The sequence below is a fragment of the Sphingobacteriaceae bacterium genome (assembly GCA_016715905.1).
Lineage (GTDB): Bacteria > Bacteroidota > Bacteroidia > B-17B0 > Aurantibacillaceae > Aurantibacillus.
In genome coordinates this window covers 115343-489040 of the sequence record JADJXI010000020.1, presented here as the reverse complement: position 1 = coordinate 489040, position 373698 = coordinate 115343, and the positions used below count along the sequence as shown (strand labels likewise).

Sequence of the window (373698 nt, the reverse complement as noted above, 5' to 3'; positions counted from 1 at the left end):
GATGTAAATCGTCAGCATAAAGTGGACTAAATTTAACTAAAACTAAGAGAGGTTTCCAGAAAACAATAAATTTTATAATACCAAGGAAACAAAGAAAAAACAAACAGCGGAGAACTTTATAAAAGAGATACGTCAAATCAAAAGAACATTTTAGTTCAGAACAAAAATAAATATTGTAATGGAAGCTTACATGAGCTGAGATGCCAGTAGCTGAATTATGCAGGAAGTATTCCATTAACCCATCTCAATTTCTATAAATGGAACAAAGAGTTTTTAAAGCGGGAAAGAAGAGATTATCAGGGGATACAACCAGGAAGCAACCAGTGATGAAGTAGCGGAGCTCAGAAAAGAAAAATCAAAAGCTAAAGGAAACCGTAGCTGATTTAGTATTGCGCCATGATATCGTAAAAAAGCTTGAAAATATTGGAGAACTGCAAAATTCAAAAGTATAGCGAGATTTACAGCTTCCGAAAAACAAGAGATAATCAAAATTGTTGTCCGTTCCGAAATCGGCGTTAATAAACGCTTGCGAAATCGGTTTAAACAAAAGCACGTTTTACACCAACTGGTACAAATCCTATTCCGACAATGGTATTGATGGTTTAGAGCCTTGTAAGCGCACTTCTAACTGGCAGTGGAACACAACACCCGGGGAACAAAAAAAAAAACTTAGCTTAGAGCTTGCTTGTGAGTGTCCTGAAATTATCGTCAAGAGAGTCGCGCAAATTAATCAGATGAACAAATAAATTTTATTTCTGAATCGAGGTTACCGGATTTTAAAAGCAAGAGGACTGATAACAACACCCGAGCATATTTTTTTAGCAGCTAAAGATGAGTTTACAACAAAACAGGATTCGTTCATCAAATGTGGTAAACTGATTTTACTTTACTTTAAAATAATTGGATGGGGTTGGTATTACTTGAGTACCGTTTTAGATGATTACAGCCGTTATGTCAGTACACTGGGAGCTTTGTGCAGGAATGAAAGTGCAGGACGTAAAAAGAACCGTTGACAGAGCAATTATAAAGCAAGAATTGTAACTAAACAACGGCCCAGATTATTATCCGACAATGGTCCTGCGTTTACATTGCAGGCGGAATCCCAAAAACATATTTGAAAGACAATCATGGAATGGATCAGGTACACGGCAGGTGACCCATGTATCCGCAAACGGCAAGATTGAACGTTATCACCGAACAATGAAAACGTTGTGAAGCTTGATAATTATTATTCACCGGAAGAATTAATTGCGGCCATTGAAAAGTTCAAGGAAATTACAACAATGGTCGTTATCATGAGTCTTAAAAAATCTAACGCCTGCTGATGTTTATTTTGGACGAGGAGAACTAATTTTAAAAGAAAGAGAAAAATCAAACAAAATTCATTAAAAAAGAAGGAGGAATATGAAAAAATGAGAAAAATTATGAACATCAAAAACTAACTTAACTTTTAAATTAAACTTAAAACACTTTGTGAAAAGTTCACTTACTTTGACTACATACAATACAATAAACTCGGCAGAATTTAACATGAAAAGGAAAACGTCCAATTCAATTTTTAGAATATGCTGATCATATTTTATATGTGAGAATAAAAGAAGGGGCCGAGCTCACCATTGAATCAATGAAAGAGCAATATGAAGCGCATCAGTGGAATTGGTGAAAACGATAAATATTTCTTGTACTCATTGATGGAAAAAATAATCTATTTATTGTTCCTATTGAAGCAAGAGCATTATGGCAGAACACAATCCACCAAACAGAAAAGCCACTGCCATTGTAAGCAATAAAAATTTGGCTACTTAATACTTGCGAATTTCTACATTAAAGTAAATAAACCTAAAGTTTCCACTAAATTGTTTCAAGATGAGCTAAAGGCCAAACATTGGCTTAAACAAAATTACAGAAAGCCTTAAAGTAAAATATATTACAAATAGCTTATCTTTAATGTTAAAATGGATATGAGCAAACGGAAAAACTGGGTACATGAAATTTTAATTAATGTGCCGTGCACAGAGCCGAAGCCTTTAATCAACTGCACGAAGTCATACTTAAAATTTACCCAAAGGATTTGAGGCCGGCATTAGTTATGGCGGTTTAGGAGTATGTTGTTCCGCACACTATTTATCCCGCGGGATATCATTGTAAACCCAGCGAACCCCTACCCTTTGCCGGAATAGCTTCGCAAAAAAATTCCATTAATTTTATCACATGGGCATTTACACCGATCCTAAATTACAAATGGTTTGTGAGTGAATTCCCAAACACAGTAAACAAAAAATTGGATATGGGTAAAAGCTGTATACGTTTTAAAAAGGGTTTGACGACATCCCTTTTTAAACTCGTTGGAGAACTCATGAAAAATGAGTACTAAAAAGACTGGATTGCCAAATAGAGGCGGCATTTAATCCCAAAACCAAGGTTTAAAAGTAGATGTTAGAAGTTAGGAAGTTAGAGGATTAGAAGTTAGAGTTAGAAGTTAGAAGTTGAAGTTAGAAGTTAGAAGTTAGAAGTTAATTTTATTTATTAAAAAAGCATTATTGTAATTGTTGAAAATAATTTATTTAATAATTTCATTTTTATTGATTTGTCAGAGCTGCTATTGTCAATCTGATTACCCCTTAAAAGAAATGAAGAGTTTAGAAAATCCGGGAAATTTAAGAATGTATATTTACAAAAGCGGAAAAAGACAGCACTAAAATTCCCTTAGTAGTAATGCTACAGGTTGCGGAGAAAATGCCAATGCCGTTGCAGAATTAAGCGGATGGAATAAACTGGCATATTTAAATAATTTTATAATGTTGTATCCGCAACAAAGAGGCGCTAATAACCCCAATTCTTGCTTCAATTGGTTTTTAAAAAGATATTGAAAAGGCAGCGGGGAAAACGAATCTATTTTTGAAATGATAAGTTTACTCCAAAAAAAATACAATGTAGATACTACTCAAATTTTTATCAGCGGACTATCCACCGGAGCAGCCATGAGTATTGTGATGAGCGCAACTCATCCACAGCTTTTAAAAGCGCAGCCGTATTTGCGGGCGGCGCATATGCAAAATCGGCAACCAATGCCTTTCAGGCGGTAAAAGTAATGCGGGAGGAAATGTGAATTATTCGATACTGCTTTAGTTAGATTTGTAAAAGAACAAAATCCTAATTACACAGGTGCTTACCCCAAATTAATTATTTATCATGGAATTAATGATGGCGTGGTTGATTATAGAAATAGTAAATATCTTGTTTCACAATGGGCGGGTTTACATCAAATAGATACTATTGCAGATAAAGAAACAAAAGCTTATGCCGGAATAAAAGATATTACTAAATGGGAATACAACAATGCATTGGGAGAAAACAAAATAAATTTATACTTGATTAATAATTTAGGACACCGTTTAATGGTGAAGCCGGGCAAAAAAGAAGATGAAGGCGGTAACACCAGCATCTTTGGAATTGATAAAGGATATCACTCCACTTATCATGTAGCCAAGGAATTCGGGATTTTAAAAAAGGATAGTTTAGAAAGACAATAAATTGAATGTTTAATTCCCACCAATGGAATTAAATATTGAGTTACCGGAAATAGCAATACCTCAAAATACTTTTGTATTAAATTCGATTCATGCCTTTTTAATTCCACAAGAGTATTCACCGGAACGTATAATAGACACATTTAATTTCGGTGTCAAAAACGTTGAGCAATTTTAGAAACAGGATTAACAAATCCATTACGGTTAACAAAAAAAATTAAACCGAAATGAAAATTGCGTACTTTATTTTGGATGTTTAGTAGATGGTGTAGCTGAGCGTATTTTAATTTAACTGAATCTATCTCCAAGGATAATCAATCCAATAATTCTAATTTAGTTATAAACTGCATGGAATTTGATCTTAATTTCCATTTTGAATACCAGTAATCCATCGGGTTCAAATACATTCAAATGTGGAGTTATAAAATTTATTGATTAACGATTCAACACCTTTTCACCTTACAATAGTATTAAATTGTATATTTACTATTACGCAATAATAAATACTTTATAAGATAATGGTTTTAGAAATAATAAATTTTGTAGTGTTCCTTGTTTACATTTTTTTATTGTACAAAATATTTGCACACTTTCAAAAATTTTCCATATCCATACTCGCCATATATTATGTAGTTTTTGTTTTGCTTGGCCTGTGCACATTATATATCACCTTTATTCTTGCATTTTCCGGCGCATTACCAAATCATTATGTTGATGATTTTAATTTTAAATTAATTTATGATTTGGCCCTGGTAATCGGTTTTGTTAATTTATTCCTTTCCATTGCCGGCATCATTATACTTATTGTAAAACAAGTGCAAGCCAAAAGAAAAAAGTATGAATCCTAATATTTTTTATTCTGCTATACTTGTTCTTCTGGTGTTTCATGTGCATGCACAAGGTGATATTGAACATATCAAAAATCAGGACTATCTGAAATACAAAAACCAGGTAGATTGCAATAACAAGGCTGGCGACAATTTATCGGAAAGAATTTGCGCCAATTTATCTTTTCAAAAATCCGATTCTATTTTAACTCAAGTATATGATAGTTTATTATGGATTTCCCGAAAACAAACACCATAGAAAGTTTAACCGATAAACTCATTCGATTACAAAAAACATGGCGAACATTTCGCGATCAGCATTGCAAAATAATTTACGATAGTTATGCTGGTTGCGGCGGTTGTCATATACGTGCCATCTCCTATTTATTTTGTTTGCGGGAATTAACCGATAACAGAATTGTAGAATTAAGAAATTTGAAATCACATTTATCCGAAAAATAAAAAAGCCCGAATCATTGCTGAACCGGGCTTTAAGTTTTTAAATGATTTTAATTATTCCTGAATGTTCACTTTTTTATTGAGGATTCCTTTTTCATTAATCATTCGTAAATTATAAATTCCAATTGGTAAATTCGAAATATCTAAACTTCCTATATTCTTTTCATCACGCACCACAACACCCTTCATGTCTATTAATTGTACATTCCCATCTGAATTTCCAAACCATTGCAAAGTGCCACTTGCCGGATTCGGGAAAACACGCACGTCCTTTAAAGTAGATTGATTTGCAGAAATTCCTGCAATCAATGCTTCTTGACTCATTTTCATTTCGAAACTTTTAGTAACCACTGTTCCGGTAGTTTCTGTAGTGTATGCATACTCAACTATACCTTCTTTAGACAAAGAACTGTAGTACATATATCTCTTCTCATCAATTTGAAAAGTGTTGGTACCGGAAGTAACAGTTAGTGAAACCGTTTGAATCACTTGAAGGCAATTACTATGTGTCTTTGGTCCTGGTAATATTACTGTTCCTACTCCAGTTGCACTATAACTAATAGTTCCGCTTGCGCCCATTACTAGTGTTCCGTTGCTTAGCGCACCGCTTGCCGCATCACTACCTGAACTGCCTAAGCTAACCGGCCAAGTAAATAATTGAGCCGTATTGGTAAAGCTTAAAATTTCCGGCCCAACAGGCTTGTAAAAGCCATTAAATTCCATCGTACCGCTTCCAACAGTCATGAATTCAACTTCAGTTGTTCCGCTTGATTTTGCTAAATCAGCACCCGGAAATAAACTGGCTGATGGGTGTGCAGAAACAGAAGTGTAAGATTCGGTATAAGCAGAAAGAGTAGTAGTTAAATTAGAGAAATCCCAGACCTGTCCGGTACCTGTGGCTTTTGGCACCACGCCGGTTGAGTCGTATTCTTTTAATGTAACCAAATCACCAATAGTTGGGCAATTAGCCGCCTTGGTTAAAGTAAGCTGAGCTTCTACATCGGTAAAAGCAAACAACCCCATAAATAATAAGTAGATCTTTTTCATATGATTAATTTTATGTTAACTAAGTTATAAGAAAACATCAAATAAATAAATGACCGCAATCATTTTAACAGGAATTATTCATCACTAATTCCATTTAAATTTATCAATGAGTTTATATCCTATAATTTTGAAGAATTTATAGGAAGACGCCGAAAATAAAACTAAACCTTTTTTCGTTGAGCCATACCAACCTGATTAATCATTCCTCCTGACTTAGGCTCATGCAAAGTTGATAATTGGTTCGGTTATGGAATTTCTATTGCACATTAGATTGTTGAGATAAGTTAATTGCGAATATCAAATAAAAAGTAAGAGGCAAAATATTAAGAATTTCGTAAATTGCAAAAAGGATTTAACAAAACTATTTCTTCCAATCATGTTTAAGCTTGCCGTTTCTTTAGTGTTACTTTTTACTTTCAACCTTGGCAATGCTGCAGCTGGAATCTGGCTTTTGGAAATAAAGTATACGCAAAACGGAAAAAGTCAAAAAGCCTTTGTGGTAAATGCACAAACTACCGAAGATTATTCAAATTACATTGGTAACGATTCACTTTTTGAAACTGCATTTCGCAAAAACTTCGGGCAAACAGATTCTCTTGCCATATATTCCCAAATAATAGATCATGAAAAATTAGCCAAAGCCGTATCTTTCCCTATGCACCCGTTTCATTTAAGTGAAAAGCATATTCGTTATATTCATCTCAGTCAAATTAAAAACATTAGTCTAAAAAAAATTTGGGTGAAAAATGATTACCACATTGAAGTACTAAGCCCACTGCAGTATACTGACACCCTTTGGTTAAAAAAGAAAGGAATGATAGAATACCCTATAGGCGACGAAGTGGGCTGCAGATTGGAAGTACATAAATTTAGTGCCAAGGAAACTTACAAAGCGGAATTGAAACAATTTTGTGATTTGTATCTACGCAAAGAAAAATTAATTGATTCAGAAAAAAAGCAATACAAGAGGTTACTGAAAAAATTGAAGACGAAAAAAATAATTGTAGTTGAATTGTGTGGTTGTTGATATGCCGTTAAATTAGATTATATTTGATTGCACGATTATTACAATTAAAACACATCTACAAGTAAGCATTAAATATAAATCTTAAACATTTTACGTCATGAAAAATTACATTTTAGTTATGGTTATCGTTCTTTTAGGCTCCTGTAACAATGATAAAAAAACATCTAACTGTCCGGAAACACCAACAGTGAAGGAAAACCCCTTTCCTGAAAAAATTAAATTTCCCTCATTAGATAGTTTAACGGTATTCGCCAATTTATATCACTATAATGATTCCGCTCCTGTTATTGTATTATGTCATCAGGCCCGCTACAATAAATTTGAATATTCGGGTATTGCCCCAAAGTTACACAAACTGGGTTATAATTGTTTAGCAATTGATCAACGATCGGGCGGCGGAATTGTAGAATCCATTAATGAAACAAATAAAGAAGCGTTGAAATTAAACAAAGCCGTAGATTTTTTAGATGCTGAGCAGGATATTATTGCAGCTGTAGAATTCGCAGCTAAAAAATACAAACAAAATGTTATTCTGTGGGGAAGTTCTTACTCTTCGGTACTTTCACTTTATACCGCCATTGATCATAAAAATGTTCGTGCAGTAATTGCGTTTAGTCCCGGCGACTATTTTCAAAAAGAAAAAGGATCATTAACCGAAAAAATTAAAACTTTTGAAAAGCCCATGCTGGTGACTTCCTCTAAGGAAGAAGCACCGGAATTAAGCGCTATGTTAAAAGATAAAAAACTTGGTGTAAATCAAATACAATTTATTCCGGATTCAATCGGTCATCACGGATCTAGAGCTTTGTGGGAAAGTTCCAATAACAATGAAGAATATTGGAAAGCTATTTTAAACTTTCTGGAATCTTTGAAAAACTAAACCTTTACGCCAATAATTAATACATCATCCACTTGCTCCAAGTCACCTTTCCATCTTTGAAACAATTGATGTAAATGTTCTTTCTTTTCGTTGCAATGTAAATCATCAATTAATAAAAGTTCTTCTTTCAATCTTTTGTAATTAAACTTTTTTTGTTTGGGACCACCAAATTGATCGCAATAACCATCTGTGAAGGCATAAATCTGATCGCCTTTTTGCAATGCAATTTCCTGTTCAGTAAACGGAATATGATCTTTCATGTGTTTACCTACAGGCATGCGGTCGGATTTATATTGAATAAGCTCAGGCTTGCCATTTACATTTCTCACTAGCCATACATTATTATTTGCCATGGCAATATTCATTTTCATGTTTTTGAAATCAAAAACAATAACGCTGGCATCCATACCATCTTTTCCACCTTCATCACTACCATCTTCGGCTAATGAAGAAATAATTCGGGTTCGGGCATGATTCAAAATTGCGGCCGGGCTGGCTAATTCTCGCTCATTGATTGCTTCATTTAAACAAGATATATTAAGCATACTCATCATGGCACCCGGAACGCCATGACCGGTACTATCAGCTGTAACAACAACAAACTTTCCGTCTTTAATCGGTGAGGCAAAATAAAAATCGCCACTTACAATATCCTTGGGCTGAAAATAAACAAAATAAGAGTATAAATTTTTGCTGAATACATGGTCACTGGCGAGCATGGCGCTTTGAATTCGTTTCGCATAATTAATTGAATCTAGAATTTCAATTTGCTTTTGTTCAATCAATTCCTTTTGTGTTACAATTTCTGCCGTACGCTCTTCAACTGTACGCTCTAATACTTGTTGTTGCAATTTTAATTGACGAGTACGAATATTATTGAATCCGATAACTACCACAAAAAAAGCAAGCACATAAGAAGCATAAGCTATAGGATGGCGATACCAAGGTGGTAAAACCTTAAAAGAATAGGAAAACTCTTCGCTCCATTTACCGGAAACACCAATAGCTTTCACTTTAAAAACATAATCGCCATTGGTAATCTTATTATAAAAGGCTTTGTTTTCGGAAGAAACAGGACTCCAATCTTCATCTTGGCCAACCAAAATATATTGATACATTATTTTTTCCGGACCACTCCAATCAATGGCACTAAATTCAAATTCAATTTGACTTAAGGCATAAGGAATGGTCATATCCTTTGGATAGTTGTAAAAATCAGAGATTTTCTCAAATTGGATTTTTCGTAAATTCTTTTTTTCCTTTTCACCCACATGCATATCCATATTTATTTTTTCAGGATCATTTAAAGCATGAAAATCAACAAAAGATTTTTCAAACTCAATATTGTTGAGTTGTATTACCGGTGTAATTTCAGGTTCTTTAAATTTATTTAAATTCAAATTCGTTAAAGCTTTTCCATTTCCCCACCAGATTATATTTTTTTGATCTATATGTACCGCTCCATAAAAATCATTTGCTTTTAATCCATCGGCCGTTGTGTAAACATGAACTTTATATGGTCCATTTGTTTTTTTAATGTAATTCAATCCGTGTTCGGTACTTATCCAATAATTACCTTTCATATCTTGGGTAATCGATCGCACAACATTATTACTTAATCCTTCATTTACTGTGAATTTAGAAATATCCGGATTTGCTTTGTCCAATGTATTTCCTTTTATAACATTCACTCCTCTTCCATCCGTACCAACCCATAAATCGCCGGAGGAATCCTGAAACAGGCAAGCTATATAATTACTATTTAATCCGTTTTCTTTGGTGTACCAGGTAAAATTTTCACCATCGTATTTACACAATCCGCTACCTTCAGTGGCTATCCAGATATTTCCGGTTTTATCTTCCAATATGGCCGGCACAATCGCATCACTTAATCCTTCCTCCTCCGGAAAGGAAATAAACTTTCCATCTTTCATACAACAAATTCCACTCTCATCGGTGCCAATCCAAAGACATCCTTTTTTATCCTGGCATAGGCTCAATACATAATCACTCACTAATCCCGAATTTTCAGTATACCATTCAAAGTTTTTACCATTATATTTTAAAAGACCATTGTTTTCGGGCACCAACCAGAGGTTATCCCCTTCGACTACTGATGCTTTTAATCGATTAGACGGCAAACCATCACTTTCACCATAATGATTAAAATTATTCCCGTCATAAGTTATTAAACCATCGCCGTAAGTTGAGAAAAATAACTTTCCATTTTTATCTTCACAAATTGCGCGAACTGTGTTTTGTCCGAAGCCCTCTTTATTGGTGAAATGAGAAAAGGAGGCGTTATTGAATTTACAAATACCGCCGCCTTTGGTAGCTAACCACAAATTTCCATTATTATCTTCTGCTATAGATAAAATATAATTATTAGTTAATCCATGTTCTGTATTATAAATTCTAATTTCATGACCATCATACATACACAAACCTGCATCATAGGTTCCTAGCCATAAATTCCCTGTCTTATCCTGATGAATAGAAATGATGCAATCACTACTTAATCCTCTTTTTTTTGTAATGTATTTAACGGTTTTTCCGTCATAAATATTTACCCCGCCATCATCAGTCGCAAAATAAATTAAACCCTCCTTATCTTCATAAATGTCATGAATGATAGTACTGTTTAACCCCTCGTCTTCACCTAAAATAAAAAAAGAAGTGCCATTAAAATAACAGGCTCCGCCTCCAGTAGTTCCTATCCAAATATTTCCTTTTTGATCGCAATGTAAAGCACGGATGCTGGATGAAGGTAATCCTTGTTCTTCTGTATATACGGTTAATGAGTTGTTTTCATACGCGTACATTCCGCCACCATTTGTTCCAATCCAGATTTTACCATCCTTACCTTCTAAAAGAGACAAAACAGTAGAATTTGATAATCCTTCTTCCTCGGAAATGGTGTTCATATTTATTCCATCAAAAAAACAAACACCTCCACCTTCGGTGCCAAACCAAAGATTTCCTTTACTATCTTCCAGCATACAAAGTATGTTATCGTTACTTAATCCATTTCGGTTATCGAAATTAAAAAAAGATCTTCCGTCGTATCTGCACACTCCCGAACCGTTAGTGCCAATCCATATATTTCCGGTTTTATCCGTCATCACACACTTAAGCGTAGAAGAAACCAATCCCTGATCTACATCCAGGTATTGTATATCAGAAATGGCCGCGTCTTTAAAACGCGGAGGAAGAGCATGTACCGGACGAGAATGCATGCATAATTTTGAATTTAGGCTTATCGAAAATGTTTTGGGTAATTTTAAAGTGTCGGCTCCAAGTTTACGCTCCGGTAAAACTTCAGCAGCAAAAGCCGTTAAATCCTCAACCTGAGTTGTATTTGCATTTGCCGGATAAGCTTGTCCCTTACCCACATTAATCATAACCGGTTTACCAACCTCTACGCTATTGGGTACAGCTTTGTGCGTTTCAACACTTTTAAAAGTTACTTCCTTAACGGATAAACTATCGGCTTTAGAATTATTTGAAGCAGATGGGGCTTGAGGTTGCTTGCAAGCAACAAAAACAATTAAAAAAATTAAAGATATGCGATACATTTTATGTTGGTATAGACACTTAAAGTTAAGAATCTAAATGAAGTACGCAAAATTTATCAGGAGATGGCTACGCCAATGAGCAGCACATCATCAATTTGCTCTACATCCCCTTTCCAATTGCTGAAATTTTTCATTAACACCTCTTTTTTAGTGTGAATGGAAGATTTATGCATATTCCTCAACTCTTCACGCAATCTTTTGGAGGTATATTTTTTTTGTCGGTTTCCCCCGAATTGGTCCGGAAAGCCATCGGTTAACGTATACACAACATCACCCGGCAAAATTTCAAATTCACTTTCACTAAATGATTTGTTACCAGTTTCATGTTTACCCACGGGCATTTTATCAGGCTTAATTTCAAATAATTCTATTCCTTCTTTTAACTCTCTTGTTATCCAAACCGGATTATTGGCTCCTGCAACTTTTATTTTTTTATCTTTTAAATTAAATACAACAATGCTACAATCCATGCCGTCTTTACCCCCATCAACGCTACCATCATCTGCCAAAGAAGTTATTATTTTATCGCGGGCATGATTTAATATGGCTGCCGGACTATATAACTTTCTTTCATTTACCGCTTCATTTAAACAGGCAATATTCAACATACTCATCATCGCTCCAGGAACTCCATGCCCGGTACTATCAGCTGTTGCTAAAATAAATAAATCCTGTTCCGTTCCGTTTTGTTTCGATTTAACCGCAGTTGCCCAGTAAAAATCACCGCTTACTATATCTTTAGGTTGAAATAAAATAAAATAGTCATTAAGATTTTTTTGAAATAAACTATCGCTGGCCAGCATAGCATTTTGAATTCGTTTAGCATAATTGATACTATCTAATATTTCTTTCTTTTGCTCCACTACTATTTTGTGTTCCTTTTCAATTATTTTTTTTGAATTCGCCAATTCCATTCTACTCCGTATTTCTTTATAGGTTAAACGATAACGCGTTCGTATCAAAAAAACACAAAATATGGCAACAGTTAAAGTAAGAAAACCACCGTGAGTTAAAAATTCATCAACGGTAAGCGGACTATAAGCTAAATAAAAAACTACGTTTGTAATTAATGAAACGATTACTATAATCAATGAATAAATAACCTCCCAAAGCACAAGCATACCTACACCAATAAACAAAGCGATATAGGCAAAAGCATGTTGTTGCAAATGCGAAACATCCATCACACTCCACATGTATGAATTTTGAACAGATATGCCTAATACAAGTGTAAAAGCACAAAAATAAATACTGATGTTAAACTTTTTTCTGAATATCAGAAGGATAAAACTAACGGAAGAAACAACCACACGAAACAACAGAAATTGAAACCAATGGTCGGGTAATACAAAATAATCACTCGCAAACCAGGCTAAATTTAAAATAATACCAACCCAGCAGGCAATTACATGCGCCTTATCGGTTGACCTATTGAATTCATGTACAACTTCAGACTCCTGTATTATTGTATCATTCATAGAAAAGCTAAGGTAAGCTAAAATTACTTAGTTTGTTAACCCAAACAGATTATAACCTTGATGATGGCCATTTACAATCAAAGCCACCGCGTGTTTACCGGGATAATACTTTCGGGTGCTTATCGTTTTGAAAGAATGACTTTTTGAAAACCTTTGTTTTTCATTGGCATTTAAAACACGTTCACTAATGTGAAATACCTTTTTTCCATCGCCGGATTGGCGTTTAAAAACCATTTCATATTCCACCCGAATTTTTACCGGTTTAGATGAATTATTTTCAATAGAAAAACTGAATTCAAGGGTTTTACCCATTTTAATTTTTGCAGAAGAAAGTTTTAACTTGGAAATTTTTAAAGATGTTACATCGTGAGTATCAAATAATTTTAAAATTTCTGAATTTCCTCCCTTTAAAAGCGTTCGGCAGGCATGTTTTAATAAATGATCGGTTAATTCACTTTTTCCCTTCCATTTTTTAGCAACTTGAATGGCCAAACCGGGATGATCTTTTGAAATATCATTTAAATGATTAGCCACAGAGCGGCGAACATAAAGTTCATCATCCGCTCTTAAGTTATTTAATATAGGTAAGGTGAGCTCGGGATTTTCAATAATTTTTTCGAGTTTGAACGACCAGGGTAAACGGGGTCGTGAACCTTCCGATGACAAGCGACGAACATGAAAGTTTTTATCTGATGACCATGCTAACATATGCTCAAAAGTAATATTGAAATCGCTTTTTAAAAATACACGAATGGCAAACTCTGAAGAACCAAATGTTGTAAAATATTTTAAGGCATCTAAAGAAGCCTTTAAATGATTTTTGCCGTAAATTGAAATATAGTCGGGAAAAATCAAATTAGTATAACCCGCTTTTAAATTCGGAATAGTTTTTTTAAATATGGAGATGGTTTTTTCCAAATCCTTCGGCACAAATTCTTGCAATACCACGCTGGTTTTTCTCATGCGTTGATTTAGCTCCAATTCATCTAAATCCTCACAAACGTTTTTAACGAAATCTTTGGTTTTAAACTCGGGGAAATTACTTTTGATAGCCAATCCAAGCTCTTCAAAATAATTTTTGTTAAACCAATTTTTCAGCTCACTCATTTTTTCTACAACTGTTTCAACTGCGCTTCCAATGAATTAATTTTATTTAAAGTGTCGCTTTCTTTTTTCTTTTCCAATTCAATAAGCTCGGGCTTAGCATTGGCCATAAATTTCTCATTCGCCAATTTAATTTGAACTGACTTTAAAAAACCTTTATTATAATCAAGCTCTTTAATTAATCTGCTTTTTTCCTCTTCTGCATTAATATTCATGCTTAATGGAATGTAAAACTCGGTAGAATGAATTAAGAATGAAAATGCCCCGTCTACTTTGTCTTTGCTATAGGAATAGTTTGATAAATTCCCTAAACGAATAACCACCTCATCAAAAAAAGAATGCCTAGCACCTGATTTTTCGATTACCTCTAGTTTTTCTTTAGGCGAAAGTTGTTTTTGCTGACGTAATCCTCTAACCTGGGTAACAATTTCTTTCACTACCTCAAATTGTTGTAGAAGTGAATTGTTAGTAACTTTTAACTTAGGCCATTGCGCAACAATTATACAATCCTTAACATCTCGCTCTTCCAACAAATGCCATATTTCTTCAGAAATGAATGGCATCCAGGGGTGAATGAGTTTTAATAATTCTTCTAAAAAGTAAATGGTGCTCTTATACGTAGAAACATCTATAGGCTTTGCTTTTCCATCTACAAATTCCGGTTTAATCACTTCTAAATACCAGGCACAAAAATCATCCCAAACCAATTTATAAGTAGCCATCAAGGCATCACTCATCCGGTATTTACTATAGTAATCGTTTATTACTTCAATTTGTTCGGCCAGTTTATTTTCAAACCATTTTACAGCCGCATCTGAAGCTGCAGGTTGTTTCACTTCGGCACATTCAAATCCTTTAATTAATCTAAAAGCATTCCAAACTTTATTGGCAAAATTTCTTCCCTGTTCACAATACGATTCATCGAACATTAAATCATTACCCGCAGGCGAACACAACAACATGCCCACACGAACACCATCGGCACCATATTTCGCAATTAAATCCAAAGGATCGGGAGAGTTACCCAATTGTTTACTCATTTTTCTTCCTTGTTTATCGCGTACAATGCCGGTTAAATAAACATTTGAAAAAGGTTTTTTGCCGGTGTATTCTTTTCCGGCTATAATCATGCGCGCCACCCAGAAAAATAATATTTCGGGAGCGGTAACCAAATCATTCGTTGGATAATAATATTTTAAATCGTTGTTTGCCTTATCCCAACCGTTTTGAATTATTTTAGCATCAAAAACAGTTAAAGGCCATAACCACGAAGAAAACCAAGTATCGAGCACATCTTCATCCTGTTTAATTTCATCAATTTTTAATTCGGGATTCTTAATTTTTAATTTTTCAATGGCTTCTTCTTTTGTTTTGCATACCACGGTATTTCCTTTTCCGTCGTACCAGGCCGGAATTCGTTGTCCCCACCACAATTGTCGGCTAATGCACCAATCATGCACATTTTCCATCCAATGCTTGTAGGTGTTGATGAATTTCTCGGGAATTAATTTTACTTCGTTGCTCAACACTGACTCCAATGCAGGTTTACTCACCTGATCCATTTTTAAAAACCACTGCATCGATAATTTGGGTTCTATCACGGCGTTGGTTCTTTCACTATGGCCCACTTTGTTTTTAATTTCCTCTATTTTTTCTACCAATCCCATTTCCTGCAAATCGGCAATAATTTTTTTACGTGCAGCAAAACGATCCATACCAACATAAGCTTCTGCGGCTTCGCTAATGGTTCCGTCGGCATTAAGCGCATCAATTACCGGTAATTTATGTTTTTGTCCGAGGTTAAAATCATTAATGTCATGAGCAGGCGTAACTTTAAGGGCTCCTGTACCAAATTCTTTATCAATGTACGTATCAAAAATTAAAGGAACCTCGCGATTCACAATAGGAACAATAATAGTTGCATTTTTATATTGTACATATCTTTCATCTTCCGGATGAACACATACTGCGGTATCGCCCATAATTGTTTCGGGACGCGTGGTGGCAATGGTGATGAATTGATCTGTATTTTTAATTTTATATTTTACATATACCAGTTTACTATTACTTTCCTTGTAAATTACCTCCTCATCACTTACTGCTGTTAAACCTTGTGGATCCCAATTCACCATGCGTACACCTCTGTAAATATTTCCTTTTTTATATAAGTCAATAAAAACGTCGATTACGGCTTCGCTCATATCAGCATCCATGGTGAACTTTGTTCTTTTCCAATCACAACTAGCTCCTAATTTTTTTAATTGTTCAAGAATTATTCCACCATATTTTTCTTTCCACTCCCAGGCATATTTCAAAAACTCATCTCGCGATAAATCACTTTTTTTAATTCCTTTTTCCTTTAACAGATTAACCACCTTCGCTTCAGTTGCAATGCTGGCATGATCTGTTCCCGGAACCCAACATGCATTAAAGCCTAACATACGCGCTCGACGAATAAGTACATCTTGAATGGTATTATTCAACATGTGTCCCATATGTAAAACACCGGTAACATTAGGAGGTGGAATCACAATGGTATATGGAGTACGTTTATCGGGGACAGAAGTGAAAAAATCATTTTCTATCCAATGTGTGTACCATTTATTTTCTGCTTCCTGCGGATTGTATATTTTTGCAATTTCCATGTGCAAGTTTAACTTATTTTAATTGTTAAATTTCGTAAAAATACTGAAACAAATCTAAGTATGTTATATCTTTATGGCACGATTTTAGCAATCATCAATTTAAAAAAAGAATTATGAAAAAACTTGTATTTACAATCAGCTTGGCTTTAGGTTTAACCTTTTTTGCAAATGCTCAGGAAGGGCACTCGGCAAATGATGGACATAATCATGGAGCTACCTCAACTGCAACGGCTCCTCCGGCCAGTTTAGCGGATATTAAAATGGACAAAACCACACATGATTATGGCACCATTAAACAAGGCGCGAATGGTGAATGCGAATTTAAATTCATTAATAACGGTAAAGAACCTTTAGTAATTACCAATTGTGTTGGTAGTTGCGGATGTACTGTGCCTCAGTGTCCTAACGAGCCTGTATTACCGGGTAAGGCAGGAGTTATTAAGGTGAAATATGATACACAACGTGTTGGAGGTATTTACAAAACAGTAACTGTAAATTCCAATGCAAAAAGCGGAACTGTTACTTTGACTATCAAAGGGAATATTGAAGCTAAACCAACTGATGTTGCTTTTCCTGAAAATACTCCGGCTACCGGCGCACCTACTGAGAAAAAAGGTTAATATTTAATCTTTTCTCATTAAAGGAATAATTTTTGATACACTAACCGAAAAAGAATACATGAAAAAAACAGCCTTATTAGCATTTGCTTTGTTGTTGAGCATTTTCACAACCTTACAAGCTCAAGATTCAGTGATACCTAATCCGGATCCAAATGCGCCGGATATGAAATTTGAATCGGAAGTTATTGATTTCGGTAGTGTTGAATATGATTCAAACGGATTACGCGAATTTAAATTCACCAATGTGGGTAAAACGCCTTTAACCATAACTGCAGTTACTGCAGAATGTGGTTGTACAGCTACCAGCATAGATGGTAAACAGGGCTGGCCAACAGAACCTATTTTACCCGGAAAAAGTGGTGTTATCAAAATTAAATACGATACTAAACGGGAAGGAAGATTTGAAAAAAATGTAACGATTTCTTCCAACGCAAAATACGCTACTAAAAAAGTTAAAATAAAAGGTGAAATAAAGGCTAAACCTTTAGCCGGCGAATAATCACCTTAAACCTCCATTTAAATCCTTCGAAAAATTTCGAAGGATTTTTTATTTAAACTCATGAAAACATTCTTCCTCCTTCTTTTGCTTATTTTCTTTAACAGTTTTGCATATGCACAACCCAAACTTAAAGTACTTGACGCAAAAAAAAATTTCGGAATGGTTAAAAAAGGAGAAGTAGTTAAAATAGATTTTGAAATAAGCAATATCGGTAACGAACCGCTTTTAATCACCTCTGTTGACATAACATGTAGTTGCACCACTGCGGAATTTGATAAAGCGCCGGTATTACCTGGGAAAAATACTATTATTCGCATTCTATTTAATACCCAAACCGTTTACGACCGACAAGACAGAACTGTATTAGTGCAGAGCAATGATAAAAATGGTCCGTATAAATTAAGGTACAAGGGCGTTGTATTAAACAAAAAGTAATTTAATTTCCGATTTGCCTATACATTTCCGAAACTAAAATTGAAGCGGCCATGGCTGCATTTAATGATTCTGTTCCACTCGATCCATGCGCTGGTATTTTTACTTTTGTATTAATGAGGGCAATATTTTCTTCAGAAATTCCATTGGATTCATTCCCTATAACCAGTAATCCCTTTTCGAATTTCACTTCATACATCGACTCACCATTAAGCACAGCTCCATAAACCTTATTGAATTTTTTTTCAGCTAACAATTGATTCAAATCCGTATAAATAATTTGCACACGCATAAAGGCACCCATACTGGCCTGTATCACTTTTGGATTATAAAAGTCACAGGTTCCTTTCGAGCAAAATAAAGTTTTAATCCCGAACCAATCGCATAAACGAATTAATGTGCCAAAATTTCCGGGATCCCTGATCTCATCCAGAAAAACGGAAACATTAGTTAATTGGCTGTCTTTTAATTCAACTTGCTCAAAATAATTACAAATTGCAAGCACCTTATTTGGAGTTTTTTGTAAACTCAACTGGCCTAGCTCATGCTCACTCACTTCGGTTAGCTCTAAAGCATTGCTCTTTAACAACGTTGCGTTTTGATTTAAAAAGTCGGGTAAAGCAAACAGCGCAACCACGCATTTGGCTTGTTGTTGCAATAATTCCAAAACTGTCTTCTCACCTTCTACAACAAAACAAGCCAACTCATCTCTTCCTTTCGCTGTGTGCAAATACTTAATTTGTTTTAAACGAGACTTACTTATCATAATAATTTAGGCTAAATTAGTACAATTTATCAAGTAGTTTTTGAAATTATTTCGAAAAATAAAATTTTCAAAAAACAGCATTGTTTTTTTAATTGTTTTGGCATTTATTATGTTGAGTCAATCCTGCAATATCAGTAAAAAATTAGAACCCGGCCACTACATCGTTGATAAAATTGAAATCGAGAATATTAAAGAGACCAATATTGAAAAAGATATTTTTTTGAGTTACATCCGGCAAAAACCTAACCGCAAATTATTCCGTACTTTCCATTTTTACGTTTGGTGGTATAATCTTTTTGACCAAGAAAAAATTAGTCGCAAAAAATTCGCCCGAAATGAAAAATATGATGTAATTAACGCCAAACGCATAAAGAAAAATGAAATTAAAAACGAAAAGCGGGAAAAAAAAGGTAAAGCGCCTAAAAGCCCTAAGTTAAAAGATAAAGAGAGTCTAATTTTCAAAGAAAGTTTAAGAGATATCGGTGAAGAACCTGTTATCCTAGATTCTTCCGCTACAGAACAAACCCGTCAACAATTAGCCAAATTTTTATTCAGCAGAGGTCATTTTAATGGGCAGGTTAAAGATTCCGTTCAGTTAGATAAAAGCGGGAAATTGGCTACCGTGCGATACATATTACTTCCAAAAAAACCTTACACCATTGGTAAAATAACCTATCAAATGGATGATGAAAAACTGGGGCAACTTATTAGAACAGACTCTATGAATTCTATTTTAGTAATTGGTCAAAAATACAATACAGAAAATTTGATTAAAGAAAGGCAACGCCTAACCAGTCTCGCTTTAAATAACGGTTATTATTATTTTGAAAACGCTTATTTAAATTTTGATGTTGATTCAGGTTTCGCCAATAATACGGTTTCTATCAATATACACTTAAAAAAATTCTCACGTCCGTTTAGTTCCAGCAATGATTCTATTGTATTAGATAATCATGTTAAATATAAAATCGGAAATATTTATTTTATTCCTGAACCGGTACCCGGCAACTTAAGAGAAGTTTATTTTAAGGATACGCTCAAAGTGAAAAATTCTGATGTTGTATTTTTGCTTAACAACCCTATGCCATTTCGCCCTTCTGTGCTACTTGCCAATATTGATATTAAATCAGGCAATTTATTTCGAAAAGATACAGCTGAAATTACGTACCGCGCTTTGTTGGGCTTAGGAATATTTAAAAACGTAAATATTCAATTTTTTAAAAGCAGAGATTACCGTAGCCGATTAGATTGTTATATTATTTGTAATCCGCTCATCAAACAATCTCTTACAGCTGAAACGGAAGGAATTAATACTTCAGGAAATTTGGGGGTTGATGGCAGCTTGGTTTATCAAAACAGAAATTTTTTTAAGGGAGGGGAATTAGTTGAAATAAAGTTACAAGGAGCTTTAATAGCACAACAACCCCTAACCGATGACGAACAGAGTACAGATATCACTGAAATTCGTAATACATTTAATACTTTGCAATTCGGACCTGAAGCTTCTTTTTCGGTACCTCGTGCATTCTTTCCCTTCTCGCTATTCCCATTCAGAAAAGAAATGGCACCTCATACTTTTGTGCGCAGTTCATTTAATTATCAAAATCGTTCGGAATTTGACAGAACCATTACGGATATAGATTATGGTTTAAGTTTTAAAACACACCAAAATCAAATACGTCATGAAATTATTCCTCTAGAAATCTATTTTGTGAATTCAACTTTTAAAGGAAATTTTGAGTCTGCCTTAAAATCACTGAATGATGCGTTTTTATTTAATTCGTTTGTAGATCACATTACCACTGCAACCCGATACGCACTCACGTATTCTTCCAAAGAAAATTCAAACACCAGCTCCAAACCCGTTAGTTACCTTCGGGTAGGTGTTCAGTCTTCTGGTAATATTCTCCGCCAGGCATTCTCCATGACCGGTAGAACAAAAGACAGTTTAGACCGGTTTTTAATTTATAATATACCCTTTGCGCAATTTCTGAGAGGGGATATCGACTATCGGATTTATATTCCCATTCGGAAAAAAAGTCGAGTTGTATATCGTTTGTCCGGTGGAATAGGAAAACCATTAAAAAACTTAAACGTATTACCCTACGAGCAAAGCTTTTTTAGCGGGGGGCCAAACAGTATTCGTGCCTGGCGAGCTCGTACCTTAGGCCCGGGCGCTTATGACCCTACAGGAAGTTCAACACGCTTTGATAAAATTGGAGATATGATTTTAGAAGGTAATATCGAATACCGATTCCATATTATTAAATCACTAAACGGGGCGCTATTTGCCGATGCCGGAAATATTTGGAGATTACAGCCCGACCCTACCAAACCCGGAGGAGAGTTTTTAGTTGACCGTTTTGTAGATCAGATAGCAATGGGTGGAGGTATTGGAATTCGTATGGATTTAAGTTTCTTTGTACTCCGGTTTGATTTTGCTGCACCCTTGCGAGACCCTAAATATGCGGTTGGAAACAGATGGACTTTTGATAAACAACCTTGGAAAGAAACTATTGTGAATTTTGGAATTGGTTATCCGTTTTAATGAAATGAAAATAGCAGGTTTTACCATAATAAGAAATGCATTACGCTACGATTACCCCGTGGAGGAAGCCATTCTTTCTATACTACCCATTTGTGATGTGTTTTATGTTGGTGTTGGAAACAGTGATGATGATACCCGAAAATTAATTGAGGAAATAAAATCAGATAAAATAAAAATCATTGATACAATTTGGAATGATAGTTTACGCGAGGGAGGCCTGGTACTTTCAGAAGAAACCAATAAAGTATTTGATGCCATTCCAACTGAATTTGATTGGTGTTTTTATATTCAAAGTGACGAATGTGTTCATGAAAATGATTTAAATACCATAAAAGTTGCTGCGCAAAAATACAAAGACGACCCTCGCATCCAAGGCTTGCTATTTGAATACAAACATTTTTACGGACAATACAATTACGTGGGCGCAGGCAAGCGCTGGTATCAGCATGAAATCAGAATTATTAAAAACAATAAAAACATCCGTTCCTTTAAAGATGCTCAGGGATTCAGATTAAAATCAGGAGAAAAACTGATAGTAAAATCCACAGGAGCGAATATTTATCATTACGGTTGGGTAAAACCTCCGGAAGCTCAGCAAAACAAGCAGGAAAATTTTCATAAAATGTGGCATACCGATGAGTGGATGGAAAAAAATATTAAAAAAACTGCACACTTTGATTATTCTGAGATTGACTTATTAGTAGAATTTAAAGGAACGCATCCCAAAGTCATGGAAAAAAGAATAGCTAATGCTAATTGGAAATTTCATTATGATCCCTCCAAAGCAAAATTTAATTTAAAATATCGTTTTCTTTTTTTAGTGGAAAGATTAACAGGTTGGCGAATTGGTGATAATAAAAACTATAAACTTATCAAATGACAGAAAAAAAACATTGGTTTGAAGATTGGTTTAACTCACCTTATTATCACCTACTTTATAATTATAGAAATGAAGAGGAAGCCGCTGATTTTCTTAATAATCTGAGTGCAAATTTAAATCTGAAACCAAATGCAAAAATTTGGGACCTGGCCTGTGGAAATGGAAGACATTGCTTCTATTTAGCTAAAAATAATTATTTAGTAACCGGAACTGATCTTTCTCCGGAAAACATTCAGTCAGCCCTTAAAAATAAAACTACCAATTGCGAATTTTACACGCACGACATGCGCAATTTGTTTCGCACAAACTATTTTGACTGTGTTTTAAATATATTTACCAGTTTGGGTTATTTTGAGAATGAAAAAGATAATGAAAAGGTGTTTAAAGTTGCCTATGATTCGCTCAAAAAAAATGGTTTATTTGTGGTTGATTTTTTTAACAAAACAAAGGTAATGCAGCAGCTTAAATGCGAGCATATTGAACACCGCGCACCCATTGATTTTTATATTTCTAAAAAAGTAGCGCACAATAGAATAAATAAAACCATTAAATTTGAAACAGAAGGCAAAACATTTGAGTTTACTGAACAAGTTTCTTTATTTGATAAGGCAGACTTCGAAAATTTTGCCGCTAAGCGCAACTTTAAATTAATCAATACTTATGGAGATTATCAACTGAATGTATTTTCTCCAGAACATTCAGAACGTTTAATCCTCGTCTTTCAAAAATAAAATGAATACAACCCTGGCCATCATACTTTTAATCAGTCCCATTTTAATTGCGGGCGGAATTGCTTTTAAAACAAAAATAAAACCCGATAATTTAAGATTACTATTGGCTTTAAGCGCTGCTTATCTGTTTTCAGTATCCATTATCCATTTGTTACCTGAAGCCTATGCCGCCACACCCGAAAACAGTTCCTCCTTAAACGTAAAATTAATTGGCCTGTTTATTGTTCTTGGATTTTGTTTACAATTAATCATTGATACGTTTAGTACCGGAATAGAACACGGCCATGTTCATTTACACAGTCACGATTGTCATAATCATTTACCGGCGGGAATTATTGTTGGGTTATTTTTACACTCTTTTCTGGAAGGATTGCCACTTTATAATTACAGTGAGGCATCCAACGAATATCAGGGCATTAATCACCAGCTTATTTATGGATTAATTATTCATAACATACCCATTTCTATAGCTTTTGTTTTATTACTGAAAGAACACGAGAAAAGCAGCGCCAAAACTATTTTATACCTTGTTTTGTTTTCGGTGATGACACCCCTGGGATTTCTATTCAGTTACGTGATGCAGTCTATTGGAATAAATGGATATGCAGAGTACAGCAAAGCAGCTTTTGCTTTAGTTATTGGTATATTTCTTCATTTATCAACCGCCATATTATTTGAAACCAGCGATCATCACAAATACAATGTAGCCAAAGTATTAATGATGGCAACGGGTATTATTTTAGCCTACTTGATTAGTTGATGGAGAAAATTACTTTATTTACGGATGTTATAGTGCCCATGAATATTCCGGCAAAATTCACGTATCGTGTACCGGAAGAAATGAATGAAATGGTTGTGCCCGGAAAAAGAGTATTAGTTCAGTTTGGTAAAACTAAAATTTATACCGGTATCATTTATAAAGTTCATCAAACTGCTCCGACCGAACGTACGGCAAAATATCTCGACGCCGTGTTGGATGACTTCCCGATTGTAACCGAAACTCAACTTAAATTCTGGGATTGGATTTCTTTTTATTATTGTGCGGCACCGGGTGATGTGATGAACGCCGCCTTACCTTCCGGATTAAAATTAAGCAGCACCTCTACACTGCAGTTAAATCCCGAATTTAATTTTGAAGAAACTGAACATTCATTTTTTACTGACAGGGAGCACGAACTTTTAGATTTATTGCACCTCAATGAAAGTTTAAGTTTTGAAGACGCGGCTGCCCATTTAAAAATAAAATCGGCGCACCCTATCATTCATAAATTAATTATTAAAAATGCCATTGTAGTTTATGAAGAAATAAAGGATAAGTATAAACCTAAACTGGTAAGCTATATACAACTTTCAGAAGAATACAAGCCTGAAACCAAACTTAAAGAGGTATTGGATCAACTCGAAAAAAAAGCATTCAAACAAGCCGAAGCTCTGCTCCTCTATTTTAAATTACAAAAGGAAGATGAACTGAATAAATGGATTAAAAAATCAGCACTCACAAAATCCATCGACAATAGTGCTTTAAATGCATTAATTAAAAAAGGTATTCTAACAGAGGAGCATTTTGAAACCGGTCGCTTACTTTTTGAAAAAGGAAATACAGAAGATAAAAAATTAAGTGAAGCACAACAAAACGCTTACGAAGAAATTCAAAAGCAATTTTTAAATAAAAAAACGGTTTTGTTGCACGGCGTTACAGGCAGCGGTAAAACCGAAATTTACATTCAACTGATTAAAGATGCGCTCCTTAAAAATCAGCAAATACTTTATCTGGTTCCTGAAATTGCTTTAACCACGCAGCTTATTACTCGTTTGCGCGCCGTTTTTGGCGAATCGGTGGGCGTGTATCATTCCCGTTTCAGCGAAAATGAAAGAGTGGAAATCTGGAATAATATTTTAATCCCCCCTAAAAATCAAGAGGAAAAACAGTATAAAATTATTATTGGTGCACGTTCAGCTTTGTTTTTACCCTATCAAAATTTGGGTTTAATTATTGTCGACGAAGAACATGATGCTTCCTTTAAACAACACGATCCTGCTCCCCGTTATCATGCACGCGATGCCGCTTTGTATTTGGCAACTATACACCAATCAAATGTTTTATTAGGCAGTGCAACACCCTCTATTGAATCTTGGGTAAATTGTAAACAAGAAAAATATATAAAAATAGAATTGCCCATTCAATTTGCCGCAAAAGGGGGCACACAAATAGAAATTTACGATACTAAGTTATACCATGCCGCCAATCAAAATAATTCTTCTTTTACACCACCTTTATTTGAAGCGATCAATTTATCTTTACAGAACAAAGAACAAATCATCCTTTTTCAAAATCGCAGAGGCTTTGCCCCTTATACCGAATGTAAACAATGTGCTTACGTGCCCCAATGTGTGCAGTGCGATGTTTCCCTCATCTACCACAAACAAAATGAAAAACTAACTTGTCATTATTGCGGTTATACCACTGCTCCGCCTTCTGTTTGTCCTTCTTGTAACAGTCCGCATTTGGTATTGAAAGGCATGGGGACAGAAAAAATAGAAGAAGAGGCGGCCATTCTTTTGCCAAAGCTAAAATTGCACGCATGGATTTAGACAGTACCCGCAGTAAATACGCCTACAAACAATTAATTGATGATTTTGAAAATGGGGAAACTGATATTTTAATCGGGACGCAAATGGTTACTAAAGGATTGGATTTTCACAATGTGGGATTGGTTGGTATTTTAAATGCCGATTCCCTATTAAATTTCCCCGATTTCCGTTCCTATGAAAGAGCCTTTCAAATGATTACGCAGGTAAGAGGAAGAGCAGGACGGGGAAATAAAATAGGAAGAGTAATTATTCAAACCTCCCGACCTCAGCATATCGTATTGGAAAATGTAATTGAAAATAATTTGCCTGAATTTTACGATAAAATTATTCAGGAAAGAATGCAGTATCATTATCCTCCTTTTTCGCGTTTGTTTGAACTGGATGTGATTGGTAAAGATGTGAATGAAGTAAATCATTTAGCGCAGGAACTTTTAAATTTATTGCTGCCGCACTTTGGAAAAAATATTTTAGGGCCCGAATTTCCGCTGGTATCTCGCGTTCGCAACTATTACCACAAATTACTTTTAATCAAAGCTGAAAAAAATATAGCTTCACTTGTTATTCGTAAACACATTACGGAATCCATCAATGAACTTCACCTTAAATACAAAAAATGGAATTTCAGAGTGCAGATTGATGTAGATCCGGTGTAGTTTTTATATTGTAGTAAAACTTAACCACAAAGGTCACATAAAAAATTGTCTATTACTTTATGCCTTCTTATTTCCTTGTGGTTAAACCGGCTCGAACGAGATAGTAATTATTTGGGCGCCGAACACGCCTTCACTACAAGCTTACTTGTAATTTACCAAGTTTGTCTGGCTGCGGGGTCTTTTACCTAAATGGTAAAAGCCTCCTCGCTCCGCAAACTTTTGGCAAATTACTGCGTAAGGCTTTACGTTCAGTCGTTGGCGCAAAACCCAGTTGCCGAATCAACCTATAATTTTTGAATTTCCTCTTTTGAATTTTAACTTACCGCTTTTACCTTTTCACTATCTAAATCAATCCTGTTTCACCATTTTCTTGGTATCAATTTCTTTGCCATCCACAATTAAGGTGTATATGTACAAACCGTTAGTTAAATCAGCGGCAAATACATTGAGTTGGCCCCTGCCCTTTTTCTCAATATCAACGGCTTTAATGATTTTACCATCAATGGTTTTAAAAATGATTTGTGCAAATCCATATTGTGCCGGAACATTGTATGTGATGATAGTATGTTCTGCATAAGGATTTGGAATGTTTTGATTGAGTACAATTACATCTTTATCACTTAAATCAACATTTAATTGATTGAGGATTTGTTCTTGAGCTTGCTGATTATTACCATTAACCCCGGTTTGTTTGGCTTGTTGATTTTCGCAGCACGCGTTTATATTTTGCGTGAGGACTTGGATTAAGGAGTCTTGCTTTTCAATTTGTTTTTGTTGCTGTTGCATAGCGCGTATAATAATTGGTATCAATTGCTGATATTCAAGTCCTTTAAAATTCACCTGTGGCGCAATCAAATTCCCATTTCCATCATATTTGGCAGGATGAATATTCTCTGTTACTACGGCAGGTAAAATTGTTTCGGTTTCCTGCGCTACAAGACCATATTGTAATCCTGCAGGCAAATTCATACTCGGATAACCTTGTTGATTAAAATTAAATGTTCTTGGTTTTAATTGATTAATTATTCCAAGTGCATTGCTTATAGAGTCAATATTTTGTTTCAATGCAACATCACTGGGACCATAAGATCCTGCGATATATACATCGCCATTAAAATATCCTGCATAGGTAACTCCCACCGGTGGCGGAGGTGGACCACCCGGAATAATTCCGGTTAATCTTGTTTCACCATAAATTGCATAACTATTTATTGGAGAAACGTTGCCATCTACCTCACCATATACGCCATAGTTAAACCCCGGAGAATTGGTTGCCCTTCCGTAAACCCCATAATTGTCTACCGGAAAAAAACCGTTTGTTGAATTCGAATCAGACATGAATGCACCACCAATGGCATATCCTCCGGCTCCTGTAAACTTACTGGGTTTTGAATTTTTAGCAATTCTTCCAATAACCCCAACATTAAAAGCGGCATTTACCGCCTCAAATACACCTCCGGCATTCAGCGGTTCTGTAATTGGATCAGGTGGAGTAATTCCTTTTGATTCTCCGTAAACTCCACCATTTAATGGCCCTCCACTTGTTGTTGCAGGATTTAAATTAATAAAATACCCTGCATAATTATCATAAGTTATATTTGGAGTTGTTTGCTGTTCAAGTACATTAAATTTTGAAACAGGTAAAATAGAATTACAAGGATAACCGATAGATACCATATCTTGTTGTAATCCGGTTGAAGGTTGAATAACAGATTGACCGGGATAAAACAAGCGGAAAGTACCTAATGGAATTTCATAATCGCCAGTTAAAGGATTTGAAGGACCGGGAACACAGTAATTTCCTATACCCGTTCCTCCGGTTGGTGTCGGCACCGTGGTTAAAATAACATCTCCGCTGGCATTCACGCTCAATACCTGATTGTTTGTTGGTAATGGTGCTGCACCTGCCAGATCCGTTAGTCTTAATCCGCTTGTTGGATTAGTACCCGTGTTTCTGTTTACTTCCAATCTATTCCCAGGTGTACAATTATTGGTGCCTATCCCCACTCTATTTCCGGCCGCGCCAAAGGGCGTATTGGGTGAAACCGGATTATTAAAACAAAAATTAAAATTATTCATAGGTATCTGCCTATCGTTGATTAATTGGAAATTTGTAATAATTACCGTATTCGTTTCCGGACAATTTATTCCTAATTGCACAATACCTAAGGATGTGGTTGAAATTCCATTGTTGGTTAGTACACTGGCTGTAGGCACAATTTTCACAACATCACCATTACCATCAACCGTTAGTACATGTGTTGGATTGATTGTAGCAGAAGTGTATGCCGCAGTTGGCACAGGAACACTTAAGCTAGTTAAATCTCTAAAGCGCAGTCCACTTGCTCCTGTTGAACCTGGCCATGAACCGGGAACTACTCCTGGATTTCCAACGCCTGCACCTAAACTAAGTGGTGGCGCACCAAGCGTTGTATTAATCTCTACGGTATTGTTTGGATCTTGTGGTGGGGTCATCGATTGAAAATCTCCTATACTAATTCGTGGATCTGCAATAGTGTTACCCGCAAGTGTGTTGGGGAAAAACCTCATAAACTCAAGACCATTTACGCCACCCATTGCTCCGGGTCCGGCAAAAGGAGCAACCTGTGGAGTGGTGAAAATAATTCGAAATCTGTCCGGCCCAATAATTCCGGGCGGAGGACTAGCTTGTATATTATCTCCCCATGAGAGCACTGCATCAAATCTATCTATCCCTCCAATAATATTAGTTTCTTGTTTAAGACCAATGTATACATTATCGGTAGATCGCGAAACGAACATCCCCACATCCATCCAAGGCCTCCATCCATCTGTAGCTACCGGATTTCCAATATTTCCCGTATTATAACCAAGATGTAAAAGACTCAAAGGCCTTGTAACAGGCGTAGCGGGATTATGTGAAATAGATACCCGTGTTAAATCACCAACAAGACCACCTGGATTAAGCGGACCTACGGGAACTGTTAGATTAGTGATGTTCATTACACGCATTCTTTCGGCATTATTAGTGCCAAAAATTATTGGTCTGTTTTCCGTATTTACCAAATATCCATTGTTTGGGGCATCAATTCCCAGTCTAAGTCCATCTAGTCCGCCTACGGCAGTTGGCCCAGGTGCATTTGTAAGAGGATTACCGGCTATAGGACTTGCCTGATTTGTGATTTGTAGGAAATTATTTGATGAATTTTCTCTATGCATATGAAGTGTACTTTGTGGTGCAAAGGCTCCGTTAAATCTTGGACCTACGCCAACATTACCGCCGGACGTATAACGAACAATTTCCCGGCCGTTAGGGCCTGAACCGGTTAAATCTCCAGGGCCAGGGCCACCTTCGGTTAAGAAAGTGAATACCATATTATCTTGAACATTATTATCTGCCCAGGCAAAAACGGCATCGGTAACATCATAAGCACCATTAGAACGTTGACCCATAAACATTAAATCTCTATTGTGTGTGCTCACAATACCATAGTGCATCCAATTTCGATAACCAGCCTGTTGTGGACCATTAATAGGGCTGTTATCACCATTTAAATGCAATACGCTAAAAGGGCCCGTTCCACTGAAAGAAGGGGGCATGAAAAATAAAGGATTACCAACGCCCAAAAAGCCATTACGAGGTATTGCAGGTTGGCCATTAATTATATTGGTAACATTTGGATTAAACATAGCTCTATCTATTCCTGCTGTAATAAATTTAATTTGGGAATTCCAAGTTATATCTGAACCAATAGTAGGAGGTGCGCCAGGTGGATTAAGATTATTGCCGTTTTTCTGCCAATTAGTCTGAGAGAATAATGGAGTTGCTGAGACGATGCTTAGGGTTAATAGCAAAATAGATTTTTTCATAGTTTAATTATTTTTTTTGTTTTAAGCAGTGATTTTCTTTTTAGATCTATTATTTGCACAATATAAGTTCCACTTATAAATGCTGAGAAATCAACGCGACATGATGCGTGAAAAGTTGTTGTATAAATTGTTCTACCCAATATGTCCTTTAACTCTAAACATAAATAGTCATTCAAATCGGTATCAACAAATATGGTATTGTTCGTTGAGTTAAAATATAAATTTAAACTGTTTAAATTAAACGGAGTCTTCTTAATGTTTGAATAAACAAAATCGGAATCTGTAGAAACTATCACATCGTCGATGTAGTAGTATGCTGCAGACGTTGCTGGAAAGTCATTTTTATAATCAATAAAAGAAGTATTTGGTGAAGAAAAGAAATTTCCAATAGTAATGTATTCATATGCCGAATCGGCAATAAAAGAACCCGCAATCATTGTCCAATTAAGTGTGTCAGAAATTATTGAATTTGTATAAACATGAGCAAAATTATTAATTGGAGCTTTATCAGTAATCGAATATGGTACCTTGGAAAAGAGAGCTCCAAGCTTATTGGAGGCGCAGCAAGCTTCAAAGTCATTAATTGTTAGAACTGCCTTGAAAGAAACAAAATATTTTGTACCGATGGATAAAGCCTGACTTAATTTAGTCATTGCTGGTTCACGATAATATGGTGGGTTAGGTTCATTCAGACCTAGCGTAATCATACCAATATAGGCTTCACCGGAAGATGCGTATTGAAAACCTCGTACATTATATGGGACAGACATATTACCTTGTGGAGAACATGCGTTGTAATAGTCTGTTGACCCGGCGGCAAAAAACCAATTACTAGTACAATCTAATTGGGCTGTACCAAATGGACAATAGGTATAACTCTCAAAACTCGGGTTCGGTACCAAATTCACTTGAGCATTTATTTTAAACGCGCTTATCAAAACAATTATTATTATTTTATTTCTCATATAGTTTATACTACACTACTTATGCGCAGTAGAGCTAATATAATCAAATAGTATCTATTTTACAATAAGAACCGAGTGCAAAAAGTAACAGTACAAAGAGGCCAAGTACCGGGGACAAATTAAACTCCAATGTAAGTTCAAATAGCGTTTTTTTTTTTTTTGATTTTGTGAACATTTTATAAACAGATGGCGATAGTTTTTACAAAAACAAAATAAATCTTACATCCCAAAAATTACACAATAAACAATTATGTAAAGTTTTATTAATTATAAATTCAACACAACTTTAACACACGAAAGGCAAAAAGTGATTTAAATGAATTACTCAACAGAGATTGTTTGTTGAGCTTTATAGGAAACAATGAACCACTTCTCGATACGCCGATAACCATTTCCATCTTCGGCTACTCGAAGTGACAATGGTGCTGTCAGTTCGAGTAGCGTAACGAAGTGAAGCGTATCGAGAACTGCATAAGGAGAATCACTTCTCGATATGCCGATGACCATTTCCATCTTCGGCTACTCGAAGTGACAATGGGAAAATCCAAACACAAAAAACTTGCAACAAACAACTCTCCAACCAAAAACCCTTTTATGATCTTTTATTTCTTTTATGGTTTAGAATGAAACTTTATTATTTCCGGTAGGAAAGTGCGCATTCTTAAAAATTATTTTAATACTTTCCTATGTAAATCTAATCTTACAATTCAACTCGAAAAAATAACTATGCAACTATGTGGTTAAAAATTTGGGTTGTTCTGGGGAATCAGAATTCTCCACAGCGGCAGTTTGCTCAACCATACCTAACGGTAGGCGGGCCTGCCTACCGGCAGGCAGGCGTCACATTCAGTAATTATAAAAACAAAAAACTCTCCAACCAAAAACCCCTTACTCCGAAAGAATAGATTTCATTTTTTTAATCTGCTCATTGGTTCCTAATACAAATACTTTCGAATTGGGAATAACTTGTGTATCTGCACTTGGATTTACAATAAATTCCCCGTCTGCAGTTTTAAACCCGATAATATTGGCCCCGCTTTTATTTCTGATTTCCAACTCCTTTAACGTTTTGGATTTAAAATTATCGGTTAAGCTTTCAAAAGTAATTTCTTCCAGATTAATATTTTCTCCGCCCTGCGCAGTAATTTTATCAATAAATTCCATCACATCGGGTTTCATAACCAAACTGGCCATGTGTGCGCCACCTACCTTATCGGGCATAATTACATTGTTGGCGCCGGCAATTTTTAATTTGGTATCACTGCCATCATCACTCGCTCTTGAAATAATATTTATTTTAGGATTTAAAAAACGCGCAGTTAAAACAATAAACAGATTATCTGCATCTGTAGGCAACGTGGTTATTAATGCACTACATTTTAATATCCCTGCCGCTTGTAACATTTCGTCGCTGGTTGCATTGCCGTTCAGAATTAAATCCGAAAACTTATGAGTAATGCTTCCAGTAACAGATTCGTTTTTTTCAATCACTACAAAACGTTTGTCGTGTTTTTTTAATACATGCGCTGCCTGGCGTCCATTTCGCCCGAATCCACAAATAATTACATGTCCTTCCAGTTGTCCTATCATCTTCTTTATTTTTCTTTGTTTAAAGAATTTATTTATTTCTCCATCGGTCACTAAGCGGGTGATTGAACTTACCGCATAGGCAAATGTACCAAAACTTGTCATGATAAGAAAGATGGTAAAAAATCTCCCCGCCTCGCTCAAAGTCTGTACTTCACCGTAACCCACAGTGGCTACAGTTATCACAGTCATGTAAAAGGCATTCATCCAGGTAAATCCTTCAATCCATACATAACCAATTGTACCCAATAACAATAAGCCATTCATCAGGTAAAAGGGCATTAACAATTGATTATATTCCCGTAAAAGTTTTAACATGCTGTTTGGATAATGTATCTTTGCGTGGCCAAAAAATGCAACATTACACCCTAACAAAGTACGAAATTATATGAAAACCAAAACAACTGCAAAAAATAAAATTAATGTGGTAACACTGGGATGCAGTAAAAACCTGGTAGATAGTGAAGTTTTAATGGGACAATTGAAGGCCAATAAGTTTGATGTGGAACATGAAGGCGAGGGCGAACATAATATCGTTATTATTAATACCTGCGGATTTGTTGAAAACGCCAAACAGGAAAGTATTGATACCATTTTAAAATATGTGGAAGCAAAAAAAGAAGGGCATATTGAAAAGGTGTACGTAACCGGTTGTTTGAGCGAGCGCTATAAAAAAGATTTGGAAAAAGAAATTCCATTGGTGGATGCTTATTTCGGAACCAGAGAACTTCCGCGCATGCTCAAAACTTTAAAAGCCGATTATAAACACGAACTGGTGGGCGAAAGATTATTAACTACGCCCAATCATTATGCTTATTTTAAAGTGAGTGAGGGTTGCGATCGTCCTTGCAGTTTTTGCGCCATTCCATTAATGCGAGGAAAACATATTTCAGTTGAAAAAGAGGAGCTGGTGAATCGCGCTAAAAAACTAGCCGCTAACGGCACCAAAGAATTGCTTTTGATTGCGCAGGATTTAACCTATTACGGTTTGGATATTTATAAAAAAAGAGAGTTGGCTGATTTAGTGAGCAGGTTAAGTGATGTTAATGGTATTGATTGGATACGCCTGCATTATGCTTTTCCCGGCGGTTTTCCTTTGGACGTTTTAGACGTGATGCGCGAACGAAACAATGTTTGCAATTATTTGGATATTCCCCTACAACACATCAGCAATAACATGCTGCAAAGTATGCGAAGGGGCACAACCAAAGAAAAAACCATTGAATTAATTAAAACCATTCGAGATAAGGTACCCGGCATTGCCATTAGAACTACTTTAATTGCGGGTTATCCCGGAGAAACAGAAAAAGACCATGCCGAAATGTTGAAATGGGTGGAAGAAACCAAATTCGATAGACTAGGAATTTTCACCTATTCGCATGAAGAAAATACACACGCATTTAATTTAAAAGATGATGTGAACGAAAAAACAAAGAAAAAAAGAGCGGATGCGGTTATGCAAATTCAGCAGGAAATTTCTTTCAACCTGAACAAAAATAAAATCGGAAAAGAATTCCGCGTTTTATTTGACCGTAAAGAAAATAATTACTTTATTGGAAGAACGGAGTTTGATAGTCCGGAAGTGGATAATGAAGTGCTGGTAAAAGCAGATGATCATACCTACGTACGAATTGGCGACTTTGCCCAAGTAAAAATAACCGATAGCAGCGACTTTGATTTATACGGCGAGTTGATTTAAAAAACCAGAAAATGAAGAATTACTTTCTCATTTTATTTTATCTGACCAATGTTTTAATTTCCCGGGCACAAGACAGTATTTCAATTGGCGACAAATACCTTAGTGTTGCCGATATGCATGATGATTTACAATTCCTCCGGAAAAAATTAACCAAATATCATCCCGATCCTTATAAATACATCAGCAAAGACTCCCTCAAATTATTTGAACAACAACTCAAATCACAAATCGATACCGGTTTAACACAAACGCAATTTCGTTTTTATGTGCGGCAATTTGTACAAAAAATCGGTTGCGGACATACCGCCGAAAGTTCCCCCAATAAAAAAAATATTAAAGTTTCCCGTCCCATTTTACCAATCGATATTATTATCAGTAGAAATAAACTATTTGTTTCTAAAACCCAACTAAACGATAGTATCATTCAAAAAGGAAACGAGGTTATCAGTATAAACGGAATACAATCTGACTCTATTCTTAAAACTATTCGCAGCATTAGTTTTTCCGACGGAAGAAATACCACTTTTAAAGAAAAAACCATACAACGCAAACAATTTAAATACTTTTTTTCCTTCGCCTTTGGATATAAATCCGAGTATAACTTAAAAATTAAAAACACGAATAATCAGGAACAAGAATTAAGCGTGAAAGGAATTGATAGTAAAACAGACACTTTTGTTTATGGACGAACCCGATATTACAATGCCATTCATGCTCAAGCCAAATGTGTGTTATATAAAGATTCTGTAAATCCCAATATTTATGTGATGGATATTAATAAATTTCAGGGTAAGAAATGGCGAAAATTTATGCGTCGTTCATTCCGAACTTTAAGAAAAGAGAAGGCTGAGCATCTGGTTATAGACCTGAGAGAAAACGGAGGTGGCTCTATCATGAAAGGAATTTATTTTTTAAGACATCTGGTAAAAAAACCATTTGCCATTGGCATAGATCGAAAGATAAATCTGCTTCCCATAAATCCCGAATTAAAAATGAGTTTTTGGCAACGTTTAACTCCCGTCATGTTTCTAGCCATGCCAACAACATTACCTCGACATTGGAAGTTACGCCATTATTTTATTGGCATTCCTAAACTACATAACCGATATAAAGGTAAGGTGTATGTGATCATTAACGGAGGTTCTTTTTCTATGAGTGCGGTTGCTTGCTCTTATTTAAAATATAAAGGCAATGCAGTTTTTATAGGAGAAGAAACCGGCGGCAACATGGTAGGAAGCAATGCCATGAATAATGCACGGCTTATACTTCCGAAATCTAAAATTCAAATTACTATTCCACTTTATCATTTGTATTATAATACCAAACAAAAAAACACAGGACACGGCATAATGCCCGACTATCCGGTTTTTTATGGCACCAACGATTTATTAAATAATACCGATTTAGAAATAAAAACAGTGCGAGAACTGGTCAAATAATTCATTTTCTTGGTCTTAATTTAAAGCCTGCCTTCAAAATTTTTCTTATTTTTGAAATTATGCAAATCAGCACGTTTTTATATAGAGCCAGTACCATGGCTATGTGGAGTTGAAAATTTATTTTTCTGAACTAGAAATTGATTCATAAAATTCGTTGATTTAAAATTACAATAAAAAAATATTAAAATGGCTAAAGAAGTAAAAAATGTAGAATACGGACTTGAAAAAATTTTTGAAGGCGCACAAGATTTCCTTCCCTTATTAGGAACTGATTATGTTGAATTTTATGTAGGCAATGCCAAACAAGCCGCGCATTATTATAAAACAGCATTTGGTTTTCAATCGCATGCGTATGCCGGATTAGAAACCGGATTAAAAGACAGAACATCCTATGTATTAAAACAAGATAAAATTCGATTAGTTTTAACTACCGCATTAAAAAGTGATTCTCCAATTGGAGAACACGTAAAAAAACACGGCGACGGAGTAAAAGTAATTGCGCTTTGGGTAGAAGATGCTAAAAAAGCATTTGAAGAAACAACCAAAAGAGGAGCTAAACCATTTATGCAACCTACGGTGGAGAAGGACGAAAACGGAGAAGTAATAAGAGCCGGCGTGTATACCTATGGAGAAACGGTGCATATGTTTGTAGAACGAAAAAATTACAAAGGCAGTTTTCTTCCCGGTTTTGTAGAATGGAAAAGTGATTATAATCCGAGTCCGATTGGTTTAAAATTTATTGACCACATGGTAGGTAATGTTGGATGGGGAGAAATGAATACCTGGGTGAAATGGTATGAAGACGTGATGGGCTTTGTAAACTTTTTATCATTTGATGATAAGCAGATTCACACTGAATATTCCGCACTCATGAGCAAGGTAATGAGTAATGGAAACGGCAGAATAAAATTCCCGATTAACGAACCGGCCAAAGGAAAAAAGAAATCGCAAATTGAAGAATACATTGAATTTTACGAAGGGCCCGGCGTACAACATTTGGCATTGGCAACCGATGATATTATCAAAACAGTTTCTGAGTTAAGAGCCAGAGGTGTAGAATTTTTACCTCCTCCCCCACAGGCTTATTACGATGAAATTCCAAAACGTTTAGGCGTACATCGCGAAATGATGAAAGAAGATATTAAGGAGCTTCAGAAACTTTCTATATTAGTTGATGCTGATGAAGAAGGCTATTTATTGCAAATATTCACCAAACCTCAGGAAGATCGTCCCACTCTTTTTTATGAAATAATTCAGCGCATGGGCGCTAAAGGTTTTGGCGCCGGAAATTTCAAAGCCTTATTTGAAAGCATTGAAAGAGAACAGGCCAAAAGAGGAACATTGTAATTTAAGCATTACTCAATACACAAAGCCACGCAAAAAATGTCGTGGCTTTTTTTTTCTTCCACGCCTTCAAGCAGAGCTTGAGGAATCTTTACCCACGAGGATTAGCTCCTTCGTCGCTGATCCTCGTGGGGGTACTAACAACAAAACCCTTTTTGCTACGCAAAAATGTTTTTTGTTTTTTCTTCCTCGCCTTCAAGCAGAGCTTGAGGCTCCTCAGAAAAAACAAAAAACCCCTTCATTTTTCAATGAAGGGGTTTTGTTGTTGCCCGAGCTGGATTCGAACCAACATAGTCGGTACCAAAAACCGAAGTCCTGCCATTAGACGATCGGGCATCGCTAATTGTGTTAAAAGAACACAAAAACAGTTCGCAAAGATACAATTTTTTCCATTTTACCCAATAATTTTTTGATAAAATTCGTTCTAAAAAAAACCACCTAAAAGCTTATATTCGCATTCGTTATTATGATGACAAAACCTTTTATTAAACTAAACAATATCATCGGATGGATTGTTTGGGCCATTGCTACTTTTACGTATTGCAGCACCATTGAACCTACAGCCAGTTTTTGGGATTGTGGCGAATACATTGCCTGCGCCTATAAATTAGAAGTGGGACATCCACCAGGAGCTCCATTTTTTTTATTAATTGGCCGTTTTTTTAGTCTTTTAGGGGGGAACGATCCTGCGCATGCCGGCATGATGATTAATATTATGAGTGCTCTTAGCAGCTCTTTTACCATTCTGTTTTTATTCTGGACCATCACACGAATCGGCATTCGGGCCATAGGCAATAAAGTAAGCGAATTGGCCCAACCGCAACAATGGGCCGTATTAGGGGCCGCCACAATTGGCGCATTAGCTTATACTTTTTCTGATTCTTTTTGGTTTTCAGCCGTGGAGGGTGAGGTTTACGCCATGTCTTCTTTTTTTACAGCCGTAGTTTTTTGGGCTATTTTAAAGTGGGATGAAGAAGATAGCGAAAATCCGGTTGGCGCATTACGCTGGCTGGTACTGATTAGTTTTTTAATCGGCATGTCCATTGGGGTTCACTTATTAAATTTATTGGTTATTCCGGCCATCGGATTTGTCATCTATTTCAAAAAATACAAGTTCAGCTGGAAAGGATTTTTTATTGCAGGAATTTCATCCGTTTTTATTTTAGGCCTGGTTCAAAACTTAATCATTCCTAAAATTGTAAAGTTTGTAAGTGATTACGAGGTGTTTTTTACCAATAAAATGAATATGGGGTATAACACCGGAACCATTTTGTTTTTCATTCTGCTATTTGTTAGCCTTACCTTATTCATAGTTTACACCGTAACTAAAAAAGAAAAACATTACAAAATTGCTTTTTACACCTTTATCGCTTTTGCTGCCCTGGCCGTATTTGCGGCACCAAGTAAAGGCGGCATGTTTACCCGTTTGATTACTTTGGGTGCATTTGCCTACTTTATTAATAAATACAAAGAGAAAACCGTTAGTTTAAATGCTATTTTCCTAAGTTTCGCTACGCTTTTAATTGGATACTCTACTTTTTTCATCTTAGTAATACGTTCTCAAGCCAATACACCCATGGATGAAAACGATCCGGAAAATGCAACCAACATGCTTTCCTATTTGTTACGTGAGCAGTATGGTGATTTCCCTTTAGTGTATGGTCAATATTACAACGCTCCTACCCTTCCGCGTAGCGAATTTGGAAGTGGAGATCCTCTTTATGCTAAAGATGAAAAAGCAGGTAAATACAAAATAATTGATGATAGAAAAAATTCTATTCCCAAATACGATCCTGCATTTTGCACTATTTTCCCGCGTATGTATAGCAGCCAATCACATCACGAGTCAGCTTACAAGTATTGGGGCAATGTGGCTGAACACCATAAAACAAAAGTAGTGGAAGATAGAAATGAAGGAACTACCACCGTGGAAATCCCAACCTTTGCAGCCAACTTAAATTATTTCTTTGCTTACCAATTCAATTTTATGTATTGGCGTTATTTCATGTGGAATTTTGCCGGTCGCCAAAATGATGTGCAAGGCTTAATGCGTAATACCATGGAAGGAAACTGGATTTCCGGAATTTCTTCATTCGATAATTCCAGATTAGATACCGATACTTCGCAAGTTATTTACCGCGATAAAAATAATTTCGCACATAATGAATTTTATTTCCTCCCATTCCTTTTAGGTTTATTAGGTATTTGGTTTCACTTTAAAAAGAATAAGCAACAAGCTTGGGTAGTTTTATGTTTTTTCCTTTTAACCGGATTGGCTATTGTGGTATATCTTAATCAAACGCCTTATCAACCTCGTGAACGTGATTATGCTTATGTCGGAAGTTTTTATGCATTCGCCATTTGGATAGGACTTGGCGTTATGTTTTTATTTGATTTGTTCAGTAAAAAAATGGCGGGCAAAGGCGCTGCTATTGGAGCTACTGTATTAAGTTTAGTAGTTCCCGGCATTATGGCGAAAGAAGGATGGAATGATCACGATCGTTCTTTAAGAACTTTATCCCGTGATGTGGCCATTAATTATTTACAAAGTTGTGCGCCCAATGCAATATTATTTACAAACGGAGATAATGATACATTCCCGCTTTGGTATGCGCAGGAAGTGGAAGGTATACGTACCGACGTGCGCGTTGTAAATTTAAGTTTATTGCAAACCGACTGGTATATTAATCAAATGCGCCGCGCTGCTTACGAAAGTGCACCGGTACCATTTACCATCCCCGCCGAAAAATATCAAGCCAGTTTACGCGAAGTGGTTTACTTCACCGGCCAAGACCCTAAAGCCATGGATCTGAAAGATGCTATTGCTTTTGTTGAAAGTGATGACCCGAATAATAAAGTGGATAATGGTGGCGGAGATTTATTTGATGTTTTACACACCAAAAAGTTTTATCTCCATGTAGATAGTTTGCAGGTGATGAAAAATAAAGTAATAAATGTAAGTGATACCAACCGAATGGTTAAACAAATTCGATTTGATTTGGGCGGAAGAGGTTACATCACTAAAAATGATTTAATGGTATTGGATTTGGTTGCGCATAACGATTGGACCCGTCCGATTTATTTCGCGGTAACCACCGGTGATGAAGCCTATGTGGGTTTAAAACGTTTCTTCCAATTGGAAGGATTAACTTATCGCTTTGTGCCTATTGAGCAAACGGAAGATGAAGAAGCGCAAGGCGGAAGAGTGAACACCGAAGTGATGTATGATAATATCATGAATAAATTCCTTTGGGGCGGCATGAATAAAGTGGGCGTGAATTTAGATGAAAACTGTATCCGAATGGTAGGGAATTTAAGAATGCAAATGGGTGTTTTGGCCGGAGCATTAATTAACGAGGGCAAAAATAAAAAAGCAAAAGATGTGTTGGATAAATGCTTGGAAGTTATGCCGGATGAAGCCGTTCCTTATGACGCTACTTTGTTTACCATTTGTGCGGCCTATTATCAAATCAATGAAACCAAAAAGGCCAATGAACTGGCCCGTAAATTATTTGATATTTGCGAAGGAGATTTAAAGATTTATAATTCGCAAAAAGCCAATCATCGTATTGCCTTCGGTAGAGAAATCAATCAAGCGAAGGAAGTATTGAGAAGATTAACGGGTATTACCCAGCAATTCAAGCAAGAAGATTTGAGTAAGGAATTTATGGACCGAATTACAAAAATAATTCCGGCTGAAGAATTAATGCCTCAAAGAGAAGAAGCAAATCCGTAATCGAAAAAAATAAAAGTTGAAAAACTTTTTACTCATACAGCCCAAAGCCTTTTTAAAAAAAATATATAAAGGGGCCATTTGGGATGTAAAAACCGAACAAAAAGAAATTTATCTCAGCTTTGATGATGGTCCGGTGCCCATTATTACCGATTGGGTATTGGATGAACTGAAAAAATATCAAGCCAAGGCCACTTTTTTCTGCGTAGGAAACAATATTCTAAAATACCCAAAAATCTATGAGCGTATTTTAGCCGAAGGGCATACCGTAGGCAATCATACCATGCACCATGTTAAGGGTTTTAAACTTTCTCAAGCCGATTATTTAAAAGAAATTGAAGCCTGTCATGCTTTAATAAAAAATCCCTTATTTCGCCCTCCCTATGGTCAATTAAAGCCGTCTCAATTTAAAATGCTCAAAAATAAAGGTTATAAAGTGGTGTTTTGGGATGTAATTTCATACGATTATGAGCAAATTAATGCGCAAAAATGCCTTCAAAACGCTATAAATAACACAGTTAAGGGCAGTATCGTACTTTTTCACGATAGTGTAAAAGCTGAGAAAAATTTAAGGTATGTATTGCCTCTATATCTAAAACATTTTGCAAATTTGCAGTTCAGCTTTAAAAGCCTGAATCATGTTTAACGCTATTAAAATATTTTTATTTTCTACCCTGCTTTTTGCAGCCTGCGGAACTCCTTCCAATGCTGTTTTAGAGCGCTCATTACACGTATATGGAAATAATGAAATGTGCAAAGCTACTATCGAAAAAGCTGCTTTAGTAGATGGTGTGGTAGAAGCGAATTGGGACATAAACTCCAAACTTTTAACCGTTAAGCTGGATACCAATGTTACTACGGTAAAGCGCATCCTTAAATCTGTGGCCTCCGCCGGTTATGATAATGAAGAATACATTGGCAATGATTACGCTTATCAAAAATTACCGGAAGCCTGCCATTACGAAAGAAAAGAAAATTAATATTCTTTCATTCCTTAATTTTATTTGTAAAGCAAATTCAAAGTTTATTTATAGTAACTTATTAAGTCTTATCAAATATTTGGGCGCCGTTTAGTGCTTTCATTTCAAGCCGGCTTAAATTTTGTTGTGTTTTTAGGGTTGCGGGGGCTTCCTTTGGTCGCCTCCTCACTCCTTAAACACTATACAAAATTTCTCGCCGGGCTTTCCATTCAATCACTGGCGCAGTTCACCAACAAAAAAGTTAATTAAGGTGAATATGAATGCACATTTGTAGGCAAAAAAAATTAATTCATTCTTTTTAAACTTTTTTAAAAACTGGTTACTCAATTATTTGAGCAAATCGTTTAATTAATTCTTATTTTTGAGTAAATGAAGTTTTGTATTGGTGTTATAATATTTTTATTTTCTCCCGGTATCGTGGCGCAGACTAAAAATATATTAACCGAATTTTATTTAATTGATTCCGATAAAAAAGTAATTGTTAATTGGGAAATTAGTTCCGAATCAGACTTTCAACAATACAAGCTCTACCGCTCTGTGGATGAAAAGAATTATTATTTGGTGGGAGAAATTCCGTCCAGAAATATTTCCAGCGCAAGTAAATACACCTATTTTGAACCAACCGCCGGCGGTGGAATTATTTATTATCGCCTGGATTTAATCCTAAAAGACGGGAAACAAATTGTATTGGGTAATACTAAAATAGACCGGGAAGATAAAGAAAAGGCCATTACACTCATTCCCCATTTAGAGAGTGGCACTTTTAAACTCATTTCCGCTGAACAAATTTTTTCCATGGAATTAGAGATGAATGATATTTTAGAAAGAGTATACGCCTTAAACTTTGTGCGCGACAATACGCATGAGTTAACCGTAATTACCGGACCTATTCAACAAGGCCCTTACTTTGTTACCTGTTTCATTAACGGTAACCGCACTACGCGTAAGAAAATAATATTTTATTAATTATTTTTTATTCGGACGGGTAGAATTTATGCCCACAATTTTACTGTCATCATCAAAACGAATTTGTATAATTTCAATAGGCTCCGTATCAACTTTATACTTGTAATCTATATATTCCATATTATTCGCGTTGTGATCTCTGCCAATCTTTTCTGAAATGGTTACCAGTTCATTATCTCTGCGAATACTTTTCGAAAGGGCTTCCATATTCTCCGGTGCCACCTGATCTAAAATGTGCTTAGATAAAAACTTGCGGGCGTTTTGCTTATTTTCTCCGTGTAATTCGTGTACAAAATCCCGGAACACCTTATCCAAAACATTTAATCGCACAATGTCCGGATCCTTTCCCGAATTTTCATTCAGGGGATCAAACATAAATGTTTTGTCTTTTGTTTGTGCGTTTCCGGAAAAAAGAAAAGCGATAAAAAATAGGGTGCAAATTAATTTGATTTGATTTTTCATAAGCAATTGCTTTCCGCTAATGTAAGAATTTAGCATTAAAAAACTGAATTCTCCAATCATCTAAGCCTAGTTTTCCCTCGCTCAAAATGAAAATAATTGAATTTTAACTAAAATTAATACTTGAAGTCTCATTCTACAAAACCTTTATTTAATATAAATCACAAAATCATTCATAGAGACTGCTGCAAAACGATAATTTTTACCGTTTAAATTTTGATAATTGAACTTTCTTAAAACTATTCGTAACATGCCGGGACTATTGGATGGAAGCGCAGAAAGTTCATTTGGTGTAAATAAAACTTCAGATGCTCCAAATGATACTGTTTTACCTACATAAACAAATAGATTTACTGTTGATGAGAATATGGCCGTTATTTCATTAAAATAAGTTAATCCGTTTAAGGGAACACTGTAATTTTGATTTTTATAAACAGTGTCGTTCAAATTTTGAGCTAATGAAGGAAGAAATCGTGGAAAAGTATCTTGATTGGTAAAATTAATATTACCAAGTGCATTGGAGTTATGCTGAAAACTAATTACGTTTGAATAGCTAAGTGTGCTGGTAGAATCCATATACATTTTTAATGTGCCATCGTATTTTAATTGCAAGCTGTTAGATTGTACAATCCCCAGATTTTCACCATAGGAATTTAACAATACTTCCGTTTTACCTGAAGCATTTAACCAGCACTTGCATTGATAGAAACTAACTATTGAATTCCCTCCCCACCAGTACAAATATTTTTCGGCCTCAAACATTCCGTGATAAGTTGATGCAGGCTGACCACCGGTTGTTGTTGCTGCAGGTGTCGGTTCTGGTTCTGAGTCTTTACTCTTTTTTTTGCAAGAAAGAATAATTGATAAAAAAATAATTATTTGCAAAATATTCCTCACCATGTTTTCAATTAAAAATTAATTCACCAATGGCATTGCCTTTACAAAATCAAACCTTTTCTCAAACTTAAAATTTCTACCATTAATGCGTTTGAATGAATTTTTAATAAGGCTTATTGTAACGATAGTGCCAGAGCCGGACATATTCCGAAGTTCGGATTTAGTAATAATAATTTGATTTAAACCATTATGTGGTTGAAACTTTCTATAGTAAGGTAAATTCCCAAGCAGGTTATTATAGGAAGTTATTTCAACAAAATCTACATTATTTAAACTATCAAGAATAACCTCTAAATTCTGTGACCTATCTATTATTGAAGGTAAACAATTATGATAGGAAAACGAAGGAAAAGTTGTGTCTATACTTACTGCAAAAGGTGTAAAAAAAGTTGAGTTTTTCAATTCCCAATTCACATACTGATTAGTCTTTCTTACGGCGCTATCGATATATAAATTAATCGTATTATTATAAGTTAATGGGATATTATTGTATAATACTTCACCCAAATTTTGACTTTTCCATAATTGATTTAATGATACCGAATCTGTATATAAATTGCAACTAGCATTGTACGTGAAATTACTCATACCAGAATTATTAAAGTTTAAAGATTTTTTTACTTTAAATTCACCATTAAAATAATTTAAATTAAGAGGAGTAGTAAAAGAAAAACAAACTACCACTAAAAGAAAGAATAAATACTTCATATGCAAAAAATTAATTTACGCTGACCCTTCTGGCATCAGTAAGTCCTGAAGAATACCGAATATTCACCAAATAAATTCCTTTTGAAAGTAATGTTAAATCAACAGGCAATTCAAGAACCCCCGTTAAATACTTTTCAGAATAAACAATATTGCCAATTACGTCGCTTATGGTTATGTCAAAATGTTCATCCGTGTTTTGGTGAATATCAATCCAAAATTTTCCTGAATTTGGATTAGGATAGATTTCAATATTCTTATAAGTATTAATTTTTTCCATAATATTATTATAAATAAAGTTGATGGAGTCTAACTGTGGATTAAATTTTTCTTTGAACGAGGTAAAGTTTCTATTAATCGTATCGCCTTTAACATATGAAGTTTGAACATTTTCATTTGAATTACTCGAAAAGTCATCGCTTGGCAAACTTCCTTTATTCATGTTTTCAGAATATCCGCTGCATGGATAAAACCTTATAATTGCATTAAAATCTGATCCATTTGAAGCTGAAAAACCTCCGCTGCCCGAAGGCAACAAGGCAATTTCTTTCCCTGATCTATATTCGGCAGCTCCATTTGAAGCAATTGTATTATAAGCATGGATTTTTTCAAATGAACCAAAAGTTTTTTTATTTGGTACAATAAATGAATTACCATTCGGATAATTTGTTACAGCTTTTCTATCGATGTAATCTTCTATTGGAAAATCAGTACCTTCCGTCAAATAATACAAATTATGAAGTAACATGTAATCCGTTCCTGAATATTCTCCTAAAAATTCAGGGCAAGTCGTTTTATTCCAAAGGCGATCGGGGCGATCTAAAAAATTTGATGCCCCCCAAAAAGCGGCAGATGGATAAGAAGAAGGGTATTTATTGTAATTTCCTTCACATGGTGCCGTATTTAATATGCCTTCAACTGTGCTTTTAATTGTGTTATGAGCCAAGGCCGGAGGATTATTTAGAAATTGAAAATTATTTGGCAAACTAAAGTTATAACCGTGAAGAATATCTCTTAAATAAGTGCCAAAATAAAGTTCAGAACCGTAATGAGTTATTGGAGTATTCACTTCTTCATTATTGATAATTATTGGTGGATATAAACATTTATTAAAGTATGTAACAGGATTATACAAACTGTTATATAATAAAGCCTGATCGGTATTATTAATTTTTATATTCACATTTAGATACGTAATTAAAGTATTAATTAAAGCTTGATTAGCTAAAACAAATACATTAAGAGCAGTGTTTATGGCATTAATAGCTAATTGAGTTAATGCTTGTAACCAATTCGGGACAATGTTAGGTAAATTACCAAGAATGTTTTGAATTTGTTGTTGTGCATTTTGTGTAGCGTTAATAATTAATTGGTTTATTTCAGCTATTTGTTGCTGAACATTTAAGTCAATTACAGTGATATCTTTATATACACTATTGCTTAATCCTGCCAATATCTGAAAGAACCCTTGAGCATCAACGGGAGGGCTACCGCCTTGTTCTGATAACACTTGCCAACTCGCAAACGCATATGGAGACGAAGAATAAAGATTTCTATAATCAGTACAGTTATTTAATGGATACGCCCCAGGTATTGAAACATATGGGATATACCAGTTGGGCATATCAGTTTGATAATTTATAAAGCAACCTAAATTATCCAAAGGGTAAGCGTACGCAATTGCATTTTCACCAATTGATACATCATTACCTGTATTAGGGTTTTTAATTTTCCATAATGGGTCCGATTTAATGTGTTTTATTATTCTATCAGCAATTTTTCCTGCTTCTACTGAAAGGCTTGTTTCCTGACTTCCATATCCAAACACATTATTTCCATCCGTTTCTGGCTGATCAACTAATTTAGCAGTTAAAGCAAGACCCATTAATAAATAGTAAGCCTGATCTTGGCTTTCTTCAGAAACTTCATCAGGATACGTGCCACCACTCTTTGTTATACCTATAGGAGAGGTTTGAGTAAATCCACTATCTAATTGAGGTGGTAAATTTATATCAACGGGCACGCCGTTATATAATAAATTAGGAGAATAAATTCCTTGAACATTAATGTGGGTTCCTTTATTTCTGTAGTTGAAATGCTCATAGTTATTAATAACAAAATCTTTTGGATGATCACCACGAATAAAAAAACCGTTAAGATTGGGTGTTGCATTGGGCCATAACTGCTCTTCCGCATAGTAGTCGATGCGATTTATTGCATTTAGCGCGCAAAAAATCTCATGCTTTACACGATTAATGGCATCTATTTGTTTATTATTTGCATTATTGTTTTTTAATAACCTGTATTCCGTACTTAAAACCGAAAGATATATTCCAAGTCTAGCTGCTTCGTCGCCAGACTTAAGATCTGGAACTAAACTATCCCAAGGTGCGATCGAAGATGGAATTCTTTCATTAAAAGGCATGCTCTCACCATGCCCTGCATTGTTATTTTGATTAGTTGGTGTATTTCCAACAAGAATAAAATCATTGTTTAAACGACTTTTATAATACCAATATTTTTTATGGTTTTCCAAGTCATTTTGACCAATGCCAATTAATGTTAGTAAACAAAAACTAAAGAACAAACCTAATTGAACTATAATACTCGGATGTCTTAATTTTAACTTAACCATTTATTGCTTCTTAAAAAATATTTTAAATTGCCCTGTATCAGTGTCTAAAACTATATTTAGGTCTTTGTCATATAATTTTGTTATTCGCCAATAAGAATCTACGTATCTAACATATCTAAATGGAGTAATAAACCATTTGCAGCATATTGAATCATTTGTTCCACTATATTGAATAAAAAAAGTATAATCGTCGCTAAAAATGTCATGGTATGAGTATAATGATTTATTATTTGAAGAAATACTTGTTGACCATCTGTTATTATAGCTTTCTGAAAATTGAAGTGTTGTTTCATTTATATTATATTTTGTACTTAATAAATTAAGGTGTGGAATAATTGAATTACAGTTAAAGGTATAGTCTTCTAATCCCCAAGTACCTTTCAATCTCAGTTTAGGTGAGGTTCTTGATTTTTTAGGGTCCTCCTCATATTTAGTTTGCTTTTTGCAAGAAGACCCTAAAAACAGGATAAGCACAATTAATATAATTAAGCGGCAACTCATAATGCAGGCTTTAAAACCATTTCGTATTTTCTTTTTAATGAACAATTAATTCTCAACTCTGTTTTATTTAAAAATTCCACAACCCAATTGCTTGATATTGCTTCCGGCATAAAAAACTAATTGAAGGCAGCCGTTGCCTATACGATTTACAATAGATGAATCCGTAAAATAATTCAAGTGTTGGTAATTCTTTTTGGCAAAGTTTGCAGGTACATCATCACGAACAAAAAAACCATTTAAATTTGGCGCAGGTGAACTATGTGGATTATCAGCATGCTGACAACTATCGATTATTTTTTCTGCATAATAATCTAATCGATTTATAGAATTTAAGGCGCAAAATATTTCATGTTTAATTTTACTTACATCCTGTCCTGAGTTTTTTAACAAACGATATTCGGTGGCTAATACGGCAATATAGCAACCTAATTGAGCCGTTGCATCACCGGCCTTTAATTTATTAGTATACCCATCAAATGATGTTTCATTAAAGCCTCTTTGTCCAAAGGGAATACTTTCCCCTGTATCCAAACCCACCTTTAAAAAATCATTATTTAACCTGGTTTTGTAATACCAGTATTTTTTATGAAGTTCTGTTTCACTTAATTGTGCGTAGAAACAGCTAGTTATATTTAAAATGGTAAGTAAGCAAAATAGATTACTTCTTTTTAAAATATATTTCATATTTGCTTGATTCAGGTTTAATATGCAATTCATCTTTATATAATTTCATTATGTCGTAAAACCCACTAAAGGAATTTTTCAATTGTTTTTCGACGGAAGGATTGGTTGTTTCTTGGAAATATGAAGATTCTCCAATTCCTATGAGATTTCTTTGGCTAATTTCAATTGCATACTCCAAATTTACAAGTATGCTTCCATTAGCTGAAACCGACAACATTCTCGGTTTTTTACCGTCATATACCTTTACCCACTTTTTAAACTCAAAATTTAATTCGCAAGTTTTATAAGGGTAAATAGAGTCATTGAAAGCTTCAGTTACGTCCACTCCGTTATATAGTAATTTTTGTATGGTCCAATTGCCCCTGATTCTTTTATATGATGAAAACAAGGATTGATGCTCGTCCTCTGGATACCTTTTCTTTTCGCAGGTAATAAATACTAAACCCATTAAACTTAAAAAAAGTATAAGCATTTTATTCCTTTTTAAAAACAAGGATTTAATTAAATGTGAAAAAAACATTTATAAATTATTTATTTACCTTAGAAATTTCTTTCTTTAACTCTTCAATTTCTTCTTTCAATTGTATAATATACAAGTAAAGTTCCTCTGTTTTTTCAAAATTTAACTTTTGCATTTCACCTAAAGACAAACCATTTTTCTCAATTTCAAGGGCAGACGGCACACCCGGCAAATGTTTTTCTTTAAGCAATTTGTTTTTTAATAATCTATATTCAGTAGCCAAAACTGCAATGTAACATCCTAATTGAGCACTGGCGTCTCCTGCTTTTAATCTATTAGTGTAGTTATCAAAAGTTGTTTCATTGAATCCTCTTTCTCCAAAAGGGATACTTTCTCCTGACTTCAACCCAACTTTTAAAAAATCATTGTTTAATCGGCTTTTATAATACCAATATTTTTTGTGTAAATCGATATCTTGCTGTGCTAAACAAAGATTACATAACACTATATAGAAAAATACCAGATTAAATCTTAGTAAAAGACACTTCATATTTTAAAGTTTTATTATTATAATCTGGTCTTGTTATATGTAATTTTTTTCCATATAACTTATTAATTTCCCAGCACCCCCACATTAACGAATGAATTTTTTGATGTATAATGGTATCCTTAATCTTATTATAAGTTCCTCCATAGCTCAAACATAATTCCTTACGCTTTTCAGTGAAACTAACATCCCATGTTGCAATATCACTAATACTATTCCCGTTTGACGGTTCTTTTAATCCTAAATAAACTAATCTATATGGGTCGTGTTCAGCTTTTTCAACACAAAAATCGAAGAGGAAAGTGATATCATCGCATTTGCGTGGTGCAATAGAATCATTGTATAGATAGGTTATGTCATTTCCATCATATAGAATTTTGGTAATGTACCATCTACCAGATTCCAACCTTGCTTTTGGAGTTCTTAATGAAATGAACTTATCTTCAGGGTATTTTTTACAGTCCCCTAAAATAAATAATAAAAAAGTAAGTGATATTATAATTCTAATTTTCATTTTGAGTTATTAGAATTTTTTTTAATTCCCAGTTTTAATTCATTTAGTTCAGTCCTTAATTCGTCAATTTCATGTTGCTGATTTATTATGTAGAGATAAAGATTTTCTATTTTCTCCATCTGAATACGTTGCATTTCACCAAGTGAAATTCCGATTTCTTCAATTTCTTTGGCAGAAGGAATGCCCGGCAAATGTTTTTCTTCTAGTATGTTGTTTTTCACTTCACTCAATGGCATTAAATGGTAATCCTTATTAAAAACATAATCCGGCCAAACACTGTTATGAATATTTACAAAAATTTCTTTGGCTAATATTTTACCATCAACTGCCAACATAGCATCTCCATGCGGTCCCGCAGGTAGTGGTTCCTTAATACCTATACGTGTTTTACCATTTCCGTAAACAACAAAATTCTGCTGATTAGTATTTTTATTCATAACCGAATAGGCTTTTCTATTGGCGTTTACCTTTACCCTTTCAGCGTCACCGTTCCAGCCGTCAACATTAAATTTTGCAGAAGAAGATTCAGTTACCGCACCAACACTAACTTTACCACTATCAGAAATAAAAAGCAGATAATTGTAACTATTAAAACTGCCTGATGGCTTCCAAAAATTTAAACCTGGAACTGAAGTGTTACTGATGGGCAAATACTCAATACCCCAATCACCGTTTGTACTGGGAGCTCCACCGTCAAAAATAATTTGAGGTCCGCCAAATGTATTCATTCCGCTTAATCGGGCAACTCCCTGATGAAACTGATATTCGGGGCCATTTGTACTTCCGGGGTTTTGAATTCCAAAACCAATTTTACCGTCGGGCTTAATCCATTGCCTGTTTATATTATTAGCTTTTAAAATGAAGTCAAATTGATCGCAAGTACCAATGTCTGACATGCCTTGATAAATTGTATTATTTAATGCATTAATATTGTTTCCACCCAAACTCCAAAATAAGCCTGCAGGAATACATGGCCATGTTGGGGGTAAAGCAGGGCCTTTAAAAAGGTTCCCACTGTTATCACTTAATATTTGTGAAATCCCCGAACCGGCAAGTGTGGCAATCTGCACGGCACCTGCAAAAATCGCCGGTCCGTTTGCATACAATGAACCTTCCACTTTTAAATCTTGCTGGGCCGAAACATCGTCCATTACCGTTAATGTTGAATTCACCGTCATGGATTGTGTTTCCATAGAACCCATAGCAGTAAGGGTGTTGTTTACCTGAATATTATTACAGGTAAAGGTGGGTGGAACTTGCGCGTTTATGGTATATGGAATTGACAAAAATAATATGCCTAAAACTGATTTATAGCTCCGCAGAGTTATTTTTATCTTGAGGGGGGGGTGTTTGACTTTTGCATACAAAATGTTTGTATAACGAAATTAAAACAATTTTTTGATAAAGCAAATTATTTAGGCGCTTAAACAGTACTATATGTAAGAAAAATGAGGCTTTTGCAAAATAACCAAGGCCTTATAAAAACCTATTTCAACTTATGAATCTTTTTCGTCCCCTCATACAATTCGTATTTTAAATAGCGACAATCTAATGAACCGTTATATAATTGTATTCTTCGGCTTGGTCGTAACCCTACACTTTTTACGCCTTCGGGTGCGGAGGTAATAATCCAGGCCGTAAAGTTTTTGAAATCTTTTTTCAGTTTGTCACCTATCTCCTTGTACAATTTTTCGGTTTCCTCCACCGGCATACGCTCGTTATAGGGCGGATTTAAAATTATTACTCCTCCTTTTCTTTCAGTTGTAATATCAAAAAAGGATTGATGGGTACAGGTCACCGAATCTTCTACTTGCGCATTTTTCACATTACCTTTGGCCTTTTTAAAAGTACTTTCCTCTATTTCGTTGGCGATAATCTCAACCGGATTGTTTTTTATTTTATTAATGCTGCTTTCGTAAACTACATCGTACAATTTTTCATCAAAATTCTGCCAGCGCATAAACACAAAATTATTGCGATAGTATCCCGGAGGAATATGATTTGCCCATAAAGCCGCTTCAATGGCAATGGTTCCTGCTCCGCACATACCGTCAATTAAAAGTTGATGCGGTTCCCACCCACTTAGCTTCACTAATCCCGCCGCCAAAACTTCTTTCATAGGTGCTTCATTAATATCAGCTCTGTACCCTCTTTTGTATAAGGGATCTCCACTACTATCCAGACTTAAGCTAACCTGATTTTTAAAAACATGAACATATAATTTAAAGGTGGGATGAACTAAATCCACATCCGGGCGACGACCAGCCGTTTCCCGGAATCGATCAGCTATGGCATCCTTTACCTTTTGAGAAACAAATAAACTGTGTGAGAAAATATCGGAATTTAAAACACTTTCAATCATGATGCGATCGGTAACCGAAATGAATTTTTCCCAGGGAATTAACTTGATGTTATCATATAATTCCTGTTCGCTATTGGCGCTAAATCCGGTTAAAGGCACCAATACTTTTAAACCGGAATGTAAATTTAAATTGAGTTTATATAAGAATCCTAAATCACCTACAACTGAAGCTCCTCTCTTAAAAATTTCTACTTCTTTTCCGCCTAACTTGCGCAATTCATCTGCAAGAATTTCTTCTAATCCAAAAAAGGTGGTGACTTTAATTTCAAAATCTCCTGTTTTCGTAAAATCGTATTTAAGCGTTTCCATATTAAAGAAGGATTTCTCCTACATTAGCTTTTATTTTTTGTGCAATTTCATCCGTTGGCAAATCATTGGGGTCGGTACCAAAAGGGTCTTCAATTTCTTCACTCAATAACTCTAAAGAAGCAAAAGCGTAAAATATTATCATTACCATAGGAACCGCCCAATAGCCAACCGAAAGTCCGAATGTAAAAGGCATGGTAATGATGTATACAAATATAATTTTCTTAATAAATATGGAATAGGAATAAGGAATAGGCGTGTTTTTTATACGTTCGCAAATGCCGCAAATATCAATCAGTTCGCTGATATTTCGTTCTAATATTAAAAAATCATTTTCCGTGTCCTTATTCTTTTGACAGAATTCTAAAACATAGCGGGATAAACGCGAGGAAACAAAAGCGGGTTTATGATCTGCGTTTGTTAATTCGTTTTCTTTCAAAACATTCCCGAAAACCAATTCTTCTTTTTTGTACTCATTACGCAAATGTTCTTTCAAAACAAACGCAAACGTAGAAATCATGGAATATAATTCCTTGCGCATTTCTTTTTCCTGAATAGGCACCATGGCGTGAAACTTAATGGCCAAGTTGCGGGAACTATTAATGAGAGAACCCCAGGCCTTACGTCCCTCCCACCAGCGGTCGTATGCTGTATTGATACGAAAAACAAGTACCATGGAAATAATAAAACCGGAAATAGAATGAAAAAAAGTAAGTGATGGTATATCCGATGGGAAATATTTATGCTCAGCGTAAACCACTCCTGCTGTAATTAAACCCAATAAAATTAAATTTAAAGCCAGAATACGTAGCGTATCTGATTTATGAAAATGAAAAATTAGCTTAAACCAATCTTTGGGGTTGTAGGTTACCATTTAAAATTTTTTGCTCGTTTACAACGCTCTCTTTCTTCGGGAGTCTGAATATCATAAATAAATTTGGCGGTGGATGCTAACCATTGAAGTTTTTGTTCAATGCTTAACTTTGAATAAGCTTCCATTTGTTCATCCGTTACTGTATAATGAAAACCAACATTTTCATTTTCTTTTTTAGGTTGAATTTTCATTTTAACAGCTTTGATAATAGAATGACATCATTTTTATCCTGAATCCGATTTGAATACTTCTTCATCTCAATTAAATCCTCTATTCCGGTTAAATTGACCGATGTTTCATTTAATTCCTTTTGCGCTCTGTTTTTCCATAATTGATCAAATGAAAATGGAGTATCTAAAAGCACATCTAAATTCATATGTCCAACATCCTTATTAAAGTAAGAATACGCGATTAAATTTTTTTCGCTCACTAATTTCATTCTTTCCTCCTTCAAAACCAATTGAGACAGATGAATGGGTATCATGTTTTGATAATTCAACACTTTCATCGCGTTTTCAAAATTCATAATATTATCATCTGTAAATTCCAACAATAAATCTATATCAGCAGTCATACGCGGTATACCATAAATATTAACTGCAAGTCCGCCGCACAATAAATAGTTGACTTTATTTTGCTGCAACACTTTAAATATCTGAATATACTCCAATTTAAAAACTCAATATTACCTGACGAATAATAGCAATACACTCATCCATTTGTTGCTTATTAATACAAAGCGGGGGCGTAAAGCGGATAATATCACCATGTGTGGGTTTTGCCAATAAACCATTTTCGGCTAATTTCACACAAACATCCCAGGCAGTTTTTCCGTTTCTTTCTTTAATGACAATCGCATTAAATAATCCTTTACCGCGAACTAATGAAATTAAATCGGTTTCTGATTTTAATTGCTCCATGGCTTTTCTGAAGTGAATACCCATAGTTTCAGCATTCTCAGCTAACTTATCGTCCTTTAAAACTTTTAATGCCTCAATGGTTACAGCGCAGGCTAAGGGATTTCCACCATAAGTACTTCCATGCTCACCGGGTTTTATGGTAAGCATAATTTCATTGCTGGCTAATACTGCACTTACAGGCAAAGTTCCGCCGCTTAATGCTTTTCCTAAAACCAAAATATCCGGTTTAATACCCGAGTGATCGCAAGCTAACATTTTGCCGGTTCGGCATAAGCCGGTTTGCACTTCGTCGGCAACCAGTAAAACGTTATATTTTGTGCACAAAGCTCTTGCTCCTTTCATATAATCATCACTAGGAACAATCACTCCTGCTTCACCTTGAATGGGTTCAACAACAAATGCGGCGGTATTTGGATCGGAAATAGCCTTTTCCAATGCGCTCAAATCATTGTATTCTACTAATTCATATCCGGGCATAAATGGACCAAAACCCTTGTATGAACTAGGATCATTGCTGGCAGAAATTGCGGCTAAAGTTCTACCCATAAAGTTACCTTTAGCAAATACAAGTTTAGCCTGATTTTCTTTTACACCTTTCACATCATAGGCCCAACGACGGGCTAATTTCATGGCGGTTTCATCTCCTTCTACCCCTGTATTCATGGGTAGCACTTTATCGTATCCGAAATATTCCGTAATAAATTTTTCGTATTCTCCCAACCAAGAATTATAAAAAGCTCTTGATGTAAGCGTTAATTTTTGAGCCTGTGTAGTTAATGCTTTAATGATACGTGGATGGCAATGTCCCTGATTAACGGCTCCATAAGCAGCTAAAAAATCAAAATATTTTTTTCCTTCCACATCCCACATGAAAATTCCTTCTGCTTTTTCTATTACAACAGGAATAGGATGATAATTGTGCGCCCCGTATTGATCTTCGAGCTGCATTAAAAGTTCACTTTTTGTCATGGTATCAATCATGGTCAATAATTATATACAAATATACTTAAAATAGACCGATTTACTGCATCGTTATCTTAATAGTTAGAGACGTAAAGAGATTAAATAACAGCTGAAAAAAGAAGGGATTTGAGAGAACAATTAATTTTTTTCAAATTAAACAAACTAAGGATAGTATTTATCAATCAAATAAATTAATGCGCCAATTCCGCCGGCTCCTAAATTCAATTCTCGTTTATTTATTTTATCAAATGTATCTGCCGCGGTATGATGAATATCAAAATAACGTTGTGTATCGGGTTCAAATCCTATACAAGGCACACCTAATTTGTCTAACGGACTAATATCTGCCCCACCTCCACCGGGTGAAAACTTATCTACGTAATAAGGGGTAAATAAATTTTTCCATTTGATGGCCAAATTATACAATCCTTTTGTTGTATCAATTCCAAATCCGCGGGGAGTAAATCCTCCGGCATCGGTTTCAAGTGCCGCCAAATGTTCCTCCTTATTTTGCACCGCAAATTTTGCGTAAGCTTCACCTCCGCGCAATCCATTTTCCTCATTCATAAACGCCACTGCGCGAATATTGTGCTTAGGCTTAAGTCCCATTTTTTTATACATGGCCAATATCTCCATACTTTGCACTACACCCGCTCCATCATCGTGCGCCCCCTGACCGTTATCCCAGGCATCTAAGTGACCGCCTGCAATAATGTATTCGTTATTTTTTAAACTTCCGTTTATTTGTCCCACCACATTAAACGAAGGTTCATCAGGTAAAGTTTGACAATGTGTTTCGAGATACAATTCTAAATTAGGATCCTTTTCCAATGAACTCACCAATTCATCGGCCGCTTTATAGCTCACTGCAAGCGTAACAATTTTTGTTTTACAAACCGAAGTATCGTAATTCATATTACCCGTATGCGGTTCATCATCGGCAACGGAAGTCATGCTTCTCACAATTGTACCTACAGCTCCATATTTAGCCGCCTGCGAAGCACCTTGCCCACGGAACTTTACACATTCTCCGTAAGCAGAACCGGTGCGAACATGGCATTGATTAAAAAACACATTGTAGAAAACAATTTTTCCTTTTATCTCTTTCTCTCCTAATTTTTCGAGGTCATCAAAACTTTTCACCTCAATCACTTTGGCCTTTACACCTTTTGAACCTGTACCCACACAATTTCCAAGGGCGCAACAGTTTAAGTTTTTATTCAATTTTAATTTTGATGAAGATAGAATACATTTCTCTTTTGCTCCGCGCACCCAATGCGGTACCATACAAGGTTGTAAAATTACTGTATCTGCCCCGGCTTCATACATGGCTTTTTTCGCCCACTCAACCGCTTTGGCAGCGCCGGGACTTCCGCTCAATCGACTGCCAATTTTGGTAGCCAGATATTCCAAATTTTCATAGGCTTTACTTTGCGTAAGGTAATAATCGTAAATTTTACGGAGTTGCAAAGAGTCTGCATTTTGTGCAATCATACCTGCGAAAGCACAAAGAAAAAATAAAATCAGTTTTTGTTTCATCATCGTATTACTATTTGATCGACTAAATTATATTTACAAAAGGCATTGATGTTTTTTAATAATTCTTCTTTTCTGAATCCTACTTCATGTTTAAGTGCAGCGGAATTTAAGGTTACAAAAATTATTTTTTTATTGAAAGCGATTTCTCCTGTGTTTTTAGCTATGAGTTCGCCGGCAATTTCTTTCCAACATTTTTTTACGGCAAACTGCGAAATTTTTTCGTCCAGATGCTCCTGCTTAAACAACTCGTTAATGGCATCTCCCAGTTTTACAAGATTTGATCTTTTAGCCATTTTTTAAAATTGATTATGCATAATAGAATGAGATTGTTCTGTAACGTATCCCCCTCGCGGAGGGGGATAGGGTTATTATTTCGGTTTTTTCATTTCATCACTGGCGTTGTTTACTTTTTCCTTTAAAGTAATTTTAAAGTCAGCAATCTTTTTCAATAAATTTTTATCGGAACAACCAATAATCTGTGCGGCTAATATTCCGGCATTTTGTGCTGCATTCACGGCAACCGTTGCTACCGGAACGCCATTGGGCATTTGTACTATACTTAATAAACTATCCCAACCATCAATACTGTTTGAACTTTTTACCGGAACTCCAATCACCGGCAAAGGGGTTAAGGAAGCTACCATGCCCGGTAAATGAGCCGCACCACCTGCGCCGGCAATAATTACCTGTAAACCGCGATCAACGGCAGACTTGGAATACTCAAACATTTTTTCGGGTGTGCGATGTGCTGATACAATATCAATTTCAAATTCAATATGGAATAATTTTAAAACATCGGCTGCTGCCTGCATAACAGGCAAGTCACTGTTGCTTCCCATTATTATTCCCACTTTTGGATTACTCATTTTCTTAAAAATTAAATATGTATGGCTCTTTTTCCGGTTGCATCCAAACAAGCTTCTTTCATAGCCTCTGTAAAGGTTGGATGTGCATGACTCATGCGTGATATATCTTCAGCGCTTGCTCTATATTCCATAGCAATTACAGCTTCTGCTATCATATCCGCAGCACGTGGACCAATCATGTGCACCCCTAAAATTTCGTCGGTACTTTCATCGGCCAACACTTTTACAAAACCATCGGTATCCATACTCGCCCTTGCTCTTCCGCTTGCTTTGAATGGAAAATTTCCTACTTTATATTTTTTACCTTGTTCTTTCAATTGTTCTTCGGTAAAACCCACCGCTGCAACTTCCGGCCAGGTATAAACTACACCGGGAATTAAATTGTAATTGATGTGTGGTTTTTGTCCGGCCATTACTTCCGCTACAAAAACTCCTTCTTCTTCTGCCTTGTGTGCTAACATAGCTCCTTTTACCACATCTCCAATAGCATAAATATTTTCTACATTCGTACGCAAATGATCATCTGTTTCAATTCTTCCTCTGTTATCCACCTTCACGCCTATTTTATCTAAGCCTAAATTTTCAGTGTACGGTTTTCTGCCCACTGCTACTAAACAATAATCTCCTTTTATTTCTACCTGTTCGTCTTTTGCATTTAGTGCCGAAACCGTAACTTCTTTTCCCTTGGCTTTTACTCCTGTTACCTTATGCTTGAACATGTATTCAAATCCCAATTCCTTTTTTAATACGCGTTGTAATTCTTTGGATAAAGCACCATCCATACCCGGAATTAATCTATCCATAAATTCCACCACCGTTACTTTTGCTCCTAATCGTGCATAAACAGAACCTAATTCCAAACCAATTACTCCGCCTCCAATAATGATGAGATGCTTGGGAACCTCCGTTAACTCAAGTGCTTCGGTGGAAGTAATAATTCTTTTTTTATCAATTTCTATTCCCGGTAACGAGCTTGGTTTTGAGCCCGTGGCAATAATGGTTTTAGCACTTTCAACCGTTTCCTTTTTTCCATCTGCGCTTAAAATATCTATGGTGTTTTTGGAAGCAAATGTACCATGCCCGGTATAAACCGTAATTTTATTTTTCTTCATTAAAAAGTTAATCCCATCGCAGGTCATTTTAATTACCCCGCGCTTTCGCTCTATCATTTGCTTGATATTTACTTTTGGTTCGTTAATATCAATTCCATGTGTTTTAAAATTATGCGCGGCATTAAAAAAATGTTCACTGGAATCTAATAAAGCTTTAGAAGGTATACAACCCACATTTAAACAAGTACCTCCTAAGGTTGAATATTTTTCAATTAAAGCTGTTTTCATTCCTAACTGTGCGCAGCGTACCGCCGCCACATAGCCACCCGGACCGGAACCAATTATTGTAACATCAAATTTTTCCATAAAATAATCGAGAAAATGTATTTAAATCTCCCCTAATTTACTATTTTTTTAATGGAGAAAAAGGAAAAAATCAGGTCCTTTTTATGAACTTTAAATAAAAAGAAAATAGCAAAGCCATGAAAGTTAAGACAATAGACGCATAAGAAATTAAATCGCCCATGGAACTAAAAAAAGTTAGCTTTTTATTGGGGTAAATTTCGGAGCTTATCACGGCTTCTTCCCAGTATTTTGTGGCCTGATGGATATTCCCAAATTCATCAATCACACAACTGATACCGGTATTCGCACTTCTGGCAATTTGCCTTCTGGTTTCAATGGCTCTTAAGCGGGCGTAATTTAAATGCTGAATATGTCCGGGTGAATCACTCCACCAACCATCATTGGTAATGATAAAAATAAAATCAGCGGTATTGCGGATATAATCCGAAACATAATCAGAAAACACACTTTCATAACAAACTACCGGAGCAATACCGATATTGGATAAATCGTATAAATTACTCCTTTGCTTTTGTGTACCTAAACTTCCGGTAGTTCCGCCTAAATCAATGGCAAATTCTTCGAGGGGTTTAAACAGGGCCGGAAAAGGCATACGCTCTACACCCGGAACCAGTTTTGATTTGTGATACAACTGTACTCCTTTAGCATTAATTAAAAATGCGGTGTTGAAACAATCAAAATAAGTGCCTGCTTTATCGCGCCGTGCCGTAACACTCGCTTCTTTCTCGTTTTCATAAACATAATAACTACTGGCACCCACAATAATATTCAAATTCGGATATTTGCTTAACAAACTATCCTTAAACCATAATATTTCTTCAGCATTATTTAAATTATTTTCATTTACACCGTACCAATCAATACCCGTAATAAATGTTTCAGGCAACACCAAATAATCGCTTTGTTGATTTATTTTTCCTTCAATTAAGCGTAACATTTTTAAAAACTGAGCCTGATAGTCCAAATCAAACTTTTCGTTATAGGGATCGATATTGGGCTGCACAATGACCGCAGTTTTTTTATTTTCTTGTAAAGGTCTGCGAATATTTAAAATGACAAACGAAAATAGTACAGGTAAAATTAAAATTCCTGCAAAAATGAGTTGGGACTTTTTTTGCTTGATTTGATTATGAATGAGCAATTGAAATAAATACACGTTAGTACACAAAATCCATAAACTTCCACCTGAAACGCCGGTAAATTCATACCACTGCACCCAGGAAGTGTTGTAACAAAAAACATTACCCAGGTTAAGCCAAATCCAGGCTAAGTCCCAAACGGAGTGTCCGTATTCAAAAGCCAACCAAAAAGGAACAAAGAGCCAAATAGCTTTTGTGTTTTTGATGCGGGATTTTACATTGGAGAAAATTAAAAAGGCAATCGACATGAGTAAGGCATTGGGGAAAAAAGCCATTAAAGAGCCCTCGGCACTGGCGTAATATACCCACCAGGTTACCCCAATATTCCACAATAAAAATGTGAAATAAGCAAAGCCGAATATTTTTAATTTTTTACGTGAAGCCGTGCTGCCCGAAAGTTCATGCTCTATCAACAATAAAGGAATAAAAGCAATAAAGGAAAATAAACTCAGATTTTTTTGCCAGGAAAGTGTAAGTAGCAACGCCGATAAAAAACTTAAGAAAAATTTATTACGGGTAAATGACATGCGCAACGAAGATAAACTTTTATAAACAAATGGAAATATGCTGTTAAAATCTTAAATAGATATTTATGATTTTTTTGCTGGATTTACTTCAATAAAACCGTATATTCGCCTTTGCTTTTTTTTATGGCTATTGAAGAACAAACCAGTACAGAACCGCGTAAACTCTATCCATTTCAGGAAAATGCGGTGAATACCATTTTTTCGAGATTGCTTGAACTGCCCCCCAATGCCAATTTACTTTTTCAATTACCAACAGGCGGGGGTAAAACCATCATTTTTTCTGAAATAGCCCGGCGTTTTATTGAAAAAACAGGAAGAAAAGTGCTCATTCTTACGCATCGTATTGAGTTGAGTAAACAAACTTCGGATGTATTGGCTGAATTGGGCATTAAAAACAAAGTTATCAATAGCGAAGTAAAACAATTGCCCCACCAAACCGAATATCAAAGTTTCACCGCATTGGTAGAAACACTCAATAACCGTTTGCAGGAAAATGATCAGTTTTTAGAAGATATAGGTCTGGTTATTGTGGATGAAGCTCACAATAATTCCTTCCGTAAAATATTTCATTACTTTAACGAGGTAACTATTTTAGGGGTTACTGCAACGCCTTTAAGCAGCAATAAAAAATTACCACTCTATCAAACTTACAGTGATTTGATTGTTGGAGAAAGTATTTCGGCTTTAATATCGCAGGGTTATTTATGTGAGGGCAATACGTACAGTTATGATGTAAATTTAAGTACACTGCGCGTGGGTAATAATGGGGAATTTACCGTAGGCTCGCATGAGATGTTGTATACCCAAGCCATTATGCAGGGAAAATTACTGGAGGCTTATGAGGAAGTGGCGCAGGGCACAAAAACCTTAATTTTTAATGCGGGAATTTTAACCAGCATTGCCGTTTACGAAACGTTTAAGAAAAAAGGATTACCGGTTCGGCATTTAGACAGTACTTTTTCGGATAAGGATAGAGCCGAAACCTTAGAATGGTTCAGAAATACCAAAAACGGAATTTTAACTTCGGTAAGTATATTAACCACCGGATTTGATGAACCGGAAGTGGAAACTATCATGCTTAACCGCGCCACCAAATCACTTACCCTTTATCATCAGATGATTGGTAGAGGTAGTCGCGTACTCCCAACTAAAAAACAATTTAAAATAATTGATTTAGGAAACAATTCCCGCCGTTTTAATTTATGGCAATATCCGATAGATTGGAAACATGTTTTTGTTGCTCCGCATTTGTATTTAGAACATCGTTATAAAGATGAGTGGGATTATGAATTGGAGAACGATTACGAAATGCCGGCGGAAATTAAAGAACGTTTTTTAAATTCCAGTGCCGAATCGTTTATTGTGCGGGATAAATACATGATGGCCTTGCGCAAAGGATTAAAACCTCAAATTGTTTTAGAACAAAGTTTGGAAGATCATTTTGCCCGAATAAAAGATAACGCTGCCGACTTTGACGAAGCCTTTGAACTCTTTAATTTACTGAATGAAGAAATGAAATACCGCATTAAACAATTCGGTAAATGCATTAATGCCACCAACAATCACAGCGATTGGCAGTATCAAACTTACTCCAGTAAATTACGGAGAAGACTAATGAATTTTTTTGTTGAATAATGAATATCAGAGTGCTGTATTACGCTTTGGGATATGCCTCTATACTAGTTGGAATTTTTGCCGCTATTTGTATTTTCAGAATCCAGAATTTGTACATGGGCATAGGTTTATCCATTTTGGGATTTATACTTTCAGGCATTAATATTTTTTTAAATCAGCGAAGATTTTACGAAGAAGAGAGTTATCCTAAAGGCTATTTAGGCATGGTGTTGAGTTCGCTTCCGGTATTGTTTATGCTTTTTGTGGTATTTAAATTTAAAAAGGGTTAATTAATCGCCACTCGTTCAATCCAACTTTACCAATTTCCCCTTGCCTAAAGATTCGCCGGCACTTAAATTTACCAAGGCCTGTGGATTACCGGAATAGTATATGCTTCCCGATTTCCAAAGATTATAATTAAAAGTTTTAGTGTTTGCTAAATTGATGTATGCATCGCCAATACTATAAGAATCTATTAAAACATAATCACTCACTATTAAGTCTTCAGCGTAGGTAAAGTTGGTTCCTTTCATATACACAAAAAGTTCTTTAGCCGAACCGCTTAATAAAATATTCCCATTTCCATGCGAGCTGGTGGCTAAGGTTTTATATTGACCGGAAATATAAGTATCGCCTGAATTTTCATTGCGCACAAACAGCAGGGAATCTTGTTTAAACGCAGCATTAATTCGTATGGTTCCTACACCATAATTACCAATCCAGGAAAGATAAGGCATGGTTACTTTAACTTGAATATTTTTTTTATAACCGCGCACAAAATTACAGCGATTGGTATTCTCAATTTTCAAAATAGTATCGCCTTGTATTTCAGTTAGGATATGTTTAATAATGTTTTTACCGGCAATCACTTCTACTTTGTATTCATTTCCCTGCAAAACTTCTACATCAATTTTATTCTCCGTTATAATTCGAGTAAATGTTCCCGGCACCCGTGTTTCACTCACAATGGGACCGTTGGATTTAAAGCAATCGCCATAGTGTCCTTTTTTGCAGGAGTTAAATCCTAAAATAAGAAGCCCAATAAAAAATGCATTTAAAAAAGTATGAATTCTCTTCATTTACTAAATGTAAGAAATTTTTAATATTTAAATACTATTCATTCACTTTTAATACGTGCTTAAGGCATTCTTACTGGCTTGGGTTTGCTTTGAAACTATACTAACCCTAAATACTTTTTTACGAAAACCTGTAAAATCTTACATACTTATTTGTTAATACTATAAGTTTCATTTGTTTCTTCAAAAAAATACTATAACTTCGTTATAAGAAACAAAAATCATGAAAATACAATTTACCCCCCCCCCTCAGCTTAAAAGCTCTTAGATTAAGTCATAAATCAGTTTTGGCTATTATATTATCGCTGATTAATTACACAATAATCGCACAAGTACCTCCCACATTTACCTGTAATAATATACAAGTAAATAATACTATTACAGCAATGGGTTCAATGGAAACTCAATCCATGACTGTAAATTCAACACTAACGGTTGTTGATGATGTTACAGCACAGCAAGACGTTAATATAGCAGGTTCATTATTTGCAAACGGCCCTGCTGTTTTTGGTAATGCGGTACAAATGGCCACTTTATCAGGTGGGGGTATTTCACAAATATTAAGCGATAATAATGGTAATTTATTTAAGGGACCTTCGCTTCCAGCTAATTGGCTTTGCTACGACAACGCTCCATCTTGGACATATGGTGGAAATAATATTTCAGCATTAATTAATTCTCCAATTCCTAATAATATAGGAACCTGTGATAATTATGACTTTATTTTGAAAGCTAACAATCAAAGCCGCTTATTTATTAAGCCAGATGGAAAAATTGGATTTGGCATTTCAAATCCTGGTAGCACCAATGGTAAAGAATATCATTTTAATGAAGGTGTTTTGCGTTTGAGCAATAATAATTCTTTTGGTGGCCCTCAAGTAGTTTTTGATGGCGGAAGCCCTAATGGTGATTGGGGTATTGAATACCTGAACGCTGGAAATTCCTCCATTCCTGGTTTAAATTTTTGGAAACCAAGTGGTAGCCCAAACAGCTTTAATTATCTTTTTTTCATAGGAGATGATGGAAGAATGACTGTTGGCGCTATCAATGAAGCTCAATCATCTCGGTTCAATGTTGACGGTTAGGATGGTGATGGTGTGAGGTCTAAAGTAAAGAAAAACAGAATTGCTTATTCAGTTTATAACAAAACGGACTCTATCTCAAGCTTTCAGGTTGATGGTGATGGCAGAACTAGAATAGGAGTTTCTAAACCAAAACAACCACACACTGATGCAATGTTAAGTGTTGATGGTAAGATTGTAGGAAGAAGTTTATATATACTTAAACCCGATACATGGTCTGATTTTGTCTTTACTGAAAATAGAAAAGAAAAATTACAAGATGTTAAACAATTTATCGATAAACAAAAACATTTGCCTGGCATGCCCAGTGAAGAAGAAGTAATTCAAAATGGTTATAATGTGAATGAAATGGATGCAAAGTTGTTGGAAAAAATAGAACTGCTTTACTTACATGTGATTGATTTGGAGAATGAAATTAAAATTCTAAAAGGAAAATGAGATTAACTTACTTGATAATAATTTGTATTATTTATTTTATTAATAATACAAATGCACAAGGACCTTTTGTTTTCCCTCGTGTATTGTCTAAACCAAAAACAGAATGTGAAAATCAAGTCAAGGTGAAAGATTTATATACGGAAAACTGTGGGTTAGAAGCAGGTTGCAATTATTTATATCCTGTTTTGGTGGAGAATTTTGATCATAATTTTGATTTGCCTAATAAATGGGGATTTACGCTTGGATATACACATGATGATGATTTTGGAGGTATGAATGATGTGAATAAGAAATCTACATGGTTTAAAGACGGATATTATCACAACATAAAAACTGACTCAATAACTAATCATAATATAAAACTAAATAATGGTATAGCCACATTTTCATTTATTATTGAAAATGTGCCAAGAATAAATAATAATGGCTCTTTTAACTATCCATTCACTTCCGGAATGATTAGTAGTCTTTCGCGATTTAGAACGGGAGTTTTTGAAGCAAGAATAAAAGTTCCAACTGTAAATAAAATGTGGCCTGCTTTTTGGTTATTAGGTAATAAATTAGATAATTATGCTGAAATTGATATTTTCGAATTTTTTGATGACGATGTAAGCCCTAATAGTATTTGCGAATCTTATGATTATCATCAAATGACTATTCATACGGGTCCGAACAATACAAAAGGATGTAAAACCGGTGATAAATATCCTTTTGCTATTAATGATTGGCATTTATATAAATTAGATTGGAACGACTATGAAGTTAAAATTTCAGTAGACGGAATTCCAGTGGGCTATGCCGCTAAGTACTTTCTTGGCTTCAACTTCGTTCAAAGTTGTGTATGGAATTTTTCTGCTAGTAATTTTGATCCTCGATTCACTTATAATTGTCAGGAAATTCAAGGATTGCCTGATAACCTTTTACCTACCATTCCATATATAAATTATGGGCCAAGACCATGGTGGCTTCCAAATATTGTTTCTTGGCCACCCCCCCAACCACCGCAACCTTATTTGGCAAGTCAAATAAGGCAAGATTCATACTTTCCAAAAAAGGGGAATGCAATGAGTTTAGTAATCAACAACAATGCTAATTCTACTTATAAGAATCATGATTTCTTAAATTATCAACAAGCAAATTTAGATATGTTAGTAGATTATGTTCGGGTTTATCAACCTTTTTGTTGCGGAGTTGATAAATCAGTTTGCACATTAAATGATTTAGATAATATTTCATATAACACAGGAATATTAACTGGTAGAAATTTGAGTGTAGGTTGTTCGAATATAAATAATAATTTTAGGCAATATAAACCAGGAAGTATTATTGTCCCTGGCGCAGGTCCTGATTGGCGAGACATCCCTGTTATTCTATTAGCCACTGATGAAATTGCAATTTTAGGGGACGCTTTTTTTGAGGGGGATACTTATGTCGAAATGAGAATAACTGATTGTGGAAATCAGGCTAGGCCAGACCAAAATGAAAATAAACTGTGGAATGACTTTTATCAAAGGCAGACTCCTTCCAAAGATTCGCTTTTAAAACAAACTGAATTTAAAATAGATTCTATTGTTGAATCAGAATTTAATAAAACAATGGAACAATATAAAGAAAAATATTATTTAAAAACTGAAGAATACTTTAATATTTCACCAATTCCAACGAAAGACAAAATAACAATTTCTTTACCGGAAAATTTATTCGACGAAATTAAACAACTAAATCTTGTTGATTTAAGTGGAAGAGAATTTGAATTATTAATTAGTAAAGAGGTAAATATAGAATCTTTTGCTAATGGTGTATATTTCCTTAAATTTATATTTAAAGACGACTCCAAAATTTCAAAAAAAATAATTAAGAATTAAATCATGTATAAGATAAATAAATACTTTTTTTTAATGAGTCTATTATCAGTCTTAATTCAATGTAGTAAAAAAGATAAAAAGAGTAGCGTAAATCAAAGCAACCAAACACAACAAATTATTAGTCAAAATTTTTCATGCATGCTTGGAAATAGTAATTTTAATACAAGCGATATGAATTGTGCTCCTTTAATAACGCAAGGCATAGATTCATTATTAATGCTTAATGCCTATTCTCAAACTGACAGTATCTCTTTTGGTTTCACCTTAAAAGTGAATGGTCTTGGTAATTTTTCGCATGATAGTTCAACTGTTAGTACAATTAACCGCTTTGTTTTAAATTATGGTTCTCCAGGCATTAATTTAGTGACGTATATCTCTAAATCCGGCACTATAAATGTTACTAAGTATGATAGACCCAACAATATTTATGCCGGTACATTTTCGGCTATAATGACCTTAAGTTCAAATCCTTCTAGTACACTTGCAATTTCAAATGGCACCTTTTATGCACAACCTTAAAAAATGAAAAGACTACTTTATTTGATTTTTTTAATTTCTATTTTAACCAATTGTACAAAAAAAACAATTTGTAAGGGATATGTGTATTCTGCATCCGGACAACCAGTCACGAATATCTCTGTTGATTTGTTAATTACAAAAGATCGTGATTATGCAGAAAGCTTTAGTTACGCTACTACAGGTTCAAGTGGTTATTATGAATTTTCGTTCGACGCCAAAAAAAATAATTCTTACTGTGTTACTTGTGATTTCGACTCTAAATTCTGTGAGTATACTTTGGTTAAAGGCGCAGTAAATATAAAAGACATTATTTTAATAAAGTAAAAAATGAAAAGCATATGTTATACTTTCATCTTTTTACTCATGTTGCTTTTTTCTTCTTGTCAAAAAACTACAAATTGTACTGGTACAGTTTACGATAAAAATGGTGCAACAATTGCCAATGCTACTATACAATTGTACATTTTAATTGGTTCTGGCGACTTTAAATATTTAAATACGACCCGTACTGATGAAAACGGTAATTACTTTTTTTCGTTTAAAAGGAAAAAGTTTAAAAAATATTACTTGGGCTGTTCATTTAAGTCGGCAGGTTATCCAGCTTATAAGTTTGTGAGTGCACAATACATAAAAGATAAATCTGAAAATCAAATTAATTTTCACTTAGTAAAATAAAATGAACAATGAATTAGAAAATTTTTAAGATTTAACTACACCCACTCTACACCCTTTTTCAAATAAGAAAGTGTTTTTTCTTCTTCGGAGGTTTTTTCGGGTGAAAAATTGTATTCCCAGCCTGCTGTTTTGGGTAAACTCATTAAAATAGATTCTACACGTCCGTTAGATTCCAAACCAAACTTTGTTCCCTTATCATAAACCAAATTAAACTCCACATATCTTCCTCTGCGCAATAACTGCCATTGTTTATTTTGTTCATTATAGCTTTTACTTTTATTCCGGGCTATTAATTCGCAGTACACCGGCGCAAACAAACTGCCTACGTCTTTCCAATAGCTCAGATTTTTTTCAAAACTCATGCCGCCTCCTTCATTTAAACGATCAAAAAATATTCCGCCTACTCCCCGGGTTTCCTTTCTATGGGTGATAAAGAAATAATCATCTGCCCATTTTTTATGTGCTTGGTAATATTCTGCCTGATGCTTATCACACACTTTTTTTAATTCCCCATGAAAATATTTAGCATCTTCTTCCACCACATAGTGCGGGGTTAAATCAATTCCACCACCTAACCATTTTTGTACAATTAAATTTTCTTTATTCCTCAATTCAAAATATCGCACATTCATGTGAATGATGGGCACTCGGGGACTTTCAGGATGAATGACTATACTTACTCCGGTAGCATAAAACTGATGCTCGTTGCTTTGTGCCTCTGCCGTGGAATGTTCTTTCTCTTTAAATAAAAATTCAGGGGCCTTACCAAATACTTCGCTAAACAACACCCCTCCTTTTTCAATGACTTTTCCGTTTTGAATAATTCGGGTTCTTCCTCCTCCTCCCTGCCTATCCGGCTGGCTACCATCTTCTCTCTTCCAATTATCTTCTATGAATTTTGCCTTGCCGTCGGCTTGTTCTAAGGCCGTACAAATTTGGTCCTGCAAATTTTTTAACCAGTCTGCAATATGCGTCCTTTCTATTTCCATCCTGTTAGGCGCAGGGAATAATCGGTATAGGTAAAAATATAACCACCGCGGTTATCAAATCCGGTATTGTTATCGGGATGCACAAATTTAAATCGCATATAACTGCTTTCGCTCGGAAATTGATCGAGGTAAATCACGTAACCCGGGCCATGTAGTTTTAATAAATTTAAATAATAGATAGCCATGTCAAAACCAATGAAAAAATATTCACTTGGAAACGCATTTTGATCGGCTTTATATTCATCCACCATATTTTTATAAGCGCCGGTATTGGTTAAATTGTATTGACAAGGAAAGGTATAATGCAATTGATTGAGGTATTCCTGATCAATATTTTCGAGTGATGAAACCGATTCCCATCCGCACAGCGTAATGTCTTTTTTCTGTGCAAAAATGGCTAATTGTGTAGTAAAATCAGAAATAAAAACTTCATTACTACTCAAAACAATTACTATATTTTTCACATCGCTTTTATATGCCCCTTTAACTCCGACTAACCCGCGCACCACCTGAATGGTATCCTTTAAAGTTTTTCCTTTTAGTAATTGTTTATCGTTATAATATTTTTTAAAAGCCTTTACAAAAGTTTGTTCGCGTTTATCATTCATAGAAGATACCGCAAGTATAATTTTTTCGCTCGTTTTAATTAAGGAATCTATGCAGTAATCGGCCAATTCTTCCATTAAAGTAAATTGCGATGGATTTGTTTTGGAAACAAAAATATTATCGAACAATATTTTATTTTGAGATGTTAAAGGGGAAACAATTGGAGTTTGGAAATCTTTAGCCATTTTAGCCATAGGCTTAAATCCATAAATATGCAGCGGCCCGAATATAAAATCGGTTTTTTCAAATTTAGGATCCACTACCGTTTGCGCCAGCTTGGCGGAATCTTTATCATCAATATCGTATAAATTAACGCTCAATGAAAAATCGGGTTTGCTCAAAGAATCAACTGCCCGTTTAAATCCTAAATAAAAATCAAGCGCCAGGGAAGGAATAGAAGGGAAATTGGATTTATTTTTAACCAAGGCCTGCACATCCACATTTTCTAATTCATCAAAACGGAAGGGCAATAGTAAAGCCAATTGATAGGCATTCTTTTTTTCTTTTCGAATTACAATTTTATTGGTATCGGCAACCGGCATTTTCTCATTTAAATTAACAGAAGCTACCGTGGCCATTTCTACAGAGCGAATGGAGGATGGTTTCTTTTCTCCCACAATAATAACTTGTCCTTCTTTTAAAGTTTGTGCATTTAAGCCCGGATTCCATCTTTTTAATTCTATTTCTGAAATTTTAAATTTTTTGGTGATGGCATAGATTGTTTCTTTGGAAGCGACTTTATATACTTTGTATTTGGTGGAGTCTATTTCATTAACAGAATTAATATTTTGCGTACTTGCCGTAGGAGTAATGACCGCAATTTTCGGAATACGTACCGGAATTTTCAGTTCTTGCCCGGGTTTTGTGCTCACCTTTGCTTCCGGATTCAAGGAATAAATTTCATCTAACGGAACATTATATAATTTAGAGAGAGAGTATAAACTCTGACCTTTTTCGATACTATGAATATAATACTCTACTCCATCAATATTTTTAATAACCGTAGATTTGGTTTGCGCCTGAATATTCAACTGAATTAAAAATCCAACTACGAGCAAAAAATATTTAAGGTTTAAATTCAAATTAAGAAAAATATTATTCCCACTCAATGGTTGCAGGAGGTTTAGAACTAATATCGTACACCACACGATTTACACCTTTCACTTTATTAATGATATCATTACTCACTTTGGCCAAAAATTCGTAAGGCAAATGGCACCAATCAGCCGTCATACCATCCGTACTGCTCACCGCACGTAAAGCAACCACATTTTCATAAGTACGTTCATCGCCCATAACACCAACGCTTTGAACAGGTAGTAAAATAGCACCGGCCTGCCAAACCTGATTATACAAATTTTGTGCCTTTAATGAATCAATAAAGATGGCATCTACTTCTTGTAATAATTTAACTTTTTGTTCGGTTATATCGCCAAGAATGCGAATGGCTAAACCCGGACCTGGAAAAGGATGACGTTGTAATAAATTTTTATCGAGTCCCATTTCATGTCCTACTCTTCTCACTTCATCTTTAAACAAGCTACGTAAAGGCTCAACTATTTTTAGTTTCATGTAATCGGGTAATCCGCCTACGTTATGATGAGATTTAATAGTTGCAGAAGGTCCTTTTACGCTCAAACTTTCTATCACATCCGGATAAATTGTTCCCTGGCCCAACCATTTAGCATCTTTATCCACTTTTGATTCCTCATCAAATACATCAATAAAAGTTTTACCTATAGCTTTGCGTTTTTGTTCAGGGTCGGAAAGACCATTTAAAGCGGTATAGAATTTATTTTTAGCATCAACACCTTTCACATTTAAACCCATGTGTTTGTATGAATCCAATACACTTTCAAATTCATTTTTTCGGAGTAAGCCATTATCTACAAAAATGCAATGCAAATTTTTGCCTATTGCTTTATGCAACAACATGGCAGCAACACTGCTATCCACGCCACCGCTTAATCCTAAAATAACTTTATCATTCCCGATTTGTTTTTTCAAATCTGCAACGGTTGTTTCAACAAAAGAAGCAGGTGTCCAGTCTCCTTTACATCCACAAATTCCGAATGCAAAATTTCTGAGAAGAGCTAAACCTTCGGTAGTATGATAAACTTCGGGATGAAACTGAATTGCGTAGGTATTTTCATCTTTTATACGATAAGCAGCCACTTTTACATCGTGTGTACTTGCGGTGATGCTGTAGTTATCCGGAATTTTAAGAATAGTATCAGCATGGCTCATCCAAACCTGAGATTCTTCAGACATACCTTCAAATAGAGGGCAGGTTTTATCTTTTACCTGCAAATGAGCTCTGCCATATTCTCTGGAATTGGATTTTCCCACTTCACCCCCATAAAAATGCGCTAAAAACTGAGCCCCGTAACAAACGCCCAAAAGAGGTAATTTTCCCTTTATAGCAGTTAAATCGGGCATTAAAGGTTTCTCTTCCCGAACGCTATGTGGGCTACCGGACAAAATAACCCCTTTAATATCAGGAGATATGCTTGGTATTTTATTATACGGATGGATTTCACAATACACATTAATTTCGCGAAGACGGCGGGCAATGAGTTGCGTGTATTGAGAGCCGAAATCGAGGATGAGGATTTGTTCCTGCATAATTGGATAAAGTTACGATATAAATAGAAAATGCTAGTTTTATTCGGGGTAGAATTATTAAAATATTGTGAAAACATCAAAAAAATGTATATTTGCAATCTCAATTTTGAGAAGTACAGGATTTGCATGTCCTGTTAATACCAATAAAAAACAAAATGCAAGCGGGGTGTAGCGTAGCCCGGTATCGCGCCACATTTGGGATGTGGAGGTCGTCAGTTCGAATCTGGCCACCCCGACAAATAACAAAAGCCTTTCACGATAGTGAAGGGCTTTTTTGTTTAAGAGAAGAGAAGAGCTTGCTCATTCGATTCGATTGAACAAAAAAGAACTTTTTGCGTCAGCAAAAAAAGGCTTTTGGTATTTGAACTTCCCCTATCCGGATCAGCGTAGCTAATCTGGCCACCCCGACAAATAACAAAAGCCTTTCACGATAGTGAAGGGCTTTTTTGTTTAAGAGAAGAGAAGAGCTTGCTCATTCGATTCGATTGAACAAAAAAGAACTTTTTGCGTCAGCAAAAAAAGGCTTTTGGTATTTGAACTTCCCCTATCCGGATCAGCGTAGCTAATCTGGCCACCCCGACAAATAACAAAAGCCTTTCACGACAGTGAAGGGCTTTTTTGTTTAAGAGAAGAGAAGGAGCTTGCTCATTCGATTCGATTGAACAAAAAAGAACTTTTTGCGTCAGCAAAAAAGGCTTTTGGTATTTGAACTTCCCCTATCCGGATCAGCGTAGCTAATCGGCCACCCCGACAAATAACTAATTTACATATGGTATGATATCGGTCAAATCAGTCCTTTTTATTTTGCTTAACTTTGTACCATCATATCATTACCATGCGATTAATTGTTACTTACCTATCCATTTTATTGCTTATCGTATCTTGCGGTGATAAAACAGAGCTGATTTCCCCTACCCTCGAAAAAATTACAGAATCTGTTTATGCATCCGGGAACATTAAAAGTAAAAATCAATATCAGGTTTTCTCAACAGTAAACGGAATAATTGAAGAAATATATGTCCGAGAGGGAGAATTAGTACAACCGAACGACTCCATCCTTAAAATAAAAAATTTCTCTTCCCGCATGAACGCAGCTAATGCCAAAATTGCTGCCAACTTGGCTAGTATTAACTCCAACGGAGAAAAAGTAGTTGAATTGAAAAACCTAAGCGAATTGGCTCTAGCAAAGTATAAATCAGATTCCATCAACTTTATCAGACAACAAAACTTATGGGCACAGCAAATTGGAAGTAAAAATGAATTGGAACAAAAAGAATTGTTATTTAAAAATTCGAAATCTAATTATATCAATTCACTTTTACGATACAACGACTTAAAAAAACAATTAGAATTTACCGAACAACAAGCCCTCAATAATCTGGAAATTAGCAATTCGAATGAGTCTGACTTTATCATTAAGAGTTCAGTAAAAGGGAAGCTTTACAGCCTCTTAAAAGAAAAAGGAGAATTGGTAACCACGCAAGGCCCGATAGCCGTAATAGGAGATGATCAAAATTTTGAAATTGAATTATTGGTAGATGAGTATGACATTACCAAAATAAAATTAGAGCAGAAAGTTTTTGTAACGATGGATAGTTATAAAAAAAGAATATTTGATGCGGTGGTAACTAAAATTGATCCGATCATGAATGAAAAAACCCGCACGTTTAAAATCTTAGCTGAATTTAAACAATTGCCTGAAACCATTTACCCCAATTTAACGGTTGAAGCCAATATACTAATACAGGAAAAAGATAAAGTATTAACTATACCCAGAATTTATCTGTTGGGTGATACCGCGGTAATGTTAGAAAGCAAGGAATTGAAAAAAGTAACAACCGGGTTAATGGACTACAAAAAAGTGGAGATAACAAGCGGATTACAAGCAGAAGATAAAATTCGCAAGCCGGATTAATGAAGTACAAATTAATTTATAAAATTGCAATTTCCTTACTTGGCGCCAGGCTTAAACAAACCATTGTAGCGGCGGTTGGAGTAACATTCAGTATCATGATGTTTATTACTTTGTTGAGTTTTATGGCTGGCCTTAACGACATGCTCGATGGATTAATATTAAACAGAACTGCACATGTACGCTTATTTAAAGATGTAAAACCTAGTCTTACACAACCCATAGATTTAAAAAGTTCCGCGCCAAATCAACATAATTTTGTGAGCTCTGTGCGCTCAGGCAATAACCGAAAAGAAATTTACAATAGCTTAGCTATAATAAAAGCCGTTTTAACCGATCCACGTGTTTTGGGTGTTGCTCCAAAAATAATGGCGCCTGTGTTTTATAATGATGGTGCCATAGAAATTAACGGAACCGTAAATGGAATTGATGTAGAAGAAGAAATTCGTCTCTTTCACTTTCAGGAATATATAATAAACGGTAACAGTTCTGATTTAAAAACAGTTTCAAATAGTATAATTCTAGGAACAGTGTTAGCCGAAAAACTCATGGTGAATGTTGGAGATGTTGTTTTTATTACATCAACATTAGGCGAACGAGTTCCACTAAAAGTAGTAGGTACATTTCAATCGGGTTTAGCTGAACTTGATAAAATTAATAGTTACGCTTCATTGGCAACCACTCAAAAATTACTGGGTAAAAGCAATAATTACATTACTGACATTCAGATAAAATTAAAAGACCTAAACCTTGCCCCTACCGTAGCGAAAGAATATGCACAACAATTTGCGATAGATGCGGAAGATATTCAAACCGCCAATGCCCAATTTGAAACCGGAAGTAGTGTACGTTCTATTATATCCTATGCCGTTGGGATTACCTTATTGGTAGTAGCGGGGTTTGGTATTTATAATATTTTAAATATGATGATTTTTGAAAAAATGGATTCCATTGCTATTTTAAAAGCAACCGGATTTTCAGGTAAAGATGTAAAATATATTTTTTTACTAATTGCCTTAATCATTGGTGTTACCGGAGGACTGAGTGGTTTAATCTTTGGTTTCTTTCTATCCTACGGCATTGACCATATTCCTTTTGAGGCCGCTTCTATTCCATCCATTAAAACATTTCCGGTAAATTACAGTATTGTGTTTTATTTTATTGCCGCTACCTTTTCAATTATCACTACCTATTTCGCCGGTTTCTTTCCAGCCAAAAAAGCTGGTAAGATTGATCCGGTGGCTATTATCAGAGGGAAATAAAAAATGGAAACTGTACTTGAAGCTAAAAATATTATCAAAGAATTTCATGATCCTGTAACCATTACAGTTTTAAAAGATTTGAGCTTTAAAATAAACAAAGGTGAGTTTGTTTCCATAATTGGAAAATCGGGTTGCGGAAAATCTACCTTACTTTATATACTATCCACCATGGATACGGATTTTGATGGTGAATTGTTGATAGATGGAGAATCAACACAAAACAAAACAGAAAAAGAACTTTCTCGAATAAGAAATGAAAAAATAGGTTTTGTTTTTCAGTTTCATTATTTATTAAATGAATTTTCGGTATTGGAAAATGTAATGCTTCCGGGCTTAAAATTGGGGAAATTCTCAAACCAGGAAGTGGAGTATCGTGCTATGGAAAAACTAAAAAAATTGGGAATTGAACACTTGGCCAAAAAAAATGCAAATTTAGTTTCGGGTGGAGAAAAACAAAGAGTGGCCATAGCCAGAGCGCTAATTAATGATCCCTTAATTATTATGGGTGATGAACCAACCGGAAACCTGGATAAAAAAAATAGCGAAAACGTTTTCTCCATATTTAAACAATTAACCGAAGAGTTCAATCAAACACTTTTAATTGTAACACACGACAATGAATTTGCCGCTCGTACACACCGTATTATTGAGATGGAAGACGGTAAAATTATCAGTTAAAATTTAAATTAATTTTTTAGCGACCTAAAAACAGCAACAAATAGCTCGGTTAAGCAAGTAAGCAAAAAAAATCCCGAAATATTTTCCGGGATTTATTTTTTTCTTATAGTTTCTGCGAAAAGCCTTCTCTAATTTTGTCAGCCTTATACTCGCCTCCATACAACTTATCTTTAATTTTGCTGAAACACTCAATGGTGTATTTCACATCTTCCAAGGTATGAACCGCGGTAGGAATTAAACGTAAAATGATCATGCCTTTAGGAATAACCGGATAAACAACCATCGAACAGAAAATCCCAAAATTTTCACGTAAATCAATCACCATATTGGTAGCTTCAGGTATACTGCCATTTAAGTAAACGGGAGTAACCGGACTGTTAGTATCACCAATATTAAATCCGGCTTCCTGTAAACCGCCCTGTAAAGCTCTGGTAATTTCCCATAACTTCTCTCTGTATTCAGGGTGATTACGCATCAATTCTAACCTTTTTAAAGCACCAATTACTAAAGGCATAGGCAAACTTTTTGCAAAAATCTGACTACGCATATTATAACGTAAAAAAGTAATAATTTCTTTAGTCGAACTGATGTATCCACCAATTAAGGCAAATGATTTAGCAAAAGTTCCAAAATAAATATCAATTCCATCCTGGCAATTTTGTTCTTCACCGGTACCTCCACCATTTTTACCCATAGTACCACACCCGTGTGCATCATCAACAAACAAACGGAAATTATATTTCTTTTTCAGCTCTACAATTTCCTTTAATTTTCCCTGATCGCCACGCATTCCAAATACACCTTCGGTAATCACTAAAATTCCACCGCCGGTTTGTTCAGCCAATTTTTTAGCTCTTTCTAATTGCTTAACGCAATCCTCAATATCATTATGTTTAAATACATAACGCTTACCCATATGCAAACGAACACCATCTAATATACATGCGTGGCTTTCTGCATCATAAACAATCACGTCATGGCGATCAACAATTGCATCAATGGCGGAAACCATGGCCTGATAACCAAAATTACAAAGAATAGTATCTTCCTTTTTTACAAATTCAGATAGTTCGGCTTCTAATTGCTCATGAAAAGTAGAATTCCCACTCATCATACGTGCACCCATCGGCAAAGCCAATCCGTATTTTTGTGCCGCATCAGCATCCGCTTTTCTAACCTCCGGATGATTGGCTAATCCCAAATAATTGTTTAAGCTCCAGTTCAATAAATTTTTTCCTCTGAATTCCATGTGAGGATTAATATCGCCTTCCAGTTTTGGAAAAGTAAAGTAACCATGTGATTCTTTTGCGTGTTCACCAATCGGGCCTAAGTTGGATTTTATTTTTTCAAAAATATCTTTCATTTTTTAAGAATTGATAGGGCAAAGATACTTGTTTTATTAGGATTTTGAAAAAGGCCGGAACAGACGTAATTCATAGATTATAAGTTAGTTACAAAGAGTTAATCCTTTAGTTTATGGAATTTGTAAAGCTTGTGCATCTAAATTTCAAAACCGGCAATCAATTAAAAACAAAATATATGGAAACCAGTAAAACAAAAAAAGCCTCCTCCCTTGTTGCACTTGCTTTTGCAGCAACAGCAACTTTGGCCTGGCTCACCCCTAACAGCATTTACAAATCAATGATAGAAAATGATTTGATAAAAACAATTAAAGAAAAATTAACGGAGTACAATACACATTTACCTGAAGAGCGGGTTTATTTGCAATTAGATAAACCCATGTATGAACCCGGAGATGATATTTGGATTAGCGCATACGTACGCGATGGTATTACTTTAAAATCTTCAAAGGTTAGTGATATCGTTCACCTTGAATTAATTAATCCAAAAGGAACTATTGAAAAAAAGATTAGTGTACTAACTAAAAACGGAAAGGCCTCCGGCGATTTTTCAATAGATAAAGAAGCGCTTGGCGGAATGTATAAAATTAAAGCCTATACAAACTGGATGAAAAATGAAGGGGAAGAAAATGCATTTATAAAAGAAATTCAAATTCAGGATGTGGTATTACCGGCATTAAAAATGAAATTGGATTTTGAAAGAAAAGCATTTGGTGCAGGCGATGAAGTTATTGCTAAATTAGAATTGAATACAAACGAAAATACACCACTGGCTAATCATAAAATAAAATTAGTAGCTAACTTAAACGGTGAAAAATTATTGGAGAAGGGTGATGAAACGGATGAAAACGGAATACAATACATTAAATTTAGTTTACCAAAAAAATTAAGCAGCAATGATGGTTTATTAAACATAATGATAGATTACAATGGTAGCACCGAAAGTATTTCAAGGGCTATTCCAATTGTACTCAATAATATTAAACTAACTTTATTTCCTGAAGGTGGTGATTTAATCAACGGATTAGAAAGTAAAGTTGCTTTTTCTGCATTAAATGAATTTGGCAAACCGGCCGATATCGAAGGCGTGGTTGTGACTGAAAAGGGAAGCACTATTAGTTCTTTCAAAAGTTTTCACCAAGGTATGGGCGCTTTTCAAATAAATCCACAACCCAATGAAAAATATTTTGTAAAAATTACAAAACCCGAAGGGATATCAACCACTTTTGCTTTACCTGAAGTTTTGGACAGAGGATATGCCATTGGTATTGATAATTCAAGAGAAGGTGAAATTGGTGTTACTGTTCAATCAACCGAAAAAGAAGGTTTGGCTTTAGTAGCACAAGTAAGAGGAAAAGTATACTATTCTACATTAATTGATGCATTACCGGGCACCAATAAATTTGTTTTCTCTACCCAAGATTTTCCGGTTGGCGTTGCTCAGCTTACTCTTTTTGATTCAGAAGGTATTGCAAGAGCAGAACGATTAGCCTTTGTGAATAAACATAAGCACATGAACATTTCGGTTGAAACCGAAAAAGAAAAATATTTACCCAGAGAAAAAGTAAAAATGACATTAACGGTTAAAGATGAGCGCGGTCTACCAATGCCTGCAAATCTTTCTATGGCTGTGGTGAATGATCAGTTTTTATCTTTTGCCGATGATAAATCGGGAAATATTTTATCTCAACTATTATTGCAACAAGATATTGGCGGAAAAATTGAAGAGCCCGCGTTTTATTTTAATGACAAAGAACTAAAAGCTGATCAGGCCTTGGATTATGTTATGATGACTTCAGGATGGAGACGTTTTACCTGGGAAAAATTAATGGAAGATGATTTACCTGCTGTAATTTATCCTATGCAAAAAGCTATAGTATCCGGATCTATTTTAGATGCCTATACCGGAAAACCGATTGATGATGTGCTTGTAAAATCCACATCCGGGAAAGAAACTAAAACGGATGAAAATGGGAATTATCTATTCAATCATTTGGATTTATCTAGTCCAACAATGTTAAACATTAAAGCAGATGGATATTATCCGCAATCACTACAAGTAATGGATTACAATCAAAATCAAATTGTGTACTTGTATAAAGTACAACACAACCATCACCATTGGACCCGATCAAAATCTGCCGGAAACGGTATTTGGAGTGAAGCTGAAATGGCAGTGCCTGCTTCAGCGCCCCGAGAAGAAATGGCCATGGAAGCTGCTCCAAAATTAGATGCTGTAATGGGTGGAGCTAAATTTAAAAAAGCAGCTGTGTTGCGTGACAATTTAAAAGGAAAAAATGAGGGCATAAAAAATTTAGAAGCAAATAAACAAGAAAGAAAATTAATAAGAGAAATTAATGCTTCAAAAGACATGGATAAAAAAGGAGAAGAAAAAATGATGCTTGCTGCCGGCAAAATAAGAGACGATCGTTTTGCAAGCGGCATGGCAGAATTAAAGGATGAAGAAGATTTCAGTCAACCCATTCAAAATGTGTATTACCGGGCCCGCCAATTCCAGGCTCCTAAATATGATAAACAAGAAAATGTAGAAACAAGAACAGATTTCAGAAATACTATTTACTGGAATCCAAACATTGAAGTGGGTTACTCCGGAAAAAAAGTAATTGAATTTTATGCTTCTGATGACATTACTTCATTCCGAACAACAGTTGAAGGAATAGCATCCAATGGAAATATTGGAAGAACAGAAAAAACCTTTTTCTCACAACTCCCTTTTGCCATGACCACCAAAATTCCGGTAGAAGTAGCTACAGAAGATTTTGTTTCTATTCCATTAACTTTAAAAAATAATACCGACGGACCTCTAGGAGGCGTTATAAGCATTACAGCGCCTGACGGATTAAAAGAAATGGTAAAGTTAAATCCGGTTCAAACCATTATGCCCGGCGCAGCCAAAACCATTTATTTAGACTATAAAGTGCTTGATAAAATTGGTTACGGCGAATTTACTGTTGGATTCAAAGCTTGTGGATTAGGTGACGCTTTTACTCAAAAAATAAAAATTGCTCCTAAAGGTTTCCCGGTTCAAACATCATTTGCCGGACAAGAAGTAGAAAAAGAATATGAATTTGAAGTGAATAAATTAGTAAATGGTTCTTTAAAAGCAAGCTTTAATGCATTCCCAAATGTAGTTTCAGACTTGATGAAAGGTGTAGAAGGAATTTTACAAGAACCTTATGGATGTTTTGAACAAACTTCATGTACAGCATATCCAAACGCCATGGTTTTAGATTATATGAAAAATACCGACAGCAAAGACAATAAAACCTTAGCCAGAGCCACTGATTTATTAGATAGAGGATATAAAAGATTAACCACTTTTGAAACGAAGGAAAAAGGTTATGAATGGTTTGGTGCTAATCCTGCACATGAAGGATTAACTGCCTATGGCATTATGGAATTTATGGATATGAAAAAGGCCGGTCAGTCTATTGATCAAAATATGCTGGACAGAACTGCCAAATGGTTATTAAGTAAAAAAGATGGCAACGGTGGATTTAAAAGAGAACAACATGCTTACCATGATTTTGGAAGAATAAGTGAAGATGTATTAAATGCTTATATCGTTTATGCATTAGCAGAAGCCGGTTATTCTGACATTGAGAAAGAATTTGATAAATCATTTAAAAAAGCCATGGAAACTAAAGATCCCTATTTATTAGCCATGTTATCAAATGCAGCTTACTCTTTAAATAAAAATTCAAAAGGAGATGAAGCTTTAAAAGCATTACTCAGCAAACAAGCAGCTGATGGTAGTTTTACCGGAAGTTCACACTCCATCACCTACTCTCAAGGAAATTCCCTTACGATTGAAACTACTGCTCTATCCATTATGGCTATGTTGAAATCAGCGAACAAAGGTGGGGTAGCATTAAACAATTCCATTCAGTATTTAACTTCCACCCGTAGCGGGTCCGGTGTATTTTCATCAACACAAGGAACTATTCTTGCCCTTAAAGCTTTAACTGAATTTGCTAAATTCAGCAAGAAGACAACAGAAGATGGCACTATTGTTATTTTTGTTGACAATAAAAAAGCCAAAGAAGTTAGCTATAAAGCTGGCGATAAAGGTGCAATTACTGTTGACGGATTAGAAAAATTTGTTTTAGGAGAAGGGAAACATAAAATAAAAATTAAATATGTTGGCGTAAAAACTCCGTTGCCTTACTCTATAGCTGTTAATTGGAGTACGGCTTTACCAAATAGTGACTCGGAATGTAACATTGATTTAAAAACAAAACTTTCATCCAAAGTTGCCAGTGTTGGAGAAACCGTGCGCTTAACAACAACCCTAATCAATAAAAAATCGACAGATGTTCCAAGCACTATGGCTATTATTGGAATTCCTGCCGGATTTACAGCACAGCCATGGCAATTGAAAGAATTGCAGGAAAAACACGTATTTGATTATTATGAAATTAAAGGAAATAATATTGCGATTTATTATCGTGGTTTAGGGCCTAAAGCAGTGAAGGAAATCAATCTTGACCTGAAAGCAGAAATGCCCGGTGAGTATGATTCTCCCGCTTCAAGCGCTTACTTGTATTATACAAATGAATTCAAAACTTGGAGTGCGACAGATAAAGTAACCATCAGAAAAACAAACTCATAAAACAACAAGGCTTCGATAAGCTCAGCCGCCCTTTGGTGGTTGAGCTTTTCGTAACTTGGTACTTGAGCCTGTAGAAACCTGGTGGTTGAGCCTGTCGAAACCACATTACAAAACAAAATAGTATTGTCAGGCGGAGGGGTTAAATGTCGAAGCCGTCTATACAAAGATATGCTAAAAATTGCCCGCTTAAAAGCGGTTTTTTGACGGATAAAACCGTCCTGACAACTAATTTACCCCTTATCAGCTCGCCTTTCAGTACATTTTGCACCCACTTGTATTGCTATTACTTTTAATAGCTTCTTTCGCCTCTCTTTTGGCTATTAAAACACGCTCTTACCGAAGAAAGGAATTGGCACAAATTTTTCACCTTAATTTTGTATAAAACTGATAGGTTGAAAAAAATTATACTTTCATTATACTGTATTTTCAATATCACTGCCCATGCGCAGAATTGGGTATGGGCTTATCCATTTACATCATACAGTGGGACTCAATTGATGAGTCTTAAGCTTAATTCCGCCGGCCTCCCTTATGTTATGGGATGGAGCCAAACCAAAACTACCTTTAATGCGAGTAACGGGCCATTTGCTTTTACTGGTCTGAATACTTTTGTGACAAAGCTTGATAATACAGGAAACGTGCAATGGATTGGTGGAGGATGGGGATCAAGCGTATGGGGTAGAAGCATGAGTATTGATAAATATTCAAACTGCTTTATAACTGGTCAGTTTGGTGGCAATGCTTATTTTGGAATTGGCTCAGACACATTACATAGGACAGCGAGCACTCTTGACTATTTTCTTACAAAACTTGATGCGAATGGCAAGACCGTTTTTTTTAAGCATGAAGGTGACACTTGTGATGATCTTGGAACTTCAGTAACCGCTTTTCAGTCGGATGAAATTATTGTTACATGGACTGATCAGCTTGCTTGCGATAATAATGATGCTTTTAAGTCGCATTTGAAAAAAATGAATTCGTCAGGAAATGATATCTGGTCTTTAAAACAACCTTTCGATGGCTTAGGATCAAACACTATTACTTACGCACCTAACAATGGGTTTTTGGTTTCTGGTTCTTGGTTTGGCTCAACTCTAAAGCTGGAAGGAATTTCCGATACCTTGGCGTTAGCTTCAACAATTCCTAATAGCATTTCAGACGTCTTTCTTGCAAAATACTCTATAAGTGGGAATCCAAAATGGGTTAAGGCTGTAAGAGGCAATAATTACCAGTTTGTAAAAGGGCTTACAGCAAACAACTCCAATATTTATATGGGCTTGGATAGTTGGGATTCCTGCTTTTATGATAATATACTCCTCATTCCAAAGGCAACAAGAACTCATCACATTATAAAAACGGATTCAGTAGGTAATTACATTAAACATATTGGTTTTCCTGAGTCACTCTATCCGACGGTTTTTTGGTTAAAAGATCTGAAGAGTGATGACGATGGGAATGTTTATTTATTAGCGCAAGTTGATACTTCGCTATGCATAGGCAATGATACGATACACTTTGATCGATTACCAAATGAACAAGCACTTGCAATAATAAAGCTCGATCAGAATCTGAATTACATTTGGTCACAGCATATAACCTTTGGGATGTGCAACTGTTGGGGTGGAGAACTTGCGATTACTGATTCATTAGTCTATGTTGGAATAAATTATGATGCAGCGGTTTCTTTACATGGTAGTGCTTATCAGTTTCCCGCACCGGATGTTTCTTCTTCAAGTAATTGTTTTGTTGCAGCTATTCAAAATGGCTCTATTCCTTCCTCAATAAAAGAAATTACTGAATTCCAAAAGATCAATATTTTTCCAAACCCTACTTCAGGAAAATTTGTAATTCGCTCGACTAAACTAAAAGAAATCACTGTTAGAAATATTTTGGGTAAAAAATTAATAGAAGAACGGTCTGTGTCAGGTATAAACGATATGTACATCGATCTAAGTCAACAACCAAAAGGCGTTTACTTGATCGAGATACTTTCTAATGAAAAAAAAGCAGTTAGAAAAATAATTATCGAATGAGGCTATGGAGTGTTTAAAATTTGATTTACATATTCAATCCACCCGTAATTTGGAATTTCTTTGTCAATATAATAATCGGGCTGTAATCCTTTACCGTCTATTGTAAAGTCTGGAATACGATAGCTCTTTGATAAACAATAACCTAATTCTAAATCATTGCAAGGAGACTTAACCGAAAACATATTTGAAATATCAAGGCTTCCAAAAGTTGTCGTTCCGAATAACTTTACTTTTTTACTTTGCTTAGCCGCTAAAATAAACTGTTCAGTAGTACTACCACATCCTCCATTTATTATTATACCAACTTTTTTTGGATAAGCATACATTGTATCTGAAGTTTCAATATCCACAATGGAACTATCTAGGTTTACAAACTTTCCTAAGTTCTTATTTAATTTATCCGCAGTTTCTCTTGCCCATTTTTTATCTTCTGGTGAAGCATCTGGATTATTTGCAAATTCTTCCATTCGTTTATTGTTCAACGGAGTGGATAATAGCTCCATCCCAACCACCCGTATAGGATTTGTATAAATAAGAGGAATTAGTTTTTCAAAGCTACCGTCACTTCCGCCGCCGTTATCCTGTAAGTCAATAATAAGATTTTCTGTTTTTGTAATGGTTTCCATATTAGCGACAATTATGCTATCAATTTGTTTTTTGGCGGAACCGTCGAATGAGGGAATCCTGAGTATAACAGTTGTGTTTGATAGTTTTTCAAATAAAGGGATCTCCGTGGATTCGAATTTAAAAGACAAGTCAAGAGATTTGTCCGCAGGAAATATTGGCGCAATCCGCTTGAATAGGGAAGAACCAAGACTAAAATAATTGTTGCCGAGAAATTTAGCGGTTTTGATTTCTGATGCAGAGTGATCCCTCATGTAATAGGTTCCGCTTATTTTGCTATTATCATCTTTGATTCTAAATTTAACTTGCGCCTTTGTCCAATAGACACCATCAGCTTCAAGAACAAACCCAATGTATTCATCATTGACTTTTCTTATGCCAATTTTATAGGGCGGTGATGACCAAATGCCTTCTAATGTTGGCTTTTTTAATTGGGAAATGTAGGAATTGAATTCCTTTTCATTATACGCATACTTTTCCCAGTCTTTAAATTGTTTTCGGATTTTGTCATTATCTACATTTTCCTTTTCAGACACCTCTGCTTTAGCTAAAGATTTCAACCATAAATGGCCTCTACGGAAATAGCGTAACCATTCTAAAAGTGCCTTAGCACAAAGTTCTTTGTCTGTAATGGTTTTTACTTTCTCAGAATAAATGTCTGTATGCTTTTTATAGTCTACTTCGCCTTTCTTGTCCAGTACATATTGAAACCCTGCGTCATTTTTTTCGAACGTTTCTTTGAGCCAAACAAAATTATCTGCACAGCTACAATTTTGACTGAATGATAATTTTGAAAGTAAAATTATCAAGATGATTAAATGTCCTTTTTTCATAATATGAATGTATTAAAAAATAATGAAAAGGCAATGTTATAGTAAGAAAGCCTGAGAGTTTTTTACTATACAAACAACTATCCCTCATAATATAAAGCGTCTAAAAAGGCTGCTCTGGCCTCGCTAATTTTTTCTTCTTGGTTATTCTTTGGAGAAGGATGTAGCCACCACTCCGAGTCAAATATACTAACGATCACATCCGTCCAATATCTTTCGTAATCCATATTTGCTTGTTGAATCCCAAAGTCTTTGCAGAGAAGCGATTTGTTTTTACTTACAAAACAAATAAACGTGTCCGGTCTTTTCATAGCTAAAAGTCTTGATGCTGTCCCAACCCCGGAAAATGCTTTTGTAAAATGCTTTATAAAATTATCATAGTGGGTTTTTGTGATTTGTCCCTGCAAAGGAATTTGGTCTAAGGCGTTTGAAATATTAATATCATTGATGATTATCTTGTTTTTAAATACTCCTGCGCCTTTCATACTTCCAAACAAACCCCAATCTAAACTTTCTGCTCCTTTCATTTTGTTTGGAATACCTGCAATGAATTTTCTTTCCTCTCCTTTAAGTTGACTGAAATGATCAACGCTTTCAAATAATTCTTTACATTTTGCAATAACTGCTAAACGACTTTCCGGACCATGATGGGGTTCGTAATTAACTTTATGAATAAAATCCTTCCATGTCATAATCGCCATAGGGACTTGATGAAGGGGTTTTCTTACTTTTTTTGCACCACCATATTGACCTGATAAACTATCTACTTTGGGTTTGTGGTTTTTCCATGCAATTCGGTAATGTTCAAGTTCGGTTTTTGATACTTTTTTTGCGTTATCCCAACTTTCTTCGATCAGTTTAAAAGCAGATTTTAAAACGTCTTCGGAATTATCACTCTTGCTACTTACCAATATTGTTGCCTCTGTATTTAATGAAAATGCGGCATTAGTGAAGTTCGCACTACCAATAAGTAATTCCCAGTCATTACTGTTGTTATAGAACAAATATAACTTAGGATGAAACGTACCAGTAGGTTGCATTATGAAACGAACTGAGCTTGTTTCTAGAAATTTCTCTATGAAATCCGGATGCGTTTGATAAAAATGAATACCTATGATCATCTTTTCAATTTTTCCTGCCCTTGATGTCAAATCGGAAAAAACCTTTGATGAAATGCCAGCCCATGCAGTTGCCCAATAGTATTTCTTGTATTGTTTCGCAAGCCGTAGAAATTCCTTTTCTAAGTCCGATGAGTTTATTAGTAATTTCATATAACAATATCCATTTACTATTCAATTAAAGCTTGCTGTTCAAGTCCTTTTTTTTCATCCGATATAATGTCAATTAAAGGTTGAACTTGGGGATCATTAAACTGGAGAATACTGGTTTTTAATCGAAGTTGAGTATTATAAAGTTCTCTATTCCCATTTTTCTGTATTAATAATTTAATTTCAGACGGAATAAAATAATTTGCCCGATCCAAAAGGTGTTTTTTGAATTCATACAGGTAAATGTGGATGCCTGCGAAATCAAAATCTCCAAAGTGTATGTACGAATTTTTTATGCCTTTCAACCATGTTATTAAATCACCGCTTTGAGGGTAACGACTTACAAAAATTGGATTAAATTTTGAAAAAAGGTTTTGCTGCCGTTCAATAAATCGGAAATTCTCAGGATTTTCTATTCCTATTATCGTAAATGTTTCAGGAATTGAAAAGGTCTCATAATCATGAATGAATAAAAAACTGCCCTGTCGGGGCTGAAATTCGTGAGGTTCGCCATTTAAATAATATGAAAATGGTAAAAGGCTATTAATAAGAAAACCTTTGAAATGGCGAGTCCTTTTGATCTTGGTATTATTACTAATTTCCACGGCCTCCTTCCCGGTTATATCATCGTTCTCTAATCCGACAATATATTTTTCAAGATCATTGATCCCGTATTTGTTTTTTAAATAGTTATCCAGTAAATCGGGATTTTGGAGATGTAGCTTGGCCTTTGTCCTGCCTATTACTTTTCTAATAAGGATACCGTCAGAAATAAGCGCAGACGAAAAAGATCGATTCAATTGACTCGATGAAACTTCCCGACTGGTTTTAAGCAGGAGTAACTTTTTAGCTATTGGAAGCGGAAGCCTCATTTTTGGACGAAATTAAGCGCTTTACGCGAGTGTTTTTATCTTGATCTTTCCTTAATTCATAGACATGTTTATATGCCAAAGCATCCCTCTCAATTGGGGAGCCGTTAATCAGAAGAATATTTCTATCGTTCGCAAATTTTAGAATCCCTCTCACATTTCCAGGGTGCAGTCGGCCAATCTCGTCCATCATGCAATGGAGCCGGAAATCCTTAAACTTACGGGAGGCGCTATCTTTAAAAACATTGAGCAGCATAATATTTATCATTGCTTTTACAAGAATATCCGTTCCTTCTGAACCAACATTTGATAATTTCTCTACCCACCCGCTATCATTTTGATTTTCCACAACTCGGAATTTCAATTCAAAGGAATCTGAAATACGGATGTGATTGTTTTTGGCATCTTTGATTTCCTTAACCAATAATGTCAACAATTCTATTGCCTGAGATATTTTCTTCTCATCACTTTCACTGCTAAATAAATTAGGCTCATTTCCACCTAAAGAACCATAATTATTATCAGCATTAAAGGATTTAATACGCTTTAAAATATCTACTACACGATTGGCACTTTCTTCAATTCTCATTTCAATGAGACTAATAACACCCACGAAATTTTTTTCCCTGAAATCACTGTTGATCTTGCCAATTACCTTTTGTATATCACCTTCCTTTGAAATCAAGTCGGATATATCTTTAGAAACTATATTTATTATATCAGCATATCTTTTATTTACCCGCTTTTCATATTCAACTATTTTGTTTTCGTCCATGAATTCCCTTAAAGTATTGGCAAATACCAAATAATCGTTTGATTCTGTGATTGATTTAAAGTTGAAAATATTATTATGATTAAACCGTCCAATAAAATCGTTGCTAACGGTTGTAAGGTTATTTAACTCATCTATGTAGCTGTAATGCGCCGATTTAATGGTAGAGATATAAGTGGTTATTGGGCTTAGTATAATCTCAGATAGTGAAATCGGAGATTCGCTTGCAATCTGCTCATATTCTTTTGATAATCTAAACTGGCTATATTCTTCTAACTGGTTCTTTATTTTTTTATGTTCATCATCTGCCTGATCTAATTCGCCTTTTAATTTGTTAAGAAGCGTGGTAATTTCATTCTTTTTACGATCATACTTCTTCAATTCATCCCTAATTTCCTCTTCTTTTAAAACCAGATTCGTATTAAAAATATCCAGCTTATCAATGTATTCTTTCTTGTCGTTTTTATACTGGATCGTTAACTCAAAGTGTTCGTCAATAAATTTCAACTCTTGAGTAACTAATTCAAGGGCATCTTCTATATTCTTTAGTCTTTCTGTATTCAGACCTTTACCTTCAAGTTCAGCAAGTTTACTCTTTTGTAGTTCGTTTTTATCGCTTTCAAATGCGATTCTTAATTGCTGTATTAACTCATCAATAATTTTAAGATTCTTGCCAAGCACAGACTTTAATTCGTCTATTTTAAGATTTCTCTCAGCTCGTTTAGTAGCAATTTGTTCTTCTTGGGAATTACTCAGCGACTCACGTTCCTTTTTTGAAGTTTCAAATTCCTGTCTTGCCTTCTGAAGGAAACCAATTATTTCGGCTAAAGCTTTATCCTTCTCAAGTTTAGCTTTGTTCTGCAATTCTTGTAAATCGATTGAAAGTTGCTGATTTTGATTATTTAACGACAATAATTTGAAGTCAAGTTGCTGTGAAGTGTCATTTTGTGATCGTACTTTAATCTGAATTCTCTTGGTCAGTTTATCCAAGTCTATTTCTTTTTTTGTAGCGAGTTCTGTTATATTTGCCTTAAGGGTCTCAATCTGTTTTTCGAGCTGAACTTTTTCATTGTTGTATCCCTCAATAGTCTTTGTCTTTACCTCAATGCCGTCAAGGTTTAGTTTAACTCCAAATAGCATTTGATTTACCTGCGCCAATTCAGGAGCAAGATCTTGGTTGAAGATAATATCTTCACGACATACTTTACCTATTGTATTTTCCCATCCCGGATACTGTTCATTTAGGTATCCAAAAAAAGCACTATTACTATTATTTATTCGTTCTATAAGAGTTTCAAACTCATTTCTTAGCTGTTTTAGTTTTGTGTCGTTTTTTTCGTAAGACTGACGGTATTCCAATTCAATCTTATTTTTTTCATGATCGAGTTCTTGACCCAAGCGCAACTTTTCAGCTTCAGCAAGCTTAATAGTTGACTGATAGTCTTTGACTAATTTTTCATTCTCCGAAATGGTTTTTATGGTTACATCAAGTTCTTTTTCATAAAATTTTTTGTTCCGCAATTCGATTTCCTTTTTCTCTAATTCGGTTAAATTTGCTTGAGCCTTTACAACTGATTCATTCGCCGCAGCCATTTTACCTTTGAATTGAGCCTTTATTTCACTCTCAATATCTTCAAAATCCGTATTGGCCTGCTCAATAAATGAATTAAGTTCGTTTCTTAACTCTACTTTTTTTGAATCTTGAAGGTTAGTATTTTCTTTAAAATCATTTGCCAACCGTTCTGATAGAACCTTATACTTTTCTTCAATACTCTTAAATTCAGTTAAAATGATCGATTTTTCTTTTTCAAGAGAGTTTTTGCGGTTTACTAATTCACTCTTTTTATTTACTCGTAAAACTATTTCGTCAATCTTTTTTTCCTTATAGAATATTTTCTTGGTTTCAGCTATTTTTTTCTTGCCCTCTATTTCTCCTTTTTCAGCATTAAGGGTAGCTACTTTTGAATTATAAGCAGATTCAAATTCTGACAGATTTGATTTTTCCTTTATTAAATTTGAGTTTAAAGTGCTAATTTTCTTTTCAAGTGCGGGCAATTTTTTCTCATCTAACGCTGCTGTATAATCAAGAAGCAACAAGTTCTCTCGCTTATCAGCCATTGCCTTTAGGATGTGATTGTGATATAAAATAATTTTCTCCGCCTTCTCCTTTACCTTTTTATTTTTGAATGTCTCAATGTCCTTAAACTCATTCTCAAAATCTATCAAATGATGCTTATATATTCCAAGATCAATTTCGAGATCATCTTCACTTATGGAATCAATAATTGTTTTCTTAATAAAATCAGCTTCTAGTTTAGAGTTAAGAAAAACATTTTGTATTGTTCTTGGAATGTTCTGATACAACTTACTTTCAAGGATTGCATACTTTTTGTATGCGCTTTTCCCTTCATTATTTCCGTACAGAATATTACGGTATTCTTCGTAGCGTTCTATCTTATTTGAATAATCAATGCCTGCTTTATCGAGGTTGGCTCTAATCTTGTCCCATGAATCATAAGCAAGTGATCCCTCAACAAAATAATCCATCTTAAACGGAATGTCAATAAAACGGAAGGCTATTCTGCCTGATTGTTTGTAAGCAAGCACACAAAACTGTCCTGTTTCGCCAGCCACCTCGAAGACAATGTAACTGCCGGAATAATTGAAATAATATTCTGCAAACGATTTTTTCTCTCTTGGAATTCCTAATTTGGTTGTATCGGCATTATAGAAAAAAAGAATAGCTCGCAAAAGTGTACTTTTTCCGACACCTTGTGTTCCGGTAAAATGGACATTACCGTCCACACCAATTTCCTGATAGCGGATCGTGGCGCTATTTATAAATACTATTTTAGTTAACTGCCTCATCTTCTTCCGAAACATTAATTATTTCTATCAATCTCTCTATGTATTTAATGGATGAGAGGACTTTCCAGCTATCTAAAAGTTCATTTTCTAATTCAACCATTTCATCTCTCTTCAATAACTCAAGAAGTTTTCTTACCCTTCCGGTCAAATTATCTTCTCCCGTAAGTTTTTTCATACTTTCAAGCTTTAACTTTAACTCGCTATTTACTTTACATTGCTCGGCGACTGCTGAAGGAGAAAGTTTTGTGCCAGGACCGAAGGAAGAATTTACAGTTTTAAAAAAGTCGAGTACATCAATCCATTTATATGCAGTTTCAAGTTTACGCTCAATATCAGCCTTGTTTTCAAATCTTGTAAAATGAAAATAATCATCTCCACGTTCCAATCTGAACCCAATAGTTTTGAAATAATCATAAAGCGGATCAAAATTCTCGTCAATTGACTGATAAAAATTGTGCATTTCTGAAGTACTGCTATTTGCACTTATGAAGCCCCCTTTACTAAGGGTTTCAAATATTTTTTCGGTATGTTTTGGAAGATCACTCATTGTTTTGGATAGGCTATTACATATTCAATATCACTCGTTTCAGCGTAATTATCTGACAATTCAATCTCTTTCGGGTATAGCGATATTAGTTGACAAAATATTGTCACTTTTTCGCCAAACTCAAGATTTTTCGGAAAATCATATTGCATAACAAAATCAAACAGATCACGACCCGCTGCAAGGAATCCATTTTTTACGGCCTCAAGATCAACTATAACTTCATTATCGACCTCCGCTTCCAAATGCTCAGGCAAAAAAGCTGGTGCAGAAGGTAACTTAAGACTTTTGCCATGTTTAATCTTGGCCTTTACTTTTTTTATTATGTCCAATGCTTCATCAGATTCCAACATTTCTAATGAAAGTTTTAATCCATAAATCGGGTTAGGCTCAAAAGAAACAGGATTCAATTCGCCAATTACAGATTGTACATTGGTTTTACTTATTAATTCAAACTGATCCTTTAAATACTTTATACGTTGTAGTTTTTTTATGAAGTCAGACTGCCTTCTAATCTGATTAAGGTAATCAATTACTTGTTTTTGAATTTCAACAAGATGGTTTCGTCCATCATTCAATTGAATTCTTAATTCGTTTCGGATTCGCTTTAACTCCTCATCCATCGCACTGGTAAAGAAAAGGGATTCCTGCTCAAAAACAAGATTGTGGGTTTTTTCGATCAGACTTGATATGTCGTTCCCTTTGGTTTCATATCGTTGCAGCTTCGATATTTTGATTTTATAAGTTGGCTCAGTTTTGTAAATATCCTCGATGTTACGCCCTAAGTCAATAATATTTCTGATTACGGTTCTTCCGGTTTTCCTTATGTCCGATTTTATCTTTCTAAGATAATTATAACGCCTGTTCTCATTGGACTCATCAATGTAAAAATTCATATTAGCTTTTATGTTTTCAATATTCTCAAAAACAAATGCCGTGTTTATTTCGGTATTGACATCTAAGATGTCTTCAAAAAAATCCAGATAGCGAGATTCTATTTCGAGAAATTCTCCATTCCTAATAAGTACCGTACGGTTTATCAGCAATTCAAGTCGATCTTCTTTTTCATCCGTCAGTAAAAGCGCATCATCATAACGGACTCTGAGATTTCGTTTATCAAATAATTCCGTAAGCAGGCGACCTTCCCTGTGGAAGGTATCAATAAACTCTTTTATGGACTGAAAGCTTAACATACATTTAAAAACTATCCTCGAAGTTCCTCATTAGTAAGTAAATATAGCAAATAAAGCTGTTTTGACAATGAATCAATGTAAAAACCAAGTGAGGGTGAAACGGCCATGCGGGTACGATTTCAGGAGATTTGATAAATACCGCATCCAAAAAAATTAGTAGAGGCTTGAAGACGAAAAAAGTACTAAGGTTAACTCTTGTTAATCAAATTAAGGATTGCAACAGTAACTGCTTTGCACGCGATAGAATCAGAATTCAAACCTCGTATTTTCATTTGGCTTATCGTGATTATTTACTAAAAATCCTTTCCTTTTTCAATTTAATTTCTTTGGTTTTTAATTGAATAATAATATCTGGTGCGTAGAGGTCTTCGTTATTAATAGAATTGATTGTTTTTTCGTCAAGATCTGCAACTGTTTTATCATTTAGTTTTAGAATTTCGTCACCACATTTAATCCCCTCTTTTTCTGCTAAACTGTTTCTAAATATCTCTGTAACTTTTACCCGTTTACCGGTCTTATCACATTTAAAACCATAGGAAAATTTTGAAAGCATATCGCTACCGTTCTCTATTGGTTTCAGATATATGTAATAATGTTTCCAATCTATTGTTACAATGAAATTTTTAAATAAACCAAGACCAACAAGATTTTTTCCTTGATACCGAGGCTTGTGAGTAAGCAATGAAGACTTTAATTCTAAATCCCCAATTTTAACCGAATTAGCTTTGACATAGTTAACTTCAATTATAGAATCCCGATTTACATTTTCACCCATTTGATTAATGTTATAATAGGATGTCTGGACACACTCCGAACATGAGAGACGAATTTTATTTATATCAAATTTATTATTGAGTTGAAGGATTTTGTCATTTCCTGTATCTAACAAAGCTGTTATTGTGTCACCATTATTAATGACGATCTTTATTACAGGTGTCTGTTGTTCACTTAAAGGTGTGAATCGGATTTTACTAGCACCTTCAATATTTTTAAAGTGAATTAAGGTGTCTGAGACTGTAATTGTTGTGTCCTTAAAATTGAATTCCCAAATAGAGTTTTGCATTGCGTTAACACCGATATAACCCGAATTAGTTTTTCTCCAGCAATATGCCATGTCAGAAACCGTATAAGCAAGATTGTTGTACCTAATACTTTCTATTTGAGCTTGTGAAGAACCATAATCCAATTTTAGCATTCCAAAACGAACAAGTTTTTTTGATTGCAAATTCAAGGCATCTTTTGTCCGAAAACAATAAGCACATGGTGAACCTGTATCAAGCATAAATTCACGTTCTGCTTCTGAATTATTTAATTTTGCTTTAATAAAAATCCAATTATCGTACGTGAATTTAAATTTTGTTGGAAAATTGCTAGACGTAATAGAAGAATTTTTCAAAGATTTTTTTAACTTCTTTTGACGGATAAAAACACAAGACGAAATTATTCCAAGAAAAAATGAAATTCCGATAAGTAATGTTATTAAACGAAGCTTTTCAATTGACCTTGCAAATTTAATTAGACTCCTCATGGTACAATAAAATTACTAATAAATAACTGTACTTTTCAAATTAATTCATTCGTTTATGCACTAATTAATTTGAATTGAGAGTTAGCGGCCAAATTACTTTTATTTTCTACAAATGATTGTAAGGCTGCCTTTAACCAATCATTTATCTGATCCGGTTGTTGAGGCTTTAAATATGGGATAATACTTAGATATTTAGGCCCCTCTTTAATAAGTAAATTCATTTGAACTAATCTCTCAAGGCGATTTTCAATCTCCTTTATTTCTAATGCATTATTAAAAAAATGTGAAATCGAATTTAGATGAGTATTTTCATCCGTTAGAACAAATAAAAGCGAATCCAATTCATTTAAAATTGTTTTTCCGACAATTTCCTCACGGACAATTTCAGTAATTTGAATGAAATTAAACCCCATTTCTGCATAAAATGTAGTTTCATTTTCCATCCATTTTCTTAAGACAATATTCAATGAACTAATATCAACTTCGTGAGTCCCTTTGTCACGCTCGAAAAAATATGCGACTTTATCCAAGTCGATAAAATTTTTTGGAAACCATAAATTGTAGAAATAATACGGTCTAACGTTAACATAATCAAATTCACTAGGATTACTGTGCATAGGTGAAAATCTTTGAACCTGAACTGTTGTAGCAAAACCACTGGGAGGTTGCAAGTGAGTTATTTTGTCAATCACCCCAATCATTTCATCATAATCGGATTGATTTTCCCCACTAAAATGACAAAGAATATTGAAACTAACATCTATGCCATATTCTTTTGCAAGCTTTAACAGTTGAACATTTTGAATTGAAGATACTCCTTTCTTCATTAAGCTTAAAACGCGTGAACTGAAACTTTCGATTCCAGGTTGGATACGTTTCACATTTGAAAGATACAATGAAAATGCAGCTTTACGTGATACATTTGATTTTATCTCATAGAAAAAGCTGTACTGATATGGTAGATCGGCTAATTTTAGTAATAATCCATCGTATGCTTTCGCCGGTAAAATATTATCTGCCGCTACAAAATTAACAACACTATATTTTCCGGATAAATGTTTTAATTCATTTATTATAGTTTCGTCGCTTTTGAAACGATAACCCATACCCATACTATTTAACCCGCAAAAGGTACAATGGCTTTTTTGTCCCCACCAACAACCCCGTGAAGATTCAAAAGGAAGACCGTTAAAAATTGTAGGTGCTTCCTTTCCGAAGTGGAGATTTAGCTCATTGAAATAATCATCGTAATCAGGGCATTCCACATCCTTCAGGTTTGTAATTGGTAAAGCGTCCTTACTACATACTCCATGCTTTGCAATTCCGTCAATTTCCTCAAAAGGGATTATTTTATTTAAATAATCAAAAAATTTTATTAAGGAATTATCTGATTCACCAGTAAATACGTAATCAATCACATCCTTAAATCGGAGAGAATACTCTATACCCATTTCGGCATGAAAACTTGAACCACCTAATACCAAAATTCGGTCTGGACTTCTTTCCTTGATCTTTTTTGCTAATAATAAACTCGCAAAAATTTGATTAAAAGTGCTAGTGAAGCCTATTACTTTAAAATTAGTATCAAGAATTTTTTCTAAACAATCTTCAATAAAGATTGGAATTATATTACTCTTAAGGTTTATTAAAGAAGCAAGATAAGTAGGGTTTTTACTTAAAAACTCCTCCCCAAAAAATGTTTTAAAAGCTGTCAAATCATATTCCTCTGAATAATTAAAGTAATGCGAAGCGAATAGATATTCACCAACAGCATTTGAATCGGAATATTCTGAAAAATATCCGTAATTCTTTTCACCAATCAAACTGGCAAAATGGACATTAAAGTTGAATGTCTTTGTTTCAAATCCCAAACTTTTGAGTTTCCCACTCAATACTCCAATCCCTAACATCGGATTTCTAGGGGATGCCCAAGGCATCGAAACAAACATCATGTTTTTATAAGTGGACATAGTTATTAATTTAGTTGATTGTTAGTTTCTCTAATGTTAGCCTTTTTTCTAGTAGTAATTTGCTCTTATAATGCCTTGATAAAAGCTCATATACCAAAAGTTCATTAGCTCTATTTTTTGACATAAAAAGCCTGTCAAGATTCATATGCATTATACTGGCCAAAAGATCTGCAACATCTACATTCAATTTTTTTGCCCTTTCTAAATCGCAAATTTGTTCAATTGATAAAAAGTTCAATTTGCTTCGTTGATCAAGTAAAGGTCTTATGAATTGAAATCCTTTCTGGTTTTGAAATTGATCTTTCAAAACATTTTCGATGCCAACCTTTAATTTACGGTATTTCGTGTCGATGTTTATTTTTAACCGCTTGTCACCCTTATGCTCTTTAAAAAACTTAACTCTTAATGATTCTATTAAATCATACTTTTGTTCCAGATCAAATCCAAAATCGTTTAATAAAGTATTAATTGATAATAGACCTATTTGCCATCTTTTTTGATCTGAATCCGGTAAGGTTAACCTTGCTAAAATTTCACATATAAATTCACTATCATAAAAAAATAGCTGTTCAACATGGTCAATTGAGGTGTCGCCATAGCGTTCTATTTCACGGAAATATGTATCAGTAATTAATCTTGAAACTAAATTTTGCTCGGTTAAGGAATTCATTTCATCATTCATTACCTTTAAAACCTCCCCAATTCTTAAAGTATTTTTAATATGCAATCGTAACCGCAAGTGAGGTTCAGGGTCACTATACCTGATAAAAAACCATTTATCAATTAAATCTTGCGAAAACAATTTTTCAACAATGGATTTAATACTTCTTGTCAGAACAAAGTCTGCTGTCTTTACGCCACAATATATCTTATAAAACAGCCATTCACTTCCCAAGTTGAATATCTTTTTCGGGGTGCTAAAATTCTCAGGGAGCCTTTCATTCAGATTATTCTTTAAGTGGCTTTGATTAAATACAGTTGAGATAAACTCGTTTGTAAAACATTTATTATCTGTGTCCTTAACACAAGAAGAGTTATTATCAAATAAGAACTCATTTAACGCAATGCTTGTTCTTCCTTTTATAAGTTCCAAAAAAGTTTTTAGAGAAACTTGATTTTTGCAATCAATTAATAATTCGTTGTCACCATCAACTATTAGAAATCGGTCTGGTAAACCAATCCGTGACTTTATGTCAAAAAACGCATTTACTTTATCTTGATAGGTATTAAGTTTATCTTTTAATTTATTAATATCTGCCTCTGCTATCTGCCATATCGCCGGTGAGAGAATCACGTTATCAAATTCAATGCGAGGTAAAAATTCAAAAAGATTAGAAAGTACTCCCCAAGGAAAAGTAATGTTTTCTCTATCAAAATACTGTGTTTGTAAATCGCATAAGAAGTGGTAGACTGGTAAACTATTGAACTTGTAATTATGGGCGTTACTTAATTTAGGGATTATTTCCTTGTTTAGTCGTTTATCAAAAAGCACAAGTCTATTGCCTGAAAGACGCAAAAACAAATCTTTCATATTGATTTTATATTCTTCGTCAACATGACTTTTTGCTAGAAAGGGAATTTCATATTTTCTTAACGATGGCCTGGCTAATATATTCCCTGTTCTATTTTCTGGAAGATGGACAATTTCAGCAAGTATTTTTCCCGAAAAAACCTCTTCCTCATACACAACGATATCTTTTAAAATTGTATTCAGAGTTTCGTTGGTCATAGAAAAACGACTAAGAAGATTAGCTGCACTATTTCCACCCGCACTCGACATTTCAATTTTATTAGTGATTGGATCAAGTATTTTGAAAAGAACTGAAAATGTAGATGGCAAAGTATCACCAGAGTAATCTACCTCTTTAAAATCATCATAATTTATTTTGACAATCTTCTTTTTTTCCGTTACCGCTTCTAATAATAACTCATGTAAAACGGTTTGCAATTTACCCCATTCTATCTTATTTGAAGTATTACCTTGCTTTGGAAAATTGATATCCTCAATAAGGCGATTAATACCAGTATTATCTCTCTCGGGATACCCTATACCTGTTTCGTTGTCTAAAGCGAGCAACAATGGGACTTCAGCGTCATAAAAACGATCATAAAAACGTTGTTTAAACCCTTGTAAAGTGGTATTTTCAGTTGGTGGGCATATTTTAACAAGGAATTGTAATGCCTTCTCAATTGATTCTTGAATGCTGGAATCCAGGGTAGCATGAATTGGACGCTTAAAAAGATCGGTCTGAAATAAATTTACCTCATTCAAGTTTGGTAAAACCATCTTTAATCTATCAAAAATATATCGGTAGAAAGTTATAGGATTTGATATGTTTTCATCCAGAGCTTTTAGTTTATTATTTATTTCGTCAAGTGCGCTAGTAAGCTCATTTAATGTAGTGTCATTTATTCTACTTTTAATTTTATGTAAATATGTTAATATAACATCAAAAAAATTGAGCCCTGTGGTAGAAGGTTCAATTTCACTTACGATAATTTGTGAGTCAATTAGTTCCTCAATAAATGCTAGTGCATCTCCTTCCGTTACATCATCACAAATTAGTAATTTACTAATGTCTGTAATTGTAAGGCCGTTTTCAGAAGCTTCAAGAATATATGTTAAATAAACAGTGCGATCCACTTTAGAAATGCTATGGAAACGCTTGTTATTTTTTATATTGCATTCCACATACCTATAACTACTACCTATGCTATAAAGGCTAGTATTAGGATAATATTTGAGGTACTGTCTTACGGAGGGCATTTTTGAAATTTCCAAAGCAAGGGTGCAAAGTACATCTGTATCTAATCTGGTATTCCTTATGAGACCTTTTTTTTGATCAGAATCAAACAAGATGTTTGTTGTATTCTTCCAGTCTCCAACGCATACTGCTGCGAATAGACCAAAAGGAGTACACCTGTTTTTTGCGCGAGTCTTATATTTGTATAATGAAGTTTCTATCTTATCAGATCTTTTGTTATTGTCAATAGGGTTCAGTAAATGTTTTTCATATTCGTAATAGAATGAAGATGACGCTAAATAAAGAGATTCTTTAAAGAGGCTTCCATCAATATCACTTTGAAATGAGTTTAATGGCGTACGAAGTATAAACTTTGAATGAAATTGTAATTGAACCTTTCCCATAATCAACTTAATAATAAGCAAGTGTCCCAATTTAGGTCTTCAGGGTTTTCTGACAGAAAACCAAGAAGTGCTAAACCTATACCTGTTACGCCTTCTAATAAACTATCATTGTTTTTCCACCCACTTTCTTCCCATGTTTTATAGCCAGCGATCCCGTCGTCATATTTAGACATCTTCAATGTTTCATTTAACCAGTACAATCTAGCGTCATCAAACTCTTTCAATTTAGTTTCTTTATAGAAACGATTGTATATGTGCGCCATTCCAGATGTGCCATGACAAAGGCAAGCATCTTTAATCGCATTTTGTTTCAAGTCTAATCTCTTAGTCGAATGAATTAATATTTCAAGAGCTTCATTTTTTAAATCCGATCTATCGAGCGCTTTTCCGGCATTCCAAAGAGCAATAGCAATTCCAAGATCACCATAACACCATCCAAGTCGCGAAAAACCTTCCATGATAGTGCCATCTTCATAACAATTCACTGGATAAAGCGAAACGTTATTATCTTTTTTAAGTCTTAACGATAATAAAAAATTGACTGAATTCTCCAATAAATATTTTGCTTTGGGATTAATGTCTTTTATTTTGATTAACTTAGATAAGAGACAAATTATACTTGGAATTCCATGTGATAAACTTAGATTGATGGTTTTAAATTCGTAGGCGTTAGGGTTCTTTGGATCTGAATTTAATACCCACGCTATCCCAGAGTCATAATCTTTTTTATTATCGTCTAATATTTCAATTAAGCTATCGAAGTAGTCTAACTTCACTTTGTCAAATACGTTTCGGTTGGAGATTGCCAATGCAAGCCCCAAAGAATAATGTAAGTAATCATATTCACCATTACGTAAATCATTAAGGCTGGAATTCAGGAGTTGATTCTCCATGCTATCAAGAGTACCAAGTTCGGCAAATCCGAGATTTACTAAATAAGAGTAATACCAAATAATTCCTGAGTAACCAAGGCATAAATTATAGCCACCCTGCATTTGCTTGTTATTCTGAAGAGATAAAAATGTTTCGTCAAAGTAGTTTTGGATTAGAAACAAAACTTCTTCCCTGCTATTTGAAATTAGTTTTTCATTGATCTTAAACAACGAATAGCCGGCCTTACCACAAAATAAGGAAAGATCGAGGCTAGTTTTCTCAGCATACACTAAGGATTCACTAATTAAGCTAATTTGACGTTTTATTTTTTCTTCCATTTTTCTTCCAACACAAATTTTTAAAAAAGTAACACTTTAAAATGGCTTATCAGGAAACTGAATATCAAAAGAAACGAAAACCTTATAAACTAAAGTAACCGAATAGAAGATTACCTTCTTGTTCGGTTACTTGATAAAAACTGAATTTTCGATACCGCTCTTTGGTAATAAGGTTAACTGAAACCCTCATAATAAAGAGCAGCTAAGTCAAAAATGTTAGTCCATATGACATCCTACCTTCCACGTACAGCAATTTGATTCTTTAGATGGACATAATGCTGGACCAACTGTCGGCCCACAAATACAAATACCAGTTCTTTGGGAAGACCCAATTGGCCTCATGGCCGCTCCTCCACCAATCTCGCCTTCTAGACCTCCTGTATCGAAATTAAGCTGTGAAATCATTTCTTTGTTTAAAGTTAACTTTGGAGAAGGAAGTTGATCTGGTTGAATTCGTGGAACCCATTTGAATATAACTTTTCCTGCACCAATTGTTAGCGCACCAATCAAAGCGGAAATAATATCAACGCTTACAATATCTGTTGTTGGTGCAATCAATCCTTTTTGCGTTGCATTAGCGCCAATGAGCGCACCTTCCATACATGCTTTTAACCAAAAAGGAATATTTGCATAATTTAAAGGTGCTGGTGTTTGAAAAAATGGTGCCCATGTTCCGGGGGTCGCCACTTTAGAAACCCAATAAGCGTAAATACTTTTTCCACATTGGATACCTAAAAGTAAAGGCGTTTGGAGCGATATATTCATTCCTGCTTTAGAAATATTGTCTTCAAGATCCAACAACCAAGGATTGATGGCGTTGATTGGAGTTCTGTCTTGAGTAGTAGCACCAAGCATCATTGATACAATGTTCATTTGGGCATCACTATACCTTAGTGTACTTCCAAGCAATTTATTATTATAAGCGTTAATCATATTGTAGCAAACTGACTTAATTTCAATTTCAATTTGCTTTGGTACCGCTCCGGTTGAACTAGGATAATAAATAGGTTGAATGTAATTGTAAACCGCATTAACTAATTCATCCACCGTGGATGCTGGGGTTAATGCTCCTGAAACAGCATCCATTCCTGCTGTTAGCTGTGACCCAATCTGAGGGTAAGGATTAAATGTGAAATCTGCCATACGTTATTTTTTTTAATTGTTATTTATTGAGGAAATATTTCTACTAAACTATGTTACATTAATCACAGTATCAATAGTGGAAAACCGTCAAATTTCAAATCAAATTTGTAGTGGAAACCCACTAATTGAAAAACTGTTTGATAGTGGGTTTCCACTATAAAGAAGCATGAACTTATAGGGGGTTTCCACTAATTTAACGTTAAATGAAGGGTTTATTTACTATTAAATGAAAGAAAATCAATAATTTAGATTTGGAATCCAAAAATGATCAAAACAATAAATATTATAATTGTTGATGACGAGAAAATAATTCGTGCAGGACTTGCATCTTTACTAAGAAATACGGAAATCAAAATTATTGGGGAAGCTGAAAACGGTGAGGAACTTTTTCCCCTTATTAAGTTAAGAAAGCCGGATGTAATTTTATTAGATTTGGAAATGCCTAAACTGAATGGTAGCAAAACTCTAAACCGATTACGAGCAGAATATCCATTATTAAAAGTTGTTATCTTGTCAAAATATCATGATGAGGAATTAATTAAAGATATTTTTAATAGGGGAGCAAGAGGATTTGTTTCAAAATCCAATTGCGATGTTGAGACTCTCGTTACTGCAATACGGCGTGTAAGTGAATATGGAACATACAAGGATAATATTCCTTGTTTGCTTAAATCTCCAGCGTATAAAGATGGGCATTATTACAGATTAATATTGAGCCCAAGAGAAATAGGGATCATGGGTTTATTATATCAATCGAAATCTTACGAAGAGATTGGTAAGGAATTATTTATTTCGTCGAACACTGTTGAGAATCACGCCAAATCAATTTACAAAAAAATAAAAGCGAAGAACCGGTCCGAATTTGGAATCGTTGCAACTCGGTTGGGATTAAACTACATTGGTGGAGAATATTGAATTAATAAAAGTAAATAATGGCTGACAGAAAATTCGCCGTAGTTTTTGATACAAACTCGTATAGGCAATTTGTTACTGGTAAATCAACACCAGAGGTTTTAGAGAATATAAAGCAACTTAGAGAAGCAGAGACGAAAAAGGATATTCAAGCATACGGCATTTTAGTTGTTGGAATGGAAATGCTTGCAAACCTTGTTGAGGGAGAAAGCGGATTTAATTACAAAGATTGTTTGAATGGTGTAATAGCTATGTCGAATCATTGTTTTTCTGATAGCCAAAAGTCACCAAGGGTAATACCGCAACCGTACCTTCATTTAACCCGATCTTTTTTTGGTACAGTGCCAGCCGAAATTGAAGATAGGGCTAAAAATATGGGTGGCGTAATTAATGATTTCAAAGATGATTTCAAAAAAGCGATTGAATACCATAAAAAAACTTCCACTTTTGAACACATAAAAAATTATATTGAAGCTGAGGAGGCAAAATTTTCGACTGATATTGTAGATTTAATTGAAGGCGCAAGACAGGAAATTTTAAGAAAGCATCCGAAAATTGATAAGAAACAACTAAGGATAAAATTATTGGATTACATTGAAAACGGACCCTTTGAACCGTTTGTTGCATTAGCTATTATTTACGCAGTGGCAGGGGCGTTGCAAATTCAATTACCAAAAGATGAAGGTATAAAAAGGGGACTTTCTCTACATTTAGAATTCCCTTTATCTGTTGGATTTTATAAATGGATTTGTTCCAAAATAGTATCAGATAATATTGATATGCAATCAAAGACATCAAAGGAAAAACGTTGGAATTGGCAATGGGATTATCAGGTTTCTTTTTTGCTATCAAACCATACATTAGATGACAGAGAAGTAATCCTTGTTACATCAGATGGTGATATAATCGAAATGCTACATGATATTGGTTATGAAAATAAGGTTTTAACTATTAGTCAATACCTTGATTATTTAAAGACAATAAAATAAATTAAATAATCTAAGCACATTCAATACATCTTATCAACTTTCCGGCTAACGAGGTAAACAAACAAGCCTAAAACTGTATACCCTAACGTAACTTCAATAATAACTGCAAGTTGTCCGCACCAATGTGTCGGATAAACATCACCATATCCGAGTGTCATAAATGTAACGGTGCTATAATAAAAGGATTTTATCATTGTCTGCCACCAAGTCGCACCTTCTGCGTTAAGAGCGCTGAATGATTCGGAGGTGAAAAAGTAACCCAATGAAAAAAGAAGATCGACTATAAACGCAACAAGACCAAGAATTGCAAACGAAGACCAATATTTGGTTGAGATAGCGGCCCAGAAAAACCCAAACCTTCTTTTTCCTACCAAATTTTTATAATTGTAAAGTTTGCCAATTAAAGATTGAAACCAATTTATGTATTCTTTCAATTCTTTCAAATGGGGTAAAGTCATTTGCTCTGCATTATTTGAAATGAAGGTTGTGTGTTCCTGACCCACTAAAATATCCTCTTTTGGATCATCTTTGCAAAACGCTTTTTTAAATAATTGTTTTAATAACCAACCATATTTAATTTCTGTATATATGAATGGAACGGCAACCGTTTCGTTATTTAGATACCCAATATTTTCAAACCAAGCGGCATCAAAATAAGTACTACGAATAGAGGTTTGTCCTTCAAAATCCACAGAAGAAAGGCGTGCTTTATAAAAAGAGGCTTTATCTAAACTACAATCTTTAAAACTAACTCCGTCAAATCTTGACTTATCAAAAAATGCAGATTCAAATGTACAGTTTTTAATCATGCAATTACTTACACTAATACCAGACAAATCAATACCGGAAAAATCTAACAATTCATTTGTGATTCCGTTTTTGGCTTTGATTTTTATTTTTCTGTATTCTTTGATGGTTATAGTTGTACCATCGAATGTATATTTCCAATCAGAAAAATCCACTTCAATAACTTTTTCATAAGACAATAAGCCTTCTTTATCTTTTGCTTTAAGATAATCCCAAACAGATTTTTGAATTACTTTGCCCACTTCTGATTGCCACTTTATTTGAATCCCGAAGGGACCCGAACCCCCAATACCATATGCAGTATTATTGATTGCATCTTCCTTACTTTGCCAATAACTAACAATGTTCTGCTTTCCATCATAGCCACTAATAGTAAGCAGCCGATGCACACGATTAAATTCCTGACGGGATTGGCCTACCGGTTCTTTTTTCATTATCTTTATCAAAGATACTAAATCGAATGATTAGAATAGCCTCGCCTCAAATTATTGAATTAAACGCAACCGCGATTAACAATCTTACTACTGATGTAGAGAGGAAAAACTATGTAATTGATAATACAAGCTTTTATATTGATGATACGAGACTGCGCAATATTGAATTGCGAGTTAGATTTGAAAACCCTGCACAGAGGCCCGATGGTCTTATGATATATTATTTTCAACAATTAACATCCAGCCAAATTCAGCCGTTTGATTTAATGCTTCGACATGAAAACCCAGTTGTTATTAGAGTGGAGGAATCTGATTTCTGGAAGCATAATCCTCTTTACGTTGATAAAATTGGTTTTTTAGTCAACCGAATTACTCATAATTGCCGAATTACTGTCGAGGCTTTCAAAATTCTTTAATGCCTACATTCCTGAGGCCGCGCATAAATGTGGCTTCACCGTACAACAACGAATTTAATAAACGTTATCAAAAGGTGACCGAACAGAAATATTTCTCGTCCCAGATGTTAGTTTTAATTTAGACTCACCCAAATCTGGCCGCCTTCTATTCTCTCTATCAGAGTTTTGGGTTTATTTTTTTGCAATATCCGTCAATACCGATCAATAATTGCCTTTCCGTGCAGTTTCACGCCTTTTAGTGCTATTGTATGCTATTATCGGCACTTAAGCGCTCTTTTCGGAAAGCGTGTCAGGACGTCTTCTCAACTTTGTACCGGAAAGAAAACAGATAAAAAAGAAAAAAAACGTAAACAAATTAAAAAAAATGAAAGAAAGTTTAGAATCCGGACAACGACAAATAACCATATCAGAACTTTGTCTGGACAAATAGAAGTCAAGACTAAAAACGAAAACTTAAAACAAAAAACATGGAAAAGAAAACATCAATTATCGGTATCCCTCAATGTGTAGCATCGCACACATTAAAATGCCTGAATGAACACAACATTAGCTGTCAATATGAGGGAATAGATCAGGCAGGACGGCTATTAATGAGATTAAATTATCTGTCAGATCAGGACGGGTATTTACAAGAATTAATTTCTGAAATGGAAGAAGACGAAAAATCCTGCACCGCACTTCTTCAAATAGGCACGTTAATGATTTTAAATGAAATCGCTAAGGCAAAGACTTCAATGGAATTAGCACAATTAAAAAAGAAACATGGAAACAAACAAAACTAACACGGCACCCGCCACAGGATTTGATCTTAATGGTTTATTAAGCAGTCCCGGTATAGGTGAAGTAATTAAGCATTTGCTCTCAGCGGGTGGAGCAGCTTTATTTAACTACCTGATATCTATTAAACCAATGCAGGAGAAGATCGAGACTTTGACAAAGGAAAATGGTGCGTTGAAGGAAAAAATCGAAAATACAGAAGAGAGATTGGATGAACTGATTACAGGTCTTAACAAAAAGTTCAAGGTAAAAGAGATCGAAGAAGAAATGCCCGGTAAGGAAGATGATTATTTTCAAGTAAGGCGAAAAGACAGATCACTAACTGAAAGAAAACGAAAGTATTTAAATTAAATATTATTGAATATGAAAAGCGAAGGAATCACAGATGAGATGATTAAAATACCGCAGGATATGATCCTTGATATTTTAGCAATTCTATTAAAAGAAGAATTAAACTATGAAATAACTGAAGTACTTGAGAATCGGGCTATGGCTGTTTTTGCAATAGGCATTGATCAGAGCAGGCCGAGACAATTAAAAGTGCTTCAAAATATTCAGGATTTACTTCATGCTTACCATGAATTTCGATTTTCAGAAAATGAAACTTTAAACTGGAGGGATATCTAATGGAATATCTGTGTTCATATTGTAATAAACCATTTGTTCCGAAAAGGACGGATTCATTATACTGCTCTCATTCATGCAGGCAATTTGCCTATGTATTAAGAAAAAGCACTAAAGAAACATTAAAAGATGTGTCTTTGGAAAAGGTGATCCTTTCGGATGAAAAAACGCCCGAAATACATCAAAAACTACCGGAACAAAATCTCGGTAAAATTCCACATCCGTCAAAGCCACAAGAAGTGACGAAAAAAGAACTACCTGTCAAAACAGAAATAGAATTATCAGTCAGGACAGATATGCAAGAAGCTTCTTCGCAAGCGCCAATAGAGAATAAATCTGAGGATATTAAGAGTAAATATATAGATTACCAGTCAAGATATATGATAGAACTAAATCGAAAACATGCCCAAAGAGATGCCTGGCCCGATTTAAGCAGATTTTTTGATTCAAATGATGATTCGGGTTTATGGGTAAGTGAAAGGTATCGCTGTTTAATTGATGTTTTACTCACGTTTACGGAAATTAAGCGTATTGAGTTGGATGATCTGAAAGAAGTTTGTAATGCCTTTACAGATGTTATAAAATCGGATTATTATCAATTCTTAGATCCAAGTTATCCATATATGGATGAAATAAAAAAATTACGAGATCAGCTCAGGAACACCTGCCTCAAAACTTCCAGAGAACAATTTAAATATCGTGTAAGCCGGGAACAAAAGCAAAACCTGATCGTAACTCGCTTTGAGTTATCCCAATTTGTTGGTAAAAGTAAATTCAGTGAGTTAAAGTTCAGAGAAAAATAATTTAATAAAGAAAGGAGGAGACAATGAAATACAAGTAATAATTCAGAAAACAGAAATAACTAAAACAATAACAATTAAAACAAAAAATTATGGCAAAGCAAAATAAAACAAGACAATTTGAAATCCCGAAACATCACATAGGCAAATTTTTCAGCCAAATAGATAATTCTGAGTTGGACTATTCATTAGTTGAAGTAGATCAGGAGAATGAAGAATTAATTATTGAGATTGAATATTCATCAAGTGAAAGGGATGAAGTAATGAACTTCATTGAGCTATTGGATGAATGGAAAAATGAGAATGAGGAAGAAGAATCAGAGGAGGACTAATTGCAAATTAAAGCAAAAATTATATTAACAGATATCTCAGAAAAACCAGTAAAATCAGGCATTTCGGGGGTTAATAAAAAGATTTTATCATGTGGGAAAGATGTGTTATATTAGACATACAAGTCGGGGAAACCAGACTTTTTTTAGAGTTCTTTGACAAGCTGGGAAACAAAAATGTACTTAGAAAGGTGAGCCATGATTAAGCGGGTGAATGAGTTGAGCCTTGAAAGAGCCAAAGCTCTTTTAGGCAAAGAAATCTCTGAAGAGAGATTGAAAAAAATGGTGGAACGGATCAAAGCATTTTGCAAAGTCGCTTATCAGTTGTATTCAAAAACGAATGAAACTGAAAAAATAAGTGACAATGTAAGAGAGCTGTATTCTGAACCACCAGATGAATTCACTAACGCTGCTTAAAACAAATTATCATGGAAACAAATCACTTATTTAAAATTTTCGGGAAAGGAAAAAAAACAACCCGAATAGAAACAAACGAATGTGTAGTGTACACTCGTGTATCAAGTGCAAAGCAAATGGATGGCCTTAGTTTGGAAGTTCAGATGAAAGGTGCAAATGAATATGCTGAAAGACACAAACTAATTGTACGAGAATATTTTGGTGGTACATATGAAAGTGCTGCAAAGGATGAGCGCAAGGAGTTTCAGAGAATGCTTGCATACCTGAAAAAGACCAAGTATAAAATCTCAAAAATTCTCGTTTACAGTCTGGAGCGTTTTTCACGGAATGACAACTCCATTTGGCTAAGTATTCAATTACGAAAATTGGGAATAGAGATCATCTCGACCACCCAACCAATTGATACTACTAATCCTGCTGGAGTAATGCAGCAAAAAATGCTTTTTATGTTCGGAGAAATGGACAATGCATTGAGAAGACAGAAATGCATGGCAGGAGTAAAAGAACATTTGATACAAGGAGAATGGGTAACAGCTTCGCCCGTTGGTTATGACACGGTAAAGCATAATAAGGAACGTAAAATTGTAGTAAACGATACAGGACTAATCATTAAAAAAATGTTCTATTGGAAAGCCAAAGAACGAATGCCTAATGTTGAAATACAAAAACGTCTTAAAGGCTACGGACTGAATTATTGCCTTCGGAGAATCGGAGAAATACTTACAAACCCTTTCTACTGTGGGAAGATGGTGCATAAAGCATTGGAAGGCGAAGTGGTGGATGGTAAGCATGAGAAAATAGTTTCAGAAGCTATTTTTTTAGAAGCCAACAACATCATGGCTGAAAAGAAGCTCGGCCTACAAACCAAAAAGGAACGCCCTGAGATCGCTTTAAAGCGGTTTATGAAGTGCGCAGCCTGTAACCAACCAATGCGAGGCTACATTGCAAACAGTTGGAACGTGCCTTATTATAAATGCAACACACCGGGATGTAAATGCAACCGCAATGCAAACGAAGTGAATAACAAGTTTGCAGGAATGTTAGAGGGATATAGAATTGATAAAACATTTCTCCCTTTAATAAAAGAGCAGTTGTATTTGACCTTTCAGGATCACAACGCAGGACTTAAGGAAAGCGAGGAAATGATTAGCCGTCAAATGACGGATATCCGTCAAAAACTCGAAAGACTGGAAGAGCGATTTATACTGGAAGAATTGACGGGTGAGCTTTACAATAAGTATAAAGCAAAGTTCGAGAAGGAAACCGAAGAATTAGAGGCACAAAGGGCAAATAATAAAATAGAGATGTCGAAGTTGGAAGACTTCATTTCTGTAAGCCTTGAGTTAGCCTGTAACCTTCGTGAAATGTGGGCTTCTGGGGATTATACCCAACGCCAAGAACTACAAAATGCACTATTTGAAGCCGGAATTGTGTATGATCGCCAAAAAGATGAATGTCGAAGTACAGGAGACAATGAATTTATTACTGAAATTGCCGAATTATCAGGCGATTTCAGTAACTTTCCCACTGCAAATAATAAAATTATTAAACTAACTTCGGTTGGCGCAGGTCGAGTGAAGTCGAGACCATGATATAAAAAAACAAACAAAAATGTTCAATCTCCATTCCATATTCATTAAAAAGTATTACGCTCTGTGCGTGATGCTTTTAATGAATGGAATAAATTTTTATTACGCTCAGCAAAGTAACTATGATATTAATGATCCCAGAAATCCAAATTGTCCTTGTCATAAATATCAAAAACTGGCTGATGAAGAATATAAAAAATTATTAGCCGGAGCACAATCCAATTCAGATTCAAAAAATAATGCTCAACGCACAAACATACAACTTCAAACTCAAGCTCAATCAAGTGTATCTTGGAGAAATCCAAATTCGAACCGATTCAAGCAAATACAAGATGAAAGAGGTATGTCTTTTACAAATATTAATCCGGAATATTTGCAATCCATAAACCCGATTTTTTTACCAACGCATACTCATGAAAAAGGTATAAGTTTTTCCGATTCAAAGTTTTTAACTAGTAAAATATATGTGAAGTCCGGTTCTAAATATCACAAGTCTAAGTTTAAATCCAGGCATAAACGAAAAAAGTTTTTGGATAAACATAAAAAGTTCCGTAAATTTTTGAATGTAAAAGGTTGGGATGTTTGGAAGGAATTTAAAAATGTAAGTAAATGTTACGATTGGTCGTAATTAATTCATGGGCACTTCCATCAATAAAAACTCCGTATCGGAATCTGTTTTTATTTTAACATGATCTATTTCCCAAATACCAAAACCGTCACGTTCGTTCAAATTAGCATCATTGATATTAATATTCCCTTTCAAAACGAAAACATATAATCCGTTTGCCTTATCTTTAAATAAATAATTTACTTCTTGTCCTTTATCAAATTTCCCAAGATGAAACCAGGCATTCTGATGAATCCAAACTCCTTCATCGTCAGCTAAAGGAGAAAGTATTTGCTGCAATTGATTTTGTTTTGTCTCTTCATTTATTTTGATCTGATCATAACGGGGTTGCACATTTTTTTTATTGGGAAAAATCCAGATTTGTAGAAATTTCACCGCTTCACTTTTACTGTGATTAAATTCGCTGTGCTGAATTCCCGTTCCGGCACTCATCACCTGAATTTCACCCTTTCGGATAACCGAAGTATTTCCCATACTGTCTTTATGTTCCAGCTCTCCTTCCAACGGAATACTGATAATTTCCATATTTTCATGCGGATGTTGTCCAAATCCCATTCCACCCTGAACAGTGTCATCGTTTAGCACACGTAACACTCCAAAATGCATTCGCTCCGGATTATAATATCCGGCAAAACTAAAGGTATGATAGCTCTGTAGCCAGCCATGGTCGGCCTTACCCCGGGTATTCGCTTTATGTATTATTGTTTTAGGCATAGTATTATTAAAGGAAAGAATAAAATTAAGATATTGATTTAAGACCAAAGAAGAAGAAAGTTAAAAAACAAAAAAAGCTCCTGAAAAGGAGCTTTGGGTAAGTAATGGGATTGCCTACGGCGGACCTTTGGAGGGTTCTTCAATCAAAACAGAAACAACCCTTTAGGGATTTTGTTTTTTTAGATTGATCATGAAAATAAATTTTCTTGCTCGCTCTAAAAAAACAAAACTCGCCATTATAAATGGCGAGTTGTTTCTATTTTGATTGGGTAAGTAATGGGACTCGAACCCACGACCCTCGGTACCACAAACCGATGCTCTAACCAACTGAGCTATACCTACCATAACCTAATCTAACTGATTAGGGATTGCAAATGTAGGAATTTTAAAGAATTAGGGATAATTTTTTTGGATTAATTGCCTTTAAAAATCAATTATTTAGGGAAAATTATTCGCAATTATCTGATCAATGTAACGTTTCCTTTTCTGAAAGTCTCTTCACCATTAAAACACTTCACTTTCAAATACCATCCAAAAACACCTACATCAGCAGGTCGTCCTTTGTAAATACCGTCCCAGCCTTTATTTTTTTCTTTTGTTTCAAATACCATTTCGCCCCAACGGTTATATACTGCAAAATAAACCTCATCTACTTTTAAACCCCGAACAAATAATACATCATTCTGACCATCTCCATTTGGTGTAAATGTATTAGGAACAAAAACGTCTTTTTCAATACATCCCTCCGTAAAGGCATCAACTGCTACGGTGGCCTGCTCAGTACATGCTCCATAACCCGCAACTGCTGTATAAGTTGTAGGTTTAACTGGGGCTACCGTTACCGTATAACCAACCGCCGGTGTTGTGCTTCCAACCGGTAACCAACCAACATTTGCACCGGGAGCTCCGGTATAAATTAATGTAGTTGTATTTCCAACAATCACAAAAGTAGGATTGGCACTTGCTGAAACCTGAACGCTAGAAGGAAATGAAACTCCAACATTGGTCATCAACATAAATGTGCAGCTATTAGATGTTGTAATTAGAACCGAATACTGCGTACTTACACTTGGTGATGCAATAGGGTTGGCAATATTAGCATTATTTAAAGTGGCTGAAGGAGTCCAAGTATATCCAATTCCACCTGACGCATTTAATTGGGCGGAACTTCCTAAACAAATTAATGAATTGGCGTTGATTGACAAAGGAGGCGGAACCGCAACTTGAATCACATCAGTCATCGTATCTTTACATCCATCACTATTGGTCACTACCAATATTACAGAGTGCGTGCCACCATTACTATAAAAATAATATGGATTTTGCACGGTACTTGTTGCATTAACTGTTAAGGTCCAATCCCAGCTCGAAATATTGGCAACAGAACCGTCGATAAAATTCACTCCCCCTCCACATGGATTCATTGTATAGGCAAATGAAGCATTGGGTTTAGGAAATACTTTTACTTCGGTTGTTAAAGTTTTACTGCAAACATAACCTTGTGAATTATTTTCAATTTGAATGGTATATATAGTAGTAACTGTAGGGTTAACTGTAGGCCCGGCCACATTTGGATTACTAACGTTCTCCGGAGGTGACCATGTATAAGAAGTTCCTCCACTTGCCAATAAATTTATAGAGGAGCCCAAACATAGGTTTGCACTATTAACACTAGGATTAAAATTAAATATATTCACGGTTTGAACAGCAGTAGCCGAACATCCGTTTGCACCCAAAGTAGTTAAGGTTATTGTGTATGTTCCGGTTGTGGTGTAAACATGAGGAGCCGGAGCGTTAATCGTTTGTGTTGGTGATCCGTCACCCAAATTCCAAATAAATGGATTAACAATTAATGTACCGGTAGAATTATTTACAAAAGTTACAGTATTTGTGCAAGGGGATAATGACGCATTAAAGGCCACATCCGGACCCGGAATTACAACTACTAAAGAAGTGGTACTATCCTTTTGTACACACTTGGTTACATCATAAACGACAAGAGAGACAGTGTAAGTTCCGGGTTGCGTATAGGTAAAAGTTGGATTTGGCGTTACCGAATTCGTTTGTCCGTTACCGAAATGCCAAATAAATCCGGTACCCGGGGTTACATTAGTGAATGTAACAACTAACGGTACGCAACCTGTTACCGTATTCTGATTAATGGTTGCCACCGTATTTTGCTCAAAATCTAATTTAAAAACACCGTTGTTACAATTTGGAGAAGGATTAGGATTGGGACAGTTTTGTTGATTAGGACAAGGCCAAGTAAATGGTGTATGCGGAAAATCTTGATTGCCACCGCAGCCGGCACAAACGGATTGATAGATAACTCCCCTTCGATCAAATCTTGACGTTCCACCATCCACATGTTCCTGACTACTTGCACCTCCATAATAAGATCCATAAACTAACGAATTTGCATTAGGACCTAAAGCCATCAAATAAAAATCAAAACCTGTTGTAGTGCCTTGCGTAGGATTTAACAAGGGCATTCCTCCAATTGGAACTTGCGTTAATATATTACCTCCCCAACCTGAAAGATATATGCTTCCGTCACATTCATCAACCGCAAAGGCCGAAGGAGATATATCAAAATTACTAGTGTTGCTTCCAAATACTGTAGAAAATATTTTTGAAGTTAAAGTTTGATTGTATTTAGTAATAAATTGATGTGTGAGTGCAACACTATAAATTGGAGCACCTACAATAGGCATATTTCCGAGTGATTGACCAAAAACATGAGGGTCGCCGGCTACATTACAAGAAACAAAAAATGAATTGTCGTAGGATGAAGTTCCAATATAAGTTGATTGTAGAATTGCGTTGCCGGCAGGATTTATTTTTGTTAAAAAACCATCGCACACTCCACCTTGAAAGGCAGCTGCTTCACCCCCTGCAGTACCGGGAAAATCTGCGCTGGTAGTTCCTCCGGTAACATATACTTCTTCATTCGGTCTTACAAACATACCATTTCCACATTCCATTAATGATCCTCCTAAATAAGTACTGTATATTAACGAGGTTAAGTTTGAATTAAATTTCGCCACTACTGCATCCTGCACACCCCCCAAACTCCCATCTATAGCATTCACCATGGGCAAATTTGATGAACGAGTTGAACTTACGATGTAAATATTATTGGAATTATCCACTTGAATTTCTCCGCGATAGGTATCACCATAATTTGACACCAAGGTGTTATAATCACTGGTATTGGTTGTTGCGGTGCCGGGAGCAGGTAATAGCGCGAATGAAGTTGTATAAGTAGTAGGCTGATAATTCACTCCGTCGTTTCCGGAGCCTCCATAATAGGTACAACCCAACAAACTGTTACCGTTGGCGTTAAGTTTGGCAATATAAATATCGGTACCATCGTAAAACACCGAACCGTTACTAATAAATCCTATATTTGTCCCCCCTGCAAATGCCGGATAAGCACAACCTGCAGTTACCGGAAAATTTGCCGAACCCGTTGCGCCATATAAACATAAATTATTGTTATTATCCACTATCAAACTGGAAACAACCTCTGTTCGGTTTCCTCCGAGGTATGTTGAGTAAATTAAACTATTACCAATAGAATTATATTTCGTAATAAAAATATCGGTATTCCCATAAGCCGGCGGGCCGTTAAAAATATTGGTAATTCCTAAAACAAATGGATAACCTACATCAAAAACGGTACCTCCACTATATAAGTTACCCAAATCATCAAAGGTAGCCGTCATTCCAAAATTATCTGCAGTTGCGCCAGCTTGAGCAGAAAACACCAATATTGGATCAATAATCAAATCTTCATTTTCGTTATACCCATCAGGAAAATCAAAACTAACTACACGTCCGTCTAAACGAAAATTACATTTAACCGGTTTTAATTCTCCATTAATATTTTGAAACGCGAATGGTTTATTCTCTATTACGTCTTTAAAATCTAATCCGATTACCAAAACGCCATTTCGAATATTAATTTTTTCAACTCCTTCATAACGCATCTGAATTTTATTTACATCAGCTCCGGCTTTCACATGGAAATTATATTTAATACCGGCTTCCTTCACATCCATTTCATAATCAATTCCCGGATAAATATTTTTTAACCAAACGGTATTATAACAACCTACATTACCCTTCCATTTACTTTGATCCTTACCAATAAAATAATTTTCATAATACGTTTCTTTTTTTTCCTTAATAAATTCAGGATTCAGATTACAATGATTGAAATGAATTTTATAGGCGTGGTAATTAAATCCGTATTTACCCGGATTATTTTTATCATAGGGCAATCCGTGCAGCGAACGAAATTTTTCTCTGTCAAAAAAATTAAATGTAAGGCAGTTTTTTTCTATAAATAGAGCGCCGCCACCGAGTCTCGCTTTAGCTAATATATTTGGTTCCCATTGGCCCAAGTTTTCAGTAAAGCGAATTCCCATCGATGCAATGGGTTTAACCACGCGATTTTCTTTTTTTGACTGCGCAAATAAATAGTTAGGCAAGCAGCAAAAAATAACAATACATATAATAAAACCGCGCATCAACCAAATATACAAAATCAATCACTTTTTTACAAAACCTATACGTATTAGAATTATACTTTAATCCGGTAAAATCCCTAAATTCTTAGTACTTTTGCATCCTTATGCCGAATTTAGTTGCTATAGTTGGACGTCCGAATGTTGGAAAATCAACACTTTTCAATCGATTAACTGAAACCAGGCAAGCCATAGTAGATGAAATTGCAGGGGTTACCCGCGACAGGCATTACGGCAAAGCAGAATGGGGCGGAAAAGAGTTTTCGCTAGTTGATACCGGTGGTTATATTAAAGGGAGCGATGATATTTTTGAAGAAGAAATTCGCAAACAAGTTCAAATTGCGATTGAAGAAAGTAATCTATTAATTTTTGTAGTTGATGTAAATGAGGGGATTACTGCTTACGACAAAGACGTAGCTAACATTTTAAGAAAAAGTAAAAAACCCGTTATTCTTGTTGCGAATAAATCTGATAATCACGAACGATCGTCTTATGCGGCTGATTTTTATCAATTAGGATTAGGGGAAGTTTACCCCATTTCGGCAGTAAATGGCAGTGGTACAGGAGATATGCTCGATGCGGTTATAAAATCTCTACCAGAACAAGAAGGTATTATTGAAACTACTACCATTCCGAAAATAGCCATTGTGGGCAGACCCAATGTTGGCAAATCTTCATTAGCCAATGCTTTATTAGGAGAAGAGAGAAACATTGTTACATCTATTGCAGGAACAACACGAGACTCTATACATACCCGATATACAAAATACGGACATGATTTTTGGCTGATTGATACGGCAGGTATGCGACGAAAAGCGAAAGTGCACGAAGATTTAGAATTTTACAGTGTACTGCGAACCATTAATGCGATTGAAAACAGTGATGTTTGTTTATTGATGATTGATGCTGAAAACGGAGTTGAATCTCAGGATTTAAGTATATTAAGTTTGATAGAAAAGAACCGAAAGGGCGTAGCCATTATTGTAAACAAATGGGATTTAATTGAAAAGGATACGAAAACGGCGAAAGCTTATGAAGACCGAATTAGAGAACGAATTGCTCCTTTTCGAGATATTCCTATTTTATTTGTCTCGGTAAATGATAAACTCAGAATCATGAAAGCTGTTGAACTGGCCATGCAGGTTTACCAAAATAAAACGCAGGAAATTAAAACCAGAGAAGTAAATGATGTGATGCTTCCAATCATTGAATCGCATCCGCCACCATCTATTAAAGGAAAAGAAGTAAAAATAAAATACGTTTCTAAATTAAAAGGAGAAGCCTTATTTATGTTTTACTGTAACTTACCGCAATACGTGCAAGAAAGCTATAAACGATTTTTAGAAAATAAAATTCGGGAAAATTACAACTTTAGTGGAGTACCTATTGTTGTGAGTATTCGTAAAAAAGATTAATTACTCTTTCCGTCCGTTACCTAACCAACAACTTACCTGCTCTAATTCTGAAGGAGATAATTGAGGTTGACCAGCAGGAGGCATTGTTTTCATTTTTACCGCTCTGTCGTCAATACGCTCTGCTTTACCTAATACCTCTTGGTATGTTGTTAAACTTACGCCAGCTTGAGGAAAACCACCCGAATGACAACCTGCCCCGCCATTGGCCAAACTTCCGCACTTCAAATCTACGATTGATTTAACATGATTGGTGTAAGTAATTGTATCACATGCACCCGGAGGAGGAGCTACCTCAACGGGTTTACCTTTATCTTTCACGCAGGAATGTGCTAAAAATAAAAGTAAAATAAGAATTGAAGCAATTCGAAAAATTTTATTCATTTATTATAAAAGTTCTGGTTTTTGAATATTGTTTAGTTTGGATTCGAACAAAATATTGTCCTTTAGACAGGTTTTCTGTTGGCAATTGCATAACGCCAAATCCAGCTTGAAGTTGAACTTTCCATTGTTTAACTAATTTTCCATCAACAGAAAAAACGGAAGCTTCGGTGTTTAATTTTTCAGGAGCGAAATAATTCATTTTTAATACGCCCACTCCCGGATTTGGAAACACTTCATACAATTGAAGGGTTTTAACTATACTGTTTAGTGAACTATTCTCATCCACCCCAACAGTTGGCGAATCATCTACAACAATATTTTCATCACCGGCCTGATATAACAGAAATGCAAAATAAGTTTGCATCATCTCCTCCGTTGTACTTTCTCCTTGTGAAATATTTTGCGGCGGCGTGTTTGGATTAAATGGATTAGAGGCTGTATTATCATATGATGTTTCTCCAATCACCTTGTAATTGGGTCCCATTTTTATTGGGTTTCTAAATGCATATACGCCTTGCCATCTGAAATCCCATTTCGGAATATAAATTAACGGAATAGTATCGTTAACAATTCCAATTGCATAAACTTTATACGACTTACCAATGAGGTGCATGTGTGGAGCAACCGATAAAAGTGTAAAAGGTAATGGGAAGGAATTTGTGTATTGCTGCGTAAATGTTTGAATAGTATTGGCAGCTATTGTAAATGGAGGATTAATTACATTTGTTTCTGTTAAAATTGGAGCAATAAATACTTCGCGCGGTGAACCCGGTGCATATTTTATATTAACCCGTGTACTATCTAAAGCATTAAATGTACCTCCGGGATAATGTACTTGCATTACTAATCGGGTATTAGCCTTAAGCCTCACACCCATATTCGAAGGGAATTTAATTGGTGCAGTACCAGGCACCCATTCGCCTACCAATCTAGAGCTTCCACTACCCGTTCCAAAAAAGGAAGTATAACCCGGACCCGGATCTAAATTATCTTTATTTACTATGATTTGTGATGTATCTTCAAATATCAAAACGTGATGTACAATTGCAGTATTTCCCGGTTTCACTTCTATTTCTGAAACAAACTTATCTGAAGCCAAATTAGTTGGAATAACAAAACAACGATACAAATCCTGTGAAGTATTTACCGTATAATCCGGCATTTTTCCAGTAAAATCAATTGTATTTAATTGAGAAATATTATTAGTATACGATGGGGCCGGTGGGGCATTGTTTGGATTTCCTTCCGGTGCTCCGGCTAAAACCCAATCACTTATTTTTTGTTTATCACTAGCTGACACTAAACGTTCAAATGCCAAATGTTTATATTCTGCATCCGGAGGCCAAGGCGGCATGTATTTATTGTTTACATATGTATTTATTAAATTTTTATAGTTGAAAGCTTGCGCATAAGTCATTAATGGATTTGGGGCTAAGCCACCAACATGATGACAACTTGTGCATTTAGAATACATAATTGCGGCAATATCATCCGCCCAAGTAACCTGAGCTTTAGAATATCCAATAAATAGCAAACCAATAATAATCTGTAATCGTATTTTATTTTTCATGTTTTTCGTTATAAATGAATGTGCCGTAGTCTTTCAAAAATATCAAAAAAAACCCAAATTACCGCATATTATAAAATAAAATTGTACATTTAAAATGACTAAAAACTGCCTATGTATAAGTTCGTAATTACGCTATTAATTTTATCATCTTCGGTATTTGCACAAACTGAAGGAAGCGAAGGTGAAAAAAAAGACAAAAAAAGCAAAAGTTTGTTTAAAGATGCCGGAGATTTGGCCAAATTTGGCTTAGCCAAACAAAAAATGTATGCCGGCCAATATTTGAGTGCCATCAACTTATATCGCGAAATTGAACATAATGATCCTAATAATGCTTCCGTTATTCATTATATAGGTTATTGCAATTCAAAAATGAATAAGTTTGATAAGGCCAAAGAATATTTTTTAAAGGCAATTGCCACCAATAACAATGTGAAGCCTGAAACGCATGTAGAGTTGGGAAAAATTTATCAAATGGAAGAGAATTTTGACAAAGCTATTGAAGAATTTACTTTATTTAAAAATGCGCCCAGTAAAGATGAAGATAGTAATGAAGATGCGGATGTGCTTTTAAGTCAGTGTCAAAATGCTAAAAAATACATGGCTAATCCAATTGATGTGGTTATTACTAATATGGGACAGGATATCAACGGACCTTACGATGATAAAAATCCATGTATCAGTGCGGATGGAAGTAGAATGGTATTTACCAGTAGAAGGCCAAAAAATACAGATTCACCGGTAGACGCAGAAGGTGACGGAAAATATTTTGAAGATATTTATTACAGTGATATAGATTCAACACATAACTTCGGGAAAGCGGTAGATATGGGCTCAAGCATTAACACCAAAGGGCATGATGCTTGTACCAGCATTTCACCGGATGGTAAACAAATTTTTATTTATAAAAATGATGCCGCAGATAAAAGAAGTATTGGAGGAGAAGTTTACGTATCTAAAATCAGTAACGGCAAATGGAGAACTCCCGCTCCAATCGGAAAGCCTATTTCGTCTATGAATTGGGAAGGTGGCGCTTGTGTTTCTCCCGACGGAAAAAAATATTTCTTTTTTAGCGAGCGAAAAGGTGGAGTGGGAAGAAGTGATATTTATATGGTTGTCAGAAAAAATAAACAAGAGTGGGAAAAGCCTGTTAATTTAGGTGCCGGAGTAAATACTGTTTTTGATGAGGGAGCAGTTTTTCTAGCGCCGGATGGTAAAACCTTATTTTTCTGCAGCAACGGTCCCTCCAGTATGGGCAGTTATGATATATTCAAAACAGTTTATGAAAACGGAAAATGGTCTGAGCCGGTAAATTTGGGATATCCAATTAATACCAGTGGGCGCGAAGGACAAATCACTTTGAGTGCCGATGCTAAAACTGCTTACATTTCAAGCGATCGCAAAGGAGGGCTTGGTGAATCTGACATTTATAAAATTGATTTGAAGGATTATGCAATATTGGAAACAGACGGAAAAAAAGTGAGTAACAATGGCCTTAGTATTTTAAAAGGGACCATTCGCGATGGCAATGAAGGATACGGAATCATCGATGTAGATATTGAAGTGCAGAGTTCAGATGGAAAACAAGTTGCATCTACTTCTACTAATGAAGCCGGAGAATACTTTCTTACCTTAAAGGCAGGTTCTTATAAATTAAAAGTTTCTAAAAAAGGTTTTCAGGAAGTTGTAGAAGATATTGAATTAAAATTAGGGGAAAAAGAAGCTTTTACGTTGGAAAAAGGTTATTTACTTAAAAAGTAATCTTATTTATATTTCTTGATACTGAAATTCAACTTCACTTAATTTTTGAAGTCGTTGCCCGGTTTGCAACATATCTGAATCTCCCTGATCGTAACACCAAAGTATATCAACTTTTTTTGATTTCGCTAGTTGATTTAAACTATTAAATAGTTGTATAAGTTGCTTGGCGGAGGAAGTGCTGATATAATCGAAATGAAATTTAACCGTTGTTTTTTCATGAGCATGGTTTAAATAAACTTTAAACCAATTATTTACTTTATCATAAAAGGCACCTGCGTTTTCAGGAAGTGAGCGCGAAGAAATTTCCATCATGCCATTTTGGGGGTTGAAACTAATTTTGGGCGTATCGTCCGTGGCTTCGATATGGAGTGACTCCATCATTAAATTGATATACTTGTTTTAACAATTAAAAAAGATTTGGTGTCGGAGCGTTTAATAATTGCTGTTTCAATTTTATGCTGTGTTTTAAAACGCAAGTCGATTAAACCCAAACCTGCACCTAATTCTCCCACATTATTTTCTTTCAAGATTACTTCGTTATATAACTTATTTAAACCTTCGTCATCTAAAGAATTGATATAGTTCACATGCTTTTCAAAATGCTCAATTTTTTCATTTAGTATAAAATTACCGGTTATCATATTGTACACGTCCGGCTCTTCACAAAGCATTAATAATCCTGGCTTATCCTTCGCGTTTTCATTCAGACTTACTCCGTGATAGGAAATATTCTGTAACATTTCTATCATAACAGCAACAATAGTTTTCTTTAAAGTTGTGCTAATTGTGATGGAAAGGCTAGTTTCAGTCATCGAGATTAAACTCTTTAAACTTTCGTGTTCAAACCTACCGTGAAAAAATAATTTCACATGATTATCATTAATCATGTTATGTACATTTTTTGCCAGAACAAAATTATGTACTAAGGTATCTTGCGAATGAAAATCACCGGCCCCTCCGGTCTTTACATTAATTTGATAATAAAAGAAGGAATGTGTGTCATTTACTTTTGAAAACTCATATGATAATTTGTTGCCCGATTTTCTAACCATCTCAATCAATCCTAATCCGGCACCTCCCTTGTCAGAAAATCCTCCTTCATTCAACACTTCGTAATAATGCTCCTTGAGCTGTTCCGGTGTCATGGAGTTTAATTTCTCAAACTTCGTCTTTAAAGGCTCAACATTTTTGGTTTCAATCACGTTGCCCGAGGTAATTAAAAATCCGGTAGAAGATTTGTGTATAGAAAAAAAGCCATCCAATACCTCAGAATCTTGATGCCTAGTAATATTTTGTAATGACTCAACCATTATAAAGTATACCTTTTTCCGATTCTTTAAAGGTTCATTAATCACTTCCATTTTTGTTTCAGAAAGTGCTAAAATGCTGTCGGTTAATTTCTGGGTAAAATCTCCCCTATAGGCATAACTAATTTCATAGTCACTTAAACTATCAAATAATTTTTCGATAGAAGCGTATTTGTTATCCGTTGAAATTGACATTTTAAATGACAAAGTTTTACCTGAAGTAAATGTATTTAAAAACCTGACGTTATCAAAAAAAAATTACAATTAAATTAAAGGCAATAATTTGATACTTAGTCAAAAAACAACCATTTAATTCCCAATCTGAAACAACGATCGGGTTGAAAATAACCGGGAGCGAGTGAATAATTTAGGCCAACATAATTCTGCAATACGTTCTCAACTTTTACAAATATGGTTACCGGTCGTATCCGCGCATTAAAATAAAGTGAAACATATGGATAAGTTGAGGTTTGATTTTCGTTTTGCAGATAAAACATTTGTGTGGCCGGCATGTAATTATATCCGTAAAATGCAGTAAAAACTTCGGCCTGCACGCCCGTATTCAGCTGTAAATGATTTTTAAATAAATTTCCTGCATAAAATAATCTTGCTTTTCCACTATGTTCCGGAAAACTAAGAATGGCTGAATTATTACTCATCTGATATATATGTTCTAAATATAATCCCAGATGTTTTTTTACAATGAACAAGGCCTGCGTTTTAACGCCCAATTGCTGAAGATTTCCACTATACTGATGCGGATAAGCAAGTTCATCCATATAAATATAGTTGGATGTGTTTTTTCCAAAAACAGATAATTTTATTTTTGAAAATAAGCGGGTTCCTATCTCTATTTGTGAAACCTGCAGAGGATTAAATCCATTGTTGAGCCAAACAAAATGATTACTAACCCAAGTATTAAAAAAGTGATCCGGATTTCTGGATTCAACAGAGGCATTCAAATAAAATTCAGTCTTGGTTTCATTTTTCAATTTCAAGTTTGTATTATTTTCAATTAAATAATTACCCTGATTTGGACCTTGAAAAATATATTGCAAATTATTACGGTTTGTTAGTGAACTATGATTTTTGCTTAAAGAGTCTTTTGATTTTTTTTGAATAAAAAGAATATCTGCAAAAACAGAATTGTTTTGAAACAAACTATCATTTTTTTGCCAAAGCTGATTAATTTCATTGCGGCATCCGATGGATATACCGCTACCCCCCCCGCCTTTTCGCAATGTGTAACTTATCTCATTCTTAAATTGTTTAAGGGATGTGCTATCATAGGTTTTAAGGGTATCGTGATAAAATAAAAAATAATAATTTGAATTAATTAAATTATCGTCTTTAAATAAATATGAATCCCACGAATAAATAGACTTGAGCTGCAAATAGCTATTTAATTTATTTAAAGAATCCGGAGTTCTATTCAACTTAAACCACGGATTAATCATGGCGCTATTTTCTTTATTTGTACGCGTGGCTGATTGTAATTTAACTCCCAATAATTCCTTGGGTTCAATAATAGTGGCTTCATTAAGTGTATCCCCTATAATTCCGCCATTTTCCTGAAACCGATTTATGTTGTTTAAGAAATAAAAGTAATATCCTGCTCTACCTTTTTTGGATATAGAATTACTGCTGATATAAAAATTATTAGTGTAAGACTGTTGATTGGCATAAAATCCTTTGGAATTGTATCGGTTAAATTGCACGGTTAGATTAATTTTTTCTTTATAAGTATGCGTAAAAATCAATTTTAAGATTTGTAACTGTTTGGAGCCGGCTATTCCATTTACTGATGCATAAGGCCCTTTACTTCTATAATATGAAACATCACGAACATTAAATTTATGACTAGAAAGAAAAGAGGGGATTAAACGAAAACCCAAATGATCAGTTTGAAAGGCCTGATGGTAATTGGGTGATGATAAACCTACATTACCCAAATAATTTCTAGGGAAAAATTCATGTTCATCAAATACCGTTGAGTCAGGATAAGCGGGTTGAAAACCGAACAACCCATTATTGCTCTCATATTTTTTAAATAAATAAAATGAATCGGTGGAAAAATAGGTTTGACTATGCAAAACATTAAAAGAAAGCAGAAAAAACAGGATACAAGAAGAAAATATTTTCTCACTTCGAATACCAAATATGCCTAATTGCACTTTCAAAGGAGTAAAGCTACTAAATTTGAAGAATTTATTATTCCTGAATTGTGTGATGGTCCTTTCTTAAGATGCAATTTATGTTATTACAACACTTGATTTGCTAAAATTTGTCAAAGAAATGTTCATGCAAATCAAAAGTTGATTTAAGGCCCACTTGCTTAAAATCAGATTGCAACCAGTTTTCAGCTATTAACCTACCTTTATTTTTCAAATCCAATAAAAATTCCCAAGCGGTATTCATCTTACTACTGTAACTAAGCTGACTTAATGCATCATAACCGCTGATGGTATGAACAAAAATTTCTCGATTTGTTTTTCCATCAGTTTTAATAATACCATTTCTGATCAATTCATTTCTGTAATGAATCAGTTTCATTTCATTAATTAAACTGCTATTGAATGAAATTTCATTTACACGGTCGGCTATATCGCGAGAGGTAGTTGGTACTGAATTAATATTAATGGAATTAATTTTAATTAAAACCACGTCGTGAATTTCAGTATTGGTTATTAAAGGAAAAATAGGTGGATTACCCATATAACCCCCATCCCAATAAAATTCTCCGTCAATTTCAACGGCCTGGAATAAAAAGGGTAGACATGCGCTAGCCATTACCGCATCAACCGTAATATTATGATTCGTAAATATTTTTGCGCGATTTGTTTTAACATTGGTAGCGCATATAAATAATTTCTTTTTGTTGTATTTGTGTAATTCGTCAAAATCAATCAAATCATTCAATATATCCTTTAAAGGATTGTAGTTAAAAGGATTGAAATGGTAAGGAGAAAGTACTTGCGACATGGCATTAAACCACATATATCCGGCGCTATTATAAATATCTCCATTCCCAAAAGCTTGATCAAAAAATCCGGGCTTAAAAAGAAAGCCTCCACTTAAAGCAATTCTTTTCCATAAAGATTCAAGTAATTCACGTGCCTTATCCGGGCCCCCTACGTGTAAGCCATAAGCACAGGTTACTGCATTAATTGCACCGGCGCTTGTGCCACACATCGCTTCAGCAACAATACTTTCTTCTTCTAATAGCCGATCTAACACCCCCCAGGTTAATGCGCCGTGCGATCCACCACCCTGCAAGGCAATACCTACATTTTTTATTTTTTGAGAATTCATTTTATCTGAAAAGTATAATATTCCAAATATAAGCTATTGCAGGAGATTAGAAAATTTACTTATAACACATAAATAAAAGTTTATCGAAAAAAAAGCCCCTAATCTTAGAAATTAGGGGCTAAATAATTTTTGGTAGGATTAATCTTTAATAATACGTATCACTTTTACAGCATCGCCATAAGTTACTCTGGCAAAATATACACCATTTGCAAACTGATTGATGCGAATATTATTCTTTCCTGTTTTAATCGCTGAGTTGAACACATGCTCACCAATAGCATTGTAAATTATTAACTCACCATCATCAGGGCTTTCAATAATAAACTCTCCATGATTAGGATTTGGATACAATCCGAAATTTAAAACCAGATTAGACGGGTCATCAACTCCAGTACAAAGATTAACTTGAATAGTTATAGCTGCATTGCCCATACAACCCGTTGTAGTATTTGTACCCGTAACTGAGTAACTTATACTAACACTTGGGGTGACTAATAGTGTTGGGGTTAATGCGCCGGTATTCCAAGAATACGTATCAGCAGCATTTCCGGTAAGTAACACTTCCTCTCCTCTGCAAATAACGGTAGAAGCTACTGAAATATTTACATTAGGATTTGGATTAACTAATACATTTTTAACTACATCAGGACCTGCACAAGTATTAACACCAGTTCCAACAACTGTATAAGCGATTGAAGCTGTAGGAGAAACCGCAACAGATGAAGTTACGGCGCCATTACTCCAAGAATAAGTATTGGCACCAAACGCGTTTAATACAATAGTTTGACCTAAGCACATGGCATTTGGGCCTGTAACAGTAACTGAAGGTAAAGATTGAACAGTAACAACACTTACTGCAGCATTAATGGAAGGACAACCGCCACTATCACCGGTTACGTAATAAGTAGAAGTTGTTACCGGATTAACCGTAGCACTTCCGCTAGAATACGTATAATTCAATGCTCCACTAGGAACCATCGTAAAAGTTTGACCTAAACAAATGGAACCACTGTTAACAGTTATAGTAGGAGAAGGAATAACAGTTATTAAAGCAGTTGTAGGCTGTGAAACACAACCATTACCATCAACGCCAATAACTGTATAAGATGTAGTTACTGAAGGAGAGTAAATTGGTCCGCCTGCCGGATTAAAAGTATAAGCAATTGCACCGGTTGGATTTATATTGAAAGAGGTATTAGGACAAGATGTACCGCTGGTAACACTAACTACCGGCGCAGGGTTTACACTTACTGTTATCAGAGCACGTGGCCCACCTGCGCAAGTAACTGATGCTACATAATAGCTATATGACCCAGCAGTTAAAACAGGCGTTGTATAAGACGAACCTGTACCTAAAACTGCAGTACTGGTAGGCGTTGCATACCATGTTAATGTTGCTGTTCCGCTTGCAGTTAAAGTTGTTGAATTATTTGCACAAATAGTATGATTTGCAGGAGGTGTTGTATTTATAGGTGCAGAAGGTGCAGTACATTGCTCAAACTTAACAAGAAAACCGTCATAACTTCCGTTTCCGGTAGGTTGATGACTACCCGGACTAGAAATATTACCGGTACTTTGCGTATATCCGCCAAGATAAACACTATTAGAAACAGCAGCAATACCATAACCGTAATCTAAAGAAGTACCTCCATAATAAGTTCCATATAATCTTGTACCGGTAGAGTTAAACTCACCGAAAAAGGCATCGTAAGAACTGCCACCAAAAGTAGTTTGCCAACCATCATTCGTTGCAATAACAGTTCCTGTCTGGCTTCCGGTATATCCGGAGATATAAACATTTCCGTTTGTGGCAATATAAGCTTTGGTTCCATAATCGGTTGAAGTTCCACCATAATAAGTACCCCATTGACGTATACCATTGGTATTAAATTTTGCTACCCAGCTATCAGCTCCTCCACCATTACTTACTTGATGAGAACCGGGACTCGAAATATTATTAAAACTCGCAGTATAACCTCCTATTACCACATCTCCGGCTGTATTAGCTTGTACACCGAAACCATAATCAGTAGACGATCCTCCGTAATAAGTTCCCCAAGCTCTTGTTCCGTTTGTGTTATATTTTACTAAATAGGCATCATACCCTCCTCCACTCGATACTTGATGAGCGCCGGCCGACGAAACATTATTTCCACTACTTGTGTAACCTGTAATGTAAGCATTGCCACTTCCGTTCGCAGTTACATCCTGACCATAATCTAAACCTGTCCCTCCCATATATGTTCCGAAAATACGAGTACCTGCACTGGTGAACTTTACTAAAAATGCGTCGTATGAACTACCTCCAAATGTAGGCTGCTGAACCCCGGCCGTCGTCATGTTATTAGAGGATGTTGTATATCCGGTAAAATAAGCATTTCCTGCTGCATCGGCTGAACAACCTTGGCCATAATCAAGACCAGTTCCTCCATAATATGTACCCCATTGACGAACACCGGCTGAATTAAATTTAACTATAAATCCATCATAAGAACTACCACCAAATGCAGATTGATGAGCCCCAGGAGTTGACATATTATTGAAACTGCCTGTATAACCCGATAAAAATGAATTACCTGAACCATCCACAGCACAGCCCTGGCCATAATCCAATGCTGTTCCACCATAATAAGTTCCCCATTGACGAACCCCTGCTTGATTAAATTTAGCTAAATAAGCATCATAAGATGAGCCACCAAAAGAAGACTGATGAGAACCTACTGTTGCTATTCCGGTACCAAAACTAGTATTGGTATAACCTCCTATAAAAACATTGCCGTTAGCTTCCGCGTCTAAATCTCTTTGATAGTCTACACCTGACCCTCCATAATAAGTACCCCAAGAACGCACCAAAGGATCTATTATTAAAGGTAAATTTTTATCATATTTCGGAATATTATAGCTTAAAACACCATTTCGTAATACCCAATTCGCCTGAATTTTTTTACCATTTTGATAAACTACCGGAGCCCCTTCTTCCACATTACCAAGCGGTGTTTTCAATAATACGCTCCCATCCTTTTGTATGGAAACTTCGGCACCCTTAACTTCAATTTGTATTTGTGTATAATCTGCGTTTGCAGCTACTAAATAATCGTGTTTTAAATTACCCTTGCTTTGATAATAATGCAAATCAATATTATTATATAGATTTTTTAGAATAACACCTTCAAAGGATAACACATTCGTTACACCATTTGGACAAACTGCCGTATAATAATTATTGTAACCCGGCAATACTTTTTCTGTAATTGATGTAAAATTTAAATTACAATTTTTCCAATACTCATCAATTCTATAAACTGTTACCTCGTTTGGAATTTGAGGTGCATCATTTAACTCCTGCGGCATTTCTTCATTTTCAGCCTTCCAGCTTTCAACTTTGTGTAACTGATAACTCACGCCATTATTGCGAATATGAAACACCATTCCATTGGCTGTTCCGCTAAATTTCACATCCGGGCGTGGGTTAAAAAATTGATCTCCTACTTGCCCTTTATTTTCAGTAAAAGAAATTTCTGAATTTTTGTTCAGGCTGATGTTTGGTTTTTTATCAAAAGCATTTAAACTCGTAAACGCTAAACTTAAAACCACAAATGCGTATATTTTCTTCATCTTATTTAATTTGTTAAAATGGTGTTTTTACAAATTTAGTTCATCAAGAGTATATAATAGTTGGATTTACTCATTTTTCGACACAATTCACTCATTTAACTACCAATTAAATAAGTTAAAAGCCGATTGTAAAAAAAACGATAGTATTGAAAATCAATAACTAAATAATTTAGATTTGATTCAAAGCCAATAAGGCGGGTTGGTAGTTTGGCTCAAGTCGTAAGCACATTTCGAAATCGGCTTTCGCGGCAATTTTATCTTTTAAATTTAAATACGTTAAGCCTCGTGCCAAGTAGGCTTCCACATAATTGGGATTCTTAGAAATAGTTTTCGAAAAAAACTCCAAAGCTGTTTTGTTGTCTTTTTTTATTTCGAAGTGTATTGCGCCTAAATTATATAAACAGTTAAAGCAATTTTCATCTTTTTCCAAAATTTTTGTATAAGAATCTATGGCTTCATCTATTTTATTTAAGTCTTGCAACAACTTGGCAATTCCATAACTCACTTCGGTGTTATTGGGATTTAATTTTAAAGCATTGTTGTAAAAATCGAAGGCCAAAGGATTTTTTTTAGCAGCGTAAATAACACCCAAATCCTGATAAGCCATTGCAAATTTATTATCCTGCTCAATGGTAGTCATTAAATTAGAGATAGCCTTCCCGGTATCCCCGCTTTCTCTATAAATATTACCCTTTAAAAAATAGGCCTGAGCCAGATTCGTATTAATTTTCAAAGCTTTGTTGGTATGATCTATTGCTGCTTGATAATCCTTCACTAAAAAATAAAGTTCTGCCAATTTTAATTGCGCATCCTCATTTTCCGGAAATTTGACTTCAATGATTTCCAAAGTTTCTTTGGCTAATTTCGTTTTGTTTTGCGCAAAATAAATATCGGCTAAATCAGCATAATAATTTACTTGGGTGCTATCCAATCGAATGGAGCGAATAGCGTCTGCTGTCGCTTCAATTAACTGATTCAATTTCCAATAAATTTTAGCTCTTTGATTATACAAATTAGGGTTGGAAGGATCAGATAGAATGTCAGCATTTAGTTTTTTTAATTCCGGTGAATTAAGTTTTAAACTTAAACTATCGCTTTTATGCTGATCTTGTTCAGATTGAGAATTAGAATTCTCACAAGCATTATTGATTAGTAAAACACTAAACCAGAATAAACAATGGTATAATTTTTTAAAGGTCATTCGCCTGAGCAATTAATTCTGCAACATCTAAAACACGGGTTTTCGATTCCTTATTAAAATGTTTTACTCCATCCGTCATCATAGTATTACAAAACGGACAGGCCACAGCAATGATATCCGGATTTTCGGCCAAAGCTTCTTCCGTTCTTTCCACATGAACTTCTTTCTTTCCCGGCTCAGCTTCTTTAAACATTTGTGCCCCACCAGCCCCACAACAAAGTCCTTTGGCTCTACTCCGTTTCATTTCATGTAATTCTGCATCTAAGCTTTGAATCACATTTCTTGGTGCTTCATAAACATCATTAGCCCTACCTAAATAACAAGGATCGTGAAAAACTATTTTCTTGCCTTTAAATGTACCGCCATTTACTTTTAATTTACCCTCATTAATTAATTGCTGCACCAATTCGGTGTGATGTATAACCTCGTAATTTCCACCCAATGCCGGATATTCATTTTTAAGTGTATTGTAACAATGCGGACAACCGGTAACAATTTTTTTTATGCTATAGCCATTCATTACTGTGATGTTTTGCATAGCTTGCATCTGAAATAAAAATTCATTTCCGGCGCGTTTAGCCGGATCGCCACTACAACTTTCTTCCATTCCCAAAATGGCGAATTTTAATTTTACTTGATCTAAAATGCGAATAATTGCCTTCGTTATTTTCTTTGCTCTATCGTCAAAGCTACCACTACAACCAACCCAAAATAATATTTCAGGCACTTCACCTTTGGCAATCATTTCTGCCATAGTAGGCACATGTATTTGTGAATTGCTCATTTATTAATTTTCATTTATCCAGTTTGCTCTATCCGATTGTGCAAATTGCCAAGGAGCTCCGTTATTTTCCACATTCGAAAACATAGTGTTTAATTCATTCGGGCTTTGACTCTCTTCCATCACTAAATACCTTCTCAATTCAATGATTATAGCTAACGGATCGATATTCACCGGACACTCTTGTACACAAGCGTTGCAGGTATTACAGGCCCAAATTTCTTCCTTGCTAATTAAATCTAATAGTGATTTTCCGTCATCCACAAAAACGCCTTTATTTTTATCTATATTTTTTCCAACCTCTTCCACCCTGTCTCTCGTATCCATCATGATCTTTCGTGGAGATAATTTCTTACCCGTTTGATTTTGCGGACAAGCACTTGTACACCTACCGCATTCCGTGCAAGTATAGGCATCTAATAAGTTTTTCCAAGTTAAATCCTGCACATCTTTCGCTCCAAAACGGATTGGATTATTTGGATCTGTTTTAGGGACATAAGATGGATCAAAATTAGGGGCCACCACATCGGTTACACTTTCCAACGTTGTGAATTTTCCTTTCTTATTTAAATTAGAATAATACGTATTCGGAAAACCTAATAATATATGCAGATGTTTTGAAAAAGGCAGATAATTCAAAAAGGCCAAAACCATAACAAGATGTCCCCACCATCCAATCCTTTCTATGCTATGCAATGCAGAATCAGACATGCCGCCAAATAATGCAGGACCAATATTTGAGCTTATTATAAATCCCGTATCTGATTTTACAGAATCTGCTCCATTCATCATAAAAATAAAGCAAATCAAAGTAATTTCTCCAAACAAAATAAAATTGGCATCCTTAAAAGGCCAGCCTTTCATTTCCGGACTTTGAAAACGCGCAAGCTTAACAATATTTCTGCGAAAAAGAAAAGCAATGGTTCCGATAAAAGCCAAAACAGACAAAATCTCAATAAAACTGATCACAAATGTGTAAAATCCTCCTAATGAAGAACTGAAAAAACGATGAGAGCCACTCACCCCATCAACAATAATTTCAATTAATTCGATTTGGGTAATAACAAAAGCTACGTATAAAAATAAATGCAGAATAGCCGGGATTGGTCGGCTAAACATTTTTTGTTGCCCAAATGCAACTAAAATCATTGTTTTTAATCGCTCTCCGGCAGGGCCATCCACTTTATACGATCTACCCAACATCACATTTCTCCTGATTTTTCGCATGTTAAGGCCGAATAAAATAAAGCCGCCTAAAAAGAGAATAATAAACAAGAGTACTGCGATCATAAATACTTTTAATCTTTTGGTTTATCTTTTCGTTTTTCCTTTCTACCGAAAACAGAGAAGTGAATATAACGTTCAGGGTTTACTCGAAGATCTTTTAATAATTTATCCAGATCAACAGTAGATTTATTTAAGTTATAGTACAATGTATCATTTTTGGCTAATTTACCAATGGTTCCTTCCCCTTGATTGATTTTGGTAATCATAATATTTAATTGTTTCAAGGACTTATCCGCCTCGTCAATTGCAGATTTCAATTGCGCTTTGGCTAAACTATCACTCACATTATTTAAATTGGAAATGATGTTTTTAATTTTATCCCCGCTTTTATTCAAATCAGCAGCAACACCATTTAAATTAGTTAAAATCGATGAAATTTTTGCTTTTTCGGTACCAATCAAATCATCCAACTTATAAGCTGTTTGTTCTAAAGATAAAATGGCTTTGCGCACACCTTCAATTGACTTATCGAGATTATCACGAGTTTTTGCATTTAGAATGGAGCTTACTACATTAATTACACTATCCATGGCCCCAATTAAACTTTCGGCTTTTGCCTGAATAGGCGCAATACGTTTATCCAACTCTTGCTTGAATCCGGGTTCTAAAGCTGCGAATAATGTATCACCTGACTTTACATATCCCTTCTCCGAGCTAAAAACTATTTCAACCGCCTTTGAACCTAATAAATCGGCGCTAACTGAACGGGCTGTAGATTTTACAGGAATTTGCACATCGGAAGTAATTAAAAATTTAACCAACACTTTATTGGTATCATTTATTCTTAAAAGTGAAATTTCACTTACTTGTCCAACTTTAAATCCATTGATTAAAATGGGACTTGCTTCAATCAATCCGTCAATTTTTGGATAAAGTGCATACAGGTAATTCTTTTTAGAAAAAATATTAGATCCTTTCAAAAAATTCACGCCCCAAATAAATGCAACAAGGGCGCACACCACAACGATACCTATCTTAAACTCTTTACTTATTTTCACAAAATATGGAACAATTTAAAGGATAAATATAAGTATTTTTATTGATTCAAATGGAACAAGAATGAACGAAAAATTAAAGAATGAAGAGTTAAACAGGATTGATTTAAATGAATTCAAAAAAACAGATAAAAACAAACTTATTGTTGTTTTGGATAATGTCCGCAGTTTAAATAATGTAGGCTCAGCATTCAGAACTTGTGATGCTTTTTTAATTGAAAAAATAATACTTTGCGGAATAACCGGCACTCCGCCGAATAAAGAAATTGAAAAAACAGCTTTGGGCGCAACTGAAAGTATGGAGTGGCAATATTTTAAAACAACTCAGGAAGCTATAGAGCAACTGAAAGCGAGCAATTATAGTGTATTTGCAGTAGAACAAGCTAAAAACAGTATTAATTTAAAAAATCACAAAGCATCTGAAAATAATATTGCAGTTGTTTTTGGCAATGAAGTTTATGGTGTTGAACAAGAAGTCATCAATGCGTGTGATGGGGTAATTGAAATACCTCAGGCCGGCACCAAACATTCGCTTAATATTGCTGTAAGTGTGGGGATTGTTTTATGGGAAATATTAAAAAATAAATTACCTTAATTCATTAATCCAATACCTTATTGTGCGCCAAAACAAACTTTATTTCTGAATAGGTTACACTTTCTGGTAACTGTTCTTTTATAGACTTCAAACCTAAAGTTTTATTAAAATAAGGTAATTTTTTAGTTATTTTATCTTGAATTTTTTTTGAAACCAAGTCGTTGATATTAATTTCTCCTTCTATCACATATTTTAATAAATGCGTTTCTATTGTACTTGTAGCCATTCCCCTTTTTTTTGCTACTTCACTTACACTTCCCAATTCTTTAAAATAGTCAAAGCTGATTTTTTTTGTGTCTACTTTTACGCCGGTTAATTCTTCTTCTGTTCCTGCTTTTGTTTTTTTGCTTTTGCCTTTCTTTTTCGTTGAAATCATATTATTCATATTTCCCGAAAGATTATTTTTCTTTAAATACGAATTAATGCGTTTCAAAAACCGATCACCAAATGATTCAACTTTGGCATTTCCAAAACCTGAAATTTCTAAAAGTTCGGTTTGGTTCACCGGTAAAAATTCGGCCATTTGTTTTAAACTTTCATTTTTCAAAACCATGTAAATTGGCAGTTGTTCATCATTGCAAATTTCGTCTCGCAAAAACAATAATTCCCGATATAACTCCGGATGTTTTACATCAGCACCAATTTTTGTATTTCGGGCACTACTGTAAATATTGACTTGAATTTCGGGAATTTTCATTTTTAATTTCGCGCTAATTAAATCCGATAGGTTAAAGCCTTTGCTACAAGCCTGTATCTTCATGCATTTTACATGCATCATCTCTAGCATGGTGTTTAAAAAAGGATTTAAATCATCTGCTGCCTCTTTACTTTGTGTTCGTACCGGAATATCTTTCCAATTATTTTTTAAAGCATTCAATTGAACATTAAAATATTCTGCGGCTTTAACTATTCTCTCCTTCAAATCAACATCCTGTTCTACATCTGTAATTACTACCAACATTTTTTCAAGTTGAACTTGGAACTTCACACTCACTTCATATAATTCATCAATTTTTGCTAAATTTTTACTCAACCAATCTACTCCCTCCTTATTGAGTTTTGATTTATGAAGAATGAATGATCCGCTTAATTCACTTTTTTCACGGTACATTTCTTCCATGGAAAACACATCAAACAAAGCTTTTACCGTGAATTTTCTCCGCGCTTGGTTAAATTCATCATTCACTTGTTTGTGACTATGCTTGGTGTCAGCAAATTCAAGAATTTTACTGTCGTTTATGATTGAAGAAATATTTAATTTAGAACTTAGTATTAAACCATTTAAACTTCTGCATCTACTGAGCGCCACATAAACCTGACCACTGCTAAAAGCCTCTTCAGCATCAATAATTAAATGATCAAAAGTTAATCCTTGCGATTTATGAATGGTAATAGCCCAGGCTTGCCTTAATGGAAATTGTTTAAATGTTCCCAATACATTTTCTTCGATTTGTGTTGTTTGATTGTTTACCTGATAGGAAACATTGTTCCATGTTTCTACCGGCACTTCAATTTCATATTTATCTTCATCACATTTAACTTTAATTTCATCTTCTCCTAAAAAAGTAACTATTCCGGTTTTGCCGTTATAAAAATTTTTTTCCGAATTATTTTTCAAAAACATGACTCTTGCCCCTTTTTTTAATTTTAAGATTTCGTCGGCCGGATAACTCTTTTCCTGAAAAATACCTTCCACCTTGGCCTTATACGAAAACTCCTTTTCTTTAATTTTCGACATAGAATTCGAATTAATTTCTTCCGCTTTCTTATTATGCGTGGTTAAGGTGATATATGTTAATCTTTCTTCATCACTTATTTCCTTTTTATACTTCTCATTCAACTCTCCTAAATCTTTTAAACCTAAACGATTGTTTCTTACTTTATTTAGTAATTCGATAAAATTGGATTCTTTTTGACGAAATATCTTTTCCAGCTCTATGTAAACAGGCGGTTCTTTTTGTATGATTAAACTATTGAAAAAATAAAATCCTTTATAAACGCTTTTTAAAATATTTTGCTCTTCCGAATTAATAACAGGAGCTAACTGAAACATATCACCTATTAATAGTACTTGCACTCCGCCAAACGGCAAATCCCACTTTTTTCTTGTAAACTTTAAACAGGCGTCGATCTGATCCATCATATCTGCTCTTACCATACTCACCTCGTCAATAACCAATACATCTAAATTTCTGAAAATAGATAATCGTTGTTTGGTGTATTTTTGTGTGAATACAGAAGTAACATTTTTTTTATAGGTTCCATCATCATTAAACTGTGGAATAAAAGGTGTAAACGGAAATTGAAAAAAGGAATGAATAGTGCTGCCCCCTGCATTAATAGCCGCAACACCTGTTGGTGCCACAATAGCCATGTTTTTGTAAGTGTTACTCTTAATATATTTTAAGAGCGTTGTTTTACCCGTTCCGGCTTTTCCGGTTAAAAAAACCGACTTGGACGTTTGATTGATAAATCCGAGTACTTGTTCAAACTGAATATTAAATTCCAACTTTTCCACAATTCCTAAAGTAAAACAAATTTAATAATTTAGTGCGCAGATGAACGAATATAAAATTTATTGTGGAGGAGAATTTATCAGCAGTTCTGATACCCTGCCGGTTACCAACAAATATACGGGTGAAGTTATTGCCCAAACCTACCTTGCCGATACCAACATTTTAAACAAGGCCATTAATTCAGCCGTATTGGTTAAAGCAGCTTGTTTTCATTTATCGTCTTTTCAGAAAGAAAAAATATTATTAAGCATTACGCAAAAATTAGAAAATAATATTAATGTAATTTCAGAATTACTTTGCATGGAAAGTGGTAAACCAATTCGTTTGGCTACCGCTGAAGTGAAACGTTCCATTCAAACTTTTAAAATTGCTTCGGAAGAGTGTAAGAGAATACCCCATGAATTGCTGGATTTAGATTGGACTGAGAATGGGAAAAATAAAACAGGTATTGTTAAACATTTTCCGATAGGTATTGTTGCCGGAATTTCTCCTTTCAATTTTCCGTTAAACTTAGCGGTGCACAAAATTGCCCCGGCCATAGCTGCAGGCTGTCCTATAATTTTAAAACCCGCAAGCAACACCCCGCTTTCAACACTTTTTTTAGCTAAACTTATTAATGAAACCGAATTGCCTAAGGGTGCTGTATCAATCATACCTATGAACAGAATAACCGGTAGTTTATTGGTGGATGACGAACGAATAAATTTGTTGAGTTTCACTGGTTCACCTGAAGTAGGTTGGGACTTAAAATCAAAATGCGGAAAGAAAAAAGTGGTTTTAGAATTGGGTGGAAATGCAGGCGTAATTATTAGTCAAAAAGTAGATGTTGATGCAATAATAAATAAATGTATTAATGGTGCTTTTGCATATAGCGGGCAAATTTGCATTCATGCGCAACGATTTATAGTTCATGAATCAAATTATGATGCCTTTATATTGGAAATGAAAAAAGCGGCAATGAATTTAAAAACCGGCGACCCTTTGAACTCCGAAACAGACTTAGGTCCGATGATTGATGAAACCCAAGCAAAACGTGTTGAATTATGGGTGAATGAAAGTATAAAACAAGGCGCAACATTGATTTACGGAGGAAAAAGAACAAATACATTTTATGAACCAACAATTCTCACGAATACGACTATAAAAATGAAAGTGAATGCTGAAGAGATTTTTGGGCCTGTGATTTGTATTGAAAAGTATTCGGGTGAAATTGATGAAGCCATCCGTCAATTAAATGATACAAAATTCGGATTACAGTGCGGAATTTTCACAGATTCGATAGAAGAATTGGAGAAAGTTTTTAAAAATGCGCTAGTTGGTGGTGTAATTCACAACGATGTTCCTACCTTGCGCTTCGATCACATGCCTTATGGTGGGATAAAAGAAAGCGGGTTGGGCAGAGAAGGCGTGAAATATGCGATGATGGATATGTTGGAAACAAAAATTTTAGTAAAATAATAATTATGGAATACAGGAGATTAGGAAAATCAGGTTTACAGGTAAGTGTACTTTCATTTGGAAGTTGGGTAACTTTTGGAAAGCAAATAGATACTAGCGTTGCCGATGAACTTTTAAGTATAGCTTACGAAAACGGAGTTAATTTTTTTGATAATGCCGAAATCTATGCCCGCGGAAAATCAGAACAGGTAATGGGCGAAATTTTAAAGAAAAAAAACTGGGCCAGAAGTTCATATACTGTAAGTAGTAAAGTGTTTTTCGGGTATGAGGAATCTAAACCTAACCAAACAGGTCTTTCCAGAAAGCATATAATAGAGGGTTGTCATGCCGCTTTAAAGCGTTTGCAGGTTGAATATATTGATTTGTTTTTTTGTCACCGACCCGATAAAAATTCGCCTATTGAAGAAACCGTTTGGACTATGAACGATTTAATCCGTCAAGGAAAAATATTTTATTGGGGAACCAGTGAGTGGAGTAACGATGAAATTATGCAGGCTTTTGTTTTTGCCGAAAAAAATCATCTGATTGGTCCTACCATGGAGCAGCCCCAATATAATATGTTTGAAAGAACCAAAATGGAGAAAGATTATTTATTACTTTTCAGAGATTTTGGATTGGGTACTACCATCTGGAGCCCGTTATGCAGTGGTTTATTAACCGGGAAATATAATAACGGAATTCCAACCGATAATAGATTACATATTGAAGGCATGGATTGGTTGAAGGAAAGAACTTTAGGTGATCAATCCAAAATTAAAAAAACAATTGCATTAGGTAAATTAGCAGAAGAATGCGGCTTATCTTTAACGCAAATGGCCATTGCCTGGTGCATAAAAAATCCAAATGTGAGCACAGCCATATTAGGTGCAAGTAAACCTCAGCAATTAAAAGAAAATTTAGGGGCACTTGATAAAGTAGCATTATTAAGTCCGGAAATTTTGGAAAAAATAGAGCTTATTCTTCAAAACAAACCGATTCAAGCCCTTTATTAAAATTTCTAAAAATTTAGACCGATCATTCAAATAGGTTTTAAACCTTTCATGCGGTTATTTTTAGCCTTTGTCGATTATTGCAAATTCTTTTCAATTTTAAAGAAGTCTATATTGACAATATGTGTTTTTTGAACTAAATTCGGTGTAGTTAAAAAAACAAATATGAAAAAATTTTTACTTTCAATTGGAATCTTATCATTATCAATATCGGGAAATGCACAGGAGTATTGGGAAATTATGCAAGACCCAAACGGAAATTTTTATAATGCCCAGCAAAAATTTGAGGACTATTATGCAGGAAAAGATATCAATGAAAAAGGAAAGGGATATAAAATTTTTAAAAGATGGGAAAGTTTTGTTGAGCAAAGAGTTTACCCTACCGGAGATTTATCTTTATTAGCACAAACAGCTCCCAATTACCAGGCTTGGTTAGATAATTATAATGCACAGCAAGGAAATAATGGCGGTGGAAAATACGGACAAATTGGTGGAAATAATATTGTTGCAGCAGCAACTTGGTCGCCGGTGGGTCCAATGGGTCCAATTGCCGGAACAGGTAATGGTCAGTTTTTAAAATCAGGTAGAATCAATGGCTTTGTTGCGCATCCTACCAATACGAATATTGTTTACGCTTGCGCGCCGGCTGGAGGATTCTGGAGATCATATAATGCCGGCACAACCTGGGTAACTACAACTGATAATATGCCGAATACCGGATGCAGTGATGCTGCTGTTGACCCTTCAAATACCAATATAATTTATCTGGCAACCGGTGATGGAGATGCAGGTGATAATCCGAGTATTGGTGTTTATAAATCATTTGATGCGGGTGTAACATTTACGCCTACCGGATTAACTTATACATTTAGCGCCGGAGCAAGAATCAGAAGAATTATTGTAAATCCAAACACGCCTTCTGTTGTTATTGCAGCAACCAACGGAGGCATAAGAAGAAATACCAATGGAGGAGCAGGTGCTTGGGCAACTGCAGATGGAAATAACTGTTATGATTTAGAATTTCAACCCGGTAATCCAAATATTGTTTATTCAGCCGGAACCAGTTTTAGACGCTCTACCAATGGAGGCGCAAGTTTTACGCAAATAACAAATGGAATTCCAACTACAGGAATAAGCAGAATGGCTATTGCCGTTACACCGGCAAATCCACAAGTGGTTTATGTATTGGCTTCTTTAAGTTCTAATAACGGTTTCCAAGGGTTATACAGATCTGTGGATGGTGGAGTTACTTTCACACAAATGTCAAATTCACCAAATCTTTTAGGATGGTCTAATACAGGTGGAGATACCGGAGGACAAGGATGGTATGACTTATGTATAGCCGCTTCACCAACAAACTCCAATGAAATTGTTACCGGCGGTGTAAATGTTTGGCGCAGTACAACAGGTGGTGCAACCGGTGGTTGGTCACTTTATGGACACTGGACCGGATCTGGAGCTCCATTTACACATGCTGATCATCACGATTTAGAATATGATATTGTAGGTAATTTATACAACGCTAACGACGGAACTGTTTACAGAAGAAACGGTGGCAGTTGGCTAGAGGTATCCGGTCAAATGAATTTATCTCAGATTTATAAACTAGGAACTTCTTCGCAAACAGCTAACTTCTGGATTACAGGTCATCAAGATAATGGAACCAGTATTTGGACCGGAACAACATACAGTGCTCAATTAGGTGGTGATGGTATGGATTGTTTTATTGACAGAACTACTAACGCCAATAAATTTGCCGAATATTATAACGGAGCATTTAGAAGATCAATTGGCGGAGGACCTTGGAGTACATGCACAACCGGAATGACCGGTGCCGCACCTTGGGTAACCATTTGGAAACAGGATCCTACCAACAACACCAGATTACATGCAGGAAGACAAGAAATGTTTGTTTCCAATAATCTGGCCGGAAGCTGGACGCAAAACGGAACTATGCCAGTTACCGGATCAATTAGAGAGTTTGCAATTGCACCTTCTAACAATCAGGTAATTTATGTTTTAAAAAGTAACGCGATTATTAAAACCACAAATGGGGGTACAAACTGGACCAACGTAACCAATGGGGCACCAATTGGAAGTGCTGCACCTGACTTTGTTGTGGTTCATCCAACCAATCCAAATATAGCTTGGGTAATGCTTAGCGGATACTCTGCAGCAAATAAAGTACTTAAAACAACGAATGGAGGAACCAGTTGGACTAACATCACCGGAAATTTACCAAACATTCCTGCAACATGTGGTGTATTTCAATTAGGAAGCAATGACAGAATTTACATTGGAATGGATATTGGAGTATATTATATCGATAATGGTTTAGCAAATTGGGTTCCTTACCAATATAACTTGCCTAATATTCCAGTATCAGATCTAGAAATTTCTCCTGCAGATCCCGGTAAATTAATTGCTTCTACTTATGGAAGAGGTACCTGGAAAGTGGATGTAATTGCAGCTGCCGCACCGGTTACCGCATTATCTTATACAGGTTCATTATGTACAGGCGTTCCAAAACCATTTAATGATTTTTCTGCAAATGCACCTACAGTATGGAGTTGGAGTGTTGCCCCAATGGGAGGCGTTAGTATATCAAGCTCAACCGTTGCTAATCCTATAATAACATTCGCAAATCCCGGAACATATACTGTTTCCTTGTTTACCAGCAACATTTATGGCCCGGGCACTACAGCTTCTCAGGTAGTTTCAGTAACTGCTATGCCAAATGTTTTAATAAGCAATCCTTCTCAAACCATTTGTAACGGCAGCAGCGCAATTTTAAATGCATCCGGCGCAATGACCTATAGTTGGAGCAACGGTATCAATTCTCAATCTATTTCAGTTACTCCAACCGCATCAACAATTTATAATGTTGTTGGCGGAGTGAACGGATGTAACGGCTCTGCTAATGCCACCATAACAGTTGGTGGTGGTTCATTAACCATTAGTGCAAACAGTCCGAGTATTTGTAATGGAAATTCAGCGGTGCTCAGTGCCAGCGGTGCAATTTCCTATACCTGGAGTACAGGATCATTAACTTCTACAACTTCCGTTTCACCCGGTTTAACCAGCACTTACACAGTTACGGGTAGTAGCGGAGGAGGATGCACAGGAGTTTATATTTCAACTGTTACGGTAAATAATAATCCTACGGTTACAGCTTCCAATGCCAATATTTGCAGTGGTGCCTCAACAGTACTAACAGCTAGCGGTGCTTCTACTTACTCTTGGAGTAATGGTGCGTTAACAAACACAACATCCGTTTCTCCGGGCTCGACAACAGTTTATACGGTTACCGGATCTAATGGTAATTGTAACAATGTGCAAACCGTTACTGTAAATGTAACTACAAGTCCTACTGTCGTAATTGCAAATAACACACAATCTGTTTGTTCCGGTAATTCAGTAGTTATTTCAGCAAGTGGAGCTGCTTCATACTTATGGAATACGGGTTCAAGCAACCCATCCATTAGCGTGTCTCCTTCAGTTACCTCTGTTTATACGGTTACCGGTTTAACAGGAGGATGTACCAATGTAAAAACAGCAACTGTTAATGTAACTCAAACGCCAACTGTAACAGTAAATGGTGCCGTAATTTGTGTAGGTGCCACTACTACATTAAATGCAAGTGGAGCTGTAACTTATTCATGGAATACCGGATCAAACAATGCAAGCATAGCGGTTTCTCCAACTACAACAACTGTTTATAATGTTACGGGATATAATGGAAACTGCAATTCAGTTTCAAATGCAACAATTACAGTGAATCAGTTACCTAATATCACCATCAATAGTAGTGGAACGCTAGTTTGTCTTGGAAACACACTAAACTTAAGTGCGGTAGGTGCTACTTCATACACTTGGCAACCCGGTAATTTAAATGGCCCATCGCAAACTTACTCTCCTTCCGCTAATCAAACCTATACCGTTTATGGTACCGATGGAAATAATTGTAATAACACACAAATTATTGCAATTGTGGTAACACCATGTACAGGTATTTTAAAGAATTCAAATGGAGAAATGTACTTTGCAGTATATCCGAATCCGGCAAGCGAAAATGTAATTGTATCTTATCCTAGCACACTTGATTCGGAAATATTTATAGAAGTGATTGATGCAGGTGGAAAATTAATTAAGACCACTTCACATATCTTCAACTTGTCAAATCCAAATTATTCAATCGGCATCAGCGAAGTTGCTAATGGCGTTTATTTCTTAAACTTGAAAGTGAAAGACGGAGAAAGTACCTTGTTGAAATTAATCAAAGAATAATTTTTCTTAATTATTTAAAAGTCCGATAGCTACTATCGGACTTTTTTTATGATTAAAAACAGGTTTTAAATCGTTGTAAATAAAATTTGAGGTGTTATTGACGGATAATAATTCCATACATTTATCCATTAAAAAACATATGAAAAAAATTTACCTTCTTTTAATTTTTATTATCACACGGCAATATGCTAACTCGCAAGTGGTAAGTTCGGTTTCAAATGGCAATTGGACAAATCCCGCCACTTGGAATTGCACCTGTGTGCCTGTTGACGGCGCATCGGTAACCATTAATCATAGTGTAACATTAAATACCAGCATGCTTTTTAATACCGGGGGCATTTCTATTAATAACAGCGGATCTTTAATACAAGATGCTGCACGGGATATCCTAATTAATGGCGGATATTTTTATAATAATGGAACGGCTAACTTTCGATTTTTTAATTTAGCTTCCGGCACCGGATCCAATTCGGGTTCTTTTTCATTAACCGCAAGCTCTAATTCTGTGGCGATGATTAATAACGGATCTATTTATATGGACAGTATGTATGTGGCCGGAAATTTTACCAATACTCCAAGCGGAACAATTAATGGAAATAGAATTGCATTTGTTGCTCCAACCATTAATAATGGTAGAATTACCGTTTCTCTTTCAATCAATAATTCAACTCTAACCAATAACAATTATCATGGAGGTTATGCATTTACGAATGATGGCCTATATCTCAATAATGATTCTATTGTTTTAACTTACAGTTTATGGAATAAAATCAAATTCAATAATAATCCGGGTTCATTAATTCGACTTACCAAGAACTTTCATAATTACGTACCGGGAAACACGGCTTCTTTTACGAATAATGGAAACGTTATTATATTAGATAGTTTTTATAATACAGATACCATTAAAGGAAGTAATACCGGAACATTTACGGTAGCTGATTCTTCATCGAATAGTGGCCGAATGATTGGTACTTATAAATTTTGTGATCAAACTCCTCCCGGTTCAGCACCATACATCGATTACAATAGTGGCTTTGTTGGAGGCGGAATAACCTGGTGTACAATAAACGGCATTCAGGAAAATAAATTAACCGGCTCATTTTATGTTTATCCTAATCCTTCATCCGGACAAGTAACTGTTCAAGGATTGAAAGAAGAAAAGTTAACACTGGTTGATGTAACAGGAAAAACAATTACAATAATAAACCTCAATTCAATTAATCAGTATAGTTTTGAAATACATAATTTAAAACCCGGTATTTATTTTCTGAAAGGGGTTCAACTCCATAAAAAACTATTAATTCTGGATTAATTCATTCACAAAAAAACCGACAATTTTTTGTCGGTTTTTTTATAACTTATTTTTCTTTCTTTTTAAATCCAATACTAACTCCATTTACACAATACCGAAGCCCGCTTTGTGTTGGTCCATCATCAAAAATATGTCCTAAATGTCCGCCGCATTTAGCACAAACAATTTCTGTACGCACCATGCCATGCGACAGATCGCGGATTTTTTTAACCCTATCCCCTCCTCCTATTTCGCCATCAAAGCTAGGCCAGCCACAATGTCCGTCAAACTTTTGAGTGCTAGTAAATAGCTCAGTACCGCATCCTGCGCAAACATAAGTGCCTTCTTCAAATAAATCATTTAGTGCGCTGGAATGAGGCCTTTCTGTGCCTTTCTTTCTTAGTATTTGATATTGTTCCGGAGTCAGAATTTTTTTCCACTCTTCGTCGGTTTTTTGATAACTTGTATCCATAACTTTTTTGGGATTATTTATTTCACTTTTTTTTGATTCAACATTTTGACAACTCGCTAACATAGTCAAAGAAGTCATTCCGATTATTAAAATTATTCTATTCATACTATTTCAGACGAGGTCATATTATATTCCTTACCGGATTTTACGAATTTTAACGTTTGCTTCTTAATTTAACTTCCTCTAAAAGTTCTTCTTCATTTTTACGTCCCTTTATTTTGATATATGAACCTTCACTGGCCTGTGCTATTTCTTTTAAATTTTTTAAAGCACTTTTATCATTTCCAAAAGCAACAGTTGTTAGTACAATTTTTTTATTTGCATTCCTGTTTTTCCAATCTAGTTTATCCTTATCGTAAAAATAAAACATACCATCTGTAGCTAAAAATATTTGATTATTCCCTTCTGTTATAAAATGTTTCTCGGCAACCTCTCGTGCTTTAAAAATTGCTTTTCTTCCTTTCGTATATCCATGACCGTTTAATCCATTAACATAAGTATTCAATACCGTTTTTGCCGAACCCGGAATCGATTCAGCCAACACATGAACAGAATCAGCATAGGTTATAAATGTTATCTTGTCCACATCTCTAAGTGCTTTTATCAAAACATACAAAGCCTCTTTCATCAAAGGCAGTTTTAAAGAATCTTTCATTGAACTACTTACATCCACCAAAAAAACAATATTATTAGGTTTATAAAGTATACCTGATAATTCCATTTCATTTTCCACAGGAACTATTTTTTCATGATTTGAAATTTTAGAATCTTCTTTTATACTTTTGCCATTTACTGTAAATGTGCCGGCATAATCCGGAATACGATTGCTGTTATCTCGTACTTGAAATGTGTCACGCGAGGCAATAAAAATTTCTTTCGTTTCAGTTTTATTTTTTCTTTTGCTCCCAAAATAATAACAGGCCTGTTGATTGTTTTTTAATTTACTTTTCAAATCCCCACTCATTTCTAATATATTAGGAGTTGCCTTATCACTACTGATTAGTTTTATTTTTTTATTGAATTTACCTTCATGCTCTGGAATAAAAGAGATAATCAGCAAACAGGTGTCGCCGGGCAATATAGTTTTTTTTGAAGCCAATATTTTCACTCCATTATCCGCATCAGCTCTTAATAAATAAATTTTTTTATCGGCTGTGTTTTTTAAAATTAAGTCACCACTGATTTCAAAAGCCTCTTTAATTTCTCCCAGTTTAAGATGAGATGCATTAAAAGCAAGTTGCGCGTTTAAGCGAATACCAATCAATAAAAAAATATGAATCCAACTCTTCACCCCCATAAATTACAAAATTAGTGCCGATTTAATTTTATAAACGAGTTTCAGCCTTTTTAGGCACAAAAAATAAGCCAACAAATCCTAAAATAAAGAATCCGATGAGTGCCAAAACGGAAGGTCGCATGCCGCCCATAATTTCGCTTATCATTCCAAAACAAATAGTACCAATAATCATTCCTCCCTTTTCCATTACATCATAAAAACTGAAAAAGCTGGTGAGGTCTTCGGTTACCGGAATAAACTTACTGTAAGTGCTTCTTGATAAAGATTGAATACCTCCCATAACAAAACCAACTAAAAAAGCAACTATGTAAAAATGCACAGGCAGGCGAACAATGGCATAGGTGAAAACGCAAATAAATATCCAAATAGAAATGGCAAACATTAATGATTTAATATTTCCGATGGCGGCCGACATTTTTGAAAAAACAAATGACCCCAAAATACCCACAAATTGAATAATTAAAATACTTACAATTAAGGAAGTAGTTTTTGCTTTTTCAGCATCCTCTCCAACACCCCAATCAATTTCATTTCTGGCAAAAAGTACGGCCATAACCAAAACCGTTTGCACCCCCATGTTGTAAAAAAAGTAACTGAACAAAAAACGTTTTAAGGCCTTCATTCCTTTTATTTGACGCGCAACACCCCTCAACTCCCTGAATCCTTTGGTGATTAATCCTTTTTTATCGCTGATATCGTTAGCATGACTTTTATTAGGTAATGCCCTAAATGTAATTTGAGCAAAGCCCATCCACCATAAACCCACTAACAAAAAACTATACTTAGCCGGAACTTTAAGCACCATAATCATCACTAAACAAAGAATTAACAATAATGAACTTCCAAAATATCCTAATGAAAAACCTTTTGCACTTACGCTATCTTGATTTTCTTCTGAAGCAATTTCAGGAAGGTAGGAATTATAGTAAACCAAGCTGCCCCAAAACCCAATTGTTGCGGTAATGAAAGGGATAAAACTCAACTCTAAGCTTGTTCGTGAAAAAAAGAACAAACACATACAGGAAATAGAGCCTAGGTAACAAAATATCTGCAAAAATCTTTTTTTATTTCCTAAATAATCGGCTATTCCACTTAAAATTGGCGCTAACAAAACCACCATAAATAGTGCGAATGAATAAACAAATGAATAAATATTCTGATTCTCAAAATGCATTCCGAAAAATGAAACCGTATGGCCAATAAAATTTTTAGCCTCATCATGCGTGGTCACATAATCGTAATAATTAGGAAAAATAGCCGAAGTGATCACTAATGGAAAAACCGAATTTGCCCAATCATAAAACGCCCACGCACGAATTGTTTTAGGATCATTTTTTTTTATTAATTGCATCCTTTATTTTTTAATTATTTCAAATTCAACTCTTCGGTTAAGTGCTTTCCCTTCATCGGTGTCATTCGAAGCAACAGGCTGAGAACTTCCAAAACCTTTAAAATACATTCTGTTTTGAACTCCTTTTTTAATTAAATATTCAAACACTTCACGCGCTCTAAGTTCACTCATTTTTTGATTCTTAAAATTCAATCCACTGTTATCGCTATGGCCATTAATTTGAATTTGTATACTCGGATTTTTCATTAGATACTTCACCAGTTTATTTAATTCAACATAAGACTCAGGCAATAAATAATACTTACCATGATCGAAAATAATATTTTTTAAAGCTACTTTCTCTCCAACCTGAATATCGTTTTTAACCACAAGCGTTGAGTCTTCTTCCTTTATTGTTGGGCCAACAATCACCACTTCTACTTCTTCCTTATCTTCTTTATGTACTTTTAAATTTACATCGTCAATAAAATAATAAGCTTCCTTAAATCCCATTTTTAAAATATTCATGCGCATCATATCCTTTTTTACATCAGGCGCAAAATTGCCAAGCGTTAAATATTTTTCTCCACCATCCGCTTTATAATAACCTCTTACCGTAAACCATTGGAAACCCTGCATCAATCCTTTTTTCTTAGCCATAGTGTCCACCATATTCCCACGCACCGCATCGGCTTGTTTATGGTAACCGCCTTTGCTTAACAAAAAACCGAAAGATTTTAAGGTGGCATTACTCCAATAGGCTAAACGAACTTGCATAGAAACTTCATAAATTGTACCCCGGTGTAAGGATTCAACCAACTTCACCTCCATAAATTCTTTATATTTTTTTTGAAAACGTAAACCACAGTAGGCATTACCATCATAAGCGCCTTTATGGGCTGTGGTGTCTTTTTCAACCGGTTTATGGTAATAATCCACAGATGCCATGGGTTTCCAGGGAATAGCCATTCGCAAATTATTAATGGGTTTACGGCAGTTCTCAAAACTGCCGTTCGGAACCAGGTTTTTAGCGGGTTTTAATGGGTTTTGCCCATATGCCATTATACTCGAAATAAGGAAGGCTATTGAGCTTAAAAACCGCATATCTTACAAAATTAGAGCATTTTACGGGTTTTTTGCATTTTGTTTTTAACACTTGGATATTCGAAAAATTTAGTATATTTGCCTTCCCAAAATTGGGAAAAAATTTTAGAGATTATACAATGGCAAACCACAAATCAGCAATCAAGCGCATTCGTTCAAACAACGCTAAACGTTTATCTAACCGTTATTATGCTAAAACAGCACGCGGCGCGGTTAAAAAATTAAGAGGAACAAGTGATGAAAAAGAAGCAAAGGAATTATTACCTAAAGTTTCGAGCATGCTTGATAAATTGGCAAAAAAGAATGTGATTCATAAGAATAAAGCAGCAAACCTAAAGTCAAAACTATCTAAGAAAGTTGCCTCTTTAAAGAAATAATTTTCAATTGAAATAATTATTCAAAAACCCTGCTTTTGAGCGGGGTTTTTTTATTCTATCATTCGATTAATCTTCCAAAAACTCAAGAATTAATTTCTCGGCTTTTTCGCAAGCAATTTCCAGCGTCTCATTTAAAATAAAAACATCAAACAACTCAGCGGTTTTTAGTTCTTTTTCGGCTTTGGCAATTCTTCTGGCAATGCTATCGGGTGTGTCGGTTTGCCTACTTCTTAATCGCTCTTCTAATATTTTAATACTCGGCGGCATCACAAATACAGCAAGCGAATTTTGTTTAAACTGGGATTTTAAATTTAATCCTCCCTCAACATCAATATCAAAAATTACAGCTTTTCCCTCATTCCAAATTCGTTCTACTTCCGATTTTAGTGTACCGTAATAATAACCGGAATAAACTTCTTCCCACTCTAAAAACTCATTATTTTTTACTCGCTTTTTAAACTCAGCTTCGCTTAAAAAATGATAATCTTTTCCATCCACTTCTTCTCCTCTTTTAGCTCTGGATGTGGCAGAAATAGAAAATGCAATTTTTTCCGGAAATTTGCTTAATAAATGGCGAACTATGGTTGTTTTTCCGGATCCGGATGGTGCAGAAAATATAATTAGCTTACCGCCTTTCATACGCAAAGATAAGAATATTCAGTAAGTAAAGTATTTTATAACGTGGTTTGGGGGATTTGCCGAAATCAATCGTTAAATATCATTAACAATAACAAAATGCCTGTATATTTATTGAGCAAGTAAGTTTATTTTTACCATCGATTTGAAACTTTTACAATTGAAAAATATTTATTACTTACTCATTTTGAGTTTTATTCCTAAAATGGGCTTTTCACAATTTCCTGGCGGGAATAATAAAGATATGGCAAAAGCGATGTCAAGCATTAAAGGCAGAGTGTATGGCAGATTATTTGATGCTACCACAAAAAAACCATTAGAGTATGCATCCGTGGTTGTACTTTGGTTTAACAAGGATAGTATATTAGGCGGTTCTTTAACTAAAGAGAATGGGGAATTTAGTATAGATGGTTTGCCTGCTATGGGCGGCTTTAGATTTAAGGCCACACAAATTGGTTACAAAAATTTAGAAACAAAGTTTTTTCTGCAAATGCCCAATAAACTTGAAGTTGATTTGGGTGATTTAAAATTAGGTTTGGATGAAAAATTATTAGGTGAAGTTGAAATAGTTGCCGAAAAAAACACAGTGGAAATGTCGATTGACAGGCGCACTTACAACGTGGATAAAGATATTTCCGTTAGAGGTGGTTCTGCAGTAGATGTGATGAAAAATGTACCCGGTGTAACGGTAGATGCTGATGGTAATGCACAATTAAGAAATCAAAGCCCTACAATTTTTGTAGACGGCCGTCCTTCAAATCTCACATTACAACAAATTCCGGCAGATCAGATAGACCGTATTGAAGTAATCACAAACCCTTCGGTTAAATACGATGCCAGTGCCAGCGGCGGGATATTAAATATTGTAATGAAAAAGAATTTAAAACCCGGATATAACGGAATGATTATGGCCTATGCTGGAACGGGCGACCGATATGGCGGTATGGCCAATATTAATGTAAAGGAAGGAAAGTGGAATTATTCGTTGATGTATAACTACAATCAATCTATTAATTTAACGCAGGGCTTCACCAATCGTCAACAATTTGATTCTTCCGGAAATTCAACCGGGTACTTTAATCAAAACAACGATGCTAACTTCCGTATGATTTTTAATTTTGGTCGTTTAGGGATCGACTATAGTATTAATAACCGCAATACTTTAACTTTTTCAGGCATGTTGATGTCAGGTGATTTCAGAACAATTGATCATCAGAATTTTGATATCCTTGACGCATCGCAATCTAGTTTACTTTATGGTAACCGCATTAACTTACAAAATGCAACTTTTCAAAATTACAACGGACAAATCATGCATAAAAAAACTTGGCCAAAAGCCGGAAAAGAAATTACAACCGATTTAAGTCTGAACCACACGAACTCCGGCAATAATTATCATTTTTCTTCTTATAATTATCTTTCATCCGGCACCTTAAACATACCTACAACTTTTCAAAAAAATAATGCCACCAATTATGCCGATCAATATAATTTTCAAATAGATTATGTTGACCCCTTAAATGAAACCAGTAAATTGGAAATTGGTATGAAATCCACCGCAAAAAGATCCGTTGCCAGCAATACCACAAGCAGCGCTGTGAATACAGAAGATATTTATACTTTTGATAGTATCATGAGCAATGATTACAGAATTGATGATATGGTGAATGCGGCCTACGTAAATTTAAACGGTAAAGTAACCGGTTCACTTTTTTATCAGGCCGGTTTGCGTTTTGAATCCTCTTATTATTCCGGAACTATAGCCAATAAAAATCAATCATTCTCATACAATTATCCTTCCTCAGGAAATGATCTCTTAAATTCAATTTTCCCAGGCATATATTTTTCTAAGAAAATGACAAAAGGAAATGAATGGCAATTAAATTTTAGTCGGAAAATTCAAAGACCAAACTTTTTTCAGTTAATGCCGGTAGTGATGTTTGCCGATCGTTTGAATTACAGAATTGGAAATCCGGAGTTAAAACCCGAATTCAGAAATATTTCAGAACTAAACTACAATAAAATATTTGGCAAAGGGAGTTATTTAGGCTCCGGTTATTTCAGATACGAAGAACAACCTATAACGGATGTGGCTTACCCTTCACTTTCTGATCCAAATGTTTTGGTGAATACTACAGTGAATGGTGATAATAGTATTAAATACGGAATGGAACATACTGTGAAATACACCTTAGTTAAAAACTTAGACTTTATGTTGAATGCTAATATTTATTATATTTTCCTTAAAGGTAAAGTAGTTGCTACAGAGCCTGAAGTAACCACTGAAGGTTATGCATACAATGCTAAAAGCACTATCTCGTACAAATTCCCAAAACAAATCACTTTACAAGTAAACGGAAGTTATGAATCACCGCGAATAATATTGTTGGGAGCAAGTAATCAAGTTTATGGATTTGATGTTTCGGTAAATAAAATGTTTGGATTTAAATGGATACTAAACGCTACTGTGAGCGATGTGATGAACACGCGTGCTATGGGTGCACATTACGAAACACCATACTACATTCAGGATTTGTCCAGAAGAAGAGAGTCGCGTTTCTTTAAATTTACTGTTACTTACATTTTTGGTAAAATGGATGCCTCAATTTTCAAAAAAGCCAAACAAATGAAGGGAATGGATAATAATCAGGGTAACCAAGACGGACTTGATTTCGGAAAGTAATGCAACACAAAATAAATATTGAAGGAATAAGGCTGTACGCTTTCCACGGTTGCTTACCGGAAGAAGAAAAAATTGGCTGTGATTATATTATACATGTAAGTTTTGAAACAGACTTTACACAAGCTGCAGAAAGCGATGATTTAAAAAAAACCATAGATTATTGTGAAGTATTTGAAATATGTAAGGCCGAAATGGCTATTCGTAGCAAATTAATTGAGCATGTGGGTTTGCGGATTTTTAAATCGCTTCGCAAAAAATTTCCGGAAGCCAAAAAAATTCATCTTAAATTAGCTAAACTATTACCACCGGTTAACGGTGCTGTAGATTCATCCAGCATAGAAATTATTGATTAATGGAATTTGAAAACACCAACAGAACAGAATTATCGCAATTAGGCGAATTCGGACTTATTGAGCATCTCACTAAAAATATTAAATTACATCATGCGTCAACCGTAAAAGGCGTTGGAGATGATGCCGCGGTAATTGATCATAACGGTTTTCAAACTATAGTAACCACCGACTTGTTAACCGAAGGCGTTCATTTTGATTTAACTTATGTACCATTAAAACACTTGGGTTATAAAGCCATTGTGGTGAATTTAAGTGATGTTTATGCCATGAATGCAGAGCCGAAACAGATTACCGTTTCGTTCGCAATCTCCAATCGTTTTAGTTTAGAGGCTGTTGAAGAATTATATGCCGGCATGTTATTAGCTTGTGAAAAATATAATGTTGATTTGATAGGCGGAGATACTACAAGCAGCGTTAGTGGATTAACAATAAGTATAACCGCAATAGGCACCGCAAAAAAAGAAGAAATCACCTATAGAAACGGAGCGCTTGAAAAAAATTTATTATGTGTGAGTGGAGATTTGGGAGGAGCATACATGGGTTTACAAATATTAGAAAGAGAGAAAGCGGTTTTTAAAGATAGTCCGGGTGTGCAACCCGACCTAAGCGGTAAAGATTATATTTTAGAAAGACAGTTGAAGCCGGAAGCCAGAAAAGATATTGTTGCTTTACTGAAACAGTTAAATATTAAACCAACGGCAATGATTGATATCAGCGATGGCTTGTCGTCTGAAATTCTTCATTTATGTACTCAATCCAATTGCGGTGTGGAATTGTACGAAGAAAAAATTCCAATCGACCCCCAAACCTATGATACCGCCCGTGAATTTAATTTAGACCCAACGGTTTGCGCATTAAGTGGAGGCGAAGATTATGAATTGCTTTTCACCATTGACATGCAAGAATATGATAAAATAAAAAATTTACCGGATTTTACCATAATTGGGCATATTACCAATAAAGAAAAGGGTATGCTAATGGTGGCCAAAGACGGAAGCGTACATGAACTTAAAGCACAAGGTTGGAATGCATTATTAAATAAGTAATTGCTCTTGCATTTTATTTACTTTTTTATATCTTTGGTATAAATCTTTATACCATGAAAAAATATTTACTTTCTCTTTTTATTTTAGTATCAATTGCCGGAATGTCTCAAGCACCTTTTTGGACAGAAACTTTTGGCACCGGATGTAATCAAGGACAAATGGCCAATGGATTCAATCCATCGGGATTAGGAAGTTGGTCTGTAGTAACAACAGGCTCATTAGGCTTGGTTCCTAATGAATGGTACATCAGTGCCGCGGAAGCCGGGATGGGCATTGGAAATTGCGGTGATGGATGCGTTGGTACCCCAAGTTTAACCAACCGATCTCTACACGTAAGTACAGGCGTTACCGATGGGGGTGCAATATATCTGGCATCCTTTGGTGAAACCAATAAAAGAGCACAATCGCCAACTATAAATTGCAGTAGCCAATATACCATTAGTCTTTCATTTAAATACTTACTAAGAGGTGTAGTTAACTCTGATTATATCGATGTGCAATATTCAGCCAACGGCGGAGCAACTTGGACTAACATCGCCACGCCGCCACAAACAGCACTTACCTGTTCACCGCAAGGTGTTTGGACAGGATATACTATAGCCTTACCGGCCTCTGCCAATAATAATCCAAATGTAAAAATAGGATTCAGATGGCAGAATGATGATCCTACCGGCGCTGATCCAAGTGTAGCCATTGATGATGTAACTTTATCCGGAACTTCTGTATTTGCAGCAACTTTTACTATGCAACCAACAATTTGTCTCGGCAATTCGCTAACCGTTACTGCCAATACCGGTTCTTTTGTGGTGAGCGGATATACCTGGACATCCATTCCTCCCGGCCCTGTATTTGCTACTCCAAATAATTCTTCTACAGCGATTACTTTTACTAATGCAGGACCTTATAGCATTTCATTAACCGCTGTATCAAACGGAAGCGTAGCTTCAAGTAATAATATGATTCAAGTGTTATCATTGCCTATTATCACTCCTTCTGCATCGCCAAGTGGAATTTGTTCAGGAGCCAGCTCCACATTATCAGCAACCGGAGGCACCGCTTATGTGTGGAATCCGGGTGCTATTACAGGAAGCGCTACTGTTGTTTCACCTACCGTTAACACCATTTATAGTGTCACCGGAACCGGAGCAAACGGATGTAGCAATACAAATACAGTTTCAGTAAATATTAATACAGTAAATATAAGCTCAAGCGCATCTTCTGCAACTATTTGTGATGGATCAACCGCCACTTTAACAGCAAACGGAGGCACAGCCTATACTTGGAACCCCGGAAGTTTGAGTGGAGCCACTGTTGCTGTTACACCAACCATTACCACCACTTACACAGCCATCGGAACAGGAAGTAATGGCTGTACCGGAAATAGTGCAGTTACCATCACTGTTGTCATCTGTAATGGATTAAATTCTTTAGTTTTAAATGATTTACCTTTCAGAATATTTCCTAATCCGGTAAATGATAAACTTACCATTCAGTATAGCACAACTAAAAATACTCAAACTCAAATTATAGTGAGTGATGCTTTGGGTAAAGTTGTGAAAAACCTGAATCATGAATTTTCAGTTGATAAACAAGAATTACAAATTGATTTAAAAAATTACGAAGCCGGTATTTATTTAGTTAAAATAAGCACAGGTACAGATTCAAAAATTATTCGAATAGTAAAAGAATAATAAAATTAATTAATAATTGAAATGAAGGCTCGAGAAATCGGGCCTTTATTTTTTGGGCTTACTTTTCACAATTTCAAATCCTAAATCCATCATAAAAGGCAATGGATCTTCGCGCATGCCCTGCACAAATTGAAACTTGTATTTACCGGCTTGCGGAAAACGAATTTCCTTTTTTACCGGCACTTCAAAATCAAAAATATCTCCTGCCCCGCTTCCCATCCACTCTCCTCTATTGTTTGCTAAAACAATTTCCATAGTATCAGTTAAAACCTTTCCGTCCGGATAAGAGGTAGTCACAAATAAAAATATATTGTTGTATGGGTAAGCATCGGCATGACGAATTTTGAAATAAATGTCGTTTAAACTTTCAGTATCCCTAACATCCATTTCAAATTCCACTTTATCGGAAATATTCCACTCATTATTGGCAAAAGTGTGATATTTACTGTAAACTACTTCTCTTCCGCATGAAGAAAATACAACCAATGCCGCAAAAAAAGCTATTCCTATAATCGATTTATTTATCACCTGATTCATTTTTTCCGGATTGATTATTTGGTTTATTAGGTTGTCTTTTTGGATTAGGCTGACCTCCTTGTTTATTACCTTGTGTACGGTTTTTATTTTGAGGCTTATTTTGATTACCCGTGTTATGTTTTGGCTGAGGTTTAGTTCCTAACCCGGGGCCTTTATTCGATTTATTTTTATTATGAAAAGACTTCTGATTTTTATTTCTTGCCCCCTGTTTATTCTTTGAAGATTTATCAAATCGGGTTAAACTATCTTGTCCTACCACATTTTCAAAGCTATGCTCTATCACTTTTGCCTTAACTGTTTTATTTTCCTCAGATATTAAATCATCCGGCTGTTCATTTTTCGCATTTAATTCCAAAACCAATTTTACATTTTCCACTTTCATAGGTATAAACACACTGGTGTCGTGCTTGTAACTAAACCACATCATGCGTTTAAAAATATCTGTTTTTTGAAGAAAAGCTTCTCCCTTTTTAGTAATTAATCTTTTATTTTCAACATCCGGAAAATCCTTTAAGGCATCCTGATAACTATCTAATTCATAATTTAAACAACATTTTAATTTCCCGCATTGCCCGGCTAATTTTAATGGATTTAATGAAAGTTGCTGGTAACGTGCTGCACTGGTTGTTACTGTTCTAAAATCGGTTAACCAGGTGCTGCAGCAAAGTTCCCGACCACAAGCACCAATCCCTCCTAAGCGTGAAGCTTCCTGTCTGGCTCCAATTTGCTTCATTTCTATTCTCACTTTAAATTCATCAGCCAGTACTTTAATCAATTCTCTGAAATCCACACGTGCATCTGCTGTATAGTAGAAAATCGCTTTTGATTTATCTCCTTGAAACTCTACATCACTCAGCTTCATTTCCAAACCCAATTTAAGGGCAATGGTTCGCGCTCGGTACATGGTATCTACTTCCAGACTTTGCGCTTCTTTCCACTTATCAATGTCGGCTTGTTTGGCTTTTCTGTAAACTTTTTTTATTTCTTCACTTTCGTAATTTACATTTCTCTTCTTCAGCTGTAAATGCACCAATTCTCCGGTTAAGGAAATTACGCCAATGTCATGTCCTGAAGAAGCTTCTACCGCAATTACATCGCCGGTGTTTAAAGACAAATTATTTACATTTCTATAAAACTCTTTTCTGGAATTCTTAAAACGCACCTCCACTACATCACAGGCTTTTTGTCCTTCGGGTGGGCGCATATTACTTAACCAATCAAAAATATTCAGTTTGTTGCAGCCTCCGGTTGCACAAGATCCGTTACTTCCACAACCCGCAGGCACTCCATTTATATCATTGCCGCAACCTCTGTTGCTGCTACATCCGCTATTACTCATTATGTGTCAAAGATAGCTTAATATCCAAGCTTTTGCAATAGCATTAATTTGTAAATTTGATAAGTGAAAAGCCTCATTACCCTATATCTGCTACTTCAAACTGCTTTAAGTTGTGCCCAAGACAAATTATACCTCTTAAACGGCACTAAAATTACCTGTACTGTTAGCGGTATTTTGCCGGAACATATTGAATATAATACAGAGAAAGGGAAAAGTAACATCATTAGCAAATTTGATGTGTTAATGATAGCCTATCACAACAACACTTTTGAACAATACAACCAACCCAATGAAGACATTAATATTAATGCCGAGAACACTGATATAACTGATCAAAAAAACAACCATACCGTCCAAAACCCACAAAGTTTTTTATCCATTAATTCTATTGCAATAACTAATGCTGATTTTGCTTTAAATTACGAATACTTAAGTAAAAATGAGAAGGTAGGTGCTGGCATTTCGGGGTCTTATAATTTCAATATTCGAGTAACCGCATTAAATATTTATTTTGCTAATTTACCCAACAGCAAAAAAAATTACGATGCCGGAATTTTTGTAAACCGATACTTCGGGAAAAAAGAAACTCAAAAAATGCAGTATTCTTTAGGCTTAATGATGAAGTATCTTGATTTTACATTTGACGTTGTGAGAATAGACTCCGTGAACAATGCAGGCGCTAAAACACAAGTAGTTAATTATTCCAAAACAAACGCCATGCAATTAGCAACAATGGCCACTTTCGGAGGAAAAATTTGTTTTAAAAACAATTTCTATGTGCAATTTCTTAGCGGTATTGGCGGATTTAACTTAAGAGGTAAATACAGAGAAGAGTTTAACAAGAACATGAATAAAAACTTAAAACCGGGGGAAGCCTATCAAAGTTATACCTTTTTACCTAAAATAATATTAAGCTTAAATACCGGATTCTACTTTTGAAAAACTTTGTTTTAATATTCTCTTCTTTTTTTCTTTCATTATGCCTGAAAGGACAAACAGATGTGCTATATCTGAAAAATGGAAAAATTTTAAACGGACAATTAAAGACCATAGCAAAGGACCGGATTTTTTTTAAAAGCAACGATAGTTTATCCGCTGTTCAGTATTATCCAAAAAACGAGGTGGTTTTAATTGAAAAATACAATGGGGATATTTTAGCCTTTGCGCCTGTTGAGCAAAAAATGGATACTGTTCAATTTCAGTTTAAAAAAAACAACATCAGCATTCAGCCTTTTAGTTTTTTATTGGGAAGAATTACGGCTAATTATGAATATATATTGAAAAACGGAAAAATGGGTGTGATGATTCCTTTTTCATTAACTTTTGATCCGGTGGGTATTATTTACAAATCTAACGACGACAGTACTTCTACCACCTCCAATCAACACCGCAGCGGCGTTAATTTTATTACCGGATTAGATCTGAATTTTTATTGTAGAAGCGGAAATTTAAAGGGCTTTTTTATAGGTCCACGTTTCAGATATGGTTATGACATGCTATTGCGGAATATTGAAGGGGCGAGTTTACAAACGCAAATAGGATATCAAGCTCAAAATTATAAGGGGAATGCATTTCAAAGCTTGAGCTTGGGTTTTGGTTTTGTGCGGATTTTATCTTCCCCTGCCGGAAACCTGATTAATCCCAAGGAAACTTTTATGTGGGGAAGTCTTAATTACAAAATTGGTTTTGGCTGGTAAATATTAAGACAGGCGGTATCTTTTTTCAAATGCCGCATTGCCCTGCTGGCCACCACTGTGAATTACTAAAATCTTTTTGTTCAATAAAATATCTTTCTTTTTAATTAAATCACTTACTGCATAAAAAAGTTTAGCGGTGTAAACATGATCGAGAGGGATATTGAATTTTTCTTCAAATTCTTTTTTAAAATGGAATAAATCGGGAGAAAAAGTTGCGTATCCATTCAGCGCATACGTGTTTATAATAGTAGACGAATTAAGGCATTCATCCGAATTTATTTTTTCTTGTCCAAAGTAACTTAGCCATTTATTCGCCGAATCAATTAAAGTATTTTCGCCTTTGAGCACCGAAACACCAATAATTTTTTGATGAGGCGCCGCTGAAATTTTTATTCCTGAATAAGTAGCTCCAGTACCGCTAGCGCAAAACACATAATCATACTTCTTTAATTCATCATTCATTATTTCCATACAACCTTTTACACCTTCGGCATTATTTCCGCCTTCGGGCACCAGATAAAAATCACCAAATTTTTCTTTTAATTGTTGGATAAAATCCGCTTGATCTTTATTTTGGAAATCGGCGTTACTCACAAAATGAAATTGCATTCCGTTTTGCCGGGCGCTTACAAGTGTGGGCGAATTTTCAAGTTCCGCTTCCCTGCCTCTGATTACACCAATACAATCCAATTCTTGATCCTTACAATAAGCAGCACTTGAAAAAATATGATTAGAATGCGCACCTCCAAAAGTTAATACTTTTTTAAAAACCGCTTCTTTAGCTTTTAAAATATTGTATTTGAGTTTAAAAATTTTATTGCCTCCGTATTTGGGATGAATTAAATCAAGCCGGAGGACTGATATTTCTTGCCCATTTAAATTTAATGTGTTAATATAATTTACTTGTTTCAAAATTTTAAATAAAAGTAAGTTTTTTTATTTGGAATTACACTTCGTAATTCCTCCAATTATCCTTTCACAAAAAAGGTATAGGAGTCTAAGTATAATAAACCAAAATTTTTAACCACATAATTTCATAGTTTTTTTTGAGTGGAAATGTAAAAGTAGATTTACATAGAAAATTATTGAAATAATTTTTAAGTATGCGAACTTCTCTGTCGGAAAGCATATAGTTTAAATATTAAAACCATAAAAGGAATAAAAGATCTTAAAAGAGTAGTTAGGTACAAGTTTTTTGTCGTAGGATTATACCACCTTCACTTCTCGATACGCTTCATTTCATTGCGCTCCTCGAACTGACAGCGCCATTGTCACTTCGAGTAGCCGATTATGGAAATGGTTATCGGCGTATCGAGAAGGGATACGTTAGTAAGTTCTCAATACAAGTTCGCCTCGATACAATTTTTGCAAGAGGCAGGCAAAAATCACTCGGCGTGACACTTCCTTCACTTTATTACGCTAATCGAACTGACAGAAAGTGAAACAGCAGTAAACAATTTCAATTAATCCTTAAGATTTCTCTTCCCAAATATTTACCAAATGCACTATGGTTTCGGTAGCTTTTTGCATATCGTGTACACTCACCCACTCTTGCTTGCTGTGAAATGCATGTTCTCCAGCATAAATATTCGGACAAGGCAATCCCATAAATGAAAGTCTGGACCCGTCCGTTCCTCCGCGTATACTGGAGGTAACAGGTGTAATTCCGGTTCTACGAATGGCTTCTTCAGCATAAGCAACAACTTGCGGACATTTACTTAAAACTTCCTTCATGTTGCGGTATTGTTCCGTTACCTTAAACTCATAACTGCATTTTGTATATGGAGTTAATACTTTTACCGTGATGTTTCTTAACTCTTCTTCTAGCGCCAATAAAGTTGGCGTATCAAATGCACGAATAATAAATTTAATTTCTACTTCTTCCAATCCACCTTGAATAGCTGTTGGATGCATAAACGGTTGTTTTTTCTCGGTGGTTTCGGGTGTTTTATCTTTGGGAATAAGATTTATTATTTCTGCCGCAATTTTGATGGCGTGTTGCATTTTATCCTTTGCAAAACCGGGGTGAGTTGGAAAGCCCTTCACTTTTATACTTACTGCATCCGCACTAAATGTTTCATCTTCGATATGTCCTAAAGTTTCACCATCCATGGTATATCCAAAATCGGCGCCCAATTTTTTAATATTTACTTTATCAGCACCTCTGCCAATTTCTTCATCCGGAGTAAATAGTAAACGAATTTTTCCATGTTTAACTTCGGGATGTGTCATTAAAAAATTAGCCGCATCCATAATTTCTGCTAATCCCGCTTTATTATCCGCACCTAAAAGTGTTGTTCCGTCGGCTGTTACAATATCGTTGCCTATTTGATCGGCTAATGCCGGATGTTCACTTGCTTTAATTATTTGCGTTTTATCATGGGGTAATATAATATCCTTTCCATCATAAATTTTATGAATAACCGGATTTACATTAGTGCCGCTGCAATCAGGGGAAGTATCCATGTGCGAACAAAAACAAATAACTGGTACATTTTTGCTCGTGTTGCTTTCGATTGTGGCATACACATAACCATGTTCATCCATTTCAGCATCATTAATGCCCATTGCTTTTAATTCTTCTACTAAAACTTTAGCCAAATTTTTTTGTTTTTCGGTGCTCGGGCAGCTTGGAGAATTGGGATCGGATTGCGTATCAATTTTTGCATACTTCACAAAGCGATCGGTTACGGTGAACTTGTAATTTGAGAAATTCATAGGCTATAAATTTAAGGAAAGAAAAATATAATAGGCCAAATCAAACTTATTTGTTTTAGTATCTTAATTTTAAGTTATTGATTATCTGAATCTTATGTGATAATAAATAAATATCCCAACAAATTGTTCCAACTTAACGTGTATAAGGATAGAACAGTTAAAAGTTCGAGTTAATTATAGAAATCAATGATTCAATATTAGAATCATGTAAAAAACATGACCGTATGGCTCAGCATGAGCTCTACAAGCTTTGCTATTCATTTTTAATGAGTATTTGCACACGTTATGAAAAAAATAAAGACGATGCTGAATCTTTACTTAATCAAAGTTTTTTGAAAATTTTAATGGGGATGGATAAATACAAAAAAGAAATTCCATTTAAACTTTGGATAAGAAAAATTACAATTAACACTATCATTGATGATTTTCGGAAAAACAATAAATTAAAAAAACTTACCGTGTTAAAAGATTTTCAAAATGAATATGATCACGAAGGCAATTATGATATTAACGAATACATTAAAAAAATAAATGCCGCAGAAATTTACAACTTAATAACTAAACTACCTGACATGAATCAAAAAGTCTTCAATCTTTTTGTGGTAGACGGATTTAGTCATAAAGAAATATCTGAACTATTAAATATTCCGTCGGGAACATCAAGATGGTTATTAAACAGCGCAAAAGAAGAATTAAAAATAAATATTTTAAAGCCTACAAATAAATCACAAAAAACTATTGCATAATGAATTACGAAGAAGAGTATAATAAAAGCATTCAAGACAAATTAGATTCGAGAGAATTTAGTGTGGATGAAGAAAAATGGAATGTTGCTTTACAATTAATTAGTATTCAAGAATCAAAGAGAAAAAGAAAATTTTTATTGTGGTTATTATTTCCAATTCTATTTGCATTTACAGGTATTGGCATGTTTGTTTTTCTTACAGAAACTGATAACACAAACCTTGCTAAAGTTAAAGAAGAAACAAAGATAGAATCTAATAAAGTAAATGCAGAAATAAATACAGAAAAAGTTTTTAAAAGTGAAAGCATTCTTTTACACGTAACAAAAGAAGAAAATTTAAATACTAGCGTTACTAATTCTACAAAAATTGATTCGATTTCCAACAAATCAAAAAAAATAGAAACAAAAACAATTTCAGAAAATAAATTAAGAGAAAACCATAAGTCGAAACAAAAAATAACAACAAAAAATATTAGTCCTCAAAAAAATAACAATACAAATTTAAACTTGGCGAATATTCTCAATTCTAATAGCAACAAACATCAAGACGTATTACCTTATAAAATAGATAAGACCGAAAAGCAATCAGAGAATACAAAATCAATTGATTCAAGTCCAAAAATAAATAGTGATACAACTTCTGTTATTACTGAACGATTAAACAACAAAGCATTAACTAGTATGGAATTGCCTCTAGTTGATTCTCTAAAACCTGATAGTAGTTTGGTTCTGAAATATGAAATTTTGCCAGTTCCAACAGCATCCGTTAATGCAAACACACTCCTTGATGTAGAACAAAATAAAAATAACCTTTTTGAAATTCATTCGTTTATTGGGGGTGCATTCACTCCTGGCTATTCTACAAAGCCCACTTTACTAAAAGGTATAAATCCGGTTGGTGGAATTATATTAATTTTTTCGTCAAGTAAAAATGTAGGTCTTTTATTTGGTTGCAATTACATGTCGTATGGTAATGCTGATGTTAATCCTAAAACATACGTAAGTACCTATCAAGAATTTGGATACAAAAATGAAATAACTGAGATATACACTGATAAATTACATTATTTTAAATTTCCATTATTAATAAATTACACTAAACAAAAAAACAGTTTATCATTAGGAATCCAGTATTCAAGATTAATTGGAGCCTCTTCAACGATTAAAACATACAGCGAATTTTATGGTGCAAAAACGGATGCTAATATTATTCGAAAATACGGTTATGTTAATGGGATAAAAAATCACGATTTTTCTGCCATGTTCTCCTTTAGAAGAAAACTTAAAAACAATTTTGGGTTCGGCGTAAATGTAGATTATGGTTTTATAGATGTTCAGGATAATTCTTTTTTTAATTTGAATCATTTTGATAGAAATATTTCAATACAATTATTAATCTCTTATAAACTATTTAAGTAATATGAAAAATATTGTAACTCTCCCTTTAACACTCTTAATTATTCTACTAACTAATTCCTGTAAAAAACAAGTAGAACCAGCTGTTGTTAATGAAAATCCGGTTTTTAGTTTTAGTGCTAAAATTAATGGTGGCTTAACGGAATATTATTCTGGCAAATACAATTATTACATGTATTCATCTACTAATATTGATGCAAATAATGTGAAAGAATTTATTGGCGAATTAAAGGACAAGAATTGTCCTACTAATTGTGTTAACTCATTAAAAATAAGGATTAAGGACTATCGTGATTTAAGTTCAACTATTACAGATATAGACACATCATTAAGTGTAGCTTATTATAGTTACGCCAGTTCGACTGGAGAAGCTAACACATATAGTGTAATTTTTGTCCCTCAATTATTTGGAGGCACAGCACAAAATCACACTTGGAGTTTTAGCGATGGTAGTAGTTCAAATTCCACTAACCCAATAAAGTTTTTAAAAATTGGTAAATACAATGCATGTGTTTCGATTCAATCAACTTCGTCATGTACGAGTTCATTATGTAATGATTTTTCAATTGGCCAAACCGGAAGTGATTTAGAAGCTTCATTTTCAAATTCAACTCCAATGGGAAACGTAATAAGTTTTTCTGCACAACCGAGTCTTGGTACTCCACCCTATACTTATAATTGGAATTTTGGTGACGGAAACACATCAACATTGGCTAACCCATCCCATACTTTTATTTCAGCTGGAGTATATTTAGTTAGTTTAACAATAAGTGATAGTAAAAATACACTATCTACTTATCAAAATAATGTAGCTACACAAAACCCTGGTACTTGCCTCACTAAATTTAGTTATCAAAAAACTGCAATATCAAATCCATTTAATTTATCGAATGTTATTGTTGAATGGACAAATTCAAATGGTGACGTATACAGTTCTGTCGGAAATTCGCAGCCCATTACAAGTAGTTTTAAAATTATTAGTGTTGAGGAATATTTAAAAAATGATAATGGGAAAAACACAAAAAAAGTATGGGCTAAAATTAATTGCAAACTGTATAATGGCACAAACACTATAGATTTAGAAAATGGTGAATTTGTTTTTGCCTTTGCTTATTAATTTTAATTGTGTTCATTTTCAAACAGTTGTGTAAATTTTCCAACATTTGATTAAAATTAATCGTGTATAAAGTTAAAATCAAATGTTATGAAAATAAAAATTACAACATCAGCTTTACTAGTTCTTTTTACTTGTTTTGAATTTTTTTCGCAAACAGGAATAAATGCAACTCTTAACACCTACAAAAGAAAAACGCCAATTATTGGATTTAACGGAAATGCTTTTCGATGCACCTCAACCTGGACTGTTAATACCTGGTTAGATACAGTGAAAACATTAAATTCCGCAATGTTTCGTTATCCTGGTGGAACTAACGCCAATCATTTTGACTGGCAAACTGGTTATTGGCAAGTGGCACAAACCACTCCAACTTGGGTTGCAAATTTAACTTGTACTGCTTCTGTAAAAGCTGATGAACTTTTAATTGGATTAAACGCTTGTCAAGCAAAAGCTTTAATGATATTAAATTTTCAGCACTCTAATGTTACTTATCAAATTCAAGGGTTAAATTATGCCTTAAGTAAAGGGATAGCAATTGAACACATTGAATTAGGTAATGAACACAATATTCCAATTGATACACAGCAATATATCCCCGCAACTACATATGCAACAAATGCAAAAATTTGGGCCGACAGTTTAAAAACACATTTTCCAAATTCAAAAATATGTTTGGTTGGTGGTGCTAGTACTAATACCGGTAGTGTAATTCATGGTTGGCATGATAGTATTTTTATTAAAAACCCAAATATTGATGCCTTATCATTTCATTTATACATGGGTTGTGGAAATAGTGATAATTTGTTTAACACAAAAAGGGCGCTCAGCATTCCATTTCATTCCAGCTTGGGTGTTGCAAATAGATTTTTACAAGGAAAATTCACGCAGTCTGTTGTTCCATCAAATATTGAAATATGGGTTACTGAATACAATATGAGTGAACCTTTGTTTGGAACACCTATGCAACATGCAGGAACTTGGACGCACGGTTTATACATTTCTGCATTAAGTCATTTATTATTAAAAGAAAATAAAATTACTATGCTAATTGATCATAATGTAACTGCGGGAACAGAATTTGCAGCAGTTGACGTTAATAGTAACATTACTTCAAGTGGAGTTGCAATGAGTATATTAGGTTCAGCTTCAAAAGGACAGGATAGCACTGCTTTAATTGATTTTAACAGTCAGCCTTCAATTACGTGGTCTGCCACAACCTACCCATCATTATTAGGTTGGAAATTCTGGAAAAACAGTAATGAAAACGCATGGATGGTGAATCTTTCAAATACTACAATAAAAGTTTCTGCTAATCAAATTATTAACGGTTCTTATAATTACGACACTTATTATGGAGATTCGGCCTTAGTAGTTACAAGTTACAAAAGTTTAAATCACAATTCTGGAACTTCATTAGATAGTATTACACTACCTCCATTTTCTATTAGTGTACTGAAAAATCAAAACGGAACAGGTATTCAAGAAATTACCAAAAACAAAACAATTCATATATTTCCTAATCCCGCAAACAACACAATTTCATTTTCAGAACCTTTGAATAATATAATAGTATATAATATTGCTGGAGAGAAAATCGTAGAAATTAACGGTCAAAGTAAATCGCTATCCGTGCAAGATTTGGAGGATGGGATTTACATTCTACAATCAAATAATAATTCAATGAAATTTATAGTGAAGCATTAATACTCTTGTTATGAATAAATTTAACTTACATAAAACAAGTGTTTTAACGTTGCTTTTAATAAACTTAATTGCACAACCAAATTTTAGTCAAATCACATATTCAATTGCGATTACATCAACGCAAGTTATCAATCCCGCTGCGCAAAAATTAACTGGTATAAGTTTTGACGCTCGGTCGAGTGGCGTTTATACTATTGGATCAAACTCATTTACTGTTGGATACTATAGTCCAACCTCCGGAACGTTATTAACCGGTGTGCAATCCGCTTTTAATAGAATTATTATGAATGGAGTTAGGTATCCGGGTAATCCTGAAATTTACAATTGGAATTGGCGTTATTCAATTGGTCCAGTTGCTAGTCGCACTCCCCAAATTTTAGGACCAGGTATGCCAAGTCAAACTTTAGCTTTTGGTTTTGATGAATTTATGAATATGGTTCAGGCGAAAGGATTATCTAAAAGTGAAGTTCAAATTATGGTAAATCTTTATGCCAGTAACGGCGAACCTAATCCCGCCTTATTAGCAGCTGATTGGGTTGAATATTGTAATGCAGCAAATGATGGTTCCAATCCTAGAGGAGGAGTTGATTGGGCCGCAGTAAGAGCAGCGAATGGATATTCGACACCGTATGGCGTGAAAATTTGGAATATTGGAAATGAACCTTGGCAACCGGGTGAACTTGGAAACACTTCTGCTGGGGCAAGTTCGTATACGTCATTAGCATTACCAATTATTGATTCGATGCTCATAGTAGACCCAACAATTCAAATTACTTTAGCAGCGCTTGGCGCTAGCAATTCAGCTTGGAATGGTGTAATTTTAGGATCAGCATTGGTAGGTAAGGTATGGGGACTTTCACCACACAATTTTTATGATGAAGTAATTAGCACACCACAACCTAGTATATTTCAATGTGAAGGACAATTAAAAAGCATTGCAGCAGGCGCAAAGGCTAAGGGGTTGAAAATAATTGTTGGTGACCACGCACATGACTGTCCGTTTAACGACCAAGATCGAGGTATGAGATGGCGAGGAACGTTAGCAACAGCAGATTGGTTATTAATGGCAAGTCAACTTGATAATATTGATCGTGCAAATTATTGGATTTATGGGGCTCCAAAAAACACTTGGCATCCAATAAGATTAAATGGAAATGGCACGTATACTTTTATGGGACTTGCACAACTATATGAAACTTTTGGGACTAAGTTTCTTGACAAATGCGTACTTACATCAGTAGTAGATACAAGTGGGGCTGCAACAACTTTAGCAAGAGGGGCAGCTTTTTTTTCAAACAACAATGCAAATGCGAATGTAATTATTGTTAATACAGACACACTAATAAATAAAAAAGTTGAAGCGCCTAGCATACCTGGATTCAATCTTCAAAAGGTAAGTTTAATTACTGCTCCAACTTTAGATACCGATACATCAACAACAACAATCCTTAATCCATTGTATACTTCAAAATATTCATTACCAATAGCAAGTGTGTTACTTTTTGAATATCAAAATATAACAACAAATATTACTGCCAACAAAACCTTAGCAAATGAATTTACTTTATACCCAAACCCGACTAATACTACACTCTATTTATCGAAGGCAATTGACAATGTTTCTATATACAATTTATTAGGTGAGAAAGTTTTTGAAAATAAAGGTATAAATACTTCTATTTCTGTAGCAGAATTTGATGATGGCATTTACGTTCTTCGATCAAACAATTACCCTTTAAAATTTATTGTGAATCATTAAAACTAATTCCATGAAAACTAAATCAATAGCACTTTTAATAGTTCTAATTTCATTAAAAACTACCAAAGCACAAATATCAAATCTGTACCCTAATGATATTGGAATACAAACAAACTCAAATGTTATATTTACCGAAATGTTTGAAGAATCTTCTGTTTCAACATTAACTTTAAGTGGAAATTGGGATCAAGCTACCACGGTAACCAATAACATTGTTTTTGATTCGTCTGTTCCTGCAACTAGCACTGGAAGTCAATCGTTAAGATTAAGAACAGTTGACGATGGTACTAATTTAAATGAAAATACATTTATTTATAAAAAAATACAACCCGATATTTTGGACTCGGTTTTTGTTCGGTTTTACATCAAATATGACAATGCAACGGTGTATCATCACTCGGGAGTTTATATTGGAGGTAAAAACCCGCCATCATCAACGGCCGGTCTTGTAGGTGGTGTCCTTGTACAAGGGAATCAGGAATTTCATGTTGGGGCAGAGATTAGGGGTTTGGCCAATAACACAGCTACAAATACAAGTACGTTTGGTTTTTATAATTATTGGATGAATATGAAACCTAGCGCAATAACCAATACGTTAACAAATCAACCTTTTTACTATGGGAATCAATTTTTAAATAGTACTACTAGTGACGATATAAATATGAGTACCTGGAATTGCATTGAAGTTATGGTAAAACTGAATAATCCGGTAACATCTTATAACGGTGAACAAGCACTTTGGGTGAATGGAATAAAAATAAATCACTATGGTTATAATTTTCCTACAGGAACCTGGAATTATGGGAATTTTACAGAAGGTACCGGAAATCCCTTCGAAGGATTTCAATGGAGAAATGACATGGCTTTAAATTTAAATTATATTTGGCTAAAGAATTTTAACGATAATAATGGCCCAGGACATGTTGGAAATATTTATTTTGATCATCTGGTAGTTGCTAAAAGTTATATAGGTCCAATTGCTGTTCCAAATGGAATTCAAATGAATTCAGAAGAAAATCAACGACTTAAAATATTCCCAATCCCATCAAGTGAATTAATAAACTTTTCTGAAAAGGTTAATGCTTTTGATATTTACAACGTTTACGGTGAAAAAATATTTACACAGTCCATTCCTTCGGGTAGTTTTTCAACGGCAAATTTAAAGGATGGTATTTACTTTATGCGTGCTTCTAATTCTATTCAAAAATTTGTTGTGAAACATTAATTTAAAAATAAGTAGAATTATTGTTCAATTACTTTGAATGGTGTTGAATTGAGAAATCGGAATTAATTATTATTTAAGCCACATGCAAATGACTCAACTTGGCTGATTTTAATTTATCCAGCGCATAATCTAAGGTCACTGTAAACTTTTTAGGTTGTTTCTCATCACTTGGCAAAGAATACATAATGTCGGTCATAATCGCCTCGCAAATTCCACGTAAACCTCTTGCTCCCAATTTAAATTCAATAGCTTTATCTACAATAAGGTTCAGTACTTCATCTTCAAACTCCAATGCAGTACCTTCCATTTTAAATAAATGGATGTATTGTTTAATTAAAGCATTTTTAGGTTCGGTTAATATTTGACGTAAAGCATCTTTATCCAGCGGTTTTAAATATGTTAATACCGGAAGACGTCCTATTAATTCGGGAATAAGTCCGAATGCTTTAAGATCCTGGGGCGAAATATATTGCAAAAGATTGGCTCTGTCTACTTTTTCCAGATTAACGCTGGCACTATACCCTACAGCTCTGGTGTTTAATCGGTTTGCAATTTTCTTTTCTATTCCATCAAAAGCGCCGCCACAGATGAATAAAATATTTTTAGTGTTCACGGCAATCATTTTTGCATCGGGGTGTTTTCTTCCTCCTTGCGGGGGCACATTTACTACGGTTCCCTCCAACAATTTTAGCATAGCTTGTTGCACACCTTCACCACTAACATCACGGGTAATACTTGGGTTATCACTTTTACGCGCAATTTTATCTACCTCATCAATAAAAACAATTCCTTTTTCAGCAGCTGTCACGTCATAATCTGCAGCTTGTAATAAACGCGTTAAAATACTTTCCACATCTTCACCCACATAACCGGCTTCGGTTAATACGGTAGCATCAGCAATACAAAACGGAACATTTAAAAGTTTAGCAATGGTTCTGGCCAATAATGTTTTTCCGGTACCGGTTTCACCAACCAAAATTAAATTGCTTTTATCAATTTCAATTTCCTCTTTATTATCTTTAGCTGCATGAGCAATTCTTTTAAAGTGATTGTAAACCGCAACGCTTAATACTTTTTTGGCATCATCCTGTCCAATCACATATTCATCCAATTTTTGTTTAATGACATTTGGCTTTAATAAATTTAAGGATTGTTGAATGTGTTGTTTTTGCTCTCCATTATTTTCTTCCTTAATTAAATTATAGGCTTGGGTGATACAATTATCACAAACATGACCATTAATACCCGCAATAAGAATTTTTACTTCTTTTTTATCGCGATTACAAAGTGAACATTTTAATGCCGTTTCTTTTGCCATGGATTTGTAATTAATTTTCGAAATACTTTTTCATGTAATTAAAGTAATGTTCTTTCCAACCCTTTTTATATTGCTCTCCTTGTCCATCCGGAATATTGCTATGTGTAAGAGCCACTAAAGTATGATCATCTTTCTGTGTAAAATTTATTTCTAATAAGGAATCAGCATCCGACTCATCAAATTCGGTAGTGCGCCATTTCTGTACAATTTTTTTGTGCGGAAATATTTCTACGTTTTGTCCGCTAATATATCCATCCCACGCGGTAAAATTTCCTCCCTCCGACGTACTGATTTTAGCCTTGGCTCCGCCGGTAAATTCTGAATGTATTTTATTATCCAGCCAACCTTTAAACACTTCTTTAGCCGTACAATTTAATTTAACGGTAATTTTAAATTTTTCCATTTTTATTAAGCTCTCTTAATTTTTGGTTCTTTTTTTTGTTTTACTTTTTTAAGAATAGATTCTTTAATTTTTTCTGGAGAAAAACCACACTCATCATACAATTCCGATTGCTCTCCGTGCTCAATCCACTTATCCGGAATTCCTAAACGGGTTACTTCTGCTGAATAATTATGATCGGCCATAAATTCCAACACCGCAGATCCCATTCCTCCCATAATACTTCCATCTTCAATTGTGATAACTTTATTAAATTTAGAAAAAACTTCGTGCAATAAATCCTCATCAATAGGTTTCACAAATCGCATGTCGTAATGAGCTACATTTAAATCATCGCCTATTAAATCAATAGCTTTTGTAACCAAATTACCGGCATGACCAATAGACAATACCGCAATATCTTTACCTTCTTTAATTTTTCTTCCTTTCCCGATGGTGATTTTTTTAAATGGCTTTTTCCAATCCACCATCACACCATTACCTCTTGGGTATCTTATGCTAAATGGCCCGTTAACCTCATCCAACTGTGCGGTAAACATTAAATTTCTTAATTCTTCTTCATCCATTGGCGCACTCACAATCATATTAGGAATACATCTGAAATAAGCCAAATCAAAAGCACCGTGATGTGTTGGTCCGTCTGCCCCTGCCAATCCACCTCTATCTAAACAAAAAATTACTTTTAAATTTTGTAAAGCCACATCATGTATAACCTGATCATAGGCGCGTTGCATGAATGAAGAATAAATATTACAAAAAGGAACCATGCCCTGCGTAGCTAACCCTGCACTAAAAGTAACTGCATGCTGTTCCGCAATTCCCACATCAATGGCTCTTTCAGGCATCACTTTCATCATGATGTTTAAAGAACAACCGGATGGCATTGCCGGAGTGATACCAAATATTTTTTTATTCTTTTCCGCTAATTCCACAATGGTATGTCCAAACACATCTTGGTATTTTGGTGGTTGCGGACTTTTAGGAACTACCTTAATTATTTCGCCGGTATCTTTATTAAATAATCCGGGTGAGTGCCAAATTGTTTCATTACCCTCTTCACTGTACTTATAACCTTTCCCTTTTTTAGTAAGCACGTGTAATAATTTGGGGCCGGGAATATCTTTCAAATCGGCAAGCACTTTAGATAATCGAACCACATCATGCCCATCAACCGGTCCGAAATATCTCAAATTTAAAGCTTCAAATAAATTAGATTGTTTTAGTAAACCGGTTTTAATTGAATTTTCAACTTTACTGGCAATTTCCTGAGCGTTTGGTCCAAATTTGCTGATTTTACCTAACAATTCCCAAACTTTATCTTTCGCTTTGTTGTAAGTGTGTGAAGTAGTGATGTCGGTTAAATATTCTCGAAGGGCTCCAACATTGGGATCAATACTCATGCAATTATCATTTAAAATCACCAATAAATTTGCATTTTCTACACCTGCATGATTTAAACCTTCAAAGGCCAAACCCGCTGTCATTGAGCCATCACCAATTACTGCGATGTGTTGTTTGTTTTTATCATTTTCGTATTTACTGGCTACTGCCATGCCTAATGCAGCACTGATTGACGTAGAAGAATGCCCTACACCAAATGTATCATATTCACTTTCGCTTCGTTTTGGAAAACCGCTGATTCCTTTATAAACTCGGTTAGTATGAAAAATATCTCTTCGGCCGGTTAAAATTTTATGACCGTAGGCTTGATGGCCCACATCCCAAACCAATTGATCAACGGGTGTATTAAAAACATAGTGCAAAGCAACCGTTAACTCAACTACGCCTAAAGAAGCACCAAAGTGACCTCCCTTTACCGAAACCAAATCAACAATGTACTGTCGCAATTCGTTTGACAACTGAATTAACTGATCTTCCTTAAGTTTTTTTAAATCTTTTGGTGAGTTAATTTGGGCTAATAATTCTCCGGGAATAAAGCCGGTTCCGCTAACAATTTTCATTGCTACAAATATAAGTTATTTTGGTCTTTTAACAGTTAAATTTTGCGAAATGAGCGCTATGATACACTAGCTATTTTTAAGAAACGAATCATTAATTTACATTCGCCTTCATTTTTATCGTTTTTTAACGACTATTTGTGATGGTATTTTTCACCTCCAATGATGGTATAGGCCCTATATAATTGTTCGGCAAAGAAAAGACGAATCATTTGATGTGAAAATGTTAATTTGGAAAGCGATAATTTAAAGTTAGCCCGCTTATAAATTTCTTCGCTGAATCCATAAGGCCCACCAATAATAAAAACTAAATTTTTAATTGAGGCATTTTGTTTATTTTGAATAAATGCGGCAAAACCTTCGGAGGTATATTCTACTCCTTTATCATCTAATAAAATCACAACATTATCTTTACTTAACTCGGGCAATATTTTTTTTCCTTCCTCAATTTTTTGCTCTTCAAAACTCTTTTGCCTAACATTTTTTGGCATACTTATTGTTTTTACTTCAAAAACGGTATAATTTTTTAGCCTTTTATGAAACACTTCAAGCCCACTTTCCAAATAAGAATCCTGCGTTTTATCGATTTGAATTAAGGTAATTTTCATTCCTTAGAATTATGCTTAAAGAATTGGTTATGGGTAAACTTGTTAGGCATAAAAGTGCGAAAAAATTCATTAACTTTGTAATATTACATTGAAAACAAGTTTATATATACTTTATCTTTTCTTTACCATACTTTTATCCCCAACTGATATTAGTGAAGAGATTGTTGCTGCAATAAAATCAGGCAAATCTTCTGAGTTGGTTAAATATTTTGATGAAAAAATCTCAATTAAAATTATCAATCAGGAAGATGTATTAAGTAAATCACAAGCAGAAGCTAACTTAAATTATTTTTTCAGTAAACACAGTGTAAAGTCTTATACTTCCAGTCAAAGCGGTAATAGTGTTAACAGTAGCGCACAATATATTACGGGAATTTTAGACACTTCAAACGGAAAGTTTAAAATTTCCATTTTAATCAAACGAAATCTCATTACCCAATTACGCATAGAGCCTTATAATGAGTAGTTATCTACAATTACATCGTAAACATTTCGACCTTCAACATTTTGTAACGCTTGCTTTAAAGGAAGATATACAAGATGGCGACCACACTGCTTTAGCCACACTACCCAAAAAGCGAAAAGGTAAAATGGAACTTAAAATAAAGGAAGATGGCGTGTTGGCCGGTGTTGAGGCGGCAAAAAAAATATACGCAATCATTGATCCAAAAATTTCATTTAAAAAAATTATAAATGATGGTGAGTCGGTAAAAAAAGGACAAATTGCCTTTAGGGTTTCAGGAAATACCCGAACGCTACTAAGTACCGAAAGATTAATTCTAAACATCATGCAGCGCATGAGTGGAATAGCAACTAAAACCAAAATGTTGCAAAATCTTTGTACCGGAACATCTACTCGCGTTATAGATACTCGCAAAACAACACCAAATTTCAGATTCTTTGAAAAATGGGCAGTGGTTTGTGGCGGAGGAGCTAATCATCGTTTTGGTTTATATGATATGATTTTAATTAAAGACAATCATATCGATTTTTGTGGTGGTATAACCAACGCAATTGATTCGGTAAATAAGTACTTAAATAAGAAAAATTTGAAGTTAAAAATTGAAATAGAAGCTAGAAGTATTGCAGATGTAAAAGAAATTTTAAAACACGGCAAGGTTCACCGTATTATGCTAGATAATTTTACTCCCGTACAAACTAAAACGGCTGTTCAATTAATAAATAAACGCTTTGAAACCGAATCATCAGGAGGAATTACTGAAAAAAATATCCGCAACTATGCTTTGTGCGGAGTTGATTTTATATCTATTGGGGCATTAACACACCATGTAAAAAGTTTAGATCTTAGTTTGAAAACTATTAGCCGTTAACTGTTTCTTTGTACGGATTTCTGGGTGTCCAATCACCCGGTTGTAAAAAGCTCACCAAGGTTTTCATTAGCATACGGGATATGGTGTTTTGCGGTTTAGCATAACAGAGCAATTCAACCGGCTTGGCCCCTACGGTAGTTTTAATTTCCGCAGCTGTTCTCCCTAAATTTACCTGCGAACAATTGTATTTAATTCCTTGTTTAATGTTCTCATACAATATATTCTGATACAACTCCAAATTTTTATTGTGTTCGTAATCAAATCCAATATAATGGGCTTCTAATGTTTTATCGCTTAGATTAAAAAAACTCGTAAAGGCAATTAATTGTTCGTTATGGAAAAATCCAACAATGTGGAAAAAGTCAGAGTACTGCTTTTTAACTTCAGAAAAATAATTTAAAGGCAGCTTCAATAGCTTAAATTTTGCATGTTCAAAAACCTGAGAGTACAAATTATAAATTTCTTTTTCATGCAAACACACTTCCTTTAAACTTAATTCTCTTTTCTCAAGTACCTCGCCGGTTTTTAATATAGTCTTTGCCCTATTTCGGTATTTTTTGGAGAATTGTCCAATATACGATTCCAAATCGTTCATCTCTTTTTTTAAATCGATAATCAAATTGGGTTCTACACTAAATCGAATATAATTTTCATCGTTTAGTAATTTCTCATAAGGGAGTTTATTTTCAAAATCTTTGATGAGTATAGAAGAAATTCCGCTTCGCATTTTTTCTTCTCTAGCTATTAAATCGGTAATTCCTTTTAATAATTCAATTCCTTTTCTTTGAGTAACAGAATCATCAAACATAAAACCATGCTGCCCGCTAATTAAATTGTTTCCAACGGTAAATAGGCGTAACAAGGTTTCTTCTTTATTAGCTTCAATGTAATTTTTAAAAAGTGAATGATTTGAAATATCACTGTCGCTATCAAACAAATTTTTGAAAACTCCAGCTTTAAAATCTACAACCTGAAAATAAAAAATAGCGCATGGTTTACCCTTTAGATAAATCAATAAGTACCGGGGCTTTAAAAGACTATGACTACATTGCTCAATTATTTTTAAGTACGCTCTGTCTAAAAATAGATTACGACCCTTTAATATTTCATCCCAATCTTCTCCTTTTATATTATCGGCACTGTCAAAAAGAGTAAAACTGCAGGTATCATTTAACTTGCGATTCGGTTGAAATCTCTTTTTGGTAGATATAGGTTTACAAAAAATAAACAATGTTTAAATGTAAGCTTAATTTAAAAGATGGGAGCCTAACAATTACTAAAAAAACTTAAAGTAGTCTATTTTCGATTTCACTATTTTAAGTATCTTTAAATCATAATTAAAACAAATTCATATATTGATAAAAGTCCTGCTATTGATCAGGTGGGAATTGAGGAACGTGTGGCACGCTTCAATTGCAGAAGTCTTAAAAAGGACACTAAGCTTTCCGGATTAAAACTTGCTCTGAACATGATTGACTTAACCACCTTAGAAGGAAAAGATACGGAAGGTAAAGTGAAACAAATGTGTCAGAAAGCTTTACATTTATTTGAAACCATTCCTGATTTGCCCCCCGTTGCGGCCGTATGCGTTTATCCCACTCATGTTAAAACCGCAAAATTAATTTTAAAAAATAGTCCGGTTAAAGTGGCATCGGTTGCTACCGCTTTCCCTAGTGGAAACTCAACACCTGAAATTAAAATTGCCGATACAAAATATGCCGTGGCTGAGGGAGCTGATGAAGTGGACATGGTGATAAGCCGAGGAGAGTTTTTAAAAGGAAATTATGATTTTGTTGGAGATGAAATAAGCGCAATAAAAGAGGCCTGTGGCTCTGCCCGATTAAAAGTAATATTAGAAACCGGAGAATTAAGCACGCTTGATAATATTAGAAAAGCCAGTGACATTGCCATACATGCCGGTGCAGATTTTATAAAAACTTCCACCGGTAAAATTCAACCTGCAGCTACCATGCCCGTAACTTTGGTGATGCTGGAAGCTATTAAGGATCATTATTTGAAAACCGGAAAAATGGTTGGCATGAAACCAGCGGGTGGAATCTCAACTGCAAAAAACGCACTGCAATATTTGGTTATGCTGTATGAAACTTTAGGACCAAAGTGGATGACTAACCAATGGTTTCGCTTTGGAGCTAGTTCATTAGCCAACGATATATTATTACAGCTAGGTAAAGAAAAATACGGAGTTTACTATAGTAAAGATTACATAAGCATTGATTAATAGCATTTGAAATTTAAAACTCAGCATGACAAGTCAAGATTTTAACTGGGCCTACGCCCCTGCCCCTGAATCCAAAGAACATATTCAAATAAAAAATCGTTATGATTTATTTATTAATGGCAAATGGGTGAAACCATCAAGTGGCAAATATTACGACACTATTAATCCCGCAACCGAAGAAAAAATAAGTAGCGTAGCCGAGGCCAATGAGAAGGATGTACATCTTGCAGTGGCAGCCGCTCGAAAAGCTTACGACACAGTTTGGAAAAAAATGTCGGGAGCAGATCGCGGAAAATATATTTACCGAATAGCCAGAATTATTCAAGAGAGATCGCGTGAATTAGCTGTTATTGAAAGTATGAATGGAGGCAAACCTATTCGCGAAAGCAGAGATTTTGATATCCCCACTGCAGCCAATCATTTTTTCTATTACGCCGGCTGGGCCGATAAGTTGGATTATGCATTTCCGGGCAAAAAACCAAAATCAATTGGCGTTGCTGCACAAATTATTCCTTGGAATTTTCCATTATTAATGGCGGCCTGGAAAATTGCTCCAGCTTTAGCAGCCGGAAATACTTTGGTTTTAAAACCAGCCGAATCAACTCCTCTCACTGCATTAAAACTTGCAGAGATTATAGAAGAAAGCGGATTACCTCCGGGAGTAGTAAATATCATAACCGGATTTGGTAATACCGGTGCCGCAATGGTTAATCATCCTAACGTGGATAAAATAGCATTTACCGGTAGCACTGATGTGGGGAAAATAATTCAAAAAACCATATCAGGAACTTCCAAAAAGGCCACTTTGGAGTTGGGCGGAAAAGCTGCCAATATTGTTTTTGACGACGCGCCCATTAACCAAGCCGTTGAAGGAATTGTAAATGGTATATTTTTTAACCAAGGTCACGTTTGTTGCGCCGGATCTCGTTTATTTGTACAGGAGAATGTGGCAGAAGAAGTGATTTCTAAATTAAAATCAAGAATGGACACCTTGATTGTTGGAGATCCTTTAGACAAAAATACTGACATTGGGGCCATTAACAGTAAAGAACAGTTGGATAAAATTAAATCATACCTTAAAATTGGTTTGGATGAAGGATTGGAATTGTTTCAATCATCTTGTACTGTTCCCAACAAAGGATTTTTTTGCAAGCCAACACTTTTTATTGGAGCTTCACAAAGCAACCGGGTTGTTCAGGAAGAAATTTTCGGACCCGTGTTGACTATTCAAACATTCAGAACAATTGAAGAAGTAATTGAAAAAGCAAACAATATCCCATACGGATTAAGTGCCGGAGTTTGGACCGACAAAGGTTCTAAAATATTTAATCTCACCAATCAATTAAAAGCCGGTGTGGTTTGGGCTAACACCTATAATAAATTTGATCCAAGCTCTCCATTTGGCGGATACAAGGAAAGTGGATTTGGCAGAGAAGGCGGACTACATGGTCTTGCAGCTTATTTAAATCTTTGAACCTTTCGTCTATACTAAATTTTGGACGTTTAAAAATATTAATCGTCTTAGTGTTTACCATCATTAGTTGGGTAAATATTAATCATTCTCGTTGGCAGAAAAATGATGTGTTGGATCATGATGTAGGTTTTTACTACAGTTATTTACCGGCACATTTTTATTTTCATGATTTAAGTTTAAACTTTATACATAAACCGGAATACAAACATTATTACAAATTATTTTCATACCCGCATGTAACTCCGCAACGGAATTATGTTATAAAGTCAACCATGGGAATGAGTATTACTTATCTTCCCTTTTTTATAACCGGGCACTATTTTGCAAAATTACTCGGTTATCCTATGACCGGTTATTCCACTCCTTATCAAATCGCCATACAATTCTCCTCCCTATTTTGGTTGTTAGTAGGATTAATTTATTTGTACAAAAGTCTGATTCAATTTTTTTCGGAAAAAGAAACGGGTATAGCTATTTTCGTTTTCATTTTTGGAACTAATGTTTTTTATTATACCACCATAGGAGCAGGTATGACACACATTACAGATTTCGGAATTGCATCGGCATTTATTTACTTTTGTCTTCAATGGCACCGTAGTCCAACTTTCAAATATGCACTACTCATTGGGTTAACCATAGGCCTTTTAACATTAATTCGTCCCATCAATATTATTTTTGTTCTATTCTTTTTACTTTTTTCGCACTCTGCAAAAGAAAGTATTCAACTTAAACTCAAAAGGTTTTGGCTTCATAAAGAAAAGTTAGCACTTATAGCTTTTATGGGCATATTAGTTTTTTTACCTCAATTACTTTATTGGAAAAAGCAAACCGGGCACTACTTTTTTAACTCGTACATAGGCGAACCCTTTTATTTTGCTAATCCGGAAATAATAAACGGACTATTTAGTTTCAGAAAGGGCTGGTTAATATATACTCCAATGTTATTTTTTGCGCTAGGTGGATTTTATGTGCTCTATAAAAATGGCAAATCCCTATTCTATCCTATTTTATTAATTACCGGCATTTACATATATGTTGTGTTCTCTTGGTGGTGTTGGTGGTATGGCGGTTCTTTCGGACAAAGAGCTTTAATTGAGATTTATCCATTTTTAATTTTTCCGTTTTGTATGTTTATTTCGAAAATGCACGCTTTTCAAAAAGGAGCAAAACTTATTTCAATTAGTTTAATTCTCTTTTTTCTTATTCTGAATTTATTTCAAAGCATGCAAGCTAAATGGAACATTATTCATTTCGACAGCATGACTAAAGAAGCATATTGGGATGCTTTTTTCAGAATAGAAGAAAATCCGGGTAGAGAAAAATATTTGGATCATCCTGATTATGAAAAAGCCAGATTAAGAGAAACAGATTAATTTACCAGTCTTATTAGATAATTGTTAAATCTTTAAAAAAGATAATACTTGTTTTTTCATTAGTTATCTTAGTAAAACTATTTAATCTAACATGCAACTAAAAAGAAGAGGATTTCTATCGCAGCTTTCGCTATTGATCACTACAGCTGTCATGGCACCGATTAAAGGAGTGTCCAAAAATTATAACGAACTATTAGATAATCACACTATGGCAAACGATCCTATATTAAAAATAAAAGAAATGGGTTTTCAGTGGGAAACGCAAGATCCTTTTTTATTCTGCGTTCATCATGAAGATAAATTCCCTAAAGGCAACGAACACATGGGGCCCGAAGCTTCCTATTTGCAAGGCCGACATATTGGTGATGATTTTATCATTAAATCGGGTTTCCGAATGTATCACGGTAAAACAGTTCCGGGTTTTCCGGGACATCCTCATCGAGGTTTTGAAACTGTAACTGTAGTAAGAGAAGGTATAGTAGATCACGCGGATAGTATGGGTGCTTCAGGGCGTTATGGTAACGGTGATGTACAATGGATGACCGCAGGAAAAGGCGTTCAGCATTCAGAAATGTTTCCGCTAATTCATTCAGATAAAGAAAATCCAATGGAACTTTTTCAGATCTGGCTTAATCTTCCTAAAAAAAACAAAATGGTTGAGCCTCATTTTAAAATGTTATGGCAAGAAACCATTCCGGTTATTAATTATAAAGATGCCTATGGAAATGAAACTAAAATAGAAGTAATAGCAGGCAACTTACAAGGCACTAAAGCCAATAATCCACCACCTAATTCTTGGGCCAATGAACCTGCACATGAAGTGGGAATTTGGAATATTAAAATGAAAAGCAATGCGGTTTGGACATTACCAAAAGCCTCTGTGGGTATTAACCGCACCTTATACTTTTACGAAGGCGAAATACTTTCGTTGAATGGAAAAAAATTAACCAAGTATCACTGTGTTGAGTTAAAACCCGAATTTGATGTTGAAATAATTAACGGAAATCACGAAACCAGTATACTTATTTTGCAAGGAAAGCCAATACAGGAACCGGTTATACAATACGGTCCTTTTGTGATGAACACCAAAGAAGAAATAAATCGCGCTTTTGAAGATTATCACGCTACACAATTTGGTGGCTGGCCCTGGCCAAGATACGATCAGGTGCATCCTAAAACATTAAAACGTTTTGCCAAGCACGCTGACGGTAAAGAAGAAATAAAAGAATCGTAAACACATCATGCGTTTTATTCAGTTATTCGCTTTACTTTTTATTTATCAAATCACATTTGGTCAAAAAACCCCTACTATTCAACCTCGCAAATACACTAGTGCGAAAAAAGAAAAAAAACAGGACCTAAATGATTTTGTGTGTGTGCTTCATGAAGAAAGCATCAACAAAGTACTTACTGCTATTGGCGACATTAAGGGAAGCAGTGATTATGAAATCATGCTCATTAAAGGCCAGTATCATTGGACAATAAAAGATGCAAAAATTAACATCAGGCCCGACAGCAGTTCATTTACTTGTGTTGCTCACGTTAATGTTGGTCCGTTTAATTATAAAACAGATGTGGTAGGAGATGTTAAAATAAATTACGACAATGATACCAATCTTATTTACATCCGAATAAGCCGAGCTATTTTTGAATTGTACACAGTGGTATTTGGTAAAAAAATTCATTTAAAAGATATTCATTTGGAGGATCATTTTAAGGACCCATTCACTTTTGAAGGTCCCAGAACCATGGCCACCGAAATGGAATTTACTATGCCGGATAGCACAAAAAAGAAAATATTTCTGGTTCCAATCGAATGCAATATGAAACTCAAATTCAAAGAAATTTGTACGGCCTGCGAAATTGCAGCCGCTGAGGTAAGAACCTTAAGTCCCATAAAACTCAGCCCACCTATTGAAGCGGTGAAATCATCAACCCAACACCCTTCACAACCGGATAAAAAATAGTAATTTTACATTGAATGTATAATTTATTCAAATTATTCTGGCAATACAATTTACCAAGGTGGTCAATACTTTTTATTGATACCCTAATCTGCGCCTTTGCTTTAAGCCTGTCTTTTTTTATTCGGTTTTATTTTGAAAAAGACAGCATGTCGGCAGAAGATAAAAATAATTTACCCTATGATTTTGTTATTGTTCTTGGCGTTCGTTTTATTTCTTTTTTTCTATCCAAAACTTATAAAGGTGTGGTTCGTTACACCAGTTCAAAAGACACCCTGCGCATTTTTGCCGTAGTATTAATCGGAAGTTTTCTCATCATGGCTATGAATTTGATCAGCAGATTTTTCATAACCGGAATATATTTTATACCTACTTCGGTGCTTATTATTGATGCATTGGTAACACTGTTTTTAATGATTACTTCTCGCTTAGCTGTTAAAGCCTTATACTTTGAAAGTAAAAATCCCAATAAAGAAAAAATTAATGTACTCATTTATGGCGCAGGTGAAGCCGGAATTATTACAAAAAGAACATTAGATCGCGATGCGGCAATAAAATACAAAGTAGCCGGATTTATAGACGATGATAAAGAAAAATTAGGGAGAAGTTTGGAAGGTGTTTTTATTTATCCTCTTAAGCAAATAGCCCAACTCATTGCAGAAAATAGTATTGAAATAGTTATTATTTCGATTCAAAATCTTAACCCGGTTAAAAAAAACGAAATAACAGATTTATGTTTACAAGAAGGCGTGAAAGTACTTCACGTTCCGCCTCCCACAAAATGGATTAACGGTGAATTAAGCTTTAATCAAATTAAAAGCATAAACATTGTTGATTTACTCGAGCGCGAACCCATTAAACTGGACAATGAAATCATAGCTAAACAAATAAATGATAAGATAATTTTAATTACCGGCGCAGCGGGAAGTATAGGAAGTGAATTAGCAAGACAATGCGCTAAATTCAAACCAAAAAAACTTTTTTTGTTAGATCAGGCTGAGAGTCCGTTGCATGAACTGGAATTGGAATTTAATGATCAATTTAAAAACTTAGCTTGTGAAGTTGTAATTGCTGATGTAAGAAATAAAGAGAGATTGCAGAATGTATTTGTAACTTTTAAACCCAATATTGTATTTCATGCTGCCGCATACAAGCACGTTCCTATGATGGAAAATAATCCATCAGAATCTATATTAACTAATATTTTGGGAACGAAAAATTGCGCTGACTTAGCTAATGAGAATCAGGTTGAAAGATTTGTAATGGTAAGTACAGATAAAGCTGTTAATCCAACCAGTGTAATGGGCGCCAGTAAACGAATTGCAGAAATTTATATTCAGAGTTTAGGTAAGCATTCTAACACAAAATTTATTACCACCCGATTCGGTAATGTTTTGGGCTCTAACGGTTCTGTTATTCCCAGATTTAAAAAACAAATTGAAGCAGGAGGCCCTGTTACCATAACTCACCCCGAAATCACGCGATACTTTATGACTATACCGGAAGCTAGTCAATTGGTATTGGAAGCCGCAGTAATGGGTAAAGGAGGAGAAATTTACGTTTTCAACATGGGCAAATCCGTCAAAATTCTGGAATTAGCCAAGAAAATGATACTGCTGTCCGGCCTGAAAGAAGGAAAAGATATTAAAATTGAATTTACAGGACTCCGACCCGGAGAAAAGTTATTTGAAGAATTACTTGCAGATAGTGAAAACACATTGCCCACGCATCATCCGCAGATATTAATTGGCAAAGTTAGAGAATACGAATATGAAACCGTAAAAAAAATAATTGAACAATTGATTGAATCGTTCAAAACTCAAAATAATGTTTTAATAGTTCAAAACATGAAAGATTTAGTGCCAGAATTTAAAAGTAATAATTCCGTATTTCAAACCTTAGATTAACCTGATGAATAAAATAATTTTTCTTCTAATTCAAATCATAGCAATTGCCGGCTTTTCTCAAAACAAACCCGCTAACGCGGAAAGTAAACCTAAACTAATTGTTGCCATTGTAGTTGATCAAATGCGTAATGATTTTATTTACAGATACTGGGATAGATTTGGAAACGGCGGATTTAAAAAATTAGTAAACAATGGGTTTTATTTTAAAAACGCCCACTTCAATTACATTCCAACTTTTACAGGGCCAGGTCATAGTTCTATATTTACCGGTACCACACCAAAATATCACGGCATTATTGCTAATGAATGGTTCGAAAAACAAAGTGGTAAAATGATTTATTGCGTTCAGGACGATCAGGCAAAAAGTATTGGTACCAAAAGTAAAAATGGTAAAAAATCACCACGCAATCAATTGAGCACTACAATTGGTGACGAAATGAAATTAAGCAACACCAAATCAAAAGTATTTGCGGTTTCTATTAAAGACCGAAGTGCCGTTTTACCTGCCGGTCACGCTGCTGACGGAGCTTTTTGGTTTGATGATGCAAGCGCTGATTTTATAAGTTCAGATTTTTATATGCAACAATTACCAACCTGGCTGAATGAATTTAATGAAAAAAAATTAACGCAAAATTATTTAAATGGCATTTGGTCTACTCTTTATCCAATAGGATCTTATACCAATTCATTAGCCGACGATAATGAATATGAAAATCCATTTCCGGGAAGTGAAAAACCGGTTTTTCCTTATCCCTTAAAAGACTTTATCACGGAAAAAAAATGGGGTGTAATTAAATCAACTCCTTTTGGAAACAGCTTAACAAAAGACCTGGCCTTAGCTTGCCTTCAAAACGAAGGATTGGGGAAAGATGATTACACCGATTTTTTTAGCGTGAGTTTCTCCTGTACGGATATTATTGCACATGCTTTCGGTCCCCGCTCGATAGAAGTGGAAGACACCTATCTTCGACTTGATAAAGACTTGGAACAAATTATTGATTATTTAGATAAAAATGTAGGCAAAGATAATTACACCCTTTTTCTTACAGCTGATCATGGCGCTTCTGATGTTCCTGCTCATTTAATTAATAATAAAATTCCCGCAGGAAACATTAATTCCGACCTTATTCATAAGCAAATTCTAAATTTTTGTCATGAAAATTATGGAGACAGCACGATAATTGAAAATGTAAGTAATGAACAAATTTTCTTGAAAGAGGTTAAACTAAAAGAATTGAAAATCAATAAAGATGAAATTGAAAATAAAATCAGCAATTATATAATCGGTTTAAATGGAATTGCAGAAGCATATTCGTCAGCCAGATTAAAAAACACTGAAGCAGTAAAAAACAAAATGCTAGCCTTATTAAGCAATGGTTACAACCATAAGCGAAGCGGGAATGTAGCATTTACTTATCAACCCGGATGGATGGATCATCCTTCAAAAGGAACCACACATGGCACGGGTTATAATTACGATACACACGTACCCGTATTGTTTTATGGTAAAGGAATAAAAAATGGAAATTATACAGGATACATAGATATCACACAAATTGCTCCTACCATTTGTGAATTGATTAAAGTGAATAGCCCAAGTGCTACTTTCAGTGAATCACTGAATCAATACTTAAAATAAATTTAAACTGCGTCGTAATCCACTACCACTTTTTCAGTTAATGGATGAGCTTGACAAGTTAAAACATAACCATCGGCAACTTCCGAATCGGTTAATGCAAAATTCGCATCCATTTTCACTTTTCCTTCCAAAACTTTAGCGCGGCAAGTACAACAAACAGCGCCTTTGCAGCTGAACGGAGCGTCCACACCGGCATCAATGGCAGCATCTAAAATACTACTTCCGTTTGTTTCTAAATCAAATTTGGTTTCAATTCCATATTGTAATATGGTAATTTTACTTTTCACATGGGCACCTGAATCCGACTGTTCTGCTTTCTGAACGGCTTCAGCAACTGCAGTGAAATATTCAATATGAATTTTTTCTTTTGACATCTTTAACGCCTCTAACGCTAATTTGGCATTTTCCATCATTGGACCAGGACCACATATGAAATATTCATCAGCGGCAGTACAATTAAAATTTTTAAGTAAGGCTGTTGCCTTTTCTTGTGTAATAATACCGGTTTGCAAATCTGATATCTTCGTTTCAGGCGTTTCAAAAACATAAATTACATGGAGTTGTTTATGCTGCGCCTGAAGAGAGTCAATTTCCTTTTTAAAGATTGTGCTCGCTTCATTTTTATTAGCATAAATTAACGTTATGCTACTTTGTTTTTCCACGTACAAAATACTCTTTAAAATGCTAGCCATCGGAGTAATTCCACTTCCTCCGGCAAATAAAACATAATTCTTTTTTGAGCTTCCGTTTAAGGGTGTGTAAAAATTTCCCATTGGAGTCATAACCTCAACCGCATCACCAACTTTTAATTGAGAATTTAAATAGCTTGAAACTCTGCCGTCTTTCACTGCTTTAACCGCCACTCTTAATTCATTCTCACTATAAGGTGAAGTACAAATACTATAACTTCGGCGTAACTCTTCACCGTTTATATTCATTTTTAAAGTAATATACTGCCCGTGCTTATATTGATAAGGGATCTGTAAAACCGGAGGAACATCAAATAATATTGAAACCGCATCGGCAGTTTCTCGTCTTATTTCTTTAATTTTTAATGTGTTAAATTTTGACATAACTAAATATTAGCGGCAAAAATAAGAATTAATTACTAAAACCTGCTAAAGGTCATTTTATAAGCCATTTTGAATTATTATGTTTGGTAAAATATATCGAAGGACTATATTTGTATTATGGAAAATCAGAAACCGGAAGAATTATTTGAAGATAAATTATCTAAGAATGATGTGATAGAACCAAAAGATTGGATGCCAGAAAATTATCGTAAACATCTGATCCGTCAAATCTCTCAGCATGCACACAGTGAAGTTGTGGGTATGTTACCTGAAGGAAATTGGATAACGCGTGCGCCCAGTTTAAGAGCAAAACTAGTTTTATTGGCTAAAGTGCAGGATGAAGGAGGCCACGGTTTATACCTGTATACTGCAGCTGAAAGTTTGGGTGTTAGCCGAGATGAATTATTGGAAGCATTACATACAGGTAAAGCTAAATATTCTTCTATTTTTAATTATCCAACGCTTACTTGGGCTGATATTGGCGCTGTAGGATGGTTAGTAGATGGAGCCGCAATCATGAATCAGGTTATGTTGCAACGAACAAGTTATGGACCTTATGCCAGAGCTATGGTTAGAATTTGTAAAGAGGAAAGTTTTCATCAAAGACAAGGTTATGAAATTATGACCCGTATGTCTTTCGGTACGCCGGAACAAAAAGCAATGGCCCAGGACGCAATTAACAGATGGTGGTTTCCTACATTAATGATGTTTGGACCTCCTGATTCTGAAAGTCCGAATAGTGAAAATGCTTTAAAATGGAGAATTAAGAGAGAATCCAACGATCAATTGCGTCAACGATTTGTAAATCAAACGGTGGAACAGGCGGAATATTTAGGGCTAACCATTCCGGATAAAAATTTAAAATGGAATGAGAGCAAACAAGGTTATGATTTTTCAGAGCCTGATTGGAGCGAATTTAAAAATGTTATAAAAGGTAATGGCCCTTGTAATAAAGAAAGATTGGCCGCCCGAAATAAAGCGCATGATGATGGAGCTTGGGTAAGAGCCGCCGCCGCCGCTTACGGTAAAAAACAAATGGAAGAATTTATTGCAGCATAAAATTTTAAAAATTAATAAGTATGAGTGATAGTCAAGGCCCATTATGGGAAGTATTTGTACAAAAAAAAGCAGGGCAACCTTTTGTTCACTGCGGAAATATACATGCCTTTGATAAAGAAATGGCATTACAAAATGCACGTGATACCTATACCCGCAGAGGAGAAGGAATGGCTTTGTGGGTAGTTCCTACGAATTGTATAGTGGCATCAAGCCCTGAAGATCAAGGTCCATTCTTTGAGCCTAGCAACGATAAAGTTTACCGACATCCAACTTTTTATCCTTTACCCGATGCAATTAAGCATATGTAATTTCTTATTAAAATAAAATTAAAAAAAATCCCCTTCTATTTTGAAGGGGATTTTTTTATTTGAAATTACTTTTATTTGAGTAGAGAAACATGGCCTACATAATCTTTCTTATTGTTGTTTTTATCGGTCACTACAACTTTATATACAAAGGTATTGTCTTTCGCAATTTTACCTTTAATACTTCCGTCCCAAGCTTGGGTTAATTCATCACTACTGAAAATTTTAACTCCCCAACGATCAAAAATATCCATGTGGTAAGTATTTATTCCAAATCCTTTCGGTTGGAAGGTGTCATTAACGCCATCACCATCCGGAGTAAATACATTTGGAATGTATAAACCGAAATCACCTTCAATGTGTACCGCCTTGGTGATAGTATCTTTACAACCCCAAACATTTTCAATAATTAAAGTAACCGGATAAGATCCTGCCTTATAATAAACTTTTGATGGATTCTGATGAAAAACTTGCTCAGGTTGATCACCACCAAAATTCCATTCCCACTTATTAATGTTTGGCCCTAATGATCCATCCGTGAAATTCAGTAATTCATTCTCTAAAGGACTACCCGGACCATAATGAAAATCTGCTCTTGGCGTTGGATGTGCATTAGCTGTAAATGATGCAATGTTTGAACATCCATAAGTATCGGTATAGGAAACTCTTAAAGTTTTAGATCCTTCTTTGGTTAAACAGTAATTAAATACAGGCCCAATACTTGTTCCTGTATTGTCCATGTTCCAATAGGTTTGTTGGATATTTGAATTGGTTATCAATTCATAACTTGCACAATATGGAGCGCAAAGCCCATTCACATTGGTGGTGATGCTAGCCACCGGTAAGGGACGAACCACTAAATCCGCAGTAACTTGCCCCTGACATCCTTTATCATCAATTACCCCTAATGTATAAGTACCCGTAAAATCTACACTATTCACCAGCAACGTTGTATTTTGATCATGTGACACAAAATTATTTGGCCCTATCCAGTTATACAACATTCCTCCTTCACTATAAAAATAGGCAGTACTTCCAAAACATAAGTTAGGAGTTACTGTAATACTTGGCACTGGTTGTGGATATACTGTTAAAGTTGTTCCGGCAGAAAGCGAGCAACCGTTAGGTGCAAATGCGGTTACTACGTATGAACCGGTTTGTGAAGGTTGAAGATTCGGGAAAATTATTGAAGGCTGAGCCGATACAAAATTATTAGGCCCTACCCAACTATAGCTTACACCGCCAGTGGCAGATATTGAAGCAGTATGTCCAATACAAACTTCATCCCCTACAACATTTAATTTAGGTAAGGGCAATACCGTAACAGTTAATAAACTTTTGTTTACGCAACCGTTTGCGTCTGTTCCGGTAACGGTATAAACTCCTCCCGCAAGAACAGGAACCCCTGTTAATGTATTATTAGCAGCAGTACTGGTATAATTAACCGGACCATTAATCAGATAAATTAAAGCGCCGGATGCATCTAAAAATAAATCGCTCGACTCACAAATAGGCGAATTACTTTGAAGAATAGGATTAGGTAATGGATTTACCAAAACTTCCGTTGTTGCAGTGGAAGTACAGAATCCATCACTTGCGGTTACCATATAAATTCCACTTTGGGCCGGCTGAATATTTGTGATAATTGGGTTTTGTGCATTTGATGCAAAACCCGGGCCAACCCAATTATAAGTGGTAACCTGCGTACCGTTAGCAAATAACTGAGCATTTTCACCTGCACAATATGTTCCGCTATTGTTGGCAGTTACCTGTGGGTTTAAAACGGTGACTAAAATACTTCCGGTAGTTGCACAAGTATTGTCAATGACATTTACATTATACACACCCGACATTTGCGGAACTGCTCCGCCAATTGTAGGACTTTGCACGGCACTAACAAAACCATTAGGCCCCGACCATTGATAAATGCTGGTTCCTGTGGTATTTAAATTTATAGTTCCTCCAATACAAACCGGCGAATTGCTATTTAAATTAACCACCGGATAAGGTGTAACAGAAATATTAAAAGCTGCTGTAGCTGTACATCCGTTAGTTGTTCCTGTTGCAGTATAAGCAGAGGTAACCGGTGGATTCGCAGTTCCTGTAGTTGGACCTGTTTGTCCAATACCCAATGACCAAACAAATGAATTAGCTCCTACTCCATTTACAGTTACAGTTGCACCCTGACAAATAGAAGTAGAAGCCACCGAAATAGTTGGTGAAGGATTTACAACAAAACATACTGGCGTACTCGCAACGGTTCCACCGCATCCGGTAGTTACTAATCGATAACAATAATTTCCTTGTGTAAGAGTTGATGTTACAACTGTTGTTCCGGTTTCCCCGGGTATAGGAGCCCATGGACCTCCACCATTAGTGGCAAATTCCCATTGACGAGCACCACTTGAACTTGAAATAGATATTTGATTGGTTTGTCCTTCACAAATGGAAGGAATAGCTGAAGCGGTTCCTACAGTTGGAACCACGGTAAATGCTACAATAGTTATTTGAGTTGATGCAGACCAGCAAGAACCCGGTGTATTTCCTGCTACCAATAATGTATACGTTGTAGTTGTACTTGGTGTTGCAACCGGACTTGGACAATTCACACAGCTTAATCCAGCAGCAGGCGTCCAGGTATAACTCACACCACCGCCGCCTCCGCATCCACCTTGAACAGTAGATGTTAATTGCGAAGGTTGAGGAAAACACACTGCACTTGGCGTTGCGGTAACTGAAACAGAAGAAGGACTCGGTATACCAGGTAAAGTAAACGAAACCGGTGCTGACCATGGACTTGGAGAACCATTATTATATGTTTCTCTCCATCTAAATTGATATCCACCACCCTGACATAAACTTGATAAATTCAAAGTCATTTGAGGCAAAGCCATTGGATTGGAAGTTCTAGTGAAAGGAGGCGAAGTATAAAAAAACGGACCTACTCCGGGAAACGCTTGACCTTGGCAAATTAATTCAACTTCTACTCTATTGTTCTGGCAATTCAACCAAATAGTAACCGAATTCATATTAAGTAATAATGAATTACTTCCAACCGGACCCACAATCATTGAGCTGGTTAAAACAGGAGTATTTAACGCTGTACATGCCTTTGTCTCAGGCAAACTAATCCAAAAAAGTAGGGAAATCAACGCAAGTTTCATAAAACGACTAACCTGATTTTTTATATTTAATTTTCCTTCCATTGTCTCTGAATATTCAGTTTTTAACATATTTGACAAAATTAGGTTAATTGAAATTAAAATGAGGTATATGTCCTTCATTGATAGTTCCTCTTCACTCATTTATATCTAAAATTTACCCATTTAACATATTTAAAAACTTAAATTCAACAACTAAGTGCTTGATTATGTTGAAATTCACTATTTTTGGAAAAACGCTATATTAATTAAATGAAGAATATCCTTTTCATAGCCATTTTCGTCCATTTATCCTTTTGTTTGTCCGCTTTTAACAATAGCGGCAATAAAGGCTTTATTGAAAACAAGGGCCAAATGGTGGATCAGCATTATAACTTTAACAACGAAGTTTTGTTTTCATTTTATACCAATAAATATATTGTGCATTTAAATCAAAAAGGATTTTCTTATGAAATTCGTTCCATTCAAAATGTTCCGGAGATAGATCCAAAAAACAAAAGAACACTTGATCCGGTTGCATTTGAAAAAACAAGCATATTGAGTAACAGAATTGATGTTGAATTTATCAATCCCTTACCGCCAAACATTCAACCGGCCAATAAATTAAGTGCTCAATACAATTACATTGTAAATGGCAGGGAAATCTACAATGTTTTTTCTTATCAAAAAGTCACTTATACAAACATTTTTAATAATATAGACATTGAGTTTTTAGCTGATCAGAACGCTTTTAAATATAATATCATTTTAAATCCCGGTGCAAACATCAATGATATTCAGTTTTTAATTAATGGGGCTGATAAAATTGAATTACAGAATAATCAATTGCAGTTGAGTTGCAAACTCGGCAGTATAACAGAAAATATTCCAAAAAGTTTTTATAGCGACGAGGTAGAAAAAAGTATTCCTATACAATTTCAATTACAAAAAAACAAACTTACTTTTACCGGAGAGTACTCAAAAAATAAAAAATTAATTATTGACCCCAGTTCAAATTTAATTTGGGGCACTTTTATTGGAGGCACACAACTTGAATATTGTTCCGCCATGTCTGTTGATGCCTCAGACAATTTATATATTACCGGACATAGTTTTAGTACAAATAATATCGCCACTTTGGGCGCTTTTCAAACTACTTTAGCAGGAAGTTGTGATACTTACTTATCTAAATTTAATAGCAACGGAAATTTAATTTGGAGTACGTACATGGGTAGTGTAAACTATGAGACTTCATTTGCTATTTATGTTGATCCTGCCGGCAACGCTTATATTACGGGTAACACAGCCAGCACCGTTAATGTTACGAGCCCGGGCGCTCATCAAACAGTTTATGGTGGAGGAATTGATGATGCAACCTTGGCAAAGTTTAACACTAACGGTCAGCGTTTATGGTGCACTTATTACGGAGGCAATGGACATGATATTGGCTATTGTTTAAGCACAGATTCTAACGGCAACATCCTTTTGGGTGGCCATACGGAAAGTACTAATACCGGAAATTGCATTGCTACGCCGGGCGTTTATAATAATGTATTTACATTTTCAAGTGATGGTTTTGCGGCTAAGTTTACTACCGGCGGGGTAAGAATTTGGGGTACTTTTTATGGAGAAAGCGGATTTGACGAAGTTTGGGGCATAGGCTGTGATGCGGGAGATAATATATACATTACAGGATTTACCAATAGCTTAAATAATATCGCAACCTTCCCTTCTCATCAACCTTTTTTTGCTGGTGGTATTGACGATGGCTTTTTGGCAAAACTGAGTCCGAATGCTACAACATTAATTTGGGGTACCTACTTTGGCGGAAGCGGAGATGATCGCGGAGATGTTTTGGAAATTAATCAAGATGGTAATATTATAATTGCCGGTAAAACCACAAGCTCAAATTCTTATACCACCCCGGGTTGTTATCAGCCCGCCATGGGAAGTTCTGATGACTGTTATTTAGCCAGTTTTGATTCTAATGGAAATGTAAACTGGTCTACCTACTTTGGAGGAGATCAGTCGGATTATATCTACGATATCTTATTAGATTCTGATGATAATATTCTATTTTGTGGTCAAACGCTTAGTACAAATTCCATTAGTGTGGCCGATGCATATCAACCGGCCATTGGACAAATAAATACGTATGATGCATTTTTTGTTAAATATAAACCTAACGGTCATAAAATTATTGGTTCATATTTTGGAAACTCCGGCGAAGATTACGGCAGAGGTTTGGCCATTGATAATACAGGCAAATTGTATTTATGCGGAGAATCTACTAGTACGCTTGGTTTAACTACACTTGGCGCTTATCAACCAAATAATGGCGGATCGCAAGATGGATTTTTAGCTAAGTTTTGTCTCTCACCAAAGCCCAGCATTATTCCCGCAACTACTAAAACGCTTTGCTTAAATGACACGTGGACTTTAACCGGTTCACCGGGTTATAACAGTTATTTTTGGAATATTGGCTCCACCTCAAATTCTATTGTATTAAATGCTTTACCGCAGGGAGATCATTATTATACGGTTTTAGTTACTGATCAATTTGGCTGCACCGGCGTTTCTGACTCGGTTAAAGTAATCGTGCTAAATTGCATAACAAATATTGAGGAAGAATTAAACGCCTCGCGACTAAAAATTTATCCAAATCCGGTAAATAACCATTTACAAATAGATAATTTGCAATTAAATCGTGATGAAAAAAACGAATTGCAAATTTATTCTTCCACAGGCCAATTAATATTACAAAAACTGATTTTAAGCAGTTCGGAAATTGTGAATACTTCCGAACTTCATCCGGGTTATTATACCCTTGAAATAAAAACAGGGGATAAAACAAGTGTTTTTAAATTTTTAAAAAATAATTAAATTAGCAAACTATGAACAAACAAGAGGCTTTATTTAAATACGTATTGCGACTGGGAGATAATAGCGTAGTACTTGCACAAAGACTTTGCGAGTGGACCGGCGTTGGACCTTTTTTAGAAGAAGATTTGGCATTAACCAATATTTCATTGGATATTTTTGGTCAAGGACGGAATTTACTGGAATATGCCGGACGCATAGAAGGAAAGGGAAGAACAGAAGATACTTTAGCTTTTCACAGAAATGACCGCGAATATTTTAATTTTTTAATTTGCGAACAAAGTAATGGCGATTACGCTAAAACAATAATGCGTCAGGCCCTTATCGATTGCTTTGATTTTTTATACTACTCAGAACTTTTAAAAAGTAGCGACGAAACGATTCGGGCTATTGCTGAAAAATCAATAAAAGAAATTACTTATCATAAAAGACATAGCTTTAGTTGGGTGAAACGATTTGGCGGAGGAACCGATGAAAGTAAAGAAAGAGCGCAAAATGCATTAAATGAACTTTGGCGATTTACAGGTGAGTTTTTTGAAAAAGACGAAGTGGATGAACTGATGATTAAAGAAAGAATAGCTCCCGATGTAAATAAATTAAAAGATCAGTGGGAGAAAGAAATAAACAACTTATTAAGCGAAGCCGGATTGAAAATTCCCACAGAAGTTTTTATGCAAATGGGAGGCAGAAAAGGAATTCATACTGAGCAACTTGGTTATTTATTAAATGAAATGCAATCTTTGCCTCGAATGTATCCTGAGGCTAAATGGTAAATATTAAATAATGTGCTTAAAAAAAATATTGTTTTGTTTTTTAGTTTTAATTGGCATTAATTCATTCGCACAGTCCGAAGAACCCATTCTAGTTAAACCTAAAACCGAATACTCCTATTCCTTAAAAAGTAATTTGAAGCTTTCTTCGGCACATAACTTAATCCCCGATGTGGCAACGGATATTAAAATTATCAATTATGAAATTGGTTTTGATCGCGAGGGAAAGCACTCCGTTATTAAAGGTAAAAAGGAAGATTTTATTACTCAACTTAACGCTTCGCTAAAAAAATCCGATTTAAATTCAAAATTCTTATTGTATTTACAATTTATGGATGCCGATGATAGCATTCATTCCAATCGATACGTAGTTAACATTACGGAATGATGTCTTTAAAAGATGATTTCAAAAAAATAGCCCCTTTTTTTCCCGACATATGGCAGTATCTGGTTATCATAGTAATCATGATAGTTGCCGCCATTTTTATTCTTTAATTACAATTTTCTACCCGGATTTTCATTAATAAAAGCTTTCCATCCTTTTGCTTTTTTTTCACCGGACGCCAATCCTCGGTTTTGATAAAAGTGACACAAAGCCGCGCCAAGCGCATCTGTTGCATCCAACGGATATTTAGTCTCTTCAATAATAAGCGTTTGTTTAAGCATGGCTGCAACCTGCTCTTTACTGGCGTTACCATTTCCTGTTATGCTCATTTTAATTTTTTTTGGAGAATACTCTGTCATCGGAATTTGTCTGCTTAACGCTGCAGCAATAGCAACACCCTGCGCTCGTCCTAATTTTAGCATACTCTGTACATTTTTCCCGAAAAAAGGGGCTTCAATGGCTAATTCATCCGGATTATATTCTTCAATTATTTCAATAATAGCATCGAAAATTTTTTTCAAACGATCGGCATGCTCTGCGAACTTATCCAGTTTAATCACTCCCATTTTTTCCAACTTCACCTTGGCCCCCGAGGTAGCAATTATAGCATATCCCATTACAATCGTCCCAGGATCTATTCCTAAAATTATTCTCTCGCTGTTTCGCATTAATAAATGTAAATTTAAGCGCTATTCATGTCGGGTAAAAAAATAATATCAATAGTTATAAAAGCTTTTATTGGCATTGCCGGTGTGTTTATTATTTACTGGAAATTAAAAGACGATTTAACCCCGGATAATATAACTTATTTGCTGCAAGCGATTTCATCCCAAACCGGATTGCTTTGTCTATTAGGCTGTCTTTTACTTATTCCGATTAATTGGGGAATTGAATCTTTCAAATGGAAATTAATAACTGCACAAATTGAAAAAATCAGTTTTAAAAATGCGCAAAAATCGGTGTATAGCGGAATTTGTATAGGTAATTTAGCGCCTGGAAGAGCAACCGAATTTTTAGCCAAAATAATATTTTTTAAACCTGAAAACCGAACGGCCGTTTCAGTGCTTCATTTTGTAAACGGCATGTTTCAATTATCCCTAACTTATTTAATCGGATTTATTGGTTTAGCCATACAGCTAAATGCATTGGCGCATGATCAGGTCTGGATTGCTTACTTGTCATTTGGTATTGCTATTTTGGTTATGCTGGTATTTATAATCAGCCTCTTTAAAATTTCGCGCATTATTAATTATGCCGTTAAAAAAATAAGCGCTACAAAAAACATTGAACCGGTGAATTTCCAATTCAATTTTTCATTGCTGTTTCAATTATTTTCTTATTCACTGTTACGCTACATTGTATTTTCGGTTCAGTTTATTTTGCTCTTATACCTTTTCGCAGGAAATTTTAATTCAAATATTATTATAGGAATTGTAATTTATTTTCTCATTACCACCAGTATACCCATGATTAGTTTTTTAGAAGGTGCCATACGAGCCGCAGTTGCATTATTGGTTTTTAAAAATTGTGGGATTAGCGATACGGCTGCCGCATTGGCTTCTATTTCTGTTTGGCTAACCAATATTATTATTCCAAGTATATTTGGCTATATTTTTCTTTTACAACAGGAGTTCGATTTTAAATTAAATAAACGAAACAAATGAGTGTTGAATATTATATTTTGTTTGGCATTTTATTTTTGTACGCACTTTTGTTAAGTTTTCCGATTCTTGGTTTTGCTAAATCTGAGTTTGTTAAAAACGATTCCGATTCATTAAATGAACCTATATCCATTATAATCTGTGCCCGAAATGAAGAAAAAAATATTCCTAGGTGTTTAAAAACAATTTTACATCAACAATATGATCTTTCAAAATTGCAAATAATATTAATTGATGATGCGAGCACGGATTCTACGGTAAATTATGCTCAGGCCATTTTAAAAGTTTCCGGAATAAATTATAAAATCATCCAAAACAAGAAGCAATTGGGGAAAAAACGATCTATTCTCCAAGCCCTGCAACTGGCCGAATATGAATTAATCATTACGCGTGATGCAGATACATATACCTTAAGCGATGAATGGTTGTATACTATTTCAGACTTTTACACAAAACATAAATGCGACATGATAATTGGCCCGGTAGCTATTTCTCAAAATTCCGGTGCGCTTTGGGCCTTACAGGCTATTGAAAATGATATATTGAATGTTCTTTCCTGCGGAATGGCAAAACTCAAAAAGCCCTTTTTATGTAGCGGAGCCAATTTAATTTTTACTAAAACTGCTTTTAAAAAAGCTGGATCCTATCAAAGTCACCTAGCTATTACTTCGGGGGATGACGTATTGTTTCTGGAAGATTTAAAAAAAACAGGCGCAAAGATCAGTTACTTGAAAAGCAATAAGGCTGTAGTTTATACCTACCCATGTCCAAACATCAAATCCCTCTTCCTGCAAAAAATCAGATGGGCCAATAAATTTTCTTCCAACAAAAATTATTATAATAACCTATTGGCTTTTGTTACGCTTTTAACAAACATTTCGGTGCTTTTTTGCATACTCAATGCCTTTTTAGTGGCTCAAAATGCTACTTTCGGCTTAATTTTTATAGGAATTAAGCTTGTAATTGACAATTTGTTACTATTTTTAGCTTCACGTTTTTTAAAAACTAAGGGTCTGACTATGTACATTTTACCTGTTGCTTTGGTGTATCCTGTATATGTATTATTAATTAGTCTCTTATCTATTTTTATTAAACCAAACTGGAAGTAAGAACTTATGTTTTTTAAAAAGAAACGAATTGACTTTGAATCAGAATCCCTCAGTGCTCAAACCTGGAAGAGGTTCAAACGAAATAAACTTTCCATGCTTGGTTTATTTATCATTTTTGTTTCCTGTTCTATTTCCATTTTAGGTTATTTGATTACACCTGATAGTACGCCTTACGCCAATGATCAAAAACCTGAATTGCACATCAAAGAGCCCGGCTTCACTTCCCGTTTTATTTTAGTTAAGAAAAATGAAACTTTTGTAAAGCCATCGGTTTTAGACAGAATGTTATTTGGCTCTTATTCGGAATACACCTCGCTTACGATGTATAACTATTTTTTCAAAGGTCCTTTTATTTTAATTGAAGAATTTACTGGTAATAAAAATAATAACGGTTCCATTTCAAAAGTAAATGTTGCAGACGTGATTTATGCAGTTGATCAAAAAGAACCCATAAATTATAATGTACTTACAAATGAAGTTTCTTTTTACGAAGTTGATAATCCGGTTAAACAAACTAAATCAATTACTGAATTAAGAAAAATCATTCAGGAAAAGCATGTAGTTACCAAAAAGTATTTACTAGGTACAGATTTATTAGGAAGAGATTTATTAAGTAGATTATTAATCGGAACAAGAATAAGTTTAAGTGTTGGACTTGTTTCTGTAATCATTTCCATTTTAATCGGAATTTTATTGGGTGCTATAGCCGGTTATTTCAGAGGAACAGTTGACTCAGTAATTATGTGGCTCATCAATGTGGTATGGAGTATTCCAACCTTATTATTGGTAATTGCCATCACTTTGGTTTTAGGAAAAGGTATCATCCAAGTTTTTATTGCTGTAGGATTAACCATGTGGGTTGAAGTAGCCAGAATTGTAAGAGGACAAATTCTAAGTATTCGCGAGAAAGAATTTGTAGAAGCAGGAAGAGCACTTGGTTATACGAATATGCGCATTATCTTAAGGCATATTTTACCAAACGTAATGGGGCCGGTAATTGTAATGGCGGCCAGTAATTTTGCATCTGCCATTTTAGTAGAAGCCGGATTAAGTTTTTTAGGAATTGGTGCTCAACCTCCGGTTCCCACTTGGGGAGAAATGACCAACACACACCATGGTTATATTCTAATGGATAAAGCTTACTTAGCTTTTATACCCGGCATTGCCATTATGATACTAGTGCTTTCTTTTATGTTAGTTGGTAACGGTCTGCGAGATGCCTTAGATACCAGAACGCTCGACGAAAAACCGATTGCAAACTAAAAATTTATTGAACAGCGCAGCTTAGCCTTTGTAATTCAACCCGGTTCCGCTTTCGTTTAAGCTTTTTAACAATAAAGGGTACACATTTATTCATAATAAGTACCGGATACCTGTTTCTTTAGCATTAAATTTGTATTAATAATCGTATGAAACATCTGATTCAAATTCTATTAGTATTTCTCGCCATATCGCCAATTTCAATGCTGGCGCAGGATGAAGATGAAAAACAAGTTAAAAAAATATGTAATGAAGATCTCAATAAAAAAGCCATAAAGCTTTATGAAAAAGCGTTGGATAAAAAGAAATACAAAAAACAAGAACGATTGGAGTTTTTAACCGAAGCTATTCAATTGGAACCTGACTTTCCGGAAGCTCATTTAAGAATGGGATTTGAAATGGAAGTTCGTTTAAGAGTAGAAGAGAAGCCTTACAAACCACTCATTCAGCCATTCATGGCCGCCATTAAATATTGTCCGCAAATTCATAGCGAACCCTACTATTTCATGGGATTTGCTTATTACGAAGCAGGCAATAATGATTCTGCAAAAAAATACCTGCAAAAGTTTATAGATTTTAAGGATGAAGATGATGCCAAGTTTGGAAAAAACTATAATTTCTATTTAGGTAATGCTCAAGGGATGATCAAAACCATTAAAAAAGAATCTTCACTTAAAAAAGGTGTACCCTTTAATCCAAAAGTTGTAAATGGCGTTTCCACAGAACGAGATGAATATCTCACCTACGTATCACCCGATGATCAAAATTGTTTTTTTGTTCGCAAACAACCTATAGTAAGTAAAAATCAAGTGTATGCCAGTGATCGGGAAAAAGAAGTTTTTATGATTGCAAAACGGGATAAAACCGGACAGTTTACCAAAGGAGAGCCATTACCTGAACCCTTTAATGTTACTGATGATAATCAGGGGGGTTGCACCATTTCCATTGATAATAAACATTTGTATTTCGCTATGATGAAAGATGAAGGTGGAGCTCAACCTAATGTTGATTTATATGTAAGCGATAATATTGAAGATTACTGGACCGACATTCGCAAATTAAGTGCAACAGTAAATGATCCCAAATATTGGGATAGTCAACCTACCATTGCGTCCGACGGCATCACACTTTATTTTGCGAGCGACCGTCCGGGCGGATTTGGTGGAATTGATTTGTATGTAACGGTTAAAGATCCGCGCACCGGAACATGGAGCGTGCCCAAAAATTTAGGCCCTAGCATAAACACCAAGGGGAACGAAAAAACGCCTTTTATTCATAGTGATAGTCATACCATTTATTTTTCCAGTGATGGACATTACGGTTTCGGGGGGTACGACATTTACTTTGCACGAATGGATGAAAGCGGCAAGTGGTCGGAGCCTGAAAATATTGGAGCACCCATTAACGGACCCGGAGACGATAGCGGTTTTTTTGTGAGTAAGGATACCAAAACAGCTTATTTTTTCAGTTACAATGAAGGAAAAGTGGCCGGAAAAGGTGTCGGGCGTTACGACATGTATAGTTTTGATTTATACGCCGAAGCCCGACCAAATGAAGTTGTGTTTTTTGAAGGTGATGTGAAAGATCACGCCGGAGAAGCTGTAGCAGGAGCAGTGGTGGAAATTAAAAATACAGTAACCAAAGAAAAAACTTACGCCGTAGTTGACAGCACGAGCGGAAAATACATGGCAGCCGTTCAGGTAAAACACAAAGATAAATTAATTATAACCGTAAAAAAAGATTCTGTGGCTTTTAATACCACGGTAGTTGATATGAAAAATGTAACCGTAACAACAAAAATACCGGAAGTGAAATTAACTGTACAAAAATCAGATAAAGGAAAAAGTTTTGTTATTAACGATATACATTATAAAACCAATAGTGCCGAGATTGAAGAATCCAGTAAATTAATTTTACAATCTTTTGCCGAATATTTGCTGGAAAACCCAAATCTCTCAGTGGAAATTCAAGGGCATACCGATAATGTTGGTAACCCAAAAGACAACCTGGCGCTTAGTTCAAACCGTGCATTTTCAGTAAAACAATATATTGAGAGTTTTAAGGTGCCCGGCAAAAGAATCAGTGCAAAGGGTTATGGCCAAACAGCACCTATAGCAGATAACAAAACCGAAAACGGAAGAGCTCAAAACAGAAGAACCGAATTTTTAATTGTGGATCATTAATTCACGCGGTTTCTTTTTAAAAGAACTGCACAAATAAACGTGCTGCTTAAACCTAATAATATATAGGAAAATAATTTTCCGGTTGTTGCTTTAAAAGCTGAAACTTCCGTATTTTTTATTTGTTCCTCAATAATCTTTGCATAATCCGCTTCTTTAACTTGCGGTAATTTTTTAAGATAGTCTAAAAACTGAGCACTGTTATAATACTCAATCGCAATTTTTTTTCCGGCATATTCAAATTCAAAATAATTATAGGCACTCACCAACACAGCTCCTACAATAAAAACAGTTAAAGCAATTCTAGTCGCTTCCTTCCCTCCTATTACTCCGTTGTAATCTTTATCGCGTGTGCTTTTTATGGCCAAAATGTAAAACGGAATAACCATAAAAACAGCTGTGATATTGGAATAATACCAACCAAAATGAGTTAAAGAAAATCCGCCAAAGAGAATTACTAACTTAAAAATAATTACAAAAAGGCTGTACGCTAAACCAAAATAAAGTCCCTTCTTATTCATTACCCATTCATGCCTACTAAAAATTCTTCATTGGTTTGTGTTCTTCGCAATCGCTCCAATAAAAACTCCATGGCTTCTTGTGGATTCATATCCCCCAAATGCTTGCGCAATACCCATAACCTAGATAAGGTTTCTTTATCAATTAATAAATCATCTCTACGTGTTGACGAGGCTAATAAATCAATGGCCGGATAAATTCTTCGGTTAGATAATTTTCTATCCAACTGTAATTCCATATTTCCGGTTCCTTTAAATTCTTCAAAAATAACCTCGTCCATTTTAGAACCGGTTTCCGTTAAGGCGGTAGCTAAAATGGTTAATGATCCGCCATTCTCCACTTTACGTGCTGCACCAAAAAATCTTTTTGGTTTATGTAAAGCATTGGCATCAACACCTCCGGTTAATACTTTACCGCTGGCAGGTGAAACAGTATTGTATGCACGAGCTAAACGGGTAATACTATCTAACAAAATAACCACATCATGTCCGCATTCCACCAATCGTTTTGATTTTTCTAAAACTATGTTAGCAATTTTTACATGTTTTTCCGCCGGTTCATCAAAGGTACTCGATACTACTTCTGCCTTCACGCTTCTGGCCATATCCGTTACCTCTTCCGGTCTTTCATCAATTAATAAAATAATTAAATAAATTTCGGGATGATTGGCAGCTATTGCATTGGCCACATCTTTTAATAAAACGGTTTTACCGGTTTTAGGCTGCGCCACAATTAAACCACGCTGTCCTTTTCCAATTGGTGAAAACAAATCCATTACACGTGTACTTAAATTTTCCTGTGCATGGCCTGTTAATTTTATTTTTTCATACGGAAATAATGGTGTTAGGTATTCAAACATCACGCGGTCACGTACAAAGCCCGGATCTCTTCCGTTAATCTGATCAACTTTTATTAATGGAAAATACTTCTCTCCTTCTCGAGGTGGTCTTACACCACCTTTAACCACATCTCCCGTTCTTAATCCGAATAATTTAATTTGCGATTGAGAAACATACACATCGTCGGGTGAATTCAGATAGTTATAATCTGAGCTTCTTAAAAATCCATAACCATCAGGCATGATTTCTAATACGCCGGTAACTAAAACAATATTATCGAAATTGTAATATACTTTTTCCGGTTTTTTAATTTGATTTTCATCTGTTGAAGCGGTTGTTGAAGCTCCGCCTTCCTGCATTTGTGCAGACTCATTTGAAGAAACTTCAGTTTCTGCTGTAGCTTCAGTTGTTACCGTTTCTGCTACCTCAGTTTCCTGAACAGGCATAACCACATTTTCCTCTTCATTCACTTCTGAAACTGATTCAGAAACCGCTTCTTCATTAATGGGATCTAACTTTACTTTGCGAGGTCTTTTTTCACGCGTTTCTTTTTTACCGTCTTTTTCTTTGGCCATGATGATATTGATAAATTAAAAAATCTATAGAATTATTAAAACATGTACTTGTATCGATTAGTGATTTAAACTTTGTCTAAACCCAATAATTTTTAATTGATTAAATGTTTATTAAAATATATTTCTGAGATGAATGAAGCCGGGAAATCAGGTTCGTCAGAATTACACTACAATAATATGTATTTATTTTATTTGCACCAAATAATTAAAAAAATATTTACACAATTGGTCATTTTTATCCATAAAAAGCTAAGCCATTAGCATAGCTATAATTAAAACGCAAGTAATAAAAGAATTTTATTTGCCTATTTGGCTTCTAAAAAGTGATTAAACTCTTCTGTTGTATTATCAAAAGAAAAAGCTTCACTTACTTTATAATAATTTGCTTTATCTACGCAGTAATCATATGCAAATTTCGCATACGTCAGTTTATCATCATCCATGCTAAATAATGCACAGATACTTTTAACTTGAACTACACTTAAACATGAATTTTTAGTGGCTAATTTGGCTGTACTCATTTTTGTGTCGGCAAATGGTTTCGACTCCACTGATTTTTTCATGCTTTCAAACGAGCCACTTGTCATGGCTACATTACACCCTGCATTAGATTTAGTTGAGGCTGCTGAGGCTGAAGTTTCATTAACTGAACCGGCTGAGTTCATACTTCCGGATGTGCGTGTGGTAGTGGTTACTGTAGAGGAAGAAGTTGTTTGCATGGATGTTTGTGTAGCGTTCATTCCGCCTACATTCATATTCATGCCGGCTTCACCAATATTTAAATTAATGGAAATGTTTTCTGATCCGGGTCCATTTGTTGAGGTTGTAGTTTGTCCGTTTTCAGTAATCGTAGTAGAAGTATTGTAGTTAACTTGATCTGAACTTGAACTGGAAGAGGAACCAACCGGATTTTCAGAAGTGTGATACGCTACCGTAGAAGCTGAACTTTTTGGCGCTTCTTCTAAAGCAACTTTTCCAAAATATTGCATTTTCAACTCCATTTTTTTATTTCTTCTAATTTTAATGGTATGTTCAAAACCATTTTCACCCATCATATTTTGTTTGAGTTTTGGTAAAGCTGCATTTTCGAATTCAACTCGTAAACTTAAAGCTTCAGCGGTTAAACCCGTTACTTTGATATTCGTCTCCGGCTTATCATTCTGGCGAACTCCATTTACAATTGCGTAAAAAGGATCACCGTCTTCTGAAAAAATAACCAGGTTATAAGATTGGGCATTCAGATTAATTGCATTAAAACCGAAAATACATAATGTAAATAAAACACTTTTAATAAAATTCATACAAATTAATTTAGGTTGATTTAAATTGAAAATAAAATATAAACGAAAATAATAATTTTAATTGTAATGCTAAATAAATCTTTCTCCTTTTTTCACCTTCACATCATTTACAAAATTTCTGATTTGTTGCTCGTCTTCTTTTTTGCATATCATTAATACGCCTTCACTCTCTACCACAATGTAATCATCCAAGCCCTGCAAAACCACCAATTTATCTTTAGGTACATGTACAATGCAGTTTGAAGAATTGTAAAGCATAACATTTTTACCTATGGAAGCATTTTGATGATCATCTTTTTGAATATGGGTATATAAACTTCCCCAGGTTCCTAAATCACTCCAGCCAATTGCACTCGCTCGCACAAAAACATTGTCGGCTTTTTCCATTACGCTATAATCTATCGAAATATTTTTACAAATAGTATACGCGTTTTTAATAGCTGTTTCTTCGTCTGCGGTATTGTAAGCATCCCAACAATCTTTAAATACATTCGCCAATTCCGGATCGTGCGCTTCTAGTGATTTTATTATTTCTGAACTTCGCCAGATAAAAATTCCCGAATTCCATAAAAAATCCCCACTCTCCAAAAAAAACTTAGCCATTTCCATGTCCGGTTTTTCAGTAAAAGTTTTTACTTTATACATGCGCTGCTCTTTATCGGCCTCAGAACTTTCAATAAATTGTATATAACCATAACCGGTATCCGGTCTGGTAGGTTTTATACCCAAGGTAATCAAACAGTTTTCTTTCTGTGCTTTATCAAAACAAGAATTTATAGCGCGCACAAAAACATTTTCCTTTTTAATCATGTGGTCGCTTGGAGCCACAATGGTTACTGCATTCGGATTTAATTTATGAATTTTGTAAGTGGCATAAGCGATACAAGGAGCCGTATTTTTTCGGGAAGGCTCGCGTAAGATATTTGCTTTAGGTAATTCGGGTATTTGATGATTTACTAATTCATAATACGCCTGACTAGTAACCACAAAAATATTTTCATTCGGGCATAACATACGCATGCGCTCGTAAGTTTGCTGCAATAAGGTTTTACCGCTTCCTAAAATATCAAGAAACTGTTTGGGGTGCTTTGAAGTGCTCATAGGCCAAAACCTCGAACCTACGCCACCGGCCATTATAATCGCATAATGATTGCTCATTCTAAAAAAGAGGCTCTAATTTACGTATTTCTTGCTTATTTTCGTTTAATTAACTGCATTTAAACCAATTTAATTCAGATATTTAGTATATTTGCACCAGAAATCTGAATTACCTGGCCTGTTTTTTGTCGGCATGAAGCATTAAAGCAAGGTACCTCAGCTTTAATGTATAATTAAAACTTAAAAAAAATGACGTTTGAAGAATTAGGTCTTCAGAGTAACCTTTTAAAAGGTATTACAGACCTTGGATTTACTGAGCCAACCCCAATTCAGCAAAAAACAATTCCCCTCTTATTAAATAATTCAACCGATTTAGTTGCGCTTGCACAAACCGGTACCGGAAAAACAGCAGCTTTTGGCTTGCCTCTTTTAGGTAGAATTGATTGTGATAACAGAATAACGCAAGCTTTAGTGCTTGCTCCAACGCGTGAACTTTGCATGCAAATTACCGGAGATCTTAAAAAATACAGCAAGTATTTTTCTAATTTTTCTATTTGCGCAATTTATGGCGGTGCCCGAATTGATGGACAAATTAAAGAAGTAAGAAAAGGTGTGCAGGTAATTGTAGCCACCCCGGGCCGTTTAATTGATATGATAGAAAGAAAGGTGGTTAATTTAAATACCGTAAAATATATTGTATTGGATGAGGCAGATGAAATGTTGAATATGGGCTTTAAAGAAGACCTGGACATCATTTTAAAAGAAACTCCAAAAGATAAAAATACATGGCTGTTTAGTGCAACCATGCCTAAAGAGGTTGAACGCATTGCCAAGAACTACATGAGCAAACCTGCTGAACTTTCAGCCGGAAATAAAAATGAAGGTGCCGCTAATATCGAACACGTATATTATTTGGTGCATCCCCGCGACCGTTATCCGGCGCTAAAAAGAGTTGTGGATTATTACCCCGAAATTTTTGGGATTGTTTTTTGCAGAACAAAAGCCGAAACACAAGAAGTTGCTGATGCATTGATTAAAGACGGGTACAGTGCTGATGCTTTGCATGGCGATTTATCACAAAGTCAGCGTGATTTTGTAATGAAACGTTTCCGAAGCAAAACCTTACAAATGTTGGTGGCAACTGATGTTGCAGCCAGAGGAATTGATGTAAATGATGTAACCCATGTAATTAATTTTAATTTACCTGAGGATGTGGAGAACTATACGCACAGAACAGGCAGAACGGCCAGAGCCGGTAAATCCGGAATTGCCATTACTATCATTACTCCAAAAGAACAATCACGCATTCGCGATATAGAAAGAATTCTTAAAAAGAAATTCGAACGTAAAAACGTACCAACCGGCGTGGAAGTTTGCGAGAAACAACTTTTTAATCTGGTTCACAAATTACACAGCGTTTCTGTTAAGGATGATGAAATTGAAACTTTCCTTCCTAAAATTTATGAAGAATTAAAAGATTTAAGTAAAGAAGAATTAATTAAACGTTTCATTAGCGAAGAGTTTAATCGCTTCCATGAATATTACGAAGATGCACAGGATTTAAACACACTGACCGGAAATACCGATGGTGCTTTTGGAAATAGCCGTGTTACCCGTTTCTTCATTAATATGGGTATGATGGATGGATTTAATCGCAACAGTTTAAAAGATTATTTAGCGGACGCCGTTAAACTACATCCACGTATGATATTTAATTTAGATATCAAAAGCAGTTTCTCCTTTTTTGAAACTGAAAGTAAATTTGTAGATACTTTCTTGGCAATAAATTCCGCCGATACAGAATTTAATAATCGTAAGGTTCAATTGGAAGTAAGTAAAAAGAAAATGAGTGAAGGTGGAGGAAATCGCAGCGGTGGCGGCGGTGGCGGATTCAGAGGTAATGGCAGTGGTGGATACCGTGGCGGAGAAAGAAGCAATTCCGGTAAAAGCGGTGGATTTAAAAGAAGAGATGATAATGAAAAACGCCCACGTAAATTTGTAAAAAAATCATCTTCTGAAGGTGGAGGTCGTTCATACGGCGATAAACCGGCAAAAAAAGGATTTGGAAAAAGCAGATTTTAATGATTTAATATTGTTTTATGATTTCGGTTAATGCTGTAACAGTAAGTTTTGGCGGTCATAATTTATTTGACAACATCAGTTTCTTAATTAATCCAAAAGACAGAATTGGATTAGCCGGTAAAAACGGTGCAGGAAAAAGTACACTTTTAAAATTACTGGCGGGCGAGCAAAATCCCAGCAAAGGTGAAATTGCCGTGCCCCGCGAATGTAAAATCGGTTACTTACCCCAAGACATGATTCATCAACATGGCCGAACGGTTTTTGGTGAAACAGAAACAGCTTTTCAGGAAATTAATATTCTGGAAAGCAGAATCGAAAAAATAAATCATGAGCTGGAAACCAGAACGGATTACGAAAGCGACTCTTATGCTAAACTGATTGAAGAACAAACCGAACTTTATACCCGCTTAGATATTATCGGCGCCGGAAGCAAAGACGAGGAAATAGAAAAAGTGCTGAAAGGTTTGGGCTTTGAACGTAAAGATTTTGAAAGACAAACCGCCGAATTCAGCGGAGGATGGAGAATGCGGATTGAATTAGCTAAACTGCTATTACAAAAACCCGATATCTTATTACTCGATGAGCCCACTAATCACCTCGATATTGAAGCGATCATGTGGCTGGAAGAATTTATGGAAGATTTTCCGGGTGCAGTGGTATTAATCAGTCACGATAAAACATTTTTAGATACAGTTACTTCACGAACCATCGAAATTGTAAACGGAAAAATTTACGATTACAAAACCAATTACTCGCGTTATTTGGTGCTGAGACAAGAAAGAATTGAACAACAAGAAAACGCGCAAAAAAATCAACAAAAAATAATCAATCAAACCGAAGTATTAATTGATAAATACCGGGCAAAGGCCAGTAAAGCTTCCTTCGCTCAATCCTTAATCAAAAAATTAGATCGCATGGAGCGTGTGGAAGTGGATGATATGGATAACACGGTATTGAATTTCCGTTTTCCTGCTCCGGCTCACAGCGGTAAAATTGTTTTAACTGTTGAAGAGGCCGGAAAAAAATATGGCGATAAACAAATTTTTTCGGATGCCAATTTCATTATTACCAAAGGCGAAAAAATTGGTTTGGTTGGAAGAAACGGTGAAGGAAAAAGTACCATGATGAAAATGATTGCAGGAAAAATTCCATTCGATGGAACCGTGCAAATAGGCCATAGTGTTTTAACCGGGTATTTTGAGCAAGACCAGGAAGAAAAACTCGACCCCAAAAAAACAGTTTTTGAAACCATTGATGATGCGGCCGTAGGTGAAATGAGAAAACAAGTGCGTGGTTTATTGGGTTCTTTTTTATTCAGAGGGGATGATATTGATAAGAAAGTGCAAGTACTAAGCGGAGGAGAAAGAGGAAGATTAGCTTTGTGTAAATTATTATTGGAGCCCTACAATTTACTGTTGATGGATGAGCCCACCAATCACTTGGATATTCGTTCTAAAGAGATATTAAAAAAAGCATTGATCGATTATGAAGGCACGGTAGTTATGGTAAGTCACGACCGTGATTTTATGAAAGGAATTTGCCATCGTTTATTTGAATTCAGAGACGGAAAAGTGAAAGAACACCTTTGCGATATTGAAGAATTTATGCAATTGCGTAAAGTAGAGCGTTTGAATGAGTTGGATTTAGATAAAAAAGAAAAGAGTGCCGAAAAAAAACCGGCGCCAGCAACAAATACGGCCAATACAGAAAAACAAAATGCCGAAGCCGAGCAAAAGAAAATTCGCTCCCAAATAAAAAAAGCCGAAGAAAATATTGAAAAGCTGGAAAGCGAAATTAAAAAGTCGGATGCCTTATTAGCGGATCCGAAAGAATACGAAAAGTTGATGAATGACCAATCTTTTTTTGCGAAATACAATGCCTTAAAAAAAGAACTTGAACAGGAGATGCAGAAATGGGAAGACTTGAGTTCTAAAATTCAGGGGTAAAAAATTCTTTCGTCCAAGCTTACTTTTTCATTGAATTATTAAACGAATCTCATCACCGTTATTAATTATATGGTAGTTATTCGTCTTTCTCATTCTTATTTTAAGAAATAAGCATTTAATCAATTTCATTTATTAAATTTAAACTGTGATAAAAAAGCATATACCCAATGCTATAACCTGTTTAAATCTGCTTTGCGGTTGCCTGGCCATTGTAAAAGCAATGGATGGTAATATCATCATGGCTTGTTATTTGGTGGGTCTTGCCGCCTTGTTCGATTTTTTTGACGGCATGGCAGCACGAATTTTAAATGTAAGCTCGGATATTGGAAAAGATTTAGATTCATTAGCCGACGTAGTGAGCTTTGGTGTAGTACCGGGCATAGTCATGTTTCGTGTATTACAATTCACCAACAACCATTATATTTTCTCGTCAATGCCACACCAGGGTGTTCCCAACAGCGTGCATGCCTTTGATCATTATTTGCCTTACATCGCTTTTTTAATTCCGATTTTTTCAGCACTAAGATTAGCTAAATTCAACAACGACGATAGACAAGTAGATGCTTTTATTGGTTTACCCACTCCGGCCAATTCTATTTTCTTTTGTTCCATTGCCTTCCTTATAAAAACTACTTATTATGAATTTGAACATAAATCTTATTCCATCAATGATTTACTTTCTTACGATTTAAAATACGATTTATACATGAATAAATTAGGCCACCCCTATTTTATGGCCTTTGTTATTTTAATTTTTTGTGTTTTACTGGTTCTTGAGGTAGAACTTTTTTCTTTCAAATTCAAACATTTTGGCTGGCAAGGCAATCAAGTACGCTGGTTATTTATCCTTTGGAGTATTTTAATAATTGTGCTCATTCGATTTAACGGCATCCCGCTTATCGTTTTATCCTACATCGGATTTTCCGTTTTAAACAATTTAAAGACAAAAATAAAAACATGAAAAAAATTACAATTTTATTTATTGCATTATTATCATTTGGCAATATTAAATCCCAAAACGCTGAGGCAGATAAAATTTTAGGTATGTGGCTAACCGGTAGTGGTAAGGCGCACGTAAAAATTACAACTTACGGCGAAAGCAAATTTGGCGGGAAAATTGTATGGTTAAAAGAACCTAACCGAGCCGATGGTTCGGTTAAAAAAGATGATAAAAATCCGGATGAAAATAAACGTAAGAATAACATTTTAGGAATGGATAATTTACTTGGTTTCACTTATGCCGGAAAAAAATCTTATGAAGGCGGAACAATTTATGATCCCGAAAATGGCAAAACGTACAAGTGCATAATGACATTAGAGAATGAGAACACACTCAAAGTGAGAGGATATATTGGCATAACCATGATTGGACGAACAGATACCTGGACCCGCGTTGTTGATAAATGATAAACTGTTGATTTATTTTTAAACCCTTCAATTAATCAATTCGTATATTCGTAAAGTAAAAATAAGCTCATGAAATTTATTGCAGATATTGATGTAATGCCCTTAAAAGCTTTACTCGACCCACAAGGAAAAGCCGTTACCGGCTCTATGAAGAATTTAGGATTACCCGAAATTCAAAATGTAAGAATTGGCAAACATATTACTTTAGAAATTGAAGCTGAAAATGAAAGTAAAGCCGGAGCAAAAGTAGAAGAAGCCTGCAAAAAATTACTCTGCAATCAAATTATGGAAGGTTATGAATTTAAACTTACCCAAGTTTAATTCAGCAATATTTTTTTAGTAAACACCTGTTTATTTTGCTCATTCATAATTCGAACAAAATAAATTCCGTTTTCTAAATCTCCAGCATTTATTCTCTCTTTCACATCTTTTAGGTCTTTTACCAATTTTGCTTGTATATTATAAATTAATACGCTGTTATTTTGCGGAATATTTTGAAAATAAATTGATTTATCAGATGCAAATACATTTCTATTTTCATCTACTTCTTTCTTTTCTAAACCCGTATTCGTATCGTAAAAATTATAAACAGTTCCTGTGCTTGGCGTACCGGCAACGGCATAATTAAAAACGTTTATATTTCCGGATAAGAAATTATTAACAGTTGGGCTTGCCGCCGCACCGGTTAAACCTATTCCATACTGGCAATTATTTATACTCACAAATTTATAGGCTCCAACGGCAGGCCCCGCAGCTCCATTTCCCTGATAAACCAATGTTGCATTCGGAACCGTGCAGGTACCTACATGAACTTCAATTCGGTTTATACCCTCAAACAACCATAATTGAAAATTGGCAGTTGCGTTAACATCATAAAAATACTCCGCATTTTTCCATTCTATTTTCATAATTCGAGTTGGAGCAGTTCCTTCTGAAAAATAAGAAATTGGGGAGTTGCCCCCGGCTTTTGCCTTAAGCCTGCAACCAAAAGGCAATAATAAATTATTATACGATGGGTCGAAAAATGTAAATCCCCCTCCCTCAACATTAATGCTATTTACCGTATTACCCGCGAAGCTAAAATTGAATCCTAAATTAACACTAAAACTTGTGGCGTAACTCCATCCACTAGATGATAATACATTGGGACTTACTAAATCCGAATACGCTGCATTCGATACCGAAAAACTGTATTGAGCATTTAGTATACTGCAAGTATTAAACAATATTGCTAATACGAATAATTTTAAATTTTGTATCATGATTATAAAATATATACTTAAATGTACATTTTTTTTATTATTGTTTGAAATATTCAATGATTACATTACATTTGAAGCCTATTAATTAAAAGAAAAACAAATGGGTTATTTATTTACTTCAGAATCTGTTTCGGAAGGACATCCGGACAAAGTGGCCGATCAAATATCGGACGCATTAATTGATAATTTTCTAGCATTCGATCCTTCGAGTAAAGTGGCTTGCGAAACGCTGGTAACAACCGGTCAGGTTATTTTAGCGGGTGAAGTAAAATCCAAAACCTATTTGGACGTACAGGAAATTGCACGTGAGGTAATTCGTAAAATCGGATATACCAAAGCAGAATATATGTTTGAAGCCAATTCTTGCGGAGTGCTTTCAGCTATCCACGAACAATCCGGCGATATCAATCAAGGTGTTGAAAGAAAGAAGAAAGAAGAACAAGGTGCCGGCGATCAGGGAATGATGTTTGGTTACGCTACTAATGAAACTGCTAATTATATGCCATTGGCCTTAGATTTAGCACATGGTATTTTAATTGAACTTGCTGCTTTACGAAGAGAAAATAAAGAAATTAAATATTTACGTCCGGATGCGAAATCACAGGTTACATTAGAATATAATGATAATAATCAACCGGTTCGAATTGATGCTATTGTGGTTTCTACACAACATGATGATTTTGATTCAGAACCAAAAATGTTAGCGAAAATTAAAGCAGATATCATTAATATTTTAATTCCTCGCGTTAAAAAGAAATATCCTAAATACGCCAAATTATTTAATGATAAAATTGCATATCACATTAATCCAACCGGAAAATTTGTAATTGGTGGCCCGCATGGAGATACCGGATTAACAGGCCGGAAAATTATTGTTGACACTTACGGAGGAAAAGGAGCACACGGTGGTGGGGCTTTTTCAGGAAAAGATCCAAGTAAAGTTGATCGTTCCGCAGCTTATGCAACTCGTCATATCGCAAAAAATTTAGTGGCTGCCGGTGTTTGCTCAGAAGTTCTAGTACAAGTATCTTATGCTATTGGCGTTGCTAAACCTATGGGAATATTTATTGACACCTATGGAACTGCAAAAGTAAAAATGACAGATGGCGAAATTGCTAAAATTGTGGAGAAGGTATTTGATATGCGCCCATACTTTATTGAGCAACGTTTTAAATTACGTACTCCTATGTATAGCGAAACCGCAGCTTACGGACATATGGGACGTAAGAATGAGACTGTAACAAAAACATTTAAAACTCCTGACGGAAAATCTAAAACCATGAAAGTGGAATTGTTTACATGGGAAAAATTAGATTATGTAAGCAAAGTAAAAGCTGCTTTCAAGATTAAATAAACTATCCTAAAACAACAAACTAAAAAGCTATTTCAATTGAAATAGCTTTTTTTTATATATTGCCCTTAGAGAACGTTGTGAATCCTTTGTGCCTTAGCGGTTAAATTTTAACTCAATAAAACCTTTTTCGCTTCTTCTAAAATATCATCCGTTTTTTGTTTGTTCTCTCCTTCAGCATAAGTTCTTAAAACAGGTTCCGTTCCGCTGGCGCGAATCATCAGCCAGGTATTTTCATCGAAGAAATATTTCCAGCCATCTAAATCTTCCACACGCGTTACTTTGTATTTACCGAATGCCGAATAATTACCGGCCTTGCAGTTTTCCAATACTTTGTTCTTTATGGCATCATTGATGTATAAATCGTTTCTTTCAAACCAAAACGAACCGGTAATATCATACACTTCTTTAATTAATTCTTGCAATGATTTTCCGGTTTTGGCCATAAATTCCCAAATAGTTAATCCCATCCATATACCATCTCTTTCTGGTATATGTCCCTTTATAGCAATTCCTCCACTCTCTTCTCCTCCAACTAAAACATCTTCAGTAACCATAATACCACAAATGTATTTAAAGCCAATTTTAACCACATCCAGGGGTAAATTATAATACTTACACATGTTTTTTATACGGTTTGTAGTACTAAAAGCAGTAGCCACTTTTCCGTTCAAGCCTTTATATTTCACCAAATAATGAATCAACAACAAAATGATATGGTGTGAATCTACAAAGTTTCCGTTACTGTCATATAATCCTATTCTATCGGCATCACCATCTGTGGCTAATCCGCAGGAGATGTTTTTTTTATCCTTAATAAAATTACTAAACTCCATTAAATTTTTATGAATGGGTTCAGGAGCCTGGCCATGAAAGCCCGGATTGTGATCACTATGTAAATGGTGTATGTCCGGAAATAATTTTCGCATTACTCTTTGTCCGGCTCCAAACATACTGTCATATGCCAACACTAATCCCGAATCGCGAATAGCTTTCAAATCAAAATTTTTCTCACAATGTTTGATATACATATCCTCCAACGGACTCATTTCAATTTGCTTGTTGTTTATTGCTTGCTCCAGATCAATACTTAAATAATTTTCATTGGCCTTTTCGGGAATTATGTCTTCAATTTCTTGTACCTGCTCAGGGCCTAATGGTCCGCCATAGTGTGCTTTCACTTTATAACCGTTGTAGGAAGGCGGGTTATGGGAAGCAGTAATTATAATTCCCAAATCTGCTTTAAGCTGAACAACGCCAAGCGAAATCATGGGCGTACTTATATAATCTTTAGCTAAATAAACTTTTAATCCATTGGCAACAAAAACTTTTGCTGCCGTTTCCGCAAAAAGTTCACCGGCAAAACGGCAATCATGTCCAAGTACAATATTTTTTTTATTCTGTTTTAACAACCATTTAGCTGTAGCTTCACTAACTCTGGCCACATTATCTACTGTAAAATCCTTTGCAATGATGGCTCTCCATCCGTCGGTTCCAAATTTAATTTTAGTCATATCTATTCTTTCAAATTGAGTTTAAAAATACCTATTTTTTATTTTCCGTCACTCTTATTTTCATTCTTATGTTTTTTAAGGGCCTGTCGTTTTTATCTGTTTGTTGCGCTGATATTTTATCAATCACTTCTAATCCTTCAATTACTTCGCCAAAAACAGTATAATTATTATCTAAATGAGGCGTCCCTCCAACCGAAAAATAATCTTTTTGCTGTTGTTTTGAAAACATATATCTGGCCGAATCAAGGTATTCGCGCATACATCCGTCATCATTCAATTGTCTTACGTGATAATTCAAACTATCCTGCTTATTTTCGGTTAATAAACGCGTATATAATCTTTTTAATTCGGGACTTTTACCGCTAAATGCTCTGGTGTAATTAATTTTTGAAACAAGTTCTTTATTTACTCTTATTTCTGCTTTTTTTAATGAAATGGAGTCGTGTTTTTTACCCATAACAATATAAAACTGACAGCCGGAAGATTCTTTTTTAGGATTCACATCATCATTTTCCCTTGCCGCGCACAACCGCCCTTTTTTATGATAAATTTTAGGATTAAACTCTGATGGAATCCAATAGCCTACATCTGCATTTCCCAATAAAGCTGTATCATTTGCAGTTTTACTGTCGGGGTCACCGCCTTGAATCATAAAATTATTAATCACACGATGAAATAATAATGAATCATAGAATCCGGCTTTGACCAATTTTAAAAAATTGTTCTTATGTAAGGGAGTTTCTTCAAACAATTTCACTTTCATTGTACCCAAATTGGTGTTTATTTCGATCGTTTCCTTACTCCAAGTTTGCGTATACCCCAAAAAAGGCATCAAAATCATGCTGAACAGACCAACAATTTTATTTTTCATATGAAACAAATTTACTATATTTGTTTAGCAAAAAATTATCTATGAAACCATTGCTTCTAATCGTAGCAGGATTTTTACTTTCATGCATGTTATTTACTAACACGGCATGCCGAAAAAAGACCGATTGCGTGGCCACTGTTCATTGTGTTGATTCATCCGGGAACAGTTTTGGAAATGTTAACGTGCAGCTTTTCGCCATAGTACGTACTTCAAACGGGGGCACTGTGGTTGCAGATGTTAAAGCCAGCGGGGATACAGATGCTGACGGAAAAGTTAAATTCACTTTTAAATTGCCTGCTATTTACGATATAAGAGCTACTACTAAAATAGGAACTAAAACCTATAATGGTACAGGAATTATTAAGTTAGAAGAAGGCGAAACCGTTGAAAAAGCAGTTACCGTTCGCTGATCAAATACTACTATTTTACCAAATCTAAACAGATTATAGCCGCTTCTAAAAAGAGTGGCTTTCTTATTTTATTATTAAGAAATTATCTCTATTTTTAAGCTTTTGTATTATTATTAGAGCTTCAAATATTCTTAAATTTTTTGTCCTTTCAGGACTGCTTTTATTTTTCAATTTCTGTAAACCGGAAAAGGAAGGCGCAGCCGAGGAAGGTACTATTGAATTTGATTCCAAAGGCGTGGATGAAAAACACCCATTTTATGGACTTGCACCCAGCTCAGCTACCTTAAAATTTAAAGGCGATAAATTTTGCATGGAAATGAGCACCATGGGCATGTTTAATACAGCCATTATTGGTGACACTAAAGCACAAACAATTGCCCAAACTGTACGCTTTTTAGATATTAAACAGGCATGCATTGAAAAAGAAAGTGAAATTGCAAAAGATAATAGCGAATACGAATTGATAATAGAAGAAACCAAAGAAACCAAAAAAATTGCCGGATTAAATTGTATTAAACTGAATGTGTCTATGGCCAAAAATCCTGACGTTAAGTTTGAAGCCTGGTATACCAAAGATTTAGGAATGGTTAATTGCAATAAGTTAAATCCCTATCACCAGGTAAAAGGTATGTTAATGGATTATCGCGCAAAAAAAATGGGCCTTGAAATGCATTTTATAGCTAAAACATTTGTGCATAATGAAATTCCTGATAATACATTTGATATTCCCGCATCTTTAAAAATTGTAAGCAAAGAGGAAATGCAGAAACTATTTGATAGCTGGCAATAAGCTTTCAATTTAAATTTATTTAACATCAAACAAAAATTCACGGCCTTATATTTGATAAAGAATTAATAAAAAAGAAAATGAAAAAAATAATTTTTAGTTCAATTTTAGCCTTTATGGCAACAGTAGCTTTAGCTCAGGATTGTTTCACTGTTAAAATGAGTATGAAAATAGAAGGTTTACCTCCTGAATATGCTGGATTTGGTGATAACGAAATTACCAGTTACTCAAAAGGCGAAAAACACAAGCAGGAAACCGTTGGCATGATGGGCAGTAATGTAAATTATTTTGATGGAACTACGCTTACTTCATTAAGCGATCAGATGGGAAATAAAACTGGTTATACCATGACCAAAGAAGAATTAGAAGCGGAAGACAAAAAAAATAAATCTGATAATAAACCAAATATTGAATATACTAATGACAAAAAAACAATTGCCGGTTATGAGTGTACAAAAGCTATTGTAACCGTAATTGACAAAAAAGATAAAAAAGAAAACAAGGTTACGCTTTGGGTAACAGATAAACTAAAATCGCCGGATAAACATTCAAAAGGTATGTCGGGCAGAGGCATGGATTTTGGTGATTTAAAAGGTTATCCCTTATCGATTGAGGCCTCACAAAATCAAGGTGGAATGGACATGAAGGTGGTAATGGTTGCTACCGAAGTGAATACTGACTTAATTGATGATTCAGTTTTTAAAGCCAACACCGAAGGTTTTAAAATGATGAGTTATACCGAATACATGGATAAAATGAAAGCCATGAGAGGTGGTCAATAATTCGCAAATCTATTCCTTCACTTCCTTCTTTTCATTAAAGCGGATACCAAAAGTTTCCAACTCTGCTAATAAGGGTATGTAAATTTCTTTTGTGGTTGGAATTTGTATTCCTGTACTTTTTATTTTATTGGTTAAGAAATTTTTTACGCAAATGGCTAAAGGTAAGCCCACCGTTTGGGCCATAGCCGTTTGATCATTATCTTTTCCGAGCAACCCTAATGAAGATTCAATTTTACCTTCTTTTCCGTTTTTAGTAAATCCAAATTCATGCTTTAAAACAATCATATCCTTATCGTGATCGTTGAGCTTCCATTTTTCTTCCAATAAAGATTGCAAAATTTGCGCGGGCGTTCCCTTATCAATCTCAATAACTTTATCACCAAAAAGTTCTAAATAACCCAGCATTTCTTCTGTTTTTGAATCGTATTCAATACCCATAAATTTTCGAAGCGATTCTTTTAGGCTCAGGCCTTCTTCCGGTAAAAAAGCGATTAATAAATCGGCAAAACGTTTCCCTTTCATACCGTTAAAAACTATACTATCATCGGTTAATCCCAATTTCACAAACACATTCCAGGCCTTACAATAACCAACATTTCTCAAGGTACCTCTTAGCATTGTTTGTACGCCCTGCAATTGGTAACTTTCAATATAACTTAAACTATCTCTGTTTGCATATGCATCAAATTGCCCAAATCCATCTACTTCTACTTGTTCTGTTTGCGTAAATAAACGATTATAGGGAATAAAACGCATTTCTCCGTTTAATAAGTATTGCGCAACACCTTGTCCGGCCAATATAACGTTTCTCGGATTCCAGCTAAACTTATAACCCCAGGGATTATCATTACTTTCAGGCGCTACCAAGCCGCCGCAATAAGATTTAAAGGTGTGAATAACCGCTCCTTCATCATGTAAATGATCAATTATTTTCATGGCGCTTGCATGGTCTATTCCTGGATCCAATCCACATTCATTTAAAAAAAATAAATTCTTCCTTTTTATTTCGTCATTCAATTTTTTCATGCCTTCACTTACATAACTGGCCGTTGCCAAATGTTTACCAAAGGTTAAACAATCCAGAGCCACTTCCATATGCAAATGAGCGGGTAACATTGAAATTATAAAATCATGCTTTTTTATAGTGTCTCTTCTTTGTTCTGATTCCAAAATATTTAAACTCATTGCTTTTCCATTCGAAAAGTCAGCCACCCTTCGTTTGGCTAATGTCAAGTCAGAATCTGCAACGGTTACAGAAAACCCGTAGGTATCGGAAGCCCTCAGTAAATACTCAATTAAACACACCGCCGACCTTCCGGCACCTATTATTAGAATCTTTTTCATGGCACAAATTTATCAATTAGAAATATACTGCTCAAATTGTTTGGTTTTTATTACTTTTAGGGTAATTATTGACACATGGAATTTGTTTTGTTTGACAGCGAGAGAAAATGGAAAGAATTTTTGCCGCTTACATACACCCGCCCTATTGCTGATATTCGATTCGGTATTTTAACTATTCGTGAAAAATGGGAAAAATACTTGAAACTTAAATGCCGGGTATACTCTCAAACTTATTTATCAAACAAATTTCCGTTTCCTCAAACCGATTCCGGCATCTTCATCAGCTCTAATATTTGTCCGAATGATGCATTGGTTAAAGAAATTAAAAAATTAAATAAAAACGAGGCTTTATTTCAAAACCAAACTTTAATTGCATTTAACGGCAACATTGAAAATATTAACCGTTCCAATAAACTAATTCAAAAACAATTCAAAGGCACGCTCTTGTATCTGGAAAATATTTGTGACATATTCAGAAAAAACGGGGAAGCTATTCAGGAGGATTTTAAATTCTTAACCAAAGGCAAAAAAAGTGCGCCTATAAAAAGTAGCGTAAAAATAATTGGGAAACGCTCGCAAGTTTTTTTTGAAAAAGGAGTTGTTGCCGAAGCTTGTACAATTAACACCCATAGTGGACCGGTATATGTAGCGAAGGAAGCGGAAATAATGGAGGGCAGTGCCATACGTGGGCCGTTTTATTTAGGTGAACATAGCGCCTTAAAACTGAATACAAAAATTTACGGTCCTACATCTATTGGTCCACATAGCAAAATAGGAGGTGAAGTAAATAATTGTGTGATTTTTGGCTATACCAACAAAGCGCATGATGGATTTATTGGAAATTCAGTGATTGGAGAATGGTGTAATTTAGGTGCAGATACGAATAGCAGTAATTTGAAAAACAACTATGCCAATGTGAAAATTTTCAATTATTTGAATGAGAAAATGACGGATACCGGACTGCAATTTTGCGGTTTAATTATGGGCGATCATTCCAAAACAGGAATTAATACCATGCTAAATACCGGAACTGTTGTTGGTGTTGGAGCCAATATATTTGGCGGTGGATTTCCGCCAACCCATATACCTTCTTTTTATTGGGGCGGAGCTGATGAAAGTGAAACTTACAAGCCCGAAAAATTATTTGAAACCGCTGAAAAAGTATTTGCCAGAAGAGGTCTAAAATTTAACGAAACGGAAAAAGAATTATTGACTCACATCTTTTCCTTAACCACAAAATACAGGAATTATTAATATGCAAGTCCGAATTACTATAGGCGAATAACCAATAAATAGGCTAACTTCACTAGCTTAACTTCTTACTTCTCCATTCTAACTTCGTACTTACTAATAGGCTCTGATATTCTTGCCTTGCATGAAATTAATAAATGCCTTATTGCTAACGCGGTTTCCTCCGGGAGTTGGATAATTTCCGGTAAAGTACCAATCACCGGTATGATTTGGGCAGGCATTATGCAATCCTTCAATGCTTTGATAAATGATTTCTAAATCTGCGTTTAAATCTTTTGGCTTAATTAATGCGGCAATCTCTTTTGAGATTTCCTCCACTGAAAAAGTGGCATAAAGTTCCTTCACAACATTAATTTGGTCTTCCTTAGGTTTTTCAAACTCCACTAAAGCTTTTTCATAAATTTCTTCCAGAAAATTCTCTTTTCCTTTTTTTCTGAGTAGTGAAATGGTGGCTTCAAAAGCGATAAATTTATTTAATACAGCCATATCAATACCGTAACAATCAGGAAAGCGAATCTGAGGAGCTGAACTTACAACAATGATTTTCTTTGGACCCAGTCTATCTAAAATTTTCAAAATGCTTTTTTTCAAGGTAGTTCCTCTAACAATGCTATCATCTAAAACAACTAAAGTATCTTTTCCTTTTCGAACGGTTCCATAGGTAATATCATAAACCAGATTAACTAGGCTATCCCTGCTTTCATCGTTTGTTATAAAGGTTCTTTGTTTTGCGTCTTTTAAAACCACCTTGTGTACTCTTGCACGTTGATCCAGTACTTTTTTAAGATCAGTCTGGCTCAATTCCCCTTTCATTTTTAAAATATTTCCAATTCGTGTTAAATCATTGTGTTGTTTAATTCCTTCTACCAAACCGCCAAAAGCAAGCTCTGCCGTATTGGGAATGTAACTGAAAACAGTAGAGTCCAAATCATAATTTACACTTTTCAAAACAGATTCCGTTAAGTTTTTGCCCAATTGTATACGCTCATTGTAAATATCAGCATCGTTTCCTCTACTAAAATAAATGCGTTCAAATGAACAAGCTTTCTTTTCTCCCGGTTCAATAATTTTTTCTTCACTTACTTGACCATTTTTTTTAATAATTACGGCATGCCCCGGTTTCATTTCCTTCACCTTATCAATAGTAACATTAAAAACGGTTTGAATAACCGGTCGTTCACTGGCCACTACTACAATTTCCTCGTCTTGATAATAAAATGCAGGTCGAATTCCGTTGGGATCTCTTAATACAAACGCGTCTCCATGTCCGATTAATCCACACATCACATAACCTCCATCCCATTTTTTACTACTCTCTGTTAAAATAGAATTGACATCAATATCGCGTTGTATTAGCTTACTGATTTCAGCATTTTCATGCCCTGCTTCCTTATGTACTTTAAATAATCGGTCGTTCTCTTTATCTAAAAAATGTCCGATTTTTTCCATTACAGTTACCGTATCTGTTACTTCTCGGGGATGCTGACCTAATTCTACTAAATGACCGAAAAGTTCTTCCACATTTGTGAGATTAAAATTTCCGGCAACCACTAAATTCCTACTCATCCAATTATTTTGGCGGCGGAATGGATGGCAACTGTGCACGCTATTATGGCCAAAAGTTCCATATCTTAAATGGCCTAACATTAATTCGCCGCAAAAGGGAATGTTTTGTTTTTGCCATTGTGCTTTTTTGTAAGATTCGGGGTGCTTTTGCTGTGCTTTCGTGAATAATTCATTGATTTGGCCAAAAATATCCTGTGTAGCCTTATGTTCGGTGGAGCGCATTCGGTCAATATAAGTGGTGCCCGGAATAGCATCTAGTTTTATTGTAGCTATTCCTGCCCCATCTTGACCCCGGTTTATCATTTTTTCCATCAGCTGGTAGAGCTTATGAAGACCATACCGGGCTGAACCGTACTTTTCTTTATAAAAATCAAGCGGTTTAAGTAGCCTTACCAATGCTACTCCGCATTCATGATGGATAAAATCGCTCATAAAACTGAAGGAGTGTAAAGGTACAGATTTAGAGATATCTATTAACAAATTTAATTTAACAAATCTGCCCTTTTATCCAACGATTTGCTGTTTTATTACGTACTTAATTACTATATTTGGATTCTTAGTCTATTAACTAAATTTTTAGTGACAATATGGTCAAAAAAGGCTTAATTTTAGTAGTTGCGATACTTACCTTATCGGGGTTTTATAACAAATCAAACGCACAAATTTCAAATAGTATTGCTATTGTATTGAATGAATACAGTATGGGTAACTATGTCATTTCCGATAACTATGGGGTAAAAAGTGATTGGGTTGAGATTTTAAATAATCACACCTTCTCTGTATCACTCGGGGGATATTTTTTAAGTAACGACAGAAATAACCTGTATAAATGGCAATTTCCGGCAACATTTACGTTGGGCGTTGACAAAATTGGGATTGTTTATTTAACCGGAAAAAATGAAGCTCGTCAAATCGGAAATAATTGGTTCTATCACTCTAGCTTTAATATCGATCAATGTAAAAATCAATGGTTGATTTTAACAACGCCCAATGGTGTTATTCGTGATTCGGTTTTTGTTCAAAAAACAATGGCAGGTCATACCCGTGGGCGCGTTGATAAAAATGTTATGGGCGTTGGCGGATGGAGAGTGTTCACCGCGCACTCCTTTAGCTTAGCAAATCCTCCGGCGGGTTATTATATTGATTATTTACCTATGCCAACCTTTACTCCACAGGCAGGATGGGGACAAATTGGTCAATCTTTAGATATGTTTTTAACGGATAAACAAAATCCATACGATAGTTCGGATACCCTTAATTGTTACGAAATACATTACACTACTAATGGTTGTATACCCACATATACCGATCCGGTTTACACGTATACTAATCCCGGTTTATGCGGAGCAAACCCTTTAATTATCTTAGATAATATGGTGGTTAGGGCTATGACTTTTCCGAAATTGCCTGCCGGATCTTGTGATCCTACCTTAGCTTATAAAAGTTATTGCTTGCCAAATCTTCCAAACTATTTACCAAGTTTTTGTCAAACCAATACCTATTTCTCAGACATTAACGGAAGTTTAGATAACCTTGATCCAAGATTTAGTGTGATGGCCGTAACTATGGGCTGCACCGATACCAATTGGTTCAGATCACCCGCTGCTTATGACCCTACAGTACACGTTGAATACTTTGATAATAAAACACAGTGGACTGAAGGTTATGGCGCAATTCACAAACCCATACAAGAAGCCTGGGCAACCGGTCAAAGAGGGTTTTATGTAAACATTGATGATCGAAGAGGATTTGGCTGTAATTTTGAAGGTAAAATTTTCAATAATGCATGTTTAGGTACCTCTAGCCGAACAATATTCCCAACATTACATGTTCATTCCGGAGATTACGAAAGTCATTCTCGAAAAAATGGTGATATAACTCCCATGAGTTCAGGTGGAACAGGAATACGAGATGTATTTTTGCAATCTTTAGCGATCAAATATAATTTGGATGTAAACCCACTGCATATGAAACCAATGATATTATTTATCAATGGTATGTATCAGGGAGCATTTAATTTGCGTGAGGTTTACGATTGGTATTATACGAGTTATTATAAAGGACAACCACGTGATTCCATTTATTTGCAAAGATATCATCAGGGGGTAGATTCCTATGTTGAACATTTTGAAGAAGATTACCGAACTGCTTTTCCGTTCAATAATCCTTTAGACCGTTTCAAAAAAGAAGTTTATGATTATGCTGCTCAGTATTCCGGTGCTATGGGTGGACAAACATTTTATAACACTTTAATGTCGCGCTTGGATAAAAACAGTTTTATTGATTATCATATTGTAAACAGCTATATGATGAACAGTGATATTTGGAATAACAATATTGCTTTTGGAAGAGGCTTAAGTCAGGCGCATCAAGGTGAAAGATGGCATTATTATTTATGGAATATGCCTTCTGTTTTAAATTTCACAGCCATAAACACCAATACTTTAATGTATAATAGTCCGTTTACATCTCCATGTGCATCTTATACTGCTCCTTATAATCCCAGCCCCTTAGCTGGAAATGGACACGGAAGAATTTTAAGTTTCCTGATGCATCCGGTAACCGGAAACAAGGCTTTTCAGTTGGAATACAAGAACCGTTATATGGATTTATTAAACGGCGCATTTAAGTGTGAAAATATATTAGCTCATTACGATTGCGTGGTTGAATTATTTCAAAAAGAGTTACGCTTTCAGGAAGATCCGAGTTCACTACCTACCAGCACCTTTTCGAGTGTAATGGGAGATTATGATACGAATACGGTTCGGCTAAGAAGGATAATTGAAAAGCGTTGCGAGTTCATGAAAAATGCCCTTGGTTCACCTGGTACTTGTTATGGATCTCAAACCCCTTATAGTATTAAAGTTGATGTTTATCCACCCGAGTCAGGTGTTGTTAAATTAAACACAGTTGTGCTTCCGAATTATATTTGGCAAGGTCAGTATTACACAACGCAAATGAATTTTAAAGCCATACCAACTTCTACTACACATGTATTTCACCATTGGGAGTTCAAAAGGCATGTCACTAAACATGGGGCACCTTTAAGTTTAGATTCTGTGGCCATTGATTTTAATCAAGATGAAGAAGTGATTGCGTACTTTACTGATATTACATCCGATATTGTGATGCCTACCGGATTTACTCCAAACGGGGATGCTAATAATGATGTTTTTAAGCCGCAAGGCAGTGCGCTACATGTAACCGAATATGAATTTATTATTTGGAATCGATGGGGCCAGGAAGTATTTAGAAGCACTGATCCTGAAAAAGGATGGGATGGTTATTACGAAAGCAGAATTGCTCAAACCGGAGTATATGCGTATGTAATTACATATAAAAATGTGTACGGCGAACCGAAGATGTTAAAAGGAAATGTTACTTTGTTACGATAGTTGTTTTTAAAAGCTATGAAAAAAATTTATTTAGCAATTGGTGTTTTAATTTTCACTTTATCTGCAAAGGTTAAAGCACAGGATATTCATTTTTCTCAGGTAATGGAAACTCCATTAATCATGAGTCCGGCAAATACCGGTTTTTTTGATGGATATTTTCGTGCTTCTGTAAATTATAGAAGTCAATGGGCCGCGATGGGAAATCCATTCCAAACTACTGCAGTTTCAATGGACGGTGGGCTTTTTAAGTCTAAGAAAAGAAAAACATTTTTAGGGCTTGGCTTTGTTTTATTTAATGATCGTGCAGGTGCCGCCAAAATCAGTCGTACTAATGCTACACTAAATATTTCCGGTATCCTTAAACTGAATAAGCACAACATCTTAAGTGTTGGGTTTAATGCCGGTGCGGATGCTACTAGCGCAGTTTATACTAATTTATCTTACGGTTCTCAATTTGACGGGAATATAATTAATCCGGAAAAAAATAGTGGTGAGGAAAGCAAATACAGACAATTTACAACCACAGACATTGGAACTGGTGTTTCTTGGAGATATTCTAAAGTTAAAACAGATCAAGACCACGACGACGTAACTTCTGTTATGGTTTCTGTTGGAGCCTTTCATATTAACAGACCAACACAAGAATTCTGGGCAGGCAGTGAGTATAAATTACCGGTTAGGTGGACCAATATGGTAAGTGCAAGATTAGATGTTGAAGACACAAAATTTTCTTTCTCCCCCGCATTGATGGTGAATAAGCAATATCAGGCTTGGGAATATGTTACAGGTACTTATATAAAATTCCGTACAAGAACCGGTACAAAAACAACCGGACAAAAAACTGAAAATTCAATCGGTGCAGGATTGTTTTATAGAAGTCAGGATGCGTTTATTTATAAAATAATTTTTGAACGTGCCGACTTAGCAATAGGGTTGTCTTACGATATGAATGTATCTGGTTACAGAACAGCTACAAAATATTTTGGTGGATTTGAAGTGAGTTTAAGATACAATGTTTTATCCGGATCATTATTTGATTCGAGAAATGAATATAAGTAAGCTGTTCTTCATTTTCTTTTATTCGTAAACCCTAATTTTTTATCTCCGTTATTTTAATTTAAAAGATGAGTAAAAAATCTACAAAAATATTATTGGCAGTTTTTAGTATCACTATTATTTGCGCAATAATAATTTACAAAAAAAAGGGTAAAGCAAGCACAGTGGACAGTGCCGCTCGAGATTTTAAAATTAAGGACACCGCTTCCATTACCAGAATTTTCATTGCCGATAAAGAAGGTGATAAAAGTAATTTACAGAGAACAAAATCCGGATGGATAGTAAATGATAAGTACCCCTGCAGAACGGATGCCATATTAAACTTAATGGAAGCCATCCGGAATGTTGAAGTGAAAATGCCTGTGAATAAAAAAGCATTGGATAACGTGATCAAAGTTATGGCTTCAAGTGCCTTAAAGATTGAAATTTATAATGGGGATGAGTTGGTTAAACAATATTATATTGGACATGAAACTCCGGATTCAGAAGGGTCGTACATGCTTTTAACGGATATCGATTCCGGTGAAAATTTTGACGAACCCTTTGTTTGTTTTATTCCCGGCTTTGTTGGTTATCTTATTCCGCGTTATATCGCAAAAGAAAGTGAGTGGAGAGACAGAACGGTTATTAATTTTATTCCTCCTCAGATTAAAAGCATCACGGTTAAATACACGCAATCACCCGATTCCTCATTTGGAATTCAGCTTACGGATACCAAAACCTTTTCTTTGTTAGATTCAGAAGGCAAACAATTGCCTTTTGATGAATTTAAAATGAAACAATACATTGCCTATTTTCAAAATCTACAATATGAGGGATTAATTACAGGCGTAAATAAAAAACTAGAGGACTCTCTCCACAAAGTAGGGCCATTTGCAATTGTAACCGTTAACGAGAATAATTTTAGGCAGTCTGCATATAAGTTTTATTACAAAAAAGCTTCACCCATGTTAGCGATGGAACATGGTGTAAAGTATGACTATGATCCAGACCGAATGTTTTTAAGATTTGAAAACGACAAAGAATGGGCCCTGGTTCAAAATTTTGTATTTGGTAAACTGCTTATTAATTCCAATTATTTTTTACCCGCAACTGTTAAAAAGTAGCTTAAAACTAAGCTTAATTAAAAGGGTCCTTTCCCTCTGTACAACTAATTTTGTTTATTGTGCCAAATGGCTCATTCACAAGTAAAACTTTAATTTCAGTTTATGAATTTTGTAGTATCAACCTCTTCCCTCCTCAAACACTTAAAAGCTATTGGAGGCGTTTTAAATACAAACAACACAATTCCTATTTTGGATTGTTTTCTTTTTGAGTTGCATAAAGGTGAATTAACTTTATCGGCAAGTGATATGGAAACAACAATCACCACGTCAATAAAAGTAGATTCCAACGAAAGCGGAAGTATTGCCATTCCGGCTAAAACCTTAATGGAAGCTTTATCCAATTTACCAGAGCAGCCTATTTCGTTTATTGTAGATAAAACTAAACAGTCTGTAAAACTAAAAACGGAAACAGGAGATTATAATATCAGTGGGCAAAAGGGAGAAGAGTATCCGAAATTGGCTAAGCTTGAGTCGCAAACTTCTATGGTAATTAAAAGCGATGTATTAGCAAATGCTATAAATAAAACCATTTTTGCTACAGGAAATGATGACTTACGACCAGTGATGAGCGGTGTGTTTTGTCAATTCAATGAAAACAATACTATTTTTGTTGCTACTGATGCTCATAAATTAGTTCGTTATACGCGTAATGACGCAAAGGCAGGAACAGCCGCAAGTTTTATTATGCCTAAAAAACCATTACATGTTTTAAAAACATTATTGGCTGGCGTTGATGATGCGGTTAAAATTGAATTTAATAAAACAAATGCCTTGTTCAACTTTGGGAATATTAAATTGATTTGTCGTTTAATTGATGGTAAGTATCCAAACTACGAAGCAGTAATTCCAAAACAAAATCCAAACAAATTAACAATAGACAGAAGTGCGTTTTTAGGTGCGTTAAAAAGAGTAAGTGTATTTTCAAATAAGGCTACACACCAAATCCGTGTTAAAGTAACAGGAAGTCAGTTGAGAGTAAGTGCAGAAGATTTGGATTTTGCAAATGAAGGTCACGAAACATTAACTTGTACTTATGTTGGTGAAGACATGGAAATTGGTTTTAATTCTAGATTTTTGGTTGAAATGGTAAGTAATTTAGAATCGGATGAAATTATACTAGAAATGAGCGCACCTAATCGTGCCGGAATTATTTTACCAAACAATAAAGCTAATCCGGCCGAAGATGTATTGATGTTGGTTATGCCAGTTATGTTAAACAATTAAAAGTAATCAATATGAAATTCCACTTTTACATTCCATTTGTTGCAGCGGTAACTCCGCTAATCCTTGGTTTTATTTGGTACAATCCTAAAGTATTTGGCAAGGCCTGGATGTCTGCTGCATCAATTACAGAAGACAAAATGAAAGGTGCTAATATGGCTTTGATTTTTGGGTTGACTTATTTATTTAGCTTATTTATTGCTTTTGCAATGATTACACTTACAATACATCAAGTGCATATTTTTTCACTATTCGCAAATGAAGCTAGCGCAAACGATCCTAATTCTGAAACAGGTTTGTTTATTCAATCCATATTTGAAAAAACCGGAACCAACTTCAGAACATTTAAGCATGGCGCGTTTCATGGCATCATTGGTGGTATTATGATTGCGTTACCAATTATTGGAGTTAATGCGTTATTTGAAAGGAAGAATTTCAAATACATTGCGATTAATGCCGGATTTTGGATTGCTTGTATGGCAATTATGGGCGGATTAGTTTCCGGCTTAATGTAAGCTTTAAAGTTGTAATTCTTTCGCCGGGTCCCAAAACAAATTTTCAAAGTTTATTATTGCATCATTATGCACTTTTACTTTTTCTTTTTCCAATAATTCCTGCATCTGAAAAGGATTATCAAAGTGATGCTTACCGGTTAAAAGTCCCTTGCGATTCACAACACGATGTGCAGGCACCTTAGGAGTTTTATGATGTGCACCATTCATTGCATATCCAACCACTCTTGAAGATGTTGGAGCCCCTAAATACTTGGCAATTGCGCCATAAGTGGTTACTCTACCTTTTGGCACTAATCGAACTACCTGGTACACCAACTCAAAAAAGTCATTTTCCATTATTTTGCGCATAAAAAAACCCTCTAATGAGGGTTTTTAAAATTAGTGCTCTCCACCATCATGTTCTCCTTCTTCAAGAGGAACCGTTTGAGGAATAAAATCTTTAGCGTGACCCGGCTTACTATAATCATAGGCCCAACGGTGTACCGTTGGTAATTCACCCGGCCAGTTTCCATGGATGTTAGCCATTGGAGTAGTCCATTCTAAAGAGTTTGAGTTCCATGGATTCTGTGGTGCTTTTTCACCTCTGAACATACTATAAAAGAAGTTGAATAGAAAAACTACTTGCCCCAACGCACCAATAATGGCCGCAATTGTTACAATTTCATTTATGTCAACTAAATTATCAAACATAGGGAATTCACTGTTCGTATAATACCTTCTAGGTACTCCTGCTAATCCTAAAAAATGCATTGGAAAAAACACACCATAGGCACTTAAAAAAGTAATCCAGAAGTGTAGATACCCCAATTTTTTATTCATCATTCGCAAAAACAATTTCGGGAACCAATGATACACACCTGCAAACATTCCGAAAATAGCACTAAGTCCCATTACAATGTGGAAGTGAGCAACCACAAAGTAAGTGTCGTGTACATTTATATCCAAGGTAGAGTCTGCTAATATAATTCCGGTTACTCCACCTGTAATAAATGATGATACTAATCCGATAGAGAATAACATGGCCGGAGTGTATTGTATATTTCCTTTCCACAATGTTGTAATATAATTAAATGCTTTAACAGCCGAAGGAATTGCAATTAATAAAGTAGTAAAAACAAAAACGGAACCAAGAAAAGGACTCATACCGGTAATATACATATGATGACCCCACACAATAAAGGACAAAAATGCAATAGCTAACATAGAACCTATCATGGCTCTATATCCAAATATTGGTTTTCTAGATTGTGTTGCAATAATTTCTGAAGTAATTCCTAATGCTGGAAGTAATACGATGTAAACTTCAGGATGACCTAAAAACCAAAATAAGTGTTCAAATAATATTGGACTTCCTCCACTCGCTTCTAATGGACGACCACCAATATATATATCAGACAAGTAGAACGAAGTGCCAAATCCTCTATCCATTATTAATAATAATACGCAGGATACAAGAACAGGGAAGGAAAGTACGCCAATTATTGCAGTGATCAAAAAAGCCCACATGGTTAATGGCATTCTCGTCATCTTCATACCCTTTGTTCTCAAGTTTATTATGGTAATGATATAATTTAATCCTCCTAATAAAGCTGAGACAACAAATAAGGTCATTGAAATTAACCAAAGCGTCATTCCCAATCTGGAACCGGGAATAGCTTCGGGAATTACAGAAAGTGGAGGATAAATTGTCCAGCCACCGGAAGCAGGTCCATCTTCAATAAAACAAGAACCAAGCATAATAACACTTGATACAAAGAAAAACCAATACGATAACATATTTAAAAATCCGGAAGCCATATCACGTGCTCCAATTTGATAAGGGATTAATAAATTACTAAAGGTTCCACTGAGCCCACCAGTGAGTACAAAAAACACCATGATAGTGCCATGGATTGTAACAAGCGCTAAATACATGTTAGGGTCTAGGATCCCATCTTTTCCCCATTTATCGCCTAGCATAGCATTAATAAATCCGAATTTTTCACCGGGCCAGGCCAATTGCATACGGAAGATAATTGACATAGTCATGGCTACAACTGCCATAACAACCGCAGTAATTAAAAACTGACGAGAAATCATTTTATGATCTTGACTAAAAACATACTTCGCCACAAAACTCTGTTCGTGCTCGTCATGATGATCATGAGCATGATCGTGATGTGCTAAGTGTTCTTTTTCTAGTGCCGAATTGCTATCAGATGCCATATCTATCTGTGTTTTATTTTATTAATTTTTTTCTGCTATAGTTTTAATTGCTTTTTGCTTTGCCACCCATGCATTGTAATCTTCTTCCGTGTCAACAATGACATTCATTTGCATATTGAAATGAGAAGCTCCACAAATTTTATTACATAATAATAAGTAATCAAAAATTACAGGCTCTTTACCTTCTTTCTCGCGCTGCTTATTAATTCCCTCCATCATTTTGATAGTGTAAGGATCTTTTCTCATTTCTGTTGTCGTTTTAGTAGGAATAAATTTGAAATAAGTAATCATACCGGGCACAGCGTTCATTTGCGCTCTAAAGTGGGGTAAATAAGCACTGTGAATTACATCTCGAGAACGAATCTGAAATTCTATTTCTCTGCCAATTGGAACATGAAACTCGTTCTTTACAATTAAATCATCAAATCCATTCAAGTCATTTGTATCTATACCCACAGCATTAGTTCCTGAAATTTGTCGATAATCTGTCGACCCTAACTTTCCATCTTTACCGGCATATCTTGCAGTCCAGTCAAATTGTTTTGCATAAAGCTCAACAATTACCTTATTTGGAGCCTTTGCATCGTCTGTAATTTCATTCCAATACTTTAATCCAAAAATGATTACAAAAGCTAATACTACAGCGGGAACAATTGTCCAAAGCATTTCTAATCTATTATCATGAGCGAAAAATTTTGCAGTTGCCTTGCTATTTCCACGATATTTATAAGCAAAATAAAACAAAAATGAATTTACAATTATAAAAACTAATGTTACCAAATACATATTATAATCCCAAAGTGTGTCAATTTTTGCGCCATGTTCAGAAGCTGCCGGCGGAAGTGATCTTTCATTCCAACGATCAACTTGCCAGAAAAAGAAGGCAAAAAACATTACACCAAACAACAACATGGCCTTCCCCATCAAGTTATTATCTCTATCGGTTACGTACCATTCTGTTGTCTTTTTTAAAGACCTGCTTAATTCAATTATTCTTAATAATTGATGTCCCGCAATTATTAAAAGTAGTATTGAAAGTAATATCAAGAAATTCATATGCTGTTATTTTATTATCTATTATATGATTAAAAACTTTTATTTAGGTTGAATGATGTAAACTTTCTTGGAGATATGGATGATTTTTCACCATTAAAGGTTTCTTTGCCAATGCTGTTAGAACAACATAAATAAATAAACCCAAAAAGAAAAATAGTGGCCCAAGTTCCATCCAACTTAATCCGGTCCAAGCGTGTCCAACTGTTCCCGGCATCACACACATAATCAAATCTAAATAATGTCCAACAAAAATGATAGTTGCAATAAACATTAAGAAAAAGAAATTTCTTTTACTATCACGACTCATTAACATTATCATAGGGAATGCAAAATTAATAAAGAACACGGTCCACATTAATGCTTTATAACTTTCCCAACGAGTTTGGAAATAAATTACTTCTTCAGGAATATCAGCATACCAAATCAACATAAATTGAGAGAAGTAAAGATAGGTCCACAAGAATGAAATGGCAAACATCCATTTTCCTAAATCGTGAATTGTACTTTCTGTTACAAATTCTAAATAGCCTAATTTTTTTAACCAAATAACCAATACGGTGATGGCAATAATTGCGCTAATCCACATTCCGGAAAATATGTACCAACCGTACAAGGTAGAAAACCAGTGCGTATCAATACTCATTAACCAATCCCAGGAAGAGGTTGAAGAAGTTACCGCGAATAAAACCATAAACCAAGCACCCAACTTTACATTCTTCCAATGATAACTGTTATTTACATCAATATCCAACTTATCGGCCTCTTCTGAATTCTTACATAATTTCATTGTAAACCAATACCAACCAATCATATAAAGGATTGTTCTAATCCACCAAAAAATCCCGAAATAACCAATTTTATTAGCAATAACATCATCGTAATTTTCATGTCCGGGAGTTGCAATACCATCGGCCATCCAATGATAAATATGATGTACATGCAATTGGCCTAAAATAAATAAAAGTAACATAAAGCTTAATCCCCACTTTAAATACGCGGTTACAGCTTCTATAACTCTTTTAACTGTAGTAGCCCAACCGGCTTCTGCAGCATATTGAAGGCCTAAGAAGAAAGCAGCTGCCAACGCGAGCGCGGTAAAGAAAAAGGCACCAACAAAAACGTTACTCCATGCTCTTGTTCCGGCATGATAATGTTCTGCTTCATTCCCTTTGTCCATTGCAAACATTAAAATGATGAGCAACAGCCCAACAGCCATCAACCCAAAAGATAACATTTTGGTTTTTGAAGGGAAGATGAAATTTAGTTTATCAGTGTTCATAATATTTATTATTCAAATTTATATCTCAAATGTTATTTTACTTTGGCTGCTGTACTATCAGCTAACGGAACTTCTTTAGGCCCCTGTAATTTTTGTACAAAATACACCAATTTCCAACGTTCGTCCTGTGTTAACTGACTAGCATGGGAGCCCATAGTTCCCTTACCATAAGTGATAGAATGAAATATTTTTCCTTCTGGTAGGTTTTTTAAAGCCCCATTATATGCAGGCGGAGGTCCGGGTAATTTATCAGAAACCTTACCATCGCCAGCACCACTTGCTCCATGACAATGCGTGCAAAACTTTCCGTATATAACTTCTCCTTCTACCTCATATTCCTCTCGAGATTTAGCATTTAATGGATTTTTTAAATTTAACCCTGCTTTTTCGTAACCCTCTGGAGTATTTGGGTATGAATAAGGTAAATATCCACGCGCAATTGTTCCTTCAACAGGAAGTTTCGCATTGTTTTCTACCATTCCATCAATAGTATGAGTACTGTAATACTCTAATGAAACTGAACGGTACATATCAGGCATAAATTCAACACCCGGACTATTCTCGTCCTTTTTACCGCATGAAGTCAAACCAATTATTATTACTCCTAAAATAAAGGACTGTATAAAAAGTTTAACTGATAAATTATTTTTTTTCATTTTATAAAATACTAATGTGATTCCTCTAATACGTATTCCGGCTCAATGTGGATAGTTCCTTTGTAGTTCACTTCCTCAGCACCATTGCTTTTCATTATTTCTTCCGCTTTTTTAGACTGTTCATCGGTTAACTCTAAATAAATCATAAACTTATCATCCGTTGTTCTTGGGTCAGGGTTTTTGGCTTTTGTTCCAGGAACAAGCCAACAACGTAAAAGATAAGTTAATGCCATTCCATGTGCAGCGCAAAACACAGCAGATTCAAAAGTTATTGGAATGAAAGCTGGGATATTTAAGTAGTAAAGCCAATTTGGTTTACCACCAACGTCATTAGGAAAATCAGACACCATCATATACCACATCATTAGCGTAGCCAATCCAGTTCCTGTAAGTCCGTAAATGAATGCACAAATAGCCATACGAGTCCGTGGAACACCAATTACTCCATCAATGCCGTGAATTGGCATCGGAGAAAATACGTCTTTTACACGTATACCGGCAGCTCTTAATTTTTTACAAGCAGCCAACAGCGGCTCTTCATCTCCGAAGATTCCGTGTATAATGTTTTTATTTATTGCTTTTGATCCCATGTTATTTCAAGTCTTTATTAATGTGAATGTGCTTTTGCGGCTTCTTTTTGTGATTGTCCTGAGCTTTTTAATATTGTTTTTAATTCGGCTTGAGCAATTACCGGGAAGAAACGGGAAAAGAGTAAGAATAAGGTACCGAACATTCCAATTGTTCCAACAAAAATTCCAATATCAATAAATGATGGCGTATAGGTATTCCAAGTTGAAGGTAAATAGGTCCTACAAAGTGTTGGAACAATAATTACAAAACGTTCAAACCACATTCCTATATTCACAACAATAGAAAGAATAAAAGTTGCTACAATTGAAGTTCTGATTTTTTTTATCCAAAATAATTGAGGTGATAATACGTTACAACTCATCATAATCCAATAACTCCAGGCTAATGGTCCGGTAGCACGATTAAGGAAAGCATATTGTTCCCACTCAACGCCACTATACCATGCAACAAATAACTCGGTCAAATAGGCAACGCCAACAATAGAACCTGTGGTAATGATTACAATATTCATGTATTCGATGTGCTTAATGGTTAAGTAATGTTCTAACTTATAAATCTTACGTACGATTAGCATCAAAGTTAATACCATTGCAAAACCTGAAAATACCGCACCGGAAACGAAATAAGGAGGGAAAATTGTAGTATGCCATCCCGGAACCACAGAAGTAGCAAAGTCAAATGATACTATGGAGTGAACTGAGAATACAAGTGGAGTAGATAATCCTGCAAGAACAAGAGAAACTTCTTCAAAACGACTCCAGTGACGTGCACTTCCACCCCAGCCAAATGATAATAAACCGTACATTTTCTTTTGCCATGGCTTAATTACTCTGTCTCTTATCATGCCGAAATCGGGAATTAATCCAATGTACCAAAACACAATTGATACAGTTGCGTAAGTTGTTACTGCAAAAACGTCCCACAATAAAGGAGAGTTAAAGTTTGGCCACAATGAACCAAATTGATTTGGTAAAGGAAATAACATATAATCCAACCAAGGACGCCCGGTATGTAATAACACGAAAATTGCCGCACAACAAACTGCAAAAATGGTCATTGCCTCTGCAGAACGATTAATGGCCATCCGCCATTTTTGACGGAACAATAGTAATACCGCTGAGATTAATGTCCCGGCGTGACCAATACCAATCCACCATACGAAGTTGGTGATATCCCAGGCCCAATCTACTCCATTATTACTTCCCCAAGCGCCTATTCCTACACCTATTGTATAAGCAAGGCAACCAATACCCCAAAGGAAACAAAGTGAACAAATGGTTAGTAAGGTATACCAACCTTTAGCTGCTTTTCCCTCAATTGGAGCAATAATATCATCAGTGATTTGTCGGTAGCTTTTGCTTCCGAGTATCAATGGTATCCTAATTTCCGATTCTGCGTGCATATTATTTTATGAATATGTTTATAAAATTAATTATGAATGTTTTTCTTCCGTTTTATGTTCTTCATGTTCACCGTGAGCAGGTTTCTTTCGTTCTGTTTCACCATAAAAAGTTATTTGCTCATCCACATTTCTAACTTTTAGTAAATAAGAAACAGTAGGTTTGACCCCAAGTTCTTCTAATAGAACATAATTTTTATCGTCCTGACGCCATTTGGTTACTTCAGCATTTTCATCATTCACATCACCAAAAATAATTGCATTTGTTGGACAAGCCTGTTGACATGCTGTTTTAATTGAACCATCTTGCAATGGAGTACCGGCTTTTTTAGCTGCTAATTTCCCAGCTTGTAATCTTTGTTGACACATTGAGCATTTTTCCATTACACCACGCTCTCTGATTACTACATCTGGATTCAACACCATTCTTCCAAGTTCTGATTGAGTTGGATTAATGTCGGTGAACATATTATTAGTATTGTAATTAAACCAATTAAAGCGACGAACTTTAAATGGACAGTTATTTGCACAATAACGAGTTCCAATACAACGGTTATAAGTCATCATGTTCAATCCTTCGTTACTATGACTTGTTGCCAATACCGGACAAACATTTTCGCAAGGCGCATGATTACAATGCTGACACATCATTGGCTGGAATGTAACCTTTGGATTCTCCGAAGGATTTTCCATTTCGATGTACATTTTTTTGGTTTCCATCAAGCCATGTGCATCTGCAGATTGCTTAGTCGTGTTAGAAGTATAATACCTGTCGATACGCAACCAAAACATGTCTCTGGTTTTTGCTACTTCTTCTTTACCAACAACTGCAACGTTATTTTCAGATGTACATGCTACTACACATGCCGAACAACCAATACATGTAGACATGTCTATAGTTAATCCCCACTTATGATTTGGGCGATCAAAAGCACCATACAAATCAATTTCACTCACATGCTTTTTACCACCACCATGTACCGTTAATTCAGCTGCAGGGTTGTAATAACTTTTGTCTTTTGTTTTGTATTCGTTTAATGAAGTTTCGCGAAGTAAATACTCTTCACGTCCCATTATCGTATGTTGAATTTGTGTTGCAGCAAATTTATGCGTGTTTTCTGTTTTACTTACAGTAGCTGCTGAAAATGGAATTATATTATTTCCGCTTACCGTTAAAACTTGAAAGGCATTTACCCCTATTCCATTAGCTACTTTTAAAGTTTCAGCTGCACGACCATATCCTAATGCTAATCCAATTGTACCGGGAGCTTGACCTGGTTGTGGGAAAACCGGCACTTCCAATTTTACACCATTAACAGTTAACTCTACAATGCTACCAATAATATCTTGACGTAACATTTCATGTAGACCCATTTCTTTTACATCAATCGGTGACATGGTTATGTAATTATCCCAAGTCACCTTAGAAATAGGATCAGGTAATTCCATTAACCATGGGTTATTGCTGTAGTTACCATTTCCTAAACCAATTTTTTCATATACAAAAATTTCAGTTGCTGCAGATTTAAAAGATGTTGCTGCCGTTGCAGCTTTGTTATAATCCGGAGTAGGAAGAACCTCTTCAGGGCTTATTGGATTTTGAACCTTTGGTGCCTCTTCCAATTTTACCGAATCTGAAACTGCCTCTTCCATTGCAACAGCAACTCCATTTAAAATTGGATTTCCGGTTGAATCTTTTTCAATTGGCGCAACTGTATTTACTACTTTATGTACAGCAACCTTTACAACACCATCATGAAGAGCGTTAGCCCAAAATGATTCAAAATCTAAAAATTTTCCTTGTGCAGGAAATATATGATTATTCCAATACCCTTGTAAGTATGCTAAATAATCAGTTTTTACACCTGACCATTTTAATATACTGTTTTGAAACTGACGAGTACCTTCATGGCGAGGTTTTGCGAAAATCGGATTAATAGTTGGTTGTTGTAAGGAATAGTGTCCGCGTTTTGGATTTGCATCACCCCACGACTCTAAATAATTATGATCAGGACAAACAACATCAGCTAAAGAAGCCGTTTCATCCAGCACTTGTGCAAACGAAACTTTTGTGGCTACTTTTTTATAAGCATCTGCAAATTTTAAAGAAGCAGGGCTTGTATAAACAGGATTACAATTGTGTGTCATTAATACACCTACTTTACCTGCAGCCATATCTGAAATTAATTCAATAAAGTCAGCATCATTTCCTTGCTTTAAATTATAATGTAATTCAACATCAACAGTTTTTCCGTAATTATCAAGCATTTTATTAATGCCATTTACTAATGTTTGAATATTTTCGTCATTTACACCGGAAACTACTAGGGATTTCCCTTTGTTTTTCAATAATTCTTCGGCAGCTTTTTTAATGGCTTTAGCCGCATCAGCATTTCCAATTTTTTCATCACCGGAAACTTTTGTATTTCCTGTTGCACCGGCAACTTCATTAAATAAGGCTACAGTAATTTTCCCTAATTCAGAGGGCTTTACCATATATCTGTTATCGGCATTAGCTCCTGTAAGAGAAAGATTAGCCTCAAAATGATAATGTTTACTCATTTCGGGTTTTTCCTTAGTAACCTTTCTGGTTTTTGCATATTGCTTAGCAAACTCAATTGGATTTAACCAATTACCTAAGAAATCACAAGCAATTCCTACAATAGTATTTGCATTTGAAAAATCATAAGAAGCAATTACCGATTTTCCAAAAACATTTTTATTAGCAGAAACAAGTGCGCTATAAGAAATAGCATCATACATCACATGTTTTGTATTTGGATATTTTGCTTTGAATTCAGCAATAACTGCTTTGGTTGAAGGACTGATAATTGTAGAACTTAGAATTCTAATAGCTCCGCCTGCATTTAAAGCTGCGGCTACAGTATCATCTGCTGTTTTCCAAGTTGCATCAGCACCTTTTACTTTTGGTCCTCTTAATCGAGCCCCGTCATATAAACTCAGAATGGAAGCCTGAACGCGGGCACTTGTTCCGCCGTGACTAACTTTAGAAAGATCGTTTCCCTCAATTTTGATTGGTCGCCCTTCTCTCGTTTTAACTAAAACAGATGCGTAATCATGTCCGTCATAAAATGTGGAAGCATAAAAATTAGCAATTCCGGGAGTTACTTCTTCCGGTTTAACTAAATACGGAATGGATTTATTCACCGGTGTTTCACAGGCTGCTAAAGCAACAGCTGCTGTTGAGAAACCCATCACTTTTAAAAAATCACGACGTGAAGTTCCATTACTTTGATTAGCCTCATCATTCAAAAACTCATCAATAGGCAGAGGGTCTGCAAATTCATTTTTATGTTTTTCTTGAAACTCCGGACTATTATGTAATTCCGGAAGGCCTCTCCAATACTTTTTTGACATAGACATCAGTATTTTTATTCTAAATTTTTTTATTAATTAATAATGGCACTTACCACATTCTAATCCACCTATTTTATCCACAGTCATTTTTGCATCGTACTTACCGGCATATTTCTTTTTAAATGCCGCATGCATACGATCGTAATACGCATTGCCTTCAAATGCAACTTGTGTTTTTCTGTGACAATCAATACACCATTTCATAGTTAATGGATTTTTCTGTTCAACAACTGTCATTTCTTTTACATTCCCATGGCAATTCGCACAATCTTGCTTACCAACAACCACGTGTTGCGAGTGATTAAAATATACATGATCAGGTAAATTGTGAACCTTTATCCATGCAATTGGATTTTCTTTTGACTTGTCGTAAGTCATTGTTTTAGGATCAAAACCTGCCGCATCATAAATTTTTTGGATTTCCTTTTCACCATACTTAGGGCCTGTTTGAATTCCTTTATGGCAATTCATACAAATATTAACCGAAGGTATACCGGAGTGACGAGACTTTTCTACAGAACTGTGACAATATTGACAAGCTATTTCATTATCACCAGCGTGCAATTTGTGAGAGAATTTTATAGGCTGTTCTGGCTTATATCCCTTTTGGGTTTTCCAATCATAATAAACACTGATTCTGAAACAGGCATCCCAACAAGACTTCATTCCCATAAATGCAATCACGATACAGAAAACACCTACTAAACGACGATTAGAACCCATCCAAGATTTAGCTTCTTCCCAAAATGAAACATCAGGATTTTCAGCTTTTCCTTCTTTACGATTAACTGCATTTTGAATAGAAGTTCTTACACTTCTTATGGCGCCAATTAATAAAGCTAGGATTACAATAACAGCTAAAACTAAATATAATGGTTCAATACCTACATTCTCCTCTTCAACATCTTCAGTAGCGACTGCAGAAGATGGTCCTTTACCAGGAGCAGCGGGAGCAGGAGCTTTTAAAAATCCGATAATTGCATCAACATCTTCTGAAGTCAACTGACCTTCAAAAACCGTCATTGCGGCTTTACCGAAATCACCATAAATTTTATTGGCGTAGGCATCACCGCTTTTAATCAGTTTTTCATTATTAAGAATCCAGTTTTTTAACCAATCTCCCTTTGGAGCGCGATCGAAAACACCCTTTAATCCCGGACCCGTTAACTTCTGATCGGTATGAGAAGCATGGCAGGATGCACAATTCTGTTTAAAAAGTTTGGCTCCATCCTGTGAATAGACTGCCTTTGTAAATACGAACAGCGAAAAGATTGCCGTGAGCAAACTTTTGACCAATGTTCGGGACATGTTTTTTTTCATATGAAAATGAGAAAATTTAAATCTTTTTAAGTCTTTTCTAATGACAATTAAATGACATTAACGATGGCAAATTTAACAGAAGATTGAGAATTACACTCGGTTTTTTTTATTTTTTTTAACAGAGTTTGTAATTTATAATGATTCTAAATAACGACTTGGAACCAAGGGAATATTTAAAATTCCACAGCTTGATTGTAAGCAACCTTGAACGGCTTAACTGTCAGGAAATTTGACTTATTTTTCTACCTCTTGCTCCCAGGCGGAAGACTGTTTTTTAGTAAAACGTATGCCAAGCATAAGTTCATGAGTGCCGGTGGAATATTTTCTGATGTTGGTTGTTGTATAATCATATGAATAGCCCACCATTAAATAGTTTTTATAAAGATATCCGATTAACGCGGTAAAGGAATCGTTATGGCGATAAGCCCCTCCTAGCCAAATTGTTTCCTTGTAAATAACTCTTAATCCGCCATCAAATTTAGGTGGAGCCGGAATTGCATATTTTACTAAAAAAGAGGGTTCAATTTTAAAATCCTCGTTTAAATCAAATTTGTAAGCGCCGTTTAAATTATAATGGCTGGCCAATCGACTTTTACTATTTTTTTCATATAAACCAATTTTAGCCTGATACAATTGAGGCACGCTAAATCCGAAATAAAATCGATCTTTTTTATGAAAATAAATCCCTGTTCCAAAGTCGGGCACGTAAGTAGTTTGATAATTCACTAGCAAATTCTCATCGCCTGGATCATGAAGAATTAGTTTGTGTCCGTCTATACCCCACTGTAACACTCCGGCGCTTAATCCCATTGATAAATGCAAATCTTCCTTTAATTTTAAATGATAGGCATAAGAGAAATTAATCCCGGTTCTTCTTGTCGGGCCAACGATATCAGTATACAAATTCATACCTAATCCCATATTTTTATCTTTGATTGGACCATGTGCAGTTAGCATATAGGTACGTGGAGCATCGGTAATTCCTATCCATTGTAACCTGTTATTAGTTCTCACATCGGCATATTCCTCTTTCCCGGATACTGCAGGATTTATAGCCAATTCATTCAGCATATACTGAGTATACTGTGGTAATTGTTGCGCATTAACGAACACAAGTAGAAGACTAAAAATAAATATGTATAGATATTTTTTCATTTTACCTGAAAATAGTTAATGGCCCAGTATATGGTTTTGTGTAAGCCGGATGATTTAAATTAATAACATAATAATAGGTACCAACAGGCAAATCCTTTCCATTAAATCTACCATCAAAATCAGATTGATAATTCTTTCGATAAAACAATAATTCACCCCATCTATTATACACTTCAACTGTATTTTCAGGGAATTGTTGAATATTATCAATAACCCATTTATCATTCTTTGTATCTCCATTCGGACTAAAGCCATTAGGAATAATGATTTGCGGATATAAAACTACTCTTACAGTATCGCTAGCCGTACAGCCTGTTGCCGGATCAACCACTATTACCGTATAAGTTACATCTACTGTATTTGAAGCTATAGGATTAGCGATAAACGGATTATCTAAAGTTCCTGCAGGTAACCAAGTGAAAGTTGCTGCACCCGTAGAAGTTGGAGCTCCACCAATGGTTATGTTAGAAAAAATTGGGATTGTGAATGAAGGCCCTGCATCAACAAATGGTAATGCTAATGAATTTACAACAACAAAATCTGTGTCTTTACATGCTAATACGCTTGAAGTAGTAATTAAAACAAAGGTGTGAGTTCCTGTCGGCGGATTAACCAAAACTGAGGAAGTTGCTGCAATGGTAGGTGAAGGAATTGGCATTTGAAGCCATTCATATTGAACAGCACCAGATGAATTAGTTCCGGTTAATATAATTGAACCTAAATCACAGAAAGAAGTATCTCGTCCTGCATCTGCTGTTATAGAAATTGTAGGTACAATTGTTAATGTGCTGGTTTGCGTACAGCTTTTTGAATCAACCACCGTAACAGTATAATCACCAGCTAAAACATTATTTATGGATTGTGTATTTGCCGTAAAAGAATTTGGACCACTCCAATTAATATTAAATGTAGGTGTGCCGCCCGCTGGTAATACGGTTGCAGAACCGTCTGCAATGGAGCTACAAGAAGAATTTGTTAATGAACTCACAGCTGTTAATGTTGCCGGATTAACTAAAGTTACCGTTTCATTGATAGTACAACCTAAAGCATCAGTTACCGTACCGGTGTAAACCGTTAGGCTACCAGGGCCGGCACAAAGACTTGTGGCTGGATTTGTGGTCATACTCGAAGGTGACCATAAGAATGTATAAGGTAGCGTACCTCCGCTTGGAATTAAGGTTATTTGTCCGTTACAATCATCAGCGCACATTGGCTGAACGGTATTGGTAATACTCAATTGTAATTTTTGATTTTCTGTAATTGTGAATGTTTGGAATGCGCGACAGCCATCACTGGCAATGACGGTTAATGTAACTAATCCGGAACATAAACTAGTGACTACTGGACCATTTGCTCCTGTGCTCCACGTATAAGTAAATGGTGTGCTAGTTCCGGTGGCTTCCGCAATAATTGAACCTGTACAAGCACCAAAACAATTTACATTTGTTTGAGTGTGTGTTAATGCAGGCGCTGTTAGATTGCTAAATGTGAATGTTTGAGTATAGGTACATCCTGCCGCATCTGTAATTGACACTCCATATACACCGGCGCCTAAATTTGTTACTGTTGTGCCTGAACTAACAATTGGAGGTAGCCAGTTTATCGTGTATCCAGGAGTTCCACCGGAAGGTACAATACTAATAGAACCGTCATTATTTCCACAAGTTGGTGGGAAAACAAAAGGATTTACAGTTAAAACATTTACAGCGCTTATAGATGTAGAAGCAGTTCGTACACATCCATTCGCATCAGTCATTTGGACAAAATAATCTCCCGGACATAAATTATTAATTGAACTTAATGTTGAAGAAGGTGCGATCCAACTAAATGTAATTACCGGTGCCCCACCGATTGGACTAACAGTAGCTCCACCATTACATAATCCAAAACAACTTACATTTTGTGTAGTAAATGTTTCTCCGGTAATACCGCTGTTACTACTAATTAAAACATTTTGTGTTACTGTACAGCTATTGGCGTCAGTGATTAATACTTGATATAATCCTGCACATAAATTATTTACCACGGAAGTAGTTGCGCTGTTGGTCCAATTAAACTGATATGGAGCTCCTGTTCCACCGGAAGGAGTAATAGTTGCCGAGCCATTACATAAACTACATCCCGGAGCAGCAATAGATGATGTGGCTGTAATTTGAGTTGGGGAATTAATCGTTTGCGTGAACGTGTTAAAACAACCATTTCCATCAGTAACTAAAGCTGTATACGTGCCATTGCATAAATTACTCGCAACATTTCCGAATTGTCCATTACTCCAACTGGTATTCATCACCGGCGCACCACCCGAAGGCGTAATCGTGATTGAGCCTACACAATTTCCAAAACAAGGATTTTGCGATGTGTTGAATAAAGCTGTCATATTTAACGTTGCCGGTAAATTCACAGTTTCTGTAGAAAGACAGCCGTTTGCGTCTGTAATTTGAATGGTATAATCTCCGGCACAAGCACTTGTTAAGGTTGGTGAGTTATTTGGACCAAGCGGAGACCAATTGTAGGTATAACCAGGAGTTGCTCCGGAAGTATTCAATACTATAGTTCCATTACAAATTCCGTTACATGTTGGTAAAGTAAAGCTTGGATTAATAATTAATGGAGGAGGCTCGGCAATGGTTACCGTTGTAAACATGGTACAAGCACTTGGTAAACTAGAATCAGTAATTTGTGCAGTGTAAGTTCCGGCACATAAACCATTAATAGGGTTAACTGAACTCGGGGCAGGAGGCACTAACCAATTTGCGGTATATGGACCGGTTCCTCCGGAAATTAGCACTAAGTTAACGGTTGCTCCTCCTGTGCAAGCTCCATTACAAGTAATACTTGTAGAACTTACCGGAGTTACACTTGGACCATTGGCATTACTTAACGGAATAGTAAGAGAGTTTGTACAATTATTTATGTCTGTTATATTAACTGTATAAATTCCGGCTCCTAAACCGGTAGCAACTGAACCGTTAGGGATTCCACCTGGTTGCCAAGCAATATTATAAGTTGGAGTTCCACCAGAAACAACTACAGTGATTGATCCATTATTTAAACCACAACTAGCAGGTGCCGCAGAAGGGACAATCGTATAAGCAGGAGGGTTAACCAAAGCAAAGGTTTGAGTAACTGTACAACTATTATTGTCAACAATTGTTAATGTGAAATTACCGGCACACTGAGAAGAAATAGAAGGTGTATTTTGTCCGCCGGGTAACCAAGTAAAACTAACCGGAGCAGTTACATTGGTAGCATTACTAATGGCAGCGCCATTACAATTTCCATTACAAGAAGGGTTTGTGGTTGTTATATTTGCTAAAACCGCCGGTGGGTTTGTAAGCGTTACAACCGCATTCGCCTGACATGAAGCGGCGTCGGTTGCAATTAAAGTATAATTTCCGGCACATAATCCGGTTGGATTTTGCCCTGTTCCCGCCGGTGCCCAATTAAAACTAACGGTTCCCTGATTTCCGGCAAGATTGGTGGTAATACTTCCATTACATGAACTATTACATAACGGATTTGTAGGTACTAGAGTTGCTGTGAATGGGGTAACCGTGGCAATAACAAAAGGCATTACCGTAAAACAACCATTCCCATCGCTAACCGTAGCAGAATAATTGCCTGCACATAATCCATTAATGGTTGGTGTAGTTACAGGCGAACCAGTCCAAGAATAGGTGAGAACAGGCGTACCACCAATGGCTGCAACTGTTGCAGATGCATTACAAGAATTTGAACAAGAAGCGCCTATTGAAGTTAATGTAGCAGTTAGCTGAGGAGGTTCTGTAACAGATACTGTAGTAGTGGCCGAACAACCATTACCATCAGTGGCAATTACGGTATAAATATTTGGACATAATCCGTTAATAGAAGCTGTTATCGCTCCTGCAAATCCACCAACAGGAAGCCAAGAGTAAGTTATCGGGGCTGTGCCTCCCGAACCGTTAGCTAACGCAGATCCATTACATGCATTAAAACACAACACGTTTGTGAATGTTGCGGTTAGTGTAATTGCTGGCGGAGCAACAACATTAAATGTGCGGGTTTGCACACATGAATTAGCATCTGTTATCGTTACCGTATAAATTGCCGGTGATAAACTCGAAACCGTTTGCGTTCCTTGTCCAACAATTCCTGTTGTAGGAGTCCAGGCGAAATTATAACCGGGCGTGCCTCCACTTGTATTAATTACTATTGTTCCATTATTGCTTGTATTACAAAGTGGATTAGTGAATGAAGACGTGACTGTTAAAGCCGGCGGTCCAAGAATATTTATAGTTTGTGAAGTGATACAATTCGTTATCATATCCTGAACGGAAATATTATAGGTTCCGGAATTTAAAGATCCTGCTGTTGTAGTAGCCCCAACAACGGCAGAGGCAGTTGCTGGCGACCAGGTGAAAGTATAAGGACCACCACCACTTGCGGTTACCGTAGCCCCACCGTTATTTCCACCAAAACAGGAGACGGAAGTTGATACCGGCGTTAAAGAAGGGCCAGCAGGATTGGATAATGCAGTAGCAATAGTATTGGTACAAACACCGTCTGAAATAATTACAGAATATGCTCCAGCTCCTAAACCGGTTGCACAACTTGCATTACTCACCCCGGGTGTCCAGGTATAAGTATAGGGTCCGCCATTACCGCCACTTGCGGTTACACAAATACTTCCATTCGAAACACCGCAACCGGTTGGACTTGTAGCAGTAAAAGTTGCAGTGATAGAAGGATTAGAAACTATATCAAAAGTAAATTGCTTAGAACAATTATTCGCATCGAATACAATAAGTGTGTATCCGCCAACACACAGGTTAGTTATTGAAGAAGTACTTTGTCCGCCCGGAAGCCATGAATAGGTAAGAACGCCCGTTCCACCAGAGGCTGTTGCTGAAATTGCGCCATTGCAAAATCCAGCACATGGAATGTTAGTTTGTGAAGTGGCAACTATTATATCTGGAGGATTCACAAAATTAATTGTGGCAGTATTAGAACATAAGAACTGATCTGTTACTAAAACCGTATGAACTCCGGCGCAAAGGCCTGTTGCGGTTTGTGTATTTTGACCCGAAGGTGTCCATGTAAAATTATAAGGGGCACTACCACCTGTAGGAGTTGCTACAGCTGTTCCTGTACATGCATTAAAACATAAAATTCCGGATCCAGCAATTGCAATGGAAACATTCACTGTTTGGAGAATTAAAATATTTGCAGTTGCAATACACCCTGCAACATCCGTAACCGTTACTGTATAATTTCCCGGACAAAGACCTGTCATTGCAGAAGTTGTTCCTACTGTTGCGCCTAAAGTGTTAGTCCATACAATGGCGTAAGTTGGAGTTCCACCTGAAGGCGTAATTGTTGCTCCACCTGTACATGCATTACAACTTGTTTGAACACTATTTACAACTATACTTAAAGCAGGCGGATTATTAATACTGAATACGACAGGTTGGCTACAGTTATTTGCATCAATGACTGTGGCGATATAATTCCCTGTACACAATCCGGAAATTATTCCCGTTGTATTTGAAACGAGTGGTGGCACATTACATTGGATTGTATAACCCGGAGTTCCTCCAGAAGGCGTTATTGTTGCAGAGCCATTACAACCTCCTGCACAACTTGGGCTAGAGGTATTGACAGTTATTGTAATATTTGGGGGATTTGTAAGTGATTGCGTAACTGCAACTGTACAATTATTTGCATCATTTACGGTAAGCGTATAATTTCCTGCACAAAGGTTAATATTTGGATTTCCTATGAATCCATTTGACCAAGAAAGCGTATATCCCGGCGTACCACCTCCTACATTTGCATTTAATATTCCATTGCAATTACCATTGCAACTCGGATTAGTTGGTGTAATTGTTACTGTAATTTGTGTAGGTTCTGCCAATGTAGCTGTTGCTGTTGCAGTACAACTATTGGCATCTGTAACAATTAGAGTATAATTACCAGCACATTGGCCAGCTAGCGCCGGACCTGAGGCCGTTCCTGTTGGAGTAGTCCATAAAAAAGAATAACCCGGACTTCCGCCTATAACATTTCCGGCTACCGTTCCATTACAACCATTAAAACAAGTTACCGAAGTTGATACAATATTTGCAATTAAAGGGTTTGGTTCTTGAATATTAAAAGTAAAGCTTTGTGTACAACCCGTGGTTCCTCCAATAATTAAAGTGTGAATTCCTACGCACAATCCTGTTAACGATGCGGTCAAACTTGGGCCGGCTGTAGTTGTGCCTCCGCCGGGCAATAACAAAGTATAAGTATAAGGCGAATTTCCACCGCTTGGAGAGGCCGTGATTACCCCGTTACAAGCACCGGCACAGGTGATTGATGATGATGAAACATTTGGCGTAATACTAGAAGGTTGCGTAATTACAACAGTTGTACTTGTTGGACAACCTTGAGCATCTAAAATATTTACTGTATAAGAATTAGCACATGAATTGGAAATTGTTCCGGTTCCCTGTCCTGCCGGAGGATTAGGATTCCAGGTAAATGAATAAGGTCCGGTACCACCCGAAACTGTTACTGAGGCACCTCCTGTACAAACATTAAAACATAATAATGACTGCGTAGTAACTGCAACCGTATATGCCGGAGGAGCTGTAACAGAAATAATCGCTAAGGTTGTACAACCGGTAATATCTGCTATCACCGCTGTATAATTTTGTGCTGTTAACCCGGTAACCGTTCCAGTACCTTGTCCGCCTCCAGGTACAGGCGACCAAGTATATTGAAATGGGCCTCCATTTCCACTGGCGGGGTCTACACCTAATGATGCCGAGCCATTTGCCAAACCATTACATTGTACATGTGTGACAACAGGATTTATTGTCCAGGCATTTGGACCTGTAATATTAAATCCTAAGGTGGTTGTACATAGTCCACCATTATTAGAAATTGTAACTGTTTGTCCTCCTACACCTAAACCAGTAATGCTAGGTGAATTGGCGCCGGGGCCTGGCGTCCATGTGAAATTGTAAGGGGCAATTCCCCCACTAACGGTTAGCGATATGGCGCCGTTTGTTCCTCCAGGACACGATACCATGGTTGCGTTTGAGGTTACTGTTAATTGAGGGGGGCCGGTAATTGTTGTGGTAAAGGGAGGGTAAACGCAACCGTTTGCATCGGTAACAGACGCACTAATTATTGCGTTTGCGCACAATCCGGTGATGGATGCGGTTTGACCTGCGGCAATAACACTTGTTGCACCTGTACTCCAATTTATTGTATATCCCGATGTTCCCCCTGTAGGAGACACAACTGCAGCACCGTCACAAAATCCAAAACAAGTTACACTTTGGGTGGATGATCCCCAATTAAAAGCAGCCGGACCCGGGATGTTATTTGTGAAAGTTGCCGTGCAACCCTGGGCATCCAAAACGTTAACAGTCATTATACCCGCACACAATCCCGTATTGGTTAATGGGCCATTAGAAACTGTGTTAATTGGTGCTCCTGAAGGTGGAGTAACTGTGAAATTATAAGGGGCAGTAGCATTAAAATATATCTGGCTAACTGACCCATTACAAGCAACAGGTGGAGCGCATGTGACAGTACCTAAAGTTCCCGGAGTTCTTTGAATACTCGGTTGATTCACCGGTACATTCGCGAAATCAAATAATGTTGCACTATTGTCGGTAATTGAAATGAAATATAAACCCAAACAAGCACAAGCATCAGTACTGATGGTATACGTGCCGGGGTTATAAGTACCGCTACCGGTTGGTAAAGGGCAAGTTCCACTGGGCGCAATAGCTATACTGTAAGGTAAAGTGTAAGGACCGCCGGCAAAACAAGAAGGTTGAGCAATCGTTAAAATAATTTTGGCATCACATCCCGGGCTACAACTCGGTTTTATAACCGTCCATGTAGCGCATGAGGGGTTTGAATTAAAAGAACCCGTTTGCTGTGCTTTAACAAACGCAAAAAGAATAGAGAAAATTAAAATAAGCCTGAACCTCATGCTAAACTATTACGAAGCTAAAGAGTAATTGGTTACTAAAATAAGTTAAATTAAGGACTTAATCAACAGAATGGGTGTGTGAAACTATGCAATAAAAGAGTTAATTTAGACTTTCAATGACTGAAGTACGACCAATTAATCCCTGGAAAACACTTAAAAGTGAAATAAAACTTGAAACGCCTTGGATTAAAGTAGAAAAACATGATGTAATTACCCCTTCCGGAACGCAAGGTGTTTATGGTACGGTGCATTTTAAAAATCTGGCAATTGGCATCATACCTATTGATAATCAGCTAAATACGTGGCTTGTAGGGCAGTGGCGCTACCCTTTAAACGCATATAGTTGGGAAATAATTGAAGGCGGAGGCCCTTTAAATACCGATCCTTTGGAGTCCGCAAAAAGAGAACTTAAAGAGGAAACAGGCTTAACAGCAATGAGTTACGAGTTAATTTGTAATATGCACACCAGCAATTCGGTGAGTGATGAATATAGTCACATATACTTAGCAACAGATTTAACTGAAGGAATAGCTGAACCAGATGAAAATGAGGATTTGAAAATTATGAAAGTTCCTTTTCAGAAAGCTTATGAGATGGTTATGAATGGTGAGATAACTGATTCATTAAGCATGGTTGGCATATTAAAGGTGAAAGCTTTAATAGACGAGAACAAATTACAAATTAAATAAGAAAAGGATTTATTCTATTACTTTTGCAACATGAAAGAACTTGTAGAAAGTTTCGTTGATCAATTGAATGAAGGTTTGACTATAGCTAACCAAGCTATTATAAGTAAGTCTGAAAACATTCATCAAATCATTATTAGCGGATTAGGTGGCTCCGGAATTGGAGGTACAATACTATCAGAACTGATTTCAGATAGCTGTACTGTTCCGGTCATAATTAATAAAGATTATTTTTTACCGGCCTTCACTGGCCCTAATACTTTAGTAATTATCTCAAGCTATTCGGGGAATACAGAAGAAACTTTACAAGCCATGCAACAAGCTTTGGAAAAAAAGGCGCAAATTGTTTGTGTATGTAGCGGAGGAAAAGTATATGAATTGGCAAAACAACATCAATTAGATCACATTATAATTCCGGGCGGTAATCCTCCTCGTTCTTGTATAGGTTATTCTTTAATTCAATTAATAAAAATATTTATAGCCAAAGGGTTTGCCTCAAATAGTTTACTATCAGATTTAAAAAAAGCTATTCACTTATTAGATCAAGAAAAAAACAACATCAAAACAAAGGCGCAACAAATAGCATCAAAAATCTCTAATAAAATTCCGGTTATATACTCCTTAGGATCTTGCGAGGGCGTTTCTGTTCGTTTCAGACAACAAATAAATGAAAATAGTAAAATGTTGTGCTGGCATCATGTTTTTCCTGAAATGAATCATAATGAATTAGTAGGATGGACTACCAAGAATGATAATTTAGCTGTACTTACATTTCATACTTCATTTGATTATAAGCGAACAAAGAAAAGATATGAAATTTGCAAACCCATATTTGAAAAATATTCTTCGGGAGTAATAGACATTGAAGCAAAAGGCGAAAGTAAATTGGAACAGTTTTTATACTTAATTAATATTGGGGATTGGATTAGTTGTTACATTGCCGACATTCGTGCTATTGACCCGGTTGAAGTAAACGTAATCAACCATTTAAAATCAGAACTTTCTAAATTCTGATTTACTAATCAGATTAAATTTGAAAAATAATAAGATCATATTTCGCGATCTTGGTTTAATGAACTATTCGGAATGCTGGAATTACCAAGAGGAATTGTTTGAAGAGGTTGTTCGAATTAAAACCTTAAATAGAGATTTAGCAGAAGAAGAAAAAATCACCACTCCAAATTATTTACTTTTTGTGGAACACCCGCATGTTTACACTTTAGGTAAAAGTGGGGATGAAAAAAACCTATTGCTAAATGAATTACAACTGCGAGAAAAAAGCGCCGAATACCATAAAATAAACAGAGGCGGAGATATCACTTATCATGGTCCCGGACAATTGGTTGCTTATCCTATACTTGACTTAGATAATTTTTTTACGGATATACATAAGTATTTGAGATTATTAGAAGAAACTATAATTGTTACATTAGAAGAGTATGGAATAAAGAGTGAACGAAGCCCGGGCGAAACCGGTGTTTGGATTGATTCGGGAAATCCATTACAGGCTCGTAAAATTTGTGCCATGGGCGTGCGATGCAGCCGTTGGGTAACCATGCACGGTTGGGGATTTAACATCAATACCGATTTAAACTACTTCAATAATATTATTCCTTGTGGAATTACTAATAAAAAAGTAACCAGTATGAAAGCTGAATTGGGAAGAGAATTGAATATACAGGAAGTGAAAGAAAAACTTAAAAAGAATTTTGCAATTTTATTTAATGCTGAAATAGTTTAATAAGGACTTTGTTTCCTTATTAATTTTGAAAACCAGGTCGGAAAAAATCTTTTAATTTTAATCATTAGTAATTCCTTACCGCCCACAAAAATTTCATGTTTATTATTTATTATGCCTTCTATTATTATAGCCGCACACTGTTCTGCACTCATGCTATTTTCATGACTCGGATCCATTTGATTGTGTTTATTTCCGTCGGCTATTACTGCATTTAAGGAAACAGAAGTTTTTATTTTACCCGGACAAACCATCATTACTTTTATTCCTTTATTTTCATTCTCTAGTCTTAAAGATTCAAAATAACCATGCAAAGCATGTTTTGCCGCACTATACGATGATCTTAAATAGAATCCGAATTTCCCAACTATACTACTTATCACCACAATTGATCCGCTTTTTTGTTTAATCATATATGGCAATACAGCTTTAGCTATATTTACTTGCGCAAAATAATTTACTTCCATCAATTCTCTTTCTATTTCAACCGTAGTTTCCAGTAGAGAACTTCGTTGACTCATTCCACCATTATTAATCAGTATATCTATTCTGCCGAAATGATTTATAATTTGAGCTACCCATGCACTTGCGTTTGATGTGTTTATTAAATCAAGCGGTAATATCATCAAATCCAACGGAGGTAATTTGGTATTCTCCCCTACTCTTTTTAGTTCATTCTCCCTGCGTGCCGAAAGAATCAATCTACATCCTTTTTTAGCTAAATCAATGGCCAAAGCTTCACCAATGCCGGAAGAGGCACCCGTTATCCAAACAACTTTATCTTTAAACTCCTTCATTTATTCTCCAGTAAATTTACCACTTGTTGCGGATTTATTTGTTTAATGCATTCACAATATTTACCCTTTGCACAGGTAACGCAATTTGGATCAAATACCAAAGCATGCGAATTTATTCCTACTGGCTTCCATCGACCCGGATGAATTGGTCGGCGAGATGAAAATAATCCAATAGCTTTTATTCCTACTGCCGAAGCAATATGCAAAGGCCCGGTGCTTGCAGCCACTAATGCATCACAAGCCTTGATAAACGGAATAAATTGTTGTAATGAAAGTTTACCGCTTATGTTTATGGCCTTTGGATTATCTAAAATAAATTCCTTCATAGCTAATTCATCATCTGCAGTTCCACTAATAAAAACTCGATATTTTTCGGATGGCAATAAATCAATTAATTTTTTAAAATTCTCTAATCCCCATTCCAAAGCACTTCCTTTCGATTTGGGGTGAATAATAATATTAAATTTATCTTTTGTAGGTAAACTCAGGCTTTCATGTTCAAAAGATTTGAGCTTCGTAAATCCATACAAATTCGGAATTTCATTTAGGCTCACCTCTGTACTTTCAATAATCTTTTCCAGTAATTTAATATTCAATTGGGTCTCATGTAAATCAGAATTTTTTCGAGAAAGCGAGATAAGCCGATTACAAGTTGTCCAATGATACAAACGATTAGTTGTACCTATTCGATTTTGAATTTTTGCTTTTTTGGCAAGTAAGGCTATTGATTTTACAGGAAAAACATGAATGAAATGCGTTGCTTTATAAGATTGTAATGCTTCAATTTGATTTTGAATATCTTTTTTTTCAATCTCGTTATAATCCAAAAACTCATCCACATGTTCACTGGCCAGTACTACATCTTCTGTATAACGTTTACCTAAAAAAATGATTTTACAGGCCGGACAATTTTTTTTTAAAAGGCCTAACATGGGCAAGGTTAATATAACATCGCCGATACTATCTGTTCTGCTTATGATGTAAACCGGTTTATTTTCCACTATACAAACTCCTGATTTTTTTATATTTTAAATAAGTGGCATAAGCTGAAATTTTTGAAATTCGATATCCGGCCAATCCATCTAAAAATCCCAAATGCAAAACATAATGATCAATAAACTTTGCAATTGGATTAACAAAAAGTTTATAAAAAGCCGCATTTTTTCCTTTGGCTAAATAAGCTTTGGCGGCAATTGAGGTGAAATAATCTACCTGCTTATAGTGATCCTCAATCGTATAATAACTATAATGTAAAATATCACCTTTTAAAAATCCGGTATGCTCATCACCATTAAACAATTCGTATCGATCGTGGGGATTCATTCCGGTCCACGCGCCCTTACTTTTATCCCACAATCTTAACTTCTTATCCGGATACCAGCCACAATGTTTAACCCAATGCCCGCAATAATTGGTTAAACGGTTCATATAATACCCGTCCTTTTTAAAATCCAGCTTAATTTTTTTAATCGATTCTATTAATTGCTTGTCTAAGGCTTCGTCTGCATCCAGGGAAAGTACGTGATTATGTGAGCTATAGGTTATTGCCCGGTTTTTTTGTTCAATATGCCCATCAAAAGCTTGTTGCACAAACCGAACACCGTGCTTTTTACAAATCTCTTCTGTTTTATCGGCACTAAAAGAGTCTAAAACCACTATTTCATCAGCCACTTCCTTTACAGAAAGCAGGCAACGTTCAATGTTTTTTTCCTCATTGAAGGTTATTATTACAACCGACAATTTAATCACTGTTTAAAAATACTATTTTTGCTTAGTTGAAATTAAGCCGCCATAACATAATTAATGAACATTTTATAGTGATAATTGCAGTTTGCATTACTTTGCTATTGTATTTGCAGTTTTTGAATTTCCCGGCAATTAGTTGGGACGACCCCGAAATGGTATTTAAAAACAAGGATGTACGCAGTTTTAACCTTTTTGCTTTTTTTTCCAGTCACTATGTAGGTAATTACATTCCGCTCACCATGTTTTTTCATGCCCTGAATTGGAAATTGGCAGGAACAAACGTAGGCGGACATCACCTTTTCAATATTCTGATTCATTTATTGAATGGGGTTTTAGCTTTTCGAATTGGGCTTATTCTTTTTAAAAACAAAGGTCCGGCAAATGTAATTGCCATTTTATTTCTTTTACATCCCCTACAAATTGAAAGTGTAGGCTGGATAAGTGAATTGAAAAATGTACTCTGGGTATTTTTTGCTTTTCTTTCCATACATGCTTATTTGAACCCTATTGAAAGCAGCTCGCAAAGCAAATACTTAAAAGTTTTTTTATTTTTTCTTCTGGCCTGTTTAAGTAAACCTTCAGCCGTTATTTTACCACTTCTATTTATTGCATTGGATATTTTTCAAAACAATGATTTTAAACTAAAATATGTTTTGCATAAAATTCCGTTTCTAATTATTGCAATAATATTTGGTATCATCAATATGAAAACACAAAGTGCTGATTTATTCATTAATTATTCGCATGCTTTTCCTTACTACCAGCGTTTTGCTTTTGGCGGATTTGCATTATTAAAATATATCGGCTTTTTCACTTTTCCCATTGGCTTATCGGCCTTACATCCTTATCCTGAATTTAATTCGTTTATATTAATAAGCGGAATCACCTTCTTTAGCGCTGTCATTATTTTATTAAGTTATTTATTTTACAAGAAATCATTTAAACTATTCGCGCTCATTAGTTTACCACTTATTAATTTAATACTGGTTTTACAATTTATACCTTTTGGCGAATCACTCTATGCCGACCGTTATATGTACATGGCCTTATTTTTCTTTAGTTTATTGCCGGTTTATTGTATTGCACAAAAAGAGCGCGTTTTAAAATATAGTTCGATTTTACTAATCATTATTCTGCCCATAATAAGTTTTTCACGCATGCGTATATGGAGCAGTGCAGAAAATTTATACACGGATGTCGTAAAAAAATATCCCGAATCTTTTGTTGCTTTAAACAGTTTGGGTACTGAAAAGATGATGTTAAATAAAGATACCGAAGCCTTACAATATCTGACCGAAGCGGTACGTGTGAATGAAAAAAATTACAAAGGTTACTATAATCTGGGTTTGGTGTTGTTGAAACTAAATAAAAGTGATGAGGCCATAAAAAGTTTTAATCAAGCCATAAAACTAAAAGAAAATACTAAATCCTATATCGGTCGCGCTTCAGCCTATTACAATAAAATGGACATAGCCAAAGCAATCAGCGATGCTGAATATGTTTTAAAAAGTGAACCTAATAACGCAAAAGCACTTTTTATTTTAGCTAATTGTTATAATGAAATGAATCAACTCGAAAAAGCGATTTCTGTTTATGACCTTTGCATTCAAGGAGACGCTGATGAACCTGATTTTTATTTTAAACGAGGGATTGCCTATGGTAAAATGCAAGATTTTTCGAAATGCAAGTTGGATTTAGATAAATGTTTAATTTTAAATAAAAATTATATTGAAGCTTATTATTGGAGAGGTGTAGTAAAAGTGAATTTAAAAGAAAATCCCTGTGCTGATTTAAAAATAGCTGCGCAAAATAATTATAAACCCGCCGTTACCGCATTTCAAAAATATTGTCAATGAAAATAAGTTTAATTCAATCCAAAATTTACTGGGAAGACCAGGTAGCTAATTTAATTCACTTCCATCAATTAATTGCTTCCATCAAATCAAAAACAGATTTAATTGTTTTGCCTGAAATGTTTACCACCGGTTTTACCATGAATCCAAAAAAACAAGCAGAGGAAAACGGAAGTACACTTTTATGGATGTTGGCAGAGGCGAAAAAGAAAAAAACAGTTTTAATGGGTAGTGTAGCGATAAAAGAAAAAAACAAATATTATAACAGATTATATGTTGCCTACCCAAACGGAAAACATCAACACTACGACAAACGCCATTTATTTAGAATGGCCGGAGAAGATCAAGAATATACTGCCGGAAAAAATAAACTAATTATTAAAATCGGAAAATGGAAAATCTGCCCGCTAGTTTGTTATGATTTACGTTTTCCGGTTTGGAGCAGAAATAAATTCACTGAAAAAGGAAGTTGGGACTATGATGTTTTGATTTATGTGGCCAATTGGCCTAAAGCCAGAGCTTACCCTTGGGAGCAATTATTAATAGCCCGTGCCATTGAAAATCAATGTTTCGTTGCCGGCGTGAACAGAATTGGGAAAGATGGAAATGGAATTGAATACAGCGGCAATAGTACTGTAATAGACGCAAAGGGAATTTCGCTTGCAAAATTTAAAAACGGAGCGCCCGGAATTTGTACTGTTGAATTAAAAAAGAATGAACTCGATAAATTCCGAAAAAATTTTCCGGCCGGGCTGGATGCTGATAAATTTAAATTAATTTAATAAGAACAGTATTTGTTATAGGTATATACAAATGCAAAGGCGTCATCTAAAGTAAAGATGCCGCTTTTTTTTGCCGATTCAGAAGCTTCCCTGCACATACCTGCAAATTCCACAAAATCATTGGTGTTCCTTCTTAAATTCCACCTGATGTGTTTTTCATCGTGTTTGTTGTAAAAACTGATATCTCCAAAATAACCCAACCAGCCAAATAATTTACGATGCATTAATGGATATACACTAATAGGACCATTTAAAGCCACAGCTAAAAAAATATATTTTTTCTTTCGCACTAAAATAGAACCAACAGCCTCTTTTCTTTTCAGGCAATGCATTTTATTTAATTTTCCTCCAAACCAAAATCCCACTTCTTTAATATTAGCCGATGGTTTGATGTATATTACTTTTCCCTCTTTAGCTACAAATAACAAACCATATTGAAGTTCATAAAAGTTTGCCGAGTCTTCAAAAAACTTCATGGCTTTTACTTCTATTTTACCGAACACACTATCTCCGGAACTATTGAGGTAATAGGCCCTGAATAATCCGGCCCGTGCAAAAAACGTGCTAAAGAAAATGCAGATAATTAAAATGACTTTGCGCATGCAAAAATTAAAACTCACAATTTTTTGGTGTACGCGGAAATGGAATCACATCGCGAATATTGGTCATACCGGTTACAAATAAAACCAAACGTTCAAATCCTAATCCGAAACCTGCATGCTCACAGGCTCCAAAGCGTCGCGTATCTAAATACCAATCTAATTCTTCAGGAGGTATACCCATCTCTTGCATACGCGTAACCAGTTTATCTAATCGCTCTTCACGCTGACTCCCCCCTACCATTTCCCCGATTCCGGGAAATAAAATATCCATGGCCCGCACGGTTTTTCCATCATCATTCTGACGCATATAAAATGCTTTAATGTTTTTTGGATAATCTGTTAAAATTACCGGCTTTTTAAAATGTTTTTCTACCAAATAACGTTCATGTTCACTTTGCAAATCAACGCCCCATTCCCCCACTAAATATTGAAATTTCTTTTTCTTGTTATGATTACTTTCTCTTAAAATATCTACTGCTTCCGTGTAGGTAATTCGCTCAAATTTATTTTCTAAACAAAACTTTAACTTTTCTATTAAACCCAATTCACTTCTTTCGTTTTGCGGTTTTTGACTTTCTTCTTCTTTTAATCTTTGCGCCAGCATTTCAATGTCATCTCCATTTTTTTGCAAGGCATAAGAAATCACATACTTTAGCATTTCCTCTGCTAAATCCATGTTGTCATTTAAATCATAAAAAGCCATTTCGGGTTCTATCATCCAAAACTCGGCGAGGTGACGCGTGGTATTGCTGTTTTCAGCTCTAAAAGTTGGACCGAATGTATAAATATCACTTAATGCCATGGCTGCCAACTCACCTTCCAACTGACCGCTTACCGTTAAGTTAGTTGCTTTCCCAAAAAAATCTTCTTTGTAATCAATTTCCCCTTGTTCATTTTTAGGAGGATTAGCAATATCAAAATTGGTAACGTGAAACATTTCCCCTGCACCTTCAGCATCTGAACTGGTAATAATGGGTGTATGGATGTAAACAAAATCTTTTTCTCTGAAAAATTTATGTACCGCAAACGCCAAACTATTTCTTACTCTGAAAACAGCACCAAAAGTGTTTGTGCGGAAACGCAGATGTGCAATTTCTCGTAAAAATTCCAAACTATGTTTTTTAGGTTGTAAAGGAAATTTCTCCGGATCACTGTCTCCTAAAATTTCAATTTTATCCACCATCAATTCCACCTTCTGTCCTTTTCCCTGGGAGGCAATTAATTTACCTTGCACAGCAATGGCAGCACCGGTAGTAATTCTTTTTAATATTTCTTCTGCCGTATTTTCAAAATCAACTACAGCTTGTAAATTATGTAAAGTTGATCCATCATTCAACGCAATAAAACGATTGCTTCTGAATGTTCTAACCCAACCTTTAACCAGCACTTCCTGATTTTCGGGATTTAAATTTAATATTGTTTTTACTTTCTGACGCTTCATAATTAATGAGTGCAAAGTTGGCAAAAACAAATGATTTAAGAAATAAAATTTACTGAAATATAAGCCCTGACTTTAAACTACCTGCTCATTACCATAAATCGTTTATGTAGTACGCCACCATTCTCTAATTTAACCGATAAAAGATAGGTGCCTTGCCCAAAACCTGTAGTATTTATTGAATCAAATTCCCGCATACTCGAATAAATTGATCTCCCCATAAGATCTACAACTTTTATTTCATGTATTGGATAACTACACCTAATACTTAATTGTTCGCTTACCGGATTCGGATAACAACGCAAGGCTTGATTTAAAATTTCAAGCTCATTAAAACCGGGATTTGGATCCAGTGTATAAACACTTATTTTATCTCTATCAGCTCCGCCATTATTAATCAAATATATCTTTTTACCATCCGTTGAATAGGCTATATCTCTTAATCTACCATTTTGAGCTTGATCAGCGCCAAAAAATTTGCTCGGATTTGGATTTAAGGTTGTACTTGGCACTAGTGACATTCCATCTATTGAAAGTTGAAACTTATACATTTCCATATCTGTAGTTAGTCCGTTTTTTAAAGTAACCACCAAAATGCTATTGTTCCAACCCGGAATACCGCTACTATTATAATATATTCCATCCGATGGGGCCACGGTACACCAATCCGCATAAACGGACGTAGTAGGTTGTGAAGTTGCGCACCACGAATAAAAAGCTTCTTTTAATCCATCACCGTTGATGCCCGGGGTAAGTGTATAGGAACTTACAAATGCAGATTCACCGGGATAATTATTGTCGGCATGATAACCCCGTACATTTTTCCATCCATAATTCTTTCCCTTTTCTAAAATATTTATTTCATCATCCGTTCTGTCGCCGTGTTCTATTTCATATAAAATTCCGGTAGATGGATTATAGGCCAATCCTTGAGGATTTCTATGACCACGTGTGTACATGGAATTTCCGGAAACCGGATTATCAATCGGTATACTCCCATCTAAATTAAAACGATGTATTTTGCCGTTTTTATAATTCACATCCTGCACATAATTATTTGGGTTGTTAATTTGTGGCGTATAACAAGTGGGGGCATTTACTTCTGATATTCCGTTATCTCCTGTACTAAAAATCAAATAATCGTTAGTGCCTTGCCTTACAGCAAGCAAACGACCACCAATATGATCATACCCATTTGGGAGATCATTTACTATTGTGGTATCACTTACTACCTGAGAAGTTCCATGATCCCATTTTAAACGGCGTATTTTAAATTTTGTAGAAGGAGTAAGCGTATTACTGTTATAAGAATGAACAAAATAAATAAAAGCTGTAGCAGGATTTAAAAATTGAGGGTGTAGTGCCAAGCCTAAAGTGCCCTTTTGAATATCCGGCTGATGGCACAAAGCCAATTTTTCTGAAACATCACCATTAAAATAATCGGAAGCCGTATATACAATTGTTTTATTTCCGTTTGCCGGATCAACTTTGGAAACAACACCACCTGCTTCGGTTATCCATAAATAATTATCAGGGCCATAAGTAAGCTCCCAAGGAGTAGTTAAGGTTGTGCTTAATTCAGAACGAATAAAAGATTGCGCCTGTGTTGCACCGATTAATCCAATCAAAAAAATAATTAATATTATTGCCTGTCTCATCTTACTAAGATATGCAATTTTGTATATTACTTTTTAAAGAAAAATCACTTAATTTATTTTTCAAACACACATACGTTTATGGAAACCTTTACAAACCGGTATTAGTTCTAAAAAGTTTAATCGCCAGGGCTAATAAAATAACGCCAAACACTTTTTTGAGTATGGCAATGCCCCCTACTCCTAAAATCCTTTCTAAAACATGTAGTTTTTTCAAAACCACATATACTATACCCACATTAATAATAATGGCTATAATTATGGAAAGAATATTATATTCCGCCCGAATGGAAAGTAAAGTGGTTAAAGTACCGGTTCCGGCAATTAACGGAAAAGCAAGCGGTACAACCGAGGCTGTGGCCGGAGCTTCTTCTTTTGAAATTTTTATGCCCAATATCATTTCCAGTGCAATAAAAAACAAAACAAAAGAACCGGCAATGGCAAAATCCTGCACTTTAATACCAATAATATCTAAAATGGAATTTCCGACAAACAAAAATAAAATCATGATTAATAAGGATACCCACGAAGCTTTAAAAGCATCAATACTTCCGGCTTTTTCTTTCAGGTTAAGGATGATAGGTATTGAACCAATTACATCAATAACGGCAAAAAGCACCATGGTTACTTTTAGTATCTCAATTATGTCAAAGCTAAAATTCAAGCCCACAAAATTACACTTTTACTTTAATTTTCAGGAATAATCAATCTGTTCCTGATTTAATTTAAAAGCTAACGGCCTTATATTAAGTTAAAAGCAAAGTTCTTTCAACAACACTTCTTTTTTTCCCTGTAATTTGATATTTTTATGATATTAGTATTGTTATGGAGAAAAGATACAAATTTAAAGGCCTGCTTACTTTTTGCAACAATGAGTGGATGGCCAACAATTTAAAACGCTACCGTGTTTCATTTGATAAAGCTGAAATAGATTATATACGAGTTGAATTATCAATTTACAATAAATTATTTGATGAGGAAGATTGGAAGGCTAAAGTAAATCTGAAATGCACCGATTTAAAAGGTAAAGAAGAAATTTGCAATCGCGAATTAAATATTGAAGTAAAAAAAGAAGAGAATATTTTTTACCTGCGTGATGGTTGGGGCGTGGAAAATAAGGGAGAATTCTGGAAAAAAGGAAGCTATAAGTGGATGGCCTATATAGATGATGTTTTTATTGGCGAGCAAGTTTTTCACGTAAACGAAGTTGGCTTGGTAAGTAATAATTCCAATCCTTATTTTGAAGTAGAACACATTAAGTTGTATGAGAGTAATAAAAACGGATGGCAGGAACGGAATCGTAAATACCTGAAAACCTTCAGCAAAAAAGATACGCGTTATATTTGGACAGAAGTAAAATTTAAAAACATTTCTCAACTCGATTATCATTATGAAATGTTCATCAACTTTTATGATGATGCCGGACAACATAAAGCATCCTTACAGCAAACCGGATTTGTTGATGCCAATAAAAAAGATTTTACCTACACCTTTGAAAAAGCCTGGGGATCGGAAACCGGCGGAATTTGGATTGATGATAAGTATTTAGTAGAAGTTGTTTTTAATGATGTACTCATTGGCGCCACTACTTTTGAATGCGGTGACGCTGTGATTGAAGGAGAAAATCCGTTAATCAAAACCATTGAACAAGCCATAACCGCCGGATCTTCGGGGGTTGCTACAAAAACAGTAGCGGATGAACTGCAAGATAAACAAACCCTGGATGAATTATTGGCTCAATTGGATGCCCTCATTGGATTAGACAGTGTCAAAAAATCTATTCGAGAAAATATTACTTACTTAAACTTTACTAAACTCCGCAAAGAAAAAGGTTTTGAAGATTCTTCTAAATTAAGTTTACACAGCATTTTTACCGGCAATCCGGGTACTGGAAAAACAACCGTGGTAAATATGCTCGGTAAAATTTATCACAAAATGGGCTTGCTTTCGAAGGGTCATGTAGTTGAAGTAGATCGCGCGGCTTTGGTAGGTGAGTATATCGGACAAACAGCACCTAAAACCAAAAAAATGATTGATAGTGCAAGAGGTGGAATATTATTTATTGATGAAGCTTATTCCTTGGCTCGTTCGGATGATGACAGTAAAGATTTTGGCAAAGAAGTAATTGAAATTTTATTGAAAGAAATGAGCGATGGTAAAGGAGATATAGCCATCATAGGAGCCGGATACCCCAAACAAATGCGCAGTTTTATTGAATCTAATCCCGGACTTAAATCCCGCTTCACCCAATATTTCCACTTTGATGATTACCTGCCGGAAGAATTATATGCCATAGCACAATATTCCGCGAATAAAAAACAAGTAAGCTTTTCGCCCGAAGCGGATGAATATTTAAAAGAACAATTAACTGAGGCTTATAGAGTGCGTGATGAAAATTTCGGAAACGCACGTTTTGTAAATGCAGTGGTGGATGAAGCCAAACAAGATATGGGCTTGCGCTTAATGAAACTGAGTAATCTTAATGACTTAAATAATGAGGAATTAAGCACCATCACTCTCGAAGATTTACAATCGGTATTTTTAACTGAACAAAAGAAAAAATTAAAACTCAGTATAAACGATAAACAATTAAATGAAGCCTTAGCCGAATTGAATGAATTAGTGGGCATGGATAAAGTGAAAAAAGATTTGCAGGAACTCGTTAAATTAATTCGTTTTTACAATGAAACCGGTAAAGATGTGGTGAATAAATTTTCTTTGCACTCCGTTTTCACGGGTAATCCGGGTACAGGCAAAACTACAGTTGCGCGAATCATCGCTAAAATTTACAAAGCACTCGGCGTTTTAGAAAGAGGACACGTGGTAGAAGTAGATCGTGAAGGTTTGGTAGCGGGGTATGTAGGACAAACCGCCACAAAAACTGCCGAAAAAATTGAAGAAGCCATGGGCGGAATTTTATTTATTGATGAAGCCTACGCTTTGGCAAATAAAGGAGGTGGAAATGATTTCGGACAAGAAGCCATTCAAGTAATCTTAAAACGCATGGAAGATCAGCGGGGGAAATTTGGGGTTATTGTTGCCGGCTATACCGAAAATATTCATGTGTTTATTGAAAGTAATCCCGGCTTTAAATCACGCTTCGATAAAACTTTTGTTTTTGATGATTATAAACCTGAACAGTTGTGGGAAATTACCCGTAATTTGCTGAAGAAAGAAACTTTAACCCCAACGCCGGAAGCAGAATCGCATTTGAGAAATTATTTAACCGCTTTATATGATAACCGAGATGCCTTTTTTGGTAATGCGCGTTCAGCACGACAAATTGTGGGCGATGTGGTAATGAAACAAAATTTACGTTTGGCCGGAATACCTGCTGCAGAACGTAAGAAAGAAGACTTAGTTATACTTACGCTGGAAGACGTTTCACATTTGCAAATCGAAAATACCGGAAGTAAATCAACGCTGGGATTTAAATTTGGAAGTACTTAATTAATTAAAAAGCTTTCGTAATAGTAAAAATTCATGCCTCAGGTTCTTATTCTTTGCGCTCTCCGCCCAAAGCGCTCTCCATCGCAGCGTTACCGTTTTGAACAATATCTGCCGTTTTTAGAAAGTCAGGGGTTTAATTTTACTTGGTCTTATTTATTAAATGAACAAGATGATTTATTATTTTACAGCGCCGGAAATTCCATTACTAAATCAAAAATAATCTTCAATTCTATATTGCAGCGCAAAAAAGATGTTAATAATTTTCACCGCTACGATATTATTTTTATTCAGCGAGAAGCTAATTTTTTGGGTAACTCCAAATTCGAAAAAAAAGCTTTTGAAAGTGGAGCAAAAGTTATTTTTGATTTTGATGACAGTATTTGGTTAACAGATACTAGTCCCGGAAATAAAAAATGGGCCTGGCTGAAAAAGCCCGAAAAGTTTTTTGATAATATAAAATATGCACATTTGGTAATTGCCGGAAATAAGTATCTGGCTGAAAAAGCAAAATCGCACAATCCAAATACCCGGATCATTCCTACCACTGTAGATTGCCATATTCATAAACCCATGCCTGAATTAAGATATAAAGAAAAAATATGTATTGGCTGGAGCGGGAGTATAAGCACCATTAAACATTTTGAAACTTTAATCCCAATTTTAAAAAAACTGAAACAAGAATTTAATGATCAAATTTATTTTAAAATAATTGCGCAAACTAAATATAGTCATCCCGAACTTGAAATCGAATCGGTTATCTGGAAGGAAGAAAATGAAGTGCAAGAACTGAATGCAATAGATATTGGATTAATGCCCCTACCCGATAATGATTGGGCCAAAGGTAAATGCGGACTCAAAGGATTAACTTATATGGCTTGCGGTGTAGCCACTATCATGAGTAATGTAGGTGTAAACAGCGAAATAATTCAAAATAATGTAAATGGAATTTTGATTGGAGACGAAAAAGATTGGTATAAACAACTTAGCGCTTTAATTCAAAATAAATCGCTGAGGCAAAAGTTGGGCGAAGCCGGCAGACAAACAGTGCTCGAAAAATATTCGGTGCAAGCCAATCAAGAAAAATATTTATCCGCTTTTAAATCTCTTATTCATGGATAATAAAATAGGTATAGCTTTATCCGGTGGCGGTGCAAGAGGCATCATGCATTTAGGTGTTTTAAAAGCCTTGAATGAAAACGGAATTTATCCGGATAAACTTTCCGGGAGCAGTGCCGGGGCTATTGTTTCTGCCTTTTATGCCGCAGATTATCCCATTGCCGATATTTTAAAAATATTTAAAGAAACTAAGGTATTCGGTTTCTCTAACTTCAATTTAAAAAAAGAAGGTTTATTTAATTTAAATATTATAGAACAAACCCTGTTAAAATATTTCCCGCATAACTATATTCAAAATCTGCCTAAAGAAATTTTTATTACCATTACCGATATTCAAAACGGAAAAGCCATGTACTTAAATCAAGGCAAACTTTCTGAAGCTTTAATGGCAACATCGGCCATACCCTTTTTATTCCAACCGGTTAACATTCAAAACACGGTGGGCGTAGATGGTGGTGTTATCAATAATTTACCCATTGAACCTTTACGCGAAAAATGTAATTTGTTGATTGGGTCGTATTGCAATTCATTACATCAATCCACCACAAAATTAAATGCAGCAGAAATTATCGACAGAAGCATTCACCTTTCCATGTTGGAAATTATTGAACAGAAAGCAAAACAATGTGATTTATTTTTACAAGCACCGGATATGACCCGCTATAATATTTTTGATTTAAATAAGGCGGATGAAATTTTTAAGTACGCTTATGACTATTGTAACTCTAAAAAAGAAAATTTAAAATCCCTGCTTAAAAAAATAGAAAAGTAATTATGCGCTTTATTTTAACCGGTTTCCTTTATACCTTAATATTTTTTCTGCAATCGGCGTGTGCGCAAAATCCGGCCCCCCATAATAAACCGACTGTAAACCATTTAGATTCTTGTCCACTTGAAGGAAATGCTAAGTCCAAACATTTACAAGCACTCAATCTTTTAAAAAACCGTACCCAATTTCCGAATGCCGAAAATTTTGATGCAAACATTAGTTTAAAAGCTGTGTTAGCCAAAGGCGAAGATAGTAAACGATGGAGCACTCATTCAGCGGCAAAAATAACAGGCTATGTAAAAGACGTGAAAGTGGGTGGCATAGAAACTTGTAATTGTAAAACCAAAGACAAAAATTTAAGGGATACTCACATTGATTTAGTTTTAAATCCAAACAGCTATGATAAAAAAGAAGTGATGGTTATTGAAGTAACCCCCAGAATCAGAAAAATTATGGCCGCAAAAGGAATTGATTGGAGTACAAAAATGCTGCGCGCAAAATATTTAGGCCGATGGATAGAAGTAGAAGGTTGGATGTTGTTTGACGAAGAACATGATAACATGGCGGAAAATACAAAACCGGGTAATCCAAAAAACTGGCGAGGAACAGCCTGGGAAATTCATCCCATTACTTCTATAAAAATAGCCGATAAACATTAATTTTAAAGCATGAATGATTTAGAAAAATATTTTCGAAACAACAATAAAAGATTATTACGCAAGTGGAAACATTATTTTGATGTTTATGAAAGGCATTTTGCAAAATACCGGAATAAAGAAGTGGTGATTTTAGAAATTGGTGTTTTTCAAGGTGGTAGTTTACAAATGTGGAAAAATTACTTTGGTCCCAAGGCCAAAATTTACGGAATAGATATTGAACCTAAATGCAAAACTTTAGAAGAAGAAAATATTCAAATTTTTATTGGTTCACAAAGCGACCGTGAATTTTTAAGAAAGGTGAAAGCTCAAATTCCGGATGTAGATATTTTGATTGACGACGGTGGCCATACCATGAAACAGCAAATTGTAAGTTTTGAAGAATTGTTTGATAAGGTTAAGGAAGATGGAGTTTATTTGTGTGAAGATTTGCATACTTCCTATTGGCCCGGTTATGGCGGGGGACACAAACGAAACGGAAGTTTTATTGAATACAGTAAAAATTTTATAGATTATATCAATGCCTGGCACAGCCAACAAAGTTCTTTAAAAGTAAATGCCTTTACAAAAAGCGCTAACTCTCTGCATTATTACGACAGCATGTTGGTTATTGAAAAATACAAACGCGAAGCGCCTGTAGAAGAAGCAACCGGTGTACAATCCTTTGAAGAAACTCCATTTCCTGAAAGTAGTGGAATGAAAATATTAAAAAAAGTTTTGCGTCCACCTTTAAAGGTGATTAATGCTATTTTAGCCTTTTTTAAGTTAGGCGGCATTTACCGGAATTAAATTAATTGTCAAACCTACCGGCAGGATGAGCCCTACGCCGCGGTGGAGAACTGTGATTCCCAAAACAAAAATATTTTTTTAACCACATAGTTTCATAGTTTTTATTCGAGTTGAATAGTAAGATTAGATTCACATAGGAAAATTATTAAAATAATTTTTATTTATACGGATTTTACTTTCGGAAATTAAATAGTTTCACTTTAAACCATAAAAGAAATAAAAGAGCATAAAAGAGTTTTTGGTTGGAGAGTTGTTTGTTTTTGGTTTTTACCTATGTCACACCAGCCTGCCGGTAGGCAAGCTGAGCCATTGCACAGAGCGATCCGCCGCGGCGGAGAAGCCCGGCTCCAAGCACCCTCCAAAATATTTCCCACATAGTACCCGTTATAACAAGTAAAATAGTTACCCGCCTTAACAAATAAGGCAGGCGTGTACCCCAAAAAAACATCGAAAAATTATTTGGCTATTTTTATACGGCTATAGTTTTACATTAAAAAATTACTTAATTTAGAATAATATCCTTAATTAAACATTTGTAATTAATTATACGCATTTGCAAATGGCTTATTGCGGGTATAGGGAAGTTACCAGTAAGGCGTAAAACCGTTTTCCATAGACAACTTTTCTGCTGATAAATAAGTTTTCATTTCCAATAAACTACTCAATTGACTTTTTTTACCAACACTACAGGCGACCGCTTCGAAGTTTAAATTTTTACCTACCGCACTTTTAAAAAAGGAAAAAAGAAATTCCATCGCACAATTTTTTGTCACGGTTTTTGTCCTCCGCTTCGTTTAGCACATTTGCTGTTTATTTTTTATTATGCGTAGAAAAATTACGCATAATAAAAAATTGGCGAAGCCACCAACAGCAAAAGAGCTAAACCCCTCCCGCAAAACAAAAACACGTGCCAAAAAATTCCACCTATCCACAGGTACTTCGTGGACAAATTACTATACTTATTTAAAAGTGTAATTAGTTAACAACATAATTCACTTTTTTTCTTTCCAATTTAGTTTTAAACCAAAAATTAATGTAACAATAGCAGATAATCCAATCAATATTCTTAGAAAATCTCCTCCTATTGTTCTATCAATTCCTGTAATTATTAAAAAAAAATCTGTCCCCGAAAGACCATAAATTGCTGAATTTATTGCTCCAATTACGGTTAACAATAACGCTATTCTAAAAATTGTTTTCATATTTTTTGTTTTTAATTGTTTTGTAAGTTCAATAGTTTCTTCATTCTACTTTGTGGGTTTAAAAATATATTATTAAAATCCAATTGATAATATTTAAACTGTTCATCAAATTTATGCCAAGGTATTTTTCCATTTTTTTTTATATCATCTAATGAATTAAATGTAATTTCAGAAAGAATCCTACATCTATTTAGTCCATAACTCTCATTCTCCTTTTTCATAGTTGGTTCTTCAGCAAAACCAACTCCATTTGAAACAAAGTGATGGAACATTGAAACTTCTTTATTAAAATATAATTCATTGTTAGATAGTAGTGATATTATCTTTCTAATAATTTCAAAATCTTCAAGTGAAAAATATAATACAGCACTATCAATTCTATATTCATTCCGGATATTTTTGAATACTTTAAAATCAAAAATAATATTATTGTTATATAGGTTACTAAGTATTTCTTCGGTAAAATCAACGACATAATTATAATTAGCATTGAAATAAAACCTTCCTATTCCTCTTGTTTTATCAATTTCACCTATTTCACTTTTAAACACATAAAATCCATTGGAAATATTAGGAAAATGGCATGAAAACAAAATTGAAATTATGTCATTGACATGAATTTTAGTGATTTTTAAGTCTTTTGGGAAATGTAAATGTGTATTTACCGTTAATGTTATTCCATTTTTTTCTACTCTTAAAATATCTTTTGACACAATACTAACAACTCGCCATCCACTACTAATAATCTTTTTATTCGGAAAAATTTTGATTAATCTATTTATAAACTCCTTATCTGTTTCAATGCTAATTTCTTGAAAATCATCCGCTTTATTTAATGTCTGCGATTTTGAATAATATTTTTTATAGTAATAGTGTGTTAACTTAATTATAGCCCTTTTAGAGTCATTAATATCAGATAATTCAGCAATAATTTCATTACTAGAATTAAGTAGTCCTTTGGTATTATCGAAAACAAAACCACTTTCTATTTCTTTAAAAATATTTTTTTTCATATCCTATCATTATCGGCTTCATAAACAATTTTGTGTAAATCTCGTGAGGTGTTACAAGCATTTTTCTTGCTACTTCTAACAACATTATATCCTGCTTAGAATACTCATATTTAAACATTGACTTACTATAGAAAATATTAAGTAAGGCAATAGAACAGAATTTCGTTAACTTAATAAAATCTAATTTTGTAGCCTCAATTGAAAATAAATATCCCTTAATAAAGTTAAAAATATGTTCCTGTGCTTCTATCATTTTATTATCGTTTTCTTCACTACAAGAATCTGAAAATTTCATATTCTCAATCCACCATAATAGATAATTACTAACAGCATAGCCAATATCTAAATACTTATCTCCTATAGAAATTAACTCCCAATCAAAAACTTTTACCTTTTGGTTTTCGCTCAAATTATTAAAAACGATATTATCTTTTTTTAAATCACCATGAATAAGATTTTCCCACAAAAATTCATTCGATAGTTTTTTAATACCTTCATTCAAATCAGGATACTTCTGCATCAACTCAATACATTTTCCAAATAATGGTCCTCCAGCATTATACGCTTCTGGGGTTACATAATCAAATACTCTAAAATAACCCTCTGTCCTTGTTTTTTTGAATGAATCTAAACAAGATTCTATCGAAATAGTATGCAATTTTCCAATTTGTACACCAAATTCATATGAAGAATTATAATCATTACTCTCAATGATTGTATTAAAGTTTTTATATTTATCTAGATATTCTAAAACAATTATTTGATTTTCTATATCTATATTTAAGGGTTGTGGGGCTAATTGCTGAATTTTTAAAACCTCTTTTTGTTTTAGAGTATCATAAAATTGCAATTCGGATAATATTGTGGCATCAACAAAAGTGTCGTTATTATTGCCACTTTGCTTAACAATAACATTTCCTTTGTGCGTTTTAACTTTTGCACAAAAATTTCTTAAATTCCTAATGAAAATTATTTTGCAATCTTTATAACCTTCATTTTCAAGATATTCAACAATATTAGAAGAATTTAATAACATTTGAAGAAATATTACAGTTATAAAATGCCAAAGGGGAAAACATTAGTTTTCCCCTTTGGAAAAATAGTTTACCAATTTATTCACAATTTCTTGCTGCTGCCGAACAAGTAATAATTGGATGACTTGCTATTGTTGTGGTAATTGTTATCGTTGTAATTGTAGGGGTAATTACTAACGAAGCTTCAACCTCTTCTTCTAGCTTGTTTAATTCTTTAATAAAAGCTGGGTGGTCTTTAAAAACAGTACATCTGTGTTCCATAGCGTAATTGTACACATTAAACACAGCATTAAGAACACCTGCTTCATCTTTACTTAATTCTTCTTTTGCGAATTTTTGTAATTTTTTCATCATTGTTTCTGGAACCGAAACGTCAATTGAATTTGCCATAATAGTATTTTTTAAGGTTAACTAATTAGTTTTCATCGACAAATATAGCTATTTTTGCCATTAAAATCCATTTTTCTAGTTATTTATTTTAGTTTCTAGCTAACATGAAGAGTTTTCTATTTATTATATTTTTATCTTACTTTACAACAACAGCTATTTCTCAAGAGAAAATAGACCGTATTAATATTGACTCCTTAAAAGAATTACTAATAAACTCTATATCAGACACTAATAAAGTAAAAGTATTACAGTCGCTAGGAAACGCAAGTATGGTAGATTCTATAGAAAATGCGATGATATATTATAAACAAGCATTATTGCTAAGTGAAGAAATAGCTTACAAAAATGGAATAGCTAAATCTTCTTTCGAATTAGGAAGAATCCATTATGTACAAGGAGATTTTTTATTATCCCAGAAAAAATTTTCAAGAGCGTTATCTTTATTTAAAGACACTAAAGACTCTTTACGAATAGCAAAAACTCTTAATAACCTAGGAATGATAGCCAAAGAGAGGGCGGATTATACTATAGCTTTAGATTATTACCTAAAGGCACTAAATATTGCTGAATCACTAAATGATAAATCTATTACTACTGAAATATGGAATAATATCGGTCTAATCTTTTTTTGGCAAAATAATTATGAAAAAGCAGAATATTATTTTCAAAAGTGCATTGAGATGAATACCTCTTTAAATAATTATAAACGATTAATAATTAATTTTAATAATCTAGCTCTTGTTTTAACTGAAAAAGGTGATATTGATAAGGCGTTAATATACCATAAAGAAACTCTATCTCTTGAAAAAAAATCGGATAACATAAAAGGCATCATTAGTAGCATTGGTAATATAGGTAATATTTACTATGAAAAAAAAGACTATGATACTTCTCTTGTTTTATTTAAAGAGGCTTTAACTTTTGCTCATCAATTGAAAGATGAATACCTATTAGGTCAGTTGTATAGTAATATTGGTAGAACATACTTTGATTTAAACGATTTGAATAATGCTATTTTATTTAGTGATAGTGCTTTCATTATTGCTAACAAAATTGATGCGAAAGATTTATTTCTTACGTCAGCACTTACTTTGTCTGATGTTTATTTAAAAAAACAGAATTACAAACAAGCTCTTCACTTCCATATACTCTATTCGAATTATAAAGATTCATTAATTACCCAAGAAAGCACAAAAGCAGTTGCTGAAATGGAAACAAGATACGAAACCGAAAAAAAAGAAAAAGAAATAGAACTTTTAAATAAAGAAAAAGAAAAGCAAGCTGCGATAAGCTCCGAGCAAAACAAAAGAAAAAATATGATTATTTATACAGTTGTTTTTGGTTTTTTCTTAGTAGTATTATTCTCGGGGTTTTTGTACAATCGTTTTCGTATAACGAAAAAACAAAAAATAATTATTGCAGAGAAAAATAAAGAAATAACCGACAGTATAATCTACGCCAAACGATTGCAAACAGCTATACTTCCACCTAATAGTTATTGGAAAAAATATTTGCCTCAAAGTTTTATTTTATACCAACCAAAAGACATTGTTTCAGGCGACTTTTACTGGCTCGAAAATGTGAGTGACCTTGTTTTGTTCGCAGCAGCAGACTGTACAGGACACGGAGTTTCTGGAGCAATGGTAAGTGTAGTTTGCAGTAATGCACTTAACCGAACAGTAAAAGAATTTGACATAACTGAACCTGCAAAAATATTAGACAAAACCAGAGAATTAGTATTGGAAACTTTTGAAAAAAGCAACGAAGAAGTAAAAGACGGCATGGATATTTCCATATGTTGTTTAAATACAAAAAACAATGAATTGCTTTGGTCCGGAGCAAATAATCCATTATGGTACATTAGAGAAAATAACTTGTTTGAAATAAAAGGTGACAAACAACCCATTGGGCAAAACGATAATCCGAAACCTTTTACAACACACAACATTGACTTACAAAAAGGCGATACTGTTTATATCTTCACAGACGGTTATGCTGACCAATTTGGTGGAGAAAAAGGCAAAAAATTTATGTATAGACCATTAAAAGAATTATTGCTTTCTATACAAAATAAATCCATTGCCGAGCAACAAGAAGAATTACATCAAAAGTTTATTAATTGGAAAAAAAATACAGAGCAGACAGATGATGTTTTGGTTATTGGATTTAAAATTTGAGTTTTAACCTCCCACAATGTCAAGCACATCCCGAAGAAAAATCGGGATAAGCTTACCATTTTTCCGACACACCTATTCAAATACGAAAAATTAAAAATAAAAATTTCCCTCTCTAAAAATTTAAACTTCCGACCACGACCCTACCCGACCTCAATAGTTGAACGAACGCCCATACTGGTAACATGGGCTAAAATCAAGTGGGCGTTTGTAGGTTATTAAACTTTAGTGCTTTTTATTTACTTTTGTGGTGGTTGACAATAAAGTAGTTCTAATTGCCCACCAGCTTTTAGCCCAAGCCCGTTAGCAGCTATTTTAAAATGACACAATCCGACAAAATAATCACAACAGTTAGACAATATTGTTTGAATTTATTTCAAAGCGGACTGAGTACTCAACAAAGTATTGCGAACGGACTTTTAAATGGAGTCGAATATATAGTTGGTAAGCAATTTGACAATCTAAACGACCTGAAAGATGAGTTAAAACAACTTGCACAAGACAACCTGAAAATTAAGACAAGTGGTTATTCAAAAGCTGGACATTTAAAACAAATTGAACTTGAAAGACAAAAGTATGTTGACTTCGTTGATAATTTAGATATCCAAAATCTAAATACTATTCAAGCGCTTCCATACAGACGAAGATTATCTGAAATTGAAGCAAAGACAGTTCGACAGAACCTTGAACTATTTTGGAAATTTGACGGTGGTTATTGGGAACCTTTGACAGTTTGTAGTCCTAAACCATTTTATTTTTATAACACCGACAAATTAGACAAATTGGATTATGAAAATTTAATCAAAATTATTTCCAAAATTACTAACGACAGAATATATGAAATAACGGAAGAGAGGTTAGACTATGAAATTGATATTTCTGAATTTGACAAAGACAACTTTGAAACAATTTATACAGACAAAAAGAATCAATGGATAATCTATCTCTCACACGAAGGAACAATAGCATTTGGTGGACAGCAACTCATGGACGAATTTGACAAATTAACGACCGACAAAACTGAATTGAAAAATAAATGGTAGCAGGTAAAACAGCTGCTAACATTGGCTAAAAGCAATGCGGGGTTTCTGCAAGTTGCAAAAGCGATTTTTCAGCGGTTGCTGCGCGGGATTTTTTGCATTTGCGATTCAGTTCAGTGCTTTTAATTTATATTTGTGCGTTAGACAGTTTTGTGCAAGTAAAACCCGCACAGCTTCTAGCCAAAACCCGTTAGCGGTCATTGTAGATCGACGACTTAATAAATATGCTAATGTTTCTTTAAAATTGTATCTTCGATTAATCAATTTGACCTCATTAAATTATGGACCACGTAAGTTTTTTTCCATTTCATAATAGACACATACGATTTCTGTACGACGGTCAGGAAATGCAAGGTGTTGTTGTCGACTCAATTCCATATAATGAGAAAGCCTTTAGCACACAATATGTTTACATTGCTACAAGAAACATGAGAGCATGGAAAGACGCTGAGAAAATACAAGACAACAGAGCAATGCGAGCATTGGAAAAGAAAATAGACCTTCTGAAAATAACGAATCCTTCCTTAATAAATCATTAAATTAAGGTGAATGAAACTAATCGAGCTATTTCAAAATGAAATCATCAGACTTCCTTTTCATCAACAAGCTGATCCAAAGAAGAGCTTTAGAGAATTTCTTTTTGAAAAACTCGATGCTTACAAAAGCAAAATTGATTCATTAGATTTTTCTGAACTACCTAGTATATTTTCTCCTGATGTTGAAAAGCTCTTAGTTACAAACTTGATTGAGGGCATAAAAAAATCGGTTGACTTATATTTAGACGGGTATCCTTTTGATGCATATTCTGAATTAAAGAAGTCATTCGACATGAGTATGTTTTCTCATTTAACACACGGGACACTCCCTGAAGATAGAAGTCTCTACCGATTACGAAAAGAGAAAGGAGCTTATTCGTTAACGCAAAAGGAACTTTTTCATATTCCGTTCAATAATAGAATTAAAGTGTCTACTCAACGTTACAGCATTCCAGGCTTTCCATCTTTGTACGCTGCAAATTCCGTTTACGTGGCTTGGGAAGAACTTGGTCGACCAACTCCTGACCAAGTTCAAGCATGTAGATTACAGACTAAAAAACCAATAACTTTCTTCGATCTTACAACCGACGTTTACTTAGGAGAAACAACAGTTTTAAACTCATTAAAACCCGAAGACCTTTGGAAACACTTAATTGTTTGGCCACTTATCGCTTCTTGCTCAGTCAAAGTTTTAGATAGGGAAGCCGCGTTTAAACCTGAATATATTATCCCTCAGTTAATATTGCAAATTGTTAGAAAAGAAAAAAAATGGGACGGTATTAGATTTTCCTCAACTCATATTGATCTCAATAAAATGAAAAGTGCGAAAGGTGCTTTTTATAATTATGTTTTGCCAGTGAAGGAAAATAAAAACGACGGCTATTGCGATAAACTTAATGAATTATTTGAAATGACTGAAATCGTGCCATGGCAAATCGTCGATACATTCACTAAACCTCAAGGAACTTTTTTACATCCGAAGGACACAACACCATACGAAATTCAAGCTATTGAACTTATTTCTGAAAAACCGTTAGCTTATCAATATTCTATTTTTGGGACATTGGAAAAAAGACTCATTTTTATGACTCCAACAAAAATAATTACTTCATAAATTGACTATGTAACGACGAACAACGAACCACTAACAGCAAATAAACGTAAGCGGGCGGACTCGGTCATCGCTCGGGCGCGGGACAAGTGGTCGCTGCCCTTCGACAAGCTCAGGGAACAGCGAATTTATTTTGCACCTCGCTAATAAACATTTATTCAAATAAAATTACTTTCTTAGTAAATGCAATTCAGCGTTAAAGTTATATCCTACTATAAATGCAGTTTGGAAATAGCTTTTCAAAGCCCCATGTTGGGTTACTATAAATTTGAAAGCAAATGGAAAACAACGGAAATTGTAAAGGAAAAAAAGAAAACGGTAATCTCAAATACTTTTTTTAGGAAGGATGGTATGATGCAACCGGAAAACTTTCACAGTAAATCGAAGATGAAATAGACCGGAATAAAGAAGAGTGGTAAAAGAAGTTTGCGCCCTAGTGGATGGCGTTTCAACTCAACTATCATTTGCAAGTGATTGCAAATCGGTTTATCAGCCGGATGGTAAATTCTAAATTTATTTGAATGAATTGAAGGGCTCATCAAGTTTGCTTGCTTCCGGATTCATGAATTAAATTGAAAAAAGCTTATATTCAAAGCCTGTTGATTTGGTAACGGTTCGTGAATGTGAATGCAATTTAGTTACCACCACCGGTTTTTATGTAATTCGTTAAGGCTCACAGCAATCCAAAAGTGCTTTTCAAAAAACATCGCTCCAAACTCATGGCTTCATAAAATAAAAAATATTTTTACATGTACCTGAAAATATTGATTTTTATCAATATCTTCATTTATTATTCAGTCAGTATGAAAAAAATATTTTTTGGCTTTTTTCTTATCAGCACTTTCATATCCTATGCACAATTGCCTCCATTGCAATGGGCGAGAAGTATGGGTGGCACTTTGGGTGAAACCGGCTATTGCGTAATCAACGATGACCAGGGAAATGTTTACACCACGGGCGCCTTTCAGGGTGCGGTAGATTTTGATCCGGGGCCGGGTTCTTTTATTCTAACTTCTTCGGGTTCGAATGATGTTTTTGTAAGTAAACTAGATGCGGCCGGAAATTTTTTATGGGCTTTTAAACTGGGAAGTACAGGTGATGATACCGGAGAAACTTTGGCAATAGATTCAAATGGCAATTTGGTAATCGCCGGTTTTTTTAACTTTACAGCTGACTTTGATCCGGGGCCGGGCACTTTTAATCAAACATCGAGCGGCAATTCAGATATTTTTGTAGCCAGGTATAGTCCGGCTGGTGCATTATTAATGGCTTTACGAATTGGTGGTACCGGAATAGATGACCCTTACAGTTTGAAATTAGATGCCTTAGGTAATATTTACTGTACCGGATTCTTTCAAAATACAGTTGATTTTAATCCCGGTGCAGGTGTTTTTAATTTAACATCGCTGGGTTTAAAGGATATTTTTGTTTTTAAATGGGATATGAATGGAAATTTTATTTGGGCAAACAGAATAGGAGGTACCGGCGATGAAATTGGTTATTCATTAGCGCTGGATGCCAATGCAAATTCATACATTACCGGGTTTTTCAGAAGCACAGCCGATTTTGATCCGGGACCGGGTGTATTTAATATGTCCCCATTAGCATCAGATGTATTTTCCTTGAAATTGGACGCTTCGGGTAATTTTATCTGGGCCAAAAGATTTGGTGCAGTGGGCGATGAAGTTGGGTATTCCAATGCTGTAGATAATGCAGGTGATGTTTACATTACCGGATTTTTTACTTCAAATGTTGACTTTGATCCGGGGATTGGTGTTTACAACATGGCCTCTACAGGGGGTTATGAAATTTTTGTGAATAAATTGGATGTAAACGGTAATTTTGTATGGGCTGCCAAAATGGGAGGCACTACCAACGACGCTGCCAGCTCAATCTCATTGGACAATCTTGGCGGAGTTTATACTACCGGTTATTTTAGCGGTGTTGCAGATTTTGATCCGGGTCCGGGTACTGCAAATTTGGTGTCGGGAGGAAGCAATGATATTTTTATTAGTAAACTTGATGCGTCTAACGGCGCTTATGTTTGGGCAGTATCTTCAGGAAGTGTGAATCCGGACTACGGAGCTTTCATCAATATGAGCAACAATGGAGCCCTTTATCTTTGCGGCTATTTTCAGACTACGGTTGATTTTGATCCTACGGTTGGTGTAAATAATTTAACCAGCGCCGGATTGCACGATATTTTTGTCGAAAAATTTTGTCAGGCAATTTCCCAACCTACTGTGATTTCCGGCAATACAATTGCATGTGCCGGCGAAGTAATTGTGTATTCAACAAACACCGTGGTAGGTGCTCAATCTTATTATTGGAATTTACCAGGTGGATGGAGTGGAATCAATGGGAATTCCACCATTAGTGTAACGATAGGAAATTCAAACGGCACAATAGGTGTTACCGCCAATGCAGGATGCAGTACCGGCGGACCAACATTAGCGATCACGGTTCGCCCATCGCCAACCATAACGGTTAACAGTGGTGCCATTTGTATTGGTGATTCCTATACCATTACACCGTCGGGTGCTGTTACTTATACCATTAGTGGGGGATCCTTTGTGGTGACCCCTTCCCTTACCACATCCTATTCTGTAATTGGAACAAATAGTTTGGGTTGTGTATCTCCGACTCCAGTTATTGTAACGGTTTCGGTCAACCCGCTTCCAACCATAACTGTAAATAGCGGTTCTATTTGTGCTGGAAGCTCGTTTACCCTGATACCCGGGGGTGCCAGTACTTATACTTATTCTGGCGGATCAGCAGTTGTCAATCCAACAGTGAATACAAGTTATTCCGTTACCGGCACCAGCAGTTTGGGTTGTATTTCCGGCTCTCCGGCCATAGCAAATGTAAGTGTATTCCCTACTCCTACGATAACAGTTAACAGTGGTTCAATTTGTGCCGGAGATTCATTCACCATGAATCCTAGTGGTGCGCTATCTTATACATTTTCTAGCGGGTCTCCTATAGTTTCTCCTTCTGTAAGCACTTCTTATTCAATCATTGGAACGAATGCGGAAGGTTGCATTTCTACCTCTTCTGTAATTTCAAATGTGACCGTAAACCCTTTACCGATTATTTCTGTGCCTAACGGTTCGATATGTCCCGGCGAATCCTTTACCTTGATGCCCACCGGGGCTTTCACATACACTTATTCTTCCGGATCGCCTGTTGTTTCTCCATTGGTAAATACAAGTTACTCAATCATTGGAACCTCAACGGCAGGTTGCATTTCCAGTGGCTCTACTGTCGCCACAGTTTCAGTAGCGCCTCCGTTCACCATAGTTGTTACCGGCACCAATGTGGTTTGCTCAGGTCAACCTCTTGCGCTTTTAGCAAGTGGGGCAACAAGTTATACTTGGAGTGACGGATCTAGCAACAATCCAACCATATTCACCCCAACATCAAGTACCACTTATTCCGTGTTTGGACATTTGGGTTCTTGTAAGGATACCAGCACTTATTTCGTTAACGTTAATCCGTTGCCGAATTTATTGGCCTTCACTACTAATAGTATTGTTTGCATCAATAATCCGGCAACCCTGGTCGTAGTTGGCGCACTTTCTTATACCTGGAACCCGGGTGGTCCGGGCGCCAGCATAGTGGTTAGCCCATCTGTAAGCACAATTTATTCCATAGTTGGTATTGATGTTAATGGCTGCAGTAATGTAACAACAATTACTCAATCTGTATCATCCTGTGACGGAATAGCTGAGCTAATTCCTTTCCATGAGGAAAATATTCATATTTATCCTAATCCATTTAATGATAAACTCTATTTCTCTTTTGAGCTGATTCGCGATTTTAAAATAGAGATTCACAATAGCATTGGCCAGATAATATTTGAAAATGCTTATTATCCAAAGGAAAAAATGAATATTGAAATTAATTTATCAGATTATGCCAAAGGCATTTACTTTTTTAAACTAACTTCTCAAGGGCAAACGTGTATTAAAAAGATTGTGAAAGATTAAACGGCTTAATCCTGAATCAATTTTTTTTAATTAATGAAAATAAAAATTTTAATTCTTTTGGTCATCCTTACCTCCTTTATTGGATATATGGAATGGGGGGATAAAAATCATTCTTTATTGATTCAGGCCGAATACGAAGTAATTCGGAATTTATTTTCCAATCCCTTGGCGGTTTTGCATCCGATAACCATCATCCCGTTGTTTGGCCAACTACTTCTATTCATCAGTTTGTTCTTAAAAAAACCAAATCGCATTTTAATATACACGGGTGTTTGTTGTTTAGGGATGCTAATGGGGTTTTTGTTCGCCATTGGCTTAAGCGTATTGAACCTTAAAATGTTTGTTGCCAGTCTTCCCTTTATATTGTTTGTAACAATCCTTTGGAAAAATCTACAGAAATTAAAAAAAGAAACCTAGTGCACCATTTATTCTCTACCCTTTTCTTCATTTTAATCTGCCTGGCATGAATTGTGGTATAACCCAATATCTCAAACACTAATTACTATATTACTCAAAATAAAAAAACCACCATTGGTATTGGTGGTTTTTAATGAACTTATTGTTATGTTAATCTCCAGTAACAATACATTTTTTAATTATAACCGCATTTAGATAGTTTATTGTTTTCACATCAACAGTTGAACATTTTGTTAAGCCACCGTTTTTCATAGCGGTTTGTACACTATAATCACCACCAAAAACTAAGCCGAATACAATGGTAGCTTTCGCTTCACCAACTTTTTTACCAAGAGTATTGCTTGTTGCAGCTAGTGGGGCTGTAATTGAGCATGATGACATTATTAAAACTGAAATGCAAATGCTAAGTACAATTTTTAGTTTTTTAATCATATATTTTATATTTTATTTGCCCTACTCTTATGGCTTTTCAGATACGCCCCATTTTTACTGGGTCTGGACTCCAGTTTGATATTAAAACTTTAATTATATTTTATTTTAACTTTTCTTTTGGTAACTTTTAATTTTCCATTTACATAAACTGAATCCATATAATAGCCATCTTTATCAAGAACTGGTGGTCTGGCCACAGATTCGGATTCCTCGGATTTATTATTGGTGTTTGTTTTGGAAGAACTAAGTCCGGCTTTTCCATTTGGCGTTTGGCTTTGATTAGTATTATCAATTAAAAATACAACATCTGCTACCGTGCGTTGCGATTTTTTTCCTTTTACCGGACCGCAAAATTTAATGGTACTGTAATCTCTCGCTTTTCTAATCACAATCATCTGAAGATTTTCTGCCCTTTCGGCCATGAATTTTTTTGCCGTTGAATTTTCATAGTAAGTGTAAATTTCTACATTTGCGTGTTTACCATGTAATTTCGAAGCCCATTTAGTGAGCTTAGCATCATTACTATCTGCAACTGAAGTTTGCATTCCCGAATAATAGATATGAAGCGTATCTTTTTGAGAAAAGCCACTTAAAAACGAAAAAAAGATAGTAAATACTCCTAAAATAATTTTAGTATGCATGTTGGCGTTTACAAAATTGTTCATCTGATCTAAAGTGTAATTTAATAAATTTGGGTTCTATTCTCTAACACAAATAGATACGTTTTTAATTAAAATCCAAGTCTTTAATTTAGAGGCAAATTTGTTGATCCATCTCTTTATTTGAATCATTTTCTTTTTAATCATGAGGAATAAACTATATCTTCTTGTAAGATTATACCATTGCAATGACATTAATACCAAACATACATTACAAATTTGATTCTAGGACAATTCCATATTATAAAGTTATAGTGTCAAATGCAAATAAATCTAAACCGGCATTTCATTACTGTGGAAGTTAAAACTATATATGCCGCTCTTTAAAATGCAATTTTCAAGTTCTTACCGGTAAATTAAACATCCTATTTAGAATTATATGAGACTATATTAAAAACGAATAAAAAATTGGTAAGTATTGTAAACGATATTTTAATTGCCCATTTTTTGGGTGAGTTCAACCATACGATTGCAATAGCCCCACTCATTATCGTACCAACCAATAATTTTTACCAAGTTTCCAACTATACTAGTGAATTCGGCATCATATAAAACGCTGTGTTTATTTCCGATTACATCGATACTTACTATTGGATCTTCGGTATATTCCAATATTCCCTTTAAATCGCCTGCTGCTGCTTTTTTATAAGCCGCATTAATTTGTTCAACTGTTGGGTATTGCTTCAACACACAAGTGATGTCCGTTAGTGAACCATCGGGCACCGGCACACGCATACCGCAACCTCCTATTTTTCCGGCTAAGTCCGGAAATATGCGGGTAATGGCTTTTGCTGCACCTGTTGAAGTAGGAATAATACTCATGGCTGCAGCTCTGGCTCTTCGCAAATCTTTATGCGGCGCATCTTGCAACCGCTGATCGCTGGTGTATGAGTGCACTGTTGTGATATAGGCTTCTTCAATACCAAATTGTTGTAATACTTTTAACATGGGGGCTGCACAATTCGTAGTGCAACTGGCATTAGAAACAATTAAATCATCTTTTTGTAATAACTCATCATTTACGCCAATAACTACGGTGCGTATACTTTCGTCTTTGGCAGGTGCTGATAATAAAACTTTTTTTGCGCCGGCTTTGATGTGTTTTTCAGCACCTGCTTTATCCAAATACTTTCCGGTACATTCTACCACAATATCAATATTCAATGCTTTCCAGGGCAAGCTTTCGGGATCTTTTTGCGCGAATACTTTTATTTTTTTTCCATTAATAATCAAATGTTCTTCATTTGCACTCACTTCTCCGTTAAAAGCCCGGTGTATCGAATCATATTTGAATAAATGAGCCAATGTTTTCGCATCGGTTAAATCATTGATGGCTATAATTTCAATATTTTTTTCTTGTAATGCATTACGCAAATACAATCTACCAATTCTGCCAAATCCGTTTATCGCTATTTTCATACTTTATTTTTTCTTAGGAGTCTCATACTTTCTTTTCTTGCCGGTAAAAACATCATAGGTAAACCAATGTCCTTCATTCATCATCAACACCGTGGTTTCATTAAAATATTGTACCTCCTCGGCATACTGCACTTTTTCTTCTTTAGTTTCAAGATTTAAAATAATTAAATGCTCATCGGGTTTAAAAACTTTTTCCACCACAAATTTTTTGGTGGCCAATTCTACATGCCGATGATACGAAGAAACTTTTTTTCCTTCATAATTAAAAATATCATCTTCACTGTATGCCCCCTGTCCTGCCGTACAACCAATAATTAATGAATCTTTGGTATTAAATTTAATGTGCGAATATTTAAAAGGTAAAATCAATTCTTCTTCCTTACTTAAAAGTCCTTCGTAAATGGAGTTATTTTCATTTCTTATTTTGCCAACCAAAAAAGAATTGTCGGGAGAAAAATGAATATCTTCATAAGCCTTTTTGGTAATTTGTTTAAAATCTTTATTTACCAAATACCGGTGATCGTGCATGTCGGCCGACTTTACACCCACCGTTAAATATTCTGATTTAGTATTTAATTGTTCCGAAGTGTGCTTCTGCAATTGAAAAACACTGTTGGTATCTCCACTTTCTAAGTGAATAACTAACCGCTCGCCAGATTTATTTAAATAATTACAATGATAAGAATGAATAAGCGTTTTGATAAATTTATTCGGGTGTGCACTAACCGTTTCAAAACAAACCAAACAAACTTTATTGAGGCTATCGAAATTAAAAATACTGTCGTAAATTGGTTTTATTAAAACAGATTCTCCTTCTTTCATGCCCCACTTATCTCCTTCCTTAAAAAGCGTGGTTTGCGCACGAACACCATTAAGGAGCAATACTAATAATATCTGAATAACAACAAATCTCACATTCACTTTATAGTGCAGGCAATCTTTTATTCCTTCACAATTCTAAATACCGTATTTTGATTGGCATTAGAAAGATGAATGAAATAAATACCCTGATTTATTCCGCTTAAATCTAATTCTTCCTTCAATTCCGTTTTATCGTAATAGGTAAATAATCTTATTAATCTACCGGTAACATCAGTAATTTTTAAATTCACCGCTGATTTAGAATCCAGATTTCCGGCGCTTACATTTACTTTATCGGCAGCCGGATTAGGCCAAGCATTTAATTTTAATTCATTATTACCTGAAATATTTTTTACAGCAGCAATAGTAGTGATATCAAAAGTATTGTCACTCACATCTAAAAAGATATTCCCCTTGCCTTCAATTTTTACGCGGCAAAAACTTTCTTGTGCCGTAACGGTTGGCACTGAAATAATTTCAGCTCCATCATTCGGAGTTGAATTATTTAAAACAGAATAACTATTTCCGTTGTTGTATGAAATTAAAATACGAATGCTATCGCAATTCACCGCGCCGGCATCAGTACCATTCACATTCCAGGTAATGGTTACCTGTCCGCCCTGATACCAGGTAAGTCCGGATGCATTAGGATAAGTTAATAAAAATGGTCCTGCATTATCTACCGTAATTTGTGAATTTGCAAAAGCAACACCTCCGCCTCCGGTTTTATTATCTCTTGCAGTTAAACGGAAATTTAAATTTTGAGGCGATTGTGGTACATATTCTCCTTTTGTGGTGGTATACGCATGATTTAATATTAAACTATTATATGGAAAAAATCGAGTTGGAGAAGCAGAAGGAACATAAGAACGGAAGAAAGGTTTGTTACCTGAATTCCAGTTTCCGGCAACACCTGCATCTACTTCTTCCCAGCTATAAGTGATTGCATCACCGTTTGGATCGGTAGCACTACCGGTTAAATAAAATGCTGTTGCTTTTGGAATAGTAAAATTACCCGGACCCGTAACTACCGGCGGTTGATTTCCGGTTGTTGAAGTAACCGGACAAGTTCCGCCGCCACCGGATTGCGTGAAATTAATTATCTCATCAAAACTTACTGCATGAAAATAGGGAATACTATTTGAAGCTAAATCCTGTGAGCCACATAAACCTGCATAACCCATGATGGTAACACCACTTCCCGGCTCCATTGCAGTTGATCCGTTTCTGTTTCCGCTGCATCCGCTAGCAGTTGAGTTAAAACTATGATTGCCTCTGAACTGATGTCCCATTTCATGCGCAACATAATCAATATCGTAAGGATCACCAACCGGACTTGGACTTCCCGTAATTCCTTGCGCTTTGGTAGAAGAATTACAAACACAACCTAAGCTAGCTAATCCGCCACCACCGGTACTAAAGGTATGACCAATATCGTAGTTAGCACTTCCGATGGTAGCAGAAATTACCGATTGACTTTCAGTAATTAAAACTCCGGCATTATTATTTCCATTAAACGGATCAGAACCTGCGCTGGTAAAAATTACATTAGTTTCAGTAGCTACCAAAACTAAACGAACAGCAACTTCGGTTTCATATACACTGTTCACACGATTAATGCTTGTTACAATTTTAGCTAATACCTGCGCTTTGGAAGGAGAACCAATACCAGTTGCCGCAACAGCATACTCGCCTGTACAGGCAACAGCTAAACGATACGTTCTTAAATTTTGTCCGACTAAGGATGATGCAGATTTATTTCCTCTTACGGCTTCTTCTTCTTTTTTTTTCGGCTCGTCAACATGAACATCTTTTACGCCAACTTCAGGGATAATATGAGCCGGATCTTTTTTAAAATCCCTAGTATAATAAACAATATAATCACTGGTATTTCCTACGCAATAAGGATCAACAAAATAATCACCATTAATTGAGCGAATATTCATATGAAAACCAAATTCATTCCAATCCGCTTTCCCGTTTGCATAAGGATCATCAATTCCTTTTAAACTAAAAGTACGGATATCGGGATTAACTTCCTGTAAAGCCGCTTCCATAATAGAACTTTCTACTACTTTAAATTTCTGAATAGTTCCGTCAGCGCAGGGTAATGAAACAATTACTTCACTGTTATTGATGGGTGTTGTTTTATCATTGGGTGCGGCAAACATTTGATTTTTTAATTCCATTCCATTTAAATGAAACACCATATATTTTTGAGGAACGATTTGTCTTGCACCATTTATGCGAACATCCGAATCCTTACTCAAAGACCAATTCGCATCTGCTTGTTGTGCGTTTAAACCAAAAGCGGAAACGAATACCGCAATAACTAATAACTTTTTCATGCAATTATTTGACTTGTTAATTATCAAATATATAAAAAAAAGAATGAAAAAGTTTGTAAATTGTGATGAACGAAAAACTAAAAATTTTAGTGGCGTTTATCGAGTCCCCACATCATCTTGTTTCTTAGTGTAGTAAAAAAATGCTGTCCTTCCAGATTAATTAAATTGAATTTAAAATCGGCTTTTTTAACTTTTATCTCTTGATTGGAGTTGACTTGTGCGTTTCTGGAATCGAGTGAAATATTAAAACTTTCACTTCTGCCACTTATTTTAAATGAAATTTCTTTTTTATTTGAAATAATAATTGGACGAACATTTAAATTATGCGGAGCAATGGGTGTGATAATGAAATTATCAGAGTCGGGCATCATGATGGGGCCGCCACAACTGAGTGAATAAGCGGTAGAACCTGTAGAAGTAGAAACGATTAAACCATCGGCAAAATAGGAATTCAAAAAAACACCATTTACAAAAGTGTCAATATTAATCATGGCACTACTGTCTTTTTTATGAATGGTAAATTCATTTAAAGCATAATTCACCCCTTCAAATTCGTTTCCGCAACCGGTAACATCAATTAATTCTCTTTTATCCAGCGTAAATTTTTCTTTAACTAATTTTTTTAGCGCTTTTTTCAAATCTGTTTTATTTACTGAGGCTAAAAAACCCAAACGACCCGTATTCACACCTAAAACCGGCAAACCGGATCGGCGTACCAGGGCTAAAGTTTCCAGCAATGTGCCATCTCCTCCTAATGAAATAAGCATATCAGCCATAGATACCAATTGCTCCGAAGTAGTAAAAGTTTTTAATTTGAGCGCGAACTTTGAATTTAAACTTTTTAAATACTCGAAGTAAGGTTCAAATACAATCACCTCTACATTTTCATTTTTCAAATAACTATGAATCTGTTCGAGGTATTTGGACTCATTGTCCGGTGTACTTCTTGCGTAAATGGCAATGGTCATACTAAAAGATTAGACTAGTCAAAGATAGTTTTATTATTACTCTTTTACAATGCTTATTTGGCTTTGAATTAGTGATATTTTTAATAATCGAGGTGTTGTTTTGGGGTTTCCGAAGGTTTTTACTATTTTGGTGATTAATCTGTAAGCAGGTTATGAATTATGAGTGAAGAAGAAAAAAAGAAAAGTTCAGATAAAAAAACCGAAAGGCTGAACAACAAACTCCGCATTAAAGAACTTCAGTTTGAAGCTTTATTGGATATTACTAACTCCATTAACCATGATTTTTCAACGTTAGTGGTTATTGAAAAATTCAAGCACTTTGTAAAAGACCAGCTGCATATAGATAAGCTCATCCTTTTTAGCAAATTTGCAAAATGGCGCGTATTATTAGATTATGGCACCAGCGAGGAAGAATTGGAAAATATTGATGTAGACAGAGATTTAATTCACATCAATAAAATTGATTCCATTGTTTCTGTACAAAATAATGCCTTAAAAGGTTTTGATTTAGTTGTACCGGTTTATCAGGGAGAAAAAGCCTTGGCCTATTTATTACTTGGCGACGTGAGCGATGATGAAAGAAGTGTAAGTAGCATTATTAAACACTTAAACTTTTTACAGCTACTCACTAACATTTGTGTAAGTGCCATTGAAAATCAACGTTTAGCCAAAGAGGTTTTAAAACAGGAGCAACAGCGCCGGAAAATGATAGAGAAGCAGAATGAAACCTTAGAAGTTTTGGTAAAAGAAAGAACCAAAGAATTAGAGGCCGAGAAAGAAGAATCAGAAAGATTATTACACAATATTTTACCCCGTAAAATTGCCAATGAACTTAAGTTAAACGGATCAATTGAACCCTTACGTTACAATGAAGCATCGGTGTTGTTTACCGACTTTAAAGGGTTTACGGCTACCTCATCTACTATTTCGCCCCAAGAATTAGTAACTGAGCTGAATGATATTTTTAAAGGATTTGATTACATCATGGAAAAACATGGCGTTGAAAAAATTAAAACCATAGGTGATGCCTATATGGCCGCATGCGGAATTCCAATTGAGTCTGATAATCATGCTTTGCGTATTATTTATGCAGCCTTTGATATGATTACCTTTTTGCACGAGCGCGGTAAGCGTTCAAAAATTAAATGGGAAATGCGGGTTGGTGTTCATTCCGGACCATTAGTAGCCGGTGTGGTGGGCACTAAAAAATTTACTTATGATATTTGGGGAGATACGGTGAACACGGGTTCGAGAATGGAAAGTAACAGTGAGCCGGGAAGAATAAATATTTCACAAACTACTTTTGATTTAATAAAGCATCAGTTTAATTGCGAATACAGGGGGAAATTAAGCGCCAAAGGCAAAGGTGAAATTGATATGTATTTTGTAAATAATGAAATCATGCCCGAACGTTTTTTACAAGCGAGAAATATTGCCGAAAATTTATTGAATCAGTTGGATCAAAAATTATATTACCACTGTAAAGCACATTCATTAGATGTGCACGATGCTGTTAATATTTTATGTTTAAATGAAAATATGGCTGATCAGGAAAGAGAGTTAGCTCGGGTAGCTGCCTTATTTCACGATACCGGTTTTTTAAGGCAGTATAAAGAAAATGAAGAAAAAGGTTGTGAAATAGTAAAAGAAAATTTACCGAGCTTGGGTTATTCAGATGAAGAAATAAATATTATCTGCAACATGATTATGGCCACCAAAGTACCTCAAAATCCAAAATCGAAATTAGATGAAATAATTTGCGATGCCGATTTAGATTATTTAGGGCGTATGGATTTTTATACCATTGGAGGTAATTTACACCAGGAATTACTGGAACATGGTGTTGATTTAAGTAAAAAACAATGGGATGAAATGCAAGTGAAATTTTTAAACATACATACGTACTTCACCAACACATCCAGAGAATTCAGAAATGACGGTAAACAAAAACATTTAGATAAAATTCAATATGCATTAAGTTCATCTGTATAGTTTATTTTGAATTATTATATATTATTAGTAAAATTACAATGCCCTTAATTCATTTAATACTTTATTTTCATGGCACAAGAACAAAATTACGGCAGCGGTAAAATTAAACTCACGTTTGCCAAAACATTAAGCATATTAAAGCCGTATGTAAGCAGTCGCTTTATGGATCAGCTCAAAAGTGTTTGGGTGATTATTGCCTATTTGGTGCTTTTTCAAATTTTCATTTTGCAATTACCAATTGTTTACTCCCTCATGATTGGATTAGGCGTGTTAATTGTAATTGTGGGTTTAATGTTTTTTATGGAAGGTTTAACACTGGGTTTAATGCCATTTGGAGAAATACTCGGTTCTAAACTTCCGGTTAAATCAACATTGCCCGTAATTTTAATTTTTGCTTTTTTATTAGGATTGGGAGCAACCTTTGCCGAACCGGCAATTGCGGTTTTAAAAGCAGCCGGTGCCGGAGTAAAACCGGATGCCGCTCCTTTATTATATAGTATGCTTAATGAATTCTCAGGTCAACTCGTGTTTTGTGTAGGTGCCGGTGTCGGTGTTGCTGTATTATTAGGTGTGTTGCGATTCATGTACGGTTGGTCATTAAAAACATTCATCATCCCTTCTATTGTAATTCTTTCTGCATTTACAGTTTGGGCACATAACAATGAAATTATGAATGCCATTATTGGCTTAGCATGGGATTGCGGTGGAGTAACCACAGGGCCTGTTACCGTTCCTTTGGTATTAGCACTTGGTATTGGTGTTTGCAGGGTTGTAAATACCGGCGACTCCAGCAGTGCAGGATTTGGAATTGTAACCCTTGCCTCCTTGTTTCCTATTCTTGCTGTATTAATCCTGAGTTCTTTCCATTACTTTGCCGGAGATTATTACAAAGGCCCTAATTACACGGGTGAAATTTATAAAACCGAACAGGTTGCATCCGATAATTCATTACATCATACTTACGGAGAATTTGATGAAACAGATTTAAATACTTTCCGTCAAAAATATTCCGTAAACGGAGAATATGCAGTTTCTTACAAAGGGGATAGCGTATTGTTGGAAAATGGAAAAATTGTTGTTCATAATCCTACCGTTATCTATAAGAAAGAAGAAAAAAATACGGTGAATACAGAAAATATCAAACAGTGGGACACAGAAAGTAATTTCATGTTGATGCTGAAAGACTCTTTTTTTGCCGCATTGCAGGCCATAATTCCGCTTTGTATTTTTCTTTTTATTGTTCTTCGTTTTTTACTTCGCGAAAAAGTACCCTATGCCGATGAGATATCATTAGGTATAGGATTTGCCGTTATTGGAATGGCCATTTTTGGAATCGGTATTTCATTGGGATTAACTCCACTTGGAACACAGCTTGGCAGTAACATCCCTTCTTCTTTCGCTCGTATTGTTCCTTGGGGTTTAGACGGATATCAAGGACCGTTATTTGGTGCCGGATTTGCAGGAAAAATGGTGGCTATTGTGTTTGGATTTTTTCTGGGTTACGGGGCAACATTGGCTGAGCCCGCTTTAAATGCGTTAGGAAATACAGTTGAAAAAATCACCATTGGTTCATTCAAAAAGAATTTGCTCATGCAAACCGTTGCCATTGGAGTTGGATTAGGTATTGCCATGGGTGTATTTAAAATTGCCTACAATGTACCGCTTACTTATTTGTTAATTCCACCCTACTTGTTACTCATTCCACTATCCTTAATTTCATCTGAAGCCTTTGTTAATTTTGGATGGGATAGTGCAGGTGTTACAACCGGGCCTATTACCGTTCCGCTTGTACTAGCCATGGGTTTGGGTATTGGCGCCAACGTGCCGGGCGTTATAGACGGATTTGGAATTCTGGCGCTGGCTTCTGTTGCTCCAATTATAGCAGTGCTAACAGTTGGCTTAATTGTTTCTAAATCAAAAAAATCAGCAACCAAAAAAATAAATTAAAATGGAATTTAAAAGTAATTTTTGTTTGGTTACCGCTATTCTTCCAAAAGAAAACGCTAACGATATAATAAAGCAGTCGGTTCCTGCTGAAATAAATTCATTGTGCATCATCAGTGCCAGAGGTTCTATTTATAAAGATAAGTGGTATCAGAAATTTACCCCTTCTTTAAATCCTGAACAAACAGTGATTGAAATATTATTGCCAAATAATCTTGCTGATCAAATCGTACAAAAAATTGCAGAAGCAGCGCACTTGCAAAGTTCCGGCACTGGTGCGGTTTACTGCACCCCTTGCGAAAAATCTTTGTTTGTTTCCGAAAATGAATTTGAAATAGCATCTATAGAGAAACCTGAAAGCGAGATTCATTTTAGAAATAATTATTCGGGCATTTATTGTATTATTCAAAAAAATCTGGCTGACTCTGTTGCATTGGCTGCTATGCGCGCGGGTTCACCCGGACCAACAGTTGTTTTTGGACAAGGCAGGGGTATTCGCGAAAAATTGGGTTTATTACGAGTGGCAATTAGTCCGGAAAAAGAATTGGTTCGCGTTGTTGTGGATAATTATGATGTTGAGCCGGTTTTTGAAGCCATGGTTTCAGAAGGAAAATTAGATACACCGGGTATGGGTTTTATTTACATCATGCCTGTATCAAAAGGTTTGGTTAACATTGCCAGTGTAGCAGCAGGTAAACATGAGCTGGCTACCAATCATCAAATTATAAAAGCCATTGATGAAATAAAAGGCGGAAGTGAATGGAGGATGAATTTAAATTCATCCAATAAAGTACAGCGTAAATACTTAAATGATTTGGTACGCTTAACTTGTGTTACCGAACGCGGAATGGGTGATGCCTTAACTCAGGCAGCCATGGCCTCAGGGGCGCCCGGTGCTAGTATTACCTATGGCGTTAAAAGAAAATCTAATGAAACGCAAGGCACAACCGGAATTGCCGTTAATCAGGAAGTTGAAATTATTGAAATGACTTTAGCTCCAAAAGTAGTTGATGATATAGTTACTACCATGCTTAAAGCCGCAGATGAAAATAAAAACAATAATTTATATTTCTATACACAAAAGGTGCCTAAAGCGCTAACTTATCTAGGATAATAAAATGGCATCAAATAAAATTTAAATGGAGCCAATATGTATAAGAAAATATCCAATGATGATCGAAATTAAATGGATGTAATACAAATTATCACCATCCTTATCGGAATTTGTGCGGCGTTCAGTTATCTCAACACCCGCTTCTTAAAATTTCCTCCTTCGGTTGGAATAATGCTTATCGCACTCATCTTTTCAATTTTACTTTTAATAGAAGGACATGCCAGCAGTTATTTTCATGATTTGGTAAAAGATATTGTTGCTGAAGTTAACTTCCCCCATATTTTATTGGATGTTATGTTGGGTTTCCTGTTATTCGCAGGATCACTTCATGTTAATTTCAATGCACTTAAAAAACAAGGACCCGCAATAACGATATTCTCCACCCTGGGAGTAATGGTTTCAACTTTCCTGTTCGGAACTATTTTTTATTTTTTGCTTGATTTGGTATCGCTTCATATTGATTATATGTATTGCATTTTATTTGGTTCTTTAATTTCACCTACAGATCCCATTGCCGTTTTAGGCATCTTAAAAAAATGTAATGTGCCTAAAGAAATTGAAGTTTTAATTGAAGGCGAATCTTTGTTTAATGATGGAATTGGAGTGGTATTGTTTTTAACTTTGATGCAAGTAGTCAACTCCGGGATTGAAAATTTTTCAGGATTAGAAACCGCGGGATTGTTTGCCAGAGAAGTTTTTGGCGGCTTACTATTGGGATTCTTACATGGCTACATTGTTTTTTATTTTATTAAAAAAATAGATAATTATCATACCGTGGTTTTAATGTCATTGGCATTCGTGATGGTAACCGGACAATTAGCTAAGTTGTTTCATGTAAGCGGACCCCTCGCCACAATTGTTGTTGGATTAATGGTTGGCAACAAAGCCCATAAATTTATGTCGGTAAAAACAAAAGACTACCATGATAAATTTTGGGAATTACTTGACGATTTATTAAATGCCATGCTTTTTGTTTTAATCGGTTTACAAATGGTAATGCTTCCGTTCTTATTGCAATACTTAGAAATTGGCATTCTGTCGATTTTCTTATTAATTGCTTGCAGATTCGTATCCTTGCGTTTACCTATGTTATTTTTGAAAAATAAATTGCTTTACAACAAAAACACAGCATTGATTATGACCTGGGGAGGATTACGAGGAGGCTTATCTATTGCTTTAACATTATCTTTACCCGATAGTCCCTTTAATGAAACAATTATCGCCATAACTTATATGATTGTAATATTTTCTATATTAATACAAGCATTAACCACTGAAAGAGTAGTTAAATCATTACTAAAAATTAAGAATTAAACTTTATATATGAAATCAAAAACCTCCGGCAAAAATTTAATTATCGTTTTAGCTTCCTGCGGATTATTTATTATTGCAGGATGGATGATATTCAGAGACAGCGACAGCAGTTCTGAAATGATGCATCCAACTACCAAATACGCCATTTGGTCTTTTATTATAGGATCGTTAGTAACTATTTCTTTACCCTTAGGTTGCTTAACCGGACTAGCATTCAAACCAAATGCGAAAACTACAGCAGCCTTTACCGCTTTTGGAGCCGGTGCACTTTTAGCGGCTTTGAGCGTTGAATTAATTGCACCAACCGTGGAAGAAATTATAGGTCACGCAAAAAGTCCAACCGGAATGCCACAAGATAAATTTCATGCCATTGAATCTATGGGTGGATTATTGGTGGGTTGTGTTTTAGGAGGACTATTATTTTATACGTTAGATGAATTAATCAACAGTAAAGGAGGATTTTTACGTAAGGTTGGTTCAACAATCACGCATTTAAAATTAAAAACCAAACACGATATTATAGTTACTGAGAAAGAAGTTTCTGATGCACAAAAAGAACATGGCGAACATCAAGGAGGTGGTGCACCAATGGCTATATGGCTGGGGTTATTAATAGATGGTATTCCGGAAAGTTTTGTAATTGGTGCCGGATTTTTATCCTTGTTGTCGGTAAAATTAAGTGCCGGCCTTGATCCAACTTTTGGTGAAGTATTACCATACACATTAATTGCCGGTTTATTTCTTTCAAATTTTCCTGAAGCATTATCCGCAAGTATTGGCATGAAAAAATCAGGCATGAGTACAGGAAAAATAATGATGTTGTGGATTTCATTGGTTCTCATTATTGCCATTGGTTCTGTTGTAGGATATTATGTTGGTGCAACTATTCCGCATGTTATTGAAATTGGCATAGAAGGATTAGCTGCAGGAGCCATGCTCACCATGATTGCGCAAACCATGTTGCCGGAAGCGGTACATCTTGGCGGAACAAAAGTGGTTGGCTTAGCAACCTTGGCCGGTTATTTAAGTGCAGTAGCTTTTAAAATATTTGAATAAATATTATTTATTCTGTTGCTCTTTCAATTTTTGAAATTCCTTTTCAATTTGCGAGGTGCCGGTTTTTAAAATATAAGCGCCGATAAAGTGCCAGAATAACCCAAAGCCCCAACCTAAAGTACAAAAAAGAGGCCAGGGAATTCCCCCATCTTCTTTTTCCTTACCGGTTATAAACCACAACACCCACAGGAAAGTATTCACCACTAAATAGGTGTATAAATGATTTCTGAATTCAACTCTCTTTTTAGCTTGTTTCCAGAGTATTCGATCTTTTTCGTCTTGCAATGTATTCATGTTTTATTTTTTAGGTTTTAAATAAGCTTGTATGTTTTTAAAATAAATTTCAAATGCTTTGAGTCCGGCATCTGTAATTCTGCATAAGGTTTGCGGATAATTGTCTTTAAATTTTTTTTCTACTTCAATATAACCTGCATCCTTTAACTTTTGAATTTGTACACTTAAATTTCCGGCTGTTGCTTTGGTTTGTTCTTTCAAATAGGTAAACTCTGCTTCTTTAACCGTAACCAGCAAGGATATCACGGCTAAACGTAATTGTGAATGCAATATGGTATCCAAATCATTAAACATGCTGCGACTTAAATTTATTGCGTAGTAAATGACCGGGAATGATGTAACTAAATATTAATGCAATAGCAATGATGAGTAATTGATCAGGCTCGGAAAGAAAAACAGAAATTATTGCACAGGCAAAAGATACTAAACTGCCAAAAATTAAAGGTTTAAAACCAAGTATGCCACCTGTTGTAAATGTAGCAATGCCATATAAAATCATTAAAATAAAATAAGTTGACTTAATGCCGTGAAAAGGCATAAATCCTAAGGCAATAAACATGCTTATTAAAAAAGATCCCCAAATAAAGCTCAAATAAGAATCTATATGCGTTTTAACCGTTTTCTTTTTGCCTTGTTTATATCCGTAAACAGCCGATACAATTCCACCTAAAGGCATTAGCACAGGCCACACTAAATATCCTTTTTCAAATTGCATGTGTATACTTATGTAATTAATAAGCGCAGCAACTGTAACCAACCATCCCCAAAAAATCAATAAAAAGCCGTCGTCAGCCAATTTATTTTTAGCAGCCTGTATCATACCGGTAATAGTAGCCATGCTTTGTTCTGCACTAAATGTTTCTTCTTGATTCATGTTTGTCATGTTAATTAATTCTTCACAAATGTAAAGTAGTTTACATTATAAACCAAATTTTCATGCTTAATACTTGTAAACAATTGTTATTCAGCTTGTTAATTTTTACGGTAGGGTCTTGGATCAGAAATTATGCTTATTTACTGAACTTAAATTCAGTTCTTCTGTTGTAACCGTGTTCTTTATCCGAACAGTTAATATTATTGAAGCAACGATTGCGAATTTGGGTTTCTCCTTTCCCACTATGGGTAATTCTTTTTTTATCTATTCCTTTTTCAATCAGATATTCGGCAACAACCTGCGCTCTTTTTTCAGACAACTTTAAATTGAATTGGTCATCTCCTTGTGAATCGGTGTGTGAAATAATTTCCAATTTCATTTTTTCGTTTTTATTTAAATTGGATAACACTTTATTTAAAACTTCTTCAGTAGATGATGTTAAACGATACTGGTCTTTTTCGTAAATAATATCCTCAATAACCAACAACTCTTTTTCCTGACTAGATTGGAATTTTTTGATGGACATGGTTATATCTTCGTCTACCTTCATTTCCGCTAATTCTAAAATATCTGCTTTTAATAATTTAAACTCAAATCCTTTATTAGATTTGAACATGTATGATATTTTCTTTCCTTCTTGCGTTAGTAATTTCAGTATCCCCACATTTTTATCTTTGGCATTGGCTTTGATGATGTAAGCGGTGTCATTATTCGGAATTTTCACTGCAAAATCTCCATATTTATCTGTTTTTCCCTTGGCTAATGTATCTCGTTTGTTACTGGCTTCAACATGCACATCCATTTCTTCTATAGGTTCTTCTACTCCATCTTTTTCTGAAACTATTTTTCCTTTAATTAATATCTTTTCGTTTTTTAAATGATACCTGAATTTGGCAATTGAACTGGAATAAGAAAGAAATTTACCATCGGGGCCAAACAAAGTAACTTTGGTAAACAAATCACGGCATCTGGCCTCACTATCAGGATGTCCGTTTAAATTCTTGTACTCCACCGTATACTTTACGCTTTCTTTAAAAGGTGGACTTTTTTTAATATTCTCGCACCATTTTTTATACTCCTCCCCTTTATCATAGGATAAACAAATCACTTTTAAGTTATCTACCATTCCACCTAGCAAAATTGTTGTGATTTTTTCTTCCAATGCCCGAACGGAATCAATGGTTTCCACCCTGCGCGGATCAAAACCTTTAAAACGATAAACTAAAAAATAATGTCCTTTATCCGGAATTTTGATGGGACTTATTTCACCATCGGCATTATATGCTATTATTTTTTCATTAAAAATAGCACCTATGGTATCACCGCTAACATTGCCTTTTTGGGCATTGGTTACTATTGCTGAAATTAAAAATAATATTAAAAATGAATAAAGGCGCATATGGCGATTAAGCTAAGATAGGTAATTTAAAATACAGATTTAATAAAGAACAAATTGAATTATTAAAAATTAGGTCTGAAACCCATGTCAATTCAAGCAATTATGATTTTTTAGGAGAAATTTAAAGTTAGATTAGTTATTTAAAGAATCATACTTTTTTTCAGCAATACATCAACTTGTTTTTCAGATGGAATTTGAGCTAACTGTATCCTCCTGGCATAATAAATTGAATCCAGTATTTCTTTTTGTTTTTCTTCAACGAGATTTTTTTGGTTTTCAACCATTTCCTTTTGTTTTTCAATTATTTTCTTTTGTTTTTGCGTTATTTTAAACCTATTAAACATAAATCCGGCAAATAACAAAACAAGCAGTAATCCCATTAACAAGGCATATTGTTGATTTTTTTTAATTGAAAGTTGAGCTTTTTGAGTTTCTAATTGAGCATTTTTTACTTCATTTTCTTTTGCATGAGCTACTGAATCTGCAGCAGCCTTTTTTTCAAACTCATATTTAATTTGCGTTTTTAACGCTGACTTTTTAAAAGCTTCGTTTATAACAGAATCGCGCATATGAATATAAAGTTCAAAATTTGTTAATGCCTCCTTATAATTGCCTAACACTTTATAATTATTACATAATTCCAAAGCGCTGCTGGAAATGTGGGAAGGATTACCTAATTCCATTCCAAGAGAAAGTCCCTTTTTTGCAAATAAAATGGATTTTTCATGCTTCTTGTTTTTAAAAAACAATTCGGATATATTATTATAACAAGTGGCCATACCGCTTTTATCTCCAATATTCTCTCTTATATCGAGGCTTTTATGAAAGTACTTTAAGGCAGAATCGTTTTTTTCAATGCCCATGTACAACTTCGCGATATTGTTATAACTATTTGCTACACCTTTGTGAAATTTAATTTCTTTTCTTAGGGCCAAACTTTGAAAATAATATTGTAAAGCCAATGAATATTCCTTATTGCTTTTATATAAAAATCCTAAATTATTGTATGCCGTTGAAAGCTCTCTTTTGTCTCCCAATTCCATATTCATTTTTATGCTTTTATTAAAATACAACTTGGCTTTTTCCAATTCTCCCGCTTCCTCACAAATTATAGCCAAATCCATCATCGATTTTGCTATACCCGCCTTATCGTTAATTTTCTCTCTTATACTTAATGCTTCCATAAAAAGTTCGGTAGCTTTGCTGTGTTCAGCCCTATTATTATAAATATTAGCTAAATTGGCAAAACATGCAGCCATCAATTTTAAATTTTTAGTTGAATCACAATAACGAATGCTTTCTTGATAATACTGAATTGCTTTTTCAATTAAACCTTGATTGTTAAAAACAAAGGCCAGATTATTGAGCCCTATTGCCGCATCATGATAATTTCTAAATTCCTTATTAATTTGAAGAGATGTGTTAAATGCATCTACAGCAGACTGAAAATCTCCATGCAGATTGTAAAAATACCCGACATTATCTAACGCAACAGCTTTTTGATTATAATAAAACACATTAATGTATGCTGTTTTACTTTTCATTGCATGTTTTTTAATACCATTTTCACAAATTTCAAGCGCACGTTTATTGTAACTTAAGCAACTATCCGGCATTTGTTGTACAGTTAAATCGCTTAAATACATTAATAATTTAACTTTTGATGTGTCCGATTTTTCTTGGCTCAATGCAATCCGCAATGAATCAATTTTTGGTCTTTGCCCCTGAATTACTTTTGCAAATGCCAATAAAATGAAAACAGAGATAATTTGTTTTAATTTCATAGTGAAATTTAATAAAAAAATTTATTAATTCTTCGGTAAATTAATTATTAACTGTAATAGGCGTTATAATTACAAATATTTGAGCCCAATCTGCTTTTCAAAGTTTTACTATTCTGTTTAAAAAAACGTAATGTAACTTTTCCCTTCTGTTTACTTATACTTTATACACAGGTGAGTAATTGTTTTTTAAAAACAGTAATTCGCTAATCGCTTAAAATTGAAATCACTTAATAAATAAAAATATGAAAGTAAAAAAAAAATTATTGGCAGCCCTTGGTTTTATTGCCTTAACACTATCTTCTTGCCAAGAAACGGAAAAAGGACAATATTCAAAACTCTCTTCACAGGATTCTTCTAGCACTTACGAGTGTAGTTCCGTCATAACGGGAAATAAAAATGAGAAATCCATTAATTCTGTCACTTCACCCAACCTGTTGATAGAAAAGATGAATAGTTTGGCACAATTAAAAAAACGCACGCGCAAAAAGGCTTCTCACTTTGTTATAAAAACAAACAGAGATACAATACTTAAATGTAAAGAGGGTACTCTACTTGCCATTCCGGCTCAAGCATTTTTAAATAGTTCCACTTTAAAGCCAATTACAGGACAGGTTAAAATTTCGGTAAAGGAATTTTATAAAATATCAGACATGATAATGGCTGGATTAAGTACGAAAAGCTACGATCAATTACTGGAAACCGGTGGAATGATTCTTATTCAAGGTCTCGATAAATTAAGTAATGATAGTTGCATTTTAAGTCCCGGCAAAAACATTGCTATTGCTATGCCACAGTCATCCACCGCCTCAGTGGATCGCATGCAGTTATTTAATGGAGTTCGTGATAATAACATTGTAAATTGGGTGCCAGGCTCTAGTATTTTAGCAAGGGCACAACGATGGAGAAGTGGTGGAGGTTTTTTTCCTCAAAGTATTATTTTACCAGATGCCGGCTTGCCTTTCACGAATGAAGGTTCGAAGTTAAAACCACTAAATACCTGTTCAAAAAAGGAAAACCTGCAAGCTCAAATGAAAATACCACTCAGAGAATTGTTGTACGGTTCAAGTATACGAACGAAAAAAGTAAGTGCTTATATTGATACTTCCGGAAATCTGATATGTTATAAAACTCCTAATACCAGAAATTCAATTAAATTTAATGAAATATATAACCCCATCATCAGTCAAAACCTCAAAGTGAATGTAGCTGTTGAGGTGAAACTAAACTACAAATCACATCTTAATCAGGATTATTACCAGAAATTATTAAAAATGGGTAAGTGTAATGCCGATAGTTTGATAGCTACCACCGTTACCTTAAACCCTAATGCAAAACTTATAGACTATGAGAAGGCAAAGAAATATTTAAATAATGTTGTGACTATAGATGAATATAAAATAAAACAAAGGCGGAATTTTCTAATAAATGAGGAGTATGAAAAAAACTTAAAAAGATTACGGTTGGAAAATGAAGAAAAATTGTCCACTTCAGAAGGTAAAGAGGAGAATTTACAAAACGCTAAGAACTATTTTTTGCTAAACACCACAAAATTAGGATGGATAAACTGTGATAAATTTAATTCAACCCCTAACAGAGTGGATTATTATGTAAAAGTGAAGGAAAATGAAAGTGTTTTGATTGTATTTGATTCATTAAAATCAATAGTAAACTGTGATCCAAGAGGATTTGTTGGAAATGCGCCGCTCAATGAAAAAATTACCATTGTGGGTTTAAAAACAGAAAACGGACAGCTTAAGATGGCCATTCACCAAACATCTATTAGCAAAGAGCCTTTTGAAGGATTGACCTTTGAGTCGGTATCGGTAAGTGAATATAAAAGAAAGTTAGAAAAGTTAAATAAACAGTTTTGACAGTCAAAACTTGATGGGCCATAAAACTTCATACTTTTTCCTTATTAAAATTGCAGAATTCTTGACAAAAAGAACTTATTAAAATAACGTGAAAGGAATCTAATTGCTTAATTCCTTTAAACTATAAAGTCAATTTTTAATTAATCCATTCTGTAAATTACAACGGTAATTTGCGAACTTTTAATTACCGTTTATTGACTTAATGCAAAAAAACCCCGCTTTTGCGGGGTTTTGTGACTACTGTGTAGTCCCAGCGGGACTCCTTTTTTTACACTTATTTTCATACCTTTATGCAAGTTTCCAATAACAAACATATTTCATTATCAAATATGAGATACAAAGGAAAGCAAATAAAAGTAACTGAATGAATGTAATGTTTTAACCATGTTTTAACCATTTAACTATGACAGATTATAAAGTAAAAAATGTATTATTTACAGGTAAAAAGTACTCCAATGGAGAATCCCCTATATTAGTAAGAGTAACTGCTTTAAGGAAATCTATTTATCTAAGCACTGGTCAAACTTGCTTTAAGGAGAATTGGGATAAGAATACATCTTGCCTATATAGTTCTAAACCCAGAATTAAAGAAAAACAACAAATTGAACTCAATTCAGATAGCTTAAAAGCATTGAAAAAGGAATACTCTAAAGTAAGGGTGAATCTTAAAAACAAAAAAATTAATGCAGAAATTGAAGAGAAACTACAAAAAGTAAAAGATGAAATTAAGAAACATAACCATTTAAAGGATATTAATCTTGTATTTAAATTACTTAAACAAGGAGAAAAAACAGGACTTGAATACTCTAAAGATAGTTACTTATCATTTGCACAAAAGGTTGTAAAAGATGAATTGGTTTCCGGAAATATAAAGTCATATAAAAGATTCAATTCTATTGTGAATAGATTAGAACAGTTTTTAAATAGGCATAATCCTATTGATGCTAATGCAAGTATTGAAAATGACTCAATAATTAAAAAAGAAGATTTAACATTTAGTAATTTAACCCCAGATTTATTAAGGCAATTTGAAGGTTGGATGAAAAAAGAGGGTAATAAAACCAATACAATACATAAAAACTTTAAAGGCATTAGAACTATTCTTTATAGAGCAATCAAAGAAGGTTTGTTCAAACAAGAAAAAAACCCCTTTTTTACTTTCAAACTAAAACAAGATTCTGATACTAAAAAAGCAAAGCTTTCTATTGAAGAAATAAAAAGATTTAAGGGTGTTAAATTGGAAAGTAGTACTTTGATGTTCCATTCAAAAAACTGTTTCTTATTTAGCTTTTTCAATGCTGGGATAAGGATTGGTGACCTACTTCAAATTAAATGGGAGAATATAGAAGAAGGGAGATTAAATTATAAAATGGGTAAAAACAAAAAAAATGTTTCTGTAATGTTAAATAAAGAAGCTTTAAAAATTTTGGATTTATATTCAAGTAAAAGCAATCAACCTCAACAATATATTTTTCCCTTTTTAAATGAGGAAAATGAAGCATTAAACCCCTTACAATTTGATAATTTGCTGTCTACTAAAACAGCTGAAATAAATAAATGTTTAAAGGAAATTGCGAAATTGGCAGACATTAAAAAATCAATTTCAACACACATTGCCAGACATACCTTTAGTGATTTGGCAAGAAGCAAAAATGTATCAATTTATGATATCTCAAAGGCTCTAAGGCATTCTTCTATTAAACAGACTGAATCCTATTTGAAAAGCCTTGATGATGAATCATTAGACAAAGCTTTTGAAACTACATTTGATGGGATTTGATCTAATAAATCAATTGTAATATCAGAATCTTACTTAAAATGATTTTTGCGAAATGAAAATTCTTTTATAGTCATTATCACATGAGCTTTAACATCCAAACTCATTTTTATTTCTCCCATCCTTTAAGTCCTTTACCCCTTGTTATTAAATGCCATTCTAATTCCTGTGATAGTGAAACCAAAACATCCAATTACATAAAAATATCCAATGAGTTCCATGCTACCAAATTTTAAATAGTTCCCTTATATTTCTAATATAAACTTTCATTGATTTTTTCCGTAGAAATTTATAAAATTATTTCATCTTCAGAATTGGCTAAGGGATAACCTGTATCAATTACTTTTATCCCAAAGTCTGCAATTACTTCCTTACTTTCAATTCCTAAAGCTTTTGATAATGTAGAAAGCCTATTAAATTCAACCTCATCAATTTTATTCCCATCAAAGGAATAGGAGTTTATTTCTCCCATTTTGATATGAATAAGGCAATACTTTTGATTTAAAAGCCTTACTACCTCACTCCCTTCCTTGATGTCATTTTTAGTAATTAACCCCTTTAAAAGAGCTTTAAATAGCCTTTTCTTGGCTTCTGGATTAAGAGCTTTAATGTTATTCATTTTCATTAGTATTTAAATGTCTTTCTAACAGGGAGTCTAATTCTTGATTTGATAGCTTATCAATATCAATGTATGAGTTTGACTCTGTTAATTTTGGTAATGCAAAATTGAGTAATGCAAGAAAAGCCTGTGATTTGGCATGACCAGCCTTCATTGACTTCATTTCCTCAAGGAAGTAAAGCAAGTTAGCTTCACAATACTCTGTTATTTGTTCCCTTAGTTTAATGGCATAAGAAGTTCCCTTAGGTCTTCCTTCCCTATTTATATTATTATCTCCTTTTTTAAATGGCATAACTGTTATTTATTGTTTTAACTATGTGATGGGGTTGTATATTACCCTTTTTTAATCTTAAGTAAAAGGTTATTGCAATCCCAAACCTTTTTTTAATTCTTGGCTGAGGTCATACCTACTACCTTCATTAGCCTTTATTTTCCTTTTAATTGCATTTATTTTTTTCTTTCTGTTTTTCTTATCTTCCTTATTCAGATTTGATTCAGGTATTGAATTGATTAATGACTTCAAACAATCTTCTGGGCTAAAGCCAAACTCTAAGCCTTTTTCACATAACAAAATCCATTCTAAAGTTTCAAAATTGCATTGCCTTTTGTTTTCCGGAATTTTGTAATAACCTGTTTTTACAATCTTATTGTATTCTTCCATTAAATTAATTTTACATTCTTTATTAAACTTTTCATCAAATAAACATTTTACTATTACTTCCCTTCTAAAAAAATGGCTGGGTTTTTTGTATTTAATTTCAAATCTTAAATAATCCATTTGAGGGTTATAACCTTTATTATAAGTTAGGTTTTCTCTTATCTCATTACTTAAAGCCTTCTTCATTCTATATCCAGCATCATAAAACTTGATATTGTGCAAACTGCCTTTAAATTCAATTCCTTTATCATAAAACTGAGTTTTCATTCCTTTAATTTTTCTATGACTATTGAAAATATATTTTGGCTTAATCATTGTCTCAAATGTTATTCCTGTTTCCAAACACAAAACAGTTGAGTCAAATAAATTGAAGTCTATTGTGTCAGACAGAATATAAATTGCTTCTGAAATTTTATTGTTTTCATTCTGATAGTTTTGTCCTTCAATAAACTTTGGCAAACTTCCTTGAATCTTTAACTCATTATTGACATTATTATATCTCACTTGTATTAAATTGTTATTAAGGCTAATAGAAAAATTCTCCCATCCAAATCTATTAACTGATATTGGCTCTAAGTCTCCAAAATAGATTTTATCCTTTTTGACAAAAGTTGAAGTTTCTATGTAATCATAATTCATCAAAGCTTTATTGAATCTTACTCTATAATTTGTTTTTTATCAATTAGAAAACTCCAAACCAAATTTTGATACTCAGGCTTTGCCATTCCTTCAAAATGATGAATTGTTACAACTTTTGTATTTAGGTTTTCAAACACTACCAAGTCATATATTTTATGTCTTTCATCAAGAATCCCATAACCAGAAAAATTATAATTAATATCTAAAGGATAAATTGAGGTGTGTATTGAGTCACCTTTGTTGAGACCTTTATATTTCCCATTTTCAAACTTTTTATAGTTTGCTTTTAGTTCAACTATTCTTAACTTATGGATTGCTGAGGAACTGTTATTGCTAAAGTTTCCAATGCCAATTCTATTTGGCAATATCCCTTTTTTACCTTCCTTGTAATAATAACTTGCTTTAGTGCTTTCTTTCAATTCATAAGTTATTGAAGAATATCTTGGCTCTATATATGTCTTATCCATATTATTTTTGTTTAGTGTTTATATAATACTTTTCTAAGAAAGCTTCTAAGTCTTTTCTTTTCACCCAAATTTTTTGACCAAACTGTATAAAGGGGATTTCATTATTATCCCTGTAATTTTGCCAAGTCCTTATGCTTATATTCAAAAGCTTTGGGACTTTTTTAGAATCAATATATTGTTTCGTAAAATCTTCTTCCCCTTTTGCAGAAAGAGTTTCTTTGATGAACTCAATGTCAGTTTTAATCTGACTTAGTTCTGACTGTGGCATTATTGCCATTACTTCTTCATTTTTCATTTTATATTTATTTAATTGTTTTTTTTCTTAATCTTCAAACACACAAAAAAAATTTGCATCTGAATACATCAAAAGGGATGTAACCTTATTTAAGATATACCTAAAAAGAAAGATTATTAACCAATAAGAATTTAAATCAATGCAAGAAAGTGCATTAACTGCTTGATACTGAAAATATAAAAATTAAAAAAAGAAATTATTAAGACAGAAACAAATCCATTAATCTATGATTAGTAGAAGTAGATAAATAAGAAATTATTGTTTAATGCTATTAATAAATTAAACATATAGAAGACTCTAATTGAGCATTGTTTTAACCATGTTTTAACTGTGTGTTTTCAATCAAATAAAAAAAGCAATGTAACTTATTGTATTACATTGCTTTATAACAAAATTGACTACTTTTTATTAGTAGTCCCAGCGGGACTCGAACCCACGACCTACGGTTTAGAAAACCGTTGCTCTATCCAGTTGAGCTATGGGACCCTTTACCGATAACGTCTAAATTGACATTTTTAAGGATTGCAAAGGTAAAAAAAAGAATTATCTGTACAATTATAATTATTTTAGCGTACAATCGTTTTATCCCTTTGCAGCTAAGCGTTATTATAGTTAATTACAATGTTAAACACTTTTTAGAACAGTGTTTATTTTCAGTATTCAAAGCCCTTAAGAACATTGATTCAGAGGTTTTTGTGGTTGATAACAACTCGGTTGACGGATCGGTGCAAATGCTCAAAGAAAAATTTCCTCAAGTTCACTTAATAGCAAATCGGGAAAATACGGGCTTTGCCGTTGCCAATAACCAAGCCCTAAAGCTGACGCAAGGAAAATTTGTTTTACTCTTAAATCCCGACACGGTGGTTCAAGAAGACACCTTTCAAAAATGTATTGATTTTATGGAGGCGCGCGCAGATTGTGGGGGATTGGGAATTAAAATGCTAGATGGGAAAGGTAATTTTTTACCGGAAAGTAAAAGAGGCCTGCCTACTCCACAGGTAGCTTTTTATAAGATTTTTGGACTAGCCAAATTATTTCCTCATTCCAAAAAATTCGGCCAATACCATTTAACTTTTTTAAATAAGAATCAAAACCATAAAGTGGATGTGTTAAGCGGTGCGTTTATGATGATGCGCAAGGAAGTGCTGGATAAAATAGGTTACCTGGATGAAACTTTTTTCATGTATGGAGAAGATATTGATTTAAGTTACCGAATTACCAAAGGCGGATGGAATAATTATTATTTTGCAGAAAGTAACATCATACATTACAAGGGAGAAAGCACCAAAAAAAGTAGTGTAAATTATGTGATTGTTTTTTACAAAGCAATGGCCATTTTTGCCAAAAAACATTTTTCGCAAAGTCATGCGCGAAGTTTTTCATTTCTAATTTACTTGGCTATTTATTTGCGTGCAGGCGCGGCCATCTTAACTAGAGTTTTTAAACAATTATTAATTCCTTCGATTGATCTCACGCTCATTATTTCGGGTTTATTTATCTGCAAATATTTTTACGAAACCCATTTTAAACTTTATCCGAATTTTTATTCTAATGAAATGGTGAATCTATTTTTTCCGGTTTATACACTTATTTGGATGTTCTTTGTGTACATAAGCGGCGGTTATGATAATCCGCTCAAACTTAAAAAAATAGTACGAGGGGTTTTTGCGGGCACGGCCTTGATTCTGATTATTTACTCTTTATTACCTGAATACTATCGCTTTTCAAGAGCTTTAATATTAATAGGTTCCGTTAGCACACTTTTGATTTATTTAATTACACGATTAATTTATCATTTTACTGGAATTCAGAAATTCAAACTGGGTGCTTATCATAAGAGCAACAGAATTGCCATTATTGGCAGTGAAATGGAATACGAAAGAGTGAAAGTGATCCTGGAACAAACCAAATTAAAAGCTGACTTTATAGGTTTTGTAAGCTCAGAAAGCAATGGGGTAAAAAAAGAAAATTACTTGGGGCAATTCAGTCAGATAAATGAAATAATTGATGTGCACAATATTCAGGAAATTATTTTTTGTGCCCGAGATATTTCTTCAAAAGAAATAATTGATAAAATGGTAACCTTTGTAACTAAAGGGGTAGAGTTTAAAATAGCACCTCCCGAAAGTTTATCCATTATTGGCAGCAATAGTATTGATACAGCCGGCGATTTATATGTAATTGATTTTAATAACGTAGGGCGACCTGAAAACAAAAGGAAAAAAAGACTATTGGATATTAGTGTGAGTTTGTTTTTACTTGTATTTTTTTGGATTTGGATTTGGTTCCAGAAAAATAAATTCAACTTTTTAATAAATTGTTTCAAGGTATTATTGGGAATAAATTCATGGGTGGGTTACGGCAAAGCGCTTCGTAAGGATTTACCCAGTATTCGTCCATCTATATTAATTCCTTATGATCCAATCGAAAAAACAAGCCCCGATCAAATTAACCGTGCTTTACTAGATTATTCTAAAGATTATAAAATTGAAAATGATATATTCATTCTTTATAAGAATATGCAAAAACTAGGCAACTAGTGTTTAATAATGTTAAAGCTATTTTTGCCTCTTGTATTCCTCCCTTTTTTATTTCAACTTAGAGTTTTACTTGCTATGAAAAAAAGTCTGATTATTTTTTCTGTTTTATTAAGCCTATTTTCATTTGCACAAAATGAAAAGCATGTGAAATGGTTAACAGAGTTTAAAAAAACCGGTGATAAAGAAGGTGAAGTTTTAATAAAAGCTGAGATAGAAAAGGGTTGGCATACCTATTCTCAAAAACCATCTGATGGGCCAATACCTACTGTTTTTAAATTCAAAATAAATCCGGGATTTGAGTTAATTGGACAAACAGAAGAGAGTGCGGCAAAAGAGGAATTTGATAAAACTTTTGACACGAAGGTTTATGTGTTTGATGAGCATGCCGAATTCAAGCAAAAAATAAAATTAAACGCAAGCCAATTCGAAATACCGATTACTATTGAATATATGGTTTGTAATGACGCCATGTGTATTATGGAAGGTCCGGTTAATGTTAGTGTTCAAGTAAAATAAAATAGTATTTTTACTGTTTAAATATCGGTTATGAAAAAATTATTTCTACTCTTTCTATTTGTCAGTTCATTATTAAGCGCACAAGTGGTTCACGTACAGTGGAGCATGGAATCAAAAAAAATAACCGATTGCGAATATGATTTAATTTTTAAAGCTAAAATTGATAAACATTGGCATATTTTCTCCATTCATCAAACCGATCCTGCGGGTCCAAATGCCACAGCCTTTAACTTCAAAGCTTCTTCTGATTATGAAAAGATTGGAAAAATGACGGAGCCAAAACCACACAAAGAATTTGATAATCAATTTGAAATGGATGTTTTATCGCACGAAGGAAATGTGAGTTTTGTACAGCGCGTTAAAATATTAAAAAGCGGTAAAATTACCATTAAAGGAAAATACGAAGCACAGCAATGTGATTCGGCTCAATGTATCTTTCCACCAACAGAGGATTTTAAATTCGAAATTGATGCTGCGCCTGTGTGTTTACAAACAGTTACCACTGAAACAAACACTACAGCTCTTGCAACCGTACAAATTATTGATACTTTAATTACTGCTAATCCAACCCTGGCCAACACGAAAACTACAGCCGCAGTTGATGCTAAAGTTACGGCCGTTGATGATACAAAAGAACCCGGAGCCGGTGGATGGTTTTCTATTTTCCTTGCCGGGTTTATTGGAGGATTCGCTGCATTACTAACGCCTTGCGTATTCCCAATGATTCCCATGAACGTATCATTCTTTACCAAAAGAAGTAAATCAAAAGCGGAGGGAATCAAAAATGCATTGATTTATGCCTCATTTATTATTTTACTTTATGTAGGCCTTGGCTTAGGGGTAACTATGATTTTTGGCGCAGGTGCCTTGCATACACTTTCCACTAATGTGTGGTTTAATCTTTCCTTTTTTGTTTTATTACTTGTGTTTGCGGCCTCATTCCTTGGGGCTTTTGAAATTGTATTACCAAGCTCATTTGTGAATAAAATGGACTCCAAGGCTGATAAAGGCGGACTCATAGGAATCTTTTTCATGGCCTTCACCTTAGCTTTAGTTTCTTTTTCGTGTACCGGACCCATAATCGGAACCTTATTAGTAGAAGCCGCATCTACCGGAAAGTTAGGAGGTCCATTTTGGGGAATGTTTGGATTTGCTTTAGCGCTATCACTTCCATTTGGATTGTTTGCTGCTTTTCCGGGTTGGTTAAATTCTTTACCATCTTCGGGTGGCTGGTTAAATTCGGTAAAAGTTGTTTTGGGCTTTTTAGAATTAGCCTTAGCCTTAAAGTTTGCGTCTAACGCAGATTTAGTTGTACAAGCCGGCTACCTAACCCGTGAGGTATTTATTAGTCTATGGATAGTGATTTTTCTTTTACAAGGTTTATATCTCATTGGTGTATTTAAAACATCTCACGATAGCGATTTAAAACATGTTTCGGTTACGCGATTAGTTTTTGCCATTGCTACATTTTTCGTTGTTATATATTTAATACCCGGACTTTGGGGAGCTCCGTTAAAATTATTTTCAGGTATATTACCGCCTTTGGAATATTCAGAATCACCACACGGTTTTGGAGGAAGTAATACGCAGCATAGTAATTCATCAAACACCACAACATTTGATCCGGATTACGCAGCGTTTATTGAAACCAATAAAAACGGAATTGTTCATTTTAAAAATAATTACGATACAGCATTGGCCTATGCTAAAAAAGTTGGTAAACCTTTATTGGTAGATTTCACAGGACACGCTTGCGCAAATTGCAGAAAAACCGAAGACTACGTATGGCCTGATTTGGAAATTACAAAACTATTGAATAATGAAGTTGTACTGGTTTCTTTATATGTAGATGATAAGCGAGCCTTGGACCCAAAAGATTATATTACTGTTGAATGGTACGGTAAACAAAGAGAAATTACGGATATTGGAGATAAATTCAAGTATATGGAAGAGAAAATGTATGGACAAAGTACTCAACCCTTATATGTACTACTCAATCACAACGAAGAAAAAATAATTCCGGTGAGAGGATATAATCCAAGTATACCTGAATATACCACTTGGCTTAGAGAAGGCATAACTAAATTTAAAATGGAAAAAAAGTAATCTTTTATTTAAAATCCAACACCGCATTCAATCCGTATTTCAAGTGCTTTTCTTTGGCCACGCCTATTTGTGTTATACTAGCGCTCAAACAAATTTCTCTATGCCCTAATGACTTTACACCTCGGTCAATTAAAAGCATCCAAACTACATCACTTGCAGAATCACCTCCATATGCACAGCATTGTGCACTGTAATTACTTTTGCAATAATTTCTATTATGGCCTGTAATTCCTTTTTCCCCACAATAACCCGCCCAACAGCGAGCAAATTCAGTTAATTGGGCATTGGCTGTTAAAACAGGGAGTGAAGTCATAGTCATTAATTTCTTTTCCAACGTTTTGTGGTAGTAATCCTCTTTTGATTTACCACAATTATTTTGATTGACACGCAAAGATGCTCGGTAAAATTTTAAAAAATTTTTAGGTTGACTCCTAGCCAGATTAAGCAATAAAATAACTTCTTTTTCAAAATCATCTAAGTACTTTTCTTGTGAAGCCGTATTGGCCAACTTAATTTCTTTTTTCGAAAAAAAGTCATCCATTTTTTGCGCTTTATGATTTAAATTAAAAATACAAAATACTAAAACAGTAATGCAGGTGCGAAATATTTTTTGTCCTTTTATCATTTAATAAATCCTTTTTAATAAGAGTATTAAATAAATAATGTGATAAAGAAAAAAAGTAACAGTTTATTTAATTGGCGCGAATGGTGCCGTTTCTGATGATATAATCAAATCCGTTTATATTGAATTTTTTGCCGGAAGTTTGAGTAACCAAATTGGTGATATCCTGTTCAATGGTATGTATAGATCCTTTGGTTTTATAAGCAATGTTCAAATAATCGGTATTAATTTCCATACCATCATAAACGCCACATAAAATTACACGCACCGGAATTTTCACCCGGGTTATCAAATTCAAATCTCTTACCTTGGCCCAATTATCTGCAATTAAAATTATATTATCGGGTTTACGTACTTTTTTTAATGCGGTTAAAATAGGTTCAACCACACTTTCCGGAGAATCACCACCTTCGCCCTTTTTAATGGTTAGCTTCATGGTATTGATAAGATCATCGCAATTTTTAGCTCTGCAAACATAAACGCCACCGGTAATTCCCACTTTTTTATCAGCGTCTTTTTTATGGTCGCCATCATTAAAAAAAGCAAAGTATTGTTGAGCTGTATCTCTTAAAAAAAATAGTTTTAACCAGGTGTGTATTTCCTTCGCATATGGATACATGGAAGCCGTCATATCGGTTACAATTACATTTTTTTTCCATTTTGGGTTTCTTTTCATTACAGTAAATACCGTATTCCGCGCAGTATCTTCAAAACTGGCAGCAAAATCAACCGGCCCTGTAGTTGTTCGGCTTTCAAAACTAAATTCACCGTTTCGGCCATACACTTTGTATACTCCGTCCAAATTTCCCTTTTTAAAATTTCCTTCTGATTTTATTCGTCCATTTGAATGGTAAACAATTTCTAATCCTTCCTTAACGCCATTCTTATAGTTCTCAATCGATTCTTTTTTACAATGTTTATCGTAAAATGTAACGGGTCCGTCTAAAGCTCCATTATTATAAAATTTTTCTTCTTTAGTACATCCGCTGCTATACCAGGTAATCTCAATCCCTTGTTTCTTGTTGTTTTTATACACGGTTTCTGATAACAATTTCCCGTTGGAATATAGTTCCCTCCAAACGCCTTGCTTCAAACTATCCTTATCAATTATGTTTACGGTATCTCCATCAATCACTTTAAAACTAATCATTTGTCCAAAAGCAAATCCTCCAAAAAGTACCATTGAATATAAGAGCAGAAAACGCATGTTTATTAATCCTTAAATTTGTTTAATTTTGTGCACTTTACCAAGAGTTATTTTACTATGCTTGAGAAAATAAATAAATTATTAAAAGAAGTGGAAGAGCTTAGCATTTCCAGTCGCGAACAGTTGGAGGAGTATAGAATAAAATGGTTAAGCAAAAAGGGTGAAATAACTGAACTTTTTGAGGAATTCAGAGCCGTTCCTGGTGAATTGAAAAAAGAGATTGGTCAAAAATTAAATGTTCTTAGAAATTCGGCCCAGGAAAAAATCAATCAACTGAAAGAAACTTTTGACAATCAGGTTTCTTCCGTGGATAATAAAATTGATTATACTACTCCACCCTTTCCCGGCATACAAGCAGGTAGTTTACACCCTTTAAGCATTATCAAAAATGAATTAATTGATGTGTTCGCGAAAATTGGTTTTACTGTGAGTGACGGTAGAGAAATAGAAGATGATTGGCATAATTTTACAGCTTTGAATACGCCTGAAAATCATCCGGCCAGAGATATGCAAGATACATTTTATGTGAATTTGGATCCGGAACGCGTTTTAAGAACACAAACCTCAAGCGTACAGGTGCATATTATGGAATCCAAAAAACCTCCTATTCGTACAATTAGTCCGGGAAGAGTTTATCGCAATGAAGCGGTTAGTGCCAGAGCGCATTGTCAATTTCATCAGGTGGAGGGACTTTACATTGATGAAAAGGTTTCTTTTGCTGATTTAAAGCAAACTTTGCAGCATTTTACCGGAGAGCTGTTTGGACCGGATACTAAAATAAGACTAAGGCCAAGTTATTTTCCTTTTACCGAGCCAAGCGCCGAAATGGATATCAGTTGTACAATTTGTAAAGGCAAAGGATGCAGTGTATGCAAGCAAAGCGGTTGGGTTGAAATATTGGGCTGCGGCATGGTTGATCCGCAGGTACTAGAAAACTGTGGAATTGACAGTAATAAATTCAGCGGTTTTGCTTTTGGTATGGGAATTGAAAGAATAGCCATGTTGAAATATCGAATTACAGATTTGCGTTTATTTTTCGAAAACGACATTCGCTTTTTAAAACAATTTACATCAGCTTAAATGAATCGGGAAGAAAGAATAATTTACTTAAAGAATTTTCTGCTTTCTGACCCCAATGATGTTTTTAGCAATTACGCTTTAGGAATTGAATATTTTTCAGATGAAAATTTTAATGAAGCTGAAAAATATTTTAAAAAAGTATTAATCCTTAATCCAAAATACATCGCTTGTTATTATCAAATGGGAAAACTTTTCCAAACTAAACAAGAAAATGAGATTGCTCTTCAATTCTTAAAGGATGGTTTAAAATTAGCTGAAACAATTAATGACAAAAAGGCTAAAAATGAGTTTGAAGAAGCCATTTTTTTACTGGAAGATTAACTATTGGCAAAAATTAATGTACAACGGTAACTATTCTTGATTTTTATTGAATATTTAAGTTTCAATTTCGTAAATTGTTTCTGATTTTATGAGGCATTTCTTTTTTATCTTATTCCTGTTTTCAAATTTTATAATCTTCTCGCAAAGAGGAAAAGATGGTGCCGGCAATATTACACTAGCTAATAGCACAGTAAATATTTACACACCATTAACAGCTAATGCAGGAGGCTCATCAACCATTAGTGTTGGAAGTACTGCCGGATTTGCAATTGGTGATTTGATTTTTATAATTCAAATGCAAGGTGTAAGTGTGAATGCCGGAAGAGATACTTTATTTCCTGATGTGAACAGTTCTATCCCAACAAATACAACTTACGGGGGAATAACAAATTACAATAATTGCGGTAATTACGAATTTGCTCAAATCAGGGTAATCCCAAATAATACCACTTTGGTTTTTGATTGCAGCTTGTCAAAAAATTATTCTTATTTAAATAAAGTTCAGGTTATCAAAGTTCCTCGTTATACCACCTTATCCGTAAGCGGAGCGGGAAATATTACTTGTCCGGCCTGGAATGGAACTGTTGGCGGCGTGATAGTAGTTGAAGTTGCTAATAATTGTACATTAACTTCAACACCCTCTTTTAACGCCAGCGCTTTGGCTTTTCGCGGAGGATCTACTCCGGGAATGGTTTTGCCATTGGTAACCTTCGGAAATAAATTCGGACACATAAGCCAAAGTGAAGGAGCATATAAAGGTGAATCTGTAAATGGTGATACCACGCGTTATCAGACGTACTCAGCTCAACATTGTCGGGGTGCCATGGCAAATGGAGGCGGAGGTGGTACTACACATAATTCCGGTGGAGGAGGTGGCGCCAATGTTGGATTATTATCCGCCTATAACGGAAGAGGAAATCCACAAGCAGGATTTAATGCAGCATGGAATTTAGAATCGGCCGGTTTTGCAGGGAGTACTTCTTCCGGTGGTGGAAGAGGAGGTTATACTTGGTCTAACTCCAACCAAAATCCGGGCACTACTGCTCCCGGTGCAGGCGCATGGGGTGGCGATAATCGAAGAGTAATGGGTGGAATTGGTGGCTGGCCATTGGATTATTCAACCGGAAAATTATTTGTGGGTGGAGGTGGAGGTGCCGGACACGGAAACGATAATAGATCGGGTGCAGGCGGAAGAGGAGGCGGACTGGTATATATTTTATGCTATGGAAATATTAGCGGAGCAGGAACAATATTAGCCAATGGAGGAAATGGTTCTAATTCTACAACGGGTTGTGCTACAAATGACGGTGCCGGTGGCGCAGGAGGTGGCGGAACTGTTATCTTAGATATCATTGGAACCACCAATTTAACCAATGCTACTGCAATAAGTGTAAGGGGTGGAAATGGTGGTAATGTTTCTAACAATTGTGGAATTCCTAATTCTAACTCCTATGGCCCCGGTGGTGGTGGCGGTGGTGGGTATATAGGGGTTACCGGAGTTTTACCTTTGAACAGTGTGGCCGGAGGCACTAACGGTTTGCAAACGGGCAATGCAAATTCTATTCAAAATAATTTTCCGCCTAACGGATCAACAGCCGGCGGAAGTGGATCAACGGCAGTAATTGCTCCCAGTCCCACAATCTCTGTTGTACATGCCACAACATGTATTAATACATCAGCAACAGTCAGTGCATCGAGCGGTACATCGGCAATATCCTGGTACACCGTAAGTGCCGGAGGAACTCCAATTGGTTCAGGAACAACTTTTGTTACTCCAACTTTTACATCAACAGGTGTATTTACTTTATATGCTCAGCCTTGTCCGGGTACTTATAGAGATCCGGTATTTATTACAGTTAATAATGGCCCAACGGTAACCGTTAGTTCTGCCACTGCCTGTAATGGCAACAGTTCAACCTTAACTGCAAATGGCGCGGCGACATACTCTTGGAGTACCGGTGCAGTTACGAATACAATAAGCGCTTCACCAAGTGTTACAACTGTTTATTCGGTTACTGGCACCACTGGTTTATGTTCTGCTAGTGTTACCGGAACAATTACAATAATCAATATTCCAACGATAACTGTTAATTCTCCTACCACTTGCGCAGGTTCTTCAGTGCAAATCACAGCCAATGGAGCCCTAAATTACACCTGGAGTACCGGTGCTTTTACTTCTACAATTGCTGTTTCCCCTACAGTACAAACTATTTATACTGTTACCGGAACCAATGGAAATAATTGCAATAACACAAACACCGCAACCGTTAGCATAACACCATCGCCAACTTTAAGTTTAAATTCTAATAGTTTTAATATTTGTGGGGGGTCAACAGCCACTATCATAGCCAACGGCGGTACAGGAACATTTTCGTGGAGTACGGGTTCAACAGCTAGTGTAATTACTACAACCACAAGCGGTGTTTATAACGTTACCATTACTAACGTTTGCGGATCTTCCGTTCAAAGCGCAACGGTGACTGGAGGCGCAGCTCCAATATTTACCATTATTCCTTCTTCCACTATAATTTGTAATAGCCAAAGCGTTACTTTAAATACTTCAGGAAGCACAGGTACCTTTGTATGGAGCAACGGCGCCGGCAATACACCATCTATTTCAACTAACGTTCCCGGGATATACACAGCCACCTTAACAAATGCCTGCGGATCTTCCGTCTATTCAATTAATATTTCTGATGGTTCATCAAGTGTAAATTTAGCAGCAAGTAGTAATACCATATGCTCAGGCGGCAGTGTAACCTTAACCGCCAGCGGTACAGGAACTTTTGCGTGGAGCACCGGAGCTGGAAATGTTTCGTCTATTACCGTAACAAATACCGGCGTATATACTGTTTCACTAACTAACGAGTGCCCGGGCGCCGTTACTGCCACATTCAATATTCTAAACGGTCCATTGCCCACCCTATCCATTAATGCTTCTTCACCATTCTATTGTGAAGGTCAAACGGCAACACTCACAGCAAACGGTACAAGCGGAACTTATTCTTGGAATACAGGAGCATCCGGACCAATCTTTACCACTTCCGTTAGTGGAATTTATACTGCAGCTATAAGTAATTCGTGTGGTGTTAATAGCGAAACAATCAATGTTCTTTTTCAAAGCGCACCTATTGTAAGTTTAACTGCCAATAAAATAATGATTTGTTCAGGAGAAACAGCTACGCTGACTGCAAACGGAATTAACGGCGGTACACTTTATGCCTGGAATAGTTCTTCCAATACGGCAAACACCGAAACTGTAAATGCGGCCGGAAACTACATTGTTACTTATACTAATGTTTGTGGAAGCAGTAGTGCTGCTATAAGCATTTATCAGTCTACTTTATTTCCTGACTTTACTTTTAACCCTGACGGAGGTGTTGCGCCGGTTTTAATCACTTTTAGCAATACCAGTTTAAATAATAGTAATAACCAATGGCAATTTGGAAATGGAAATACCTCCGTTCTAAATTCTCCTAATTTTAATTATACCTCACCGGGAACTTATACGGTAACTTTGATTATTGAAAACCCGGATGGTTGCTTTGCTTCCGTAACAAAAACTTTAGTGATAAATGATTTAGGTTTCGGGCCTATTCCGCAAGTGTTTACCCCTAATGGAGATGGAAAAAATGATTTGTTTGAAATAAAAGGGCTCCATCAATTTCCTCATAATGAACTTGTAATTTATAATCGTTGGGGAAATTTAATCCATAAAAAATCACCGTACGAAAATAACTGGGACGGCACATCTGAAAAAACTTCCGGCAAACTACCTGCAGGAACTTATTATTTTATACTGAAATTGGGCGATGCAAATAATACGGTGTACAGAGGCTATGTACAAGTGATGTATTAAATATTCTTCTTAAATATCAGATGAAGATCATATTTTAACACTTCAAATTCTTTTTATCTTTGCACCTAAATGAATGAATTCAGAGAATCTTTATTAGTCCTTATTTCTGTACCGGTTTATGCTATTGTTATTGGCATTGAAATATTTTATTCCTATTTCAATAAAAAAAATTATTATTCCACTAAAGGCACACTAGCTAATATTTATTTAACTGCATTAAATATGGGTCTTGATATATTAGTGCGAACACTTTGTTTACTGGTATTATCCTATTTCTTTCAATTTCATGTTTTCACTTGGCCAACCCATGGCATTTTATATTGGATTACTTTAATTTTGTTTGAAGATTTTATGTATTACTGGCTTCACCGAATTGATCATTATTGCCGATTTTTTTGGGCTATACATGTAACTCATCACAGTAGCGAAGAATTTAACTTAAGTGTAGGATTTAGGTCATCCGTTTTCCAGCCGCTTTATCGCTTTATTTATTTTATTCCACTATCCTTGTGTGGATTTGATGGATTGGATATAATGTTTGCTTATAGTGCTACTCAGATATTCGGCATTCTGGTTCATACACAAGCTATTGATAAATTAGGTTTGCTGGAATACATTTTGGTTACTCCTTCTCATCATCGCGTACACCACGGTAGTAATATAAGATATCTGGATAAAAACATGGGCATGATGCTGATTATTTGGGACAAACTATTTGGCACATTTCAAAAAGAAGAAGAAAGCGATCCCGTAAAGTACGGTCTTACTACTAATTTAAAAAATTCAAATCCTTTTACTTTAGTTTTTCATGAATGGATTAATATTTGGAAAGATCTAAAAAAGAAATCTTCACTAAAAGCAAAACTCATGTATGTTTTTGGTCCGCCCGGATGGAGTCACGACGGCTCTACAAAAACCAGTTCTCAATTAAGAAATGAAACATTCATGAAAACACCCTAATGTCTGATACAGCAGCTATTCAAAGATTACTCAAGCTCAAAGAAACACTTCAGATTGAACGTGACGAAGACTACAGGCTTTATCAGGACCAGTTTTTAAGAGTTGGGATTGATCAACGAAGAAAAAACGGACTAACCTGGTATCCTGTAAAAATCAATTCTGAAGAACTAGGAAATGGCGAATATCTACAGTTGGAAATAGAACGCACCTCACATGTAGACACTCCGCACCAATTTAGCAGTGGAAAAAATATTAATTTGTTCAGCAATTATTCTGATGAACAGCACACACTTCAGGCGATAATTAAAAACGCCTCAAAAAACACTTTAAAAATAATTGTCCCATATGATGAGTTACCGGATTGGTGTTTTGAAGGTAAACTGGGAATTAATATTCAATTTGACGACAACAGTTATCAAGAGATGCAGAACGCCTTAGATCATGTAATCAAGGCACGAAATAACCGAACGGCTGAACTCCGTGAAATGATAGAAGGAACTCTTGAGATTTCATTTACAAAAAACGAAACAATTTTTAAAGTACAACAATTAAATACATCGCAAAACAAAGCACTTCAACATATACTTTCGGTAAATGATATTGGAATAGTTCACGGCCCTCCTGGTACCGGTAAAACCACAACACTTATAGAAGCTATTCGAATTACATTGCAAACAGAAAATCAAATATTGGTATGTGCGCCAACCAATACAGCCGTTGATTTAATTACTGAAAAGTTATTTCAAAAGGGCATTCAGGTTTTACGCTTAGGTCATCCGGCCAGAATATCAGATGATTTACAACAATGCAGTATTGATGGTCGGTTAAATTCATCGCCTTTTTTCAAAGACATAAAAAATTTACGAAGAACCGCCGAAGAATATTTCAGAATGGCCGGCAAATACAAAAGAGTATTTGGTAAGGAAGATGCCAAACAAAGAGCAACGTTTTATACCGAAGCGCGTAATTGTTTAAAAGAAGCACGCTTATTGGAAGATCACATCACAGATGATTTATTTAAAACTGCTCAGGTAATATGTTGTACACCTGTTAGTAGTAATTCTAAAAATATGGCGCGCAAAAAATTCAGAACCTTATTTTTTGATGAAGCATCACAGGCTCTTGAACCCATGGTTTGGATACCTCTTTTGAAGTGCGAACGTATCATTCTTAGTGGAGACCACTTTCAGTTACCTCCTGTTGTAAAAAGTGTTCAGGCCAAAAAAATGGGATTAGCTGAAACCTTATTTGATAAAACAATGCTATTACAAAATACCGTTGTATTATTGAATCACCAATATCGTATGAGTAATGCCATAATGGGTTTTAGTAATGAATATTTTTACCAAGGTAAATTAACTGCAGATGCCAGCGTAATCGAAAATTGTTTAGTAAATAATGAGGAAAGTTTACTGCATAAAAGCATAGAATTTATTGACACTGCAGGATGTAATTATGATGAAATTCAAAATCCGGAATCATTGAGTTTCTCCAATCCAAAAGAAGGAGAGTTGGTGTATTTACATCTGCAACAATTATTAACCGAGTACATGGATTATCCCGAATACCCTGCCGTGGATGTTGGCATCATAGCTCCTTATAAAGAACAAATTGAATGGTTAAAAGATAATCAATCGGCTTTCCCTTTAAATACGAATAAATTAGCCTCGCTTAATATTAAAACAATTGATGGCTTTCAGGGTGAAGAAAGGGATGTAATTTATATTTCTTTAGTTAGAAGTAATGATAAAAAAGAAATTGGGTTCTTATCCGATTTACGAAGAATGAATGTAGCAATTACCCGAGCCAAGAAAAAACTGGTAATTATTGGAGACAGTGCCACCGTTGGTGTTCATCCATTCTACGCTGCTTTCTTAGAATACTGTGAGAAAAATGGAGCCTATCGTTCTGCTTGGGAATGGGCTTAATTCCTTGCGATTTTATTTTTATTTTTTACCGCATTCCCCTTCTAATATTCGCATTTTATTGGCATTAAATCTATCATATTTGCAAAAAATGCAAATTCACATATGGAGTTTTTATCAAAATTAATTCCTTCTGCAAATCACACAAATCCTACTTATTGTGAGCCATTATTCCGCAAAACAGTCCCTTGCTCTTCCAATAAATTTGTGGCAACAAAACTAATTTAATATGAAAACAACATTACAACATTTTAATCCGGTTCATTTTCTGATTGCCAAAAGCAGATTGATTTTAGCTTTTGGAATTTTATCTCAGGTTTTTATTTCAATTCCATTTTCGTCATTTTTAATAACCCTTGCCTTATTAGTAACATTAACTTTTGATTTAATGGATGCCTATTTAGCCAGGAAACATAAACTATATTCCAGAAAACTTCGTCAATATAGTGCCCAAACCGGTTTGTTTTTTTGGTTGAGCGTGTTTTTTTATTTAGCCTTTAATGAAACTGAATTTATTCAATCCAATATGACCCTACTCTTAATTTTACTAGTACTCGAAATGGGTCTTCACTTGCTCTGTTATATTAAATTTAAAAATCACCTGGCACTAAATACCTACGCGATTAAAGTTAGGTCGGTCTTATTTGTATTAGTTGTACTTAATCGTTTAGTCGGAAATGAAGCGCAAATAGTTTTTAATGTAGCCTTTGTATGGACATTAATTTCGCAAATTGAGTCATTTTACATCTTAATAAAAATTAAACAATACCGTGTGGATGTAAAGTCAGTTTTCCAACTTTAACTCTGTCAAATATTTAAAAAATGTAAGCTCAGCACTATAATCAATACACATTAAATTTAGTATCTTTATGGAGCTAATTTTATGGTGTATATTAAAAATTATATTAACGGAAAGTTAATTGAACCTATTTCCAAATCCTATTTGGATAACTACAACCCTTCAAACGGAAAAGTTTATTCTTACATTCCGGATAGTGATGAACAGGATGTTGAACTGGCGTATGCAGCGGCAAAAGCTGCCTTTAAGGAATGGAGCAATACCTCAAAAGATAAAAGATCTCAAATACTGATTCAAATTTCAAATTTAATCTTAAAAAATTTAGATAAATTGGCTCTTGCCGAAAGTATCGACAACGGTAAACCCTTAAAATTAGCTAAGTCGGTTGATATTCCACGAGCCGCTGCAAATTTCAATTTTTACGGTACGGGTATTTTACATTTTGCATCTCATTCGCATAGTATGGAAGATACTGCTATTAACTATACATTAAAACAAGCCGTTGGCGTTGCCGGATGCATCTCGCCCTGGAATTTACCCTTATATTTATTTAGCTGGAAAATTGCTCCGGCTCTTGCTGCCGGCTGCACTGTTGTTGCAAAACCAAGCGAGGTAACTCCAATGACCGCATTTTTATTATCTGAAATTTGTATTGAAGCCGGCTTGCCTCCCGGTGTGTTGAATATTGTGCACGGCTTAGGTGCTAAGGTTGGTAATGCCATAGTTTCGCATAAAGATATTCCGCTTATTTCCTTTACCGGTGGAACTACAACCGGAAAACAAATTGCTTCCATTGCCGCACCCATGTTTAAAAAATTATCTCTAGAACTTGGTGGCAAAAATCCAAATATCATATTTGCAGATTGCAATTTTGAAAAAATGATGAGTACTACTTTATTATCGTCTTTTAGTAATCAAGGACAAATTTGTTTGTGTGGTTCCAGAATTCTTGTTGAACGAAAAATTTATGATAAATTTAAAACTGAATTTGTGGCCAAGGTTAAAGAATTAACTGTTGGTGATCCTCAAAATGAAAAAACAAAAATTGGAGCAGTAGTAAGTAAAGGTCATCGTGATAAAATATTATCTTATATAGAATTGGCAAAACAAGAAGGAGGAAAAGTGCTTTGTGGAGGCGAATTGGTAGTTCCAAGTGCCGAATTAAGTGAAGGTTATTATATTTCTCCTACAGTAATTGAAGGATTAAATCAAAACTGCAGAACAAATCAGGAAGAAATATTCGGACCCGTTGTAACCATTCAGCCCTTTGATACGGATGAAGAAGCAATTCAGTTAGCAAACGCAACCATGTACGGTTTAGCGAGTACCGTGTGGACCGAGAATTTAAGTCGTGCTCATCAAGTTGCCGCGCAAATTCACGCCGGTATTGTTTGGATAAATTGCTGGTTGCTTCGTGACTTAAGAACGCCGTTTGGCGGGGTAAAAGCAAGTGGCGTTGGGCGAGAAGGAGGATTTGAGGCCATTGAATTCTTTACCGAGCCTAAAAATGTTTGTATCCGCTATTAATTTTGATAAATTACTATGAAATACTTGGCGTAAAAGAAAACGCCACCGCAGCAGAAATTAAAGCGGCTTTCAGAAAATTGGCTAAACTTTTTCATCCTGACAAAAATCCAAATGGTCAAGATCAATTTCGGAAAATCAGAAAAGCCTACGAAATTTTAGGCAATCCTTCTTTGCGAAGATCTTATGATCTGAAATTGAAATACTATCGCAACTCCAATACCAAAACGAATTATAAAAAACCGGGAACAAAAAATTGGTCTTTTGAAGAACAGGAGCTAAAACGAAGAAAATATTACGATGAACACATTCGTAAATATGCCAAAACAAATCCCATACCAAAAGTTAATCCTAACGAAATAAAAACAAATTATAACGAATACAAATATATTTTATTTGCTACTCCGCTTGCCGTTGCCTTATTTCTGCTCATTGTAAATTTATCTGCTGACTCAAAACCACCGATTGAAAATACAAACCCTATCATTGAAGCTTCCTTCTCCGGACTTAAAATGGGTGATTCTCCCTATCAGGAACATTTTGGTAAAATGCAATATAATTTAAACGCAAAAGTAAATCTTACCATTAAAAATCAAACCGGAAACGATGCCGTTTTTCTTTTATTTAATGAAAAGGAATTTGTGAGAAGCGTTTACATAGCTGATGGTTTTTTAGCAGAAATCACACAATTACCCGGTCAGTTATTTAATATTCGTTATTCTTTAGGTAAAAACTGGAAGCCCTCAAAAATAAATAAGGCTAATAAACCCGGCGGATTCACACAAAACAAAGAATTTTATAAAAACGACGTGCCTTTTGAAATAAATGCGTTAAATGAATTAACTTTGGTTTCCGGCATTAATGAGGGCTTCACAAAAATAAACGAACAGGAATTTTTTGATAAAAAAAATTATGATTAAAAAAATTGAGCATCTGGGTTTCGCTGTTAAAAACATTCAATCCAGTAACGAATTATTTAAAAAATTATTCGGCAAAAGTCACTATAAATCTGAAACAGTGGAAAGTGAAGGAGTAATGACTTCTTTTTTTCAAATCGGCGATTCTAAAATAGAATTGCTGGAAGCTTCTAATTCAGAAAGCGCCATTGCAAAATTTATTGAGAAAAAAGGTGAAGGCATGCATCACATTGCATTTGAAGTGGATAATATTGAGGAAGAAATGACCCGCTTAAAAGAAGAAGGTTTTGAATTAATTCATCAAAGTCCGAAAGACGGTGCAGATAATAAAAGAATTTGTTTTTTACATCCGAAATCTACCAACGGAATTCTAATTGAATTGTGTCAGGAAAAAAATTAATTGTACCACCATACTAATACCGATAGTTTAACCACTGCTTTATTTTAGACTAATGAAAGACATAAAAATAATTGTAATCGATCAAAATGAAAAAGAAACAGAATTAATTGCACCAACAGATATGGGTTTGAGTCTCATGGAATTTTTAAAGGGCAATGAATACGACATACTTGCAACTTGCGGAGGGATGGCCTTATGCGCAACTTGCCACGTTGAAGTATTGTCTGACTCGGTTAATCTTCCTGCTATTAGTGAAGACGAATACGCCATGCTTGATACCTTACCTAATATTACGGATACGTCCAGATTATCCTGCCAATTAAAATTAAATCCGGAAATGAACGGATTAAAAGTTAAAATTATGGGTGATGGTTTAGCCTGATAAATTTTTTACACTTGAGAAAATCGGTTTTAATTACCCTATTCACTATTTTAATGCTGAACGGACTTTCACAAAATCTGTATAAGCAATTAATACAACAACCTTGGCACTTCACCCAAAATTTAAGCGATTCTTCCCCTATTTTATTAAATCTTGTTCAGGAAAATAATTCTAGTTCTTCTATTCAATTTAAAAGTGATGGAACATGCATTCAAAAAACTTTAGTTGATTCGGCATTAGATTCATCGGCTAAGTTTAAACTAATTGGTGAATTGCTAATTCTTAATTATCATTTTAAAGATTCCACAAAAATTTTCTGGTATGAGGTTAAAACAAATACATCTCCCAAAACACTTTCCTTACATCTGAAAAACACTTTAAAAAATATTCGAATCGGAAATGATACGGCTGCTTATTCTTTTTTATGGTTTAGTCATTCCAATAAAAGTAAAAACATTAATCGATTTGACAATATTAAAATCAAGAGTAAAACAAAAAACAATTCAGATTTTACGAAGCACAAAGGTGGATTTCTTTTAATCAAAGGAGATACTATTTTTCTAGATTCAAATCGAATCGCACAAAATTATTTTTTAGAAAGCGGTCGAGATACGTTTCCTTTAAATACACAAAAAATTGCATACAGCGATTTGCATTCCATTAAAATAAACAGAAAAACCTGGAATAAAGTTATGGCTTGGGGAATGGCGGCCTCCGTTTTTTCTGCTTTAGTAATTTCTCCTGTTATTTCTTTTGAAGGCTCGTCTTTTAATTTTAATAAAGCACAGCAAATAAGTAGTATTTCTATGGCTGCTTTACCCGTATTCATTGGTGGAAGAATGCTTTTTGGAAGAAAAAAAATAATACTTAATGATGCTCAAAGTCAATGGCACATTTGGTAACATTAGAACATAAACTTTTTTCTATTTTGGCATTAAATCCAATACTTTTGTAATTCATTGCCAATTAAGCATTTGAAAGTTGTTATTTAGTTGACTTTGCTTAAAAAAACTTATACCTTCGATTGGATTAAAAATAACTATCACCAATTAAACCATTATAAGTTAAATTCAAACCTAAATTAAAAAACCAATCACGATGAGCAAAGTACCTTCAGATTTAGAAATTGCCCAAGCTGCAAAACTTCAGCACATTTCAAAAATAGCCGCCAAATTAAAAGTAAGCGAAGATGATATTGATATGTACGGCAAATACAAGGCCAAACTCCCTCTTCATTTAATCGATGATAAAAAAGTTGCTCAAAATAATTTAATATTGGTTTCCGCATTAACGCCAACTCCTGCCGGAGAAGGAAAAACAACGGTCTCCATTGGTCTTACTGAAGGATTAAACCATATCGGTAAACAAGCTACTGCAGTTTTGAGAGAACCTTCTTTGGGTCCGGTTTTTGGTATTAAAGGTGGGGCCGCAGGTGGTGGTTATTCTCAGGTGGTACCTATGGAAGATATTAATTTGCATTTCACAGGCGACTTTTCTGCTATAGAAAAAGCAAATAATTTATTGGCTGCTTTAATAGATAATAATATTCAAAACAAATCCGGAAATCTAGGCATAGATCCTCGCACCATTTTATGGAAAAGGGTAATGGATATGAATGATCGTTCCTTACGTCAAATTGTAATTGGTTTAGGCGGCACAGGTAATGGTGTGCCTCGCGAAAACGGATTTAATATTACGCCCGCCAGTGAAGTAATGGCCATTTTATGTATGAGTAAAGACATAAATGATTTAAAGACTCGTCTCGGAAATATTTTTATTGGCTTTACGTATGATCGCAAACCTATTTATGCGCGTGATTTAAAAGCGCAAGGAGCCATGGCTATTTTATTAAAAGATGCTATTCGTCCGAATTTAGTACAAACCCTAGAAGGAAATCCCGCAATTATACACGGTGGACCTTTTGCCAATATTGCGCAAGGAACCAATACCATCATTGCTACAAAAATGGGATTAAGTTTAAGTAATTACGTGGTAACCGAAGCCGGATTTGGTGCCGACTTAGGAGCAGAAAAATTCCTGGATATTAAATGTGCTTACGCCGGATTAAAACCAAAAGCAACTGTGTTAGTGGCTACCATTCGCGCATTACGTCATCATGGCGGAGCCAATCCGGAAGAATACGATACGCCAAACATGGAACGCGTTGAAAAAGGATTTGCAAATCTTGAAAAACACATTGAAAATATTAAGAAGTTTGGTTTACAACCTGTAGTTGCTATTAATAGCAGGCACACAGACAGCGAAGAAGAAGTTAATTTAATTATTAAAAAATGTGCCGACATGGGTGTTCAGGCCGTGAAGTCAGAAGGATGGGCCAAAGGCGGTGCAGGAACTGCTAAATTAGCCGAAGCCGTTGTAGCTGCAGTAGAAAGCGGTAAAAGTAATTTCAAACCACTTTACGATTGGAATTCACCGGTGAAAGAAAAAATAGAAAAAATTGCCAAAGAAATTTACGGGGCTGATGGTGTTGTGTATGCCAAAGAAGCGCTTACCGGATTGAAACGAATTGAAAATTTAGGATTAAGCCATTTGCCCATTTGTATGGCTAAAACGCAAAAATCATTTTCAGATAATGAAGCATTACGTGGCAGGCCAACCGGATTTAAAATTACCGTGCGTGAATTTGAAATTGCAGCCGGAGCCGGCTTTTTAATTCCGATTCTGGGTGATATGATGCGTATGCCTGGCTTACCAGCCATTCCGGCATCAGAAGGAATGGATATAGACAGCGAAGGAAAAATTTCCGGATTATCTTGAAGCAATCCGAAATATATCAGGGCAAAAAAATTAGTGCAACAGGGGAAGAAAAAAAAGTGGAGGATGCTTTACTCTTAGAGCAAGCCCTTCAAATTATTATTAATTCTGAACCCCTAAGCATTACCATGCAAACTCCCGGCCATGAATTGGATTTGGTAAGAGGATTGCTTTATTGTGAAGATATTTACCGAAAAAAAAATCCTCACCCGAAAATGGTGATACAACATAATAAATCCGGAATAATTGATAGTGTTTCTTTAAATATCAATAAAGAAATATTAGGAACCGGATATTTAAATTCAAGACAGTTATTATCAGTGGCCTCCTGCGGCATATGCGGTAGAACTTCATTTGAAGGAAGAGCCGGAAATATCAGCAAGCGATCTGAAATTCCTTACACTAAAATTCCGTCCCTCTTTGAGATCATGCAAAAAAATCAAAATTTATTTACCAAAACCGGGGGCTGTCATGGCGCTGCAGCCTTTGATAAAAATGGAAACATGCTGGTTGTACGGGAAGATATTGGACGACATAACGCCGTGGACAAGGTAGTTGGCGCACTATTAATGGAGGAAAAATTAGAACAAGCCAATATTTTGTTAGTAAGCGGCCGCGTGAGTTATGAAATTGTTTCCAAATGTTTTATGGCCGGCATACCGGCTTTGGCTGCGGTTTCAGCACCTTCCAGTTTAGCCGTTGATTTCTCTAAAGAACTGGGCATTGAGTTAATGGCCTTTTGCCGGGAAGGTAAATTAACGGTTTACGCTTAATAAAAAACTTACTGCTGCTTCACCATTTTCTTGGTATCAATTTCCTTGCCATCCACAATTAAGGTGTACATATACAAACCGTTAGTTAAATCTGCGGCAAATACATTGAGTTGACCTCGGCCTTTTTTCTCAATATCCACGGCTTTAATGATTTTACCATCAATGGTTTTAAAAATGATTTGAGCAAAACCATATTGTGCCGGAACATTGTAAGTGATGATGGTATGCTCTGCATAAGGATTAGGGATGTTTTGGTTGAGTACAATTACATCCTTATCGCTTAAGTCAACATTTAATTGATTAAGGATTTGTTCTTGAGCTTGCTGATTATTACCATTAACACCGGTTTGTTTGGCTTGCTGATTTTCGCAGCAGGCGTTTATGTTTTGAGTAAGAACTTGAATAAGAGAATCCTGAGATTGATTTTGTGCACTTAGCTCCTGTACAGCTTTAATTAGGATCGGGATTAGTTGTGTATATTCGAGAGTAAGATATTGTTGTGCCGGATAATTCTGGCCATTTAATGATTTGGGAGGATAAGTTGTACTGTTAACTATGTTTGGAAGCACAGTTTGAACTTGCTGTGCAATTAATCCAAATTGAAGCCCAGATGCCAGATTCATTTGCGGATATAGACTGTTATTATAATTAAATGATTTTGGTTGTAACTGATTAATTGTTGTTAAAGCATTCGAAAGTGGAGTGATGTTTTGTTTTAAAATTTGATCACTTGCAAAATTATCTGAACCTGTAATAAACGCATCTCCGCTTACAAATAAAGCAGAATTATTTAGACCTATTGGAGATTCTGTAAATACCCCGAAATTTGAACTTGCACTAGAATTATCTGCGTATGAATAAACTCCATAATTCATAGTGGTAAATATTCCCCCACCAACAACCATATTCGAATCAGATATAAAACAACCGCCAATTGCATAAGGGCCATTATTTGCAAAAAGCTGAGGAGTTGTTGTTCCTGAAATTCTACCAAATACACCAATATTACCAAGAGCGCCAGAAGCTTGAAAAACACCGCCAGAATTAACTGGAGGAGGAAATGCGATAAAGCCTGATACATTACCACGAGCTTGGCCAAACACGCCACCGGTAATAAAATTAGCTGAAGACGCGTCTGGAATATTACTGTTTTTGAAATGACCGGCATAATTTTCAAAAGGAACAACTGCAACAGTCTGTTGTTCGAGTACACTGAATTTTGAAACAGGTAATGGTACGGCGCAAGGATACCCAATGGAAACCATGTCTTGTTGAGGTGCTCCTGGTGCAATTATTGATTGCCCTGTAAAGCGATAGTTAAATCCTCCCGTTGGGATTTCATAATCTGAACCTACCAAGGGATTTTGTGGAAGATTACAATAATTTCCTATACTAGTTCCTCCCCCGGTTGGTGTTGGAACAGTTGATAAAATAACATCGCCGGATGCGTCTACGCTCAATATACGGTTTTGAAAGGCAGCTACCGTTGGTGCACCAACGGCAAACTGACTTAAACGCAATCCACTAGTAAATGCAAGCCCGGTATTCCTATCAACCTCAAGTCTATTCCCGGGAACACAACCCGTACCAACTCCAACATTATTCTGTCCGGCAAATAAACCATTGGTGTTTGTGAAAACAAAATTATTATTGTTCATTGGTACCTGCCTGTTGTTTATCAATTGAAATTGAGAAACTATTGCTGTGTTTGTTTCTGGACAATTTATTCCTAATTGTACAATTCCCGTTGATGTGGTTGATATTCCATTATTGGTTAAAACCGTTGCGGCTGGATTGATCAATACTACATCTCCGTTTCCATCTACAGAAAGAACTTTAGTTGGATTAATAGTTGCCTGTGCATAAGATACTGTAGGAACAACGACACTCAAGCTAGTTAAATCTCTAAAGCGAAGTCCACTTGCTCCTGTTGAACCTGGCCATGAACCGGGAATGAAAGGAGCATTTACTCCCGCTCCTAAACTTAATGGTGCAGCGCCTAGTGGTGTATTAATTTCTACAGTATTGTTTGGGTCTAAATTACCCATGGATTGAAAATCTCCGATTCCTATTTTTGGATGCGCTACTGTATTGTTATTAAGTAAGCCCGGTGTAAATCTTGCAAACTCTAAACCGTTTTGACTTGTCATAACGGTTGGTGAAGTGGCGGTGGTAAAAGTGGTGAATATTATTCTGAAACGATCAGGACCAACATTTCCCGGAACATTGGAAAGATCATCACCCCAAGCTAGTACAGCGTCTTGTCTGTTTTGTCCAAAAAATCCACCCGGTTCAGGTTTTAATCCTAAGTACACATTATCGGTTTCTCTGGTAACCAACATACCGCAGTCCATCCAGTTTCTCCAACCATCTGTGGTTGCCGGGCCTAAAATACTTCCGGTATTATAACCAATATGCAATGCTGCCAAAGGTCTTGTAAGAGGAGCTGCCGGATTATGTGAAATAGAAACTCTGGTTAAATCACCGGCTAGTCCTCCGGGATTTAGTGGAAATGGAAAAGTTAAATTGGTAATATTCATTACGCGCATTCTTTCTGCATTATTAGTGCCAAAAATTATTGGTCTGTTTTCCGTGTTAACCAAATATCCATTGTTTGGAGCATCAATTCCTAAACGAAGTCCATCAAGTCCGCCTACGGCAGTTGGCCCAGGTGCATTTGTAAGTGGATTACCGGCTATAGGACTTGCCTGATTTGTGATTTGTAGGAAATTATTTGCTGAATTTTCTCTATGCATGTGAAGGGTACTTTGTGGTGCAAAGGCTCCGTTAAATCTTGGACCTACACCAATATTACCGCCGGACGTATAACGAACAATTTCCCGACCGTTAGGACCTGAACCGGTTAAATCTCCAGGGCCAGGACCACCTTCGGTTAAGAAAGTAAATACCATATTATCTTGAACATTATTATCTGCCCAGGCAAAAACGGCATCGGTAACATCATAAGCACCATTAGAACGTTGACCCATAAACATTAAATCTCTATTGTGCGTGCTCACAATACCATAGTGCATCCAATTTCGATAACCAGCCTGTTGTGGGCCATTAATAGGGCTGTTATCACCATTTAAATGCAATACGCTAAAAGGACCTGTTCCACTGAAAGAAGGGGGCATGAAAAATAAAGGATTACCAACGCCCAAAAAGCCATTACGAGGTATTGCGGGCTGTCCATTTATTACATTGGTAACATTTGGATTAAACATAGCTCTATCTATTCCCGCTGTAATAAATTTTATTTGGGAATTCCAAGTTGCATTACTTCCTATTGTCGGTGGAAATGGTGGTGGTGCAATATTATTACCACCTTTTTGCCATTGAAGTTGTGAATAAAAGTTGTAAGTTTTTAAAATGCAAAAACAGAAGAAGATTAGTTTTTTCATAATTTGATTATTTTATAATAATATTTATTTAGATTATTGTCCTTTAATATCAATGTATATATTCCACTCTTAAAATGACTTAAGTTTAAAACACTTTTTGGAGTATTATTCTCAATTAGTTGAATTCCTTCACTATTAAATATCTGAGTCTCTTTAATCTGAAATGAACTTGATATATTTATTAGATTATCGAACGGATTTGGCCAAACACTAATTTTTTTATTAATTTCTTTTTTAGCCAAACTTTGCACTGTGAATAATGAGTCCGTAGAAAGTCTAACATCATCAATATAATAGTATGCAGCGGTTGTTTGAGGATAATTGTTTTTAAAATCTATAGTTTGAGTATTAATAGAAGTATAAAAATTGCCTATTGAAATAAAATTGTAATTTGAATCGGCAATAAATGATCCATTAATAGTTGTCCAATTTAAAGTGTCGGTGATTATCGAATTCGAATAAACATGTGCAAAATTATTAACTGGTGCTGGGTTTTGATTGGAAAAAGGGATTGTGGACAAAAGAGCACCTAACTTATTACTGGCGCAACAACTTTCAAAATCATTCAATGTTAAAACAGCCTTAAATGATAAAAAGTATTTTTGACCAATTTGCAATGGAGAAATGAGCTGAGAACCAATAGGTTCTCGAATTGTAAATGGGGCAGTTTCTCCGATTATGAAAGTATTCATTCCAACATATGCATTACCTATTGCTATCTGATAACCATATATATTGCTTGGAACAGAAACACCTCCAGATATTGCACACGAATTATAATAATCGGTAGATGCACCAACCCAAACCCAATTTTCAGTACAACTTAGCTGACCAGTAGAGTTTGGGCAACACGTATAACTCTCAAAACTCGGGTTCGGTACCAAATTCACCTGTGCATTTATTTTAAACGCGCTTATAAAAACAATTATTATAATTTTATTTCTCATATAGTTTATACTACACTACTTATGCGCAGTAAAGCTAATATAATCAAATAGTGTCAATTTTACAATAAGAACCGAGTGTAAAAAGTAACAGTACAAAGAGGCCAAGTACCGGGAACAAATTAAACCCCAATGTAAGTTCAAATAGCGTTTTTTTTTTTTTGATTTTGTGAACATTTTATAAACAAGCGCTATGATGAAGCTGACGAAAACACAAAAATCTTACATCTATAATTCCTACAACAAAAAACCCTCCAACCAAAAACTCTTTTATGATCTTTTGTTCCTTTTACGGTTTAGAATATAAAACAATTTAATTTCCGGTAGGAAAGTTCGCATGCTTAAAATTATTTTAATAATTTTCCTATGTAAATCTAATCTTACAATTCAACTCGAAAAAATAACTATGAAACTATGTGGTTAAAAGTTTGGGTTTGTTCTGGGAATCACACTTCGACACGCTCAGTGTGCCACGCTTCGACTACCATTTCTACGGAAGGCAGGCGCTCAACTTGACATTCGGGAATTCCAACAACTAAAAACTTGTAACTAATAACTCAAAAACCAAAAACACTTTTATGATCTTTTATTTCTTTTATGGTTTAAAATAATAAAATCCGATTACCAAAAACCCTTCGCCCAATCTACAACAGTTAAACATATCGATTAAATAACCAAATGTGCTCGTTCCTAATTTGTTAAAGCCCGATTAAATAAGCCCCAAAAAGTAATTTCAAAACCACTTTTTCATAGGCAATACACACTTTTGCAAAATTTGGAATCCACAAAAAATAGCCGTACCTTAATCCCTTACTGAAAGTAGTTTTCAGTAGCTTAAATTTGCAACTATGTCAAAGAATCTAAGTGAACTTTCCGGTAGAAAAGGTTTAGAAAATAATTTATTTGATAAACTCGGAAAACTTGCCGAAAAAAGCGGCACACCAAATCCCAAAAAATTGGAAGAACTGGCTCAGGAATTTCTAATTGGCACTGCCAACACTTATGGCACTTCCACCTTCTACGATTTTCTTCGTCCGGAAAATAAAAATAAAAAAGTGTACGTGTGCAATGGCACCGCTTGCGTTTGTGCAGGCACTCAGGATGCCGTAATAAAAAAATTAAAAAAGACTTTTAAAGCAGATGAAATTGGGCACATGACTTGTCTGGGCCGCTGCCACGAAAATAGTGCTTTTCATTATAAGGGAAATAATTATTCGGGAGAAGCCATCAAAAAAATAAAATTTGATGCTAAAAAAACAGCTCCGGTAAAAGACAATTATCAGGTTAAAGCTATAGGTGAGGAAATTCTAACCAAAGCGTTTACCAATATTGATGATTATTACAAGCCCTTTGTAAATGCCTTAAATACCGATTCTGCCAGCATTTTAAATGAAATAAAAATATCTAACGTTCGCGGCCGAGGCGGAGCAGGTTTTCCCATGGGAACCAAACTCGAGTTTTGCAGAAATGTAAAGAATGAGGTGAAATTTATTATTTGTAACGCCGATGAAGGAGATCCCGGCGCTTATTCCGATCGTTATTTGTTGGAAGAAAGACCTCACTCCGTATTATTTGGTATGCTTATTGCCGGTTATGTGGCGCATGCTTCTTACGGTGTAATTTATATCCGAGCCGAATATCCGGAAGCAATTCAAATTACCCAAAAAGCCATTGACGATATAAGAGAAAAAGGCCTAATTGGAAAAAACATAAGAGGAAGTTCCTTTAATTTTGATTTTAAAATTATTCAGGCCCAAGGTTCTTACATTTGCGGAGAAGAAACAGCCTTAATCAATTCTATTGAGGGACAAAGACCTGAAATCCGAGTTCGTCCTCCCTTCCCGGCTCAGCAAGGTTTGTTTAATAAACCTACCACAGTAAATAATGTGGAAACTTTAGCTGCTTTGCATTTTATCATTGAGAACGGAGGAGCAGCTTGGAAAGCTATTGGAACAGAAAAATCTTCAGGAACTAAATTAGTAAGCTTAGATAGTTTCTTTAAAAAACCCGGTATTTATGAAGTAAATATGGGCACACCGCTGTCAACCGTTATCAAAGAATGCGGTGGCGGATTTAAATCTCCGGTAAAAGCTTTACAAATTGGAGGACCATTAGGTGGACTTGTTCCTTCTTCCAAATTCAATGATTTAACCATTGATTTTGAATCTTTCTCTTCCAATGGATTTTTACTTGGTCATGCTTCCGTAGTAAGTATCCCAAAAGATTTTCCGATCATGCATTTTATTAAACATCTTTTTGATTTTGCAGCCTACGAGAGTTGTGGTAAATGTTTTCCGTGTCGTCTTGGGACAAAAAGAGGACATGAGTTAGCCAGCAAAGCAATCAACGAGGGATACAAAATTGAAAAGGAATTGTTTAATGATTTACTAACCACCCTTGAAAAAGGATCACTTTGTGCGCATGGTGGCGGTATTCCGCTACCCGTTAGAAATGCCATGCAATATTTTAATTCAGAATTAAAAAAATATTTTAATTAAGTCATATGAAAGTAGCTTATATCAATAATACTCCATTTGAAATTAAAGAAGGGGAAACTATTTTATCCTTTATCAAAAGGTATAAAGGAAAAAATGCAGTGCCCACTTTATGTGATGCGCCAAATCTTGATCCATTCGGCTCTTGCCGCGTGTGCTCTGTTGATGTAGCGCTCAGTAAAGACGGTAAATCCAAAGCCATGGCTTCATGCCACACGCCGGTGATGGAGGGTCAATACATTTATCCGGATTCAAAAGAAATTGAAAAACTGCGTAAAAATATTATCGAATTGGTTTTAACCGATCATCCGTTGGATTGTTTAACCTGCGAAGTAAATGGTAATTGTGAATTACAAACCGTTGCCGCCAGAGTTGGTGTGCGTGATGTTCGTTATCCGGAAGGAGAAAATCATTTGGATAGAAAAAAAGATAAAAGTCATCCTTACATGACTTCCGATTTATCCAAATGCATTAATTGCTATCGCTGTGTGCGTGCCTGCGATGAAGTGCAGGGGCAATTTGTTTTGAGTATGTCCGGTCGGGGATTTGATTCTAAAATTATTAAAGGATTAGATCAAAGTTTTATGGAGTCTGAATGTGTGAGTTGTGGTGCCTGTGCGCAAGCCTGTCCCACTTCTGCTATTTCTGATGTATTTGAATCCAAAGCTATAGTTGCCGATGAAAAAGTAAGAACAGTGTGTACGTATTGTGGTGTGGGTTGTAATTTGGAAGTTTCGGTAGTAAGTGGCGAAGTGAAATCCATTCAGGCACCTTATACTGCTGAAGTAAATCAAGGACATACTTGTTTAAAAGGAAGGTTTGCATTCTCATTTTATAATCATCCTGATAGAATAAAAACTCCATTAATTCGAAAAAACGGTAAGTTGGAGTCCGTTAGCTGGGATGAAGCTTATGACTTTATTGCAGATAAATTAACTTCTATCAAAACGCAATACGGACCCGATTCCATTGCCGGAATTTCTTCCGCTCGTTGTACCAATGAAGAAAATTATCTGATGCAGAAGTTCATTCGTGCCGTTATCGGTACCAATAATATAGATTGCTGCGCGCGTGTGTGTCACTCGCCTACTGCATTAGGTATGCAAAAGGCATTCGGAACCGGAGCCGCTACCAATTCGGTAGAAGATATTAAGTATACGGATTGTATAATGGTAATAGGTGCAAATCCAACCGATGCTCATCCGGTTACCGGAGCTAAACTAAAACAATTCGCCATGTCAGGCAAGCCTAGTATTGTTATTGATCCAAGAAGAACGGAAATGGCAAAATATGCTACTTATCATTTACAGCTAAAGCCTGGTACAAATGTTGCATTGATAAATATGATGTTATATTACATCATAAGTGAAGGAGCTGAAGCAAAAGAATTTATTGAAAACAGAACCGAAGGGTATGAGGATTTCAAGAATCAAATTTTAAAAGTAGATATCGCCGAAATGGAAAAAATTACCGGCGTAGATAGAAATTTGGTGAGAACTGCCGCGTTAGCATATGCTAAAGCCCCTAATGCCATGTCCTTTCACGGATTAGGCGTTACTGAACACACGCAGGGTACATTTACCGTAATGCTTATTTCAGATTTAGCTATGATTACCGGGAATATTGGTCGCAGAGGTGTTGGTGTAAATCCATTACGTGGGCAAAATAACGTACAGGGAGCTGCCGACATGGGCTGTCAGCCTCATCAGGGTGCAGGTTATTTAGATTCTTATGACCCTGAAATAAATAAACTGTATTCTGATTTTTACAATACAAAAATTCCGGTTGGGAAAGGATTAAAAATTCCGGAAATGTTCGACGCTTCAATTGACGGAAAATTAAAAGCACTTTGGTTAATGGGTGAAGACGTTGTGCAAACCGACCCTAACACCAACAAAGTAATTGCCGCCATGGAAAATTTAGATTTACTGGTTGTTCAGGAAATTTTTATGACAGAAACCGCCAAGTATGCTACGGTAATTTTACCGGGAGCCACTTTCCTTGAAAAAAGTGGAACTTATACCAATGCCGAAAGAAGAATTCAACGCGTGAATAAAGCTGTTGACCCTTTACCGGGCACTAAAGGCGATGGAGAAATTATTGTAGACATCATGAACAGAATGGGTTACAAACAAGCTGCTTATAAACCCGATACCATGTTAGAAGAGATTTCACAAATTGTACCTTTCTTTGCCGGTGTAAAGTGGGAAGAATTAGGAGATAATGGTAAGCAGTGGCCTGTTGCAAAAGATGGAAGTGACACTGAAATATTGCACATTGATTCATTTAAACGAGGAAAAGGTAAATTTCATTATTTCGATTGGAAAGAAAGTGGAGAAATTCAGAAGAATGGAAAAACTTTCCCATACATTCTCACTACGAACAGAGAATTAGAACATTATAACTGCGGAACAATGACACGAAGAACAGGCAATGTGGAAATTTTAACTGAAGATGTAATTTTAATTCATCCTGATGATGCACAAAAACACTTAATTAATTCCGGTGATTTAGTTTGCGTAGAATCAGAACGTGGTAAAGTGGATGTTAAAGCAAAAGTTACAACAGAAGTTAAGCCGGGTATTTTAAGTACTACTTTTCACTTTCCTGAAATAATGCTAAACATCATTACCGGGGATGAACACGACTCCGAAGCGCTTTGTCCGGAATATAAAGTTGTAGCTGTCAACATTCGTAAAAGTAAAGGAGCTAAGAAAAAATTAGCCGAAGCGATAAAATGAGTGCCGCTCAGATAAGTCCTGAAACATTTGCTTTTCTTAAAAAATTAGCAAAAAATAATAATCGAGACTGGTTTAATAAAAATAAGGAGACGTATATCCATGCTCATGAAAATGTGATTGCATTTGCCGATATGTTGTTGGCAGAAATGCGTAAACATGACAATATTGAAACAGCAAGCGGAAAAAATGCACTGATGCGCATTTATCGCGATACCCGTTTTTCAAAAGACAAAACTCCTTACAAAATTCATTTTGCCGGCGGTTTTAAAAGAGCCACAAAAAAATTAAGAGGCGGGTATTACTTTTCAATTAGCCCCGGAAATACTTTAGTTGCAGGTGGCTTTTACGGGCCTGAGCCTAATGATTTAGCGCTTATCCGACAAGATATTGATTACAATTATAAGGATTGGAAAAAATTATTAGCCAATAAAAAGCTGAAAGGAACTTTTAGTGAACTGGTTGGAGAGAAAGTAAATTCTGCTCCCCGCGGATATGCCAAAGATCATCCGGCAATAGAAATATTAAAACACAAACAATTTTTCTTTGTGAAAAAATTTACTGATGCACAGGTATTAAAACCCGGATTTTATAAAGAAATGAATAAAGCATTTAAAGATTTGAGGGTGTTTTTTGATTATATGAGTGAAGTATTAGGAAGTAATAGTAATGGAGAAGCCGATCAGTAATTCATGAGCCACATCAATTGAAATTTTTTTTTGACACAATTGTAGCATCATTAATTGAATTCGAATTAAACAAGAAATCGTTTTCGAAAATTTGAAATGTCAAACTAACTAAACTCTTAATGAATATTTTTTATTCTGCAAGTAAGTTTCACTTGAAAAAAACTAAAATGCATGTTAACTTTAAGCAGCAGAAAAAACGCGAATTTTTAAAATGGAACTGGGAATATTATTAGTATTTATTATTGGTTATGCATTAATTGCATTTGAACACTCGGTAAACATTAATAAAGCAGCCATTGCCTTATTAACCGGCACACTTTGTTGGACGCTTTATGCTTTTCACTTAAATGACGCCCATTTAATTAATGAACAGTTGGAAAGTCACTTAAGTGAAATTTCCGGAATATTATTTTTCTTAATGGGAGCCATGACTATTGTTGAGCTTATTGATGCCCATGATGGTTTTGATGTAATTACAAACTCCATAAAAACTTTAAATAAGCGAAAACTACTTATAATTGTTTGTGTACTCTCCTTTTTTCTTTCAGCTGTATTAGATAACCTAACCACCACCATTGTGATGGTATCCTTAATACGAAAACTTTTAACTGACCGTAAAGATCGTTTACTGTTTATTGGCATGCTCATCATTTCAGCGAATGCCGGTGGAGCATGGACTCCAATTGGAGACGTAACCACAACCATGTTATGGATTGGTGGACAAATTACATCTGCCACCACAATTAAAACACTATTGATTCCGAGTTTAGTATGCATGCTTGTACCATTAATTTTAGTTTCAATAAATTTGAAAGGAAGCGTTGTGCGTAGTGGAGAAAGTAAAGAAAAAAATGTAAGTGAAGCAACAAAAGGACAGCGAATGACGATTTTACTTTCAGGAATTGCCATATTATTATTTGTGCCTGTTTTTAAAACCATTACACATCTTCCACCCTTTATGGGAATGGTATTTGGATTGGGCTTACTTTGGATAATATCCGAGTTAGTGCATAAAGATAAAGATGAGGCCGATAAAAATAATTTTTCGGTATTATTTGCATTAAGAAAAATTGATATGCCAAGTGTGTTATTTTTTTTAGGAATTTTACTTTCCATATCTGCTTTACACTCCAACGGGCAACTAGTTCAGCTTGCTCAGTTCATGAATGATAAAATTGGTAACTTAAATTCCATCGTATTATCAATAGGCTTATTGTCGGCTATTGTAGATAATGTTCCCCTTGTTGCCGCCAGTATGGGCATGTATGATTTAAAAACATTTACCACCGATCATTTTTTCTGGCAATTCTTAGCCTATTGTGCCGGAACAGGTGGAAGTGTGTTAATTATAGGCTCAGCGGCCGGTGTTGCCGCCATGGGTATTGAAAAAATTAATTTTATCTGGTATATCAAAAAAATCAGCTGGTTGGCTTTAGCAGGATACTTTGCCGGAGCAGCTGTTTTCATTATTTTAAATTAACAATTATTTTGTGTGACTTATTTATATTAATCGTAATTTTACGATTAATAAGAAAGTCCAATGGGTGTCACAAAAACCGAAGAATATACAAACCGTCAGAATAAAACGGCTAAATATGCTAAAGCCTTGGCACATCCGGCAAGACTTGCCATATTGGAATTACTTATTAAAAAACAAAGTTGTGTTTGCGGAGATATAGTTGATGAACTACCTCTTTCACAAAGCACCGTATCACAACATTTGAAAGAATTAAAAGAAGCCGGACTAATTACCGGAGATATTGAAGGCGTGAAGGTTTGTTATTGTATAGACCCGAAAGAATGGGAAAATGCCAAAACTAGTTTAACAAACCTGTTTGCGTCTTTTATTCAAAAAAATAAATGCTGTTAAAAAATAAAACTATGAAGCTATCAGAATTTAAAAAACAACTCGCGCTGGTAAATGAATTAAATTTCGTTTTACCTAATGGAAAATTTGTGCCGGCTCATTTTCACGTAACCGAAATTGGACAAGTGAATAAACATTTTATTGATTGCGGCGGAACGGAGCGCAAAGAAAATAAAGTGAATTTTCAATTGTGGGAGGCTAACGATTTTGATCATCGTTTGGCACCTCAAAAACTCAGTGATATTATTACACTCTCTGAAAAAGTTTTAGGAATCGTTGACGGAGAAATTGAAGTAGAATATCAGGGTGAAACGATTGGAAAATATGGATTAGCATATAACGGAAAAAGCTTTTCCCTAACCCAAACCAAAACCAATTGCTTAGCCAGTGACAAATGTGGCATTCCGCCAGAAAAATTAAAAGTTTCTTTATCAGAACTCACCACAAATAAACAAGCCTGCTGCACTCCGGGTTCTGGCTGTTGTTAATCTGAGAAAATGTATAATACTATTAATGCTTATTGCGATCGCTTATGTACTGAATTCGATCAAATCCCTGAAAAGCGTAAAGAACTTTTATTGCAATTGAGCCATTACATAACCAACAAAATACAAAAACAATTAAACGTAAATCTGGTTTACATTTGCACCCACAATTCTCGCCGAAGCCATTTCGGTCAAATTTGGGCGCAACTGGCAGCGTCGTATTTTCAATTAAAGCATATTCATGCCTTTTCAGGAGGCACAGAAGAAACTGCCTTTAATGTCAATGCCATAAATGCGTTAAAAAGAATTGGCTTCCATATTAAAACGATTGGCGAAGAAAAAAATCCGGTTTATCATTTATTATTTTCTGAAATCAATAAACCCATCATTTGTTTTTCCAAAAAATACGATCATGAAGTAAATCCCAAAAACGAATTTGCCGCCATTATGACCTGCAGCGATGCGGAACAAAACTGTCCGTTTATTCCGGGTGCAGAATTAAGAATTGGAACCACATACGATGATCCGAAAGCTTTTGATAATACGCCTTTGCAAGGTGAAAAATACGATGAACGTTGCAAACAAATAGCCTTAGAAACCTTTTTTGTTTTTGACCAAGTAAAAAAACTTAGCATTTGAATATGAAAAAATATTTTGCTGAATTTTTAGGAACATTTGCTTTAGTTTTTTGTGGAACCGGCGCTATCATCATTGATCAGGAAAGCGGGGGACAAATTGGAAACCTGGGCATTGCCATTACTTTTGGATTAATAGTTGCTGCTATGATTTATTCCTTTGGAGAAATTTCCGGTGCACATTTAAATCCGGCTGTTACTTTGGCCTTATGGATGAATAAAAGTTTTTCCTCTAAACTACTCCTTCCCTATCTTTTTGCTCAAACTGTTGGAGCACTATTCGCCAGTTTTACATTAAAATTTCTCTTTCCGGCCAATGAAATGTTGGGTGCAACAATGCCGGCAGGATCTGATGCGCAATCCTTCATTTTGGAAATTATTCTTACTTTCTTCTTAGTTCTCGTTATCTTTTTAGTTTGCAACGGCAATAAAGAACAAAAAATGTTTGCCGGATTAATTATTGGCTTTGTGATTTTACTAGAGGCCTTATTTGCAGGCCCAATATGTGGTGCATCCATGAATCCGGTTCGCTCATTAGCACCGGCTCTTGTTTCCGGACATATAGAACATTTAGGTATTTATTTAAGCGCACCTTTTTTAGGAAGCATAGCGGCGGTTTTTACTATTAAAATTTTCAAAAAAGAATCTTAAATGAAATCAAAAAAATCAATTTGGACAAGTTTTGGTGGCGGAATAAGTTCTGCGGTTCCTATTTTACTTTCTTGTTGCAAAAGCGGAGCCTGCATCGGTGTTTGCGCCAGTCCATTGGCTTCATTATTTGGCGTCTCCTCCTCTGCTCTGGCTAGTTCTCCATTAGTAAGTGCGCTAGAACCTTTGCTCATTGCTATCAGTGCGGTATCTTTTACCATTTCTTATTATTCACTTTATGTACTTCCAAAAATAAACTGCGCAACCGGAGAATGCGATTGTGCACCGGACGAAAAGGAAATGAGAAAAACAAAAATTGCAAAATTGATTTTTTGGATTGGTTTAGTATTAAGCTTAAGTTTTCTTACTTATTTTGAATATTCTAAATACAATGCGGCCGTTGAACAACAAGAGCAAGGTGCTACCTGCACAGATGAAGAAGCATGCTGTTCGGAAGAAGGAGAGGGTTGTTAAAATGAATTTAGAATTACCTCAAGCCCGCATTCACCTCATCCAAAGCTTTTGAACCCGGACATAAATCTTTTTCGTTTAATTGATTTAAAGGCGTATCGCTGGTATTAATCATATGATGCAAATCTTTGGTGTTTGGATCTACATAAATTAAACCGGTTAAAATTTCATCTTTGCTTTTTGCATTTAAAATAGCATTCATGGCTGATTGACGATTTAAAGGGTCCCAATCTTCCGATAATTTTTGTAATTGAATTTTTGAACCATCGTGCATGGTTACTTGCTTTGCACTTCCTTCTTTATAAGAAACACTTATTTCCTGCATTTCCGGAACAAAATCAAAAGTTGCTGTAGCTTCAATATGTTCACGCACGTAATCGTAAGATTTAGTAGAGCCTGGATTGTTGTTGAAAGTTACACAAGGAGAAATAACATTAATGAATGCAAAGCCGGGATGTGACATGGCCGCTTTGATTAAAGGAACCAATTGTGTTTTATCTCCCGAAAAACTTTGTGCTACGAAAGTGGCTCCCAATTCCAATGCCAAACTCGTTAAATCTATGGCCTCAAAAATATTGGTATTACCGGATTTATTTTTTGAGCCATGATCAGCTGTTGCAGAATCTTGTCCTTTTGTTAAACCATAACAACCATTATTCATTACCACATAAACCATATTTAAATTTCTGCGGATAACATGCACAAATTGCCCCATTCCAATTGAAGCAGAATCTCCATCGCCTGAAACTCCAAAATAAATTAACTCTTTGTTGGCTAAGTTGGCACCAGTAGCCACAGAAGGCATACGGCCGTGAACGGAATTAAATCCATGCGAATTACTCAAAAAATAGGCCGGTGTTTTAGAAGAACAACCTATACCGGATAATTTAGCTAAACGATGTGGCTCTATATTCAAATCATAACAAGCCTGCACTATTCCTGCTGAAATAGAATCGTGGCCACAACCTGCGCACAGCGTTGACAAAGACCCTTCATAATAATCAATGGTATATCCCAGTTTATTCTTCTTAAGTTCAGGATGACGGAATTTTGGTTTAACGTAGGTCATTTTATTTTGACTTTAATGTTTTTGATAATTTAATATTATTTTCTACTTGATTTAAAATGTTATCGGCTGTAATGGGCATACCATTGTAATTTAATATAGAAACCAATTTTGCCGGATTAGCATTTAATTCCATCATGAGTAAACTTTTCATTTGCGCATCACGATTTTGTTCAATCACATAAATAGTTTCGTGATCATTAATGAAATCTGCAACAGTTTGATTAAATGGAAATGATTTGATACGGATGGCATCCACAAAAATATTTTTTTCTTTTAGTAAATCCATCGCTTCTCCGGCCGCATACGTTGATGTTCCGAAAAATAAGAGTCCGCTTGAAAATTTATTTTTTTCACCCACAATTTCAGGTGCAGGAACTTTAGTTTTTGCGGTTTCCCACTTCTTTAATAAACGATCCATGTTTCTTTGATAAGCATCTCCATCTTCGGTATACACCGCATACTCATCTCTGGAAGTTCCACGGGTAAAATAAGATCCCTTGGTTGGATGAGTACCTGGATATGTTCTATACGGAATACCATCATTATCCACATCTAGATAACGTCCAAATTTTTGAATTTTATCCAATTGCTCGGCCGTTAAAACTTTTCCTCTATTGTATTTTCTTTTATCGTCCCACTTAAATGGTTCTGAAACGTGATCGTTCATTCCCAAATCCAAATCTGTTAGCATAATAACCGGAGTTTGCAATTCTTCAGAAAGATCAAAAGCATCCGCCGTCATTTCAAAACACTCTTTAGGCGTTGAAGGAAAAAGTAAAACTTGTTTGGTATCACCATGCGAAGCGTATGCCGCCTCTAATACATCTGATTGTTGTGTTCGCGTAGGCATTCCGGTTGAGGGACCTGTACGTTGAACATCAATAAGTACGGCAGGAATTTCAGCAAAGTAAGCTAAACCTAAAAACTCATTCATTAAAGAAACACCCGGACCACTAGTTGCGGTAAAAGAACGAGCTCCATTCCAATTAGCGCCAATAACCATACCAATGGCGGCAAGCTCATCTTCAGCCTGTACAATAGCTACATTTCTTTTTCCTGTTTTTTCATCTACTCTGAATTCATCCGCATAATTCATAAAAGCTTCCACAACTGAAGTAGATGGTGTAATGGGATACCAGGCCGCTACGGTTGCACCGGCATAAACAGCTCCTAATCCGCAAGCTGAATTTCCGTCAATCATAATCGCATCCTTTAATAAATCTCTGCGTTCTAATCTAAATTCTAAGGGATATTTAAAATTTTGATGTATATAATCAACTCCCAATTGTAATGCTTTTACATTGGATGGAATTAATTTTTCTTTTCCTTTAAACTGATCGGCTAATAAGCCTTCGAGTACACTAAATTCTATATTTAATAATGCAGCTAATGCACCAACATAAATGATATTTTTAAATAATTGTCTCTGTCTGGCATCCGTGTAGTTTGCGTTACAAATTTCCATTAAGGGAATGCCAATGTAATTAATGTCCTCACGAATGTAATTCGGATTTAATTTTTTTGAACTATCGTACAAAAAATATCCACCTGGACGAACAGATTCCACATCCTTAGCCATGCTTTGTGGATTAACCGCAACCATTAAATCAATTCCTTCTCTTCTTCCCAAATATCCTTTTTCACTCACCCTTACTTCATACCAGGTAGGTAATCCTTGTATATTAGATGGGAAAATATTTTTGGGAGTAACCGGAATGCCCATTCGGAAAATGGCTTTAGTAAAAAGAAAGTTCGCGCTGGCTGAACCCGTTCCATTCACATTCGCGAAGCGAACTACAAAATCATTTATTTTATCTTTAGACATATTACGTTCTAATTAATTGAGTCTATAATTTTATTTAACCTTATTTAATGAGTTGATAACACTGGCTTCTTTTCCGGCCTTGGTGATTCCGTAAAAATATTTTTGCATATCCCACGCAGCTGTTGGGCAACGCTCGGCACACAGTCCGCAATGCAAACAAACATTTTCATCTTTCACCATAATGCGCTTTGTAGGTAATGAAGCAGAAATATAAATGTCTTGTGTTTTATTGGTGGCAGGCACTTTTAAATTCGCCCTTAATATTTCTTCATCATCCTCATTATTGGTAAAGGTGATACAGGAAGTTGGACAAATATCTACACAAGCATCACATTCAATGCATTTATTTTCGGTAAAAACTGTTTGCACATCGCAGTTTAAACATCTGGCAGCTTCTTTAAAACCCGTAGGTAAATCAAAACCAAGTTCAACTTCCTTTTTCCTGTTGCTAAGTGTGAGTTTTTTGTCGGCCTGTGGCACTATATATCTTTGATCGATGGTTACTTCACTTTCATAACTCCACTCATGTATTCCCATTTTTTGGCTCATGAGATTTACCATTGGTGCGGGACGATCTTTCACTAAGTCTTTCGCATTGCAAAATAAATCAATAGAAATAGCGGCTTGATGGCCGTGAGCTACTGCGGTGATTACATTTTTCGGTCCCCAAGCAGAATCGCCTCCAAAAAACACTTTAGGATTACTGGATGCAAAAGTTACTTCATCTACTTTTGGCATTTCCCATTTGTCAAATTCAATTCCTAAATCGCGCTCAATCCACGGAAAACTATTTTCCTGACCAATAGCAATAATTACGTCATCAGCTGCTTCAAAAACTTCGGCTTCACCGGTAGGAACTAATTTGCGTTTACCCTGCTCATCATACACCGCATGCACTTTTTCAAATGTCATACCTTTCAAAACTCCATTTTCCACTACAAATGTTTTTGGTACATGATTATCAATAATTGGAATATCCTCATGAATGGCATCTTCTTTTTCCCAAGGCGATGCTTTCATTTCAGCAAAAGGAGAACGTACAATCACCTTTACTTCTTCTCCACCTAATCTTCTTGAGGTTCGGCAACAATCCATCGCTGTATTTCCTCCACCTAAAACAATCACTTTTTTTCCAATCTTTTTAGTATGTTCAAAAGCAACGCTGGCTAACCAATTAATACCAATATGAATATTTTTAGCTCCTTCATTTCTTCCAATCATATCCGGTAAATCTCTTCCCTTTGGTGCACCTGTACCTACAAACACGGCATCATAATCTTTAGACAATACTTCTTTTAAACTTTTTACGTAATGATTAAAATGTGTGTGAATGCCTAAATCTAAAATATAGTTTACTTCTTCATTTAAAACAGTTTCGGGTAATCGGAATGAAGGAATCTGACTTCTCATAAATCCGCCGCCCAGGTTTTGTTCGTCAAATAAATGTAACTCATAACCCAATGGAGCTAAATCACGAGCTACGGTTAACGAAGCCGGGCCACCACCAATTAAAGCAATTTTTTTTCCGTTTGGTTTAAAAGGTCCTTTTGGCATATACTTGCTTAAATCCCCTTTATTATCAGCGGCCACTCTTTTTAATCGACAAATAGCAACAGGCTCTTCTTCCACTCTTACCCTTCTGCAGGCCGGTTCACAAGGTCGGTCACAGGTTCTTCCTAACACTCCGGGAAAAACATTAGAATCCCAGTTCACCATATAGGCTTCCGGGTATTTTCCTTCTGATATTAAACGAATGTAATGCGGCACAGGAGTGTGCGCAGGGCAGGCATATTGGCAGTCAACCACTTTGTGGTAATACTCCGGGTTTTTAATGTCCGTTGGCTTCAAAGTATAATGAATTTAGAATTTAAAAGTAAATTTTTTTGGATTGAATTTAAAATGTGACTTCCCTTTTTCATTGGTAAATTTCACTTTTCTGTTAAGAATATCTTCAAATTTAACATATTATTCAATATATTCATAATTAGGTAAAATAATTTTTAGGGAATGAATTTTTAGCAGGTAAATGGCTGTGTTTATCGGTCTCTTCTCTCTTTTATTAACTAAAAAAACACAGGTCCCAAATCGCTAAATAATAACTTTTTAATAGGCTTTTAGCTGTAAAATTTCATTAAATTTGTTGTTCATTTTACAAAAACAACATGGATAAGTTTTCGTACGTAGGTACCAGCGATGTGAACGCAATTGAAAGTCTCTTTTTGCAATATTCAAAAGATCCTTTATCGGTTGATCAGTCTTGGGCCGACTTCTTTAAGGGTTTTGAATTTGCAAGTACTAATTTTTCTTCAGGCCATGATGCCATACCTGAAAATGTTACCAAAGAGTTTAAGGTAATTAACTTAATTGCCGGATATCGGCAACGCGGACATTTGTTTACCCACACTAATCCGGTTCGTACTCGCCGCACTTATCAACCTACCTTGGCTATTGAAAATTTTGGCCTGAGTGAAAAAGATTTGGAAAGTGTTTTTCAGGCCGGTACCGAAATTGGTATAGGTCCGGCAAAATTAAAAGACATCATTGCCCACTTGGAAGAAACGTATTGCGAAGCTATAGGTGCTGAATACATGTTTATGCGTGAACCTTCAACCATTAAATGGTTACAAGGTAAAATGGAGAAATCTAAAAACACACCAACCTATTCACAGGAGGAAAAGAAAGATATTTTATTGGATTTAATACACGCGGTAGTTTTTGAAAACTATCTGCATACCAAATTTGTTGGACAAAAAAGATTTTCATTAGAAGGTGGTGAAGCGGTGATTCCGGCTATGGGCGCTCTAATGAAACAAGGCGCAGATATGGGTATTGAAGATTATGTGATTGGAATGGCACACCGCGGAAGATTAAATGTGTTAACCAACATCATGAATAAAAAATACAAAGATGTTTTTACTGAATTTGAAGGCAGAGAAAGTGAAGATTCTTTATTTGACGGTGACGTAAAATACCACATGGGTTATTCATCAGATCAGATTTATAATGGGAAAAAAATTCACACCAGCTTAACACCAAATCCATCGCACTTAGAAACTGTTGCGCCGGTTGTGGAGGGAATTGTTAGAGCTAAAATTGATAATTTACACCACGGGGATTTTTCTAAAGCCTGCCCGATTATTTTGCACGGAGACGCGGCCATTGCCGGACAGGGAATTGTATATGAAGTGTTACAAATGAGCCAATTGGAAGCCTACAAAACAGGAGGAACGATTCACTTTGTAATAAACAATCAAGTAGGATTTACAACCAACTATATAGATGCGCGATCATCAACCTATTGTACTGATGTAGCTAAAGTAGTTTTGAGTCCGGTGTTTCATGTGAATGGTGACGATGTTGAAGCATGTTGTTTTGTTGCCAGATTGGCCATGGAATTTCGCCAAACCTTTCATCGTGATGTGTTTATTGATGTACTTTGTTATCGCAAATACGGTCACAATGAAGGTGATGAACCTCGATTTACACAACCCTTGCTGTATAAAGCCATTTCTTCTCATCCAAATGTAAAAGATATTTATGTTCAGCAATTGGCCAAAGAAGGTTCGGCGCTTGCGCAAGAGGCAAAAACTTTAGAACAAGAATTTAAAAGTCAATTGGATTCGGATTTAGATTTTGCTAAAAAAACGGATAAAACAAAAATTACTTCATTTTTGGAAGGATACTGGAAAGGAATAAAAATGGCTGACGCCAGCGATTTTGATGAATCACCCGACACTTCCATTGCTGAAAAACTTTTCTTAGAACTAGCCGTTAAAACCACTGAATTACCTGCCGATAAAAAATTCTTTAATAAAATAAAAAAAGTATTTGAAGATCGTAAGGCAATGATTAAGGGTGATAATTACGATTGGGCCATGGGTGAATTATTGGCTTACGCATCATTGTTGCATGAAGGATTTCCAATTCGTTTCAGTGGACAAGACGTTGAACGCGGCACTTTCTCGCATCGCCATGCCGTTATTAAAATAGAAGATAGCGAAGAAGAATACACACCACTGAATACCGTTAGTGAAAAAAATAAATTAAATATTTACAACTCCTTATTAAGCGAGTATGGTGTATTGGGATTTGAGTATGGTTATGCTTTTGCCGCCCCTAATTCTTTAACGATTTGGGAAGCTCAATTTGGCGATTTCTTTAACGGAGCACAAATTATAATTGACCAATATTTAACTTCCGCCGAATACAAATGGAGAAGAATGAACGGTTTGGTGATATTATTACCACATGGATATGAAGGACAGGGACCGGAACACTCCAGTGCCAGAATGGAAAGATTTTTACAAGCCTGTGCAGAAAATAATCTGCAAATCATCAATGCAACCACGCCTGCCCAACAATTTCACGTGATTCGCAGACAATTGAAACGCGAATTTAGAAAACCACTCATTTGTTTTACCCCTAAAAAATTATTGCGCTATCCAAGTTGCGTGAGCCCTTTAAAAGATTTTACAAAAAATAAATTTAATGAGGTTTTGGATGATCAAGTGGATTCCAAAAAAGTAACCCGTATAGGATTTTGCTCCGGTAAAATTTATTACGATTTAATTGAACGCCGTCAAAAAGAGGAATGTGATGATATTGCCTTTATTCGCTTGGAACAATTATATCCATTCCCACATAAACAGGTAAATGCTATATTAAAGAAATATGCGAAAGTCAAAGAATATTTATTTATTCAGGAAGAACCTGAAAATATGGGCCCATACCGATTTGTAGATAAACATTTGCGTTCATTGAATTTAAAATATATAGGAAGAGATGAAGCAGCAAGTCCGGCTACCGGTTTTGCAAAACGTCATGCCATGGAAAATGAAGAAATCATGACCGGCATTTTTTCAAAAGTAGCAGTAAAATAAAATATTAATAAGTAAAAATATTATGGCAATTGTAGAATTAAAAGTACCAAGTCCCGGAGAATCAATTACGGAAGTAGTTATTGCAAAGTGGGTAAAAAACACCGGCGATGTAGTTGAAAAAGACGATGTGCTGGCGGAAATAGATTCCGATAAAGCAACGCTTACGCTGAATGCTGAAGAAAGCGGAAAGATTGAAGTTTTAGCAGCCGAAGGAGATACGGTGAAAGTAGGACAAGTGGTTGTAAAAATAGATACTTCGGTAAAACCGGTGGCTTCGACAAGCTCAGCCACCACCAATAGTTCCGCAAATGGAAATGAATCAAAACCAGAAGAGAAAAAAGTTGTAGTCCAAGAAGGTTCTAAATCAGAGGAGAAATCACACGCAAGCGGAACACCAAGTGTGGCCGCTGCAAAAATAATGGCGGAGAATAATATTAAAGCCACGCAATTAAACGGAAGTGGAAAAGACGGTAGAATTACCAAACAAGATGTATTAGCCGCCTTAGCTAACGGTTTACCAAGTGCTGGCAAAGCCTTAAGTAATAGCTGGCAGGGAACACGAGATAAGGAAAAAGTGAAAATGACTTCACTACGGAAAGTTGTGGCTAAACGATTGGTTGCTGTAAAAAATGAAACAGCCATGTTGACTACATTTAATGAAGTAGACATGAGTGCCATTTATGAAATACGCGCAAAGTATAAAGATAAATTTAAAGAAGCGCATCAAAGCGGATTAGGATTTATGAGTTTCTTTACCAAAGCCGTTTGCGAGGCACTATATCATTTTCCGGCGGTGAATGCGATGATTGATGGAGAAGAAATTGTGTACAACAAATATTGTGATATTGGTATTGCCGTAAGCGCTCCAAAAGGATTAATGGTTCCGGTATTACGAAATGCAGAACTAATGAGTTTGGCAGAAATTGAATTAGGCATTAAAGCCTTAGCGATAAAAGCGCGTGACGGTAAATTAACTATTCCCGAAATGGAAGGCGGAACTTTTACCATTACTAACGGTGGTGTATTTGGCAGTATGATGAGTACCCCCATAATTAATCCGCCTCAAAGTGCAATCTTAGGCATGCACAACGTGGTAGAAAGACCCATGGCCGTAAACGGAAAAGTAGAAATCAGACCCATGATGTATATAGCCTTAAGTTATGATCACCGTATTATTGACGGCAGAGAGAGTGTTGGATTTTTAGTGAAAGTAAAGGAAATGTTGGAAAATCCAAGCCGCATTATTTTTGGAGGAAAAAATCCGGAAGAAATTCTGCTGGGTTTATAAATTAGTAAACACTCCCTTGCTCATTCAGCAAGGGATTTTTTTTAACGCTATGAAAAAATATTTTGCGATAATTTTGTTGCTCACTTGCTTTGTAAGTAACGCCCAGGAAAATAAAAACTACGATGCCACTTTAGCCAAAAAATTGGGAGCGGATGATTACGGCATGAAGCAGTACGTGATGGCCTTTTTAAAAAAAGGACCAAACAGAACTCAAGATTCTGCAACGGCAGCAAAATTGCAAAGCGCACACTTGGCCAATATTAATCGCATGGCTCAAAATGGCGAATTAGTGGTGGCTGGTCCTTTTTTAGATGAAGGAGAAATAAGAGGTATTTACATTTTTAATGTTGAAACCATTGAAGCAGGAAAAAAACTAACGGAAAGCGATCCTGCTATACAAGCCGGAAGATTAATTATGGAATTACACCCTTGGTATGGCTCCGCTGCCTTAATGCAAGTAAACGACACGCATAATAAAATTCAAAAAAAGGATTTTTAAGTTTTTATTTCTTTTATGGTTTAGAATATTAAACCACATAGCATTAAATGTTTTGTAAACGCTAACTACATGCATTTCAAATTTAGAAGAATTCTGGTACTCACACTTCTCCGCCCCGGCGGAGTGTGCCACGCTTCGACTACCATTTCTACGGAAGGCAGGCGCTCAACTTGACATTCGGGAATTCCAACAAAAAAACTTGTAACCAATAACTCAAAAACCAAAAACACTTTTATGATCTTTTATTTCTTTTATGGTTTAAAGTGAAAGAATTTAATTTCGAAAGTAAAAATCACATACATAAAAATTATTTTAATAATTTTCCTATGTAAATCTAATCTTACACTTTAACTCTCAGAAAAAACTATGAATCTATGTGGTTAAAAATTTATATAGGTTTGGGTAATCAAACCTGTATCCCAATAACCAACACATCATCTGTTTGTTCTTCTTCTTGTTTCCAGTTATTTAAGGAGTAATCCAAAAATGCTTCTTGTTCTTCTATATTCATTTCGGCCGCAATTTTAAGCAATTCTTTAAAATTCTTTTTGTTTAATTTTTTGTAATCACTTCCTCCAAACTGATCAATGTAACCGTCGGTAAACAAATATAAATTATCGCCCGGCTCAACCAACACAACCTGTTCTTCAAATATTTTATTTACATCATTATAAAAACCTAAAGGGTAACGGCTTGCTCTAAATTCAATCACCTCTCCCCTTCTTACAATAATCATGGGCCTTAAGGCTCCGGCAAAGTGCAACCTTCCTTTTTTGTGATTTAAACTTATTACGCTTACATCCATCCCATCCATATTTATTTCATTGCCATTGGAGTTAATGGCTTTGTAGAGTTCTCTATCTAATTCATATAAAATCTGAGATACAGCTTTGGCTTTTTTATTGAGCATTACCTCTTTCACAATACTGTTTGCTACCATACTCATCATCGCGCCGGGCACACCATGCCCCGTACAATCAATAGCAAAAGCATAACTGCATTCTTCATCTCTGTGAAAAAAGTAAAAATCACCGCTCACTACATCTTTCGGCCGGTACAAAACAAAGTTGTGTTTAAAAACTTTATCAATTACCGCTTTTGATTGCAGACTGTTGTGCTGAATCCGTTTGGCGTACATGATGCTATCGGTTATCTCCTGATTCTTGGTTTGCAGTTGCTTATTTTTTTCCAGCAACTGTTTCTCCTGATTTTTCTTATCTGTAACATCATAGCCTATACCAATCATTTGTTCATCACTTAAAAAGGAAACATTCCAACGTATCCATTTTTGTCCACCCTGTTTTGTTCTGAATTGGTGTTCAAATGATTCGGACGTTTTATTTTGTACACGCATCAAGGCCAAAATTTTATTTTTTGTTCTTTCTCCTTCCGGTCTTGAAAAGCGCGTTACTTCCCACCAGTTTTCACCAACGAGTTGGCTGCTATCATAGCCTAATAATTGACCGGCCGATTGACTTACGTATTCGGCATTGCCATACTTGTTGATTACAACAACCAGGGCGTTTAATTTTTCGAGTATCTGCTCTTGCAGAAAAGTTTGTACCATAACGGTTAAAATAAAAAATGAGTAAAATAAAATGATTTGAAAAGGGCTAATGTCGTAACATTAGCAAATAATTAAGCGCCACATCGGGCGATAATTATACTGCTGTTTAAAGCTGCAAATATGTTTATTGATAAACATGTAATCGCTCAAAGGTATTTGTTTTTAATTAATCGGCAAAAAAATATTTATTTTGGCTTAAATTAACCTGAAATTGCGCTTTTGAAATTTAAAACTCATCTTTGTTTACCTTAAATTAAAAAATTATGCCTGTTATTTTACCCGTTAAAGGAGTGAGTCCCCAGTTTGGTGATAATTGTTTTATTGCCCCCAATGCTACTGTTGTGGGAGATGTGATTATAGGCAACGAATGCAGTATATGGTTTAATGCCGTGGTAAGAGGCGACGTGAATAGCATACGTATGGGGAACAAAGTGAACATACAAGATGGGGCAGTGATCCATTGCACCTATGAAAAAACCAAAGTAAATTTAGGGAACAATGTTTCTGTTGGACATAATGCGATAGTACACGGTTGTACAGTGCACGACAATGTATTAATTGGCATGGGCGCCATTGTAATGGATAATTGCGAAATTGGAAGTAACACCATTATTGCAGCAGGGGCTGTAGTAACAGAAGGAACAAAAGTACCCAGTGGTTGTATTTTTGCCGGTGTACCGGCCAAAAAAATAAAAGATATTTCGGAAGAATTAATTCACGGTGAAATTGACCGGATTGCCAATAATTATTTAATGTATAGCGGCTGGTTTAAATAAAAACTGACCGATTGCCCAATAAAATTACTCTACAATTACCTTTTTGCTAATGGCGGAATTTTTACCTTTTATTTGCAGAATGTAAATTCCCGCAGATAAATCCTTGGTACTGAAACTAAAGGTATTGTTTAAAGCCTTTACCCAATCTCTTCTTAAAACGGTAATTAATTTTCCTTGCGCATCATATAATTCAAAGCTCAAATATTCCGCTTCTTTTAAATTTAAATCAACGCTAAAAATATCTTTTGCCGGATTGGGATAAAGTGAGGTATTGATTAATTGATTTTCTTCTTTTTTAACTTCGGTAACAAAAATGGGATTGAGTGCTAATTGTGCCACCCATCCTGCATGTGCATAAGGATAAGAAATATTATACGTGTATGCATAATATCCACTGATCCACACCTCACCCGGATTAGCATACTTTCTTTGAGAACCGGTATAATCTCCCCATCTTTCCAAATTACTTTGCAATAAGTTTACGTAGTTAGTACCGTTTTGTATTCTTAATATGGGTGAATAATCCCCTGCTCCATCCGCCCGAATAGCCGAAACACCCCCAAATACTTTATCTGAACTGTGATCAAAACTGATAATGGAAGTATTATCTAATGCCGAATTTCCGGCGTAAGAAATATTGGGATATCCAAAATCCATGGTATCGTTTGGAATGATGTATCCTGTAATAGTTGGACTAGGTGAAGATGGATTCTCTATTCTTCCGTAATAAATACTTGGTCGACTGTTAGCGGGATTATTGGTGTTGTGCACATACTGAATCATGTTATTTTCAAAAAACGCACCCAAATTACGACTATCATTACAAGCTAACATTTGTGTAGTGTTGGTTTGTCGGGCTTCAGTTGGAAAATAATAAGGTGTACTTGCCGTAGCCGATTTTGCCGTTAAGGTTTGTCCCGGAGCTCCAATGGTATCATTGATGTGTACAATAAAAACAGAATCGTTTTGCGCATCCAAATTTCTATTCGAAATAAACCACATATCGGGCTTGTATAATTTACTTCCTCCTTTAACCGGACATAAATTTCGAATGGGTCGGCCATTTAAATTAATATTGGTATGCAACATGGCGGGTAAGGGTAAACCGTTATAGGCGTTCTCTTTCCGCATTTGCCAAACAATGGTTTCAACAAATCCGGTTTGCCAAGGTTGATTATTGTGTAATAAATTTAAAGTAAGAAAAACTTCCGTTTCTGTCATGGATAACATAGGATAATCGCTCCACAAGGTATTATTCAACGGGTTGCCCGGCAGCATATATAAGTTCCAGTTTCCCGATGGGTCGTTGGTTTGCGAAAATCCGATAATAACTTTACTAGTAGTATCCACAAAACCAACCAAACACACCATTACAAAACGATCGGTTTTAGGATCGTACATTACCTTTGGATCAAACTCTTGATGTAAATTATTTACCGGAGTGGTCCAGGCTGCTAAGGATTTATAAACTACAACTGTATTGGTAATTGTATTTTTTACATGAATATTAGTATTCACTACTGAAATAGCCATACCGGCATCTGAAATAGCCATGTCGTTATCATTAGGAGTGCTCAATCCCCAGATATTAGCCTGATAACTCTGACCTAATGAAAGAGAAGGTAAAACGGCGGCTTGTGGCTTTGCCAAAGTTGTTGGAGGATTTAATAAATGTGTATTTTCCACTTTATCCTTTCCTTGTTTAGGCATTTCATTCACGAGTAATTTCGGACTATAATCCACCTTAATTTCGGAGAGATTTACGGTTGCTTTTTTATCAAAAACAAAATTGTATTTTTTGGATTTCGCATTTTGTGTAACACCAACAAAAAAAGTGCTTGCGAAAAGAAAAGTAAAAATTAGCCTCATAGAATTTTAAAATTTGCGTATTAAATGTATGAAAAATTAACGTTGTTTACAAGTAGGGGTTAATTCTCGAATTTATAATGGGTATAATCGTTAAGGAGGGTATTAAAAAAATCAACGTCGTTTTGCTGAGGATTGTGAATTCCGTATTTATTCTGAATTTTTTCTCTTAACAACTTAAGGTGTTCGCGCTGTTCTTGTAAAGCACTGAATTTCAAAACCTCTTTAATAATATTCGCATCCTTATCGCTTAACATGGCTACTTGGCTGTACTGAATTTTATAATTTGATTGCATACGATTTAAAATGGTTTCGTTTATACTTACCTTTTTATTTAGATGAATAACCGTAGTTCCGGCCACCATATCCCCAAAGCGTTGCGATTTTTCACTAACGGCAACCGCTAAAATAGCAATTAATGGCCTATCAATAATACGAAACATAGAGCGTATTAAATAAGTGCCAAAATTGGGTTGCGTGCCATTTAATTTTATCACCTTAATTTTTACAATCTTTTTTCCGAAACTTTGCCCGTTTAAAAAAGTTTCACACAATAAATGATAAACAAAAGCCGGCAATAAAAATAAAATTAGTAGGCCTATCATAGCCTGATTAAAGCTTTCGTTTTCATTAAAATTACCGCTATACACATTTTTTCGAATAACAAAATTGGTGAATACAGTAACTAAAATTATAATATAAGTATATACAAAAAGTGTATCCAGTAAACCGGCTAATATTCGCAAACCTACTCCGGCAGCTGAGTATTCCAGATTAACATTTTGTGTGGTATTTACCTGAATTTTTTCCAATGAATAAGCTTTGTTTTTATTTCAATATTGTATACATTTATTCAAACCAAAGATACTAAATTATTACCCCCACCTATGAAAGAGATTAGCTTTTTAAAGCAGAACGCCAAAAAGTGGGAGAATTACGAAAAGGTAATTGAGCAGGAAAAAAAGGTAAGTCCGGCTGAACTTACGGAAATGTTTATAGAATTAACGAACGACCTCTCGTATGCCAATACCAATTATGCAGAAACTCAAACTAAAGCCTATTTAAATAGTTTAGCAGAAAGAGTTCATCATTTAGTATATAAAAACAAAAAAGAAACGGGGAATCGTATTGTTCATTTTTATGCGCACGAGATTCCGATGCTGTTTGCTAAACACCACAAACAATTATTGAATTCATTTTTGGTAACTTGCATTGCAACCCTTATTGGAGTTTTATCACAAATTTATGATGATACTTTTGTTCGTTTGATTTTAGGAGATAATTATGTTGATTCTACCATTGAGCGAATAAAAAATGGAAATCCCATTGGAATTTATGGAGAGGGTAATCAATTTTACATGTTTGTTGCCATTACCATTAACAATATTAGAGTTTCTTTTATAGCATTTGTTTTTGGCATTTTTACTGCCTTTGGTACATCTTTATTATTGGTACAAAACGGCATTATGTTGGGAAGTTTTTTCGCCATGTTTTATCAATACAATGTTTTAGACCAAGCCTTAAAAGTAGTTTGGATACACGGCACACTCGAAATTTCTGCCATTATCATTGCCGGTTGTGCGGGCTTTATTTTAGGCAATAGTTTTGTTTTTCCAAAAACACACACCCGATTTCATTCTTTTAAAGAGGGCGGAAAAACCGGATTGAAAATTGTGATTGGACTTGTTCCGGTATTTATCATGGCCGGGTTTCTCGAAAGTTTTGTTACCCGCTACACCGAAATGCCTTTAGCTTTAAGCCTGGTAATCATTGGCGGTTCGTTTGCTTTTATTGCGTTCTACTTTATTATTCTTCCAATAATTCTAAAAAACAAAAATTTAAAACATGCATAAGAAAATTTATTACAAACAGGTGCGCGATTTAGGCGGCATATTCAGCGCTACTTTCGGATTTATAAAACATAATTTTAAAACACTTTATGGGAGTCTACTTTTTTTTGCCGGTCCGCTTTTACTCATCGCCGCAACAGTTTCTTCCGTAATGATTGGCACCTCATTAAATTTCGGAATGTTAAGAGGCAACGGGGTTGGCTTAGGTAGTATTTACGGTGATATTATAATAGCTTACCTCACCACCATGTTTATATTAATGATTGGTATTACCATATACAATGTGATCTTAAACAGAAATATTATTGAAAATGAAAAACTAGGCACTGAAGAACCATTAACCATTAAACACAGTACACTGTATTTTTGGAGTGATTTTTGGAGAGTATTAGGTAATATGCTATTACTTGGAATAGTGATGTTTGTAACCCTTGCAATTGTGGTACTTTTATTTGCCGGTATTTTCGCCTTACTGGGTGGCGGTAAAAGTGGCGGCGGTATGGTAGTGATAGCCTTGGGCGTAATTCTTGTAATAATTAGCATGATTATTTTTGGGCCCATACTTTCGTTTTTGCCCATGGCCTCTTTATTTGTTTGTCAACGTGATGAAATAAATATTTTTGCCGCTCTAAAAAAAGTACTGTTCTACATGAAAGGAAATTTCTGGATAACCTGGGTAATTACCATGGTTGGATTACTCATGTATATGGTATTAGGCTCCATAGTGCAAATTCCAGTTTTTATTGTTTCATTAATAACTACTTTTTCCCGTGCAAACAGCACCGTTGGTTATGGTATGGCCGATCAATCTACTCCAATATTGCTAACTGTGGTTACAGCCATTTGTACCTTGCTTTCTTATGGAGTTATGGTGATTTATTATCTTACTACCATTTATCAATTTACCAGCCTGGAAGAAAAAAAGGAAGGCGTATCCATTATTGATAAAATAAACCAAATACAATAATTTGTCTTTTTATAAAACTATATTTTATTTTGTTCTTATTAATTTGCTTTTCTGCAAGTCCAATTTCGCTCAATCCAATCTTGATAATGACACCTCTCTCATTGCTTATCCGGCAATTTTTGATACCACATCAAAAATTAATTACCTACCTCCTAAAAACGGAGAAAATAAATTATTTGCTGATCCGGAATTAAATTATAAAAACTCGATTGAGCATAAAAAAGGGTTATTCGAAAAACTAATAGACTGGCTTGCTGATAAATTATTTGGAAATACCAGTGGCAAACATGTAGACTTAGCTAGAAGCATTTTAATTTGGATAACGGTTATTATTTGTGTGGTTATTATGATTCGGATTTTTTTAAAATCAGAAATATCTCGTTTAATACATCCGAAATCTAAAATTATAAAGTTTAATTTTTCTGACATAACAGAAGATTTAAATAAAATAGATTTTGGACAAAAAATTAAAACAGCTGAGAAAGAAAATAATTTTCGTTTAGCTATAAGATGGCAATATTTAAAAATTCTGCACATTTTAAATAGCAGTGGTAAAATACATTTTGAAACATATAAGACAAATATTGATTATATACGCGAATTGAAAAGCGAAACTTATATTTTACCTTTTAAAAAATTAAATAACATTTATGAATATGTTTGGTATGGAGAACATGTAATAGATGAAACTCAATATCAAAAACATGTAGAAGACTTTATTTATTTTGAGAAGGAGTTAAATGTTTAAAGATCATAAGAAATATTTATACGCATTCATAGGCATTTTTATTGTAATTATTGGTACACAATATCTATTACCTAAACCGGTTAATTGGAACAGAACTTATTTAGGAAAAGATAAATCTCCATTTGGTGGCTTCGCAATCAAACATTTATTAAAAGGAGTGTATGCCAATCAGGTAGAAGAAAATAAACAAACCTTTTATAATCTGAATAACAAAGTTTCAGATTCAACTTCGATTTTATTAATCAATGACAAAATTGAATTGAATAAAAACGATTACCAAAATTTAATTCAAATACTCGAAAAAGGAGCTACTGTATTTATTGCTGCCAATGAATATTTCGGTGTATTAGCTGATTCTATGCACTTAAAAACTTCTTATGTGTCGTTTAACTTTCATGAAAACTTTGATTCGCTTTTAATGAAAAACGGAGATGAAATTCAACTACTTCAAACTAACGCTAATACAAAATACATCTATCCTCAAGTAGCTTGGGTTTCTTATTTTGAAAATTTCGACTCTACTTCATTCCGAGTTGAAGCAGTTACAAAAAATAATTTGGCTTGCTTGCTGAAAAAATCCGTTGGTAAAGGAAATCTTTATTTATTTAGCACACCGGATGTTTTTTCTAATTACTTTATTGTTAATCATGCTAATCGCTTTTTGACTTACTCACTTTTAAGTAGAATTAAAACCAAAAAAATAATCTGGGATGAATACTACAAAACTTATAACGTTAGTAATTATTCATTCCTTAAATTCATTTTAGATCATGATTCATTATATACCGCTTATTTAGTATTAATTTTTACCATTTTTATTTATATGCTTACAGAAGGAAGACGTCGGCAAAGAGCTATTCCGGTTATTGAGCCCGTTAAAAACACAACCCTTGAATTTATTGATGTAATTTCTCATGTTTACTTTAATAGCCAACAACACCATAATATTGCACAAGAAAAAATAAGGTATTTTTACGAACATATTCGTCACAAATTTAATGTAAATACAGCAGCACTACATGAAAAAACCTATCACGAAATAAGTGAATTAAGCGGAATAGAATTTAAAAAAATAACTCAGCTTTTTAATTATTGCGAAAAACTGATTGCTTCAACAGATGTAAGTGAACTTGAACTCATAGAATTAAACCGACAAATAATAAATTTTAATAAAAATAGTTTACGATAATGGAAAATAATTTCGAAAGCAGAATAAACCTAAGCGGGTTAACGGACAAAATGAATTCCGTAAAAAAAGAAATAAGCAAACACATCATTGGCCAGGATAAAATGATTGATTTGTTATTACTGGCCTTGTTGGCAGACGGACACGTATTAATTGAAGGTGTACCCGGTGTTGCTAAAACAATTACTGCAAAATTACTGTCCAAAACAATTCACGCAGAATTTAAACGCATACAGTTTACACCTGATTTAATGCCCAGCGATATCATCGGAACTTCCATCTTCAATGTTAAGAATAGTGATTTCGAATTTAAGAAAGGTCCGATTTTTGCCAATATTGTTTTAACCGATGAAATTAATCGGGCACCGGCTAAAACACAAGCCGCCTTATTTGAAGCCATGGAAGAAAGACAGGTGAGTGTTGATGGTCATACCTATAAATTAGATGAGCCCTTTTTAGTTTTGGCTACACAAAATCCTATAGAGCAGGAAGGAACCTATCGTTTACCTGAAGCGCAATTGGATCGGTTTATTTTTAAAATAATGGTGAATTATCCTGAGCACGAAGATGAGAACACCATGCTTTTAAACTTTCACAACAATAAAGGCATGATTGACGTGAATCAAGTAACACCAATCCTTTCTAAAAAAGAATTGATAGCATTTAGAAAAACAATTGCTCAAATTGTAGCTGAAGGAAACTTATTAAAATACATCACATCCATTGTACAAGCTACCCGAAAAAATCCTTCCTTATTTTTAGGGGCATCACCACGTGCCAGTATTGCTATTTTAAATGCAGCCAAAGCCAGTGCCGCAATTCAGGGTCGAGATTTTATTACTCCGGATGATATTAAATTTGTTTGTCCCCCGGTATTACGTCATCGAATAATATTAACCCCGGAAAAAGAAATGGAGGGAATTACTACTGATGCTGTTATTCAACAAATCATAGATAAGGTAGAGGTACCCAGATGATTTCTTAACCAAGGCGTATTTTTTAAATTCAAAAACATTTAACTAATATTAAATTATTCAAAATAAAATCTTTGTACCCTTTGTGGTTAAAAAAATGAAAAATGTTCTCAAACATATTAAACTTAGTAAAACATTGTATGTCCTGCTATTTGTTAATATAGTTTTGTATGTTTTATCTTTTCTTTTTCCTATTCTTTACAGCATTGCCTTCAGTTTTCTTATTTTATTAATCCTTGTAGCCGTTATTGATACAATTTTATTATTCCGAAACGAATTGCCCTTGCATCTTAGTCGACAATCAAAATTCGCCCGATTGAGCAACGGTGATAGCAACGAACTTTATCTTGAAATTGAAAATCTTTACGCGTTTAAAATCAAAATAAAACTTATTGATGAATTACCCGTTCAATTCCAACAAAGAGATTTTTTAATCAATATAAAATTAAATTCGGGAGAACAAAAAAAATTAAGTTACACCGTTAGACCCGTTGAAAGAGGAGAATATCACTTTGGGAAAATAAATGCTTTGATATGTTCACCAATTGGATTTATCGAAAGACATTTTGTTTCCGGTGAAAATTTCATGTTAGCCTGTTATCCTTCCTTTTTAAAATTAAATCAGTATGAGTTATTAGCTATTAGTAATCGCTTGAGTGAAATCGGAACCAAAAAAATAAAAAGAATTGGTCACAGCAGCGAGTTTGAACAAATTAAAGAATATGTAATTGGTGATGACGTAAGAACTATAAATTGGAAAGCTACCGCGCGTAAAAATCAATTGATGGTGAATCATTACCGAGATGAGAGAGCACAACAGGTTTATTGTTTAATTGATATGGGTAGAATAATGAAAATGCCATTTGAAAAATTAAGTCTGTTGGATTATGCCATCAACGCGGCATTGGTATTGGGCCATATAGCCTGGATAAAAGATGACAAGCCCGGTTTAATCGGATTTTCAGATAAAATTAATTACCAAGTACAGGCTGAGCGAAAAGGGAATCAATTATTGAGGCTGCAAGAAACTTTATACAATGCCAAAACAGATTTTAAAGAAAGTAATTACGAGATGCTGTTGACTTATACCCGGACAAAAATTACCCAACGCAGTTTATTTTTACTTTTCACCAATTTTGAAACCTTGAGTGGCTTAAAAAGACAAATGAAATATTTGCGAAAAATAGCTACACAACATTTGCTGGTGGTTATCTTTTTTGAAAATACCGAACTCAAAGAATTATTAAATAAAAAACCGGAAAGTACCTTTGAAATATATGAGCAAACAATTGCCGCCAAATTTGATCAGGAAAGAAGACAAATAATTAAAGAACTGCAGCAATACGGAATTTTAAGCGTTTACACTTCACCGGAAAATTTAACCGTGAACACCTTAAATAAATATCTGGAGATTAAAACTAGGAGTCTTCTTTAGTAAAAATGAATCCTATTTCTTGGCTAATTTTAGATTGACGTGATGATCTTGATGCTCATCATCTATTTAAAATGAAAAGTGATAACAACGACATTAAATTTACTTTGACACCTTATATCCAATTTGCTTTCGTGGTTTTATTTTTTCTTTCTTCTCAATTAATTCATCCAGATATTGAAAGACAAGTTCTATGTTTTTAGTATTGTTATCCGTCTTCCTTCGTATCGCATCAATTGCCAATCTTAATTCTGCGTTGTCAAATAGCATTTGCCTTACTCTTACAAAAACTCTTACTATTTGTATATTAATATTAATAGCTTTGTCACTATTCAATATACTTGACAGCATCGCCACTCCATGCTCTGTAAAAACCAAAGGTAAATATCTTCTTCCTCCTCTGCCATTTTTTGAGGTCACAGATTGTGACCTCAAGTCATCGAACTCTGTTTGCGTTAGCTCAAACATAAAATCTTCCGGAAATCGTTTCCTGTTTCTTTTGACAGCCTGATTGAATACTTTTGTTGCTACTCCATACAATTCTGCTAAATCTTTATCTAACATTACTTTTTGTCCCCTGATTAAATAGATCTTTTTCATAATAATTTCATCAGGAACATTCATTATTTTTTCAATCTTACTCATTACTCAAGTAAAATTAGAGAGTAAATAAATTATTTCTTGCAATAATTTATAGTATGCTGAAAAATCAAACCTGTGAGTAAAAGGAAATATTGTTGTAAGAAATCAACAAAAAGAATGAGTCCTTATTTCGATATAAAAAAAATGCCCGACTCTTCATCGGGCATTTTCAATTTCTTTATTATTAAATTAATTTTTCAGAAAACTCAAAAGTTTTTCTACACTGGCTTTTGCGTCACCATAGAGCATTTCAGAATTTGGTTTGTAGAATAAAGGATTATCCTCTCCGGAATAACCGGCCGACATAGAGCGCTTCATGATAATTACTTTTTCTGCTTTCCAGGCTTCAATTACCGGCATACCGTAAATGGAACTTGCCGGATCATCTTGTGCACTTGGATTAACCACATCATTTGCACCAATCACCATTACCACATCGGTATCCGGCATATCATCATTAATTTCATCCATTTCTAAAACTATATCGTACGGCACGTTAGCTTCGGCTAATAACACATTCATGTGTCCGGGTAAACGACCTGCAACAGGATGAATAGCAAAACGCACATTTTTATTGGCCTTGCGTAAAGTTTGTACCAAATCGAAAATTGGATATTGCGCTTTAGCAACAGCCATACCATAACCCGGAACAATAACAACAGATTTTGCTTCTTTTAATAAGCTTGCAACCTCTTCGTGATTTAATGCAGTTACTTCACCTTCCATTGCTTTTTTCTCACCTTTAGGTCCCATACTTGAGCTTGCAAAAATAACAGAGAAGAAAGAGCGGTTCATGGCTTCACACATATGCATAGAAAGAATTGCACCGGAACTACCTACTAGTGCGCCGGTAACAATTAATAAATCATTCCCTAACATAAATCCGGCCGCGGCAGCTGCCCATCCTGAATAAGAGTTTAACATAGAAACCACAACCGGCATATCGCCACCTCCAATTGCCATTACTAAAACAACACCGATAAAAGAAGCAATGGCAGTCATAATTCCTAAATAAAGTAAACCACTTGTACCTTCCGCTTGGCAGAAAAGAACGCCCATGGCTATAGAAGCAAGGAGTAAGATTAAATTCATCAGTTGCAAACCGCTGAATGACCAAGGTTTTGAAGGAACCTTACCATCTAATTTTCCCCAAGCAATAATTGAACCGGTAAATGTTATTGCGCCAATAAATATTCCTGCAAAAACTTCAACCAAGTGAATGGTATGCGCAGCACCGGTTAAAAGTTGTGTAGCTGGATCTAAATAAGAACCAATACCAACCAATACGGCAGCTAATCCAACAAAACTATGCAGGATGGCTACCAACTGCGGCATCGCTGTCATTTCTACTTTACGCGCTACAAGAATTCCTATTACTGAAGCAACTGCAATTGCTGCCATAATATAAACGTGACCTTCAACACCCTGCCCTAATACAGTTGCAATAATGGCGATAATCATACCCACAATACCATACATGACACCGCGCTTAGCAGATTCCTGAGAAGAAAGTCCACTTAAACTTAAAATAAACAAAATACTTGCGAACAAGTAAGCTGCTGTTTGTATTTCTTTTGCTATAAACATAAAACTCAATTAAATCTTTTTTTTATTTTCTTATTTGCTGAATTATTTCTTGAACATTTTCAACATACGGTGAGTAACTACAAATCCTCCCACTATATTGATACTGGCCACTAAGATGGCAACCGATGCAAGAATGGTCATGATATTATTGATATCGTTTTTAGTTTGTAATAATCCTCCTACAATAATGATTCCGCTAATCGCATTGGTTACGGCCATTAATGGAGTATGCAAAGCGTGAGATACATTAGAAATAACTTGCCAACCCACAAACACAGCTAAAACAAACACGGTGAAATGTTGAATAAATGCCGGAGGAGCAAATGCACCAACGAATAACAATAAACCACCAACAACCGCTAAACTTATTAAAGTAGAAATAGCTGTTTTTTTGGCTTTTGCTTCATCTGAAATTTTTATTTCTTCTGCAGTGGGAGGAGCAGCTTTTTTAGCACCACCACCGGCAGTTGGACTAACTTGTAATGGAGCCGGAGGCCAATTAATTTTTCCATCGTAAGTTACCATGGCGCGTGAAACAACCGCATCTTCCATGTCAATTTTCCATTTATCAGCTTTACCCATATCATCTAAGAGATGGCATAAGTTGTTACCATATAATTGAGAAGCCTGGTTGGGTAATTGACTTAATTTACCTACTATGGTTACACCATTATCAGTTGTAAAAATTTCTCCATTTTTTGTAAAGGCACAGTTACCACCGGTAGAAGCAGCTAAATCCACAATAACCGAACCCGGCTTCATCGCAGCCACATGATAATCCATCCATAATTTCGGAGCAGGTCGACCCGGAATTTGAGCGGTAGTAATTACGATATCAACTTCTTTGGCTTGCTCAGAAAATAATTTCATTTCCGCTTCAATAAATTCCTTACTCATTTCTTTTGAGTAGCCCGAAGCAGTTGCTCCATCTTCTTCAATTTCTACAGTAAGAAATTGAGCACCCATGGATTCAATTTGTTCTGCAACTTCTTTACGCGTATCAAAAGCACGAACTATTGCGCCTAATGAATTGGCGGCACCAATAGATGCCAAACCGGCAACACCGGCACCAATAACTAAAACTTTTGCGGGTTCAACTTTTCCGGCAGCTGTAATTTGTCCGTTTAAAAATCTCCCGAAATGAAACGAGCCTTCGATAACTGCTCTATATCCAGCGATGTTAGCCATTGAAGACAATACATCCATTTTTTGTGCTCTGGAAATACGTGGAATGGCATCCATTGCCACCGCATTTACTTTTTGTTCTGCTAATTTTTTAAGTAAGTCCTGATTTTGTGCAGGCCACAAATAACTTAACAAAACCAAACCCGGTTTCATCATGTTTACCTCTTCAACCGAAGGTTCTTTTACTTTTAATACAATATCTGAGTTGCCGTAAATTTCGGCTGCGGTATTCACAATTTTTGCTCCGGCTTCTTCAAATTCTTTATCCGAAAAATTGGCTTTTTGGCCGGCATTTTTCTGAATATAAACTTCAAAACCCTGTTTTTGGAGTCGTTTTACCGTTTTTGGAGTTGCGGCTACTCTTAATTCGGTAGGCGCAATTTCCGCTGGAATTCCAACTTTCATATATTTAAAATTTAAAGAGACAAATAACGAAAAATATTCAGAAAAAAAAAATAGGTAAAGAAGAAAGAATTAGGACTATTTGAGCAAATCAGGCCGTTTTGCTTTGGTTCTTTCAACACTTTGTTCATGTCGCCATTGCTCTATTTTAGAGGTATGACCGCTCATTAGTATATCGGGCACTTTCCAGCCATTGTACTCGGAAGGACGTGTAAATACAGGCGGAGCCAATAAATTATCCTGAAAGGAATCGCTTAAAGCTGAGGTTTCATCATTTAAAACTCCGGGCAACAAACGTATTACTGCATCACTTAAAACGGCAGCAGGTAATTCTCCCCCACTCAAAACATAATTGCCAATACTCACTTCACGCGTAATTAAATGTTCGCGTACTCGTTCGTCAATTCCTTTATAATGGCCGCATAACAAAATAATATTTTTTTGTAAAGAAATTTGATTCGCCATTTTTTGATTGAGCAATTCCCCATCCGGACTCATATAAATAATTTCGTCGTATGTACGCTCTTTCTTTAATTTTGAAATACATTTGTCAATGGGCTCAATCATGAGCACCATACCTGCCCCACCACCAAAAGCATAATCATCAATTTGTTTTTGTTTATTCTCAACGGCATAATCGCGTAGATTAATTAAATTAACTTCAACCAAACCCGAAGCTATAGCTCGTTTTAATATAGAGTGATTAAAATAACTTTCCAGTAAATCAGGAACCGCGCTTATAATATCGAATCGCATGTTGTAAAATTATTAAATAATAACAGGCTTTTAAATATTTTTTTAAACCTCAACGGCCAAAAGTGTTACATCATCTACTTGTTCCAGTATGCCCTTCCATTCATTAAAAAAAGTTTCCAGCTTACTTTTTTGTTGTGCAAGTGGGAGTGAGTAGGTTTGTTCGAGCAATATTTCCAATTGCTTATACTTCAATTTTTTTCCTTTTGGGCCACCGAATTGATCCGCAAATCCGTCAGTAGAAAAATAAATTCTATCCCCTTTTTTCAGCTTAATTGTATTTAATGAAAATTCAAATTCAGGATTATAATTATCGGCACTAATGGAATGCTTATCCGGAGCGATATATCGTAAACCCTGTTCATCACAAATGTATACCGGTATATGTGCCATTGAACATTTTAAGGTTAGATTATGAAAATCAATTTCTGCTACGGCAATATCTAATCCATCCCGCAAATCTCTTGAATGTCCTTTCGACTTCAAGGCCTCAGGTAATTCTTTGGATAAAAAGTTAAGCACAGTTTCGGGTGTGTTCGTGTCAGGATGTCTAACAATATGATTTAATAAAGTATAACTGATTAAACTCATAAAGGCACCGGGCACTCCGTGTCCGGTACAATCGCACATGGCTATGATAGATAATGGGGTTTTGGCCGGACCCACTTCGGGAACATGATAAGTCCAATAAAAATCTCCACTAACAATATTGCGTGGTTTATAAATCACAAAATTATTAGGCAAACACTTTTTTAATTCTTCATCTTGAGGGAGGATGGAATTTTGAATTCGGCGAGCATATTGAATGCTATCTACTATTTCCTTCTTTTGTGCTTCTATTTGGTGATTTTGACCGGTTAATAAAGCGTTTAAGGTTTGAGCCTTCTTATAATTTTTATAGAATAACAGAGCCAAAGAGGCAATGACAATTGCAACTAAAATTCCGGCTATATTAACGAACTTATTAAATTGGATTTGTTTTTTTTGAGCCTCATTTTCCTTGTCTTTTAATTCGTTTAAATTGGAAAGTAAGCTAATTTCTTTTTCCGATTGTTCTTTTTGAAATTTTGCTTCCATTTCAAGCGTTGCGTCTTTAAAAGTTATTTTAGAAAGTGAGTCGCTCAGTAAATGAAATTCTTTATAGTACTTTAAAGCCTCTTTAATATTTCCTTTGGCTTCATTTAATTCGGCATTTAGTCCCAATAAATCCCGGCGTGATATTTTATTTCCTAAACTTTTATTGGCCTCAATAGCTAAATTTAAATACTTAGTTGCATTTACATAATCTTTCATAAATAAATAGCAAATAGCAATATTCTGATATGTGATTGACTTTGATCCAATGTCGTCAGGTAATATAAGGCTTTCTTGTTTTTTAAAATAATTCAGCGCTTTTTTGTAATCTTTCTTTTCCTCTAAATAAATACCTCCCATACCTGCTATAGCTGAAATTAATCCATCAACATTTTTCAGTTTCTCGTAAATAACATAAGCCTCATTACAGGATTGCAGAGCCAGGTCAAATTGACTGTTCCTTCTATAGGCATTAGAAAGATTATTGTTTGCAGTTGCAACACCGTAATCATCATTTAATTCGCCATAAATTTGTTTAGCCTTATTTAAGGCATTTATTGCCTCGGTGTAATTTCCTTGGTTTTTATAAAGTATTCCTAAATTATTATAAGCGTAAGCTGTTATTCTTTTGTCGTTTATTTTTTCTGTTATCTTAATAGCCGAAAATAAATCTTCAAATCCGGGTTTATAATCGGCGTTATTCCGAAAGTAAATGGCTCTTGTTACCAATGCTTTCGCTTCTCCGCGTGAATAAGCTACTTGTTTAGCAATTGAGATAGCAGTATCAGCATACTTTAATGCTAACGGTGGTTGCTTATAAAGTAATCCTCGGGCAATTAAAATAAAATTTTTCACTTTATTACTATCCTCCTTCATGGTGGCTGATTTTAAAATCAAAGAATCGATTTTACTTTGACCACAAACCATGAATGAAATAAGTAAATTAACTATTGTTATAACGTTTTTCAAAGGAATACCAAGTTAAAGATAATTTACAGTATAAAAAAATACAACCCAATAATAGAATTAGATTCTGTTAAATCGCTTTCCCCTATTTGGGGTGATGTAAGTTAATAATCCTATAAGTAATTTTATAGAGTGAAATTTATCGTTTTCATAAGTATAATTTTAATGCCATTAATTTCTCATACTCAGGTAAAGGAATTGAAAGCCATACGTATTTATAAAACTCCAAAAATTGATGGTTTAGATGCAGATAGTTGTTGGAATGGAGTAGATATTGCGAAAAATTTTATACAACGTGATTTGCACCCCGGAGTGGAATCGGAATTAGAAACGGAAGTAAAATTGGTTTATGATGATGATGCCATTTATATTTTTGCGAAATGTTTTGATACCTCAACGGATAGTATTTTAAAAGAATTAAGCGTTAGGGATAATGAAGCCAATGCCGAATTATTTGGTGTTTTTTTGGATACCTATAACGACGATATTAATGCCTTTGGTTTTTTTGTTACCTCAGCCGGCACCCAGATTGACGCACGTTATAGCGAGAACAATCAGGATTTTAATTGGAATGCTGTATGGTTAAGCGAGGTGAAAATTAACGGAAACGGATGGTATATTGAAATGAAAATTCCATATTCTGCTATTCGTTTTTCAGATAAAGAACAACAAACCTGGGGAATAAATTTTATAAGAAAAATAAGAAGAAAACGTGAAAATTCATTCTGGAATCCCATTGATCCGAAAATAGCGGCTTTGGTTAGACAATTTGGAGATTTAACCGGCATCGAAAATATTAAACCTCCTGTTCGTCTTTCCTTAACACCTTATGTTGCAGGAATTGCGAATCACTATCCTCATCAGGATAAGGACATTAAGGACTTCACTTATAATATGAGCGGTGGTATGGATGTAAAATACGGAATCAATGATGCGTTTACATTAGATATGACGCTGGTTCCGGATTTCAGTCAGGTGCAATCCGATAATCAAGTGCTCAATCTAACCCAATTTGAAGTACAGTTTCAGGAAAGAAGACCTTTTTTTACAGAAGGAACAGAATTGTTTAATAAAGGTGGGTTGTTTTATTCCAGAAGAGTTGGCGGTGTTCCTTATGATGCCGGCCGAATTTTTGCTGAACAAAAACCGGATGAAAAAATTATCAAAAATCCTTCTCAAACCCAATTGTTGAATGCCACAAAATTTTCGGGAAGAACAGCCAAAAAACTGGGGATAGGAATATTTAATGGGGTTGCGAATAACACCTATGGAACATTGCAAGACAGTACCGGACACACCCGTAATATATTAACATCACCACTTACCAATTATAACATCACAGTGTTTGATCAATTCTTGCCTAACAACTCTTTTGTTACGCTAATTAATACCAATGTAACACGCGAAGGGCATTACCGCGATGCCAATGTAAGTGGTGGTTTATTTCGCTTCAATACAAAAACCAACAAGTACACCATAAGCGGCAAAGGAGTTATGAGTAATATTTTTAATCCGGGAGAATCAACTCCTTATAGCGGTTATCAAACACATTTTGAAGGGGGAAAAAACGGAGGACAATTTACTTA

Annotated in this window: 300 protein-coding genes, 4 tRNA genes and 2 pseudogenes (1 of these 306 running past the window's edge); 163 read left to right on the top strand and 143 right to left on the bottom strand. The window is 35.2% G+C overall.

Annotated features, from left to right (window positions below):
• Positions 1-2720: 2720 nt before the first annotated feature.
• From IPM51_17480 to IPM51_17455, 6 genes and pseudogenes are all read left to right on the top strand, one after another.
• Positions 2721-2870 (top strand): annotated as a pseudogene (locus IPM51_17480) (hypothetical protein).
• Positions 2871-2903: 33 nt separating this feature from the next.
• The gene (locus IPM51_17475) at positions 2904-3086 is read left to right on the top strand and encodes a hypothetical protein (protein ID MBK9286089.1); all 183 of its coding nucleotides are present in this window, start codon (positions 2904-2906) and stop codon (positions 3084-3086) included.
• Between the two features lie 123 nt (positions 3087-3209).
• A complete protein-coding gene (locus IPM51_17470) occupies positions 3210-3533 on the top strand; it encodes a hypothetical protein (GenBank protein ID MBK9286088.1) in 324 nt (107 codons plus the stop codon).
• Positions 3534-4099: 566 nt separating this feature from the next.
• Positions 4100-4378, top strand: a complete 279-nt coding sequence (locus IPM51_17465; GenBank protein ID MBK9286087.1) for a hypothetical protein — start codon at positions 4100-4102, stop codon at positions 4376-4378.
• A complete protein-coding gene (locus tag IPM51_17460) occupies positions 4368-4616 on the top strand; it encodes a hypothetical protein (GenBank protein MBK9286086.1) in 249 nt (82 codons plus the stop codon). Before IPM51_17465 ends, IPM51_17460 begins: the two co-directional genes overlap by 11 nt.
• Positions 4589-4819: a DUF1311 domain-containing protein gene (locus IPM51_17455; GenBank protein ID MBK9286085.1), complete on the top strand. Its 231-nt coding sequence runs from the start codon at positions 4589-4591 to the stop codon at positions 4817-4819. Before IPM51_17460 ends, IPM51_17455 begins: the two co-directional genes overlap by 28 nt.
• A 51-nt stretch (positions 4820-4870) precedes the next feature.
• Here the strand turns inward: IPM51_17455 and IPM51_17450 are convergent, their stop codons facing one another.
• Entirely contained in the window at positions 4871-5863 is a 993-nt protein-coding gene (locus tag IPM51_17450; protein ID MBK9286084.1) for a T9SS type A sorting domain-containing protein, read from the bottom strand.
• A 376-nt stretch (positions 5864-6239) separates the two neighbouring features.
• On the opposite strand from IPM51_17450, the gene IPM51_17445 reads away from it, so the two are divergent.
• Together IPM51_17445 and IPM51_17440 are read left to right on the top strand one after the other, a co-directional pair.
• The gene (locus IPM51_17445) at positions 6240-6890 is read left to right on the top strand and encodes a hypothetical protein (GenBank protein MBK9286083.1); all 651 of its coding nucleotides are present in this window, start codon (positions 6240-6242) and stop codon (positions 6888-6890) included.
• A 97-nt stretch (positions 6891-6987) separates the two neighbouring features.
• Positions 6988-7770, top strand: a complete 783-nt coding sequence (locus tag IPM51_17440) for a hypothetical protein (GenBank protein ID MBK9286082.1) — start codon at positions 6988-6990, stop codon at positions 7768-7770.
• On the opposite strand, the gene IPM51_17435 is transcribed toward IPM51_17440, so the two are convergent.
• From IPM51_17435 to IPM51_17420, 4 genes are read right to left on the bottom strand one after another with little or no spacing between them, the layout of a single operon-like run.
• The gene (locus IPM51_17435) at positions 7767-11345 is read right to left on the bottom strand and encodes a SpoIIE family protein phosphatase (protein MBK9286081.1); all 3579 of its coding nucleotides are present in this window, start codon (positions 11343-11345) and stop codon (positions 7767-7769) included. The two genes, IPM51_17440 and IPM51_17435, sit on opposite strands and share 4 nt — an antisense overlap.
• A gap of 56 nt (positions 11346-11401) precedes the next feature.
• Positions 11402-12823, bottom strand: a complete 1422-nt coding sequence (locus IPM51_17430) for a SpoIIE family protein phosphatase (protein ID MBK9286080.1) — start codon at positions 12821-12823, stop codon at positions 11402-11404.
• A 27-nt stretch (positions 12824-12850) separates the two neighbouring features.
• Complete coding sequence (locus IPM51_17425; protein ID MBK9286079.1) at positions 12851-13930, bottom strand: DNA alkylation repair protein; 1080 nt, start codon at positions 13928-13930, stop codon at positions 12851-12853.
• A gap of 5 nt (positions 13931-13935) precedes the next feature.
• Positions 13936-16572 (bottom strand): valine--tRNA ligase, encoded by a 2637-nt coding sequence (locus IPM51_17420; protein ID MBK9286078.1) that lies wholly within the window; start codon positions 16570-16572, stop codon positions 13936-13938.
• Positions 16573-16685: 113 nt separating this feature from the next.
• Between IPM51_17420 and IPM51_17415 the strand changes: the two genes are divergently transcribed.
• From IPM51_17415 to IPM51_17405, 3 genes are read left to right on the top strand one after another with little or no spacing between them, the layout of a single operon-like run.
• Complete coding sequence (locus tag IPM51_17415; protein ID MBK9286077.1) at positions 16686-17192, top strand: DUF1573 domain-containing protein; 507 nt, start codon at positions 16686-16688, stop codon at positions 17190-17192.
• 58 nt (positions 17193-17250) lie between these two features.
• The gene (locus IPM51_17410) at positions 17251-17691 is read left to right on the top strand and encodes a DUF1573 domain-containing protein (protein MBK9286076.1); all 441 of its coding nucleotides are present in this window, start codon (positions 17251-17253) and stop codon (positions 17689-17691) included.
• Positions 17692-17751: 60 nt separating this feature from the next.
• Positions 17752-18126 (top strand): DUF1573 domain-containing protein, encoded by a 375-nt coding sequence (locus tag IPM51_17405; protein ID MBK9286075.1) that lies wholly within the window; start codon positions 17752-17754, stop codon positions 18124-18126.
• A 1-nt stretch (position 18127) separates the two neighbouring features.
• On the opposite strand, the gene IPM51_17400 is transcribed toward IPM51_17405, so the two are convergent.
• Positions 18128-18889 (bottom strand): RNA methyltransferase, encoded by a 762-nt coding sequence (locus IPM51_17400; GenBank protein MBK9286074.1) that lies wholly within the window; start codon positions 18887-18889, stop codon positions 18128-18130.
• 40 nt (positions 18890-18929) lie between these two features.
• Between IPM51_17400 and IPM51_17395 the strand changes: the two genes are divergently transcribed.
• The 6 genes from IPM51_17395 to IPM51_17370 are packed head-to-tail and all read left to right on the top strand — an operon-like array spanning position 18930 to position 26293.
• Positions 18930-21437 carry a BamA/TamA family outer membrane protein gene (locus IPM51_17395; GenBank protein ID MBK9286073.1) on the top strand — a complete coding sequence of 836 codons (2508 nt, stop codon included), beginning with the start codon at positions 18930-18932 and terminating at the stop codon, positions 21435-21437.
• A gap of 4 nt (positions 21438-21441) precedes the next feature.
• Complete coding sequence (locus IPM51_17390) at positions 21442-22317, top strand: glycosyltransferase family 2 protein (protein ID MBK9286072.1); 876 nt, start codon at positions 21442-21444, stop codon at positions 22315-22317.
• A complete protein-coding gene (locus tag IPM51_17385) occupies positions 22314-23048 on the top strand; it encodes a class I SAM-dependent methyltransferase (GenBank protein MBK9286071.1) in 735 nt (244 codons plus the stop codon). Before IPM51_17390 ends, IPM51_17385 begins: the two co-directional genes overlap by 4 nt.
• A gap of 1 nt (position 23049) precedes the next feature.
• On the top strand, positions 23050-23808 hold the full coding sequence (locus tag IPM51_17380) for a ZIP family metal transporter (GenBank protein ID MBK9286070.1): 759 nt from the start codon (positions 23050-23052) through the stop codon (positions 23806-23808).
• The gene (gene priA, locus IPM51_17375) at positions 23808-25640 is read left to right on the top strand and encodes a primosomal protein N' (protein ID MBK9286069.1); all 1833 of its coding nucleotides are present in this window, start codon (positions 23808-23810) and stop codon (positions 25638-25640) included. The genes IPM51_17380 and priA overlap by 1 nt, the downstream gene beginning before the upstream one ends.
• Complete coding sequence (locus IPM51_17370; GenBank protein MBK9286068.1) at positions 25631-26293, top strand: hypothetical protein; 663 nt, start codon at positions 25631-25633, stop codon at positions 26291-26293. The genes priA and IPM51_17370 overlap by 10 nt, the downstream gene beginning before the upstream one ends.
• 348 nt (positions 26294-26641) lie before the next feature.
• Here the strand turns inward: IPM51_17370 and IPM51_17365 are convergent, their stop codons facing one another.
• The 3 genes from IPM51_17365 to IPM51_17355 all read right to left on the bottom strand — a co-directional run bounded on the left by IPM51_17365 (position 26642) and on the right by IPM51_17355 (position 33012).
• Entirely contained in the window at positions 26642-30142 is a 3501-nt protein-coding gene (locus IPM51_17365) for a tail fiber domain-containing protein (GenBank protein MBK9286067.1), read from the bottom strand.
• Positions 30139-31107, bottom strand: a complete 969-nt coding sequence (locus IPM51_17360) for a T9SS type A sorting domain-containing protein (protein ID MBK9286066.1) — start codon at positions 31105-31107, stop codon at positions 30139-30141. The genes IPM51_17365 and IPM51_17360 overlap by 4 nt, the downstream gene beginning before the upstream one ends.
• An 888-nt stretch (positions 31108-31995) precedes the next feature.
• Complete coding sequence (locus tag IPM51_17355) at positions 31996-33012, bottom strand: potassium channel protein (protein MBK9286065.1); 1017 nt, start codon at positions 33010-33012, stop codon at positions 31996-31998.
• A gap of 70 nt (positions 33013-33082) precedes the next feature.
• Between IPM51_17355 and rimO the strand changes: the two genes are divergently transcribed.
• The 3 genes from rimO (at position 33083) to hppD (ending at position 37179) form a co-directional block, all read left to right on the top strand.
• Positions 33083-34393, top strand: coding sequence for a 30S ribosomal protein S12 methylthiotransferase RimO (gene rimO / locus IPM51_17350; protein MBK9286064.1), 1311 nt, complete (start codon positions 33083-33085; stop codon positions 34391-34393).
• Between the two features lie 11 nt (positions 34394-34404).
• Positions 34405-35832: a hypothetical protein gene (locus tag IPM51_17345; protein ID MBK9286063.1), complete on the top strand. Its 1428-nt coding sequence runs from the start codon at positions 34405-34407 to the stop codon at positions 35830-35832.
• A gap of 186 nt (positions 35833-36018) precedes the next feature.
• A complete protein-coding gene (gene hppD / locus IPM51_17340) occupies positions 36019-37179 on the top strand; it encodes a 4-hydroxyphenylpyruvate dioxygenase (protein ID MBK9286062.1) in 1161 nt (386 codons plus the stop codon).
• Positions 37180-37441: 262 nt separating this feature from the next.
• Here the strand turns inward: hppD and IPM51_17335 are convergent.
• A tRNA-Gln gene (locus tag IPM51_17335) sits at positions 37442-37512 on the bottom strand.
• Between the two features lie 133 nt (positions 37513-37645).
• On the opposite strand from IPM51_17335, the gene IPM51_17330 reads away from it, so the two are divergent.
• The 4 genes from IPM51_17330 (at position 37646) to IPM51_17315 (ending at position 42855) form a co-directional block, all read left to right on the top strand.
• A complete protein-coding gene (locus tag IPM51_17330; protein MBK9286061.1) occupies positions 37646-40912 on the top strand; it encodes a DUF2723 domain-containing protein in 3267 nt (1088 codons plus the stop codon).
• 34 nt (positions 40913-40946) lie between these two features.
• Entirely contained in the window at positions 40947-41555 is a 609-nt protein-coding gene (locus IPM51_17325) for a polysaccharide deacetylase family protein (GenBank protein ID MBK9286060.1), read from the top strand.
• Positions 41548-41889, top strand: coding sequence for a cation transporter (locus tag IPM51_17320; protein MBK9286059.1), 342 nt, complete (start codon positions 41548-41550; stop codon positions 41887-41889). Before IPM51_17325 ends, IPM51_17320 begins: the two co-directional genes overlap by 8 nt.
• 369 nt (positions 41890-42258) lie before the next feature.
• Positions 42259-42855, top strand: coding sequence for a hypothetical protein (locus IPM51_17315; protein MBK9286058.1), 597 nt, complete (start codon positions 42259-42261; stop codon positions 42853-42855).
• Here IPM51_17315 and IPM51_17310 read toward each other — a convergent pair whose 3' ends face one another.
• The 20 genes from IPM51_17310 to lnt all read right to left on the bottom strand — a co-directional run bounded on the left by IPM51_17310 (position 42856) and on the right by lnt (position 61171).
• Entirely contained in the window at positions 42856-43317 is a 462-nt protein-coding gene (locus IPM51_17310; GenBank protein ID MBK9286057.1) for a hypothetical protein, read from the bottom strand. It lies immediately after the preceding gene.
• Between the two features lie 144 nt (positions 43318-43461).
• Positions 43462-44214, bottom strand: a complete 753-nt coding sequence (locus tag IPM51_17305; GenBank protein MBK9286056.1) for a hypothetical protein — start codon at positions 44212-44214, stop codon at positions 43462-43464.
• Positions 44215-44229: 15 nt separating this feature from the next.
• Positions 44230-44919, bottom strand: coding sequence for a hypothetical protein (locus tag IPM51_17300; GenBank protein ID MBK9286055.1), 690 nt, complete (start codon positions 44917-44919; stop codon positions 44230-44232).
• A gap of 10 nt (positions 44920-44929) precedes the next feature.
• Entirely contained in the window at positions 44930-47551 is a 2622-nt protein-coding gene (locus tag IPM51_17295; protein MBK9286054.1) for a T9SS type A sorting domain-containing protein, read from the bottom strand.
• Positions 47552-48052 (bottom strand): hypothetical protein, encoded by a 501-nt coding sequence (locus IPM51_17290; GenBank protein ID MBK9286053.1) that lies wholly within the window; start codon positions 48050-48052, stop codon positions 47552-47554.
• Positions 48053-48115: 63 nt separating this feature from the next.
• On the bottom strand, positions 48116-48736 hold the full coding sequence (locus IPM51_17285; protein MBK9286052.1) for a hypothetical protein: 621 nt from the start codon (positions 48734-48736) through the stop codon (positions 48116-48118).
• Positions 48711-49208 carry a hypothetical protein gene (locus IPM51_17280; GenBank protein MBK9286051.1) on the bottom strand — a complete coding sequence of 166 codons (498 nt, stop codon included), beginning with the start codon at positions 49206-49208 and terminating at the stop codon, positions 48711-48713. Before IPM51_17280 ends, IPM51_17285 begins: the two co-directional genes overlap by 26 nt.
• Before the next feature lie 55 nt (positions 49209-49263).
• Entirely contained in the window at positions 49264-49746 is a 483-nt protein-coding gene (locus tag IPM51_17275) for a hypothetical protein (protein MBK9286050.1), read from the bottom strand.
• Positions 49721-50257: a hypothetical protein gene (locus IPM51_17270; GenBank protein ID MBK9286049.1), complete on the bottom strand. Its 537-nt coding sequence runs from the start codon at positions 50255-50257 to the stop codon at positions 49721-49723. Before IPM51_17270 ends, IPM51_17275 begins: the two co-directional genes overlap by 26 nt.
• The gene (locus IPM51_17265) at positions 50254-51543 is read right to left on the bottom strand and encodes a hypothetical protein (GenBank protein ID MBK9286048.1); all 1290 of its coding nucleotides are present in this window, start codon (positions 51541-51543) and stop codon (positions 50254-50256) included. Before IPM51_17265 ends, IPM51_17270 begins: the two co-directional genes overlap by 4 nt.
• 200 nt (positions 51544-51743) lie before the next feature.
• Positions 51744-52928: a class I SAM-dependent RNA methyltransferase gene (locus tag IPM51_17260; protein MBK9286047.1), complete on the bottom strand. Its 1185-nt coding sequence runs from the start codon at positions 52926-52928 to the stop codon at positions 51744-51746.
• A 1-nt stretch (position 52929) separates the two neighbouring features.
• Positions 52930-53799, bottom strand: coding sequence for a hypothetical protein (locus tag IPM51_17255; protein MBK9286046.1), 870 nt, complete (start codon positions 53797-53799; stop codon positions 52930-52932).
• Complete coding sequence (locus IPM51_17250; GenBank protein MBK9286045.1) at positions 53793-53990, bottom strand: hypothetical protein; 198 nt, start codon at positions 53988-53990, stop codon at positions 53793-53795. The genes IPM51_17255 and IPM51_17250 overlap by 7 nt, the downstream gene beginning before the upstream one ends.
• Positions 53987-54469 (bottom strand): hypothetical protein, encoded by a 483-nt coding sequence (locus IPM51_17245; GenBank protein MBK9286044.1) that lies wholly within the window; start codon positions 54467-54469, stop codon positions 53987-53989. Before IPM51_17245 ends, IPM51_17250 begins: the two co-directional genes overlap by 4 nt.
• Position 54470: 1 nt before the next feature.
• On the bottom strand, positions 54471-55688 hold the full coding sequence (rocD, locus tag IPM51_17240) for an ornithine--oxo-acid transaminase (protein ID MBK9286043.1): 1218 nt from the start codon (positions 55686-55688) through the stop codon (positions 54471-54473).
• Positions 55689-55844: 156 nt separating this feature from the next.
• Positions 55845-57221 carry a M20/M25/M40 family metallo-hydrolase gene (locus IPM51_17235; GenBank protein MBK9286042.1) on the bottom strand — a complete coding sequence of 459 codons (1377 nt, stop codon included), beginning with the start codon at positions 57219-57221 and terminating at the stop codon, positions 55845-55847.
• On the bottom strand, positions 57221-57514 hold the full coding sequence (locus IPM51_17230; protein ID MBK9286041.1) for a DUF721 domain-containing protein: 294 nt from the start codon (positions 57512-57514) through the stop codon (positions 57221-57223). The genes IPM51_17235 and IPM51_17230 overlap by 1 nt, the downstream gene beginning before the upstream one ends.
• Before the next feature lie 75 nt (positions 57515-57589).
• On the bottom strand, positions 57590-58087 hold the full coding sequence (gene purE / locus IPM51_17225) for a 5-(carboxyamino)imidazole ribonucleotide mutase (protein MBK9286040.1): 498 nt from the start codon (positions 58085-58087) through the stop codon (positions 57590-57592).
• A gap of 11 nt (positions 58088-58098) precedes the next feature.
• Positions 58099-59505 carry a dihydrolipoyl dehydrogenase gene (gene lpdA, locus IPM51_17220; protein ID MBK9286039.1) on the bottom strand — a complete coding sequence of 469 codons (1407 nt, stop codon included), beginning with the start codon at positions 59503-59505 and terminating at the stop codon, positions 58099-58101.
• 70 nt (positions 59506-59575) lie between these two features.
• Positions 59576-61171 (bottom strand): apolipoprotein N-acyltransferase, encoded by a 1596-nt coding sequence (lnt, locus tag IPM51_17215; protein ID MBK9286038.1) that lies wholly within the window; start codon positions 61169-61171, stop codon positions 59576-59578.
• 123 nt (positions 61172-61294) lie between these two features.
• On the opposite strand from lnt, the gene IPM51_17210 reads away from it, so the two are divergent.
• Both IPM51_17210 and IPM51_17205 read left to right on the top strand, forming a co-directional pair.
• Positions 61295-62806 (top strand): DEAD/DEAH box helicase family protein, encoded by a 1512-nt coding sequence (locus IPM51_17210; protein ID MBK9286037.1) that lies wholly within the window; start codon positions 61295-61297, stop codon positions 62804-62806.
• Positions 62806-63075 carry a hypothetical protein gene (locus IPM51_17205; protein ID MBK9286036.1) on the top strand — a complete coding sequence of 90 codons (270 nt, stop codon included), beginning with the start codon at positions 62806-62808 and terminating at the stop codon, positions 63073-63075. The genes IPM51_17210 and IPM51_17205 overlap by 1 nt, the downstream gene beginning before the upstream one ends.
• A 15-nt stretch (positions 63076-63090) precedes the next feature.
• Here the strand turns inward: IPM51_17205 and IPM51_17200 are convergent, their stop codons facing one another.
• Entirely contained in the window at positions 63091-63864 is a 774-nt protein-coding gene (locus IPM51_17200; GenBank protein MBK9286035.1) for a DUF2807 domain-containing protein, read from the bottom strand.
• A 284-nt stretch (positions 63865-64148) separates the two neighbouring features.
• Between IPM51_17200 and IPM51_17195 the strand changes: the two genes are divergently transcribed.
• From IPM51_17195 to IPM51_17170, 6 genes are read left to right on the top strand one after another with little or no spacing between them, the layout of a single operon-like run.
• Complete coding sequence (locus IPM51_17195; protein MBK9286034.1) at positions 64149-64946, top strand: hypothetical protein; 798 nt, start codon at positions 64149-64151, stop codon at positions 64944-64946.
• Between the two features lie 12 nt (positions 64947-64958).
• Positions 64959-65381: a hypothetical protein gene (locus IPM51_17190; protein ID MBK9286033.1), complete on the top strand. Its 423-nt coding sequence runs from the start codon at positions 64959-64961 to the stop codon at positions 65379-65381.
• Entirely contained in the window at positions 65378-67246 is a 1869-nt protein-coding gene (locus IPM51_17185; protein MBK9286032.1) for a family 16 glycosylhydrolase, read from the top strand. Before IPM51_17190 ends, IPM51_17185 begins: the two co-directional genes overlap by 4 nt.
• A gap of 3 nt (positions 67247-67249) precedes the next feature.
• Positions 67250-67765 carry a hypothetical protein gene (locus IPM51_17180; GenBank protein ID MBK9286031.1) on the top strand — a complete coding sequence of 172 codons (516 nt, stop codon included), beginning with the start codon at positions 67250-67252 and terminating at the stop codon, positions 67763-67765.
• A gap of 3 nt (positions 67766-67768) precedes the next feature.
• Positions 67769-68089: a hypothetical protein gene (locus IPM51_17175; GenBank protein ID MBK9286030.1), complete on the top strand. Its 321-nt coding sequence runs from the start codon at positions 67769-67771 to the stop codon at positions 68087-68089.
• Between the two features lie 3 nt (positions 68090-68092).
• Positions 68093-68440, top strand: a complete 348-nt coding sequence (locus tag IPM51_17170; protein MBK9286029.1) for a carboxypeptidase regulatory-like domain-containing protein — start codon at positions 68093-68095, stop codon at positions 68438-68440.
• A gap of 35 nt (positions 68441-68475) precedes the next feature.
• Here the strand turns inward: IPM51_17170 and hemF are convergent, their stop codons facing one another.
• Genes hemF through guaA form a run of 3 tightly spaced genes read right to left on the bottom strand, consistent with a single transcriptional unit; the run spans position 68476 to position 72660 of the window.
• A complete protein-coding gene (hemF, locus tag IPM51_17165) occupies positions 68476-69429 on the bottom strand; it encodes an oxygen-dependent coproporphyrinogen oxidase (GenBank protein ID MBK9286028.1) in 954 nt (317 codons plus the stop codon).
• Positions 69420-71117 (bottom strand): LysM peptidoglycan-binding domain-containing protein, encoded by a 1698-nt coding sequence (locus IPM51_17160; protein ID MBK9286027.1) that lies wholly within the window; start codon positions 71115-71117, stop codon positions 69420-69422. Before IPM51_17160 ends, hemF begins: the two co-directional genes overlap by 10 nt.
• Positions 71118-71130: 13 nt before the next feature.
• Complete coding sequence (gene guaA / locus IPM51_17155) at positions 71131-72660, bottom strand: glutamine-hydrolyzing GMP synthase (GenBank protein ID MBK9286026.1); 1530 nt, start codon at positions 72658-72660, stop codon at positions 71131-71133.
• A 162-nt stretch (positions 72661-72822) separates the two neighbouring features.
• On the opposite strand from guaA, the gene IPM51_17150 reads away from it, so the two are divergent.
• From IPM51_17150 to IPM51_17135, 4 genes are all read left to right on the top strand, one after another.
• Positions 72823-72896 (top strand) — tRNA-Pro (locus tag IPM51_17150).
• Between the two features lie 599 nt (positions 72897-73495).
• On the top strand, positions 73496-74575 hold the full coding sequence (locus IPM51_17145; protein MBK9286025.1) for an efflux RND transporter periplasmic adaptor subunit: 1080 nt from the start codon (positions 73496-73498) through the stop codon (positions 74573-74575).
• Positions 74575-75834 carry an ABC transporter permease gene (locus IPM51_17140; protein MBK9286024.1) on the top strand — a complete coding sequence of 420 codons (1260 nt, stop codon included), beginning with the start codon at positions 74575-74577 and terminating at the stop codon, positions 75832-75834. Before IPM51_17145 ends, IPM51_17140 begins: the two co-directional genes overlap by 1 nt.
• Positions 75835-75837: 3 nt before the next feature.
• The gene (locus IPM51_17135; protein ID MBK9286023.1) at positions 75838-76512 is read left to right on the top strand and encodes an ABC transporter ATP-binding protein; all 675 of its coding nucleotides are present in this window, start codon (positions 75838-75840) and stop codon (positions 76510-76512) included.
• A gap of 103 nt (positions 76513-76615) precedes the next feature.
• Here IPM51_17135 and IPM51_17130 read toward each other — a convergent pair whose 3' ends face one another.
• On the bottom strand, positions 76616-77875 hold the full coding sequence (locus tag IPM51_17130; GenBank protein MBK9286022.1) for an aminotransferase class I/II-fold pyridoxal phosphate-dependent enzyme: 1260 nt from the start codon (positions 77873-77875) through the stop codon (positions 76616-76618).
• Positions 77876-77988: 113 nt separating this feature from the next.
• Between IPM51_17130 and IPM51_17125 the strand changes: the two genes are divergently transcribed.
• Together IPM51_17125 and IPM51_17120 are read left to right on the top strand one after the other, a co-directional pair.
• Positions 77989-82506, top strand: a complete 4518-nt coding sequence (locus IPM51_17125; protein ID MBK9286021.1) for a hypothetical protein — start codon at positions 77989-77991, stop codon at positions 82504-82506.
• Between the two features lie 392 nt (positions 82507-82898).
• On the top strand, positions 82899-84539 hold the full coding sequence (locus tag IPM51_17120) for a T9SS type A sorting domain-containing protein (protein MBK9286020.1): 1641 nt from the start codon (positions 82899-82901) through the stop codon (positions 84537-84539).
• Positions 84540-84541: 2 nt separating this feature from the next.
• Here IPM51_17120 and IPM51_17115 read toward each other — a convergent pair whose 3' ends face one another.
• The 11 genes from IPM51_17115 to IPM51_17065 all read right to left on the bottom strand — a co-directional run bounded on the left by IPM51_17115 (position 84542) and on the right by IPM51_17065 (position 102507).
• Positions 84542-85996, bottom strand: a complete 1455-nt coding sequence (locus tag IPM51_17115) for a S41 family peptidase (protein ID MBK9286019.1) — start codon at positions 85994-85996, stop codon at positions 84542-84544.
• A 77-nt stretch (positions 85997-86073) separates the two neighbouring features.
• Positions 86074-87264, bottom strand: coding sequence for a phospholipase D family protein (locus IPM51_17110; protein ID MBK9286018.1), 1191 nt, complete (start codon positions 87262-87264; stop codon positions 86074-86076).
• A 17-nt stretch (positions 87265-87281) separates the two neighbouring features.
• Positions 87282-88133: a hypothetical protein gene (locus IPM51_17105; protein ID MBK9286017.1), complete on the bottom strand. Its 852-nt coding sequence runs from the start codon at positions 88131-88133 to the stop codon at positions 87282-87284.
• On the bottom strand, positions 88108-91770 hold the full coding sequence (locus IPM51_17100) for an ATP-binding protein (GenBank protein MBK9286016.1): 3663 nt from the start codon (positions 91768-91770) through the stop codon (positions 88108-88110). Before IPM51_17100 ends, IPM51_17105 begins: the two co-directional genes overlap by 26 nt.
• The gene (locus tag IPM51_17095) at positions 91754-92317 is read right to left on the bottom strand and encodes a hypothetical protein (GenBank protein MBK9286015.1); all 564 of its coding nucleotides are present in this window, start codon (positions 92315-92317) and stop codon (positions 91754-91756) included. The genes IPM51_17100 and IPM51_17095 overlap by 17 nt, the downstream gene beginning before the upstream one ends.
• Positions 92314-93507 (bottom strand): hypothetical protein, encoded by a 1194-nt coding sequence (locus IPM51_17090; protein ID MBK9286014.1) that lies wholly within the window; start codon positions 93505-93507, stop codon positions 92314-92316. The genes IPM51_17095 and IPM51_17090 overlap by 4 nt, the downstream gene beginning before the upstream one ends.
• A 286-nt stretch (positions 93508-93793) precedes the next feature.
• Positions 93794-94903 (bottom strand): hypothetical protein, encoded by a 1110-nt coding sequence (locus tag IPM51_17085; protein MBK9286013.1) that lies wholly within the window; start codon positions 94901-94903, stop codon positions 93794-93796.
• 185 nt (positions 94904-95088) lie between these two features.
• On the bottom strand, positions 95089-97005 hold the full coding sequence (locus tag IPM51_17080; GenBank protein ID MBK9286012.1) for a RiPP maturation radical SAM C-methyltransferase: 1917 nt from the start codon (positions 97003-97005) through the stop codon (positions 95089-95091).
• 10 nt (positions 97006-97015) lie between these two features.
• A complete protein-coding gene (locus tag IPM51_17075) occupies positions 97016-100153 on the bottom strand; it encodes a lantibiotic dehydratase (protein ID MBK9286011.1) in 3138 nt (1045 codons plus the stop codon).
• Positions 100154-100155: 2 nt separating this feature from the next.
• A complete protein-coding gene (locus IPM51_17070; protein MBK9286010.1) occupies positions 100156-101364 on the bottom strand; it encodes a lanthionine synthetase C family protein in 1209 nt (402 codons plus the stop codon).
• A 216-nt stretch (positions 101365-101580) separates the two neighbouring features.
• Entirely contained in the window at positions 101581-102507 is a 927-nt protein-coding gene (locus IPM51_17065) for a hypothetical protein (protein MBK9286009.1), read from the bottom strand.
• A 264-nt stretch (positions 102508-102771) separates the two neighbouring features.
• Here IPM51_17065 and IPM51_17060 point away from each other — a divergent pair, with 264 nt between their 5' ends.
• Both IPM51_17060 and IPM51_17055 read left to right on the top strand, forming a co-directional pair.
• Positions 102772-103422: a response regulator transcription factor gene (locus tag IPM51_17060; protein ID MBK9286008.1), complete on the top strand. Its 651-nt coding sequence runs from the start codon at positions 102772-102774 to the stop codon at positions 103420-103422.
• A 17-nt stretch (positions 103423-103439) separates the two neighbouring features.
• Positions 103440-104408 (top strand): hypothetical protein, encoded by a 969-nt coding sequence (locus IPM51_17055; protein ID MBK9286007.1) that lies wholly within the window; start codon positions 103440-103442, stop codon positions 104406-104408.
• Positions 104409-104428: 20 nt separating this feature from the next.
• On the opposite strand, the gene IPM51_17050 is transcribed toward IPM51_17055, so the two are convergent.
• Positions 104429-105649, bottom strand: coding sequence for a pentapeptide repeat-containing protein (locus tag IPM51_17050; protein ID MBK9286006.1), 1221 nt, complete (start codon positions 105647-105649; stop codon positions 104429-104431).
• A gap of 26 nt (positions 105650-105675) precedes the next feature.
• Here IPM51_17050 and IPM51_17045 point away from each other — a divergent pair, with 26 nt between their 5' ends.
• The 9 genes from IPM51_17045 (at position 105676) to IPM51_17005 (ending at position 111229) form a co-directional block, all read left to right on the top strand.
• Positions 105676-106065: a hypothetical protein gene (locus IPM51_17045; GenBank protein MBK9286005.1), complete on the top strand. Its 390-nt coding sequence runs from the start codon at positions 105676-105678 to the stop codon at positions 106063-106065.
• Positions 106066-106532: 467 nt separating this feature from the next.
• Positions 106533-106847, top strand: a complete 315-nt coding sequence (locus IPM51_17040; protein MBK9286004.1) for a hypothetical protein — start codon at positions 106533-106535, stop codon at positions 106845-106847.
• Positions 106828-107193, top strand: a complete 366-nt coding sequence (locus IPM51_17035; GenBank protein MBK9286003.1) for a hypothetical protein — start codon at positions 106828-106830, stop codon at positions 107191-107193. Before IPM51_17040 ends, IPM51_17035 begins: the two co-directional genes overlap by 20 nt.
• A 12-nt stretch (positions 107194-107205) precedes the next feature.
• Positions 107206-107469, top strand: a complete 264-nt coding sequence (locus IPM51_17030; GenBank protein ID MBK9286002.1) for a hypothetical protein — start codon at positions 107206-107208, stop codon at positions 107467-107469.
• A gap of 128 nt (positions 107470-107597) precedes the next feature.
• Positions 107598-108269, top strand: a complete 672-nt coding sequence (locus IPM51_17025; GenBank protein ID MBK9286001.1) for a hypothetical protein — start codon at positions 107598-107600, stop codon at positions 108267-108269.
• A gap of 89 nt (positions 108270-108358) precedes the next feature.
• Positions 108359-108598, top strand: a complete 240-nt coding sequence (locus IPM51_17020; GenBank protein MBK9286000.1) for a hypothetical protein — start codon at positions 108359-108361, stop codon at positions 108596-108598.
• 195 nt (positions 108599-108793) lie between these two features.
• Positions 108794-109012 carry a hypothetical protein gene (locus IPM51_17015; protein MBK9285999.1) on the top strand — a complete coding sequence of 73 codons (219 nt, stop codon included), beginning with the start codon at positions 108794-108796 and terminating at the stop codon, positions 109010-109012.
• An 11-nt stretch (positions 109013-109023) separates the two neighbouring features.
• On the top strand, positions 109024-110604 hold the full coding sequence (locus tag IPM51_17010) for a recombinase family protein (protein MBK9285998.1): 1581 nt from the start codon (positions 109024-109026) through the stop codon (positions 110602-110604).
• Between the two features lie 79 nt (positions 110605-110683).
• Positions 110684-111229, top strand: coding sequence for a hypothetical protein (locus IPM51_17005; GenBank protein MBK9285997.1), 546 nt, complete (start codon positions 110684-110686; stop codon positions 111227-111229).
• Here IPM51_17005 and IPM51_17000 read toward each other — a convergent pair whose 3' ends face one another.
• The 3 genes from IPM51_17000 to IPM51_16990 all read right to left on the bottom strand — a co-directional run bounded on the left by IPM51_17000 (position 111230) and on the right by IPM51_16990 (position 116439).
• The gene (locus tag IPM51_17000) at positions 111230-111943 is read right to left on the bottom strand and encodes a pirin family protein (protein ID MBK9285996.1); all 714 of its coding nucleotides are present in this window, start codon (positions 111941-111943) and stop codon (positions 111230-111232) included.
• A gap of 268 nt (positions 111944-112211) precedes the next feature.
• Positions 112212-112285 (bottom strand) — tRNA-His (locus tag IPM51_16995).
• A 116-nt stretch (positions 112286-112401) separates the two neighbouring features.
• On the bottom strand, positions 112402-116439 hold the full coding sequence (locus IPM51_16990; GenBank protein MBK9285995.1) for a gliding motility-associated C-terminal domain-containing protein: 4038 nt from the start codon (positions 116437-116439) through the stop codon (positions 112402-112404).
• A 143-nt stretch (positions 116440-116582) separates the two neighbouring features.
• Here IPM51_16990 and der point away from each other — a divergent pair, with 143 nt between their 5' ends.
• The gene (gene der, locus IPM51_16985; protein ID MBK9285994.1) at positions 116583-117890 is read left to right on the top strand and encodes a ribosome biogenesis GTPase Der; all 1308 of its coding nucleotides are present in this window, start codon (positions 116583-116585) and stop codon (positions 117888-117890) included.
• On the opposite strand, the gene IPM51_16980 is transcribed toward der, so the two are convergent.
• Positions 117891-118271 (bottom strand): hypothetical protein, encoded by a 381-nt coding sequence (locus tag IPM51_16980; GenBank protein ID MBK9285993.1) that lies wholly within the window; start codon positions 118269-118271, stop codon positions 117891-117893.
• Positions 118264-119841, bottom strand: a complete 1578-nt coding sequence (locus IPM51_16975; GenBank protein MBK9285992.1) for a T9SS type A sorting domain-containing protein — start codon at positions 119839-119841, stop codon at positions 118264-118266. Before IPM51_16975 ends, IPM51_16980 begins: the two co-directional genes overlap by 8 nt.
• Positions 119842-119952: 111 nt before the next feature.
• On the opposite strand from IPM51_16975, the gene IPM51_16970 reads away from it, so the two are divergent.
• Positions 119953-121599, top strand: a complete 1647-nt coding sequence (locus IPM51_16970; protein MBK9285991.1) for a PD40 domain-containing protein — start codon at positions 119953-119955, stop codon at positions 121597-121599.
• 6 nt (positions 121600-121605) lie between these two features.
• On the opposite strand, the gene IPM51_16965 is transcribed toward IPM51_16970, so the two are convergent.
• The 9 genes from IPM51_16965 to IPM51_16925 form a co-directional block, all read right to left on the bottom strand.
• Positions 121606-121980, bottom strand: coding sequence for a DUF1987 domain-containing protein (locus tag IPM51_16965; protein MBK9285990.1), 375 nt, complete (start codon positions 121978-121980; stop codon positions 121606-121608).
• Positions 121980-123101, bottom strand: a complete 1122-nt coding sequence (locus tag IPM51_16960; GenBank protein MBK9285989.1) for a hypothetical protein — start codon at positions 123099-123101, stop codon at positions 121980-121982. The genes IPM51_16965 and IPM51_16960 overlap by 1 nt, the downstream gene beginning before the upstream one ends.
• 95 nt (positions 123102-123196) lie before the next feature.
• Positions 123197-125086: a hypothetical protein gene (locus IPM51_16955; GenBank protein MBK9285988.1), complete on the bottom strand. Its 1890-nt coding sequence runs from the start codon at positions 125084-125086 to the stop codon at positions 123197-123199.
• Positions 125087-125183: 97 nt separating this feature from the next.
• Positions 125184-126218 carry a patatin-like phospholipase family protein gene (locus IPM51_16950; GenBank protein MBK9285987.1) on the bottom strand — a complete coding sequence of 345 codons (1035 nt, stop codon included), beginning with the start codon at positions 126216-126218 and terminating at the stop codon, positions 125184-125186.
• Between the two features lie 138 nt (positions 126219-126356).
• Entirely contained in the window at positions 126357-129833 is a 3477-nt protein-coding gene (locus IPM51_16945; protein ID MBK9285986.1) for a T9SS type A sorting domain-containing protein, read from the bottom strand.
• Between the two features lie 169 nt (positions 129834-130002).
• Entirely contained in the window at positions 130003-131034 is a 1032-nt protein-coding gene (locus IPM51_16940) for a tetratricopeptide repeat protein (protein ID MBK9285985.1), read from the bottom strand.
• Positions 131024-131818 carry a (Fe-S)-binding protein gene (locus IPM51_16935; protein MBK9285984.1) on the bottom strand — a complete coding sequence of 265 codons (795 nt, stop codon included), beginning with the start codon at positions 131816-131818 and terminating at the stop codon, positions 131024-131026. Before IPM51_16935 ends, IPM51_16940 begins: the two co-directional genes overlap by 11 nt.
• A 3-nt stretch (positions 131819-131821) precedes the next feature.
• Positions 131822-133105, bottom strand: a complete 1284-nt coding sequence (locus IPM51_16930) for a (Fe-S)-binding protein (protein ID MBK9285983.1) — start codon at positions 133103-133105, stop codon at positions 131822-131824.
• Between the two features lie 8 nt (positions 133106-133113).
• On the bottom strand, positions 133114-134100 hold the full coding sequence (locus IPM51_16925) for an MCE family protein (GenBank protein ID MBK9285982.1): 987 nt from the start codon (positions 134098-134100) through the stop codon (positions 133114-133116).
• 61 nt (positions 134101-134161) lie between these two features.
• On the opposite strand from IPM51_16925, the gene IPM51_16920 reads away from it, so the two are divergent.
• The gene (locus IPM51_16920) at positions 134162-134692 is read left to right on the top strand and encodes an RNA methyltransferase (protein MBK9285981.1); all 531 of its coding nucleotides are present in this window, start codon (positions 134162-134164) and stop codon (positions 134690-134692) included.
• A 4-nt stretch (positions 134693-134696) separates the two neighbouring features.
• Here IPM51_16920 and IPM51_16915 read toward each other — a convergent pair whose 3' ends face one another.
• Positions 134697-137210, bottom strand: a complete 2514-nt coding sequence (locus tag IPM51_16915; GenBank protein ID MBK9285980.1) for a helix-turn-helix domain-containing protein — start codon at positions 137208-137210, stop codon at positions 134697-134699.
• A 40-nt stretch (positions 137211-137250) separates the two neighbouring features.
• Between IPM51_16915 and IPM51_16910 the strand changes: the two genes are divergently transcribed.
• The 4 genes from IPM51_16910 (at position 137251) to IPM51_16895 (ending at position 145257) form a co-directional block, all read left to right on the top strand.
• The gene (locus IPM51_16910) at positions 137251-138666 is read left to right on the top strand and encodes an aldehyde dehydrogenase family protein (protein MBK9285979.1); all 1416 of its coding nucleotides are present in this window, start codon (positions 137251-137253) and stop codon (positions 138664-138666) included.
• A gap of 5 nt (positions 138667-138671) precedes the next feature.
• On the top strand, positions 138672-139658 hold the full coding sequence (locus IPM51_16905) for an aldo/keto reductase (protein ID MBK9285978.1): 987 nt from the start codon (positions 138672-138674) through the stop codon (positions 139656-139658).
• Positions 139659-139820: 162 nt separating this feature from the next.
• Entirely contained in the window at positions 139821-143942 is a 4122-nt protein-coding gene (locus tag IPM51_16900; GenBank protein ID MBK9285977.1) for a T9SS type A sorting domain-containing protein, read from the top strand.
• Positions 143943-144081: 139 nt separating this feature from the next.
• On the top strand, positions 144082-145257 hold the full coding sequence (locus IPM51_16895; protein MBK9285976.1) for a T9SS type A sorting domain-containing protein: 1176 nt from the start codon (positions 144082-144084) through the stop codon (positions 145255-145257).
• A 46-nt stretch (positions 145258-145303) separates the two neighbouring features.
• Here the strand turns inward: IPM51_16895 and msrB are convergent, their stop codons facing one another.
• From msrB to IPM51_16875, 4 genes are read right to left on the bottom strand one after another with little or no spacing between them, the layout of a single operon-like run.
• Positions 145304-145813 (bottom strand): peptide-methionine (R)-S-oxide reductase MsrB, encoded by a 510-nt coding sequence (gene msrB, locus IPM51_16890; protein ID MBK9285975.1) that lies wholly within the window; start codon positions 145811-145813, stop codon positions 145304-145306.
• A gap of 49 nt (positions 145814-145862) precedes the next feature.
• A complete protein-coding gene (locus IPM51_16885; GenBank protein ID MBK9285974.1) occupies positions 145863-146999 on the bottom strand; it encodes a VWA domain-containing protein in 1137 nt (378 codons plus the stop codon).
• A gap of 34 nt (positions 147000-147033) precedes the next feature.
• The gene (locus tag IPM51_16880) at positions 147034-148356 is read right to left on the bottom strand and encodes an MFS transporter (GenBank protein MBK9285973.1); all 1323 of its coding nucleotides are present in this window, start codon (positions 148354-148356) and stop codon (positions 147034-147036) included.
• A 3-nt stretch (positions 148357-148359) separates the two neighbouring features.
• Entirely contained in the window at positions 148360-149439 is a 1080-nt protein-coding gene (locus IPM51_16875) for an OmpA family protein (protein MBK9285972.1), read from the bottom strand.
• 119 nt (positions 149440-149558) lie between these two features.
• Between IPM51_16875 and IPM51_16870 the strand changes: the two genes are divergently transcribed.
• On the top strand, positions 149559-149816 hold the full coding sequence (locus IPM51_16870) for a 30S ribosomal protein S20 (protein MBK9285971.1): 258 nt from the start codon (positions 149559-149561) through the stop codon (positions 149814-149816).
• Between the two features lie 66 nt (positions 149817-149882).
• Here the strand turns inward: IPM51_16870 and gmk are convergent, their stop codons facing one another.
• The gene (gene gmk / locus IPM51_16865) at positions 149883-150455 is read right to left on the bottom strand and encodes a guanylate kinase (protein MBK9285970.1); all 573 of its coding nucleotides are present in this window, start codon (positions 150453-150455) and stop codon (positions 149883-149885) included.
• 157 nt (positions 150456-150612) lie between these two features.
• Here gmk and IPM51_16860 point away from each other — a divergent pair, with 157 nt between their 5' ends.
• Genes IPM51_16860 through IPM51_16845 form a run of 4 tightly spaced genes read left to right on the top strand, consistent with a single transcriptional unit; the run spans position 150613 to position 156225 of the window.
• The gene (locus IPM51_16860) at positions 150613-153135 is read left to right on the top strand and encodes a TonB-dependent receptor (GenBank protein ID MBK9285969.1); all 2523 of its coding nucleotides are present in this window, start codon (positions 150613-150615) and stop codon (positions 153133-153135) included.
• A complete protein-coding gene (folB, locus tag IPM51_16855) occupies positions 153135-153488 on the top strand; it encodes a dihydroneopterin aldolase (protein MBK9285968.1) in 354 nt (117 codons plus the stop codon). Before IPM51_16860 ends, folB begins: the two co-directional genes overlap by 1 nt.
• Positions 153488-154534, top strand: coding sequence for a thiamine-phosphate kinase (gene thiL / locus IPM51_16850; GenBank protein MBK9285967.1), 1047 nt, complete (start codon positions 153488-153490; stop codon positions 154532-154534). The genes folB and thiL overlap by 1 nt, the downstream gene beginning before the upstream one ends.
• A gap of 53 nt (positions 154535-154587) precedes the next feature.
• Positions 154588-156225: a T9SS type A sorting domain-containing protein gene (locus tag IPM51_16845; GenBank protein MBK9285966.1), complete on the top strand. Its 1638-nt coding sequence runs from the start codon at positions 154588-154590 to the stop codon at positions 156223-156225.
• Positions 156226-156270: 45 nt separating this feature from the next.
• Here the strand turns inward: IPM51_16845 and IPM51_16840 are convergent, their stop codons facing one another.
• Entirely contained in the window at positions 156271-156762 is a 492-nt protein-coding gene (locus tag IPM51_16840) for a gliding motility lipoprotein GldH (protein MBK9285965.1), read from the bottom strand.
• Positions 156743-158101: a hypothetical protein gene (locus tag IPM51_16835; protein MBK9285964.1), complete on the bottom strand. Its 1359-nt coding sequence runs from the start codon at positions 158099-158101 to the stop codon at positions 156743-156745. The genes IPM51_16840 and IPM51_16835 overlap by 20 nt, the downstream gene beginning before the upstream one ends.
• Positions 158102-158164: 63 nt before the next feature.
• On the opposite strand from IPM51_16835, the gene IPM51_16830 reads away from it, so the two are divergent.
• Positions 158165-159040, top strand: coding sequence for a hypothetical protein (locus IPM51_16830; protein ID MBK9285963.1), 876 nt, complete (start codon positions 158165-158167; stop codon positions 159038-159040).
• On the top strand, positions 159037-159798 hold the full coding sequence (locus tag IPM51_16825; protein MBK9285962.1) for a hypothetical protein: 762 nt from the start codon (positions 159037-159039) through the stop codon (positions 159796-159798). Before IPM51_16830 ends, IPM51_16825 begins: the two co-directional genes overlap by 4 nt.
• Before the next feature lie 3 nt (positions 159799-159801).
• Here IPM51_16825 and IPM51_16820 read toward each other — a convergent pair whose 3' ends face one another.
• Positions 159802-160710 (bottom strand): pyridoxal-phosphate dependent enzyme, encoded by a 909-nt coding sequence (locus tag IPM51_16820; protein ID MBK9285961.1) that lies wholly within the window; start codon positions 160708-160710, stop codon positions 159802-159804.
• Between the two features lie 558 nt (positions 160711-161268).
• A complete protein-coding gene (gene pepT / locus IPM51_16815) occupies positions 161269-162516 on the bottom strand; it encodes a peptidase T (protein ID MBK9285960.1) in 1248 nt (415 codons plus the stop codon).
• Positions 162517-162782: 266 nt separating this feature from the next.
• Between pepT and IPM51_16810 the strand changes: the two genes are divergently transcribed.
• The 6 genes from IPM51_16810 to IPM51_16785 all read left to right on the top strand — a co-directional run bounded on the left by IPM51_16810 (position 162783) and on the right by IPM51_16785 (position 170482).
• A complete protein-coding gene (locus IPM51_16810; GenBank protein ID MBK9285959.1) occupies positions 162783-163262 on the top strand; it encodes an RNA polymerase sigma factor in 480 nt (159 codons plus the stop codon).
• Complete coding sequence (locus tag IPM51_16805; GenBank protein MBK9285958.1) at positions 163262-164680, top strand: hypothetical protein; 1419 nt, start codon at positions 163262-163264, stop codon at positions 164678-164680. The genes IPM51_16810 and IPM51_16805 overlap by 1 nt, the downstream gene beginning before the upstream one ends.
• Position 164681: 1 nt before the next feature.
• A complete protein-coding gene (locus IPM51_16800; GenBank protein ID MBK9285957.1) occupies positions 164682-165794 on the top strand; it encodes a PKD domain-containing protein in 1113 nt (370 codons plus the stop codon).
• Between the two features lie 87 nt (positions 165795-165881).
• The gene (locus IPM51_16795; protein ID MBK9285956.1) at positions 165882-167498 is read left to right on the top strand and encodes a T9SS type A sorting domain-containing protein; all 1617 of its coding nucleotides are present in this window, start codon (positions 165882-165884) and stop codon (positions 167496-167498) included.
• Between the two features lie 10 nt (positions 167499-167508).
• Positions 167509-169257 (top strand): T9SS type A sorting domain-containing protein, encoded by a 1749-nt coding sequence (locus tag IPM51_16790; protein ID MBK9285955.1) that lies wholly within the window; start codon positions 167509-167511, stop codon positions 169255-169257.
• A gap of 10 nt (positions 169258-169267) precedes the next feature.
• Complete coding sequence (locus IPM51_16785) at positions 169268-170482, top strand: hypothetical protein (GenBank protein ID MBK9285954.1); 1215 nt, start codon at positions 169268-169270, stop codon at positions 170480-170482.
• 73 nt (positions 170483-170555) lie between these two features.
• On the opposite strand, the gene clpX is transcribed toward IPM51_16785, so the two are convergent.
• The 4 genes from clpX to IPM51_16765 all read right to left on the bottom strand — a co-directional run bounded on the left by clpX (position 170556) and on the right by IPM51_16765 (position 174766).
• Positions 170556-171800: an ATP-dependent Clp protease ATP-binding subunit ClpX gene (clpX, locus tag IPM51_16780; protein MBK9285953.1), complete on the bottom strand. Its 1245-nt coding sequence runs from the start codon at positions 171798-171800 to the stop codon at positions 170556-170558.
• 10 nt (positions 171801-171810) lie between these two features.
• Positions 171811-172203, bottom strand: a complete 393-nt coding sequence (locus IPM51_16775; GenBank protein ID MBK9285952.1) for an SRPBCC domain-containing protein — start codon at positions 172201-172203, stop codon at positions 171811-171813.
• 5 nt (positions 172204-172208) lie between these two features.
• Positions 172209-174161: a 1-deoxy-D-xylulose-5-phosphate synthase gene (locus IPM51_16770; GenBank protein ID MBK9285951.1), complete on the bottom strand. Its 1953-nt coding sequence runs from the start codon at positions 174159-174161 to the stop codon at positions 172209-172211.
• 131 nt (positions 174162-174292) lie between these two features.
• Positions 174293-174766 (bottom strand): 23S rRNA (pseudouridine(1915)-N(3))-methyltransferase RlmH, encoded by a 474-nt coding sequence (locus IPM51_16765; protein ID MBK9285950.1) that lies wholly within the window; start codon positions 174764-174766, stop codon positions 174293-174295.
• An 88-nt stretch (positions 174767-174854) separates the two neighbouring features.
• On the opposite strand from IPM51_16765, the gene IPM51_16760 reads away from it, so the two are divergent.
• Together IPM51_16760 and nadC are read left to right on the top strand one after the other, a co-directional pair.
• Positions 174855-175232 carry a DUF4783 domain-containing protein gene (locus IPM51_16760; protein MBK9285949.1) on the top strand — a complete coding sequence of 126 codons (378 nt, stop codon included), beginning with the start codon at positions 174855-174857 and terminating at the stop codon, positions 175230-175232.
• Complete coding sequence (gene nadC / locus IPM51_16755; protein MBK9285948.1) at positions 175225-176097, top strand: carboxylating nicotinate-nucleotide diphosphorylase; 873 nt, start codon at positions 175225-175227, stop codon at positions 176095-176097. The genes IPM51_16760 and nadC overlap by 8 nt, the downstream gene beginning before the upstream one ends.
• Here nadC and IPM51_16750 read toward each other — a convergent pair.
• Positions 176087-177328, bottom strand: a complete 1242-nt coding sequence (locus IPM51_16750; GenBank protein ID MBK9285947.1) for a hypothetical protein — start codon at positions 177326-177328, stop codon at positions 176087-176089. The genes nadC and IPM51_16750 overlap by 11 nt on opposite strands.
• A gap of 102 nt (positions 177329-177430) precedes the next feature.
• Here IPM51_16750 and deoC point away from each other — a divergent pair, with 102 nt between their 5' ends.
• The 7 genes from deoC (at position 177431) to IPM51_16715 (ending at position 186693) form a co-directional block, all read left to right on the top strand.
• Positions 177431-178336, top strand: coding sequence for a deoxyribose-phosphate aldolase (gene deoC / locus IPM51_16745; protein MBK9285946.1), 906 nt, complete (start codon positions 177431-177433; stop codon positions 178334-178336).
• Positions 178337-178361: 25 nt separating this feature from the next.
• Positions 178362-179810, top strand: coding sequence for an aldehyde dehydrogenase family protein (locus IPM51_16740; GenBank protein ID MBK9285945.1), 1449 nt, complete (start codon positions 178362-178364; stop codon positions 179808-179810).
• Between the two features lie 50 nt (positions 179811-179860).
• Positions 179861-181183, top strand: a complete 1323-nt coding sequence (locus tag IPM51_16735) for a hypothetical protein (GenBank protein ID MBK9285944.1) — start codon at positions 179861-179863, stop codon at positions 181181-181183.
• 208 nt (positions 181184-181391) lie between these two features.
• Positions 181392-182417, top strand: coding sequence for a pirin family protein (locus tag IPM51_16730; GenBank protein ID MBK9285943.1), 1026 nt, complete (start codon positions 181392-181394; stop codon positions 182415-182417).
• A gap of 7 nt (positions 182418-182424) precedes the next feature.
• On the top strand, positions 182425-183150 hold the full coding sequence (locus IPM51_16725) for a hypothetical protein (protein MBK9285942.1): 726 nt from the start codon (positions 182425-182427) through the stop codon (positions 183148-183150).
• A gap of 14 nt (positions 183151-183164) precedes the next feature.
• Positions 183165-185054, top strand: coding sequence for a polysaccharide biosynthesis protein (locus tag IPM51_16720; protein MBK9285941.1), 1890 nt, complete (start codon positions 183165-183167; stop codon positions 185052-185054).
• Positions 185055-185058: 4 nt separating this feature from the next.
• Positions 185059-186693 (top strand): alkaline phosphatase family protein, encoded by a 1635-nt coding sequence (locus IPM51_16715; protein MBK9285940.1) that lies wholly within the window; start codon positions 185059-185061, stop codon positions 186691-186693.
• A 2-nt stretch (positions 186694-186695) separates the two neighbouring features.
• Here the strand turns inward: IPM51_16715 and IPM51_16710 are convergent, their stop codons facing one another.
• Complete coding sequence (locus IPM51_16710) at positions 186696-187766, bottom strand: 2Fe-2S iron-sulfur cluster binding domain-containing protein (protein ID MBK9285939.1); 1071 nt, start codon at positions 187764-187766, stop codon at positions 186696-186698.
• 117 nt (positions 187767-187883) lie between these two features.
• Here IPM51_16710 and paaA point away from each other — a divergent pair, with 117 nt between their 5' ends.
• Together paaA and paaB are read left to right on the top strand one after the other, a co-directional pair.
• Positions 187884-188825: a 1,2-phenylacetyl-CoA epoxidase subunit A gene (paaA, locus tag IPM51_16705; GenBank protein ID MBK9285938.1), complete on the top strand. Its 942-nt coding sequence runs from the start codon at positions 187884-187886 to the stop codon at positions 188823-188825.
• A 20-nt stretch (positions 188826-188845) separates the two neighbouring features.
• A complete protein-coding gene (paaB, locus tag IPM51_16700; protein ID MBK9285937.1) occupies positions 188846-189133 on the top strand; it encodes a 1,2-phenylacetyl-CoA epoxidase subunit B in 288 nt (95 codons plus the stop codon).
• A gap of 71 nt (positions 189134-189204) precedes the next feature.
• Here paaB and IPM51_16695 read toward each other — a convergent pair whose 3' ends face one another.
• The gene (locus tag IPM51_16695) at positions 189205-192363 is read right to left on the bottom strand and encodes a gliding motility-associated C-terminal domain-containing protein (protein MBK9285936.1); all 3159 of its coding nucleotides are present in this window, start codon (positions 192361-192363) and stop codon (positions 189205-189207) included.
• Positions 192364-192543: 180 nt separating this feature from the next.
• On the opposite strand from IPM51_16695, the gene IPM51_16690 reads away from it, so the two are divergent.
• Genes IPM51_16690 through IPM51_16680 form a run of 3 tightly spaced genes read left to right on the top strand, consistent with a single transcriptional unit; the run spans position 192544 to position 196308 of the window.
• The gene (locus IPM51_16690) at positions 192544-195153 is read left to right on the top strand and encodes an SBBP repeat-containing protein (protein MBK9285935.1); all 2610 of its coding nucleotides are present in this window, start codon (positions 192544-192546) and stop codon (positions 195151-195153) included.
• A gap of 11 nt (positions 195154-195164) precedes the next feature.
• Positions 195165-195923 (top strand): phenylacetate-CoA oxygenase subunit PaaC, encoded by a 759-nt coding sequence (gene paaC, locus IPM51_16685; protein MBK9285934.1) that lies wholly within the window; start codon positions 195165-195167, stop codon positions 195921-195923.
• A 10-nt stretch (positions 195924-195933) separates the two neighbouring features.
• Positions 195934-196308 (top strand): hypothetical protein, encoded by a 375-nt coding sequence (locus tag IPM51_16680; protein ID MBK9285933.1) that lies wholly within the window; start codon positions 195934-195936, stop codon positions 196306-196308.
• Between the two features lie 107 nt (positions 196309-196415).
• On the opposite strand, the gene ruvC is transcribed toward IPM51_16680, so the two are convergent.
• Positions 196416-196973, bottom strand: a complete 558-nt coding sequence (gene ruvC, locus IPM51_16675) for a crossover junction endodeoxyribonuclease RuvC (protein ID MBK9285932.1) — start codon at positions 196971-196973, stop codon at positions 196416-196418.
• Positions 196974-197000: 27 nt separating this feature from the next.
• Between ruvC and IPM51_16670 the strand changes: the two genes are divergently transcribed.
• From IPM51_16670 to IPM51_16655, 4 genes are all read left to right on the top strand, one after another.
• Positions 197001-197969: a flippase-like domain-containing protein gene (locus IPM51_16670; GenBank protein ID MBK9285931.1), complete on the top strand. Its 969-nt coding sequence runs from the start codon at positions 197001-197003 to the stop codon at positions 197967-197969.
• On the top strand, positions 197966-199075 hold the full coding sequence (locus IPM51_16665; protein MBK9285930.1) for a glycosyltransferase: 1110 nt from the start codon (positions 197966-197968) through the stop codon (positions 199073-199075). The genes IPM51_16670 and IPM51_16665 overlap by 4 nt, the downstream gene beginning before the upstream one ends.
• 6 nt (positions 199076-199081) lie before the next feature.
• Positions 199082-200338: an ABC transporter permease gene (locus IPM51_16660; protein MBK9285929.1), complete on the top strand. Its 1257-nt coding sequence runs from the start codon at positions 199082-199084 to the stop codon at positions 200336-200338.
• 146 nt (positions 200339-200484) lie between these two features.
• A complete protein-coding gene (locus tag IPM51_16655) occupies positions 200485-202518 on the top strand; it encodes an OmpA family protein (protein MBK9285928.1) in 2034 nt (677 codons plus the stop codon).
• On the opposite strand, the gene IPM51_16650 is transcribed toward IPM51_16655, so the two are convergent.
• The 4 genes from IPM51_16650 to IPM51_16635 form a co-directional block, all read right to left on the bottom strand.
• A complete protein-coding gene (locus tag IPM51_16650) occupies positions 202515-203036 on the bottom strand; it encodes a DUF4199 domain-containing protein (GenBank protein MBK9285927.1) in 522 nt (173 codons plus the stop codon). The two genes, IPM51_16655 and IPM51_16650, sit on opposite strands and share 4 nt — an antisense overlap.
• The gene (gene rho / locus IPM51_16645) at positions 203036-204448 is read right to left on the bottom strand and encodes a transcription termination factor Rho (protein ID MBK9285926.1); all 1413 of its coding nucleotides are present in this window, start codon (positions 204446-204448) and stop codon (positions 203036-203038) included. The genes IPM51_16650 and rho overlap by 1 nt, the downstream gene beginning before the upstream one ends.
• A 305-nt stretch (positions 204449-204753) precedes the next feature.
• Positions 204754-205749 (bottom strand): DUF4476 domain-containing protein, encoded by a 996-nt coding sequence (locus IPM51_16640; GenBank protein MBK9285925.1) that lies wholly within the window; start codon positions 205747-205749, stop codon positions 204754-204756.
• 69 nt (positions 205750-205818) lie between these two features.
• A complete protein-coding gene (locus IPM51_16635; protein MBK9285924.1) occupies positions 205819-206907 on the bottom strand; it encodes a mannose-1-phosphate guanylyltransferase in 1089 nt (362 codons plus the stop codon).
• Between the two features lie 189 nt (positions 206908-207096).
• Between IPM51_16635 and IPM51_16630 the strand changes: the two genes are divergently transcribed.
• The 5 genes from IPM51_16630 to purS all read left to right on the top strand — a co-directional run bounded on the left by IPM51_16630 (position 207097) and on the right by purS (position 212603).
• Positions 207097-208929, top strand: a complete 1833-nt coding sequence (locus tag IPM51_16630) for a DEAD/DEAH box helicase (protein MBK9285923.1) — start codon at positions 207097-207099, stop codon at positions 208927-208929.
• 17 nt (positions 208930-208946) lie between these two features.
• Positions 208947-210875, top strand: a complete 1929-nt coding sequence (locus IPM51_16625; protein ID MBK9285922.1) for an ABC-F family ATP-binding cassette domain-containing protein — start codon at positions 208947-208949, stop codon at positions 210873-210875.
• A 148-nt stretch (positions 210876-211023) separates the two neighbouring features.
• Positions 211024-211836, top strand: a complete 813-nt coding sequence (locus IPM51_16620) for a CDP-alcohol phosphatidyltransferase family protein (protein MBK9285921.1) — start codon at positions 211024-211026, stop codon at positions 211834-211836.
• Complete coding sequence (locus IPM51_16615; protein MBK9285920.1) at positions 211833-212282, top strand: DUF2147 domain-containing protein; 450 nt, start codon at positions 211833-211835, stop codon at positions 212280-212282. The genes IPM51_16620 and IPM51_16615 overlap by 4 nt, the downstream gene beginning before the upstream one ends.
• A gap of 69 nt (positions 212283-212351) precedes the next feature.
• Positions 212352-212603, top strand: a complete 252-nt coding sequence (gene purS / locus IPM51_16610) for a phosphoribosylformylglycinamidine synthase subunit PurS (GenBank protein MBK9285919.1) — start codon at positions 212352-212354, stop codon at positions 212601-212603.
• Here the strand turns inward: purS and IPM51_16605 are convergent.
• Positions 212600-213544, bottom strand: a complete 945-nt coding sequence (locus IPM51_16605) for a T9SS type A sorting domain-containing protein (GenBank protein ID MBK9285918.1) — start codon at positions 213542-213544, stop codon at positions 212600-212602. The two genes, purS and IPM51_16605, sit on opposite strands and share 4 nt — an antisense overlap.
• Positions 213545-213644: 100 nt before the next feature.
• On the opposite strand from IPM51_16605, the gene IPM51_16600 reads away from it, so the two are divergent.
• Entirely contained in the window at positions 213645-214898 is a 1254-nt protein-coding gene (locus tag IPM51_16600; GenBank protein MBK9285917.1) for a methionine adenosyltransferase, read from the top strand.
• 107 nt (positions 214899-215005) lie between these two features.
• On the opposite strand, the gene IPM51_16595 is transcribed toward IPM51_16600, so the two are convergent.
• Together IPM51_16595 and IPM51_16590 are read right to left on the bottom strand one after the other, a co-directional pair.
• The gene (locus IPM51_16595) at positions 215006-216409 is read right to left on the bottom strand and encodes a phosphoglucomutase/phosphomannomutase family protein (GenBank protein ID MBK9285916.1); all 1404 of its coding nucleotides are present in this window, start codon (positions 216407-216409) and stop codon (positions 215006-215008) included.
• Between the two features lie 31 nt (positions 216410-216440).
• Positions 216441-217280, bottom strand: a complete 840-nt coding sequence (locus tag IPM51_16590; protein ID MBK9285915.1) for a peptidylprolyl isomerase — start codon at positions 217278-217280, stop codon at positions 216441-216443.
• Positions 217281-217321: 41 nt separating this feature from the next.
• Between IPM51_16590 and IPM51_16585 the strand changes: the two genes are divergently transcribed.
• The 3 genes from IPM51_16585 (at position 217322) to IPM51_16575 (ending at position 219259) form a co-directional block, all read left to right on the top strand.
• The gene (locus IPM51_16585; GenBank protein ID MBK9285914.1) at positions 217322-217690 is read left to right on the top strand and encodes a hypothetical protein; all 369 of its coding nucleotides are present in this window, start codon (positions 217322-217324) and stop codon (positions 217688-217690) included.
• A 235-nt stretch (positions 217691-217925) separates the two neighbouring features.
• Positions 217926-218480 carry a hypothetical protein gene (locus tag IPM51_16580; protein MBK9285913.1) on the top strand — a complete coding sequence of 185 codons (555 nt, stop codon included), beginning with the start codon at positions 217926-217928 and terminating at the stop codon, positions 218478-218480.
• Between the two features lie 77 nt (positions 218481-218557).
• Positions 218558-219259 (top strand): hypothetical protein, encoded by a 702-nt coding sequence (locus IPM51_16575; GenBank protein MBK9285912.1) that lies wholly within the window; start codon positions 218558-218560, stop codon positions 219257-219259.
• Positions 219260-219268: 9 nt separating this feature from the next.
• On the opposite strand, the gene IPM51_16570 is transcribed toward IPM51_16575, so the two are convergent.
• On the bottom strand, positions 219269-220603 hold the full coding sequence (locus IPM51_16570; protein MBK9285911.1) for a saccharopine dehydrogenase NADP-binding domain-containing protein: 1335 nt from the start codon (positions 220601-220603) through the stop codon (positions 219269-219271).
• Positions 220604-220678: 75 nt separating this feature from the next.
• Here IPM51_16570 and IPM51_16565 point away from each other — a divergent pair, with 75 nt between their 5' ends.
• Complete coding sequence (locus tag IPM51_16565; GenBank protein MBK9285910.1) at positions 220679-221857, top strand: GlmU family protein; 1179 nt, start codon at positions 220679-220681, stop codon at positions 221855-221857.
• A gap of 93 nt (positions 221858-221950) precedes the next feature.
• On the opposite strand, the gene IPM51_16560 is transcribed toward IPM51_16565, so the two are convergent.
• Positions 221951-223852, bottom strand: coding sequence for an amidophosphoribosyltransferase (locus IPM51_16560; GenBank protein ID MBK9285909.1), 1902 nt, complete (start codon positions 223850-223852; stop codon positions 221951-221953).
• A 155-nt stretch (positions 223853-224007) separates the two neighbouring features.
• Here IPM51_16560 and IPM51_16555 point away from each other — a divergent pair, with 155 nt between their 5' ends.
• From IPM51_16555 to IPM51_16535, 5 genes are all read left to right on the top strand, one after another.
• Positions 224008-226815 carry a gliding motility-associated C-terminal domain-containing protein gene (locus IPM51_16555; GenBank protein ID MBK9285908.1) on the top strand — a complete coding sequence of 936 codons (2808 nt, stop codon included), beginning with the start codon at positions 224008-224010 and terminating at the stop codon, positions 226813-226815.
• A 15-nt stretch (positions 226816-226830) separates the two neighbouring features.
• The gene (locus tag IPM51_16550; protein MBK9285907.1) at positions 226831-227874 is read left to right on the top strand and encodes a PorP/SprF family type IX secretion system membrane protein; all 1044 of its coding nucleotides are present in this window, start codon (positions 226831-226833) and stop codon (positions 227872-227874) included.
• A gap of 65 nt (positions 227875-227939) precedes the next feature.
• Complete coding sequence (locus tag IPM51_16545) at positions 227940-228977, top strand: DUF4340 domain-containing protein (protein ID MBK9285906.1); 1038 nt, start codon at positions 227940-227942, stop codon at positions 228975-228977.
• Between the two features lie 102 nt (positions 228978-229079).
• Positions 229080-230201, top strand: a complete 1122-nt coding sequence (gene dnaN / locus IPM51_16540; GenBank protein MBK9285905.1) for a DNA polymerase III subunit beta — start codon at positions 229080-229082, stop codon at positions 230199-230201.
• 11 nt (positions 230202-230212) lie between these two features.
• Complete coding sequence (locus IPM51_16535; protein MBK9285904.1) at positions 230213-230713, top strand: DUF1761 domain-containing protein; 501 nt, start codon at positions 230213-230215, stop codon at positions 230711-230713.
• A 3-nt stretch (positions 230714-230716) separates the two neighbouring features.
• Here the strand turns inward: IPM51_16535 and IPM51_16530 are convergent, their stop codons facing one another.
• The 11 genes from IPM51_16530 to IPM51_16480 form a co-directional block, all read right to left on the bottom strand.
• The gene (locus tag IPM51_16530; protein MBK9285903.1) at positions 230717-231061 is read right to left on the bottom strand and encodes an MGMT family protein; all 345 of its coding nucleotides are present in this window, start codon (positions 231059-231061) and stop codon (positions 230717-230719) included.
• A gap of 30 nt (positions 231062-231091) precedes the next feature.
• Positions 231092-232918, bottom strand: coding sequence for a cbb3-type cytochrome c oxidase subunit I (locus tag IPM51_16525; protein ID MBK9285902.1), 1827 nt, complete (start codon positions 232916-232918; stop codon positions 231092-231094).
• Positions 232919-232939: 21 nt separating this feature from the next.
• Complete coding sequence (locus IPM51_16520; protein MBK9285901.1) at positions 232940-233974, bottom strand: cytochrome c oxidase subunit II; 1035 nt, start codon at positions 233972-233974, stop codon at positions 232940-232942.
• 43 nt (positions 233975-234017) lie between these two features.
• Positions 234018-235190: a quinol:cytochrome C oxidoreductase gene (locus IPM51_16515; protein MBK9285900.1), complete on the bottom strand. Its 1173-nt coding sequence runs from the start codon at positions 235188-235190 to the stop codon at positions 234018-234020.
• 95 nt (positions 235191-235285) lie between these two features.
• Entirely contained in the window at positions 235286-235909 is a 624-nt protein-coding gene (locus IPM51_16510) for a cytochrome c (GenBank protein MBK9285899.1), read from the bottom strand.
• Positions 235910-235920: 11 nt separating this feature from the next.
• On the bottom strand, positions 235921-236499 hold the full coding sequence (locus tag IPM51_16505) for a DUF3341 domain-containing protein (GenBank protein MBK9285898.1): 579 nt from the start codon (positions 236497-236499) through the stop codon (positions 235921-235923).
• A gap of 17 nt (positions 236500-236516) precedes the next feature.
• On the bottom strand, positions 236517-237902 hold the full coding sequence (gene nrfD / locus IPM51_16500; GenBank protein ID MBK9285897.1) for a polysulfide reductase NrfD: 1386 nt from the start codon (positions 237900-237902) through the stop codon (positions 236517-236519).
• A 30-nt stretch (positions 237903-237932) separates the two neighbouring features.
• Positions 237933-241283 (bottom strand): TAT-variant-translocated molybdopterin oxidoreductase, encoded by a 3351-nt coding sequence (locus IPM51_16495; GenBank protein MBK9285896.1) that lies wholly within the window; start codon positions 241281-241283, stop codon positions 237933-237935.
• 30 nt (positions 241284-241313) lie between these two features.
• Positions 241314-242597 (bottom strand): c-type cytochrome, encoded by a 1284-nt coding sequence (locus tag IPM51_16490; protein MBK9285895.1) that lies wholly within the window; start codon positions 242595-242597, stop codon positions 241314-241316.
• Positions 242598-242831: 234 nt separating this feature from the next.
• A complete protein-coding gene (locus IPM51_16485) occupies positions 242832-243752 on the bottom strand; it encodes a type IX secretion system membrane protein PorP/SprF (protein MBK9285894.1) in 921 nt (306 codons plus the stop codon).
• A 1-nt stretch (position 243753) separates the two neighbouring features.
• On the bottom strand, positions 243754-251727 hold the full coding sequence (locus IPM51_16480) for a gliding motility-associated C-terminal domain-containing protein (protein MBK9285893.1): 7974 nt from the start codon (positions 251725-251727) through the stop codon (positions 243754-243756).
• A gap of 116 nt (positions 251728-251843) precedes the next feature.
• Between IPM51_16480 and IPM51_16475 the strand changes: the two genes are divergently transcribed.
• From IPM51_16475 to lipB, 3 genes are read left to right on the top strand one after another with little or no spacing between them, the layout of a single operon-like run.
• The gene (locus IPM51_16475) at positions 251844-252416 is read left to right on the top strand and encodes an NUDIX hydrolase (GenBank protein MBK9285892.1); all 573 of its coding nucleotides are present in this window, start codon (positions 251844-251846) and stop codon (positions 252414-252416) included.
• 30 nt (positions 252417-252446) lie between these two features.
• Positions 252447-253427, top strand: a complete 981-nt coding sequence (locus IPM51_16470; GenBank protein ID MBK9285891.1) for a bifunctional phosphoglucose/phosphomannose isomerase — start codon at positions 252447-252449, stop codon at positions 253425-253427.
• Between the two features lie 19 nt (positions 253428-253446).
• On the top strand, positions 253447-254154 hold the full coding sequence (gene lipB / locus IPM51_16465; GenBank protein MBK9285890.1) for a lipoyl(octanoyl) transferase LipB: 708 nt from the start codon (positions 253447-253449) through the stop codon (positions 254152-254154).
• Here the strand turns inward: lipB and IPM51_16460 are convergent.
• Genes IPM51_16460 through IPM51_16450 form a run of 3 tightly spaced genes read right to left on the bottom strand, consistent with a single transcriptional unit; the run spans position 254151 to position 256697 of the window.
• Entirely contained in the window at positions 254151-254948 is a 798-nt protein-coding gene (locus tag IPM51_16460) for an SDR family oxidoreductase (protein ID MBK9285889.1), read from the bottom strand. The genes lipB and IPM51_16460 overlap by 4 nt on opposite strands.
• Positions 254945-255949 carry a glycosyltransferase family 9 protein gene (locus IPM51_16455; protein ID MBK9285888.1) on the bottom strand — a complete coding sequence of 335 codons (1005 nt, stop codon included), beginning with the start codon at positions 255947-255949 and terminating at the stop codon, positions 254945-254947. Before IPM51_16455 ends, IPM51_16460 begins: the two co-directional genes overlap by 4 nt.
• The gene (locus IPM51_16450) at positions 255939-256697 is read right to left on the bottom strand and encodes a glycosyltransferase family 2 protein (protein ID MBK9285887.1); all 759 of its coding nucleotides are present in this window, start codon (positions 256695-256697) and stop codon (positions 255939-255941) included. The genes IPM51_16455 and IPM51_16450 overlap by 11 nt, the downstream gene beginning before the upstream one ends.
• Positions 256698-256765: 68 nt before the next feature.
• Here IPM51_16450 and IPM51_16445 point away from each other — a divergent pair, with 68 nt between their 5' ends.
• The gene (locus tag IPM51_16445) at positions 256766-258550 is read left to right on the top strand and encodes a tetratricopeptide repeat protein (protein ID MBK9285886.1); all 1785 of its coding nucleotides are present in this window, start codon (positions 256766-256768) and stop codon (positions 258548-258550) included.
• Complete coding sequence (locus IPM51_16440; protein MBK9285885.1) at positions 258547-259329, top strand: amidohydrolase; 783 nt, start codon at positions 258547-258549, stop codon at positions 259327-259329. The genes IPM51_16445 and IPM51_16440 overlap by 4 nt, the downstream gene beginning before the upstream one ends.
• Here IPM51_16440 and IPM51_16435 read toward each other — a convergent pair.
• The 4 genes from IPM51_16435 to IPM51_16420 form a co-directional block, all read right to left on the bottom strand.
• Positions 259326-259931, bottom strand: a complete 606-nt coding sequence (locus tag IPM51_16435; GenBank protein MBK9285884.1) for a hypothetical protein — start codon at positions 259929-259931, stop codon at positions 259326-259328. The two genes, IPM51_16440 and IPM51_16435, sit on opposite strands and share 4 nt — an antisense overlap.
• A 7-nt stretch (positions 259932-259938) precedes the next feature.
• Positions 259939-261372, bottom strand: a complete 1434-nt coding sequence (gene asnS, locus IPM51_16430; protein MBK9285883.1) for an asparagine--tRNA ligase — start codon at positions 261370-261372, stop codon at positions 259939-259941.
• 77 nt (positions 261373-261449) lie between these two features.
• Complete coding sequence (locus IPM51_16425; GenBank protein ID MBK9285882.1) at positions 261450-263027, bottom strand: PQQ-dependent sugar dehydrogenase; 1578 nt, start codon at positions 263025-263027, stop codon at positions 261450-261452.
• An 88-nt stretch (positions 263028-263115) separates the two neighbouring features.
• Positions 263116-263646 carry a MarC family protein gene (locus IPM51_16420; GenBank protein ID MBK9285881.1) on the bottom strand — a complete coding sequence of 177 codons (531 nt, stop codon included), beginning with the start codon at positions 263644-263646 and terminating at the stop codon, positions 263116-263118.
• 203 nt (positions 263647-263849) lie between these two features.
• Between IPM51_16420 and IPM51_16415 the strand changes: the two genes are divergently transcribed.
• From IPM51_16415 to IPM51_16395, 5 genes are read left to right on the top strand one after another with little or no spacing between them, the layout of a single operon-like run.
• The gene (locus IPM51_16415) at positions 263850-266474 is read left to right on the top strand and encodes an AAA family ATPase (protein MBK9285880.1); all 2625 of its coding nucleotides are present in this window, start codon (positions 263850-263852) and stop codon (positions 266472-266474) included.
• Positions 266475-266507: 33 nt separating this feature from the next.
• Positions 266508-267593 (top strand): glycosyltransferase, encoded by a 1086-nt coding sequence (locus IPM51_16410; protein ID MBK9285879.1) that lies wholly within the window; start codon positions 266508-266510, stop codon positions 267591-267593.
• A complete protein-coding gene (locus IPM51_16405; GenBank protein ID MBK9285878.1) occupies positions 267586-268362 on the top strand; it encodes a patatin-like phospholipase family protein in 777 nt (258 codons plus the stop codon). Before IPM51_16410 ends, IPM51_16405 begins: the two co-directional genes overlap by 8 nt.
• A 2-nt stretch (positions 268363-268364) precedes the next feature.
• On the top strand, positions 268365-269018 hold the full coding sequence (locus tag IPM51_16400; GenBank protein ID MBK9285877.1) for a hypothetical protein: 654 nt from the start codon (positions 268365-268367) through the stop codon (positions 269016-269018).
• Between the two features lie 9 nt (positions 269019-269027).
• The gene (locus IPM51_16395) at positions 269028-269804 is read left to right on the top strand and encodes a class I SAM-dependent methyltransferase (GenBank protein MBK9285876.1); all 777 of its coding nucleotides are present in this window, start codon (positions 269028-269030) and stop codon (positions 269802-269804) included.
• 584 nt (positions 269805-270388) lie between these two features.
• Here IPM51_16395 and IPM51_16390 read toward each other — a convergent pair.
• From IPM51_16390 to IPM51_16370, 5 genes are all read right to left on the bottom strand, one after another.
• Complete coding sequence (locus tag IPM51_16390; protein MBK9285875.1) at positions 270389-270559, bottom strand: hypothetical protein; 171 nt, start codon at positions 270557-270559, stop codon at positions 270389-270391.
• A gap of 237 nt (positions 270560-270796) precedes the next feature.
• On the bottom strand, positions 270797-271006 hold the full coding sequence (locus IPM51_16385; GenBank protein MBK9285874.1) for a DUF378 domain-containing protein: 210 nt from the start codon (positions 271004-271006) through the stop codon (positions 270797-270799).
• 11 nt (positions 271007-271017) lie between these two features.
• Positions 271018-272019: a hypothetical protein gene (locus IPM51_16380; protein ID MBK9285873.1), complete on the bottom strand. Its 1002-nt coding sequence runs from the start codon at positions 272017-272019 to the stop codon at positions 271018-271020.
• Entirely contained in the window at positions 272000-273055 is a 1056-nt protein-coding gene (locus IPM51_16375; GenBank protein ID MBK9285872.1) for a phosphotransferase, read from the bottom strand. The genes IPM51_16380 and IPM51_16375 overlap by 20 nt, the downstream gene beginning before the upstream one ends.
• Positions 273056-273131: 76 nt before the next feature.
• Entirely contained in the window at positions 273132-273443 is a 312-nt protein-coding gene (locus IPM51_16370) for a hypothetical protein (GenBank protein ID MBK9285871.1), read from the bottom strand.
• A 104-nt stretch (positions 273444-273547) separates the two neighbouring features.
• Here IPM51_16370 and IPM51_16365 point away from each other — a divergent pair, with 104 nt between their 5' ends.
• From IPM51_16365 to IPM51_16335, 7 genes are all read left to right on the top strand, one after another.
• On the top strand, positions 273548-275620 hold the full coding sequence (locus tag IPM51_16365) for a tetratricopeptide repeat protein (GenBank protein ID MBK9285870.1): 2073 nt from the start codon (positions 273548-273550) through the stop codon (positions 275618-275620).
• Between the two features lie 317 nt (positions 275621-275937).
• Positions 275938-276660, top strand: coding sequence for a hypothetical protein (locus IPM51_16360; protein ID MBK9285869.1), 723 nt, complete (start codon positions 275938-275940; stop codon positions 276658-276660).
• 278 nt (positions 276661-276938) lie between these two features.
• Positions 276939-277196, top strand: coding sequence for a hypothetical protein (locus tag IPM51_16355; GenBank protein MBK9285868.1), 258 nt, complete (start codon positions 276939-276941; stop codon positions 277194-277196).
• Positions 277197-277206: 10 nt separating this feature from the next.
• The gene (locus IPM51_16350) at positions 277207-278307 is read left to right on the top strand and encodes an RES domain-containing protein (protein MBK9285867.1); all 1101 of its coding nucleotides are present in this window, start codon (positions 277207-277209) and stop codon (positions 278305-278307) included.
• A 180-nt stretch (positions 278308-278487) separates the two neighbouring features.
• Complete coding sequence (locus IPM51_16345) at positions 278488-278700, top strand: hypothetical protein (GenBank protein ID MBK9285866.1); 213 nt, start codon at positions 278488-278490, stop codon at positions 278698-278700.
• Between the two features lie 407 nt (positions 278701-279107).
• On the top strand, positions 279108-282293 hold the full coding sequence (locus IPM51_16340) for a T9SS type A sorting domain-containing protein (GenBank protein MBK9285865.1): 3186 nt from the start codon (positions 279108-279110) through the stop codon (positions 282291-282293).
• 33 nt (positions 282294-282326) lie between these two features.
• The gene (locus IPM51_16335; protein ID MBK9285864.1) at positions 282327-282710 is read left to right on the top strand and encodes a hypothetical protein; all 384 of its coding nucleotides are present in this window, start codon (positions 282327-282329) and stop codon (positions 282708-282710) included.
• 150 nt (positions 282711-282860) lie between these two features.
• Here IPM51_16335 and IPM51_16330 read toward each other — a convergent pair whose 3' ends face one another.
• The 6 genes from IPM51_16330 to IPM51_16305 all read right to left on the bottom strand — a co-directional run bounded on the left by IPM51_16330 (position 282861) and on the right by IPM51_16305 (position 289397).
• The gene (locus IPM51_16330; protein ID MBK9285863.1) at positions 282861-283142 is read right to left on the bottom strand and encodes a hypothetical protein; all 282 of its coding nucleotides are present in this window, start codon (positions 283140-283142) and stop codon (positions 282861-282863) included.
• A gap of 89 nt (positions 283143-283231) precedes the next feature.
• The gene (locus IPM51_16325) at positions 283232-283807 is read right to left on the bottom strand and encodes a hypothetical protein (protein MBK9285862.1); all 576 of its coding nucleotides are present in this window, start codon (positions 283805-283807) and stop codon (positions 283232-283234) included.
• A gap of 426 nt (positions 283808-284233) precedes the next feature.
• Positions 284234-285220 carry a type I glyceraldehyde-3-phosphate dehydrogenase gene (gap, locus tag IPM51_16320; GenBank protein MBK9285861.1) on the bottom strand — a complete coding sequence of 329 codons (987 nt, stop codon included), beginning with the start codon at positions 285218-285220 and terminating at the stop codon, positions 284234-284236.
• A 3-nt stretch (positions 285221-285223) separates the two neighbouring features.
• A complete protein-coding gene (locus tag IPM51_16315) occupies positions 285224-286135 on the bottom strand; it encodes a hypothetical protein (protein ID MBK9285860.1) in 912 nt (303 codons plus the stop codon).
• A 26-nt stretch (positions 286136-286161) separates the two neighbouring features.
• A complete protein-coding gene (locus IPM51_16310; protein MBK9285859.1) occupies positions 286162-288429 on the bottom strand; it encodes a T9SS type A sorting domain-containing protein in 2268 nt (755 codons plus the stop codon).
• Between the two features lie 86 nt (positions 288430-288515).
• Positions 288516-289397, bottom strand: a complete 882-nt coding sequence (locus IPM51_16305; GenBank protein MBK9285858.1) for an NAD kinase — start codon at positions 289395-289397, stop codon at positions 288516-288518.
• A 159-nt stretch (positions 289398-289556) separates the two neighbouring features.
• On the opposite strand from IPM51_16305, the gene IPM51_16300 reads away from it, so the two are divergent.
• The 6 genes and pseudogenes from IPM51_16300 to IPM51_16275 all read left to right on the top strand — a co-directional run bounded on the left by IPM51_16300 (position 289557) and on the right by IPM51_16275 (position 296817).
• Positions 289557-291389, top strand: coding sequence for an HD domain-containing protein (locus tag IPM51_16300; GenBank protein MBK9285857.1), 1833 nt, complete (start codon positions 289557-289559; stop codon positions 291387-291389).
• A gap of 69 nt (positions 291390-291458) precedes the next feature.
• Positions 291459-292235 (top strand): annotated as a pseudogene (locus tag IPM51_16295) (DUF1538 domain-containing protein).
• A gap of 321 nt (positions 292236-292556) precedes the next feature.
• Positions 292557-293336 (top strand): DUF1538 domain-containing protein, encoded by a 780-nt coding sequence (locus IPM51_16290; GenBank protein MBK9285856.1) that lies wholly within the window; start codon positions 292557-292559, stop codon positions 293334-293336.
• Position 293337: 1 nt separating this feature from the next.
• Positions 293338-294447, top strand: a complete 1110-nt coding sequence (locus IPM51_16285) for a P-II family nitrogen regulator (protein MBK9285855.1) — start codon at positions 293338-293340, stop codon at positions 294445-294447.
• A gap of 72 nt (positions 294448-294519) precedes the next feature.
• Positions 294520-295761, top strand: coding sequence for a sodium:proton antiporter (locus IPM51_16280; protein MBK9285854.1), 1242 nt, complete (start codon positions 294520-294522; stop codon positions 295759-295761).
• 9 nt (positions 295762-295770) lie between these two features.
• On the top strand, positions 295771-296817 hold the full coding sequence (locus tag IPM51_16275) for a hypothetical protein (protein MBK9285853.1): 1047 nt from the start codon (positions 295771-295773) through the stop codon (positions 296815-296817).
• Between the two features lie 3 nt (positions 296818-296820).
• On the opposite strand, the gene IPM51_16270 is transcribed toward IPM51_16275, so the two are convergent.
• The 5 genes from IPM51_16270 to IPM51_16250 all read right to left on the bottom strand — a co-directional run bounded on the left by IPM51_16270 (position 296821) and on the right by IPM51_16250 (position 301168).
• On the bottom strand, positions 296821-297111 hold the full coding sequence (locus IPM51_16270; protein MBK9285852.1) for a 2TM domain-containing protein: 291 nt from the start codon (positions 297109-297111) through the stop codon (positions 296821-296823).
• Positions 297112-297114: 3 nt separating this feature from the next.
• Positions 297115-297405 carry a transcriptional regulator gene (locus IPM51_16265; protein ID MBK9285851.1) on the bottom strand — a complete coding sequence of 97 codons (291 nt, stop codon included), beginning with the start codon at positions 297403-297405 and terminating at the stop codon, positions 297115-297117.
• Entirely contained in the window at positions 297398-297985 is a 588-nt protein-coding gene (locus tag IPM51_16260; GenBank protein MBK9285850.1) for a hypothetical protein, read from the bottom strand. The genes IPM51_16265 and IPM51_16260 overlap by 8 nt, the downstream gene beginning before the upstream one ends.
• A 136-nt stretch (positions 297986-298121) precedes the next feature.
• Entirely contained in the window at positions 298122-299384 is a 1263-nt protein-coding gene (locus IPM51_16255; protein ID MBK9285849.1) for an OmpA family protein, read from the bottom strand.
• Positions 299385-299524: 140 nt separating this feature from the next.
• Positions 299525-301168: a tetratricopeptide repeat protein gene (locus IPM51_16250; protein ID MBK9285848.1), complete on the bottom strand. Its 1644-nt coding sequence runs from the start codon at positions 301166-301168 to the stop codon at positions 299525-299527.
• Between the two features lie 242 nt (positions 301169-301410).
• Here IPM51_16250 and IPM51_16245 point away from each other — a divergent pair, with 242 nt between their 5' ends.
• Positions 301411-303039, top strand: a complete 1629-nt coding sequence (locus IPM51_16245) for a hypothetical protein (GenBank protein MBK9285847.1) — start codon at positions 301411-301413, stop codon at positions 303037-303039.
• A 403-nt stretch (positions 303040-303442) separates the two neighbouring features.
• A complete protein-coding gene (locus IPM51_16240; protein ID MBK9285846.1) occupies positions 303443-304819 on the top strand; it encodes a site-specific integrase in 1377 nt (458 codons plus the stop codon).
• A 286-nt stretch (positions 304820-305105) separates the two neighbouring features.
• Here IPM51_16240 and IPM51_16235 read toward each other — a convergent pair whose 3' ends face one another.
• The 6 genes from IPM51_16235 to IPM51_16210 form a co-directional block, all read right to left on the bottom strand.
• Entirely contained in the window at positions 305106-305435 is a 330-nt protein-coding gene (locus tag IPM51_16235; protein ID MBK9285845.1) for a hypothetical protein, read from the bottom strand.
• Positions 305428-305727 carry a hypothetical protein gene (locus IPM51_16230; GenBank protein MBK9285844.1) on the bottom strand — a complete coding sequence of 100 codons (300 nt, stop codon included), beginning with the start codon at positions 305725-305727 and terminating at the stop codon, positions 305428-305430. Before IPM51_16230 ends, IPM51_16235 begins: the two co-directional genes overlap by 8 nt.
• 69 nt (positions 305728-305796) lie before the next feature.
• The gene (locus IPM51_16225; protein ID MBK9285843.1) at positions 305797-306732 is read right to left on the bottom strand and encodes a hypothetical protein; all 936 of its coding nucleotides are present in this window, start codon (positions 306730-306732) and stop codon (positions 305797-305799) included.
• A 17-nt stretch (positions 306733-306749) separates the two neighbouring features.
• Positions 306750-307199 (bottom strand): hypothetical protein, encoded by a 450-nt coding sequence (locus IPM51_16220; GenBank protein ID MBK9285842.1) that lies wholly within the window; start codon positions 307197-307199, stop codon positions 306750-306752.
• Position 307200: 1 nt separating this feature from the next.
• A complete protein-coding gene (locus IPM51_16215; protein MBK9285841.1) occupies positions 307201-307494 on the bottom strand; it encodes a helix-turn-helix domain-containing protein in 294 nt (97 codons plus the stop codon).
• 412 nt (positions 307495-307906) lie between these two features.
• Positions 307907-307980 (bottom strand) — tRNA-Arg (locus IPM51_16210).
• Positions 307981-308000: 20 nt separating this feature from the next.
• Here IPM51_16210 and IPM51_16205 point away from each other — a divergent pair.
• From IPM51_16205 to IPM51_16195, 3 genes are all read left to right on the top strand, one after another.
• Positions 308001-310034, top strand: coding sequence for a glycosyltransferase (locus IPM51_16205; GenBank protein MBK9285840.1), 2034 nt, complete (start codon positions 308001-308003; stop codon positions 310032-310034).
• Positions 310035-310109: 75 nt separating this feature from the next.
• Positions 310110-310550 (top strand): sugar transporter, encoded by a 441-nt coding sequence (locus IPM51_16200; GenBank protein ID MBK9285839.1) that lies wholly within the window; start codon positions 310110-310112, stop codon positions 310548-310550.
• A gap of 30 nt (positions 310551-310580) precedes the next feature.
• Complete coding sequence (locus IPM51_16195; GenBank protein MBK9285838.1) at positions 310581-312656, top strand: thioredoxin family protein; 2076 nt, start codon at positions 310581-310583, stop codon at positions 312654-312656.
• Between the two features lie 4 nt (positions 312657-312660).
• Here the strand turns inward: IPM51_16195 and IPM51_16190 are convergent, their stop codons facing one another.
• Positions 312661-313281: a CAP domain-containing protein gene (locus IPM51_16190; GenBank protein ID MBK9285837.1), complete on the bottom strand. Its 621-nt coding sequence runs from the start codon at positions 313279-313281 to the stop codon at positions 312661-312663.
• A 67-nt stretch (positions 313282-313348) separates the two neighbouring features.
• A complete protein-coding gene (locus tag IPM51_16185; protein ID MBK9285836.1) occupies positions 313349-314485 on the bottom strand; it encodes a toxin-antitoxin system YwqK family antitoxin in 1137 nt (378 codons plus the stop codon).
• Between the two features lie 57 nt (positions 314486-314542).
• Between IPM51_16185 and pheS the strand changes: the two genes are divergently transcribed.
• The 13 genes from pheS (at position 314543) to fdhD (ending at position 330200) form a co-directional block, all read left to right on the top strand.
• Entirely contained in the window at positions 314543-315565 is a 1023-nt protein-coding gene (gene pheS, locus IPM51_16180; protein ID MBK9285835.1) for a phenylalanine--tRNA ligase subunit alpha, read from the top strand.
• Entirely contained in the window at positions 315566-315886 is a 321-nt protein-coding gene (locus IPM51_16175; protein MBK9285834.1) for a tetratricopeptide repeat protein, read from the top strand.
• An 88-nt stretch (positions 315887-315974) separates the two neighbouring features.
• Complete coding sequence (locus IPM51_16170) at positions 315975-319745, top strand: gliding motility-associated C-terminal domain-containing protein (protein ID MBK9285833.1); 3771 nt, start codon at positions 315975-315977, stop codon at positions 319743-319745.
• A 69-nt stretch (positions 319746-319814) separates the two neighbouring features.
• A complete protein-coding gene (locus IPM51_16165; GenBank protein ID MBK9285832.1) occupies positions 319815-320705 on the top strand; it encodes a sterol desaturase family protein in 891 nt (296 codons plus the stop codon).
• Positions 320705-322633 (top strand): AAA family ATPase, encoded by a 1929-nt coding sequence (locus IPM51_16160; GenBank protein MBK9285831.1) that lies wholly within the window; start codon positions 320705-320707, stop codon positions 322631-322633. Before IPM51_16165 ends, IPM51_16160 begins: the two co-directional genes overlap by 1 nt.
• Before the next feature lie 226 nt (positions 322634-322859).
• The gene (locus IPM51_16155; protein MBK9285830.1) at positions 322860-323432 is read left to right on the top strand and encodes a hypothetical protein; all 573 of its coding nucleotides are present in this window, start codon (positions 322860-322862) and stop codon (positions 323430-323432) included.
• Between the two features lie 81 nt (positions 323433-323513).
• Positions 323514-324956, top strand: coding sequence for an aldehyde dehydrogenase (locus tag IPM51_16150; protein MBK9285829.1), 1443 nt, complete (start codon positions 323514-323516; stop codon positions 324954-324956).
• A 2-nt stretch (positions 324957-324958) separates the two neighbouring features.
• Positions 324959-325873, top strand: a complete 915-nt coding sequence (locus IPM51_16145) for a J domain-containing protein (GenBank protein MBK9285828.1) — start codon at positions 324959-324961, stop codon at positions 325871-325873.
• The gene (gene mce / locus IPM51_16140) at positions 325869-326270 is read left to right on the top strand and encodes a methylmalonyl-CoA epimerase (protein MBK9285827.1); all 402 of its coding nucleotides are present in this window, start codon (positions 325869-325871) and stop codon (positions 326268-326270) included. The genes IPM51_16145 and mce overlap by 5 nt, the downstream gene beginning before the upstream one ends.
• 52 nt (positions 326271-326322) lie before the next feature.
• Positions 326323-326652, top strand: coding sequence for a 2Fe-2S iron-sulfur cluster binding domain-containing protein (locus IPM51_16135; protein MBK9285826.1), 330 nt, complete (start codon positions 326323-326325; stop codon positions 326650-326652).
• Between the two features lie 14 nt (positions 326653-326666).
• Positions 326667-327554 carry a hypothetical protein gene (locus IPM51_16130; protein MBK9285825.1) on the top strand — a complete coding sequence of 296 codons (888 nt, stop codon included), beginning with the start codon at positions 326667-326669 and terminating at the stop codon, positions 327552-327554.
• A gap of 196 nt (positions 327555-327750) precedes the next feature.
• Positions 327751-329430, top strand: coding sequence for a formate--tetrahydrofolate ligase (locus tag IPM51_16125; GenBank protein MBK9285824.1), 1680 nt, complete (start codon positions 327751-327753; stop codon positions 329428-329430).
• Positions 329427-330200 carry a formate dehydrogenase accessory sulfurtransferase FdhD gene (gene fdhD, locus IPM51_16120; GenBank protein ID MBK9285823.1) on the top strand — a complete coding sequence of 258 codons (774 nt, stop codon included), beginning with the start codon at positions 329427-329429 and terminating at the stop codon, positions 330198-330200. The genes IPM51_16125 and fdhD overlap by 4 nt, the downstream gene beginning before the upstream one ends.
• 8 nt (positions 330201-330208) lie before the next feature.
• Here fdhD and IPM51_16115 read toward each other — a convergent pair whose 3' ends face one another.
• Both IPM51_16115 and IPM51_16110 read right to left on the bottom strand, forming a co-directional pair.
• A complete protein-coding gene (locus tag IPM51_16115; protein MBK9285822.1) occupies positions 330209-333604 on the bottom strand; it encodes a tail fiber domain-containing protein in 3396 nt (1131 codons plus the stop codon).
• A complete protein-coding gene (locus tag IPM51_16110) occupies positions 333601-334551 on the bottom strand; it encodes a T9SS type A sorting domain-containing protein (protein ID MBK9285821.1) in 951 nt (316 codons plus the stop codon). Before IPM51_16110 ends, IPM51_16115 begins: the two co-directional genes overlap by 4 nt.
• An 845-nt stretch (positions 334552-335396) precedes the next feature.
• Between IPM51_16110 and IPM51_16105 the strand changes: the two genes are divergently transcribed.
• The 9 genes from IPM51_16105 (at position 335397) to IPM51_16065 (ending at position 344579) form a co-directional block, all read left to right on the top strand.
• Positions 335397-337046 carry an NAD(P)H-dependent oxidoreductase subunit E gene (locus tag IPM51_16105; GenBank protein ID MBK9285820.1) on the top strand — a complete coding sequence of 550 codons (1650 nt, stop codon included), beginning with the start codon at positions 335397-335399 and terminating at the stop codon, positions 337044-337046.
• Positions 337047-337051: 5 nt separating this feature from the next.
• Positions 337052-339784 (top strand): formate dehydrogenase subunit alpha, encoded by a 2733-nt coding sequence (gene fdhF / locus IPM51_16100; GenBank protein ID MBK9285819.1) that lies wholly within the window; start codon positions 337052-337054, stop codon positions 339782-339784.
• On the top strand, positions 339781-340470 hold the full coding sequence (locus IPM51_16095; protein ID MBK9285818.1) for a DUF2461 domain-containing protein: 690 nt from the start codon (positions 339781-339783) through the stop codon (positions 340468-340470). The genes fdhF and IPM51_16095 overlap by 4 nt, the downstream gene beginning before the upstream one ends.
• A gap of 211 nt (positions 340471-340681) precedes the next feature.
• Positions 340682-341950: a sodium:proton antiporter NhaD gene (gene nhaD, locus IPM51_16090; protein MBK9285817.1), complete on the top strand. Its 1269-nt coding sequence runs from the start codon at positions 340682-340684 to the stop codon at positions 341948-341950.
• A gap of 60 nt (positions 341951-342010) precedes the next feature.
• Entirely contained in the window at positions 342011-342340 is a 330-nt protein-coding gene (locus IPM51_16085; protein ID MBK9285816.1) for a winged helix-turn-helix transcriptional regulator, read from the top strand.
• 11 nt (positions 342341-342351) lie between these two features.
• Complete coding sequence (locus IPM51_16080) at positions 342352-342825, top strand: hypothetical protein (GenBank protein MBK9285815.1); 474 nt, start codon at positions 342352-342354, stop codon at positions 342823-342825.
• Between the two features lie 9 nt (positions 342826-342834).
• Positions 342835-343461: a protein-tyrosine-phosphatase gene (locus tag IPM51_16075; protein ID MBK9285814.1), complete on the top strand. Its 627-nt coding sequence runs from the start codon at positions 342835-342837 to the stop codon at positions 343459-343461.
• 2 nt (positions 343462-343463) lie between these two features.
• Positions 343464-344108 carry an aquaporin gene (locus IPM51_16070; GenBank protein ID MBK9285813.1) on the top strand — a complete coding sequence of 215 codons (645 nt, stop codon included), beginning with the start codon at positions 343464-343466 and terminating at the stop codon, positions 344106-344108.
• Positions 344109-344579, top strand: coding sequence for a hypothetical protein (locus tag IPM51_16065; protein MBK9285812.1), 471 nt, complete (start codon positions 344109-344111; stop codon positions 344577-344579).
• A gap of 13 nt (positions 344580-344592) precedes the next feature.
• Here the strand turns inward: IPM51_16065 and IPM51_16060 are convergent, their stop codons facing one another.
• From IPM51_16060 to IPM51_16050, 3 genes are read right to left on the bottom strand one after another with little or no spacing between them, the layout of a single operon-like run.
• Positions 344593-345645 carry a 2-oxoacid:ferredoxin oxidoreductase subunit beta gene (locus IPM51_16060; protein MBK9285811.1) on the bottom strand — a complete coding sequence of 351 codons (1053 nt, stop codon included), beginning with the start codon at positions 345643-345645 and terminating at the stop codon, positions 344593-344595.
• Between the two features lies 1 nt (position 345646).
• Positions 345647-347470 carry a 2-oxoacid:acceptor oxidoreductase subunit alpha gene (locus tag IPM51_16055; protein ID MBK9285810.1) on the bottom strand — a complete coding sequence of 608 codons (1824 nt, stop codon included), beginning with the start codon at positions 347468-347470 and terminating at the stop codon, positions 345647-345649.
• A 30-nt stretch (positions 347471-347500) separates the two neighbouring features.
• On the bottom strand, positions 347501-349318 hold the full coding sequence (locus IPM51_16050; GenBank protein ID MBK9285809.1) for an FAD-dependent oxidoreductase: 1818 nt from the start codon (positions 349316-349318) through the stop codon (positions 347501-347503).
• A gap of 314 nt (positions 349319-349632) precedes the next feature.
• On the opposite strand from IPM51_16050, the gene IPM51_16045 reads away from it, so the two are divergent.
• The 3 genes from IPM51_16045 to IPM51_16035 are packed head-to-tail and all read left to right on the top strand — an operon-like array spanning position 349633 to position 354137.
• Positions 349633-352350 (top strand): 2-oxoglutarate dehydrogenase E1 component, encoded by a 2718-nt coding sequence (locus IPM51_16045; protein MBK9285808.1) that lies wholly within the window; start codon positions 349633-349635, stop codon positions 352348-352350.
• Positions 352351-352372: 22 nt separating this feature from the next.
• Positions 352373-353638, top strand: coding sequence for a 2-oxoglutarate dehydrogenase complex dihydrolipoyllysine-residue succinyltransferase (odhB, locus tag IPM51_16040; GenBank protein ID MBK9285807.1), 1266 nt, complete (start codon positions 352373-352375; stop codon positions 353636-353638).
• Between the two features lie 49 nt (positions 353639-353687).
• Positions 353688-354137, top strand: coding sequence for a hypothetical protein (locus IPM51_16035; GenBank protein MBK9285806.1), 450 nt, complete (start codon positions 353688-353690; stop codon positions 354135-354137).
• Between the two features lie 406 nt (positions 354138-354543).
• Here IPM51_16035 and IPM51_16030 read toward each other — a convergent pair whose 3' ends face one another.
• Positions 354544-355704: a SpoIIE family protein phosphatase gene (locus IPM51_16030; protein ID MBK9285805.1), complete on the bottom strand. Its 1161-nt coding sequence runs from the start codon at positions 355702-355704 to the stop codon at positions 354544-354546.
• A 263-nt stretch (positions 355705-355967) separates the two neighbouring features.
• On the opposite strand from IPM51_16030, the gene IPM51_16025 reads away from it, so the two are divergent.
• Positions 355968-356480, top strand: coding sequence for a gamma carbonic anhydrase family protein (locus IPM51_16025; protein ID MBK9285804.1), 513 nt, complete (start codon positions 355968-355970; stop codon positions 356478-356480).
• Between the two features lie 24 nt (positions 356481-356504).
• Here the strand turns inward: IPM51_16025 and IPM51_16020 are convergent, their stop codons facing one another.
• Both IPM51_16020 and IPM51_16015 read right to left on the bottom strand, forming a co-directional pair.
• Positions 356505-358349, bottom strand: coding sequence for a T9SS type A sorting domain-containing protein (locus IPM51_16020; protein MBK9285803.1), 1845 nt, complete (start codon positions 358347-358349; stop codon positions 356505-356507).
• 59 nt (positions 358350-358408) lie between these two features.
• The gene (locus IPM51_16015; GenBank protein ID MBK9285802.1) at positions 358409-359158 is read right to left on the bottom strand and encodes an RDD family protein; all 750 of its coding nucleotides are present in this window, start codon (positions 359156-359158) and stop codon (positions 358409-358411) included.
• Positions 359159-359233: 75 nt separating this feature from the next.
• Here IPM51_16015 and IPM51_16010 point away from each other — a divergent pair, with 75 nt between their 5' ends.
• The 6 genes from IPM51_16010 (at position 359234) to IPM51_15985 (ending at position 365506) form a co-directional block, all read left to right on the top strand.
• Entirely contained in the window at positions 359234-360199 is a 966-nt protein-coding gene (locus IPM51_16010; protein ID MBK9285801.1) for a stage II sporulation protein M, read from the top strand.
• Positions 360192-361163: a hypothetical protein gene (locus tag IPM51_16005; protein MBK9285800.1), complete on the top strand. Its 972-nt coding sequence runs from the start codon at positions 360192-360194 to the stop codon at positions 361161-361163. The genes IPM51_16010 and IPM51_16005 overlap by 8 nt, the downstream gene beginning before the upstream one ends.
• Position 361164: 1 nt before the next feature.
• Positions 361165-361911: a hypothetical protein gene (locus IPM51_16000; GenBank protein ID MBK9285799.1), complete on the top strand. Its 747-nt coding sequence runs from the start codon at positions 361165-361167 to the stop codon at positions 361909-361911.
• Positions 361904-363100, top strand: a complete 1197-nt coding sequence (locus tag IPM51_15995) for a hypothetical protein (protein ID MBK9285798.1) — start codon at positions 361904-361906, stop codon at positions 363098-363100. Before IPM51_16000 ends, IPM51_15995 begins: the two co-directional genes overlap by 8 nt.
• Entirely contained in the window at positions 363100-364074 is a 975-nt protein-coding gene (locus IPM51_15990; protein ID MBK9285797.1) for a MoxR family ATPase, read from the top strand. The genes IPM51_15995 and IPM51_15990 overlap by 1 nt, the downstream gene beginning before the upstream one ends.
• 94 nt (positions 364075-364168) lie before the next feature.
• Entirely contained in the window at positions 364169-365506 is a 1338-nt protein-coding gene (locus tag IPM51_15985; GenBank protein ID MBK9285796.1) for a DUF58 domain-containing protein, read from the top strand.
• Between the two features lie 99 nt (positions 365507-365605).
• Here IPM51_15985 and IPM51_15980 read toward each other — a convergent pair whose 3' ends face one another.
• The 5 genes from IPM51_15980 to IPM51_15960 all read right to left on the bottom strand — a co-directional run bounded on the left by IPM51_15980 (position 365606) and on the right by IPM51_15960 (position 372115).
• The gene (locus tag IPM51_15980) at positions 365606-366148 is read right to left on the bottom strand and encodes an ORF6N domain-containing protein (protein MBK9285795.1); all 543 of its coding nucleotides are present in this window, start codon (positions 366146-366148) and stop codon (positions 365606-365608) included.
• A gap of 186 nt (positions 366149-366334) precedes the next feature.
• The gene (locus IPM51_15975; GenBank protein MBK9285794.1) at positions 366335-367726 is read right to left on the bottom strand and encodes an NAD(P)(+) transhydrogenase (Re/Si-specific) subunit beta; all 1392 of its coding nucleotides are present in this window, start codon (positions 367724-367726) and stop codon (positions 366335-366337) included.
• A gap of 48 nt (positions 367727-367774) precedes the next feature.
• Positions 367775-369322 (bottom strand): Re/Si-specific NAD(P)(+) transhydrogenase subunit alpha, encoded by a 1548-nt coding sequence (locus IPM51_15970; protein MBK9285793.1) that lies wholly within the window; start codon positions 369320-369322, stop codon positions 367775-367777.
• Between the two features lie 75 nt (positions 369323-369397).
• A complete protein-coding gene (gene trmD, locus IPM51_15965) occupies positions 369398-370075 on the bottom strand; it encodes a tRNA (guanosine(37)-N1)-methyltransferase TrmD (protein MBK9285792.1) in 678 nt (225 codons plus the stop codon).
• A 42-nt stretch (positions 370076-370117) separates the two neighbouring features.
• Positions 370118-372115, bottom strand: coding sequence for a tetratricopeptide repeat protein (locus IPM51_15960; GenBank protein ID MBK9285791.1), 1998 nt, complete (start codon positions 372113-372115; stop codon positions 370118-370120).
• Between the two features lie 162 nt (positions 372116-372277).
• On the opposite strand from IPM51_15960, the gene IPM51_15955 reads away from it, so the two are divergent.
• A protein-coding gene (locus tag IPM51_15955) for a carbohydrate binding family 9 domain-containing protein (GenBank protein ID MBK9285790.1) crosses the window boundary here: on the top strand, positions 372278-373698 show its 5' portion. Its footprint extends 982 nt past the window's final position; 1421 of the gene's 2403 nt are visible here — the first part of the coding sequence; the start codon lies at positions 372278-372280; its stop codon lies beyond the right edge, outside the window.

Coding starts and splice junctions, on each gene's coding strand:
- IPM51_17475 (MBK9286089.1), top strand. CDS start 2,904: ATGATAAGTTTACTCCAAAAAAAATACAATGTAGATACTACTCAAATT.
- IPM51_17460 (MBK9286086.1), top strand. CDS start 4,368: ATGAATCCTAATATTTTTTATTCTGCTATACTTGTTCTTCTGGTGTTT.
- IPM51_17455 (MBK9286085.1), top strand. CDS start 4,589: ATGGATTTCCCGAAAACAAACACCATAGAAAGTTTAACCGATAAACTC.
- IPM51_17450 (MBK9286084.1), bottom strand. CDS start 5,863: ATGAAAAAGATCTACTTATTATTTATGGGGTTGTTTGCTTTTACCGAT.
- IPM51_17445 (MBK9286083.1), top strand. CDS start 6,240: ATGTTTAAGCTTGCCGTTTCTTTAGTGTTACTTTTTACTTTCAACCTT.
- IPM51_17440 (MBK9286082.1), top strand. CDS start 6,988: ATGAAAAATTACATTTTAGTTATGGTTATCGTTCTTTTAGGCTCCTGT.
- IPM51_17435 (MBK9286081.1), bottom strand. CDS start 11,345: ATGTATCGCATATCTTTAATTTTTTTAATTGTTTTTGTTGCTTGCAAG.
- IPM51_17430 (MBK9286080.1), bottom strand. CDS start 12,823: ATGAATGATACAATAATACAGGAGTCTGAAGTTGTACATGAATTCAAT.
- IPM51_17425 (MBK9286079.1), bottom strand. CDS start 13,930: ATGAGTGAGCTGAAAAATTGGTTTAACAAAAATTATTTTGAAGAGCTT.
- IPM51_17420 (MBK9286078.1), bottom strand. CDS start 16,572: ATGGAAATTGCAAAAATATACAATCCGCAGGAAGCAGAAAATAAATGG.
- IPM51_17415 (MBK9286077.1), top strand. CDS start 16,686: ATGAAAAAACTTGTATTTACAATCAGCTTGGCTTTAGGTTTAACCTTT.
- IPM51_17410 (MBK9286076.1), top strand. CDS start 17,251: ATGAAAAAAACAGCCTTATTAGCATTTGCTTTGTTGTTGAGCATTTTC.
- IPM51_17405 (MBK9286075.1), top strand. CDS start 17,752: ATGAAAACATTCTTCCTCCTTCTTTTGCTTATTTTCTTTAACAGTTTT.
- IPM51_17400 (MBK9286074.1), bottom strand. CDS start 18,889: ATGATAAGTAAGTCTCGTTTAAAACAAATTAAGTATTTGCACACAGCG.
- IPM51_17390 (MBK9286072.1), top strand. CDS start 21,442: ATGAAAATAGCAGGTTTTACCATAATAAGAAATGCATTACGCTACGAT.
- IPM51_17385 (MBK9286071.1), top strand. CDS start 22,314: ATGACAGAAAAAAAACATTGGTTTGAAGATTGGTTTAACTCACCTTAT.
- IPM51_17380 (MBK9286070.1), top strand. CDS start 23,050: ATGAATACAACCCTGGCCATCATACTTTTAATCAGTCCCATTTTAATT.
- priA (MBK9286069.1), top strand. CDS start 23,808: ATGGAGAAAATTACTTTATTTACGGATGTTATAGTGCCCATGAATATT.
- IPM51_17370 (MBK9286068.1), top strand. CDS start 25,631: ATGGATTTAGACAGTACCCGCAGTAAATACGCCTACAAACAATTAATT.
- IPM51_17365 (MBK9286067.1), bottom strand. CDS start 30,142: ATGAAAAAATCTATTTTGCTATTAACCCTAAGCATCGTCTCAGCAACT.
- IPM51_17360 (MBK9286066.1), bottom strand. CDS start 31,107: ATGAGAAATAAAATAATAATAATTGTTTTGATAAGCGCGTTTAAAATA.
- IPM51_17355 (MBK9286065.1), bottom strand. CDS start 33,012: ATGTTAAAACTTTTACGGGAATATAATCAATTGTTAATGCCCTTTTAC.
- rimO (MBK9286064.1), top strand. CDS start 33,083: ATGAAAACCAAAACAACTGCAAAAAATAAAATTAATGTGGTAACACTG.
- IPM51_17345 (MBK9286063.1), top strand. CDS start 34,405: ATGAAGAATTACTTTCTCATTTTATTTTATCTGACCAATGTTTTAATT.
- hppD (MBK9286062.1), top strand. CDS start 36,019: ATGGCTAAAGAAGTAAAAAATGTAGAATACGGACTTGAAAAAATTTTT.
- IPM51_17330 (MBK9286061.1), top strand. CDS start 37,646: ATGACAAAACCTTTTATTAAACTAAACAATATCATCGGATGGATTGTT.
- IPM51_17320 (MBK9286059.1), top strand. CDS start 41,548: ATGTTTAACGCTATTAAAATATTTTTATTTTCTACCCTGCTTTTTGCA.
- IPM51_17315 (MBK9286058.1), top strand. CDS start 42,259: ATGAAGTTTTGTATTGGTGTTATAATATTTTTATTTTCTCCCGGTATC.
- IPM51_17310 (MBK9286057.1), bottom strand. CDS start 43,317: ATGAAAAATCAAATCAAATTAATTTGCACCCTATTTTTTATCGCTTTT.
- IPM51_17305 (MBK9286056.1), bottom strand. CDS start 44,214: ATGGTGAGGAATATTTTGCAAATAATTATTTTTTTATCAATTATTCTT.
- IPM51_17300 (MBK9286055.1), bottom strand. CDS start 44,919: ATGAAGTATTTATTCTTTCTTTTAGTGGTAGTTTGTTTTTCTTTTACT.
- IPM51_17295 (MBK9286054.1), bottom strand. CDS start 47,551: ATGGTTAAGTTAAAATTAAGACATCCGAGTATTATAGTTCAATTAGGT.
- IPM51_17290 (MBK9286053.1), bottom strand. CDS start 48,052: ATGAGTTGCCGCTTAATTATATTAATTGTGCTTATCCTGTTTTTAGGG.
- IPM51_17285 (MBK9286052.1), bottom strand. CDS start 48,736: ATGAAATATATTTTAAAAAGAAGTAATCTATTTTGCTTACTTACCATT.
- IPM51_17280 (MBK9286051.1), bottom strand. CDS start 49,208: ATGCTTATACTTTTTTTAAGTTTAATGGGTTTAGTATTTATTACCTGC.
- IPM51_17275 (MBK9286050.1), bottom strand. CDS start 49,746: ATGAAGTGTCTTTTACTAAGATTTAATCTGGTATTTTTCTATATAGTG.
- IPM51_17270 (MBK9286049.1), bottom strand. CDS start 50,257: ATGAAAATTAGAATTATAATATCACTTACTTTTTTATTATTTATTTTA.
- IPM51_17260 (MBK9286047.1), bottom strand. CDS start 52,928: ATGGAAACGCTTAAATACGATTTTACGAAAACAGGAGATTTTGAAATT.
- IPM51_17255 (MBK9286046.1), bottom strand. CDS start 53,799: ATGGTAACCTACAACCCCAAAGATTGGTTTAAGCTAATTTTTCATTTT.
- IPM51_17250 (MBK9286045.1), bottom strand. CDS start 53,990: ATGAAAATTCAACCTAAAAAAGAAAATGAAAATGTTGGTTTTCATTAT.
- rocD (MBK9286043.1), bottom strand. CDS start 55,688: ATGACAAAAAGTGAACTTTTAATGCAGCTCGAAGATCAATACGGGGCG.
- IPM51_17235 (MBK9286042.1), bottom strand. CDS start 57,221: ATGAAACAAAAACTGATTTTATTTTTTCTTTGTGCTTTCGCAGGTATG.
- IPM51_17230 (MBK9286041.1), bottom strand. CDS start 57,514: ATGGCTAAAAGATCAAATCTTGTAAAACTGGGAGATGCCATTAACGAG.
- purE (MBK9286040.1), bottom strand. CDS start 58,087: ATGAGTAATCCAAAAGTGGGAATAATAATGGGAAGCAACAGTGACTTG.
- lpdA (MBK9286039.1), bottom strand. CDS start 59,505: ATGGAAAAATTTGATGTTACAATAATTGGTTCCGGTCCGGGTGGCTAT.
- lnt (MBK9286038.1), bottom strand. CDS start 61,171: ATGTCATTTACCCGTAATAAATTTTTCTTAAGTTTTTTATCGGCGTTG.
- IPM51_17210 (MBK9286037.1), top strand. CDS start 61,295: ATGGCTATTGAAGAACAAACCAGTACAGAACCGCGTAAACTCTATCCA.
- IPM51_17205 (MBK9286036.1), top strand. CDS start 62,806: ATGAATATCAGAGTGCTGTATTACGCTTTGGGATATGCCTCTATACTA.
- IPM51_17200 (MBK9286035.1), bottom strand. CDS start 63,864: ATGAAGAGAATTCATACTTTTTTAAATGCATTTTTTATTGGGCTTCTT.
- IPM51_17185 (MBK9286032.1), top strand. CDS start 65,378: ATGAGATTAACTTACTTGATAATAATTTGTATTATTTATTTTATTAAT.
- IPM51_17180 (MBK9286031.1), top strand. CDS start 67,250: ATGTATAAGATAAATAAATACTTTTTTTTAATGAGTCTATTATCAGTC.
- IPM51_17175 (MBK9286030.1), top strand. CDS start 67,769: ATGAAAAGACTACTTTATTTGATTTTTTTAATTTCTATTTTAACCAAT.
- IPM51_17170 (MBK9286029.1), top strand. CDS start 68,093: ATGAAAAGCATATGTTATACTTTCATCTTTTTACTCATGTTGCTTTTT.
- hemF (MBK9286028.1), bottom strand. CDS start 69,429: ATGGAAATAGAAAGGACGCATATTGCAGACTGGTTAAAAAATTTGCAG.
- guaA (MBK9286026.1), bottom strand. CDS start 72,660: ATGCAGGAACAAATCCTCATCCTCGATTTCGGCTCTCAATACACGCAA.
- IPM51_17145 (MBK9286025.1), top strand. CDS start 73,496: ATGCGATTAATTGTTACTTACCTATCCATTTTATTGCTTATCGTATCT.
- IPM51_17140 (MBK9286024.1), top strand. CDS start 74,575: ATGAAGTACAAATTAATTTATAAAATTGCAATTTCCTTACTTGGCGCC.
- IPM51_17135 (MBK9286023.1), top strand. CDS start 75,838: ATGGAAACTGTACTTGAAGCTAAAAATATTATCAAAGAATTTCATGAT.
- IPM51_17130 (MBK9286022.1), bottom strand. CDS start 77,875: ATGAAAGATATTTTTGAAAAAATAAAATCCAACTTAGGCCCGATTGGT.
- IPM51_17125 (MBK9286021.1), top strand. CDS start 77,989: ATGGAATTTGTAAAGCTTGTGCATCTAAATTTCAAAACCGGCAATCAA.
- IPM51_17115 (MBK9286019.1), bottom strand. CDS start 85,996: ATGAAAAAAGGACATTTAATCATCTTGATAATTTTACTTTCAAAATTA.
- IPM51_17110 (MBK9286018.1), bottom strand. CDS start 87,264: ATGAAATTACTAATAAACTCATCGGACTTAGAAAAGGAATTTCTACGG.
- IPM51_17105 (MBK9286017.1), bottom strand. CDS start 88,133: ATGAGGCTTCCGCTTCCAATAGCTAAAAAGTTACTCCTGCTTAAAACC.
- IPM51_17100 (MBK9286016.1), bottom strand. CDS start 91,770: ATGAGGCAGTTAACTAAAATAGTATTTATAAATAGCGCCACGATCCGC.
- IPM51_17095 (MBK9286015.1), bottom strand. CDS start 92,317: ATGAGTGATCTTCCAAAACATACCGAAAAAATATTTGAAACCCTTAGT.
- IPM51_17090 (MBK9286014.1), bottom strand. CDS start 93,507: ATGTTAAGCTTTCAGTCCATAAAAGAGTTTATTGATACCTTCCACAGG.
- IPM51_17080 (MBK9286012.1), bottom strand. CDS start 97,005: ATGTCCACTTATAAAAACATGATGTTTGTTTCGATGCCTTGGGCATCC.
- IPM51_17075 (MBK9286011.1), bottom strand. CDS start 100,153: ATGGGAAAGGTTCAATTACAATTTCATTCAAAGTTTATACTTCGTACG.
- IPM51_17070 (MBK9286010.1), bottom strand. CDS start 101,364: ATGGAAGAAAAAATAAAACGTCAAATTAGCTTAATTAGTGAATCCTTA.
- IPM51_17065 (MBK9286009.1), bottom strand. CDS start 102,507: ATGGCAGATTTCACATTTAATCCTTACCCTCAGATTGGGTCACAGCTA.
- IPM51_17060 (MBK9286008.1), top strand. CDS start 102,772: ATGATCAAAACAATAAATATTATAATTGTTGATGACGAGAAAATAATT.
- IPM51_17055 (MBK9286007.1), top strand. CDS start 103,440: ATGGCTGACAGAAAATTCGCCGTAGTTTTTGATACAAACTCGTATAGG.
- IPM51_17050 (MBK9286006.1), bottom strand. CDS start 105,649: ATGAAAAAAGAACCGGTAGGCCAATCCCGTCAGGAATTTAATCGTGTG.
- IPM51_17045 (MBK9286005.1), top strand. CDS start 105,676: ATGATTAGAATAGCCTCGCCTCAAATTATTGAATTAAACGCAACCGCG.
- IPM51_17040 (MBK9286004.1), top strand. CDS start 106,533: ATGGAAAAGAAAACATCAATTATCGGTATCCCTCAATGTGTAGCATCG.
- IPM51_17035 (MBK9286003.1), top strand. CDS start 106,828: ATGGAAACAAACAAAACTAACACGGCACCCGCCACAGGATTTGATCTT.
- IPM51_17030 (MBK9286002.1), top strand. CDS start 107,206: ATGAAAAGCGAAGGAATCACAGATGAGATGATTAAAATACCGCAGGAT.
- IPM51_17020 (MBK9286000.1), top strand. CDS start 108,359: ATGGCAAAGCAAAATAAAACAAGACAATTTGAAATCCCGAAACATCAC.
- IPM51_17015 (MBK9285999.1), top strand. CDS start 108,794: ATGATTAAGCGGGTGAATGAGTTGAGCCTTGAAAGAGCCAAAGCTCTT.
- IPM51_17010 (MBK9285998.1), top strand. CDS start 109,024: ATGGAAACAAATCACTTATTTAAAATTTTCGGGAAAGGAAAAAAAACA.
- IPM51_17005 (MBK9285997.1), top strand. CDS start 110,684: ATGAATGGAATAAATTTTTATTACGCTCAGCAAAGTAACTATGATATT.
- IPM51_17000 (MBK9285996.1), bottom strand. CDS start 111,943: ATGCCTAAAACAATAATACATAAAGCGAATACCCGGGGTAAGGCCGAC.
- der (MBK9285994.1), top strand. CDS start 116,583: ATGCCGAATTTAGTTGCTATAGTTGGACGTCCGAATGTTGGAAAATCA.
- IPM51_16980 (MBK9285993.1), bottom strand. CDS start 118,271: ATGAATAAAATTTTTCGAATTGCTTCAATTCTTATTTTACTTTTATTT.
- IPM51_16975 (MBK9285992.1), bottom strand. CDS start 119,841: ATGAAAAATAAAATACGATTACAGATTATTATTGGTTTGCTATTTATT.
- IPM51_16970 (MBK9285991.1), top strand. CDS start 119,953: ATGTATAAGTTCGTAATTACGCTATTAATTTTATCATCTTCGGTATTT.
- IPM51_16965 (MBK9285990.1), bottom strand. CDS start 121,980: ATGATGGAGTCACTCCATATCGAAGCCACGGACGATACGCCCAAAATT.
- IPM51_16960 (MBK9285989.1), bottom strand. CDS start 123,101: ATGTCAATTTCAACGGATAACAAATACGCTTCTATCGAAAAATTATTT.
- IPM51_16950 (MBK9285987.1), bottom strand. CDS start 126,218: ATGAATTCTCAAAAAATAAAAAATGTAGGTATTGCCTTGCAGGGTGGT.
- IPM51_16945 (MBK9285986.1), bottom strand. CDS start 129,833: ATGAAGAAAATATACGCATTTGTGGTTTTAAGTTTAGCGTTTACGAGT.
- IPM51_16940 (MBK9285985.1), bottom strand. CDS start 131,034: ATGACCTTTAAAAAATTATACCATTGTTTATTCTGGTTTAGTGTTTTA.
- IPM51_16935 (MBK9285984.1), bottom strand. CDS start 131,818: ATGAGCAATTCACAAATACATGTGCCTACTATGGCAGAAATGATTGCC.
- IPM51_16930 (MBK9285983.1), bottom strand. CDS start 133,105: ATGATCGCAGTACTCTTGTTTATTATTCTCTTTTTAGGCGGCTTTATT.
- IPM51_16920 (MBK9285981.1), top strand. CDS start 134,162: ATGAACGAAAAATTAAAGAATGAAGAGTTAAACAGGATTGATTTAAAT.
- IPM51_16910 (MBK9285979.1), top strand. CDS start 137,251: ATGAACGAATATAAAATTTATTGTGGAGGAGAATTTATCAGCAGTTCT.
- IPM51_16905 (MBK9285978.1), top strand. CDS start 138,672: ATGGAATACAGGAGATTAGGAAAATCAGGTTTACAGGTAAGTGTACTT.
- IPM51_16900 (MBK9285977.1), top strand. CDS start 139,821: ATGAAAAAATTTTTACTTTCAATTGGAATCTTATCATTATCAATATCG.
- IPM51_16895 (MBK9285976.1), top strand. CDS start 144,082: ATGAAAAAAATTTACCTTCTTTTAATTTTTATTATCACACGGCAATAT.
- msrB (MBK9285975.1), bottom strand. CDS start 145,813: ATGAATAGAATAATTTTAATAATCGGAATGACTTCTTTGACTATGTTA.
- IPM51_16880 (MBK9285973.1), bottom strand. CDS start 148,356: ATGCAATTAATAAAAAAAAATGATCCTAAAACAATTCGTGCGTGGGCG.
- IPM51_16875 (MBK9285972.1), bottom strand. CDS start 149,439: ATGCGGTTTTTAAGCTCAATAGCCTTCCTTATTTCGAGTATAATGGCA.
- IPM51_16870 (MBK9285971.1), top strand. CDS start 149,559: ATGGCAAACCACAAATCAGCAATCAAGCGCATTCGTTCAAACAACGCT.
- gmk (MBK9285970.1), bottom strand. CDS start 150,455: ATGAAAGGCGGTAAGCTAATTATATTTTCTGCACCATCCGGATCCGGA.
- folB (MBK9285968.1), top strand. CDS start 153,135: ATGCAACACAAAATAAATATTGAAGGAATAAGGCTGTACGCTTTCCAC.
- thiL (MBK9285967.1), top strand. CDS start 153,488: ATGGAATTTGAAAACACCAACAGAACAGAATTATCGCAATTAGGCGAA.
- IPM51_16845 (MBK9285966.1), top strand. CDS start 154,588: ATGAAAAAATATTTACTTTCTCTTTTTATTTTAGTATCAATTGCCGGA.
- IPM51_16840 (MBK9285965.1), bottom strand. CDS start 156,762: ATGAATCAGGTGATAAATAAATCGATTATAGGAATAGCTTTTTTTGCG.
- IPM51_16835 (MBK9285964.1), bottom strand. CDS start 158,101: ATGAGTAATAGCGGATGTAGCAGCAACAGAGGTTGCGGCAATGATATA.
- pepT (MBK9285960.1), bottom strand. CDS start 162,516: ATGAATTTCTCAAATTACAAGTTCACCGTAACCGATCGCTTTGTGAAG.
- IPM51_16810 (MBK9285959.1), top strand. CDS start 162,783: ATGAGTATTTGCACACGTTATGAAAAAAATAAAGACGATGCTGAATCT.
- IPM51_16805 (MBK9285958.1), top strand. CDS start 163,262: ATGAATTACGAAGAAGAGTATAATAAAAGCATTCAAGACAAATTAGAT.
- IPM51_16800 (MBK9285957.1), top strand. CDS start 164,682: ATGAAAAATATTGTAACTCTCCCTTTAACACTCTTAATTATTCTACTA.
- IPM51_16795 (MBK9285956.1), top strand. CDS start 165,882: ATGAAAATAAAAATTACAACATCAGCTTTACTAGTTCTTTTTACTTGT.
- IPM51_16790 (MBK9285955.1), top strand. CDS start 167,509: ATGAATAAATTTAACTTACATAAAACAAGTGTTTTAACGTTGCTTTTA.
- IPM51_16785 (MBK9285954.1), top strand. CDS start 169,268: ATGAAAACTAAATCAATAGCACTTTTAATAGTTCTAATTTCATTAAAA.
- clpX (MBK9285953.1), bottom strand. CDS start 171,800: ATGGCAAAAGAAACGGCATTAAAATGTTCACTTTGTAATCGCGATAAA.
- IPM51_16775 (MBK9285952.1), bottom strand. CDS start 172,203: ATGGAAAAATTTAAAATTACCGTTAAATTAAATTGTACGGCTAAAGAA.
- IPM51_16770 (MBK9285951.1), bottom strand. CDS start 174,161: ATGAAAATTGTTAGCGGAACCGGCTTTATTCCCGGAGAATTATTAGCC.
- IPM51_16765 (MBK9285950.1), bottom strand. CDS start 174,766: ATGAAAATTACCTTAATTCAAATCGATAAAACGCAGGATTCTTATTTG.
- nadC (MBK9285948.1), top strand. CDS start 175,225: ATGAGTAGTTATCTACAATTACATCGTAAACATTTCGACCTTCAACAT.
- IPM51_16740 (MBK9285945.1), top strand. CDS start 178,362: ATGACAAGTCAAGATTTTAACTGGGCCTACGCCCCTGCCCCTGAATCC.
- IPM51_16730 (MBK9285943.1), top strand. CDS start 181,392: ATGGCAAACGATCCTATATTAAAAATAAAAGAAATGGGTTTTCAGTGG.
- IPM51_16725 (MBK9285942.1), top strand. CDS start 182,425: ATGCGTTTTATTCAGTTATTCGCTTTACTTTTTATTTATCAAATCACA.
- IPM51_16720 (MBK9285941.1), top strand. CDS start 183,165: ATGTATAATTTATTCAAATTATTCTGGCAATACAATTTACCAAGGTGG.
- IPM51_16715 (MBK9285940.1), top strand. CDS start 185,059: ATGAATAAAATAATTTTTCTTCTAATTCAAATCATAGCAATTGCCGGC.
- IPM51_16710 (MBK9285939.1), bottom strand. CDS start 187,766: ATGTCAAAATTTAACACATTAAAAATTAAAGAAATAAGACGAGAAACT.
- paaA (MBK9285938.1), top strand. CDS start 187,884: ATGGAAAATCAGAAACCGGAAGAATTATTTGAAGATAAATTATCTAAG.
- paaB (MBK9285937.1), top strand. CDS start 188,846: ATGAGTGATAGTCAAGGCCCATTATGGGAAGTATTTGTACAAAAAAAA.
- IPM51_16695 (MBK9285936.1), bottom strand. CDS start 192,363: ATGTTAAAAACTGAATATTCAGAGACAATGGAAGGAAAATTAAATATA.
- IPM51_16690 (MBK9285935.1), top strand. CDS start 192,544: ATGAAGAATATCCTTTTCATAGCCATTTTCGTCCATTTATCCTTTTGT.
- paaC (MBK9285934.1), top strand. CDS start 195,165: ATGAACAAACAAGAGGCTTTATTTAAATACGTATTGCGACTGGGAGAT.
- IPM51_16680 (MBK9285933.1), top strand. CDS start 195,934: ATGTGCTTAAAAAAAATATTGTTTTGTTTTTTAGTTTTAATTGGCATT.
- ruvC (MBK9285932.1), bottom strand. CDS start 196,973: ATGCGAAACAGCGAGAGAATAATTTTAGGAATAGATCCTGGGACGATT.
- IPM51_16670 (MBK9285931.1), top strand. CDS start 197,001: ATGTCGGGTAAAAAAATAATATCAATAGTTATAAAAGCTTTTATTGGC.
- IPM51_16665 (MBK9285930.1), top strand. CDS start 197,966: ATGAGTGTTGAATATTATATTTTGTTTGGCATTTTATTTTTGTACGCA.
- IPM51_16660 (MBK9285929.1), top strand. CDS start 199,082: ATGTTTTTTAAAAAGAAACGAATTGACTTTGAATCAGAATCCCTCAGT.
- IPM51_16655 (MBK9285928.1), top strand. CDS start 200,485: ATGAAACATCTGATTCAAATTCTATTAGTATTTCTCGCCATATCGCCA.
- IPM51_16650 (MBK9285927.1), bottom strand. CDS start 203,036: ATGAATAAGAAGGGACTTTATTTTGGTTTAGCGTACAGCCTTTTTGTA.
- rho (MBK9285926.1), bottom strand. CDS start 204,448: ATGGCCAAAGAAAAAGACGGTAAAAAAGAAACGCGTGAAAAAAGACCT.
- IPM51_16640 (MBK9285925.1), bottom strand. CDS start 205,749: ATGAATTTTATTAAAAGTGTTTTATTTACATTATGTATTTTCGGTTTT.
- IPM51_16635 (MBK9285924.1), bottom strand. CDS start 206,907: ATGAGCAATCATTATGCGATTATAATGGCCGGTGGCGTAGGTTCGAGG.
- IPM51_16630 (MBK9285923.1), top strand. CDS start 207,097: ATGACGTTTGAAGAATTAGGTCTTCAGAGTAACCTTTTAAAAGGTATT.
- IPM51_16625 (MBK9285922.1), top strand. CDS start 208,947: ATGATTTCGGTTAATGCTGTAACAGTAAGTTTTGGCGGTCATAATTTA.
- IPM51_16615 (MBK9285920.1), top strand. CDS start 211,833: ATGAAAAAAATTACAATTTTATTTATTGCATTATTATCATTTGGCAAT.
- purS (MBK9285919.1), top strand. CDS start 212,352: ATGAAATTTATTGCAGATATTGATGTAATGCCCTTAAAAGCTTTACTC.
- IPM51_16605 (MBK9285918.1), bottom strand. CDS start 213,544: ATGATACAAAATTTAAAATTATTCGTATTAGCAATATTGTTTAATACT.
- IPM51_16600 (MBK9285917.1), top strand. CDS start 213,645: ATGGGTTATTTATTTACTTCAGAATCTGTTTCGGAAGGACATCCGGAC.
- IPM51_16595 (MBK9285916.1), bottom strand. CDS start 216,409: ATGACTAAAATTAAATTTGGAACCGACGGATGGAGAGCCATCATTGCA.
- IPM51_16590 (MBK9285915.1), bottom strand. CDS start 217,280: ATGAAAAATAAAATTGTTGGTCTGTTCAGCATGATTTTGATGCCTTTT.
- IPM51_16585 (MBK9285914.1), top strand. CDS start 217,322: ATGAAACCATTGCTTCTAATCGTAGCAGGATTTTTACTTTCATGCATG.
- IPM51_16575 (MBK9285912.1), top strand. CDS start 218,558: ATGAAAAAAATAATTTTTAGTTCAATTTTAGCCTTTATGGCAACAGTA.
- IPM51_16570 (MBK9285911.1), bottom strand. CDS start 220,603: ATGAAAAAGATTCTAATAATAGGTGCCGGAAGGTCGGCGGTGTGTTTA.
- IPM51_16565 (MBK9285910.1), top strand. CDS start 220,679: ATGGAATTTGTTTTGTTTGACAGCGAGAGAAAATGGAAAGAATTTTTG.
- IPM51_16560 (MBK9285909.1), bottom strand. CDS start 223,852: ATGAGCGATTTTATCCATCATGAATGCGGAGTAGCATTGGTAAGGCTA.
- IPM51_16555 (MBK9285908.1), top strand. CDS start 224,008: ATGGTCAAAAAAGGCTTAATTTTAGTAGTTGCGATACTTACCTTATCG.
- IPM51_16550 (MBK9285907.1), top strand. CDS start 226,831: ATGAAAAAAATTTATTTAGCAATTGGTGTTTTAATTTTCACTTTATCT.
- IPM51_16545 (MBK9285906.1), top strand. CDS start 227,940: ATGAGTAAAAAATCTACAAAAATATTATTGGCAGTTTTTAGTATCACT.
- dnaN (MBK9285905.1), top strand. CDS start 229,080: ATGAATTTTGTAGTATCAACCTCTTCCCTCCTCAAACACTTAAAAGCT.
- IPM51_16535 (MBK9285904.1), top strand. CDS start 230,213: ATGAAATTCCACTTTTACATTCCATTTGTTGCAGCGGTAACTCCGCTA.
- IPM51_16530 (MBK9285903.1), bottom strand. CDS start 231,061: ATGCGCAAAATAATGGAAAATGACTTTTTTGAGTTGGTGTACCAGGTA.
- IPM51_16525 (MBK9285902.1), bottom strand. CDS start 232,918: ATGGCATCTGATAGCAATTCGGCACTAGAAAAAGAACACTTAGCACAT.
- IPM51_16520 (MBK9285901.1), bottom strand. CDS start 233,974: ATGAATTTCTTGATATTACTTTCAATACTACTTTTAATAATTGCGGGA.
- IPM51_16515 (MBK9285900.1), bottom strand. CDS start 235,190: ATGGCTGTTGGGCTGTTGCTCATCATTTTAATGTTTGCAATGGACAAA.
- IPM51_16510 (MBK9285899.1), bottom strand. CDS start 235,909: ATGAAAAAAAATAATTTATCAGTTAAACTTTTTATACAGTCCTTTATT.
- IPM51_16505 (MBK9285898.1), bottom strand. CDS start 236,499: ATGGGATCAAAAGCAATAAATAAAAACATTATACACGGAATCTTCGGA.
- nrfD (MBK9285897.1), bottom strand. CDS start 237,902: ATGCACGCAGAATCGGAAATTAGGATACCATTGATACTCGGAAGCAAA.
- IPM51_16495 (MBK9285896.1), bottom strand. CDS start 241,283: ATGTCTATGTCAAAAAAGTATTGGAGAGGCCTTCCGGAATTACATAAT.
- IPM51_16490 (MBK9285895.1), bottom strand. CDS start 242,597: ATGAAAAAAAACATGTCCCGAACATTGGTCAAAAGTTTGCTCACGGCA.
- IPM51_16485 (MBK9285894.1), bottom strand. CDS start 243,752: ATGAAAAAATATCTATACATATTTATTTTTAGTCTTCTACTTGTGTTC.
- IPM51_16480 (MBK9285893.1), bottom strand. CDS start 251,727: ATGAGGTTCAGGCTTATTTTAATTTTCTCTATTCTTTTTGCGTTTGTT.
- IPM51_16475 (MBK9285892.1), top strand. CDS start 251,844: ATGACTGAAGTACGACCAATTAATCCCTGGAAAACACTTAAAAGTGAA.
- IPM51_16470 (MBK9285891.1), top strand. CDS start 252,447: ATGAAAGAACTTGTAGAAAGTTTCGTTGATCAATTGAATGAAGGTTTG.
- IPM51_16460 (MBK9285889.1), bottom strand. CDS start 254,948: ATGAAGGAGTTTAAAGATAAAGTTGTTTGGATAACGGGTGCCTCTTCC.
- IPM51_16440 (MBK9285885.1), top strand. CDS start 258,547: ATGAAAATAAGTTTAATTCAATCCAAAATTTACTGGGAAGACCAGGTA.
- IPM51_16435 (MBK9285884.1), bottom strand. CDS start 259,931: ATGCGCAAAGTCATTTTAATTATCTGCATTTTCTTTAGCACGTTTTTT.
- asnS (MBK9285883.1), bottom strand. CDS start 261,372: ATGAAGCGTCAGAAAGTAAAAACAATATTAAATTTAAATCCCGAAAAT.
- IPM51_16425 (MBK9285882.1), bottom strand. CDS start 263,027: ATGAGACAGGCAATAATATTAATTATTTTTTTGATTGGATTAATCGGT.
- IPM51_16420 (MBK9285881.1), bottom strand. CDS start 263,646: ATGGTGCTTTTTGCCGTTATTGATGTAATTGGTTCAATACCTATCATC.
- IPM51_16415 (MBK9285880.1), top strand. CDS start 263,850: ATGGAGAAAAGATACAAATTTAAAGGCCTGCTTACTTTTTGCAACAAT.
- IPM51_16410 (MBK9285879.1), top strand. CDS start 266,508: ATGCCTCAGGTTCTTATTCTTTGCGCTCTCCGCCCAAAGCGCTCTCCA.
- IPM51_16405 (MBK9285878.1), top strand. CDS start 267,586: ATGGATAATAAAATAGGTATAGCTTTATCCGGTGGCGGTGCAAGAGGC.
- IPM51_16400 (MBK9285877.1), top strand. CDS start 268,365: ATGCGCTTTATTTTAACCGGTTTCCTTTATACCTTAATATTTTTTCTG.
- IPM51_16395 (MBK9285876.1), top strand. CDS start 269,028: ATGAATGATTTAGAAAAATATTTTCGAAACAACAATAAAAGATTATTA.
- IPM51_16390 (MBK9285875.1), bottom strand. CDS start 270,559: ATGGAATTTCTTTTTTCCTTTTTTAAAAGTGCGGTAGGTAAAAATTTA.
- IPM51_16385 (MBK9285874.1), bottom strand. CDS start 271,006: ATGAAAACAATTTTTAGAATAGCGTTATTGTTAACCGTAATTGGAGCA.
- IPM51_16380 (MBK9285873.1), bottom strand. CDS start 272,019: ATGAAAAAAAATATTTTTAAAGAAATAGAAAGTGGTTTTGTTTTCGAT.
- IPM51_16375 (MBK9285872.1), bottom strand. CDS start 273,055: ATGTTATTAAATTCTTCTAATATTGTTGAATATCTTGAAAATGAAGGT.
- IPM51_16370 (MBK9285871.1), bottom strand. CDS start 273,443: ATGGCAAATTCAATTGACGTTTCGGTTCCAGAAACAATGATGAAAAAA.
- IPM51_16365 (MBK9285870.1), top strand. CDS start 273,548: ATGAAGAGTTTTCTATTTATTATATTTTTATCTTACTTTACAACAACA.
- IPM51_16360 (MBK9285869.1), top strand. CDS start 275,938: ATGACACAATCCGACAAAATAATCACAACAGTTAGACAATATTGTTTG.
- IPM51_16355 (MBK9285868.1), top strand. CDS start 276,939: ATGGACCACGTAAGTTTTTTTCCATTTCATAATAGACACATACGATTT.
- IPM51_16350 (MBK9285867.1), top strand. CDS start 277,207: ATGAAACTAATCGAGCTATTTCAAAATGAAATCATCAGACTTCCTTTT.
- IPM51_16345 (MBK9285866.1), top strand. CDS start 278,488: ATGCAATTCAGCGTTAAAGTTATATCCTACTATAAATGCAGTTTGGAA.
- IPM51_16340 (MBK9285865.1), top strand. CDS start 279,108: ATGAAAAAAATATTTTTTGGCTTTTTTCTTATCAGCACTTTCATATCC.
- IPM51_16335 (MBK9285864.1), top strand. CDS start 282,327: ATGAAAATAAAAATTTTAATTCTTTTGGTCATCCTTACCTCCTTTATT.
- IPM51_16330 (MBK9285863.1), bottom strand. CDS start 283,142: ATGATTAAAAAACTAAAAATTGTACTTAGCATTTGCATTTCAGTTTTA.
- IPM51_16325 (MBK9285862.1), bottom strand. CDS start 283,807: ATGAACAATTTTGTAAACGCCAACATGCATACTAAAATTATTTTAGGA.
- gap (MBK9285861.1), bottom strand. CDS start 285,220: ATGAAAATAGCGATAAACGGATTTGGCAGAATTGGTAGATTGTATTTG.
- IPM51_16310 (MBK9285859.1), bottom strand. CDS start 288,429: ATGAAAAAGTTATTAGTTATTGCGGTATTCGTTTCCGCTTTTGGTTTA.
- IPM51_16305 (MBK9285858.1), bottom strand. CDS start 289,397: ATGACCATTGCCATTTACGCAAGAAGTACACCGGACAATGAGTCCAAA.
- IPM51_16300 (MBK9285857.1), top strand. CDS start 289,557: ATGAGTGAAGAAGAAAAAAAGAAAAGTTCAGATAAAAAAACCGAAAGG.
- IPM51_16290 (MBK9285856.1), top strand. CDS start 292,557: ATGTTGATGCTGAAAGACTCTTTTTTTGCCGCATTGCAGGCCATAATT.
- IPM51_16285 (MBK9285855.1), top strand. CDS start 293,338: ATGGAATTTAAAAGTAATTTTTGTTTGGTTACCGCTATTCTTCCAAAA.
- IPM51_16280 (MBK9285854.1), top strand. CDS start 294,520: ATGGATGTAATACAAATTATCACCATCCTTATCGGAATTTGTGCGGCG.
- IPM51_16275 (MBK9285853.1), top strand. CDS start 295,771: ATGAAATCAAAAACCTCCGGCAAAAATTTAATTATCGTTTTAGCTTCC.
- IPM51_16270 (MBK9285852.1), bottom strand. CDS start 297,111: ATGAATACATTGCAAGACGAAAAAGATCGAATACTCTGGAAACAAGCT.
- IPM51_16265 (MBK9285851.1), bottom strand. CDS start 297,405: ATGTTTAATGATTTGGATACCATATTGCATTCACAATTACGTTTAGCC.
- IPM51_16260 (MBK9285850.1), bottom strand. CDS start 297,985: ATGAATCAAGAAGAAACATTTAGTGCAGAACAAAGCATGGCTACTATT.
- IPM51_16255 (MBK9285849.1), bottom strand. CDS start 299,384: ATGCGCCTTTATTCATTTTTAATATTATTTTTAATTTCAGCAATAGTA.
- IPM51_16250 (MBK9285848.1), bottom strand. CDS start 301,168: ATGAAATTAAAACAAATTATCTCTGTTTTCATTTTATTGGCATTTGCA.
- IPM51_16245 (MBK9285847.1), top strand. CDS start 301,411: ATGAAAGTAAAAAAAAAATTATTGGCAGCCCTTGGTTTTATTGCCTTA.
- IPM51_16240 (MBK9285846.1), top strand. CDS start 303,443: ATGACAGATTATAAAGTAAAAAATGTATTATTTACAGGTAAAAAGTAC.
- IPM51_16235 (MBK9285845.1), bottom strand. CDS start 305,435: ATGAATAACATTAAAGCTCTTAATCCAGAAGCCAAGAAAAGGCTATTT.
- IPM51_16230 (MBK9285844.1), bottom strand. CDS start 305,727: ATGCCATTTAAAAAAGGAGATAATAATATAAATAGGGAAGGAAGACCT.
- IPM51_16225 (MBK9285843.1), bottom strand. CDS start 306,732: ATGAATTATGATTACATAGAAACTTCAACTTTTGTCAAAAAGGATAAA.
- IPM51_16220 (MBK9285842.1), bottom strand. CDS start 307,199: ATGGATAAGACATATATAGAGCCAAGATATTCTTCAATAACTTATGAA.
- IPM51_16215 (MBK9285841.1), bottom strand. CDS start 307,494: ATGAAAAATGAAGAAGTAATGGCAATAATGCCACAGTCAGAACTAAGT.
- IPM51_16200 (MBK9285839.1), top strand. CDS start 310,110: ATGAAAAAAAGTCTGATTATTTTTTCTGTTTTATTAAGCCTATTTTCA.
- IPM51_16195 (MBK9285838.1), top strand. CDS start 310,581: ATGAAAAAATTATTTCTACTCTTTCTATTTGTCAGTTCATTATTAAGC.
- IPM51_16190 (MBK9285837.1), bottom strand. CDS start 313,281: ATGATAAAAGGACAAAAAATATTTCGCACCTGCATTACTGTTTTAGTA.
- IPM51_16185 (MBK9285836.1), bottom strand. CDS start 314,485: ATGCGTTTTCTGCTCTTATATTCAATGGTACTTTTTGGAGGATTTGCT.
- pheS (MBK9285835.1), top strand. CDS start 314,543: ATGCTTGAGAAAATAAATAAATTATTAAAAGAAGTGGAAGAGCTTAGC.
- IPM51_16175 (MBK9285834.1), top strand. CDS start 315,566: ATGAATCGGGAAGAAAGAATAATTTACTTAAAGAATTTTCTGCTTTCT.
- IPM51_16170 (MBK9285833.1), top strand. CDS start 315,975: ATGAGGCATTTCTTTTTTATCTTATTCCTGTTTTCAAATTTTATAATC.
- IPM51_16165 (MBK9285832.1), top strand. CDS start 319,815: ATGAATGAATTCAGAGAATCTTTATTAGTCCTTATTTCTGTACCGGTT.
- IPM51_16160 (MBK9285831.1), top strand. CDS start 320,705: ATGTCTGATACAGCAGCTATTCAAAGATTACTCAAGCTCAAAGAAACA.
- IPM51_16155 (MBK9285830.1), top strand. CDS start 322,860: ATGAAAACAACATTACAACATTTTAATCCGGTTCATTTTCTGATTGCC.
- IPM51_16150 (MBK9285829.1), top strand. CDS start 323,514: ATGGTGTATATTAAAAATTATATTAACGGAAAGTTAATTGAACCTATT.
- IPM51_16135 (MBK9285826.1), top strand. CDS start 326,323: ATGAAAGACATAAAAATAATTGTAATCGATCAAAATGAAAAAGAAACA.
- IPM51_16125 (MBK9285824.1), top strand. CDS start 327,751: ATGAGCAAAGTACCTTCAGATTTAGAAATTGCCCAAGCTGCAAAACTT.
- IPM51_16115 (MBK9285822.1), bottom strand. CDS start 333,604: ATGAAAAAACTAATCTTCTTCTGTTTTTGCATTTTAAAAACTTACAAC.
- IPM51_16110 (MBK9285821.1), bottom strand. CDS start 334,551: ATGAGAAATAAAATTATAATAATTGTTTTTATAAGCGCGTTTAAAATA.
- IPM51_16105 (MBK9285820.1), top strand. CDS start 335,397: ATGTCAAAGAATCTAAGTGAACTTTCCGGTAGAAAAGGTTTAGAAAAT.
- fdhF (MBK9285819.1), top strand. CDS start 337,052: ATGAAAGTAGCTTATATCAATAATACTCCATTTGAAATTAAAGAAGGG.
- IPM51_16095 (MBK9285818.1), top strand. CDS start 339,781: ATGAGTGCCGCTCAGATAAGTCCTGAAACATTTGCTTTTCTTAAAAAA.
- nhaD (MBK9285817.1), top strand. CDS start 340,682: ATGGAACTGGGAATATTATTAGTATTTATTATTGGTTATGCATTAATT.
- IPM51_16085 (MBK9285816.1), top strand. CDS start 342,011: ATGGGTGTCACAAAAACCGAAGAATATACAAACCGTCAGAATAAAACG.
- IPM51_16080 (MBK9285815.1), top strand. CDS start 342,352: ATGAAGCTATCAGAATTTAAAAAACAACTCGCGCTGGTAAATGAATTA.
- IPM51_16075 (MBK9285814.1), top strand. CDS start 342,835: ATGTATAATACTATTAATGCTTATTGCGATCGCTTATGTACTGAATTC.
- IPM51_16070 (MBK9285813.1), top strand. CDS start 343,464: ATGAAAAAATATTTTGCTGAATTTTTAGGAACATTTGCTTTAGTTTTT.
- IPM51_16065 (MBK9285812.1), top strand. CDS start 344,109: ATGAAATCAAAAAAATCAATTTGGACAAGTTTTGGTGGCGGAATAAGT.
- IPM51_16060 (MBK9285811.1), bottom strand. CDS start 345,645: ATGACCTACGTTAAACCAAAATTCCGTCATCCTGAACTTAAGAAGAAT.
- IPM51_16055 (MBK9285810.1), bottom strand. CDS start 347,470: ATGTCTAAAGATAAAATAAATGATTTTGTAGTTCGCTTCGCGAATGTG.
- IPM51_16045 (MBK9285808.1), top strand. CDS start 349,633: ATGGATAAGTTTTCGTACGTAGGTACCAGCGATGTGAACGCAATTGAA.
- odhB (MBK9285807.1), top strand. CDS start 352,373: ATGGCAATTGTAGAATTAAAAGTACCAAGTCCCGGAGAATCAATTACG.
- IPM51_16035 (MBK9285806.1), top strand. CDS start 353,688: ATGAAAAAATATTTTGCGATAATTTTGTTGCTCACTTGCTTTGTAAGT.
- IPM51_16030 (MBK9285805.1), bottom strand. CDS start 355,704: ATGGTACAAACTTTTCTGCAAGAGCAGATACTCGAAAAATTAAACGCC.
- IPM51_16025 (MBK9285804.1), top strand. CDS start 355,968: ATGCCTGTTATTTTACCCGTTAAAGGAGTGAGTCCCCAGTTTGGTGAT.
- IPM51_16020 (MBK9285803.1), bottom strand. CDS start 358,349: ATGAGGCTAATTTTTACTTTTCTTTTCGCAAGCACTTTTTTTGTTGGT.
- IPM51_16010 (MBK9285801.1), top strand. CDS start 359,234: ATGAAAGAGATTAGCTTTTTAAAGCAGAACGCCAAAAAGTGGGAGAAT.
- IPM51_16005 (MBK9285800.1), top strand. CDS start 360,192: ATGCATAAGAAAATTTATTACAAACAGGTGCGCGATTTAGGCGGCATA.
- IPM51_15995 (MBK9285798.1), top strand. CDS start 361,904: ATGTTTAAAGATCATAAGAAATATTTATACGCATTCATAGGCATTTTT.
- IPM51_15990 (MBK9285797.1), top strand. CDS start 363,100: ATGGAAAATAATTTCGAAAGCAGAATAAACCTAAGCGGGTTAACGGAC.
- IPM51_15985 (MBK9285796.1), top strand. CDS start 364,169: ATGAAAAATGTTCTCAAACATATTAAACTTAGTAAAACATTGTATGTC.
- IPM51_15980 (MBK9285795.1), bottom strand. CDS start 366,148: ATGAGTAAGATTGAAAAAATAATGAATGTTCCTGATGAAATTATTATG.
- IPM51_15970 (MBK9285793.1), bottom strand. CDS start 369,322: ATGAAAGTTGGAATTCCAGCGGAAATTGCGCCTACCGAATTAAGAGTA.
- trmD (MBK9285792.1), bottom strand. CDS start 370,075: ATGCGATTCGATATTATAAGCGCGGTTCCTGATTTACTGGAAAGTTAT.